The organism is Paenibacillus sp. PvR133, assembly GCF_017833155.1.
Taxonomy (GTDB): domain Bacteria; phylum Bacillota; class Bacilli; order Paenibacillales; family Paenibacillaceae; genus Paenibacillus; species Paenibacillus polymyxa_B.
On record NZ_JAFIBS010000001.1, the window covers coordinates 2,874,558 to 3,335,930 of the forward strand.

Genomic DNA, 461,373 nt, shown 5'->3' on the forward strand with positions numbered 1-461,373 from the left:
GTGACGATCTACGCCAATGATGTTGACTGCTCCTGCAGATAGCAAAATTTTCGTACAGGCCACACCCGCAGCCCCGATACCACAGACGACAATTTTGACGTCAGACAGGGCTTTGCCGACAACCTTGAGCGCATTGATCAGCCCTGCGTATAAAACGACAGCTGTGCCGTGCTGATCGTCATGAAAAACAGGTATGTCCAGCTCTTTACGTAACCGCTGTTCAATCTCAAAGCATCGTGGCGACGAAATATCCTCCAGATTAATCCCGCCAAAAGCTGGGGCCATTTGTTTAATGGCCTTAATGATCTCTTCGGTGTCCTGCGTATCCAGACAGATTGGAAAGGCATCGACGGAGCCGAGCTGCTTGAACAGCATGGCTTTGCCTTCCATAACCGGCATGGCTGCATAGGGACCGATGTTCCCTAGCCCGAGAACAGCGCTTCCGTCAGAGACGACAGCGACCGTGTTGCGCTTGATCGTCAAGCGGAAAGCTTTGTCCGGTTCCTCGTGAATCGCCATGCATACGCGTGCCACATCGGGGGTATATACCCGGGATAAGTCATCGCGGTTTTGAATTGGGACTTTGGGCTGCATTTCAATTTTGCCCCCGAGGTGTAATAGGAAGGTACGATCAGAGATGGATAATACCTTAACACCTTGTGCTTTTTTAATCCGAGCAATCATTCGGTCGATTTCTGCTGGATCGGCAATGGTAACTGTAATATCCCTCACAGTGACCTTCTCAGAGGTGCTAATGACGTCAATGGCAATCACATCTCCGCCATGTTCGTTTACCAGCGTAATCAATTGACCAAATTGGATGTGTCCGGTGGAAATTTCCAATCGCAAAATGATGTTTTTACCGCCAATACCGCCTTGCATACAAATTCCTCCTTTGTCTTCCATAACAAAATCATACTTAGGATCAATTGATTGCGCTTACAATAGGAAACGGATGTAAATCTATGCTGATATTTTAAATTAGTGGTTTCTTCCCCTATCATAGTGAACAATCTCTCGCTTGTACAGATCAAGTTGAGTAATATCTATTATTTTGTATTTAAAAAAGGACGAAAGCCAGGCTGTATTCCAGTCCAAGCGATCATCCTTTTTTTTATAAAATGATCTATTTTATTTTCACGCATTCGATCTGTTACGTCATATTTTTACCGTAGTAAATTTCGTCCATTTCGATTTTGAGACGTGTTGATATATTTTGTTGCTCTTTTTCACTCAGACTTTCCTTGGTGTAGCCGAACAGGTAATTGTCCAGATCGAATTGTTTTAGCTTACATTTGGTATGGAAAATATTTTCCTGATACACATTCACGTCGATCATGTCATACTGACTGCGCACTTCGTCTGGAATATAGTTTTGAATGGAGGCGATATCATGGTCGATGAAAAGCTTATGTCCATTCGTATCACGTGTGAAGCCGCGTACCCGGTAATCAATCGTCATAATGTCGGTGTCGAAAGAATGAGTCAAATAGTGGAGTGCCTTGAGCGGGGAGATTTCCCCACAGGTAGAGACATCAATATCAGCTCGAAACGTACTGATCCCCTCGTCTGGATGATATTCCGGGTAGGTGTGCACCGTAATATGGCTTTTATCCAGCTGTATCACGACAGATTCAGGCAGGGGGCCTGGTGACTCGTCATAAGATTCAGTCGGTACCTCCACAATGGGTCCTTCTGATATAAGTACTGTTACGCTGGCTCCTTGAGGTACATAATCCTGCTGGGCTACGTTGAGTACGTGGGCGCCGATAATGTCAGATACATTTTTTAAAATAGCTGTCAGCCGATCTGAGTTGTATTGTTCATCAATATATTCAATATACGCCTCGCGTTCTTCTTTGGTTTTGGTGTAACAAATATCGTACATGTTGAAGCTCAATGATTTGGTCAAATTGTTAAATCCGTGCAGGGTAATCCGCTGTTCCGGTGTTATGGTCATAGGCTATTTCCCCTTATAGTCGCAGTATTCATACATAATATTCCCAACACTCCTTTTCATATACCGATTCATAAAATCAGTTCTGTAGCTGTTAGATTAAAGCCTTGAACAACTATGTCTTACCCGTTTGGCATAATTAAAAACAGGCAGGGCAGAGTCTTTGTTTTTACATGTATGGAAATTTTAACGTATATATACTTTATTTCTTACTCAGCGATTTTTAAGTAACAGGACTTATAATGTAGACTATGCATAGGGCAAAGGAACTGAATGGACAGAGGACTCGTAGTAAAACATAAGAACCGGGTTAGTAATTCATTAATTTAATGTGTGTCACCTTCACAATGCTGAAAGCTTAACCGAATATGATTATAGACCCGAAAAAATAGTGATTTTGTATATTGCGTAAATCGAGAAAAGCAACTTCAGCTAATAATGTGCGTATAATGAAATAAACGTAAGAAGCTGAGAATTATGAAGTTAAAATGAATTTTGATAGCAAAATTTAATTTACAAACCGATCCCATGTTACTGTCAGGATTTTGCAAAATTCGATTCCAGTCGCTCCGAAGTGCAAGATATAGACGGACTAAACCATTTCGATCTATATCTTGTTCATTGGAAAGTTCATTGGAAGTCGCTTATGAGATTTTTGCAAAATCCTCTACTGTAAGAAAAACGGTGAAAGGAGTATCAAGATGCTGGCTTTGTCCGATCCGGCCTGGACTCTGCTCCAAGGCCCCTACGGTTCTTCTCAATACGTCCCAGAAATGTTGAAGCAGCTCCAAGCCGGATATGACGGCGAAATGGCTGACACCTTGTATTGGGAGGAACTGTATCACCAAAATACGTTGTATACTTGTACATTTGCGGCTGTACCTTACCTTGTAGACATTGCGTTAAAAAGTTCTGATATAGGGATTCGTGCAGATATATATAACATTTGCGGAATATTCGAAGCGAAGAATAACAATCCTCTACATACCAAAGTTCCATTGGAATTTACAAGGGATCAGGTGAAAGTGGATTCTAGTCTGGCTGAATATATTTATGCGCAATATCGGAGTGCCATTGTCCGACTTGCAGAATTGACTGAAGAAATGGTGCTCTATGCGAAGGAACACGAAGGAGATATCGGTAAACGCTATGTTCTGGCTGCGGGTGCTGCTTTTCAGGGTTATCGCTGCGTAGCTTATATGCTACAAAGCTTCGATACAGGTGACGAATATACGCTGGATTGTCCGCATTGCGGTACCCCGCTCTATATTTGGCCTGATGAACAGAATGACACCCTGGTTGTCTATGATAAAGATCCTGTAAATTCAGACAATCTGGTTCCCCATCCGATCAGCCCCCGTTCATTGGACCGTAGAGGTGCTAATATGCAGTGGTTACACGAATATGCCCAAAAAATTGAAGAGAACAAGCTGCTTGCCCAATTACCCTATTTAAACGGTTGGGTAGATTGTCCAGTGTGTAATACGCCCATATATATATGGGATGAGTTGATGAAAATGGCTGATGGTGTTCGGAGGTATACCGCTTAATCAATCAAAAAAGGGTGCTGTCTTCTACAGCCCCCTCATTTCCTCTTATATTTTTCCATCTAATCTCCGTATGCTTTGCCAATTCTACTCCCGAAACGGATTCAAAAAGGTTTTAGGAATGTCGGATTCAAAACGCAGCAATACTCCGGTGACGGGATGAATAAATGACAATACCCTCGCATGTAGGCCAAGACGCCCAATCGACTTGGATTTGGAACCGTATTTTTTATCTCCAACAATTGGATGGCCGATATCCTCCATATGTACGCGGATTTGATTTTTGCGTCCGGTTTCCAAACGTACTTCCAGCAAAGAAAAATGCCGATTGGCTTGAAGCAGCTTGTAATGAGTGACTGCGTGCTGTCCGTCATTCGGATAAGGACTGGAATACATTTTTAGCGTCTTGCTTTCTTTCAGCCATGAAGTGATTGTACCCTCAGCTTTTTTAACTTGTCCTTCGACAAGAGCAATGTATGTTCGTTCATACACAACTTCCTTCCACGCTTTTTGCATTTCCTGCTGTATGGCTTCGCTTTTCGCAAACATCATCACTCCTGATGTATCACGATCCAAACGATGCAGTACAAAAATACGATTGTACGGATGTTCGCGCCTCACATGGGCCGTAAGCTGGCGATATGCTGTTACTTCCTGCTCCTGCGCTGAAGCCACGGACAGCAACCCGGCATCCTTATGGATAACGATAATGGCTTCATCCTCATGCAAAATACGTAGCCCAGTCAGTGGTACGACGGGAGTTATTTTTTCCTTGGAAAGAGCGACAGTCTGACCTTGCTCCAGTGGAAAATTATGCACGGTACGCGGAATGCCGTTGACGGACACCTGCCCACGAGCCAGTGCTGATTTAATGGAGTTACGACCCATGCCAGTCACATGTTCTACTAAAAAGCTCAATAGCTCGGCAGGCTCCTGGACGATGTATGTTTTGGCAGGGGCTTTATCTAAAGCATTCGTTCTCCGTTGAGCTTCCGGTTTATGGGAGCCAGATCTTCCGGCAGGTTTATGACTGCGTTTGGAATGGCTTGCGTTTGACGTAGATTTTGTATGATTTTTCCGTTGGGGTTTCCGATTGTTCATGGATTCTTTCTCCTTCTTGGAACCGTGTCTCTTCATAGTTATGGACAAATTTGCGGCACCGTGTTCACTATATCATGAGAAAACAGCGAACGCCATAAGGGACTAAACCAGATTGGCAGTCTTCTAGCGGTTGAACATTACCCTGAACCCCGGTAAACTAAAGGTAACGAAAGAAAAGCCGATATGCGTCAAGGACGCTAGAAATATGAGGAGTTTTGAAACTATGAGTGTACAAGCACCAACATTGGAACGGGCGCAGGACTTGCTGCAAAAATTTTATGGCTATCCCGATTTCCGGGAGGGACAAAAGAAAATTGTGGCCAGTATGCTGGAGGGCAACGATACGTTGGGCATCATGCCGACAGGGGGCGGAAAATCGATATGCTACCAGATCCCCGCGTTGTTGCATGAGGGGCTGACCATTGTCGTGTCACCGCTCATCTCGCTGATGAAAGACCAGGTGGATGCGCTGACCACAATGGGGATTGCTGCTGCCTACATCAATAGTACGTTGAGTGGTCGAGAAGTGAATGACCGCATACGAGCTGCACGAAATGGTGACTTGAAGTTGCTGTATGTCGCACCGGAACGACTGGAACTGGACTGGTTTCGCGATGAAATGGCTCAGTTGCCAATTTCCTGCGTTGCGGTAGATGAGGCACACTGCGTATCCCAGTGGGGCCATGATTTCCGTACCAGCTATCTGGCTGTGGCTCCATTCGTGGACGGGCTGTATGAACGCCCAATCGTGGCTGCGTTTACGGCAACGGCGACACCGCAGGTCATGGATGACATCGTGCGCCTGCTTCGTCTGCGCTCACCGGAGACGTTCGTTACAGGCCTTGGACGGCCCAATTTGGCGTTCAGTGTGCTGCGCGGGGAAGACAAACGCAGCTTTTTACTGAATTATGCCCGTGAGCATGAGGGGGAATCGGGCATTATTTATGCGGCGACACGTAAGGACGTGGACGATTTGTACCAACGGCTGCGTGACGCAGGCATGGCAGCCGGGCGCTATCATGCCGGGATGACAGATCAGGAACGTGCAGATAGCCAGGAAGGGTTTTTGTACGACGATATCCGTGTCATTGTAGCAACCAATGCCTTCGGCATGGGGATAGATAAATCGAACGTACGCTATGTCATTCACTACAACATGCCTAAAAATATGGAGGCTTACGTGCAAGAGGCGGGACGCGCAGGACGTGATGGCGACCCGAGTCAATGTATTTTGCTGTTCGGACCGCAAGATATTGTGACGCAGAAGTTTCTGATTGAGCAAAATCCACAGGATGAAGACCGCAAGCGCAACGACTACCGCAAGCTCCAGCAGATGGTTGATTATTGCTACACGACTCGTTGCCTACGTACGGCACAGCTTGAGTATTTCGGAGAAGCGAAAGAGCATGAAGCTTGCGGTATATGTAGTTCATGTACAGATGAGCGGGAACTGGTTGATATGACCATAGATGCGCAAAAGATTTTTTCGTGCATTCATCGCATGCGGGAACGTTATGGGGTCTCGATGGTCGCCTCGGTCTTGAAAGGCTCGCGTAACAAAAAAGTACTGCAGTATGGTTTTGACAGCCTGCCAACCTATGGCGTGATGGGCAACCGGACGGAAAAAGAAATTGCCGAAATTATCAATGTTCTTGTTTCGGAAGGCTATCTGATGTTGTCCGAGGGACAGTATCCGGTCGTACGCTTGCAGCAGCTTGCGGCTGAAGTGCTGAAAGGCCAGCGAGAAGTCATGCAGCGTGTGGTGCGACATGCCACGGCTTTTGCAGGTGGAGCAGGTTCACGCGGACGACAGGGACGCGATGCATACCCGGCTGCAGTCAACGAAACCGTGTTCGAGCAATTGCGCCTGATTCGTCGCGATCTGGCCGCTCAGGAGCATGTACCGTCTTATATCATTTTCAATGATGCGACGCTGCGTGAGATGAGCGTAGCGAGCCCGCAATCCGAGGCAGACATGTTGCGGATCAAGGGTGTCGGCGAAGTGAAGTTCCGCAAGTACGGCAAGCCATTTCTTGATTTTTTTCAAAATCAGGGGAATATCGGGGGAACGGTAAGCGAGGACGAAATTTATGCAGACGATGTGTACGAGGATTTTGAATAGCTATACTAAGGCAAGGATAGAACAGTTCATGCAAACTATAAAAGGTTGTGACCTATGAAAGTCATTTTATCAACGTTAAATGCAAAATATATTCATACCTCGCTGGCAATTCGATGCCTCAAAGCCTACAGTGAAAAGGACTTTGATATCGAGCTGGCGGAGTACACAATTAAGGACCCGGTGATGAACATCGTATCCGATTTGTTTCAACGGGGGGCAGATGTCATCGGCTTTTCCTGTTATATTTGGAACATTGAAGAGACGATTAAAGTCATTGATGTGTTGAAAAAAATTATGCCCGAGGTCAAAATTGTTCTGGGTGGTCCGGAGGTATCCTACGATACGGATCACTGGATGAAGCGTTTGGCGAATGTGGATTTTATCGTGGTTGGTGAAGGAGAGGAAACATTCCATCAACTGCTGCAGGAGCTGGAAGGGGATCGCAAGTTCCATTTTGTATATGGACTGGCTTACCGTAAGGGAGAAGAGGTTATTCAGATGCCCGGCCGCCCGAAAGCGGACTTGAACGAGCTGCCGTCGCCCTATCGTTTTGCAGAGGATATACCGGAACTCGGGAAACGGGTTGTTTATTTTGAGACGAGCCGGGGTTGTCCGTTCAGCTGCCAGTTTTGTCTGTCCAGCATTGAGGTTGGGGTACGTTATTACGATATCGAGCGCACAAAGTCAGATATTTTGTATCTGATCGACAATGGGGCCAACCTAATCAAGTTTGTGGATCGGACGTTTAATATTAAACGCGATTATGCACTGGAAATGTTCAAATTTTTGATTGAAAATCACCGTGGCTGTGTCTTTCAGTTTGAGATTACGGCAGATATTATGCGTCCTGAGGTGTTGGATTATTTGGCGGAAAACGCGCCACCGGGCGTATTTCGATTTGAAATCGGCGTCCAATCAACGAATGATCCCACCAATGAGTTGGTTAAGCGTCGCCAGAACTTTACCAAACTTTCCCGTACTGTTACCAAGGTCAAACAAAGCGGTAAAATCGACCAGCATTTGGATTTGATCGCCGGATTGCCCTTGGAGGACTACAACACATTCCGTAAAACGTTTAATGACGTTTTTGCGCTCGGCCCGGAAGAGCTTCAACTTGGCTTCCTCAAAATGCTGCGTGGCACCGGACTGCGTATCGACGCAGACAAGTATAACTATACGTATATGGATGTTGCGCCGTATGAAATGCTGAGCAATGACGTCCTTTCCTTTGCCGATATCGTCCGGCTCAAGCGCTTGGAAGATGTATTGGAGAAATACTGGAACTCTCATCGTATGGATCATACAGTCAACTATCTGATTGAGCGTGAATTCTCGTCCGCTTTTGATTTCTTTCAGGAATTCGGAGACTACTGGGAAGGACAGGGCTGGCAAAAAATCGGACATCAGCTCGAAGACTTGTTCACGCGTCTCCAGTCCTTTCTGGAATCGCGTGGAACAAAGCGAATGGATATGGTGCTTGGACTGATGAAGCTTGATTATTTCCTGAACCATAAATACAAGCCGCGTAAAATCTGGTGGGAGCATACCTTGGAGAAGGACGATTGGTCCAGCTACATGAAAATGATTCTCCAGCACCCGGACGCGCTGTTGTCACCTGCGGTTGCAGATTTAGTGGCAGATGCGAGCAAGGAGAGTACAGGTGAGGCGAATGTAGGCAATCAACAGCCTCAGCCATACCGCGAGATTATTCCAGCCTTTGCTTCATTGAAGCTGAGTGAAAAGGAACTGCAAAAGCACGCGGTGCTGGATGTACTGCCATTTAGTCTGGATCATATCCTGAGTGGGGGAAGCCCATTGACAGCCGAAGGCCGCACGCTTCTGCTTGTAGTCTATCAGCAAAATGGACAGCAAAAACCGCTCTACTACACCATGCCGATCGGCAAAAATATCGCCGCCATTTAAATATAGACGCCAGAGGGCATCGACTTTGATAAACCAAGAGTCGGTGTCTTCTTTTGTTTTATAAAAAACAGGTGGTCACTCCAAATTTTACATTCGTGTAATCTTTTGCTTTACGATGCTTTACAAAGCAGATATATGATTACTTTATCATATATGAATATTAAATTTATTGGAGTGTGACCTTGTGAAAAAGCGTTCGATGAAAAAGAGTATCCTTGCTTTCGGTGCCATTACCGTTTTGAGTGCGCCATTGTTATCTGCTAATATCCCTAACGCTTTTGCAGCCTCATCTAGTACCAAGTCTACTACCGCACAGGTATCCAAAGGACTGAAAACCTCGTCAGCGAAAGTCGATGCTCCTAAGAATGTCATTCTCTTTATCGGCGATGGTATGGGAGAAGCAAGTCGCAACGCGATTCGCTTGGCGACGGTAGGGAAATCGGGATTACTTGAAATGGACAACATGCCTGTAACTGGCTTGGTTAGCACAAGTTCAGGGGATAATCTTGTTACGGATTCCGCCGCCGCTGCGACTGCAATTGCAACAGGTGTGAAAACGTATAACGGCGCGATCGGAATGGATTTGAATAAAAAACCAGTGACAACGATTATGGAGCTGGCTAAAAAGGCAGGCATGTCTACAGGTGTTGTGACGACAAGCCAAGTGACAGACGCAACCGGGGCCGCCTTTGGTGCGCATGTCGAAAAACGCTCCGCTCAAAGCGAGATTGCCAAGCAGTATCTGGAGAAAAGCAAGGTGGATGTTATTCTGGGCGGTGGCGAGGATTTCTGGTACCCTGCAGGAACAGTAGGCAAACATCCAGATGCTCCGGCAGAAGATCCTGAGGAAGCTAGTAAGGGAACTCAAGGAAATTTGGTGGAACAAGCGAAGAAGCTGGGTTATAGCTATGTGACAGATCAGACAGAAATGAAAGCAGCTAAAGGTTCTAAGTTGTTAGGGCTGTTCGCCAATGAAGAGATGTTTCAAGCTCACAACAAGCTGGGTAACTCTTACAACCCAACGGTTTCTTTACCGGATATGACGGCTAAAGCGATTGATGTTCTTTCCAAAAACCAAAAAGGTTTTTTCCTGATGGTAGAGGAAGAAGGAACGGATGAGATGGCGCATGACAATGAAGGTGAGTTAACGATTAAGGCTGGGCAACAACTTGATAAGGCCGTTAAAGTAGCTAAAGAGTATGCCAAAGCGCATCCAGATACATTAGTGTTGGTGACGGCAGATCATGAAACGGGCGGTTTGGCGATTGAAGGCGAAGATGCGGAGGATGAATCCGGTGAAGGCGTCTCCAAAGAGGATGGTCCTTTTACTGTAAAAGGCTCTAATGAAAAGTTTTATATCGACTGGACCACAGGAGGACATACATCTGTTGATGTGGCGTTAACCGCGATGGGCCCCGGATCTTCTCAGTTTAGCGGGAATTACCCGAATACTGCCATTCATGACAAGCTGGTTAAGCTGCTTCAATTAAAGAAGTAACGTAGGGTGAAAGCTGCCTCTTAAAAAGATTTTCCATATTGGCAATATGGTTTTTCCTGTGATAAACTAAAGCTAATAAGTATATACTAAAAAAGAGTAAGGATGCTACCAACATCCTCACTCTTTTACAACAGCCGCTTATAAGGGCGGTGGCTGTAGGGTTGGATTAGTAAAATAGACCGCTAACCTTTTCCGGAGGGCGGTCTATTTCTTTTTGTTGAAGGAAATAATCAAGATCACCAATGTTGCAAATTGAATCATCAACATTAATGTATCTTTAACCTCCACAGGCATCACCTCCTTTGCAGGAGACTAGCCGACCGCCCATCTAAGCCATTCTGTTGTTAGTTTATAGTATATCATATGGATAGTATTGCTAAAAAGGACAAAACCAAAGGTAACTTTTAAATTCGCTTATATTATGGACATGCAGAATATACTCAACCTTTACTCCTCCGTTGTTTTCTTCCCCCACACAAATTTCATTATAAAAAATATAATTGTCAGCATGATGAGAAGCAATGCCATCTGCAGGCCATAACGATGGATCAGTTCTCCTGCTGCTTGTACATGATCGCCAAAGATACGTCCGAGCAGAAAGAAGATTAGCGTCCAGATCAAGCCCGTTGAATAAGAGAAGAGGGCATAGCGCTTGAAGCTCATTTTATTGATTCCGACAATATATGGAATAATGTGACGGACGATCGGCAGCAAATAACTGATGCAAATAGTGAAGTTTCCATACTTATGTACTAATTTTTCCGAAAACGTAATGTACCTGTCCATTTTTTTCTTCCGGCGCAAACGTTCTAGAATCGGGGTACCCACGGTTCTCCCCAATACATAACCTAAGGACAAGCCTGATATAACCCCAAGATATACAATTAAAAAAGCGGGTAACGGGTGAAGTATGCCCATGCCTGTTACAGCCCCGCCAGTCATCACAATGACTTCGTCCGGGATGGGCAGACCTACAATTCCGAGCCATAGAGAAAAGAATAATGCTGCATAGCCGTATTGTTCGATGATGGAAATTAAATATTCCACGTCCATACGCATACTCCTTTCTTATGCTTTCTTTCGGCATACATACACGAATGCGGGTGGAACGTTCATAGGCACAAACTTGATTTCTTCAATATCAAACCATTCACCTAACTGCTGCTTCATCTGTTTAGAGTATTGAAAGGCGACAAACATTCCTCCATCCCTGAGTGATAGATGAATTTGTTCTACAATTTGATTTCGCATCTCTTGTGGAAAATTGAAAAATGGCAGCCCGCTAATTATGCAATCAAGCTGTTCTATTTGGGCATTTTTCATAGCAAGCTGAAGCTCACGCGAGTCGGAATAGCACAGATAATTCGGGAATCTTCTTTTTAAATTCTGCTGCATGGCCTGGTCCTTTTCAAAGAGTAAAACCTTTGGTTGAAATTTAGCAGCACAGGGGATGTATTGAGTAATTGCCCCCGTGCCAGCACCAAGCTCGGCAACAGCATCAACTTCACTCCATGGAATGGATTCTATCATATTTTTAGCTAAAAATCTGGAACTTGGTGTTACACTACCCACATATGCAGGCGAGTACAAAAATTTGAATAGGAACATAAGTCTCTCGTGAACCAAATGGCTAATACGGATCATACATCATTCTCCTACTTTCAATTTTTAGAATACGTTTATTTATTCTTTGCTAAGAGTAACAAATTATCCCTTTACTTACTCCTGTCTCGAGTAGGGTTAATCCCCCCGTCCTGCGGAGGGGATTTTCCTTGACTATGGTCTAGGAAATAAAAAAAAGGATTACGGTATTAGTGAGTCTGTATTTATTCAGTTATCATTCAGCATACCCTCAGGTTGCATTCAGATTTGCTGCCGATGAAAGGTAGGTGGGCAGCTAAAAACATTATGTACATTGAGAGGGGATCTACTTTGTCACTATCCATTAACAGGCATCTCATCACGACTTCCTATGATCAATCGAATACGGTGAAGTCAAATGAGAATGGACTAAATACCACGGGTCATACCACACACAAGAAATCTAACGATTCACTCGAATTGAGCAAGGAATTTATGGAATACACGGGAGGAATGCAGGCTCCGCTTCCTACGGAAAACTACAGTAATGATTACAAGTACGACGACCAGGATACCATTGCACTAACTACAGACCAGCAGAAAACGCTGTTGTCTGATCTGCAAAGTTATCTGATGTCTTCAAGTGCTTCCTCTGATACAGATGAACTCACCAATAGCATGAAGAATCCGTTGGCTTCGGTTAGCGACTTATTAGCCGGTGTGGATCTTTCGACGGCAACAGATGAGGAAGTATCGGAGCTATTCGATAAGATAGCAGAAACGATCCAAAATAATCGTCCTGCACCGCCGCCTGAAGGAGACCCGTCCCATCCTCAAATGGATAGCAGTGGTCTGCCTCCTATGATGCAGGCAATGGGTGGAATTATGCCTCCATTCGCATGGAATATCCAAGAGACTTCCAATCAAGAGGATAACAGCACTACATCTGAGAAAGAGCTTACAGTAGATGAAAAAAGATCCTTGCTGAGTGATTTGCAAAGCGTTCTGAGTTCCAGTCTTATATCCGGGTCAACAGCTTCGGACAAAGATCAGGAAACAGATCTGCTTTCTACATTAAAAGACGCGTGGGGAAATACAGACGAATCAAATGCCACAGATGAAGAAATATCGGCTTTATTCGATAAAATCGCTAAGACTTTTGAACAATCTATATCATCGTCGTATTAGTCATTAGAGTGCAATACCATAGCTTAGAACCGGTTAGCCCACACGTGTAAACTCATACTTTTATAAAGGGGAAATCTCGTATGAACATTTCATCCACTTCCAGCAGTTCTATATCTGTTGCAAGCACTTCGTCTTCATCCAGTACCAACGAAACAGCTAGTCTGGAAAAGCAAAAAGCTCAACTTGAAGCGGAGTACAACAAGGTACAGCAAAGTAAAGATAATAAAGATACAAAAGAAACAACAATGAAGCAGCTTCAGCAGCAAATTAAACAGATTGAAGCTCAAATTGCACAGCAAAGTTCGCAATCCAGCAGCACGTCAACTCCAAAAATGGAAAAGCCCGCTCCAAGTAACACGGAAACAACTCGTATCAACAGCGCTAACAGCAGTGATATTACGGGAGTGGGGAAATCACTGGATATTTCAATTTAATCATCCCATCTTTTTTCCTGTAGGACAGACGATGGATACAAACGATAGCAGGCTCTCCGTTTCATAGGGGCCTGCTTTTTTCGTTTACTAAATATTTTGCATGAATCCAGGGAGCGACTTTAATCAGCGATATTTAGATTAGAATAATTCTGTCCATCTAAATTGAATCATGTGACTAAACATAGAAAAGTATATACAATATATAACAGTAGGAAGATGAAAGTATTTTAACCCTATTATTTTCTATATTTAAATCAGTAAGTGCTAGTAATCATTTCAAATTGGAGGATTTATGCCATGACGCTGGAACCTCAGATGAATCGAAGTAGTAGAGATGAAGCGCGTTTAGTCAGAAACAAGTTGATTGAGTTTAATGCGAAACACGTCCCAGCAGATATTCGAACCCGATACGAAGAGATTAATCTTACGCTCAAAGATGAAGATGGTCAGGTGATCGGCGGTCTCCTAAGTGTACTATGTTGGAACTGGGTGGAGGTTGATATTTTGTGGGTAGATCAGCGCTACAGAGGAAAGGGCTACGGTTCACAACTGCTTGGTGAAATCGAACAAATTGCTAAAGATAAAGGGTGTAATTTTATACAACTTAATACCTTTACTTTTCAAGCGCCCGAATTCTATGCAAAGCATGGCTATGAAGTAGTTGGTGTCATTGACGATGCTCCAAGAGGCTTTAAACACTATTATTATAAGAAAAGTATCTACTGAGGACTCTATATATGCGCGTACAGATCAAGGAAATAAATAAAGATCATCATATCATCATTCGTAGTATTGGCAAGGAAAAAGTATACGGCTACTGGACATATTTTTGGCATGAACTGACTTCTGGATATGCGTATGTTGTTCCGTATGAACAAAGCTTGAATAAGATGATTCCCGGCTGTGTCATTTCGGTCGAGACTTCTCAATCCAGTATAGAAGGGTTCAGAAGGCTGAAGTCTACTGAAGAGACAGGGATTTTTCGACCTCAACCCAAGCTAGGCGACTACTGGATTCAAGGAACGATACATCAAGTGATGCAGGGCGAAGCAGGCGGGATAGAATGTCTGGAGATTGTAATAGGAGACACTACGTTTATTTTGGATTCTGAAGAAATGAATGGTGATGTCAACGTTAAATCGGGCGACGGTGTCGCCTTTGAAATCATAGGCCTACAGTTGTTTGACGAGGGACTGTGATCGCTCCAAGTTACCCCGCTAATCTAGTCTATGGTTAGAGTTATTGCGCTCTACAAAATAACGAGTTAAAGTATGGTGAATTCCATATTTAACCACAGTATGTCGGTGTGAAAGTTAAAAGCTAGATTATAGTGAATCGTGAATAAAGAAAGGTATGATCGGATTGACAACAGAAGTGACACACAAAATATATACCATGTGTATGATTCAAGACGGAAGTAAGGTATTGCTTATGAATAGACCAAATCGAAAGGGGTTTCCGGGTTATATTGCGCCAGGAGGAAAAGTAGAGTTTCCAGAAAGCATTGTGAATGGAGCCATTCGTGAAGTAAAGGAAGAAACAGGCTTAACCGTTACGGAAATTGTATTTAAAGGAATCGACGAATATTGTGATCCAAGTCAAGGGCTGAGATATATGGTCTTTAACTATTTGGCTACAGCCACTGAAGGTGACCTATTAAAAAATCCCCCTGAGGGAGAACTGCTGTGGGTGGATATGAAGGAGGCGCTAAATCTGCCGATGCAGGATTGGTTTAAGCGGAGATTTCCATTGTTTTTCGAGCCGGGAACGTTTGAGGTTAGTTTCGTTTGGCTAGCAGATACGGATGAAACCCTGGAAGCAACGATTAAGAGCTATGGTGTATAGAGATGACGACGACATCTGGAGAACGGCGAAGAAGAGTAGGCAAAAGGTTTTCTTACTGCTTACGCACAAGGGATGGAAGCCAAAGAAGGATTTACTGAGCGTTTCCGGGTGCATATGCTGCATCAGCAGATTCTAAACTGGGGATGTGCCAAAGCGATGAAGCGAGTCACTTGGGATAATAAGCTCTCTTTTGCAGATTGGGCGCAAAAATTTATGGATATTGAAATATAAGCAATAGCAGATGAATTGAACGTTTAAAGAGGAGGCCGTGAGTGGATGCAGACCGTCAGATTGGTAAAACCGGATCAGAGCTGGAAGGACGCTTATCTTTCATTTTATGAGGAATGGAAAAAGAGTCAGGAGCATATGGTACCTTGGGTGATCTCTGTAGAGCCGTACGATTTTGAAGGTATGCTGACGGTTTTAAGTAATCAGGAAAATGGAATCAACCTGTCTGAAGGCTGGGTCAAAAGCTCAACATACTGGCTTGTGAATGCGAATGAACAGGTCGTGGGAGCAGTGAATATCAGGCATGATCTTAACGAACACCTAATGAATGCCGGAGGTCATATCGGTTACGGTATCCGTCCTTCTGCACGAGGGAACAGGTACGCTGTTACAATGCTGGCCTTGGCGTTAGAAAAAGCAAAAGAGCTGGGGATTTCCCGAGCCCTGGTCGTATGCGACTCTGATAATATTGCCTCCAAAAAAACAATCATACAAAATGGCGGAACGCCGGACAAGGATTACATAGAGGAAGACGGAAACCGTGTAAACCGGTTTTGGATCGAACTGTGAGTGAGAAAGAAGGGAACGCGAGAAGCTCATGAAATTATGGCCTGAATATGCGCAAAACATCATTGTTGGTGTTATCTTTGAAGGGGAATGGAATTGGTATGTGACGGAAAGAGAGTATTGGTTTTTGAATACCGAGATGGAGGAACGGTTTGGTATCCCTATTTTGGATGAAACCACAGTGGGAGCATTTTTGGATCACATCTGTGAATATAAGGTGGCTACTGGGGAACTAACTTCAATGCTCCAGTTGCTTGATGGTGCTATTCAGCATCAGGATGAAGTGTTGGAGTTCTGTCCTGCTCTGTATGTTAACTTTGATGAAAAAGTTCTCTATTCGCTATTTCCTGAGCCAGCCTCGTTTGAACACTATGTCCCAGCGGGGTGGAAAGGGGAATATCAAAACTTTTTGAACGAGGTACCTTCACCTGAACAGTATTGGATGATCGAGGGAAGTAATTTTTTTGAAACATTCACTTGATAGGACGAAGGAGGAAATAAATATATGGATTCTTCCATGCATGAGTTTAAAATCATATCCAAGCACAGAATGTACGATCAATATTTGGTAAAGTTGCGGACATGCATTGTGCTTTTGGATGAACAGGTGCTATGGCGCGTAGGTGAGACGGAAACGAATAGCATTGGTGGGATCATCAACCATATCATGGTGCATGTGCGCAGAAACGCAGCCAAGCTCATAGATCCGACGATTACATACAAGCAAGGAATGGAGGATAGCTTTATACCTTCCATGCAAAACAAGGAACAACTGATGGATGAGGTAGAAGAAGCTTTTTCATCCTTCTGTGCAGCATTGGACCATACGGGGGCGATAAATATGTATGACATATACCATGTGGTGGAGCATACGGCTTATCATCTGGGGCAGATCATAGACCGAGTTCAGAGATTGGCAGATCACCGTTTTCAATTTGTACAGACAGGACTTAATGAAAAAGCATTGCATGCGATAGTGCAGCAATCCTTGCATAATCTACGAGAATAATGGAATCAGTAGCTATATAAACCTATAAAATGTAGTTCTAAGGTCACGAAAGCCTCTCTAATGGTCATGTTTTTATTTCTTAATTGATATTGATAATTATTATCACTTATAATAGAAGCAGACATATTACGTTATGATAGGGAGAGTTGCAGAGTGACAGTGTCCTTGGAATTATATGATGTAACGATCATCGGCGGTGGTCCTGCCGGTATGTATACCGCATTTTACAGTGGAATGAGAGATATGAAAACCAAGCTGATCGAAGCCAAGCATGAGCTGGGCGGACGAATGCGCATATACCCAGAGAAGATGATTTGGGATGTCGGGGGGGTTACCCCGGTTTTATGTGAAAAGCTGATTGATCAGCTGGAGCAGCAGGCGCGGACGTTCGAGCCTACCATTGTGCTGGGACAGCAGATCACTGGTTTGGATCGGCAAGAGGATGGCACGTTCCTGCTAACTTCTGCCACAGGGGAACAGCATTGGACACGCACGATCGTTCTGGCAGTAGGCTATGGTATTCTCAAAATGGCTAAGCTGGAGATTGAGGGGGCGGACCGCTATGAGGTTACGAACCTGCATTATACTGTACAAGAGCTGGAGCCATTCCGGGGCAAGCACGTCCTGATTTCCGGTGGAGGCGACTCGGCGGTGGATTGGGCAAATGAGCTAGAGTCTATTGCGGCGAGTGTGACCGTCGTACATCGTCGGGATCACTTTGGCGGACATGAGAAAAATGTAGCTCGTATGAAATCATCCTCGGTCCATGTCCTCACACCATACGCGGTGAGTCAGCTACATAGCAACAATGGAGAGACGATTGAACAGGTGACGATCAGTCATGTAGATACGGGCGAAATACAGGTGTTGAATGTCGATGCTGTCATCGTAAATCATGGACTTAAATCCGACTTCGGCCCGCTTCGGGATTGGGGACTGGATATGGGTGAGTGGCATGCCCGAGTGAGCGAAAAGCTGGAAACGAATCTGCCAGGGATTTTCGCAGCAGGCGATTTTGTCGAGTACGGAAGCAAGCTGTATCTAATTGCCGGTACGTTCACAGATGCCGCCCTTGCACTGAACAGCGCCAAGCTGTACATTGATCCAGCAGCTGACAAAGCGGCATATGTATCTTCTCATAACAGCCGATTCAAGGAAAAAAACCGCGAGCTTGGTGTCGTGGAGTAAGAATACGGAATAAGTTATATAGGATTAGAAATAGGGCAGGGAAAATGTAAAAGAACTTCCGCGACTACAATTCATGTGGTTTTGGAGGTTCTTTTTTTGTCAGGTTACTGACTTCTCGTTCTAAAGGTTGGATAGCATACACCATATAGAATAAAATGAAGAAAGCCTGTCCTTTTCGGTTTTATATAGTAGATTTTGAGTAGAGAAGATAAGGAGCGTGAAAAATGAGCTTACAAGAGGTACTTGAACGGCTAGCAATTCATCTGCCAGACGACATGGTGGAAGCTTTGCATGTACATAGCAAGGAACGAGAGGGACGGAACGTTCAGCTTCAACTCATGAATGAGCAAGAGCTTGCCGAGGGCATCAAGTGGATGGGGCAGATCGAGATATTTAAACATATCGTCCCTCTATGGACGGATGACCATTCTAATTATGTTGGCATATATGTGGAGGGGCCGTTAGCATATAAGTTGTGTTATATAAGTCACGAGGAAACGGATTTGTCACCGGCGTACAGAAATGTGGTTTCTCTGATTGCAGAGTTGGAGCAAAATCCAGCACTGGAGTGGGAACAGCTCCGTAAGGATTATCCGTCCGGCGAGGACATTAGCACAGAACAATTAGCGGAAGATATTCGCTGCATGAATGAACTAAGAGCCTTGCTAGAAAAGGATTCACCTGTGGATGATGATGTGAGATGTCAGCTTCTTTACAGCCTAATGGCGATCACGCCTATCTGCGAACTAGACTCATTGCTTCCCTATCTGGACGATGAGGATATGTATGTACAGGAACGAGCATGTGTCCTTTTGGGACATCATGGATATCAGCCAGCGACCGAATTATTAAAAGAAGTGGTGAAGCACGGAAGCCCGAATGGGAAACTGGCAGCCCGTAAGGCGCTCTCAATGATTCGCAGTAAGCAGATGGCCAAGCATTAAAAAATTAAACGAACCTACCATAGAAAGTATGGACGGGATTGAAAGGTGACATATGGAGAGACGAACGGAGCAACAGGAAGCGATTTTGGCAGATATTATTCAAAAGGCGGAGCCCTTTGTACAGCAGCAGTTGGAGCATGATCATAGTGGTCACGATTGGTTTCATATAGACCGGGTGAGAAAGCTGTCCCTTAAAATTGCTGCCAAAGAGGGCGCAGATTCGTTTATTTGTGAACTGGCAGCACTGCTGCATGATGTAGCGGATGAAAAATTAAATGATTCCAAGCAAGCGGGCCTGGATAAAGTAGAGCAGTGGCTGCTTCTGCATGTAAGTGATCCAGATGTGATCACGCACGTGATGACTATTATAGCTACGATGTCCTACAATGGTGGACAAAACCCGCCTATGGAAACGCTGGAAGGTCAAGTTGTGCAGGATGCGGATCGGTTGGATGCTCTTGGAGCAATTGGGATTGCAAGAACCTTTATGTATGCTGGCTCAAAAGGCAGTATGATGCATCACCCGGATAAAGACTTTTCACAGCATGAGTATCGTGCCGCAGGTAAAAGTGCCATATACCATTTTTACGAAAAGCTGCTCAAGCTCAAGGATTTAATGAATACCGCTTATGCTCAAGAGCTGGCGGAGGTCCGGCATCAATGGATGGAGATGTACTTGGAGCAATTTTATAGAGAATGGAATGTGGATGATAAATAAAGTGTTTCAATAAGGCTGTTTCCTCTAACCGAGCATATCGGAGGGGAAATGGCCTTTATTTTTTCATAAATGTCATATTGATATTATCGAAAATGTGTGTTATTTTATTGTTAATAACAAAATGATAATAACAAAATATTATAAACTATAAAGAAAGTGAGGAAGTGGCTATGTTTGGATTTAATTTTGTTAAATTTCAGCCCAGTGAATATGTGATGAAGGTGAAAAACGGGAAGGTGGTTCGGGAGGGTGTTGGATTATCTTTTTATTACTACGCCCCGACCACCTCGGTTGTTGTCGTGCCCGTCTCTTCCATTGATGCGCCGTTCATGTTTGAGGACATGACGAATGATTTTCAGGCGGTGACGGTGCAGGGGCAACTAACTTATCGAATTGTGGATTATCGGAGAACGACGCAGATTTTAAACTATACGTATGACTTGAAGGAACGACGCTACATTTCGGATGATCCGAGCAAGCTGGCCCAACGGGTGATTAACATCGCCAAGGTGCTTACCAAAAAGTATTTGGAGCGTGTCCCGCTCAAAGAAGCTGTTCAGTCCAGTGAACGTCTGGCCCAAAATATGACGAAGGATATTGCACAGCATACGGAAATGGAAAAGCTCGGCATTGAGGTTATGGGACTGTCGATTTTGGCGATTCTACCCAATAAGGAGACGATGAGAGCGCTGGAGGCTCAAGCGAGAGAAGAGATTCTTCGCAACGCGGATCATGCTTTGTATGAGCGTCGTAATGCATCTATTGAGCAAGAGCGGCGTGTGAAGGAAAACGAGCTGAACACTGAGATTGCAGTAGAGACGAAAAAGAAACAAATCCGCGAAACTCAACTCGATGCCGAGCGTTCTGTGAAGCAAAAGCAAAGCGAGATGAAAGAGGAGCAGCTACGATTTGACACAGCCTTGGAGGAGAAAAAACGCGAGCTGATTGAGCTGACTGTAACAAATAAAAAGGCGGAAGCCGATGCCAAGGCCTATGAGCTGACAGCAGTCATGAAATCGTTGCAGGATGTTGAGCCGAACGTACTTCAAGCTATGGCCAACATGGATATGAGCCCGGATAAGCTAATTGCGATTGCATTCCAGGAGCTTGCAGAAAATGCAGGCAAAATCGGTCAGCTGAATATTACGCCGGATCTGCTGCAAGGTCTCATGTCAGATACGGGAGCTAGCGGATCAGCAGGATCGAGAGGGTCTGGAGGAAGAACACGATGAGCAGCCGAATGACAGAGCAGAAGATCATTTTGGTGAAGCGTAAAACGCGACTGGAGGAACTGATTGTCCGATACAATACGGTGCAGCAGGCTCGCTTCTTTATGGAACGGTTGGGTGCGGATTTCAGTGATTATGTGCTGGAGGACGAAAATTACCGCAGGGCGGTGGCAACGGCAACGTCGGAGTTAACAGCCTTGGGTCGTGTTCAGATTGTGGAGCGGGAGCATGTGCCGAACTTTATTTTTGGTGAGCAGGATACAGTGGTGGTGTTGGGTCAGGATGGGCTGGTAGCCAACACGTTAAAATATTTGACCGAGCAGCCACTTATCGGTGTGAATCCAGATCCATTGCGCTGGGACGGGGTATTGCTGCCGTTTACTGTATCCGACCTGCGCTGGGTGGTGCCGGATGTGTTCGTGCACAGACGGCCAATTAAGGAGGTTACGCTGGCTAAAGCCCAATTAAATGATGGCCAATCCTTGTATGCTGTAAATGATTTGTTCATTGGGCGCAAAACTCATGTCTCCGCGAGATATGAGCTAAGGCTGGAGGATCAGGTAGAGCAACAATCATCCAGCGGCATTATCGTTTCAACCGGTTTGGGAGCGACAGGCTGGCTGACCAGTGTGCTGGCTGGAGCGGCCGGAATTGTCGGCAGTGCTACACGGCATCCAATCTCGCTGACTCCAGGCCAGCTGATGCCCGGTGTAGCCTTCACTCAGGAAGGGACATCAGACGGAATGAGTCATGATCATCGTACAACTTGGAGTTCGCCATCGCTTTATTTTACGGTGAGAGAACCATTCCCCAGTCGAACGACTGCTGCGGATCTCGTGTTTGGTCAGGTAGCAGCCGAAAAGCCGTTACGGATTGCATCGCAGATGCCGGAAAATGGAGTTATTTTCAGCGATGGAGTGGAAAGCGACTTTCTGGAGTTTAATGCTGGCATTGAGGCGGTCATTGGACCGGCGGAGAAAAAAGGGCATCTGGTCGTGTAGAGGTTTGTACAGGACGGCAATGGGTAATTATGAGTAAAGTACAACCATCAGATGAAATTAAAAAAGGAGGAATCAACATGAGCGACTACACTCAAGACGAAGCGAAAATCCGCAACAAGAAGGACGAGGACGGAGATTCCTTGATGGAGAAAACGAAGCTGGAAAATGGCGTGGATATCGAGCCTGAGGCTGATGAATGGATTGCGAAGCCCTCACCAGTGTCATACGATGATACGAACTCCTCTTCGAAGAAATAAGGCTCTTGCGTCCAAATAGAGCAGTGATGCAAAGACAGATGATCCCTAATCGGGTCATCTGTCTTCTTTACATAGGTTAATTGAATCTAGAATATACCTTCCATACTAGCTCACGGCGGCTGCTTACATCTGTTTTCAAGAAAATCGCTTTCAGATGATCCTGCACCGTGTAGGCAGTAATATGAAGTGCGTTGGCCAGCTCCTTGGTCGAAAAGCCCTGAACAATGAGTTGGACAATTTGTCTCTCTCGTTCGGACCATGAGTACACCTCGGCCATAAGCGGTAGCATGTCAGTTGCTTTAGCAGCCACAAACCATACGGCTAGCTGCTTCTGGCCCGTATGCTCCTGTCCGCCTTGCAGAAGGGTGGCTCTGATGGTTACCCATGGGGTGCCTGCGTCTGCGGAAGGGATACATAGTCGGGCTGGTGCAGTGGCAGTGGATAGCGCTCGTAGGCATACCGCCCGGACAGGAGCCGGAAGGCTGTCTTCATGGATTCCCTCCTGCTGCCGAAGCAGCTGTAGCCACTGCTCTGCTACTGTATTGGACGAGATCGGTTCTAGCTTATCGGAAAGCATTAGAACCCCTGGCTCAAGTTCATTTTCCGTAATCATGGCAGGGGCTGGAGATAAACCAACACTGGCCTGACGCAGATGGTAGGCTATGGACGGCGCTAATGCTTCAAGCAGTTGTTGCTCTTCCTCGCTGAATACAGGCTTTCCATGATGACGGAACAACGTAAGAAATCCCCAACAGCTCCCTTTGTACATAAATGGAACACGTAGCTCGTCCCCGAATCCGGCGGGTTGCAAAACATCTCTATATCGTGTGCTCCGATCCGGTTGGCCTTGTGTAGACCCATGTAGCGTCGCTACAGACTGTCCTTCTCGCACTAACTGATCATATTTCATCATATCGTCGTGCAGATATTCGTATTCCAGCAGTTTGTTATGAATGTCCTCCACACCCGACTCTGTAAATGCCCCCGTGGAAAGCAGCGTACGCGGATCTACTGAGGTGCAGCACGCCGCATCGAAAGCAATCTGAGTACGCAAGCGGTCGATTAGGGTGTGCTTGTACGTTAGGGATGAGGGTGCTTTTCCCCCCAGATCAATGATTTGCTGTCGGGCGTCCTTAAGTTGTGCAAATTGCGTGTAGTGTGCGTTCATCATTTACTCCTATCGTGAAAGCTGGAGATTCTCAAGCGCGATTATTAAATCCCACATTTATGGGATGGTGGATATTCGTATTGTATTTATAATTGAGAATGATTCTTAATAAAATCTACAATAAACGAATGGTCTGAGAAGATCAAGGCTAAATGTTTGGAGGAAAGCACATATGAGACATACCCCTATTGGAAATACGGACTCAAACCAACCTATGAGCTGGAATCATCCGAATGTGCATAAGTACGCGGATACGATTGCTTTAAAAATACCTGGATATGCTCATTTGTATGAGATGACAGACTGTCTGATAACCGCACAGCTTGAGGCACAAGCTCATACTAGAAATATAGATCCAAATATGCTAATTGTCGGTGCTGGAGGCGGTCAGGAATTGATAACGCTCGGAGGGCGCCATGGAGCATGGTCCTTTACGGCAGTTGATCCCTCTGAGCACATGCTGGATTTGGCACGTAAGCGTGTGACACATGCGGGCATCAGTTCAAAAGTATCGTTTGTTGCAGGTACGTTGGAAGAGTTATCTGGAGAACAGCCTGAAGAACAGCACGAAAAGCACGGCGAAGAGTCATGCAGAGAACCGGTCTATGACGCTGCAACCTGCCTGCTGGTGCTTCATTTTCTTCAGAGCTTGGAAAGTAAACAGGCATTGCTACACCAGATATCCGCTCGACTCAAGCCGGGTGCGCCTCTTTGTCTAGCTTCTATTAATGGGAATCCGCAGGAGCCTTCTTTTTCCATCCAAATGCAGGCGTGGAAAGGTCATATGCTGAGTCAGGGCATTTCACTGGAGGATTGGGAACGATTCGCTGCTTCCATCGGTCGTGAGTCAAACCCGGTGTCCAATGCGGCAATACAGGAACTGTTGATAGAGGCAGGCTTTACCCACATCACCCGGTATTATGGCGCTTTTTTAGTAAATGCATGGTTTGCGGTTAAAGAGGGAGAGACGACTTATGACAAAGGATAACATCATCATCATTGGCGGGTATGGCCATGTTGGAAAAATTATATGCACGGAGTTAAGTGAAATGTTTCCCGGCAAGGTATTTGCCGCAGGTCGTAGCCAGGAGCGTGCCACTGAATTTAGTAGACAATCGAATGGTAAGATAAAGCCCCTGCAGCTTAATATTCATGAGCCGGTGGACCCGTCGATATTAGAGCAAGCCAAATTGGTGATCATGTGTCTGGATCAGGACAATACGGCCTTGGTACGTGCTTGTCTTCAACATGGGGTGCATTACATGGATATTACCGCGAATGCGCACTTTTTGAGTCAGGTGGAGCAGTGTCATCAGGAGGCCCGAGCTTATCAGGCCACAGCCCTGTTAAGTGTAGGATTAGCTCCGGGACTGACCAATCTGTTGGCATTGCAAGCGACACAGCTCATGGATCAGACGGATGAGTTGAATATATCTTTGATGCTGGGCTTGGGAGATCGACACGGTCAGGCTGCCATTGAGTGGACAGTAGATCAGATTCATGCCGATTTGGAGGTTATAGAACAGGGACGCCCTGTGACTCGAAAAAGCTTTACCGACGGCATAGTGGCAGACTTTGGTGCAGGAGTGGGTCGTCATCGGGCGTATCGATTTCCTTTTTCGGATCAGCAGACACTTCCTCGTACGCTCAAAGTTCCTACGGTCAGCACACGCCTTTGCTTCGATTCGCGCTTGACCACCCGGCTTCTGGCAGGGCTTCGAACGATAGGAGTGTCAGGTCTACTCCGACAGAAAACCGTGCGTGATGCAGTGGTTCGCAGCTTTGGCAAGGTACATATAGGAGGGGATGCTGTAGCGGTCAAGGTAGATGCTCGAGGAACTCTCAATGGCAAGGAGACGAAGGTCGAATGTCGGCTGAGGGGGCACCATCAATCTGATTTAACCGCTAAGGCAACCGTCTTTGCAGCGCTCGCCCTGTACCGTTCAGAACTTCCATATGGTGTATTTCACATGGAGCAGGTTTTTTCGTGGAATCGCATACAGGCTTGGATGGGGCAGCAAGTAGCCGTAGATATTCAGGTGAACGGACAGCAAGTATAGAAGTCATATATATTATAATAAAGGACTTTCATATAATCCAAGCTTATTCAGCAATGTATTGCGGATAGGTCTTGGATTTCTTTTCCTATTGAATTACACTAGAAAGAAGTACATATTTTTGGAAAAGACCTAAGGGGATGATATGAAATGTGGAACCCCTATGAAAATAGCAGACAGCATACGCACGATTTTACAATAAAGTATCGATTTTACACGCCGGAAGAAGGAGGCAGGAAACAGCTGCCTATTCAGGGGTACCGCTGCGATTTTGCCTATGAGAGCGATGATATCACGACGACGGGAATTTACGCCATACATCCTGAGTTTGAAGATGGAGATGGTCAATTGATCATGGATACCGAGCGTCCGGTTCACCGGGAAGGACAGGCGAGAATGTGGGTTTTGTTTGGAGAAATGAGGGAAAAGGTACACCGACACCGGATACAGGTAGGAACGAGGGGATATTTTATGGAAGGCCCGCGCCGTGTTGGTGAAGTTGAAGTTACAAGCCTGGTAGGCCTCTTGGCCAATCCGGTCAACTAGCTAGCTGCTGAGGAGTCGATAAGAGATGGATATCGCTTATATCATAGATTTATTACGTAAACACGATGTGACCTTAGCTCCAGGCTTATCCATGCAGGAGGTTACCGACGTCGAAGGCAGGTATGATATTCACTTCCCGCCCGATTTGAGGGAGCTTCTGATGAGTGTTCTTCCCATCGGTAAAGGCTTTATCCCTTGGAGAGATACGTCACCACAGCGGATGGGGGTAATTCGGCAAAGGTTGAATTGGCCGCTGGAAGGTATGATTTTTGATGTAGAGCAGCATATATTCTGGCCTCCCGAATGGGGCGAAAAACCGACAGATTCGGCGGAAGCCGTTGATATATGTAAACGTGAGTTTTTACGTGTGCCCAAGCTAATCCCGATCAACGGACATCGATATATCCCAGAGCAGCCATCTGAAGAAGGAAATCCGGTATTTTCAGTGTATCAAACGGATATTATCGTGTATGGGGAATGTTTGCAGGAGTATTTCAAGCTGGAATTTGGGGAGAAGCCTTATGAACAAATTGATTTTAATGCCGTAAAAAAAGTGCGTTTTTGGAGCAACTTGTGTGAGTGAGTGTCAGGAAGATGAATAAGTCGAAACGAAGGAAGGGGAGCATGATGTGAAGGTGGAGCAGGATTTGGAAGAAATCAAAGAAAGGTTGACCCAGATCGAGATCAAACTGGAACAAAAGTCGACCTCCAAGAGAATCTTAAAGTACATGATCATCGTTTTCTTGTCTGTTTTTTTTCTTTTATTTCTAATAGGAATTATTCAATTTGTTTCAGCCTAATCGGTGCAAGAAGATGAAGGAAGGGAGCTATTTATGTCCATAGAAGCGATTATTTTTGATCTGGATAATACTCTTATTCATCGTAAACAGGCGTTTGCGGCATATACAGAGCGCTTTATTGAACGATTTATTGTGGCAGAAGAACCGGCGAGCCGCGCGGCTGTTGTTGAACAGATACGTTTGGCGGATCAGGACGGGTACCGGGATAAGAGGGAACTGTATACCGAGCTGCATGCAGACTTGGAACTGAAAAATCCCGATACGTCAGTACAAGAGATGCTGGGCTTTTGGTATGGTGAATTTCATAAGTTTACGGTGTTGATGGACGGGGCCAAGGAAGTGTTGTCCGAACTGCGGTCGCGTGGCTTGAAGCTTGGTATTATTACCAACGGCTCACTCCGCACGCAGCAAGCGAAAATCGACCGAGTTATGCTGAGGGATTATGTGGATTCTATTATCGTATCGGGGGGCGTCAACATCCAGAAGCCTAATCCTCGAATTTTCGAGTTGGCTCTGAATGAGCTGGACATTGTCGATCCCGGCCATGCCTGTTATGTAGGCGATCACCCGACAAATGATATTCGTGGTGCACAAAGTGCAGGATTGCATACCATCTGGCTGGAAGGCTTTATGACGTGGCAGGAAACAGGCATTGTACCGGACTATCAGATTGGGAGTTTGCGTGAAATCACAGGTTGGCTGGATCGTCGCAGTTATTCAACGAATAAGGAGGAGGGTGCATCATGAGTATGGAGCAGCAACCGAATCCCATTCTCTTATCGTTCCCTGACCAATTCCAGACGGAGCGATTGACCATACGCGCTCCGCAATGGGGGGATGGGGCGGCAGTCAATGAGGCGATACGAGAGAGTGCGAATGAACTGCGGCCTTGGCTTCCGTTTGCAAGAAATCTTCCTACGGCAGAGGAATCTGAAATCCGTTCGCGCCAAGCCAGACTTAAATTTTTGGATCGGTCTGATATGATGTTGTATATATTTGATACGGTTTCGGGAGAATTTGTAGCCAGCAGCGGTCTGCATCGTATTGATTGGGATGCACGAAGATTTGAAATTGGGTATTGGCTCAGAACATCATGGACCGGAAAAGGCATTATAACAGAGGCCGTGCACGGTATTACGGATTTTGCCATACAGCATTTGCATGCCAATCGGGTGGAGATTCGTTGTGATTCCAGAAACACGCGCAGCGCCAAGGTAGCGGAACGTGCAGGTTTTACACTGGAGGGGATTTTAAGAAACGTCGAGTATGATGAAGAGGGAAGCATGGTACACCAAATGGTTTTTGCCAAGGTGCGTGGTATTGAATTTTAGTATCCTCACACGAACAGTTTGGAAGTTGCTGATACGTTTGTACGATATTACGGAGGCTTATTATGATTAATTATATTATGAAAAATACAGACAAGTTGGTGTGCATACAATATGACATCAGCAAAAGGTTCAGCAATCTTGCAAGCGCTATCCAAGAGAGGATGCTTTACGAATTTCCAGCAGCTCGGCGGAGATGTCCCAGCATTAGGACAGGTGATTTAGCATGAGGAGCGTTCGTAAGAGCGTCATCAGGAAGGCCAATCGGGAAATAAAGGCGAAATTCAGCTGGAAGGCTCGCGCTGCGTACCTAATTGCTGTGCTGGTCACGATCTTGTTGGGTTTGGGAAGCCGGGTTTACTCCTCCCGGTTGCCTGAATTCGTTGCTGATCACTTTGGGGATGCCTTGTGGGCGTGCATGATTTATTTGGGGCTGAGAATGTTGTGGGTGAATCGTCAATTGTCTGTAGCCCTGTGGGGCAGCTTGCTGTTTTGCTTCGCCATTGAGTTCAGCCAGATGTACCAGGCTCCCTGGATTAACCACATTCGGGCAACGACGCTGGGCGGCTTGGTGCTTGGGAAAGGGTTCCTGACCGCGGATCTGATCAGGTACACGGTTGGCATTGTGGTATCCTGGGCGCTGGATCAAGGTTGTCAAAAGCTGGCGGGGAGCAATACACGTAGAGACAATGACAAACCACTCAAATAACCTGAAAAGCGAGGGTTGCGCTTGAAACAAAAGGGAAAGCGTCACAGGTTGTTCGGTAAGATGATTGGATTATGCGCAGGGTTCAGCTTGTTGTTTGCAACCATACTTATCCCAGGGCAGGCACTGGCCGAAAGACAGCTTGCGGCGCCTCTTCGATTTGACTTTGGCCCTGGGAACGTAGCTGACGGCTACACCCAAGTCACTGCCAAGGATGTTTACACGCCTGAGCGAGGCTATGGATTTACCGATCTTTCCAAAGTGAATGAAGAGGATCGTGGTGGAAGTGATGCTATACGCTCAGATTTTGTTCGTGTTCAAGGATCATCATTTGTTGTCAATTTACCACCTGCGGATTACACGCTTTCTCTAATTGCCGGAGATACTGCCGGAAACACAGACATTACGGTTAAAGCCGAGTCCATCGTCAAGGTAGAACCTACTACCAAAACAGCAGGACAATTTGTCGAGGCTGGATTTGAACTTGCACTCATCGATGGTCAGCTCGAATTGTATTTCTCAGGTAATGAAGCGAAGATTAACGCTTTGGTTATTACTCCAAAGGATGCTCGAACGGCTGGAGAACACCCTTCGGTATACCTTGCGGGAGATTCTACGGTTCAAACCTATAAATCCGCGATGAAGCCTCAGGCGGGCTGGGGGCAAAAGATTGCTCCGTTCTTCACAGATGAGCCTATATTTGTGAACCGTTCTATTGGTGGACGAAGCACGAAAACCTTTCTGGTACAAGGGCGGTTAGATGATATTTTACGCAATATCCGTCCAGGAGATTATCTGCTCATACAGTTTGGACATAATGATGCCGCGATCAACAACCAAGAGCGTTATGTTTCACCCGCGGATTACAAAGTTTACTTAAAAACCTACATCCAAGGAGCCATCCAACGCGGTGCAACGCCTGTGCTAATTACTCCTGTTGGCCGACGGGATTATGATGCGGCAAGTGCCTCGTTTCGGATTAGTTTCCCGGAATATGTGCAGGCCATGAAGGAAACAGCATCGGAGACAGATGTTGCACTGGTCGATCTTAGCCGCTTGAGTGTAGCGTACTATGATACACTTGGTCTGGAAGGAACACTCCCGTTATTTTTACACTTGGAGCCAGGGGTGTATCCTGCATTTCCTGATGGAGTGAAGGATGATACACATTTTCAGGAATACGGTGCGGAGCAAATAGCTCGGCTGGTAGCTCAGGGAATACGTGAGTTGAATATTCCTTTATCCTCTTATGTACAGGCGGAGGATTCGCAATAAAACACGATTTCCATAGCCATGGTATACTTAGAAAATAAGCTGGCCCTACCCAAAGATAACATTGTTTAGGCTTGGGTAGGGCTTTAATGTTCTGGATCTTAAGGAGGAAGCGAGAATGACAGTCGCTCAACTTCATAATCTTATTAACGGTCAACTCCTGTACAATCAGCATCGGAGTTTATTTTATATGCGCGAGGGTTCTGTTCTGTTAGGACCTTCAACAGAAATGACGTACTGGCTGACGCAGAGAAGCTCGGAACTGATCCTCATGCTTCAAAGCTTGAAGCGCCAGCATATGTATAACGCTTTTGTGAAGGATGTAGCGGCTAAAATACTGTCCCAGTTTGTAAATACCAATCAGTATCTACATTTTCACACAGATCATGCGAGGGAGCTTACGGAGCTGTATGATCGACTTTTCACCCGGATTGAAAAACTGTTTCAGAAGAAATTTATAGATAGAGCAACCCTGGACTTGCTGCTTCAGCAGCATTACGGGCATTTGAGAGATTTTTTAACTCGTACCAACGGACGTGAAATGTTTGCTAAGTATGCAGAGTGTGAGTATACCTTTTGGATACCTTGTGAGGAGTATACGCCGGAGTTGCAAGCCAATCTACTGGGATTGGACATTGCTCGTTTGCAAGAGCCTGTTCTAGACGTTGGTTGCGGATCTGAGGCACGGTTAGTTACTTATTTACGTGCCTGTGGAATTGAGGCTTACGGAACAGATCGGTTGGCTGAAACAGAAGGTTGTGTCACTCAAGGAGATTGGTTAGAGATCACCTTTGGAGAACGTACATGGGGAACGATCGTTTCACATATGGCATTCTCCAATCATTTTATACATCATCATCTGAAGGCAGATGGTAATATTCATGAGTACGCTCGCAAATATATGGAATTGCTTAGAGCCATTCGGCCAGGAGGGAGTTTTATTTACAGTCCGTGCCTTCCGTTTATGGAAGAGCTTTTGGATGCCCGAATGGGTTATCAAGTAGAGTATATCCAGTCATCTGAAGGTTACAGGGCCACGAAAATAACGCGTATACATTCATAAGCGTGAGTAGTAGTCTATTCATTTGTCAGATTCATTCTTGGAATGGTAGTATAAGGATAGATATTACTCTATTTGGGATTCTGTTAATGATAGAGATTCTCATGACGCTAATTTGACACCATTAGAGGATAATCATTAGCAGCATGGCTGCACTGAATAATAATGATTAGCTTACGGATAACGGAATTTTCAGGAAAGATTAAATCATATTTTCCTAAAAGCCGATATATGGGAATGAGGCGAGAACATACTGTCATTATACCCGCCCGAAAATGGAAGTATATAATTTGGGTTAGGAGAGTAGAAGAAGTGTCAGATCTGTATACGAAAAAAGAAGTAGAAGATTATGTAACGAACGTGGTTTTCGAACGACCTTTAGGTGTAAGCATTTCAGCCATTTTATTGATCTTTAATGGAGCACTTCTGTTGGTGACCCAGCTATTGACGCTTAATGCATTAAATGAGGCTTCTACGTTAGTAGGCATTTGTAGGGGCATGTTTCAAGGGTTTATCGCGTTACTCGGTTTGGCAGGGACGACTGCCGGTGTCGGCATGTTATTTGGTAAGAAGTGGGCTTGGTGGCTGGCAGTATTTTATTTTACATATGAGACCATGCGTTATACGTGTGCAATTCTGTTTATTCCGGATGTCCCTCCAACGTTGGGCGGTGTACAGCTAAACCCTGCTCTATACTACGTAAAATATGGTATGCGTATTATTTGGAATTTGTTGTTTACGTTGTTCATGTGTCGTAGTAAAGTGACTGTTTTTTTTCAAACAAGTGAAAGCAACAAGTGGAGAGCATGTATTGTATTATTCTTCATAAATGGAGTGATGGTTGGGATTGGCTGGTGGCTGATAAGATAGGTTCTTCGATGTGAAGGAGATGGATAATGTCAATGGAAACGTTTCCGATTTTAGAAACCGATAGGCTTCGTTTAAGACAGCTTACAGTAGGGGATGCGGAGGATGTGTTCGGCTATTTCTCCAAGGATGAGGTCACACAATATTATGACTTGGAAAGCTTTACAGAAGTAGAGCAAGCCGAAAAATTTATTCGTTCGATGCTAACCAGATATGAGAAGCAAGAGGGCTTTCGTTGGGGGATTACGTTAAAAGAAGCTCCTGAGCGGATCGTGGGTACAATTGGATTTCATAACTGGCAGAAGAAGCACTCCCGTATTGAAATCGGCTATGAGCTGGCACCAGAATATTGGCGGCAAGGTCTGATGACGGAGGCGATGAAGGTGGTCGTGGATTATGGCTTTCATTTGCCGCATGTTCACCGTATAGAAGCCTTCATTGATCCAGATAACGAAGGCTCCAAACGGCTGCTACTCAAAAGTGGCTTTACTAAAGAGGGTCACCTGAGAAACTATTTTTATGAAAAAGGTCAATTTGTCGACGCTGTTATTTTTGGATACCTTCGGGAAGAGCATCCCGTGGATCGGTAAGTTTACAAATACCCTTTGTCCCCGTAAGGCTGGAGTCGATCAAGCCAGGTCTGCTCCAGCTTTGCTAGTGCATCTTTGACATCAAAGAACGCTGAGTCCTTTTTCTTCAAAACGTCCAGCACTTCAAATTCAAACGAATCTTCGCCGTACTCATTCCATTCCTGTTGTAGTTGTTTATTCTTAAATCCACCCATGTTCAACTCAAAACGCCGTCCATTCAGCGACTTTAAATTCAGCGTGGAAGAGACGAAAATTTTCCCATTACGTGTATTTCGAATGCAATAGATTCCTGCCTCTGTCTTCATCTCCATGTACTGCTGCACCAATTCTTTTCTTCGATTCATTGTCGAATCCTCCTATTTGAGCATTTTGCATAAATCCCAAGAGCATTTTCAAATCAGCAATGTATAGATCGAAACGATTTAGTTCGTCTATATATTGTACCTACGAGCGTTGGGAATCGAATTATGCAAATTGCTGATTTCATAAACGTTGAGATTCAAGATTCCTTCAACCAATATTCACTGCCATCCGGCTTACGATCCAATAGATTGTATTCAATCATATATCTTCGCACCGTGACATAATCGTCATATACTTCCTGTAAAATCGCATTGATATCTTTCTCATGATATATTTGTCCCTTTACAAAACGGTCCGCAATTTCACGCAGCACAATCAGCTTGTGCTTTTCTTGCATTTTAAAGGTTTTCAGGCGTCCGTCTGTCCCATTCGGAAAATACTTCGTGAGTACCTTTTGCCGCTCGTTTTCCGTAATGTTGTAGCGTTCGTCCACCATCCGTGCTCCTATGGGTACTTCTACAATGGCGGGAGCGTGGCGGTCCTTCTCCTTTAGCAGCTCCATTAATGTGAGAAATACCTTGGCCTGCCGTTCTTTTTCTTTGAGACCAAAGCGATGATTACGTATGGTGGATGCGCTACCGATTCCAGTTTCCTTTTGAATATCCGCATCGCCCATGCCTTGATAAAATAACTGAAGCAACCGATTCTGATGATCCGTCAGTCCAGTCAGCTTTTTGTCCAGACCGATCAAATAGTCAAAGACCGAACCGTACGTCCGCTCAATATGAAGGCGCATGTACCTCTCGGCGTCATAAAATACCCCTTGATCCTGATATATGATGCCTTGCTCAAATCGCTGTCCGTCCAGCAGGCAAATGACCTGCTCTTCTTGGCGAATATATCCTCGCTTCAGTTCTTCGATACCAGCATTCCAGAATAGTTCGGAATGATCCATTTTAGCAAACACCTCAATTAAATGATGGTTATTATATAGACAATATAACATTTTGTTTACCTTAAATCAATGAGTGGGAGGATTCTAAAAGTATACTGGATATTCAAATTCATATAATGTTTAAAAAAGGATGTTATTGTTTTAAACATAATTTATGGCAATTTAAAAATATTTATATATTTTTCTTTATTTCGACAATCTTAGCTATATACAAATTTAATACGACATTGTTATCATATGTAAATCAAAATACATTTTTCTGAAAGAGGGCGAAATATGATTGAATTATAAATTATTTTTAATTTTAGTATTCTTCTAACTAGGCATTACCACTATATGAAGGAGGATGATTTTAAAAATGAAATTTTTTTTAAACGAAATGAGGCAGCGAGGGAAAGGGAAGAATGCTAAACAATTCTTTTTAATCATGCTTTGCTTATTTGTTTTTTTATCTCCGTGGAGCGTAGCTGTGTTTCCTCAAGCAGTAGTGTCAGCAGCATTTACGGGTGGAATACCAGATCTGTATCCACCACCAGACAGAGGAGGATCAATTGGGCCTCCTGAAGAAAAGCCAACGCCTTCAGAACCATCGTCTACACATGAAACTGTAACGTTATCGGATGGTTCGATTGTACATGTACAGGCGAATTCTTATTACATAAGCCTGACTCGCAACAATGTCGTCATCTATTTTAAGGATCTTGGGGCTGCATTATCAGCTAAACTTTACAGTGCTTCTGCATCTTCCAATAACGCCATAACAGTCTATTACTTTTACATTAATGAGAATAATGGAGCCAAATCCTCGGGAAGTTTTACATACTCAGGAATTGTCTTAACCACTCCAGCCAGTCCACACATAAGTTCCAATATTACAGGGATGACGAATCAAAATGTTCTTATCCAATTGGATGGAGTGCCTGCCAATTCTAAAAGCGAGTATAAAATCGGTGTGAATGGTACGTGGACTCCATATAGTAATCCATTTCAGGTGTCTGAAAACACTACTATTTTTGCTCGTTGTACAGATAAATACGGAAGCCTCAGCACTGTGAATTCATTGGTGATTAGCAACATTGATAAAACACCTCCTGCCCCACCGTCATTCAGTAATAGCCCTGCGAATGAAGTAGCAAATAATATCAAAGTGACAATCAACTATCCTACTGATGCAGCGACAAGGGAATATCGTGTCAATCAAAGCGAATGGAAGGTGTATAACTCTCCCATTGATGTAAATGAGTATGGGACACGCATACAGGCACGGGCAACAGATAGTGCCGGAAATATTTCGCAAGTCACGGAATCGGTCCTGAATTTGATTAATAGAGCGCCAGTACTGGTTAAGAGCATTCCAACTACCACGATTGAAATGGATGACGGAGTCTTAATTAAAGATGTATCCGAATATTTTACAGACCCTGACCATCAGCAGCTTCAATATTCGTGTACGAATTCCAACTCAGCCGTAGTCACCCATCAATTGGTCAAGGACTCAAAGGGAAGTACCTCAATACTGAATTTGCAACCCCAAAGCTCGGGAGAATCCACAATAACGGTAATAGCTACAGACCCGTTAGGTAAGTCTATAACGCAGAATTTTGTTGTAAAAGTTTTGGATACCAAATATATAGAACAATTGGCCAAAGCTACAGCAACGGTAGTGCAAGCCGAGACAACCCAATTACAAAATGATGTAAATGCAGCTGTAGAGTTAATAAACAAACTTCGTGATCCGGACAAGGGCAAGCTTGTTGAAAGGGTAGTAGCAATACAGAAAATCATTGATGCGAAAGCTGCCTATGCTGAACAGCTAACGACAGCTACGCAGGCAGTTGAAAAAGCAGAAGCTTCAAAATTACAAACTGAGATTAATATGGCCCGAGCTCTAGTAATAAATCTCAATGATGCAGACAAACAACAGCTTAACGACCGATTAGATCATATACCAGCTATTGATGATTTGCCTAAGGATATAACAAGTCCTTCCAAACCTAAGAAATTAGCAGGCTCCAGACCTACGCCGAATAGCATTGTTTTAACATGGGAAGCATCTACCGATGATGTTGGAGTCGTTAGCTATGATGTGTATCGTGATAGTCAAATGATAGGTAATACCGGAGAATTAACCTTTCAAGTGAACCAGTTAGAGCCTCAGAAAATTTACAGGTTTGCAGTGAAAGCCAGGGATGCGGCTGGAAACTATTCGGAGTTTAGCAATAGTGTCAAAAGCGGCTTATCCAGAAAATATAAATATATTTATGATGCTAATGGAAGGCTTGAGCATATTGAACAGGATGGTCAGGTTGTTTTCCAATATCAATATGACTCTAATGGTAACCTTATACAGATCATAAAGTGAGCAGTTCCCAATAAATGATATGTAATACAATTTAAAGTCGGGAATGGAGAGAAGAACTTGCGATTTAGAACAGTAAGACGTCATATAGCGATAATCATGATTATTACATTTATTTTTGGCACAATTAGCGGCCTTGTTCCTCCAAATGTATTCGGTGCAGGGAAGGACAATTCGCAATATTCGGCGGATCAAATGGCTGCCCGATTTGGAGTCACATCATCTTTTCTTTCGGAACAATTAAAGAAAGGTTATTCATTAAATCAAATTTATACAGCGTTATATATGGCTGAACAGGATCATATAAGCTACGATCAGGCAGTAGCTTCGTTATTTCCTTCAGAGGAAAACCAATCACAGACTGTAACAAGTGACGTATATAATAAGCTATCGGATTCTCCACTAGATAACCTGATTTCTCATAGTGTTACAGATGATGTTTATCCAACTGATGATCCTGTTCCTACGAACAAAGTCACTGAAGATGTATATAAGACGGATTTCCTGAAACTAAATCTCATGGCGAATGTGCCACAGCTTCCACCTATTAGAGAGGAAGCGCCCGTTTACAATAAATCTTCCTTTAATGAAGCACCTTATTCTGTTGGCGACGATAAAGAATCAATATCCACTTTATCAGGTAGCTTATCGTTGCAAAACACAGATTTAACTCTGCCTGGACGAAACGGACTGGGCTTTTCTTTGACTCGTCAATATGATACAAATCGTGCTCAATTTTTTGACGAAGGCGCTGAAATTGTTGACAACAGTGCTGCTGTGCAAAATTATTATGTCTACTTTAAGGCGATGATGAAACCTGTTACCAAGTCGTACAAGGTAGCCTATCAGCAAAAAAGATGGGTGCAAGAGGACACAGACGGTGATGGGAATGTTGATGTGAATACCTATAATCTTCAGCCGGAAACCAAAGTTATAGGCACATACACAACCTATGAAGCTGCTAGTCAAGCAGCGGGACAAAAAATAACCTATACTACAGCTCCGGAGTCCAGAGTAGAAAAGGACTCTCAAACGGGAAAATGGGAGAAGGCTTTTCCTGATTCAATAAAGTACAGCAAAGATGGATTTACAGGAACCTTAAACAAAGATGGACAAGCCAGAGTCATCAAGGGATCATATACAGCTCCAAGTTTTAAAAATGTATTCGGGGAACAGTGTAGTGTTATGAATACGTTCTTTTATGATAGCGCTGGAAATATAACACGGAATTATCCAAGTGGTTCGTCATGTGGAGACTCTAAATTACATTACGACAGGGATTCATATGAAGGGGATTTGTCCTTAACAGGTATGATTGTTCCTCAAAGATGCCCTAGCTTTTCTCCTGGTAGAATCATGTGTAGCGAGTACGGAACAGCGTATTATTCAGGAACAGTGTTCAATAAGGGAACTGCTGATACCCGAGAATGGAGGCAAGATTATAGCGGAACTGTTACCAAGCCCGGTTATACTAGCGATATTGGTTATAGCGAGTGGACAAGTAATGGAAAAGGCGGAAGGACAAGAACAGCCTTTACCATGGAAGGATCGCCGCAAATTGAAACGATTGTCTCAGAGGGTCTCGAAACGGCTGTTCGCCGACAGACAGCACTATTTACAACTATTGCTGAGGCTGAACATTACAGGGATTTAATTAACAGCAATCCTCAGACTGAAATTCCGAGTGACGATGGGAATAAATATTATATTGCAGCAGATGCGGATGCTACCGTTTTTGCCGAGATTGTAGCCTATCAACCTTCATTTATCTTTCAAAACCGTACCTATCCTGCCTTAGAAGATCAATTGAATCCTCTTGGCAAGGGGTGGTCCTGGAATTTACCTTATGTAGAAACCAAAGAGGGCAAGCAGTACATACACTTGGGGGATGGTGGCAGCTATGAAATTGAGGGTGACCAGCTCAAAGGTTACGACTGGAAAGGACTCACCTTTACTCCTGATACTTCAGTAACAGTTAATGGAGAAAATTCATCCTATGTATTAACTTCTGTGGATGGAACGAAAAAACAATATTTCTCCAAAGATGGGCAGTTGCTGCAAATTGAAGATGCATATCATAACACGATAAAGTTCAATTATGAACTCAATGCTACTTATAAACGCAAATTGCTTAGTAAGGTAGAAGACGCGATCGGCAACTCGATTGATATTCAATATACGGCTACAGACGTTACTTTGTCTAAAGGAAACCGCACAGTTGTCTATCATAAACATGCAGAACAAGGTGTTGAATTGCTGGATTCAGTGACAGATGCCGAAGGCAGAAAAACGACATATTCCTATACATTAGCACCAGCCAAGTTTAATTTGAGCGCGTCACATCCAGAAAGACAAATCTCTAATCCGTACGCTTTGTTAACCAAAGTATTTCATCCTACTGGAGCCTCTACTTTGTATACTTATGAAGACCAGCCAGTAAAACGCTATATTGGCTCCAATTCGGTAAACGAGGCATATAGAGCAGTCTCACGTGTAGATCAAATCACATATCAAAATAATCAAACAGAAAACTATAATCAGGAAACGATTCATTATAATTCTGATATGGCTGAGAGCTATGTGAAAGATACTTCGTTCTCTACTGTAACAGACAATGGATCAGTTCGTTCGACCTTCAATTATACTAAAAAGTTTATTAGTGCAGACACGCCACCACAGTATTACCTAGATCAATCTGTGGTTAAAGCAGGAGATTCTGAAAAGAGCACAGCTTATCAATACGGCAAGCAGGTGACAGGCAAAGCCTATACTGTGCCTGTTCCAACCCGTACCTCATCCAGCAATAATCAAAATGGAGATGTTTTGACAACTGCTGCTGAATATGATGATTACGGTAATATGACAAGCTCAGTGGATGAAAAAGGTTCACAAACTGCGTATACGTATGACGACAAGCATAGGATTAAAACCATTACGGAACCGATTGATTCTAACAGCACTGGAGTTACAGAGTACACTCGAAACCCGCAGGGGAAAGTAACACAGGCCATCGTCTCCAAGGATCATTCCGGGGGAGAATTACTACAAAAAGTAAATTATTCAGGTATTGATGCTTACGGAAATACAACCGTTCAGACGATTGCGAACGATAACAAGTCCGTGACTACAACCACGGAATACAGCAGTGGCTACGACCATGCTTTTCCTACGAAACAAAGTGTAGAGGTTACAAATATTGATGGAGAAAAATCTACGGTAACCATTCAGTCAGAGTATGATAAGCCAACTGGTTTAATCACTTCCTCGCTGGATGGGAAAGGTCAGAAAACTGAGTATCAATATGATGCTCTTGATCGCGTAAAGGCTGTAACTTATCCAGACGGTAAAAGCATCCGAGCAGCCTACGATGATCTTGAGAACACCGTAACGGTTACGAATGAGCTCGGTATACGAACAAAAACACGTTACAATGCTTTGGGTTGGAATATCGAGTCAGGGCTGTATGAAGGTAACGATTACGTGATCAAATCCAAATCAGCTTATGACGTTAACGGCAGATTAGTATCCAGTGAAGATGCACTTGGGCACCTGACACGTTATGGCTATGACGCTTGGAGCCGTACAACGTCAACAGCCTACGCGGACGGATCACAAGCAGTAGTCGAGTATAATGATGCTCTTCGTCAAGTAACTCAACGAGACGGCGAGCTTAATGAACAAATTCAAATCTACGATAAATGGAACCGTCTGGTGCAAAATAAAGAAAAATCAGCAATGGACGGTAACGAGAAAATAACTTCCAAGATAGAGTATGATGCTGTCAACGACCAGATTTTAAAACAAGCCGATGCTAATGGTAATGAAATTCAATTTTCATATAATGCCTTGGGTGACCAAACATCTGTGACGGAGCCCAACGGCGAAACGACGAAGTACACTTACGATATGCTGGGCAATCTCACTCAGATCACGTATCCGGATGGGCATGCCAAGGTGAAGGCGTATGATGAATTGGGTAGAGTGATTCAAACTAAAGATGAGAAAAACCAGGTTGAAAAGCGTTATTTTGATACCAACGGGAACTTATCCAAGAAAACAGACCGCAACGGGAACGTCACTTCATTTGAATATGACAGCCGCAATCGCTTGAAGTCGCGTGTAGGAAAAGATGAGACGGTCAGCTACGTATACGATGCTGCAGGCAAACGACTAAGTATGACAGATCAGACGGGTACAACATCCTATGCGTATGATCCGTATACGGAGCAATTAGATACCTTGTCTTACCCAGATGGTTTAAAGCTCTCCAATCAGTATGATGCTAATGGGAATCGAACCGAAATGACAGGACCATTTGGCGAGCAAGTAAACTACACGTATGATCAATTGAACAGATTGAAAACTGTAGGCAATATAAAAGATAAGCCTGTTTCGGAATATTCCTATACCAAAAATGGATTGCTGGACACAACCGTATCTGCAAATGATTATCGCCAGCAAAACAAATATAACGGGATTGAGTTAGTTGAATTAAAGTACACACGATCTGATGCGGAAACGAATAGCTTTCAATATAGCTACGATCCAGGTAAAAATATCACGAAACGCACTCAAAATGGTGTAGAGGATGCCTTTACGTACGATAAGCTGAATCGGATTGCTACCTCCACCGAAAATCAGGATGCTTATTCTTATGATGCCAGAGGGAATCGTCTTACGATGGAAACGGAGAGAACTCCGCATACGAAGCCGAGGGAGAACAGCTTTGACGATCAGAACCGATTGACTCAAGTCAAGGTCAATGGAAAGCTCGTAGAGTACCAATACAACGGGGATGGATTACTGACAGACCGTATACAGGAAGGCGTTCATATCCGTTACTACTATGATGGAAACAGTGCTCAAATTATAGCAGAAGCTACGATTGAAAATGGAAAACCTGTTTTAAAAGCCAATTATATTCGAGGTCTGAAATTAGAGGCTATAGCCTATGCGGATCAAACCAAAGCCTATCCCGTCTATAATGGTCACGGAGATATTATTGAAATCAGGGATTCCTCCGGAGCGTTGCTGAATCAATATCAATATGATATTTGGGGTAATGAAGAGGTCAAGGAAGAAAAAGTCCACAATCCATTCCGTTACTCTGGCGAACTGTGGGATGATACAACAGAACTGCAATACCTACGTGCCAGATGGTATGATCCTGATAGTGGAAGGTTTATTAATGAAGATACGTACGATGGGGAAATTAATGATACATTGAGTTTGAATTTGTATACGTATGTCCAAAACAATCCGTTGAAATATATTGATCCTAGCGGGCATTATATTTCAACAGGACCTTTGGAACAGTTTAAATATGAATTAGAACTAGCTATGAAGGACGTACATTCTAAAAAACAGGCCGATTATTGGCTGTGGAGAGAAGAAATAGGTAGTATTTTTGCTCCTGTGTATAATGACAATAACAATGAATTTAAATTTTTATTTGGATTAGCGACCCAAACAAGCCCTTATGAAAATAGTAAAAAAAAGGCGGATTGGGCTAAGAGTTACCTACTAGAGGCTTATAGTGCTTATATTACAGGATATGTTTATGAGTCCTCTGGTCTTGTTGGTACTGTGGGTTCCATGTTTGGACCTAGTAATAGTAGGAGCACAGGACAAGCTAAAGCCAAAATTTTCAGTGCAGATGGAAATGCTGAGTTAAGGGCGACCAGACGGCCTGTATTTGATAAGTGGATGGAGAATGGTGTTGAAGTCGGTGGCCAAGGATTCAAAATGAATCAACATGCTTACAATAGGCTATTTAAGTCAGGTCGCAAAGATATTATGCCAGATGATATCACAACAGCACTTAGTAAAAAGCCAACTCCGGGTGAGCCAGGAAGCGTGATATATACTAATCCATCAACTGGTACTAAGGTCTATGTCAATCCAACAAGTAAAGAGATTGTTGGAGTTCAACCTGGCAGTTTCAAATAAAGAGCGGAAGGAGAACTTTAGTAGTGTTATTAAAAGAGATTGATACAAACCACGGTACCTCTAGGGTGTCATGCACATACACTCCGTCTATTGAAACCTACAATATTGTCACAGATAATATGACGGATGATTGTAAACCTACCCAGCTTGGCAATGGATGTTGCATTTGGCTAAATGAGAAAGGGCAACTCGGAGAGATTGAATGTATTTGTCCAAAGAGTTTCAAAAATGGAATTTCAACATATTTTCATCTTGACGAATGGATTGATGGGACACCTTCCTTCGAGATATCTTCAATTGATGGTGATGTAGTCATTGAACAACTTGAGGATGGATATATTATCTGGTTATCGAGAAAAAGTAACGTAGAACTAGAAGTATCGCAAAGTGGAATAAGCTACTTGCTATCAGGAAATAAACTATCAGGTATAGTAGCTAAAAAAAGTGAAATAATTGAATGAACCATAATGGATTGTGATGCCTAGTAGGAATGAAGTTTTGCCTAAATCCATATAAGGAAATAGTAAGAGATTTTAAAGGGATTAGAGGAAGATAATAATAATTATGGTTTTCTATATTAACCACATGTAAAACTCTTGCATGTGGTTTCTTTTTATGGTCGTGGGTTCGAATCCCGCTACTCCGATTTTATCAAAATGTCCTGTTGATGCAGCTAATGCGTCTGCCGGGCGTTTTTTTTTGAATATTACATACCCTATCGGTCTATGTATCTACTGGGTTGTGACGAGCTAGTCGTATGCAACCAACGTATGTACTTGTCGAGCATCTGAGGGGAGATATGATGAAGCCACTTCTGCACTGGATTCGGAGGCAGAAGTGGCAATTCAACAATCGCTGGCGGAATGGTCTGCTGTATGACTTTTTTAATTTGCCTATAAAGATTCCTGAAGGGTCTTGGAAGAAGTGCTGTAATCAGCATAACGGGGAAGCACAATAGTGTAGTATATTCCTACAATAACGGTACAGACCCCAACTAATAAAAACAAGACTTCAATTGAAATAAATGAAGGAAAGCTTACAGCAATGAAACCTAATGTAAGAGATTGGGACAGCATCATTAACGGATTAATCAAACCTTGCACACGTCCCATCATTTGAGGATCTACAATACGAGGAAGCCATCCTCCTATGCCAATGTTAATGAACGGAAGTATCAGTGCAATGACAAAATTGATAATCAGAAAAGCGTAGATGTGGTCAACAAATCCTAGTATGCACATACCTATTCCGGCTACCAGAACTCCCGCTGCAATCATTTGGTGTAGCTTTAGCTTGGCGGAGATGAGAGAAGCGATTAGGGTACCAAGCAACACACCAGCTCCAAAAATAATACCTGTCCAAACCATATACTGCTCATAGTTGCCTGGAGTTAGCTTATATTTAAGAATAAACATCGGTAAAACGCTAAAACCACCATTTAAAATACCGAACATAAAAAAGCCTGAAACCAACCAAAGCAATAGTCTGTTGCGTAATATGTAAAGAAACCCTTGTTTAAAATCGATCATGACAAGTTTGAATTTTAATTGTTTGAATTGATGTGCCCCGTTCGGAAGGCGTACTTCCTTTGGAATTTTGCAGGAACGAATAAGCAGTGCAGACACAATAAAAGAAATAGCATCAATTAGGATGGCTCCAGTAATTCCAAAGTGCCAGTAGACGACGGCCCCTAGAGTTCCTCCAAATAACATGAAAAGACTCCCCATCATTTGATTGAGGCCTGCGGCAATGGTGTAATCATCTTCGCTTAATATCCCCTGTATAATGGCACTTTCGGCTGGGAAGAAAAATTTGGAGGCAGCACTACGAATGAAGAGGAGGGCAAATATCAAAGGAATCGAATCGACCCAAATAAAAATAAGCAAACATAAGGATAAAAAAGCGCTGATCCAGTCACAATTAACAGCAATTTTTTGTCTGTCCATCCGATCTGCCAGCACTCCAACCACGAGAAATACTACCAGCATCGGGAGCGAATACATTAACTCGGCAAGCGTTGCATAGTATGGCTGATTTGTAAACCGTTTCAACAAATAAAACATGAATGCAGTAACCCCGATAATTCCTCCCATTTGTGAGGCGAAGGTTGCCAGGAAAAACCTGACATAATTCTTGTTTCTGAGTACTTGTTTTAATCCAGTCACAGTTCCATCCCTTTCGCTTTCAAAGCGGTTTTTAGATGCCTAATTAAAATAATAGTGAAAAGTAGGAATATTGTACAGAAAAGTGACTTTAATGTCACTTTAAGTTTGAATTTGCATCGTATCGGACCCTCTACCTTTTAAATTCTGCTGTTAACGTAATCATATTGGGGTGGACTGGGAAGTTGTTTTCAAAATGGTTTGGCGTAGTATGAGAGCAACATAAACTTAAATAACCAGCCGTCGGTTGATATCTGACGGCTGGTTATTTAAGTTGCCAGGTGTTTGAGTCTGACTCACAAATGGGTGTCAGTCTTCAATCTTAATGAAGCTAAATCCTCGCCATTTGTAGTGATTACTTTTTTATACCAATCAAAGCTTTTCTTCTTTTTGTGGAATGGCCTCTTTTAATTGTCCGATATGTTGTCTGAAATAATCCATACGGTAATTGTCTATAATGGGAGGGAGAATTACAGAATAGCCCGATTCATCTCATTTACGCATGGATATGTTGAGAAAAAGGAAATGCTCATAGCTAGAAAACTTTATACAATGGAAGAGGAATAAGAATTGTGAAATTCGACTTTTGATGAAGGATTTCATATAATGTGAGCATATTGTGAACAGCTTAAATTGAAGACTTAATAAAAAAATGAAAATGATTTCCGTCCAGCTATGAATTTCAAAATTTGACGGAGGGAACGAGATGACAATGGAAGAGAGCAGCAGACAGGTACCTTGGCAGGCGTATTACGGACCTAATCTAGGTTATGTGCAGGACCAGTATGAAAAGTATGTAGCGGACCCCGGAACAGTTGATCCGGCTTACCGCGAGCTGTTTGATCAATGGGGTGAGCCGCCACAATCCGAATACTCGGCTGCTTCCATGATAGACAACAAATTGCAAGGCCCCCCCACAAGTGCTTTGGGGCACCTTGACTCGAACACATTGCAGAAAGCGGTTACAGCGGGGAAAATGGTGTGGAATATCCGTGAATACGGACATTTAGCCGCCCAAATCGATCCGCTGGAACTGGATGCAGAGCAGGATACACGCCTGCTTAATCCAGCATCTTACGGTTTAACTGAACAAGACTTAAAGGCTTTTCCAGCCTCTTTAATATGGGATAACGCTCCTGCGGGAACACTTAACGGATGGGAAGCCATTCAACGGTTACGTGTAGCATACACGGGTCCGATTGCCTATGAATTTAGTCATATTCATAACGAGGAGGAACGCCGCTGGCTGAACAGCTATGCAGAATCCGGTTGGTCCTCCAAGCCACTCACAACACAGGAACGCAAGTCGTTGCTGGGCAGATTGATAGAAGTAGAACAGTTCGAAGAGTTTTTGCATAGAACATTCGTCGGACAGAAACGTTTTTCCATTGAGGGTAATGATGTGCTTGTCCCTGTACTCGACGAGATTATTCGTCTAACCACAAATGCAGGAGCAAGTCATGTTCTGATGGGTATGGCGCATCGCGGCCGTTTGAATGTACTGGCTCATGTGCTGGGCAAACCTTACAGTAAAATTTTCTCTGAATTTCATCATTCGCCGAATAAAGATTTGATCCCGTCGGAAGGTTCCACAGGAATTAACTACGGCTGGACTGGCGATGTGAAATATCATCTGGGTGCTGATCGTTTTGTAAAAGATGGGGGAGCGGTGCAGGCCCGTCTGACATTGGCGAATAACCCAAGTCACCTGGAATATGTGAATCCAGTGGTACAAGGATTTTCACGAGCTGCACAGGAAGACCGCAGTGAGGCTGGTTATCCGAAGCTGGATGTGAGCAAGGCAGCTACAATTATTATGCACGGTGATGCGGCTTTCCCAGGTGAAGGTATCGTGGCAGAATCACTTAATTTCACCAATTTGCGTGGCTTCCGTAATGGCGGCACGGTCCATATTATTGTGAATAATCGTCTGGGTTTTACGACGGAAAGTGTCGATTCCCGTTCGACCCGTTATGCCAGTGATCTGGCTAAAGGCTATGAAATTCCAATTGTGCATGTGAACGCGGATAATCCCGAAGCTTGTATTGCAGCAGCACGTATGGCTGGCGAATACCGCAATCGTTTCAAGAAGGATTTTCTGATTGATCTGATTGGTTACCGTCGTTATGGTCACAATGAATCCGATGACCCGGAAACAACACAACCGCTGGTATATCGTAAGGTGAAGAATCATCCGACGGTGAGCAAATTGTATACTCAAAAGCTGATGAAGCAGGGGGTTGTGGATGAAGCGTTTAGTGCCGGCCTCATTGAAAAGGTCCAAACCAGACTGAAGGAAGCGCATGAGCATGTGAAGAATCAACCGGAACAAGAGCCGGAAATGACTCCTGTGAAGGCGAAAAAGAATCAGAGTTCTATGGTACGTACTGCAGTGGAATTGAAAAAGCTGCGCCAAATCAATGAAAACTTGCTCAAATGGCCACAGGCTTTTCATGTATATCCGAAGCTGGATCGAATTTTACAGCGTAGAAAAACCGCTCTGAACGAGGGAGAAAAGGTAGATTGGAGCTTGGCGGAGACGCTGGCTTTGGCCACCATTCTCGCAGACGGCAAGCCTATTCGTATGACAGGTCAGGATGCGGAGCGAGCTACATTTGCTCACCGTAACCTCGTGCTGCATGAGCCTGAAACAGGCCGTACACATTGCCCGTTGCATACTTTGCCGGAAGCACGTGCTTCGTTCAGTATTCATAACAGTCCATTGTCTGAGGCATCTGTCCTCGGCTTTGAATACGGCTATAACGTGTATTCTCCTGAAACGTTAGTGATTTGGGAAGCGCAATTCGGCGATTTTGCCAACTGTGCACAGGTTATTTTTGACCAATTCATTTCTGCGGGCCGTGCTAAATGGAGACAGAAATCGAGTCTGGTGATGCTGTTACCGCATGGTAGCGAAGGACAAGGACCAGAGCACACGAGCGCACGTCTGGAGCGTTTTCTCCAGTTGTCCGCACAAAATAACTGGACTGTCGCTAATTTGAGCAGTGCCTCTCAGTATTTCCATCTGCTGCGCCGTCAGGCTGCATTAAGCGAAAGTGAGGAAGCCCGCCCGCTTGTGATGATGTCGCCGAAGAGCCTGATTCGTAATAATCGTGTCGCTTCGCCTGCTTCCGAATTCAGTGAAGGAGCATTCCGTCCTGTGTTGGAACAGCCTGGTCTGGGTGCACGTCCGGATCGTGTAGAGCGCATTGTACTGTGCAGTGGCAAGATTGCCATTGATCTCGAAGAAGCATTGGAAAAGGATAAGAATGAGGCAGAAGAGCGTCTGCATATTATTCGTGTGGAGCAGCTATACCCTTTCCCGGAAGAGGAAATTCGGAATATTTTCGGCCGCTTCCCGCATGTTAAGGAGTTCGTATGGGCTCAGGAAGAACCTAAAAATATGGGGGCTTGGAGTTACATTGAACCTCGTCTGCGGAATGTAGTGCCACAGGGAGCGGAAATTCGTTACGCAGGCAGACCAGATCGTTCAAGCCCGGCCAGCGGTTATCAGCAAGTACACAGCCTAGAACAACAGCGAATTATTCAATCGGCGTTGAAGCAGGATTCCAAAAACAATATTACACTTGGGAGGTAGCGGCTGTGAGCGATATTATAGTGCCAGCAATGGGAGAATCCATCACGGAAGGAACAATCTCCAAATGGCTTGTGAAGGAAGGGGATTCCGTAGGACAGGGAGATGTTCTACTGGAGCTGGAAACCGATAAGGTCAATCTGGAAATTAGTGCGGAAGAAGCAGGTGTGGTCCAGAAAATCCTTCGTCAGGAGGGAGATACTGTGGTCATCGGTGAAGCTGTTGGCTTGATCGGAATCGGCAGTGGTGGTGCGGAATCAACCGGTGCTGGAGAAGTTGCAGCGACTCAAGCGCCTGAAGCACCGTCCGTAGCGACTTCACCGTCTTCCGTAGGAGGCGGCGTTAAAGCAGAAGAAAAGTCTGCACCGCCTATTTCATCGAATGGCGACGGGAATGGTCAGACGGCATCACCATCCGCCCGGAAGTTGGCGCGTGAGCGCGGGATTGATCTTGAACAGGTACAGGGAAAGGACCCGCTCGGACGTGTTTTCCAGGAGGACGTAAAAACGCATAACAGCGCTGAAGTGTCACGTGCAGCATCTGTACCTACGTCTCCCGCTACTAGCAAGCCTGCGCCTCCGTCTCCAGCTCAAACGGAGTACAGCAAGCCTGTGGAACGCCAGCGGATGTCTCGACGCAGAGCGACGATCGCTAAGCGTCTTGTTGAAGCACAGCAAACAGCTGCCATGCTCACCACTTTTAATGAAGTGGATATGACTGCCATTCTCGATGTGCGTAAACGCCGTAAAGATAAGTTTAAGGAAAAACATGATGTAGGCTTGGGTTTTATGTCCTTCTTTACAAAGGCAGTGGTTGGTGCACTCAAGCGCTTCCCTACCGTGAATGCAGAGATTAATGGCGATGATATCGTACTGAAAAAATACTATGATATCGGGATCGCTGTATCTGCCAAGGAAGGTTTGGTCGTGCCAGTTGTAAGGGATGCTGATCGTCTCGGCTTTGCTGAGATCGAGAAGAGCATTGCAGATTTGGCTGGCAAAGCTCGCTCCAATTCGCTTTCTCTGGCCGACTTGCAAGGAGGAACGTTTACTATAACCAATGGAGGTATTTTCGGCTCCCTGCTGTCTACGCCAATTCTCAATACGCCGCAAGTGGGTATTTTGGGAATGCATAAAATCCAACTTCGCCCGATTGCCATCGACGAGGAACGCATGGAAAATCGTCCGATGATGTATATCGCGTTGTCCTACGATCACCGGATTATTGATGGTAGTGAGGCGGTTCGTTTCCTGGTAACGGTTAAAGAATTGCTGGAAGATCCAGAATCATTGTTACTGGAAGGATAAAATAAATCGGGCAAGTGTATCTCCTCTTTACGTGTATGACAAAAGCAGACTCTTGCGAGTCTGCTTTTTTTCCTGCATAGTTATAACATAAGGCGACTGACATTACAGGCAGTAAATGTAGAGAAGGGCGGGAACTGTTTTGGACAAAGACTTGCGCTACCCGATAGGATCATTCGTTGTTCCAGATACCATTACAGAAGAACAGCTTATCGCATGGATTCACGACATTGCTGAATTGCCTGCACAGCTACGTCGGGCGGTCGAAGGACTGAATGAGCAGCAGCTAAATACGCCTTATCGCGAAGGGGGCTGGACGATTCGGCAGGTAGTTCATCATGTGGCAGACAGCCATATGAACAGCTATATCCGTTTTAAGCTGGCACTGACGGAGGATACGCCGACGATCAAGCCATATGATGAAGGGCGTTGGGCCGAAATACCAGACGCCAGGGAGCTTCCGCTGGAACCTTCGTTGCAACTGCTGGAAGGATTGCATGAACGGTGGGTGACCGTGTTGCGATCGTTGGGAGAGGATCAGCTGCACCGATCGTTTATTCATCCTGAATCGGGCCAGACGATCCGCCTGGAGCGAAACATCGGCATCTATGCCTGGCATGGCAAGCATCATACAGCTCATATTACTTCCTTGAGAGAACGAAATGCATGGTGATTTTTAAAACTATACCCGAATGAAATATAAAGGAATAAAAAGAAACCTTCAATTCCACTTTAATCGTGGTTTTAAAGGTTTCTTTTCTTATTTCCTCACAAGGCTGATGACTTGGTGTCAGAAGAAAATAAAGTATTAGACTGAAAAATAAAGTGTTAGACTCGGAAAATAAAGTTGTAGACTGAGAAAATAAAGAATTAGACTGGCGGGTGCTTCATTACGCTAACGGGCAGGTTAGTTTAAATACATATTCAACTTAGCAATCAATATAAAATTACAATACTGGATTGTAGAACGCTGATTGCAAAGTTATTACACGTTCAAGTATTAACTCTTTTGGGAGATTGGATTGGCGTTGCAGGGAAACCAATAACTATTCATGATATGACGGCTTCCGCCTAAGGTATGGCAACTTCGAATGCTCGTCACTCGGGTCAGAGGAGAAAGAACATAGCCCTATAGAAACCCGCGCTAGGCGCGTTTTTTTCATTTTAAAGGGTCAAGTTCATGTCCTTGGTCAGGTACAAGAATTTGACCCTATTGCCGATAATGGACATGAACAAGTCCTTATAGCCGTTGACTACACAGAGAATCTATTCCGCTACTCTGGAGAGTGGGACGGGGTAACAGGTCTTCAGTATATGCGCAGCCGCTGGTATGATCAAACAAAAGGATACCTTTCTCCAAATAGCTTTACGGAATACTCAGAAACTGCCCGGGTAAAATGGTACGGATAAGTTGATGTATTAGAAATATTTATATCGGAATTTTTGGATATTAAAGCTAACTTATTCCCTGTGTTTTTACCAAGGCACAACTCCATTTTCATCAAAAAAGCTACCAGTTGGACCATCATTATTGATTGTGGCAAGCTTAACTACACTGGAAGCTGCTTGTTCGACTGTGCGATAGCCACTATTACCATTTAAATCGGTAGCTGTAAATCCAGGGCAAACCGAGTTGATTTTAATAGGAGTATCTCTTAATTCTTTAGCAAAGAAAACAGTTAAAGCATTTACAGCCGTTTTGGAACTATTGTAGGCGAGCGAATTCACATTATAAAATTCCGACGTTGGGTCTGAATTCAAAGTTAAGGAACCTAATCCGCTGGAAAGATTTACGATTCTTCCGGCAGAAGATTTTTTGAGCAATGGAAGTATTGCTTTAGTGACAGAAAATACGCCGAAAACGTTTGTCTCATAGGTATTCTTGAGAACGGACAGTTCCAGTTCACTTGGAGGTGTGTTGCCTTCAAAAAACACGCCTGCATTATTAATCAAGATATCAAGGTATCCATATTCTTGTTCAATCCATTCTACTGCGGAGAGAACGGAGCTGGGGTTTGTGACATCAAGAACCACCGTTTTAGCTTTAATGTTCTCCGTTTCTAAAAACGTTACGGCCTCATGTCCTTTTTCTTCGCTTCTTGCTCCTATTAAAATCTCATACCCCATGTTTCCCAATTGTCTTGCTGTCTCAAAACCAATACCTTTGTTGCCACCTGTAATTAATACGATCTTGGATTTATTCATAAAATTGCCTCCCTAATCTATTTTCTAAAACCTGTACCTACGAAAATGTATTTAATTCTTATATTTGTCACTGCTATTTAGATTCTCTCATTGTAATCGAGACATATCTCCTTTCATTTCTGATATAGTTAATATAGTGGAAATGATTGATACTTGTAAGTACGCACATTTTTGTAACTTAATGAATGGAGTGGCAATATGGGATATGGATTAAAAGAATATGGCGATTGCAGTGAAGAGGTTATAAGGGCCTGCCCTGTTGAAATGGTTTTACATATGATAGGAGGAAAATGGAAGGGAATCATTATCGACATTTTATCCGAAAAATCGGTCAGATTTAATGAACTTAAACGATTAATACCAGGGATTTCACAACGGATGCTGACTTTACAACTCAGGGAACTCGAGGCGGATGGAATTGTGAAGAGGATAGTAGATGACACTGTGCCACCCAAAGTAGAATACTTCCTCACTGAACAAGGAAATAAATTGTCGAGTATCATCGATTCTATAAGAGTATGGGGAAAAGAGTTTCTATCCTAAGTCTGCGATCGGGAAGTCTTAGTGGATAGCCGTATACTTACTCTCTGCCGATAGATATGACGAACCAAAGAAGAATCTCTTTGAAGCTGGTGCTTTATATTTGTTTCAGTGAATGCGGATGAAATTAATATGTAAGATGCGAACTGAGTTCCAGTGCGCAAATCACCAAGAGATATGCGGCTGAAAATATCGTCGGAAAACAAATCGTAGGCGTCGTCAATTTTCCACCGCGCCGCATAGCGGGATTCAATTCGGAAGTTTTGGTTCTGGGCGGACTGCCTGAACAGGGAGATGTCGTGCTGTTAAAGCCGGATTTCGATCTACCCAACGGAACGCAAATCAGATAATAAAGGCAAAACCCACCGTGCAAGGCGACAACCTTACGGTGGGTTTTAATTTCTTAAATAACCCTGTATGATTTGTTATTACCACCCTTTCTTGTTCTCAATTATAAGTAATTGGAATTGTTCGTTCTTATATGGACTCTTTAGAAATTTTCATATTTGAGGTCATTAAGCTAACGGGGAACGTTAGTTCAATGAAATAGCGACAGTCTAGGACTTTATTTTCTCGTCCTTGGCTGTCGCTGTTCCAATTTTTAAGGTCAGTCTAAAACTTATTTTATGAAGTCTGGGGGGGAACAATTCGAAAAGTCGAATGGAATACGGACACCCAGTCTAGTACTATATTTTCTTTTGACACTTGGACGAGGTTGATTGTTCAGGTGCCTCGGAGGCTCCAGACAATGCGGAAACAGAGGTCACCCCTGTGTTAACATGACGGTCGAGCCAGTCCACGATGTCACTCATCACCTCGTCGCGGTTTGTTTCATGCAGCATCTCATGGCGACCGCCAGGATAGAGGCGATACTCCATGTCCTGAAGCTCTAGGCTTCGATACATTTCCACTAGTGACAATACACCTTTACCGAACAAACCCACTGGATCACGATCCCCGGCAAAAATATAAACTGGCAGTTTGGGATTGATGTGTTTCAGCGAGGAAGGCCAGTGGATTTCTTGCAATAGCCTGAAAAAATCCAGAAAAAAGCCTGTCGTGCAAATAGCTCCACATAATGGGTCATGTACGAACTGATCTACTTCCTCAGGATCACGGGACAGCCAGTCAAACGCCGTACGCACTGGACGAAAGGCGCGGTTAAAGCCGCCAAAGACCATGGCGTTGAGCAGCATGCTGCGATGATCCATTCCTTGCAGCTTGGCTTGCAGTAGAGCAACTTGCTCTCCGAGCTTTAGGAGACCACGTCGTCCGTTGGTTCCCGATAAAATAAACCCGTGATACGTTTGCCGATCATCATACATAATTTTCTGGGTTAAAAAGGACCCCATGCTGTGACCCAGCAAAAAACGAGACTGATCAGGGAATTCCTTAGCCGCAATTTCGCCTAGCTCCAGCATGCCGTTTGCCATTCGATTAAACGCATTAGCTCCCGGCATACCCAGCTTATCAGGATCACCAGCCGTGCGCCCGTGACCGATATGATCGTTGGCATACACACCATAACCGCAACCAGTAAGCTTTTCGGCCAGTCGAATGTAGCGATAGGATGTCTCGCACATACCATGCGAAATTTGAACAATCCCCTTAAGGGGCAAATTCTGATCAGGCAGCCAGCGGTAGGCAAAAAGCTCTGTTCCGTCATTTTCAGCGATGGTGAAGGTGTATTCCCGCATAATTAGACATCACATCCTTTAAGCTTTAAGGAAGATAAGATCTAAGTACGGTCATTCCGTCATTCAGCGTGTAACCGCTCAGGTTAGCAGGCAACAGGAAGCAATCTCCAGCTTTACAGGAAAGAGACTCGGTATTATTGTTCCATGTTATGGTCCCACTGCCTTCACAAATCACGAGAATGGTGAAGCTGTCTTCCGTTGTAGAAAGTGCCCAACTTCCATCTACGATACCCTTTTCCACAACAAAATACTCACAGGCAGCCAGCTGGAGCCATTTTCCAGGCTGTAAGCCGTCCGTTTTCATCGTTGTTGCACCTGCACCCTCGTAGGAGGTTACATTGAGGGAATCCTCGATATGCAACTCACGAGGCTTGCCGTCTAGTCCGGGGCGATTGTAGTCATATAAGCGATAGGTAGTATCCGAATTTTGCTGGATTTCAGCAACGACAACGCCTGCACACAGTGCATGTACGGTTCCGGCGGGAATGAAGAACGTATCGCCTGCTTCGACTGGAACCTGGCGCAAACTGCCGAGGATGTCCCCACTTTCAAGAGCTGTGCGCAGACTCTCGCGAGTTACACCTTCGGTCAGACCATAAATAATCTTGGCATCTGGCTTGGCATCAAGCACGTACCACATTTCAGTTTTCCCTAATTCTCCGGCTGGAAGTCCTGCGTAATCATCTGTCGGATGCACCTGAACGGATAAGTCATCATTACAATCCAGTAGTTTGATCAAAAGTGGAAATCGTCCGCCTTTTTCCGATACACCCTTGGCCCCGAGCCAATCCTGCCCGTAGGTCTCGCGGATTTCATCCAGTCCTTTGCCTGCCAGCTCACCATTGATGACCGTTGTTGTTCCGTTTGGATGATCGGCAATCATCCATCCTTCACCGATATGTCCTTCTGGTGGGGTTAGACCAAATTGCTCTAAGGCCCGTCCTCCCCAAACTCTCTCTTTGAACTCAGGTTGAAATTGCAGCGGGTATGGCTTTAGCATAATTTCTCTCCTCCATAATGAGTAATGAGTGCGACCTAACAGAATAGGGAAATCAATAACGTGCCGCTGGGGCAATAAACTGGGATGAATAGCGCCCAAACGAGCTTGAAAAATGATATATGTAAGGCGGCTAAAAAAGCCGCTCATAACCTGAGTTTAAAATCCGACATTATTTCTTCTCAACCGCCACTACGTAAGGCGAAGCGGCTCGTTGTAATTGACGATAAATAATGCTTTGACCGCTGGAGACCGGGAGAGCTGAAGCCCATTGAAGGACGGCTTCTGCTTCTTCGCTGCCTCCAGCATGCCCTGGATAGAGTACGGCAGTCAGAATGCCGCGTGGTCGCAGCAATTGTAAGGCAGCATCAAGTGCGACGAGCGTGCTGTCTGTATGCGTGATGACAGTCGGATCGGCGCCTTCGGATGGCAAGTAGCCGAGGTTAAACATGACCGCAGCGACTTTGCCATGCAGCATGTCTGGAACGGCCTCCCGCATTTGCTCGTGACCTTGTAGCAGTAGCGATACTTCTGCTAATGAAGGCGAAGCGTTTTCTTCCAGTCGACGACGGGCGCAATGCAGTGCTTCTTGCTGGATGTCGAAGCCATAGACACGGCCCCGTTTGCCAGCAGCTTTTGCCAGAAACAACGTATCTGCTCCTGTGCCGACGGTGGCATCTATAGCAGTATCACCTGGCTGCACCCGCGCAGCCACCAATTGATGAGCGTAGCTCAGGACGGATAGGAACCCCATTTAAGGTTGCCTCCAGTATTTTCCCTGCCACGTTTCACGTGACTTCAGTTCATGATCGATGGCATTAAGCACTTCCCATTTTTTAAGCGACCACATGGGTCCCACTAGCAAATCGCGTGGGGCATCTCCGGTTAACCGATGAACGATCATTTCGGGAGGTAAAATCTCCAGCGTATCAACTATCAGCTTAACGTATTCGTCCTTTTCCAGAAAGCGTAGCAATCCCGCTTCATACTGCTTGACCATGGGCGTTTTGCGCATGAGATGCAGCAGGTGGATTTTGATGCCCTGCACATCCATAGCCGCTACTGCACGTCCCGTATCGAGCATCATTTCATGCGTCTCTTGGGGCAGACCATAAATAATGTGGGCGCACACGCGGATATTCCGCTTGCGCAGCTTTTCCACCGCATCCAGATAGCATTGAGTATCATGAGCACGGTTAATCAGCTCTGAGGTCGATTCATGGACAGTTTGCAGACCCATTTCAACCCACAGGTACGTGCGTTCGTTTAGCTCGGCAAGGTAATCCACTACATCGTCAGGCAGGCAATCAGGACGTGTAGCGATGGACAGACCGACAACGCCGGGCTGCTCCAGAATAACCTCAAAGTATTCTCGCAGTTCCTCAACGGGAGCATACGTATTAGTGTAGGCTTGGAAATAGCCAATATATTTGGCGTTTGGCCATTTTAGATGCTGCCGATCCCGAATCGTATTGAACTGGGTGACCAGATCATCACGACGACGCCCAGCAAAATCACCCGATCCGCGTGCGCTACAAAAGGTGCAACCCCCTTTAGCGATGGAACCATCGCGATTCGGACAGGTAAAACCCGCATCCAGCATGACTTTGAACACTTTATTTTGAAATTGCTCACGCATTTCGTAATTCCAAGTATGGAACCGTTTATCTCCCCACAGGAGAGGAGCAGGCAATAAATCTGTTTTCATGGGTGTACTCCTTTTTTTACGATCACCCTATTGTAACAAAAATCAGTCTTCATTGGGAATCATTTGACCGAACAAGTCAATAAAATGTGCGGATTTTATGGCGTTGCGGATTGAAAAAGGTTACACAATGTGTTATATTGTAAGCGGTACCAGACATACAATAAAAGGACTGTTTTCGATCCTGAAGATAAAAGTTATCCGTTGCTAATGATTATTCTTCAGGGAGGCAGCTATGCTGTTTCTATCGCCTGTTTTAGGGTAAGTGCACGTCGGTTCCATCACAAATAACCCGTGAGGTGATCTTTTATGAATGCGCAGGATAAGACGCGTATGGATAAAGTTACTGTTGAGTTAACCTTTGATGAGGCGTTGGCATTGACTGGTGTCCGTTTTGGGCAGGATCGTCAGATTGGAACGACCGCACGTCAAAAAATCAGAGCGGCTTGCCAAAAGACAATTGATTTTTCACCTGCTGATGGGGTAGACTATGAACAATTAAATTAGTTGGACCCCAATCCAAATATATTGAAAAAGGAATTTCATTTCCGTATCTTCAAGCGGGGGTGAAATTCCTTTTTCCTTGATAACAGAGTATATGGAGGAGTAACATGCGTTTACGCGGAAGAAAAGGAATACGGGAAAGTCTGGAAGAACAGCAGGATCTAGTCATCTTGGAGCCGGCACAGTATAAGGGGAAATGGCAGCAGGTTTTTGGTAATGATCGTCCCATTCATGTGGAATTCGGTATGGGTAAAGGGCAATTTATAAGCCAAATGAGCTTCCGGAATCCGGAGGTTAACTATATTGGCTTTGATATGTATGATGAGCTGGTTCGCCGTTCAACAGAAAAGTCTCGTCTGGCCTGGAGTAATTCAGAGGTTGATACGCCGCCTAATATCAAATTGGCACTGGCAAACATTGAACAGATCGAGAATGTTTTTGAACCAGGAGAAATTGAACGCATTTATCTGAATTTTAGTGATCCCTGGCCTAAAGCCAAGCATGCACGTCGTCGTTTGACGCATCCGCGTTTTTTGGACAAGTACCGTCAGCTTTTGAACAGCAAAGGACAAATTCATTTTAAGACCGATTCGGAGACACTGTTTGAGTTTTCTCTGAATTCGTTTGCCGATAGCGGCTTGCAGATGACGAATATTTCGTTAAACCTTCATCGTGAGGGGATCAACGAAGAGCATGTCATGACGGAATATGAACAAAAGTTCATGGGCAAAGGTATGAATATTCATCGAGTCGAGGTGCTGATCGGCAAAGATGCTTTGGAAGAGTACGGAAAAACACGTCTCGAAAAGTATGGGAAATAAAAACAGATCAAACGGATAAAATAAGACAGGGTGCTTCCTTTTAGGAAAGCACCCTGTTCGGTTCCAGTATATCCAGAATACTCTGTGCGCTCTGAAGAGGATAATATCGCGCTACATTATGGACGTGCTCCTGTCGCTTGCGGACGATTTCTGGAAAATCGTGTAGCAGTCGGTTCATCCATTTAACGACAACATCCAGCGAAGTAATCGGTTCTCCGAAGCCTTGAGCCGTAAAGTATTGACAATTTTCCTCCTCCTGTCCAGGGAGAGGTTTGTGAAACAGCATCGGAATCCCTTTGGCCAATCCCTCGGTGCATGTCATTCCGCCGGGTTTGGTGATGAGCAGATTCGATACCTCCATTAATTTGTCGATTTCCCGTGTAAATCCGAAGATATGAATATTTGGATGATTAAACCTAGGATCCAATTGCATTTTACGACGAATTTTATCATTATGCCCCAAACAAAAAATAAATTGAATGTTTTCTCTCCACTGAGTAAGCGAACGATGTATGACTTCGTCATTCATAAGGCCCCAGCCGCCACCCATAACGAGTACGGTCGGGATGGGTTTAAGTCCAAATTGTTCTCTAATTTCATCGTGCCCAGGATGTTCCCAAAAATTTGGATGAACGGGAATGCCGGTCACCTGGATTTTCGAGACGGGTACTCCGCGCGCGCGCAGCTTACGCATGACTTCAGGCGTAGATACAAAGTACCGGTCAACCTCGGGACTAATCCATGTTCCATGTGCATCGTAGTCTGTAATGACAGTACAAAGCGGAACATGTAAGCCTAAGCGCTTCAAACGTGAAATTACCGCGCTTGGGATGGGGTGAGTACATACCACCAAATCGGGACGAAGCTGCCGGAGAATGTTTCGGGTCTGCGTGTAGAACAGACGGTGCAAAGCGAGCGTTGTAAGACGGTTTAATGACTTTTTGTACTGATGACGGTAAACCAATCCGACTAGGCGAGGCTGCGATACAACAGTCTTCTTGTATGCTGTAATAATAAGCGGGGCCATTCTTGGATTCAAAAAACTCCCCAGCTCCAGCACTCTTGTCTGCACATTCGGAGAAAGCTTCCGCAAACTGCTTGAGAGCGCGTAGGCAGCTTGAGTATGTCCGGCACCGAAACCTTCCGATAATAATAACACTCGTTTTTTAGCCACTCTCATTTCACCTGTTCCTGCTGGGATGTTCTCAATCATACCATATCGGCTTTAAGGCCAGAATGCAACCGTTCCTATTGCTGCAGACGTTCCGATGACCGCTCCTGCGAGTACATCCGTTGGGTAGTGGAGACCCAGATAAATCCGAGAAAAACCTACAATTGTTGCTACAGGCAACAGCAGCAGTGTTAGCATCGGTGACTGTAGCATAAAAGGCACGGTAGCTGAAAAAATAGCTGTCGTGTGCCCTGAGGGAAAAGAATGGTCCGACAAGGGGTTGCGGAATGTATTTGTACCTGGTAGCGCCAAATACGGGCGAATCCGCGGATACAGCCTTTTAACGATAGCTACGGGGATGTGACTGACCCCGAGAGCGATGGCTCCCTTCATACCGGAATCTTTCCACGGATTCGGAGCGAGCCACCAAATAAGGAGTGTGGAGGCTATAGTAAAGGTAGCCCCACCTAAATGTGTGAGATAATAAAGCCAGAAGTTCAAAAAACGGTTGTGTAAGCGTCCGTTGATCCATTTGAACAACTGCTGCTCCAGATTTACAAGTTTTACGACTAGACGTTGCATTTGGTTTCCTCCGGTTGCCGGTTCAGGTCAGTCGGCAAATATTTTGAGTCATTTTGACATAATCAGACCATAAGTAATTATTCTCTTGCTCTCATCATATTTTTAAACGCTGTTCATTTCAAGAATCACTAAATATTCATAAATTACTTGGTTCAATTCTACACAGAAATGTTAATGGAATATAAGCCGAATTGTATAACTTTCTTTGCGTTCATCCGTCTAATAAGATAGAGTGTTTAGAAGTGGTTGCTAATTGGCCCACAAAAAGGAGGGACCAAAGAAATAAAAAGTTAGCAAATGGATGAAAATAAGACCTAAGCGTCATGAATGAGAAGCCCAGCGCCGCATTCCCGGTTCAAACGGGGGTTTGTTGTGTTTTTTTGCTGCTGAGACCGGTTTAAGGGCTTTGACAAAAGATTGAAAACCAACGAAAATCGTAATGGCATTCCTGTGTCAGCCAAAAGGGGGCTGCGCACAGCCAATGAAGAAAGCAAGGGTCGGGTCAAAAACTACAGAAAAGGCGCGCAAAGCGCCGCAACTTGCGCTACACAGATAGAAAACAAACAAACGCAAGATTTTAAGGGGTATAAAAAGGGGGTAACAAGAGATCATGTTAGACGCTATTTTCGTGACGCTCCAGATCATACTGGCGGTGATCGCAGTCTATCAGTTTGCATTCTCCTTGTTCGGATTGGTTCGCAAGAAAAGGAAAGAGCACGCAGCTCCAGAAAAATCATTTGCCATTTTAGTCGCTGCCCACAATGAAGAACAGGTTGTCGGAGCATTGATGGAAAATTTGAAGCAACTTGATTATCCGAAGGAACTTTACGATGTGTTCGTAATCTGTGATAACTGTACAGATAAGACTGCGGACATCGTTCGCGCTCACGGCATGAATGCTTGTGAACGTACGAATCCGAATCTGCGTGGTAAAGGCTACGCTATTGAGTGGATGCTTAAGGAATTATGGGCTATGCCGCGCCAATATGATGCTATTGTCATGTTTGATGCTGACAATTTGGCGCATACCAATTTCTTGAGTGAAATGAACAATGATCTGTGTACAGGTGCCCGTGTTATTCAGGGGTACATTGATACTAAGAATCCTGAGGATTCTTGGATTACAGCGGCATACGGGGTATCTTATTGGTACATCAACCGTTTGTGGCAGCTGTCACGTCACAATCTGAACATGGCTAATTTCCTCGGTGGTACAGGCATGTGCTTTGAAACAAATCTGCTTAAGGAAATGGGCTGGGGTGCGACAAGTCTGGTAGAGGATTTGGAATTCACCATGCGCTGCACACAACGCAACGTATATCCAAGATTTAATTACGATGCCAAGGTATATGATGAAAAGCCGTTGACGTTCAAAGCTTCGTCCAGACAGCGTCTGCGCTGGATGCAAGGTCACTTTACGGTAGCTCGTCGTTATTTCTTCCCGTTGCTGTGGCAAAGTATCAAGCAGAGAAGCCTGATTAAATTCGATATGGCTCTTTATGGTCTGAACGTGTATATCGTACTGCTCACCTTCTTGATGACAGTAGCGATGTGGATAGATATTGTGTTATTTGGTGGACCTAATATCGAAAATATTTATGTGCAATTCCCGGCTTGGACCGGTGTTATAGCTGTGGGTCTGAATATTGCTACCTTTGTGATCGCGATGATTTTGGAAAAGGTCACGTTCAAAAAAGTATATCTTTACCTGCTGCTATTCCCGGTATATTTGGTTTCGTGGTATCCGATTACGTTCTATGCGTTCTTTACACAGAACAATAAGCAATGGAGCCATACCCAGCATACGCGTGTCGTTCGCTTGGAAGAGGTTCAGAGTAAGCAAGGTTAATTGGACGGTGAAATAGGACTGAAGATCGGTGTCATTCATTTTTCATTAAAGGGTTGACACCTCGATTGCACCGTGATAAGATATTCGAGTATGTTAATTGAAAAGTATGGATTAACAAGTAGAAGGTCCGACTTCTCACCTGCCCGGTATTGCCGGCTGGTCATGATCCAATGATTTGTGAATTGAACTTTCATGATGAATTGAGTATCAGACAGGGATGTCGGCTGTGTAGTCGTCATCCCTTTTTTGTGCTTAAACACAATACAACAATAACAGGTTCTGGAGGTGGAGGGTTATTAGTAAGGAACATATGATCAATGATGAGATTCGGGTGAGAGAAGTACGTCTAGTTGGTGCGAATGGGGAACAAATCGGGATTACACCGACGCGTGAAGCTTTGCAAATGGCGATTGACGCAAACTTGGATCTCGTGAACGTGGCGCCTCAAGCGAAGCCGCCCGTGTGTCGGATTATGGATTACGGAAAATTCCGCTATGAGCAACAGAAGAAAGAAAAGGAAGCCCGTAAAAACCAGAAGATCGTTGACATCAAAGAGGTATGGTTCCGTTCCAACATCGAGGAACATGACTACCAAACCAAGTTTCGCAATGTGGTGAAGTTCCTGAATGAAGGGGACAAGGTGAAATGCTCCGTTCGTTTCCGCGGTCGTGAAATTACTCATGCTAATGTGGGTCAAAAAATTCTCGAACGTGTGAAATTGGAAGTTGCTGATCTTTGTACCGTGGAGCGCCAACCCAAGCTCGAAGGACGCAGCATGATTATGATATTGGCTCCAAAGAGTCAATGACAAATTAAGGAGGAAGTTCAATGCCTAAAATGAAAACACATAGCAGCCTTAAAGGCCGCTTCAAAATTACCGGTACTGGTAAAGTAATGCGTTACAAAGCTTACAAAAACCATTTGCTTTCCCACAAATCCAAACGTGCAAAACGCGTTCTGGGTACTAACCCTGAGATGGCACCTGGGGACGTTAAACGTCTGAAACAAGGTCTTGCTAACCTGAAATAGCACTAGCACTGCAATGAATGAAGTATAAACATTATTTGGGAGGTCTATTGATATGGCAAGAGTAAAGGGCGGATTCGTCGTTCGTCGTCGTCATAAAAAAGTATTGAAGCTTGCTAAAGGTTATTTTGGTTCCAAACACCGCATTTTTAAAACAGCTAACGAGCAGGTAATGAAATCGCTTGTTTACGCATACCGTGACCGTCGTCAGACGAAACGTAACTTCCGCAGACTGTGGATCGTGCGTATCAACGCAGCAGCTCGTTTGAACGGTTTGTCTTACAGCAAATTGATGCACGGCCTGAAATTGGCTGGTGTGGACATTAACCGCAAAATCTTGGCTGATCTTGCAGTCAATGATATTAATGCATTCAACTCTTTGGCAACTGTTGCTAAAGGCAAAATCAACGCTTAATTATTAATAATGAAGCGTGGAAACCGCGAAAGTGGTAAAAAGGTATCCCAAGCAGTACGCTGTGTAGGGATGCCTTTTTTTGTACATACTCAATGTTACGGTAAACACTTCGTTTTCTCCAAAATACGAATAAATATGACGTGAGATGGAAGAATGTATGTTTTTTTTAACTTTGCAGCGCTTACATTGATGGAACTTTAAAAAAAATTGACCCAAGGTTATTAATTGTCTAGATTTTAGCCGATCATAATTGTATAATCTCTAAAGTAAGTCTTCTGTACGATCTGTCTCGTCAGTAAATGGCATGCATGAGCATGTACATGTTCAAAGAAAAGAGACAGTCCAGGGATCTAACACTAAGGGGGAACAGTATCAGCATGAAGAAAATGTTCAGTATGTCTTTGGTTATGCTGCTGGCGATCTCGGTCATTCTCGCAGGCTGCGGTAACAAAAATCAAGGTGCGTCCAACGCAAATGGTGGAGACACAGGTGGTTCTGCCAAAACATCGAATGTCCAAATTGGCATGGTTACAGATGTGGGTGGAGTAAACGACAAATCGTTTAACCAATCTGCTTGGGAGGCACTACAAGCCACTGAGAAAGAATCAGGCGCTAAAGTTAAATACCTGCAAAGTAAATCCGATCAAGATTATATTCCTAACCTGAACCAATTTGTTAAGGGTGATTTTAACTTGACTTGGGGAATCGGTTTTAATCTGGCGAATGCGATTGGACAAGTAGCGAAAGACAACCCAAGCAAAAACTTGGCGATCATTGACAGTGTCGTGGATGCGCCTAACGTGAAATCGGTTGTTTTTGCTGAAAATGAAGGTTCCTTCTTGGTGGGGGTTGTAGCTGGTAAACTTACCAAAACAAACAAAATTGGTTTTGTGGGTGGACAAGACAGCCCGTTGATCAAACGTTTTGAAAAAGGATTCGAAGCAGGAATTAAAGCTGTAAATCCAAATGCAAAATTGGAAGTTAACTACACAGGTGCATTTGATAAGCCGGACCTGGGTAAAGCAGCAGCTGCGACGATCTATAACAGCGGTGCGGATATTATTTTCCATGCAGCTGGCGGATCTGGTACAGGTGTATTTAACGAAGCACTCGCACGTAAGCAACAAGGGCAGCAAGTATGGGTTATTGGCGTAGATAAAGACCAATCGCTTGAGTTTGGTGACGACGTAACATTGACTTCGATGGTAAAACGTGTAGATGAAGCTGTAAAACGCGTATCTAAAGAAGTGATTGACGGTAAATTTAAGGGCGGTGTCGAGACACTGGCTCTGAAGGATAATGGTATTGGTTTGGCAGACACATCAACGAAAAACGTACCTAAAGACGTGCTTGATCTTGTAGAACAATACAAGCAAAAAATTATTAAGGGCGAAATTACAGTTCCTTCGAAATAAGTTTGGCTTGAAGAACATATAGGTGGCGACAAGGCTGGTTCATAAGACTAGCCTTGTTCTTACGTCTGGAGTTATATGGATTATAACGGGCAAAATCAGCTCATTGGAGCACATACTATAAAGTGTATAAGGGTGATCTCATGGATGCAGCGACCCCCGTCGTTGAGTTAAAGCAAATTACAAAACGATTCCCCGGCATCGTTGCCAACGACTCCATCAGCATCAAGCTGCATAAGGGAGAAATTCATGCCCTTTTGGGTGAGAATGGCGCGGGTAAATCTACGCTTATGAATATTCTTTTCGGACTGTATCAGCCGGATGAAGGGACAATTGAAATCGGAGGTAAACCCGTACAGATTGATAGTCCAAATAAGGCGATTGATCTGGGGATTGGCATGGTGCATCAGCATTTTAAACTCGTACAGCCGTTTACCGTGACCGAAAATATTGTCCTGGGCTCGGAGCCACGTAAGGGTCTGAAAATCAATTATAAAAAGGCTGCCGCAGAAGTACAGCGGTTGTCTGAGCAGTACGGCCTTCAGGTAAATCCGAATGCCAAAATTGAGGATATATCTGTTGGTATGCAGCAACGTGTAGAAATTATTAAAACGCTCTATCGCGGTGCAGATATTCTGATTTTCGATGAGCCTACAGCTGTACTGACACCACAAGAGATCACTGAGTTGCTGGACATTATGAAGCGCTTGGTCGCTGAAGGCAAATCAATTATTCTTATTACTCATAAACTTAAAGAAATCATGCAAATTGCAGATACGGTTACGATCATTCGCAGAGGTCAGGTTATTGATACAGTCAAGACGTCTGAAACAACCCCAAATGAGCTGGCTGAGAAAATGGTGGGCCGTCGTGTGTCCTTTAAAGTGGACAAGCAGCTTGCGCAACCAGGACAGACGGTACTGGAAATGAACAATGTAATTTCTAAAAACAAGGATGGCATTAATGTTCTAAATGAGTTGAACCTTCAGGTCAAGGCGGGCGAGATTTTGGGGATTGCCGGAGTAGATGGCAATGGACAGAGTGAGCTGATCGAAGCTTTGACAGGCTTACGCAAGGTGGATGGTGGGAGCATTCGTTTGCTCGGACAAGAGGTGGCCAATCAGCCACCACGCAAAATTTCAGAGGCAGGCGTTTCACATATACCGGAGGACCGTCATAAGCATGGGTTGGTGCTCGATTTTTCTATGAGTGAAAATATGGTGCTGGAGACGTATTACCAGGCGCCTTACAGTAAAAATGGCTTCTTGAACAAAGATGCTATAGAGAAACAGGCCAAAAGTCTTATCGAAAAGTTTGATGTAAGAACACCGGATATTCACACGAAGGCAAGAGCACTATCTGGTGGGAACCAGCAGAAGGCTATCATTGCGCGTGAAATTGATAAAAATCCAGACCTTCTCATTGCAGCACAGCCTACACGCGGTCTGGATGTCGGAGCTATTGAATTTGTCCAGAAACAACTGATTGCCCAACGGGACCAAGGTAAAGCTGTGTTGCTCATATCTTTTGAACTGGACGAGATTATGAATGTATCCGACCGAATTGCTGTCATCTATGAGGGCAAGATTGTCGGGGAAGTGCTGCCAGAAGAAACGAATGACCAGGAACTGGGACTGATGATGGCAGGAAGTGCAGTGAAGAAAGGAGTAGAGAATGGCTAATCTATTGAAAATATTCACAAAAGACTCCTTTGTACTAGCGCTGGTCTCTATTATTTTGGGTCTCCTTCTGGGTGCTATTGTGATGCTGATTGGCGGGTATGACCCTATTGTGGCCTATTCTGCTTTGTTTAGCCGTGTATACGGAGATTCCTACAACTTTGGAGAGGCTATCCGTGAGATGACTCCGCTGATTTTAACGGGGTTGGCATTTGCTTTTGCGGCCCGCGCCGGTTTGTTTAATATCGGCGGCGAAGGTCAGTTTCTGGTAGGTATGACAGCTGCTTCGATTGTGGGCATTAAACTTCATGGGTTGCCAGCTATCATTCATGCACCGTTAGCTGTAATTGCAGGTGCAGTTTTCGGAGGTCTGTGGGCTGCGATTGCTGGCTATTTGAAGGCCAAACGAGGCGTTAATGAAGTTATTACATGTATTATGATGAACTGGATCGGTCTGTATTTGGCTAATTTGGTGATCAATCAGTTCGCACTTATGGATGGTGAAAATCGTTCTGTGAATATCCAGCCTTCTGCTTCAATTTCCATCGAATGGCTGTCCCAGATGATGGGGAATGCTCGGGTACATTGGGGCACAGTTATTGCTGTGCTGGCAGCAGTCTTTTTCTACATTTTCATGTGGAAAACAAAGCAGGGCTATGAGCTTCGGGCTGTCGGATTTAATCAGGATGCATCCCGTTATGCAGGTATGAATGTAAATCGTAATATCATAAAAGCGATGTTTATTAGTGGGGTTTTTGCCGGATTGGCAGGCGCCTTTGAAGTGCTGGGAGTATTCCATTATCAATCTGTCATGGCAGGATCACCGGGAACGGGTTTTGATGGTATCGCTGTAGCTCTGATTGGGATGAATAACCCATTCGGTGTGCTGCTCGGTTCTGTTTTGTTCGGAACGCTTACGTATGGTTCTGCGGGGATGAGCTTTAGCGCAGATGTACCGCCCGAGATTATCCGGGTTGTCATTGGCTCGATTATTTTCTTCATTGCGGCCCAAGGTATTGTACGTTGGGTTGTGAAGCCGCTCTACTCCAAGCGTAAGAAAGAGAAGGTGTTGTAAAATGAGTTGGTTAACACTTGGTGAATTAATCCATACAACGCTCGTTTTTGCGACGGCGATTATTTTTGCGTCTCTCGGCGGAGTTTTTTCAGAAAAATCCGGTGTAACGAACCTCGGGTTGGAAGGACTTATGGTATTTGGAGCGTTTGCAGCGGGTGTTGGCGGATTTTATGCCGAGCAAGCTGGACTAGGAGGCACCTCTGCGGCTTGGGTAGGTGTGCTGTCAGCTGCCGTGTTCGGTATTTTGGTTTCGCTAATTCATGCTGTAGCCTCTATTACGTTTAAAGCCGATCAGGTTATAAGCGGTATAGTTATTAACTTTCTGGCAGCAGGTAGTACACTGTACATGGTTAAGCTTTTATTTGAGGGAGATGGTGACACCGGTCGGATTCAGGGTTTTAACGAAATATCCATCCCTTACCTTGTGGATATCCCGATTGCAGGAAAAGCCTTTTTCCAAGCTTACCCAACGACATATTTAGCCATTCTATTAGTTATTATTGGCTATTTTACTTTGTATAAAACACCGTTTGGCTTGCGTTTGCGTTCCGTTGGGGAGCATCCAGGAGCGGCCGATACAGTGGGTATTAAAGTAAATCGTCTTCGTTATATTGGCGTTATGATCAGTGGGGCGTTGGCTGGGATTGGTGGAGCTACAATTACTCTGACTACAACCAACATGTTCTCGCACAATACAGTTTCGGGGCAGGGATATATTGCTATTGCCGCTATGATTTTCGGTAAATGGAATCCGCTTGGCGCTTTTGGCGCAGCAGTGTTTTTTGGTTTTTCACAAGCCATTCGCAACTATGTGCAGCTGTTCGCATGGTCGCAAAGTATTCCCCAGGAAATTATTTTTATGTTGCCGTATCTCCTGACGATTATTGTACTGGTAGCGGCTGTCGGACGTTCACGCGCTCCGGCCGCTTTAGGTCAACTTTATGATCCAAGCAAGCGTTAAAACTTATAGACAGCTAATGCGCATGTTTTGAAAAATGTACATTGGTGTGAGGATTTTGCAAAAATCCCATAAGCGACTTCCAGTGAACAAGATATAGATCGAAATGGTTTAGTTCGTCTATATCTTGCACTTCGGAGCGACTGGAATCGAATTTCGCAAAATCCTGGTGTATAAAAAATCTGGTATCTGCATGTGCAGGTACCAGATTTTTTTATATTGTGCAGGCATTTAAACATACGCTACTGGCATGAATGGAATAGACTGTGCTATGCAGATTGGACGGGACGCTCGGCCCCTGTCAGCTCCGGTCTATTTTTGGTGGTGATGAGCTATCAAGGAGCCGTTCAATCTGTCCATCCGTTGAGAAAGAAGGAGGAAATACGATGAAACAGGCAGTAACCAGAAAGCAGGTGGAGAAGCTTGTCGGCAAAGTCATCTTTGCTACTCGTAAGGATGGTTCCCAGGTCAGCGGCAAGCTGATTCGCATTTCGGGTAACCGACTGGTTCTTCAACCAAACCGCAAGAAAAAGGTAAACACGAAGGCGATTATTCCTCTGGTGCTGTTTGACTTGCTTGCCATCGGCACAGCTCCATACATTGGTGCCTATGGTGGGGGATATGGAGGCTACGGTCCAGGTTATGGAGGACCAGGATATGGTCCGCAGCCAGGCCCGTATACAGACGGGGGATACCCCGGAGTAGGATATCCGTATTACCCTAATTTATTTTAGTCATACAAAATTTTGAGCCCGAAAAAGATACTTTTTACAGTGACTTTTCGAGTTCATGGCATCGGCTCAGAGCTACGTATCGCAGTATTTGATATTGATGACGCAGATAAAAATGGATCCCCCTGATATTGTCTTCGTCCACCATAACTTTAGCCCGCTTGCAGCGACGTAGTCGTCCGTAGTGTTCGGCATGCTCCAGCAGTTTTTTTCCGTATCGCATACCTTGATGAGCCGAAGAGATTGCGATCAAATCAATGTATAATAGTTCGCCATGCAGCATAACATGAATGAAGCCAACAACCTGTGCATTATCCGGTCTGCAAGCTACAAAAGTGATGCCCCGGTTTAAGCGCCGGGGTAATTCTTTGCGTATTTGTTCCATTTCTTGGGCACTTAAATGCGATAGGGGGACAAGCTCTTGCTCGATTAGGCGAAAGATGATGGTGTCATCTTGAGAGCTGCGTTTTCGAATCATAAACGGGCCTCCTTTTCTACCCTTTTAACAAGATAAGACGTGGCTTTGGAGGAGTACACTGTCTCACCGTGTGGTCTTTTTTATAATATGCGGGTACCTCTTACAAGCGTGCGACTCTGAGGTGCTTCAGAAAAGAAACATAAATTTTTATGAAATATGGGTATTGACTATCCCAGATGAGAGACATATAATGTGTCTAAACATTTGAAAGAATGACATGAACTCAACGGCAATGAAGAGGACGAAGTGATTAGGGCTCTTTTGTTCAGAGAGTGAGGCATTAGCTGCAAGCTTCACCAAAATCCCTTTTTAACGAGCTCACCTTGGAGCTGTTTTCCTGAAAAGTATTTGGGCCCGATGATATTAACGGTGCGCTGAATCACCTATTAGGGAAAATCGTACGGTCTACGTTACAGACGCCAGATATGGAGATCCTTTGCGATTTCTGTACCTGCCAAGGTTCGATATTGCGAAATATCGGGCAAACACGGGTGGTACCACGGAAGCTACAGCCTTTCGTCCCTCAGTAACAGCAAGTCTGTTCTAGGGATGAAAGGTTTTTTTGTTTTTACAAATGTCAGATGTATGTAAATTTTGTAAAGGAGGATGACCAATGAGTGCACAAATTCCTGAAGTTAGGTCAACCAATGAATTACGTGAAAAGTGGATGAAGCCTGAAGTGATTACAGGTTCGGAAATTTTACTCCGTAGCCTGTTGCTGGAGGGAGTAGATTGTGTCTTCGGATATCCAGGTGGTGCAGTGCTTTATATCTATGATGCCATGTATGGCTTTAAGGATTTCAAGCATGTCCTCACTCGTCACGAGCAAGGAGCTATTCATGCGGCAGATGGTTATGCACGGGCGAGCGGTAAAGTGGGCGTATGTATCGCGACTTCCGGACCTGGAGCGACAAACCTGGTAACTGGTATTGCGACGGCTTTTATGGATTCGGTGCCGTTGGTGGTCATCACGGGTAACGTTATATCTTCCCTGATCGGTACGGATGCTTTCCAGGAAGCCGATATCACGGGAATTACAATGCCGATTACGAAGCACAGCTATCTGGTAAGAGATGTAGAGGATCTGCCGCGAATCATCCATGAGGCATTTCATATTGCCAACACAGGGCGGAAGGGACCGGTGCTGATTGATATTCCGAAGGATATTTCCGCAGCCCAGACGTTGTTCGTTCCACAAACGGGACCAGTGACCATGCGGGGTTATAACCCGAAAGTGCTGCCCAACAAAATTCAACTAGACAAGCTAACTCAAGCTATTTCCGAAGCAGAACGTCCATTCATTCTGGCAGGTGGAGGAGTTGTATACTCCGGTGGACATGAAGCACTTTACGAGTTTGTTCGTAAAACGGAAATTCCTATTACGACAACATTGCTCGGATTGGGTGGTTTCCCAAGTGGACATGAACTGTGGACGGGGATGCCGGGGATGCATGGAACATACACCTCCAATCAGGCGATTCAACAGTCAGATCTGTTGATCTGTATCGGAGCCCGCTTCGATGATCGGGTAACAGGCAAGTTGGATGGGTTTGCTCCTCAAGCTAAAATCGTCCACATTGATATCGACCCTGCTGAAATTGGAAAAAATGTTGCAGCGGATATTCCTATCGTGGGTGATGTGAAGGCAGTGCTGGAATTGCTGAATCAGGATGTGAAACGCGCGGATCGAGCTGATGCATGGAGAGCACAAATTCAGCATTGGAAGAATGAGAAACCTTATTCTTATAAGGATTCTGAAACGGTGCTTAAACCACAATGGGTTGTTGAGTTGTTGGATGAAACGACCAAGGGCGGCGCAATCGTAACGACGGACGTGGGACAGCATCAAATGTGGGCAGCGCAGTATTACAAATTCAATCAGCCACGCTCATGGGTCACCTCTGGTGGACTCGGTACGATGGGATTTGGTTTCCCTTCTGCAATCGGTGCTCAGATGGCCAATCCCGACAGATTAGTAATATCGATTAACGGGGACGGCGGTATGCAGATGTGTTCGCAGGAATTAGCCATCTGTGCAATCAATAACATTCCGGTTAAAATCGTTATTATCAACAACCAGGTGCTTGGAATGGTTCGCCAATGGCAGGAATTGATCTATGACAATCGGTATAGTCACATTGACCTGGCTGGAAGTCCGGATTTTGTGAAACTTGCCGAAGCATACGGTGTCAAAGGGCTGCGTGCTACGAATAAGGAAGAGGCACGTCGGGCTTGGCAGGAGGCGCTTGATACACCCGGACCGGTCGTTGTCGAGTTTGTAGTCAGCAAGGAAGAGAATGTATATCCGATGGTGACGCAAGGTTCGACAATTGATCAAATGCTGATGGGGGACGAGTAAAATGACAACAAAAAATACCATTGCTGTACTGGTAAATGATCAACCCGGCGTTTTGCAACGTGTGTCCGGCCTGTTCGGTCGCCGAGGCTTTAACATTGAGAGCATAACTGTGGGACAATCGGAAGAAGTTGGATTATCCCGTATGGTCATTGTGACTGTAGGGGATGAGAACAACCTGGAGCAGATTGAAAAGCAGCTTTACAAGCTGGTTGATGTGATCAAGGTCATTGATCTCAGTTCCAAGCCGATGGTAGCTCGGGAATTGGCGATGATAAAGGTAAAGGCAGAACCGCCTCAGCGGCCAGAGATCATGGGCGTGGTAGAAACATTCAGAGCAGCTGTAATTGATGTTGGAACGACGAGCTTGATCGTACAGGTCATTGGCGATACAGAAAAAATTGATGCCATGATCGAGTTGTTGAAGCCTTACGGTATTCGGGAGTTGACTCGAACCGGGGTTACAGCTATGATACGTGGCAATGCTTAATATGGAGCTTTAACGAATTACCGCTTATAGCGCATTACATCAATAAAGAACCGCCCGCATAAGAGCGGGGGCTCGAAGAGATTTTTAGATACTAATCACGAGGGAAGTCTCTTGGAGTACCCGCTCATTATGAAGGGTCCAATTAAAAGGAGGAAATTAACCATGGCAGTTACAACGTACTACGAAAAAGATGCAGAACTCAGCGTATTGAAAGGAAAGACAGTGGCCGTTATCGGTTACGGTAGCCAAGGACATGCTCAGGCACAAAACTTGCGTGACAGTGGTGTGAATGTTGTTATTGGTTTGCGTGAAGGCAAATCAGCTGATGTCGCAAGAAACGACGGTTTCGAAGTTCTGAACGTAGCTGATGCAACAAGCCGTGCAGATGTGGTTCAAATTTTGTTACCTGATGAAACTCAAGCTTCTGTGTACAAAAATGAAATTGAACCTAACCTGAAAAAAGGCGCAGCTCTTTTGTTCTCCCATGGTTTCAACGTTCATTTTGGACAAATCGTAGCTCCTAAAGATAGCGATGTATTGCTGGTTGCTCCAAAATCCCCAGGACATATGGTACGTCGTACCTATGTAGAAGGGTTTGGGGTACCGGGGTTGATCGCAATTGAGCAGGATGCAACGGGTCAAGCCAAAGAAATCGGTCTTGCTTACGCAAAAGGCATTGGCTGTACACGTGCGGGCGTAATTGAAACCTCCTTCCGTGAAGAAACGGAGACGGATCTGTTCGGTGAGCAGGCGGTATTGTGTGGCGGCGTGAGCGCACTTGTAAAAGCGGGCTTTGAAACATTGACTGAAGCAGGTTATGCTCCTGAGATGGCATACTTTGAATGCTTGCATGAGCTTAAGCTGATCGTTGACCTGATGTATGAAGGTGGATTGGCAACGATGCGTGATTCCATCAGTAATACAGCGGAATATGGCGATTATGTAACTGGACCACGCGTGGTAACGGAAGATACGAAGAAAGCCATGAAGGATGTATTGACTGACATTCAACAAGGTAAATTTGCTCGTGACTTCATCCTTGAAAATCAATCTGGACGTGCATTCCTGACGGCTACTCGTCGTAATGAAGCTAACCATCCGATTGAAGTGGTGGGCGGACAATTGCGTGAAATGATGCATTGGATCAAAAAGTAATAATCTTTTGTACTATGAACTCGACAACATGAATTATTTATAAATATTAATTACAATGCGGCCCTGCTTATTGCGTGAGCCGCATTGTAATTTAAGGGTCCTATCCTGAGGAGGTGCGTTAGGTTGCGCAAAATATATATATTTGACACAACGTTGAGAGACGGAGAACAGTCACCTGGCGTGAACTTGAATACTCGTGAGAAAGTGGAGATCGCTCATCAGTTGGAGAAGCTGGGAATCGATCGTATGGAGGCTGGATTCCCGGCTGCTTCTCCGGGTGATCTGGCGGCTGTTAATGCAGTAGCAAAAGCTGTGAAAAATTCGACGGTTATTGGCCTTTCACGTGCAAGGGAACAGGATATTGATGCGGTTCGCGAGGCACTCAAGGGAGCTCAGGACCCGTGTATCCATATCTTTTTGGCAACTTCTCCTATTCACCGTCAGCACAAGCTGCGGATGGAGAAGGCACAGGTATTGGAAACCGCTCGTGCTGCCATACGCTATGGGTTGAAATATTTGCCTAAAGTGGAGTTTTCTTTGGAGGATGCAGGTCGTACAGAGCTTGATTTTGTGGTTGAAATGGTCACTATGGCTGTACAAGAAGGGGCTTCTGTCGTCAATATTCCAGATACGGTAGGTTACTTGACACCCTACGAGTATGGAAATATATTCAAACACATTAAGGAAAATGTGGTCGATGTGGAGAAGATTCAATTGAGTGCACATTGCCACAATGACCTGGGAATGGCTACCGCTAATACACTTGCTGCCATTCTGAACGGTGCGGATCAGATTGAGGGAACCATTAACGGTATCGGTGAACGCGCTGGGAACACGGCTATTGAGGAAATCGCTATGGCACTGGAGACGAGACAGGAATTTTTTCAGGCCAAAACGTCTCTGCAATTGTCTGAAATTGCGCGCACGAGCCGTTTGGTTAGCCGTTTGACGGGGATGGTAGTGCCGGGCAACAAGGCGATTGTTGGAGCCAATGCTTTTGCGCACGAATCAGGTATTCATCAAGACGGTATGCTGAAAGAGAAAACGACCTATGAAATCATGACACCAGAAAGTATCGGTCTGAAAGAAAGCAAACTGGTACTCGGTAAGCACTCAGGTCGTCATGCTTTCCGTGAGCGTTTGATCGAGTTGGGCTACGAATTGAACGAAGAAGATCTGAATCGCGCTTTTGGGCAGTTCAAGGATTTGGCTGATAAGAAGAAGGAAGTTTCGGACGATGATATTTTGGCATTGCTGGAAGAAAAATTGGCCGATGCACCTGAAGTTTTCAAGCTGGAAACCATCTTTGTTACCTATGGGAACAAGGCTACGCCTTCCGCACAAGTGCGTCTGGTTAACGATGAAGGTCAGGTTATCGAGACAGAAGCTGAAGGAAATGGTTCAGTCGATGCGATCTATAATGCGATTGACCAAGCCAGCAGCGAGAGCGTTGTACTTTCAGATTACTCCATCAAGTCTGTTACCCATGGTAAGGACGCTCTGGGTGAAGTCCATGTAGTACTGACGCAAAACGGACTGTCTGTACAGGGACGCGGGGTAAGCACCGATATTCTGGAAGCAAGTGCTCGGGCTTACGTGGATGCGCTGAATGGTTTGATCGACAAGCGTAAAAACTACAGTAATCGCGTAGATTATAAATCTTAATTTTATGTAGACTTAAGAGTTGGATATATACAGGATCGGGTGTTTCCGGTCCTGTTTTCTTTTTCTCTGATGAAAAAACAAGCTTATAGGCTGTGCCTATTGAATTGATAGATTCTATATCTTGGTCAAAGCCCTGCCATGTATGTTACAAAGAAGGTATGAAAAATACAGTTGTATAGCTGTATAACAAGAGGAGTGTACGTGATGGCAGACGTTAAAAAGATTGCGGTAATAGCGGGAGATGGAATTGGACCGGAAGTGGTCGCAGAGGCAGAAAAAATTTTGAAACGTACGGAAGAAGTGTTCGGCCTTTCATTTGAAACGGAGCATGCGCTGTTCGGCGGGATTGCGATTGATAAGAAGGGCACACCATTGCCAGAAGAAACACTGGCAGTATGTCAATCTGCAGATGCTGTTCTGCTGGGAGCGGTAGGAGGACCACAATGGGACAACAATCCAAAGGAACTTCGTCCTGAAACTGGACTGCTGGGCATTCGTAAAGAGCTCGGTCTGTTTTCGAATCTTCGTCCTGCTGTCGTCTTCGACTGCCTCAAGGACGCATCTACATTGAAACCGGAAGTGTTGGAAGGAACGGACCTGATCGTGGTGCGCGAACTGACGGGCGGCATTTATTTCGGCGAGAAGTTCAGACGAGAAAGTCCTCAAGGTGAGGAAGCAGTTGATACTTGTGCATATAATGTAACGGAAGTAGAGCGTATTGTGCGCCAATCTTTCGAAATTGCACAAAAACGTCGCAAAAAACTTGCATCGGTGGATAAGGCTAATGTACTGGAAACCTCCCGTTTATGGCGTGAAGTAGTTAACCGGGTTGCTGTAGACTACCCGGATGTCGAGCTGGAGCATGTATTGGTCGATAACTGTGCCATGCAATTGCTGCGTCGTCCATCTAGCTTTGACGTCATCGTGACGGAAAATATGTTTGGTGACATTCTCAGTGATGAAGCGGCTATGCTGACCGGATCCATCGGCATGCTCTCCTCCGCATCACTTGGACAAGGCAGCTTCGGCCTATACGAGCCGGTACATGGCTCGGCGCCTGACATTGCAGGTCAAGGACTGGCGAATCCCATTGCAACGATTTTGTCCGTTGCTTTGATGTTCCGTCTCACCTTCGGGTACGAGAAGGCAGCTGATGCCATTGAGAAAGCGGTAGCTGAGGTACTGGATGCAGGGCACCGTACGGCAGATATTGCGGTGGATAAATCTCAAGCGATCTCGACAACTCAAATGGGCGATCTGATCGCAGCAGCTATTCGCTAAAAGCTTTGTTAATGTACCCGTTCTGAAAAAAAGCTTCCTATTATATAGTAAGGTTATACAGTACAGCCTTTTCGGCAGATGTTTGGCACAGTAGCTCCTGAGCAATCAGGAGCTACTTGTATATTCAAAAAGTTCAAAATGTGAATAAGTTGTGAATTTTTAAGCTAGTTTAAAATAATTACAAAAAAGTAATGGTTACAATATTGACTTTGATTTCAGCGAATGATAACATTTATCAAGTAAGTTGTTCATTACAATACAGATGATTGAGGAAAGCACATTCGGTGTTTTTCTTACATATTTTAAAGGAGGATTTCATATTATGGCAGAAAGATTGGTAGGAAGACCCGCCCCTGATTTTGCATTGGAAACAGTAACTGGAGACGGTCAAGAATTTGGTTCGGTGAAGCTTTCCGATTACCGTGGCAAGTGGCTCGTATTTTTCTTCTATCCACTGGATTTCACTTTTGTGTGCCCTACGGAAATTACAGCATTGAGCGATGCTGCTGACCAATTCAAAGAGCTGGATACTGAAATTCTGGGTATCAGTGTAGACTCCGTGCACAGCCACAAAGCATGGATTAACACAGCTAAAGAAAACAACGGTCTGGGCAAACTGAACTTCCCATTGGCTTCTGACATCACGAAAAAAACAGCAAGCGATTATGGCGTTCTGATCGAAGAAGAAGGCGTTGCATTGCGCGGCTTGTTCATCATTGATCCAGAAGGCGAATTGAAATATCAAGTGGTTAACCACAACGACGTAGGCCGCAGTGTGGAAGAAACTTTGCGTGTACTGCAAGCTTTGCAATCCGGTGGCTTGTGCCCAATGAACTGGAAACCAGGCGATCAAAATCTGTAATATAAGCTTCACAAGTTGAAATTAAACAAGCAAGCCCCCAACTAGCGGTTACTCTGCCGTTATTGGGGGCTTGCTTGCCTGCTCTGTGCAGTGGGAGATGTGAGGATAGCCTGTTTGAATGAGACAATACAGAGTGAAGTAACAAATAATTATGGAAATGTTGTTGTGTTCTGGAGGAATTTTGCCTGATGAAAGCGAATAAGGTAGTGTAGAAGATAAACAAGGCAGAACAGGTTTTGTTCAGAGGAGGCTGAGCCCGGATGAGTTATTGCTGTGGAGCAAGCATGGTAGGAACCAAGGGAACGCTGAAGCATTACCGCACCCAAGTTCATAATGTTCCTTTGCTGTTTTGCCCGGTATGTCGTCGCATTGAAGTTCATTATAAAGTCGAAAATGAGTATGAAATTCTGGCTGAATATGCACATGGAGATGGGGCAACCGAGATTGATTTTCAGGATTATGTCATGGAAGACGATGATACGATATTTGAAAATTGTGTGAATCGTGAAAGTGAAGATGCGTTTGAAATTGTGAAGCGTCAAATTGACATATCCCTGGATTTATTGATGGTAGCCAAACAGATGAATGATGAAAAATGGCAGGGAGAGCTTAAGAGAAGACTGGCCGTTATGAGCCAAAGACGATCCCGGCTTCAACATAATAAGAGCGGCAGTTGACATCCTACACACCAAAGAAGCTCTCAATTCTGGAGAGCTTCTTTGGTGTGTAGGGCGCTTGTTCCTAACGTAATCTTTCATTTTGGTAATGTTGCGCAGATATTATGACGAAAGAAAACAGGATAAAAATGTGGATTCGACACTTTTTCCGATTGACTGCGATCCTTAATCTTGTCTATCATAAAATAAGACTCGAATTGGAAAGAGATGGTCGGATTTCTGTGAAACTGTTTTCTACACCATTGAAGGGTAGTCGATAGATGCCTTTCTCTTCTTCAAGATTATTACGCGTCCGATACGGCCAGTTTGTCATTCCGAAACAAGGGGGAAGCCTGGCATGATCAGTGAATTCCAAGAAGCCTTGCTTGATACCGTGGGAGCTTGTCCTTCCACACAGATCGCCAATAACAAGTATGAAAATGTGCTGGAGAACCTGGATAGTGGTATCATGCTGTTTGACAGTGACGGGGTACTGACCTTTATTAACGTGCAAATGGCGAAATTGCTGGAGCTACCACGGAGTTCGCTAGCAGGTCGCAATTTGATGCAAATTTTGCATCATCCTGAGTTAAGTCGGTTTAAGAAGAAGAAAATCATGCGGATTTATAAAGAAACTATCTTTCATAGAAAGCGCTATCATGAGTTGATTGATGAGTATGGTCGGCATTGGTTGATAACAGTGACCTACGGTGATCAGATGGATGGCGATTTTTTGTTTAGCGTCAAGGATGTGTCGGATTATAAGCAGATTGAGCAGACGGCGTATCAAAACGATAAGTTGGCGATGCTGGGACGCATCTCTGCCTCTATCGCCCATGAAATCCGTAACCCGCTTACCGCAATCCGGGGCTTTATTCAATTGCTTCGACCGCATTTGGTGGAGTTGGGCAGGGATGAGTATGCTCGGATTATATTAACAGAAATTGATCGTGCGAACGACATTATTTATGAGTTCTTAAATTCGTCCAAGCCTTCGGCTCCGCAAAAAACGGCTGTATCTGTGATGGGGCTGCTGAAAGAGGTAGTGATGCTGACAGAAAGCGAAGCATTGATGAAGGGTTGCCAGATTGCATTGGACGAAAATGATGAGCTCATGAAGGTTTCCATTGACGTCAAGCAGATTAAGCAGGTTATCCTCAATATGATTAAAAATGCGATGGATGCCATCGAAAGCATCGGTGGGGAACGAGAGGGCTGCATCGATATCCATACAGTGCTTGAGGGCAATTATGTTCACATTTGTATTGAAGATAACGGATTAGGTATGGATCATAATACATTGGCGCGTTTATTTGATCCTTTTTTTACAACAAAAGAAAGTGGAACCGGATTGGGACTGGCTGTGAGCTATCGCATTATCAAAAATCACGGAGGCTTCATACATGTAGACAGTAAACATGGAAGTGGCACACAATTTAAAATCACGCTTCCTGTAGTTTAATATGGGGAGGTTTTCGCAGAGGGGTCCTGTACATACTATTTCTTTTATGTTGTGCAGCGTTGGGGTATAGGTATCACCTTTTTGGAAAAGGTTGTCTGAAGCGCATAATCTGACAAGATGATGCGCTTTTTTGGTGCTGTAAGCTCGGTTATTTGCGTAAATGCGAAAATGAATTCACGAATTTAAGACAAAAAAATGATTCACCTTTCACAGATTAAATGCTATTATATACCAGAATACAACATTATTTTTGATACTATAGACTTAAACAACGGCTTCCAAAGCTGTCAAACGTCTTAGATGATCGGAATCTCCGATATGCAGGGGGCTGAAGAGGCTGAATGAGTATACGGCTGGAAGTAAAAAAAACGATAGGTATCGGCATTGCTTCGATAGTTTTGTTTGTCTTGGTTCAGTTATTTCACGTAACTTTGAATAAGATATACTCCCATAATGTTTTTTTCTTGTTATATCCGATTGTAGGATTTGCCTGTGCTGCGATTTGTTTTTGTATTTTTTATCAATCCTGGTCCGTTTTACTGGAACAGTTATCTTTGCAGAGGCTTCTTATTGCCCCGACGTTTTTGGTGGCTGGTCTGCTTTACCTTGTTCATATTGTTTCGTTTAGTTTCGTAAGCCTGACGGACTTTGCTTTGTCTCCGGGCATTTCGTTATGGCTGCTGTTTGTAAATCGTGCCTTTACCGCTGTCTTGCTCTTATGTGTTTGTTTCCTCCCGTTTAGCAAGACGAAGTCTGAATACAAAACAGTGGCTTTGTGGGCGGGGATAGGCTGCACTTTGCTGATTCTAGGAGTTATTAAGACATTTGGTGCAGGCTTACCAGATCTACGTATACGATACGAAATAGGCAAACTGGGCTGGACGTTAAATCTGGCTGTGATGTTACTGCTTGTGCTCACTTTTATTTTCGGGGTGAGAAAATATCGGAAAGCCCGCCCGGCAGAGTTGGGCATGTTGCTTATTATTCGTGGGATTGGGCTGTGTGTTGTGAGTCAGTTGTTCTATTTATTTGCTGAGCAAATGAGCGATATTAATCACCTTCTGGGACTTTTGACCAACGCGATAGCATTTTATAATATGTTGAGCGGGCTGGTTCGGTTGATGGTTCTGGTTCCTTATCGTGAAAAGCAGGCAGCAGAATCTGAGTTTAATCACATTGCTTATAATGATGATATAACAGGACTCCCCAATCGTCGTCGCCTTTCCCAACGCTTAGATAAAATATTGCGCAAATCATTAAAATCGGATGAGACAATAGCGCTTTTAGTGCTAAATATTGATCGTTTCAAGGCGATTAATGATTCGCTTGGACATATGGCAGGGAATTATTTGCTGTATGCAGTAGGCGAACGCTTGGGGCATTTTAGCCATGAAGGGGAAGCTGTCTTTAGCATGGGCGGAGATGAATTTGCCTTTCTTCTAACGGGATACGAAGATACAGATGCTATGAGAAATCGTATTGATGATATGGTGAAGCTGTTCGATCAGCCTTTCGATATTGATGGAGAGTCTTATCATGTGACGGTGAGCGTTGGTATAGCTTTATACCCGTTGGATGCGAATCAGAGTGAACAGCTTATTCAGCAGGCGGATACGGCTGTCCATAGTGCCAAAGAGCAGGGAGTGAATTTTCAGCGGTATGCCAGCGCGATGCAGATGCGAGCGCATGAAAGACTCCAGCTGGAAAATGATCTGCGGCGAGCACTTGAAAATGAGGAATTTTCATTGGTGTATCAACCACGTGTCCACCTGCAAAGTGGTGAGCTCACGAGTTTGGAGGCGCTGGTGCGCTGGAATCATCCTCATCGTGGGATGGTGATGCCGGGCGATTTTATTCCGGTGGCTGAAGAAAGTGGTTTAATTGTGCCCTTGGGAGAATGGGTGTTACGGGAGGCTTGTCTGCAAAATAAGCAGTGGCAGGAGCTCGGGTACCCACCAATCCCGATTTCGGTCAATTTATCCATGCGCCAATTTCAGCAAAAAAAGCTGGTGGATGTAATTCGGGGCATTTTGACCTATACGGAACTTGAAGCACGCTATCTAGAGCTGGAGATTACCGAAAGTATGACCTTTGATAAGGATCGGGCCTTTGAACAGTTGAAAAAAATAAAGGCTATTGGTGTCGCAATCAGTATTGATGATTTTGGAACTGGCTATAGCTCATTGCATTATTTGAAGAATCTCCCGATAGATCGTCTAAAAATTGACCGTTCCTTTGTAAATGAGGTACTGGTCGACAGCAAAAATGCGGCAATTGTATCTACTATTGCCTCCATGGCTCACCATTTGAAGCTGAAGGTTACGGCTGAAGGGGTGGAAAATGAGGAGCAACTTCATTTTTTGCAGGCACAGGATTGTCATGAGGGTCAGGGATATTACTTTAGTCGCCCCATTCCGGCAGAAGTCTTTGAAAAATTGTTTTTACGTAAACCTATGAATTGGCTGGCTCAGGATAGTATGTAGTATGCTTGCATTTTGCTGAAAGGTAAGTTATACTAAATAACATCCTGATTCAGCTGGTTGACGATAGGTTAAGCGTGTCATACATAAGAATCGCGATGTTATAAAATGCGGGTGTAGTTCAATGGTAGAACTTCAGCCTTCCAAGCTGATAGCGTGGGTTCGATTCCCATCACCCGCTTACTGTTTTAAGAAGTTCGGAACCCTTGTGACGCAAGGGTTTTTGTTTTATTTGGAGCTAGATAAATACATTATAGCCGGGATGCCAACGGGGTATCACGGCTTTTTTGCGTTCTTACGAACTATTTTTACATTGCTGCACAAAATAAAATATAAAATATTTATCTTATATGCTATAAATAAACAGATAAAAAGAACTATTTACCAATTACTAAAAAATAAGTATAGTCGCATTGTTGGGATTTAACTAAAAAAAGGATGGTGTAGCTGCAATGAGGAAATTTTCTTTTCTGTTTTTAGCATTAACTTTGATGCTGTTTACTTTTCCAGCTAGTTCTACGTTCGCCGCTGCTGATTTTCCAAATACGTCGACGAATGGAATGACTGGTTTTGCCGGACAGGCTAAAAGTGAAAATGGAGCTACGAAGTCTGCCACAACGGGGGGAAAAGGTGGTCAGGTCATCTATATCAATAATCTAAACGATTTGAAAAACCAGTTAGGGGATTCAACCCCTAAAATTCTGGTAATCGAAAAAAATATTTCTGCCTCCTCTAAAACCGTGGTCAACATTGGTTCCAACAAATCACTCATTGGTTCTTACGCGCAAAACAAGCTGGTTAACATTCATTTGAAAACAACAAATAATTCGGGAAATGTGATCTTTCAAAATTTAACTTTTGAGCACAGTGCCAACATTAACGGTAACGATGACATCCAACTTTATCTCACGGCAGGTACAAATTATTGGATTGATCATGTTACATTTGCAGGTCACAATTATAATGCGAATGGCTCGGATTTGGACAAACTTTTGTACATAGGTCAATCGGCTGATTATGTAACCATTAGTAACTCCAAATTTGCCAATCACAAATATGGTCTCATTTTGGGATACCCTGATGATGGCAATAAAAATTATGATGGCATGCCCCATATCACGATCGCCAATAATTACTTTGAAAACTTGCTTGTACGTGGCCCAGGACTTATGAGATATGGATATTTCCATGTTAAAAATAATTATATTAATAATTTCCAGCTTGCTTACACCATTGCTACGAATGCAAGAATCTATTCTGAGTACAACTACTTTGGAAAAGGTAGTGAAAAGGGCGGTATTCTTGATGATAAAGCCAATGGCGAGTTTAAAGATGTGGGGAGTTTACCCGCCATCAACAACCAAAAATCGCGTGTAACCAACTGGAACCCAAGCAAAAACTATAGCTATCAGGTACAGACTCCTGAATATACTAAAGAGTTTGTAACGAAATATGCAGGTTCGTCCAATACAACTTTGGTATTCGGAAAATAACGCGGGTTATTTGCAAATGTGTTGTGATCTGCTATACTGACTGCAAGTAAGTATCCCATGAAAAGGAAGGTAACCATACGTCCGATGAAGTAAGCACACTGATTTTCCCACTTAACTGCACAGTTACTGGCAGGCGGCTGTAAGCTGCAACGGGAGAAGTGTGTCTGAAAATGAATGTAGGGACGTATGCGTTTATTCCGGAACGGGATTTGGTTTATTCGTTTGCGGTGTTATTTTTCATAAGCGTATGTTCTGAAACGATTCATAACAGTCATTCTATATTCCTTGTATGCAAGCCGCAGCCTTCTGCGGCTTTTTTTATTGCTTCCGGGATCAAAAAACCGGACTGGGAAAGGATGATCGTGGTATGAGAACAATTTTGCGTATTCGCAATGTAGTAAAGGATTGGAACGGGACATCTTTATTTGAGAATGTGTCGCTGGATGTGATGGAAGGAGAACGGCTTGCACTGTTTGGAAGAAATGGAGCAGGTAAAACGACGCTATTGCGAATATTGCTGGGAGATGAGGCACCAACCTCTGGTCAAGTAGAGCATGATTTGCCACTGGAAGAGCGGGGCTGGCTGAAGCAGCAGGATACGGTGGCTTGGTCTCGAACCGCACTGGAGGCCGCACAGCAGGCCAGCCCTCGGCATTGGCGTCTCAAGCAAGCGTTGGGACAGCTGGAAGCTGACCTAGCCGATGCTGGGAAGGATATGGAGCATCATCTGGAGCGTTACGGCGAGCTAATGGATGAATACGAACGCCTGCAAGGCTTTGCCTGGGAGTCTGAGGTGGAAAAGGCGCTCACTCGAATGGGAATGCCTGTCCAGACGTGGTCCATTGCTTATGGTGACCTGAGTGGCGGCCAGAAGACGAGAGTGCGATTGGCCGGACTCATGGTCAGGCAGCCGAAGCTGCTGGTGTTGGATGAGCCGACCAACCATTTGGATGCCGAAAGCTTGCTTTGGCTGGAGCAGTGGCTGTCTACGTATCCGGGAACGCTGCTGTTTGTATCGCATGACAGAGCCTTTTTGGATCGGGTGGCTACGAGTATAGTTGAGCTCACATCGACAGGTATTGGGCGCTATAAAGGCGGCTATAAGGAATATAAAGCGCAAAAGGAGCGGGAACTGCGAGAGCAGGAAGCCAGCTATCGAAAGCAGGAGCTGGCGAAACAGGCGTTGGAGGAAACGATTCGAAATTACAGGGAATGGTTTCATCAGGCGCATCGTGGCGCATCCAAGGTTGAGATGGCCGTTACGCAGAGCTTTTATAAGGCCAAGGCTAAAAAAAATATTTCCCGTTATCATGCGAAGGAGAAGGAACTGGAGCGACTGGAAGCCAATAGAGTAGAGCAACCGCGTGAGGCTGCGTCTTTGCACATGAAATTAAGTGACAGCGGGTTTCAGGCAAAATATTTGCTGCGTGCTGAGCAGGTTGACTTTAGCTACGACGACCGTATCATTGTGAAAAATCTAAATCTGATCGTTGCACGTGGAGACCGTCTGTCTGTTCGGGGGCCCAATGGAATTGGTAAAACCACGCTGCTTCGGTTATTAACAGGTCAACTGGAGCCGCAGACGGGAAAAATCACAGCCAACCCACAGTTGAACATCGGATATTTTTCACAGGAGTTGGAGCAGCTTCCGGAGGATCAAACGTTGCTGGACAGTCTGCTTGCGCTCCCGACGATGACCCAAACAGAAGCGAGAACGGTATTAGGCTGCTTTCTTTTTGCGAAAGAGGACGTGTTTAAAAAGATCGGGACACTTAGTATGGGAGAAAAATGCAGGGTAGCTTTTCTGCGTCTGTACTTTAGTGGAGCCAATCTGCTGGTGCTGGATGAACCGACGAATTATTTTGACATTGAAACCCGTGAAATTGTAGAGGATTCTTTGCGTAACTATGATGGAGCACTGGTGCTCGTCTCACATGATCGGGAGCTGGTGAGGTACACGGCAACTCGGTTACTCGATATGAAGCCGGGGGGCGGATATGAAATCTATGAGGGGACAGCCGACGAAAAGCAAGAAGATGAGCGGAGCCGTCAACGGGAGCCAGAAGACCAGGAGCGGCGTGAGGAACGTCTTCGATTACAATTGCGTCTTACAGAGTTGATGGGAATGACGGGCACGAATGACGAAAATGAGAAGTTGTTGAGCGAAATCAGGCGCATTCGTGCAAATCTGGAGCGGTTGGATGATCTCGATATCTAAAGAAATGAAACGTATGCCCTGCTTGCCAAAGCGCGGTAGTTTGCATATAATAATGAACAATAGTTCGAATTTTTGAAAATGTCTTGATGGAGAAGAGTAGACAGTGTCCGATTGAACAGGGAGGAAGCGCCGTAGGATTGAGAGCGTTTCTGCAAATACTGGGCTGTTGAAGTTCGCTCCGGAGCAGTTCCTTGAACCTCAGGCGCCATGTGAATGGCGAATGTGCAAGTAGGGGATACCGGTTCACGACCGTTACAACGTGCAGAGCGAGACAATGATGCATAGCATGAACAATCACCTGTAACTAGTTGCCGTAAGGCAGAACGCCGGGTGAGCTGAGCTTATTGTCTAACGAGGGTGGTACCACGGTCTTTTCGTCCCTTACCGGGAGAAAAGACCTTTTTTTGTTGTCTGAAAAGCTGGATATGAAGAAAGGGGACTGAACAGGCGATGAGCGAAACCATCCAAATGAAGGAACATTTGCTGGCCTTGAAGGAAGAAGCACTGGAAGTATTGGAGAAGGTGGCAACACCCAAGGAGCTGGCTGATTTACGGGTCAAATATTCGGGGAAAAAGGGCGCACTGACTGAAATCTTGCGCGGTATGGGCAAGCTGAGCGCGGAAGAGCGTCCGGTTGTTGGACAGGTAGCCAATGAGGTGCGCGAGGCGATTGAAGAAGTCGTTAACCGTAAGCAGGACGAGTTCACGAAAGCAGAAACGAATGAGCGTCTGCAAGCGGAAAAGATCGACGTTACGCTGCCTGGACGCGCGTTGCCGCAAGGTGGACTGCACCCGCTCAACAAAGTGATTGAGCAAATCGAGGATATTTTTACAGGTATGGGCTATCGAGTGGCTGAAGGCCCACAGGCAGAGACGGATTATTATAACTTCGAAGCATTGAACCTGCCTAAAAATCACCCAGCACGGGATATGCAGGATTCATTTTACCTGACCGAGGATCTGTTGATGCGTACTCATACGTCACCGGTTCAGATTCGCGCGATGGAAGCGATGAAGGGCGAAACGCCTATTAAGGTTATCTGTCCGGGTACGGTTTTCCGACGTGATGATGACGATGCAACGCATTCTTTTCAATTCCACCAAATTGAAGGGCTTGTCATTGGAAAAGACATTCGTATGAGTGATTTGAAAGGAACCTTACTTCAATTTGCACGCGAAATGTTCGGAGAATCGACCGAAATCCGTTTGCGCCCAAGCTTCTTTCCGTTCACAGAGCCGAGCGCTGAAGTAGACGTGACTTTTGTGAAGAAAAATGGCGAACGTGTATGGATTGAAATTTTAGGCTGTGGCATGGTCCATCCGAAAGTGTTGGAGATGGGCGGTTTTGATCCCGAGGTGTACAGCGGCTTTGCATTCGGTATGGGTGTAGAGCGGATTGCTATATTGAAATACGGTATCGACGATATTCGTCATTTTTATAACAGTGACCTGTCGTTCCTGAAACAGTTTGCGCGTCAATAAACAACTATATCAAGGGAAGTGAACCCATATGAAAGTATCATTCGAGTGGCTGTCCGAGTATGTATCGCTGGATCAGGTAAGCGCGGAGGATCTAGCAGAGAAAATCACCCGTTCGGGTATAGAAATTGATGAGGTCGAGCAGCGCAATCAAGGGATTACTGGCGTCGTTGTCGGCTATGTTAAAAGCAAGGAAAAGCATCCAGATGCTGATAAGCTGAATGTATGTATTGTCGATGCAGGTCAAGAGGAAGATCTGCAAATCGTGTGTGGTGCCAAAAACGTGGATGCAGGTCAAAAGGTTCCTGTTGCAGTTGTAGGGGCAAAGTTGCCGGGAGATTTCCACATTAAAAAAGCCAAGCTACGCGGTGTTGTATCCATGGGCATGATCTGCTCGGCCAAAGAACTGGGCATGAATGACAAGCTGCTTCCAAAGGAATTGCAAGAAGGTATTTTGGTGCTGCCTGAGGATGCTGAAATTGGTATGCCAATTACGAAGCTGCTGGCGCTGGATGATCAGGTACTGGATTTTGATCTGACACCCAACCGTTCGGATTGCCTGAGCATGCACGGAGCAGCATATGAAGTGAGTGCGATTCTAGGACGTGACATTTCGCTGGCTGATCCGGCTAAGGATCTGGTGGAAATTAGCGATGCAGCAGCAGATCATCTGTCTGTGAAGGTAGATACTCCTGAACTGTGTACGCACTATGCGGCCCGTTATATCACAGGTGTAAAAGTGGGGGCTTCTCCGTTATGGATTCAAAACCGTCTGATGGCGGCAGGTGTTCGTCCGATCAACAACATCGTAGATATTACGAACTACGTCATGCTGGAATACGGTCAGCCGTTGCATGCTTTTGATGCGGATAAGCTAGAAAATGGAAATATTGAAGTTCGACTCGCTCGTGCCGGCGAAACATTGATTACACTTGACGATCAGGAGCGTAAGCTGGAGCCGCATATGCTGCTGATTACAGACGGTGTGAAACCAATTGCATTGGCAGGCGTGATGGGTGGAGCCAACTCCGAGGTTACGGATGCGACGGTCAGCATTGCGCTGGAATCTGCGAAGTTTGACGGCGGTACAGTTCGCAAAACATCCCGTCAACTTGGACTGCGTTCGGAAGCAAGTCTGCGTTTTGAAAAAGAGGTTGATCCAGGAGCTGTTGTGCCTGCTGTGAATCGTGCAGCTGCGCTGATTCAGCGTTATGCGGGAGGCACTGTACACCAGGGCATCGTAGAATCTGCGTCTGCAAAAGCTGAAAACCGCATTATCAAGCTGTCGCTAGATAAAATAAACCGATATTTGGGAACCGAACTGTCTTTGCTTGAGGTGAAAACGATTTTCGGTAGACTTCATTTCGGATGTGGCGACGCAGAGCAAGGGGTACTGGAAGTCGAAGTACCTACACGCCGTGGAGATATTACCATTGACGTGGACTTAATCGAAGAGGTAGCTCGTCTGTATGGTTACGACAATATCCCGACCACGCCGATTGAAGGGCCGACAACTCCAGGAGCTTTGACAGCATCGCAATCATTGCGCCGCTCCCTGCGCAGATTGCTGGCTCATGGTGGTTGGCAGGAGACGATCAGTTACTCTTTTGTACATCCGCAAAGTACGGGGTTATTTAATGCCCTGACAGAAGGTAGCCATCCGGTACGTTTGGCTATGCCTATGAGTGAAGACCGTAGTGTTTTGCGTACGAGTATCATTCCACAAATGCTGGATACAGCGGTCTACAACATGAATCGCAAGCAAGACAATCTGGCGATTTTTGAGATGGGAACGGTATTTTATACAGAGGAACAAACATTAACCCGTCAGCCGCAGGAAATTCAAGTGCTTAGTCTACTGCTGACTGGGGTACGCCGTGAAAAACAATGGAATATTGGTGCTGAAAAGGTTGATTTCTTTGATATTAAAGGCGCGCTTGAAACGGTGTTTGACTATTTCGGGTTGAGTGCCAGCATTCGTTATGTGGCTGACCAACCGCAAAGCTACCATCCGGGCCGTTCCGCTTCGGTATGGCTGGATGTGAATGGGAACTCTCAACGGATCGGTACCATTGGGCAGATTCATCCGGAGCTTCAACAATCTTATGGGCTGAATGATACGTATGTAGCGGAAATTGCGTTGCAACAGGTCGTTGAACACGCAAACTCTCATATTCAGTTCAGAGAGCTGGCTCGCTTCCCATCCGTGGAACGTGACATTGCCCTCGTGGTAAATAAAGACGTTGAGGCAGGTGAACTGCTTCGTGTTATTCACGCTGCAGGCGGAGAGCTATTGCAGGATGCGCGAGTGTTTGATGTATTTACAGGCAGTAAGCTTGGTGAAGATAAGAAGAGTGTAGCTATCTCTCTGACCTATCGTCATTGGGAACATACGTTGACGGATGAAGAGATCAATGCGGCGCATACTCCTGTCGTTACGTCTCTGGAACAAACTTTTGGAGCGGAATTGAGAAAGTAGCAGGAAATGCGGGAAGCTGTATCGAATCTTAGTGACAGAGGTTCGATACGGCTTTTTGGCCTATCATCATAGGAGCTCTCTTACTCTGATATTTACCCGCTGCGGGGAAGCCGGACTAATAAGGTTGAACGCTTCACGGAAGGCGGGTTACCATAGTACCGGACACACCTTAGAATCAACATACAGTAGTATTGAAGGAGGGCATAATTGTGACTACACCAGATCGTACTCGCGTCACTGTAGAGATCTACGGTACTTCTTATAAACTCGTCGGCAGCAATACCGATTATATGAAGCAGGTTGCCAATTACGTGGATGAGCGTATGCACAGCATTTCTCAAGCTCATTCGCGTCTGGATATGCCCCGAATTGCCGTGCTGGCTGCGGTTCATATGGCAGAGGAAGCTGTACAAATCCAGGAAATTCAGAGTCATATGAACCGCTTAGCAGCGGAACGAGCAGAGCTCCGGGGGGATCTGGCGCAACTCCAGACGGCTCTAGGGGAACAGCAGCAAAAAAATACAGATATGCATCAATCTCTTATTCAACTAAAGGAAGAAAAGGAAGCAACGCAGAAGAAGCTGATGGAAACCGAATCTGTATCAGCCAAGGAGATTGCCCAATTGAAGGCAAAGCTGGAACAGCAGGAGAAAAAAGCGGCTGAACTTGAAAATGGACAAAAACAAGCTAAACGTGAATTAGAGGAGTCTCGTCAAGAAGCTTCTCGCAAGCTGAAAGAGCAGCAGGAGGCGGCCAATGCCCGTATCCGGCAGATAGAAGAGCAGATGAAGAAGGAAGTGGCTGAAGCGGCTAAACAGGCTGAAGCCAAGCTGTCAGCTGCAGAGAAGACTCATCAGGAGCAAAAGCGTACAGAACTGGACAAGCTGCGATCTGCTTTGCAGCAAGAGCATAGTAAGAAGGTAAGCGAATGGCAGACCAAGTGCTCCGGGCTGAATGAGCAGCTGGAGCAGGAACGTAAACAGGCTGAATTGGCGTTGAATGAAGAAAAGCTACAGCATCAGGAAGCGCAGAAACGAGCTGATGAAGCTGCACTGGAGCAGGAGATTCGGGTTGAGGAGCTTCAGGAACAATTAGAACAAGTACAGGCAGGCAGTACAGAGCTTTCTTCTCGTCTGGGAGAGGCTCAAGAGCAAGCAAGAGTACTGAAGCAACAACAGTCCGAGCTGGAGTCTGTACTGGAAACACAACGACAGGTTGCGATAGAGCGAGAGCAGGCAGATACGCTTGCGCGTGAAGAACTGCAAAGCCGATATGATCAATTAGAAGCTGAAGCCAAGGCTGCGCAGCAGCAGACGGCTAAGCTGGAGGAAGAACAGCGGCGGATGCAGAAGCTGCTGGAGCAAGCTCACGTATCTTCTCGCAAGCTGCAAAGTGAGCTGGCTACGCTAGCTGAAAGCGAGAAGTCATGGAAGAAACTTGCAGAAGAACGCCAGTTGGCTGTTGATGAGCTGGAGCTCTCCCTGCTGGAAGCACGTGAACAGAAGGAATCGATACAGGAGCAATTACAGCACGCAGCGGCTGAGCTCGAAGCTATTAATGATAAATTTGCTTCACAACAGCAACGGCTAGTTCAACTCGAAGCGAGAATCAAGGAGCTTTCACCTGAGCTGATTCGTGTTCAGGATGAGCTTGAGAAAGCCAAAGTCCGAGAGCAAGAGGGAGCGAAGGCGTATCAATCGCTTCAGGAGCAATATGGAAGCATGAAGAGCCGAGCTGGACAGCTGGAGCAAAATATCAAGCAGCTTCAACAGGAAGATCACGAACGGCGGAGTAAGCTGGAACGTGCTGAGGAAGAATCTCTGGAGTGGCAACTTAAATACGATCAGTTGAAGGCAGAAGCGGAACGTCTGGAAGCTGAAGATGCTGCCCGTAAGGAAGAATTTGCATCTTGGGAACGTGAAATAGCGGTAACAGTTGAACAAAAGGAACAGCTTCAGGAGGAGACTCGTTTGGCGGTTGAAGCTGCCAAAACGGCGAAAGCTGAACAGCAGTCCATAGAGCAGGAACGAATGGCCTTGCAGTCTGAATTGGACGAAGTGGGTCAAAAATATGAAATGGCGGCGCATCAGCTTCGTTTGTTACAAGTACAACAGGACGTAGATCGGGAAAATACGGAGAAGATTTCTACAGAATTACGTCAATTACAGGAAGAATACACTAAGCTTCAAACGGAGTACAATGAATGGATTGAACTTATCGAACAGGATCAGTAGATACGGATTATAAATGTATGGCAATCCCCGGCTGCTCATCGCCGGGGATTGTTTGCTTATTGTATCCACTCAGAAGTGTTGATGACAAAAAGCTGTCCTTTGGCAGACGAAATCTGCTTCGGGACAGCTTTGCCGGGAGGGTCTACTGAAATTATTTCCCGTCTTTGCGACCGGCTTCAAACGGTGTCGATACCGGAATGAACAGGTCGATAATCCCGATAACCAATGCAGCGAGCAATGCGCCCAGAACGGAAACACTGACATTGGTCACCACATACTGAGCGATCCAGATAACCAGAGCGCTCACTAGAAAACCTACGATACCGCGTCCAAATGGAGAAACGCGTCGGCCGAACACTGCCTCGATGATGTAACCAACCAAGGCAATGACAATGGCAAGAATCAGCGCGCTCCAAAAGCCGCCTACACTAAATCCGGGAACGATCCAGCTTACGACCATCAGCACCAGAGCGGCAACGATGAAACGTACAATGTGCCCGAGAATGCTCACGGAATAACCTCCTTTGTTTTTTGAATTTACAGGGTTAGACAAAGGTTAGTGTGTGGCATGAAGAGCTTTCTTATGTGTAAAACAGAGTTGGCAAATAGCGTAAGTTTGCTGCTTTCGGTATAATATAGATATAAGTGAAAGGAGTAGTGAAGTTGGACTCTAAAATTTTCAAAACCCTTGAATATCAAAAAATTCTAAATAAACTAAGTCACTATGCCCAAACGGCAACGGGACAACAGACAGCCCTTCGACTACAGCCCAGCGATGATTTGGAGCATATCAAGAAAATGCTGAAAGGCACGGATGAGGCTTATGCTGCTGATCGCCTCAAAGGAGTGCCTTCATTTAACGGAGTAGTAGGTATCACTCCGGCGGTGAAGCGTGCCCGTATTGGTGGAACGTTAAGCCCGCAGGAGTTGCTCGGCATTCGGACAACAGTTCAGGCCGCACGCCGTATACAGGTATACGTGACAAGTTTGCATGAGGAAAATCCTGTCGAAACATTGCTGTATTGGAGTGAGCAGCTTTCGGAGCAGAGAGGTTTGGAAAACTCCATTAAAGGCTGTATTGACGAGAATGCAGAGGTGCTGGATTCTGCCAGCACAGAGCTTTCTCAAATCCGTCGGGAGCTGCGCTCGGGAGAAGTGCGTATTCGTGAAAAGCTGGATTCCATGATTCGTTCCTCAACTGTCTCCAAAATGCTTCAAGATCAGTTGATTACGATTCGCGGAGATCGGTTTGTGATCCCGGTTAAGGCCGAATACCGTTCTTATTTTGGCGGAATTGTTCATGATCAATCCGGGTCTGGTGCAACATTGTTTATCGAGCCTGAATCCATCGTAGCCATGAACAATAAGCTGAGGGAAACAAGGCTGAGAGAAGAGCGTGAAATTGAAGTCATTTTACAAAAGCTGACCGCACTCGTCGCAGAACAAGCAGATATGTTGCTGTATGATGTGGACATTTTGGGCAATCTTGATTTTATTTTTGCAAAAGCGCGTCTCGCCCGTGAAATGAAGGCAACCTTACCTTTAATGAATGACCGCGGATATTTAAAGCTGAAAAAGGGCAGACATCCTCTAATTCCGTTGGAGCAGGTTGTTCCCATTGATGTGGAGTTAGGCAATTCATACACCTCTATTATCGTTACCGGACCGAACACAGGGGGGAAAACCGTTACCCTGAAAACCATTGGCCTACTTAGCTTGATGGCGATGTCTGGACTGTTTGTACCTGTTGAGGATGAAAGCCAGCTGTGTGTATTTGATGCAATCTATGCCGATATTGGTGACGAGCAGAGCATTGAGCAAAACTTGAGTACATTTTCCAGTCACATGACCAATATCATTAGCATCCTGAAAAATATGACGCCAAAAAGTCTTGTATTGCTTGACGAAGTGGGGGCAGGAACGGACCCCGCAGAAGGTTCGGCTCTGGCTGTATCTATTTTGGAGCATATACATGCCATGGGTTGCCGCATGGTTGCGACGACTCACTATAGTGAATTGAAGGCGTATGCCTATGAGCGCAAAGGAATTATTAATGCAAGCATGGAGTTTGATGTCGCTACATTAAGCCCGACTTACCGCCTTCTGGTCGGTGTACCCGGACGAAGTAATGCATTTGCCATTGCCGAGCGATTGGGATTGCCAGGGCGTATTTTAGACTATGCCCGTGGTGAGGTAACGGAAGAAGACCAGCGCGTTGAGCACATGATCGCGTCACTGGAGCAGAACCGTTTGGCAGCTGAGCAAGAACGGGAAAAAGCGGAGCAGCTACGTAAGGAAATGGAAGCATTGCGTAGCCGTCATCAGATGGAGCTGGATAAGCTGGAGTCCCAACGGGACCGTATGCTGGAAAAAGCTGAGGACGAAGCAAGGGTTCTCGTGGATAAGGCTCGTAGTGAAGCAGAGAAAATCATTACTGATTTGCGTAAATTGGCTCAGGAAGAAGGGGCCTCGGTTAAGGAGCATAAGCTGATTGCAGCTCGCAGAGAACTGGATGAGGCTGAACCGAAACAACGCAAAAAAAGTACCGTCAAACGCCCGGCTGCTACGCGTACTCGTTCTATCATGGCTGGCGATGAAGTATCCGTCCACAGTCTGAATAAAAAAGGACACGTGGTTGAACTGTCCGGTACCAAGGAAGCTGTGATTCAACTGGGAATCATGAAGATGAAGGTCAGTCTGGATGATCTGGAACTACTGCAACCTGCACAAACAACGACTCCAAGAGTTCAAAAACCAGTGACTGGCGTTAAGCGGACACGTGATGATAACGTACGAAGTGAACTTGATCTTCGGGGGGCGAACGTGGAGGAAGCCTTGATGGAAGTGGACCGCTTCATGGATGAAGCGTTTCTGGCCAATCTGGGTCAGGTACACATTATTCATGGTAAAGGTACGGGTGTCCTGAGAACCGGTATTCAGGAGTACCTCCGCAAGCATAAGCATGTGAAAAGCTACCGTATCGGTAATTACAATGAAGGCGGCACAGGCGTAACAGTTGCTGAATTGGAATAGCTAGGGGTTGCCGGCTTTGCCCGGGAACGCTTGGTAGAACGGGAGGGACGAAGTGAAGATGGCGATTGATGAATTGCTGTCACATCCGTTGGGGATGATGCTGGGTTATTTCTCGGTGGCGGTGCTGGAGCTAATTGTATTTTTGTCGTGTTTTGAGCTGGTAACCCGCTATAAATGCTGGGAAGAGATCAAGCGCGGTAATGTTTCGGTAGCCATGGCTACGGGAGGGAAAATGTTCGGTATTTGCAACGTACTCCGCTTTGCAATGGAAGCCAAATCCAGTGTGTATGATACGATGATTTGGTCGTTCGTTGGCTTTTTACTGCTTCTTGCGGCGTACTTTCTTTTTGAGTTTCTGACACCGGTATTTTCTATCGATCAACAGATTAAAGAGGATAATCGTGCTGTCGGCTTGTTCTCCATGATTATTTCCATATCTTTATCTTATGTGATCGGTGCCAGTGTAACTTGACATATCTTGTATACTAGAGCTTGGTATACGCTTGGAACGGAAGGATGATAAAGCTTGGAAATGACTATTTGTCCATGGTGTAACATGGAAATTATTTGGGATGAAGAATTAGGACCTGAGGAAGAATGTCCTTATTGCCATAATGATCTAAAAGGGTACTCTGACATCACCGATGATGAAGATGAGTCTGTTTCTCCACCTGTTCATAGACATGCCGGTGAGCATGGACATGAAGAGAAGAAACATGATCATGTGGCTTCTGTAACCCCGGCGCCCCACTCTCATGGAAAAGAAGACCTGAAGGGTTATCGGACATTGAGTATTCAGCTCGGTGATGATGAGGAGCAGGATATTTTATATGAGGCAGAGGATGAAATCGTAGTTGAAAAACCGGTTGATGCACCGTTGTTGCAGGATAATGAGCTTCATAAGTTGCCTGTGCTGCATACTTTGCAAAAATTTGAAGAAAGCGGTGCGGATCTGATGGCTTATGAACAAGGCGCTGAACAAATACTCGACAGACAAGATGAGGTTCTTGAATGTTCTCAATGTGGGGAGTACATGCTGCATGCAGGTTCGCAAACCGTAACCAGAGAAGGTTTTGAACCGTCGATGTCTCCAGCGCTCGGCAAGCCCGTTCTGGATTTGCCGTTCGTCTTGAATGTTTATGTATGCCCTAGCTGCTTCCATGTCCAGCAGACGCTGTCAGAGAATGACCGACTGCGGATGCTGGAGAAGCTCAGCGGTATTTCCAACAATTAAATAGCAATCCCCCGGATAGGCCCAAGCTCAATACGGGCATCTTAAATCGAAGAAATCTTTGAACAAGCTGGCTTGAAATAAGCTGATTGGTGATTTTTCGGTTAGGGGGAACTGCATTGAAATCAAACCTGAACGGACAATCCATTCTGCTATTAAGCTTGAATGGATTGTTTGTGTTTGCAGCAGCATTGTCAGGCACATTTCTTAATGTGTATTTGTGGAAAAGCAGGCAGGATTACGCGATGATCGGCTGGTTTAATGTTAGTCAACAAATTGCACTGGGAATTATGGTCTGGGTGGCTGGAAAGTGGGTCAAGGAACATAACAAAATGAATGCCCTACGCGTGGGGACCGCATTATCAGGCCTATTTTATCTGATCGTGTTATATACGGGACCGCAGGCTGTGAACTACATATGGCCGCTCGGGATGCTGCTGGGTGCAGCATTAGGTTTATTCTGGCTGGCGTTTAATGTGATTTTTTTCGAAGTCACGGATCAGGCAAGCCGTGATCATTTTAACGGATGGGTGGGTCTGCTGGGCTCGTTTTCTGGTATAGTGGGTCCTTGGCTGTCCGGTTGGATTATTGCCCGTATGGAGGATGACGCAGGTTATCGCGTGATATTCAGTATTTCCTTGGCCTTTTATGTCGTAGGAGTGGTGCTTAGTTTCTTTCTTCGCAAACGTAAGCCGACAGGAAATTACAATTGGAAAGAGCCCAAGCAACGATTGTCACAAAAAAGGAGTATGTGGCGTCCGTTGTCGTTATCGCTTATTGCCCAGGGCATCCGTGAAGGGGTGTTTGCCTTCCTGATTACGCTGCTCGTATATGTAGCTACTCAACAGGAATGGAAGCTGGCACAGTTTTCACTTATCACCTCGGCGGTATCATTTTTCAGCTTTTGGGCTGTCGGAAAATGGCTCAAGCCACACTATCGTTCGGCGGGTATGCTGTTGGGTGCCGTGTTGTTGGTGATCGCGCTATTACCGTTATTGTGGCGTATGGAGTATAGCACACTACTGATTATGGGGATCGGCACCGCTTTATTTATGCCTTTATATTTAATTCCCATGATTTCTGCGAGCTTTGATTTAATGGGTACGAGTAAAGGAGATGCCAATCAGAGAGTGGAACTGGTTGTGTTGCGCGAACTATGCTTAATGGTAGGCCGATTGACCGGAACACTCATTTTCTTGGGTGTCCTAAGTATCAGCAAGGCTCCTACGGCGATGATCTGGTTGTTGATTGGCCTTGCATTGATGCCAGTGCTCGGATGGTTTTTTATGCGAAGTGTGCTGAAAATGGAACAAAAGACGAAGCAGAGCAAATCTCATTCCCATGCACAACGCTGGCACAAGCAAACCGAATAGTTTGAAAATACATTAAAAAAGACCTCCAGACCCAATTAGTAGGGGAAAGAGGTTCTTTTTGTATTCATATGTTAAACCATCGGTTCCGTTGTTTCAGGCGAGGGCTTGGTAGTACGGATTAGAGAATAAAGCTCCATTTCAGGTCGGTGTGTGCCCGTCAGTTCATCAGCCAATAGCTGTGCGGCCATCATACTCGTAACCGTCCCATTTCCCCCGTAACCCTCCAAAAAATAGCAGTTTGGAAAACGTGGATGTGGACCAATATACGGCAAGCCGTCGTGAGAGGAGCCGAATACAGCCGCCCAAGCATAGTCGATCTGAAATGGAACACCCGGAAAATGCTCCTGTAGCGTTTGCAGCAGCTTTTGCTGTTGGTGTAGCAGCCTGATTTCACGTTGATGGGCGTCCAGTACAGGTTCATCCAAACCACCAATAATGATGCGTCCTTCCGGTGTTGAGCGTATGTACAGATAAGGACGAGCAGTTTCCCAAATCAGACACTGCTCATACCACAAGGGAACATCTCCGATTGGATTGGTGGCGATAGCATAAGAGCTTTCTAGAACGGCTCCGCGATCTGTTTTAATCTCCTGTGTTTCATAACCCGTTGCAAAAATGATTTTTTTCGCTCGGATAATTCCACCGCTGGTATGACAAACAACTTCATTTTCGTTGAATTCAAAATGCTTGGCTTCCGTATACTCATATAAGCGTACACCGAGACGGCTGGCGGATTGCAACAGTCCTTGGGCAAACAAAAATGGATTAACCTCGGCATCTTCGTGCGTGTACAAGGCTGCTGATTTTCGAAAAGGAAATCGGGCTGCAATCTGTTGCTCATCCCAGTATTCGACGGGAAATCCAAACCGGGTTAGCTGTTTGTACTCTTCCTGAAGCATCTGCACATCCTCCGATGTACTTGCATAGTACAGGCTACTGCGGCGTATAAAGAATGGATCAATTTCCAGCGTGGTAGACAGTTTTTCCAACTGATCCAGAGCATCTTTGCACATACGGTAAAACAGTACACCGTTCGTTTCACCAAACGTATTGATGAAGGAGGTTAAGGTCTTATCATTGCTATATTGCAGCAGTCCGGTATTGGCCGAAGAACTTCCATGTACCAGCTTGCGTTTATCAATAACCACGGTGTCTACCTGTCGTTCTCCCAATAGCCGGGAGCAGATGGACCCACCCATCCCGCCTCCGATGATCAGTACATCACAATTTAAATCCTCTGCCAAAGGCGGAAAATCCGATGTTTGCTCCAAGGTACTCGGCCAATACGTATTCCCGCTAATCAATTCCATATAAACAGCACTCCTTATAGGCAATATGTAGTATCTCTTATGTGTACATAGTATTTCGCCAAACGGACAAGATAACCAGCGTGCAACAAAACATTTAAGGAGGCACAGAGACTATGCAATCTACCAACATGCAACCCTTGACAGGCAAAGAGCTGGAGTACATCGTGGACTCCATTTCCAATGAAGAACTGCTGCTCAAGCAATGTACGGCGACAGCAGCATCCATTCAGCATCCAGCCATTCAGCAAGCTTGTCTGCAATTCGCGAGAACTCATGAGAACCACCTGAACCTGCTTTCCAATGCACTTCAACAGCACCAGCAGCTTGCTCCTATGCAACCGCAACAGTAATTATGGATTAACCAATAAAGGAGGTAATATCACGATGTTTTCACAGAACAATACGTCATTTATGCCCGAAGAAGATTTGCTCTATACCATTCTTGCCGATATGAAACGCACGGTGGGAGAGTATACAACAGCGACAACGGAATCCAATTGTCCGTCTGTGCGTCAGATGTTCACCGACCTTACGAACGATACGCTGCGCCTACAAGGCGATTTGTATCGTCTGATGAGTCAGAACAATATGTACTCCACTTCGTCAAAAGCACTGCGCATCGATTTGGACAAACAGATTCAAGAAGCTCGCAAGACCCAACACGAATGCCAACAGTTCATTCAGCAAAAGTCGTCATCAGCGGGGGGATATGGTCAACCTATGCATCAGCAAGGGCAGCCTACTCACCAAAATAACCCTTACTATATGTAAACGGGATATTCCGTTTTTGAAGCAATTTCCCATAACAGCCGTCCGTCTGCCGGGTTTACCGGGGCGGACGGTTTTTCTTTGCAGGTTTAAAGTGCGTATTGTATGATGTATAGTAATCTCTTTCGATGGAGGCCTTATGTAGAATGACAGAGCTAAATGGTTTGAAATTAAAAGTGCTGGAATTGTTAAAAGAAGATGCAAGAAGAACACCGACTTTGTTGGCTACTTTACTGGGGGTTGATGAGCAGGATATACGCACCTCAATTAAAGAGCTCGAAGACCAACATGTAATCGTTAAGTACGCCGCCGTAGTCAATTGGGATAAAGTCGACGACGAAAAGGTTACTGCTTTGATTGAAGTACAGATTACACCCGAGCGTGGAAGAGGATTTGAAGGTATTGCAGAACGGATTTATTTGTATCCGCAAGTTAAATCGGTTTATCTCATGTCTGGAGCATACGACTTGCTGGTAGAAGTTGAAGGCCGCAACCTCCGTGAGGTCGCTAATTTTGTGTCGGAGAAACTGTCTCCTATTGACTCGGTCTTGTCCACCAAGACTAATTTTACGCTTAAAAAATACAAGCAGGACGGAATTATCTTTGAGGATCATCAGGAAGATAATCGTCTGGTGATTTCGCCGTAAAGGAAGATCATGATGAATCTCAAAACAGAAGCATTTACCGACAGTAACAAAGCCATGAGTTCCTATTTGTCCCCGTTGGTGCGCGAAATTCCATCTTCGGGCATTCGTAAGTTTTTTGACTTGGTGGGTGGCAACAAGGATATTATTACCCTTGGTGTAGGCGAACCGGATTTTACAACCCCTTGGCATATGCGGGAAGCCTGTGTCTATTCATTAGAGCGAGGTTTTACCAGCTATACGTCTAATGCGGGAACGCCAGAACTGCGTGAAGCGATTAGTGATTATCTGAATGAGCAATTTGAAGTTAATTATGATCCTAAAAATGAGATTATCGTGACCGTTGGGGGAAGCGAGGCGATTGATCTTGCTTTGCGTGCGTTAATTGTACCTGGCGACGAAATTCTCGTGCCCGAGCCGTGCTACATTTCATATTCTCCAATCACTTCAATTGGAGGCGGGATTCCGGTAGGTATTGAAACATTTGCTAAGGATGAATTTAAGCTGACGGCTGAGGCGTTGGAGGCAAAAATTACACCTAAATCCAAGGTGCTGATTTTATGCTATCCGAGTAATCCAACTGGGGCTACGATGACTTATGAAGATTGGCTTCCGATTGCCGAAGTCGTGGAAAAGCATGATTTGATCGTCATTTCTGATGAAATTTATGCTGAATTGAATTATGGAGAGAAGCATGTTAGTTTTGCCGCTATGCCTGGTATGATGGATCGTACGATTCTCGTCAGTGGTTTCTCCAAAGCCTTCGCCATGACAGGCTGGCGTATTGGATATACATGCGGACATCCAGATCTGATTGCGGCTATGCTCAAAATCCATCAGTACACCGTAATGTGTGCGCCTTCTATGGGGCAAGTTGCGGCACTGGAAGGCTTGCGGAATGGTTTGGGTGAGAAAGATCGTATGGTAGAAGCCTATAATCAGCGTCGCCGTCTGATGGTTGAAGGGTTCCGGGAAATCGGCCTGGAGTGCCATGAGCCAAGAGGGGCTTTTTATGTTTTCCCTAGTATTCAAAGCACGGGACTTAGCTCAGATGAATTTGCACAGCGTCTATTGGCAGAGGCTAAAGTTGCGGCTGTACCGGGTAATGTGTTCGGTTTGGGAGGCGAAGGCTATCTTCGTTGCTCATACGCGACTTCTGTTGCTCAGCTGACGGAGGCACTGGATCGGATTGGTCATTTTGTAGAAAAAGTAAGAAAAGAAGGTTAAAATTATTTTTTTATGGGTAATTCATAAAAAATAGTCTTTTATTTCTAAATTTCTATGCTATAATTTGAATTCGAAAGCAGGAAGTTCAATTTTTCAATTGTAGGAGGAATGCTCATGTCATATGTTGGATATAATTCGTCTAGTTCAATAGGATACGACATTTCCCTAGAAGATGAAATTTTGTTCCTGCGCAATGAGATGATGCGGACGTTTCAGGAAGAGCAGTCCTTCACCTCTGATCTTGTCATCGAGATTAGTTGCAAGCTCGATTTGAAAATCAATGAATACATGAAAATGTATGGTACGGAATGCAAGGTTTAACCGTGTGAAGTCAGCCAAAGGTAAGAAGGAGGCCGTAGGGCCTTCTTTTTTTGCGTTCACAACTTATGATATATTAATGGCATGGAAGAGGGGGCATACATATGAGAGCAGGGCTAAAAAGGCTATCGCCATGGATCATCGGAATGTTGGCACTTGTATTATTGGCTGGATGTGGGGGACGGGACAAGGACAGCTTCTCCATTTTTATTATGGATAAAGGGGATGCTTCAGTCATCCGTGAAGAGCTGGCACAAAAGCTTAAGGATAAGCTGGGCGAACAGGCTCCGACTATTGAGATTTCAGTCAGTCCGCTGTATAACCAGCAGAAGCTGGTTGTAGAATATGCGGCCGGGGAGCATGATCTGTTTCTTTTGCCGGAAGAGGACATGAAGCTGTATGGACAGAATGGTTCGAATCTGCCGTTAGATGATGCTTTTGACAAGAAGACGTACGCTCGGGGCGTGTTCGAGGGCGGCGTATTTAAGAAGAAGGGGCAGGAGGAAGAAGAAACAGATGTAAGCAAGGAAACTCATTTGTTCGGAATTCCGGTGGAGCAGATGAAGATGTTTAAGGAGCTAAAATATAACTCAAAAACATTATTTGCTACCGTGCCGCCTCGTACAAGCAATAAGGAAGAAGCCATCAAGGTGCTGAAAGCACTTACGGAATGATAAGGGGGATGGAGTAATATGGGGATCTATACCAGAACAGGTGATGAAGGACAAACTTCTGTGATTGGAGGTCGAGTGTCCAAAGATGATGACCGTGTGGAGGCATACGGTACAATTGACGAGCTGAACAGCTTTGTAGGACAAGCGATCAGCTTTGCCGAAGGGGAAAAGTTTGCGGATATTCGGACTCAATTGGAGGAAATACAGCAGGAGCTGTTTGATTGTGGTTCGGATTTGGCGTTTGTTAAAATCAGTGAAAGCAAATATAAGGTGAAAGACGAGCTGGCAGAGCGACTGGAAGGCTGGATTGATGCATGTCAGGAGGAAAATCCGAAGGTGGAGCGTTTTATTATACCGGGTGGTAGCACATTATCCTCAACGCTTCATGTTTGCCGTACGGTTTGCCGACGCGCGGAACGCCGTGCTGTTACACTAGGTAAACATACGGACATCAATCCGGCGGTACGTCGGTATTTGAACCGTCTTTCCGATTATTTCTTTGCCGTTGCTCGCACAGCGAATGTCCGTCAGGGTGTGCCCGATGTCGAATATGTGCGCAGCAAAAAAGTGTTCCGCAAATAAGGAGGCAACCGGGAATTTGTGATGAGCTTGTACTATGAACCTATCGTATATACGATCCCTCCTGAGGAGGAGGGCATGCTGTTGAAGACTATTTTACAAAAACGTATGAACATTTCTCGAAAGTTAATATCCAAACTCAAGCTGACCGAGCAAGGTATTATGCTGAACGGGACACGTGTGTACATCAGCGTAAAGGTGAAGTCCGGGGATCGAGTAGAAATTCGCATGGAGCGCGAGCGTTCTGATGATATTTTACCTGAACCCATTCCTTTTGAGATATTGTTTGAGGATGAACATTTGTTAGTGGTGAACAAGGCGGCGGGTATGATTGTCCATCCAACTCACGGTCATTACACTGGAACACTGGCTAATGGGGTTGTGCATTATTGGCAGACCAAGGGAGAACTGTTCCGGTTTCGTCCTGTTCATCGTCTTGATCAAGAGACGACGGGTGTGCTGGTAGTAGCCAAAAATCCGTATGTACACCAGCATATTTCTGAGCAGATGATTGCGGGAACGGTGGATAAGCGCTATACGGCTCTGGTGCATGGGCGCCCTGAGCTGCAGGAAGGTAAGGTTGACGGACCGATTGACCGCAACCCGGATAATCCGCATTTACGTATGGTGACCCCGGATGGTTATCCTGCCCTTACGCTGTATAAGCTGGAGGAAGTGTGGAACGGGGGAAGTCGCATCGGACTAAAGTTGGAATCTGGGCGTACGCACCAAATTCGAGTGCATATGACTTATATCGGTTGTCCGTTGATCGGAGATAAAATGTACCGGATTACACCCGATGATGCTGCGCAACGTGAACGATATGATCAGCTTGATGCCAGGATGCCTCGACAAGCCTTGCATGCCTCAGAGCTGTCCTTGGAGCATCCTGTAACCGGGGAGCGGCTGACGTTCTATGCTCCTCTACCTGAAGATATGGCTGAAATGCAGGAGCTATTAAGAGCGCAATATTTTTCAGAATAAAATATAAATAAGCTATCGAAACCAAATGGAGGTTAATCTAGCGATGAGCCAACTGAAAGTATATCAGTATTCTAAATGCAGTACCTGTCGTAATGCAGTGAAATGGCTGCAAAACAAGGGACATGAGACGGAACTTATTCCTATTTTTGAACAGCCGCCCGGCCCAGAGGAATTGGAAGATTTAATTCGAAAAAGCGGGCTGGAGCTGAAAAAGTTTTTTAATACAAGCGGTGAGGTGTACAAAGAGCTAAAGCTGAAAGATAAGCTTGGAGACATGAGTCGTGAAGAGCAAATTTCGCTTTTATCCTCGAATGGTAGATTAATCAAACGCCCGATTGTAACCGACGGGAACAAAGTAACGATAGGATTCAAAGAGGAAACATTTGAGGGCACATGGGAAGCTCAATAACGCCCAATTTACACTCACGATATGTTATACTGTGGGGGTTAAATATTATGATGAATGGGAGCAATACAATCTGTGACACAACGCAATGAACAATCCGTAATGCTGGTTGACGGCATGGCCCTGCTATTTCGCGCTTATTATGCAACCGCCGCAAACGGTTATATCCGTCGTACAAAAGCTGGGGTGCCAACGAACGCCATCTATGGTTTTATTCGATATTTTTGGGATGCAGTCCAAACGTTTAATCCTACACATGTCATTTGCTGCTGGGATATGGGCGGAACGACATTCCGTGGGGAACATTTTGCTGCGTATAAAGGAAACCGAGCCGACGCACCAGATGATTTGATTCCCCAATTTACATTGATTCGTGAAGTGACGGACAGCCTCGGCATTCCCAACATTGGAGCGGAAGGCTTTGAAGCCGATGATTGTATCGGTACGCTTGCACGCCATTATTCGCAAAATGAGGACATGGATGTAATGATTCTCTCAGGAGATCATGATTTACTTCAATTAGTGGATGAGCGGACACGGGTCATTATTATGAAAAAAGGGCACGGCAATTATATGGTATACACTCCGGAGACCCTGCTGACTGAAAAAGGGCTTAAGCCACGCCAAGTGGTGGACCTTAAAGGCCTGATGGGGGATGCAAGCGATAATTATCCAGGAGTACGAGGTATAGGTGAGAAAACGGCACTCAAGCTGGTGCAGGAATACGACTCTATTGAGGGCATTCTGGAGAATCTGGATCAATTAACACCCTCGGTCCGTAAAAAAATTGAGAGTGATTTGGATATGCTGCATCTTTCACGCAAACTTGCTGAAATTCACTGTGGTGTACCTGTAGCATGTGCTTTGGATAGCTGTCTGCTGACGCTGGATCACGTGCAAATTGTAGACAAGTTTGAGCAGCTTGAAATGAAAAGCTTGTGTACATTGATGGGTGTCGCAACCGGATCTTAATAAAGCTGTTAGGCTTGATACGGACAATTTAAGTAAAGTAAGTAATATAGGGATGCTGACGCTTGGTGCGTTAGTGTCCTTATTTATATACCCATATGTCGACGGAGTTATATAGTCATGTGAAGGATTATATACAATTGCGATAAGGGGATTGACCTCAGGTACATTTCAGGTGAATATAGTGGAGAGAGAACCGGATTATCGAAAGGGGACAACAGCAACTATGACAGTATTGGGAGCAATTGAGGCAGGCGGTACCAAATTTGTATGTGGAATTGGCAACGAACGTGGAGAGGTACTGGAACGGGCGAGCTTTCCAACAACCACCCCAGCAGAAACAATGGAGAATGTCATCGCATTTTTTGAAGGCAAGGGCATTGAAGCATTGGGCGTAGGCTCGTTCGGGCCGATTGATCCTATCGAAGGTAGTGATACATATGGCTATATTACAACAACGCCAAAGCCACATTGGGGAAATTACAATCTGATTGGCAAACTGAAAGAGCATTTTGATGTGCCTATGGGGTTTGACACGGATGTGAATGGAGCAGCACTTGGTGAGTCTATTTGGGGTGCCGCCAAAGGATTGGACAACTGTCTGTATATTACGATAGGTACAGGCATCGGGGCGGGTGCTTTGGTTGGTGGAAAGCTGATACATGGATTATCCCACCCGGAAATGGGGCATATTCTGGTACGTCGTCACCCAGAAGATACTTACGAGGGGACATGTCCTTATCACGGAGATTGTTTGGAGGGACTGGCAGCAGGTCCTGCGCTCGAAAAAAGATGGAAGGTTAAAGGACATGAGCTTTCTGTCGATCACTCGGCCTGGGAAATGGAAGCGTACTATCTGGCACAGGCTTTAATGAGCTATGTATTAATCCTGTCACCGCAAAAAATTATTATGGGCGGGGGAGTGATGAAGCAGGACCAACTGTTCCCGCTCATTCGTACCAAGCTTCAAGAACTTTTGAACGGATACGTACAGCATTCGAGTCTGGCAACAGATATTGAGCAATATATCGTATCTCCGGGATTGGGTGACAATGCTGGATTGTGCGGTGCTCTGGCATTGGCAAAGGAAAAGCTGAATCATTAGAATTTATGGTTGACGGCACTCCAAGGTACGGTTATTATATAGGCAACAGTATAGTACGGCTCAAAAAGGGAAGCACCTTTCTTGCGAATACGCAGGATGGGTGCTTTTTTTTGCGTTTTTGTGTTGTGCGGGACTGTCTTTCAACGATATGAGGGAGGAAGAAATCATGGATATTGTATTTTTAAATCGCTTGTCCAAACGAAATGAACAGGGCTATGAGGACTTTGCTCAGGTATGGATTGGGCAGCATGAAGGGGGATGGAGTGCAGGCTGGAGCACACAGCATGTCCCGGATGAAAGTATAGACGACCTTTGGTATGAGGGCAGCTTGTGGCAGGAATTACTACATGTATACCGTCATGAGCTGGCGCTCAAAATGGCTGAGGGCTATAGGCCCTTAATCCATGGCGTATTTCATGAGCAAGAAGGATCATCAGGACGAGGACAAACGCTGCAAAAGCTGTATTGCTACAGTGATTTGTTTCCACGTGATGAAGTGTATGAGCAGTTGACGATGTGGAGACGGCAAAAGGCAGCAACGGAACGAAAAGCACCTTATTTTATCGCTACGAATCGGCTGCTTCGACTCATTAGCGTCTATCTTCCCCATACCGAAGAAGAACTGTTGGAGCTGCCTGGTATGGGTCAGGGTAAAGTGTCGCAATATGGGACGGAGCTATTGGCTATTACGACACAAAATGACCGGACCACACCATTTCCGTTGAACTGGGTAACAGAGACGCTGGAAGAAGAAGTTTTTTTGTCATGGCTATACAAGCAAAAAGAGAACCAGTACAGGCAGGAGCTGAACAAATTCAGCCTAACTAGAACGATTATCGAAGGCATTTCGGACGGTCTTTCACTGGAGCATATCGGAATGAAGACAGGTTTGCATCGTAGAGAGATGATTGAAGCTGTGGAGCATTTGGACAGGGATGGCATTGATATGGAGAAGCTGATCCGCAAGGAATTGGTGAATGTATCTGAGGAAGAGCAGGCAGCCATCTGGTCTGCTTATGAAGAGTTGGGGGATGCGCTGCTCAAGCCCGTCATGCTGAAAGTGTATGGGGAAGAAAAGGCAACCGAAACAGGACTGGATCAAATTTACGAGCGTCTGCGTCTGATCCGTATACGGTTTCGTCATCAGCAGGTACCCGACCGACATGTTGGATAATATAGAACTGATTGAATAAAGCTAAAGTATTAAAGTGCATTCAGGGTTCAACATACTAAAAAGCAGCAGCGAGTTCCACACAGGACACGGCTGCTGCTTTTTATGACCAAGCTGAAAATCGAAAAAAGTATCCAACTCGGTACTTTTCCCCCTGTTCTTTTTAAACCCAGTCTTTCTTGCGGAAAATACAGAACATACTGACACCTAATGCCACCATAATACCAATGACGACAAAATAGCCATAACGTGTATGAAGCTCAGGCATATTATCGAAGTTCATCCCATATATTCCGGTAATGACTGTCAATGGCATAAATACGGTCGTAATTGCCGTAAACACACGCATAATTTCATTGGCACGGTTGGCGATACTGGATTGATAAGCTTCTCGAAGGTTACCCATCAAGTCGCGGTAAGTTTCAAAAGTCTCCGAAATTTTCACAGCATTTTCATAAATGTCGCTGAAATATTTTTGCAATTGATCGTCGATGAGCCGCAAATCCCGTTTGTTCAGGGTATTGATGACTTCTTTTTGTGGACCCAGCACTTTTTTCAGCCACAGAATCTCACTTCGTAAGCCGATGATTTCGTTCAAATGCGACTTTTTCGTATGCATTAGAATATCTTCTTCCAGCTTCTCAATGCGGACCTCAATCCGGTCACCAACCAGAAAATAGTTGTCAACAATCAAGTCGACCAACAGATACATAAAACGGTCAGGCTGGCTGACTTCTTGCTCCCACAGCATAGGCTTGAGGGTACGAAGCTCATTTATTTTCTGCTTGGTCACCGTAATGATAAAATGGCGGCCGAGAAAAATGTTCAAAGCTCGCAAAAATATTTCTTCATCATCAAAACGAATGCTATTTACAACGATAAAATAATGGCTTTCATAAATTTCAATCTTCGGACGCTGTTCTTCTTCACTCAAACAGTCTTCTACTGCAAGATCATGCATGGAAAATAAAGGCTGGAGCACTGTCAAATCATCGACATCGGCATCAATCCAATAAAAACCTTCTGCCGGTGCAGTAAGCGCCATTTCAATTTCTTCGACAGGGGTAAAAACCCCGTTGTTGACCAAACGGATTTTCATATATGTCACTCCTTATGCTCCGTCGTAACGGAAATACGTTTACCTTAAGCATAAGGAATGGACTCAGTTAGCCAGTTAGCCGGTGCGGGTAAGCGTGCACTCCCATCAAAAGCCGGAGGCTTTTGGAGCATGCAGAGCCTGGCGTCCCGTCTTTCGGCAAGCTGAAGTCATTCCTATGCTGTTGTTCAGGGATCGCCGCCTATTCGGACTCGGGTCGCCTTCCATTCCGGATTCACCTCTCAAATGTTCTTTTTTAGATTGCCACAGTATCGCAGGAAACACTCAAATCTGCACTACTGCTCCATATTTTTGCCTAATAGCACTTGTATAGTATAACGCTCGGCCTACGGCCTTTCAAGCGCAAAATCATGGGCTAAATCAACAGTAGTGGCAAGAGCTTCAACGATAGGAGGGATATGATTTAACCTATGGAAAAGGTAGACAAAATGTGAATGCAGGGTACAAATTTAAAAGTCCCATCTTGACGAAGCCCAGCCGATGCATTAAAGTGAACAACAAGAACTTTGTGAACCTAAAATGAATATAGCGAAATCTTATCAAGAGCAGGTGGAGGGACTAGCCCGATGATACCCGGCAACCGGCGATTTTAATCGCACGGTGCTAATTCTTGCAGGACGCGCGCTTTGTACAAAGAGCGTTGCCCTGACAGATGAGAGAGGCGCATATGGATACAAATATGACCTTTCTCTAACCTGAGAAAGGTCTTTTTATTATATGCCCGGCATCTCAACAAGACGATTTTCGCAAAACTTACCGAACAAGGAGTGAGTTTACATGCCGATTAAAATCCCAGACACGCTACCTGCCAAGGAAGTGCTGGAGGGCGAAAATATTTTCGTAATGGATGAAAGCTTGGCTTATCATCAGGATATTCGTCCATTGCGTATCGCCATTTTGAATTTAATGCCTACAAAGGAGACGACGGAAACCCAACTGTTGCGCTTGGTAGGCAATACGCCGCTGCAAGTGGACGTCACGCTGGTGCACATGAAATCTCATGTATCCAAAAATACATCGCAAGAATATTTGAACATGTTCTATAAAACGTTTGACGAGATCAAGAACAGTCGTTTTGACGGCATGGTTATTACAGGAGCCCCGGTTGAACAGCTTGAGTTTGAGGATGTGAACTACTGGGAGGAGATCCAGCAAATCTTTGAATGGACGAAAACGAATGTAACTTCGACCATGCATATCTGTTGGGCCTCACAGGCAGGCTTATACCATCATTTCGATGTCCCTAAATACGGGCTCGACTACAAATGCTTTGGCGTATTTCCACACACCGTGATTAAACCTAAAGTAAAATTGCTACGCGGCTTTGATGAATTGTTTTATGCTCCTCACTCCCGACATACGGAGGTTCGGCGGGAAGATATTGATCATATTGCCGAATTAGAAGTTTTATCCGAATCCGAGGAAGCTGGAGTGTACCTCGTAGCCACGCTTGACGGTAAACAAATTTTTGTAACTGGGCACTCTGAATATGACCCGCTTTCCCTGAAATGGGAATACGACCGCGATGTGGCCAAAGGAATGGATATTGAAGTCCCCAAAAATTATTTTCCTAATGATGATCCCAAGCGCACACCACCCTCAATCTGGCGGGCACACGCCAATTTATTATTCTCGAATTGGCTGAACTATTATGTATACCAAGAAACACCTTACGATATCGGGCCCCAGATTTAAAAAGGGGCTTGTAGTTTACCCTTGTACAGTACCACCTTGCAGTAGCGCAGCAGTATAGTCTTTGACATCCATTTTTGCAGGATTTGTTATAGCACCCACTATGGAAGTTAACAGGAGGATTCATATGAGTGAGAAACAGTGGAAAATCGAAAGCAGATTGGCACAAATCGGTTCAGTAGAGGAGCCAGTAACCGGGGCTGTTAATTACCCGATTTACCAATCTACGGCGTTCCGCCATCCCCGTCTAGGTCAAAGCACAGGATTTGATTACATTCGGACGATCAATCCTACGCGAAAGGTACTGGAAGAGGCTTCTGCTGCACTTGAATCGGGTGATGCAGGTTTTGCATGTAGCTCAGGTATGGCGGCGCTGCAAACGGTATTTGCATTGTTTGGACAGGGAGATCACCTCATTGTATCGCTGGATCTGTATGGCGGGACATATCGCTTGCTGGAGCGTATTTTATCTAAATTTGGTGTAACAGCAAGTTATGTGGATACGAACGATGTTGAAGCACTCGAACAGTCATGTCGACCGAATACCAAAGCTGTATTCATAGAAACACCTACAAATCCGTTAATGATGATCACTGATATTCGAGCGGTTGCCGAGTGGGCATCACAACATCAGTTGCTTACCATTGTAGATAATACGCTGCTAACCCCATATTTCCAGCGGCCATTGGAGCTGGGCGCTGATATTGTGGTACATAGCGCAACCAAATATTTGGGCGGACACAATGATGTGCTGGCAGGGCTGATCGTAACCAAAGGCAAAGAGCTATCGGCTGAAATTTCCTTCCTGCACAATTCCATAGGGGCCGTGCTTTCCCCGAGCGACTGCTATCAGTTGATGAAGGGGATGAAGACGTTAGCGCTGCGTATGGACCGACATCAGCATAATGCAACAGTGCTATCTAACTATTTACTGACGCATCCGGCGGTGGCGGAAGTATTTTATCCAGCTCTCGAAGGCCACCCAGGTCGTGAGATTCAAAATAAACAATCCAGCGGAAATACGGGTATCTTCTCCTTTAAAGTAAAGGATGCTCGTTATGTGGAGCCTTTGCTTCGTCACATTAAGCTCATTGCGTTTGCGGAAAGTCTCGGCGGTGTGGAATCATTAATGACCTATCCCGCTGTGCAGACACATGCGGACATACCAGCAGAAATTCGGGATGCAGTCGGGGTAGATGACAGGCTGTTGCGTTTCTCCGTCGGCATTGAGCATACAGACGACCTAATTGAAGATTTGCGTTCGGCGCTGGAAGCGGCACGTCAAGAAGTAGAAGGAGGGGAGCAGCAATGATAGAGGATGCGAGAAGGATCGGCCAGGATCTGGACAAAGAGCGGAAGTTCGCTACCAAGCTGCTGCATTTCGGCTCTGAAATTGACAGTGTTACGGGGGCTTCGAGCGTCCCGATCTATCAAGCTTCTACCTTTCACCATCATGATATTTTTAATCCTCCCCAGCATGACTATAGCCGTTCAGGTAATCCGACACGACAAGCTTTGGAGGATTATATCGCCTTATTAGAAGGCGGAGCCAGCGGTTTTGCCTTTGCATCAGGTATGGCGGCCATCTCTACTACATTTATGCTCTTGTCTGCTGGAGATCATGTCATTGTTTCCGAGGACGTATATGGAGGAACATATCGACTGCTGACCTCCATTTTGAAACGGATGAATATCGAAACGACCTTCGTTGACATGACGGACCTCAACCTTGTGAAAGAGGCGTTGCAGGAGAATACAAGGGCTGTATATATGGAAACCCCGTCCAATCCGACTCTCAAAATTACCGATGTAGCAGGAATAACCTCTTGGGCACAGGATAACGGACTTTTGACGCTATTGGATAATACTTTTATGACACCTTATTATCAACGTCCGATTGAGCAGGGAGTCGATATTGTATTGCACAGTGCGACCAAGTTTCTGGGCGGACACAGCGATGTGCTGGCAGGACTTGCAGTAGCACGTACCGAATCGCTGGGGAGACAAATCAAGCAGCTCCAAAATGGACTGGGTACCGTGCTGGCTCCGCAGGAGTCATGGTTGCTCATGCGCGGTATGAAGACACTGGAGGCTCGTATGGCTCACAGCGAAAAGAGTGCAGCGAAGCTCGCTAACTGGCTGAACGAGCGCAACGACATTGAGGCGGTATACTACCCGGGTCTGGAGAATCATCCAGGACGTGAAGTTCATGAGCGTCAATGCAGCGGTTATGGTGCAGTGATATCGTTTGATGTGGGTTCTGGTGAGCGTGCAAAAGAAGTCCTCAGTCGCGTACGTATTCCAATTGTAGCCGTGAGTCTGGGAGCTGTGGAAAGCATCTTGTCGTATCCGGCGATGATGTCACATGCGGCTATGCCTCATAGTGTACGATTGGAGCGCGGGATTACGGACGGACTACTTCGTTTCTCCGTAGGTCTGGAGGATATTGACGACTTGATCAGTGATCTGGATGAGGCGCTGCGCTAGAGCGTTAGCACATCAGTAGTATCTTTGTCGTTTTCAGGCAGGGAGCAAATATGTACAGTACTAAACAGCAAGTTTCCATTCATTCAGGAGGCTTGCTGTTTTCTATAAGAATGACATGAAGGACAGTGTGAAAAAATGCACTTTTCAGTTCTGTTTTCTTATTTCTTGTCTATATGCAATGTTGAGATAAGCTTGGCAGTTGCCTGTTTTCCTAGGTGAAAAGCAGAAAGAAGCGGGAATAAGTATGGTTCCTTACCTAAAGATATGTTAGTATTATCATTAGGTTTTACTATGCTAAATAGCACAGACAACATACAAGGCCAGTCATGAACATACATTACGGCAGGGTTCGAACGCAGGTTTGTGAAAGCATTCTCGTTCATAAGTCCTGTCTTTCATTTCGTCGCCCTGTGACAGCGAAGGAGGATACACCATGAGTGTAATCGACCATATTTTAGATAAAGCCCTACGCGGCGAACGCCTGAATTTAGAGGATACCGTTGCTTTGTTCGAATCAGATGAGGTAGAAAAAATAGGTCATGCGGCGAATAAAGTTATGAATCGCATGCACCCCGATCCCATTAAAACCTTCGTCATCGGACGAAATATTAACTATACGAACGTATGTGACGTATATTGTCGCTTCTGCGCTTTTTACCGTAGACCGGGTTCTGATGAAGGTTATGTTTTGCCGGACGAGGTGATCTTTCAGAAGATCAAGGAAACGCAGGATGTAGGTGGCACCGAAATTCTAATGCAAGGCGGTGTGAATCCGAATCTGCCGTTCAGTTATTATACGGATTTGCTGAAAGCTATCAAGGAGCGTTTTCCCGATATTACGATGCACTCCTTCTCGCCAGCTGAAATTCACAAAATGAAGGAAAAATCCGGTCTATCCATGGAAGACACGATTCGAGCCATTCATGAAGCTGGATTGGATTCGCTTCCGGGTGGAGGCGGAGAAATTTTGGATGACCGCACACGCCGGAAAATTAGCCGTCTCAAAGGCTCTTGGCGTGATTGGATGGATGTGATGCAAACGGCTCACAAGGTTGGGATGAACACGACTGCTACGATGGTTATCGGCTTTGGCGAGTTGATGGAGGAGCGTGCGCTGCATTTGTTGCGTGTTCGTGATGCTCAGGACGAATGCATTGAAAACAAATATAATTCTGAAGGATTTTTAGCCTTTATTCCTTGGACCTTCCAGCCAGACAACACCAATCTGAAGAAGGAACGCCAGACGCCGGAGGAATATTTGAAGACCGTTGCGATCAGTCGTCTTGTATTGGATAACATCAAGCATATTCAGTCTTCATGGGTAACCATGGGACCTGAAATCGGTAAAAAATCGTTGTACTACGGTTGCGATGATTTTGGCAGCACCATGATTGAGGAAAACGTAGTTTCTGCTGCAGGCGCAACGTATAAGGTTAACATCGAATCCATTTTACAGTTGATCCGCGAGACGGGTCACGTTCCGGCACAGCGCAATACCCGTTATGATATTATTCGTACTTTTGACAGTGCCAGCAGTATTGAACATGATTTTATCATGCAAAATTAATATCCGTTAATATATTGTTAATTACAAAACGCTTATCCATCACTAATCTATGTACAAGGATTAGTGTAGATAAGCGTTTTTTGATGTGTTACTTTGCTAAGCTTTCCATCGTTTCATATACATGATCTCAGCCTGCGGGTCTGCCATTTGGATGACTGCCTTAAAGCGCTGCAAATCCAACAGATGAACGCTGTAAACGATTACCATTTGTTCTTTTTTATCCTCAGATTCGTTTTTAATCTTGCCCTCTATCTGGGCAGAGTCTACAACAGGCGTGCTGTGTATACGCAGCCTGCGATATATGGCATCCTCGACGGTTTGCTGTTTCTTGCTGACAACACAAACCATACGCGTCAGACCGGTAAACATCAGCCGGGTCGTTTCATAGGCGGCGAGGCAGGATAAGGCTGAATAGAGAGCTGGCTCCCAGCCTAGCACAAAGCCAGCCGTAATGAGCAGCAGACCATTACACAGCATAACAATCTGTATTAACGGAATCTTGCGATGTGTTAGCAATAATGTGGATGGACGGCCATCGTCTGACTCGTTAAGTCCTAGTGAATCGAGCAGACCACCGTAACGAGCTGCCAGCCCTGCGCCAAGCCCTATACAGATTCCGCCGCCCAAAGCACATACGACCGGATGGCCGCTCACTGCCGGAAAAGGCGAAAGAATGATGGCTGAGCCCGAAAAGGCGAACAAGCCGGGTAGTGCACGAAGCAGCATGGGTTTGTGAGTAGACAGAGAATACAGCAGCATAAGTGGCAAGTTCAAAACGAATAGCAGTAACCCAAAATGCTCCTGTGAATAAAGCGACATGAGTCTGGAGATCCCCGTGACGCCTCCAGCGATCATATCATGCGGATGCAAAAACAATTCCAGACCGACGGATGCCGTAATTCCGCCAATCACCGTATAAAAGACAGGGAACCTGCTCGCATCTCCTGAAGCGGGCTTCACAAGCCGCCTCATAGAGTTTCGGCATGTTTTACAGCGTGCGGCATAGCCTTCCCTCCTATGGATTGTCGTATCCAGCTTTTACAGTTACGCCGAGTTACTTTCTTCCTTTCGTAGGCGGGGGTCCTTGAACTTAAATATTTTGTTTAACATATTAAAAATAGGTTTTGACTGCTTTGTCAGAAGTGGTCCAAGAATCGCCAGTATGAGCACATAGATGGCTGCAAAGGGTTGAACAATATCAAGCAAACCGCCTTCTTTACCCAAGTTGGCCATGATAATCGAAAATTCACCCCGTGCCACAATGGTCAGGCCGATATTTGCTGACGCTTTGGGAGATAAGGAGGCTGTACGCCCAGCCAGCATTCCTGCCCAAATGTTACCAAACAACGTGAGGATGACTGCTACCAGTGCAAGCCATATCGCGTTTCCTCCCAGGGACAGTGGATCAATGGATAGTCCAAAGCTGAAGAAAAACAGGGCGCCAAAGAAATCGCGGAAAGGAACAATTAAATGCTCGATCCGTTTGGCGTGTTCCGTTTCGGCTAGTACCAGACCGACCAACAGGGCGCCGATAGCTTCCGCCACATGAATCGTTTCCGAAAAACCAGCCACCAGAAACAGAGAGCCGAAAACAACAAGTCCGAATACCTCATTGGAGCGAATACGGAGAATCCGATTTAACAGAGGGACGGCCTTACGGCCGATAATAATGACTGCAAGCATAAAGCCTAGCGCGATTAGCGCTGATAGCAGCACACCCCCGAGCGAGGATGAATCGCTAAGAACCAATCCGGAGAGGATGGAGATGTATACGGCGAGGAAAACATCCTCGAACATAATAATGCCCAAAATCATTTCAGTTTCAGCATTGGCGGTCCGCTTGAGATCTACCAGCACCTTCGCAGCAATAGCACTGGATGATATTGTTGTAATTCCGGCGATAACCAGTGTCTCTGCTACAGGAAAGCCGCTCAGGAAGCCAAGAGCCAGCCCCAGTGTAAAATTGATGCCAATATAAATGGTACCGCCCACAGCAATGGAACGACCTGATTTAATTAACCGACCTACTGAGAACTCGAGACCCAAGTAGAAGAGAAGAAACAGCACTCCGATTCTTCCCATAAAATCAATAAATGGGGCGCTTTCGATAAAGCGAAAATCAAAATGCCATAGCTCCATCGCATGCGGTCCAACTGCCATTCCGATCAGGATATAAAAAGGGATGACCGAGAAGCGCAGTTTGGAGGAAATAAGTCCGGCTGCAGCGATGAGAGCAATAGCCAATCCAACCTCAAATACCAGATGATCCATCCAATCACCCGCTTCCGTTCATAAGGATTTGTTTAAATCGTTTTTGCTGATCGCGTTCCCCAACAACGACTACAGTGGCATCATCGTTAATCATCACTTCAGGACCAGGATTTACATATTTATTTCCTTTTTTCTCCACAATTGCAATAACAGTGGCTCCCGAATTTTGCCTTACATCCAGCTCACCGATGGATTTGCCGACACTTGCATAATCAGATTCCACTCTATACCATTCGATAATAAAATCGTCAAACGTCATTTCTACACTTTCAAGCTGTTTGGGCTTATAGGTCATACCACCGATGATGGAGGCTACCAATCGCGCTTCCTGATCATTCAGGGTTGTCATAGAAATACTTTGTTCCAGATCCTCGTAATCAAAGTGATACAACTCGCGCCTGCCATCATCATGAATAATAATGACAATTCGGTCGCCACTCTCTGCATCTATTCGATACTTAATCCCGATTCCTGGCAAAATAGACTCTCGAATATCCATTTGTAAAGCCTCCTGTATGATACGTTATTTAAATGAATGGTATGGGAAATAAATCACATACTTTGGGAGTGACATGGAAACTTTCTTTTTGTATTAAATTTTATAAATTAACATAAAAAACCGGATAAATAGACTTTACGTATTACACTTATAGGGATAGTTAACAAATAGACATGCAAATGTGGTGATGTGCATGCAAAGGAAGGTTAAGCCACATAACTAGAGGTGAATTTGATGGGGAACAAGTACAATTGCTTCTTTAGTTTGCAAATGACAGGAATAAAAGGCAGACGTAGTTTAGGGATGCTCAATAGCAGCACAAGCGCTATCAAAATGACAAAGGGAAGTGATTTGGCCGCAGCGATCACCAGATGAAGTAAAGGGGAGGATTTGCGTATAGCTGGTTTGGAATGGTGCTCCAGACCGTGAGAATCAGTTTCTAACGAGGAAACATCAGCATGAGGCACAACAGAAGATCCTGCAGTAAACTGAAGGGATTGAGTAGTGTCTTCCGCATGAAACGTCACAGGAAGGGACAAAATCTGAACGAGGCTCAATATGACGATCATGAATGTACGCAGCATGTTCAGCATCGTTGACATCTTATCTCCTCCCTCTTGTGAAAAATTCATATTAATATAACCTTAACATACCCCACCCTAAATATTCAAACGTCTTTCGGTTTTTTTCCTATATCACAGTAATGTTTATAACACGCCAACCGGCTTTTTGAAACCAGATTATCCTCTTTTGAATATGTCTTTCTGTTTCCAGTCGTTCACTTCGTATAACCCTTCAGAGGCCGCCATATACTGAAAGCAGTGATCGAAAGGAGTGAGCCAATGGAACTGTTTACAGTGTGGACCAATACAGACGGAGATCAGGAAACCGACCGGTTTTACGAAGTGGTCAAAAGTAGAACAAAGGGACTACATATGTCACGGCGCGGATTTCGATTCACTTTCAGACAGCTGGATAACAAAGTGGCATGGACCTGCAAGGGCACAGAAAGCAATTCGGCGTTTGAAAGCTTTCTCCCCTGTGTATACAGCATCATGTCTTCGGCAATAGCGGATTATATTATCGAAGTCAAGGAGTGGGGGCTGCTCAATCTCATTCTCACCAAAGCCTGTTCGTTGCTGGAGAAAGAGGATGCAGAGCAAATTCGCAGTATGATTCGTTCACTGTTAAACGATGATGGCCCCAGAGGTCGTTTGAAGCGTCATGGTAAGCTGACTACTCTCCTGGAGAAGGATTTCAAGGAGCTTCGTGTGATAAATTTGGAAGGGCTGATTCAATTTAGGCTCCATGCGTATAAAAAAGAGCTTGAAGAAATCGTCGACTATGCTATGGAAGAATTCTGGGCAGATCGGCAATACGAAGAATTTATGGGGCTGCTTAAATATTTTGTTTTTTTTCAGGAAAGCAAAGTTCCGCTCGTACACGTACTTCACCAAGGCGGACATAATTTTACGATTCTGGATAGTGCCATGGTGCCCATACCGACTCCTGATGCAGATGACATCATTGTCGAGATGCCAGGCATTGAATTGGAAATGGAGGTCGAGGATCGAATCGTGAGCACCCTTATTTCGATTTCTCCTGCTTCCATTATATTGCACACAGACGATGAACACACCCCCATAGTGCGGACACTCCTGCATATTTTTGAAGATAAAGTGAAACTGAGCAGACTTTATCCAGGTCAGGATGTTCAAAAATAATAATCTGTTCGTATAAACTAATGGATTTCTGGAAAGCCTTTGCCTCAAGGGGAGGTTTTTTATGAGATCCATGTTGGTATGGAAACGGATTTTGGGAACCGTGTTAATTGCAACCTGTCTGGTATTGCCCGGCAATGAAGTTTACGGTCACAAAGAACCGGTCCAGCATAAAAAATGGCAGTCCACACCTGTTTTAGCTCCACGCGAAGAGCAGGTTATTACGACCATGACGGTCACGGCAACAGGATATACAGCAGGCTATGAATCGACTGGCAAACGGCCAAGTCATCCCGGTTACGGTATTACGTATTCCGGTGTAAAAGTGCGTCGTGACAAGAACACACTGTCTACGATTGCGGCTGATCCCAAAACGTTTCCTTTGGGAAGCATATTGTACATTCCAGGTTACGGATACGGGATTGTAGCAGATACAGGTTCTGCGATTAAGGGCAATAAAATTGACTTGTATTTTAAAACAACCCGGCAGGTGTATTCTGAATGGGGCAAGAAAGATGTGGATGTTCAAATTATAAAAAAAGGGAACGGAAAATGTACAGAAAAGATGGTCAAATCGCTCCAAAAGGCGATAGAAACGCATAAAACTATTCCGACCGCGACACTGGATGCTTCCATATAATCCTTGAATATTGTTTTTTCCAACATCACATACTATGTTGCGGGATGAGCTTATCCCGCAAAACATACTGGGAGGTTGAGAATTATGCCAAATCAAGGCGGAAGTTCTTTCACGAACAAAGGCTTCAAGGCAAGCGCAGGAAATCAGTTCAAAGCGGAATTTGCACAAGACAATACGGTAGGTGTCGTTTCACAAAAGGTAAAGCAGTCTGAACAAAATAAAATTCAAGACAACTTTCAGACACCAAATGAGAAGTATGATGAAGAATTTGCAACAGAACAAGGCGGTACAGGCGCTGTAGCTCAAAAAGTTCAAAACTCCAGTCGCAACAAAGTTCAAAACAATGCTCAAACACCGAACGAAAAGTTCGACGAAAACTTTAACACGAAATAAAAAAGCATATACAATTGATAATGCTCCGGATTATATCCGGGGCATTTCGTTTTAAGTGAAAGTGAATAGGTACAATAGGTCTAAGGTTTTATCTCCTTTTTAATTGTTTTTAAGGTGGAATTAAGGTTTAAAGTGCAAAATAAAGTCAGTTAAACAACACCACCTTGAAGCATAGGGTTTGGGAGGAGATATACAATGGACGAATTTAAAAATAATAACTCCGGACGCCGGAACGACAACGATCAGGTTGATACCGATAACGCAACTCGGCAAAACGATTCGAACGGTTCCTCATATTATTATTCTTACGGCCCTTTTTCTTCAGTTCAATCGGACGGACAACGTAAGGAAGGGCAGTCGGTGGAAAAGGATGTTGAGATTACGCCACCACAGGCAGTGAGACCTCTTCCTCCCTCATACCATCGCGCTATGCCTGAGCAACAGGATGGTTCGGGTCGGAATGGTGGCAACTGGCAATTCAAACCGAATAAGCCCAAGTCGCAGGTGAAAACAATTTTCTTATCTTTTTTGGCTGGGATGCTGGTCATTACGGTATTGATGTACACAGCTGACCGAACAAATATGTTCACACCCGAGACGGCGTTAACTTCGGCGGCAGCTGAAAGTGGAGAAACGACTAATTCAGGAACAACTGGCTCGACTCCAAGCGCAGTTCCGGCTGTGATGCCTTCAGGTACCGCTGATGTTCAATCTGTTGTGGCCAAGGCTGGTCCGGCAGTCGTCAAAATCGAAACGCTTGCCAAACAAACCAGTGGTAGCAGCGGCAGACAAAGCAGCCCTTATTACAATGACCCACTGTATCAATACTTTTTCGGTAATCAGTATGGTGACAGTGGCAGCAGCGGTAACAGTAATGAAAATGAAGGTAGCAACAGCGGACAGTTGACTCCGCTTGGTATTGGTTCCGGTTTTATTTTTGATAAATCGGGTTACATCCTAACCAACAACCATGTTGTTGAAGGCGCGAGTGTGGTTCAGGTTACAGTAGAGGGGACTAATAAGCCTTACGAAGCCAAAGTCTTGGGCAAAAATGCTGATCTTGATTTGGCGGTACTTAAAATTGAAGGCAAAAACAACTTTCCGACAGTAACTTTGGGTGACTCCGATAACGCTAAAGTCGGCGAGTGGATGGTGGCAATCGGCAACCCTGAAGGCTTTGAGCATTCGGTAACAGCCGGGGTGCTAAGTGCGAAAGAACGTACGATCACCATTAATAGTGAATCGACTGGAAAACCGACGCAATACAAGCATCTCATTCAGACGGATGCGTCCATTAACCCTGGTAACTCTGGCGGACCGCTGTTAAATCTGCAAGGGCAGGTTATCGGTATGAACGTAGCTGTTAGTGCAGACGCACAGGGAATCGGGTTTGCGATTCCGTCCAATACAATTTTGGAAGTCGTCGATAAGCTGAAAAATAACCAGCCTATCCCCAAAGAGCCTGTACCTTTCATTGGTGCAAGTCTGTTAAATTTGAGTCCTGAAGTAGCCAAAGAACTGGGTACATCCCTGACCGAAGGCTCGGTTGTACGGGATATTATATACAAATCACCAGCTTATCAGGCCGATCTGCGTCCTTACGATGTGATTATCGGAGCCAATGGCACGCCTTATAGCACATCACAAGAGCTGATCCAGTTCATTCAAAAACAAAAAGTGGGTACAGCACTGACGCTTAACATCGAACGAGCTGGGCAGAAAAAAGATGTTCAGCTGAAAATAGGCAACAAAAATGACTTTAGCTCGACGCTTCAGCAATAAGCTGATAACTCTACAAAAATGAACATGTGCACGCAAGAAACGGAAGGAAGATCCCTTCCGTTTCTTGCTGTATGGAGCAGCCAGATGCTACACGCGTCTACTCCTGCTACAATAGAGGGAAAAGAAGAGATAAAGGAGTTCGATCGTGTATGCGTTCTACTATTCTGATTATTGATGACGATGAAAAAATTGTTTCCATGCTACGCAGAGGGCTGGCATTTGAAGGCTATGAAGTGCTGACAGCCGCCAATGGAGCAGAGGGATTAAATAAAATGCTGACAGCTGAGCCTGATGTGGTCGTGCTGGATGTAATGATGCCGCAGGTCGATGGTTTTGAGGTATGCCGTCGCATGCGGGAGGGTGGAAGCACGGTACCTGTTCTGATGCTTACAGCCAAGGATGAGGTTGAGAATCGGGTTAAGGGCTTGGATCTAGGGGCCGATGATTATCTCGTCAAGCCGTTTGCTTTAGAGGAGTTGCTGGCACGAGTGCGAGCGCTTTTGCGGCGTAAAACCGAACAACAGGACAATAACGGAAATCGGCTTACCTTCGAGGATTTACAACTGGATAACGAATCCCGTGAAGTGGTTCGTGGCGGCAAACGCTTGGAACTGACAGCCAAAGAATTTGAACTGCTCCATTTGTTCATGCAAAACCCCAAGCGTGTTCTGTCGCGTGATCTGATTATGGACAAAATTTGGGGCTATGACTATAGCGGAGAATCGAATGTGCTGGAAGTATATATTGCCATGCTACGACAAAAAACGGAGCAGGATGGCGGTAAACGACTCATTCGTACAATTCGGGGAGCTGGCTATATTTTAAGAGGTGATGTGTAATATGTCTATTCGGTGGCGGCTGACAGCTTGGTATTCGAGCATCTTGGCTATTGTACTTGTCATTTTTGGTCTGGCTATTTACGGACTAGTATATTACTACACATATAATGAAGTGAAAAGTCAGCTTATGACTCAGGCGCCACAGATTAACAAGCAATTACGCCTTATTATTAAAGGGGGATTGTTTGAAGTCCCTAACCTGGATTTAGGATTGGAGCAGGGGCGTGGAATAGATGACTCACAGCTATATGTACAAATTTACAATTATACGTCCGGGGTTACCAAAACCACCCAAAATATGAAAGACCTCAATATCACCTTCCCTGTTCCATCTACAGCGGCAGGAGCAGTTCAAAATGAGGGGATTCGACGTGTGAACGTAAATGGGGATTCCTTTATGATTTATCAACAGCCCATTAAGTCCGAGGAGTTGGGGTTGGTGGTCGGGTTGCTACAGGTAGGACAATTCACGGGCTCTCAGGATCGACTCATGAACAGGTTACAAAATGTGCTTGTATACGGTTCGTTGTTTGCATTACTCGCTGCTGCGACCTCAGGTCTCTTTCTGGCTCGCAAGTCTATGAAGCCGCTGGTCAAGGTCATTGAGGGGGCAAATCAGATTCAATCCAGTAATGATTTGAGTGTACGGATTGAATATGACGGACCACCAGATGAAATTGGACAATTAATCGGGACGGTTAACAACATGCTGGGGCGTACAGAGGTGTTTTACAAGGAGCTGGAAGATGCGTACGGTGCACAGCGTCGTTTTGTGGCTGATGCTTCCCATGAGCTTCGTACGCCGCTAACGACGATCCGTGGCAACGTTGATTTTTTGCTCAAAATGTGGACTACCGAACCAGGAGAGCGACCGAATATGGATGAAGAGATGATTCGCGAGCTTTCTATGGAGGCATTAAATGACATGGCGGATGAAGGCAAACGGATGAGCCGTTTGGTGAGTGATATGTTGTCACTCGCGAGAGCGGACACAGGGAAAACGTTCGATAAGACTCCCGTTGCGTTGGAACCGCTTGTAAGTGAGGTTGCCCGTCGTGCTCAGTTTTTAGAGCGAACGGCCGAATGGAATGTGGGAGATTTTTCGTTGCTGAATGGTATTTATATGGATGGCAGCAAGGATTATTTGCAGCAAATGCTATTCATTTTCATTGATAATGCATTCAAATATACACCTGAAGGCACAGTCCGATTTGATGCCATTATTTATCAAGGACAGGTGGGGCTACGGATCAGTGATACGGGCATTGGAATGGATAAGAGTGAGGTTCCCTTTATTTTTGACCGCTTTTACCGGGCAGATGAGTCACGCGGGGTGACGGAGGGAATTGGGTTGGGGCTATCTATTGCCAAGTGGATTATTGATGAACATCACGGGTCTGTGGAAGTGGTTACGCGCCAAGGAGAAGGAACGACATTTGTCATCTGGCTTCCGGTCAGCTTTTCCGCGCCTTTGGAATAGGCTATAATAGGAAGGCAACTACATCATAGAATTGGCCGGTAGAGGCGTGGAAGCCCACAGCTGCCCAGTTTTGGAGCTGTATACTGTGTCGAAGAAAGCGGGGGCTCATTTTGGAAGTACTCAGAATTTCGCCCCGGGGTTACTGCTACGGCGTAGTCGATGCCATGGTATTGGCACGTCAGGCAGCCAGAAATCTGGACTTACCCCGGCCTATTTATATATTAGGCATGATTGTGCATAACAGTCATGTCACCAATTCCTTTGAAGACGAAGGGATTATTACACTGGACGGCCCGAACCGTATGGAGATTTTAAGCCAGGTAGAGAGCGGCACTGTTATCTTCACTGCTCATGGCGTATCACCAGAGGTTCGCAAGCTGGCACGAGACAAGGGGCTGACTACGGTAGATGCGACTTGCCCTGACGTCACAAAAACGCATGATCTGATTCGAGAGAAGTCTGCCGAAGGCTATCAAATTGTTTATATTGGCAAAAAGAATCATCCAGAGCCGGAGGGAGCTATCGGTATTGCTCCTGACCATGTTCATCTGATTGAAAAGGAAGAAGAAATCGACAGTCTTACGTTACCAGCTGGCAAAATCCTTATTACGAATCAGACGACCATGAGTCAATGGGACATCAAGCACATTATGAAGAAGCTGCTGGAGAAGTTCCCAGGTGCTGAGATACACAATGAAATCTGTTTGGCGACGCAGGTACGTCAGGAAGCGGTAGCTGAGCAGGCTGGACAGGCGGATCTGGTGATCGTTGTCGGTGATCCGCGCAGTAACAATTCAAACCGATTGGCTCAGGTTTCGGAGGAAATTGCTGGTACAACAGCTTATCGTATTTCTGATGTGACCGAGCTGAAGAGGGAGTGGCTTGAGGGCGTAGCCAAAGTGGCTGTGACTTCTGGGGCTTCCACGCCGACACTGATTACCAAAGAGGTTATTACGTATTTGGAGCAGTATGATGCGGCTAACCCGGATACGTGGGAGATTCAGCGAACCATAGATATGAAAAAACTGCTGCCTCCTGTACGGGAGAAGTCAAAAACGACGAAATAGTTTGTGATTGATTACAGCCGTTATTCGGATACAACCATCCGGATAGCGGCTTTTTAAATTGTTTTAATTTATAGATATTATTCGGTTAGCTTCACTAAGTTAGAATATTGAATAATTCGGGATAATTAAGCCTTGACGAGTATAGCTAAAACAGGTATAGTTGCTTTAACGAATAAAAGCTTAAAAGCGAACAAGCGTCTAAGTGTCATAATATCAATCTATAATGGGTTAATAAAATATGTATCATAGAGAGGAAGAAAAAAATGATCGTTATCGCTGGTGTTCAAACACCTGAAGAACATATTCAAGCTATTGTTGAAGTTATTGAGAAAGAAGGATTGCAGGCTCATGTATCAAGGGGATCGGATCGCACGATCATCGGACTGATCGGTAGTGTAGAGCCCAAGCTGGCTGAACATTTGCGTCAAATGAAAGGCGTAGAAAATGTGGTTAAAATATCGAAGTCCTACAAATTGGCCAGCCGTGATTTTCATCCGGAAAATACGGTTATCTCCATTAAAGGTGTAAATATCGGCGGGGGCGAGCTTGTCATTATGGGTGGACCATGTGCCGTTGAATCTGCTGCACAGATAGATGAAATTGCTGGATTGGTCAAAGCAGCAGGTGCGCAAGTTCTCCGTGGAGGTGCTTTTAAGCCGCGTACAGGGCCTTATAGCTTCCAGGGAACTGGTGTAGAAGGTTTGATCATGATGGCTGAAGCAGGCCAAAAGCACGACCTCCTGACCATCACAGAGGTCATGACACCTGAATACGTAGACATTTGTGCGGAATATGCCGATATCCTGCAAGTAGGTACACGGAATATGCAAAACTTCGATCTACTGCGTAAGTTGGGTACTTGCGGCAAGCCAGTGTTACTCAAACGCGGCTTTAGCTCGACTTATGACGAGTTCTTGAATGCTGCCGAGTACATCTTGGCAGGTGGCAATCCGAATGTTATGCTGTGTGAGCGCGGTATCCGCACATTTGAAACCTACACCAGAAATACACTCGATTTGTCTGCGATCCCTGTGTTGCAACAGTTGAGCCATTTACCGGTTATTTCTGATCCTAGTCATGGCACGGGTAGACGTGAATTGGTTGTTCCTATGACGAAGGCTTCGGTCGCTGCCGGAGCGGACGGACTAATTATTGAAATGCATACAGATCCCGATAACTCGATGACGGGGGATGGTGTACAATCCCTGTTCCCAGATCAATTTTCAGATTTGCTTAAAGATTTGGAAATATTGGCTCCTGCTGTGGGGAAAACATTTCACACGCCTAGTACCATTGCTTAAAACCAATGTTTAACATTAATGCATAAAAGTTTTGCTGCAACGCAGTAATGAGATTTAAATTACCTAAAAGCCCGATGTTTCGGGCTTTTTGTGCTATTCAAATGTTATCAAGGGCGTAAGCATATCTAACATTAGTTTAAAAAATACCTTACATAGCTATTGACCCGTGTCATGTTTGAGATTTATAATGACGACAGAAAAAAACATTCGATCATGAACATTTCAGGGTTGTATAAGACTTAATGTTCGGAAAAATTGGGAGGAAGAAGACATGTCCGTTGAAAACGTATTGAAAACAATTCAGGAAAATAATATTGAGTGGGTAGATTTTCGTTTTGTAGATTTGTCTGGTCGTGCTCACCATATTTCATTGCCAGCTTCCGAAGTAGATGCAGAAACATTTGTTAACGGTGTTGCTTTCGACGGTTCTTCCATTCCCGGCTATCGTGGCATCGAGGAGTCCGACATGGTTATGCTGCCCGATCCAGAAGCGGTTTTTATCGACCCTTTCACTCAGCATCCTACACTGAATATTCTGTGTGACATTGCTACGCCAGATGGCGAAAAATACGACCGCGATCCTCGCGGCATTGCAAAAAAAGCTGAGGCATTTCTGCAATCCGCAGGAGTGGGCACAGCAGCATTTTTTGCACCTGAGTCCGAGTTTTTCATCTTTGATGATGTTCGCTACGAAAGCGGCATGAATAGCTCCTCCTTCTTCGTAGATTCCGAGGAAGCAGCTTGGAACACGAACCGTAAGGAAGAAGGCGGCAACCTGGGCTTTAAAGTGGGAGTAAAGGGCGGATATGTACCTGTAGCGCCAGTAGATACCCAACAAGATATCCGTAGTGAAATGTGCCGTTTGCTTGAAGAAGCAGGTCTGAGAATTGAGCGCCATCACCATGAGGTAGCTACGGCAGGCCAAGCGGAAATCAACTTCCGTTTTGACACACTCAAGAAAACAGCAGATAACCTGCTTGTCTATAAATACATTGTACACAACACAGCTCGTCAATATGGTAAAGTGGCAACATTCATGCCGAAACCAATTTTCGGGGACAACGGAAGTGGTATGCACGTTCACCAATCCATTTTCGATGGTGACACTCCTTTGTTCTACGAAAAAGGTGCTTATGCTAATCTGAGCGAAATGGCTCTTCATTATATTGGCGGTATTCTGTACCATGCACCTGCATTGATCGCTTTGACAAATCCAAGCACAAACTCGTTCAAACGTCTCGTTCCTGGCTACGAAGCACCAGTTAACCTGGTATTCTCCAAAGGTAACCGTTCTGCGGCTGTACGCATTCCAGTAGCGGCTGTTACTCCAAAAGGCTGTCGGATCGAGTTCCGTACACCAGACTCCACTGCTAACCCTTACCTTGCCTTCTCAGCGATGCTGATGGCGGGTCTGGATGGTATCAAGCGCAAATTGAACCCAATTGAATTGGGTTATGGTCCACTTGACACCAACATCTACGAGCTGTCTGACGCTGAAAAAGGTAAAATCCGTAGCGTACCTGGTTCATTGGATGAGGCTTTGGATGCTCTGGAAGCTGACTACGAATTCTTAACTGAAGGCGGCGTATTTACGAAGGACTTTATTGATAACTATGTAGAGTTCAAACGTTCTGAAGCTAAATCGGTGAACATCCGTGTTCATCCACACGAATATAGCCTGTATTTTGACTGCTAATAACTTGATTGCTTAGCTGCTTTGAATAACAACCACTAGCTTACGGGTAACAGTTGTTATTCAAGATAGGTCTCCGGTCTTATGCCGGGGACCTTTTAATATTAAAGTGAAAATTACAAAATAAAGATGTTAAATACGTTAACATTCACAACTTTGTCACATCATAAATGAAATTGAAAACATTTTTATACAAGTCTTGAACGCATTTATGAATACTGCTATCATAGCGATAATATCCACACCAGAGTAGAGAAGGGATGGGAATTTGTTGAGTAAGAGAGCCTACAATTTTAATGCAGGACCAGCGGCATTGCCGCTTAAAGTACTGGAACGTGTACAAGCTGAATTCGTAGATTTCCAGGGAACAGGGATGTCGATCATGGAAATGTCTCACCGTGGAGCTGTGTATGAATCTGTTCATAATGAGGCGCAGGAACGTCTGTTATCTCTGCTGGGCAATCCACAAGGCTACAAGGTGTTATTCCTACAAGGGGGCGCAAGTACGCAGTTTGCAATGCTGCCTTTAAATTTCTTGCGCGAAGGACAGACTGCGAGCTATGTAATGACAGGTAGCTGGTCGGACAAGGCATATAAAGAAGCCAAGCTACTGGGCAAGGCTCATATTGCCGCATCCTCCGCTGATGAGAAGTACATGCGTCTTCCGAATGTGGATTCCTTGGACTTACCTGAGAATACTGCTTATGTGCATATGACGTCCAACGAAACGATTGAAGGTACACAATTTAAGCAATTCCCGGATACGGGGTCCGTACCATTGATTGTGGACATGTCCAGCGATATTTTTTGCAAGCCTTTTGATGTTACTCAATTTGGATTGATTTATGCTGGCGCACAAAAAAATCTGGGACCTTCTGGTGTGACGGTCGTGATTGCCCGTGAAGAGTTGCTGACTTCCTCACCGGACAATATTCCTACGATGTTGCGTTATAGCACATATGAAAAAAATAACTCTCTCTACAATACTCCCCCATCCTTTGCCATATACATGGTGAATGAAGTGCTGAAATGGATTCAGGAAGAAGGCGGTTTGGAAGGCATTGAGCGTGTGAACCAGCAGAAAGCTGCTTTGCTATACGACCGTATTGACAGTAGCGAAGGCTTCTATCGTGGTTGTGTGGACAGCGCTGATCGCTCTATCATGAATGTAACCTTCCGCCTCGCGAATGAGGATCTGGAAAAACAATTTATTAAGGAATCCGAACAGGCCGGATTTATCGGACTGAAGGGACATCGCAGTGTAGGAGGGCTTCGCGCCTCGATCTACAATGCTGTTCCACTGGAGAACTGTCAAGCATTAGCCGAGTTTATGGACGGATTCAAGCAACGTAACAGTTAATTACGCGGACATATATTTCGATACACGATATTTAAAATCGAAAAAGTAAATGTAGAGCCTTCCCTGAATGTGTATAGGGGAAGGCTTTTAGTGGTGTGGGTTGAAATTTTTGTCGTTTGATGTTCATATCTGTCTGATTTTGTTAAAATAAAAGAATGTGTATGTTTTTAATGTATACACTTTGGTTAAACTGTAGGTTATTTGTCTGATGAATTTAATGATGAAGGGAACGAAACGTGATGCCATTACATATTGTGCTTGTCGAGCCGGAAATCCCGGCTAACACAGGTAACATTGCCAGAACGTGTGCTGCAACCGGAACTCACCTGCATCTGGTGAAGCCACTGGGCTTCCGTACCGACGATGCCACGTTAAAACGGGCTGGACTTGATTATTGGTATGCTGTCCACATTGAATATCACGAGTCTTTTGCTGAAGTGCAGGAGAAATATCAGGAAGGCCGCTTTTTTTATGCGACGACCAAAGCGAATCAGCGATATAGTGATGTTGCATTTCAGGATGGAGACTTCTTGGTATTTGGTAAAGAAACGAAAGGTTTGCCTCCAGAGCTGCTAGCTGCTAATCCAGATACATGTATCAAGATGCCTATGTCTGATAAAGTAAGATCTCTAAACTTGTCGAATTCCGCTGCGATTATTGTATATGAAGCGCTGAGACAAATGGATTTTCCGGATTTATCATAAAGAGCATCGAGTGAACAAGTATAAATGCGAATAAAGAACCAGGACCTTAGTTGCTAATAAGAGTTTCACCTTTGTTGTTCAAAGGTACATGACAGTGGAGCTTAAATAAAGGTTGTATGGTCGAAAATTTGCGAAATTTCTCAGCGAGGGCTAATGATAATTGGCTTTCCGGTCGATAAAAATATTATAGACATTCTGTACCATACTTTGATATGGTTCATGATTTTATGAAAAAATGTAATAAAATTTCCTGTGATCAGCAGGATTCGACAAAAAGACAGCGAATACTACATAAAGAATAGTGTCTTTGTACCTAGTTTTTCGCATGGTAAGAAATTTGTAAGTTATTACTCAATAGGAGAGGTGTACGATCACGATGAAACCTGCCGGTGTGGTACGTAAAGTTGATCAGCTGGGGAGAATAGTTTTGCCTAAGTCACTGCGTAAAAGGTACCAAATGAATGAGGGAGATCCTGTCGAAATTTTGGTTCAGGGTGACCACATTATTTTGGAGCGTTACCGTCCAAAATGTGTATTCTGCGGGTCAGTAGAACAAGTGAACGATTTCAAAGACCGTTATATTTGTGCTCAATGCCTGACAGAAATGACACAGTATTCCTCCTAAATGAGGCAAAAGCATCACGACATTCGTTCGTGATGCTTTTTTTCGGATAGAGCCGTACGTCGGCTAGCATATTTAATTTAGTAGTAGACTATTAGGTAGCTATTTATAGAACAAAAAATGAGTAGGGACTGGACGCAAATTACCATCGGACGGTTTGTTTACGACTCGACCGTTAAGTATAAGCGACGAGGAACCGCCTCCGTCCAAATTATAGGCATCTTGAACACCTAGATTGTACATTTTCCCTTGCAGTTCTTCGAGCGTCGCGCCCGAACCCCCGCTTTCATTGTAGCCGTCTACGACAATAATGAGCAACTGATCATCTTTATAGTTGCCAATGACCGTACGCGGGGCCCGCTTGGGGGAGACTTTCCATTTGTCAGGAATAGGCATTTTTTGTCCCCTTTGCAGCAGGACGGGAACGAAGGTAGCCCCAAAGGCAGGCTTTAAGCTGTCAAGAGCACCTTGACTGTAAAATTTGCCACCGATAAGCTTGCCATCGTTACTCAGTCCGACGAAGGATAAATCCTTAAAACTGGACTGAAAGCCAGTAAGGTAGTGGCCGTTCAAGACAGTAGTGCTTAATGGATAGCGTTTGCCGTCTCCATCCGCAAAGCCGCCTGCATTGATGCCTGCAATAGCTCCGTGTCTCAAGACTGCACGCATGGTGGTTTCAGAGCCACCCAATTTGTCACTTCCCAAAGACATTTTCATAGCAGTAGGATCTTTAAGTTTGACCTTCATAGCGTAGCCATGATAAATTCCCGGGTTTACCTTAAACAATTCAATGGTAATCCGGTTGCTATCTACCCGCTCATAGGGAACCCCCAGTTTGGCGGTGATACGTCGATCATAGATGACCGCGGGCCGCTTGGACTGCGTAGAGGCAGTCACGACAAGCTGATTCATCGTTTGGGTCGTTTGCTTGTATAGCTCAGAAGTCCGGCGAATCGTAGACAAGGTGTATGTTGCCGTTTGCTTGGCTTCATCAAGCTGCTTGCCTACTGATTGCGTTTGTAGAGTGACTTCAGCTTTTTGCAGACTCGAAGAAGTAGACCCAGGAAAGCTCAATGAGGGATGCACTAACAAAATACACCCCAACAAACCGATAAAAGGAGCAAGGGCCAACATAAAGAACCGGTTCACTTGTTTTGCGTCTACATTCATTTTAGCAAGTCCATTTTTTTCTGAAGTGTATTGAGTTGTTGCTTGACTTCGTTTAATTGGGTATACAGTTTATTGCTGTTATCGGTCTTATTGTTTGCATTATCCTTCGTAAAGGTCAGTAGTTCATTGAAGGACTGGACTTTTCCCTGCAATCCGCTAACTTCCTTGGAAAGAGCAGTCAGTTGCTTTTCATAGTCAGATTTGAGTGCTTGAATCTGTTGGTCTGTATGGGTTTGCATCTCGTTTAGCATTTGCTGCTTCAAGTGATTGCTATACAGATAGGTTGCGAGAGCACCTAGTATAATAAGAATGAACCAAAATAGCAGAAAAGCCTTTACGGGTAACCCCTTTCTTGAATTGCTCCGCCGAGCTTCGGTAGGAGGACGTTCAGGTGAAGCTTGCATACGATTTTCAACTCCCGTGTAAAGTCAAATTTCCAGTCTTTATTTGCAGTTCCAATTCTATCATGGGCCTATTTATTTCGCAAAAGCGAAATAGTCGTATAAAAATATTGGAAAAAGAGATTGCATCGGAAGGAAGTCCTAGGATACAATTTCCTTAAACGTTTTTCGCTTCCTATACGTTCACATTCGCGCAATTTCTACATATGCAATCCCTAATTTTAAAATTATTTTCGCTACTAACTATGTATTTTTTTGTAAAATCAGGAGGTTTAGATATGAGAAAAGTATGGCAGGTGGTCATCATAGATATCCATCCTACAAGTATGCTGGGAACAAAGCTTATTTTGGAAGACCAGCAGGATTTGCTTGTCAGAGGGATGTCTTCCTCCGGAACGGAAGGCTTGGAGCTGGCTTGTTCCATTCGACCGGAAATCATTTTAATGGACTACAGGTTGCCTGAGGGAACGGCGGAACCATTTTTGACACAAATGCGGGCCTTGTCTCCGGACAGCCATATTGTTATTATGACGGATGAGGATAATATTACGTTGTTTCAGCAGCTAATTTCGCTTGGAGCAAATGGAATGTTATCCAAGCAGGCATCACCGAGCCAGTTAATCCATCTGATCAACGGTTTACGCGAAGGATTTGCTTCTTTACCAATGGACTGGATTCGGTGTGGAAACTGGCCCTTTATGCCGTTAATGGCATCCGAGCCTTTTGACGAATTGACACAAACCGAAGTGTTTATTATGGAACGTATTGTACAAGGTATTACATATGACAAAATTGCTATCGAGATCGAAGTTAGCCGGCGCTCCATTGATAATTATCTACGTAAAATTTATGCGAAATTAGGCGTGTCCAGCCGGGCGCAGGCGATTGAACGTTATGCCTTATATGCGCGTCAGATGAAGCAGCTATATGCCTGACGCGTCAGCCCGGAGATCATGACCTATTTTTCAGGAGAAGGAGGATGTTCATGCAATATTCCTTTGCTTCACGAACGGCTGCGATGTTGGCTTCTCCAGTGCGTCATATCCGGGAAAATGCGAGAAGACACTCCTTTATATCTCTGGCTGAAGAACTACCTGCACAAGAGCTGTTTCCGGTGAAGTTGCTGGAAGAAGCGGCCCATGATGTGTTTGGCTCCGGCCCTGACGCCCTCCAGTATGGTGAACCGGAGGGCTATTTCCCTTTGCGGGCATGGCTTGCGGGAGAGTGGGAACAGCGTAAAGGAGTAAGAGTACCACCAGGTCAAATCCTTCTCACGACAGGCAGTCAGCAGGCCATTGACCTGATCATAAGACTGATGGTGGATGAGCGTGATCCGGTATTGGTCGAAAACCCTACATCTCCTGGATGTTTACAAGTACTATCTATGCAGGGTGCGCAGATCGTTCCTGTAGAATCAGATGGGGAAGGTGTCATTCCTGATAAGCTTGAAGCTTTAATGATCCGTTATCGACCCAAGCTTTTTTTTGCCACGCCAACGTTTACAAACCCAACGGGCTCCTTGTGGAGCGCGGCAAGGCGGCAGGAAATTTTGGACCTGTGCAGGCATCATGAGGTGCTAGTAGTTGAGGATGATTCTTATGGTGAATTGCATTTGAAGCAAAAAAATGAGTCCCATGACAAGAGTCCGCATGGTCAGAGTCGAAAATTTGCAGAGACTTACCCCTCACTATTTGCGCTGGATCATGCGGGCCAGGGAGGTCAAGTACTCTATATTGGTTCGTTCAATAAAACAGTTGCTCCTGCGCTGAGAACGGGTTGGGCTGCTGGTCCTGCACCGTTAATTGAAGGGATGTACGCCTTGAAGCAGCTGGCTGATATGCAATCCAGTACGATGAACCAACGGCTGCTGTTCCAATTGTTGACCAGCTCGCGTTTTCAATGGCACGAGCACTTGGCGATGTTGAACAAGGAATATTCGACTCGACTTCAATTAATCTTGGAGCTGCTCAAGCGCCCGTTTTGGAAAGACGTGACGTATCATATTCCGTCCGGTGGCATGTATGTATGGGTGCAGTTGCCCGATGGGCTGGACAGCGCATTGCTGCTAAAGGCGGCGTTACCCAAAGGCGTAGCCTTTATGCCAGGTGCGCTATGTGCGGTTGGCAGTGAAGGCGCGTCCCATATCCGACTCAATTTTAGCCATCCGGGCCGTGAGCAATTGCTTATGGGCATGAATCTGATCGGTGAGACGATCAGTGAATTTACTGCGCGGAGCTAGCAAAAACCATCGCCCCATGTCAGTCATCCTCCGCTTCCGCAGCAACGGTGGAGTAAGTGATTGGCGCTTCCGCAATCTGGCGCTGTCCACTGTCCTCGTCAAGCTCTGCGTCCATTCCAGTGGCCGTTTTAATGCCATGCTCTTGCAGTACTGCCGCATACTCGTTCAGGGCAGCTTCGCCAAACGGAGTCAGTCGATAGCGGCCGCGGGATACGCGCTCAAACCAGCCGTAGTAGTTGTGCTGAAGTACGGCAGCAGCTGTGCTGACGGCTGCTATGCGGGCTAGCTGCGCCGGAGCGGCTTCCCCCAAGCTCTGCAAGGCTACGGCTACGCGCAGCGCTTTTTCCCGATAGGCAGTGACCAGCTTGCGTCGGGTGCTGCCGCCGATATTGTGGTCACCGCTGCGTGCGTGAAATTCCCGCAGCAGCTTTTCCTTGCGCGAGCCGGGGCGTACCTTTGCTGCATTGTGGACATTGTCGCTAGGCGCCGCAGGCTTACACAGTACCTCAACGAGTGGCGGCTTAGTTTTAAAATGGGTGACAGTGAGCAAGCCAAGTCCTAACTGGCGGCACAGTCCGACCAGCTCGTTCCAGCGCTGATTCACGGCTCCTTTTTTTGCACGATTTCGTTCTACAGCTACATATACATTGCTGCTTAGTTTCAAACGCTGCATGCCTTGCAGCACAAGCGCCAGGTTAAACGTCTTTTTGATCTCCACAATCAGTGGTGTCTGTTGTCCTGGCTTGATACCCACCAAATCGCAGTTGCGTACCTCTCCTTTGACTTCATATCCCAAGTTCTCAAAAAAGGCTTTCACCGGAGCGTACAGCTCCGTCTCATGCCGAACCGCCATGACTTCTCCCGCTCCTTTATCCCATTATTCCGAGCTTATATTGTACCATAATGCGTCAGGTCCGCGTCGTTGTTGTATATTTTAGCACAGTGTATCCCTTGGTTTTTTCGAAAAAGCAGAGAGACCTGTCATAAAAAATAGGTCAATTCTTAAATCAATCTGCATAGGTATGTATTACACTTTTTTTAAGGGGATTGCATCATATCCTGAAAGGCGTGACGAGTGTAGCCATAATCATCAGGAGTGGAGGATAGTCATTACGCAGTCATGGGAGGAACCGAGCATGAATATTTTTGAACGCGTTGCGGAGTACCGGGCGGAAAACAACCGTCTGGCCTGGAGCGGCACTTTTAGAGAGTATATTGAGATACTCAAGAAAGACCCGACGCCGGCGATGACAGCTCATGCACGGGTTTACAAGATGATTGAATCTTTTGGTGTAGAAGAGGTTGGGGGACATAAGCGATACAAATTTTTTGAGCAGGAGATCTTTGGACTGGATCGAGCGCTGGAAAAGTTGGTGGAGGAATATTTCCATTCATCAGCCAGGCGGCTCGATGTGCGCAAGCGTATCCTTCTTTTGATGGGACCCGTCAGTGGGGGGAAATCGACACTGGTCACGTTGCTAAAACGTGGTCTGGAGAAATTTTCGAGAACGGATCAGGGAGCTGTATACGCGATTGAAGGCTGCCCCATGCACGAGGACCCGCTTCATCTGATTCCCCATGAGCTGCGTCCCGATTTTGAAAAGGAGCTGGGTGTACGGATTGAAGGTAATCTCTGCCCATCCTGCCAGATGAGATTGCGCACGGAATTTGATGGCGATATTGAAAAGGTCCGCGTGGAGCGGGTATTTATATCGGAAGAAAACCGGATTGGTATTGGTACGTTCAGCCCTTCTGATCCGAAGTCACAGGATATTGCTGATTTGACGGGCAGCATCGACTTTTCCACGATTACGGAGTATGGTTCGGAATCTGACCCGCGTGCGTATCGGTTTGACGGAGAATTGAACAAAGCGAATCGTGGACTGATGGAGTTTCAGGAAATGCTGAAATGCGATGAGAAGTTTTTGTGGAATTTGCTTTCTCTGACCCAAGAGGGAAACTTCAAGGCTGGGCGGTTTGCGCTCATCAGTGCAGATGAACTGATCGTGGCTCACACCAATGAATCCGAGTATAAAAGCTTTATTGCAAACAAAAAGAACGAGGCGTTGCAATCACGGATGATTGTAATGCCGATTCCTTATAACCTGAAAGTATCTGAGGAAGAAAAGATTTACGCCAAGCTCATTGAACAAAGTGATATGAAACATATCCACATTGCGCCTCATGCGCTGCGAACGGCTGCCATTTTCTCCGTGCTTACCCGCTTGAAGGAGACGAAGAAACAGGGGATGGATCTGGTCAAAAAGATGCGCATGTATGACGGTGAAGAGGTCGAAGGATACAAGGAAGCCGATCTGAAAGAAATGCAAAGTGAGTTTCTGGAGGAAGGTATGTCCGGGGTAGACCCGCGGTACGTCATTAATCGTATTTCTAGTGCATTGATTAAGCAAAATGTGGAATCCATCAATGCCCTGGACATTTTACGAGCAATTAAGGATGGTCTGGATCAACATGCCTCCATCACAAAGGAAGAACGAGAGCGCTATCTGAATTTCATTTCCGTGGCTCGTAAGGAATATGACGAATTGGCTAAAAAAGAAGTGCAGAAGGCCTTTGTGTACTCTTTCGAGGAATCAGCCAAGACGTTGTTTGACAACTATTTGGATAACATCGAAGCTTTTTGCAATTGGGCGAAAATTCGCGATCCGCTCACAGATGAGGAACTCGACCCGGATGAGCGGCTCATGCGCTCTATTGAGGAGCAAATCGGGGTATCGGAAAATGCGAAAAAAGCATTCCGTGAAGAAATATTAATCCGTATTTCCGCGTATTCTCGCAAGGGACGGAAGTTTGAGTATCATCATCATGATCGGCTGCGAGAAGCCATTGAGAAGAAGTTGTTCGCCGATTTGAAGGATATTGTGAAGATTACAACTTCGACCAAAACGCCTGACGCTAATCAGCTCAAACGGATGAATGAAGTGATTAAGCGACTGATTGAGGAGCATGGCTACACAGGAGCCAGCGCTAACGATCTGTTGAGGTATGTAGGTAGCCTCCTGAATCGGTAAGACGAAATAATAAACAAGTACAGTATGGTGAAACCATGGGTTGATCTGGATGGTGCCACACGGTTGTGAGGTATCCGATCAACGTGTTTCGTAGAGGGAATTCGGCAAGCACAGGGGATTACAGGTGCTGTCGGATTCTTTTTTTGTATTATCAGGCAGTTGTGATTATGTATTTTCTGAAATTGCTATGAAAAAAATCATAATCAATCTCCTACTTTTTTAACATTTTCTAAAAAGTTGCCGATAAATATGGTAATGTAAAATATATGTAAACTATTATTTGGAGGAACTTATGATTCATGTCGCGGAGAGTAGATTAAAACAGATACAATATATTGGTATTACTGATGATGATTTGGCTTTATTACATCATTATCAGGGACTATTCCAATCTATTGTGAATGAGGTGGTCGATCGGTTTTATGAGCATGTAGAAAAGGTTCCGCATCTCATGTCGATTATTTCCAAATGGTCGAATATTGAACGATTAAAACAAACACAACGTGAATACTGGCTTTCTCTCGCAGATGGAAAAATAGATGATCCGTTTATCGAACACCGTCTTTTTGTGGGGCAGGTACATTCCCGAATCGGATTGTCTTCCGATTATTATTTGGGCACGTACATTGCTTATCTTGATATTGCAGTGGACATTTTAAAGCGTTCGGGGATAGAGGACTGGTTTTTTATTGTGCATGCTCTTTCCAAAATGTTCAACCTGGATTCCCAGCTTGTACTGGAAGCTTATCAGGAAAAGGAAAAGGAACAAATCAACGAGCTGGCCGACGAACAAACGCAGGTGCTGACCGTTGTGTCCCGAATTGCGCAAAATTTGACCGGGATGATTGCTGAGCTTAGGGAAAATACGGATAATATCGCGGAGAGTGCCTGCAACACTGCTTCTTCGCAGGAACATACAGAGGAATTGGTACAGCATTTGAGTGACGAGATTAAGCATATTGAGCAGATGAGCAGTACGATCCGGGAACTGTCCGATCAGACTCATCTGCTGGGACTGAATGCGGCGATTGAGGCTGCCCATGCGCAGGAAGCAGGGCGCGGGTTTCAAATCGTGGCACAGGAGGTGCGAAAGCTTGCATCCAATTCGAAGCAAGCACAGGAGCAAATTCAGCGCAAGGTGCTGGATATTGCCCGTATGCTTGACAGTGTACAATCCGAAACAGCTGTCACAACAGCCAGTGCTCGGCAACAGGCAACAAGCTCAGAGGAATTGGCTTCGTTCACAAAGCTGATCGAAAACATGGTGAAGGAATTGGAAATGCTACAGCACTCTTCGGAAATGCTAAAGGTGTAAGATGTGACTTGAAGGCTATCCTTACGTTGGAGGCTTCACTACTGTAACGATTCAGTCATAGACTTTTTCCATTCTATATGAGCCGCAAGTACTCTTTTCCATAACTCGTCCCGTTCCTGGCGACTGTAGTTAACGAGCGGCTCGCCAAATACATCTGCTAACACTTCCAGCCACTGCGACTTCTTATCCAGTTCTACTTTTTCCAAACCGTTTAGCCCGCGTCTTTTCCAAATACATCCTCTGAGTTCATTCGCCTCTAATGCTTGCCTTTGCCGAATCAGAAACAGGTTAAACCATGGAGATTCCGCTGAGCGGCTATAGAAATGATGTTTCGGCATAAATTCTTCCAAATCCTGAACAACCGCAGGGGCAAAATCAACGCCAACAAATGAAGCAAGTGAGTCATGCTCTAAGCGCCAACCTTTTGTAACAACTCCGGATTCCATAACTTTATAATGAAGAGGGGCTTGTTCATAAGTCCCCATACGGAGTGGAAGAGGCTCATATGGCATATCGCCTAGCCCGACATCAACAATCCATACTTCATCTTCATGATGCTCATTTAGCAAGTTCACTGTTAGTCCAAGATGAAATGAATTAATGCGTGGTTCAGCTCCCAGAGGTTGTACCCCGGCACGATGCAGAGAGACTTTGTACCCTAGTGAATATAGTAGTGCACTAAAGGCACCATTCAGATGAAAACAATAACCACTTCTCCCATGTAGAATGAGTTGAATGGATTCTCGAAAACCAATGGCTGCCGGCTTCCTTGCGAAAATGTCCAATGTTTGCCATGAAAGATGTTTTACATGAGCCTTATGCAGTTCAACTAAATAGGAAAGGGTAGGAGGCTGAATTTCGGGAATTCCAATTCTGTTTAAATAAGCTTTTATTTCTTCTTTTGTCATGGTGTACATGTACAATCACCTCTATTGTTAGTTTCCCAAATTCTCTTCTCGAAACCATTAAGCATTGAGTCTTAGCATCATTGTAGAAGGGGAAAGTGCTGTTTACAATGCTATATATTTTTGGTTGTACCGGTACAGTCAGTAATTCGATTGGCTTTAGCGGCATGCGCTTTTCCTGTAGTTGGTTGTCAGAACACAAAAAAACAGACCGCTTCATCGGGTCTGTTTTTTTGTTTAGTTCCAAGCTGACAGATTATAAGAGTGATCTAAGTTCACGTCGGTATTTGTTCAAATGCGCGAACGACGGAATGACTCGCTTGGCAGAACGGAAGCCGCCTATTCTGATATTGCGGACCACATGATAGGGAGAGATCAATAGTGCGTGAAGCAGATGCAAATCATGGGTGCTCAATGGACGATATCGTTGATAGTAATCTATCGCGCGCAGCATCTTTGTCCCATTCCAAAGACAATTCCGATGAAGAAGATGGGAGAGATCTTTCATCCTTACATGTAGGGAGCAATTTTCAAAGTCGATCATATGGATTTTGAGCTGTTTGTCTTTAATCAGATTGGGATAATTATAGTCGCCGTGTATAAATGCGGCGGCTTTTTGCTCCTGAACAATGGCTTCTCTAACTTTGGGCTGCTGTAGGCGATGGGACACTTCTTCACAAAGAGCTACGAGATGTGCTGTGCCTCTGTATGGGATGAGGCGTTTTTTGTATCCAGCTATTTCATCGCTCAAGCCTTCATAACGGATTCTGGATGGCGGAGCTTCAGTGATAGGAAAGCTAACGGCACTGGAATGGAATTTGGCTAAAGTAGCAATTCCCTTTTTGAAGTCTATTCTTTTTGTGAATTCTGGTCTGAGTCCATGAACCCAATTGGTTAATGTATACGAAACACCTTCATAGGTCATGTAAGCCGTTTGTTGTACTGTTGGATAGACCTTTTGGCTGCGTGTAAACCCGCGCTCATCCAAGTAGGACAAGACACGTGTAATAAAACGGATCTCTTCTTCCGGAAATTTGTAGGGTTTTAAGCAATAAGTCGTATTAGCGGTCTCAATCTTGTGAATGTCCTTCATTTGACGGGTACGATGAATTTTGATTCCGTACATCTGCTCAACGTTCGATAAAATCGACATTTTGATCCTCACTTTCTTTTATACATGAGCCCACTCCTGCAAAATATGGATGATTTGTAATCGAAGAGGCCACGACTGATCCCAATTGTCCAGGATTTCGCGATCTCTTGAACGATTCGGGTGTCGGGAAGCATGCCAGGCTTCTCGTGGTAGTTTAAATAAAGCTGTAACAATCTTCCGTTCAGTACGGCTTAGTGGTTTACGCTTTTGGTATCCCTTCAGCAAGGATTGCACAAATTCAGGATTGAATTGAGTCGTATTCATAAGGGCCTTTGCCAAATCAGCATAGACTGAGCCGATCTTAACCCGATCCCAATCAATGATTTTGAGATGACCGTCATCCGAAATAATGACATTTGGGGTAGTGATATCACTGTGTATCAAGGAGGGATGCCGATGTTCCATCCGAAGCAGCCTTATGATGGATGCATCCTGCAAATCCTTCCATGCTCGCCTGGATAAACGTTTGCAGTCTTCGCCGTGAGCATTGTACCAGTTGCGGTACGTTTTATCATGGCGACAGTTTTTTATCATTTTTCTTTGAAAAAGACGATCCTGGTTTTTCCATATCCGTAATTGTTGAATGGTCGGAGGGGACTTTTCTTTATCCATCCGATGCAAGCCGGTGGAGGTGGCGTGAAGTGTGGCAAGTGCCCGCCCCAGTTTTTCGAAATCTTCAGCGGTCTCCAGTCCCCGTCCTTTGATCCACTGACTTACATAAAATGGCGTTCCTTGATATAGAGTCCATAACTTACCGGAATGAGTGGGGAGCCATGCGGGCATGTAGGTATACTTTCTCTTTTTCAAAAGCCTTATATGACTCGCAGCTCGTTCCATCTGTTGAATCGTATTTGAACGGATCATCTTTGTACGACTAAAGGGCTTTAATGCATAAGTTCCCTTTTTCGTTTTCACCTGGATCACTGCATTTTTTCGGTATAATGATGAGACTAAGCTTGATTTTAACGGGATCAGGCCGAAACGACGGGTGATTTTGCGAATCTGTGCTTTAGTATAGGATTTCGCCATAAGAACCTCACTTGACTTTGGATTGAAGAAAAAGGTAATCCTCTGTTAGTTATCAGTCTATTCATGAAGAAATAATAGGTGCAGTTTATGAAGCCATCTTCGTTCTTTTCCTATGTCACATTGGTCAAAAAAACGGAGCAGCGAAAGTTCGCTGCTCCGTTTTAATTAGCTCTGTATTTAGTTACCCTGATTATGACCTAGGTGATTAATATTCGTTGTCATCATCATCTTCGTCTGTATCCACGATTGCGCCAGATGATGCATGGATTTCAAGCTCAACGGTTCCTTCGTTGGTGAGTACCTTTACCTCGTAGATGAACTGTCCATCTTCCTTATCCAATTTAGAAGACAAAAGGGTACTCCCGGGTACGTGCTTAAGCGCAATTTGTCCAGCCTGTTTTTCAGTCAGGGTGATGTGATTTGGCTTGTTAAGGGAGGACTCGTCATTCGAGTCATGATCAAGCTCAGAATGGGAACGGATGGTTTTCCCAGTATAAGCATCAACATCTATATCCCAATCTTTATCCCCTTGCTGGAGATCCACCTCATAGTAGACTTTTCCGTTCTTGCGCTCCAGTTCGACATCTTCAACTTGTGCATTATTCCCCACAGCCTTCTTGGCAATGTTGGCAGCGGCGGTCGCTCCAATAAGGCCCGTAGGTTTAGCGGCCCATACGGCATTCGCTGAGACACCCGTAACTGTAACTCCAAGCAGAACCGTGGCTGCCATAATTCCTAATGTATAGTTTTTTTTCATTACATAATTCCTCCTTGTGCTATAAGCATGAATACAGCTTATCTCTTGAACATGAGAGGAACATAATAGAATCATGAGAAAACTATGAGAAAACATGAGCTGAGATGATCATCAAGTCGTCATAATTCGTTGTGCTCCTGTTTTTCTTTTTCCCACGTTATAGAGTCGATAGAGCCCGATACTGCATTGACCTGTACTACTGCTTCACGCCCATCTTTTACCTCAACCTCAACCAGATAGTAGAGGCCTTTGTCGTTGCGATGAAGCTCAATATCATCGGATGTTCCGTTAACTGCTTTGGCAGCAAGCTTGGCTGCTTCTTTCTCTGTAATAACGAGAGAAACCGGGTCAGGTTTATTAGCTGGATTCGATGTGTCTCTGGTTGGTGAGTTACCAGGATTGTGGTCTTGGGGCTCCTGCTTCGCATCTGTATAAACCTGTATCCGCTTAATGGAGTCGATGACACCGTCATAGGCATTGGCTTTTATATCGTACTTCCCTTTGGCGCGTTCCAGCCTGATCAGATAAAAATCACCCAAGCGTTGGGATTCGAGCACCTCGCCGGGATACTGATGCAAAACGGATTGGATGACGGCCTTTTCTTCCAATGGAGAAGCTGCTAACGACCGTGCCCAAGGCCACTGTAAAAGACAAATTGTAATCAACACAGCCGCCAGCGTACCTCCAATCACCCACACATAGATGGCTTTCATCGTTATTCCCTCCTTTGGCTTATTATTTTGGAATGGTAGGGAGGATGATCGTTGCAGTTGTTCCGCTCCCCTCTACACTTTCTAGCCCAATTTGAGCATGTATAGCTTGTGCAATTCCTGTAGCCAATGATAAGCCTAGCCCAGCCCCACCTTCCTCGCGGCTTCTGGCTTCATCCACACGATAGAAGCGGTCGAATACTTTAGATAACTTTTCTTCCGGGATTCCAATTCCTTGATCTGTGATTCTTATGCAGGGTTGAGCTGTACCGCCCACCGTATCAATCATCAGGTGTATCGGCTCGTCACTGTATTTGCGTGCATTATCCAAAAAGATAAATAGCAGCTGCTTCAGCTTATTTTCATCGGTATAGCCAATGCAGTCTGCCTGTACATCCAGTTGAATTTGTCGGGCGAACGCATTTTCAAATGTAGCTTTTAATTCTGTCGCTATTCTGGTCAGGCGTACAGGCTCCAGCGCGACATTCCATTGTTCTTCGTTTCTGGCCAACAGAAGAAGCTGCTCTGCCATGTCCTTCATTCGAATCGCCTCGGAATGGATCGCTTCAACGGATTCGGCGAAAATGTTGGGATGCTGCAACCCCCGCCGTTTGAGCAGACTGGCATAACTTTCAATAATGGTGAGCGGTGTCTTCAATTCATGGGACGCATTAGATACAAATTGTTCTTGCCTGACGAAATTCCGCTCCAGCAGTTCAATCATGTCATTAAATGTTTCTCCCATTTCGACCAGTTCGTCGCGTGATGATGAATTGAGCGGAAGACGTTTAAATTTCCCGCTGCGCTGAATTTCTTTCATCGTGCTAATCATAGATGTAATTGGACATGTGATCAGTCTGCCGAGCAGCCTTCCCGACACCACGACAGGAATGAGCGCAATTCCAGTGACAGCCACAAGTACGATTCTGAGTACCTGTAGCGTCTGCATCGTCGGTTGCAGACTTTCGGTCACCTGGAGATTGACAACCTTGCCATTGGTCCAAATCATGGGGAGCGATACAAGAATGTAACGATTGCTTTCATAGGTAATCATGCGAACCTGCCGTGTTTCATCAAAAACGCCCTTCATCAAGCTAAGAGATTGCTCGGAAGAAGAGGTGATAGGGGGAAGAAAGTCGCCTTCTGGTTTCATCAGCCGAAGCATGCCATCCAGCGGTACATAGGCTCGGAGAAGATCCTCAGCGGCTACGGATACCGGAGCACGTTGAATCCCACGAACTATGTTCTCTGCTGCGGCCTCTACCTGGTCTTTTCGATTGTCTATCGAAAATTGGCTGAATAGGAAATAGATCGAAAAATTAATGGCTACAAGTAAGACCGCGAATAATAACGAGGTGTACGTATGGATTTTGTTTTGTAGCTTCATAAAGATTCCTTCAGTACATAACCAATTCCGCGTACAGTATGGATAAGCTCAGGGAGCTGGCGCGTAGGGTCGATTTTATTGCGCACGTAGCGAATATACACATCGACCACATTGGTATCGCCCATATAATCTATGCCCCATACATTTTCCAGTAATTGTTCACGGCTAAGTACCTGCCGCTGGTGTCTGAGTAAATGAACGAGCAAGTCAAACTCTCGCGGTGTAAGCTCAATGTTGTGCTCTCCTCGAAGAACTTCACGAGTACCTTCATGGAGACGTAAATCCCCGGCACTAAGCCATTTATCTACCCCTTGTGGAGCCGTGTCTTTCGTTGCACCCACTCTGAGTGCGGCCCGTACACGTGCAAGCAACTCTTCGATCACAAATGGTTTGGTAACATAATCATTGGCTCCCAAATCGAGTCCCTCGACCTTATCTGCAATGGAACTTTTAGCCGTCAGCAAAATGACAGGAACGTTCGCATCATGCTTACGAATCCTACGAAGTAGCTCGATGCCATTGAGACCGGGAATCATAATATCCAGCAACACTAGATCCCAATTGCCTTTGCAATACGTCTCCAGCCCATCAATTCCGTTTTTTTCTTTACATACTTGATAGCCTTCAAATTGAAGTTCGATCTCTAGAAGCCGGGCAATCTTTTCTTCGTCTTCTACGATCAAAATAGATTGTTTCATGATCATGCCCTCCTGTAGGCGAATAGCCGATACGGAAGTATTTTAGCATATACGGACAGGTAAGGCACTTCAAAGCGCAGGGCAGTGAGGGAAGAGATGTTTATGCTGCGTTATATTTCTTGACATTAAAAAGGAATAAAATGTAATGGTAACGCTATGATTTTGTTTTTTTATCCTTTATGCACAACAAACAAGCCTTTGTTTTGGTCAGGACGAACATTGTCTATGTGAGGAAAGTTGCAGTAACATAAATTAAAACTATTCACCAGAACCGAAATAAGGGCAGACCGCGAGCTTGCCCTTTGTCGCCAGGAGCGTAAAATAAAATGAAGCGAAAGCAGGGATTCAAAATGCATAAGCTTGGGATGATTACGATTGGGCAAGCCCCCCGGTCAGATGTGGCCCCTATCGTAGAAAGGGCATTGGAAGGACGGGCAGAGCTGGTACAGGCCGGTGCGCTAGATGGGCTCTCATTGGACTATATACAACAGCATCTATCACCGTCACCGGGAGAATATGTATTAACCTCGCGCTTGACGACCGGGGAGTCGGTGGTCATTTCACGCGAAAAAATCCAGCCACTGCTCCAAGACAAAATCACACGTTTGGAGGAGCAAGGCATACGTACTATTTTGCTACTCTGTACCGGTGTGTTTCCTGGATTGCATACCCGAAGCGCTTTTCTAATTGAGCCAGATCATGTGCTTCCTCCTGTACTAAAGGCCATGTCCAGCGGAAGAAGGTTGGGTCTCATTGGACCGCTCGAAGAACAGAAGAACAACCTCAAGCTTAAATTCAGCCCTTATGGATTGAATCCAGAGTTTGCGGCAGCCTCGCCTTACAGTGGCAGTGAGGAAGAATTTCGCCGAGCAGCAGGACAGTTCAAGAATCAAGCCGATCTGATCGTACTGGATTGCATGGGCTATACGGAAACGCATAGAGAGCTAGCGGCGCATTACTCAGGGGTTCCCGTTGTATTGTCCAATGCCTTGATTGGCAAACTGGTATCGGAAATGGTGTAAGGAGCTAAAAATTGGAGGTAAGAACTATGAGTCAACAACGTATTGAAATCAGTAAAAATGTATTGCAAAAATGTTTGGGACTTACCGCTGGAGAGACGCTTCTGGTCGTAACCGACGATGATAAAAAAGAATTGGGCGAGTCCATATATGAAGCTGGCAAGGCACTGGGGGCAGAAGCAGCTATTTTGACGATGAAGGTTCGCTCTAAATCGGGCGAGGAGCCTCCGGCCCCTGTTGCCGAAGCCATGCTTCGCTCCAACGTTGTTGTATGTGTCACCCGGTATTCGCTGACACATACAAGTGCCCGTAAGCAAGCCGCAGCTGCTGGAGCACGCCTGGCGACCATGCCAGGCATGACAGACGATATGTTCATGAATGGAGCAATTGCTGCTGATTATCCGAAGGTCAAGGCGCTGACCGAAGAGGTGACCGCATTGCTGACTGCTGCCAAGCAGGTACGGATTGAAAAGGAAGGATATAGTCTGAACTTTACCATAGAAGGGCGCAACGGCGTTCCCAGCACAGGTATGTATTTGAATCCTGGCGAATCGGGGAACCTGCCTTCAGGTGAAGCGTATATTGCTCCGCTGGAAGGAGTGGCACAGGGTCAGATTGTGGTGGACGGTTCTGTAGCAGGAATCGGTGCCTTAAAAGAGCCACTGCTGCTGACGGTGCAAAATGGTAGATTAATCACCGCAGAAGGGGAAGCCGGACAGTCCCTGTTGGATATGCTCGGCGAAGGCGATGGTAGAATGCTGGCCGAATTTGGCATTGGAACGAATGATAAAGCCCGCATTACAGGTGTTGTGTTAGAGGACGAGAAAGTATATGGCACGATTCATGTCGCTTTTGGCAGCAATAATACCTTCGGGGGAACTATCGCTGCGGGTGTACATATTGACGGAGTCGTACAAAAACCGGATGTATATCTGGATGATCGTCTGATTATGAAGGCTGGTCAGTTGCTAGAGCGATAAAGGGAGGAAGTTATCATGCTTGGAATGATCAGAGTGCTTACCATGCAGGACAAAGCAGCTATCGACCTTCACGGCCGGGTCATTGAGCAGCGCTACGGGCTGCCTGTCACCAGTGTGTGTATCCCCGATCAGCCGAAAGGAATCTACGATGATATCACAGACCGGGAAGCGGTGCCTAAAATTGTGCTCGCGGCGCAACAACTCGTTGAACAAGGCTGTACGTCTATCGGTATTAGCTGCGCGGCTGATCCGGCGCTAGAGGAAACTCGTCAGGCTGTATCTGTACCTGTATACGGGGCGGGGTCCTGTGCGGCACTCTTGGCTCTGACATCGGCCAGCCGTGTAGGCGTGTTGACCATTTTGGAGGAGGCTCCGCCGCTGATTCGCCGCATTTTGGGCGATTCCTATATCGGTACAGAGCGTCCCATAGGTGTGCAGACGACACTGGACTTGAACACTCCACAAGGTAAAGAGGCAGCTATGGCAGCAGCGTTACGGCTTCAGGAGAAGGGGGCTGAGGTAATTGTACTTGCCTGTACAGGTTTTGTAACGATGAACTTTGCGCCAGAGCTGGAGCGTACACTAGGGATTCGGACTATTGACCCGATTGTGGCGTTGGGTGCAGCTGTTTCGGTACGCTAGCAGACACTTCGTGTGGGGTACAAGCAGGATAGTTCTTAAACTTCATTATAAATAGTTGAATATTAAAATAAACCGCCTTTTCCAGAAAAGGGCGGTTTATTTATGTTCCATTGAACTCCTAAAGATAGGACTGGACTGGTGTGGATAGACTTGACCAAGCGGTAAAAGGTTTTGTTTTGTACACTTTTTTGGTACACTATCCTGAAAATTAGATGAACTAAGGATTTTGCAAAATAAATAGCAGGGTGGTCTGTCTTTATGAAAATACCGGGTGTAACAGTTCAAGAGCTCATGGCAATACCCGTGTTGAAGGAGGCGAAGGTATTAAGCGGAGAACAAGGGCTAAACCGGGTTGTCCGGTTTATTGACATTATGGAAGTCCCTGACCTGAAAGGCTGGGTTCGGGAAGGTGTATTGTTGATGACAACGGCTTATTCGATCCGTCATGAGCCTGAGGTATTGTGTCAAATTATTCAATTACTGCATCAGGGCGGGGCGGCGGCACTTGTGATCAAGCCTACCCGCTTTCTCACGGAAATTCCCCGCAGTGCGCTTGAAGAAAGCAATGCCTGCGGCCTTCCTGTGATTGAGATTCCAGCCGATATTCCCTATACGGATATTACGCAGCGTGTCATGGATATGGTGTTGAACCGACAGGCAGAGCTGCTGCGACGTTCGGAAGAAATCTATCGAACGTTAACGACGATGGTGCTGGAGAACAGTGGCATACAGGCTGTAAGCGATAATATAGCAGAGCTTTTTAAAGCTCCGGTTGCTTTGGTTGATAATGGTGGTCAAGCCATTGTCACTTCACCACAAGATTGGGATTGGGCGAAGGTACAAGATGCTCGTCATTTTCCCATTAGTGTGGATAAACGTACAGTCGCCAAGTTGGTCATTGCCCGCAATGAATTGGATGATATGGAGCAGGTTGGTATTGAGCAGGCACGGCTGGTGATGGCGTTAGAATTAATGCGTGAAAAGGCAGTAGAAGATACGGAAAGCCGACTACGGGGGAATTTTATAGATGAGCTCATGACACCTCCGTTGCCGGTGCGGCATGAGGTTGAGCGGAGAGGTCGTCAATTGGGATTCAACCCGGAATATAACTGGGAGGTGGCTGTACTGGAAAGTGCTACGGCTCCGCCAGAAGAGATTCTTTCTGGGTTATTGAGTATGGAATCGACCCGACGGCGTGTGGTGTCTCATATTGAGTTCCGTTCAAATCGTGCGATATTATTTCTGCCGACTCTTCAGCCGAATGATCATCAGAACGCACCTGGCTCTGATCAGGAGACGTCCTGGAGTGATACGCTGAAAAACTGGTCAACTGAAAAAGCCTGGGGTACCGCCGATTATTATTTAGGCATCGGAAGTGCCAAAAAGTTATGGGAGCTGCTGCAAAGCTACAATGAAGCACGTCGTGCCATTACTGTAGCCCAGCGGCTGTATCCTGATAAACGTGTATGCAAATACAGCGATATAGAGATGCACTATATGCTTGGAGAAGCGATGGACAAAGAGGAATTTTCAAATTTGTTTGAACGCAAGCTGGGGAGACTTCAGCAATATGATCGCTCACATGGCAGTGACTTACTCAAAACGTTATTTTATTATTTGGAAAACAGGGGCAGTCTGGTAGATACAGCCAATTATCTTTTTATACATCGTAACTCAGTAAAATACAGATTGGAACGGATACGCGACATGACGGATTTTGATCTTAACGATCCACGTGAGCAGTTTATATGTCATACATGTCTGATTCATTATTATTTGCGGGAACATAGGTAGCTGGAGCGTTTTTTTAATGCAGGGAGGGCAGGACATGGATAAAAAAATACTGATAGCGGACGATGAGGCGAGCATTCGGAATGCGCTGGCTTATGCGTTAAAGCGAGAGGGTTTTTTGGTGGAAACTGCTGTTGATGGGGAGGACGCCTTGGAAAAAGTGCGTTTGTTCCACCCGGATGTGCTCATACTGGATGTGATGATGCCCAAACTGGGTGGATATGAGGTGTGCCGCCGTTTGGAAAGTCGGAAGGGCATCGGTATTTTACTGCTGACGGCCAAAAACGATATCGTTGATAAGGTACTCGGGCTGGAGCTGGGTGCGGACGATTTTATGAGCAAACCGTTTGACCTAAGGGAGCTGCTCGCTCGTATTAAAGCATTGGTACGGAGACTGGAGCGAGAAGGAGCGCCTGCCCCGGAAGGAACAGAAATGGTACTCGGCCCATTACGGGTACGTCCGTCCAGCCGAACGGCTGAACTTGGAGCCATAGCGCTGGATCTGACCCCCAAGGAGTTTGATGTGCTGGCGCTGTTGGTGTCTCATGCCGGGAGGGTGTATACACGGGACGAGCTGCTAGAGCAGGTATGGAGCTTCGATTATGTGGGCGGAACGCGTACGGTGGATATTCATATCCAGCGCTTGCGCAAGAAGCTTGAGCCGCATCAGGCGATATTGCAGACCGTGTATGGTATCGGCTATAAGGCAGAGAAAATGACGTGAACGAACATCATTCACTCCATCAGCAAGGAAGCTTGCGGTCCACCGACCAACAGAAACGCAAACGCAAACCTACAGGCTTAAGCCTGCGTTGGAAATTTCCCCTGGTACTGGCGGCTTTGCTGCTGTTTACTGTCGGTGTGCTGAGCTGGCTCGTGCTTACTGGCATTCGCGCTAACCAGACAGACCAAATGGAACGCAGTTTAAAGCGCCAGGCCGAAATTGTAGAAATGCGTGTAAAACAGTCTTACCTGTTGGGAGTGCGCCAATCACCGGAAGGCTTCATGAAGAAGCAGGCGCCCCAACTCGCAGTGGAACTGGGCGTATCCAGCAATATGCGCGTTATTCTATATGATGGTCAGGGGCATGAGGTTGGCAATTCTCTACCGCTGGCTTTTAGAACAAATGTCAGCCAGGCCCTTTCCTATGCGCTCCAAGGCAAAATTGCGTATATTACGGAAGGTAGCGCAGTCACCTATTTGGCTCCGCTTCAAGGTCCGGACGGCTTACTGGGAGTGGTACAGCTTCATAGCTCAACAGAAGCGCAGCAGCAGTTCTACCAGGCCATTGCCCAGTTGTTTCTATGGACAGGGGGTGCGGTGCTGGTATTGAGCTTTATTTTGGGCTTAGGCTATGTCAGCCGCCAGACGAGAGATATCGGACGACTGACTCGCGCTTCCGAGCAGATATCGACAGGGCACTATCCAGAAGCCAGACTGCTGCGGCGGCAGGACGAGCTGGGAAGGCTGGATGAAGGAATGCTCCAGATGAGTCATGTGATCCGGGAGAGCATTACCGCGCTGGAAAACGAAAAGCTTCGGCTGGAAGAAGCGGTTCAGCGTTTGAGAGAGCTGGAGCAGCAGCAAAAATCTTTTATTGGAAATATCAGTCATGAACTAAAGACTCCATTAACCTCTATTCAGGCTTATGCTGATTTACTGGATATGTATGGGGATGATCCTGAACTGGTGCGTGAAGCGAGAGAAAGTATCAGTAAGGAAACAAAACGGTTATACGAGCTTGTCGAGGACTCGCTGCGGCTATCTGTGCTGGATAAATATGATTTTGAATTGCATACGGAGGCTGTGAAACTGCATTCGTTACTGGAAGATGCAGGGAGCCGTATTCGAGGAAAAGCGGCAGCGCGTAGACTGAATTTTTCGATAGATACCGTTCCTGCCCAGGTGTGGGGAGACCCTAAGCATCTGATGCATATTGTACTGAATTTGCTGGATAATGCAGTGAAGTACAATCGGGACGGTGGATGGATTACGTTATCGAATCGAGTGGAACAGGACACCGTGATTGTGTGTATACGCAATTCCGGCCCATGGATTCCTAGGGAGCAATGGGACATGATTTTTGAGCCGTTTGCTACCTTAAGTCGTGATCGATCTCGTCAGGACAGCGGTACGGGACTCGGTCTTCCTCTGGCGCGCAGACTAGCGGAGCGCATGGGGGGAGAGTTGCAGCTTACAGCTTCAGATCATAGTGGGTTGGAAAATGACAACGGGCATACAAATGTAAGTGGGAATGAATTTTCGCTTAGACTCCCTCTCTTGGTTCACGATGGCTCCCTGTAAACGGCCAACTGTTAGCACAGGGCTAAAATGGTGTCTTGTTTACAATTTGGAAACAATCCGATGTATTCATGAGATGTTCGGGCATTAAACTGGGGGTATCGTTAACAAGGAGGCCGTTGTACATGATAAAGAAAAACATAGGCAGCTATGGGCAAAAGAACGGCTCCTCTCATCGCGAAGATTCCCGTACAAGAGTTTTCAGACAGAAAGCCACGGGGGTGCTCATGACCGGCTTAATCGCCGGGGGATTGTTCAGCGGTTGCGGCATAAAGAGCGCAGGAGAGACAAATCCAGCATCCGGTATGAAACCGGGGCAACAGCTTACTGTGATTGACACGGATGCAGCCCAGCAGCAAGTAACGGACGAGCTGGTGGTATCGTCTATCGACAGGCTGGGGGATGTCTACGCGAGGTCTTGGCTGAGCGACGAAGAGCTGATTGTGGAGCGTAAAACCCAGCTGTGGATTCATAATGTAGAGACAGACAAGGAGCGGATTTTAACACCAGGTCGTAAGGCTCCACAGTTACTTGCTGTGGTATCACCGGATCAGCGCCATGTCTTTTTTACTGAAGGTAGCACCAGCAGCAAATATGATATTCAGGGCTACATTTTGGAACTAAGCAGTGGTAAGGTTACATCGATCGGCAAGCTGGATATGACTAACGAAGTGAGCTGGAGCGATGAGAATGATCTCATTACAGGCACACCGGATGGTAAAATCCAGCTGATTGGTCTGGACGGAAAAGCTAAAGAATTGAGTTTTCAAGATCCAAATCGCTCTGAATTGATGTCTCATGTCGAAAAAGTGGGTAACGCCATATTTTATACAGGCAGTGATAAACAAGGGTATCCGGTGCTGAATCGGTTCACCCTCAATCATCCTCAGGCTGTGACCATTGCAGAGGGGGCCATGTCCTTTGCCGTGTCGCCTGATGGTAAGTCAATTGCCATTGAAAAACGGAAATGGAATACATCCGAACCAGCCCGTATGATCATTTTGGATGAACAGGGCAAAGAGAAAGGAATCGTCGGTCAAGGCACTTTAATGAGTCGTGGAAGCTGGTCCAGCGACGGGTCCAAGCTTGCTTATTCCATTTATGATGAGGATCAGCAAGGCATGAGAGGGCTGTATGTATTTGACCAGTCCACGGGTAAAACCACTCCGGTTACGACCGATATCCAATCCTATGACAGCCCAACGGTATGGAGCCCATCCGCCCGGTTTTTATCCATGTACCAGAACATCTCGGAAGGTGGAAAACAGCTCAATCAAAGCTACATCGTCGAATTTAAGAGGAAGTAGTTTCTGGACCCAGTCGTACACGAGGCTCATCGTTGACAAGGAAATCATACCAGCGGTTGCGAAACCGAACCTGAGGTCCATCAGCGGGGACGTGTGCCTCCATTCGCAGCGCTTCTGGGATTGGACGCGGATGCTGGCTTTCCACCACGGCCCGATCCTCTTCCAGCACCTTGCCACTGTATCTGGAAAAAATGTGGCTCATACCCGGTACAAATCTGGCAAAATTACGTCCAGCCAGTCCGTAGATGGCAGTTAACTCTTGCTCAATCGGAGTGAAGGTGACGAAATTAATAAACTTGCTGCGTCCTTCTTTTGCGGGAGTCAAAATCCATTGCTGTGGAAAGGTATATTGCAATAGACCTTTCCCGTTTTTCACTCGAATATGATTGTCATCCGCTTCAAACTCGATATGAATGTCGGTGGAGGATTTTTTACCGATCGTTTTGTTATGGACAATTGGCAAATGAGCGACATCCAGCACGCTCTCCACAACTCTCGTCAGATGTGCCTTCCACACGGAATCGTAGGGAGACAAAATGAGAGAGGGGTCCTCCATCTCGGGAAAAATCTCCAAGGGAGGTGGGGACGTGGATGTCCCCATCTCTGAGTTTATCTCAGACTTTGAGCCAACGGCCTGAGGATATACCCACAGCAGGCCGGCTTTTTCAATCGCGGGATAGGCATAGGTATGAGCAAACTCAGGAATAGCCCGTCCCGGGTGTGCCGGAATATCCACACACTGCCCACTCTCATCGAAAGACCATGCATGATATGGGCATGTGATGTGCCCGCTTTGACAATAGCCGAGCGATAAATCAGCTCCTCGGTGCGGGCAATAAGCATGGATGGCATGTACCTGACGATGATCATCACGGTACAGGACAATATCTTTGCCAAGCAGTCGCTTTTTAAGCGGTTTATTTTTTAGCTCCTTGGACCAGCCAACGGCGTACCAGGCAATCGGGAATACCTGCTGATCACTTTCACGAACTTCACGAAAGCTGGGATGGGTGTTCATCTATATCAACGCTCCTTGTTCTGCTTCTCAATTATGACCCATGGGTCATTTATCATATTAGTATAATACACCCCTGATCCAAAACGAAACAGGTGTCCTGAAATTGGCAAGAAACGAAGGTCGCTTAAGGTTGTATGAAATAGTAAAAAAAGGCGCATATCCTTTTTAGGAATGCCCCTTTTTTAAATTAGGCTGGCTATTTGATTTTGTATGACTATACAAACTTACGATGATGTTTCTTACCGTCATATGAGAATAAGGCGAGCTTTCCCTCAATCAATGTTTCCAAATGAACGGTGCGCCCCCACAGCTGATATACATACGGAAGTGTGCGCTCCATATATTTTAAATCCAGCTCAATGCCTTCGTACTGGTGCTTGAGCTTCAACTCGCCCGTATGCAGGTAATCTCCATCCTCGACGACGATATAAGGGGAGCCTCCATTCACACGTGAAAACACGAGCTGATCCCGTATGTTTTCCCAGGATTTATCGGTAATTTTCCAATCGGGTCCCCGTTTCTCAAACACGTACAGATCCAAATCCTCTGTCAGTTTCTTGGTCATGTAATTGCGTATAAAAGAGGTGTCTGAGTCGAACTCTCGTACCTCGAACATTTTAGCGCGTCCTTCGCCCGGTTTGCGTCCTTGTCGCTCTTGCTCCTCACGGGTTGGGTTATCCCATCGTTTTTCAATATCCTCAAATATTTTCAGTCCCAAATAGTACGGGTTCAGGCTTTGCTTGGAAGGCTGTACGACAGAAGCGTTCAGCATCGCAAATTCAACGGTTTCCTCCCCGGTTAAATCCAGTTCCCTTACAATCCGCTGGTGCCAATAGGAGGCCCAGCCTTCATTCATGATTTTGGTCTCCATTTGGGGCCAGAAATACAGCATTTCGTCCCGTAGCATCGTCATAATATCCCGCTGCCAGTCCTCCAGTACCTCCGAGAATTCCTGAATAAACCAGACGATATCTTTTTCAGGTTCCGGTGGAAACTGGCGTATCTTGATGCCCTCGGTCTCGGCTGGATTATGCTGCTTCACTGTGTCCAGTGACCACAGATCATCGTAAGGTCCAGGGGGACGCTGGCGTTTTCCGGGTTCTTTCTGCTCCCGAATTTTGAGCTCCATGTAACGCTGTTTATCCAGATGCCTTGGTTTGATGATCTGTGGGTCTACATGCTCTTGTATCGCCAGTACAGAGTCAATGAATGATTCCACAGCCTCTGACCCGTATTCCATTTCATAGCTGTTGATTCGATCTGCTGTGGCCGACATACTCTCTACCATATTGCGATTAGAAGCTGAGAAGCGAGCGTTGTGTTTGAAAAAATCACAGTGTGCCAGTACATGGGCGACAATCAGTTTATTTTGCACCAAAGAATTTCCTTCCAGCAGGAAGGCATAGCAGGGATTGGAGTTAATGACCAGCTCATAGATTTTGCTCAATCCAAAATCGTACTGCATTTTCATCTTGTGAAATGTTTTTCCAAAACTCCAGTGGCTGAAGCGCGTGGGCATACCATAGGCTCCGAACGTGTATACAATATCCGCCGGACAAATCTCATACCGCATCGGGTAGTAATCGAGCCCGAATCCATCGGCAATCTCCATAATTTCTGATATCGCATATTCTAGCTCCTTCTGGTCGGTACTCATCCCACCGATCCCCCTTCCCGTTTGCGAAAAAAGGTACGTAAGGCTTGGTATACCTCACCTTTTTCCTTGATGACATAGTACATAAACTGATCCTTTTTAATATTCTTGTAGGCTGACATCAGCGTGCTGCTGCGATTATATTGATTCACTTCTCCATAGCCGAACATATTGCTCCGCTTTATAAGTTCCTCGATTAGCTTCACACACCGCTCATTGTCCGAGGTCAGGTTATCGCCATCCGAGAAATGGAAGGGATAAATATTGTAGCTGGAAGGAGGATATCGTTTGTCGATAATCTCCAGTGCTTTCAAATAAGCCGAAGAGCAGATCGTGCCGCCACTTTCTCCGCGGGTAAAAAATTCTTCCTCTGTAACCTCTTTAGCCTCGGTATGATGCGCGAGAAAGACAATTTCCACCTTTTCGTACTGACGGCGCAAAAAGCGGGTCATCCAGAAAAAGAAGCTGCGAGCGCAATATTTTTCAAAAGAGCCCATCGAACCTGAGGTGTCCATCATAGCTATAATCACCGCGTTGGATTGGGGAATGGTCTTCTCTTCCCATGTTTTGTAGCGAAGATCGTCCGGACTAATATGATGAATGCCCGGTTTCCCCTCACGGGCGTTGCGGCGCAGATTTTCGAGAATGGTTCGTTTCTTGTCAATGTTCGCTTGCATGCCTTTTTTACGTATATCATTAAATACGATAGATTCAACCTCAATTTGATCCTTGTCTTTTTGCTGTAAATTCGGCAATTCCATTTCCTCAAACAGCATATCTTCCAGTTCTTCTATGCTGACTTCCGTTTCCATAATATCGTGTCCCGGCTGATCGCCGGCTTTCTCACCTTTACCAGGCTTCTGGGAGGCAGGATCACGTCCGATGACATCCCCCACCTGACTATCTCCATCCCCTTGGCCTACATGCTTTTGCTTTTGATAGTTATAAATGAAGCGATATTCATCCAGACTGCGAATCGGCACTTTAATAATCTGTTGACCGTCCGACATAATAATATTTTCTTCCGTTATCAGATCGGGTAGATTTTGCTTAATGACATCTTTGACCTTCTGCTGATGACGTTGCTGGTCCTGGTACCCTTTGCGATGCAGCGACCAATCTTCGCGGGATACGACGAATGAATATGGCTGGCGTGGTTCCGGCATTATTAGGCACCCCCCAAGTGGATACACGGCACAGTTTGGCCTTGTTGGTTATTAAGTATATTCACGGGGATGAACGATATGTGATGGAACTCGATTTAAATTCTGCCCGTTTGCTTTTATAATGAAAGTAAAAAATGTAAAAAAAGAATGGAGAACCTTGGGTTATGGAAGAAATTGCAGTACTTATAGTAGACGATGAGCAGGGGTTGCGGGATATGCTGACAACGGTGTTAAAAAAAGAAGGATTCCTTCAAGTCAAGCATGCTGCAACGGGTCGGGAAGCGCTGCAAGTCGTGATGGAATCTCATGTGGATGTGATTGTACTTGATGTTATGCTGCCTGATAACGATGGGTTTGAGGTGTGTCGTCAAATGCGTCTATATACGGATGCCCCTATTCTTTTTTTGACGGCAAGAGATACAGACCTAGACAAATTAATGGGGTTTGGTATCGGAGGGGACGATTATATTACCAAACCGTTTAACCCGCTGGAAGTCGTTGCGCGTATAAAAGCTCGAATGAAATATCGGAAAGTTTCGACAGTGGCCATGAAACCGACCTTACGCACTTTAGATTTTGGATATTTTCGTCTGGAACTGGAATCCGGTGTATTGTATGTGGAGGACAAGCAGGTCGATTGTCCGGCACGTGAATGGCTACTGCTGGTATTTCTGTGCAAGCATCCTAACCGTATTTTCAGTGTACGGCAGCTTTATGAGGCGATATGGAGCGAGGCCTTCTTGGGTGATGAGAAGACCGTAGTGATTCATATCTCCCGTTTGCGGAAAAAAATAGAACCTGATCCCAAGCACCCGCAATTTTTAATCAATGTAAGAGGGCTTGGTTATAAAATGATGTCAGTCAAGATGGGGGAGCAAGAATGAACTCTCTGGTTAAGATGTCCTTTCGCTTTATGAAAGTAACGTTATGCTTTGTACTGGCCTATGTCCTATGTTTTGTTATTTGCACGATCTTATATATTTTTATAAAAAGTATATTTGGAGCATCTCAAAATATAAATATTGATCTATTCTGGACAGGACTTGGTATCGTGCAGAGTGTTGTGTTCATAGCTGCCTACGGATGGTATATAGGCAAACCTTTGGTGTATGTAATTAAATGGATTGGAAATATTGCGACAGGGGAATTTCAAGCGCCGCTAAGTGAACTGGAACTGCCGGAGGGCAAAAAAAATCAGAAAAATAGTTATAAACCTCCGTATCAATTGTATAAAGAAGTTTTTGAACAAATGAACATCTTATCGGCTCAATTGCGCAGCAATGAGGAAGAGAGAGTGGAATTAGAGAAACGAAAACAGCAGTGGGTAGCAGGTGTAAGCCATGATCTCAAAACACCATTATCTTATATTGAAGGATATGCGGCTATGCTAACTGCTCAAGAGTATGACTGGTCTGATGAAGAAAGAAGAAGCTTTAGTATGGGTATCAGTGAGAAAGTGACGGAAATGAAGCAGTTGATTCAGGATTTGAATGCTTCTATGCAGCTTAAGGAAGGTCCATTGCCAATCCAATTGGAGAAGGAGGACATTGTGGAGTTTCTCCGTAGTACAGTCATAGATATCGCTAACCATCCTTCAGCCGAGCAATACGAATTTTCTTTTACGTCAATGGACGCGGCATGTATTATGCCCTTCGATAGTAAATTATTAGGCAGAGCGCTGCAGAATTTTTTGATTAATGCTATCATTCATAATCCTCCAGGTACACACGTTTCCATGGAAGTAAGCAAAGCGAACGATAAGCTTCATATTTCTATCGAAGACGACGGAATAGGAATGAATTCCAATGAGTACATGCAGGTATCTCATTCCCAAGGGCATGGAATACCTATTGCCAAAAGCTTTATTGAGGCGCATAACGGAACGCTTCATATCCTTTCAGGCAGTAAAGCGGGTACTAGGATGGAGATTTCACTGCCGCTAAACATCTAACTTTTTAACATTTGATCTCACATTTTGCAGTTTGCTCGGTTTTTTTGCCTGTTGTTTAGGGACTGTTTACCTGATGTTTACTTTACTTCAGTAAACTGTATGTAACTTAAGCTTCAGCATTAGAAGTCGAGAGGAGATCAGGAAATGTCTGAATATGTAATACATACACAGCAGCTAACTAGGCGTTTTGGAAAACGGGAATTTGTAAAACGAATAAATCTCCAGGTACCCGGACAGCAGATTTATGGATTTTTAGGACCTAATGGAGCGGGTAAAACAACCACGATTCGTATGCTACTTGGGCTGATTAAATCCACATCCGGGGAAATTGAGATTTTTGGGAAAAAGCTGAAGGATCAGCGTATGGAAATATTGAAGGATATTGGTTCCTTGGTTGAATCACCTGCCTATTATGCCCATTTATCCGCATATCGAAATTTAGAAATCGTTACAACCATGCGTGGACTGCCGACCCGAAGAATTCATGAAGTGCTGGATTTAGTGAGATTAACCAAGGATGCGTATCGTCCGGTAAAGGGATATTCCTTGGGGATGCGACAAAGACTGGGGATTGCTATGGCGCTTATTGCCAACCCCAAATTATTGATACTTGATGAACCGACGAATGGTTTGGACCCGTCTGGTATTCAGGAAATTCGGGAGTTAATTATGAGCCTCCCTGGCGCTTACGGAATGACGGTACTAGTTTCGAGCCATTTATTAAGCGAAATTGAGCAGATTGCAACCTATGTAGGAATTATTAATCAGGGTGAAATGATCTTCCAGGGAACGATGAAGGAACTCACCGCCAAAAGCAAGCCTCAATTATTCATTGAAACCCCAGATCCTGTTCTGGCTGCCGGTGCACTGATTCAGCATGGGTGGACGGCCGGGGCAGAATCGATTGAACAAAATGAGATCGTGACTCCTATTGTAGATCGGCAACAATCTTCGGAGATGATCAAGGTGCTTGTGGAACACAATCATCCCATTTATCGGGTCACAGAGAAGAAAAAAACATTGGAGGAGATATTCCTGGAACTGACAGGTAAGGAGCGAAGCTTATGATACTCCGGGCTATAAAGGCAGAGGGGCTTAAGCTGAAGAAAATATGCTGGTGGATTCCTCTTATACAGGGGTGTGTACTTACAGGCATGACTGCTGTGGAATGGTATCTTTACTTTCGGCAAGGACCGGGAGGTGTCTACGCTGGTTTTGCCGTTATGTTTATGTTCCTTTCGTTTGTGATGCTGCTTGGCGGTACACTTTTGGCGAGCATTATGGCCGGTACAGAGCATGATACTCAAACATGGAAGCAGCTTATGGCCATGCCTGTTCCCAGAAGTTATATCTATTTATCCAAAATCGTATGGATTGTGATTCTGCAGTTGGGTACCGCCTTGATCACTGTAGCAGGTATGAGCCTCATCTGGGTGTTATATACAAACGAACCCATTCCTTGGCGGATCATGTTGTTACAGCCGATTAATGCAAGCTTGGCTACCCTACCAGTACTTGCAATTCAACTTTGGCTGTCTACGCTTTTCACTAATCAGGCATTCCCATTAGCGTTTGGTATATTCGGTTCAATTGCAAGCTTGTTTTTGGCACGCACAAGTATTCTGTGGATTAAAATATTGCCTTGGTCGTACCCTGCATTATCAAGTCCTCTGATGAAGGAACACATGATTTGGGTGATCGTTGCTTTAAGTGCAGGAGTCATCTTTACGGGACTTGGTACACTACAGTTTACCAAGCATGAATTCAAATAGAGAGGAAAAGATACATGGGCTCTATTTTACGCGTGGAGACAATAAAGCTTCAATGGATCATGGTTTGGATTCTCATTATATTGGATGCGATCATAAATTCTTTAATGGGAGTCCTGGAACTGAATGATTTGAAGCAGTTTTTTTCACCCAGTTGGTTAACTTTATATACTTATTCAGCGCAATTTCACTCTATGTTTTTTTATCCGCTCTATTGTGGAATTATTGCTTCTCTTTTGTGTGCGTACGAGCACCGGGATGGAGGATGGAAGATTTTATTGAGCAGCCCGTATCCTCGTCAGCAAATTTATTATGCAAAATATATATTGCTCATTCTCATACTGGGTCTGGATCAGCTTATATTTATAGTAGGCTATTTTGTAAGTGGAAATATAGCAGGTGCTCCAGGAGAGATCCCTTGGTCTGTCGTTCTTTCTACCGGTTTGGGAGGGTGGCTCGGGATTTTTCCCCTGGCAGCACTACAGCTTATGCTCTCGATAAAAATTCGGAATTTTGGAGCTTCTCTGGGAATGTCCATTTGTTGTGTGGTTCCTAATATTGTTATAACAGGCTTTCACTCTTCCATAGGTGCGTGGTTTCCTTTTACGATTCCTTATTATATTATGATGCCGCAAACAGCGACTTATGCACCCAGAGTTGAGCCTTACAGTCTCGGACTGATTGTCATTTTTACGTTTTTAGCCTATCTGTATGGTGGAAGAAAGATGTTTGTGAATAGGGACTGGTTGTAGTTAGGATAGCATGAGGATGTAATCCCAACCGATCTCTTTGTTCTCAGAAACACTTAATAAAGCAGCTGCAATCCCAGCAACGCCTTCAAGCATGCCCGCTTTTGTCAGCCAAGTTAAAGAGCCATCTGCCCTTGGCTCGGGGTCCAGATATCCTAGTGGGCTATCCATTTGAAAGCGATCAAGCAGACAATTTGTTAACTGTTGAATAAGCGGGAGAAAAGCAGGCTCTTTACTATGACACCACATTCGCCAAGAGATGGTAAGTAATCCGGCAAGACCGTGACAGAGTGCAGAAGAGTCCATTTCCCGCTTAGCTATCTCATAGGAGATTGCACCGACACAAGCTTTCACAGCCAATTTTTGCAGATTATCGTTATGGAGAGCCTTTCCGGCAAGAAATAGGGTACAGGCAATGCCGGGGGTACCGTAACACCATGCTTCTCTTGCTCGTTGTATATCAAACTGCAAAGAGCCTGTTTCAGCTTCAAATGGAACGACATGAGGCCAGTAGTAGCCGTAGGTATCTTCATATTTATACTTAAGCAACCATTCCGTAATGGTTTCGATCGCTTGATATTGGCCTTTTACTTCAATTCCAGCACTGTAAGCTACAGATAATAAAGCCAACGGTCCAGGAATACCGTGTGCCATTCCACAATTAAAATTGCCCAGAGGATAGTTACGTTTATCCCGGTCTAAAAATTGAAACTTTTGCGGAGAGTACCACCCTGGGACATAACGATTGTGAATATGTATGGGATGTGTAAGATCGGTAAGAAATTGAAGAATAGGCTCAACAAGAGGAGTACAGATAGGATTGTTTGTGTTCATCAAAATATATCTTCCAATCCCGGATGCTCCTGAAATCGTATCAAAGGCTTGCATGGGCATACCTTCGCACAGACTTAATTGTTCTGTATTTAACTGAAGCCATTGTTCTGTCTGAGGAATCATCCATTGATGGATTTGCTGTAAAAAATTGCTGTAGTTTTCTCCATGATTAGAAGCCTCTCTTACGGAAGAAGCGATGCCTGCCCAGCCACTGTAAAGAGAGAGATCGTTAAGACCATTTTTAGCAAGCGAGGATTGGATCTGAGCCATGTTCAAATGTATGGCTTTATTCCAATCATACGAAGGGTCTGTAGCACGCCATTGCGATAGTAAATGAATGTTACCAGGATAACCATGCGAAAGTGAAGTTTCTCCCCATGGGTGGTACTTTGTTTCTGGCGAAACATTGTGTTCCGCATGGACTGCTGCATAGACGGATTCGGGCTCGCATAGACGTAAAGCAATTTTTTTACTAATATCTCTTGCACGAACTTGGTCGGATTGTTGTATAACAAAACTATCAATTTTCATATGAAAGCCTCCATTATTTTTTTCTTCATTATATTGTCACTAAAATCTAGTGTGTTGTCCTTAAAAATACTAAAAAATAATGAAGGTTTATCTTAAATGTACTCGTTGAAATTAAGACAAATGTAAGAATTATATAAAGTCTAGTTAAGATTATATAACTTATAATAAAATTGTAAAAAATAAAAGGAGGTAACAAGATGAAAAATCAATTTGATCTGGACTTGCAAGTAGCTAAAAATGAGGTTGCTCCAAAAGGAGTTCAACCAGCCAGTGGTCTTATCTGTACTCCTTCATGTGCAACAGGTACTTTGAATTGTCAAGTTAGTCTTACCTTCTGCAAAACGTGTTAATAACGAAAATACATGGAAAAAAGGCACGGTTTCTATAACCGTGTCTTTTCCAGTTACGAAAATGAGGGAAGGATTTATGGTTGAAGATTTGAAGGGGAGATCAGTTGAAATCAGTAAGTATATAGCACAAAAGCTAATAGACCTATCATATACAGAAAAGATAGTTAATCATACAAACAACCTTTCACCTTCACGTGGAAATCCCCCTTGGAATCCTGGCTCGCTTGCCGATGGAATTCCGGGTGTGTTTGCGCTGTTGTCCGAATGGGGTTACCTGGAGCCAGATCAAAATTGGGCAGAGCATGTGCATAGTCAGTTACGGTACTTAGATACTAACTCTCTATTATTATTGCCTCGTATTTCTCTTTATTATGGAACAACAGGAGTAGCTTATGGCATATTATTAGCTTCCAATAACAGAGCTAATTATAACAAACTAATCTCTCAGCTTAATAAGTATATTGAAGTAAAGTGGGGGGATTTACCTGTAATTGGCACAATTACAGAGTTCAGTAGGCAAATGGATATCATCAATGGGCTGCTCGGAGTGGGCAGATACACTCTGGAGGTTGCTGAAGACAAGACGATGTGTGATCTGTCTCGTCAATTATTAGACACCATTACGCACTTTATACCTGAATATATACATTTGTCGTCAAGGGAAGATTCGGCTTCAATCCATCTAGGTTTGGCGCATGGTATCACCGGAATACTTGCACTGCTTGTCACTGCCCTACAAAAAAAGATCAAAGTTGAAGGACTACATGAGGCTATAAAACATATAGCTGATTTTTTGCTTATTCAAATTCAGGAGGATCAATATGGCTGGTATTGGCCTGTAAACTCTCAAGCGTCTTCAATGAACAAGAGAGAGAAAAAAGTAGGGATGAGAGAAATTGAAGGCTGGTGTCATGGAACCTTTGGAATAGCTTGGACATTATTCAGAGCAGGAATTGAGTGCAGTAATGAAGAATGGAAAAAGATAGCGGAAAAAGCTATGGAATCCATATTTTGCTTAGATGATGAGCTACTAAACGCGCTATCCCCTACTTTCTGTCACGGGTTGGCCGGTTTGCTTCATATGGCTCATAGATTCTATAGCTTAACCGGTAATATAGCAGCCTTACACTTTGCCGATAAGATAGCTTTAAAGTTAGTAAATTTATACGATGAAGAGCTCCCATTTGGATACCGGGATTTGGAGGGGACAACTCATGTTCATAATGTAGGAATACTGCAAGGAGCAACAGGGATTGCGTTAAGTTTGCTGGACTATGGAATTGGGAAAGAACATCCTAAATATTCAGGGAGATGGAGTGAATTGTTTCTAATTTCTTAAGGGCGCTCTACCTTATTGCTTATCTGAAGCATTGGTTTTGGAGGGATTAGATGAAACAAAAATTTATGGTTATATCATCTTTTAGGAAGATTAAGCATTTTTTTGAGACTTTAAGCACTCCAGAAAACATTCGAATCATGTTTTATGATTCGCTTTACCAGGCTCTACCGGAGATTGATGAACAGTGTATCGGTGTAGCTTTGAATCAGGATCATATAACGCTAGAGGACTTGTCTTACTGGCACAGCATTAAAGAAAAATTTACAGTTCCATTTATCTTTCTTTCCTATCATAGTGATGACCAACGGCAATTGGATCTCCTCAAACAACTGTTTTCAATGGCTTCATCTGCATATGAAATGGAAAGAGAACAGCAGGCTATTAGTTTATCACCTAATGTCATTTTTGATCCTGCTGGAAAGGTTATTTGGAAGCAAGGGCATGAGCATATGCTGACTATGATGGAATTCCGATTATTAATGTATCTTCTAACTGCAAAAGAGTGTGCTTCTACGATTGATCACATTATAGACAGAGTCTGGGGAGTGGATGCTTTTACTACGTCTAATACGGTGTATGTGCACATCCGAAAATTGAGAGAGAAAATAGAAGATGATCCAAGTCATCCAAAAATTCTGGTAACATGTCATGGAATCGGTTACAAGTTGAATATATTTCCTAAAAACTTGGAGGTGGTCAGTTGTGAAGAGACAACTGCATTACACTGATGCGCATAAACTACATAATGAAGTGAGAGATCGGGATGAAAGATGGTTTAGTGCATGTGATTTTTTTCTAATCAGAGCTCCATTACTATCGCTAGACCGATATTTTCAGGTGTTTTCGGATCAAGATGTGGACAGCCAGCTTACGTTGGAGGAAATAACTCGTCGATTAAAGTTGATATCCCAAGAAGCTGTTGTTCAAGAAGCCATAGCATTAGCCTCTCCGTCCCTAATGCAGTTTTTACATTACTTGAATGATGGTCATGCTTTGGATGATAAAGGAGAGCTACAGAAGTATGAGAAGACGCTGAACAGCTTTTATCGTTATTTTATTCGGATGACTACCCGAACGACTCCATTTGGGTTATTTTCAGGAGTGGGGCAGGGGATTTGCGGGAAGACCACCGATCTGGATATTGGTAGCTATCCTAAGCATCTGAAGAGAGCCAGACCCGACATGGAATGGATATATAAACTGATTCAAAAAATAGAAGCTGATCCGGCCATATTTAATCAACTAAAGGTTTTCCTAAACAAAACGGTTATGATCAAAGGAAATCGAGCCAAACTACCATTCCGACCTAAGCATGGAGCAGCAGAAGCTGATGATTCAGCAGAAATTTTTAATTCCATTCGGTTTACTGACGTTGTTCGAATGACGTTTGAAGCTGCTGAACATCCAATTCGAGTGATGGAACTCAAAGAAATACTATTAAAGGCATTCCCTGACGCTACTTTGGAAATCATAGCTGATTATTTGCAGCAACTAGTAGAGCAAGAGTTTATTTTGAGCGAGCTTAGACCTCCGTTAATGGATCATTCACCCTTCCATTACATATTCGAAAAAATTAAAAAACTGGACATTTCTGATCCTTGGATTCACATTTTACACGAAATTGATGCTTTATTACTTCAATATAATCAATGCACGATTGGAGAAGGAGAGAAGGTCTACCGGAAATTATGTGACAAAATGCTGGATATCATTTCTGTAAAAACACCTGTACAAGTTGATGTTAAATTGGATAAAGAAGTAACGCTGCCGAAACATGTGCTTGATGAGGTTTCATTAGGGGCTGAAGTCATGTGCAAATTGTATGCATCCCCCAAAACGGATGAATTGGCTGAATATTTGAATCGTTTCTTGGAAAAGTACGGTGTGTATCAGGAGGTTCCTATTCATGAACTTTTTGATGAGGATTGGGGTCTGGGTATACCGGAAATGTATCGTTCAAATGAAAAAAAATCAATGGGCATGGAGGCATTTAAACGCAACGCTGTTCTCTTTCAATGGGTTTCGAATGCCATTTCTAATCATGAAATAGAACTCGTCCTTACAGATGAACAGTTGGAGCAACTGATGATTTCTGATAACTACGGCACTTCCCCAGAATCAATGGAGATCTATTACAGTATATTTGCTGATTCTCCTGAAAAAGTTGATTCTGGAGACTATTCGCTTTTACTTGGAGCCAGTGCTGGCTCGAATAGAGCGGGTAAAACCTTTGGACGTTTTCTGGATATGTTTAGTGAGGAGTTTGTACAAAAATTATCTGAAATATATGATCATCACCGATGCTTTCATCCCGATGCCTTATTGTCAGAGATGGTTTTTATGCCGGAACAGGGGAAAATATCAAATATCTCATTAAGCAAAAATTTAATGGAATATGAGATTGTATCGGGAACCACGTCTTCTAAAGATGAGGACCATACGCTCTGTATTGATGATTTAATGGTGGGTGCTACTCATGATCGTTTTTATGTCAAGTCCAGACGTTTGGGTAAGGAAATAATTCCCTTGCAAACACACATGCTGAATTACAAGCTTTCACCACATATATTCAGATTTCTAACGGATATTACTAATAAAGAGATTGGTACGTGGTCTTATTTTGACTGGGGGCCATTAGAGCAGTCCCCTTTTTTGCCAAGACTAGTATATAAAAAGATCGTTATTAGTGCTGCGCAGTGGAAACTGAGCAAAGCTTCATTGAATATTTCAGAATCATGCGAGTCCAAAGAAGGAGAAGAACTTTTCCAGGTGTGGAGACAACAATGGAATGTACCGCGCTATGTTTACCTAACGATGGGGGATAATCGCCTTTTATTAGACCTATGCAACCTCTTCCATATCAAAGAATTGCTACATGAGGTGAGCAAGACACGTGAAGGACAGGAACTTCTTCTTACCGAGTGTTTGGGTAATCCCTTCCATACCCCATTACAGGGGCCGGCAGGAAGATATATGGGAGAATTTGTGTTTCCACTAAAGAAGAAGAAAATAAAGGTGAAACCGAGTATCCCTAGTTTACAAAACCATGTTGATTCGCAAAAGTTCATTGCTCATACTCCTTCCAGCATTCATAGAGGAATACTTCCAGGAGGCGAGTGGCTATACCTTAAATTGTACGGAGTCAAGGAAAGAGAGACTGACCTGGTAGGCTTAAGCCTAGGGCATCTCTTAAAACAGCCGGGGTTTAAGGATTGGAGTCAAAAATTTTACTTTTTGCGATACGTTGATCCTGAACATCATATCCGTTTACGTTTTCAGGGAGAGCCCGATAAGCTATGGACAGCTGGTTTGGCGCAGTTAAATCAGTGGGCAGCCGAGTTACGTGAAGAGGGGCTAATAACGAATATGGTCATAGATACATACCATCCTGAATTGGAGAGGTATGGAGGACAGACACTTATGGAGCTGGCAGAACAGGTTTTTGACGTGGATAGTCAATGGGTCATCGCCTATATGAAGGGAATTCGCTCTAATGCTTTCGATCTGGACATAGAGATAGCGGCAGTGATTAACATTATTCATTATCTGAGTGGTTTTAACTTAACGATTCAGGAGCAAGTGAAATGGCTGGAAGAGAGAATTGATTGCAAGCCTCATATGAAGGCGTTCAGGGATGTCAAAAAAACATTGATTAGCGCTGTAGAAGCGAATTATGAATGGATTGGACAAGCAGATACGGCCACACAGGTTGCTTTCTTAGCACTTGTAGAAAAAAGACAGACTATGATTCAGCAGTATGCTCAAGCGATAAACCTGGCTAAAAATAATCACGAGCTTACCAATCATCCTGATGATATTTTGGGCAGTATCATTCATATGCATTTGAATCGTCTGCTTGGTGTAAATAGGGAGCGAGAAATAAAATGTATGGCTTTAGCTAAGCATACAGTAGCTAACCTGTTGCATAGGAAAGGGGTAAGCTATGTCACAGTCTAATGGACAAACCAATGACCTGATCTCTTTGTCCTATAAAAATATATTTCGTACCTTTCTATTTTGGCCTCGTATATTCAGACTGCTTTGGGACACACATCCTTCCTTTTTGATTGCTATACTCATTACGAATTTATTGAAGGGTGCAATTCCTGCTGTGATCCTTTTAACCACGAGAGAATTAATCAACAGTGTCGTGGCCGGAGCGTCAGGGGGCAGCTTTCAACCTGTTTTTATAGCTTTTGGCGTCTTGATCGGTGTCAATTTGCTGTACGATCTGATCAATATTGGCGAAAGCTTTTTTCGTAAAATGTTTCAAAGCCGGCTATCGAACCAGGTAAATATCAGAATTATTGAAAAAGCACAAAAGATGTCTTTGCAGTCGTTTGAGGATGCAGATGTGCAAAATATGCTCCAACGTGCTCAGGGAGAGGCAGATTTTAGGCCGTTTGAAATATTTACTCAAATCCTTGCCATTATTAGTAGTGTTGTAACCTTATTTTCGACGGGTGCTATTCTCATCGCATGGAGATGGTGGGCATTCTTATTCATTTTTCTCATTCCATGCTTATCATTCTATTCTTTTTTACGTATCGGGCAAAGAGAATTTAATGTTCACTTTCAAAGAGCAGGAAGACAACGTGAATCCTGGTATTTGTCGTTTTTAGTGACAAGAGATAATAGTTTTAAAGAAGTGAAAATATTTCAACTGGGAGACTATTTGCGAAAAAGATATAAAACGATACTCGAAGGGTTTTATCGCGAGGATAAAGTGCTAGCGGTTCGTAGATCCTATACCTCTCTTGTATTTCAGATTGTAAATCAGGGTGCGTGTGCATTTATTATTTTCATGGCCATACAAGCCACTTATGTTGGTCAAATTTTAGTGGGGAACTTGGTGAGCTTAATTCAGGGTATCACGTTAACCCAGTCAACATCGCAGAGCATTGTACAAGGGATTTTAAGCTTGTGTCAAAATAATTTGTATATCAAGCAGCTATTTGACTTTTTGGATATGCCGGAAGAGGCAAAAATACAAAAAACGGTTCAGCAATTGCCTTTGTCCACTATTCACAGTATTGAATTTCGGAATGTATCATTTAGATATCCGAACACGGAGGAGAATGCCATTTCTAATGTTAGCTTCAAGCTTCATCAAGGAGAGAAGCTGGCCATTGTAGGGAGAAATGGATCGGGTAAATCAACGATTGTGAAGTTACTGACTCATTTGTATTCCGATTTTGAAGGAGAAATCTTAATTAATGGACACTCAATACATGAATTGGATAAAGACAGTTTTAGAGAAAAGATAGGCGTTGTTTTTCAGGATTTTGTCCATTATGAGATGGCTGTTAGAGATAATATTGGCTTTGGTAATGTGGCTTCCAGAGAAAATGATGAGGCCATTTGGACAGCTATAGATAAGGCGGGGATTACAGATTTGATAGTCGGCCTGCCTGATAAAATGAATACCTTGCTTGGAAAATGGTTTGAAGATGGACAGCAGCTATCTGGAGGACAGTGGCAGCGTATTGCAATAGCCAGGGCCTTTATGAGAAATGCCGATATATATGTCTTGGATGAACCGAGCTCTTTTTTGGATCCACACGCGGAGAAAGAGGTTTTTCAAAAGTTTGATCAGCTTATTCATGAGAAAATTGGAGTGTTTATTTCACACAGATTGTCCTCCGCACGTATGGCGGATACCATTATTTTAATGGAGGAGGGCAAAATTGTGGAAGCAGGTAGCCATGAACACTTAATGGATATAGACGGAGTGTATGCAGAAATGTTTAGGCTGCAAGCCTCCTCGTATCTTTCACAACGAGAACGTGGTTTTGAGGAAGGAGATCTGTCGCCCTCGTTAGTAAGGACGACAGGTGGAGCCTAAGAAAGGACAGATGCCCTCCTATTGTAGGAGGGTAATTTTTTTCTTCACCACAAAAGTCGAATTACAGCCATACTCACAATACCGACAACGACGGTAGCTAGCAGGTTTTTGCTCCACAAGGCGGTCACTAGCGTAGGAAGAACAGCCATAAGCACTTGCCCATTAAGAGTGACTGAGGTTTCGGTTTGAACGAGCAGATTTTCCATCACGAGGGCCGTGAATATGCAGATGGGAATATAGGAAAGCCATTGTAGCACTGGCTTGGGTAGCGCCAGCCTTTGCAGCACGACAAAGGGAATGATCCTTGGAATCGCCGTGACAATCATGGCACCGATAATGATATACAGGACATTGGGATTAATGTTCATTTGTCGGTTAACACTCCAATCGTTGCGGTGATCATGGTCGCTATAATGACGGCGATATGTGATGGCACCCACCAGGCCAAAAGGTACATCAGAACAGCCATACATAGCACAAGCAGCAGACGATGCTTGAGTTTGGAGGTCTGGACACTTTGGAGCTGGGAAATGAGCAGGGCAAGAAACATCGCTGGCAAGGCAAAGTCCAGACCAAAAGCCTCCGGCCGGGAAATCCAGTTCCCGAGAACCCCTCCCGCTACACAGGATGCAATCCAGGCGAGATAAGCTGTAATATTAAGCCCGTTCATCCAGCGGTCACTGACCTGCCCGCCTTTAGCCAATTTATCCGACGCTACTCCAAAGGATTCGTCCGTCAAAAGAACACCGATGCCTATGTTTTTCCACAATGAATATTTAGAAAAGTAAGGAGCCAGCGACGCACTTAACAGCAGATGACGAGCATTCACAATGAAAGTCGTTAAAATAATGACGGATGGAGGACTGGCTGCAGCCAGCATCGAGCACATGATAAACTGGGAGGCTCCTGCGTATACAAGCGCCGACATGAAGGCAATTTCCATGGTGCTAACCCCTGATGAAGCGCCCACAATGCCTGCCGCGAACCCAATACATACATAACCGAGCAATGTAGGAATACAATCTTTAACCCCTTGTAAAAAGCTGAGTGAATCGTGCTTCGTTCCGCTCAACTCCGAAGCTATGGACATTTTAACCTTACCCCCAGTGTATAAATTTTATAATAGTATATAACGTAAGTTGTAAAGTATCAATATATTATACGTTTGTATGTTATGTTGAATAGTTCCTACAGGAGAATTGCTCTTAAAAAGCTGTTTTACTGTTGACAACCCAATGAAGGCTATGTATTTACCAAAAAGGTTCGGTCGTGTTCCGGTTCCAGACGATTTGGCAGCAGCCAGTCATCCAAAAGCGGTGTTCAAATGTACTCCCGATGAGCTCTTCGAAATGGCAAACGGGCAAGAACTGATGATGAATCAAAGCAGCTCGGATGTGTTCATACAAGGGCTGTTTTGACTGAATGGGGAACTCGTAAAAAAAGGGCGTCCCAGTCAGTTCATGACTTATGGGACAACCCTAAGGTGGTGATTTATATAAGCTCCTGCCGCTTTTTCAGATATCCGTAGAGAATAATTCCCGAGATCGCGCAGATGGCTGCGCATAGACCGATAACTCCATATCCCGCCTGAAGTCCGCGCAGTATGCCAAGCTCAGTGGTTGCGCCGTAGACTATCTTGACCCCTTCGATTACCCAGCCGATCACATAGTTGCCAATGACACTACCTATGCCCATCAGCGTGACGACGAACGTAATAGCTGTATCACTGTCCTTCGGATATCTCCTTGCTATGAACGCCATCACGGTCGGATAGATCATTGCAATACCTGCACCCGATACGGCAAAGAGAAACGCCAGTCTCTCTCCACCCGCGATTGCTGCGAACGTACATATCGCTGAGAAGGCGGAGAATAGAATCGTCGAAAGCACGAACCCCATCCGGTCTGTGAGTGGACCAAGCAACAGGCGCCCCAACGAGAAGGTAAGAAAGAACGCTGAGAGCATGCTGGACGCCTTCACCGTGTTCCATGAATACGCTTTCTCTAAAAAGTTGACCAGCCAGCCCCCAACTGCGAGCTCAGAGACTACTCCAAACGACAGGATCATTACCATCATCCAGAGTGCTGGATCGCGGGTTAGCGTCTTGAGTGAGGTTCGATCCTCATGCTGCAAATCGTCTCCCGGGAAGGTGCTGAGCAGTGCGGCCACAATCGGCAGCAAGCAGAGCGACAACATAGCCAGATACATCCCCCGCCAGTCCAGCATATGTCCAAATACCGTCAGTGACATGACTCCCGTCGCCAGCAAAGGGGCGACTGTTGAGCTGAGCCCATAGAAAAAGTGGGACAAATTCATCATCGTGCCGGTATTTTTCACAAAAATCCTCGCCCCCAAAATTGCGAGCGCAATCTCCAGCATGCCGTTCCCGATATACATCAAGAAGTAGGACGAGGCGAAGAACGGATACGTGTGCGACAGATAGATGAACACTCCCGAGATGATCATGGAAGCAAAGGAAATGATGCTGACCGCCTTGATTCCCCACTTACGGACAAGGACAGCGGTGAACGAGCAGGCAATCAAATAACCAAGTGCGTTTAGAGACAACAATGTTCCGAGCTGCTGTTCATCCAGATTGAAGTCGAATTGGATGCGTGGAATGGCAGGGCCTTTAATATTTTCCGAGATGCCAAATACAATAAAGCCAATAAAAATTGTCGCCAGCTGCATCGTATACATGTGGCGGGACTTGCGGGTTTGCAGATTCAAATTTAGTCCCTCCTAGATAGCCAAACTTGATTTTCTCACCTGTTGGGTGTTCAGGGACGGAAAAGTCATAGGATAGCAGCCCTCCTTCAGGATATTACAATAGTTTTGAAAAAAGTTTTAATAAGTGAAAAGTTTAAGGACATTTATATTCAATGTCAAATGTTTTTATTGCATGTTGAAGTAAGCGAGGAACCTGACCATATTACAATTACAGTAAATTGTAGCATGTCTACTTCCCGTTTAAGCTTTGTATTACCTTGATCGGCTACAATTAATTTACTGTGGATAATAAGTCATGCATCCAAAATTGCAAAAGATAAATGATATTTTACGATACAGTCTATATATAGCGAACACACAGTCTTTTGTGTATTCTTCTTATATAGACTTTTGGATACAAGGAGGCAACGTCCGTGGATTCAATGCAGCATATTATTGGCTCTAATTTGGCTCAAATCAGGAAGACTAGAGGATTAAGTTTGGATAAGGTGGCTGAACTGACAGGGGTCAGCAAGGGGATGCTGGCTCAGATTGAGAAGGGGAAATCCAATCCTACGGTAACAACCCTTTGGAAAATTGCGAACGGTCTGCACGTATCCTTCTCCACCTTTCTTAAAGAAGAACCGCCGCAAATCACGAAGATTCGGAGGGAAGACCTGCATCCGGTTATTGATGAGGACGGTAACTATTTTGTTTACCCTGTATTCCCGTATCACGCTGAAAAGAAGTTTGAGGTGTTCACGGTAAGTCTGAAGCCAGGCTTTACACACCAGGCAGAGAAGCATTTGGGAGAGGAAACGATTCTCATGATCCGTGGGGAAATGTACTTTGAAATGCAGGGGCAACAGCTCAAGCTGAGTGCAGGGGATGCCGTGCAATTTCAAGTATCTGACATACATACCTACCGGAATGATTCGGATGAGGATGCCGATTTTTATGTATTGATTTATTATGCGGATTAGTGGGATGATTAGCATAGTCTAAAACAGGCTTCCACATCATGATTTTGCAAAATCCTGAGATATAAAAAGAGAGCAACGAGGAAAAGAGAGGAAAGAATCCATGGAAAGCAAGTACATCCGAGAAACCTACTGCTTCAAGACGTCCCGAGTATTTCCCAACGATATCAACAATCATAACACGCTCTTCGGCGGCCGATTAATGTCGTATATCGACGATATCGCATCTATTGCAGCTGCTAAGCTGTGTCGTACGAACACAGTTACAGCCTCTACGGATTCGGTGGATTTTTTGCTACCTATCCATCCGAGTGATTCTGTCACTCTAGAAGCGTTCGTAACCTGGACAGGCCGTAGCTCGATGGAGGTGTTCGTAAAGGTAATTCGTGAAGGACTGATGACTGGTGACCGAAAAATCGCAGCCACCGCCTTTCTGACCTTTGTGGCATTGGACGAGAACAACCGTAAGGTGACTGTCCCGCAGGTGATTCCAGAAACAGAAGAGCAGTTACAATTGCACCAGACGGCTCCATCACGCGCAGCCATACGGCGTCAGCGGAGGGAAGAAAGCAAACAGTTGGCTAGTTTTTTGACAACAGATTATCCGTGGGAATTGTAACGTACTAGAGATTATCAATTTCATCGTTTTACGTAAAAAGGAGCCGTCTTTTCCGTTAGCAGTCACCATGTCTGCTCGGAATACGGCTCCTTTTGAAAATAACTTGAGCTATTCTACTTTAACTACACGGAAATGCTGATTCGTCCCACCATTATCGCCCCATTGAATGGCTTTGGCTCCATCGGCGGTGGCGCCTTCAGAAATATCGATCAGCTTGCCGGTTGCCCGATTTTTCAGCTTGTAATAACCACCGGTTACGGATACTAATTGCCAATGCTGACTGGACCAGCCTCCGTCACTCCACTGCTCAATAACTGTACCGTCTGTTGTGGTACCGCTTTCAACACCAATTAGCTTTCCGCTGTTGCGGTTCACAATTTTATAATATCCGCTGCCTGCATCCTTGAGCTGCCATTGCTGGTTTGCAGCTCCGGAATTTGCACGCTGCTCCAGGTCTGCGCCGTCCGTCGTTGCATTGCCAATAATGCTTAGTGGCTTATTGCTCTTGCGATTCACTAGCTGATAATAGGCATCCGGATCAATGGCAATTGGCGTTGTTATCCCCTCGACCACACCACTGGCGGTGTCAATATTAATGCTGTCGAACCAATCCATGGCTAATGAAGTCGCTGTTGGAAAACGCAGTGGCAGCCATACATATTGAGAATCCTGCACAGGACCGCTCCACGCACCCGCCCAACGGTCGCCCAAATACAGGTATGAAGTTGTCTGGGCACCTTCAACAGGAATCACGTAAGCCGACTGTGAACCATATGTCGTACCGTCCCCGAAGTTTATCGTATTACTCCAGGTTCCTTCAATGCTGGATGCGGTAGCATACTTGGCTTGATTGGGATTCCAACCGGTTGCCCCGGATGTAATCAGGAAGTAGACGTCTCCTTTTTTGAACATCGCCGGAGCTTCACGATATTGTCCTGGCCAAAGTGTAGTCACCAGCGATTCAACTTGCAGAAAATCCGGTGTCAGACGATAGATGTTCAGATCCGCGTTTACCCGGGTAGCCGAAATGAGGTAAGCTGTACCGTTATCGTTGTATACGGTCATATCGCGCGAATCGTGATCCAGAGGACGGAAGCTGCCCTGATACGTGTAATCGCCGTCCACGGTATCGGAAGAAGCGACAGCCACTCGGGCCTCGTTGTAATTAACCCCATTCTCCTTATGCATCCATAATACGTATTTACGTGTTTTTTCATTGTAAATCACTTTCGGACGTTCAATATTCGAAACATTCAGCTCTACAGCGGAGCTGCTGGTCAGTACGTTTTTACGAAACTCCCAGTTTTTTAAATCAGAGGAACGGTAGGCGGATACCGCCTTGAATGTGCCGTTGGGATTACGATTTTCACCAAACCAATAATAGTAACCATCTACTTTAATCATACCACCCCCATGGGCATGGACCACGTTTCCATCTGTATCTTTAAACTGAATGCCATTCACAACATTCGCTGAAGCGGCTGAAGCGACCTTAGGTGAAAACATCTGAAAAATGCTCAGCGTCAGCAAAATAGAGAGCATAATACACAGCAAGCGGGCAAAATCATATTTCATTGTTTCGTCCTCCTCTGTATGCGTTATTTTAAAGCGCTTTCATTAATGGGCTCTATGAAGTAGTTTTAATAGAGATGCTTATCCCAATTGTATCCATATTGAATTGAAAGTGCTAGAGTAGTATATTGACCATGTACACGGCACACGCCATCCATATCTAACAGACTTCAATCGAACGGTGAGTGTTACAAACTGGCTGATATTCATTAGATATACAGGAGGCAACCATGAAAATATACGCGATTGATACGAGCAAGCCGGAAGCTGAGGAGCATTACGAATTACTAGTAAATCGGGTTTCGCTGGAAAAGCAGCACAAGTTAGATCGTTTTTTACATCGGGAAGATGCTTTGAGAGGCTTATATGCCGATGTGCTGCTAAGATGGTTGGCCTGCCGGCAATTGAAGGTATCTAATGCCAGTCTTCAATTTACATACAATGCATTCGGTAAGCCTTCCTTGATAAATGCACCCGCATTCCATTTTAATGTTTCTCACTCGGGAAAATGGGTGGTATGCGCCATTGATGATTACCCGCTTGGAATCGACATTGAACAGCTCCGTCCTATTGATTTTGAGGTAGGCAGAGTGTGCTTTTCAGACACAGAGTATGATGCGTTAATGCGTCAGGACGCAGACAACCGATTGTCCTATTTTTACGATCTATGGACGCTTAAAGAAAGCTTTGTGAAGGCCGAGGGGCAGGGACTAACTCTACCGTTGAAGTCTTTTTCATTCGAGCTGAAGGCACAACCGTTCATAGGCTTCACGACAGAGGGCTTTACCACCGAGTATTGTCATTTCAAGCAGTATGAGTTGGATCAGGATTATAAAATGGCTGTCTGTGCAGCTCATAACCAATTTGCCCAGCAGGTGCAGCAGATAGATATAAATACACTACGCTTGGAAGTGGCAACACAGGCGTAATATGAAGTGGATATGCGTATAGTTGAAAAAAGGAGATGAGTGGCGTTGACATTCGTTTTGTTCAAGCACGGCCGGTTGCATGGGGACTGGGCTTCCAAAGGAGACTCCATCGTTGTACAGCAGGGTCGGATACAAGCCATCGGATATGCTCGGGAGCTTGAATTGCAGTTGACCGGTAAGGAATATGAAACTGTGGATTGGGAAGACGCCTATGTACTGCCAGGCTTAACCGATTCACATATGCATTTGTCTATGCATGGTATGAAGCTGGCTATGCTGGATTTAACATCAGCTACCTCCAAGGAAGAGATGCTGGCTATGCTGCGCAAACGGGTCGCTGTAACACCGCCGGGAGAGTGGATTTTAGGACTTAACTGGAATGAAAATGCGTTTATTCCTGTTGAAATTCCAGGTATAGCCGAGCTGGATGCCATTACAGATCAGCATCCGGTATATCTCACTCGTACGTGCTTTCATACGTTCTTGGCCAATTCAGAGGCATTTCGGCGTGCGGGTATTAGCGAGGACACCCCTGACCCGGCTTCGGGAGCCTATGGACGAGACGCAGATGGACGGTTGAACGGATTGATTTATGAGGAAGCATCCTTTGCCTTTACTAGCGTGCAGCCAGAGCCAAATTATTCGGTTAAGAAGGATACGATTCGGCGGGCTTGCCTGGATGCGCTACGGCTTGGTCTGACTGCTGCGCACACGGAAGATTTACGTTTTTTGGGCAGCGTGGAGACGATGCAGCGAATTTACAGGGAGCTGAGGGAAGAAGGTCTTGCTTTTCGCACACACCAGCTCATCTATCATCCATTTATGGAAGAAGCGAAAGTGCAAGGGCTGCGTGCAGGTACCGGAAATGAGTGGTTTAAAATCGGTGCGATTAAAATGTTTGCCGATGGCGCTATTGGTGGAAGAACGGCATTATTGTCAGAACCTTATAGTGATGCTCCACATACCCGCGGAATGGCGATTCAACCGCAGCCAGAGTTGAATCAGATGGTGGCAGCTGCCAGGGCCGCAGGCTTTCCAGTGGCTGTACATGCTATAGGGGATGGGGCAGCGCACATGATTTTGACAGCGATGGAGGCCCATGTGCTCAGGGAGGAAAGCGGTTTGCCAGATCGCCTGATCCATGGACAGGTGCTTAGGAGGGATTTGGTCAAGAGAATGGCGAAGCTGCCGCTGATTGCGGACATCCAGCCCCGTTTTGTCGCAAGTGACTTCCCTTGGGTACTGGATCGGGTTGGGAAAGAACGGACTGAATATTTATATGCCTGGAAAAAACTGCTGGAAGCAGGCATTCCATGTGCTGGAGGTAGTGACGCGCCGATTGAGCCGTTAAACCCTTTTCTTGGTATTCATGCGGCAGTGACTCGCGCCAAGCCGGAAGAAATGCATGAGGGCTATCTTCCCGCTGAAAAGCTGGATGTACATGAAGCCATTCGTCTGTTTACCACGGGAAGCGCAGTAGCAGCCGGGGAAGCTGATGAGAGAGGGGCGATAGCTGAAGGGAAAGCGGCTGACTTTACAGTCATTGACCGTGATGTATCGGAAAGCCCGCAAGCTTTACTTGATGTTAAGGTACGAATGACAGTTGTAAACGGGAAAGTAGCATATCGGTCATAGGCTGGTGATAAGTTGTATGCCAAAAGCCTTCAACTTCACTTTTCACGTGAGGTTGAAGGCTTTGTATTTTATAAACCACGCTGTATAAATCGGTCTGCGTTTTTTACACTGGACCACAGATCAGAGCTTGCTCCGCCCGGATACCAGTAGGCGAAGCCAGCAAGCCCAGCATCCTGTCCCAAGCGATACTTACGAGTGAAGGATCGTCCTTCCTCGAGCCACAGCTTATGAAGCTGCGTGTCTTTGTAAGACACGGTATACTGCTGAATATCATCATTCCAGATTGGTTTGGAGCCGTAACGAGATACTAGCTGGTTTTGCTGATCTAATGAAATATCAGAGGAAGCGATTGATTGCCCGCTAGCGTTAAGCGTCCAGTTCCGTGTAAATAATGGTAACGCCAAGATCGCTTTCTCCGGATAGGTGGTTTGTACAAAACGCCGCACGCTTTCACGGAGCCATGGCAGTGAGGACACAGAGCCGGGGATCGAGCTACCTCCCCAATGCTCGTCATATCCCATCAGGATCAGATAGTCTGCCGCAGCGCCAAGCTGTTTATAATCAAACGCGGCAGTCCAGTCCGTTCCGTAATCAGGGGATACACAAAACGCCAGTACCGTATTCTGACTCTTCAACTTAGCTTTTAATTGTTGGACGAACAATGTTAAATTGGCGCGATCCTGACCATCTACATTTTCAAAATCAATGACAAGTCCGTTCAAACTGTACACAGATACGGCATTAGCAAGCTGAGTTATGGTTGTATTTCGTAGAGCCTCACTGGACAGAATTTGATGCGTCAGTGCCAGGTTGGAACGGTTGCCTACCATCGCCCAGATATTTTTATGATGCTGTTTGGACCAGGCAAGCAGCGACGAATTGGTATAATCGCTAATAATACCTGTTTCATTTAGAAAAAACCAACGTGGTGACAGGGTGTTGATGTTGGATTGGAGCACCGTATTTTCAAACTGCTGAACGGTTTGATCATATTGCCAGCCTAGTCGGATGGAAGAAGCGGTGGAAGCAGTTTGGTTAGCATGCTTTGTTGAATACGTTAGCAGACGCTCCAGCAATGCCGCTGTTTCTTCGCGGGTTAGAGAGGATGCTGGATGAAAATAGTTACTTTCACCTTTCATAAAGCCGTAACGATTTACGGTGGTTACCGCATCAAGAGCCCAATCTGCAATTTCCCCAGTGTCTGTGAAGGAGGAAGTAGCATTTCCTGATCCGCCCGAAGAGCGGATGAGACGTGCGATCATCAAGGCCGCTTCTTGACGGGTTATAGGACTATTAGGTTGAAATGTCGCAGACGTTCCCCCCTGAACGATATTGAGTTGAGAAGCTGCTTCAATCCATCCATAGTACCACGTCTTTTTGGCAACATCTCGGTAGGAAGAAACGGCCGCTTGTACAGGCTCCAGACCGAGTGTACGGTCCAGTGCGGTAACCCATTCGGCTCTGGTAACAGCCTTTTTAGGAGAGAAGTAACCAGGTTGTGTACCGTTCAAAATTCCTTTAGCGTGCAGGGAAATAATAGACTGATAGGCATAGCTGTGTGCAATATCTTGGAACGTAGCACCGGATGCTGCTGCTGGAGCAGCTAAATATGAAGTGAATGTTGTGAATATTGTGATGGCTGCAGTTGCTGAAAGGGTGAGCCTGGTTAACCAACGTGATCGTTTGGAACTCATACCAAATAACCTTCTTTTTTATGATAGATTGTAGATTCATATATCGTTACTCGACGAATAATACTATCAAAAAGAGGAAAGTTATTCATTGCTAAATTGCTGGAAAAACACCAAAAAACCCGCTACCTATGCGGCAACGGGTTTGATATTGGATAAACTATGCTTTTTTGGCATACATAATACCGATAGTCTGTGGACCACAATGACTGGAAATGACACAGCCTGCTGTCGTTAGCAGTACCTCTTGTGCGTTCGTTTCTTCTTTCAAACGAGCTTGCAGCATCAGCGCATCTTCCTCTGCCAAAGCGTGCACGACAATAATGATATCGTTATCCATCTGATCTCGTTGATTCAGAGCGTTTTGCAGCATCTGATCCAGTGCTTTTTCACGTTTGCCGCGGACTTTGTAGGCAGGCGTCATTTTTCCGTCAATCACTTTGATCACCGGACGAATTTTGAGCAGACTGCCAATCAGGTTTTGCATGCCTGAGCATCTTCCGCCTTTATACAGGTATTCAAGTGTATCAATGACAAATTCCGTGTCTATTAACGGCCTGGTTTTTGTCAACATGTCTACAATCTGCTCTATCGTATTGCCGTTGGTTGCCGCACGAGCAGCTTTCATCACAAGCAGGCCAAAGCCGCACGACAAATTCAAGGAATCAAAAACCGTAATGCGACCTTCCGGAAATTCGGAGGCAGCGAGTAGCGCATTCTGGTACGTCGATGATAGCTCGGAAGACAGACTGATATATAAAATGTCGTCCCCTTGTTCTATGTAGGGCGCAAAGGCTTGAATAAAATCCGACGGAGAAGGTGCGGCGGTACGCGGTAAATGTCCCTCGCGGCTTACATGTTGAAATAATTGTTCTGGGTGAATGTTCACACCATCCTGCAATGCTTCATCACCAAATACTGTATACAATGGCACAATACTAATCTCGTACTGTTGACGCCAGTGAGCAGGAATATCACTGGTACTGTCGGCAAAAATTTTAATTTTGTTCATACATTGAATCCTCTCTGTGTGATGCAGAAAAATTATAAAGATTGCACGGAGGAAGGATAGATATCCGCTGTGCTATTCGGAACGGAAAGACCGATGGCAAGAAGTGCAATAAAGCCCACAATAATAAGTGCATTAATGATTAAGCCTGTAATAGCAAAGGTTTTCTTACGGTTTTTTAACGCAATTCCAATGATACCGACCACAAGTCCGCTACAATTCAGCAACAGGCTGCCTAAAAAAATAAAAGGAAGCAGTACCGTTCCGGTTTGCTGCAGAGCGACTTCCGGGTTCATCGCTTGGTATTGGCCGAAATGAGCCAGCAGATTAATAACCATAATAGCCAGAATAATATATCCGATCAGGCTGACAAGCGACATAATAAAAGAAGCAATTCCGGGACCGGAATGTTTGAGCTTGACCGGAGGCTGGAACACAGGAGTTTCTGAAAAAACAGGGTGCTCCTCAGGCGCAGCAGGCTTTTGCAAATTAGGATCTTGGTAACTCATTTTTTCAACTCCTTGAACATAGTCCGAACAGGTACTAATTTTCCACAAAATAAACAAAAAAGCAAGCCACCCTACACATTACCCTTCAAAAGACAGGGTCTAATCATCCAATTCTGTATGCGGTCTGTTCACACACGCTGGCTGGTAAACTTCATACGGTTTCGATAAAATAAGAAGAACATTCGGCTAAAAGGATGAGATGAAAAGGAGTACACAAACATGCAACGAAAATGGATATTTGTGGGATCTATAATGATGATGTTGGCGGTAGCCATTGGAGCGTTCGGGGCACATATTGTGAAAGCCCGGATCGACGCGGATGCTTTGGCCGTGTATGAAACAGGTGTGAAATATCATATGATTCACGCTGTCGGTTTGCTGATCATTGCGTTGGCTGCTGGACAGTGGGGTTCTTCCAACCGTTTGAGATGGGCAGCGCGTCTGTTATTAACGGGTATCATTTTGTTTTCCGGCAGCTTGTATGTGCTAAGTTTGACCGGAATCCGTGTGCTGGGGGCTATCACCCCCTTAGGAGGCGTGTGTTTTATTGCAGGATGGATATTGCTGGCATGGGCTGCCATGGGTCTGAAGAAAGAGGATTAGAGTTCTTTTCGGATAATGCAAAAAAAAGAGAATGGGCAAGAAAGACGTCATGTTTTTCCTGCCCGTTCTCTTTTTTTTTTGCTTCATTTTTTATGAAGTATTTACATTTACGATGTGATTTCATCGATCTCATTCATTTTAAAGGAGTACACTTGCTTCTCATCTACATGATACACACTCAGCAGGCTATTATCATGATCCAGATTGAGGATGCGGCAAGGGATGCTACGCTGTCCGCCATAGCGGTTCACGATTAACCGTACAAGCGTATTATCTTGTATATAGCGTTTGATCCATTCATACGTACTAAGTTCTTGTTGTGTTGCAGGCTTTGGCTGTACGTGGGATTGTTTGATCTCTTGAACGACTGGCGGCTTGTTCGTAACTGCGGCTGACTTCTTTTTGGAGAACTTTTCCGCGAGCGTAGCGGCTGCATCAGATGGGCTATTCACGGCTGACTGTTTTTTTAGGTACAGTGCAGCTTCAATTAAATTGCCAAGTTCGATACCAGATTGAATCCGGCTATCCGCAATGTGTTCGTTTTGGCTCAAGAGATTAAGCAGGAACTGAAGGGCCTCTACATTCGAACGGCCTTTAACTAATACATCTACATTAAATAAATAACTGGTTTCGTCTTGATTTGATTCCTTTTTCATACATCCTCCAGCCCAAGCCATGGGTAATTAGTCTTTTATAGTACCTATCAATATATCATTAAAATGTAATCTATCATAGTGCCTAAGGCCCTGTTGTTGGATATTAACAAAAATAAAATCTATATAAAGCTTTATGTGTAAAATTTTAATGGAGTACACTGGAATTGTACATTTTTTGCATGTGTATACGAATGAGGAAAGTATGTGAGCACCAGATATAGATAAGCAAAGCCAGAGTTACATATACAGAGAATAAAGGAGGTAGGGGGTGAAATCAAGTAGTTTAAATTTTAAATATATTACAGTGGGAAAATATAACGAAGCAGTATCATCCATCCAGAAGAAAAGTAAAATCCCCCTTAACGAAAGGGGGATGGGGCATATCAAAAACATGATATATTGTAGTAATCGCAATTAAAGTAAATTTTATTTTCGATTAAACTCATACATTTCACCTACAAGCACTTCGTTGATGGCATGCCTGAAATCTTCCTTTGTTGGGGATTCGGCCGCTTCCTTTAATATAGAAAAAAAGTTTTTAGGATCATACAGACGAAGTGGGGAAAAGAAGGGTCCATGTGTCAATGGCCAATCGCCCTCAACAGTAGAGGCGATTTTAAGAAGAATGTCTGAACTACAGACGTTCACCTCAGCTTTCCAGGGCCCTGCCGACCATTCATGGCTAAATTCTACGGGGCCGTTTGGTTCACTTAGTACACAAAACATTTCAATGTCCGAGAAAGGGCCGTCAGTACCTTTGGCAACAGATCCATAGATCCCTATAGCCAGAATTTTGTCTCTGTATACTTCATGTAACCTCGCAGCTATTTCGTGGCAAGTCTGAAGTCTCTCACTTCGAGAAATGTTGACAGGTCCATTCATGTCCATTAGTGATCTCCCTCTATTTCCTACGGTCTAAGTGACTTGTCCAATTTACGGATTTGCCATTCAGCGAGGGTTTAATTTCACTTGTGAGCCCTTGCCGCCCGTCTGGATTCCAGTATCCTTCACTCCGGCTTCCTTCAGATCGACTAGTAGCCGCTCTAGTACCGCTTTGGCGACAGGTGCTTCTTTTGCACCAGACGCTTTAACGACCAACTGCACCGGTTTGCCGGAACGCAGATGTTTGTCTGCCTGACGCAGCTTCGTGTCGTAATCATGCTCCTCAATATGAGCAGTGAAGCGAAGCTCCTTGACCTTTTCTTTGCCGCTGTTTTTTGCGGTTCGGCCGACATTCGTTTTGCTTGCTGCGGCTTCTTTTTGCGCAATCGCTTTTCCTTTGCCCTTTGCGACCAAGCTACAGGGTGGTGGACTGCTCATCAGTGAGGTGCAGACCAGGTCCACCCCTTTGGATCGGGCCATAGCCAAGGCTTCTGACTTCGAGATAACGCCGAGCTTCTCCCCTGCGAGTCCAGTGAGTACCACTTCGTCAGCTTTAATTTGCTCGTTGATTAATACTGCCACGTAAATGTAGCCTCCCTTAAACAATGATAAAGCTATCATATACGGAACCCGTTTGCGATTCAATTTTAGATTTATCCGTATTGACAAAAGTCACTAAGCCCTATACTCTTTTACTGATAATGATTATCATTTTCCAATGCAATATACATATAGGGGTGATTGAGAGAAATGAAAAAGATGTTGAATAGCCTATTGTTATTTGTAGTATTTACTATTGTATTGGCGGGCTGCGGTGCAGCTGGGGATAGCTCGAAGACGGAAGGTACTGCTGGGTCTGAGCAGACATCTACTACGGCTGGTCCGGTTACGGTTAAGGACGACCACGGGGAAGTCAAGCTGGACAAGCCAGCGGAACGTGTCGTTGTACTCGAATGGACGTTTACCGAGGACCTCATTGCACTTGGCGTACAGCCTGTCGGCAATGCGGACAATGAAAACTACAAGCTGTGGGTAACACCGGAGGCGAAACTGGCTGATACCGTAACTGATATCGGCACACGGGGCGAACCGAATCTAGAAGCGATTGCGGCGCTCAAGCCAGATCTTATTATCTCTAACGCCGATAACAATGCAGCGATCTATGCACAGCTTAAGGGGATTGCACCGACGATAGAATTCGATCCTTACAAGGGGAACGGCTATGATTACGACCGTATGGTCGAAATTTTCAAGCAAGTCGCTGTGGCTACCGGAAAAACGGAACAGGCTGATAAGGTCCTAAGCGAACTTGACCAGCACTATGTAGATGCAAAGGCTACATTGGAGAAGGCAGGCAAAGCAGACTTTCACTATGCGCTGACACAAGCCTTTACAGCTCAAAATGCTGCCAGTCTGCGAATGTTCAAAGAAAATTCGGTTGTAGTGGGAACGCTTGCGAAAATCGGCATGGTGAACGACTGGAAGTCGGACAAGACTGAGAAATATGGGTTTAGCACCGTTGGCATTGAAGCTCTTCCAGCTGTGCAGGACAGCAATTTTATCTATATTACGCAAAAGACGGACGATGTATTTGGAGCCGCGATGAAGAACAACTCGGTATGGAACGGACTGAACTTTGTCAAAGAAAAACGGACCTACCCACTGGACGGTACAACATGGACGTTCGGCGGCCCAATCTCATCCAAAGTGCTGGTTGATCAAGTAGTCGGAGCTCTAACGAAATGACCCGAACAGGCACAACGGGTTTATCGAAGACTTGGCGTGTAGGAAGCATCTTTGGGGGCGGATTGATCGTCCTCATCGTGCTTTTTTTTGTAAGCTTGTGTTATGGAGAGGCTTCAATCCCGCTGCATACAGTAATTGAGGCGTTGACCCAGCGTCAGAATACGCTCGATCATAACATGGTGTGGGATCTCCGAATGCCGCGTACGGTCATCGGAATCCTGGCTGGTGGTGCGCTGGCCATCGCCGGTGCTCTGCTCCAGGCCATCACCAAAAATCCGCTGGCGGCTTCTGATACACTAGGAATTAACGCCGGTGCCTACTTTGTGGTCGTCCTTGGCGCGGTGATGTTTCCCGGATTGCTGCATCAGGCGCCGTTTCTATTTGCCGCTGTCGGCGGCCTGCTTGCAGCGGTGCTGGCTTACTTCATGGGCGGGGGACGAGCTGGAAGTCCAATTCGGTTGGCACTTGCCGGCTTGATTGTATCCATGGTTCTCGGTTCGTTTACCGGAGCTTTGCATATCTTTTATTCATTTGAAACGCAGGGACTGTTTCTCTGGGGTTCTGGCTCGCTTGTGCAAAACGACTGGAGCGGGACGACTTACGCCTGGCCCTGGGTCGTAGGACTCTCGATCATTGCCGTTCTGCTGTCAAGGCAGTTTGATGTTCTGGATCTGGATGAGTCCACATCCACGTCGCTCGGACAAAAGGTTAGCTTGACCCGGGCGGTGGGAATTGTATTGGCTGTCCTGCTATCGACCATTACAGTCAGCGTCATTGGACCCATTGGTTTTGTGGGTCTGGTAGCTCCGCATTTGGTTCGCTTAAGCGGTCTAAAAATGCATCGTTGGGTGCTGCCCGGTTCCTTCCTCTGGGGGGCATTGCTGTTGACGGGCGCTGACGTGCTGGCGAAAATGGTCCACCAATCAAGCATGGATCTGCCGACCGGAGCAATGATGGCCTTGATTGGGGCTCCTTGGTTAATTTGGCTGATTCTGTGGAAAATGAAGCTGCCTTCTGGTATTAGCGGGCAGTCTTCCATGAACATAGGTGTGCGCTCTCGGAAATTACCGTATGGCAGGCTGGTCACGTTGTTTGGATGCGGTGCCGTGCTGTTGACCGTATTCAGCCTGATGTTTGGAGGAATGCGAATTCCGGTCGGCGATTTGCTGTCCGGCCTGTTCGGCGGTGAGAACGCAAATTCGGCCTTGCTGCAGTTTAGAATTCCGCGCACGCTGGTGGCAGCCGGGGCTGGTATCGCGCTTGCGGTCAGCGGTGTCTTGATCCAATTAGCTGTTCGTAATCCCTTAGCGGATGCCTCGATCATCGGTGTTTCTTCAGGGGCTGGTTTCGGCGCGCTTGCAGTGATTATCGTTTGGCCTGGGCTGCCTGTTTATATGCTGCCCATCGCGGCGATTGCCGGAGCGATGGTGTCAGCGGCGGTGATCTTCTTTTTATCATGGAACAAGCACCTAAACCCGTCTGTGGTCATCCTACTTGGGATTGCCGTATCAGCGATCGGAGCAGCTGGCATTCAGATACTGATTATCCAAGGCTCGCTTTGGGGCAGCACAGGCTATATTTGGCTGACGGGTAGTACCTACGCTCGAAACTGGGGGCAGGTGGCGACGATTCTGGCTTTTCTGCTCGTATTGTTGCCAATAGCCTGGTGGCTAGCTCGCCGCTTCGATCTTTTGGTGTTTGACGATAGCAGCGCCATGGGACTGGGACTTCCGGTGCGCCGAACCCGGCTGCTGGCCATGGCAGTGGGTGTGCTGCTGGCGGGCGGAGCGGTGGCCTGTGTGGGTACAGTTGGCTTCATCGGGCTGATTGCCCCGCATATCGTGCGTACGTTGATTGGGCACCATGTACGCCGCTCCATTGTTCTGTCGAGCATCTTGGGAGCGGTGATGCTGGTGCTGGCTGATACGATTGGCCGGACAGTGCTTGCGCCGACCGAAATTCCTTCCGGATTGCTGATCGCACTGATCGGTGCACCGTATTTCCTGTACTTGATGTATCGCTCCAATAAGAGTAAGTCAGTGTAGTTGAATATGTACACAAACAGGCTGTTTCCCAGCGGATTTTCTGTGGGGAAGCAGCCTTTATTATTAATTCTCCTACGTAGTCATTGGGCTTTATATTTACAAATCTAATAAAATAGATATAATATTTTATATGGAACCGTCATTGATTTATAAAGCATTGTCAAACGAAACTCGTCGTCTAATTATGCTGTGGTTAAAAAAACCAGAAGAGTTTTTTGATGAACAGGCTTATCTAAAACAAGGGCTTAATTTTCAAATTGGTGTATGTGTGGGAGATATTCAGGCTAAAGCGGGACTTGCGCAGTCTGTGATTTCAAGTTATTTATTAACGATGCAAAAATCCGGTTTGTTAGAGTCTGAGCGTATTGGGAAGTGGACGTACTATCGTCGGAATGAAAAAACAATCCGGGAATTTGCCGAGTACGTTCAAAAGGAACTATAAACTGAAAGGAGGTTTTTTTTCACATAACATATCTACAAATCTGTATATATAATTAAATTGGAGGCTTATACTTAAAATGAAAAAGGTTAACCCGTTACTTATTATCATTCTTGCTTTAGGCGTATTCGGCATTATTACAACGGAAATGGGGATTATAGGCGTTCTCCCTCAAGTAACCCAAAAATTCCATGTATCATCTGCCCAGGCTGGTTGGCTCGTCAGTATTTTTTCTTTAGTTGTTGCCATTTCAGGTCCGTTCTTGACCTTACTCGTTTCCGGCATGAATCGTAAAGTCATTCTATTAACCGCTGTATTCAGTTTTGTCATTTCCAATATTGTCTATGCCTATACCACTCATTTTGAGGTCATGCTCATTTTTCGTGTTCTTCCTGCTATTTTTCATCCTGTCTTTTTTTCGGTCGCTCTCGTGACTGCATCTCATCTTGTCCCCCGTGAAAAGAGTAGTAAAGCAGTCACCAAGGTTTTCGCTGGAATTACAGTAGGATTTGCTTTTGGCGTGCCTTTGACTTCTTATCTTGCCGAAAAGATATCGTTAGAAGCTGCTTTCTTATTTGGTGCTGTCGTAAGCATGATTGCATTTGTAGGAATACTCGTATGGCTTCCTTCCCTGCCAGTTCAGGAAAAGATGTCTTATGGCAAACAGCTTGGTATATTACGTAAACCTCAATTATGGTTCAACATTGTGACTGTTATTTTTATCTTTGCAGCTATGTTTTCGGTGTATAGCTACTTTGCCGAATATCTTGGAGAAGTAACTCTTATGAACGGGTCATGGATCAGTATGATGTTGATGGTCTTTGGAATCGTCATGATTTTTGGAAACTTTTCATTTGGAGGATTATTACATAAAAATCTGATTAAGACCGTCATCATGTTCCCATTGCTATATATGGTCATTTACGTATTCACTTATGCTCTGGGGGCTTCTTTCCTACCAATGATTGTGGTTGTGCTCATTTGGGGGACCGTGCATTCCGGGGGGCTAATTATTAGTCAAACATGGTTAACCACTGAAGCGAAAGAAGCTCCAGAGTTTGGAAACAGCCTGTTTGTCTCATTTTCTAATCTAGGTATTACGATGGGAGCTGCTATAGGCGGCTGGTTTATCTCTCACTTGGGAATACACCAGCTCATCTGGAGCGGACTGATGTTTGCACTGCTAGCGTTTTTATCTATGATTATAAAAATAAAAATATTCAATTCGAATGCAGCGGAAGCCAACGTGCGTTAAAATATGGAGAGACATTAGAAGAGTACTCTACAAGATGACCATAAAATGATGCATGGGGTGATGTTGATTGCATATCGTATGGACTTCGATCTTAATGACATTCGTAATCGTTAGCGGGATCTTGGCGTTGCTCATCTGGGGAGTGATATCCTTAATCAAGCGCTTTCGCTAAACGCAATGAGGAGTAGACATCTCTAAGTATTAGAAATTACATTATCTAATTGGGAGGAATAGATGAATATTCGAATGTATCACGATCTGGAGGCTCAATTGGAAGAGGAAATTTGGGCTCTTGGTGAGGAAGCAGCTCATATACTCCCATTAGATAGCAACTTAGCTGAGGAAAAAGCACAGAGGGCCTGGGATCTAATACCCGAACCTAAGCATACATGGGGCATTACAGGTGTAACCCTACATCAGTATGTTCAAATACTCAACTATAACAGCCATATGCAGCGATCAGTAGAGCTTTTAAATGAGGAAATTTTAGATTTAGAAGGTTCAGGGTACCGAATCATACATGCAGAGCCTTACATTCAAATGGCGGAAACGCTTCTTCTTCAGAGCAAGCCTGGATTAGCTCATAAATATCTCCAGAAGGCATACTCGATTGGGAGTGCAAGAGCATTTCGGGATCAGCCCAAGCTTTATCTCGAAATGGCGAAAAGTAAAGCTCTGGATGAACAGGATATACTACTTCAATTTGCAGCGTTAGATGTGAATGCCAAACTTCTAAGCGATTTAAAGGATAATCAATAACCAATGAAATGGCCTCATACAGTCTGAGATAAAATGCTGATCTGGATACGACGGAAAATGGGTTTCAATATTATTTATGGGGAGGACCAATGCATTGAAATTAAAAGAAGTGCTCTTAGGCACCCACAGTTTCGAAGCGATAAAAGCTTTTTACGGCTCTCTCTTGGATTTGCAGGTTGTGGAGGAGAACCCTTCGCGGTTGTCTTTTCAAGTAGGGGAATCGGTTCTTGCTTTTCAGGAATCTTCTCACATGGAAAATGAATTTTATCATATTGCGGTTACGATTCCAACGAATAAATTCATAGAAGCAAAACAGTGGATAATCGACCGTGGGATTTCATTGATTTCAAGACCCCAAGAAGATGAGTTTTTTTTCGAAAACTGGAATGCAACAGCGCTTTACTTCTATGATCCGGATCATAACCTTGTCGAGTTCATCGCTCACCATACACTCAACAACGCAGTCACTGAAGCTTTCGGGCCCCACTCTCTACTTCGTATAAGCGAGATCGGTCTTCCTGTCGATGATGTCTCCGAAGTATCTAGGATAATCGCCGAAACGTTCCAACTTCATTCATGGGGAGGGGCTGGACAGAAATTCGCGCCGCTAGGGGATGTAGAAGGATCATTTATAGTCATAGACAAGCAACGGCCTTGGTTTCCTGATGATAGGCTTCCGGTCGTATTTAACACCAGAGTCTTGTTCGAAGCTCCATGCTCTGCCAGTCTTTCGCTTCACAATGGTTTGTATGAATTGAGATCAAACTGATTTAGGGCTTCCCCGGATTTCTGGAATAAAGCTTGCACAAGGGGGAAATCCGGGGGGCCATAATACATTCAGGAGAGAATATATGAATATTAGACTACTTGATTCAAATGAAAAATATCCAATAGAGCTCTTGTTACTAGCTGATCCTTCGCACCAACTTGTTGAGGAATATTTAAAAAGAGGGCAGTGTTTTGTAGCAGAGATTGACCATCATATTGTTGGAGTCTATGTTCTTTTACCTACAAGACCTGAAACAGTTGAGTTAGTGAATATAGCAGTATCAGAAGGTATGCATGGTAAAGGAATAGGCAGACAATTAGTAACACATGCAATTGAAACAGCCAGGGCACAAGGTTATAAAATGATGGAAATGGGTACAGGAAACTCTAGCATTGGACAGTTAGCTCTCTACCAAAAATGTGGGTTCAGAATTGTTGGTGTAGATCTAGATTTCTTTGTCAGACACAACTATCTAGAAGAAATTTATGAGAATGGCATACAGTGTAGAGATATGATTCGTATGTCTCAGGATTTATAGAGCTTAATTTCTTTGCAAACCCTTCAAAGGTATCTTAAGTAAGGTTCTGAAAGGTATATGATATTGTGCCAAAAGATGGTACAATAAATTGCGGAAAGGCTATACAATCATTGGATTGCAATAGTCCTCTTTTTAATGAGTTGATATCCTAACAAGTTCCTGATAAGGGGTGGTTACTTTTGTACAACACAACCACGATACTCACAGAGATAACAAAACATATGAAAGATAATAATTTAATACTAAGTGATTTAGCTAGAGAGGCAGAAATGAATCCGGGCACCATGAGCAGTATTATCAATGGGAACCGCACACTTTCAGTGGATCAGCTAGACCGAATTACAAAAGCAATGGGGCATCCCGTTGGCTATTACTACGAACGGTATGTGTCTGAGTATTTAACAGAGGCTAATCCGAATTGGCGTCGAATGAGTCCTTTTATACATAATTGTGCGAAATTAAACAAACTGGACTGCATTCATGATGTGGTCAATCTATTGATGGATAAGTTGGGCTATTCAGAATCCTTATTTGAGCTTGCTGAAGAGCTGTTTAAAGAAGAATGTTATGAAGCGGCAACTATTCTGTACGAGAATGTAGCTATGAGTGAGAAAAAACAGTATTCGGAACGTTTAGCAATTTGCCAATATCGACTGTTCCAAACGAGGCAAGGAGATAATCAAGAAAAAAATTATGATGCGGTTGTTCAATTTGAGGCTTACGTGGAACGTTTGGATGAAGCGGACCAGTTAGATGCGTTAAGAGATTTAGTAAATACTTGTCGTTCATTGCGAAAGTGGGATAAGGCAAATAACTTTGCTACGGCTTTGGGCAATAAAGCTGAAATACAATATAAAATTGACCAGCAGCATACAAAGAGTGAGCAAACAAAGAAGCCTTTTTATCCTCCATTTGTTTATTGGGCATTTTCGCATTTAATTCGTGCTGAAATTAGTGATGCTAATAAAGATTATGAGACAGCGCTTCAGCATATTCAAAAGTATGCCGATTTAAGCTGGGTAGAAGAAAAAGATGATACAACTTTAAAATGGAAAAATCAATTTAAAGAATGGGCCGACGCCAATACTTATGTGAATAGGCTTATGTCTGGCGATGTAAGCGTACTCTCTGATTATGTTGCTTATTTTTCTTCGAAGGAAGATGAAATACTTCCCGCAATAGATAACATAATCGAGGCGGCTAATCGATACAATATAAATGTAGATCATATACTTGCATTGTTTGAAGTAGAAATTCAATCTTTTTTGAATGAACAAAATCGAGTAGGCGTATATACTCAACAAATTATTTTAGAACGTTTTACTCATTTCTCCAATGAATTAGCAAAATACTATTTGAATAAAGGGATATATCCAGAAGGGTTTCGTTTTTTGTTGAGTTGTTTGGAAAAATCTACAGCTATTAATAATAAATCATATATAATCAAATGTGTAAGACTCTATGAGTCCTATCAAGAGTATGCATCACCTGAAACAAAGACAGCGTATAGAAATTTGATTAAAGAGGTGGAGGAAGATGAAGCATAAAATTGTTCTAACCATATTGGTGACTAGCTTTCTATTAATGACGATAGTGGTTGCTCCTTTCCAATATCAAGAGTTTGGGTCTAGATACGAACCAACAGGGCACCACGGGGGAATCTAAGAATAAAAAGTCTCCAGTATAAGGCACAGTAGAACCTAAAAAATTACTATTATTAAGTGGTTAGACGGAATGATCCGTCTAGCCTTTTTATTGCGTTTTGCTGTATATAAGCAATATGAGGAAATCTTCTTTTGAGAAATATATGTAAAAAGTGCAAAAATGTTATGTGTGCTGTTGTAAACAACTGAAGGGTATATGACTTTGTTCCAAAAGACAATGATGGGCTAAAGTAATTCTTACTAACTGTTTCTCATTACATGGTTTAATTATGTATCATATGCCGAGTCTACGTTGAAAGGGTGGTTTATCTATGGAGATCACACCTACGATTAGAGCAGAAGTTCAAACCTATCTGATAAGAAAAAGCTTAACCATGACCGAGTTTGGTCACATTATTGATTTGAATGTAGGAACAGTTAGTGGCATTGTGACGGGCAACCGACCTATTTCTGTTCACCAGCTAGATCGTATCACTATGGGTATGAATTTGCCACCGGATTATTTTTATGAACGTTATATTGATGAATGTATTGAAGAAGAACCGCTCAACTGGCGAAGAATCAGCCCTTTTTTGTACCGATGCGTGGTGTTAGGACGACTTGATTGCTTGCGAAGAGTTGTAGGTATGTTGCTAGATAATCCTGTTTATCTTCCTTCACTTTTTGAAGTAGCCGAGGATTCTTTTAAAAAGGGTAATACTGAAGCAGCGGCGTTCCTTTATGAAAACGTGTCAGAAGGGGAAAAGTATCAGTATTCAGAACGATTGGCGGTTTGCCAGTATCGATTGTTTACGATTCGTATTGGAGACGATCAAGAGAAAAACTATGATGCAGCCATTCAATTTGAGCCTTACGTTGATCGATTAGATGAGGTAGATCAGTTAGATGCCTTAAAAGACTTGGCGAATACATACCGCTCGTTACGAAAATGGGATAAAGTAGAACTATTCGCTAAAGCAATGGGAGACAAGGCAAAAATTCAATACAAACTGCAACAACAGCGGCATCATGTACACAAAGACAATTCGAAGAAACCTAATTTTCCTTTGTTTGCGTATTGGGCATTCTCGCATTTACTTCGTTCACAAGCATGTGATGAGAGGAAAGACTATGAAAAGGGACTTCAACACATTAAAAAATACGCTGATTTAAGTTGGGTTACTGATACAGATGAAGAAGCTTTGAAATGGAGAAAAAAGTACGAAGACTGGGCAGTAGTAAACACGTATGTTAATAAGCTTCTTTCTGGCGATAAGAGCGTTCTTTCTGATTATGTAGTTTATATTTCTTCAAGAAAAGATGAGATTCTTCCCGCACTTGATATTATGATTGAGGCAGCTAACCGATACCATTTTGATGTAGATGATATTTTAAATCAATTCGAAGAAGAAATCATCTCCTTTCTGGAGCAGAAAAAAGTTGAAGGATTGTATACTCAACGATTCACAACGGAGCGATACACTCATTTCGCAAGGGAATTGGCGATCTATCTTTTGCGCAAGGGGAAGTTTTCAGACGGTTTTACATTTTTGCTCAGCTGTTTGGAAAGGTCCGCTGAAGTTAATAACAAAATACAAGCAATTAGATGTATGAGGTTGTTTACACATTTTAAAGAACATGCATCTGCTCACACGAGGGCAGTCTACGGAAATCTAATTAAAGTGGTTAATGAAGATGAAGAGTAAGTTGATTCCACCCTCCTAGTATCCAGTTTTATGTCAGTAGCATTAGTAATTATGATCCAACTGGACAATATGGAGGAATGTTGGAATAAAATAGTCTCAATTTTAAGATCACAATAGACCTAGAAAATTAACTATGATCAAGAGGTTAGATGGAATTATACGTCTAGCCTTTTTCATATCGTTTGTTTTGCTCTACATAAATAAGCTTCTAGAAGTGACTTAGCTTGGACTTTTATCTGTCAAATGCTTATTCGATCATTGGAAGATTATATAATGTGGTTAGTAGTATTTAAATAACAAGACATATTGCCTATTCCCTTCATTTCCCTTATGATAATTGCACTACTACCAAAGAAGGAGATACATATGAAGAAAGCTATTCTACTACTATTAATGTTTGCTATCTTAATTCCATCACAAGTATTGGCAGCAACATCTACAAAAGCAATGTCAACAAGTGAAATCGAAAAAATATACTTTGAGAATTACAAAGATCGTGTGAAGGAAATTAAAATTGCACAAAAAAAACTTAATGCTGTTCTGGGGGCAGAAGTTCGTGAGCTAACTCAGAGATTAAGTCAAGCATCAGCGCGCTATAAAAACGAAGTGAAAAATAAATCAAGTAAAGCGGTAATAGCTCAAGCCAAGGCTGATTGTGATAAATTAAAGAAGCAGCTCGGCGTGGCTAAGGTGGAACTAAATAAAACAGTTAAAAATTACAAAAAAGAAAGCGAACAAGCATTAAAGGATATTGCAAGTCAGAAAGCAGAGCTTATAAAATTCATTAAGAATCACACAGCAGGAAAAGATAAACTTACGGAGTCTCAATTTAGCAAACAAGTTAATGGAGATATTATGTCGATTGACGGCTCATTTACTGGCATTTTAAAAATGTTGACGGAAGCTGAATAATGGTGAGTAAAGGCAGCAGGTATCACCTGTTGTCTTTTTAATTTAGGCTTAGAATGGAAAGGTATTGTTAGTCGACTTTGGATTGCTGTGAAATGGGGACAAAGAGGATATATGGATATGGATGAAATGAATTTGTTCGTTTTTATATAATGAAGTACGATTAGCGAGGAGAAAAATTTATGAATCGTAAGTTTTTTATCATGGCTTTGATAAGGGGTATTTTCGGGTATTTCCCTTGTGGGCTGGGAGTTGCAGTATTATTGGAGGCTTATAGCAGATATAGTCTAAGAGGTTTTTTAATTGGAGCTACATTTTTCCTTATCGGGGGATTGGTGCTTTATTTCACAAGAAGCTATGAATCATCAGATTGGTTACTATAGATAAAACAAATATTTCATTACAAGGAGTATATGATGTTATCACCAAAACAAGAAGAGAGCCTTAGTAAATTTATGAGTAAAATTCTTAGGCATACACCAGAACAGTTTGGAATTAAGTTGGATCATGAAGGTTATTGTCACGTGCATGACTTAATTTCAGCAATTAAGTCAGAGAATAGATGGTCGGATATAGGAGAAGCAGGGATTGATCAAGTCGTAACTAATTGTCCAAAGAAGCGATACCACATGGTAAATGGATACATACGAGCGAACTACGGGCACAGTGCAGGAAGATTAGATTACGAAGAATCCATTCCGCCAACTGCTCTTTATCACGGAACAAATAGCAAAGTAGTTGATAAAATTATTACCGAGGGAATTAAACCAATGGGGAGAAAGTATGTTCATCTATCTGAGACACTTGAATTTGCAACATTGGCAGGTAAGAGACGTGGTGAATTAGTCATTCTTGAAATCGATACAGTAAAATCGATGGCTAACAATGTTAAGTTCTATATCGCTAACAATGGTGTTTGGCTTGCCGATTTTGTGCCCCCACAATATTTTAGAAAAATTTAACACTGATATTTTCGTTTATATTAAAAAGAGGCTTTATACAATACTTTTGACATAGTAAATCCGTTCATATCAGTCCATTTGTCACATAATATAAAAGGAAATTTCAGGATAACAGGTGGATATCCCTAAACATCTCCTTCTGATAAGATTATTTCCATCTAAATTAAAATGGACGTGATCAATTGGGGAGAATATTGGTTCCACCTGACAAGCTAATGGAAGTGGCTGACCAGTTCTTGCATGGTAAACACGAAATGGAACGTATGTTGAATTTACTGAATGGAAGAATTGATTTTGTCCAACAAGGTTGGTCTGGTGCTACCCGAGAGAGGTTTTTCCAAGATTTTCAGGTCTCTAGACAATCCATGGGCGTGACGCTTGAACGAATTTCTACGGTTGCACAAGAACTCATTTTTATTTCAAAAAACTTCACACAGGTAGATGGAGAAAAAGTCGTACTGGATGTGCCAGGGAATGGTGTGCCTGTTAAAACGGCATCAAGCGGTGAAGGTTGGTTACATAAAATCTTTGAACAGATCGGTAAAGCTGAGATCACAAAAGCCGAAGCTCAGATGGAAGCTAGTAAGCTTCAAGGGGAAATTTTGTGGGATACTGCTCAGGGAGCGAAAGGTGCTATTCAGGAAGATTTAACCTTGGGGATGCTGCCTGACAAAGACCGTGACTATGATCATCCTATGGCTGCTAAAGTAGGTGAAATTCTCGGTCACGTAGCTACGACATTGCAGGGGGCTGGTGAGGTAGTAGCTGGAATAGGTGGAGAAGGATTATCAGTTGCTGTTTCATCCACGGGAGTTGGTAGTATTATCGGAATACCTGGATTGATTGGCTCAGCAGCTTTAGCGGCACATGGAGGTACAACCGCAGTTAAAAGTGCAAGCGGAATAGGGAAGAGCTCAGCGGAATTGTGGCAGATGATGAAGGGAGAAGGTGTACCTTCTTATGGGAAAAAATCTGTTCCAGCAGGTCCTTATCGTGAAGTTGACAGTTACCCTGTAAAAGTAAAACACGGAGATCAGGAGAAGCATATTGTTGGGACGCCCAACTACAAACAAGACTTAGCCAATGGTAAGAACAAGAGTATTTTCTATGGTGATAACAAAACCGCACAAGAATTACTTGATAGTTATTCTGGAAAAGGTGCTATGTTTAAAGCAGGGCGAGAAAGGATTGATTTCGGAAAACCTATCGGGAAATATTATAATAGAGATACTGGTATGTTCGAAGAAACAACAAAAGGAATTATTCATTACAGTAAAGATGGCGCACATATTGTACCAGCAGCGCCTTAAACCAAGGAGGAATATATGGGATATGATTCTTTGATTAAAGCCATTCTTTCAGTACCGAAAGAAGAATTAACTATTCAGTGGGGAAGTGGATTAAAGATTATTGGTACTAGGGACACCATTTATGAAACAAACAATGGTTTAGATGAAGATGATAATGAATTCATTGAATATGATGCTGCGGTTATTGAAGTTAAAAAGATAGTATCTAAGCCGATTAACGACGAAGGAAGTATATATAATTGGTTACAAAAAGGAAAGAGCCCCTTTATTGAAATTTCTCTCCATAACGATCCTCCCAGCATGATAACATCTACTGATGGATCTATTATTTGGAAATATGAATAACTCTGGAAATCCTCAATTGTGTATTTTTCACTCAATCGAGGCTAGATGGGATTATCCATCTAGCCTTTTTGGTTTGTATGGGTACCACATAAATTGTAAGCACGACAAAGCATATAGTCCCCTATGGTCTAACATTCGTTATAAAGTAGTAGGATGCCATTACACCTAAGAAAATTAAAACAATTGCGCTACATGCGATGTAGACTACACGGATCATGGAAATTCAAAGCAGCATCCAGAGTGGCCTCATGAACATGTTTTTGAATGGAAAGAAGATGGGACATTTAAAAGAGTTAACAAGAAGTAGGAGGGACTGTTTTGGAATACAATGAATTGGTGGAACGTTTTGAAATGGGGGAAGAGTTTCAGTTCTCCTATAAAAATGATAGCTATTGGATTAGCCAGAATGAAGAAGAGTACTTTCTTACTCGTGAAAGAGACAGTTTTTCGCAGTCGTTTGAAACAGCAAGAGAGTTGTTTATTCTTGGGAAGATTGATGATAAGACTATTTTAGAGTTGTGGGATAACATAGACATTTGAAAAAGTACTATTTGAGCCTACTCCTTAATAATAAAAACGAGAGTGGGCCTTTTACATAGTTAGTCAAACTGAATAAAGGAGGATGACATTTACAAACACCTTGCTTCAAACGAAGGTGCGTCAAATTCAAATTACCATGCTCCAATATCAAACATTACAAGTTGTTGAGCTAGGATAAGGGAATCAAGCAGATGAACAAAATGCCCATCTAAAAGATATTACCGATATTGTTAAGGAACTCGGTATCACGAAACAACAGCTACATAACTATAAAAAAACTCCTAAAGTTGATTCCTGAGTTACAGGGTATGTTTGAAGATCAGGAGTTGAAAGCGATGACTATAAGCTTTTGGTCATAGGTATAAAGTTATCTTATTTCACATAACAATTAGGAATTAAGTTCGTTTTCCATAAATCGGAATAATGTTACTATGTCATAACGAACTCAAACAGAGGTATATTATGACAACAATTAAAGTGACACCTGAGCAGCTTATGACTGCCTCCAAGCAGTTTGAGTTAGCACAGCAAACGGCAACTCAAATGAATAGTAATTTAGTACAACAAATTTCATCTATGGGGCAATTGTGGGAAGGACTGACTAAAGAGAACTTTTACTATTCCTTCCAAACCTCTCAGAAGAATATGAATGACTTTGTTACCTTGACGGATTCTATTGCTAGGGAATTACGTCACCATGCAGATAAATTCAGATTAGCAGATCTGATGGAAGCAGGTAACATTGACGCAAGTTGTTTACCACCTCCACCGAATTCATGTGCTGTTCCTGCTCCAGATACACGGAATGCGTTCCAAAAATCAGTAGATAGCTTAACTGAACTAGGTCAGGATTTTGTAGACGCTAACTCAGTACGCTATGAGAAAAAGTTTAATTCAGTCTGGAGCTTTCTAGATTATATGTCATATGGTATTCCAAAAGGAATGTACCAAGGGTACATGGAACGGGCAGCTAAACAAAACGATTCATGGAATGACATGCTCAATTTCGGTACATTTGGAGTAACAGGTATGATTCAAGGGGCATTTAATCCAAACAATGCCTGGTCAAAGGAACACTGGGCTAATATGATCGGTACAGCTGGATTAATTGGAGGAGTTAGTTCAGTAATCAAACCTAAAATTGGGATTGGTAGTACAATAAAGTTAAACGGTGAAGTTAGACCATTTCCCAAAGGCCATGATCTAGATTTGAAATTGTGGGAAGAGATGCCTGTAAGCGGTCAGAGAAGGTTAACACCAGATGGATTAAAAATTATGAATGTTAGTGAAATAAAAGCTTTTAAAAAAGAAATGAATGCTATTGATGTAAAAGTTATAATTGATAAAAAGGGCGCTATACTTCCAGAAGAAGCTGTGGGTGGCTTTAATCCTAGTACAGGACAGATTGTTATACGACCAGATGCTTCCTATCTAAGTGCAATTCACGAATCTTACCATGCAAAACACTTTGGAGAACTTGGAAAAGAAACATATATGAATTTATCCACTATAGCTAAAGAAGAGTATGTTTATAATGAAATCATCAAAAATAAAGACAAATTTAATTCCTCAGAAATATACGAAGCACAGAGATACATTTATAAAGTGAGAAACGGACAGTGGCCTCTGTCTAATTGGAAAGGGTATGAAGAATAATGGATGAAAAAGTGGATACTAAATTAACAGCTACTCAAGCTAGAAAAATTGCTCAGGATTATCAAGAAAAATATAAGTTATATGGTGTAATACATGATGACACTGAGCAGTCCGTCAAATTTTACCCGGAATTCTACAGGGTTGAGGGTGCTGCATGGTTAGTTTTAGCTGATATCACACCAAAGAGTTATGAAGGTGATGATGAGATTACTTTTGTTGTCTCGGATAGAGATGGGGTTGTGGATCATGTACTTGATCATAATGGACTACCACAGCGTTATCATGTACCTAGCAATAGAGATTATACAGATGAAGAGTTTGAAGCTATTTTTAATGATGAAGAAGAGTAAGTTGCTTTACAATACCAGCGTCATATAGTCAGTGTTAAGCTTGCTCCTTTAATAATAAAAATGGGAGTGAGCTTTTTTATAGTTATCCAATCTGAATGAAGGAAACTGTGATTTTTAATATACCTTGCTTCAAAATAAGGTGGGTCAAATTCAATTCACCATGTTCCAATATCAATCATGATCAAACTGGAATAGTGACAAAGGAAATAATTGCAAAAAAGGAGATGCACAATGAAGCGAAGGTAAAGTGGTTTGCTCTAAATGCTAGTCGAAGAATTACAAGGACAATACATATAACCGTGATCTTGTTCCAAAAGTAGAAGTGATTGAATGAAGTACGAAGTGCTAGGTAATTCCTAGATTTAAGATGAGTAAATAATTTGAGATCGGCAATTTGATATTGTTTATTTGTCTTAGAAAGTCTTATTGTTGGACAGAGAAAAGGGAGTGTAATGGAAACGCGGCTTCTGGAAATTGGAGTAGTCTGTCTTGTGCTAGTGATTTTGTTTTGATCTTTGATAACTGTATTAATGATATACACAATAGGTGGAACTTTCTTTGTTTCGGGAGAAAGCATTATCTTTGTATACGCTCAACTGCGTAATTATCACATAGTTTGCTCAATTACGACAATACTTAGGGTCAGTTTAGGTGAACGGAATTAATATTGAGAATTGTGGAACTTGATGTTATTTCGTCTATCTATCAGGATTTAAAGTTGTTTGTTGTATGCTTTTTTGGGAATAGATAAAATCAGCGGGAGTATTTTTATAGATGAAAAGCGTCAATAATTTGTAAAAATTGTATATTTACCTTTGGTTAAAGGTATTTATGCAATGAACAGAAAGGAGAAATTTTGACATAAACAACAAGGCAAAGGATTACTTTTCAGATGTACTAACTGAACATATCCACAAATGGCAACGTGGAGATATTATTACAATAGAAGCTGGCTGGATTGTTTGGAGGAGTCAGCTCAGATAGTTAGAATGGAGATGTTCTTTTGGAGATTATGAAGTTAGACGATATTATTAAAACACCCAATAAAGGAATCATTTTAATTGGAACAAATATTGGATTAGATAAGCAGGATCATACGAATCTGAAAAGTTTGATAGGTTCAAAAATACAAGTAGATAAGGTAGATGGGACAAAATGTGAACTGGACGTATTGGATATTAGCCTTTCTTTTTCCATTGCTAACCTTCCACTCATTGGTATTAGTGTAAAGGATTCAGAAAATATTAAAGATATAAAAAAGGGAACACAAGTAGTGCAATTACTATAGATCTATAATGTATTGCGATTTTCATAAAATAAATTAAGCATCTGAAAAAGTGGAGTATGCGAATCGCATACTCCTATCTTTACTTATAGTGTTGTAAATATAAACAAAGAACATACGCCTACAAAAAAAATTAACAGCAAAAGCGAAAAGGAAATTGTACTGAATTTTGCCAAAGTTAAGAGGCCCCTCCAGCTGTAGTTATTCACCAGGATATTTTGAATGTATCCACGGGCGTCCACACTTACCCGGAAATGCTGCATAAAATATCCCGGGTGAACAAAGAGGAGGTGCATGTAATAACCATGATACACATGGAATCCGTACAAGTGGGTGAGCATACATTTATCGGAGTTGAGGTCAAACTGCCTAAAACAACGCTGTTGACGATCTCTAACTCCCGTGGTTACATCATGTGTGGTGCCCTGGATGTTGGACTGCTCAATGAGCGGCTGGCGGATCGGAAAATTCTTGCCGCACGAGCTGTGGGGGTAAAAACGCTGAAGGAATTGTTGGAAGCACCAATGGAGTCGGTGACGACAGAAGCCGAGTTGCTTGGAATTAAGCCGGGCATGCCAGGCTACGAAGCACTGTTGAAACTGGTGTAATGAAGCCTATGTGCATATGCTGCCTAAAAGTAGAGGAACAAGAACAGAAAAAAACCGGACTTTTTGGCTCCGGTTTTTTTCTATGAAAAGTTTTATTCTATCGAGTTGAATCATATGAATTATATACGAACGGTATGACCTGTAAGAACAATTAATCGGCAAACAAATGGGTCAGGTTCTCGCTAAAGGGTGCTTGTATAATCCCTTTTTCGGTAATGATGGCGGTAATGTACTCATGAGGTGTAACGTCGAAAGCTGGGTTGTAGACTTTGATGCCCTGCGGGGCGGTCCTTTTACCAAAGCTTTCGGTAACTTCCTCAGCAGAACGCTCCTCGATCGGAATATCTGCGCCTGTTGCGGTCTGCAAATCAATGGTAGATAGTGGCGAAGCGACATAAAAAGGAATGCCATGCGCCTTCGCTAGCACAGCTAGGCTATAGGTGCCGATTTTGTTGGCCACATCTCCATTAGCAGCGACTCTATCTGTGCCGACAATAACGGCCTGTACCCATCCTTTGGACATCACCATGCCCGCCATATTGTCACAGAGCAGGGTGACATCAATGCCTGCCTGCTGAAGCTCGAAAGCGGTCAGGCGCGCCCCCTGCAGCACAGGGCGGGTTTCGTCGGCAAATACTTTGAGGTGAATGCCGTTCTCCTGCGCAAGGTACATCGGCGCGAGCGCTGTTCCGTATTTCGCTGTCGCCAATCCGCCTGCATTGCAGTGAGTAAGTACGCCCATCCCGTCCTCGAACAGAGGTAAAGCATGGATGCCGATCTGGCGACATACTTCCTCATCCTCTGCCTGAATGGCTGTGGCTTCACGCTCCAGCCCGGCATTCCAGTCTTTGACCTGACCTCCGCTAGCTTCAATGATGAGTTCCCCAGCCCGCTTCTTCATGCGGTCCAAGGCCCAGAACAGGTTCACTGCAGTCGGGCGTGAAGTAGCCAAATGTCCGCACACGGCGTGTACATGCTGCAGCCACCCAGCGGCGTCGGTGCCGTCGTAGGCGGTAGCTCCTAGCACAACGCCGTAGGCCGCAGCCATCCCGATAGCGGGCGCACCACGTACCTTCATGGCATGTATGCCATCCCATACTTCCTCGGCCGTGAATAAATCCAGCATGACAATCGTTTCGGGCAGTAGACGCTGATCCAACATAGACAAACGGTTGCCTTTCCACACCAGCGAAGATAGAGCCTGACTGGGCACTGTAGCTTTCCCAGAGGTTACGGGCGACGATTCTTTCTTTTCACTCATATTCATTAAGCTCCTTTAGTTTGGGCAGCTGTTGCTGTCCGAACAATGTCTCCCAGTTCCCGAATCGAATGAAGCTCGCGATTGCGAAGAACCAAGGATTTACCGATAGATAACGCCAGACGTTCCGCAGCTTCCTTGATAGCAGGATCGGCAATGGTGTCGATATCTGCCACATGCGACAGGCTGATGATACGGCGAATCACTTTGCACCCTGCAAAACCAATCGTATCTTGCAGTACTTTCTGGAGATACAAGTCCTGATATCCCGCTGTACGTGCCATATGATCGGTGACATGCTCATCCCACAGTTTGCGGAACCTACGCTCAAACTGCTCCCATACCTGAATGGCGGTCTCCAGAACCCAGTCACGCCTTTCCTTTAGAGCCTTCTCGCCAGAGGTCCATCCGGGTTGTGCTGCGTAGTTCAACAGCAGATTGGCGATCACCGCTCCGATATCAAAGCCCATGGGTCCGTAGTAGGCAAATTCAGGATCAATGACTTTAGTCGATTCGGTCGTTACAAAAATGCTACCAGTATGAAGATCACCGTGCAGAAGCGCTTCGGTTCGTGTCAAAAACTTTTCTCGCAGCAAAGCCACTTCCAGGTGAAGCACTTGATCTGTACGTAGTGCCTCTGCTTCGTCTTCGATGTACGCACCATAGTTGTTATTATCTGAGAACCGATACGGTTCATCCAGAATCAGATCCTCAGTTATTTTGCAGAGATCCGGGTTGATAAAGCGTTTAACCAGGTCTTTTTTATCCTGCTGATTCATGCCCAAATCTGAGGTGAAGAAGAGCGTGCGTGCCAGAAACTCCCCAATATGATTAGCGAAATATGGATAGGTGTTTCCTTCTATTAGTCCCTTGCGCATGATGGTGTGTGAGCTAAGATCCTCCATCACGGTCAACGCAAGCTCATCGTCATACGCCAGTACCGCAGGAACCAATTCGGGGCAAATGTAGTGTTCCTGCTGAAGTGCCTCGCGTTCAATACGGGCACGATCCAGTGAAAGCGGCCAGGATTCACCCACAATTTTTACATAGGGAAGTGCCTGCTTGGCAATGATACTCTTGTTAGATTCAGAATCCGTAATATGAAAAACCAGATTTAAGTTACCATCACCGATTTCTCGGCATTCCAGATGGGCTTCCTGACTAAAAAATCCGGGGATGTTCTTCACGAATTCGATTGCTTCTTCAGTCGTTAAAGGATGATATTGGGACAACGAAGTCACCTCCATAAAATGTGCGCATGTAAATAGTTTAAAAAATATCACAATATTAAACCAAGTATTTTGATAGGATAGAGAAAGTATAACGAAAATCATTGAAGTTTTGTACATTTTTTTTATGGGGATTGAAAGTGGAAGAAAGGAGAACTCTTTTTTTGTTTCGTCTCCGTATAGAGAGGGTAAATATGAGACAGACGTCCGGCAGGTGATATTAGGATGCCCGCTGGCGTCTTACCGTCAGTAATGACGGTGATGGATATGTAAACGTTCCTGAAAGTCAATTTGATGAAAAAGGAAGGGATTTATGATGGCTAAAACAACAAGTAACTCGAAAAATACGCAAACCAAATCGGTGGAGGAACTTTTAAACCGTCAAGTCGCTAACCTCAATGTGTTATATGTAAAAATTCATAACTATCACTGGTATGTGAAAGGCTCTAGTTTCTACACACTCCATGTTAAATTTGAAGAGTTATACAATGAAGTGACATTGAAAATGGATGAGATCGCCGAGCGTTTGCTCGCGTTGAAAGGTTCTCCTTCCGCAACGTTGAAGGAATACCTGGAGCTGTCGTCGATTCAGGAAGCAACCGGCAACGAAGATGCTCCTAAGATGGTACAAACCTTGATCGAGGATTTTGCAACTGTATGCGAGGAGTTTCAGGAAGGTATCGAACTGGCGGAAAGCAATTCCGACCAGCCAACTGCAGATTTGCTGATTGGTTATAAAGCGGATCTGGAGAAACATATGTGGATGCTTCGCTCTTATTTGGGCTAATTGGCCGAATTTCGCTCCATTACCCAATGCCTAGTTCGGTGAAATTAATTCCACTCCATAGTATGGGGTTACGCTCTGAAATAAACTCTCTACATGTAAAACGCTACTGACGTCATGCTGTCAGTAGCGTTTTTATGGCTGGAAAAAGATCATGCATCCCATGTTTTTTGTACAAATTTATAATTATATGAACAACCACAGGATGAATTTTGCTATTTGTGTGCCTGGTAGGGTGAATATTTTATGAAGAAAGTTGGATAACGTGTGTCTGTTGGTTGCACCCTTAAAGATATTTATTATAAAATAACTTGAGAATCATTGAGAATCAGTTTAGAATGATTATAAATAAATTTTTAAATATTACTTGAAATCAGGGGGCTCCCCTGTTTAAATATACTTTCTGATTTCGACACCACACTACATTTTTTGGAGGGTATTGCGAATATGGCTACAAACTTTAAGATTGAAGGTCTCAAGGCGACCATTGAAGGCAAGGAAATTTTGAAAGGTATTAACCTCGAAATGAAGGGCGGAGAAATCCATGCCATCATGGGTCCTAACGGTACGGGTAAAAGTACACTCGCGTCTGCTTTGATGGGTCATCCTAAATATGAAGTCACAGATGGCAAAGTAACTTTGGATGGAGAAGACGTGCTGGATATGGAAGTGGATGAGCGTGCACGTGCAGGATTGTTCTTGGCGATGCAGTATCCGAGTGAAATTGCAGGGGTAACGAACTCCGACTTTTTGCGTAGTGCGATCAACGCACGCCGTGAAGAAGGACAAGAAATCTCCCTGATTAAGTTTATCCGTCAAATGGAAAGCAAAATGAAAGAGCTCGAAATGAATCCTGAGTTTGCTCACCGTTACCTGAACGAAGGCTTCTCTGGTGGTGAGAAAAAACGGAATGAAATTTTGCAAATGATGATGATTGATCCGAAAATTGTCATTCTTGATGAAATCGACTCCGGTCTGGATATCGATGCTTTGAGAATCGTGGCTAGCGGTGTCAACGCTATGCGTTCCGAAGAGCGTGGTTTCCTTATCATTACTCACTATCAACGTCTGTTAAACTACGTTAAACCAGATTATGTACATGTAATGATGCAAGGACGTATCGTTAAATCCGGTGGTCCTGAGCTTGCTGAGCGTCTGGAAGCGGACGGTTACGACTGGATCAAGGAAGAGCTGGGTATCGTTGATGAAACTGTAGGACAAGAGGCGTAAGCCGGAAGCGAGGAGGAAAACTAATGACTACACAAACAATCCTTCCGGTAGATTCCGAGCAACTGCGTGTTCTGTCCGAACGTAACGGCGAACCATCTTGGTTGGCCGAAGACAGACAAAAAGCACTTGAGCTTGCAGGCAAACTGGAGCTTCCGGTATTTGAAAAAACAAAAATCGAACGATGGAAATTAAACGATTACGGTCAACATAAACAGAACGAGGTCATTGCATCGGTAGGGCAGGTCCCGGCAGCCATTGCTGATCTGGTCAAAGAGCAACAGGAGGGTGGTCTGATTATTCAGCGCAACTCCGGCGCGGTATATGTGAAGCTGAGCGAGGAATTGGCGGCGCAAGGCGTCATTTTCATGGATTTACAAACAGCGGTTAAAGAGCATGCTGATTTGGTTAAAGCTCATCTGAACACAGTTATTAAGGCTGAAGAAAATTCATTATCTGCATTGCACGCAGCACTCTGGAACGGTGGAGTATTTGCTTATGTGCCTAAAAATGTAGAACTGAACGTTCCGCTTCAAGCTGTATTTCTGACGGACGATGCGACTGCAACGTTTGCACCGCATGTGCTGCTCATTGTTGAAAGCCACAGTTCCGTGACTTACGTAGACAACTATGTATCTGCGGATTTGGCGGCACCTGTTCTTCATAACGGTGCGGTAGAAGTTGTTGCAAATGCAGGAGCTAAAGTACGTTATGCGACAGTCCATCAGTTTGGAGAGCAAGTAACGGATATTTCGATTCGTCGTGCTACGTTGGGAAATGACGCAGCTATCGAATGGATTGTGGGCGAAATGAACAACGGTAATACAGCAAGCAATACCATGTCCGTGCTCAAAGGCAATGGCTCCAATTCGGATGCCAAGATCATTGCTGTTGGTTCCGGCTCACAAAAGCTGAACTATACGACACAAGCACAGCATTTTGGTAAAAATTCCGCCAGTCAGATGATTACGCGCGCAGTAATGCGTGAAGAAGCGTCTTCCATCATTAACGGAATTACAAAAATTGAAAAAGGTGCTACCAAAGCAGACGGTCAGCAAACAGAACGCGTTCTGATGCTCAGCCCGAAAGCGCGTGGTGACGCTAACCCGATCCTGCTGATTGATGAAGATGATGTAACGGCAGGTCACGCAGCATCGGTTGGTCAGGTAAACCGTGAACAAGTGTATTACTTGATGTCCCGCGGGATTAGCCGTGCAGAAGCTGAACGTCTGATTATTTATGGCTTCTTGGCACCTGTCGTATCTGAAATTCCGCTCGAAGGACTTCAACATCAGCTGCAAAGCCTTGTTGAAAGGAAGTTAGGCCAATGAATACTGCATTGATCCGTGAACAGTTCCCGATTTTACATCAGGAGATTAACGGTCATCCGCTGGTTTATTTGGATAATGCGGCCACTTCGCAAAAACCGCTGGCGGTCATCGAGGCGATCAAGCACTACTACGAATATGATAATTCAAATGTTCACCGTGGTGTGCATACCTTGGGTAGTCGCGCAACGGATGCTTATGAAGGTGCGCGGGAGAAGGTAGCCCGCTTTCTGAATGCAAAGCGCAGTCAGGAAATTATTTTTACAAGAGGAACAACAACGGCGTTGAATCTGGTCGCTTCTTCCTATGGCAGGGCTAATTGCCAGGCAGGTGATGAAATTGTCATCACCCAAATGGAGCATCACAGTAATCTGATTCCGTGGCAACAGGTAGCTAAAGCCACAGGCGCGACTTTGAAATATATTCCACTTCAAGAGGATGGTAGCGTTGATCTTGCTGATGTGGAGAATACCGTTACAGAAAATACGAAAATTGTAGCGATTGCGCATGTCTCCAATGTGCTGGGTGTTGTGAACCCTGTCAAAGAGATTGCAGCTATTGCGCATCGCAAAGGCGCAGTCATCGTTATAGACGGTGCACAAAGCACACCACATATGAAAGTAGACGTGCAAGACATCGATGCTGACTTTTATGCCTTTTCGGGTCACAAAATGTGTGCTCCTACTGGGATCGGAGCACTGTACGGCAAGAAGGCGCTGCTGGAAAACATGGAGCCCATTGAGTTCGGCGGTGAAATGATCGACGATGTGGGATTGTACGAATCCACATGGAAGGAGCTGCCTTGGAAATTTGAAGGTGGAACCCCGATTATAGCCGGAGCCGTTGGTTTGGGAGCTGCCATTGATTTTCTGGAAAGCATCGGACTGGACGCCATTGCACAGCATGAAAGCCGTCTGGTCGACTATGCTCTCAAACGTCTCCGTGAAGTGGAGGGATTGACGATTTACGGACCTGCAGACCGTCATGTTGGGCTCGTAACATTCAACTTGGATGATGTGCATCCGCATGATGTAGCTACCGTATTGGATAGCAAAGGGGTGGCTGTACGTGCAGGCCATCATTGCTGCCAGCCATTGATGCGCTGGTTGAAAGCCAGTGCGACTGCACGTGCCAGCTTTTACCTCTATAACACGGAAGAGGAAGTCGACGCTTTGGTCAGCGCCTTAATCCAAACAAAGGAGTATTTTGGCGATGCAACTTGATGACTTGTACCGACGCGTGATTATGGATCATTATAAAAATCCGCGCAATCGCGGACGTTTTGAGGACGATGCCGTTACGGTGGATTTGAATAATCCTACGTGTGGTGACCGGATTTCTCTTCAACTCAAAACGAAAGACGGCGTAGTCGAAGATGCTCGTTTTACTGGTGAAGGCTGCTCGATTAGTATGTCCTCAGCTTCGATGATGACAGAAGCGGTTAAAGGAAAAACGATTGACCAGGCACTGGATATGGCGAGCCGCTTCTCTTCTTTAATGAAGGGAGAAGCCGTTGAATTCGATGATTATGAAGAATTGGAAGCTTTGTCAGGCGTGAATAAGTTCCCGGCCCGCATCAAATGTGCGACACTGGCTTGGAACGCGCTGCGCAAAGGGATTGATGAAGATAAATAATTTAAATAGAACAGAGGAGGTTTGAGAAACATGGCCAAGAAAGCACCGGAAATGGAAGAGTATAAATATGGCTTTCGTGACGAGCACAAGTCCATTTTCCAAACAGGTAAGGGTCTCACTCCGGAAATTGTAAAGGAAATCTCCAAAATTAAGGATGAGCCAGAATGGATGCTGGAGTTCCGTCTGAAAGCACTGAAACAGTTTGAAAAAATGCCAATGCCAAACTGGGGCGGAGATATGGATGAACTGGATTTCAACGATATCCAGTACTATGTAAGACCTTCCGAAAAACAAGGGAAGACATGGGAAGAAGTTCCGACGGAAATTAAAGAAACCTTTGATAAACTGGGTATTCCTGAGGCGGAGCAAAAGTTTTTGGCTGGTGTATCCGCACAGTATGAATCCGAGGTTGTCTACCACAGTATGCAAAAGGAACTGGAAGATCAGGGCGTTATTTTCATGGATACCGATACGGCGTTGCGTGAGCATCCTGAGATTCTGAAAGAGTATTTTGCAACAGTTGTACCTCCTGCGGACAATAAGTTTGCTGCACTGAACAGTGCGGTATGGTCAGGTGGTAGCTTCATCTATGTACCAAAAGGCGTGAAATGTGAAGTTCCATTGCAGGCTTACTTCCGTATCAACTCGGAAAACATGGGTCAATTTGAGCGTACGCTTATTATTGCGGACGAAGACAGCTTTGTGCATTATGTAGAAGGTTGCACGGCTCCAATTTACAGCACGAACTCGCTGCATAGTGCTGTGGTCGAAATTATTTGTAAGAAGAACGCACGCGTTCGTTATACAACGATCCAGAACTGGGCACCAAACATCTATAACCTGGTAACCAAACGTGCGGTTGCAGAAGAAAACGCAACGATGGAATGGGTCGATGGTAACATCGGTTCCAAGTTGACGATGAAGTATCCAGCCGTTGTATTGAAAGGCCGTGGAGCGAAAGGGATGGTCCTGTCCATCGCTGTTGCAGGCAAAGGCCAGCATCAGGATGCAGGTGCGAAAATGATCCACTTGGCACCAGACACCACCTCCACAATTGTATCCAAGTCGATCAGTAAGCACGGCGGTAAAGTAACGTATCGCGGATTAGCTTCATTCGGTCGTCAGGCTCAAGGTGCAAAATCGAATATCAAGTGTGATACGCTGATTTTGGATAATCAATCAACTTCAGATACTATTCCTTATAATGAAATCATGAATGACGACATCACGCTTGAGCACGAAGCAACGGTTTCCAAGGTATCGGAAGATCAGCTGTTCTATCTGATGAGCCGTGGTTTGACTGAAGCAGAGGCAACGCAAATGATCGTTATGGGCTTTATTGAGCCGTTCACCAAAGAGCTGCCGATGGAATATGCGGTAGAAATGAACCGTTTGATCAAGTTCGAAATGGAAGGTAGTATTGGTTAAAACGCAGTAACCCTTGGTGTGACAAGGTTTTTGAGGTATTCTAAAGCTGTTAAATTGGAGTCGTGTCGATTTTGTGCCGACTCGGATTTCCTGCTAGTACAGAAGGCGAACTTTTTAAGTTCGCCTTCTTCTATTTTTTCCGTAATGTCTAAAAAGATGTCGGCAGTTTTCTGAAACCGCTTTTATAAGGGGAGATAGAATTAAAAAAAATTATTGTTAGGACTGCGGATAATTGCCTAGCACTTAATTATGTTTGCTTAATAGGATATTGTAAAGCCACAAAACATAAGGAGGCAGGCAACGGATGCAGAAGAATAAAGCTGGAGTGAAGAAGAAAACCCTCTCTTCTAAACAGACACAGAGGCATGTACATGAATTTGAAGGTAGTACCAAACTGGCTGAAGAAGGCGCAGACCGACATAACCACCGCTTTGCAGGTGTTACTGGGCAAGCGATTCGAGTTGGAAGAAGTCATGTCCATGAAATTGATCTTTCAAAAACTGATTTCGTGAACCATTTTCATAATCTGAGAAGGATTAGAACAGGACCCGCTATTCCAGTCGGAAATGGCAAGCACGTACATTTTGTTACGGGCCAAACCACATTAAATGATGGTCATGTACACCAGTTCAATTTCGCAACATTGATTCAGGCACCTCTTATTTAATAAACAAATGTAGCAAATAATATAGTAGTAGAAACGCGTTTTTATTGTGTTTGATCGTTGTGAATTGTGACTAGGTTAATGTCCCTAACATAAAAAGAGGCTGTCCTTCGTAGAAGAACCTACGAATCAAGGACAGTCTCTTTTATTCGCGTAGCCTGGGCTTCGGCAAGACATTTCGTTCCACCGAAGTAACGCCGGGAGGCAGTAGCGGATCAGGATTCCAAATAAATTTCATCAATGGATACATGGCGTTCCCTAGATAAATCTACATATTCATCATCGTTAATTCTCACTAAGGGTCTGAAGTAATCAGCAGGATTGTTCAGAATAATCGTTCCTGTCTGCCCTGTAGTCAGCAGAACCTGCTTATTAATGAAATTAGGAAGCATATGTCTGATGAACACTTGGGTAGCTTCTGGGTTTAGATGTCCAAAACTCATGCTGTGCAGCTCGCGTAATACGGCGAGTAGCTCCTGCTTTGTCTGGTACACACGATTGGAAATCATCGCGCTATACACGTCTGCAATAGCTGTTATGCTGGCAAAAGGATGAATTTCTTCCTTGAACAGTCCATGGGGATATCCACTTCCATCTTCACGCTCGTGATGCTGCAAGGCGACAATTGCAGAAATCTCATCGCTGGTTGAATTGCGAATAATATCATAGCCATAGAGAGAATGTTTCTTCATTTCATGAAATTCTTCAGGTGTCAGTTTATCCGGTTTGTTCAAAATTTCATTCGGTATCATGGATTTGCCTATATCGTGTAAATATCCGGCTTTACCAGCGGCATAAGCTTCTTCTTCTGTATATCCAAGCCATGTGGCAATGTAATATGACAGTACACCTACTTGGAGAGAATGATTATAGGTATAGTGATCTCCCCGCTCCATAATTAACAGCAGAGATACGACATCTTTTTGACGAGCCAGCTCTGAAACGAGAGGGCCGAACAGTTCATCAACTCGATATTCATCAAATTTTCCAGTTGAGGAAGCTTCGAGAAACATGCTTTCAAAGCCACTGATCGTCTGCTCCATGAGGGGAACGGCGCGTTTGAGGGATTCAGGGGAAGCTGGAACATCGGGGGCAAAGTCAACCGGAATGCTCGCAGAACCGGCATCAATGTCGATATAATCGACACCATGCATAATGAGTTTGGAAATGTCGTCATGCTGAAGCTCGGTGCCCTGAATCATGACAGGTACACCGTGCCCGTTGTATGTATCGGATTTGAGGCGATCTCCCGGCTTGGCATCGGTAACGTGAACTCTCATGTGCTAACCTCCTTATTGTCGTAAATTTGTCGAAAATATGAAACAACCCTAATATATCAAGAATTATATGGGATGACAACGACTAAATTACTATTATTCCAAGCTGTAAAATAGGTCCCAGGAACCCGTTTCCTATCAGATACCTACAGTAGATAACGTCAATGCTTTTCACTATGTTTATGATGTGAGATTGTTCAGAGAGTACAGCGAAGCTTAAGGACTATGTCCACTCATATGTACCATATTGCTAAATAACATGGTATGCTTAAACATTAGAAGCTCCAAAGTCGATATATATAAAGTATAGAGGAGGGCGGTTATGGAGATGACGACTCGGCAAACGTTGACCATTTTGCATACCAATGATATCCATAGTCATTTTGGCAGTATGCCTTCGATAGCCGCGATGATCGATGAACGAAGAGCCGCATCACGGGATGCGCTGCTTGTGCTCGACATAGGAGACCACATGGACCGGATGGCCCCCGAAACGGAAGGAACGCTCGGTGGGGCAAATGTGGATGTGATTAATCTAACAGGATACGATGCAATTACGATCGGTAACAATGAGGGACTGACTTTTACCCCGGATATGATTGAACAGGCATATGCGGGGATTCATTGTCCGGTCGTATGCGGCAATATGACAGAGCGTGCTACGGGGATGAACCCTTCGTGGATGAAGGAATCCCTTATCGTAGACAAAGCAGGAATCAAGGTCGGTTTACTCGGTGTGACGGCTCCTTTTGTAGAGTTTTATCAATTGCTGGGCTGGGATGTGCTCAATCCGTTTGAGGTGCTGGGGAAGCAGATCGCGGCACTGAGAAAGCAGGTTGATGTTTTGGTTGTGATGTCGCACCTGGGTCTACCTTCCGATCAAAAATTAGCGTCGCAGTTTCCTGAAATTGACGTTATCCTTGGAGGTCACACCCATCATGTGCTGGAAGAACCGCTTTGGATCGGAAAAACAGCTTTATGTGGGGCGGGTAAGTTCGGAACGCTACTGGGTGAAGTGACACTAAGTCGTAACAATAGCCTCGAACCGTTTCGAGTCACGTCAGGCGGCGTAGTTCCTGTAGATCAGACACTACTGGACGAAAAAGTGGCATCGGCCATTGTGGTGCATCGCAGACAAGCAGAGCGCGCCATGGAGAGCACCATTGCGGTGACGGATCGGAAACTGGAGATTGCATATGATCAGGAATCCCCTTTTGGGAATATGCTGGCACAAGCGGTGTCCCATTTTACAGGAACAGAAATTGCCCTCGTCAATGCGGGACAACTGCTCGGCCCATTACCTCAAGGGGATATCAGCAAAGGAATACTACATTCCTTATGCCCTTCGCCGATTAATGCCTGTGTTATGAAGTTGCGGGGAAGAGATATTCGGTTGGCGCTGGAGCAGTCCTTGCTGCCTGAATTTACAGACAAGCCCATGACGGGCTTTGGCTTCAGAGGCAAAGTGCTTGGCACGATGTGTGTGGAAGGCTTGGCCATTCAGTATGACTCGGGCCGTGCTCCTTATGAAAAAGTGACGGACATTCGTGTAGCGGGTCAACTATTGGAAGAGCATGAGGAATACGCAGTGGGCACGTTGGATATGTTCACTTTCAAAGCAGGTTATGAAGTGCTTGCGAACGGAACAGATCTCCGATTTATGCTTCCAGAATTTTTACGGGATTTGATTGAAATGGAGTTGAAGCGTCCGGGCGCGATGGAAGAATGTTTTGCAGCTAGGTGGCTTCAGGTATCAAAACAATCGGGAGAGGATTAAGCTGCGACTGGTACCTGTTACATTATTGAGAGCCGGCATGAAGCTGGGCAAAAAAATATACAATGAAAACGGAATGGTGCTGCTCTCGGAAGGTGTTGAGCTTACTTCGCGATTGATTGAACGTCTAGGCCAAGTCGGTATTGGATATGTATACATTGAGGATGCTGTGACAGAAGATATCGTCATTCCTGAGATGATCCATGAACAGACAAGGGCCGCGGCGCTACAGGAAATCAAAAAGCAGTTTCAAGGGTTGTCATCCTACTCCGTAGATCATAAGCACAAATATTTTGGCAAGTCATTTTATAAGGTGATGGAATCCATTCTGGACGATATTGGAGGCCGTCAGGACACCATCATTATGTTGATGGATATCGGGGCCGCGGATCAGGATTTGTATCATCATTCTTTGAACGTATGTTTATATTCACTAGTACTTGGAATATCCAACGGCTACGATAATAACCAGCTCATGGAGCTGGGGATAGGTTCACTACTGCACGATATCGGTAAAATGAAAATTTCACCTCAAGTACTCTATAAGCCGGGTAAATTGACGGATGAGGAATATGAGCATATGAAAACACACACGGTGATCGGCTACAAGCTGCTCAAAGACGAACCTGGAATTCCCTTGTTGTCGGCTCATTGTGCATTACAGCATCATGAGCGTATCGACGGCAGCGGATACCCACACGGTTGGAAAAAGGACCAGATCCACGAATATGCGAAATGGATCGGTCTGGCGGACTCGTACGACGCAATGACAGCAAGTCGGATATATAAACAGGCTTTATTGCCTTATGAAGCGATGGAAGTGCTGTACGCCGGGGCAGGAACGTTATATGAGCAGCGAATGCTGGAAGCCTTTCGTGACTGTGTAGCTATTTACCCCCTGGGACTCTCTGTGGTGCTCAACACGGGGGAAGAGGGGGTCGTGGTGCGTATACATCCCAAAATCCCGCAAAGACCCATCATTCGCATCGTAAGGGACCGGGATGGGCAAGAAGTGAAGGCACCTTATGATGTCGATTTGTCCGTATCCCTCTCGGTTATGATTACAAACACATTGGGCGCTACTGCCGCCCCTTTCGGAGGAGTACACGTAGATTAGCAGATGATGTGGAAGAAAGCATGCAGACACTTTACACATCATGATATGATAATTATACGTCTTTTGAGGTTAATAACAGAAATAAGGTGAAAACATAATGACAGTTCTACAAAATAACACGCTACCCCAAATATCGCCAACCTATGATCCGTGGGACCCGATTGTCTCACTGCGTACACATGGTCGTCATTTGCTAACGAGTGTGGAAATGACCGTAACGCATCTATGTAATATGCGCTGTGAGCATTGCGCTGTTGGCGACATGTTAGTTATGAAGGAGGCCCCTTTCCTACCGTTAGACCTAATGCTGAAGCGTCTGGATGAAGTCGAGCATCTGGAGACCATCAGTATTACAGGCGGGGAACCTGCTTTACTCGATAAAACAGTGGATGAAGTGATCGTTCCACTGCTGAAATATGCCAAGGAGCGCGGTATTCGCTCGCAAATCAACTCCAATCTGACGTTAGATATTCGCAGATATGAGAAGATGCTTCCTTATCTGGATGTGATGCATATTTCGTTTAACTATTTGAATGCGGACGATTTTTATGAAGTGGGTTTTGCAAATACCGGCCGGCCGACTCCACGTGCGGGCGCTGTTCGCCTGTATGAAAAAATGATGGAAAATGCCCGCAGATTGAGTGAAATGGGAATGTTCATTTCAGCTGAATCCATGATTAATTATCGGACACACACGAAGCTGGAGGGCATTCATCAGTTAATCAACGAAATGGGATGCCGACGGCATGAAGTTCATCCAATGTATGCGTCGAATTTTGCCTCTGCTTTGCCTGTGCTTTCACTCGACGATATGCGAAACTCTATCCATAAGCTGCTGGATGTACGTAATCAGGACATGTGGATGTTGTTTGGGACATTACCGTTCTTTGCTTGTTCGGATCGGGAAGAAGACCGTAAACTGCTTCGCCGCTTGCGTCAGGAACCGAATATTACGGTGCGTAATGATCCAGACGGAAGAAACCGTGTGAATGTGAATATGTTCACGGGTAGCGTGTATGTGACGGATTTTGCAGACATTCCGGCTTTCGGAAACATTCAGGAAGACAGTCTGGACGATATTTTTGGTGAATGGCTGAATGAGCATCCGCTGAATCAGACTGTGAACTGTCATTGTGATGCCGCTGCCTGTTGTGGACCGAACCTGCTCGTGGCGGATATGTACTACAAAGGAATAGACTTTAAATCAAGAAAAGCATTACAATTATGAGTATTTTTGCATGATTTTAATTAGCAACTTCCAATCAATAAAATTTGGATTGAATTGCTTGCAAACCAAAAGATGCAAAATGCAAACTATAGAAATGGGGAGTTCGTATTGGATGGTCATACCGAGTTTCATTGGGGATTGCTAGCTGTGAATCTCCTCTTGGTACTGCTGCTTGTCTTTCTAAATGGTGTATTTGTGGCCGCAGAATTTTCGTTGGTCAAAATGCGCCAATCCCGATTGACGCAGCTCCAAAGCGAGGGTCATCGCCTGGCAGGCTATGCGCTGAAGGTGAACCAAAAGTTGGATGCTTATCTGTCCGCCACCCAATTGGGCATTACGCTGGCTTCATTGGGCCTAGGTTGGATTGGAGAGCCAGCAATATCCGGCTACCTGATAGAGCCACTCATGCACAAACTCGGTGTAACTGACGGTACACTGATTACAACGGTATCCGTTATCGTCGGATTTTGCGTAATTACCTTTTTGCATATCGTATTGGGGGAACTGGCGCCAAAGTCCTTAGCGATTCAGAAGACCGAAGGTGTGGCGTTGTTTTTATCGGCGCCTTTGCTGCTTTTTTATAAGGTCTTTCTGCCTGTGATCTGGGTACTGAATGCTGCGGCAAATTTACTGTTGCGTGCATTCGGCATTCAGCCGGCGAGTGAAGCCGAAGCGGCTCATTCGGAGGAAGAGATTCGTATATTGATGAATCAGAGCGCCAAAAGCGGTGTGATTGATAAGGACGAAATTAAGCTGATGGATAATATTTTTGATTTTTCTGACTTGCTTGCCCGCGAAATCATGCTGCCGCGTACAGATATGGATTGTTTGTACACGAATTTGTCGTTTAAGGAAAATCTCAAGATTATCAGCGAGACCAAGCATTCCCGTTACCCGGTAGCGGTTGAGGATAAAGACCAGATTATCGGTTTTGTCCATATTACGGATCTTCTGCTAGCTGAGCAGGGAGAGCAACTGGATCTGGCTTCGGTGGTACGTCCGATTTTGAATGTGCCGGAGTCCATGGAAGTGAGTCACGTGCTACGCCTTATGCAGAAAAAACATTCCCAAATGACTCTCGTGGTAGATGAGTACGGAGGAACGGCCGGGCTGCTGACAGCGGAGGAAATTTTGGAGGAAATCGTCGGGGATCTCTATGATGAATTTGAGGATGAACGCCCGAGCGTGGAAATGAAGGAGAACTTCATCTCTGTGGACGGTCGTATGCTCATTGAGGATGTCAATGATTTGACTGGAGTGAATATTGAAGACGACGAGGTGGATTCCATCGGGGGATGGCTGTTCAAGGAATTGGAAGGCATTCCGGTGAAAGGGAAGAAAATTGAGTTTTATAACCTTACCTTTGAGGTGGAGGAAGCAACAAGGCTTCGCATAATGAGAGTGAAGATTCACCGCAAGCCTGAGCCTGTGATTGAAGATGAGCTTTCTACCGATTGATTCCTGATCCACAGAGATAGGTAAGATCAGTTGAGGTATGTAAGTTATTATAGAGTGCTGAAGAAAGAGCCTTTAGATCCACGTACCGTGGTTTTAAAGGCTCTTTTTTGATTAGAAACAGTTCTATAGTTATTTTCTTTGAACAATTATTTTTATCTGTGATTTTTTGTTCGAGACTTGGGCGATGCGGCATATGTTGAATAGTAAAGCAGATGGATCAATCAAAGGAGGTCCCGGCCCGTGAAATTTCCACAGCAAGGTGAGTATGCCCCGTTTGTCGGCCCGTTCGATCCGTGTCCACCCGTCCTGTGCAAGACTTATGTGCTTCCGCCAAACTTATTTGTACAATTTCAGCCCCCTGGTCTACCGCAATTCAGTCCAGATGAGGCGCTGACGAAGGGGACACTATGGCCTCTACTTTACAGCCCTTATGAGCCTATGAGAAACCAGGGGGGAGGCGAATAGAATGGAGAATCAAAAACAGGGTCAGTCCCCAAACCCATTCCAACAGCAAATTCAGCATGAGAGTGGGTATCAACAGCCGAATCCATATCAAAGCCCTTATTCAAATCCGTATTCATACCAGAACCAGTATCAGAGCCAAGCTCAGGACTATAGTCAAGCCGGAAACCCAGCCCAAGGCTGCACGCCCCAAACCAAGCCGGGTGATGCCCAGTTTTATGCGCTGTTGGAGAAGCTTCAGGCGGTAGATTTTGTATTGGTGGAACTGAATTTGTATCTCAATACACACCCGGATGATTTACAGGCTATCGAACAGTTCAATAAGCTGACGCAGGAAAGAACGGCGATTGCTAACGAGTACCAGATCTTATATGGGCCTTTACAAAATTTTGGCCGTGCCTATTCCAAGTATCCTTGGGAATGGAACCAAACTCCTTGGCCGTGGCAGGTCTAGGTAGGTACAACCTTTTATAAAGGAGGAACATGAATGTGGGTATATGAGAAAAAACTGCAATATCCCGTACGTGTCAGCAAATGTGATCCTCATATGGCCAAACTGCTTATGGAGCAGTATGGTGGAGCGGATGGCGAGCTGGCGGCGGCTTTGCGGTATCTGAATCAGCGGTATACGATTCCGGATAAGGTTATCGGCGTACTTAATGATATAGGTACAGAAGAATTTGCGCACCTCGAAATGATTGCGACTATGATTTACAAGCTGACCAAGGATGCGAGTGTAGAGCAAATGAAGGCAGCCGGGCTGGGGGAATATTATGCGGCGCATGATCATGCGCTGTATTACCAGAGCGCAGGCGGAGTTCCTTTTACAGCGACCTATTTTCAAGCCAAGGGTGATCCAATTGCGGATTTGTATGAGGATATTGCGGCAGAAGAAAAGGCGAGAGCTACATATCAGTGGCTGATTGATTTAACCGATGATGTGGATTTGCAGGATAGTCTGAAGTTTCTGCGTGAACGCGAAATAATCCATTCGCTCCGTTTCCATGAGTCTGTGGAAATTTTGAAGGGGGAAAGAGACCGGAAGAAAGTGTTCTGAGAAAATGATACACAAGGTCTCTTGGTGAGCTTAAGCTTGCAGGAGACTTTTTTCTTTTGAAGTCATCTAAGCTATGAAATGGTCGTTCCCAAGGAGTAGCAATGGGCATTTGTATATATGAGGGGGCAAAAATAAAAGCCCCCAAAAATTGAAGGCTGTCAGCCCGGGTATCGTGCCGAGCACATATCGGCATGATGACTAAAAGGCCGGCTACATTAAACGACCTTCCCTGGCGCGTCTTTCTCATCCCTATTGCTTCAGTTGTGCAAAATATTGCTCGTTATATAACACGCTTGGATGGGTAGGATGGTGCAACTGAGCGATGCGATGATGCGATTTTGCCTTTTCGATGTCACCGATTCGGTCGTAACACAGGCATAATTGCAAGTGTGGAAACCAGGTATAGTACGAGGAATTGGTTAAGGCCATCACATCTTGTGGAGGCTCTATCAGCGTCGCCTGACGAAACCAGTAAATGGCTTGAGTATACTGCTCATCTTCAATGAACAAATTGCCAAAGGCACAGCAGAACTGTGCGCGTGGTACATCAAGGTTAAGTGTGCGAAGCAGAGCCATACGCTGTTCCTGTTTTTGACCCTGGTGAGCGTAGCAATCCGCTAGCTTAAAGCAAGCAGCAATCCGATCTTCAATCCATCCGAGATCTAGCCCCAGATAGTGTTTGTACTGCTGGATGGCTTCTAGTATGCGTCCGTTATCATAAAGTTCATTAGCGAAGTAGTAGTGATCTCGTTCAGAAAATGCGGTGCCTTGCTCCCGATGCTTGAGATAGATATGCAAATTACGATCAGTGTAAGCACGTGTCTTTTTATGAGTCACCGCCATATTACTGTGAAAGGTACTGCCTGTCACATTCAGGAATTCGTGAACAAATCCGATCCATCTGAAGTTACGATCACGTCGCACCATTCGGTTTCTTTTGAGCTTATGCAGCGGCTGCCCCTGTTCATCTACAGATAGCACATAATCCATCGTAATGCTGTCATACGAGACGGTGGCTTGTTTTTTCCAGTCGAGAAATGCCAGTCGGTCTTGCTCTTCTAGGATGTCGTCGGCATCCAGCCATAATTGATATTCCTGTGTTGCCTGATCAAACGCATAATTGCGGGCTGCGGAAAAATCATCACACCATTCAAAAGGGTATATCCGAGCGTTGAACGATGCAGCTACCTCTTGGGTACTGTCGGTAGAGCCAGTATCAACGATAATGATTTCATCTACCAGGTCATGGACTGATTTCAGACAGGTATGAAGTGCTTCTTCTTCATTTTTGACAATCATACATAAGCTGACAGTTACCATGCTCTTTGTCCCTCCCAAAAAAACTTGATATAATCTCCATTTTATGTAGGATAGCTTGCTCATTATGTAGTAATTCCGATGGAGCATTTAGAGGATGTGTAATGATCATAAATTCAAACTTGCTCTAATAAATTAGAAAATCAAAGTCTGATATGAAGGGGGAGGAGATTGTGCGAAATTCAATATTATCAAGTGCGACCGGGAAATAAATTTGATGGCTAAATGTAGTTGGAAAACAGGTGAAAAACAGAAAAAAGGCAGTTAACTGGATGTTAAGGTTGTATTTTTGTATTGATGTCGTTTTCATTGATATTTCCAGGTGTAAGTCCATTCCTACCACGCTCACTCCCATATCGCTTGGTCGCAATTATGGTATGCCTTAGGACATGGAGGGAGAACGGTTTATGAGGCTTCTACCTGATGGAGGCGTTGAATCATGCGTATACTAATCGGTAGCCCGGTGCACCAGAAACCGGAAACATTGTCTTTATTTCTTCAAGCTTTGGAGCGACTGGAGGCACCTGACGTGCTGCCCGATTATTTATTTGTCGATGATAATGACAATCCGACTTCAAGCCAATGGCTTGCCGATTTTTCTAATCGACTGCCAGGCAGGGTGTTGCCCTTGTTGACAGGCTCACAGCAAGTGGAGAACCGAAGTGATGAGCACACTCATTATTGGCCGCCTGCCCTCGTCTGGAAAGTGGCTGATTTTAAAAATCGTCTTATTGATTATGCACTTCAGCATAATTATGACGCGCTGTTTTTGGTCGATTCAGACCTGATTCTCCATTCCCGTACCTTATGTAAACTGGTAGAGGCGGAGAAGGATATTGTATCTGAGATTTTCTGGACACGCTGGCAGCCGGAGGGGCCTCTATTGCCTCAGGTGTGGGTTAGTGATGAATATAATTTGTTCCATCGTGAAGAAGGCGAAGTGTTGTCGGCAGAGGAGCGAGCGCAACGCGAGTTGCATTTCATACACCAATTGCACGTTCCTGGTTTGTACGAGGTGGGTGGTCTAGGCGCTTGCACCCTAATCCGCAGACGTGCACTGGAAGCAGGGATTCACTTTGGTAAAATCAAAAACGTTTCCTATTGGGGAGAAGATCGACATTTCTGTATTCGGGCAGCTGCATTTGGATTTCCACTTTTTGTGGATACACACTATCCGGCGATGCATCTGTACCGGGAAGCGGATAGAATAAAGGCAGAGCAGCTACTATTCACCCTAAAGTATTTTACAACGAGTGCTGTTCATACGGACCATTCAGAACATTTAGCATATCTGGATCACTCCGATACTTCTACTAACTCTCCTGCCTTCAATCGTTCTGCATCATCAAGTCCCTCTAAGTTCCCTGAACCTCCTGTTATACCGTATGATCTCCGTGAGTCAGCTGTCTTTGCCAAGTACACTGCAGATTCTTTTGCTGTACCACAAACATTCTCTGGTCCACGACAAAGTGAACTTCATACGCCGCCTGTCTCCAAACCCAAATTGACGCTGACCATGACGGTATACAATGAGGCAGATCGCAAGCTCATTGACGTGCTGCGGAGTCATCGGGAATATATTGATGAAGCGGTCATTATTGATGATGGCAGTCAGGATGATAGCGGAGAGTTGTGCCGCGAGATCCTGAAGGGAATCCCATTGCGTTTAATACGCAATGAAACAGCTTCTTTTACCAATGAATTAGAGCTGCGAAAACAGCAGTGGAGAGAGACGTTGGCATCCTCTCCCGAGTGGATATTAAACATGGACGCTGACGAAATGTTCGAATCCCGTTTTGCTCAAGGGGTACATTCGTTGTTAGCGGGAACGAAAGCGGATACGATTTGTTTCAGGTTGTTTGATATGTGGACTTCCACGCATTATCGCGATGATGATTATTGGCAGGCTCATCAGTATTACCGTCCTTTTTTAATTCGATATAAGGAAGGGTTTTCTTATAAATGGAAGGAGCAGTCCTTGCACTGTGGGAGATTTCCCGAAAATGTGCTTGACCTACCCAGTGAAATCAGCAACTACCGTATCCAGCATTGGGGATGGTGTACACCTGCTATTCGCATGGCCAAATTTCAGCGATACCAGTTGCTTGATCCAAGTGCTCGTTATGGCTGGAAAGAGCAATATGAATCTATTTTGGACCCGAACCCCCGACTCACGCTTTGGGTAGATCAGGACAACATAAATGCAGAAAAAGAAACTGCACCAGAGTATGAAGCTGCCGATGATGTGAACGCCATGGATGTTGCTGAGATTGCGAGTGTCCAGGTTATTAATAATTCCGACCTACAAATAAAAAGTGAAACAAAGGACTTACTTTATAGTAAATGCAAACTGTGTGGCTCATCCGACACGGCAGTATTTCATAGCTATGAACGCTTTACCTTGATGGGATGCGGCTCCTGCGGATTGGTTTTTCGTAATGATGTGGATCATATACAGCCAGAGGATATGATTGCAAAAATTTATAATGCCGAATGGGTTGCTATGCGGGATAGTGCAGCAACTTCAACTTATGGAGATCATGCCCTTTTTGGACTCATGCTGCTGGATATGTTCAGTACCAGTAAAGGAAAATTGCTTGAGATTGGATCAGGTACCGGAGAATTTATTCATGCTGCCCTTCAAGCCGGCTGGGATGCAGTGGGCATTGAACCTGCCATAGACTCGCGTGCTTACGCCAAATACAAATATGACGTGGATTTATTGCCGGGTTACTGGGGCGATGAAGCCGAAGAAGATACTCAAACCGAAGAAGCACATGAAATACAGGAATTGAATGAAGAACAAGAAGCAGAAGAAGATACTGACTTATCACTGGATCACAAATACGAGGCCGTAGCATGCTGGCATGTGCTGGAGCATATTGCGGACCCTGTTACATTTTTGACAGATTTAGGCGAACAGCTTCAACCTGACGGGACGTTGTATATTACGGTGCCCAACAAAAACTCGTTCACCAATGAGGCTTATGGTGTTTATTCGCCTTTATTTACGGAGGAAGATCATTTGTATCATTATTCTGAGCACACGCTTGCGCTCTTACTAGCAAAGTCTGGCTTCCGCCCAGTGGCTATGTTCACCCGCCAACTTCCCTCTGGTTTGGATGCCCTGCTGCAAGCCCATCCTTTGTACGGTGAGCTTGCCTTTACGGAGCAAATGGGATTGTTAGCCAAACTTCAAGGCGAGAAACGGGGTCATGAACTGTGCTGTGTCGCAAGAGTAATTTAATCATCCCTAAAAGGAGGCAGCATCCATGAACATGTCTGACCCGTATCTGTCTCGCTTTTTTGTATATTCTGATCCCAGCTCCTCCAGCATGATTTACAGACTCCCCCAAAGCTGGTGGAGTCGCCCCTATGAGTATGAGTGGTGTCTTCAATTTATGTCTGGGCAAGATACAGTGCTGGACGCAGCATGTGGAATCCCACATCCATTCAAATTTGAGTTGGCCCGCCGTTGCGCTCAGGTCTATGCCTGCGATCTGGATATTCGGATCGTTTCCGTGGATGCCATTTTGGCCGAGGTGCGGCGGGATATCGGAGAGGAGGCTGCCGAGCGCATTCAGGAGATTTTGCCGGTTCGGCTCCACTCCGCACATGCCAATCTGACGGCTCTGCCCTATGAGGATGCCAGTTTTGACAAAATTGTATGTATTTCGGTGCTGGAGCATTTAACACCTGATGAATCTTTGGCAGCCTTACGTGAATTTCACCGGACCTTACGCGATGACGGAATGCTTCTGCTGACGTTTGATTACCCTACAGTGGACCTGTCAGCGATGGAGCAATGGATAGAGCAGGCGGGATTTTCGTATTGGAATGGTGTGGATCTCAAGCTTCCACGGGGTGCTTTACACACGGATATGTGGGGTGGTTTGCATTGTTTCAGGACTGTTTTAAAAAAATATAAGAGTTAGCGGTATGCGCAATGAGGTTTACACGGACCTCTCTTATTGCTTATCATGAGAGGGGTTAGAGTTGTAAACCTACATAGGAAAGGAATGACTGATAACTACATGAACAATGCACCTGTGTTGAAGAAACCTGAGGCTATGGTATTTGATATGGACGGTACACTTTTTCAGACGGAGACGCTATTGCTTCCTGCGTACCACAAGCTGTTTGATACGCTGCGCGCCGAAGGGCTTTATGAAGGAGAGACTCCTCCCGAGGAGCTTATTTTGAATAGTTTGGGCATGCTGCTGGATGAAATCTGGAGAAGAGTGATGCCGGAAGCCAGCGAAGCGGCCCATAGAAGAGCGGACGAGCTGCTGCTTCAGCTGGAACTGGAAGGATTGAAGAACGGAAGTCATGCCCTGTATCCACATGTAAAAGAAACACTCCAGACCCTTCATGAGCAAGGTGTTCGATTGTTCGTAGCCAGTAACGGGCTGGAGGACTATGTAAAGGGGATCGCTGCTGCGTATGAAATGGTTCCCATTTTTGAAGGACTGTACAGTGCTGGGGAGTACAGCACGCTTTCCAAAGTGAATTTGCTGGAAATTCTGTTGAGCAAGCACGATATTTCGAACGTATGGATGGTAGGAGATCGTTCCTCAGATGTGGAAGCAGGCAAAAAGAACGGACAGACGGTGATCGGTTGCGCTTATGCTGGATTTGGTGTGAACGATGAGTTGAAGGGGTCCGATGCGATTATTACAGACTTTACGCAACTGCTTACACTTTATAAAAACGCCGAGTAACTGTGAAACACAGGTAATTGGTTATAAATAGGCTCGACGCACCATATAATTAAAACATGCTGGTACTGTCGGGCAGACGAAAAAAGAAAGGAAGGCAGCCACTTTACGTGGAGCCTTCCTTTGTCTTATTCTCTGTCTTATTCTCTGTCTTATTCTCTGTCTTATTTTCTGCTTTATCTTCTGTTTTATCTTCTGCTTTGTAGTCCGTCTGAGGCTTAGGATTAATTTGTGTGTGGTAGACCCACAAAGCATATTCCATGGGCTTGGCGATGGAACGGCGATAGGTTTCTTTTTCACCAATACGTGAAAAGACCTCACGGGCTGGCTTCGGGTTGACTTCCAGCACGTATATATGACCGTCCTTATTAATTGCCAAATCGAGCGCAAGCTCGCACAATGCCCCGTAGCTTTCTTCCAGATATGCAGCGATGTCCAGTCCGAGTTTTTCCCCTTGCTTGATGATTTTCTCTCTATGGCTTTCATCACGAATCCATTGCGTCAGCAATTGGCTCATCGGTACCGCCTTGCCTCCACCATGCAGGTTGGAAGTGACACTCCGATGTGCCCCGATTCGCCCGGCACATCCGGTTAGCTCCCATACTCCTTGGCTATTTTTCTGTACCAGCATACGGTAATCATGGACTCTGCCATTCGGCAACTGCACAGGAATGCCTTCCTGAACAATGTAGTTATCCATGTTCCAGCTGCTCAGACGCGGCTCCAGACGGTCTAGACGTACCCGCTGCTGGGGAATAATATGGCGTTTGCGATTGCGGCCCTCAATCAGATACAGGCCTCCTTGCTTGTTAACAGGTTCAATACGTAAAATGCCGCGGCCTCCCGTACCGTTAATCGGCTTGAGGTACACTAGTGAATTCTGTTTAAGCATCCGTTTTACACTATGAAATCCACTGAACAGCTCTGTTGCAGGCAAATGGGCGCGAAAGGCAGACCTCCTCGCAAGCTGCTGATGAATGACCCACTTGTTACTCAGCGGTCGGTTTAAATATACAAGGTCTGTGTATTGCAATCGGAACTGCTTCAACTGACGATATCGCTCACTGCGCTGTACCCGGCAACGGTCGAAAATCATATCTGGAAACTCTCGCCATTTTCGGGTCCATTTTCCGCTGTGTGGATCATAGATTTGGGCAAGGAGCAGCCTGCGATCCTTGTGGACATCTGCAGGAGTGAATACATATATATCCAGTCCCAGCCTTTTCCCTTCTGCAATCATGCGCTCATATATGTCGCGCTCCTCCAATTGCTTCTTGTTGTTCAAATACAAGGTCATGATGCCTAGGACAGGTTTTGGCACAGCATTCCACCTTCCTCTGCCGTCTGCTTATCTTGGGATAACTCCCCGTGAAATATCAGCGTGGGTTTCCCGGTCGGTCCAGTCGTCATTTCGTGCGCAACAAGTCCAGCGCGGAAACAGGTTTTGAGACTGGACATATTGTCGGCGGCTACGCTGCACGTCAGACGGCGCAGCTGTTTGAGCTGGGCGGACAGCAGTCTAGCGCCCAGTCTGCGGCCCCGGTAAAGCGGACGAACAATTACGATGCAAGCATCCTTCCCGTAATTCAGAGCGAGGGAAAATCCCGCAATCCGCAGCCCCTTCTCCGTGCGCACATATGCGCACAGGAGGGAGGAGCCAGGGGTGTTCAATAGCTCGGGCGTTAAAACTGCCAACTGCCGCAGAGCATTACGAGTAATGCGCATGCCCCCTGAACTGCGGGCCAAAAACAGCAACTGTCGTCGTCTCAGTAGCCAGCTCCGGGCAGGCAAATGTTGAACATCGCTAATTTGCGGCATGATTCCACTTCCTTGATCATGATTTCAATCGTCCGGCCAAAAAGGAGCTGTACTGGAATATGCGTCTAAGCGACTTTTGGCGGATTTCCGGCTCGTCAAATTTCATCGGTTTGGCATTGGCCTCAAAAAACCAGAGTGTTCCGAGCGTATCCACGCCCAAATCCATGGACATTTCGCCGTGAGAAAGACCGGATGCGCGTTCAATTTGACGTGCAATCTGTATGGCCGTACTTTTAACTTTGTTCAGTAGATCCGTGCTGTCCTCAGGCCCAAACAGCGAGGACAGTAGCTTGAACGGGTCCTCTACACTCCCGCCACGCGGGACATGTGTGGTGATGCTCCCTTTACCCGCCAGTCTGGCACCGACCCCGGTTATACTCCAGGAGCCACGGATATTTTTTTGTACCAGGATACGCAGGTCGAAGGGTTTTTTCTGATAGGTTGCCAGATCGATACCCTGTTGAATGATATAAGGCGAGTTGCCTGCTTCCCGGCGGATACGTCCCCACAGCCGGGATAGCGATACAGATTTGTAGGTTACACTTTTTTTGTCATGCTGAATGGTCAGTCTGTAAGCCATGAGATGGTCTGGGTGGAATTTAAGAATCATAATCCCTTTTCCGGCCTTACCGTTTTCCGGCTTGAGATACAGGTATGGATACGCAGACAGCATTTTTCCTAATGAAGACAGGTTGCTTAACCGTTTGGTTGCCGGAACAAGCTGACGAGTGGTTTCCGAGGTACGCAACCACTTGAACAGTTCCCATTTGTTAAAAAAGCCTGGATTGTACAGTTCAATGCCTGAGGCATGTGAAATTTCATCCAACTTTGTGCGCACAGAGGTTTTAAGTTCATAATTACGGTTTGGGATGCGATTATAAATGACCTGTGGAGGTGGGAAATTCTGTTCCTCCCACGTCTGTAAGCTCTTGTTGAAGACATAGCCCTTAACCGTCTCATCTGCCAGTTTCAGGTCCCTGACGGTAACAATGTACACCTGATATCCCATCCGTGTTCCCGTTTCAAGAATATCCCTGAAATTGCGCTGATTGCCCTTGAAAAATTGCCCTTCGTCGTGCACTGTCAATACAGCAACGACTGGCTTATGCTCCGCCCGGGTATTCATAGTTCCTCTTTTCTGCGGAATTTACTGAGGTAAAGACAGTGGTCCAAAATATGCTCCACGGATGCTTTACCCTCCGCACGCAACGATGGATGCTGAAAAATGGATCGGCCTGGCTTGGAGTTGGCTTCAAACATCCATACCTTTTCATCCTGATCAATGCCCAGATCAAAGCCGATTTCACCCAGTAGATGCTGGTGGTGGTGTTCAATGGCTTCAGCGAGCGTAACTGCTACGTTCTTGGCACGTTGAAGCACTTCACCCGCCCGGTCTCCGAATACCCGGTTCAACGCCTGTTCAGGTGTCATAAGGGAGCCACCATTTTTGATATGGGTTGTGACACTGCCACGTCCGGATTTTTTAGCTCCAATGCCGACAACGACCCACTGGTTATTTCCATTTTTATGCATGTGAAACCGGAAATCAATCGGGCAATTGTCAATCTCGATCAGCTGGATGCCCTGTTGAATGACATAACCCTTTAGCATCTGTCCCTGATTGGAGTGAAGCATCCTGAGCATGGAGTTAAAAGAGGTGAATTTTAGCAATACATTGCTATTTTTCTTACGGTACCTCACATAATATCCTTGCTTGGGAACATGGGACAGACGGTAGATTCCTTTACCGAGACTGCCTCCACTTGGCTTGTAATAAGCAAATTGATGTCGCTCCAGCATACTTCGGATACGTTCAGAGCTGGGATTCGTGTATGATTCAGGGACATAGCGGTTAACATCTGGGTTATTCTCCAGCAGATTATAGATATCGGACTTATTGAAAAAGCTCCAGTTAAAGAAGGGAATTCGTTTGCGGGAAAAGCGTTCGCGTAGTTGATTGATCGCCGGGGAAAAATCAGAGCGACGGCTCGGCAAACGATTATAGATCACGTCTGGCAAAGGTACAAGTTTACGTGTGAATTCCCCGCTGGATGACAGAAAATAGCCGTTAATCGTATCATTTTGCCAGTTGATATCCCGAGGGGTGAAGGCAAAAATATACGATTTTTTGCTACCTTCCTTCAGCAGTTGCTTAATAAAGCCTGTGCGTGATCCGAAAGGGCGAGTGGTGGAGGTGGTACCGTCAGACAGCACGCCAATCAACGGCCCTAGCTGTATATCACCATCCAGATTTCGCAAATAGATGGACCCGCTTTTGGGAACACGGATTGCGTTACGTAAGCCGGAGGTCAAGTATAGATGGCGTCCCGCCTTCTGAATTGGTTTTACTGTAGCGGGGATCTGATCCTTACCGAGCCGCAGACGAACGGACTTGGCTCCGGATAATTTAAGGCTTTTCAACAAGGCAGTGGATATATACGCCACCTTGTCGGGCTGCTGTGAGAAATGCACATTGCAATGCGTTAAACTCATCTGTTTATCCTCCTATACCGTATGTTCAAGGGAGGCGTCCGCGCCCTTTGGCCCTGTCGCTTTGGAATGGGTCATTAAATATCGAGCATATTCGAGCGGGCGGTTGACCGACTGGAAAGCGCACTCTGGCTGACGGGTCTGAAAAAAGGAGGCCCGCCCAGGTCGGGAATTAACCTCCAATAGCCAGATGTTCCCGATCCGGTCAATACCGTAATCAATTCCCAACTCGCCAAGGCGGCCATAACGTTCCTCCAGCGCCCTGGTAATGGTCAAGGACAGCGTCATCATCTGCCTGATGATGAGACGCGTGGTGTCCGCGCCAAATTGTTCACGAAGGTAAGGCTCAGCAGGATGGGCTTCGCCTCCACCGTGCAGATTAGAAGTCAGGGTTCCTTTTCTGCCTTCTCTTACGGCAAAGCCCGTCAGGCACCAATAGCCGTTGCCATCCTTTTGCATGAGTGCGCGAACATCAAAGGGATGATTGCTTTGGCTTGTTAATTTCAAATAAGGCTGCACGATATAAGCGCGTTTGTGTGCAATTCCGTGGATCCATGACAATCCTGCATCCAATTCGGAAAACGAGCGCCGGAACGGGCGGTTACGGGAGTCTCTACCCTGTACAAGTAGTCCCTGCCCTCCTTCTGCCAGCCGGAGATACAGTGTGCTCTTGCCATGTGTTCCGGTCTGTGGCTTCATAAACAGCTCCGAATGGCGTCGTAGCCATTCCACAAGCTGAGTCGTGTCCCGGTAAGGCGCCGTAGGCGGCACAAAGGGACGCACTTTATCTACCGCATGCAAAGCGCGATACACCTGCCATTTGCCAGGTAAGTTACGCGACCAGTAGATGAGCTTGCGCGATTTTTGCTCCGCCATGTCTTCCAGTGTGCGCCTGACATTCTGGCTCTCGTGGACATGGAGACAGCGGTTATACACAATGTCCGGCAACGGAAAGCGGCCGGATGTCCATACTCCGTTACGATAAACATAACCTCGTATGGAGTGATCTTCAGGTGAGACTCCTTCGGCGGTAAACGCCATTACGCTAAGACCAGAGCGCCTGCCCAACAGACTTAGCCTGCGGCAAAAATCGGCTTCGGTAATAGGGGGAGTGACGGCCTGATTCCGGCTAACAAGCACGCCCAGCGTACCTGGCACAACAAGAGACACCGACAACAGCTCCTTTGGCAGCCAGACTCTGGAAGAGATGAATTCATTTGAAGCCGGCTGAATAACAGCAGTATTCAATCATTTTTTTAACGGACGGGCGAGTTTTCTGATCATTTAACGGCGTGTTGTCATTCTTTGATGGCTTAGAATTGACCTCCAGCAACCAGATGCGCCCTGTGCTATCTATTGCCAGATCAATACCAAATTCCGCGAAATGGGCGGGAATTTCTTTTTCCACTCCGCTTGCGATATCCAGTGCTGCTGTTTTCAGAGAGGTATGCCCATTCGATTTAACGGTTGCGGGCAGCGTGGTTTTGGCAAGTGCTTCCTTGACTGTGCTCAGCGTGCCGCCTCTTGCCAGATTGGACACAAAGTGGCTTCCTCCAGCGATCCGGGCGACAATGGATGTTACGGTCCAGGTTCCGGACGAATTTTTCTGTACAAGCGCACGAAAGTCGACCGGACGCTTACCGTGATCAATCAAGGTAAGTCCCTGTTGGAGTTGAAAGCGTGTTGTTTTCATTTTTCCCGCTAAGCTTTTGTACAGCTTATCTACGTTGGCATACGTTTGCTTGCGGGGCGTGCCCGCTGTTGTGGATAACACCGAAAAGGTACCATCGGTTTGCTTGTTAATGCGCATTATGCCTTTACCCAAGCTTCCGCGCACTGGCTTGAGAAAAACAGCGGGATACTGGTTGCACATTTTTTTGAAAACAGCAAAGGTTTGCAGCAAGTGGGACTCGGGTAAATACTTGCGCAGGGAAGAATTTGATTTAAGCGCATCAAATACTTCATTCTTATCCAGAAACTTTTCGTTAAAAATGGTCGTGCCGTACTGCGATTTTACTTCTTTCATGAAATGCTGTACGCTAGTTCTGTTCTCGAGTTTACGGGAGGTAAGACGGTTATTGACGACATCGCCGGCGGGCATGACCGTCTTTTTCCAGCCTCCGTCATACACCCATCCCTGAACTCGCCCGGGCTGACTTCCGATATGCTCCGGGGTGAAAAAATACACATATGCTCCTTGTCTGCGGCATTCCCCGACTAGTTCACGGCAGAACAGGGTGATCGACCCGAAAGGCTTGTCGGGCTGTTCGGGATAGTCCCGACTGACCAGCACGCTAATAAGTGGGCCCACTCGAAGTGTCCGGCGACCTCGGCTGTAGGTTACTCGCAGATCACAATTGGCATGAAGCCCCATTTTTCGGGCTAGCACGCTTCCCACACGTAGGCCGCTGTAGCGGGGCACCGATATGACGGTAACCTCTTGGCGGAACGAACCGAAGGCGAGCTGAACGGGGTGGCCAGCGGATATTTTCCATTTGCGAAGCAGGGACTCGCCGACCATGAGTACGTCATCCTGCAAGATGCCCGATCCGATGATTTGAATCGTTGTTTTTTTGATGGACATCGTGGATCTCCTTCCGGGCAGCAACTTGATGTCTTGAAAGTAACGGGAAACGTGAATGGGCTGTAATAGCACTGATTCATCATATGAGGACATATATCCCTTGGTGATTGACGGACAATGTGAAATGTTGACACTAAACTTGTATTGGAGGAATAAACAATCATGAACATCTATGACAAAGCCCATGATTTAGCGAAAGCATTGAAGGAAAGCAAAGAGGTAGAGGAAATTACGTCAGCGATGAAGCTGATCGAAACCGATCCAGAAGCTAAGAAAATGCTCGACGATTTCCGTGAACGCCAAATGGAAGTACAGCAACGGATGATGAGCGGCGATATGCCAGCACAGGAAGAGATGGAAAAGATGGAGAAGCTGTTTGAGGTACTTAGCTTGAACCTCAACATCCGACGCTTGTTCGACGCTGAACGCCGCTTGAGCGTGATTATTGAGGATGTTAACAAAATTATTGCAGACAGTCTTCAAGATTTGTACGGTTCATCTCTGTAAGTTTGTCTCATATTCCTTCCTGTCCTCTCATAGACTAGATACATAGAGTCACAGGGAGAGGAAGGGATACGATTGGGTTCTTTTAAAAAATGGAAACACGGTTTGTACACACTGATTGCGCTGGCTATGGTCTTGGTTGCGTTACCACGCATCTCGCTTGCAGGCGGTTTGAACTGGGTCAACGGCTTTGGAATAGTATGGGTACTTTTTGCGCTGCTAGTCATCGGGGCGAACATGCATTTTTTGCTGGGTGTGGATGAGGAAAAGCGCAAAACGCTGGAGCGTGTGCGGCGGGCCAAAATGCAGCAGTGGCAGATGAAATGGGATAAAAAAGCTGACAAAGGTAGCATGCAGTGAGTTTTTTTAGCTTGTCCTGGGCTTGCCCCCAGATACAAATCAATCATAGTAAGAAGCGGTCCTTGTAATAGAGGGGATCGCTTTTTTGCTATTTCCGAAGCAGAAAACTCAAAATGAACAAAGGTCTAAAATAAAGGGATTTTGTGCTATAATAGATACAGAATGATACAGATTGAACGTTGGGGGTGTAACAGAGTTGGACGGGCTAGATGAAACAGTTACGAAGCATGAGCAGCTATTGCGACATATCGAGCAGTTGAAAATAGGCTCCAAAATTTCTGTGCGCAGGTTGGCTAAAGAAATGAGCGTCAGCGAAGGAACGGCCTATCGGGCCGTGAAGGAAGCCGAGAATCTGGGAATTGTCATTACCAAGGAAAGGATCGGAACAGTACGAGTAGAGAAGCGTCCGCGCGGCTTGTCCGAGCAGCTGACCTTTGCAGATGTCGTGAATATTGTAGAGGGACATGTGCTGGGCGGAAGTGAGGGGCTGGAGAAGCCCTTGCACAAGTATGTTATTGGGGCGATGCGAGAGGAAGCTATGGCCCGTTATATTGACGCAGGCAGTTTGCTGATCGTAGGTAACCGTGAGGATGCGCATTCACTTGCATTGGAGCAGGGGGCAGGTGTGCTGATTACAGGGGGATTCGGTACGAGCCGAGAGGTTAAGCAGCTCGCAGACAAGATCAGTCTGCCGATTATTTCCTCACGCCATGATACTTTTACAGTGGCATCTATGATTAATAGAGCCATATTTGACCGCTTGATCAAAAAGAAAATTATGCTGATTGAAGACATTGCGGCAGGCAAACCGAAAACGTTGACCTTGAAAATCAACAGCACGCTTACCGAGTTTGAAGAACTTTCGGTGACGACTGGACATCATCATTTTGCAATAGTGGATGAATGGAATCGTTTAATTGGTATCGTCAGCCGCAAAGATGTGGAGGGGCTTCAACCTGAGCATACGATGGATAAATGTCTGATCCGCAATCCGATAACGGTCACTTACCAGACCTCGCTGGCTTCAGCCGCGCAAATGATGGCGTGGGAAGGTGTGGATTACTTGCCGGTCGTGGACCGCAACCGCAAGCTGCTCGGGTCCGTTACACGGCGTGAGGTGCTGGAGGCACTGCGTAACGCCCAAAAGCAGCCACAACTTGGCGAGACGTTCGACCAGTTGATCTGGAACGGGTTTGCTGAAGAGCGTAATGAGGATGGATCGTTATTTTTCCGCGGTTTTATCATTCCGCAAATGGCGACCAATTTAGGTACGATCTCGGAAGGCGTACTGGTCAACGTGATGACACAAGCGGGCTACCGGGCAGCTAGAGACATGACCGGCAAGGATTATGTGCTGGACAATTTAACGACTTATTTTATTAGACCCGTACAGATAGAGGATGCTGTCGTTCTTCGTCCGTTGTTGCTTGAGATGAGTCGCCGTACCTGCAAGCTAGAAATTGCAATTTCACGGGAAAATCATTTGGTATGCAAAGCAGTGATGACGCTTCAATCCATTGAACATGGTTAGTCTACCAATGGATTGGAGCAAGGTGTGAAGGCGAATAGATCGACTTAGTGGCTTTCAGGCAATCTTTCTTTTGCTTCCAGCCAAATTTGCAGCACACCTTCCATTACAAGCATCGTTTTGACCTGGATCGTATACTCCTTGTCACGAACGGTGTATTTTTTTTGGTGCAGCAACATACGTACCAGCTTGCTGTCAGAGTCAATCTCAAACATATCTCTGCCACGCAGCACCTCCAGATCACGACTGACACGGCGCAGAAGTTCCTTTAGGTTAATAGAATCAATTTTTTCGGCCGAAGCTTCCTCCGGAATCAGCTTGATCTCTTTGACAACGGTTTGGCGCTTGCTGTATTTGCGCAATGTTTTGTTGTCCTCCTCGGCTTGCTGGAGCTGGAATTGAAGATCCTGGTTGTTCGTCCATAGCTGATTGAAGCTGGCATGCCAGATGGCATTGTAGATCATTCCTCCCGTAATCATACCGAGTACAAAGACGGAGGATAATTGCATAAAAGGGCGCAGGCGCTCAAAAGGGGGGACTCTCATAGTCGTTTCACCTCACGGTCGTCCGTTGCCGCATACCCACTTGACCAGCTCTGCACCCATATGAGCGCCTAAAAAGGCGAAAATCAAATACAATATCTGCTTAATGGCAGGTGACAAATTACCATCTAACATATTGCTTTCAATGACCCGGATCGGGTCCATCGTCCCCCCCACAGCAGCGGCAAGCGCCCATATTTTAATTCTTCCAGCAACCTCCAGCATCGTCTGGGTAGGCGGCTGAAGCGATACCACAGCTCCCATTCCGCCGAGCATGGCTCCCCCGAGCACGATGCCGAAGGCAATGAAGAAGTCGAGAATCGCTTTGGATATAAAAGTGCTCATGCTCTTTTCCTCCTTAGGAATACGAATCAGGACCGCGCTTGTCCGCCGAGGTCTGTACTTTTATTCTATGGGCGCTACTAACGCGGATATGATAAAATAGTTTGAAGAAAATCAAGCGGTGAAAGGAAGAGAAGCGCATGAGTTCATTTGTGCATTTGCATGTTCATAGCGAGTACAGCCTGCTGGACGGCGCGGCTCGTACCGCGGAGTTGGTCAAACAGGCATCAGCTTACGGAATGAAGGCGCTGGCCCTTACAGATCACGGGGTCATGTACGGTGCCATTCCTTTTTATAGAGCGTGTGTAGAAAACGGCATTAAGCCGATTATCGGGTGTGAGGCCTATATGACGGCAGGATCGCGCAAGGAGCGTGGCAGCCGGAAGGATCAGCCCATATATCATTTAATTTTGCTCGCCAAAAATAAAACAGGCTATCAAAATCTGATGAAGCTGTGCTCCATCGGCCATTTGGAGGGCTTTCACTACAAGCCGCGCATCGACATGGAGGCTTTGGCTGCCCATCATGAAGGTATCATATGCCTGAGCGCTTGTTTGGGCGGTGAAGTGCCGCAGCATTTACTGCATGGTCGGGAAGCCGAAGCACGACGAGCAGCGGAGCGATATCGTAACATTTTTGGCGATGATTTTTATCTGGAACTCCAGGATCATGGTCTCTCGGAGCAAAAACGCGTAAATCCTCTCTTGATCGCACTGGCGAAGGAACTGGATATTCCACTGGTGGCGACGAATGACGTGCATTACTTGACCGAGCCAGATGCAGACGTGCAGGACGTTCTGATCTGTATCGGGACAGGGAAGACAGTTGACGATGAGGAGCGCTTGCGTATACCAACACGTCAGTTGTATCTGAAAAGTCAGGAGGATATGGCTCGTTTATTCCCGCATGTGGCAGAAGCCATCGCCAACACGGTGCGTATTGCTGAAAAATGCGAACTGGAGCTGGAATTCGGTCAATCCATTTTGCCTGAATATCGTCCGCTGCCGGAAGGAATGACCTCTTCGTCCTATTTACGCAATTTGTGCGTGCAAGGGCTGGAGCATCGCTATGGAAGCGATCCCGGATGGGAGCAGCCGGAAGAACGGGAAAGGCTGAACCAACGGCTAAACTATGAGTTAAATACCATTGACAGTATGGGTTTCAGCGATTATTTCCTGATTGTATGGGATTTTATTGCCTTCGCTCATAAGCATAAGATAGCAACGGGACCGGGGCGGGGTTCCTCAGCAGGCAGTTTGGTTGCCTATGTGCTTAACATCACGAATGTCGATCCGATGAAATACAACCTGCTCTTTGAACGGTTTCTGAATCCCGAACGAATTAGTATGCCGGATATAGATATTGATTTTAGTGATGAACGGCGTGACGAGGTTATCGACTATGTAGTACAAAAGTACGGAAATGAGCATGTAGCGCAAATTATTACCTTTGGAACGCTGGCGGCAAGAGCCGCTGTCCGTGACGTCGGTCGTGTATTGAACGTGCCATATGGCGAGGTGGACAAGGCAGCCAAGCTGATTCCGGCGCAGCTAGGCATTAATATCCGTCATGCGTTGGAAATTACCCCGGAGCTGAAAACGCTATATGAAACGAAGCCCAAGACACGTGAACTGCTGGATATGGCGATCAAGGTTGAAGGAATGCCTCGTCATGCTTCGACACATGCAGCAGGTGTTGTCATTTCGCGGACTCCATTGACCGATGCGGTTCCGCTTCAAGAGGGGAGTGAAGGGGTACCTTTGACGCAGTACTCGATGGAAAATCTAGAGCGCATTGGTTTGCTTAAAATGGATTTCCTTGGGCTGCGTACACTCTCCATTATTGAACGGTGCATACACTGGATTGCGGAAGACCATGGAGAAACGCCTGATTTTAGCCGTATTCCCGATAATGATCCACATACCTATGACTTGCTAGGCAAAGGAGATACAGGAGGCGTATTCCAGCTGGAGTCGGCTGGTGTACGCCGGGTACTCAAGGATTTGAAGCCGAGTGTATTCGAGGATATCATTTCTGTCCTGGCTTTGTATCGTCCGGGCCCGATGGGATTTATTCCTAACTTTATACAGGCCAAACATGGTCAGATTGAGATTTCTTATCCGCATCCTGACCTGGAACCGATCTTAAAGGACACGTACGGTATTATTGTGTATCAGGAGCAAATCATGCAGATTGCTTCGCGCATGGCGGGTTTTTCCCTGGGAGAAGCCGATCTGTTGCGCCGGGCTGTGTCCAAGAAAAAGCGCGAAGTGCTGGATCTGGAGCGCGGGCATTTTGTCGAAGGCAGTATCAAGCAGGGATACACGGAGGAGGAGGCCGGAAGGGTTTACGATATGATTGTCCGTTTTGCTGACTACGGCTTCCCGCGTGCCCATGCAGCTGCTTATGGTGTGCTAGCATTTCAGACGGCTTATTTAAAGGCCCATTATCCGGTACAATTTATGGCTTCAATGCTGACAGCGGTGATGGGAAGTCATCGAAAAGTGGCTGAATATGTTGTCGAATGCCGTCGTATGGATATCGCAGTGTTGCCACCTGATGTGAATGAGAGCGGGGTGCTGTTTACTCCGTTACAGCAGGGAGGCATCCGCTTCGGCTTGGCTGCGATTAAAAATGTCGGCACACAGGCGATGGAGAGCATTCTCGCTGTTCGCAAGGAACGGCCTTTCGACAGCCTGCTCGATTTTTGTCGACGTGTCGATTTGCGGGTATGTAATAAGAGAGTAATTGAATCGCTTATTCAGGCAGGGGCTTTTGATTCGTTGACGGGTCATCGGGCACAGTTGCTTGCCATGCTGGATGAAACGGTGGATGCAGCCGTCAAATGGCGCAAGGAACGGGATGACTTGCAAATTGATATGTTTGGTTTTGTGGAAATGCCCAATTGGGATATCGAATATCCAAATGTACCCCAATTTAGTACCAGCCAGCAATTAGAGCTGGAACGTGAACTGCTGGGACTGTATTTATCGGGGCATCCGTTGGATGATTTTGAGTCGCTGTTGGAAAGCAGCGAGGCGGATCGTTTGATGGAGCTGGGCGATGTCCCCGATGAAACGGTTGTTGTGACTGCAGGCATGGTAGTGTCACTCAAAACGATTACGACCAAGCAGGGTAAGGCTATGGCCTTTATTGAGCTGGAGGATCAGATTGAGCGCTGTGAGGTTGTGCTGTTTCCTGAGGTATGGAAGCGAAGCCAGCAGTGGATTGAAAAGGGAGCTTTGCTTACGCTTCGAGCCAAGATGCAGCAGCAGGACGAGCACTTCAAGCTCCTTGCGGATGAGACCGCCCCGCTGGCGGAAGACTCGCTGGCACGGCTCCTCCAGCGCCGACGTGCCAGTACGCGCTCGTCCGCCCCTGGAACATCCGTGCCAGCTGCTGGCCCTGCTGCTGGCGGCCCGGGTGGGAGAGCGTCGCGTATGTCGTCTCCGCCTTCGACAGCCACTGCATCTGCTTCGCCTCAACCGAAGGCGGCCCGTCCTGTGACGGCTACTTCACCGCGCGGAGCCGAAGCGGCTCGCGGTGAGCAGGTGCCGGGCCCGCGCAGCGTGGAGTCGACCACTCGTCAGCGGGTGTTTGTCAAAATCACCCGCCATGCCGAGGAGGACGCCAGCTTGCTGGTCAGTCTCAAGGCACTGCTACAGGAGCATCCCGGTGCTATGCCTACCGTACTTTTTTATGAGAGCAACCAGCGTCTGCTGGCGTTGAGCGATGCTTACAACATTAAGCCTTCTCCTCAGCTTTTTGATCAAATGGAGTCGATGTTGGGTGAAGGCGCGGTGAGAGTCAAATGATAGGCACACAGCAAACCGCCCTTATTGTAACAGTTTAATGAACATTTTCCTTCCCTCCCGCATACACTTGGAAAACTGGCGGAACAGGAGATTCAACACGTACCCTGCACCATAAGGTCCCGTACGGTGAAAGAATAGAACTGCACGGTGAAAGCGGGAGGGAAATTATGTCCTATGAATATGCAGAAACTTTGTTAAATCGCAGAGGCATTCGGATCGAGTCCATTGCGGACATTGTTTTTCAGCTTCAGCTAAAATATTATCCTCATTTGACGATGGAAGAATGTATAGACAGTGTCAAAGCGGTTTTGCAAAAGCGCGAGGTTCAATATACGTTGCTCACAGGTATTGCGCTTGATGAACTGGCCGAAAAAAAACTTCTCCCCCAGCCATTGCAAGCCATTATGGAGGCTGACGAACCGCTGTACGGAGTGGACGAGACATTGGCTCTTGGAATTACGAGTGTGTACGGTATGATCGGCTTAACCAGTTTTGGTTATCTGGATAAGGAAAAGACGGGGATTATTGAACAGCTGAACCAAAAAGGCAGTGGTATTCATGTGTTTTTAGACGATCTTGTCGCCGGACTGGCTGCCGCTGCTTCTTCGCGCATTGCACATCGGAGCCTCCATGCTAAGCATTATCCTGCATCATTGGACGCTTAATTGACCTGTGTGGACAGAGTTGATGATTTTCTAGGCCCTCCGACGGAACTTGAATGATCAGGAGGGCTTTTGTTGCGGGAAAAAAGTAAGGTATGTTATCATGAGTCTATTATATGGGCTCAAAACTTGAGGCTTAGGGGGTAGAAACAAGGCATGTGGACGGTGATTTATATTGCACCGACGGCCAGACTGGCTGACATGATTAAGCTCAAACTGTCTGAAGAAGGTTTTATGGTGCAGGCCCGGGCCATCAGCGCATCCAAGCAACAGTTTGAGATACTTGTGCCTTCGGGTGAAGTCGAAGAAATACAGGAAGTGCTTAATTCGATTTTGCGCCCTTGAGTCCGGAACGGCGGAAGTGATACAGCAGCATGAGTGGAACAAAGGATGCACGATCGGCGGTAATGTTTTAGTAACAGGCGTTGACGTGTGTATGAACATAATGCTTAGAGGTGCCGCATAGACGGCAGAGGACCTTGTATCGGTTACGGCTGACAAATAAACGGCTGGAGAGGTGTAGTTGTGTTTAAAGATTTATTCCAAAAGAAGCGTAAATACGCGACCATCCCTTCGGAACGGGCGCTGAGCGGCGATCAAGCGGACATGCCGGATCGTCCCAAACGGGAAATTCCCGAAGGTCTTATGACCAAATGTGGCAAGTGCGGAAGTATTCAATACAGCAAAGAACTAGAGAAAAATTTGAAAGTGTGTCCGGTGTGCGGATACCATATGCGTTTGAATGCAATGGATCGCATTCGCATGGTGCTCGACGAAGACACGTTTACGGAATATGATGCAGATATGATTTCGGTTGACCCGCTGGACTTTCCGGGATATGCGAGCAAGCTGGAGCAACAGACCCTGAAATCTGGCTTGCGAGAGGCTGTCGTTACAGGCGACGGCCTTATTTATGGACATCCTGTTGTCGTTGCTGTGATGAGCTTTGACTTTTTTACTGGCAGTATGGGTTCGGTCGTAGGAGAGAAAATTACACGCGCCATTGAGCAAGCAATAGACAAGCGTCTGCCGCTAATTATTTTCTCAACTTCTGGCGGGGCACGTATGCAGGAAAGTATTTTAAGCTTGATGCAGATGGCCAAAACAAGTGCTGCTCTTGCTCGTCTGGATGAGCAGGGCTTGCTCTATATTTCTGTTATCACCGACCCGACTACAGGCGGAGTATCCGCCAGCTTTGCTACGCTTGGAGATATTAATATTGCGGAGCCAGGAGCTGTATTCGGCTTTGCAGGGCGTATTGTAATTGAACAGACAATCAGACAGAAGTTGCCGGATGATTTTCAAACATCCGAATTTAATTTGCAGCACGGACAATTGGATATGGTTGTACACCGCAAGGAACTGCGTGATACCCTCGGGCAACTGCTTGATCTGCACAGTGTGAAAGGGGTGGAATAGATGGCTGGTGAATTGCCTTATGAAAAGCCCCTGGTCGAGATGCGACAGAAGATCGAAGAACTCAAGCAATTCGGACAGGATAAGCAAATTGATTTTACAGATGAAATCAACCGTCTCGAGGACCGTTATCTCGAGATGGAAGAAGAAATATATTCGAACATTACAGCACCACAAAAAATGCATTTGGCCCGTCATCATCAAAGACCAACGTCTCTTGATCTGATTGAGCAGGTGTTTACGGACTTTATTGAATTACACGGCGACCGCTTGTTTGGAGACGATCTGGCGGTTGTGGGTGGAATTGCCAAGCTAAATGGTATTCCGGTGACCGTCATTGGTCAACAGCGTGGTAAGGATACGAAAGATAACATTGCACGTTTCTTTGGTAGTGCTCATCCGGAAGGATTTCGTAAAGGCTTGCGTCTGATGCAGCAGGCTGATAAATTCAAACGCCCTATTATTACATTCATTGATACGAAGGGCGCTTATCCGGGTAATACAGCAGAGGAGAGAGGTCAATCGGAAGCGATTGCCCGCAACTTGCGGGAGATGGCAAAGCTTTCGGTGCCTGTTATTTGTGTGGTCATCGGCGAGGGTGGAAGCGGCGGTGCGCTTGCGTTTGCAGTTGGTAACCGTGTGCTGATGCTGGAACATGCCATTTATTCGGCCATTTCTCCAAACGGTGCTGCCTCGATTCTATGGAAAGATGCTTCCAAGGCCGATCAGGCAGCTGAAGCCATGAAGATCACGGCTAATGACCTCCTGCGCATGGAAATTATCGAGGATATTGTGCCGGAGCCGAAAGGGGGCGCGCATCGTAACTATGAAGTGACCGCTGCCGCAATCAAGGAGCTATTGGAACGTCATTTGGCAGACCTTACGAATATGAGCTGCGATGAATTGAGGGAAGATCGGTATCAAAAATTCCGGAAAATAGGTCAATACACCTTCTTGAAGTCTTCGGAATCTGAGCCTATGTTGTAATACGCTGTAAACGGGTAACAATAAATATGACGAACTTCCTATACAAATAGGAAAAAGTGTAGTAGATTTAATTGTTGGAAAAAGATATAAAGAGTAGCACCTTTGAAAACGGAGGAAAAACCCAAATGCGCAAAACTAAGATTGTATGTACCATCGGTCCTTCCAGTGAGTCATTGGAAAATGTGAAGAAACTGATTTTGGCTGGTATGAACGTAGCCCGCCTGAATTTCTCTCACGGTGATTTCGAGGAGCATGGCAACCGGATTAAAAACATCCGTCAAGCTTGTAAGGAGCTTAACAAGAACGTTGCTATTTTGCTCGATACGAAGGGGCCGGAAATCCGGACAGGAAAGCTCGAAGTTGAACCTATTGAGCTTGTTCAGGACGAGTTCATTACGCTGACAACGGAAGAAATTCTCGGTACGCAAGATCGTATTTCTATTACGTACAAAGATCTTCCCTCGGACGTGGAGCCCGGCTCCACCATTCTGATCGACGATGGTCTGATCGGACTCACCGTTATTGAAGTATCAGGCACTGAAATCAAATGCCGCATTGTTAATGGCGGAACGATCAAGAGCAAGAAGGGCGTTAACGTTCCAGGCGTCGCTATTTCTTTGCCTGGTATTACGGAAAAAGATGCTAATGATATCATTTTCGGTATTGAGCAGGACATTGATTTCATCGCGGCTTCCTTTGTTCGTAAAGCAAGTGATGTGCTGGAAATCCGCGAATTGCTGGCGAAACACAACGCAAGTCATATTCAAATCATCTCCAAAATAGAAAATCAGCAAGGTGTTGACAACCTGGATGAAATTTTGGAAGCTTCGGATGGCCTGATGGTTGCTCGTGGTGACCTTGGTGTGGAAATTCCTGCTGAAGAAGTGCCTCTGGCGCAAAAATTGATGATTAACAAATGTAATGTAGCTGGCAAGCCTGTTATTACGGCAACACAAATGCTGGATTCCATGCAACGTAACCCGCGTCCGACTCGTGCGGAAGCAAGTGACGTGGCGAATGCTATTTTTGACGGAACAGACGCAATTATGCTGTCCGGCGAAACAGCTGCGGGTAAATATCCGGTAGAATCCGTATTGACGATGTCACGTATTGCAGAAAAAGCTGAGTCTTCTTTGAACTACCGTGATTTGTTCAAAAAACAAAGAACAGCTCAAGAAATTAGTATTACAGAAGCAATCAGCCAATCCGTTTCTATTTCTGCACTTGACCTGCATGCTAAAGCGATTTTGACGTCCACACAAAGCGGAACAACGGCGCGTATGATTTCTAAATACCGTCCTGAAGCTCCGATTGTTGCTGTTACAACACAGGAAAGAACAGTTCGCCGTTTGGCTCTGATCTGGGGTGTACATGCAGTACAAGGCAGACCAGTCGTTGACACAACAGATAGTCTGTTTGACAATGCGCTGGAAGGCGGTCGCAAATCTGGCCTCGTTAAAGAGGGCGATTTGGTTGTGATTACTGCGGGCGTACCTCTTGGTGATTCCGGTTCTACGAACCTGATCAAAATTAGCTGCGTTCCAGCACAAGCGTAATTAAAGTCTCGAAATAATACCGAGGCTGTATGTATTCGTTACAACAAGCAAAAGAGCATTCAAGTCAATAAGACTTGGATGCTCTTTTTTATGTTCTCTAGCTTTTCATTTCCAGTCCTTCTCGTCGTATGAAATCAAGGAATGCCTGTTGCGTCAAGTTCATGTGTGTATCTTGTTGGTACACGATGTTTATTTGATAATGACTCCTTTTGTTATCAGCCTCGGGATAAGGAAGCCATTCCACCGAGGGAACAGCATTTTCATTATTATCGACTCCACTTGCAGGAAAGAAGGCAAGCGCTTCTCCGCCGCTTACGACTTGCTTTACCGCTTCCCAAGAGTTGATTTCCAGATGAGGCTTAACTAGCGAGGAATACTGATCTACAACTGATGAACCGCTATATTTCACCCATGTGTGCTTGTCCAGCATATCGGGTCCATCGAACTCCTCTGATATGGATGCAGGTGCAAGTGCAGATGCAGAACGGATAACTCCTACTTGATCTGAAGCCACTGGCTCTGCCACCGTATACTCTGAAAGAGAATCTCTATCGTCGAGAAAAGCAAAATCAATTTCTCCCTGTTTCAGTAGCTGCTTAATGGCATCCGGGGATTGAATCTCCAACTGAATACGACAATCTGGATATCGTTGAGCAAACTTAGCCATCAAAGTGGGGAGGAGATACGTACCTGATATCGACTCTGCACTCAGATGTAATTGACCCTGTGACTCTTCTGTCAGTTCATCTACAGCTTGTCTAGCTTCTTGCTCCAGAGAGATGATCTGCTTTGCGTAAGGTAATAATTTTTTTCCAGCTTCCGTTAGCATAATCCTGCCTTGTTGAAGAGAGAATAGGGAAACACCCATTTCCTTTTCCAAGCTTTTCATATGAAAGCTGACGGTAGGTTGTTTGACTTGCAAAGCTTCGGCCACATCCGTCGCCTTATGGAATTTGTCGATCAGCATCAAGATACGCAATTTTAGAATATTCATGGAATCCAGCAGCTCTCCTTATATGTCATTCATATGTGAATTTCAAACTATAGATTAATTATATACCGAAAAATAATTTATCTATCAATATTTTATATTTGTTTTACAAAACCACGTCGTTCGTCTAACATTCCAGGCCTACAATGTAAAAGTGTTGATGGTCATAAATAAAAAACCGTCACTTAACTAAGGGGAGGACAATAAAAAATGTTGAAAAAATGGCCGTTCATTCTGATGACTCTCACCATGGTATTTGCACTTGCTGCTTGCGGATCAGGTAACAATGCTGCACCACAAGGAGAAGCTGCTACAGGAACAGACAATAAAGCAGCTGCTGAACTGACAGGAAATATTCTGGCTGTTGGCTCCACTGCACTTCAACCATTGGTAGAGCAAGCGGGACAAAAATTTATGGCTGTCGATAAATATAAAGGCATTGCAGTTCAAGTACAGGGCGGCGGTAGCGGTACTGGCTTGACTCAAGTTTCCGGCGGACAAGCGGACATCGGTAACTCCGACGTGTTTGCAAAAGAAAAACTGGAGAGCGGCGCAGATGAACTGGTCGATCACCAAGTAGCTGTTGTAGCCATGTCAGCGGTAGCGAATCCTAAAGTAGGCGTTACAGACCTGAAAAAAGATCAATTGGTACAAATCTTTACAGGTAAAATCACGAACTGGAAAGAAGTTGGCGGTGCAGATCAAAAAATCGTTATCGTAAACCGTCCAAGCAGCTCCGGTACTCGTGCAACATTTGAAAAATACGCATTGGGACAAAAAACGGAAGATCTGCCGGGCTCCATTCAAGAAGATTCCTCCGGTACTGTGAAAAAGCTGATTGCTGAAACACCGGGTGCGATTGGTTATCTGGCTCTGTCCTACATCGACAACACAGTAACTACTTTGAAATATGATGGCGTTGAAGCTAACGTTGAAAATGTAGAACAAGGTAAATATCCAGTATGGGCTTACGAGCATATGTACACTAAAGGTGAGCCAAAAGAGCATGTAAAAGCATTCCTTGACTACATTCTGTCAGATGAAATCCAAAAAACGGATGTCGTAGACTTGGGATACATTCCAGTAGCAGGTATGCAAGTGAAACGTGATGCTGATGGTAATATCACGAAATAAGGAGAGTCACACCTCCTGTTCGATGAACGCAGCTAACGCGAGTATATTCACGAAGAAGAGGCGGACTTGCGTCCTGCCTCTATTCTTCGGTTAAAGGAGTTACAGTATGGAACCAATTGAAGGGAAGGCATACATGGAACAGAATAAACGATCCCGAGTTATGAAAGAAAGACATTACTGGGAAGAATGGACCGGCCGCATATATACGTCGGTTTGTGTCGTTTTTTTAGTTGCAGTCATTGTCTCCATCGTATATTTTGTTGCCTCCAAAGGTGTAGCTACATTTGCGGTGAATGGAGTCAGTCTGCGAGAGTTTTTCTTTGGAACCAAATGGAGCCCGGATGGCGAGCCTAAGTCCTTCGGCGCGCTTCCGTTTATTACGGGTTCTTTTGCAGTAACCATACTGGCGGCTTTAATTGCCAGTCCGCTCAGCTTATGTGCAGCTTTATTTATGACGGAAATCGTGCCGAAATCGGGTAAACGTATCCTTCAACCCGCGATTGAATTATTATCCGGTATTCCGTCGGTTGTATATGGCTTTGTCGGCTTGACCGTCATCGTCCCGCTGCTGCGGAACGTGTTTGGAGGACAAGGCATCGGCATTCTGGCAGGCTGCCTAGTGTTGTCAGTCATGATTTTGCCGACGATTACGAGTATTATGGCGGATGCGTTGTCTTCCTTACCGGGGGGGCTGCGTGAATCCTCTTATGCTTTGGGTGCTACCCGCTGGCAGACAATTGCCCGTGTTATTATTCCGACGCTGCTGCCTGCTCTTTTAACAGGAATTATTCTCGGTATGGCTCGTGCCTTCGGGGAAGCGTTGGCTGTACAGATGGTAATCGGGAATGCTCCGCACATACCGCATTCCTTGCTGGAATCCGCTTCGACCTTGACCAGCGTCATTACACTTAGCATGGGGAATACAGCGATGGGCTCCGTTCATAACAATGCTCTCTGGAGCATGGCGCTTGTTCTTCTGCTCATGACATTCATTTTCGTGCTGCTGGTAAGGCTGCTTGAAAGGAGAAACCGGGTTTGATGAAAGCTAAAACGACCGACAAGATCGCTACATTTGTAATCTGTTTCTTCGCCTTGTTCATTGTTGCGCTTTTGGTGGGATTACTGGGCTTCATTTTGGCCCGCGGAGTCAGTCATATTTCTTTTGACTTTTTAACCAGTGCTCCCCAAACATTACGTGCAGGCGGTGGCATTGGCCCACAACTATTTAATTCCGTATTTTTGTTAATCTTAACTTTGATTATCACCATTCCGATTGGCTGGGGCGCAGGTATTTACATGGCGCAATATGCAAAGCCGGGGAAAATTACGGACTTTATACGACTTGTCGTCGAAGTATTGTCCTCCTTCCCGTCTATTGTCATCGGATTGTTTGGACTACTACTTATCGTAAATACGTTTGATTTTGGCTTTTCCCTCTTATCAGGAGCCTTGGCTTTGGCCGTATTCAACCTGCCGCTGATGGTTCGCACAACTGAGCAGGCTTTCCGAGCTGTGCCGAAGGAGCAAAAGGAAGCTGGACTCGCGCTTGGATTATCCAAATGGAAAATCATCACCTCCATTTTGTTGCCAGCTGCGCTGCCAAGCTTGATTACGGGTACGATTTTGGCCGCAGGCCGTATTTTCGGGGAAGCCGCCGCATTGCTGTTTACAGCAGGGATGAGTACGCCGCCGCTTGATTTTACCGATTGGAATCCATTGCATGCCAGATCGCCTATTAACCCGATGCGACCTGCTGAAACATTGGCTGTTCATATTTGGAAGGTCAACAGTGAGGGGATTGCTCCTGACTCCAAAGATATTGCTGCAGGCGCTTCTGCCGTACTGGTGCTGCTTGTGCTTGCATTCAACTTGAGTGCAAGATGGTTCGGAAGAGTTGTATACCGCCGTCTGACAGCTGCCAAACGTATGGATTAGAAAGGGGATGGAGAACAATGGAACATGTGATTACGCGAACGGCAAAAACCGCCGCACCAGCAACATCCGTTCAGTCTACGCGTTCGGAACAGCTTGCGGGGCAACCGCCGCATCCGTTCAGTACTGAGGATTTGAGTATTTATTATGGCAGCTTTGAGGCTGTGAAAAAAGTGAATCTGGCCTTTCCCGAGCAGACTGTGACTGCCCTGATCGGGCCTTCCGGCTGCGGTAAATCGACCTTTTTGCGCTCCCTTAATCGGATGAATGATGAGATTGCATCTTCCTCTACAACGGGTCACATCTGGATGGATGGACAGGATTTGACAGCACCGGAAACGGACGTGATCAAGCTGCGTCAGCAAATTGGCATGGTGTGGCAGCGTCCCAACCCTTTTTACAAATCTATTTACAATAATATCGCCTTCGGTCCCAAATACCGTGGGGTGCGCAAGAAGAAACAGCTTGATGAAATCGTCGAAAGCAGCCTGCGTAAAGCAGCATTATGGGATGAGGTCAAGGATCGCCTTCACGACTCCGCTCTGGCGCTGTCTGGCGGGCAACAGCAGCGGCTTTGCATTGCACGTGCACTATCCGTTCAACCGAAAATTCTATTGCTTGACGAGCCAGCCTCCGCGCTGGACCCTGTGTCTACAGGCAAGGTAGAAGAGCTCATTACCGAATTAAAAAAAGAACTGCGCATCGTTATTGTGACGCACAATATGCAGCAGGCTGCACGAATTTCCGATTATACTGCTTATTTTTATATCGGAAGTCTGGTTGAACATGGGAAAACGAACGATATTTTCACGAATCCTGAAAATGAGCTGACTCAGGAGTACATCATGGGTCGATTTGGTTAAGCGATGTTGCTCATCGACCTACTATATATTAGCTGCACGTAAAATCCTCTTACTAATCCAGCATTAGTAAGAGGATTTTTATTGTTTTCAACATTTTGTAACTTTTTTAATCTATTAGTAAATTAAAATATATTGATCGTTTGGATATATTTTCATATAATACAACTAACTATTTATCATGCATAAATAGTGGTTTAGTTCCCTTCGCTATCAAAAAGAATCTTCAGCAAGAATATATAGGGTTAAACTGAACGCAATTACCCAACTCAAAATAAGGGAGAGGTTCAAATGAAGAAGAAGATATGTCCAACCGTAAAGATGTTAGCGCTTTCAAGTTTGGCGATTACAGTAACGTCAGGACTCCTAAGTCCCTCATGGGCTGCGGCACAGGAGATGGTGCCGGCTACATATGATTCAGGACGTGAATCGGCGACTGCTTCTTATGAGCTTACCACAGATTCAGCTGTGGGACGTGACGTTTATGGTGACGATGTAAATTCAGGTGTTTTGGATCGTGAGCAATTATTTGGGCTGTCGGCTGTGGCGAAGCCAACCGCTGTTGTGAATACAGACAGCCTCCTGAACAAAATGCGCGACTTTAGCAAGTTCTCTACGGGGAATACATCCAAGGATACTACACTTGCCTTAAATATTGTATCCTGGCAATTACCACATGGCGGATTCTTCAAAGCTATGGAAAAGAATTATAAATCCAAATGGGATGGCAAAACTGCACGCTCCACATGGAAGAGCAAGGATGGTGTTGAGCTCGGAACGTTTGATAACGAAGCCACGACAACCGAGATTCGCTTTTTGGCAGATGTATACAAAAAAACCAAAAATAAAGACATTAAAAACAGTGTACAAAAAGCAGTCGATTTCGTACTAACCTCTCAATATTCCTCCGGTGGCTGGCCTCAGGTATACCCTAAACGTGGTAATTATTCCGATGCTGTAACTTATAATGATGATGCGATGGTTAGAGTTATGGTTTTGGCTGACGATATTGTGAACAAGAAGCAGCCGTTTGATAGCGATATTTTGGACGATGCATCTCGCTCCAGACTTCAGCAAGCACTAAACAAAGGTATCCAGTACACAATTAAGTCTCAAATTGTAAATAATGGTACACCGACAATCTGGGGTGCACAGCACGATCCGGCTACTTATGCATCTGTTGAAGCCCGGGCATTTGAGTTACCTTCCAAAACAACTACGGAATCAGTAGGCATTACTGCTTTTCTCATGTCCCAGCCGCAAACCGCTGAAGTGAAAAAAGCGGCTCAGAGCGCTTTGAAATGGTTTGATGCCAACCGAATCGACGGTATCAAATACAATCGTCAAGGTCCGGAGTTTTTCCAAAAGGATGCATCGAGCGTAATGTGGTATCGTTTCTATAATGTGGAAGACAATAAGTATTTCTTTTCAGACCGGGATGGCAAAAAGTATACCGACATCATGAAAATTAGTGAGGAAAGACGACTTGGTTACGCCTGGGCGGGAAGCCAGGCTAAGAGTTTGCTTAAGCTGGCTTCGGATAGCGGATATTATAAACTGTCCAAGCCGTTGCCACAATAATAAAGGCATTATTATATATGATTTGCGAGGGTGGACCGGTCGGTCTGCCCTCTTTTTGTTCCTGGGCTGTAAATATGGTTTAATGGAGAGAGGGCAAAATAGAGATAAAGATGCACAAAGATAGGAGAGCTTGTATGACTCAAGAGGAGAAACAAACGGAATTACGCTGGTATGGCGCATCGCTACGTGTCCGTTATCAGGAAAGCGACCAGATGGGGGTCGTATATCATGCAAATTATTTGAACTGGTTTGAGATCGGGCGTACCGAAATGATCCGGCAGGCGGGCTTTAACTATCGGAGCATGGAGGAACGAGGAGTCTTGCTGCCAGTTATTGAAATCAATGCGAAATATGCGAGTCCTGCTCGATATGATGATTTAATTACCATTTATACGGCAATTACGGACTTCTCTAGACTACGTCTAAACTATACCTATGAGGTTCGACGGGTAACGGACGATGAGCATCAAAGGTATCTGGGAAAGGTATGGACCCAGGCAGACATGCTACCGGGAGAACTGCTTGTCACAGGGATGACACGTCATGTATGGTTGAACACCGAATGGAAGCCTGTTCGACTAGATCAGGCGCTACCTGAGCTGTACACTGCATTAAGGTTTGCTTTTACAGGCGGGGAGGGGCAGAAGTCATGATGATGCGTAAACGTCTATGGCTGTTGCTGCTGCTCATTCCTTTGGCGGAGCTGTACGGGTTTATATGGGTAAGTCATTGGATTGGAGCGGGCAAAACGATTTTACTCATCATTCTGACGACCCTAATCGGGGCTGCCATGATGCAATTTGAAGGTCGTAAGGTGATTGCCGATGCGAAAAACGAAATGAACCGGGGACAAATGCCCGGCCGTAAAATGCTGGATGGATTATGTGTCTTTTTCGGTGGGAGCTTGCTGCTTATCCCCGGATTTTTAACAGATATTATTGGTTTTACGTTGGTATTCCCTTTAACACGAGCGTTGTACCGCCGCTTTTTATTGAAGTGGCTGGAGAAAAAAATGAAAAACGGCAGTATTACGTTTCGGCGGTTTTGACGTGAGCTGCCGTTTTTCCTATCCATGATCTAGCGGACTCTTCCAGCGAGAATATAGTTGCGCAAGTCCTGAATGACATTCGCACGATTCAGTGCATCAACGACAATTAGTGATACAGGTCCGATAATTAATCCTAAAACGCCAAATAGCTTGAGCCCGATGAACATACCGATGAGGGTGGGAAGCGGGTTCAAGCCCACGCTGCTGGCCAGCACCTTAGGCTCCACGATCTGTCGTCCAATCAACAGGATGATATAAAGGATCGACAATCCTACCCCTAGTGCCAAATTACCAGACATATACGCATACAGTATCCACGGAATCATCACAATGCCAACCCCCAAATAAGGTAGCAAGTCCACTAGCCCGATCATCAAACCGATGGTAAAGGCGGATTCCACACGCAATATGAACAGCCCAACAATGACTGTTAATGCCGTAATGGAGATGATAATAAACTGTGCACGCAAATAGCCGTACAGTGCTTTACGCAGATCGTGCCATATATCCGACAATGGTTTGCGAATCGTATCAGGAACCGTATTTGAGAGCATCCGACTATGTCGGTCCCAGTCCTTACTAATAAAAAAGGCTGCTAATACAATAACCATTAGAACTGCTCCCATATTAGGCAGAGAGGTTAGCAAGTTCAAAACTCCATTAAAAAATTGAGCGACTAGCGTAGTGACAGCCGAACTCACGGTTTGAGTTGTCTTATCAATATTACTGTTAATGGTATGTTGGTAATCCGGATTATCCCGGATAAAATGGTTAATTTCAATAATTACATTTTGAATCAAATCGCTTTGTGTCCAATCGATAAACAGACTTTTAAAACGCTCAATATGTCCGTCGAAAGTCATGGCCAACTTTATAACTTCTCGGACCATGCGGGTGATTGCCGCAGAAAGGATAATTGCAATTCCACCTAAATATACAAATAATGAGACCGTGACAGCCGTCCAACGTGGCATACGGGCTTTGTTACGCAGAAAACTAACCAGTGGATTCATGGCATAAGCCACAAGCCAGGCGAATAGGAAAGGATAGATGAGAGGGAAAAGCGCATATATGCCCAGTAACAGAGCTACAATCACGATTGCCACCCATATAGCACGAAATATGCGATTCAGGATTAATCGGCTCAAGCTCTCACGGCTCCTTTCTTTTGCGATGTTTTTCATAAAATAAATGCTCTACTATACATATGCGGGAAAGGGGGGAGACAAGACCTGTGTAAAAAAGTGCAAATAAATCAATATTTTTTGTAAGGGGTTTCAAAAATTTATTTATGGAAGCGATAAAACATTTGAATGTGTTGGAATAGCCCTCAATGTTCACATAAACGACAAAATCCAGTATAGTGAAAGAAGGTTTAAATATTGACATATGGCGTTAATATTACTCAGCTATTTAAAAGACATATCTTACTTTTGAAAATGTTTACATTGCAAGTCCGTTCACAATGTTTTTACAAAGGAGAGATGTAACGATGACAGCGACTAAAGGTCTGGAAGGGATCGTAGCGACCACTTCCTCCATAAGCTCTATCGTAGATGGCGTTCTCACGTACCGGGGTTATAACATTGATGATTTGGCTGTTAACGCCGATTTTGAAGAGGTAGCTTATTTGTTGTGGTTTGGAAAATTACCTGATAAAGAGCAATTGCAGGAGCTTCGCAACCAGTTAAGCGAATACGCTGCTATTCCAGATGAAATTGTTACTCAATTAAAGTTATACCCGAAAAATTTGAGCACGATGGCTGCCTTGAGGTCAGCCGTATCGTCTCTCGCTTTGTATGACCCAGAGGCGGATGATATGTCGAGAGAGTCTAATGTGACTAAAACCGTCAAGCTTCAGGCGCAATTGCCCACCATTGTGGCAGCGATAGCACGTATACGAGAGGGCTTGGAGCCGATTGCGCCTAAAAAAGGTATTTCCATCGCTGAAAACTTTTTGTATCAGCTGACTGGCAAGGATCCAGAGGAGACGGCTATTAAAGCGTTCAATCAGGCTCTCGTGCTGCACGCCGATCATGAATTAAATGCTTCTACCTTTGCTGCGCGTGTAACGGTAGCCACATTGTCGGATATTTATTCTGGAATCACGTCTGCAATTGGAGCTTTAAAAGGACCACTGCATGGTGGGGCCAATGAGGCTGTGGCCAAAACGCTGGAGGAGATTGGTGGTTTGGATCAGGTGGACTCCTATATTCAGGCGAAACTGGATAACCGCGAAAAAATTATGGGCTTTGGACACCGAGTCTATAAAAACGGTGATCCGCGTGCCAAGCACTTGCACAAAATGTCCCGCGAGCTGGGGGAAATGAACGGTGACACAACGTTGTTTGATATGTCAGTTCGAATTGAAGGAATTGTAACAGGGCAAAAAGGCTTGAAGCCCAATGTGGATTTTTATTCTGCCTCTGTGTATACCCAACTGGGTATCAAGAGAGACCTGTTTACACCTATTTTTGCTGTGAGTCGTGTATCTGGATGGACCGCACACATTTTAGAGCAGTATGAAAATAACCGCCTGATTCGTCCTCGCGCCGAATATACAGGTCCAATGGATCAAAAATATGTATCACCAGAGTTGCGCTAACCCTTTGTCGAAGGAAGATTGAGGTTGTATACCCTGAATTTAAAAAATAAGGTACAATAGAGGGGACGACGAGAGATGTACGTTTTTGTCTGTGATAAAGATCATGTCTTTCGTCCTGTACCCATTCATATCTGAGGAGGAAAAGGAACTTATGGCGAAATTTGAAAAGTTTGAGCTCCCAACTGAAGGCGAAAAAATTACGATTGATAACGGTCAACTACAGGTTCCGAACCATCCGGTAATTCCGTTTATCGAAGGTGACGGCACGGGTCGCGACATCTGGAAAGCTTCCAAACGCGTACTGGACGCAGCTGTAGAAAAAGCATATAACGGCAGCAAAAAGATTGCCTGGTATGAAGTATTCGCTGGTGAGAAAGCTTTCAATACATACGGCGAATGGCTCCCTAACGATACTTTGGAAGCCATCCGTGAGTATATTGTAGCCATCAAAGGACCACTTACGACACCTATTGGCGGTGGTATCCGTTCGTTGAATGTGGCATTGCGTCAAGAACTGGATTTATACGTATGTCTGCGTCCTGTTCGTTATTTTAACGGTGTTCCTTCTCCAGTGAAACGTCCTGAATTGGTAGACATGGTTATTTTCCGTGAGAACACAGAAGATATTTACGCGGGGATCGAGTATGCTGAAGGGTCCGAAGACGTGAAAAAGGTTATTCAGTTCCTCCAACAAGAGCTGGGTGTGAACAAAATCCGTTTCCCTGAAACCTCTGGTATTGGCATTAAGCCAGTTTCTTCCGAGGGTTCAAAGCGTCTGGTGCGGGCTGCCATTCAGTATGCTGTTGACCACGGACGCAAGAGTGTAACGCTCGTACACAAAGGTAACATTATGAAATTTACCGAGGGTGCCTTCAAAAACTGGGGTTATGAAGTGGCTGAGGAAGAATTTGCAGATAAAGTATTTACTTGGGCCCAATATGATGTAATCAAGGAAAAAGACGGTGAGGATGCGGCGAATGCAGCTCAAAAAGCAGCTGAAGATGCAGGCAAAATCATTATCAAGGATGCGATTGCTGATATTGCACTTCAGCAAGTACTGACTCGTCCTTCTGAATTTGATGTGATTGCTACGCTCAACCTGAACGGGGACTATCTGTCCGATGCTCTTGCTGCCCAAGTTGGTGGAATTGGTATTGCGCCAGGTGCGAACATTAACTATGTAACAGGGCATGCTATCTTTGAAGCTACACATGGTACAGCTCCAAAATACGCCGACAAAGACGTAGTGAACCCTGGTTCCGTAATTCTGTCGGGCGTAATGTTGCTTGAACACTTGGGTTGGCAAGAAGCGGCTGACCTGATTTACAAAGGGTTGGAGACGTCCATTAATAAGAAGATTGTAACTTATGACTTTGCTCGTCTGATGGATGGTGCTACACAAGTGAAATGCTCCGAGTTCGCAGATACCATTATTAGTAACCTGTAAGGAAGGGGAATACCACTTGTCCATTCAACGTAAAAAAATATCCATTGTTGGCGCCGGTTTTACCGGTGCCACTACCGCATTGCTGCTGGCTCAAAAGGAGCTAGGTGATATCGTACTCATCGATATTCCGCAACTAGAGAATCCGACCAAAGGCAAGGCGCTTGATATTTTGGAGGCCGGTCCGGTACAGGGATTTGACAGCCAGATCACGGGCACTTCCAATTACGAGGATGCAGCTAACTCGGATATCGTCATTATTACAGCCGGGATTGCACGCAAGCCGGGTATGAGCCGTGATGATTTGGTAAATACGAACGCAGGAATTGTAAAATCCGTTTGTGAGAACGTGAAGAAGTATGCGCCGGATTCTATCGTCATTATTCTGAGTAATCCGGTAGATGCTATGACCTATACTGCCTATCAAACGCTTGGGTTCCCGAAAAATCGGGTTATTGGCCAATCAGGTGTGCTGGATACAGCGCGATATTGTACCTTTATTGCACAAGAACTGAACGTTTCTGTCGAAGACGTGCGCGGCTTCGTTATGGGTGGTCACGGTGATGATATGGTGCCCCTGGTACGCTATTCCAGCGTTGGAGGTATACCTATCGAAACCCTGATTTCGCAGGAACGTATCGAAGCGATCGTACAACGGACACGCGGCGGTGGCGGAGAGATCGTTAATCTGTTGGGTAATGGTAGCGCATATTATGCTCCGGCAGCTTCGCTTGCACAAATGACAGAAGCGATTGTAAAAGATAAAAAACGGATTATTCCGGTCATTGCCTACCTGGAGGGAGAGTACGGCTATCAGGATTTATTCCTTGGCGTACCGACACTTCTTGGCGGCAATGGCATCGAAAAAGTGTTCGAGTTGGAATTGACAGCCGAAGAAAAAGCAGCGCTCGATCAATCCGCCGAATCGGTCCGCAGTGTGATTAAAATAGTTACCGTATAGATTCAATTTTCTACTAAGACGGTATACTTTTACTTGAAGAGGTGTCCCCAAGCCATAGTCATGGCCGCTGGACACCTCTTTTACTTTTAAGTAATCTATTCGTTTTCTTCTGTATTCCTTTGCTTTGACCCACTTCCCCGGTATAATAGAGTTCATATGTATTGATAGTTACATGAGGATTTTGAAAAATCCTGACATAGAAAAGCATGTCCCAAAACACTGAAAAGATGGTAGTCATTCGTTGGAATATGATCGTTCTATGGAAAAAAAGTTTGTAAGAAAACAAAGAAATGGAGGTTGTAAAGAATGTTTTTTATTCACATTATTGGATCACTGGCAATGGGTTTTTATTTATTGCTCCCCTTCGTTGTGGGCAAAATCGACAAATTGGCTCCTAGCGTGCAGGAGGGAACGATATCGGCTGTTCAGCTATTGAACCGTTTGGCTCAATTTGCACTGATCCTTGTGCTTGTTAGCGGTATTTATATGATTTTTCCCTGGGGTTCTTATTCGGTAGCATGGATCGTTGTCGTTTTGTTGTTGTTTCTCGCCATTTCTGGTATCGCGGGAGCCATGGGTAAGCCGTTACGGCTGTCGCTGGAAGCGATTCGTAGCCAACAGCCTATTACGCAATACGCTGGCAAAATGCGAATGTTCAGTACGCTGCTTGCCGTCTTCCTGATTTTAATTACGTTTTTAATGGTATACAGCCATATTATTTAATTATGCATTTGGTGAGAGCCTGTAATCGAATGATGACAAATGCTAAATTGAAAAAACGGTCTGTGCTGAATAAGCATAGGTCGTTTTTTTGTGCGCTCAAATAACTACATTTTTCGTTTAACGAATAACTTTGTGTGGTAAATCAGGAGTAGAGTGGATGCAAATGTTGCATCCTAAAAAATATCTGATTTTGAAGGGAGAATGTACAATGCCTAAAAGTAACCAACCTCAGCAAACCTTGCCCCCACAGCATCAGGACCAGCAACCGGGGATTGAGTCCAAAATGTCGCCTGCACCCCAGTTTGAAAAACCAACTTACAAAGCTGCTGGCAAGCTAACAGGTAAAGTTGCACTTATTACTGGTGGAGACAGTGGAATTGGACGGGCTGTAGCTGTCACGTATGCCAAAGAAGGTGCGGACGTAGCTATCATTTACTTGAATGAACACAAGGACGCGGAAGAAACAAAACGTCAGGTAGAGCAGGAGGGACGCAAATGTGTGTTGATTCCTGGCGATATCGGAGATGACCAATTTGCCAAAAAAGCGGTTCAACAGACGGTTCACGAGCTGGGCAAGCTCGACATCGTTGTGAACAATGCGGCAGAGCAGCATCCACAGCAAAAGCTGGAGGATATTACCAAAGAACAGTTGGAGCGTACTTTCCGTACGAATATTTTTGGTATGTTCTTCCTGACGCAAGCAGCATTGCCGCATTTGAAGAAAGGAAGCACTATCGTCAACACAACATCGATTACCGCGTACGCTGGGAATAAGACACTCATTGATTATTCATCGACCAAAGGGGCAATCACATCCTTTACTCGTTCCCTTTCACTCAATTTGGCGGATCAAGGTATTCGGGTGAACGCTGTAGCACCAGGGCCAATCTGGACGCCGTTAATCCCGTCTACATTTGATGCCAAGACGGTCAGCGAGTTTGGAGGAGCACAGCCAATGAAGCGTCCGGGTCAGCCGGAAGAATTGGCGCCAGCCTATGTGTACCTTGCTTCAGACGATTCTTCATATGTAAGCGGGCAGGTTATTCATATCAACGGCGGTGAAGTTATAAACGGATAAGAGGATAAAGGAAAGGCTGGGGGCGTGTTATGCCCTGGCCTTTTTTCTTTTCACGGTGGAACATAATGAAGGTAGCCTGTAGAATGAGACTTAACTTACTTAAAGGATGGGCATATTTTATGAAATCGTTTCGTTTCAGGCTTACCCTGATCATGCTGATTTTGATTGGCATATCTGTCCTTGCTGCTGGAATCACGATGGGACAAATTTTTAAAAATTCGAATATGAAGGTGCTAGAGGAGAACATGGGACGGGAGATCGACCTGCTTCGCGCTACATTCCCTTTTGTAAATGCAGATGCCCTGTCCAGCACGGATTATGTCTCTTATTATTCTCAAAAGGCGAAGGAAATTGCTCGTCTGACGGAATCACGGGTGACCTTCATTCGCAAGGACGGGACGGTGGTTGGCGATTCGTTAAGTGATCCGCGTAAGATGGAAAACCACGCATCACGTGATGAAATACGGCAAGCTACGGTGGAAGGAATCGGTCGGACAATACGCTACAGCGAAACTCTGCAACGAAACATGCTATACGTCGCTGAACCTGTTGTATCGGACAAGGGCTTTGATGGGTATATCCGTTTGTCTATGAGCCTGAAAGCGGTGGAGGAGGGAGTACGGCGCGGCTGGACGGCCATCGGGATTGGTCTTGTGTTGCTGTTTATTGCTGCTGGATTGGTGAGCTATCGTATTGCTCGCAGCCTCACCTCGCCCATTGAACATATTACAGGGGTAGCCAACCGCATATCAGGGCTGGATTATGACGCAAGAGTCGGTGTACAGCGCCGGGATGAGGTAGGGCAACTGGGTGAAGCCATTAATCGTATGGCTGACAGTCTCCAAGACCAAATGAAAACGATACGCGACAATGAGGATTTACTCCAGAGCGTCATGAGTAATATGACAGGCGGAATTCTAATGATTGATGCAAGTGAGTGTATTGCGCTTGTAAACCGTGAGTCTGAGCGAATGCTTGGTGTCGTGGGTAAACGGGTGACGGACAAGCCGTATCATGAGCTGAAGAAGCACTATGAGCTCACAAAGCTAATTGAGGGCAGCATACAAAGCAGAGAGAGGTTGCATGGTGAGGTTCATTTGTACAATCCCGAGGAGAGACTCGTGTTGCTGGACGGTGTCCCGATGTATGAGGATGAAGGCGGATACCGCGGGATGCTGTTCCTTTTACAGGATATTACGGCCATTCGACGGTTGGAAAATATGCGGAGTGAATTTGTGGCTAACGTTTCTCATGAGCTAAAAACACCGATTGCCGCGGTCAAGGGCTTTGCCGAGACGTTACTCGGTGGCGGGGTTAAAGATGAAGAAACGGCCCGCTCATTTTTGCAAATTATATATGATGAAAGCGAACGATTGAATCGGCTGATCGGTGACATTCTGGAGCTATCCAAAATTGAATCCAAGCGTTCTCCGCTGGATTGCTCGCCGGTGCACGTTTCGTCGTTCATAGATTCATTGCTGGAAAAACTGAACAATGTTGCGGCCAAAAAAAGAATTATGCTACAAATGGATATCCCGGATGAGTTGTTTATGGAGGCAGATGAAGATAAGCTTCAGCAGATTTTCTTGAACCTTTTGTCTAATGGCATCAACTACACACTTGATGGTGGCAAGGTAAAGATTAAGGTTCTAACGATACAGCGGGAGAATGACACGGAAAAGGTCGTATTTACAGTCAGTGATACAGGTATTGGAATTCCGAAGAAGGACCTGCCACGTATCTTTGAGCGCTTTTACCGGGTGGACAAAGGACGCTCGCGCAACTCTGGCGGAACGGGGCTGGGATTGTCGATCGTCAAACACTTGGTCGATTTGCATCATGGCACCCTTTCGGTGGAAAGTGAGCTTGGATTGGGTACCACATTTACAGTTGAATTACCGCTATTGCAACAGGAAGAATGAACTAGAACATTTTTTACATTCTGTTAACAATGCCGTGATAAAATAAACGGGTGTCGCATGAGTATGAAAAAGGTTACAGGATTTTGACCAATGCGCCTTTAACAGGTAAACAGGAGATGAAGTTATTTATGGGACAACGCTTGCTGGTTATTGAGGATGAACCAACGCTTGCCAGATTGCTATCCTACAATTTGATACAAGAAGGCTTCGAAGTGGACACGGAGGATCATGGCAGTGCCGGGTTTGAGAAAGCCTCCAGAGAGTCCTACGATTTGATCCTGCTGGATTTGATGTTGCCGGGAATGAACGGACTGGACATTCTGAGCAGACTTCGCCATCAGGGGCTGACGACGCCTATCATTATTTTAACGGCCAAAAACGGTGAAGCAGAGGTTGTTCAAGGGCTGAAGTCGGGTGCGGATGATTACATCACGAAGCCTTTTGGTGTTTCTGAGCTGTTGGCCCGCGTGACAGCTGTGCTGCGAAGAACCTCCGGCGGGGATGAAGGAGTGTTGTCTGATCAGAAAGATAGCTCCAAAATTCAATTGGGCGAGCTGGAGATTTACCCCGAAAAATATGAAGTCATTCTTGGAGGTCAGTCCATCAGCCTCAGACCAAAGGAATTTGAGGTGCTTCTTTATTTGTCTCGAAAGCCGGGTGTGGTATTGACCCGGGATGATCTGATGAATGCTGTTTGGGGTTTTGACTACATTGGCGGTCAACGGACCGTGGATGTGCACGTCAGTTCCTTACGTAAAAAGCTGGAGCTAGATCCCGACTCGGTTCATATTGATTCGATCCGTGGAGTGGGGTACAAGCTGGTTGTAAATAAAAAAAGAAGCGCTTCTCATTTATTATAAATGAGGAGCGTTTTTCTTTATCCATGGCAGTGTCCGGCGACTTTTGTGTCCATTTCGTGATTTTACATTTCATTAACAAAACTAGTCGCTAGAATCAACAAATGACCGATATGATGTTCCCGTCACTCCAAGTAGTTAAAAAAAGGGGACTTCAGAACGATGATAACGGAACCAAAGACCCAGCCGAGTTCCACTACCGTGATTGAACGTGAAGCATACAAGCCGATTACTACCTATGTGCCATGCCGGGAGGTTCCGATCATTGGTACGGACATGTCTTGTAAAGAACTGTTAGCACTTATGAAAACACAGGAAGATATACCTTGTGTTATTGTTGTGGATAAAAATGATCTTCCACTGGGCATTATTATGAGAGATGCGTATAATCGCCATTTTACGGGCAGATTTGCTGCGGCGTTGTTCTATGACAAGCCTGCGGCCATATTTGCCGACCCCGATACATTAATTGTGGATTTAAAAAGCCGGGCATCGGACATTGTGGAATTGGCGATGTTGCGTGAAGAACAGCGTTTTTACGATTGTGTGTTGATTAAGGAAGGCACACGATTACTCGGCGTACTCACGATTCGTGATATCCTGTCCGTCGTGCAGCGAATGCAAAGAGAAGCGGACGAAGAGCGGGGCGATGTGATTCGGCATAGCTATGACGGAGTCCAGCGTATTCAGCTGACTGTGCTGGATGCAGCTAAAGAGGCCGATGACAGTGTGCGGCTAACCCGCTCAATGAGTGAATTATCCCGCCGTGGCAAAGTAGAATTGGAGGATGTTTTGCTCTCCTATCGTGCGGTCACGGAGCAAATGAAGCGCCAGCATGAGCAGATGACGGCGTTGACCCAATCGCTGAATGACATTGCGGGCATGGCCTCATCCATTCGTGCACTGGCAGATCAAAGCGGACTGCTGGCGATCAATGCGTCCATTGAGGCGGCGCATGCTGGCGAACACGGACGAGGCTTCCAGATTGTGTCTCAGGAGGTGCGGAATATGTCACTCCAGACGAAAGCTTTTTCCACGCAGATTACAGGCTTACTCACCCATATCGAGCAGATGCTGCGTGACACTGCTGAACTGACGGATACGAGTATGCAGCAGATTCATACAGGCTCTCAATATATTTCTGCTGGAACACAAACTTTTGCCAAACTATTGCAGGCTGTCGATGAAATTGAAGCCAAAAACAGCGAAATGTCCCATTCCGCAGAGGAAGCGGCTTTGAATGCAGCCGAAATTGCACAGGAGCTTGAGCTCATGCTAAGTTCTTGATCATTTTACATACCGTTAACAAATCCACCACACTAAATTTACACACAGCTTATATAATCTTCATATTGTGCAAATCAGGTGCAATGCTTGAGGATCATAACTGCAACACGAAGGAGATCATAAATCCATGAATGATTCCGTAATCCGGATTGATAAGCTAAATTTATATTATGAGAAATTTCACGCGCTGAAACATATAAACCTCGATATTCCTGAAAAAACGGTAACTGCCTTTATAGGCCCGTCCGGCTGCGGCAAATCGACCCTGCTGCGTACGCTGAACCGGATGAATGACATGATACCGGGAACGCGTATTGAAGGCACCGTGAGTATCGCAGGTCAGGATATATACGGCGATACTATGGAAGTAGAAACTCTGCGTAAGCAGGTAGGAATGGTTTTTCAACAGCCTAACCCATTTCCCAAATCGATTTATGATAACGTAGCCTACGGTCCACGTCTGCATGGAGTTCGGCAAAAGGACAAGTTGGACGAATTGGTCGAGCAAAGCCTGCGGCAGGCGGCACTCTGGGAAGAGGTCAAGGACTTTCTGAAGCGTTCAGCTCTGAGCTTGTCCGGTGGACAACAGCAGCGGTTGTGCATTGCCCGGGCGCTTGCCGTACAGCCAGATATTTTACTGATGGACGAGGCGACATCTGCGCTAGATCCGATCTCCACGATGAAAATTGAAGAACTGGTTCAGGAATTGCGAGACACATATACCATCGTCATGGTGACGCATAACATGCATCAGGCAGCGCGTGTGTCCGGTCGAACTGCGTTCTTTTTAAATGGTGTTGTGGTGGAAGCGGCGGATACAGAGACGATGTTTTCCACGCCGCAAGATTCACGTACAGAAGATTATATTTCAGGGCGATTTGGCTAAAGCCTACCAGATGAATATGCCAGAAGGGGTGACTTCGAAATGATACGTAGAAAAGGTTTTGATGAAGGGTTAGATGAGCTGAGAGCCGTACTGCGCGAAATGGGTGCACACGTTTCGAAGGCGCTCGATCAGGCCATTGAATGTTTGCAGACCAAAAATATAGAATTGGCTCAGCAGGTGGTCAAAAATGATGCATCCCTCAATACGCTGGAAGAGAATATTCTCGATATGGGTTCCAAGCTCATTATTACCCAGCAACCGGTAGCGAAGGATTTGCGCCGGATCATTGTTGCATTTAAAATTTCCAGTGATCTGGAACGAATGGGCGATTTGGCACTTGATATTGCCAAGGTGACACTTCGTTTGGAAGGGCAGCAGATCATTAAGCCTCTGGTGGATATTCCGCACATGGCTTCCATTGTTAAAGAAATGATAGATGATGCGATCAAATCCTATTTGGATGAAAATACAGATCTGGCCTACAAAATGGCCAAAGAGGATGATCGTGTGGATTCCATGTATAGCCACATGATCAGCGATCTGTACGCCTTTATGGTAGAAAAGCCGGCAGAGGCTTCACAAGCCATGCTGCAACTGCTTGTAGGACGATACATTGAACGAATTGGTGACCATGCTACGAATATCGGTGAAAGTACTGTATATCTCGTGACAGGGGAGAGACCAGATTTGAACCAGTAGAGCTTTCAGGTATATAGCGGTTGTTTCTGACCCAGACTTGTCTTTGAGCAAAAGGCAAATTTGGTTAGGAAGCAGCCGTTTTTTTCTGAAAAAGGAGTCTTGTATGTTAAGATAGGAAGAGGAATGCGTAAAACGTAAGAACGTTACGAATGCATTGATGAACTTGCGAGGTGCTAAATGGATAAACTCATGCTTATAGATGGTAACAGTATCATTTACCGGGCGTTTTTTGCTATGCCACCGTTAACGAATTCGAGCGGGCAGCAGACGAACGCGGTGTACGGATTTACGACGATGTTATTGCGGCTCTTGGAGGAGCACAAACCAACACATATTCTGGTTGCCTTCGATGCCGGTAAAATAACGTTTCGCCATAAAGGATACGAGGATTACAAAGGTGGACGGGAGAAAACACCACCAGAGCTGTCCCAGCAATTTCCGTTGCTGAAAGAGCTATTGACCGCTTTTGGCATTGCTCAGTTTGAACTGGATGGCTATGAGGCGGACGATATTATAGGCACCCTGTCCAAGACAGCGGACGAAGCCGGTTTTAATGTGCTGGTCGTGACTGGGGACAAGGATATGCTCCAATTGGCCTCAGACCATGTCACAGTCGGCTTGACCCGCAAAGGGGTTACTGAGGTGGAGACGTATGGACCTGAGCAAATTCAGGAACGATATGGCCTGAAGCCGCTGCAAATTATTGATCTTAAGGGTCTGATGGGCGATACGTCGGACAATATTCCTGGTATTCCCGGCGTGGGAGAAAAAACAGCGCTCAAGCTGCTGCATCAATACGGTTCAGTCGAAGAAGTGCTGGCGCACACGAATGAGCTGAAGGGCAAAATGAAAGAACGTGTAGAGACACATGCTGACGATGCGCGAATGAGCAAAGATTTGGCGACCATTTATCGGGATGTAACGTTGGACAAGCAGCTGGAAGATGTGGCCTTCGGCGGGCTGCAAGCAGAAACGGCCGGGCCAGCTCTGGCGAAGCTGGAGTTCAAGTCCTTGCTGGAGCGTTTATCCTTTTCAGGTGAGGTTGGAAGTACTGGGGTAGACGTAGAGGAAGCCGCGGCTGACGTAACAGTGCTGGATGAGCAGCGGATTAGCGAATTGGTAGAAGTGTTAGATCGTGTGGATGTGCTGCATGTTGAGACGCATGGTGATAATCCGCATCATGCTGACATTGTAGGTCTGATATTTGCCGCAACGGGACAGCAATTTTTTATGACACTGGATGTACTGCAAAGCGATGCAGCTACACCTATTCGCGCATGGCTTGCTGACCCTGAACGCAAAAAACGCGGTCATGATCTGCATCGAACGGATTTGGCTTTACACTGGCATGGAATTGAGTTTGCAGGTGCCGAGTTTGATGTGCAACTGGCAGGGTACTTGCTGGACCCAACCGATGCAAACCAGACATTGAGCGGATTGGCAGCCAAATATGGCTTGTCTTCGATCCGTCCAGACGAAGAAGTGTTCGGCAAAGGAGCTAAATATAAAGTCCCTGACGTGGATGTACTGTCCGATCATGTGGCGCGTAAGGCAGCGGTGATTGAAGCTTTGGTGCCTGTGCAGCAGGCGGAGCTGGAAAAAACGGAAATGCACAAGCTGTTTCATGAGCTGGAGATGCCGTTGTCCCGCATTTTGGCGGATATGGAGAAGCAGGGCATCTTGGTGAACGTAGAAGAACTACGCGCTTTGGGGAAAGAATTTGAAGCCCAGATTGCAACGTTGGTGGGTGAAATCTACAGCATTGCCGGAGTAGAGTTCAATCTGAATTCACCTAAACAGCTGGGTGAGATTTTGTTTGATAAACTGGGTTTGCCTGTCATTAAAAAGACGAAAACGGGGTACTCGACCGATGCGGAGGTATTGGAAAAGCTGGCCCCCTATCATGATATTGTGCAAAATATTTTGCAGTACCGCACTATTGCCAAACTCCAATCGACGTATGTCGAAGGATTGCTGAAAGAAATCTCGGAGAAAACAGGTAAGGTGCATACGTATTTCCGGCAGACGGTTGCAGCAACTGGACGCTTGAGCAGTCAATTTCCGAATTTGCAAAACATTCCGATTCGTCTTGAAGAGGGTCGTAAAATCCGCAAAGTATTTGTTCCGTCCGAACCGGGCTGGTCTATTTTAGCGGCAGACTACTCACAGATCGAGCTGCGGGTGCTGGCTGATATTTCGGATGATGAACGTTTGAAGGAAGCCTTTGTCCACGATATGGACATCCATACCAAGACCGCATCCGATGTGTTTGGTGTAGCAGCGGAAGATGTGGACTCCAACATGCGGCGTTCTGCGAAGGCAGTCAACTTTGGGATTGTCTATGGAATCAGTGATTATGGTCTGTCACAAAATTTGAATATTACGCGGAAGGAAGCGGCTCGCTTTATCGACCAGTATTTTGATGTGTTCCAAGGCGTTCGCCGTTACATGGATGATATTGTGAAGGATGCGAAGCGGGACGGCTACGTAAAAACGCTGTTGGAACGCAGACGCTATTTGCCGGAGATTAACGCCAGCAATTTCAACCTGCGTTCATTCGCTGAGCGTACAGCGATGAATACGCCGATTCAAGGTACCGCTGCCGATATTATCAAGTTGGCAATGGTACAGATGGATAAGGCGCTACGTGAACGTAATCTTCGCAGCAGAATGCTGCTCCAAGTACATGATGAGCTTGTGTTCGAGGTTCCGCCTGAGGAAATGGAAACGATGAAAGAGCTTGTCCCGGCTACCATGGAAGCTGCATTAAAGCTGGCTGTGCCGCTCAAAGCCGAAGTAAGCTATGGCAGCAATTGGTATGAGGCCAAGTAAGATATTTCAATGAGTAGATAGTCCCAATTTGACGCTGCTTCCGTTATAATATAGGGTGAGGTGAAGACATCATGCCGGAATTACCGGAAGTAGAAACAATTAAACGAACGCTAAACGAGCTTATCGTTGATAAACATATAGATCATGTCACCGTGAATTTACCGCGGATCATTCAACGGCCCGATGATATCCATGCTTTTGCGATGGAATTGGCCGATCACCGGATTACAGGGGTGGAGAGACGCGGAAAGTTTCTGCGGATTTTGCTGGACGGGCTGGTGTTGGTCTCCCATCTTCGAATGGAAGGGCGATATGGATTGTATTCGCAACATGATCCTGTGGAAAAGCATACCCATGTCATCTTTCATTTTAAAGATGGTACGGAGCTGCGTTATCAGGATGTGCGCCAGTTTGGCACGATGCACTTATTTCCGGCAGGACAGGATTTGCTGGAAAAGCCGCTGAACAAGCTTGGTTTGGAACCGATGGACGAGGCCTTTACACCCGAAATGCTGCGTGCCGCTGTTGGAACTCGTTCGACTTCGATCAAGGCAGCGCTGTTAAACCAGGCATATGTGGTGGGCATCGGGAATATTTATGTAGATGAATCGTTGTTTAAGGCGGGGATTCATCCAGCACAGCCAGCCAAAAGCCTAACGGATAGCCAATTTCATGTCTTGCATGAAGCTATTGTCTCCACGCTGGGTGCGTCGATTCAGGTTGGAGGCTCGTCCATTAAATCGTTCGTTAATGGACAGGGCAAAACGGGCGACTTCCAGCATCAATTGCAAATCTATGGACGTAACGCGAAGCCTTGCATTAACTGTGGCACATTGATCGAAAAATCTGTCGTAGCCGGACGTGGCACACATCATTGTCCGGTCTGCCAGCCTCTGCGCTAAACAGGCACAGTCACCCCAAGCCCATCCCTCTCATATATTGTTCCAAGTACCAATACTGCGGAGGGTTTCGGTTGTTATAAGGCCCTGCCTTCGCAATGGGAGGGAATTGGAGTGGCTAATCATTGGGGAGCCCTGCTGTTACTGGCATTTGCGCTAAGTTTGGACAGTTTCGGAGTCGGTGTTACATATGGTCTGCGCAAAATGAAAATTCCACTGTTGTCGATTGCTATCATCTCCGTATGTTCAGGTTTGGTGATTGGCATATCCATGCAATTGGGCGCATTACTATCTCGTGTCCTGTCTCCTGTATATACGACCGTTTTCGGCGCTGTCATCCTGATCTGTATCGGCTGTTACTCTTTGTTTCAAGCTCTGCACCGCAAAGAGGATTCGCTAGAGGATTCAGCGGAGGCCTCTCGGGGGCTGCTTCTTACAGAACAGACTGATCCAGTGAGCAGATCTGTTCTTGGAGAGAAGAAGAGTATAGAGGATGCTGATACAGAGTCTTTCCTTAGCTCAAGAAAAGATCTGTCGGCAGAAGCTTCTGTAGAGCAGCAGGAGCGAACGCTATTTTCTCTGGAGTTCCGCAAATGGGGACTTGTTATTCGGATTCTTCGAAGCCCGTCTGCTGCGGATATGGACCGTTCTGGCAGTATATCTGCTACCGAAGCGGTTTGGCTGGGTATTGCATTATCGGTCGATGCGTTCGGAGCGGGATTAGGGGCAGCTATGCTTGGTTTTCAGCCACTGTCTACTGCGCTGGCTATTACGTTATTCAGTGGAACATTTTTGATTGCAGGGATGAAGGCAGGCTTCTTTCTATCAGCATTTCGATTTATGAAGGCGCTGGGTGTATTGCCGGCATTATTACTGATTATGATGGGCATATTGAAGCTGTTATGAGGTGAAAGAGCATGAATATCGGATTAACCGGAGGTATTGCTACCGGAAAAAGCACCGTGTCGGCTCTTTTGGTCGCCAAAGGTGCGCTGCTGATCGACGCAGATGCCATTGCCCGGGAAGTGATGCTTCCGGGGCATCCGGTGCTGGCGGCGGTCATACAGCATTTTGGACAAGCTATAGTGAACAGTGACGGAACCCTGCACCGCAAAAAACTGGGTGAGATTGTATTCGGAGACCCTGCCCAGCGGCAGGCACTTAACGATATTACACATCCTGCTATTCGTGAGGAAATGCGACTGCGTATGGAAGCATATGAACGGGAACAGCCGGACAAGCTTGTTTTGGCAGATATCCCGTTAATGTACGAGTCCGGGCTGGAGAGCTTGTACGAGGAAATTATGGTTGTGTACGTACCACGTGATATTCAGCTCCAGCGTCTGATGCTCAGAGACGGTCTGACGGAGGAACAAGCTGGACTTCGGCTGTCCGCACAAATGGATATTGAACAAAAGAAAAACTTGGCCGATATCGTTATCGATAATAGCGGAACACAGTCTGAGACGAAACGACAAATTGATCAATTTTGGCAGCGGAAGGGACTTGCATGAATATTTTGCGAAAGAAAAGAGTCCTGCTCACTTTGTTTGTCGGGTTTGTCCTGATTCTGTTCCTCAATTCAAATTGGATGTCCTGGTTCTATCCGATTCAATATAAGGATGAGATTCGGCAGTATTCACAAACGTATGAAGTGGACCCATTTTTGGTGGCGTCTATTATCCGCGTAGAAACCAATTTTAAAACCAGTAAGCAATCGCATAAGGGTGCACTGGGGTTGATGCAGATTATGCCGAATACAGCAAATTGGATTATGGACAGCGCCCAGATTCAAAAGGTTCCGCTAGACAGTGTCAAGCACGAGCCTGGTACCAATATAGAGCTGGGAACCTGGTATTTGCATAACCTATCCATGAAGTTTCAGGATAATCCTGTAGCAATCGTAGCTGCTTACAATGCAGGGCCGGGTAAAGTTCAAGAGTGGCTCGATAAGGGAGTGTGGGATGGAAAAGAAGAGTCCATTAAGCAAATCCCTTTTGGTGAGACACGACATTATGTACAGCGGGTCATTTATTACTACAGGCAATACACGAAAATTTATAATGATTTTTAAAAGACAAGTTAATGACATGATGAGCCTTTTCGCTTTAAAATGAAAAAAAGCGCAGGACAGGCTGTTTTTAGCAGCCCGTCCATACACTTTTTCTTGTTATTTCTGCATTATTACCGCGATTATTGGTATTGACCTGCCAATTGTTGTTCGGCGATCGTTACGAGGCGTTTTGTGATGTAGCCCCCGATCGAACCGTTCTCATAGGAAGTCATGTTACCTTGGTATCCATCTTGAGGAATGCTGATACCCAGCTCTTGAGCGATCTCATATTTCATTTGCTCCAGAGCGCCGGAGGATCTGCTGACTACCAGATTGTTGGAGTTGCCATTGTTTCCTTGTGCCATTGTTGTTCACCTCCTCGCGATGTGGTAAACATATTATGATCCGTTTTGACAAAATTATTACTAAAAATCTTCGGGAATTTATTGGAAAAAGAAAGTGGTGAGATTATGAAATGTCCGTATTGTGCCTACAATGGCACGAAAGTGTTGGATTCGCGACCTGCGAATGATAACAAGTCCATCCGTCGCCGCCGTGAATGTGAGCAGTGTGCCAGGCGTTTTACCACCTTTGAAATGGTGGAGGAAACCCCACTCATGGTCATCAAAAAAGACGGCAGCCGTGAAGAGTTTAGTCGTGATAAAATGCTGCGCGGTCTCATTCGAGCCTGTGAGAAGCGCCCAGTATCCGTCGAGCAATTGGATATGATCGTATCCCAGGTGGAGAACGCTATCCGCAACACAGCAGCCACAGAAGTCGATAGTCAGCAGATCGGGGAGCTGGTCATGGAACAGCTTTACCCAGTGGATGAAGTCGCCTACGTACGTTTTGCGTCCGTCTATCGTCAGTTTAAAGACATCAATATGTTTATGAAGGAACTGAAAACATTGTTATCTAAAGATACAGCCAGCGACTGATCGCTGACTGTATCTTTCTTGGGTCAAGGTGGGAAGATGATTATATTTTTTTTATAAAAGTATTGACACAGGAATAAAAATTTTATATGATATAGAAGTCGCTTGAAACGTTGATTAACTTACTTATGATGGGGCCTTAGCTCAGCTGGGAGAGCGCATCGCTGGCAGCGATGAGGTCAGGGGTTCGATCCCCCTAGGCTCCACCAAACTTTTATTATGGACTCTTAGCTCAGTTGGTAGAGCAGTTGACTCTTAATCAATTGGTCCAGGGTTCGAGTCCCTGAGAGTCCATCCTTTTAGAAAAAACGGCAGAGATGCCGTTTTTTTGTTGTTTATAGATCTATTCCCAGTCTAACCGAGAACAGTTATGGGGTTTTCATTAGCATTTTTTCATTAGCATATCAAAAGAAGTATGGCAAAAAAGAACATCATTGTTTAACGCTGACTGACATAATCGGAAAGGGATTTGAGATACTCACCATTCACCAATTTTCTTGGGGCGAATACGGCTGTTAAGAAAGTTAGAGATTTTGAACGCGCGATTTTTTCATCCATCATGGAATGGTCGGCTTCAGGTAAATGAATCACGGACAGCAGTTCTGAAGGTATTTTCTGGCGATAGACTCGCTCGGTACCCTTTACATCAACATTAATATCTTTGCCAGCCAGAACCAAGAGTACAGGAGAATGGAAGTGACTTAATTCTTCGGTGGAATCAGACAGAAAATTTTTGCCTATAAAGCTCCATCTTTCTTTGGAAATCATATCGTCAGGATCGGCTATGCCTAGATATTCTTCATAAGAAGCATGTTTTTTCAGTAACTGTAGAACTTCTTGATCGTAGTTCAATGTCTTTTGAATTTCTTGCGGAGTAGCTCCTTCTTGTTCCATTTCTTTTCTGGTATTAAATTGTCCTTGGGAAATCCAGTTCACGGCAGGCGATACAAGGATGCTGAATGCAATATCATGCTCCTCTTTAACGATCTTCGGAATGACCCATCCTGCTTGACTGGCTCCCCATAGGCCGATTTTTTGCTTATCAATCATCGGTAAGCTTCTTGCCCAGTCTATTGCATATCGGATCTCCTGTGCGCGGTCCTCCATGCTTTGGTCGAGCCAATTGCCAGGAGCGCTGTTAATACCGGGCTTATTCAGTGACAGGGAGGCATAACCCTTGGAAGCGAACTTTTCCCACAGTGGTTTGTATCCATCATCATATGTGTCATTAATAGGACCATCCCCATGGACAAAAACAACCAATCCAACCTTTCCCGAGTAGTTCTTAGGCAAAGCTAATGTACCTGTTAACAGCCCTTTAGGTGTCTTAATTTGTATTTTTTCTTCTGTCATCTTGTAGGAATTTTGATATAGAACAATTAGTATCAAGGCAACAGCCAGAGCTGCCGCAATACCAAAAGTAAGCTTGAATGTTTTTTTCAACGATGCTCTCTCCTCGAATGCAGGTTCTCTTTCCAACTCATCAGATACCATACAGGCTCCTTGAACCAAAAATGCCGTAACCCATTATACTTGGATTGTTCTACTTCAAACGCCAGTTTGTGATACAAACGGATAGCCCCTTGGTTCTTATGCGCTACATGAAGCGTCAATGCATGAAACCCAGATTCAACCGTAAATTGCTGTGCGAAAGCTAGAAGAAGGCGTCCTATTCCCTGGTTACGATGACTTGAACGAATCGCCAAATGATCAATGTAACACTCATTTGCAGCGGGGGGATACTCCAGCGCATGCATACCTGTCAAAAATTTAAATACATTGAAGCAACCAAACTGTTTTAGGAGCGGAGCTAAAGAAATGGGATTTGTTTCAGGAAGTGAAGAGGAGGGGGCCTTCCATTTGAGGGAAAGAACACCGACAACATCTTCGTTCTCTTTGGCTACAAATTGTTTCATAGATGAAGAATAAGGATTTTGAACCCAAACCTGCATTAACAACTTCTGTATATCTTGCTCCTCCAGTGTAACAAGAGATTGGAATTTTGCTTTAAACGATTCGACTAAAAGACTGCAAACAGCTTCATGGTCTTGTTTCTGGTATGCAACAATGTCAAAGGATTTTGCACTCATGTAACGCCCTCCAAGATTTATTCTACTTTAACCTGAATTTCGTATTGCAGCTTGTTGTTGTCGAACATCGAAAGATAAGATTTTTCTACTAGAACAATCTTGCTTTGGCAGTTATATTGGTGCTGAGCTACATATCGTTCCATTTGTTTAATTTCATAATCAATCTCTGGTTCTTCAATGACGGAAAGATGCTTATAAAGATAGTTGCCCTCTTCCAGAATATAGTCAGCCACATCCGCCGTTTCATAACATAGCTTCGCCTGTCCAGCATCAGACAAGTAATGCAGGTCATTTTCAAATAATCGAGGTGGGGCAGGGCGGTGTTCAAATAGGTTACCGGCAGTGAGCTCTTGACCATTCTCCAATGCAAACCATAGCTTTAAATGACGGGGACCTAATCGTTTGACCTGATACTCATCGTCCTGTTGGGCCCGATTATTATGTTCTTCTAACACTTTGTGAATAAACTGTTCATGCATCTTCAAGTTAGCTATTTCGGCCTGTACCTTCTGCAACGAATGCTCTAAAAGCTGGTTATAGTCATCGGCAGCATAGGAAGTCATACATTCTTGAATCTGATCGACAGGGACATTTAATTTGCGTAATAATAAAATATGCGAAAGCTGATAAATCTCATGAAGCCCGTACATTCGATATTGATTTTCTTCTGTATGTGATGGATACAGGACTCCCTTTTCTTCAAAATAACGCAGTTGATGTACAGATACATTCATGAGCTGAGCAAGCTGGCTGATCGTAATGTGTTCTTTCAATGGTAGGACTCCTTTACTGATAGTTGAATAACTCCACTATAAACCTTAGGTCAGACCTAGGGTCAATAGAAAATATCAAATCAAATCTTGGATAGGCGTATGTGTCGAGCATTTGATGCCCACACCAAGGGAGAGACTGGAGAGTTTACCTGTCGGTGATAACCCGTTATAATCATAAGATTAGTGAGCATAAACAAGATGCTCCGGATGAAGGTTAGAATGGGGAAATCATGTTGAAAACTTTTAAAAAGGTATACATTGAGATAACGAGCATTTGCAATCTCGCATGCAGTTTTTGTCCTCAAACACAGCGTGTCAAAAAATTTATTGATCCGGAAGTCTTTCGAAATGTGCTTGATCAGGTCAAACCACACACGGATTACATCTATTTGCATGTAAAAGGAGAGCCGTTGCTCCATCCGAAAATTGATCTTTTGCTGGAAAGTGCTCATGAGAAAGGCTTGAAGGTCAATATAACCACCAATGGTACCTTGCTGCCGAAGACCGGACATAAGCTGCTTGGGCAGCCAGCGCTGCGTCAGATGAACTTCTCTCTCCACAGTTTTGACGGGCATGAAGGCTCCGTGGATCGAGAAGGGTATTTGGGTAATATTTTCACGTTTGTAAGAGAAGCGGTGAAACACAATGTCATTATTTCGTTCCGTCTCTGGAACTTGACTGAAGATAATTTGACTAATGTGCAGCGTCAGCGCAACCGGGAAACACTTGAACGACTGGAGCAAGAGTTTGGACTGGACTATCGGATTGAGGAAAAGGTGATACCGGGCAGTGGGGTCAAAATCGCACCAAACGTTTATTTGAATCAAGACCATGAATTTGAATGGCCGAGCCTCAGTGCTCCGGAAGATGACGGAAAAGGCTTTTGCCATGCACTCCGTAGCCAAGCGGCGGTATTGGTGGATGGAACGGTGGTCCCTTGCTGTCTGGATGGAGAAGGCGTCATAAATTTAGGTAACGTGCATGAACAATCTTTTTCCGACATTGTGGAAGGGGAGCGTGCAAACCGTCTGTACTTCGGGTTCTCTAAGAGAGAAGCGGTAGAAGAGTTATGCCGAAAATGCGGGTACCGCAAACGATTTGGAACATAACCGAGATTTGGCAGGTGGAGACTTCGAATCTCTGACAAATCGTTACCTCCGTTTTGAGTTTAGATTCTTAGGAAAAATCCGCTAAACATCAAGGATTTCTTGGTGTTTAGCGGATTTTTTGCATACGTAAAACATACTTACATTCAACTATTAACCAGCGCTTTGGCATACTGTTTGCCTGCCGAGAGAAGGCTGTCACTCAGTTTAGGATCATTAACAGAACGTGCAAGCACAAGAGAACCAACCATACTACTGAACAATGCACTGCCCTTGGACTGATCCATTCCCCCCAAATTGGAGATAAACGTAATCATTCTTTCCAACTCCTGCGTGAATATCTGCCGGATTTCTTCGGAAGAACGGGCTATTTCTACGGAAAGGGCAGGAATAATACAGCCTATTTCTGTTCGATCACGGTGATGGGTGCTTAAATAGTAATCGATGACAACATTAATTTTAGGATCTTGCTTTTCTTGGTCAACGGCCTCCTGAAGCAGTGCGAGGGTATCACTGACGGCATAGCGACAGGCTTCGGCGACTAGCTGTTCTTTGTTATCAAAGTGTGAATAAAACCCGCCGTGAGTTAATCCTGCCCCTTTCATAATAAAGGGCACACTTACATCTTGAATACCGTTGGCACGGAAAGCTTGGGCAGCACTTTCAACGATCTTACTCCGCACTTTCATCTTATGGCCTTTTGGATAAGGCATTGTAATCACTCCACGGGTTTATAATGCTAACTTCAAAATATTATAATCATCATAATAAAACGTGTCAATTTGTCTTCCTATAACGACAACTTCAGAAAGGCTGATCAAGACTATTGACGCTTTTAAAATATGATGACTATAATATATTATAATCATCATATTTTAAATCATGCCATTTTAACAGGAGGTATTAGTTATGAGCAAGCATGAATCTGTAGAAACACTGGTCATTGGATCAGGGCCAGGAGGTTATGTGGCAGCATTGCGTTCTTCTCAGCTTGGAATGAAAACGGCGATTGTTGAACGCAGTCAGCTAGGTGGAGTGTGCACGAATGTGGGCTGCATTCCATCCAAAGCTTTGATTGCCGAAGCACATCGCTATGAGATACTCAGGCAGGTAAATCAGGCAGATGCAGCGATGTCATTCGTGAATGCTCAGGCTTTCAAACAGGGGATTGTGAATAAGCAGGCAGGCGGAGTTGGCTTTTTAATGAAAACGGCAGGTGTGAGCATTCTGGAAGGGGAGGCGAGTTTGGTTGATGGGCATACAGCCATCATCAATCAAAATGGAGCGGAACAAACGATATCCTTTAAGTATGCCATATTGGCAACCGGCTCCCGTCCAATCGAGCTGAAAGCATTTCCGTTTGGCGGACGTATTTTGTCCTCTACAGAGGCGCTTTCGCTTCCAGCGGTTCCGTCCAGCCTGATCGTGATAGGTGGTGGATATATTGGCGTTGAGCTTGGACAAATGTATGCCAAATTTGGAACAAAGGTAATGATTCTGGAGGGAGGGGAACGGGTGCTGCCGGGATTTGAGACGGACCTTGTGGCCCCTGTTGTTAAGCAATTGAAAACAGATGGTGCAAGTATCGTAACTGGGGCGATAGCCGAAAAAGTCGTGCAGAATACGGATACTATTACGCTGCATTATTCAAAAGATCAAGAGCAGCATCATGTCACCGCTGAGTTTGTATTAGTTACTGTAGGCAGAAAACCGAATACGGATGGCAGATTAGGATTGGAGCACATTGGCTTGCCACTGACGAGCAGGGGGTTGATCGAGACAGACGAGCAGTGTAGAACGGCTATTCCGCATATTTTTGCCATTGGAGATATTACGGAGGGTCCAGCCCTTGCCCATAAGGCTTCCTATGAAGCGAAGATTGCGGCAGAAGCGATTGCAGGTCAAGCTGCTAAAGTGGATTATAAAGCCATGCCGCTGGTTGTCTTTTCTGAACCAGAGCTGGCTAGTGTTGGCCTAAGTGAAACAGAAGCAAAGGAAAAAGCCTTACCGATTGTCATTGGCAGAGCTTCCTTTGCAATTAACGGCAGAGCATTGGCGCTAAGGGCAGCAGAGGGGTACATCAAAATCGTAGCAAAGCAGGGGTCGGGGATCGTATTGGGGGCGCAAATCGTCGGCGTCGAAGCTTCAACACTCATTTCCGAGCTTGCTCTGGCTATCGAGATGGGAGCAACCGTAGAAGACTTAGCTCTAACCATTCATCCCCATCCTACATTGGGAGAAGTAATCATGGAGGCTGCGGAGAATGCGGTCAGAAAAATGGACCGTCCAAAGTAGAGGCTCCGTATGAAATCACTTCATTGCCTGTGAGAATAATTATCAACTATAATATATTATAGTTTGAATATGAGTTTGAGCAGGTACGTGGATGGTTTGGATCGGGGGCTGAACAAAAGCAATGAAGTTGAATGATCACATTTTGCTGTGGAATCATGTTTTTATACAGGTGATGGATGTTCGTCATAAGAAGATCGAAGAAGGGGAGGAGCTACGAACCTATCGACTTCCTGCCAGTGCGTTCTTGTATACCGTTCGTGGAAACGCACGGGTACGGTTGGATAACAGTATTCACAGGGTAGAGCGTTTCCATGTACTGCATGGCGGAAAAGGAATGTGCCTGAGTATCCTGGCGGAAGAGGTGCTTGAATATTACATCATTTTGTACAAGGCAACGTTGGCCCTGCCTAGCCGCAAAGAGATTGCACAATTGCTGGAAAAGGAAAATCCTTTTCAGAACCAGTATGCTTTCGCACCTCATTACCCACTGCCCCTGTACGATAAAGTGAAGCTGTTGGAGCAAGAATGGCGTGAAGCTTCCGGACTTGGCAAACTGCATGTCAAAGCCTTATTTCAACAATTTGTATATGAGTTGTTGCAGCAGTTGTATCGGCAGGGCATTGAGCCTCTTAAGCCCGACCTGGTATCGCAGGCTGTAGCCTATATTCGTGAGCATTTTAGTCGGCCTATGGCACTTGAGTCCATTGCAGAGGAGCTAGAATGCAGTATTGGACATTTATCCAGGTTGTTCAAAAATAAAATGCATACCAGTCCGATTCATTACTTGGGCCAAGTAAGAGCAGATCGAGCGGCAGAACTGCTAATGCAGACGGACGCCACTTTGCAGGAGATCGCAGAGCGTGTGGGATATCCAGATGCCCATTCTTTAAGTCGCAGCTTCAAGAAATATAAGGGACTATCTCCCGTACGATTCAAAAAGGAACGGGAGCATCATGCTCAGAAGCAAGATCAGGATATGCCCCAAACGATGCTTAAATATGCCCTTCAGCGGACATCTTTCGCACGTTATACTGATATTGATTATCAATATCGGTATAACGCGGAAGGAGATTTGTTTATGCACGGAAGAGTCAAAATAACGGCCATGATGATTATGCTGTGTTTATCATTGATGCTGGGAGCTTGCTCGGCTCCGACGAATACAAATGGAAGCTCGCAAACGAAGGCTAATCATACAGCGACATCATCCAACAGCGATGGACAAGCGGCAGTGCAAGCACAGACAAGAACGGTTAAGACATTAAAAGGCGATGTGGAAGTACCTGCAAACCCGAAACGAGTGGCGTCGGATCAGTATATGGGTCATCTTTTGAAGCTGGGGATTATTCCAGTGGGGGTCAGAAGCTTTATGCTGAATGAGGCTTGGATTGATCAATCGGGATATCCCAAAGAGAAATTGGCCGGAATCAAGGATCTCGGTGAATTTCCTATGGATTTGGAGGAACTGACTGTTCTGCAACCGGATTTAATTATCGGTTCAATCGAAAAGAACATCGACAGCTACCAAAAGGTAGGAACGACTGTGTTCCTGCCGTATTGGGAAGGCGAATCTACAGCGGGACCACTGGATAAATTCCGCAGAATTAGCGAAATCTTTGGCAAGCAGAAAGAAGCCGAGCAGTGGATTACTGAATACGAGAAGAAAGCTGCAGAGGCCAGAACGAAAATTCAAGGTATCGTTAAAGACGGAGAGACGGTTTCAATTGTACAAGTCGCCAATAAATCGATATATGTTTTGGCAGCAAAAGGCGGCAATTACGGAAGTCCGACCATTTATCAGATGCTAAAGCTGCCACCTACTAAAAAGGCATTGAACATGAAAGAAGGATTTGAAAATATTTCGCTTGAAGTTTTACCCGAGTATATGGGAGATCACATCTTTGTATACGGTTCAGAAGATGAAGGGGCTAATCAGATTCTGCATAGTGAGCTATGGAAAGGCCTTCCGGCTGTAAAAAAAGGACAGGTTTATATGTACGGTTCATTCAGCGATAAAGGGGATGAGTTTGTGATGGAAGACCCTTATTCATTGGAGCTTCAATTGGATACCATAGTTAATCTCTTATTAGCCCACAAAAAATAAAGCTGAATACAGCTATAAAAATCGAAAATACTTACCGATGAAACACTTGATTCATAGACAAAAAAACTGCTAAAACGAGGGTAAACCTCTGTGTTTAGCAGTTTTTTTGTCGTAATTCAACAGAGGCACTCACCTCAGTCGCTTATTGTAGTCGTCACCACGCCATTAATGACTGCCGTTCGCTGCAACGTCCCCGTTTACAAAAAACAGTGACTATTCTCACAAAAAACGACATCTTCCGACACTGGAATGCCATATTATAGTAAGTGTTGATAGGCTATAATCGTAGCAGTGAAAACGGATTTTCACAAAAATTTATTAGAGTCAGGATTGGTGGTTCAAATAATGAAGCTGGCAACAAAATTAACTTGGATGATGCTCATCATATTGCTTCTCGTAGGCTCCTCCATTGGATACTTCGGATATCGTACCGCTTACCATCAAGTGGATGAAGCTGCTGGAATCGAGCTGGTGGGTTGCGCCAATATTACGACTGGCCTTATAGATCCTGCGGATATATCGGCTCTGGTCAGTGGAGATAACAGCAAACTTGCTGCCATTGAAGACCGGATCGGCTGGATTGTAGCACATAAGCCTATTTTTAAGGAGGCTTTTATTATCTCTTTGGATGGAAAAATTTTGGCCGCCGATGCCAACTTTAAGCAAAGAGGCTATCAAGCTGGCGATTCCTTCTATTTTACAGACGAAGACAAAGAAATGATAACTACCATGAAGCATTCAGCATATTCCAAGGTTTATACATATGAAGGAACCTCGCTCAAAACTGGATACGGCCCCATTTATCAGGACCATGATCCCACCAAGCCCATTGTTGCACTGATGGCCATCAATTTTGACGGCTCGTTAATTCAGGAACGGACGTTGGATATTATTGTTCAGCCCTTTATTATTGGCGGCTCCATTTTCATGGTGGCTATCCTTGTTGTTTACCTGTTGATTCGCCATATGGTAAGTCCGCTTACCAAGCTGTCAGCCTCTGTGAACACCATTACCAAGGGCGACCTTACCCATGAACCGCTTCTCTTCAAAAACAAGGATGAAATCGGGACGCTGGCCCGCGACTTCAACGATATGACAATGAACCTGCGCAACCTGATTACTCAGGTCAATGACACCTCTATGCTGGTCGCTTCTTCCTCTCAAGAGCTGTCTGCCAGCGCACAGGCAACGAACCGTGCTGGAGAGCATAGCGTGAATGTTACGATTGAGTTGGTAGATGGGGCGCATACCCAACTGCAAAACCTGGAAGGAAGCTATAAAGCTATTCAGGATATGTCCCGCTTCATCAGCGATATTGCTGGCAATGCGGACATCGCAATGAACAAGGCCGCGGATAATGTCCAGAAAGCACGCCTTGGCCGGGAATCAATGGATTCCACCACCTCCCAAATGGGAGTTGTCAGCGAAAGCATCGGCGATCTCTCAAGCATTATTCATACGCTTGGCAGCCACTCCAAGGAGATTGAGAACATTGTCGGCACCATTGCCAGCATCGCCGAGGAGACCAACTTGCTGTCTTTGAATGCAGCGATAGAAGCTGCGCGCGCCGGAGAAGAAGGTCAGGGCTTTGCCGTTGTCGCTGGCTCTGTCCGCAAATTGGCCGAACGTTCTGCCAATTCTGCCACACAAATCAGCGAACTGATCAGTCTGATTATCGCCCAAATGGACAAGGCAGGAGAAACTATGAAGCGTTCCACGAACGAAATGATGCAGGGCAAGGAGTTGATCATATCAGCCGGGCGCTCCTTCTCCGAGATTGAAGTCTCCATCTCCGACATGTCTTCCCAAAGCGAGCAAATATCAGCCACAGTTCGGGATCTGGCGCTGATCTCTGAAGGGCTCGTTGAAGCCATTCAGAATACCGTAATGGTCTCTAACCATACGGTTAAAGGGGCAGAGTCCCTGTCCGCCTCTTCGGAGCAACAGCTTGCTGCCATGCAAGAAGTGGAATCCTCCGCAGCGCTCCTCTCATCACTGGCCGAGAAGCTTCAGGTGCTTGTAGAGAACTTCAAGATTTAAATATTCGAGGTTCAAAGAGAAATAAACCGCTAAAGACGAGGATAAACCCTGTGTTTGGCGGTTTTTTATAGTAATTTTACGAAGGCATTCTCTCAGTCGCTTATGGTAGTCGTTACTGTGACATTGTTGACAGAGGTTGAGGAAGCACTAGAGTTGAAATTAACAACCTCAACGACTACTGTTGCACCAACAATCAGGCCTGTATTTATAATTAGATTTGTAGCAGAAAGCGTTGTTAAGCCGCCTCGCTGCAACGTCCCATTTACAAATACATTGTAGTATCCGCTACTGGTCGGAACAACAAGACTGTTTGCCGCGACTGAAGTACCACTATCATTTGTGAAATTTTGTGCCGGGATAGTGGTCACTCCACCTAATATATTACCAAGCACGACAATAGCTGTGTAACGATTAACCACTGGAGTGACATTGATACTTGTTGTAATAGCAATGTTTCCAGATACGATACTGTCTGCTTCCAGATAGATTCGTATAATAGACATAGGAATTCCTCCATTCCTAATATTCCAGATAAATATTATAGTTTATGTGAATATTCTAGATATGGATTGGATGGGGGAGGAGTCTTCCAATTATTTCTCTTTGTTCAAGCTTCTTTGGGCCCGGGTTACTATTCGCTTCGTTTCTTTGGTATCCGAAATCATCAGCCATGCATTACAAACTTGAAAAACCCATTCTGGGTTGGTTTTGCTGGCGTCATTCAACCAATTACCAACGGAGTCCTGGACATATTTGGCCGGATCGGACTGAACAGCCTCCAAGAGAGGAAGAGCCAGCTCGGGATGTTCTTTTAGTTCAGGGATGTGTTTGGCCCAAACGCCTTGCGGTCGGGTTAATTCAATGGCAAAACGACGTATGTTAGCATCCTCATCTCGCACCCAACTGTCTAACAGGGCAAGCCCTTCAAGCAGTTGCAAGGATATGGATTCTCTCACGGCCATCCAGGCTATTTCACGTACTCCGAAATGGGAATCGGCTGCAAAGGGGCGAATGCCAGCCAATTTTTCCTTTACACTTAAACGGGGATCAATCCCGATGATGTAGGCAGCCCAGCAGCGAATACTGTCTGAAAGATGGGAGGCCATCGCATCAAAGATGCGAATACGTTCTTCTATCGCTTGTTGCTCAAACACATGAAGCCACGCTCGCGCGATTGCGGGTATCATTTTCATGATCTTCTTTTCCTTCAGCTGATTCAATTCGGTCATGAAGACATCGGATGATCGCTGCAAGCCAAATTCATCAAGAGTATTTTGCAATAGTACAACATGATCGACAGCCAGCCATTCGGTGAGATTCACCGTCTCAAGCCGCCCCTGCTGTAGCAGCTGAAGCACATCATTAGGAATATCTGACCCTTTGCGGGCCCCTTTTCGGTGTAACATTTCATTCACTCCATATCGTAAATTGTCTGATAGGTATACGATACTTTTTTGGGTAGGAGTATAGATGTAATGTAGTTTACAACTTCATTAGCTTTTCGCGATGGATGTAAATCGTCTTAAAGCCGGTTTTAATGACCTTTTCTTTGACAAGCTCCTGAAGAGCAGTTGTTACAGCCTCACGGGTGGCCCCGACCAGATTCGCAATTTCCTGATGGGAGAGAGGAAAATTGATTTTGCAATACTCTTCACGGCTTTGGAGGGCGAACTGATCGGACAATTTCAGAAGAACATACAAAATTTTATCCTGTAAATTTCCCAAAGCTAAATGCTGGGCCAGACTGCTCATTCCTGAGATTCGGTCACTTAACACCTTGATCATGTTCATCATGAACCGGGGATGTTCTATTAAAAAATGCTCGAATCGGTCTTTGTCCATCCGGCAGATATCGCATTCTTCTATCGTTTCTATATACATATCCCTTGTCCCCAGTGAAATCATATCCATTTCACCAAATACATTTCCTTCGCTGAGGATATCCAAAGTAAATTGCTTTCCGTCAGCGTTTAGCTTATACAGACGTACTTTTCCCTTTTTCACAAAATAAAGTCCCTCGGAAAAGGTCTCTGGGGTTTGTATAAAGTTTTTTTTCGCTATAGTCGTAATGGAGGTCATTTGGTCCATTTCAATTAAATCTTCTAATGAGAGACTATGAAGCAAATTAAATTGGGACAGGTATTGAATGCTATTCATATGTTCTCCTTTTCGTTGCACAGGGTATACAGAATCATAATACAATTATAGCTTCTCTGAGGTATTTTGACCTCTATTACTCACTTGTTTGCGCTAGAGTGAATAATGAATTTTGGGGAATCTGTCGGATTTATGTAAAGGGGAGGTTGGTATAAAATAGATATGCATGTTTGATAGTAGATACATAAAGAGTGAGGTAATAACGATGATTAAATTAAAAGATGTAGGCAATTTCGAGGTTCTTCCTGAGATAGCGATGCATATCGTTCAAGGCAATATATCCGCTTTACGCCAAGCTCTCACCGAAGGCTGGGATATAGAACAAGGGATCGTACTCAGTAAATATACGACATTAAGTCCATTGGATATTACACTCATCACTGAGCAAATGGAAGTCTTGAAGCTACTGGTCGATGAGGGGGTTCAACTTAATGTGAAGGATAATCCCGCATTCCTGACGGCTGTTCGCTATGGTACCGAAGAGATTGTCCGTTATGTGGTCGCCCATGGCGCCAAGCTGGACGGGAAAAATCATGTCAAATCCGGTGCCTATGAGCAAGCCTACTACGGTAACAAAAGCAATATGCTGCTTATCCATGAGCTGGGCCTCGATATGAAGCAGCATGCTGGAGCAACACTCCGCAACGCAGTTAGTAAGCATGACCTGAAAACAGTAGCATTACTAGTGGAACATGGCGTAGATATTAATTTCAATGCCCCTAATATGGTATATCCTTATAAAGCCACGCCTTTGACAGTGGCGGCACGCAACAATGATTTTGCGATGGTGAAGTATTTGGTTCAGCAAGGCGCTGATGTGACGCTGGCAGAAAAAGATGGAGAACGGGCATATACAATTGCACTAAGTAATAAAAACGTAGAAATGGCTGAGTATTTAAAGTCTGTAGAGCCTCCAGCATTTCATAATCTGGAAAATAAACGACATGCTTTAAAAAGCTACAAGCTTCCGAAGGATCTTATAGCCTTTCTGACGGGGGATCAGCTCCGTGTGGACCTGTCAGAAAATGATCTTGATATTCAATTTGTTGATTTCTTCTCATTCATAGATACGGTTGAGATGAAGGTAGGTCGGCAAAAGCTGTTGCGTCTGTCTCTAAAAGTAGATAATTACTCGGATATTATATTGGTGTGGAATCCGAGGCAAAAGTGCCTGGGTTATTATGACGAGGAGCATCAGGAATATGCGGATGTGTGCAGCTTTGCCGAGTTTCTTGCACAGCCGGAAGATTATCTGGAGAAGATTATTGAGGGTGAATATTTATCATAACGAGGTGAGCCATGATGCGGTATGCACGCAGTCATGGCTCTTGTTATTTTAAAATACAGCGCTAGTGTACACAGATGCCTAATGCCCATCAGGAATGGTTACGTATGAGCTGAATGAGATTTAGGGTAGCGGTAGATAGGGGTTCGTTCTTGCGGGTACAGATGGCGATTGAATTGAGAAGCTGGATGTCTTCTACATATACCCGGCACAGCTCACCACGTTCTACATATTCACGCACGACCAGTGAGGACACAAAGTTGGCACCATATCCGGCAATAACTGCGGTAATCGCCTCATGCAGCCCTGTGAAGTTTAGGGTGACCTGGGGGGTGGGGGCATTATAGGTTCGACATAAGGAAAATAATCTCTCCCGTGTCGAGCTCCCCTTTTCACGCATAACAAAGGGTTCATGCATCATTTCCAATAAAGAAACCTGCTGATTTGCATACCGATGATCTGGAGCTACCACGAACCACAATTCATCACGAAATAATTCTTCAGTCTGAATCGTATCGGGATACTGCTCAGGCAGTCCTCCGTAGATAGCCAAATCCACTTCTATATTTAATAGCTGCTGCAAAGCATCGTTGGAATTTGTAGTGTTAATCGTCATTTCAACATGTTCATATTGTTGTTTGAATTTTGCAATCCAGGCCGGAATGAGAAAATGAGCCGGTAAATAAGTAGCCGCTAGCCGGATATGACCATGGGCTCCATCACGATAATCTTGTGAAAATTGTTCGATTTGCTGTTCGACAGCAAAGAGCCGTCTGGCGAGTACAGCAAGTTTCTCACCAGCATCCGTTAAGGCAATCCCTCTTCCTAGCGGCATGAGCAGTGTGAGAGATATTTCTTTTTCAAATTTTTTAATCTGGGCGGTAATCGCAGGTTGGCTAATATTTAAAAGTTCAGAGGCACGTGTCACACTCCCTGTAGAGGCGACCACGTGAAATAAGCGTAATGCATGCAGGTTCAAGACCATTCTCCCTTTCCGACAGATTCATATATGTAGATTATGAATAGAGCAAAAACATATATTATTTTTATAATAATAATTCATTTACAATCAAATTGTAAGTTAATCCAAAGGAGAGTGGAGCGAATGAATCAAACGAACACGTGGGATCAAGTAGACCAGTATATCTCGGAGTGTCTCATTCCGCATGATGCTGTCTTGGAACAAGTATTGGCCGCTAATCAAAAGGCGGGACTACCTCCGCATGATGTATCCCCTAATCAGGGAAAGCTATTAAATATCCTTGCTCAAATGCAGGGAGCGCGACGTGTGCTGGAGATCGGTACTTTGGGAGGCTACAGTACAATCTGGTTGGGAAGGGCGTTGCCGGAGGATGGAGAAATAGTTACGCTGGAAGCCAATCCGATCCATGCTAAAATTGCCCGGTCGAATATATCGTTGGCTCAGTTGGATGGAATAGTGGAACTTCGGGAGGGAGACGCTTTAGAGCAGTTAGCACAGATGAAAGAGGAGAGAGTTGACCCCTTTGATCTTATTTTTATCGATGCGGATAAACCCAATAATCCATTTTATCTGGATTGGGTACTTCGCTTCTCACATCCTGGCACCGTTATTATCGGTGATAATGTTATCCGTGAAGGAGAAGTGGTTCAAGCTTATAGCACAGACCCTCGTGTGCAGGGAGTAAGAAAGTTTTATGAGATGCTAGCTGAGGAATCAAGAATTACAGCTACAGCTGTCCAAACCGTGGGGAGCAAGGGGTATGACGGTTTCATCATTGGAATCGTTAAGGGCTGAACGCTAAGCATCTCGATTGGCTAAACACAAAGGGGAGCAATCTTCGTGTTTAGCCTTTTTCTGAGTAGTAGAGAAGGTGGGGACGAATTGTGCGCATAATGGTAAAATAGTACTGATGGAAGCTTTAGAACGTTTTTGAACGTTTACTGCTGAATTCCTATGTAAGAAGAATGAATTTACATAAAAGTAGATGGATTTTCTTTAAAATGTAAACGCAATCATGATGATTGGAGCGGGAATTCACCATTTTGTAAAAAAATGAAGCGGATATGAATTTTTTTGAATCTTTTTGAAGAAAAATGATTGTTTTTTGTCGGGTTTGTGGTACGATATGAACAGTTGGGGGAATGATGATGCTGACGGAAGAAAGATACAAGTTAATAATACAGCGCTTACAAGAATGTGGTGTTGTAAAGTTGCAAGAATTGGCTGATCTGTTGGGAGCTTCTGAGTCAACGATTCGGCGTGATTTGATAGATCTTGAGGGCCGTCAGTTGCTCAAGCGGATTCATGGCGGGGCAACCTTGCTGAATCAGAAAAGTCAGGAACCTGGCATGGAAGAAAAAACATTCAAAAACGTTCAAGAAAAAAATGCGGTGGCCCGTATAGCAGCCAAAGAAATTTTGGATGGCGAATGTATTTATCTGGATGCGGGAACAACAACGATGGCGATGATTCCTTACATTGAAGCTAAAGACGTGACGGTCGTGACGAATGGACTATCCCACGTAGAAGCACTGGTAAGCAAAAGAATCAGAAGCTATCTACTGGGAGGGATGATGAAAATTCATACCAAAGCCGTAATCGGAAGTATTGCCCTACAAAATTTGGACAATTTTCGATTCGACAAGTGCTTTCTGGGAACGAACGGGGTGGATATGGAAATGGGGTATACAACTCCTGATCCTGAAGAGGCGCTGATCAAGCGGCGTGCCCACCAGCTGTCTGGTAAAACGTATGTGTTAGCCGATTCCAGCAAAATTGGAGAAGTAACCTTCGCCAAACTGTTCGAGCTCAAGGAAGCTATACTTATTACTGAATCGATGCCAGAACGCTCACGCCGATCCATCGCTCAGAAAACTAAGATAATAGAGGGATAACAATGATATATACAGTAACGCTGAACCCTTCCATTGATTATATCGTGGAAGTTGATGATTTGAAGCTTGGTGATTTGAACCGGATGAAACGTGATTTAAAACTGCCAGGTGGTAAAGGAATTAATGTATCACGTGTACTGAACCAGTTGGGAGCAGATAGCACGGCGATTGGTTTTCTCGGAGGATTCACAGGCAGGTTTATCGACGATACATTGCGGGAAGAATCCATTAAAACTGATTTTGTAATTATCGAAGATGACACACGGATTAACATTAAGCTCAAGCATGGCGATGAAACGGAAATTAACGGTTTGGGACCTGCGATTCGTGAGCAAGAGGCCGATGCCTTGGTGCAAAAGCTGGCGGGACTCCAGAAAAATGACATTGTCGTCTTGTCCGGAAGTATCCCGCCGTCACTTGGAGGAGACTTCTATGATCGGCTGATTAGCGTATGCCAGCAAACTGGAGCTGAATTCGTCATCGACACCACAGGTGAGGCGCTGATGAAGGCACTGGTTCATAAACCGCTGCTCATCAAGCCGAATCACCATGAGCTGGCTGAGTTGTTTGGCGTAACGATTCATTCAAAGGAGGAGATCGTCACTTACGGTCGTAAGCTGCTGGAAGCAGGTGCAAAAAATGTACTGATTTCCATGGCAGGAGAAGGGGCTTTGTTCATTACGGCAGATGAAGTGTATCACGCAAATGTACCAGCAGGAACGGTGAAAAATTCTGTAGGCGCAGGTGATTCAATGATTGCTGGATTCGTGGGTACGCTGGCTCTTCATGGCGATCCGATCGAAGCATTCCGTGCAGGAGTGGCATCCGGAAGCGCAACTGCGTTCTCCGATGATCTGGCTACTAGAGAGAAGATTGAACAATTACGGCCGCAAGTCACGATTTCAAAACGGTAATCCAGCTGCATCATGAGCTTATTATGCGTGTCTCGACACGCTGATCGAACTTAGGAGAGTGTGAAAAATGAGAATAACAGACCTGATGATTAAAGAAACGATGATTATGGACCTGCAGGCGACGACAAAAGACGAGGCGATTGAGGAGCTCATCGCTCGTCTCGAAGCAAGTGGACGTATTAATGACCGTGCCTTGTTTAAAGAAATGATTTACAAACGTGAAGCAGAGTCCAGCACTGGAATCGGCGGCGGCATTGCGATGCCGCATGCCAAGACCAAAGCCGTGAATGAAGCGACTGTCGTTTTCGCCAAAAGCAGTAAAGGCGTAGAATTCGAATCGTTGGACGGTGAGCCGGCGAAAGTATTCTTTATGATTGCGGCTCCGGAGGGAGCAGCAAATACGCATCTTCGCACATTGGCTGCCCTTTCCCGGCTGTTGATTGATACCGATTTTATCGGGAGCCTTATGAAAACGCAAACACCGGATGAAGTATCTATGCTGTTTGATACCAAGCAGGCGGAAGAAGAAGCTGCCAAGAAAGCAAAAGAGGCTAAGAAAGAGGATGCCAAAGCACAGCAAACGCCAGACGTTATCGTTGGCAATCCGAATTCTGACGAATTTGTGGTTGCAGTGACCGCTTGTCCTACAGGCATTGCACACACGTTTATGGCAGAAGATGCTCTCATTAAGAAAGCGAAAGAAATGGGTGTAAATATCCGTGTAGAGACGAACGGCTCGGAAGGCGCACAAAACGTACTGACAGCGGATGAAATTCGCCGTGCCAAAGGTGTAATCGTTGCAGCTGACAAGAAGGTTGAAATGGCCAGATTTGACGGTAAACCTGTATTGCAAAGACCGGTAAGCGACGGTATCCGTAAATCTGAGGAACTGATCCGCAAAGCGCTGAATGGCGATGCCCCAATTTATCGTAGTGAAGGTAAAGGCAGTGCTGAAGAGTCGAAAGCGGAGAAGAGCAGCGTGGGCAGCAAAATCTACAAGGATTTAATGAACGGTATTTCTCATATGCTGCCATTCGTTGTAGGCGGGGGGATTTTGTTAGCAATTTCCTTCTTGATTGAACAAGTGGCAGGAGAAGACAATGTATTGTTCCAACTGTTGCAGACAATTGGCGGTGGAACAGGTGCGTTCCACTTCCTGATTCCGATACTGGCCGGATTTATCGCGATGAGCATTGGAGACCGCCCGGCACTGATGCCAGGTATGGTTGGGGGTCTGATGGCTGTAAACTCTAATGCAGGTTTCCTTGGCGGTCTGGCAGCTGGTTTCATGGCTGGTTATGTGGTGATCTTCCTGCGTAAAGCTTTTGCAGGTCTGCCGAAAGCGCTGGATGGTTTAAAACCAATCTTGTTATACCCTGTATTTGGACTCCTAATTTCAGGCGCGATTATGTTCTACCTGTTCGATCCGATTTTCGGTGGTATTAATACGTGGCTTGTCAATGTTCTGAACAATTTGGGAACAGGTAATGCGGTTATTTTGGGTCTGATTCTGGGCGGAATGATGTCGATCGACATGGGTGGACCTTTTAACAAAGCAGCTTACGCATTTTCGATCGGTGTCTTTACTTCCAGTGGTAACACGAACGGAGCTATGATGGCGGCTGTTATGGCGGGTGGTATGGTACCTCCGCTGGCGATCGCATTAGCTTCGACGTTCTTCAAAAATAAGTTTACTGAGCAAGAGCGCAAGTCTGGCTTGACGAACTATGTACTTGGATTGTCCTTCATTACGGAAGGGGCCATTCCATTCGCAGCTGCTGATCCTCTGCGTGTCCTGACCTCTTGTATTGTAGGTTCAGCGATTGCTGGTGGTCTGACGCAGTTCTGGCAAATCAATCTTCCAGCTCCACATGGCGGAATTTTTGTAGCAGCTCTTGCCAATCATGCTTTGTTGTTCTTGCTTGCAGTGGCGATTGGTTCCGTGATTTCCGCGCTCATTCTGGGATTGTGGAAAAAACCGCTCGAAGCGAAATAACGGGTATCACAGGAGTGAAAAAATAAAAAGAGGGTCACATTTCCTTAGGCCTTCAAAATAGTAAAGCCGCTAAACACCAGGTTTCTGAGTGTTTGGCGGCTTTTTCTTTATGCAAAGGTGTCGGCTTTGCCTATATAGCTTATTAGTAGTTATTGCATTGGAGCTATAGCCTACAAAGCTCCTTAACCAGCTGTATAAACAGCTTTCGGGCCGAAAACATATACTGCTGGTGATGGTTGTTTTGTAGGAGTCCAATAGGAATATTCGGGTCTGTTAACTGGAGGGGGACGGTGACCAGTTCCTCCTGCATAGGCATTGATGATAGAACCACTCCAACTGAAGGGATCGTTTTTACAAATGTGGGGATCGACGAAATTTGACTGACAGTATAAAAAAACGGCATCGACGGGAAGCGGGAAAGTTCTTTTTCCAGTCGTATATGGTACAAGCAATTCTTACCTCCGACGATAAGCGGGTACTCGTACAGATCTTCGAGATGAAGCTCACTTTTTAACGCAAAAGGGTGATTACGGGACACAATAAAGGCGATGTGTTCGTGATATATGGGTTCAAAGTGTAAGGAAGGAATCGAGTGAGGTTCCCCGGAGATTGCAAAATCCAGCTTACCGTCCACCAAAGCATTTGCGAGTGCATCCGTGTTTCCAACTGTAAAATGGCACGTAATTTTCGGTTTATGCTCTCGAAACTGCTGCAGAACCAAGGGCAGTACGGTAGCCGCCACCGTTTCAATCACACCGATATGAAGCGTGCCAATCTCCTCCTTTTTCAGAGACTTCGCCTGGTCCATTACAAAATTCCAATGCTGAATAAGCCCGTCTATCTCCTCGGCATATAGTTTGCCTGGGGACGTTAACTCCGCATCCCAACCCCTTTTAAAAAGCTGAAATCCCAGCTCTTTCTCTAGCCTCTGGATTTGGCTCGTGACTGTAGACTGAGCGTAGTTTAATTTGGCAGCAGCTTTTGAAAACGTTCCTTCTTCGATTATGGTACGAAATGTAGTTAATTCTTTCAGATCCACGCATGCTCATCTCCATCGGTGAAATTGAATATATTTATGATTATTTTCAATTATACAGATGAAAGTAAGGGGAGTACAATTATCTTATCCCAACGGATAGGAGAGATGAGCATGCCATTTGTACGAGTTGGATACATGGAGCAGCAATACACAGAGCAAGAGCTGCCTTGGATTAGCCGCTGTATCATGAACGCTTTGATCGAACATTTTCAGGTTCCGGAAAAAGATTACTTTCAGGTTTTTCATGCTCATAAGCAAAGCGAGTTTTATTATAGTCCCGATTATTTGAATGTATCCAGAACAGACAAGCTGCTGTACATCCAAATTACAATGGGATCGGGTAGAACTACGGAACAAAAAAATAGTTTCTACCAAAAGTTAGCGGAACTCTTATCTATTGAATGTAAGGTTAGACCGGAGGATGTATTTGTGACACTGGTAGAGACTGAATTAGAGGATTGGTCCTTTGGCAACGGACTTGCCCAGATGATTGTATGAAGCATAAATTGATCAGATCGAGTGTTCGGGAAACCATCGGTGATTTTGCTCCCGCTTTTGTAGGTTATACGGAGGATGTTCTTTTTGGAGATGTATGGAGAAGAAGTGAGCTATCTCTCAGAGAACGGAGTCTCATTACAGTTGCCGCTCTGGTAGCGTGTGAGCATGTAAATCAACTTCCTTATCATCTGAAACTGGCCAAGGAGAACGGAATTTCAGAGGAAGAACTGGTTGAGGTCATTACACAGCTTGCCTTTTATGTAGGATGGCCCCGGGCAGCCTCAGCTATTCAGGTTGCCAAAGAGGTGTTTTGCAAAGGGAAAGAGAGTTAAGCGTGAACCTAAAAACTGCTAAGCGCAAGGAATTCCGAGTGTTTAGCGGTTTTTAGGCATGTTTGTGTTGTTATTCTGTATTGAAAGCGGTATAGTAAGGGTAATTGAATGAGGGGTGAAGTGCCCTTCGGGATTGTTACTGGTAAGCAGGCGATACCCAAATAATGACTAATTGATTTAGTCGTTATTTGGTTTTTTTTTGTTATTACAAACTTTGTCATTACATCAATGAGGTGAGCAGATAAATGATCATCCGGCAAATATTTAACAACAATGTCATCCGGGCCGAAAATCAAGTGGGTCATGAATTTGTTGTCATCGGGAATGGTCTGGGCTTTAAAAAGAAAAATGGTCAGAGGGTTGATGAGGAAAAAATAGAAAAAACCTTTGTATTAAAGTCTGATAAAATTCCACAAAAATTAATTGATCTCATTGGAGAAACATCTGTAGAGTATTTAAAGGTGGCGGATGAAATTGTAGGCAGCGCGAAAAGGGAAATGGGAGATATTTTTAGTGATAATATCTATATTTCTCTGATTGATCATATTCAATTTGCTATCTCGCGATACAGAAAATCCGTGGGACTTAAAAATTCACTGTTATGGCAAATTAAAAAATTTTACAAAAAAGAATTTATGATTGGAATGAATGCATTGGATATCATCCATGCTCAATTTGGCATCCAAATGGATGAGCATGAAGCCAGCTTTATTGCTATGCATTTTGTAAATGCAAGACAAGACGGTCAGGGAATGAAACAAACGGTTGAGATTACCGAGGTTATTGATGACATTTTCAACATTGTAACCGATTACTATCAGATTACACTGGATGAAACTTCGTTCAATTATTCCCGGTTTATTACTCATTTGCAGTACTTTGCCCAACGATTGCTGAGCAATGAACAAGAACAACTAGCTTCGGGGGATAATTTCTTGTATGACCAAGTCAAAGATAAATACGAGAGGGCTTTTCAATGCACCCAATTAATCAATCAATATTTGGAATTAAAGCATGAAAGTGCTATGTCGATTGACGAAAAAGTGTATTTGACGATTCATATACAGCGTGTAACCTCCAGAAATGATATAGCTAGTTCTTAGAAAAAAAAGCTTGCAAACGATTTCTAAGTGATTTATAGTAGGCTCACAACTTAAATATAAGGATTGTTACTGGTTAAGCAGGCGATACCTAAATGAATGGCAGTGATCATTTTCTTTGATCATACAGGCCTTTCATTTAGGTATTTTTTTGTTTTCAGGCAATCTGCCCAAGAGGAGAATGAACATGGACCATAAGAAAATGGGCGAGGACATCGTACGTCTCGTTGGAGGAGAAGAAAATATCAATGGGCTTGTCCATTGTGCTACACGACTCCGATTTGACCTGAAGGATTCACGAAAAGCCGAAAGGGAAGCGCTTGAGAAGCACGAGGGGATCATTACAGTTGTTGAAAGCGGAGGACAATTTCAAGTTGTTATTGGCAGCCATGTTGCCTATGTATATGCGGAGATTATGAAAAACAGGGATTTTGGATCGAATTCCTCTACAGCCAGTGAATCCAGTGGTAAAAAAACATCGGTCATATCCACAATCTTTGAAGTCATTTCGGGCAGTTTCTCCCCTTTGATTCCGGCGATGGCGGGCTCGGGAATGATAAAAGCACTCCTGACGGTTTTGACCTTGCTGGGATGGATGTCTGCAACAAGTGATACTTATATGATCCTGTCTGCTGCAGGGAATGCTGTGTTTTACTTTTTGCCGATTTTGCTTGGGATCACGCTTGGTATAAAGTTGAAGGCGAATCCTTATGTAGCTGGTGTGATCGGTGCGGCTCTCATGGAACCCAACTTTACGGGGCTGATGGACAAAGGATCTGATGTATCGTTTTTAGGAATACCGGTGGTCATGATGAACTACTCCGCCAGTGTTTTCCCGATTTTCATATCCATTAGCATATATGCGTTGGTGGATAAGTTTTTGAAGAAGATCCTTCTTAAGGATTTACAACTATTTTTAGTTCCGATGCTGGCTTTAATGATTATGGTTCCGCTATCTGCGATGGCTTTCGGACCTTTCGGGACAGGGGTAGGAGATTGGATTTCTTCAGGTGTGACATGGTTAATCGGTGTAAGTGGAATTTTGTCAGGGATTGTTCTTGGCGGTTTTATGACCTTTATGGTCGTCTTCGGACTTCACTGGGGTTTTACACCCATTACGATTCAAAATATCGGTGTTGGTGGTGATCCGATTGAAGCGATGGCTGCAGCAGCTGTATTTGCTCAAATTGGTGTCGCATTTGGTATCTTCCTGAAGGCGAGAAAAGATAAAACACTTAGAACTCTTGCCGGTTCCACGAGTATTACAGGATTGCTGGCTGGTGTGACAGAGCCGATTGTGTATGGTCTGGTGCTTCGTTATAAACGTGTCATTCCGATTGTCATTATCGCAGGCGCTCTAGGCGGAGCTATCAATGGACATTTTGGAGTGAAAATGACGGCTTATGTTTTTCACAACATTTTTGCAATTCCAGTATATACGCCAACCTTAATTTATGTTATCGCCATTGCATGTTCATTTATAGCTGCAACGATGCTGATCCTTATTTTTGGATATGAAAGCAAGGTAAAGGGGGAGGCCCCAGAAACAGTTGAATCCGTGAAAACAGCAGAACCAGAGCCTGTTGTTACAGCAACCAAGGCCGTTGATATCAAGAAAGAAACAATCTACAGCCCGATCACAGGCAGGACCACACCACTGAGTCAAGTGAATGATTCTGCATTTTCTACAGGGGCCATGGGAAAAGGGTTAGCCATTGAACCGTCTGTCGGCGAGGTTGTAGCGCCAATAGATGGAGTCGTAACCTCGCTGTTCCCCACAGGACATGCCATAGGATTGACTTCCAGTGCAGGTACAGAGATATTAATTCATATCGGAATTAACACCGTTGCGCTGAAAGGGAAGCATTTTAATCCAGTGGTTAAAGAGGGCGACAGCGTGAAACAGGGCGATTTGTTAATCCAATTTGACAGGGAGCAGATTATTGAAGCAGGATACGAAATCGTGACGCCTGTCATCGTCACACTTACGCAACATAAAGTGGACGTATTTGAGACAAATCAGGAGCAGATTCAAAAAAATGAAGTATTGTTAACTTTGGTTGTGTGATACTGGCAAGCATCATCACATACACGAATTGCGAACATCAGAAGGATATAACTATAACTGGAGGGACTAGATCATGAAACATAATCAATTGAAGGCATTTCCTGAAAATTTTTTCTGGGGAGCTTCCACTTCCGCTTATCAAGTAGAGGGTGCATGGGACGAAGATGGAAAAGGACCTTCTGTCATTGACATGGCTAATCATGTCGAAGGGGTCACTGATTTTAAGGTAACCAGTGATCATTACCATATGTTCAAAGAAGACGTAGCTCTGATGGCTGAAATGGGCTTTAAAGCATATCGTTTCTCTATTGCTTGGACACGTATTTATCCCCAGGGCGCAGGTGAAGTTAATCAGAAGGGAATCGCGTTTTACAGCTCATTAATTGACGAACTAATCAAATACGGGATTGAACCGATTGTTACTATGTATCATTTTGATCTGCCTTATGCTCTTGAACAACAAGGCGGTTGGTCGAAGAGGGAGACGATTGATGCCTTCGAACAGTATGCCAAAACATTGTTTGAGAACTTTGGAGACAGGGTGAAATATTGGTTAACCATTAATGAGCAGAACATGCTGATTCTCCATCCCGGTTCTATTGGCACATTAGATACAAGTCTGGAAAATCCACAAAAGGTACTGTATCAACAAAATCATCATATGTTAGTCGCGCAAGCGAAAGCAATGGTATTGTGCCATGAAATGCTACCTGACGCGAAAATTGGACCAGCGCCGAATATCGGGGTTATCTATCCAGCCAGTTCCAAGCCAGAGGATACACTGGCGGCTGATAACTATGCAGCGATTCGCAACTGGCTCTATCTGGATATGGCTGTATTTGGCCGTTACAATCACATTGCGTGGAGCTATTTGGTCGAGAAAGGCTATGAGCCTGTCATTGAAGAAGGGGATATGGACATTTTAGCGAAGGGGAACCCGGACTTTATCGCATTTAACTATTATACCTCTCAAACCGTAGGAGAAAGTTTAGATGACGGAAATGATTTTTCACATACAGGAGATCAGCATGAAATTGTGGGTGAACCCGGAGCATATCGAGGTTCCGTCAACCCCAACCTGCAAACGACGGAGTTTGGCTGGGAGATTGATCCGGTCGGTTTTAGAACCACATTACGCCAAATTTATTCTCGCTACCATTTGCCTTTAATCGTGACAGAGAACGGCTTGGGCGCTTTTGACAAGCTTGAAGAAGGGGATGTAGTGAATGATCCTTACCGCATTGACTTTTTCAAGAAACATATCGAGCAGATTCAACTGGCTATTACAGACGGTGTAGAAGTATTCGGCTTCTGTCCGTGGTCTGCGATTGATCTTGTTAGTACCCATCAGGGCTCCAGCAAGCGTTACGGGTTTATCTATGTGGATCGTGAGGAGTTTGATCTCAAGGATCTGCGTCGTATTCGTAAACAAAGCTTCTATTGGTATCAAAAGTTGATCTCCACAAACGGTGAAATTCGTTAATTAAAGTATCATAACTAGAGCACCTCCCTGAATGGAAGATTTCCATTTAGGGAGGTGTTTATATTTTTTAAACCTTAGGGGGAGAGGCTGATTTCATTTAAGCAACAATTATCCCTTTTCCAGAAGTGTGATTATGTATTATATAATAGAAGAAACACAAACGGAAAGGACATCATGCATTGACCTTACAACAATTAAAATATGTCATTGAGGTTGCCAATCGTGGCTCCATGAATGAGGCGGCGAAGCGGTTGTTCATTTCCCAGCCCAGTCTGTCGAACGCGATTCGTGATCTGGAGGAAGAAATTCATATCACCATTTTTGAGCGTACCAATAAGGGGATTTCTTTGTCCAAGGAAGGCGTGGAATTCCTCGGTTATGCACGCCAGGTCGTTGAGCAGGCGGAGTTACTGGAAAGTCGCTATCTGGATGCCAAGCCTTCACCACAGCATTTTGCTGTGTCCGCGCAGCATTACGCTTTTGCTGTAAATGCATTCGTAAATCTGGTAAATCAATATGGTCAAGATGAGTATGAACTGGCTTTGCGGGAGACCAAAACCCATGAAATCATACAGGATGTCAAAAGCCTGCGCAGTGAGATCGGAATCCTGTATCTGAACGAATTTAATGCCAAGGTCATTAACAAGCTGTTAAAAGATGCGAATTTGCAATTCAATAGCCTGTTTACGGCCAAGCCGCATATTTTTATCAGTGCCAATAATCCGCTATCCCGACAGTCTATCGTGACCATTGATCAGCTTCATCCGTATCCGTATTTGTCCTTTGAGCAAGGGGAGTACAATTCCTTTCACTTTTCCGAGGAGATTCTCAGTACGTTGTCACATCCCAAAAGCATTCGTGTCCATGACCGGGCGACCCTTTTTAATTTGCTCATTGGCTTGAACGGCTATACGATTTCTACCGGGGTGATCAGTGCGGATCTGAACGGTAACGACATTATTTCCGTCCCTCTGGAATGTGATGAGTCTATTAATGTGGGATGGATTTGCCATAAAAACGCTGCGCTCTCCAAGCTGGCTACCGTCTATGTAGAAGCGCTGCATGAGGCGATAGGGGAATAAAAGGTTGGATATAGCCTTAGGCTATAACTAGCTATAGTTTATTGGAGTTACCTTATAACTGAAAATGTATGTTATCTTTCTTACAAGAACTTCACTACAGAAGCGAAAAAGGAGATAACCCTAATGAGCAGCATCCTTGACAATGCATCCCAACGTAAAGTGACCCCTTTTAGACATGATATGGTCGGCAGCTTTTTGCGCCCGCAAGCGATTAAAGACGCCAGAATTCAATTTCAAAATAATGAAATCTCTGCGGACGAGCTGAGAAAGATTGAAGATAACGAAATTATCAAGCTAGTGGAAAAGCAAAAATCGGTAGGACTTCAAGCCGTGACAGACGGTGAATTCAGACGCTCCTGGTGGCATCTTGATTTTATGTGGGGTCTGGACGGCGTGGAAAAGGTACAGCTTTCGAACGGCTACCAATTCCAGGGTGTGGAAACAAGAGCGGAAACCGCACGCTTGTCTGGTAAAATCGGACATTCCCGTCATCCTTTCATTGAAGATTTCAAATTCCTGAAGCAAGTAGCAGGTGAGGATGCCATCGCGCGCCAAACGATCCCGGCACCTGCGCAATTCCTGGCCGAGCTGTTGCGCGGAGAGAATAAAGAAACAACCGATACGTATTACAGCAATCTGGATGAGCTGGTGACGGATATCGCCAAAGCTTACAAATCCGTGATTCAAGCGTTGTACAATGAGGGCTGCCGCAGTTTGCAACTGGATGATTGCACATGGGGTATGCTCTGTGATAAAAACTATTGGGAAGCTAGACAGCATGCGGGTGAGAATGTGGAAGATACCAAAAAGCTGTTTGCCCGTGTGAATCAGGAAACGGTGAATGATCTCCCAGCCGATTTGGTCGTTACGACCCACGTATGCCGTGGTAACTACCATTCCACCTGGGCATCCTCTGGCGGCTATGAGCCTGTAGCCGAAACTCTGTTCGGCATCGACAACATCGACGGCTACTACCTCGAATTCGATACCGACCGTGCAGGTGATTTCACACCGCTTAAGCATCTGAAAGACCAAAAGCAGGTTGTACTGGGCCTCGTTTCCTCCAAAACGGGTGAACTGGAAGACAAGCAGACGGTCATTAACCGCATTAAGGAAGCGACTCAATTCGTCGACATCAACCACATCTGCCTCAGCCCACAATGCGGCTTTGCTTCGACAGAAGAGGGCAATATTCTGACAGAAGAGCAGCAGTGGAAAAAGCTTGCTTTCATTAAAGAGATTGCGGACGAGATTTGGAAGTAAGGGTTATAGGGTAATTAAAAGGTTCTATTAGTTAAAGATATTTTATTAAAAAACACGTCATATATTGACGTGTTTTTTAATATTTACAAGATTAGGTGGGAGTATTCTTTTGATTGAATTCCATAACATAAACAATATGGTCATATGGTTTCGCTAAACAGATGGCGGGAAAATCTAAAAAAGTATAATTTCTGAATATCCTAAAAAAGGCTAAGACTCTTTTATGTTTGTCCACTTCCTATTTACAACTCTTGCATACAATGGATTGTAGAATGGCATTAAGAGGGAGTGACAAAAAAATGAGTCTTTATTTTCGAAACAGCACTAATTCTACCATACAAGTAGCTATCTTCTATCATGCGAGTAGGTGTGGATTTGTCTTTGTGGGACAAACGGGTATATTGTCTACCTGGTACCGTTTGGCGCCCGGTCAAACGAGGGAAGTTGTTACTGGCAACGTAGGGGATAGAACAATTTATTATTACGCTGAGAGCGTATCAAGAAATCTTGTGTGGTCAGGTAGTTTCCCGATAAATGTTCCTAATTATAATTTCAGTGGATGTTGGATCTGGAATATTAATGGGAATTTATGTAATAATTGCAGGAGAGTTGGTTTTAAAACACTTAACATCCAACGCGGTTTCGTGAATTTTACAGTCAACCTTATTACAAATAGTGCTCAAAGAAAAACGAAGCTAAAAAATGTTCGTATGGTATTGCCCACAAAAAGGGTAAAAAGAAAATCTAAATTGAATGACCGCAAGAAACTACCTAGAAGCCAATAATTTCATAGTCGCGGGGAATCCTTTGTAATTTCGTATTCGATTCAGTTCGCGCTTTTATATAAGAAACTTGAAATTAAGTTAATAGTGGATATATATATGTTATTTTAATTTTCGATAGGGTATTGAACTTACGTAAAACAATAGTGCAATAGGAACTGCCTTATTAACTAAAGGTGGCTCCTTTATTTTTGCAAAAAAATCCTTTTAATTTGTAATTTCCCTTATCACATTCCTCGCCAAACGTACTTTCTCTGGACTCGACTTTTTGAGCATCGTAATAATTTCTATAATATCTTCATCAGATTCCTCAATTTTAGGGTCCTCGCTTACATATGAAAATAACTGAATTAAGTTTACTTCTAGAGCTTTTGCGATCTTAGCTACATTTATCAAAGAAACATTCTTTTCTCCACGTTCGATCTGTCCAATGTATGTAAAATGAAAGCCACCTTTTTCCCCAAGAGCTTCTTGTGAGAGGCCTTTTTCTTTGCGTAACACTCTTATTCTAGCCCCAACTAGCTTTAGTACTTCTTTGTCCTGCATGATCTACACCCCTTTATACTAAAAAGTGTAGACAAGATTTTCTTGGGTAAACATGAGATTAAGAATCGTATATTTAGTATAAATTATATCTATAAGTATTATTTTAGAGTATAATAAGACTAATATTGAAATTCTCTGGAGGAATAGATATGAAAGAAGCTCCTTCTACCTTTATTTCAAGTCCCACCCAACCATCCAAACCCTCACAACACCTACATAAATCAATAACCGATTTCCACAATCTATCTCAATACCACATGAAACTAGCCCAAATCCTGTACAAGCACAATCAACTCCAATGCTGCATAATCCTATGTGACTGGACGTTAACCTCCATGTTACAAGCTCTATATATGAAAGAAAACAACAGCCTTTTCCCTCCCGGATTCCTGTCTATGACTGACCTGCTGCACTTATTACATACCGAAACCAACCCGGGATTGGATGTTGTCGTATTTATAGGCACCACTCAATTTCTTTCATCTCAGCTAGAAAGCTCTCTCCTTCAAAAGATGAAGCACAAGGATGTGAGCAGGTTACTGCGAAGAACGGACGACATTCTCTGCCAGTTGTCATCCCGAGTGATTAGCGATCCATCCGAGACGTATCAGTCCATTTTCTGAATAGCCCTTCCTTGGCAAATAAACTTGCCGATTCGCCCTGTCGTTATCCGCTTTTCTTCATACGATAAGAGTAAGCTTTAACGCAAGGAGGGATTCAGACATGGGTGAAGTAGGTTACGGTGGAGCATGGACATCCACGGGAGCGATTTTGGTATTGTTCATTTTGTTGGTGATTATTACTAAGTCTTTTCTGATCTAACAGCAGGTTAGATCGCTTAAATCCACAAATCAGTCTTCTTTCACGACATCGTGAGGGAGGGCTTTTTTATGCAGAATGGGTGTTAGCCCAACATGTTGTCTGGCCCTGCAAGCATTGTTATACTTTACATACAGGGAGATTTTCCCTCAAGTATATGGCAATAAGGATAGCGTAAGACGTGGGAAAACAGAAATTGGCTGACCAAAATCAGGAGGATCACATGATGAATACGGCAAGCAGTCTATTTCAATTTACAACAGATACGGCGACTCTTTGCCTATTTGATACGCAAGCTCTTAAGCATCGTTTGGACGATGATCCGGATTGGTGGTCCATTGAAGAGGACGAGCTGGGCGAGTTGAACAAAGGAAATGTAGCTTTTTTGAATCTGGGAGCCGACGGGACCTATGAGGTTGTGATGACAGATCATATTGACAAGCCTGCTGTACGACTGTTTTTGAAGGTTCCCTCAGGCAACCTATTTATTGGAGCAGGGGAGGAAGCCACAAGTGGTGGACTGGAGCCTGAATGTGTATGGGGAGGGACGTTCCTTTCTGTGCAACCCGGACTTTATGAATGCTTGGCGAGCAAAGAAGACAACCGTATTTATCTTTCTTTAAAAAAAGGAAGCGAAGGCACCAATAGCTTTACGGGTCTGATTCGATTGTAGGTTGCAGGATCAACCCGTAACGGCCCATACAAGCCACCTGAACAGGTGGAAGCAGGAACAACCGGAACCGGGGAAAATGGATAAAGGGCTATCCCCACGGCATACACATCCGTGAAGACAGCCCTTTATCCGTCTATTGATACTTTACAATAATGGCATTGCTGATTTGGCGCCCGGGTGTGGTGAGATAGGAGCCGTTGTAATACAGCCCGCTGGAAGCACCGCCGTCCAGATTCATGGCCTGATAAGCGCCGGCCTGCTTCATCATTTGGGCGAGCTGCGGTATAGTCGCTCCGCTTGTGGTCAGGAGGATCAGCTTATGATCCCGACTCATTCCGAGTGCGCTGCGGGCGCCGCCGCCTGTTAATATTTTCGGATCCTTGAAGCCTTCGGCTTTGACATTTAGGGAAACCTGTCCGTTCGTGACCAGACGAGGCCCAGCTTGCAGGGCACCTTCGATGTTACCTTGGCTTAATCTTTGTTCAAAGGCAGAACCTGACACCAGTTCAGCTAAATGGTTCGCATCGTAGGTGAAGACCGTCCGTTGGTCACCGGAGCTTTTTTTCAACATCTGTCCGTGACTGACTAGGTAGCCGTAAGGCGTTTTGTAGGAGCTTTTGGTATAGGCGTCAAAGAATGTACCATTTATGGCTACAACCGCTTGATTACGTTTGGCGAGACTGCTTAAGTCTTCCGCTTTACCAATGGTATCGCCTGCCAGAGCCACATCCAGGCTTACCTTGGGATGGAGCATAGAGATGGTGACCACCTTAGCGGAAAAGGTACGAGATCCGACCTTGAAGCTTTTATGAGCCGTCGTAATGGGTGTAGTATTTCCGGGTAGCTTACCAGTAAGTACCGGAAGCGTGACGGACGTTGTACCCTGTTTAATGCGTACAGCTGAGGTTTCCTTTTGCCATGAGATTTGCAGGTTTAAATATTGGCTGATGAACTGCAAGGGGACATAGGTCGAACCATTATCGGTAAAAGGAGCATTTTGCAAACGGACCGTTTGATCGTTTACTTTGGCAGTAGATTTTCCGGCAAATAGGGTAATCCGAGTATTGCCTTGCGCAATTTCTATTTTTTTGTCCGCTGCCGTCATGTTGAGTGTGATCCCTTCATAGCTGTTCAGGAGACGAAGCGGGATGAAGGAGTGGTTACTCTGGTCCACATAGACCAGCATAGGTGCTGGGGCAGCAGCGTAGATCGGGGATACAAGTAATAGCAAGGACAGGATAACAAGTGCGGTGATTCTTTTCATGAATAGATCAATCTCCTTATGTAGTCTTGACACTTTACGAGGTGCTTGTAATTATATCGGGTTTTATAAGTTGTAAATGTATGTTATGCGAATTTTGAGTGTTTAGCTGATATAGGAAGCGGGAGGTTGGAGATGAGCAGGTATGAGACAAGACTTGAGGATTACCGTCGCAGAGAGCGCCCGTCTTATCGTGTATTTGAAGGATTACAGGAATTGGTGCGTAGCGTGGGGCAACTGCATAATAACTGGTTATATGTGAATGTGGATCAATGGGATCAGGACCCTGTTTACACACCGATTTATTATTGGGATGAGCATTGGCTAGAGGAATGTGCAGAGGAGGGTACAGCCGTAACCAACGAACAGGACGAGTATATTCCCAAGTGGGTGCCGGATCGTCAGGTTCAAACCTGGTTTGAGTTGGCGACCTTCGAAAGTATTGTAGAAGTCCTTAAGGCTGCTGGACAGCCAGTGACGCTTCAGATGGTGATTATGGCGGTAAAATACTATGACAAACGAGATGCCTATCTGGACTATGAAGAGGTGAAGGCAGTGACAGACCTGTGGTCTGTGCTGACAAAGGTGAGAAACCACCTTACATAATGAACAAAGCCTGTAGAACAAACAGGGCATACATACACTGGATGGGGGAAGCAAATGAGTTGGTTGAATCATGAAATGGCAGCAAAGTGGCGACAGGAAGGAAAAAGGTATGCCGCAGATGTGAATGAATTTATCAGAGTCGGCATGGAAAGTGAATGGCAGCAGGAGCAATCAGAGCCAAAGCAGGACGAACGCCCCAAGATGGCTAAAGATATTTTTCGTATGATTCAGGAGGCAAATCAGGCTGGTGAAATGGAGCAGTTACGTCGAGAAATTCCAGCCGCGTCTTGGCCGCTTACACCAGCGTTCGAGGAGGCTTTGCAAGCCGTTAGGCCGATAGCTTTTGTGAATGGAGGCAATGAAATCATTGTACATGCGGGCAATCCTCGGGAACGTGGGACGATCTATGTGACGGGAAAAGATGGAATCTTGCAAATCCCCGGACTGCATCGAGTAGGCTGTTCGCCGGACGGGACTTATTTTGCGTTGGTGGATGGACAGGGGATTCGTATTGTTCGTCAACCGGACCGAAATCTGCAAGGAGAAGAGACAGCACATTTTCAGTGGAAGGATATACAAGGACGCTTAAAAGCATCCATTCCTGATCTGGAGTGCTTGGGAGATGAGGAGCATCCTGAGGATATATTAGATGAAGTGATTCCGTTTGGCGATGGACAGCGACTTCTGCTGGTTTGTGGTTACGGCGTTTATTTGCTGGCTGGTGATCAGGTGGATTTGATCCATCCTAAGGCGTCTGAACGAAGAGAACTAGAGCTGGAAGATACGATTGTGGATATGGCTCATGGAGCTGTGTCGAGGGATGGACGCTGGATCGCTTACGGCAGCCAGATGAGTGAGCATATGCTTATGGATCTGTCCGATAAGACGGTGCATACATTGGAGCCAAGTTCTAGTTATCCGCATTATGCTCTATTTTCCAAAGATGATCTGGACGTCTGGTACAATGCCTGTCATTTCTACAACGGTGCCACCATTCAAGTGTCGATTGCTGAGGTGGAGCAGGGTCTTGCTCAGAATAAGGAAAAATGGCCGATGATGAATGAAGAAATGCGAGTATACGCCGCAACAGCGCTGACACAAGGATCTATTTTGGGTGATGCCTACGGTTATCTCCGTCTGATTGACAGGGAGGGTCGTGAACTTTGGCGCTATTTTGTCGGCAGTACGATATCCGGGCTGGCAGTTACACCTGATGAAGGTATGTTGGCGGTTGGAACGTATGGCGGTATGCTTCATTTGATTGATTTGCAGAGCGGCACGAAGGACGAATATAGCATTGGCACCGCGCGAATTCACGAGACAGCGCGTTGGGTGATCTGGCGGAACTATGAGCCATTGCGCTGGTAATACTAATATTCCGCAAATGGTGATAAAAGCAAGTTCTGATAAGCTGAACTTAAAAAGTGTAGTAACACATGATTACAATGCTATTTTCAGATAGATGGCATTTGGCATTAACCCATGATGCAAAATGTGAATAGAGAGGAAAGAGGTGTGAGGACATGGACAAGAAAGCGGATATTCGTACATCCATGAAGGAACTATTTGCTCAAATGGATGAAGCCTTTTTTATGGATGTGGAAGAAAATGTACCGATTGAAATGCGTGATGGGAATGTCGACGAGGAGGGATGGATCAAATGGAAGCCTCTCCCTTCGCAGATTACTGAACAGGAAGTTCGGGAGATGGAGGAAAAATACCATTTTGAGCTACCGCCCCTGCTGAGGAGTTTTATCATGTCCTACCATTATGTATCTTTACAATTCGATAATGAATCCATTCCGGGAGTATACTGGAGCGATTGTACGTTTGTTGAGTTTCCACGTCTGCCTGTAGGTCAGGGCTTAAAGGCATTTTATGATTTGCTCGATCAATGGTCACCTCTGCTATCAGCAGGCTACATTCCTTTTGCAATAGCAGAGGACGACCAGGGTCCCGTTTGTTTAAATGCAGGCAGCAGACATAAGGACGGCGATTATCCTATTGTTTGGTTCTTTCATGAAGACCTACAGCATTTGAATGAGGATGAGCTGCGGATCAGGAGTAATCTGCTTCCCCATGTACAGGGGCTGTTTCCATCTTCTGTCGAAATGTTTAACGTGATGTTTAAGCACATTAGACACTAGCGATTTCCTAAAATGTAATTTTACTGCTCAGCCAACCGAGATATTGACATAAAAAATGAGGAATGTTATAAAAAAGGTAGGCTAGCACTCGAATGATGGGAGTGCTAACAAAGTTGAATCGTTTGCATAGCTCATATCTGCTGGCCTTACATAGGTTCATATCTGAAAGGAGATATCCGAATGGAGAAAAAACAGTTTCAGGCTGAGTCCAAGCGTCTGCTAGAAATGATGATTAACTCGATTTACACGCAAAAGGAAATTTTCCTAAGAGAGCTGATCTCCAATGCAAGTGATGCGATTGACAAAATTTATTACAAAGCATTGACGGATGATCAACTGGTCTTTGACAAAGAAAATTATTATATCAAAGTAACTGCCGATAAGGATAACAGAACGCTAACCCTGCATGATACCGGGATTGGTATGACCAAGGAAGAACTAGAAAATAACCTGGGTGTTATTGCTAAGAGCGGCTCGCTGGCATTCAAAAATGAAAATGAATCCAAGGATGGTCATGACATCATCGGTCAATTCGGCGTCGGCTTCTATTCAGCTTTTATGGTAGCCGATGTGGTTACAGTGACTACCAAGGCTTTGGGAAGTGATACTGCTTATAAATGGGAATCCACAGGTGCAGACGGGTATACCATTGAAGCAGCTGAGAAGGACGAGGTTGGAACCGAGATTGTTCTGAAAATCAAGGCAAACACCGAAGATGAGTCCTACGACGAATATTTGGACGAGTATCGTTTAAAAGCACTGATTAAAAAATACTCCGACTTTATCCGCTATCCGATTAAAATGGATATTACAGGCAAGCGTCTGAAAGAGGGAAGCGACAACGAGTTCGAGGATTACGAAGAAGAACAGCGTATCAACAGCATGGTTCCTATCTGGAGAAAAAACAAAAGCGAGCTGACCGACGAGGATTATCAAAATTTCTATGCGGAAAAACGCTATGGCTACGACAAGCCGCTCCAGCATATCCACGTCAGCGCGGATGGCGCGGTAGTGTACCAAGCTATTCTGTTTATTCCTGAAAATATCCCGTTTGATTTCTACTCCAAGGAATATGAAAAAGGGCTGGAGTTGTATGCCAACGGTGTGCTGATTATGGAAAAATCTCCTGACCTGCTGCCGGATTATTTTAGCTTTGTCAAAGGTATGGTTGACTCCGAAAGCCTGTCACTCAACATTTCCAGAGAAATGCTGCAGCATGACCGTCAGCTGAAGCTGATTGCCAAAAATATCGAAAGCAAAATCAAAGGCCAATTGCTGACCTTGCTCAAAAATGACCGGGAGAAATATGATCAATTCTACAAATCATTTGGCAGACAATTGAAATTTGGTGTCTACAACGATTACGGAAGACATAAAGAAACTCTCCAGGATCTGCTCATGTTCTACTCTTCTACAGAGAAAAAGCAGGTTACTTTGGACGAATACGTATCACGTATGCCAGAGGATCAGAAGTATATTTATTATGCTTCCGGCGAGTCCAACGAGCGTATTGAAAAACTGCCGCAAACCGAAATGGTGGCCGATAAAGGCTACGAAATTCTGTACTTCACCGATGATATTGATGAGTTTTCTATTAAAATGCTCTTAAGCTACAAAGAGAAAGAATTCAAATCTGTATCGAGCGGCGATCTGGGCATTGAGCCTGACGAAAACGAGAAAGAAACAGAAGCAGAACAAAACGACAACAAAGAGCTGTTCGAGTACATGAAGGGCTTGCTGGAAGGCAAGGTATCCAGTGTTAAAGCCTCCAAGCGCTTGAAGACACATCCGGTATGTCTGTCCGCAGACGGCGAAGTGACGATTGAGATGGAGAAAATCTTGAACGCTATGCCTAATAACGCCGATGTCAAAGCGAATAAAGTGCTGGAAATCAACATAAACCATGCGGTGTTCAACTCTTTGAAAGAAGCTTTTGCCGAGGATAAGGAGAAAGTAAACCTCTATACGGCATTACTGTATAATCAGGCTTTGCTGATCGAAGGCTTGCCGCTGCAAGATCCGGTTGAATTCACGAATGATATTTGCAAAATCATGGTTTAAAAAGCTTTACTGTATAGAGCCGTTCCCATACTGGGGGCGGCTTTATTTATCATAAACGCTTCTTAAAGCTCCATAATAGGTCATATAGCGCTTACAGAAAAAGGATGGGCCACACAATGCCGATCATACTCAATACAAAGGAGGGCGATTACATGAGTCTGGATCGAGCCAGCGAGGAACTCCAAAATTTAAACCGAAGTGAGCTTATACAGTTGGTGGAAAAAATCATCAGAGATGAGGGAACAGAAGAGGAAATCGACAGCATGCTGACCATAGTGATGCAAAATACGCCCCATCCGGGGATCAGTAATTTGATCTACTGGGATGATCGTGATTTGAGTGCGGCAGAGATCGTAGATGAGGCATTACGTTATCAGCCCATAATTTTACCCCCACATGAATCTTCTTCATAGGATGCGGAGGGGTGGTCTTTTGTTTAGAAATAAGATAATATTAACTCTTTAGGGCTATGAGCATTATATTCAAAAAAACTTCCGTTAAATGCGTGCTGACTTCCCTGGTATGTATGGGGTAATGTTTGTTTTCTGCTCACTTTACGAAGTTTTTATGCCTAATTTTGGGATTTGTAAAGTTTTTGTGACATGCTCCTGTGAATTTTGATACAGCAAATTGTCGTTTTTCTTGATTATTTGGTGGGATGTCTTTATAATCATTTTGTTTGCAAGAATGATTAGCGATTAGCGTATGGAATAAGGAGGTTATTTATTTTGGGAAAAGCATTGATTATTGGCGCCGGTGGCGTGGCCAGCGTTGTGGTGCATAAATGTTGCCAAAACCCAGATGTATTTGAAGAAATTTGTATCGCAAGCAGAACTGTTGAGAAATGCGATGCGCTTAAAGAGAAGCTGGGTGGAGGTCGTACGAAGATACAAACGGCTCAGCTTGATGCTGACAACACCGACATGGTCATTGACTTGATTCGAAGCTTTCAACCGGATGTAGTTATCAATGTGGCTCTCCCTTATCAGGATTTAACGATAATGGATGCTTGCCTTGAGACAGGTGTTCATTACGTTGATACGGCGAACTATGAACCGCCGGATACGCCGAAGTTTGAATACAGCTGGCAATGGGCCTACAAAGAAAGATTCGAAAAAGCAGGAATTACAGCTCTGCTGGGCAGCGGTTTTGATCCAGGCGTAACTGGAGTATTTACGGCTTATGCTCAAAAGCACTACTTTGATGAAATTCATACGATTGATATTGTGGATGCGAATGCAGGGGACCACGGATATCCTTTTGCAACTAATTTTAATCCGGAAATCAATATTCGTGAAATTACGGCGAAGGGCCGTTACTTTGAAAACGGAGAATGGATTGAAACTGAGCCACTTTCTGAGAAAAAGGTATACGACCTTCCTGAAATTGGACCGAAAAATATATATCTTTTGTACCATGAAGAACTGGAATCTCTTGCAGTGAATATTAAAGGCGTGAAAAAAATCCGCTTCTGGATGACGTTCTCGGACAATTATCTGAATCATTTGAATGTACTTCAAAACGTAGGCATGACTTCGATCGAGCCTATTGATTACGAAGGACAACAAATCATTCCACTGCAATTCCTAAAAGCTATTTTGCCAGACCCGGCTTCTCTGGGACCAAGAACAAAAGGCAAAACGAACATTGGTTGCATCATCCAAGGTGTGAAAGATGGAAAACCAAAAACGTATTATGTTTACAATGTTTGTGATCATGAGGAATGTTATGCTGAAGTTGGCTCCCAAGCCATTTCTTACACAACTGGTGTTCCTGCTATGATCGGCGCAATGCTTATTATCAAAGGTATCTGGAAAAAACCAGGCGTTTACAACGTTGAGGAATTTGATCCAGATCCATTCATGGAAGCACTAAATAAACACGGATTGCCATGGCAAGAGAACTTTACGCCAACGTTGCTTGATTGAGGCCTGCGATGAATATTGATATTACAGGACTTCCATCACCTTGTTATCTTGTTGACGAAAGACTTCTTGTCAAAAATCTTGAGGTTTTAAATTCCGTTCAAGAGCGGACAGGCTGCAGTATTTTGCTTGCTCTTAAGGGATTTTCGATGTTTTCGACCTTTCCTCTGGTTGGCAAATATTTAAAAGGCGTAACCTCCAGTTCGTTGTTCGAGGCCAGACTCGGTCGCGAAAAAATGGACAAGGAAGTTCACGTATACGCACCTGCTTATGTAGACAGTGAATTTGATGAGCTATTGGAATATGTTGACCATATTGTTTTCAACTCCTTTGATCAACTGAAACGCTACAAAAGCAGAGTGCAAGGCGTAACTTCCAAAAAAATCGACATCGGCATTCGAGTTAATCCGGAATATTCGGAAATCGAAACGCCGTTGTATGATCCTTGCTACAACAACTCCAGAATGGGTGTGACCCTGGCTAACTTTAGACCTGAGGATCTGGATGGCGTGGATGGTATTCATTTTCATACGATGTGTGAGCAGAATTCAGATACGCTGGAGCGCACCATTAAAGTCGTGGATGAGAAATTCGGGCCATACATTAAGAACATGAAATGGCTCAATTTCGGCGGCGGTCACCATATTACCAGAGAAGACTATGATCTGGACACGCTGGTACGCTGTATTCAATATTTTCAGGATAAATATGGTGTGCAGGTTTATCTGGAGCCAGGCGAAGCTATTGCTTTGAATACTGGATATCTGGTGGCTACCGTATTGGATACGATGAAAAACGGAATGGATATTGCCATTCTGGATACTTCGGCTGAATGTCATATGCCTGACGTGCTGGCTATGCCATATCGCCCGAATATCATCGATGCAGGCCAGCCTGGCGAGTATGCACATACTTACAGACTTGGTGGGCTTACGTGCTTGGCTGGAGATGTGATTGGAGACTATTCCTTTAAAGAGCCATTGAAGCCGGGAGACAAGCTTGTATTCTGCGACATGGCCCATTACACGATGGTCAAAAACCACATGTTCAACGGAGTCAACCTGCCAGCCATCGCCAGCTACAACGACGAAGAAGGCATCAAGGTAATCCGTCAGTTCTCCTACGAGGACTTTAGCTCGCGTTTGTCGTAAGACTTACACAGGGGTAAAAGAACTGAGTGCACCAAATGGAATGACTGAACTACAAAAGCCTCGCCCCTTGAGAAAGGGGTGAGGCTTTTTGGCGTAGTTATGTTTTATTGATTTTTTAAACTACTAAGTAAGTTACATAATTTTAAATAGCTTCAGAAGAAACTTTATAAAAGAATGTATTTCCTGTGTAAGGTTGAAGTCCTGGCGCATCGACGACTAGGTAGTATTCCTTACCTTTTTCAAGTTCTACATCTAAAAAATAGTTACCGTCTCTTGAACGTTTAATTTTATGACCAGTACTATCGTAAACAGTCATTTCCAACCAGGAATCAGAATATCTGTCTCCCTGAATTGTAAAATGAACTTTTTGAGCTTCAAAAGCCTTAAATTTAAATACGTCAATGGCTTCCCAGACTCCGGGCACCCCCTCTTTACCAAGGGTTCCAATGACAGCATCACCAATAAAATAATAGTTAGCTTGCTCAAACCAATCATTTGGCTCCTGTTCATTATATTCAAGTGCAGAGGCAAGTGTTGATTCCTTTGCTACGGGTACAGAATTTGCTTCTTCGGCTAAAGCGACACTGGCAGTAGTACTCAGCATAAGTGTAAGACCTAATGAAGCTAACAACGTTTTTTTCATGAATAGAGTCCTCTCTTTTTTGGGATTTATATTCATTTATATGAATATATTAGTAATCAACATGAACTATTGTATATTATTTACCAGCAAATTGGAATAATAAAAAGGGATATTTATCAATAAAATAAATATAATAGAACATTTTGTTACGGAATTGCATTTCGCTTGTTTACAGGTTTTTTCTAGGGCTTCTGTTTAAAGGTTAGGTTTCTTGGAGGAAAATATATATGGTATACTCATTGGATTAAGAACAAACTTCGACATGAGTTGGATAATAAATTGTAACGATAGGCAGAGGTGAATTGTACATGTTCGACCCTACGGTTTTTGATAATTTAAAAGTGGCTATGGAAAATACGGTTTACGATCTGGATAATTTGGATTCACGTATTGACATTACACAGCGGATCGACAGATTGGAAATGTCCGTGATGTCACGTGAATTTGCTGTCCAATTCAGACTGAGAGAACACCCGAGTGTGACAGCAGAGATTCAACTAAAGGCGGATTTAAACAACTTGGCTGCGGAAATTTTGGAAATCAAAGATCAAATTCCGGGATGTGTCTTGTTGCTGAGTTTTTACATGGAAATTCGTGAAATTGAGTCACAATGCAGCCGGATTGAAAATATACTGGCCAAAATTTGGAAGCCCGATCTTCGACCAGTACAAACGCTTAGTCAGATTTACGGAGAGAAGACGTCTACATACCAAAACAGGATTGAACTCCGATTTTCCAGACAAATTAATGAAGATCAGATGGAAGACATTCCAGAGCTGTTGGAACACATATTGCTGACGCTTATGGAATTAAACAAGGTCTAAAGGGTTAGGGCCCTAATGTAAATGACATTAGTAGACCAACAAGTTAACGTTAGAGGAGTTGAAAGTATAAATGAATGAACTTGAATTCTCTCAAGTATATGCGATTATGGAGGCTTCATTTCCTGAAACGGAATGCAGAACATCCGAGTCACAGAGGGCTCTGCTTCATCATCCATGTTATCGTTTACTTACCAAAAAGGACGAACAAGGGCAAATAATTGCTTTTTTGGCGGGATGGGAGTTTACAGATTTTCGGTTTGTAGAGCATATTGCCGTAGATTCGGCTATACGAGGTGGCGGGTTAGGTAAAGAGCTTATGAGCAAGTTTATTTCACAGTCCGGTAAACCGGTAGTACTGGAGGTTGAGCCACCAGTGGATGAATGGACTCGGAGAAGAATTGGTTTTTATGAACGTTTGGGGTTTCATCTGAACCATTTTGACTATGTACAGCCCCCTTTAAGAGAAGGACAGGCTGATCTGCGGCTTCAAATTATGAGCTATCCAGGTGCGCTGGCTGAACAGGATTTTGCTCCGTTTAAAGAGATTTTATATACCGAGGTCTATGGGTTAAATAAGAAGACTATATAGCTAAAGATGCTTCATTATCGTTAATGTTTTGTCCATGCCATCACAAATTCTTTCTCGTCAGTTTCGGCATCAACAGATTCCGCTTGAATGGTAAATCCATTTTTGGTATAGAAGTTAAATGCTTTCGTGTTCGACTGGTATACTTTTAATTGAATCTCATCATGTTGCTTCTTGATCCAATCTAGTAGTAACTTGCCATAGCCTTTTCTTTGAGAATCAACACGTATAAACAGAGCCGCCAAGTATCCATCCAACATGGAAACAAAGCCGCCGATGCTATGATCATCTTGTATGATAACGTAGTTTTGAGCGAGGGGAAGGTACCTGTTTTCCATCTCGGTAACTTGTGATGCCCAATACTGCGGAGCAATAAAATGATGGGCTTCTATGGAAGCATCCAGCCAGATGGCTGTCAACTCGTTGAGCTCTTCCACATTTGCGGGTCTAATCGACATCGTATCTCCTCTTTCACAGTGCAGTATGTAATCTTATAGATGATGTTGAAATAAAAAAGACCGTCCGAGGACGGTCTTTCTACCCGTGGCGCTTAATTAAAGCTTTGATCCGTATCCCGCGCCTCCGTCAACTCTGTAAATTAGAGAATAACGGACCGGGTAAGGGATACGCTCAACATGTGATTATTGATGTTGACGCACCTCCTTTCCTGATGGACCCATTTTACCATATATGGATTGTGATATCCAGTGATTTTCTTATATTTGCGGAAATGATTCATAGAAAATACAAAATAAAAATGGCTTGATTTTATGTTCTATGGAAGATATAATCTTAATTACCGTGATTGAAAAACATCGGTGTGAGTACATAATATGCGGTCGTGGCGGAATTGGCAGACGCGCACGGTTCAGGTCCGTGTGGGCTAACCCCCGTGGAGGTTCGAGTCCTCTCGACCGCATCATAGCCTACATTTACAGGTTCTTGGATTGGCTGGATGCCACCAAGAGCCTGTTTTTATATGGTTAAGATGCGTGTACCATTATAACTATTTTATTTATACTGAAATATATATTTAATATAGTCCTTTGCACTCTGATTAATGTCTTCGTCGCTTGCTTGAAATGAGGCTCCGAAGACAGCGAAATAGGGTAATGTTATCGCGCCAACATGCACTGCGCTTGCTTTAAAAGGTGCTATAACTTCATCTACAGTAAAAGAAACGGAACCAGTAGGTGAGTAATTTTCTTTTTTATCGCCAATGGACATGGCTATCCATAGCTTCTTTCCTTTTAACTTATCACCTTGTGAACCATAAGCCCATCCATGAGTAAAAACATCATCCATCCATTTTTTTAATAAAGGCGGGTAACTATACCAATATAAAGGGAATTGAAATATGATATTACTATGTGCTTCAAGTAACTTTTGCTCTTTCAAAACATCAATGCTCCAGTTTGGGTACTCTTTATAAATTTCGTGAATTGTAATTTCATTGGTATATTGAAGTAATTCTCGTTTCCATCTGTTATTTACTCTAGAATCTTCGATATGGGGATGAGCTAAAATCACAAGAGTTTTCATCATAAATCACCTTTCTTACGTAACATATTTGCCTTTGTAGATGCTCTATTATTATTCTGTATGCTTCAAAAAAAGTAAATACACACAATAAAGTAAGATAGTTACTTGAAAGTGTGCATTGGACTTAGAGTGAAGATACGCAATTATAAAATTAATTAGATAAACTTTGTTATTTTTAGCGTTGAAGAGGTGGTACTATGAAACAATATAATTTAGGCATAGAAGCAACACTTGAGATCATCGGAGGTAAATGGAAATCATTAATCATTTGTTTATTAATGTCTGGTAGAAAAAGGACAAGTGAATTACAGCGTAGTATTCCGGGCATTTCTCAAAAGGTTCTTATACAGCAACTTCGCGAACTTGAAAAGGATGGTATCATAGGTAGACATGTGTATAATCAAATGCCTCCAAAAGTGGAGTATTATATAACGGAATATGGAATTACAGCAAATGAAATTATTGACTTAATGTGTTCTTGGGGAAGGGCTAATATCCAAATAAGACAACAGCAAGGAGAAGATGTGATGTTGTTAGAAAATGATTCAAAATGAATAGTGGAGTAAAAAAGCGTTGCAGACTATGATGTTTACGGTAGTTTTCTTCGGCTGTCTTCAAGTGTTATGTTATGTGTTGAGCCGCAAGCTGATTTGCTATATAGTTATGACTGGACAACCATTCCATCCATATTAAATGAATGCCAAAGTAGGGGGACCCTTGCAATGATTATTAAACCGAAAATTCGTGGTTTCATATGTACGACTGCACATCCTGCAGGATGTGCGGCTCATGTTAACCGTCAGATCAACTACATCAAAGATAGCACATCAATACAAGGAGCTAAAAAGGTACTTGTGATCGGAGCATCTACTGGATATGGGCTGGCTTCTCGTATTGCTGCGAGCTTCGGTCTGGGAGCGGACACCATAGGGGTATCCTATGAACGTCCCGCATCAGAGGGGCGCACGGCTTCAGCAGGCTGGTACAATACGGTAGCCTTTGAAAGAGCGGCCAGAGCAGCTGGCTACATAGCAGAAAGCATTAATGGAGATGCTTTTTCTCATGAAATTAAGCAGGAGACGTTGAAGCTGGTAAAGGAAAAGCTGGGCAAGGTAGACCTGATTGTGTATAGTGTCGCTTCACCGCGACGGACACATCCCGATACGGGTGAGACCTTTAATTCCGTTCTCAAGCCTATCGGACAGTCTTTTTCTAATAAAACAGTGAATACGAATACAGGTGTCGTATCACAAATTACGCTAGAACCGGCTACGCAGGAGGAAATTGAGAACACCATTACGGTAATGGGTGGCGAAGATTGGTCCTTGTGGCTGAAAGCGTTGGAAGAAGCTGATCTGCTGGCTGAAGGGGTAACCACACTGGCTTACTCGTATATTGGTCCCGAAATTACGGAGGCTATCTATCGTAAAGGAACCATTGGCCAAGCTAAAAATGATTTGGAAGCTACAGCACATACTTTAACAAAGCAACTGGAGCGTTATCATGGAAAAGCTTACGTTTCTGTGAATAAAGCTTTGGTTACACAATCCAGTTCGGCTATTCCAGTCGTACCTTTGTATATTTCTTTGCTGTTTAAGGTCATGAAGGAAAAGGGACTGCACGAGGGATGTATTGAGCAGGCACAACGTCTGTTCGAGACGCTATACAGTGGGTCCACTGTGGAAACGGATGAAGAAGGACGCATTCGGCTGGATAACTGGGAAATGAGAGACGATGTGCAGCAGGCTGTCAAAGCAGCTTGGTCCGAAATCACTACAGAAAACGTATCTGAATTGGGTGATCTCGAACAATACCGTCTGGATTTCCTCCAATTATTTGGATTCGGGTTTGATGAAATTGATTATGAATTAGACGTTAATCCATAGGTTGATACACTTTCATAAGTGATATTTGTAAAACAAAAACGGGTACTCTCAAGCGATGCAATTGCTTAAGAGTGCCCGTTTTTTATGTATATTGGCAAAGAACAAGTTGCACTCGTTTCACTAACAGCATTTATCGAGAATTAGACGTGGGAAGCGACTTACGGTGCAGCAAGCGAAAAACGGCAATGGTAATGATAATCCCCGCAACGCCAAAGACTGCAACAGAAGTCAGAGCTCGATAGGCTTGCCAGCCGAACAAAAATGCAATACCACTGCCAAACGTTGTACCTGCCAGTAAACCAAGTGCGCAGGCAATATCCGTTCCAAATTTCATAAACATGTTCCTTTCAAATGTATAAATTAAAAAGCAACTTGTACTTTTTCGCTGGACTTGGACATACACTTGTGCGTACAATTAAATAGTAATCGTTTTCAAACGGAATCTATTAATCATTATGGATCATTCTTGTGCAAATTATTCCTTTTTCAGGAGGCTGATGAAATGAATATGAATGAGCAGATCAAGCTGTGGAACGAAGAGGCGCAGGCTAGTAACGCTGATCATCCTCACCGAAAGGTTGAATTGTTTATTGAGGTACGGGATGGAGCACTGCAGTCTGTTGTTCCATATCTGAACCAACAGGATTATCGTCATGTAACTCTGGTAGAAGATGAACATACTTCGGCGGCGGCTGGAACAAAAGTGGCTGAGCTGATTCGTGAGGCAGGTTTGACAGTTGATGTCGTCCGCTTACCTCCGAATGCTGTAGGGGATGTGATTGCTGATGAGACCTACATTATGAAAGTGCTGCTGGGTGTGGCGGATAAGAGTCAGGCTGTACTTGCTGTAGGCTCCGGCACAATTCATGATCTGGTTCGCTTCGTATGTTATAAAATGAATCGTCCGTTCTTGTCAGTACCGACGGCTGCTTCGGTGGATGGTTTTACCTCCGCAGGCGCACCACTAATTGTGGACGGCAGCAAGCAGACATTCCAAGCAGTTCCGCCAGAGGCGATCTTTGCTGATTTGTCCGTGCTGGCAAATGCGCCACAGACGATGACTGCGGCCGGTTTTGGCGATATGCTCGGTAAGTTCACCTCACTAGCGGACTGGCATGTTTCCAGAGATTTGGGAAACGAGCCGTATTCACCTGTGGCTAATCGCATTACTGAGGAGGCTCTGCGTGACTGTGTAGAACATGTCGATGAGATTGCGGCAGGTAGCAAGGCTGGGGTCGAGGTATTGATGAATGCGCTGATTGCATCCGGTATTTCGATGCTGATGATAGATCATTCTCGTCCAGCGTCAGGGGGAGAGCACCATATTTCCCACCGAATTGAAATGGATTTTATCGCAGAGGGACGCAAGCAAGTTTTGCATGGTGCCAAAGTGGGCGTAGCATCCTCATTGCTGTCTGACCTGTACAGGGATTTAGCAGCCAGTCAGGATGTAGAGGCATTTAAGGTGTATCGGGGATTGCCTACGTCGGAGCAGATGCGCGCATGGCTGGCTCAGGTCGGAGGCCCATCTACCATTGCCGAGCTCGGGGTTACGGAGGAACAGCTCGCTCGTGCATTGCGCACGGCTCATACCTTGCGTGATCGCTATACTGGACTTAAGTATATGAATGAGAATGAACATCAATTGCTTCGTTCGTAATGTGCAACCTCTACACAAATTGTCCCTTAGATATTCAGCCACTCATGTGTGGCAAGGAAGGGATAAGCGAATGGGTTTACACCTCCGGCAGCAATACGACGATATCCTGTTCCTGTAACATTTGTATGTACAAATGAACGGTATGCTATAATCGTGGAATATGAACAGGTACACGATATTGCAAGTACGGAGGAAATTATGGCGCCCAAATATATACAAGTTAAACAGGAGATTTTGTCCTGGATTCATTCATCTAAACTGGAACCACAAAGCCAGCTTCCATCTGAGCATGAAATGTCTGAACAATTTGCCGTTAGTCGGCAAACGGTGCGTCAGGCGCTGGGTGAGCTGGTGCAGGAAGGCTGGCTGTTTCGGATGCAGGGCAAGGGAACCTTTGTCGCGACACGGGACAGCAAGCAGCCCGAAGATCCAAAGACGATTGGAGTCATTACAACCTATATATCGGATTATATTTTCCCATCCATTGTACAGGGAATTGAATCTAAATTGAGTCGTCAGGGCTATAAGATGCTGCTGTCAAGCACAGGTAATGACCCTGAGCAAGAAAGTCAGTGCCTGGAAATGCTATTGAGTCAACCGCTGAGCGGAATTATTATCGAACCGACCAAAAGTGGAGAGCGTAACCCCAATCTGAACTATTATTTAACCGTGGAAAATCGCCAAATCCCTTATTTGATGATCAATGCGCGTTATGAGGAAATGGATGCGCCATGTCTGCGAGTAGATGATGAAAAGGGTGGTTTTTTGGCGGCCGAGCATCTGATTAAGCTGGGACACCGACGCTTGGCCGGATTTTTCAAAACCGATGATATGCAGGGGATTCTTCGTATGAAGGGATTTGTGGCCGCTCACCGCAAATATGGTGTGACACTACACCCGAACGCAGTAACGACTTACCGGACAGAAGAAAAAAATGAGATTCCGCTACAACGTGCGTCGAGGCTATTGACGATGGAGGCGGGAGAGCGTCCTACTGGATGGGTGACCTACAATGATGAGCTGGCTGTTCGACTCCTGGATATTGTACGTTCGGTGGGCCTGAACATTCCCAATGATCTATCGTTGGTTGGGTTTGATGATTCATTTTTGGCGACAGCAACGGAAATCAAGCTAACGACAATTCGGCATCCAAAGGAAGAATTGGGGCTACGTGCTGCCGATACCATGCTGTCGATGATTGAAGAGAAGGGGTACCATGAAGAAGATCGTCAGTTAATTCTACCGCCTGAGCTCATCGTTCGTGAATCTACGGGGCCTGTTCAGGTCATGCCTGGAGAAAACAAAACTAGGCAGGGAGATCAGTCTTAACATGTAAGGACAAGTTAGTAAGTGTACAGCTTCAACGCTTAATATTTGATGGGCATGTTTTTCGCCATACCGAACAGTCTGTTTTCTGGATTGCAGAAATAGACTGTTTTTGCTATGTTTTTTCTGAAAATGAGTACATAAATCTATCGAGAAAATACATAAAAAAGACTAGCTAAGTTGTACGTACAAGCATATAATGAAAGCGGAACCAAGGATAAAGGGTCGTTAAGACCTTCCTGTAATTTTCCATTTGAAGTTAGTTTCAGTCACCTCCTCCATTGCAGATTTCAGAAATGATAGTAAAAGGTGTGTCTTATACATATTAGAACAATTGAAAAAGGAAGTATGGGAGGCCAATTTGGCTCTTCCAAGGCGTGGCCTATGAAGAACTGAAAGCGGAGCAACTGGTTGTACTGGTTCTACAAGGCGATATTGTCGAGGTTGACCTTCGGCCTTCGTCAGATACGCCTACACATCATCTGGCATTGTACCGTTCTTTCGTTCGGAATCCAGAATTCACCTTAGTGGATCTGGTGCTGCTGGGTAAGCATTTTCTGCGCAAGCATGGGCGAACGCTTATTATGGTCAAACGAAAAAGGAGGAGGCACACAAATGAGCAAGTATACAATTGGTGTCGATTATGGAACGGAGTCCGGCCGTGCGGTTATTGTTGACCTGTCTGACGGAGCTGAAATTGCTACACATGTAACACCTTACCGTCATGGAGTTATGGATGAAGTGCTGCCTGGTAGCGGACGCAAATTGGAAATGGATTGGGCGCTGGAACATCCGGCTGATTATATTGAAGTGCTGACTATTTCTATACCTGCCGTTATGAAGGAGACTGGCATTTCTCCAGACGATATCATCGGGATCGGAATTGATTTTACAGCATGCACGATGCTGCCGATCGACGCGCAAGGACAACCGTTGTGCTTTGACGAGAACCTAAAAGATAACCCGCATAGTTGGGTGAAACTGTGGAAGCATCATGCAGCACAGGATGAAGCGGACCGTTTAAATGCCATTGCCTCGCAGCGAGGAGAGGCCTTTCTGCCCCGCTATGGAGGGAAAATTTCTTCCGAATGGATGATCGCAAAAATTTGGCAAATTCTGAACGAGGCACCGGACATTTATAATCAAACAGACCGCTTTGTAGAAGCGACCGACTGGGTAATTTCCCAGCTCAGCGGGGAACTGAAACGTAATCAGTGTACAGCTGGCTACAAGTCTATTTACCATCATCGCGATGGTTATCCGGATCGTGAATTTTTCAGAGAGCTCGATCCGCGTCTAGATAATTTGACGGATACGAAGCTGCGCGGTGAGATTTATGAATTGGGTGCCCGTGCGGGTGGATTAACAGAGGAGATGGCTGCAAAACTCGGACTGAACCCGGGAACGGCAGTAGCGGTAGGCAATGTGGATGCTCATGCGGCTGTTCCGGCAGTAGGCGTCGTCACACCAGGCAAGCTGGTGATGGCGATGGGAACTTCCATTTGCCATATGCTCCTCGGTGAGGAAGAAAAAGAAGTAGAAGGTATGTGTGGCGTTGTAGAGAACGGAATTATTCCGGGCTATTACGGGTATGAGGCTGGACAATCGGCGGTAGGAGACATTTTCGCATGGTTTGTGGAACATGCTGTTCCGGGCGAAGTGAAGGAGCAGTCAGCTGCGGAAGGTGTGAACGTCCATGTATGGCTGGAGCGTAAAGCGGCTGAATATAAACCGGGCGAAACCGGATTGCTGGCACTCGACTGGTGGAACGGTAACCGTTCTTTGCTGGTTGACACCAACCTGACGGGGCTGATTGTCGGATATACGTTGCTGACGAAGCCAGAGGAAGTGTATCGTACATTGCTGGAAGCAACTGCGTTCGGAACACGTAAAATTATCGATGCATTCCATCATAACGGCGTGCCAGTAGACGTATTGTATACGTGCGGTGGATTGCCGCAGAAAAATCGTCTTTTGATGCAAATTTATGCTGACGTAACCGGACGGGAAATTAAGGTCGCTGCTTCTACCCAAACTCCTGCGTTGGGTGCAGCCATGTTCGCAGCAGTGGCTGCGGGAGCTGAAGCTGGAGGGTACGACGATATCGTCGTAGCAGCGCGTCATATGGCGCGTGTACGGGACGAGAGCTTCAAGCCGATCCCTGAGAACGCGGCCGTGTATGATAAGCTGTACGAGGAATACAGCCGTCTTCACGACTACTTTGGACGTGGAGGCAATCCGATGATGAAAAAGCTAAAGTCCATCAAGGAAGAAGCCAAACGTTCAACTGAAACGGCAAGCATTCATTCTTAAAAAGCTGACAAAATATAAGCAAGAAGTATTTAAAGGTCTGTTATCTAAAAAGCACAGTGCGCCGAGGAATCGGCAGACTGTGCTTTTTTGCATTTTTATATTCTGTGAATTACATGATGTGAAAGTCTCAGCGGATGAAAGATGGTAATGCGTTCCTTTCAAAGACTTTCATGAAAATTACAACCATTTCTCTTTTACGGACATTTTTACTTTTTCAGCATGGCATCAGCAAACAAAATGGATTTTGGAATACGGAAAAACTGTTCCGCCTGATCCTGGAAGGTTTGCGAAGGAACGGTACCCTGATGCAACCATTTCCGAAATGTACCGGGGTGAACACCAATCCAATGACTCACATCGGTCACCGAAATATCATGTACCATGCATAGACCCGCCAAGATCCGATTTTTAACCGGAGAACGAGTCACAGTCCGTTTCATAAAACGGGACGGCGCTGGTTGACAGATGAGTGGTGAACGCCGGACAACCTCTTCATTAAATAGAATATGGTGCGGATAACCAAGTGTATTACACGTCTTTTCCAGATTAGTGTTGCCGGGAATGCGACCTTCATATACCCACGCACTGACACTACGGGAGGAAATGGAAAGCTCCTCGGCAAGTTGGGACAGTTTAATGTCATTAGCCATCAAAACGGCAAGCAAAACGCGATTGCGCACTTGACAGCGTGTTGGTTTACGAAAACGTTTGACACGCACACCTTTTCCCAAATATTTGCGATTGATCAGAGACCACGCCTGAATGGAATGTTTATCTTGTTGTTTAGGCATATACCCTCCGATTTTTTTTAACCACATACTACTATACCCGAAGGGGGGTTTGCAAGTGACTCCTCTCCTGATTTTCTTTTAATCCCATGGGCTTAACCGGTTTATGGAAAATAAGGTCCATTTGGCCTATAAAAATGGAAGTTTAAGGTGTCTATATATTAAAATGTGACATTATTAATGGAAATGGAGGTAATATGTTCTTCTCTTACGATTGTAAGGATGTACAGTGAGAAAAGTGGGTCTTTGCAGCCCAACATGCATTTTTTTGACGAGAAAAAGGGAGGTTATACAGCTAGATGATTTGTAAAAAGGTAGTGGTATGGTTTCTGACGGCGATTTTAGCGATTAACACCTTGCTGTGTCTGCCTGTTGAAGCAGGAGCAGAAAAACAAAATGCAACGGGCGGAATACAACAAGGTCATGCAGGTTTGGTACAGGAGGAACAGGAGCTTTCTGATGGAACAGCTTCTTTCAATCCGCCAACTTCTGTAACAAACAGCGTTTATAATGCACTCATGATGAGCTTGGCGGCAACGGTGGAGTATACGTCAATCGTTATCGAACCTGGGGAAACCTATGAATTCGAGAATACAGATACGATCAGTAAGTCCATATATAGCAACGCTTCTCAATCAAAAGGCATTTTGTACGATAGTGTAAGTTACAAAGAGGACGGAGACATCAGCACTGTCCATATGGACTATGGCATTAGCCCCATTGGTGTTCCTGGGGGAGGCACAGCGTTTATTACGAATACAGGAACAGCAGCATTAACCGTAAAAGTAACGGACGTCTTCACCTACAGTACATCGGAGGACCCGGCACTAGAGCGAGTTACGGTCTCTAAAAATGAAAGCTATCGGATTGTGAATGAAGGATGGACTGCCCGTTCGATTCAGCATGATGGGTCAAATGCGGACAATCGCCGTTTTGATTACGCAAAATACAAGGCAGACGGAACTTTATCCGCATCTGATCTCAATAGCATTGCTCATCCCTCTTTGGGTGATGGCGAGGAACTGATTATTACAGGTTCCACTGCCAATGCGGTGACCTTCGGATTTCCATACGGCAAATACAGTATAGAAAGCACCGGCGAGCCGGCTTATGCGCGGGTTACCCTAAATCAGGGGGAAAGCTACCAATTTATCAATGTGGGAACCCGATTGGATACGGTGGAAAGTGACGGTACATCTAAAGATAAACTTGACTATGTTGTTTATCTGGCAAACGGAACAGAGGCTTCACGCGGCAGTGGCACTACGGCGAAGCCGCAGATTGCTGTGGACAGATACGCGGTAATTACCCAGGTCACTGCCAATCCGGTTACATACGGGGCTCCATATCGCAATTTTATTGCTCGTCCTGTGGGTGGTGATGTAATCAGCCGTGTGGAGCTTGAGGTGGGCAAGAGCTACATTTTCCACAATAATGGTACGCTAATGAATCCGATCTACAATAACTCCAAAAAGGTAGGAAGCTTGTTCGACTATGCTATTTACAAGCCGGATGGAACGGTAAATTCCTCTGGTTTTAACAGCCAGTCTGGTCCCATGATCCCGCCTTCGGGATATGCCATTGTGACTGTGATCGGTCCGAGTCCTATTATCTTTGATTATACAGATGATTTTTCCTGGGAAACTAGCAATGATCCTGCCTTTTTACGCGTAACACTGTCTAAAGGTGAAAGTTATGCTTTTACTAATATTAGTGATCATTTGAGGAATCTGCATAGCACAGCCAGTACCGTTAAAGGAAAATATGATGTGGTTCTGTACAAAGCAGATGGTACAGAGCAATCCAGGCGCAATACCGGAAACTCAACCTTTTTGGTTGGTGCAGGTAAAAAGGCCAGTGTGACGGTAACCAGTGACACGCCAATCACGTTTGGTGGTATCTATCGGAGCTTTAAGGCCAGCGAAGATGATAATGGTATCGGGCAAACGACGCTGGAGCCAGGGGATTCGTACATTTTCCGCAATCATGATAGCAAATCGAATTCATTGCGGCATAACAAAAGTAGTGGAAGTGCACGCTTTGATTCGGCAAGCTATCGAGGGCTTCGTTTACTGACATCAGATCATTTCAACAATACAGTGGACCCAGAGATTGTTGCAGGCGGTGAAGCCATTGTCACCAATGTATCCGATCGGCCAATCACCTTTAGTTACAGCAGTAAGGTAGAGGCTATGCTTAACGCACAGGCAGCCTTCCATCGAATTACATTGAAACGCGGTGAAAGCCGGAAATTTATCAATGTAAGCACTTTGGACAAGGCTCTGGATGTCATTTCAGTCAGCGGTATGAAGTGGAATTACATGAATTACAAGGCAGACGGTACGGTGTACAGTCAGGCCAGTGATACGACTCAATTGCCGTTGGTACAGGCTGGTGGATATGCCATTGTAACGACGGTTTCGGATGTGCCAGTGACTTATGGAGCTGTGTTAGGAATATTCGACGTTGAGGATGCTCAGGTGCCGACAGGCAATCAAGTCACTGTCAAGCAGGGAGAAAGCTATGTATTCCATAATACTGGTTCACAGGCTTCCTCATTAACGACAGATGCTTCAAACGAAAGCCGCCTCTACGACTATGCCATATATGAAGAAGGTAGCGGTGTAAATTCCAAGGTGGATAGAGCAGGTATGGATGCTTCTCTACCTGAAATCTCACTTGGAGCCGGAGATACGCTTGTTGTGACTGTCACTTCGCCGCAAGCCGTGACCTTTCATTTCAAGAATGAAATTAAAGCGGAGCCAAGCACAGAACCGGCGTTGTTAAAAACGTCTTTGTCTGGCAGCAACCAGGAGATATGGATCAATCGCGGAAGTCAGGAGGCCCCTATCGTGACGAATGCGAAGGCGGCTGGTGGAACGTATCAATATACCGTTACGGATCAGGCTGGAAAAGTGATTCGTGAACATAAAGAGGCGATAGATACTCAACAGCAAGTGCCAGCTAATGCAAATATTCATCTTGCCGTAGCTGCAGCTGCTCCTGCTGTTAACTTTGGAGCGCCTTATCGTGTGTTTGCCGTAAAAAATAACGATGACAGCAAGCTGGACGAGCTAATTGAGCTCATAGATAAAGAAGCTGACTTTACGGCAGGCCAACAAGGGAAATATCGGTTTACACCCAAAGAAGACGGGATTTACCGTTTTGCTGTGAAGGAGAAATCCAACTTTGCTGCGCAGCAACCCATTGTAAGCTTGTTTACGGACCCTGATTTTAGTAACCAGCTTGTCTCTTCAACAGAGCAAGCACAAATATATGGTTGGGATTACACGGTCTTAGAGTATGAGATGAAGGCAGGCCAAACGATTTATGTGAAGTTGACAGAAACCAATAGCGGCGCATTACAAACCGTAATTAAGGCAGCACATATGGCGCTTGGTAAGGATACTTCATATGAATATGGAAAAGGGAACCGAATGAATAAAGTTATTTTGTTCACCGGTGATCAAATTCAATTGGATTATGACTTAAACGGAAACGTCATTAGACGGACGAAAAAGGTATTTCCTTTTACAGATTAAAAGGATGTCTTTGCTTCGAAAAAACATAACAGATAGTTAGATGTACAGGCATTATTAAATAGGGGTGAGCGAGTGTTTAAACGTTATATTTGTAGTCTACTATGTATGGCAATGTTGCTGGGTCCATGGAGCACATGGGCATATGGAGAAGAAGGGCACGGAGAGGCGGCAGCTTCTCAGTCTTCTTCGTCTTCCACTCCACAGATTATTACCAGAGCATGGCTTGCACAGCAAACAGGTAAGGATCAGGCTTGGGTCAATGCACAGTTATCCAAAGGCTATACTTTATATGATATTTATAAAGCTTGGCAAAAAGATGGTGGAGAAAATTCATTACCGGAGCAAAGTCCAAGCTTGTGGGTACAGCAGAATGGACTGACATTGAGCACAAATGCAAAGGCGGAACCGTCTGATGAGTCGGCTGAGCTGAAGGAAGATGAAAAGCCCACTCAGGCCGCCCAGGATGAAGAAGCAACTCAACAACCGCTAGATAAGGAAGAGGGTAAAGCAACGGCTCCAGACACGACTGAGATGGATATACCATCCATACCCCGTGTAAATGATTCCGTATATGCGCCGATTCCAGGAGAAAACAGTCTGATCGGGCAGAGTTTACTTCAACAAAGTATGTTGCAGGTATCTGCTACAACAGATGTGTATGCTCCTTTTGATCAAGCGGCGCTCGCACAAAGCAGGTTAAGTGATGATGCTTCACGTTATGGGCTGAATTACGGTGACAACGGTGTATCCACCGCTTATGGGCAGCTTGTCGTGCAAAATACGGACTTGGTGCTGCCGGGTTCATTACCCTTCGCACTGACTCGTGTGTATAACAGTTCATTGGCAAATAACCAGATTGGTGTGCAGCAAAATGAAGGGTTGTATACAAACACCAGTGCCATCCGCGAGGAGGAAGCAGCTTCTGGTCTGGGAAGAGGCTGGAAGTGGGATCTTCCTCATATACAGAAACAGGATGGTAAGCGGTATTTGTATATGCCGGGAACAGGCTCCTATGAAATGAAAAATGATTTGCAGCTTGAAGGATATGCATACAAAGATCTGAAGATCAGCACAGATCAAAGCGCAAGCGTGCAGGGAGTAAGCAGTGCATACAAAATAGCAGTGCTGAATGGAAACGACTATTTTCTGGATCAGGACGGTTATTTGATTTTAATCCAGGATGCGTATAAGAATCGGGTGGAATTTGACTATACAAGTTCTGGTGGAGCAAAGCTCATTCGTTCGATTCGAAATAATGATGGCAGAGAGCTTGACTTCACTTACAATGCTGGACAGCTTGTTGTTAAAGAGCAGGGTACAGACCATCAGTACACTTATCGTCAAAGTGGCGAGGGAAGCAGCAAGGTGCTGTCAGAAGTGTTGGATTCTCTTTCCAGAAGCACAAGCTATGCGTATACATTCATGGACGCTCCTTTTAATGTGGTCGTAGATGGTGAAGGAAAGACTGGAGCCCTACAGCAAAATGCATCGGCGTTGCTTACACGAATTGTACGACCTACTTCATCGATCACAGACATTCGTTATGAAGCATTTAACAAGCAGATAGGTGTATACGGTACACAAGGCGTGTTCAAGGTGGTTTCACGCGCTGATATGTACAGTACAACCGCAGGCAATCGTTATTTAAATAAAATTGATTTCACCTATTCCGGAGAAGATCTAGCCAACTATGGGAAAAACGCTGAATGGACGGTGGTTGCCAAAGGAACACGTACAGCGGAAACCTTCCATTTCGGTAAAGTCTTTAGAGGAGATAACGCACCGGACAAGTTTGTTCTAAACAGCTATGATCAAGAGGGAGATTCTACCGGCTATCATATAGATTACACGTATAATGATGCCATGGACTGGAATTTGCCTGTGCAAATGCGAGAGTCCTATACGGAGGGAGGTTCTTCATCAGAACCTGTAACGACCTCCTATGACTACAATGAATATGGTCTTCCTTTGAAAATATCCCAAAGTACGGGATCGGAGACTGTTCATACGTATAAAACCTCTAATGAGCCTTTTTTCTGGGTTCAACCCGCTCAGACGGTCAACAAAATAAGTGAAGGAAAAACGTTAACGACGGTTCGCACCTACAAGTCAGAGGGCAATTTGTATGAGCTAAAAAGCTATGAAGGCACAGAGCAAGGAAAACTATTATCGCATAGATCTACTTTTTACAATACAAAAGGGAATGTAAGCAGCCAGAAAATTCAAATTGACGATAGAAGCGATGCTAGTGTGTCTATTGATTATGATTCTCCTTATGGTTCTCACCTCCCAACAAGGCAGCTTTTGCCTAAAGGTGTTGAGTATACGTATGATTACTATCCGACCGGAGAAATCAAGTCCCAAACAGATGCCAAGCGCAAAACGGAGTCTTATGTGTATGACGCATTGGGGCGTGTAACAAAGGTTACTTATCCGGACGGCACTCAAACTGTCGTGGTGTACAAGGATGATACGAATGATGTCACTGTTACCGGACCCGATGGTGTAAGCGTTGAAAGATTGTATAATCCGTTCGGACAGATGCTTCAGCAGCAGGTGGATGATGCAATCTATGGTTACGGTTATGATGATCATGGAGATATGGTAGAAAGCACGGATGCCGAACAAGCAACCACTCGCTACGCCTACGATGCTTTTGGACGACCTGTAAAGACGACCTATGCGGATGGAACAACAGATACCGTGGCGTATAATGCAGTGGATCGTACCGTTACTCAGACGGATGCCTCTGGCTACCGTATACGTGAAGTATCGGATGCTCTAGGTCGTGTGACCTCCACACAAGAGGCTGAAAATGGATCATTTCAGCCGCTGGAGTCGTTAGCTTACAATCATGCGGGTATGGTCACTAGCCGGACGGACGGTAACGGTCAACGTATGATCTATGATTACGATGCTCTGGGACAAATGACTTCGGTCACAGATCCATCCGGACAGCAGGTTAGCTATATGTATGATCTAGCCGGAAATTTGAAGACCGTTCAGTATCCTGATGGGCAAAAGAATGTGTATTCGTATGACGAGCTGGGCAGACGTACGTTACTTGAGAAATCAAGTGGAGGAACCACGCTAAATATTTACGATACAGATGGAAACATCACCCGTATGCTGACGGGGAAATCGGACGCAATCACCTTTCAATATAACGCTGACGGATTGGTTACCGAAGCGGCGGGACCTGATTTTAAAACCAATTATACCTACGATAACGCAGGACGAAGAACTAGTATGACAGATGGGCAGGGAACGACCTCCTATGCCTATGATTCAACAGATGGATCGTTGACCGGGCTGAAGTACCCGGACGGCACGCAAATAAACTATGAATACAACAAGCAGTCCCGTACAGGCTATGTACTGACAGATGCAGCTGGCACGTCTATGCATGTTCAATCCAAGCTGGATAGCTTGGGCCGAGTTACTCAAATGGACGTTAGCAGTGGAACTGGTACAGCAAATCTACAGAGCCTGGCAGGAGCGACGGCTGCTGCGGGTGGATCATTGGATAGCATGACGTTTGATTATGCTCCTAATGGTTTGCTGAAAGGTCAGTCTTCGAGCAGAGGGCTGAGTACGCGATTCAGCTATAACGGACTGGATTTGTCCGGGGTTACGGTGGAGCAGGGCGGTACAGCGCTACACCAATTTGGTTATGAACGGGATGGCAATAAAAACATCATCGGACGTACACAAAACGGAACAACAGACCAGTTTGGATATGATCCGTCAAATCGAATTGCCAGCGAAGCCGCTGGTGAAAAAAATAAGACCTATGGCTACGATCCGAATGGAAACCGAAGCGCTGAAAGCAGTGGCAAAGTGTTCGGCATGAAAAATGCTGAATATACGTATGATTCTGTCAGCCGTCTGACAAAGGTGACCGGTGAAGGCAAAGAGGTCGGGTACAGCTATAACGGAGACGGTCTACTGTACGAGCGTACAGAGGGGGGCAAAACGACTCGGTATTACTATGACGAAGAAGCGAAGCTGATTGCGGAAGCCGAGGTCCAAGGTGGAACAGCCAAGATCACTTACGCTTACGTGTATGACTTGTCCGGTCAACTGTGGGCCAGACAAGACAAGGTAAGCGGGCAGTTGCAATATTATCAGCTCAACGGTCACGGTGATGTAGTAGGCCTAAGTGATAGTTCGGGCAAGGAATTGAATAGCTACAGCTACGATATCTGGGGCGGCCCGGAGAAGGTCAAAGAGACCGTTCCGAACGTGCTGCGTTATGCTGGCGAGTATTGGGATGACACGACTGGGCTTCAGTACCTGCTGGCTCGCTGGTACGATCCGGGCACAGCCCGTTTTATGGGCGAGGATACGTATCAGGGCGAGATCAGCAATCCGCAGAGCCTGAACTGGTATGCGTATGCAAATAATAATCCATTGAAGTACACTGATCCAAGTGGGCATATTCCTACTGCGATGGAAGCCGCTGAAATGGCAGAAAATGTCTATGATATAACATTAAGTCTTAATGATTTTACTAGAACAAGACTTTCAGGTAATTGGAGATTGTATACTATTCTACAAGGTTCAGAAGGATTAAAAATAGGCGTGTATTCTAGATACAAAAAAGGCACATTAGAATTCGCACTAGTTAATAAAGGTACTGACACATGGGGAGATGCAGGTAATGATATCCAACAACCAATAGGTTACTCAGATGACATGAAAGATTCGATTTTAAAATCTTCGTATTTTGTGGCTAATCATAAGGATAGTGAAATTACTATGGTGGGTCATTCAAAAGGGGGAGCTGAAGCAATTGCAAATGCAGTTGCAAATAATAAAAATGCCATTACATTTAATCCTGCAGTACCTTCACTAGGTAAATATGGTTTAAGTGATAGGGACTATACTGCAAGAGCAACGAATTATGTAGTTAAGGACGAAATTTTGAACAAGACCTTGGGTGAAGTAGGCACTGGAACAACGGTTTACTTACCTACGCAGTATAAAATTAAGTGGTGGCACTCTAAAGCATATAAGGCTTGGCAAATGGTCAGAAACCATAAAATGGGCTCAGTAAAAAAAGCTTTGAAGGAGGCGGGGTATAAATGAAAGTGAAAAAAACATTGTTATTGCTAAGCATTCCTTTGTTGTTGGCATTTGCAATCATAGTGTTCATTGCGTTACCTTGGCTTCTAATATTCATAGGGATTCAATTAGAACCCAATCCTTCACACCCTGAAATCACATATGGGAAATTTCCATTTCGTTTGGAATATGAAATTAACGGGCAACGAAAGGTTATTCAAGATACGTTAATATGTGAATATGATGGCATTGATTCAAATGAAGGTCGTGGAAAATATCGTAAGTGGAAGGAAAGATTAGCTGGCGGAGATAGGTTACTACCTTTACTAGAAGTGAATAGCAGAATTGAAATATCCTATTATCCAGGGATTGCAGAGTACTATATGGGTGATTTGGATGGTACCGACGAGTATCAGCAAACCGTTGCTGACTCTATCTTTATTGAACAAGAAGGCATTATCATTAAAAAAGATGGAAGGGTTTTTGAAAATGATGGAAGGACTATTAACACTCAATTTTCCAATTCAAATGAATTACTTGATAAGTACCATATTAAACTGATAAGCTGGGACTCTACCCCACCAATCAAGGATAATTTTCCTGAAACCAAATAATAAGGAAGATGAAAAATTCCTTTTTTCGAGAAGGGGCTTTATTAAACCACAAACGAGACTAATTCTCGCTTGTTTAGCAATAACCAGTTTTCAACGCGTGTATATTATGTCATTATCAAAGCTGAAAGGACGACTATAAGAGTAACTTAAAACAAGATTATAAAGCACTTGAAATTCCTTATGGTGATTTCAGGTGCTTTTTTTTGCGTCCCAGTATAATTCTATAAATCTAGTAACATAACTATGACGTTTGAGGGATATAGCTTCTTCACAGGAGAAGGCATACAATCCATTTCTGTTACTCGGGAGCTATGGAACAGTACCACAGAACTTCAATACTTGCGAGCCGGATGGTTATGATTCCGCAAAGTGCAGGTTTATTAATGAGGCGATCCTTACCTTCATTTTCTTCAGGTAGTCTCTAGTTCTATCAAAATTTATTCACAACTTTGTAACTTTATCTGGCGGTGGGGTTGCGAGATTGTTTTCAAATTGTTTTACTATATTTACCTACTATAGTCTGGTAATCTATTAATATATATAGGGGGAACGAAAAGACGTCAGGTTCAGTCGGTTCATACGCGTTTATGTTCTATATGTTGAGTGAATGTCTATATTGCCATGTCTATATCGTCATGTCTGTATAACTTCATAGACAAGCTAGAGATAGCTCCCGCACATTATAAAATACAGCACAGGATGGTGTAATGAATGAAGCTTTTAAATGCAAAATGGATGGCTGTATGCTTGATGGCAATCTGTTGTTTGGGTTTGCTAGGTATACATACGAATACGGCGAGTGCACAAGCGAAGGCTCCTTTGCTGGGGGTCAATGATGTGTTGCTAGATTCGAATACCATTCAGCCCGTAATGAAAAATGATAAGTTGTATGTTCCTATCGTTACATTAGGGCAAAAGATGGGGATTTCTACTTCGGCCAACGGAAATACATTGGTACTGACTGGACATAATCGCAGCTTTACGCTGGATTTGAACAAGGGGGATGTGTTCGAGCGTGGAGATCGTACAATGGTGCCAATTCGCACTTTGACCGATGCGTTCGGCTTCACTATTACGCTTCCAACAAGTAATCTATATCGAATTCAGAACGCAAATGCTAGTTTGTCTGATACTCAGTTTTTAAATACATTCGCGACACAAATTAAACAGTACGCAGCTGTCAAGCCGGGCAAAGCCAGCAATTCAGGCAACAAGGGAACTGCCTCATCATCCAGCCGTACGATTTATTTGAGCTTCGATGATGGTCCTACGGCGCATACGTCGCAGCTGCTGGATATTTTAGATAAATATAATGCGAAGGCTACTTTCTTCATGCTGGGACCTGAAATTCGTCAACATAGCGCAGTGATGAAAAGAATGGTAGAGGCGGGTCATGGTTTGGGCCTGCATGGGATGACGCATCAGGTGAAGAAAATCTATGCATCCCCGGCAGCAGCACTCGCAGAGATGAATCAGGATAACGAGATTTTATTTCAGGCCACAGGGAAACGCACTTCTTTGATTCGTACACCTTATGGCAGCAAACCATATTTGAAGAAAGCATACCGCGATCAACTGACAGGTGCAGGCTATCATATTTGGGACTGGAATATCGATTCCAATGATTGGCGTTATACCAAAAATCCAGAGCATTTTGTACAGACTGTCCTAAGTGATATTAGAAGATTGAAAAGGCAAGGCAGAACACCAGTCGTTCTTATGCATGATAAGCCATCTACGATCAAGGTTCTTCCACAAATCATGGCCGCTTTGCAGAAAGAAGGATATTCGTTCGAGCCGTTGAATGATAACCTGACTCCGCTTAATTTTTGGAATGATCATCGTTAATTGAATAGCATGAAAGAAAAGACACCTTTTCAACCATTATATAGTGGTTGAAAAGGTGTCTTTTTGTTGTATTCGCTCGGAATTGTGAAGTTTGCAGCATGCTTTATATGAATCTATGAATTCATGTCTATGCACAGGTCATATGACTTTACGGGTTACCACGTCGCTGCATATATTACAGTAACCGCCCCGAGAGGAGGAGAGGTATGAATATTAATCCGAGTATGTTTAGTATGATTTGCGCTACCGCAGGAGCCCTTATTACGTTTGCCTTTGGCGGCTGGAATCAGCTAATGGTGCTATTCACGGTTGCAATGGCTGTTGATTATGTGACTGGAGTCGCCGCAGCAATTAAGACTGGGCAAGGTTTAAGCAGTAAAGCCGGCTTTTGGGGGCTGGCGAGAAAGGCTTTAATGCTAATGGTGATTTCTTTGGCGCATCACGTGGATCTCCTGATGGGTACCGAAATCATGAAAGGGGCAGCGACGTATTTTTATTTATCCAATGAATTAATCTCTATTACGGAAAACTGTTCACGAATGGGGCTGCCGCTTCCACCGAAGCTCAAGAATTTTTTTGCCCTATTAAAGGACAAGGAGTCTGATGGTAAAAATGGCGGAAAAGATCGCTAGAATTACAAAGTTTCTTTCCGTATGTGGGGCGTTATGATAAAATTTTCAAGAGAACATTTTAAGATAAGGAGCCTATACGCATGATTAAACATATTGTTTTGTTCAAATTGAAAGACCGCTCCCCCGAAAGCATTGAGCACACAGCATCCATCTTGCGCAGCATGAACGGCAAAATCAAAGAGCTGCTGTCACTCGAAGTAGGTACGGATGTGATTCGTTCGGAACGTTCTTATGATATTTCCCTTACCGCAGTTGTCGAAACACTGGAGGATTTGCAAACGTATCAGGTACACCCTGTGCACCAGGAAATTATTGTACACATGAATGAAGTGAAGGATGTATCTATCGCAGTTGATTATGAAATCTAAAGCGATTACTGGAGGTGTAGGACCTTGTATTATGTCAACCGGGAACAAATTGAGCTTCGACTAGGGGCTGTTCCCGACATTGTCGCCGGACTTCGCCAGACTTCTGCTGCCTGGAACGGCGATCTGTTGCAGGGGCTAGTGCAGGAGCGCTGCCTTCATCTGGCCATTGAGACGGTAACGGACGTAGGAAGCTATATCATCGACGGATTTATTATGCGTGACGCTAGTAGCTATGAGGATATTATCGGTATCATTCATGAGGAAGGTGTACTGGATGATACCGTATTTCATTCGCTAGTAGAGCTGGTAGGCTTACGTAAACCCCTAGTACAGGAGTACTTCCATTGGGACCGGACAAGCCTTCACCCGCTTACACCAAAGCTGCCTGGGTTGCTGGAGCTTTTTGCATCTAACGTGCATGATTATTTAAATAAGGAATTGGGTCCCCAGCCCGAGGGAGTGTAAAGGCAAAAGTGACGGATAAGTATATCGTACCCGAAATGCCCACTAGGCGCATGATCATGACATTATTGAAAACCCAGGGACCTGTGGGCGTCGGAAGCTTGGCAGCTCAATTGGGCATTACCGAAATGGGAGTGCGCAGGCATCTCAAATTGATGGAGCAGGATGGTCTGATCGTGGCTACGATCGTGAGACAGGCTATGGGACGCCCGACGTTTTTATACAGCCTGAGCGAGCAGGGAAGCGAGCAGTTTCCTCGTAATTATGATCATCTGTTACTGGAACTGTTAGAGGAGTTGGACGAAGAGCAGGGAATGGAAGCTGTTTACTCGCTGTTTGATGGTAGAAAACGTAAAATGATGAAGCGCTACGCCCCTTACATGGAGGGGAAGACTACACTGGCCTCACGTGTGGAAAAGCTTTCGGGCATCCAGAATGCTTCCGGATATATGGCAGAGTGGCGCGAGGAAAAGGACGGTAGCTACTCTATTGTGGAATACAACTGTCCTATCTCACAAATTGCAGGCCGTTACCGCAAGGCTTGTGAATGCGAGCAGCAAATGTTTGAGGAGCTGCTTGATGCCGAGGTTGTTCGTGAGGATTGTTTGGCGGATGGGGGCCGTTGTTGCCTGTATCGTATCCGCTCTAAAAAAAAGTAAAACTTTTCAGGCTTGTTTCCTGTATCATGACAAGCTCTCCATGCTTATAATGCACTAACAGATGGGCATTCGCCCGGGCACAAGGGAGAGATGATGATGAAGGAGAACTGCAAAAGTTTTATCCGAGGCGCGTTGGCAGGCAGCATTGTTGGTTCGGTTGCTGCTTTGTTATTTGCCCCTAAGTCTGGTCGTGAGCTGCGTCAGAATATTACAGATCAGGCGCGCAACGTAAGTGATAAGGGACAGGAGCTAGCGGGGAAAATTTCAGACACCTCAATTGAGTATACTGACAAAATTAAGGAGACAGCCTCAGCCGTCATTCATGAAATCGGGCAATGGCGTAAAAAGAGTGAAATTATTCCTGAGGTTAGTATTTCATCAGCGACTGGTCAAGAAGATACGGAAAAAGATGCTCTGTAACGGTTTGTAAAACGTAGGTGAAACACTGAATACAGTTTGAATTCGTGGCTTCTCCCGTTGGGATGGAGCCTTTTTATTGATCACTTCCTCGTTTTAGGGTAATCTTTTGGGGTACCTTTTACACGAATACGACATAAGGTATGTAGCAACGGATAGCTTTCCGAGATGAAACAACTCATATTTGAACAAAAAAGGAAGCGGTGTGTACGTGCAGCAAGCGATTGCAATATTGGATTCCGGTGTAGGAGGTTTGACGGTTGTAAAAGAAGTCATGCGTCAGCTTCCACGGGAAAAAATCATTTATTTTGGAGACACTGCGCGCACTCCGTATGGCCCCCGACCATCGGAAGAGGTTAAAAAATTTACAGAGCAAATGGTTGATTTTCTGATTCAATTTGATCCGAAAGTCATTATTATTGCTTGTAACACGGCTACTGCCGCGGCATTGGACTATATAAGCCAAAAGGTATCCATTCCGGTGATCGGAGTCATTCACCCTGGGGCTCGTGCTGCGATTAGTGCGACGGCTACCGGGCATGTCGGGGTGATTGGGACTGTCGGTACGATTCGAAGCGGAGCGTATACAGCTGCGCTCAAGCAATTGTCTCCTTATGTAGACGTGGTGAGCCATGCTTGTCCTGCGCTTGTTCCATTGGTGGAACAAGGGTTATTCCGCTCCAAGACGACTTCGCAGGTTGTGGAGGAGACATTGAGACCTATTCAAACGTATCCGATTGATTGTCTGATTCTTGGTTGTACGCATTATCCTTTTTTGAAGGAAACGATTCAAGAAGTCATGGGGCCTGCAGTAAAGCTCATTAGCTCGGCAGATGAAACGGCGCGTGAGACGAGTACTATTTTGTATAACAAAGGCAAGTTGGAAGCTGGGGACGAAACGCCGGTACATCAGCTTTTTTGTTCCGGCGATCCTGAATTGTTCCAGCGCATTGCCGCACAGTGGCTCGGGGAGCAAATTCGCCAAACGCCTGTCGTCTGGCAAGTCACCAATTTGGATTAACGAGACAGCTGACTTTTTTTGTCATTGGACAAAAGAAGTCGGTTGTTTTGCTTTTCGCTACATCAAGACACGCCGCGTCTGCATAACATGCAATAAGGCAGATGGAAGGGGCGTAGTAAGATGAGGGAATATATCGTTCAAAAAGGAGATACATTGCACCGGGTCGCCTCGGGTTTTAAACTATCGGCGGATACTTTGATCGTAGATAATCCGTGGGCCGCCACGCAACCCTATCTGATTAGTGGTCAAGTGTTATATATTCGTCCGTCTACGGATCGTAAATACGTTATTCAGCCTGGTGAGTATGCAAGACAGATTGCCAAGCAGTTTGGTGTGGAGCTTGATGAGTTACGGCTAGCCAATCCAGGACTTGCGGAGCATGATTTTACGGAAGGAAAAATAATTGTTATTCCTGAAGACCATCAGGATCAGATTGTACGATTACGTGGAGAGTATGGATATGAAGATTTAAAGGAAGACCTAGCGACCTTGGCCCGCAGATATCCGTTTATTGAAGTTGGCAGCATTGGCACCAGTGTCATGGGGAAGGATATTCCTTATGTACGTATTGGGCAGGGAACGCGTAAAATTCATGCCAATGCTTCTGTTCATGCTAATGAATGGCTGACGACGCCTTGTTTGCTGCGTTTTATAGAGCAATATGCACAAGGGATCGATGGGACTGAAGAACATATAGGGACCTCTCAATGGGTGTATGGAGGTTCTCCGCAGGATTTGCTGGAGCATACATCCCTATGGGTGGTTCCGATGGTCAACCCGGATGGGGTAGAGCTGGTGCAACAAGGTGTACTCCCAACTCATCCGTTGTATCATGACCTCAAAAAGTGGAATGAAGGACGTGCTGATTATCGCGGTTGGAAGGCCAATATTCGTGGTGTCGACCTCAACGATCAATTTCCGGCATATTGGGAAGAAGAGGTACGCAGACGCGGTAAAATAGGTCCGTCTCGACGAGACTATGCAGGACCTGCACCTTTGTCTGAACCAGAGTCCAAGGCGCTTGCTGATCTGACGGAGCGCGAACAGTTCGACATGGTGTTATCCATACACAGTCAGGGACAGGAGATCTATTGGAATTATCGGGATCTAGAGCCTAAGGAGAGCCGAGATTGGGCCTTACGGCTAGCTGCCGCAACAGGGTACCGGGCGGTAAAGCTGGGTGGGAGCGATGCAGGGTACAAGGATTGGTTTATACAGCGATTTGGTAAACCAGGGTTTACCGTTGAAGTCGGTCTAGGTGTAAATCCGCTGCCCATGCGTGATTACGATGATATTACAGCAGAAGTGGGCATGTTAATGGCAACAGTGCTGTCATGGTGAAAAATTCGGCCTACTGAAACGTATCGAATCATTTGCACGTATTAGGAGGAACACGTTTTTTATAAGTGTTCCTCTTTACATGTCCCTTCAATGGGGTATATATACTTAGGAGCATTGGAAATGGAGTGAACAACCTATGAAGTGGAAAAGATTACTATCTCTCCGTCAATGGTCACATGTATTTCGTCGTATGCCCCGATTTATTACTTCATCAAGGATTCCGCTGGGAGAAAAATTACTCTTTGCGGTGCCTGTGTTGCTCTATTGGGTATTACCTGATGTCATGCCATTTATGCCCATCGACGATATTGGTGTGACGCTATTGCTTATGAATTGGTTTGTCACCCGTGCCGAACGAAAATATCCAGATGTGCTTGAAAAACAGCATGTACGTGTTCGGTAGATAAGCTTATGAATTTCGTGATTGCGATTTTTCACGATTTTCTTTACAATAGGAATATTGCCTTTTACTATGCTGAATATCATTGTGATCTATCGGCTCATGATGATGTTTCAGACGCAGCTGTGCTGCCGTAGTACCTCTTTCCCTCTGGGATAGAGGCTAATTATTTGAGTTGTTGATTTTACCCGCTAGGTTGTGTGGTGTGGATATGTATCCAATGAACCACATTTCATTTAATGAATATGAAGGAGATGAAGTTTGATGAACTGCAAAATTACTCGTAACGCAGCTAAAGTATTGAAACTTGAACTGGATAAGGAAGAGAACCAAGGGAAGAGCCTGCGCGTTGTTATTACTCATGCTCATGGAGATCATGCTCATTACGGGCTGGATTTGGACACGCCTAAAGAAACAGATACTGTCGTATCTACAGATAAAGGCATTGACGTAATTTTGGAAAACGGCCAGCCGCTGCTGGATGGTGTGAAAATTGATTACTTGTACTTCCCCGAAGAAGGATTTGTCATTACTAACCCTTCCCAAGGTAATCACGGCGACCACTAAGCCGGAGCTCGGAGGGATGACAGATGGCCAATGATATTCGCGTATGTGATGAATGCAATCATATCCGCTTGAAAACGATCTTGCCCAAGTTGCAAAAGATGGCACCAGATGCCGAGATCAAAATCGGCTGCAAATCGTATTGCGGTCCTTGTGGGAAACGAGCGTTTGTATATGTGAACGGACGTTATGTGAGTGCGGCCACAGAGGATGAAGTATTGGAGAAGGCTGCGCGCTTTATCAAATAGCTCCAGTACGCAGCATTCGCAATTTTTGAATAGTTCTCCTTCTTCTGATCCATGCTAATGGATGTAGACCACTGCCCAGAAGGAGGAGTGACTCATGGCCCAATATGATTCTAATCTCGACAATCACAGCGTTGAGGCTCAAACACAAAACTCGGTGGACAGGCTCCACAATGCCGTCTCTCAGGCATTGTCACATCCGGCTGAGCAACTGATTGAACAGGCGGAGCAATCTCGCACTCATGCGGAACATGCCATACAGCAGGCGAAGGATAGCCTTGGTGACGATGCAGTGGAAGTTGCGGAGGACATGCTTGGTGAAGAGGTACAACGGCTTGAACAAGCTAAAAAAACGTTACGTTCCTAGCGCAGTCGAGTGACAATCCATATAAAAAAGCACGATCCACAGCACTTACAAGCTGATGGATCGTGCTTTTTTGTTATATACAGGGTGGGTATGCGATCGGCATCCTTAAAAGAGTCCGGGGAGGATGCTATGTTAGCAACCTCCCACAGAAAGTCTATTAGATAAAGAAGGAGTTACTTCTTTGTTTGTGGTTCCCATTCGCTAATAAGATCGTATGTGATAACCTGATCAGATATGTTCAACCGATTGAGAGCTTCGGTATAGCCCGGTCCGCAGGCGTTTACATCTGTAGGCTGGCCTGTATTCAGGTTGTAACAGGTCCCTTTGGAAAATGTACCGTCTTCAGATGGAATGTAGTACACTCGTCCATCGGTGAAAGCACCAGTACGCAGCACAACCATACGAGGCTTCCCGCTAAACAGATCGTTTCCCATAAAATGATATGGTTTTGTAGAAATCCCAAGTAGGTGCATTACGGAAGGCGTCAGATCCAACTGACCTGCCGGTTCCGTATACGTGCCCGCCTGACTTCCGTCGGGAAGATGCACAAGCAATGGCACCTGATTCATGATTTTCTGCATGTCCAGATCCGTAAGTGGCTTGCCTAAAAACTTCTCATACAGTGCTTTGTCTTTAATAGAATTGTCATGATCCCCATAAAACATCAGGATCGTATCATCCCACAGTCCGTCTTTCTTCATCTGATCTACCAATTCGCCCAGTGCTTCATCTACATAATGGACAGATTTCAGATAGTCTCCGAACATGGTACCTTCAAACTCGCCAACGTCCAAATCTACCGCGTCAGGTGACAGGTTGTACGGATGATGGCTGGAGATACCGACCATATAGGCGTAGAACGGCTGCTTAACTTCGGTGGTGAGATCATTGAGCGTTTGACGGAAAAAGGATTTATCTCCTAGGGACCAACCCAGTGGCTCATCTATTTTAAAATCTTTTTTACTGTAGAACTTGTCATAGTTCATTGCCTTATACATGGTGTAACGGTTCCAGAAGCTGCTGTCGTACACGTGAAACGCATTGGGACTATACCCAGTATCCTTCAAAATGGAAGGTAACGTATCGAATTTATGGTCCGCATAACGGATAAATACCGAGCCAGTAGGGAGCGGATGCAGCGAAGCATGTGTAGAGAAGTCCGCGTCCGAAGTACGACCCTGCGCAGTCTGGTGAAAATAATTGTTGAAATACATGCTTTCCTTCGTCAGTTTGTCAAAGTTAGGCGTAATCGCTTGACCGTTGATCTGTTTGCCGATAAAAAAGTTCATGAACGCTTCAGCTTGTATGACCATCACGTTTTTGCCCTTATACTTGCCAGATAGATCATTTTTAACCTGAAGCAACTTTTGGTGCTGATTAAACCATTCCTTATCCTTATCGGATTCTGCTTGAGCCAATGTAGGCTGGGGACCAAGGTGATCCTGACCATAGCGGTAGATGTCATATCCATGAAATCCGATCAAGCCGGTTACGTTGTACAAGGCCATCGACCACCAGTTGCCGACAAATATGCCAGTTGCCCATGTGGAGGTATAATATTTGATCGGCCCAAATGTCAATACATAGCCAATCAGGAAGGCCAATGCCCCTTTGGAGAAGCGAAGCAGGAACCTCCTTGTGAACGAGCTTCGGGATGCTTCTAAATAAGTATCATTCGTTGTAAGTCGACGTCGTAACGAAGCCACAAATATGACATACGGAATGAACAGAATCCAGTCTGCAAAAAAGAAAATATCCCACCAGTACATAAGGGATGCGATACTCCCGCCCAGAGAATCAACTTGTCCGGCTTGAAGTAAGACGGGAATCGTAATGAAATCCTGGAAATACCGATAATAAACCATGTCGGAATAAATGAGCGCGGTGAGCAAAATATCGAGCACCACAAGAGCAATCAAACGTCCGCGACGTGGTAGCCATAAGGTCCAGAAGCTCACAAGTAAAAGAGAACCAATAGCGATGACATAATCCAGCGGATTCATGTCAATATTTTGGGCATGCAAGTTATAGTGAATCAGTACGAGCTTGCCGATCATAAGTACAAAAAACAGACCTAATCCAAAATATCGAGACAGCAGCACTCTGCTGAACGTGTTACCAGTGCGACTTGCACTGGACGTGCGAATAACCAACACTTTACCCCCTCCGGCAGAAATGTTCGGCTAGTATAAACTACATATTAACGTAATGTTAAAACCGAAATGCCTTTAATTATTATAGCGCTCATCTCGCGCATTTCAATGATTAAGTAAAGAAAATACAGCACAAATTAGGCCAGAAGAACGAACAGAGGGTTCGTTTCCTGGCCTAAACTTCATCATATTTAAGGCTGCAACGGCGAAGTATCTTTGCGGCGCGGAGGCAGAGGGCCTAGATACTGATAGTATTGGCATTCAATACGGCCGTTAAACAACTTCCGGCGCTTGTCTGCTTTACGGCCCCAATAATGCTCAAATTGCTTGGTGGAGCTGATGGCAAAGAAGGACCAAGTCTTCATTTCGGCTGCCGTGCGTGCGAGTGAACGGATCAGTTTTTCCACCTCGGATTGCTCGCTCAGTCTCTCGCCATAAGGTGGGTTTGTAATCATCACACCATATTGTCCTTCGAGTCTGACTTTAGTTACAGGCATTACCTTAAGAGGGATGTCTTTAGCAAAGCCTGCTGCTTTTACAGCTGCCTCAGCAACTTGTATGGCATTTGGGTCGATATCGCTACCTGCAATCTCAAAAGGAATGTCATCGCGGGTCAAATCCATCGCTTCGTCGCGAGCCTGATCCCATAATTCTCTGCCAATGACAGGCCAGTCTTCCGAGTTAAAGGTACGTCTCAGGCCTGGCGCAATGTTCCAGGCTTGCATGGCAGCTTCGACCAATAAAGTACCGGAACCGCAGCATGGGTCATAGAATGGTCGGTCAGGGCTCCAGCGACTAAGCTGAATAAGAGCAGAAGCCATCGTTTCTTTGAGAGGCGCCTCTGTAACGAGCTTACGATAGCCGCGTTTGTGCAGTCCTGGACCGGTCGTATCAAGTGTCAGCAACGCACGATCATTCAATAGAATGACCTCAATGACGTAACGAGGGCCATCTTCAGCAAACCAATCTGTGTGGTAGGTTTCCTTGAGCTTCTCTACAATCGCCTTCTTGACGATTCCCTGACTGGCTGGTACGCTACTAAGCTGTGATTTGTGCGAACGTCCCTCTACGGGAAATTCACCATCTACAGGAATCCAATCCTGCCAAGGCAATGCTTTGGTACCCTCGAACAGCTCGTCGAAGGTAGTTGCAGCAAATTCACCCATTTTTATAAGCACGCGGTCTGATGTGCGAAGCCACAGGTTACACCGGCATATATCCATATAATCTCCGGTAAAAACGACGCGGCCATTTTCAACGGTCAGATCTTCGTACCCGAGTTCTCTGAGTTCCCGGGCCACGACGGCTTCAAGTCCCATTGGCGCAGTTGCAATTAGTTGCAGTTGAGTCATTAAACGTATTCACTCCGTCCCCATAATCATGTAAGCTTGGTTCAATCCCTATAGTATAGGTCATTGTACTCGAAGAGACAAATCATTAAGGTAAAAAATTTACGAAGGACATCACGTCCAACCTGCGCTATGATTAAGCAAGAAGGAGAGATGAACCGTGGAAATTACACCAAATATGACGCCTGAACAATATGTAGACCAGCTGGTACAAGAGGATGAAGCACTGCGCAGTATTAGGGAGGCTATCGTTAAAGAAGGTATGCCGGAAGTATCCGTTGCTCATCCTTACGGAAAACTGTTGACCTTTCTAATTGAAGTATCTGGCGCACAGCATGTACTGGAAATCGGCGCATTAGGCGGCTACAGTGGATTATGTCTGGCACGTGGGCTGGGAGAAAAGGGCCGCATTGTGTCACTGGAGCTGAAAGAAGCGTACGCAGCGCTGGCACATCGACATATGGAAAACAACGGATACGGTGACCGTGTCGAATATCGTATCGGACCCGCAGCGGACAGCTTGAAGGAACTTCAGGAAGAGGGAAGAACTTTCGATTTTTTCTTCATTGATGCAGATAAGGAAAATTACCCAGTGTATCTGGAATATGCGATTGCTCTGGCGAATCCGGGTGCCATTATTGCGGGAGACAACTGTTTCCTTCGCGGACGGACGCTGAATACGGATAAGAACGGCCCTGCCGTCCAGGCCGTGAGACGTTTTAACGAAACGATAGCAACAGATCCACGGCTGGTCAGCACGCTTTTGCCAGCGTACGATGGATTGGCGCTAGCTCGAGTTAAATAGCGTTCATTCCCCATGTATAGCCACATATAAAGAAAGAACCACCTTGTCCACGGCAGCGTGAACAAGGTGGTTCTTGTCTGTTAAGGCAGGCTTGTCTTACCCGAAGGTTATCTTACCTGAAATCAGGCGTAGCCTTACGATCAAAAAGCTTCATGCGTACCCAGAATATGTTGACGATTAACAGGACACCTGACATGATAAACAGTCCTTCGATGCCAATAAACCCGGATAGCACCCCGCCAATGACAGCACCCAGCATATTTCCGAGCGCTAGCGAGCTGGTATTGAAGCCGAAAGAACGGCTTTCCATTCCTTCCGGTGTATACGTGCGAATCAACGCATTTACGCTTGGTAGCAGACCGCCCATAAATACACCCATGAAAAAACGGATAATGACAAGTTGCCATACTTCATTGACAAAAGCCTGCGGAATGAGCATAACCGCCGTTCCGAGCAGTGCAATGGTCAAGATCTTGTGCGCCCCTATCTTGTCACTCAATCTTCCAAGGAGCGGTGCAGCAACCATATTGGATACGCCTGTAATAGCCGTAACGAACCCGGCAATCAGCGCAATTCCTTCTGCCGACCCATACAGTTTTTGCACATATAATGGCAGCAGAGATACCGTACTGATCATGGCAAACTGGAGCAGAAACGTTACGGTGAACAAAGCCGGAAGCTGGGGCGTATGGCTTAGCTCCTTTAATCCGGCAAGAACCGAAATTTGCGGTATGCGTGCGGCTTCCGTTTTGCTGAAATTTTCTTTAACCAGAAACATTGCGATGAGCGAGGCTATAAAAATTAGAGCGCCTGTAATATAAAAGATCGGTCTGAATCCGACCCAGTCAGCCAAAAATCCGCCTAGCAGAGGGCCGAGAATCGTGCCAGCCATCTGACCGGATTGCATAATCCCCATAGCGAATCCGGTTCGCTCTTTGGGAGTGGTACCCGACACTAGGGAAATCGATGCCGGATTGAAACCCGAAATCGTACCGTTCAGCAGGCGAAGCGCCAGCAGTTGCCACGGGTGGGTGACCAAACCCATACATCCGATGACCAAAGCCATACCAAAGCCTGAGCGAAGCAGCATGACTTTACGTCCATATCGGTCAGCCAGCTTGCCCCACAAAGGCTGGAACATAAATGAGGTCAAAAAGTTAGCGGCAAAAATAACTCCGGCCCATAGACCAATATCGTGCTCTCCCTTCACATGAAGGTCCTGAGCCAGATACAGGGCGAGGAACGGAGTAATCATCGTAATACCCGCATTGACCAGAAACTGACCGAACCAAAGCACAATGAGATTGATTTTCCACGTCTCCCACGTTTTCAATGTGCTTTCACTTCCTTTCTGCCCATTCTCATCCTGTTGTAAATCCTACTTATCAAAGCATAACTTCTCCGGAGCTTTAAAAAAGCCATTTCTCTAGTATAGCACACTTCATTGAAACTTTATCCAAATGTCATGGGTTTGTCATGGTTTGTTCGAGAGCTGCGGTTGTTACGACTCTTGAAAAAGGGCATAATAAAATATATTATTTATGATTCGAACTGGAGGCTGAAGTCATGACCTACAATGATACTTTTATCCGCGCTTGCCGCAAGCAAGCTGTGGATCATATTCCCGTATGGTACATGCGGCAGGCCGGAAGGTATGACCCTGAGTATCGCAAAATTAAAGAAAAATACACATTGCTTGAAATATGCCGCCAGCCCGAGTTGGCCGCAGAAGTGACCTTGATGCCCGTGCGCAAGCTTGGGGTGGACGCTGCAATTTTATATTCTGATATTATGAATCCGGTAGCCTCGCTAGGGGTTGATTTTGATATTGTCAAAAATATTGGCCCGGTTATTGATAATCCGATCCGGTCAGCTGCAGACGTAGACAAGTTGCGTCCGATTGATGTGGAACGCGATTTGGGTCATATTTTGGAAACGATTCGTATTTTGGACCGTGAACTAAACGTGCCATTGATTACGTTCGCTGGAGCGCCTTTTACCATTGCAAGCTATTTAATAGAAGGTAGACCCTCCAAAGGATATATTCGCACCAAAGCGATGATGTATGGAGAGCCTGAGTTGTGGCATCGCCTGATGGATAAGCTAGGGGACATGGTTATTACATACGTGCGAGCCCATATCGCTAATGGCGGTAAGGCTTTTCAATTGTTTGATAGCTGGGTAGGTGCGCTCTCGCCTTATGATTTTCAAACTTTTGTGCTGCCGACTATCACACGTATTTTCCATGAACTATCTGATCTGGATGTACCTAAAATTTATTTCCCGGGTGTAAGCTCTGGTGAATTGCTCCCACACTTGAATGGGTTAAAAGCCGATGTGATTGGACTGGACTGGCGGGTAAGTATACCTGAAGGACGTCGTCGCTTGGGCAACGGTTTTGGTGTACAGGGAAACCTGGATCCTTATGTGCTTACTGCGCCAATCGATGTTATCAAGCAGTATGCGAAAACCATTGTAGATGAAGGCATTTTGGAGCCGGGTTACATTTTCAATCTCGGCCATGGTTTATTTCCTGAGGCCTCGCTAGATAAGCTAAGAGAGCTTACTAATTATGTACATGAGTATTCCCGCTCGGTTTTGTCAAAAAATGAATACATTAGAAATGTTAAGAGGTGATCTGTTAATGAAAACAAAAGTGGGTGTACTGGTCATGTCCTACGGGACGCCGGAGAGTCTGGATCAGGTGGAAGCCTATTATACACATATTCGTCGCGGCAATGCTCCCTCGCCGGAGCAGTTAAAGGAATTAAAGGATCGTTATGAAGCTATTGTAGGCGGTGTGTTTCCGCTGCGGCAGAACACGGATCGGCAGGTTCAAAATTTGCAGGAAACCTTAAATCGGGAAAATCGCAACCCGGACATTGAATTTATCTGTTATCAGGGACTCAAACATGCCAAACCGTTTATTGAAGACGGTGTGGAAGCTATGGTGCAAGATGGCATTCGTACAGCGGTGGGTGTCGTGCTGGCTCCTCATTATTCCGTTATGAGTGTAGGCACTTATATTAAGCGCGCACAGGCTAAGGCACAGGAACTGGATCTAGCCATATCATTTGTGGAGAGCTATTATCTTCATCCAAAGCTGATTAAGACGCTGACTGAGCGTGTAAACGCCAAACTGGCGCTTTTTGAAGAAGCTGGAGCCAAGCGGGATGAGGTTCGTGTTCTGTTTAGTGCGCACAGCTTGCCTGAACGGATTTTGGCTATGGGTGATCCTTATGTTGAGCAATTAATGGCTACATCGCAGGCTGTTGCGGACAAGGCGGGAATTACCAACTGGCAGTTTACGTGGCAAAGCGCCGGTCGTACAGCAGAGCCATGGCTGGGGCCAGACATTTTGGATACCATGCACAGTCTTAAAGAGGAGCAAGTGGAGTATGTGCTGGCTGCGCCAGTTGGCTTTGTTTCTGATCACTTAGAGGTGTTATACGATCTGGATATTGAAGCACAGGCGTTGGCGAAGGAATTGGATATGCGTTTTCAGCGTATTGATTCACTCAACAGTGATCCACTGTATATGGAGACGCTTAGTGATGTCATCATAGACCAATGGAAAAAGGGATGAGGGCATAATGGAGCAAAAGTTACGTAATATTGTGATTGTAGGCGGAGGCTTGACCGGGCTTAGCACTGCTTTTTATACACGAAAAATGTACAAAGAAGCTGGCTATACACCTCGAATTACGTTGGTGGAGAAAGCTTCCGTGCTTGGCGGGAAAATTGAAACGCTGCATAAAGATGGTTTTGTAATTGAAAAGGGGCCAGATTCCTTTCTGGCCCGTAAAACGGCCATGATAGACCTGGCAAAAGAGCTGGAGTTGGATCATGAACTGGTGAGCACAAATCCTGAGGCTAAAAAGACATACATTTTGCATGAAGGACAGCTTCATCCGATGCCTCCTGGGCTGGTGCTGGGGATTCCAACAGAGCTGAAACCTTTTTTGCGCAGCGGCTTGATCTCTCTAGGCGGGAAAATGCGGGCTATGATGGATTTTGTCATTCCGCCTCGCCGTGTACCGGGAGATGAGGCGTTGGGTGATTTTATTGAACGCCGACTGGGCAAAGAAGTGCTGGAAAATGTAACCGAGCCACTGCTGGCGGGGATTTATGCTGCCAACATGAAGACGCTAAGTTTGCAGGCGACCTTCCCACAATTTGCTGAGGTAGAGCAGCAATACGGAAGCCTCATTCACGGGATGATGACAGGCCGAAAACCAGCTGAAACACATACAGGTACGAAAAAAAGCGCCTTTTTGACCTTCCGTCAAGGCTTGCAAAGTTTGGTGCATGCGTTGCTGAATGATTTGTATGACTGTGATTTACGCACCGGAATTGCTGTTACAGAATTCACAAAGATCACGGAAAGTGGAGACAGCCCATATCGCGTTATGCTGGACAATGGAGAGACGCTGGAGGCGGATGATATTTTTGTAACGACTCCCAACTTTGCTGCTGCGCCGCTATTGCGAGATCATGTCAATGTGGCTGCACTGGAAGCCGTTAATTACGTCTCCGTAGCAAACGTGGTCATGGCCTTCGATAAAAAAGATATTGAGAATGTCTTTGACGGTTCTGGTTTTCTGGTCCCTCGCAAAGAAGGACGCAGCGTGACCGCTTGCACATGGACGTCTGCCAAGTGGCTACATACTAGCCCGGATGATAAGGTGCTGTTGCGCTGTTATGTAGGGCGAGCAGGAGCTGAAGACACTGTAGAGTTACCTGATGATGAGCTGATTGCACTGGTACGTAAGGATTTGAAAGAGATGATGGGGGTTACAGCAACTCCGTTGTTCACGGAAATTACACGTCTTCGCAATTCCATGCCGCAATATCCGGTAGGGCATCCGCAGGCTATAGCTGATTTGCGGGAAGAGTTACAAACTGCCATGCCAGGAGTGTATGTGTTGGGTGCTGGCTATGATGCGATTGGTTTACCGGATTGCATCCGTCAAGCTAAGGAATGGGCCTCCCATGCCGTCCAAACGACACAGCAGGAAGCGGTCAAGGTACAGGTGTAAATGTTCAATGATGAACCCTTCGCGATCCAGGCGAGGGGTTCTATTTATATTGAAATTTGATATATAATGGAGAAGGTGTAAAATTCGCCAGCTAATAATGAAGTTATGCATATGCAATAGCATAGAAGGAGTGAAGAATGTACCCTCCCAGATCACAGAGAAATGAAGGACGCAAGAAAGCAAGAAAACCAAAAATAGGCAAGGCTTGGATTATTACGAATCTGGTCCTGCTGCTTATGATCGTAGGTCTTTTCGGTTATTATTACATATTTGAACACGACAACAGTGGCTCTCTTGCGGAAAATGCCGGGTATTCGCAAACGGTGAAGAAAATCCAAACGGAATCTGCTAGTGAAGAGCGGTCTACTCCCTCGGTCAGTGAAAATGTTACAGCCTTGTCAAATAAACAGCTGGACGAAGGCCCCCATGCAGATAAACAATTTGCTGACGATGAAACGAAGCAATCTGCTGCTTCAGACACAAGCCATCGTCCCGCGACAACGTCTGACACAAATGCTCCCGAAGGCAGCTCTTCAGGAGCAAAATTATCCTCGGGGAAAGACGGGCAGGGAGGGAACGATACGTCCAAGGATGTATACGACGGTAATCCATCCGCCGATAAGGGAGGAACGGAGGATCTAAAAAAATCCAAAACAGACGGTGCAGATTCTCCGACAGTCACGCTTCATTTTGTAGGGGATGTGCAATTTTCCGGTAAAGTTGAGCAGCGATTGGAACAGAATGGGTTTGATTTTCCGTATCAATATCTCGGAAACTTGTTTCATAAAGACGATCTGACGATTGCCAATCTGGAAACGCCCGTGACAACGAATGGTGTGGGTGCGTTAAATAAAACGTATGTGTATAAATCTTCGCCCAAGGCGTTAACTGCATTGGCTGCGGCAGGGATAGATGCTGTCAATTTGGCCAACAATCACATTTTGGATCAGGGCACGGGCGGATTACTGGATACACTGAAATATCTGGATGAAAAAGGTATTGCCCATGCTGGAGCCGGACGTAATGCACAAGAAGCGTATGCGCCGCATTATTTTGAACGTAAAGGGATCAAAATTGCGTTATTAGGGACTACACGTGTCATGCCTGAAGCCAACTGGAATGCAGGCGCCAAACTGCCCGGTGTAGCAGGAGCCTATGATTCGACCGCTATCGTAAAGTCCATCCGTGAGGCACGAATGCAGGCCGATCTGGTGATTGTCATTGCCCATTGGGGGAAGGAGCGCGCTACTGCACTTGAGCCCCATCAGACCGAGTTATCGCACGCTTTTATTGATGCTGGAGCTGATCTTGTCATTGGTGGTCATCCACATGTGCTTCAAGGGATGGAGCAATATAAAGGTAAATGGATCGCATACAGCACAGGCAATTTTATTTTTTCTAAATCAACGGTGCCAGCCACTTGGGATACAGCGATATTTCAGGCAACCTGTACCCGAAAAGGGGCTTGCGAAATGAAGCTGACCCCTTACCGAGCGGAGCTAGGTCAACCGATCCCATTGAAGGATACGGAGGCCAGCAAAATTTTGCAGAGAGTGGCGGCACTGTCACCGGGAAATGTCTCGATAGGGACGGATGGTACAGTAAGCGCTCAATAGAAGTTCGAAAAGAAATTTTTTATATGGGAATTGACGGAACGAACGTATGAGGGACTCCTTTGTGGGTGGAGGTCATAACAAGATGAATCATTTGTGCGTGGCTCACCGCGGTTTTTCGGGGATTGCTCCCGAGAACACGATGGCAGCCTTTAAGCTTGCGTTGGAGCAGCCATTTGTACACTGGATTGAACTGGATGTACAGCTGTCAAAGGACGGTGTTCCGGTGGTAATTCATGATTTTACGCTGGAGCGAACGACGAATGGTACAGGGAAAGTAAAGGATTCAGACTGGAAAGCATTGCAACAACTTGATGCTGGTAGCTGGAAAAGTGCAGAATACCGTGAAGAAATGATCCCTTCCCTCGCACAGGTACTGGATTTATGTCGTGGCCGCGCATCACTCAATATTGAGCTTAAAACAGCGGGAGATATGTATCCGGGACTGGAGAAAGCCGTACTCCGTGAAATTGTGATGAGAGGGATGGAGGGAGAGGTGGTATTAACCTCTTTTGAGCGTGCCGCATTACGCCGGGCTAAGGAGCTGTCTCCTGAGATCCGTACCGGATTGATTATCGACGCGCGTCCAGATGATTTGGCAAAGCAACTGGAGCAGCTACAATGCACTTTTTTATCCATGGGCTATCCGCGTTTGGATCGAAACCTGATGAAAGATCTCACTGGCCGCGGTATTACTGTCATGGCGTGGACGGTGGATGACCGCCGTATAATGCGGAAATTGTCCTCATTACATCCTGAATTGATGATTTGCACTAATTGGCCGGATCGCTGGGAACAGGTTTTTTTGCTTTCCAAGCACCGGATGTGGCACTATATACGTAAACTTATTCGTTAATCAATTGGACTACATACGCGGGAAGGGTGACGGATCGTAATGAACGTGGAAATTCGTAATGTTTACTGTGTTGGGCGCAATTATAAGCTGCATGCGGAGGAGCTGGGTAATGAGGTTCCCGCAGAACCGATGATTTTTTTGAAGCCGTCTCATGCGGTTGTGCCGCTGGATGGCGCCACGCTGGAGCTTCCTCAGGGGCAGGGAGATATTCATTTTGAGACTGAGCTGGTCGTGGCTGTAGGACGTAAATACGAACCAGGCATGTCTGCAGATACGTGTCTGAACGCATTTGCATTCGGCATTGATTTTACCCTGCGTGATGTACAAAGTGTTCTCAAGAAAAAAGGCCATCCATGGACCGCCGCCAAAGGCTTTAAATCGTCTGCTCCCGTGACACCATTCCTGCCTTTAGAAAAATTGGACATGCTGGAGCAGCAGGATTTTTCCTTGCTCAAAAATGGACAGGAAGTCCAGCGTGGACATGTTAAAGATATGATTTTTTCTATCCAGCACATCGTCGAATATATAGCGACTCATTATGGGCTGGGTGAAGGAGATATTATTTTTACAGGTACTCCAGCAGGAGTAGGGCCTACAGCAAGCGGGGATCGCTTTGAGCTTTTCTGGGGGAGTGATCGTCAGGGGAGCTTCACCATCGCATAAACTTGTGAACGGCATTCATGGATGAGGATTAAAAAAGGGAATGTTCTTGGTAGTTGGGAAATAAAGAGCGATTCCCTTAGAAAAGCATTGTGAAGGCCGTGTCCTGTGCCAAAGCATGGGACACGGCTTTTATATAAGTGTAGAGCATTGTACAATAATATACAGAACGAAAAAAGAAAAACGGAGATTCATTTCAAAAGCGGGGGTATATCATGGACTGGATCATCGGATTGCTTTGTGCTGCTGTGGTGGCGGGAGCTGCATTTTATAAAAAATCCTTAACCTTATCTGGCTTTGCCACGGCTGTACTGATGGGAACCGTATATTATGGGGCGGGTAACCTGTTCTGGTTCGGCACATTGCTCTTGTTCTTTATCACGTCGACCCTCCTGTCGAGGTTCAAAAAGGAGCGCAAGGCTGAGCTGGAAAAATCGTATGCCAAAACCGGAAACCGGGATGCAGGCCAAGTATGGGCCAATGGGGGATTAGGTATGCTGTTATGCCTGGGCTATGCGATATGGCCTCATGTTACGTGGCAGCTGGCTTTTGTCGGTGTCATGGCTACGGTAACATCCGATACGTGGGCAACGGAATTTGGCAGCCTGAGTCGTAGGCCACCCCGTTCGGTGCTTAACGGGAAGGTGCTGGCACCCGGAACCTCAGGTGGAGTATCTGTATTGGGAACGGCTGCGGCCTTGGCTGGGGGTGTACTGATCGGCATAGGTGCATGGGGCTTTGGACACGCCATAGGAACGCCGAGCTTGCCGTTATGGTTGTGGGCACTGGTTGGAGGTATATCCGGTAGCGCCGGGGCCTTTGCTGATTCCTATCTAGGTGCTACAGTGCAAATGATGCGTTCCTGCACGGTTTGCGGACGGGAAGTAGAAGTAGACTCACATTGTGGACAAACGACGGTCTATGTACGAGGCTGGCGTTGGATGAGCAATGATCGGGTGAATAGCATTAGTTCTATTTTCGGAGGATTGGTCGCTCTTGCAGGTATTTTTTTTATACTTTGAACACAGAGCTGGAGATCATTACAAGGAAAAAATTGTTATAAGAATTGACCGTGTTTCAATCCTTGTATAAGGAGGTGCTAAGATGGGCGATATTCAAGGAGATAAATATGAAGCTATTTTGGACGCCGCTTACACCGTCTTTGGCACCAAAGGCTTTTATGAAAGCAAAATTTCCGAGATTGCAGAACAAGCGGGAGTTGCCAAAGGCACAGTATACTTGTACTTTAAAAGCAAAGAGCAGCTATTTACAGCAGTCACACGTAGAGATTGCGAGCAATACCTAGCCGAAATGCAAGGCGCATTAATCAATCGTACTTTGGGAGAAGGACTGCTGCGGATGGCAAATTTGCATCTGCACTACTATTTCAAGCGCAAGCAGCATACTAAATTATTTTTTATGACCCCCAACAGTGACCCCGACCTAATGGAGTTTATGTGGGGATTTATCCAGGACTATACTGATTTGGTCAAAAATAAACTGGCGTCAGAGGGTGTACAGCAGTCTGAGTTTCATGCGAAGGCATTCATTGGTATGTTGGAACGCCTAAAAATGGATATTTTATTGAATAAAGATTTCCGCGAATGTGACGTAGATCAGACGGCTGAATTAGCGGCGAACTTATTTATGCATGGCTGTAAAGCCGGGGTACAAAAATCCTGACATCTTGTTGCTAAAAAACCGTACTGACTTCGTTCAGGTAACGGTTTTTTTAATCATTGGCTGTGTCTGTGTTAAAATAAACAGGATGCATCACAAAATAGGGGAAGAGTAGGGAATCCGTATGAATATTATGACCGTTGAACATATAACGAAAAGCTATGGCGAGAAAATGTTGTTTGAGGATGCTTCCTTTGGTATGGATGAACGTGACAAAATAGGGGTCGTCGGTGTAAATGGTACCGGCAAATCAACGTTTTTACGGGTAATTTCCGGCTTAGAGCCGCCAGATGATGGCAACATTGCAGTGAACAACGATGTGCGAATTCAGTATCTAGCACAAAATCCGGAGTTTGATCCCGAAATGAAGGTGCTCCAGCATATTTTTCATGGCAACCAGCCTGAGATGAAGGCGGTCCGTGAATATACGGAAATCATGGAGTTGTTGGAATTAAATCCGGGTAGCGAGGAGCTTCAAAACCGTCTATTGCGAGCAAGTCAGCAAATGGATACATTCCAGGCATGGCAGCTGGAGAGTGAGGCCAAAAATATACTTACCCGACTGGGGATCACCCAGTTTGAGTCTCGTATGGGCGTTCTATCCGGCGGGCAGCGTAAGCGGGTGGCTTTGGCGGCGGCTTTGATCCAACCCTGCGAGTTGCTCATTCTGGACGAGCCTACAAACCATATTGATAATGAGTCTGTTGAATGGTTGGAGCAGTATTTGCAAAAAAGACGTGGTGCGTTGTTAATGATCACGCATGATCGCTATTTTCTGGATAGAGTTGCAAATGTCATGCTGGAGCTGGATCATGGCCGCCTTTTCCGTTATGAGGCTAACTATACCCGTTTTCTGGAGCTGAAGGCAGAACGCGAGGAGCGGGAAGCGTCTACGGAACAAAAAAGGAAGAACCTGCTGCGTAATGAGCTGGCCTGGATTCGTCGTGGAGCAAAGGCCCGTTCCACCAAGCAGAAAGCGCGTATTGACCGATATGAGCAGCTTAGGGATCAGCAACCGGAAGCTCGTTCTGGAGCTGTAGATATGTCTGTCGCCTCCACACGTCTGGGTAAAAAGATATTGGAGATCGAGCATCTGTCCAAATCGGTAGATTCCCGTAAGCTGATACAGGATTTGAGCTACATTGCGGTTCCTGGTGATCGTGTTGGTATCCTAGGTCCTAACGGTAGTGGGAAATCCACCCTGCTCCAAATGATTGCACAGCGTGTAGAACCCGATTCCGGCAGCGTTGTGCTGGGGCCGACCGTGAAGATAGGCTATTTTACTCAGGAACATCAGGAAATGAACGAATCACTGCGTGTTATTGAGTATATTAAGGAAGAAGCCGAAGTGATTCGTACAGCAGACGGTTCGACGATTACAGCTGCACAAATGCTGGAGCGTTTCCTGTTTGCACCAAGCGCGCAATGGACGGTTATTTCCAGGCTGTCCGGGGGCGAAAAACGGCGCTTGTATCTGCTTCGTGTTCTGATGTCGGCACCGAATGTGCTATTGCTGGATGAACCAACAAATGATCTTGATATTCAGACCCTTTCCGTTTTGGAAGACTATCTGGATGAATTCCCGGGCGTGGTGTTTGTTGTTTCTCATGATCGCTATTTCCTGGATCGGACAGTAGACAAAATACTGGCGTTTGAAGGGGACGGACAGGTACGTGTACATGTAGGCGACTATAGCGAGTATGCAGAATGGATCAGTAAAAATGCTCAATCTTCTGTAAATACGTCTGTCTCGACGAGTACGGTTTCCTCGAATCGCTCTTCCGCGCCTAAGTCTGCGGGTCCTTCCGATTCAGCCAAGGAGACAAGTAAAACCAAGCTTAAATTCACCTTCAAGGAACAGCGGGAATATGAGCAAATTGATGAACTGATTGAACAAGCCGAACAGAAGTTGGCCGACATTCAGCGGCAGATGGAAGAGTCTTTCAGTGATTCAGCACGACTACAGGAGCTCATGGCTGAGCAAGTAAAGGCCGAACAGCATCTGGAGCACCAAATGGAACGCTGGACCTACCTGAATGAGCTAGCCGAGCAGATTGAACAAAGTAAATCTTAAAAACACAAAAGCAAGTCACCATTCAGAGTGGGGGCTTGCTTTTTTCATCGAATTATTAATACGTTTTTCATATTAAAAGCGAGTGAATTATATATTTCTAATATTAAATTACAGTGGGTATAATGGATTGCAGATGGAGGGGAGGAATTGAAAATGGAATATCGTAAACTTGGAAAAAGTGGTTTGATGGTAAGTGAGATTGCATTGGGGAACTGGATCACCCACGGTGCCCAAGTGGATGATACCATAGCGCAAGCCTGTGTAAAGGCTGCACTAGACTCAGGGATTACCACGTTTGATACCGCTGATGTGTATTCGGATACCCTTGCGGAAACGGTTTTGGGTCATTCTTTAAAGGGAATACGCCGTGAAAGTATTGAATTATGTACTAAGGTTTTTCATCCCACAGGTACCGGACAGAATGATAAAGGGCTGTCTCGTAAACATATCATGGAGGCCTGCCATGCTTCTCTTCGACGCCTACAAACGGATTATATTGATGTATATTATGCACACCGTTTTGATCCAACCGTATCGCTTGAAGAAACTTTTTTGGCCTTATCCGACTTGGTGCGGCAAGGGAAGGTTTTGTATGTAGGAGTAAGCGAGTGGACAGCAGAGCAGATAAAGCAAGGAGCAGCTCTGGCTAGGGAATTAAGGGTCCCTTTCGTGGCAAGTCAGCCCCAATATTCCATGCTATGGCGTGTCATTGAAGCTGAAGTGATTCCCGCTTGTGAGCAGGAAGGGATTGGGCAGGTGGTTTGGTCACCTCTGGCACAAGGTATCCTTTCTGGTAAATATACAGCAGACAAGCCGTTACCCGAGGGTTCACGAGCTTCTACGACAGCAGGGTCACCATTTTTTGAACGTTTGGCTGGACAATGGTTACGTAAAGAAGTCCTTTTGGCAGTAAAGAAAATTCAGCCGATTGCAGAAGAATGCGGACTGACGCTACCCCAGCTTGCAGTTGCATGGGTTTTACAAAACCCGCAAGTGTCCTCAGCTATTATCGGTGCTTCCAAGCCCGAGCAGGTTAAAGAGAACGTAAAAGCTGCGGGTGTCCGTCTAGATGGGCAGGTCATGAGACAATTGGATAGCATTTTAAATGGTATTGTTGAACGTGATCCGAGAAAAACAGGTTAAGATATACAATGAAGGAGATTTACATGTCTAACTCTTCGTTACAAGCTGTTTCTTCAACCACTTCCAGAAAATGAGTCAGAACAGTTTCATGTGCACCTGTTTTCCATGCAGCATAAAGTGGGATGGACGGAGACTCTTCTTGAAATGAACGAAATACGACATCACTGCGTTGAAAGACAGATACGGAAGAGGGGACAATGGAGATACCTATACCCGCCGCTACCAAGTTAACGATCGTATACATTTGAACGGCTTCCTGTACGATTTGAGGCTGAAATCCATGTTGTCCGCAAAAGTCGAGTATGAGATTATGAAAAGAAGCTCCCATATGAGGCGGAGACAGGATAAAAGATTCGTCCGCTAAAGAACGTAAAGACAAGGTTGAATGGTGGGCTAACGGATGTGTCTGAGGAAGAACGGCCATGAGTGATTCGTTGGTGTAAAGACGAGAAGTGATATGTATAGATGGATCTGCACTGCGCAGGAAGCCCACATGAACTTTGCCATCGTGTATGGCTTTTAGTTGTTGGACAGATGTCATTTCAAATAACGTAAGCTTCACATCTGGGAAGCGCTCTCGGAATTTCTTCAAGGCATTAACCATCAGACTGCCAGAGGCTGAATCTACAAAAGCGATGGATAATTGTCCGAATTTCCCCTGACTTGCAAGCTGTGTGATCTTAATAGATCTTTCCAATTGTGCAACCATATTTCTGGATTCTTCTAAAAATATCGCTCCTGCTGACGTAAGTCGAACTTGTCTTTTGGTTCGTTCCAAAAGCTTCACACCAAGCTCTTCTTCAAGGCTTTGAATTTGTTGGCTCAAGGGAGGTTGGGTGATATTCAGTTTTTTCGCAGCACGGTTAAAATGCAGTTCTTCCGCTACTGCGATAAAGTAACGTAGTTTTTTCAGATCCATAGCTGTGATTTCCTTTCACTAAGCCTTCACCGACCTATTCTCCAGTGGAACAGGTCGGTTTTTATCGTTCGAATTAAACTGTCACATAAGCTGCAAGCAGACGTGCAGTGTTCACCACGGCCTGCTTGTGCGTGCGCTCCATTGCATGGGAGGCGTGTACGCCAGGGCCGATCAAAGCAGCACGGATGTTATTACCTGCTCTTAGTGCAGCCGAAGCGTCCGAACCGTAGTGCGGATAAATATCTACCGCATACGGAATATTCAGCTCTTTGGCCAGCTCAATCAGACGGGTCGTCATATTATAGTCGTAAGGCCCGGAGGAATCTTTGGCACAGATAGAAACATCCGTTTCCTTGCAGCTCAGATCTTCACCCATACAGCCCATATCGACAGCTATCATCTCACTGATTCCTTCAGGTATGTAAGCCGCTCCGTGCCCCACTTCCTCATAGTTAGAAATGAGCAATTTAACGGTATGTCGAGGCTTCCAGTTTCCATGTACAGCAGATTCCAGTAGACCAAACAGTGCAGCTACACTAGCTTTATCATCCAGATGCCGTGACTTGATAAATCCACTCGGTGTTACGACTGGACGCGCATCGAACGAAATAAAATCGCCCACCGCAATACCGAGCTGAAGCACGTCTTCTTTTGACTCAACAAGCTCGTCAATCCGGACCTCCATGTGGCTCTCCTTGCGCTCGAAGCTTCGTGCATCATCATAGACGTGCACGGATGGCTGGCTGGACAGAATAGTGCCCGTATACGTTTGTCCGCTTCGGGTATGAATAAGGCAGTATTCGTTCTCAATGCTGTTCATCATGAAACCGCCGACGGATGTCAGACGTAGGGTGCCTTGTGCTGTAATCGAACGTACCATCGCGCCCAATGTATCCACATGTGCGCTCAGCGCCACCGTACGGTCCGTTTCCTGACCTTCCAGAGTCAAGATGGCACCGCCTTTTGCATTCCATTCGATGGGTACCCCGAGGCTCTCAGCTTCCTTATGAATCAGCTCCATCACATGGTGTGTGTACCCACTGGGACTGGGCGTGTTCAGTAGCTGATTTAAAAAGTTCATCATATAATCTTCATTTAATTGAATCGTCATTTGTTGCTCCTCCTCATTTGGACAACCGATCAGGTTTAGAGGACGGTTGCTCTATTTCTTGGTCGAAAGTAGACCCTGTGCTGGAAGACCCAGTCGTGTCATAGGTCACATCCGCGTTTGCTTCCACCGTGGATGTGTGCTCTTCTTGTAATGTATGAAGCTGAGTAGTCAGACGTTTAATCTCTCTCTGAAGCCTATATTGGCGGAAAATACCGAAAGAACCGACAATAAGTCCACCTAGAAGAGTGCAACCAAGAATAAGCAGAATCAAAGGAATGCTAACCATACTGAATAGAAGGTTCACTTGAACCGAATTCACATTAATAACAGCAAATACAGCTGTTAACAGAGCAATAACAAGAGCTGCGATCAAAGACCATTGTGTTTTCAAAATGCCACCTCCTCCCGTTACATTATAAAATCCCTTGCCCGCCATGGACAAGGGATTTATCCGTGCATCATTTCAATGCTGGATTTTAAGGGCGCACGGTTTTACTTTCCTTCAGTTAGCTTTTCCATTTCTGTAATGACTTCTTCGAATACGCTCATCGCTTCGCGGATCGGCTGCGGAGAGGACATGTCAACGCCAGCTTTTTTCAAAATATTAATTGAATAATCACTGCCACCGCTCTTTAAGAAGCCCAAGTAACGGTCAACGGCTGGTTGGCCTTCTTCCAGAATCTGTTTCGAGAAACTAGTTGCTGCCGAGAAGCCAGTAGCATATTTGTAGACATAAAAACTGTTATAAAAATGAGGGATCCGTGCCCATTCCATTTCAATGTCTTTGTCTACCTTCATGCCAGGCCCGTGATATTTCACATTCAGATCATAGTAAATTTCTGATAAAAGCTGCGGTGTAAGGGATTCCCCCTGTTCAGCGCGTTCATGTACAATTTTCTCAAATTCCGCAAACATGGTTTGACGGAAAACCGTTGTGCGGAATTGATCTGCATAGTAGGTGAGAAGGTACATTTTCTCTTTCGGATCGGTTGATTTGTTCAGCAAGTAGTCCATTAGCAACGCTTCATTGGTTGTGGATGCCACTTCAGCCAGGAAAATGGTGTACTGTGCATCTCTATACTTCAATGCGTTGTCTGAATAGTACGAATGCAACGCATGCCCCATTTCATGAGCAAGTGTGAACATGCTGTTCAGGTTGTCTTTATGATTCAGCAGCACATATGGGTGGGTACCATAAGCTCCCCAACTGTATGCACCAGTGCGTTTGTTTTCATTTTCGTATACATCAATCCAGCGCTCATCATAGCCTTTTTGCAACGAAGCCAGATAGTCCGCGCCAAGTGGCTTAAGGCCTTCCTTTGTTTGCTTTTTGGCGTCTTCATACGTAATGTCCATCTTGTATTCGTCCACAAGTGGAGCGAACAAATCATACATATGGAGCTCGTCCACACCTAACAACTTTTTACGCAGCTTGATGTAACGATGGAGCAGGGGCAAGCTTTCATGAATGGTATCAATGAGATTCGTATATACTTCCTTCGGAATATTGTCACCGTACAGTGACATTTCCAGTACAGAAGGGTATTTGCGAACACGAGAATAAAAAATATTTTTGTTTACATTGGCACTTAGTGTAGAAGCAATTGTATTTTTATTTTTGGCATATGTGTCATATACCGCTTTAAAAGCACGTTCGCGTACTTCGCGGTGCGGACTTTCGAGGAATTGAATGTAGCTGCCATGAGTCAGCTCAACCTCTTTGCCGTTCTCATCCTTAATTTTTGGAAACTTCAGATCAGCATTGTTGAGCATGCCAAAAATCGTTTGCGGGGCTTGAGCCAGATTGCCAACCTGAGCGAGCAGTGCTTCTTCTGTCTTGCCCAAAATATGTGCTTTTTCCCGCTTCATTTCTTGAAGTGTAAACCGATAATCTGCAAGCTTCGGATCTTCAATGAAGGCATCGAGCTGATGATCCGGCAGTGCCAAAATTTCAGGCGTCACAAAAGAAAGAGACTCGCTAACCTCAACGCCTAATTTTTTGGCTTTTTGCGAAAGACCCTGGTATGTAGGTTCAGCTGTATCCTCATCATGATGCAGATGTGCGTACACATATACACGCTCGGTTTTAAGCGACAATTCATCTTCCAATTTAAAGCAGCTGCCAATCGACTCTGCTGAATTGAGCTTGCCTTGGAAATGTTCAGCCTTTTTGGCTAGTTGTTTGACTTCTTCGTATTCTTGATCCCATGCTTTGCGGTTGGGAAACAAATCTTCCAGTTTCCATGTATTTTCCACTGGCGCATCAGCGCGTTTTACAATTTCACTCATGGAGAGCCTCCTCTGATCGAACGTAATGTGGGGTAGGGCTGCGGCAGTAAGGGACGGATGCCAAAACGAAGAAACCGCCACGCTTACCGTAAGCAGCAGGGCAAGAGGTTTTACAGGATGCATGTAACGGCAGATCCTCCTTATACCATGGCTTGTTATGCCATAGTATGACCTCTTACGCCCGAAAGTATAATTTTCCTTACTGTGGGTTGGAACCTATATTTAATAAGCTGTATACAATAAGATAAAAGGCAAGGCAAACCATGATTACAGCAGTGAGGGCCATCCACTTTTTGAGAGGAGTCGGTATCGTATCACGCTTCATGATCAGCACTCCGCCCAGCGTGAAGGCCAGAATAATGAAGATGAGATAGCTGTTGGACACCATGAATAGGCTAGACCTGTTTGAAAGCGTTCATGATCCGCTGCCACTCTTCCTCATTATCTTGAAAGGACTGCTTGGGAAACCGATTTTGAGCCCAATGCATCAGCGCCGGACGGCTTAAAAACGTGTGGGCTTCCTCGCCCCAATCATCGGATATTTCCCGTAGAACGATGTAACGGCCCTGCACCTCGACAGTCATCATGTTCCAATTGTCTTTTTTGTATATTTCGTGTTTTTTCATCATATGCATGTCTCCGATTTTATAGATGTTTTGGTTCATGATACCGCAGTTTCCGCCGCAAAAGCAAATCATTCCAGCCCGAAAAACCAGGGAAAACATCAATTGCATTGTGAAAAAGCATGAAGTATAATATGGATATTCGCCATAGATGGCGGTATTTTTAGGAGGTTGTTCACTTGAAAGGTACAGTTAAATGGTTTAACGCAGAAAAAGGTTATGGCTTCATTCAAATGGATGGTGGCGAGGACGTATTCGTACATTTCTCCGCAATCCAAGGCGACGGCTTTAAAACTTTGGAAGAAGGTCAAGCGGTTGAATTCGAAATTACTGAAGGTAACCGTGGACCCCAAGCAGCTAACGTAATCAAACTGTAAGTGTAACTGAATTGTAAGAATGGTTCCGTTTCTACGGATGTCTTATATATTACGGTTAAACTATGAATTGAGAGCGCAGTTCCTTAAATTTAAGGGACTGCGCTTTTTTGCGTAAATACGTTTATGATATGAGAAGATTGAGCAGGAATAGGGTATTATACGTAATAAAACTAAGCAGAAGACATCTTAAATTGAAGGAGTTGAGAAAATGAGTGCAGCAGAGGCTAGTCGTAAGCCTTCCCTGATTGAAGGTCCTATTGCCAAAACGCTGTTTATGTTCTCTTTGCCGATGCTGTTCGGAAACATTCTGCAATCCCTGAATGGAACGATCAACTCGATCTGGGTTGGAAAGTTTCTGGGAGAAGCCGCATTGACTGCCGCTTCCAATGGAAATATTATAATGTTTTTTCTTATCAGTTCGATTTTTGGCGTCACCATGGCTGCCACTATTATGATCGGACAAAATATCGGAGCAGGAGACGTAGCTGAAACCAAGCGTGTAGTAGGTACAAGTGCAGTCTTTTTTCTGGTGCTCGCTTTTGCTATAGGTATTATCGGATTTTTGAGTGCGCCTTGGATTCTTCATGTACTCAATACACCTGCCGAATCGGTGAATATGGCGATCACGTATACACGTATTATTTTCGCAGGCATGCCCTTTTTGTACGGCTATAACTACATAATGACTGTAATGAGAGGGGCTGGAGATTCCAAAACACCATTTTATTTTCTAATCGTTTCCGTCGTACTGGATGTACTACTCAACCCGCTGTTAATATTCGGATGGGGACCGATTCCTGCTATGGGCATTGGAGGTTCCGCTACTGCTACCCTGATCGCTCAAGGGATCAGCTTTGTGTTGATCCTCATTTACCTATATCGAGTAAAATATTTTTTGTGCATTGCTTCTTCAGAGCTTCATTTACTCAGATTTGATTGGAAGATTATTTGGACCCTAATCCGTAAGGGAGTGCCGATGGGGTTGCAAATGATTGCTGTCTCCACCAGCGCGATTGCTTTAATGAATCTGATTAATGGCTACGGAACAGTGGCAGCAGCAGCTTATACAGCAGCCAATAATTTGTCCAGCTATGTGCAGATGCCGGCAATGGCGTTAGGTGCAGCCGTATCTTCCTTTGCCGCTCAAAATATCGGAGCCGGACGTTGGGATCGAGTGCGCATGACAACCTGGATTGGGATTGTGTATAATTTTGTGTTGACTGGTGGAGCTGTGGTATTAATTTACGTGTTTAACCGTCAGGCCTTGCTCATGTTCCTTCCTTCTACGGGGGGTGCATTGGAATTGGGTATGCGGATTAATCTGATCACTTTGTGGTCTTTTGTTATATTCGGTGTTACCAATGTCATTACAGGTGTTGTTCGATCAACGGGTTCCGTAATGATACCGCTTTTAATTACCATTATTTCATTATGGGGCATTCGTATACCTTTGGCCTATGCATTTGTCGATGAGTATGGTCTAGATGCTGTATGGTGGAGTTTTCCTGTTGGTTTTGCTATCTCTGCCGTAGCAGTCATTTTCTATTATGCTTTCGGGAAATGGAAGCAGGCAAGCATGGGAGAGGGAATCCAAGGGGTGAAGCCAGCAGAGGACAAGGGATAAGTAGGCGGTAGGCCATTTATACTATTTGCGATTAAAGTCTTATAAGGATAGATTTTGTGTAACTCCTATTTTTGACTAATAAAACATTACAGGTATAAAGTCTTTTTGTGAGAATAGCTCATTTTTCTTGAATTTTAAAGAAAAAAGTGAGGTTGTTCATTTGTGCTAAAAGGACGAACATATTATAATGGATATGGTTTGGATAGGTATAATTACGTAGACAACAATGTGGAGGCACCGTCATTTGAGTTATGTTGAGCAAGGACGTTATCAAGTACCGAGAGGCCCCATAGGTCTAATGAGCCGAATGTACAAGCACATTCTCCCTGAAACGAAACTAGAATTGAGTAACTGGAAGAGCAAGGCCGAACAAATTCCGGACCCTGAGCTGCGAAGCCAGGCGCTTGCGAGCATAGCGGATAAGACGTTTCACTGCGTGGGTGGGGCGGTTTATGCCGCAGCCAATATGTCTGCCCGGCAGACGCTAATTCCGCTGATCGTAGCGTATCAGACCATTAGTGATTATCTGGACAACCTGTGTGATCGTAGTACGTCCATGGACCCGGATGATTTCAGGCTGTTGCATCAGGCTATGCTGGATGCGGTTAATCCGACGGCTAGGCCAGTGAATTATTATGAGTTGCGTCGTGAGCAGGAGGATGGCGGTTATTTGACCGGGCTGGTGACAACCTGTCAGTCTTGTGTAAGCAGGCTTCCGGGCTATGAGGCGGCAATGCCTTACGTTCAGGATTTGGCGCGATTATACACGGATTTGCAAGTATACAAGCATATTAAACCCGAGCTGCGGGAACAAGCGCTTTTGGACTGGTGGTCGCTTCATAAAGACCGTACACCAGAGTTGCGCTGGAATGAGTTTGCTGCGGCTACCGGTTCAACTCTGGGGGTCTTTATGCTGTTTCTTGCTGCCAGCGACCAGCATCTGACAGATGCAGGGGCTGCCTCAATACATGCATCGTATTTTCCACATGTGTGCAGTCTTCATATTTTGCTGGATTATCTAATCGATCAAGACGAAGACCGGAAGGGCGGAGATCTTAACTTTTGCAATTATTATGAAGATACCGACATGATGCTAGACCGGATCGCCTACGTTGTGAATCGGGCGCGGGCTGATATTGCAGATGTCCCTGCCAGCTCCTTTCACCGGATGATTATCGAGGGATTGCTGGCTTTATATTTATCCGACCCTAAAGTTAGCGAGCAGCAGGACGTTCGCGCTGTTTCGAGACGTTTAATGAAAAATAGTCCGCTCATGCGTTTGTTTTTCTTATTAAACAGTCGATGGATAAGAAGGCTTATATGATTATTTTGAGGAGGTCATAAATCATGACAGCAGTTAAGAAAATTGCAGTATTAACAAGTGGTGGAGATTCACAAGGGATGAACGCGGCAGTTCGCGCCGTCGTACGTAGCGGATTGTATTTTGGACTGGAAGTATTCGGGATTCAACGCGGTTATCAAGGCCTTTTGAACGATGATATTTTTCCAATGGATCTGAGAAGCGTTGGAGATATTATCCAACGTGGGGGTACTGTACTTCAATCTGCAAGATGCCTGGAATTTACGACTGAAGAAGGGCAGAAAAAAGGCGCTCAAATTTTGCGTAACCGTGGAATTGACGGCGTAGTCGTGATTGGTGGAGACGGTTCCTATCAAGGAGCTAACAAACTGACCAAGCAGGGCATTAAAACCATGTGTCTTCCGGGTACGATTGACAATGACATTTCCTTCACGGACTACACTATTGGTTTTGATACAGCGGTTAGTATCGTAGTGGATGCAATCAACAAGCTGCGTGATACGATGTCATCCCATGAACGTTCTTCCATCGTGGAAGTTATGGGACGTCATTGCGGTGATATTGCTCTGCATGCGGGTCTGGCTTCTGGCGCAGAAACGATTTTGGTGCCTGAGGTAGAATTTGATCTGAATGAAGTATCCGATCGGATGAAACAAAACTTTAAGCATGGCAAACGCCACAGTATCATTATTGTTGCTGAGGGTGTAGGCAAAGGCGAAACAGTAGCACAGGTTATCCAAGAAAACTGTCCGGATTATGAGCCTCGTGTTACAGTGCTTGGACACATCCAACGTGGAGGCACACCAACAGCGTTTGACCGCAACCTGGCGAGCCGTTTGGGTGACTTTGCTGTTCGCCAATTGATTGAGGGCATATCTGACAAGGCTTGCGGAACGATCGACGGTAAGTTGGTAGCTACAGATATTGACAAGGTTGTAAATACCAAAAAAGATTTCAATATGGAGCTTTATGAGCTGGCCTTGCGTTTGTCCCAATAATAAGAGCCTTTATGTAAAATAGATCGGCTCTGATATTGGAAAAGATCAAAATTATGCGGATGACCCGAGTCATCCGCTATTTTTTTAGCTTTGAATCCTATCAGGAGGTAGTCATACATGTACCTATTCAAAATCGAAGTGGACAGTTCGGAAGGAACGCTGACCGTCATTCTCGCTGCTGAAAATGAAGAACAGGCATTTGAGGAGATTGAACAACATGTGGAGAGACACTTTCTATTTCCTCCCAAGCTGAACGAAGTGGCGATTGTGGAGAAAAAACGAATAACTTTAGGCGCAGCATATGTAATCGAGACACGCAAAGGCTAAATAGCCTCTGCGTGTTGTTTTTTTTCGGAGAAACGACGTTGTACTTTCACCAGACGCCAGAGAAGTAAAATAGCGCCTACTGCCAACCCTGTAATCAAACCGATCCAATAGCCGTAGGGCCCCAATGAAGTCCAGCGTGCCAGTATATATCCTACAGGAAGCCCAATGACCCAATAGGAGAGGAATGTGAGCAAAAAGGCTGGATTGACGTCTTTATACCCGCGTAGCGCTCCTTGTGTAGGTGTAGCGACAGCATCAGATATCTGAAAGAAAATCGCATAGATTAGAAAATGCTGTGCCAATTGAATGACCTGCGGATCGGTGGAGTAAAGTCGAGCAACCTGTTCACCCCAGATAAGCAGTACAATAGCTGTAATCAGTGATAGACCTACTGCGCTGCTGATACCCATTACACTATAAGCTTTGGCATCCCGCGGGCGAGTAGCTCCTGTTTCATAGCCAACCAGAATCGTAAGTGCCATGCAAATGCTGAGTGGAATCATATACAGCGTAGATGCAAAGTTCATGGCGGCCTGATGTGCGGCTATGGTAGCTGTATTATAACTGCTCATGAAGAGGGTGACGGCTGAAAAGACGGCAGTCTCAAAAAATATAGCAAATCCAATCGGTACTCCAATCTTGATGAGCTCTTTCAAAGCACCAGCAGCAATCCCGTATATTTTGTTAAAGATTCGGTATTCGGCAAATATTTTTCCACGATGCGCAGTGATACCGGCAACCAGCATGATGATCCAGTAGGTGGTCGCCGTCGCTACCCCGGAACCCACACCCCCCAGACGCGGAAAACCCCAGTTTCCATAAATAAGTAGATAATTTAACAATACATTGATGGGTAACGACATGAGCGTGATTAACATCGTAAAGCGGGTTTGTCCCAATGCATCCATAAAGCTTCGGAGCACAGTGTAGGCAAATAGAGGAACAATCCCGAAGGCCATGGCACAAAGGTAGTATATGGCCACATTATGAACTCTCAGTTCCAAATTCATACCGTTCAAAATAGGTTTGACCAAAATAATGCCAGCAATCAAAACGACCATAGACAGGGCGAGAGAGAGCCAAAGTGCTTGAATGACATAGTAGGAGACTTTATCTTTGCGCTGTGCTCCTACCAATTGAGATACAATGGGCGTGATAGCCATAAGTATTCCATTAAGGCCTGTTTGTACAGGAACCCATAGGCTTACTCCAATGGCTACTCCAGCCAGATCGGCAGGGGAAAAGTGCCCTGACATATTCGTATCGAAAAAAGTCATGGCAGATAGTGCAAGCTGGGTAATCAGGATAGGGAGCAAAATGTAGAAAAGCTGCTTCCATTTCTGCCCCGTTGTTAGTGTCAATTGCATTTTTGTTTTCCTCATTTACTAGGGATTGATTATTTGTATATATCATAACATGTAAGTATTTATTGTAAGGGATACCGCTACATTTGAACAGTAATAAAAAAGACTGCACCCGTTCGCCAAACAACGGGACAGCCTTCGAAATAATTATATAATTTCTAAATCTTGTATAAGAGAACGAGATGTCCGGAGGGATAAATTATTTGTAAGTTACTCCACTTGTATAGCGGTTTGTGGCATTCCAGAGTAAATATTCATCCACTTTCATATCCTTAAGCGCGCGAATTTGATCCTCTACTTGAGTTTTCCCATACTTGGCATAATGTCCGCTCCCCAACCAACTTGCGGTAAAATCCTGGATCCAAGGACGAATAATTGGCTTTAGCTTGCCCGTCGGATCGAGCTTTTTGTGGGTATCGGCCATGGAGCCTTTAATCGTCTGGTAAGGATTCTTATCGGGATCTTTTACACCGAACCAGCCTGTGGTGTAGTGACTTGGATAAACCATGGGCGAAATGACATCCACATTTTCGGAGATTTTAGTGAAATCCTGTCCGATCCCCTCCGCAGCAGGAACGGATGCGGCATATCCGAAAATATCTACCGATACTCGCACACCTAATGGAGCAAGCTCTTTGCGGGCATATTGTACGAATTCAGCGACTGCATCCGAGCGGGATTGATCTGATTTGGTATATTTCAGCTTGTCTGCTCTTTTCTCAAAGCCTTCGGGGAAACGTACATAGTCAAATTGAATTTCCTTAAAACCAAGTTTGGCTGCTTCCTTAGCGATGGCGATATTATAATCCCATACTTCTTTATTATAGGGATTAACGAACCCGTCTCCTTTGCCGTTTTTCCAGACAGAGCCGTCAGGGTTACGGAAAGACATCTCGGGATTTTTGTTGGCCAGTACCGTATCTTTAAATACGACAATACGAGCAATCGGGTAAACATTATGCTTTTTCAATCGGTCCATCAAACCGGAAATATCCCGAATGAATTTTTGCGGCTTGCCCAATTTGAGCAGCTCGGGAGTGGTCGTTGGATAAGTGATGTAACCTGCATCGTCTTTAATATCAATAACCATGGAATTGAGCTCTGTCTTGTCAAGCAGTTCAAGCAACTGGGTCATACGCGAACCGCCTGCGCTATAAGCCGTGACATAGATGCCCTTGATAGCAGGAGTCGTCGGTTGTGGGTCAATTTTAACCGAAGGATTGGAGGCATCCACCTTCATATTATTGTGCTGAGCCTGAATCATGGCGCTGCTAATTGTTGTTGCCACCGTATCTTTTACATTTGGAGCGTTGGCTGACTGATCCCCGTTTCCGCCTATCCCCATCGCCAATAGCATAATTGCCCAAATCATATTCATTTCCTAACTCTCTCCCTTATGTATGTCGCTTACCTGATTATACGTAAAGTTATGTATCGAAAAACAACACGCTTGTAACCAATACTGGAATCATCAGGCACAGTCTTACATGATTAACCCAACCGGTGCTCATTGAATCCATAAAAATGCATAAATAATGCCGCTCTCTTCGCGGTCGTAGATGCAACCGGAAGAAGCGGCACTTGGTAAAGAAATTTATTGAAGATAATTATTGTCTTGATGCTCGCAAATACTGTACTGAATAATTTCTAGCGCATCCGTTGGCTTGAGTATGGCCATCCCGTCCCGAAGCACAATCATCGAGTTCAGCTCATCCTTTTTGAGAGAAGGGAGCATTTCCGGGTACCATCTTAAGACAATGTCGGACAGTTTTACCGTTTCCATTTCCACAAAAATCACCCTTTCCTGCTCGGAATCATTCCAAAAGAATCATTCAATACGATTCGGAAAAGCAAAGTGCCTGTGAAATAGCAGGTAAAGCTGGTCTTTATATACTATGGGAACAGCGCACATATAGTGTACCACAGAAACTGTATTTTGACACTTGGGTTTGTGCTTATCTTCGGCGAAATGAACCCATCACCCCAACTGTTTCCACAATATTGACAAAAGCAGAAGGGTCCACTTCTTTAATGATGCGTTTTAATTCAACTAGCTCGTAGCGTGTCGTGACAGTCATCAGCATGTCCTTTTCGGTATGTGAAAATGCGCCTTCAATTTTTATTTTGCTAACACCGCGTGGTGTGGTCAACATCCGCTCCAGTAGCTTGTCGGTGTGTTCTGTAATAATGTAGACGGTAATCTTCGTGTGACTGACATAGATTTGATCCAATACCTTGCCAGTCACAAAAATAGATAGCATCGACGCAAGTGCAATATTCCAATCATCGTTCAAATATCCTGCTGCAAGAATGACCAGTCCATTCATGCCAACAAGTACAGTTCCTACGGGGAAGTCACGATAACGAGTGACGATGGAACCGATAATGTCAAAACCGCCCGTGGACCCTCCTACCCGAAAGGAAATTCCTGCTCCAACGCCGATCATTACCCCACCAAAAACGGAGGCCAGCAGGGGGTCCGACACGACAGATTGCACCGGCACCCACGCCAAAATCCACGTTGTAACGACAACGGATAAAATGCTCAGGCTAATAAAACGCTTGCCTAAAATAAACCAGCCTGCAATAAGCATCGGGATATTAATAATAAAATACATCGCGCTGATATCAAATTTTGTGAAGTAGCCGATTAACATGGAAAGCCCGGCTACTCCTCCGCTCAGCAAGTGGTGTGGCACGAGAAACAGATTAAAACCGCATGCAATGGCAGCGGCTCCAAAAATGACAGTTAAGCAGTTTAACACTATTTTTAACAACTTAATTTCACCTCATTTAAATTATACGGGAAGCAACTTGCTGGTATTCATGAATTGTTCTGTGCTATAATGCGATGTGGATATTCTTGAGTAGGGACCTATGTCCAGAGAAACACTTAAAATTTAAACTGTTTTAAAAAGGATAAATTCGTTTAAGATGTATCGGATAGGTTCCCCAAATTCATTACAGAAAGATGCAGTTATAGGTCTAAATAAACTGTCACTGTATTGGGGAAAACTTATACAATAATATCGCTACTTAAGAATACAGACAACATTGTGGATTGTCCACCACATCCACCATTATGAAGGAGTTTGAATAAATTTGACGACATTTGCAGAATTTGATCTTGAACCGAAAGTAATTCAGGCGATTACAGAACTGGGTTTTGAAGAAGCAACACCAATTCAATCCCAATCCATCCCGATTGCACTGCAAGGCAGAGACATGATTGGCCAAGCCCAAACAGGTACTGGTAAAACTGCTGCGTTTGGTATTCCGCTGATCAACAAAATTTCTAGAAGCGACGAAAAAATCAGAGCCCTGATCATGGCACCAACACGTGAGCTTGCTATCCAGGTAGCTGAAGAAATCGAAAAACTCTCCCGTTTCAAAGGTCTTCGTACTTTGCCAATCTATGGTGGACAAGATATCGTACGCCAGATTCGTGCTTTGAAAAAGAAACCTCAAATTATTATTGGTACGCCAGGACGCTTGCTTGACCATATTAATCGCAAAACCATCAAGCTGGAAGATGTAAACACAGTTGTTTTGGATGAAGCAGATGAAATGTTGGATATGGGCTTCATGGAAGATATTCAATCCATTCTGAAGCAAGTTCCAGACGAGCGCCAAACGATGCTTTTCTCGGCTACAATGCCTCCTAATATTAAAAGATTGGCTGAGCAATTCCTCAAAAATCCTGAGCATGTTTCAGTTATTCCTAAACAAGTTAGTGCTCCACTGATTGATCAGGCCTATATCGAAGTTCCTGAGCGTCAAAAATTCGAAGCATTGAGCCGTTTGATCGACATGGAATCCCCAGAACTTGCTATCGTATTTGGTCGTACCAAGCGTCGGGTAGACGAGCTGGCTGAAGCTCTGCAAAAACGCGGATATTCTGCAGACGGTTTGCATGGTGACTTGTCTCAAAACCAACGTGATGCTGTAATGCGTAAATTCCGTGACGGAAGCATCGATGTGCTCGTAGCGACTGACGTAGCTGCCCGTGGTTTGGACGTTTCCGGCGTAACTCACGTTGTGAACTTTGACCTTCCGCAAGATCCAGAAAGCTATGTTCACCGTATTGGACGTACTGGACGTGCAGGTAAAGAAGGGGAAGCTTGGTCTTTCGTAACGCCTCGTGAAATTGACCATTTGCACTTTATCGAACGTGTAACTCGTCACCGCATTCCACGCAAGCCGCTTCCAACGTTGGCTGAAGCTCTGGAAGGCAAACAACGTATCATTGCTGAACGTCTCCTAGAGGCTGTAGAAAGCGGTGAGCTGAACGAGTACAAAGGTTTGGCTATTCAAATGCTGGAGCAATATGATTCTGTACAACTTCTCTCCGCAGCTCTGAAACTGATGACTGGTGAGAAAAGAGAAGCATCGATTGAGTTGACTCCAGAAGATCCGATCCGTGCAAAACGTCGTAAACCAGACGTGCGTTCTGGCGGTCGCAAGCCTTCCAACTATAGCGGTCGCAGCAATGGTGGTTACAATTCCAACCGTTCTGGCGGTACCGGCGGTAGTGGAAGTAAAGGTGGATATGGCGGTTACAACCGTGGCAAAGAAGGCGGTGGCTACAACCGTGATTCAGGAAGCCGCTACAGTGGAGATCGTAAACCACGCCCGAGCAGCAATGGAGAAACTCGTCGTCCTGCAAGACGTGAAGATTCCTCTTCCGAATAAGAAATGAAATAATGAAAAGTCGAAGCAGATGAAGCTTCGGCTTTTTTGTTATGATTGATCAGTATGAATGAACCTTTTAGCGATCTGCTTTAATGGGTCATGTATTGATTTCTCTGGCGTATTAGGGCTGAAATACGGTATGATATAGTCAAGAGCCGGAATTTATAGGCATAGCAACATGAGTCTTGGAACTGCCAAGGCTTGCGGAGGGAGAGACTGACATTGGAGTTTAAAGGAGCTATGGGTGGTATTTACCGCCTGACCGAGTGGATTACCCGACTGGCGGCTACAAATTTGTTATGGGTGTTATGTTCGTCGCCCTTTGTATTCTGCCTCATACTGAAACTACTTGTAATGAATCAGAATTTGGCTAATGAGTCTTTACAAATGAACTGGGCGATGGCTATTTTGGCACCGCTTACTTTATTTCCAGCCACATCGGCTATGTTCACAGTGGTTCGCAAATGGGTAATGGGTGATACCGATACGGGCGTGTTTCGTACCTTTTTTAAAGGGTATAAAGAGAATTATAAGCAGAGTCTGATCGGGGGTATCTTTTACACATTGCTGTTTGTCATCATGTATGTGGATTATACCGTATATATGACACAACTCAGCAACTTGCAAATCGTGGGCGTAATTATGCTTATTCTTATCATTATTTTGCTTGTGTCTATGTTTAACTTCTTTTCGATGGTGGCTCATTATCATATGTCTACCGGACAAATTATTAAAAATGCGGTTTTATTGACGCTGATTCGACCATTCCGTGTATTTTCCACCATGCTCGGCAGCGCCGTTGTTATATTTATTGGAGTCAAATATCCTGTGCTTTTCCTATTCTTCATCGGCAGCGTGGTTGCCTGGTTCGCTTTCTTTAATTTTTATGGAACATTCCTCAAAATGCAAGATCAAATGGAAAAGATGAAGCAGAAAGATGAAGATACGGCAACCATTGAAGACAAGAAAAGTGATAACCTCTAAAAATAAAACATATTTCTCCTAGCATTTACTTTCTGAGTGAGAAGCGCTATAATAAGGTCACATCCTGCGATGCACGTTACGGTCATTTGTTGTTTTGAACCAATGACAATGTCTAGGGAGATCTATACGGATGAACAGCTGAAAAGCCCTGTCAATTCCTGACAAGGGGACTTCAAAAGTTTATTCTGCGGTCACCCACCTGCTAAAGCAGGTTCAGAAGACGCTATGGTCGGACGGCATCGGCGGGTACTCCAAAGATAATGAATACACTCTGTTCATGCTTCGTGCAGAAACAGGGTGTTTTTTGTATGTAACAATGTTAAACTAAGACATGAGGTACTAAGGTCGCATACCACAGGTATGGTCGGTTAAATTTTTGTTGTTTAACGTTTTTATAAAGCGCTTGCAGCAAAAAAACCGATGTGCTGCATTATGGCAACGATTATCGTGAAGGAGGAAATGTCTTGTCGTTGAAGAGGACTCTGGTAGGGATTGTGCGCAGCCAAGAAGGTACAAGCGACCGGGTCAAGGACCCCCAAATGAAGACACGCTATTATAACTTATCGAGAGACAAGGCTTGGGAAGAAGTATCATCTATTTTGAAAAAAATTCCTGGCTACAAGGTACTCCATGAGGTAGCATCCGTAGGTGAGATTACGTTAGAGAAGCGAACGGCGTTCGGTAGAACTGTCGACATTACCGTTTCTATATTGTCCGTCTCGCCAGTTCGGAGTGCGGTGGATATTTATTCTGCTTCGCGCGGATCGCTAGGGGACTTGGGCGCGAATTACCGCATCATTTTGCAACTGTTCGCTGTGATTGACAAGAAGCTGTCCGCTCATAAGGTCGTGCAGTAATTGTAGATGTGTGAGCAGTGATGTGGCAGACAAACGTCAAAAAAAGCGAGGAAGGCAACCCTTCACTCGCTTTTTTAATATTCAGTCTTGATTTAGACGAGTTTTTTCACTGCTGCAATCGCTTGCTCATAGTCAGGGTGCTCGGACATTTCGCTCAAGTATTCTACGTAAGCGATTTTATCATTTTGATCAATCACAAAAATAGCTCTATGATCCAAATGGAATTCCTTGATGAACACACCATAAGCTTCGCCGAAGGAATGATCCTTATAGTCGGACAGTGTCAATACGCGGTCGATACCGGCAGCACCGCACCAACGAGCTTGAGCGAAAGGCAGATCGACGCTGACAGTCAGCACTACGACTTGATCCCCAAGGGAATCAGCTTCCTGGTTAAAACGTCGAGTCTGTGCGTCACACACGCCTGTATCCAAAGAAGGAACAACACTGATCAATTTGACTTTGCCTGCAAAGTCTTGGAGCGTAGCTGCTTCTAGCAGGTTTTTCTGTAATTTGAAATCAGGTGCCTGATCTCCAACCTTCAGTTCAGGACCTAAGAGTGTCAAAGGATTGCCTTTAAAAGTAGCAGCTCCTGTACGTTCTTGTGCCATATGTAATAGCCTCCTTGGTTTTTAGCATTGGTTATCGTTGCCGAAATCTATTATAATCTTTTATAAAAGACATTGTCCAATTTGAATAAGGTGGAGACACCCATGAAGGAAGGATTGCCTTGATTTTTTTACGTTATGAGAACTGGAAAAGTTATTTGCGGTTTTACCCAGTAACCTGTCTGATTTTGCTCATTAATATTGTGATGTTTATTGTACTCACCGTACAGGGTGGATCGGAAAATAGTTTGACGTTGATCCGATATGGAGCTTTGATTAATGAAGCGCCATTCACTGATCAACTGTGGCGATATGTATCAGCTATGTTTTTACATGCAGGGTTTGATCATCTTCTGTTCAATTCCTTCGCCATACTCGTCTTCGCTCCTCCGCTGGAGCGTTTGCTGGGGTCCTTCCGCTATGTGTTATTGTATCTGGTCACGGGCATTGTAGGGAACATACTGTCCATCGCGCATTACAATATGATGACGGAAACGACAGTCTCTGTAGGAGCTTCAGGAGCGATTTATGGCATCTATGGAGCATTCCTATACGTTGCCCTGTTCCAGCGGTCACTGATGGATGACGCCTCGCGTAAAACGCTGTACACGCTGCTTGGGTTTGGTATCCTGTTTTCTTTCGCTGTAGCGAACATTAACTGGACCGCTCACTTCGGGGGATTGCTCAGTGGGTTTTTCCTTTATGGATTAATGATCAGATTGACTGGCCAACGCAAACGTCACTAAAGACAGTTTTACGGTAAGTTAGCAGGGCAAGAAAGAGGATGATGTTCGATTGACGTCTTCTTCTGGATGTTGAAAAACAGATTGGAGCGAATATCGGAGTGGAATTACGACAGTTGCAATACTTCATGAAGGTAGCGCAAAAAGAACATGTCACTCAGGCAGCCGAGGAGCTACATGTGGCGCAATCTGCGGTAAGTCGGCAAATTCATCAGCTTGAAGAGGAGCTGGGAGTCAATCTTTTTATGCAAAAGGGTCGCAATTTGCAGCTTACGCCAGTGGGACAACTATTTTGCAAACGGGTTGAGACGATTATAAAAGATCTAGAGCGAGCTGTTTTAGAAGTTCATGAGTTTTTGGATCCTGAGGGGGGCGAAATCCGCATCGGTTTTCCGCACAGTTTGGGGATTCATCTTATTCCTACGGTGGTGGCTGAATTCCGAAAGCGGTATCCCAATGTTAAATTCAGATTTAAACAGGGGATGTACCCGAGTTTAATTCGTGATGTGTTAGCGGGTGAGGTGGATTTGGCTTTTGTATCTCCTTTTCCGGATCGTCATGATCATGTAGAGGGGGATGTGGTGCTGACCGAGGAGTTGTTTGCTGTTCTCCCGCCCAATCATCCTTTAGCTACGGCCAAACACATTACGCTGAGTCAGCTTAAAGGAGAAAAATTCATCCTGTTCAGAGATGGATATTCGTTACGTCCGATTGTCTGGCAGGCTTGTCTGGAGGCAGGGTTTACGCCGGATATCGCTTTTGAAGGTGAAGAGACAGATACGATTCGCGGATTAGTTGCGGCTGGTATGGGAGTCAGTCTTTTGCCTGAAATGGCGTTGTTTCAGACCAACCCGCTTCAACCTGCAAGAGTGTCGATTGTTGATCCAGAGGTCACGCGAACTATTGGCTTGATTCATCGCAGAGATGACAAACTACCCTTAGTTGCAAAGTCATTCCGAACTTTTTTGTTGCAATATTTTGGCCTTAAAGGTAGTGCTGCTACTCCGAATGGAAGTGCTAAAGCGGATTTAGGGCAGTGAGTATAGCTGATTGGTTTTAGATAAAGGAAAAAGGTTGTTCCTCTTGGTAGAGGAACAACCTTTTTTTTGTAATACAAGCAATTAATCCCGGCTGTTAAAGATACCGATTAAGCGGATTAGTTCCAGCAAGGAAACGAGAGCTGCAGCCACATAAGTTAATGCAGCAGCATTTAATACTTTGGCTATACCCCGTTCTTCATCACTACGGATAAACCCTTCGGAAACCATAATTTCTCGGGCGCGGTTGGAAGCATTGAATTCAACCGGTAATGTAATTAATTGAAAAGCGACAGTAGCCGAGAAAAAGATGATACCCAAGCCAATCAGGTTCGTGTAGCTGAATAAGAAACCGGCAATCAGCAGAAACGGTGCAATCCCGGAAGCGAAGTTTACGATCGGAAAGATCCGGTGACGGAGTGCCAGCATGGGATAATGCTCTTTATGCTGAATGGCATGACCAACCTCGTGACAAGCTACGGCAACTGCGGAAATGGATTTTTCATAATAAACGGGCTCGGACAGCCGTACGACTCTTTGCATTGGATCATAATGGTCAGATAACGCACCAGGTACTGGTTCAATAGGCACATCATGCAAACCATTGCGATCCAGCATGTGCCGAGCTGCATCATAACCGGTCAACCCATTTTCGTTTGGGACATCAGACCATTTATTAAAAGTACCTTTTACACGGAATTGCGCCCATAAGGATAATCCGAACGCAAGAATAATCAATATATACATACCCATCATAAAGCAACCCTCCATTATTGTTCATCACTAGCCCGGGCATCTACATCATAGAACTATGCTCCAGCAGATACTTCAGAGCTTCGATACAAGCGGCGCTTTGTGGTAGTAGACCAGTAAGCAACTTGCGCGCTTGAACGGGCTTGAGCTGCCCCAGAAGAGGCTGTAGTTCATTGACTTCACGTTCCAGACGCTGCATGTGCATCTCTAGACTCGTTAGTTTGTCCGTGACGTGCTCTTCCCCCGCGACCGAGTTCCATTTAATCAGTGTCTGTCTGATTTCCTCGAGGCTATATTTCTCTTGTTTCATTTGGTTAATACGTTCAAGCCTGTTTAAGGTTTCATCATTATAAAGCCGATAATTTTTCAATGATCGTTCTTCAGGTGTGATTAAACCAAGCTTTGTGTAATAATCAATAGTTCGTTCGCTGACACCAGCCGCCTTGGCTAGCTCACCAATTCGATACAGCTTCATATCCCCATCTGTCTTCACCTCGCGCTCTTCGTTCAACCTTCAATATTAGCATTTGCAAACGGAGTGTTTATAAAGAATATTTTACATGATTCCCAACCATACAGTCAAACGTCATGCTTTTTTTCGGACAGAAACAAGCTACTTTTATAGTTAGTAAATGTGACATAGATTGTTTGGGACCATATTTTTTTAACATAATAAAAAAAATCTTGTCAACTTTCATGTATTCTGATTATAATGACAATAAGAATTTCACGAAATGTAAAGAAACTTAACATTCGAGGGAGTGGGCTTCATGAGAAAAAAGTGGTTAGTTGTATTATTGGCCATGCTGACAGTATTAGCTTTTCCGGTAGGTGCGTTTGCTGCTGATGGTCCGACAAATATTCAACTTCAAGCTGGGTTAAACACGGCCTTTACGTTCTTGGCATTTATACTTGTATTTTTTATGCAAGCGGGATTTGCATTGCTGGAGGCAGGCTCGACACGAATGAAGAATGCGGGCCATGTCGCTGGTAAAACGATTCTCACCACGGGTGTTGCGGCTTTGTCCTTCTGGGCACTTGGATTTGGATTCGGCTTTGGTAATGATGGCGGCAACGGATTTATGGGACTGACGGGTTTCTTCATGAGTGGTACGGATGCTGCAGTATCGTTTGATGCTCTTTCAGGTCTGGATGTTCCGATTACAATTATGTTTTTGTTCCACTTTGCTTTCGCTGCGGTATCACTTTCTATCGCATGCGGGGGGATGGCAGAGCGTGCAAAATTAAGTGTATACATTATCTTCGGTATTTTATTCTCCATCGTAATCTATCCGGTTGTAGCTCACTGGGTGTGGGGCGGCGGATGGCTTGGTAAGTTGGGAATGCAGGATTATGCCGGTTCGACGGTAGTCCATTTGACAGGCGCTACGGCGGCACTCGTCGCTACACTGCTGCTCAAACCGCGTCTGGGCAAGTTCAATAAAGATGGCAAGCCGAACATTATCCCTGGTCATAATCAGGTGTACTCTATCTTGGGTGTTATTATTCTCTGGTTTGGTTGGTTTGGATTTAACCCAGGTAGTGCTGTATCGGCTATGAACGACGGATTCTTTGGATATGTGGCCTTGACTACCAATATTGCTGCTGCGGCAGGTGGAGTTTTCGCTTTGCTCGTATCCTGGATGGTATACGGAAAGGCAGATATTCCTGCTATGTTAAATGGTGTGCTGGCGGCTTTGGTTGCCATTACTGGTTCTTGTGCCTTTGTAGCACCTTGGGCGGCACTGGTCATTGGTGCAGTTGCAGGGATCGTTACTTTCTTCACAGCGCAATGGTTTGAGCGTGCAAGAGTAGATGACCCGGTATATGCTTTCTCCGTGCATGGTGTTGCAGGGATGTGGGGCGCAGTGTCCACAGGGTTGTTCGCTACTCCTGAGCTTGTAAAAATAACAGGTGTAGGTCAAGCGGGTCTGTTCTATGGTGGTGGATTTACCCAATTAGGAGTACAGCTGCTTGGACTGATTGGCACCTTGGCTTTCGTGTTCGTCATTTCCTTCATTATTCTGGGTGCGATGAAAGCAATTATGGGTATTCGCGTTACGGAAGAGGAAGAAACAATGGGACTGGATATCAGTGAACACGGTACGTACGGCTATCCTGAGCAAATGAAGTTGGTTGCTGAGGCTGAAAAGCGTTCTGGAATTGTGAACTAATATGTAAAATATAAAGAACCAGTATGGATGAGCGGAGGAGATGGAAGTATGGAACTGCAAAATATGGCCCCTTGGGTGAGTTCCGCCGAAGCGATAGATCATGCAGATACACCTGAATCGCTAAGGCAGGCCAGGGTCGACTCTCAAAAATGGCTGCTGGCTTCCCAAGCCTCCGCTCCGTTATCAGACTGGTTACGAACGGCGAATGAAATGCATGACCGCATCGCGGCCAGAGCTGTACAAATGTGCGAAAAAGGGATGGTTGAGGATGGCTTCGGCCCTCCTCCCGTCCCTTACGCATTTATAGCCTTCGGAAGCATGGGGCGCTCGGAATCGACGCTGTGGAGTGACCAGGATAACGGTATGATTATCAGTGACACAATATCTGCTGACAAAGAATTGTATTTTAGAGAGTTTGGTCGCAGAGTGTCTGCGATGTTAGAGTATTTGGGATATCCCAAATGTGAAGGGAAAGTAATGTGCTCGGAGCCGTTGTGGCGTCAAACATTGTCTGGATGGCAAAAACAGCTAACGAAATGGTCGGATGATTTTGCTTGGGAGCCGATCCGTTATCTGATTATCTCGTCTGATATGAGGCATATCGCTGGAGATGAGCGACTATCTGCAAACTGGAAACGAAGTTTTTATGAGTTGTTCCGAAAACATCCTGATTTACCCTCGGCGGTACTTAGGAACACAGTGAGGCATAAAGCGACACTTAATATTTTAGGTCAGATCGTTACCGAGCGCTTCGGTGAGCATGCGGGCGATTTTGATGTGAAATACGGATTGTACATTCCACTGGTGAACGCAGTCCGTTTTTTGGCGTTGCAACATGGTGTAGAGGAAACCTCCACCTTCAAAAGGCTCAGTCGTCTCGCATCACTGGAAGCGGCACCGTTGCCTTTACTCGATGCTTGCGAGCGAGCCTTTCGGATTGCGCTTCAGCTACGAATGGCTACGCCAGTGAAAGAGAATGATGGATTGCTGGTCAGCAATGGCTACCTGGCTGTAAAGCCGCTGAAACAAGGTAAAGGCTGGCATGAGTTGCGCGAGGCGCTTTCGACGGTACGACGGCTGCATCGTGCGTTGCAAAGGCAGTTGCGATTTATGGAAGGGAGAAGGTCATGAAGGAACCGGCGCAGGGAAGTGGCTTCTGGAGCGCTCTCCGCAGAGGAGGAGTACCGTCTGCGATCGCATCTGTAATGGGGGCTCCTACGGCTCAGCAGATGGCGTTTATTCGCTCCTTAACCCGGGAGCAACGGCGCTCTGAAGTATTGCGGACCCCGCTGGATCGTTTGGAGACGGTAGTTTTTGATCTGGAGACAACGGGATTTTCAGCACAGCATGGAGATGAGATTTTATCGTTCGGGGCGATTCGGGTTGTCGGGGACATGATTATGGAAAAAGAGCAGTTTTATACGCTTGTTAATCCACGGACTGTGATTCCTGAGCACATTACCGAGCTAACTGGGATTACCCGGGAAATGACGGATCAAGCTCCACCACTTATGAATGGACTGCACGACTTTATGTCCTTTGTAGGTGGGCGAGTACTTGTAGCACATGCTAGCGCTCATGATAAGGCCTTTTTGAATGCTGCGTTATGGAAAACATCTAAAGTCCAATTGACTCATCGTGTTCTGGATACGATGATGCTTGCCAAATGGCTCGAGCCACAGCAACATCAAACCTACAGTTTGGATGAATTGTTGGCCTACCAATCCATTCCGATTGAAGGGCGGCACCATGCGTTAGAGGATGCGAAAATGACGGCTAAGCTGTGGGTTGCGTATGTTCAGGAAATGCTGAAGCGTAACGTGACCAATTTGGCAGATGTCTACGCGCATTTAAGTCATGCCTGATTCAGTACGAGGCATAGCATTCATATACACATAAAAACAGCAAGTTCGCGATTTCGTGGGTTTGCTGTTTTTTTGCGTCCTGTTCAGATTTAGAAGGTTAGAGGTGGGAACAGTATGGGCATCCTATGGAGAAGGTAAGGGTCATTAGATGAAAGACAGGTGATAAGACGTGAAAAGATTTCTTTTCATCAGAGCGATGGTTATGCTGGTTGTGGTTGGGGCTTCATGGGGAGTTATTGCAAACACAACTTATGCAGCAAGCCTGTCCATAAAAAATGTACCATTAAAAGAGGAATATGGTAGAGAAAGAGTTGAAGCTGAGAAAGAGGTAGAGGCTGAAGCACATGCGGTAGAGGTAATGAAAAAGATAAAGCCTGGTCAACGGCTTCCTTCTTTGATTTTAAAGGGGTTAAATGGCAAGTCCTACGATGTAGGGGCCACGCGCAATAAAGCTTTGGTTATTAGCTTTTGGGCTTCGTGGTGCGACCCGTGCCGATTAGAAGCACCTATGCTGAATGAGTTGTATAGTAAGTACAAAGATGATGTGGATGTTTATGGTATCAATGTAACTCGCTATGATCGATTGGAGGATGTACAGAAGTTTTCCCGCTCTTTGGATCTCCAATTTCCCATTTTACTTGATGAGCAAGGAGCATTGTTTGAACGATTTGGAGGGGGGGCTTTTCCGACCCATGTACTGGTTGATCATCATGGACAGGTCCGCGAAATCATAATCGGAATGCTCAGTGAGCAGGAGTTGGAACGCAAAATAAAAACTCTTCAAAAAAAGAAGGTGTCTTTGGGAGCCGAGTAGACCGCCAAAGGCACCTTATAGCTCATGCGAGCACCTGATTAGTGATTAACTAATCCATGATGAGTAAGCTCTGCCTGATCGTTTTTGGGAGTTGGTGCTTCCAACAATGCGTAACGGAAACTGTCCAAGAGAGCTTCCCAGCTGGCTTCAATTACATTTTCAGATACACCTACGTTACTCCAGACGTCCTCGTAATTTTTAGACTCAATGAGCACACGTACCTTGGCGGCGGTGGCATCCTTTTCGTCAAGCACACGTACCTTGTAGTCAGCCAAATGCATGTCCCGCAAGGCAGGGAAATATTGAGAAAGAGCCTTGCGGAGTGCGTTATCGAGCGCGTTGACAGGACCGTTGCCTTCAGCTGCGGTATAGACACTCGTCCCTGCGACATTCAGCTTCAAGAATGCCTCGGATACGACCGGGCGGCCGGCTGTTTTCTCTACCAGCACTTTAAAGGACTCAAAAGAGAACATTTCCTTCACTTCACCGCCTGCTTCACGAATGAGCAGTTCCAGCGAAGCATCCGCGCCTTCAAACTGGTATCCCTGATGCTCCAGTTCCTTGATGCGGCTAATTACGCCACGTGCCTCATCACTGGATGGGTCAAGGGTGATGCCCAGCTCTTGCGCTTTGGATACCACGTTGCTTTGCCCGGCCAGTTCGGAGACCAAAACCCGCTGCTTGTTCCCCACGAGTTCAGGAGCGATGTGCTCATAAGTTCGCGAGTCGCGTAGAATGGCTGACACGTGAATGCCCCCCTTATGGGCAAAAGCTGCATTGCCAACATAAGGCTGGTTCACAGGCATATTGACGTTGGCGACTTCGCTCACAAAGCGGGCTGTATTGTGGAGTTGATTTAACTTTTCAATATCTAGACAGTCGTAGCCCAGCTTGAGCTGCAAATTAGGAATGACGGAGCACAGGTTAGCGTTACCACACCGTTCACCGTAGCCGTTGATGGTACCCTGAACCTGCCTTGCGCCTGCTTGTACAGCACTTAGAGAGTTCGCTACTGCCAATTCGCAGTCATTGTGTGTATGAATACCCAACTGTGACCTCGTAATCTGGCTTTGCAGCATAGTGACAATTTCCCGAATCTCATGCGGTAGGGTACCGCCGTTTGTATCGCACATCACGAGCCAATCCGCGCCTGCTTCTTCAGCTTTTTTCATAACGGCCATTGCATACTCGGGATTATTTTTATATCCGTCGAAAAAATGTTCGGCATCAAAAATAACCTCCATGCCCCCTTGCTTTAAAAAGGCGATGGAGTCGTAAATCATAGACAGATTTTCCTCCAGTGTCGTCTGTAAGGCGGTGTGTACATGAAAATCCCATGATTTACCTACAAGTGTAGCAGCCTGAGCGCCGGATTCCAGAATTCGTTGCAGATTGACATCCTGTGCTGCGATGCTATCTTTGCGGCGCGTGCTGCCAAAGGCGACAATCTTTGCCTGAAGGCCCAGCTCTTGTACCCGTTTGAAAAATTCGATATCCTTGCTGTTGCTTCCGGGAATCCCGCCTTCAATATAATGAACACCGAGATCATCGAGTTTTTTGGCGATTTTCAATTTGTCATCAGCAGACAAGCTAATTCCTTCTCCTTGAGTGCCGTCTCGCAGCGTTGTGTCAAAGATAGAAATAGCGGTGGACATGAGGGACTCCTCCTTTGCGGATTGCTCAGATTGGTGATGCTCTGCTTTTTTAAGCACATTAATTTAGTTGTTTAACGCTTAAAAACAGGAAAGCGTTAGTTTGTCGTGTTCGTATGTTAGTCGATTATATCAACTTATGACTTCAATTGTAATATATAATTATCATTTTTAGCCGCAAAACCATTATTTTTATGTAAAATAGAAATAGCATTTAAAAGTGTCTCAAGTATAAAATCAAAACACATATTCCCGCGATGACGGGTGAATTTACAGTTAAAAAGAAGGGTTGAGCATGAAAGATGTCAGTGCTTATTATCCGGCTGGTGGGCGAGTTATTCTGCATGTGGATATGAATGCATTTTATTGTTCCGTTCATGCAGCGGAGGAGCCGGAGAAATATAAGGGACTGCCTACCGCGGTGGCAGGCAGTAGTGAGCTGCGCAAAGGTGTAATTGTAACCTGCTCTTATGAAGCCCGACGATTGGGTATTTCAACAGGGATGGTCGTTCAGCAGGCTCGCCGGATCTGTCCACAGCTCATTGTAATACAGCCTGATTTTCACTTGTATCGTCGTTATTCCAAAGCATTTATGAGCATTGCATATTCGTATACGCCTATGCTTGAAGCGACTTCAATTGATGAGTGCTATCTGGATATTTCTGGCTCCAAACAGTTTGGAACACCTATGGAAATTGCTGAGGAAATCCAGCGCAGAGTAGAAGACGAACTGGGCCTGCCCTGTTCAATTGGAGTTGCTCCTAACAAGTTGCTGGCCAAAATGGCTTCTGATCTGAAAAAACCACGCGGGATATCTATTCTACGTTTGCGTGATGTACCCAATATTTTGTGGAACCTTCCTTGTGGTCAATTGTTTGGTGTGGGCCGCAAAACGGCAGATAAGCTTCTACAAATGAATATTCGTACCATTGGGCAGCTGGCTAAGGCCGATGAGCATATGCTGGTTGGCGTATTTGGTGTGACGGGTTCGTGGTTAAAATTGGCCGCTAACGGAATTAACCATTCACCTGTCAGCACTGAGCGGGAGCCAAACAAGTCCATTGGTCACACGACTACCCTGCCTATGGATGTGGTAAAGCTGGAAGAAGCCCAACGGGTACTTCTTAACATTAGTGATCAGGTGGCCCGGCGGCTTCGACGACACGGTATGCTGGCAGGAGGTATACAATTGACGATTCGGACGCCGGATATGAAGACCTTTACGCGTTCTCAAGTCAGGAGCACTCCTACGGAAAGTGCAGAGGACATATATAAGGAAGCTTGTGCGTTGTATCGTCGCCATTGGGGAGAAGATAAGCCTGTACGCTTACTGGGGATTACGTTACAGCAGCTCATTCCAAAGGAGGAAGCGGCCGTTCAAATGGATCTATTTGAATACCAGGATCAGCCTAAGAAAGAAAGCTTATTGAAGACGATGGATGCACTGCGCGATAAGTTTGGTGAAAATGCAATTTTGACCGCTGGGATGCTGGGAGATGATCCTTCGGTACTTCTGCGCAACTCCAAGCTGCGCGGAACTTCGCTGCAAAAAGACAATCTACCAACTCCGGAGTGAGCTTTTGGATAGATTATTGCAAGCATCAGAAGCTTACGTTATAAGCATTTTTTACACGAAGGATAAAGGAAAATAATTTGTAATAATATTGGGTTTGTATTAATATGTGAATAGAATGTAAAAGCTGGTTTGTTTGATTGTATAGGAGGAAGAGAAAAGTTATGGCTAAATACACTTGGGTAGAAAAAGATACATGCATTGCTTGCGGAGCCTGTGGCGCTACAGCACCTGACATTTATGATTATGATGATGAAGGTTTGGCTGAAGTGATCTTTGAAGGGGATGCAAACCAAGGCATCAAGGCAATCTCGGATGATTTGTTTGATGATATGCAGGATGCTTGTGACGGTTGCCCTACAGATTCCATTAAAGTAGCAGACGAGCCGTTCAATAAAGAAGGTTAAGCGTAGGCTTCTTTGATAGGCACAGCACCGACAGCTCCCTTCGCCGTATAACGGTGAAAGTAAGCTGTCGGTGCTGTTTTTTTTAGATTATAGAATGGTTCAGCGGAGCTGAGCCATTCTATAATCTAAAAAAATTTCTGCCAAACGCGGTCTGGCTTCCGTGAAAGTCCATCGATAGACGTTTTTTTTATGTGCTGTCCATCGAGTCTATTTTTACCGATATACATAATAGGAAGTATGCAAGATTACACGATCAGGAGGATCCGATGAACCATTCGCCTCATCTTAAATCGTATGTAAAAAAACACCCTGATAATAAAATGGCCTGGTATTTACTCGGCAAAGAGTATGAGAGCAGCGGTCAGGAGGGCAAAGCAAATTATTGCTTCAATCGCGCAGGAGAAGTGTTCGAAGCCTTCGAGCATAAACAGATTCCGGCAGACGTATGGATGGAATATCAGGATAAACTGGTTCAGATGTCCAAGGAGAAGGAGCGAAGGACGGCTCGAACACGCCACCTGTTAACTGCGTTAATGGTACTACTGCTCATATGGGTTCCTTCAGCCAATTCACCGAGACCCTCAAATGAAAATACATCTGTTCCATCCGGAACTGAGCAGGCAGCAATTGATAATATTGAAGTTACGAAAGTGGCCACTGCTGATCCGAAGGAGATGGCCCAGATCGGTGTGGTTGGTGGTGTGTTTACGGCTCAAGCTCGAAAAGGGAGTGGAGCTGGAACGGGGCTTACTGATATGTTGGCTAAGACTAGCCGATTGCCGTCCAAGACTACGGTGTTGGGCATGGAGCAAGGGGGCTCGTGGCTGCTCTGGAGAGAGGGCATGAAGCCATTACTTAGTGTACAGAACAAAGGAAACGGCGAATTAGCTGTTCAGTCTTACGACGCCGCTGCGTGTGCTTGCAAGCCGTCAGACAGTGAAAATCTTCGCAAAGCAGGTCTAAAATGGGCTGCTGGACAGGAGGAATTAGCTGTGTTGAATAGCTCCATGCGTGCTTTTCGCTCACAGCATCAACGTCTTCCCCAGAGTCTTGATGAACTGACTCGAGACTTTCCCGCTAACACGATGTACGGTACGACAGACGGGATGAAGAAGGCTTTTACACCTGTGCGTAATTTACTTGCTTCACCTGGACAGGGAACAGGGAAGGCAGTAGATTTAGACGCTGACTCGTCGGCCGAAAACAGTCCATTACTGGCATCGTCATTGCACGGACGACCTTTTCTGGGGCAACCGCTGCGAATTGTGGTGGACAAATCTAAGCACAGGCTCGCCCTGGTAAGTGGCAATGTACTTATTCGAAATTATCCTATCGGTTTGGGTGGAGAAAGAACACCAGAAGGGAAATTTGTGATTAGCGATAAAGTAGTAAATCCGAACGGTAAATCCAACGGTGAGTTTGGTAGTCGTGGAATGCAACTGTCTGCAACGAATTATGCCATTCATGGCACGAACGAGCCGGACAGCATTGGCAAAAATGAGTCGTTGGGTTGCGTCCGAATGGGTAAAGAGGATGTGGAGGAATTGTTTGCACTCGTACCTTCGGGTACGGAGGTGGTCATTGGTAACGGGGGATTGCCTGATCAAGTGCTGGTGCCTGGTTCTCGATTTACAAGTGAGCCGCAGCATGACCAGACGAATCCCCGCAAAACCTATCACTGGTTAAATTAACGTTTTGATGCTATTGCTACTTGGTGTTTAACGATTTCCTGCTTGTGCTAAAACAATGACCAGAATAATCACAATGATGAGGAGAACAAAGCTGACGGCGGTCCATACAATCGCTTTCTTGTTCACCTCATCCTTTTTCTTTTGCAGACTGGGCGGCTTGCGCTTGGTCTTCATATCAGCAATCCCTCTTTTCTAACGGGCTAAGGTCTTGTCTTACTATGTCCATTGTAAATGGTTTGATTATACATTTTCAATGACATCTCCATGACAACTGAATTGTTCTGATACTACACCTCGCAAATTACTTTCTTTTTGGTATGGAAAAAGCTAAACTATTTTGTAGAGATGTTTTTTTAGGATTGTGCAAGGGCATAGAACGGAGTGGATGAATCGTGTTGTATCGAAGGATTGCGAAACCTGTTTTTTTTAAAATGAGTCCAGAGACGGCCCATCATGTAGTCATTGACGGCTTAAAACATGCGGGTTCACTCCCTGGTGGAGCAGCGACACTGCGAGGGATGTACGGAGTCAAGGAAACGGAGGATCTTGCCGTTGATCTGTTTGGCATTCATTTTCCCAACCCGATTGGACTGGCTGCAGGACTGGATAAAAATGCAGAAGCGGTTACTGGTTTTTCTTCCATCGGGTTTGGATTTATGGAAGTGGGAACGGTGACACCTGTGGGACAGCCCGGCAATGATCGGCCCCGTTTGTTCCGACTGCCTCCCGATGAGGCGTTAGTCAATCGGATGGGCTTTAACAATCTGGGTGCTGAGAGCATGGCCAAACGTCTGGCTGCACTCAAACATCGACCTGTTCCGGTCGCAGTTAATATCGGTAAAAATAAACTCACGCCCAATGAGGATGCTCATAAGGACTATGAAAAGTGTATTTCTGCACTGTATCCATATGCGGACTTCTTTGTAGTGAATATTAGCTCGCCGAATACGCCGGATTTACGAAAGCTCCAGCATGGTCATGAACTGAAGTCGCTATTGGAAGCGGTTCGGGCAGAGATGGGAGTCCAGGCGAAAAAGTATGGCAATGCCAAGTCTGTACTGGTTAAAATTGCGCCGGATGTATCGGATGAGGAATTGGAATATATGACAGACGCGATTGCTGCCAGTGGAGTAGACGGCATTATTGCGACCAATACAACAATATCCAGAGCTGGTCTGACGCACCGAAATGCGAGTGAAACAGGAGGGCTGAGTGGTAAGCCGCTGCGTGACCGTTCCACAGAGGTCATCGGACGGGTGTATCGCCAGACGGAAGGTAAGCTGCCTATTATCGGATCAGGCGGCATCTTCACGAGTCGTGATGCCTATGACAAAATTAAAGCAGGCGCAAGCCTGATTGAAATTTATACAGCATTGATCTACGAAGGGCCGGAAGTAAATAGGGCTATACATGCTGGCCTGCGTGAGCTGCTTCGAAAGGACGGCTTTAGACACATTAACGAGGCTGTTGGTGCAGATCACAGATAAAAAAGTGTTGTCGGAAGAGACAGGAGGTACGGGGATGGACGGAAGAGACTGGGGAACATTTTTACTGCCATACGATCAGGCGGTGGAAGAGCTTAAGGTCAAGTTCAAAACAATGCGTGCGGAGCTGAAAAAGCGCGAGGAATACGCTCCTATCGAATTCGTAACCGGACGGGTTAAAAAAATATCAAGCATCCTCGATAAGGCGAAGAGATTACAAGTTCCTTCTGATCAGCTGGAGACGGGAATCGAGGATATTGCAGGCATTCGCATTATGTGTCAATTTGTAGAGGATATTCGGCGGGTGGCCGAATATATCAGAAGACGTAAGGATTTGACCGTACTGTATGAAAAGGACTATATCACCAATTATAAAGACAGCGGCTATCGCAGCTTTCATATGATTGTGGAGTATCCGGTTCAAACAGCAGTGGGGCTGAAAATCGTGCTGGCAGAGATTCAAATCCGCACGTTGGCTATGAATTTTTGGGCAACCATAGAGCATTCTCTTAGCTATAAGTATCGTGAAAGCTTGCCTGATAATATGCGCACACGGTTGAAAAAGGCAGCTGAGGCAGCCTTTGTATTGGATAATGAGATGTCTTCCATGCGTCTTGAAATATTGGAAGCGCAGAAAAAGTTCGAGGATGAAGCCAATATCGTATCCAAAGTGCTAACAGGTATGCATCGGCTGTATTTCTACCATAAGATCAGTGAAACGATTGATGCGCAGCGCAGATTTAATGAACTGTGGGAACGGCACGACATGGAAGGAATCAAGCTGCTTCACGATGAGGTTAAAGAGATGCTAGAAGCCTCTACCAAGGAAGAAGACAGGGATGAATATTAAATGGCAAACCTTTCCTACGAACCGCTGTACGTGACTTATTTGGTATACTTCAATCGGGATCGGGATTACTTTGAATGTCATGAGGTACTGGAAGAGCTGTGGCTTAAGCTGGACCGTGACCCTGTATATAAAGGTTTGCTGCAAGTTGCTGTAGGACTGTATCATTTTCGGAATGGTAACTATCGTGGTGGACATATGATGCTGGATAGTGCGGTCCACCGGCTGGAATATGCTCCTTCGCAGGCGCTGGGCATTAATATGGCGAAACTGGTGGACGAGGCGCGCGTTTGCGCCCGTCAGCTTGCTGAAGCTGTTATGACCTGCACGGAAGAGCTTCAGCACCAACCGCCGGTTTATCGGGATTTGACGATTGAAATCGTCGAGCCCGGGTTGCGCCGTGCCGTGGAGAAGGCATCGTCGTCCATTCCAGTCAACATCCCGCAGCACAGAGGTCCTCGGCGTGGGGAAAAGCATGAGCAGCGTCAGCAGGCGCTGGAAGCTTCAATTAGGCGAAGACAGGCCGCTGGCGGATCGGGCTTTGTCTCGGTGGAAACGAAGGATGCGCCTTGAGTTTGAAGCACATGCACATGGTAAGCAAGCAGCCCGATCCGTTTCATGGGGATCGGGCTGCTTTATCGTTTCAGGTGTGTGAACGTTTGACTAGGAGGTTACGTTCTTTTTATATTTCTCAAAGAAGGCTTTGAAATCGTCGAGTGTGTACCCATTGTCCGAAGGACTTTCCTTCAACCCGCCTACCATACGTTCCTTTTCCACGCCTTTTTCGTAATAAATGAGCGTAGGGGTATACTCAATCTTATACTTGTCCCAGCCATCCTCATACTCACGCAGGTTAAATTCGTGCATCGTGATGTTCTCCTGCTTGCTCAAAGGCAAGAGCTTGGGAGTAGTGGCGCGGCAATGCACACAGTCGGACGCGAAATGATAGACGAAAAAGTTTTCCTTTTTATCAATTTTGCTCTGTAGATCTTCCGGCTTAATAATTTGCTGATAGTTCGGGTCATTCAGCAACTCTTGAGTAGCAGGATTTAACGAGGCTGTGGAAACGCCATACAGCTTGTTCTTAGTGCCTGAATTTAAAGCGAGCAGCACTCCAAGCAAAATGACCAGCACAACAAAAAAGCCGATGACAGGTATAAGCTTTTTTTTGTTGGATTTTTGTGCGTTCAATGCAATCTCTCCTATCAAAATTCAAAATATGTAGCTATGAATCTCATTATTATACAACATTACAGCTTGTAGTGAAAGTTTGTAAATCACACCGAAATTGCAGGATAACAGGTTGAATATGGTACAATAAAATTTATTTTAAAAGGACAGGATGATTACGACTATGGGTGTACAGCTCCCCACAGCATTTGTAAAGCGCATGGAGCAATTGCTCGGCGACGAATTTGAAGCATTTATGACCGCCTATGACCACACGCCCCATGCCGGGATTCGCGTCAATACGTTAAAAATTCCGATGGAGGACTTTAAGGAACGTTCTCCGTTCGAACTGCGGCCGATTCCATGGTGTGCCACGGGTTTTTACATTCCGCACGGTACAAAGCCGGGATTACATCCTTACTACCATGCGGGGCTGTACTATGTACAGGAACCGAGTGCAATGTCTCCAGTTGAGCTACTCAATGTAGCTCAGGACGAAGCTGTATTGGACTTGTGCGCTGCACCGGGCGGGAAATCGACCCAAATAGCTGCCAAACTACAAGGAAGCGGCGTATTGGTGACAAATGATATTAGCGCGGACCGAACCAAAGCGTTGGCTAAAAATGTGGAATTGTACGGTGTGCGTAATGCCGTGGTACTGAATGAAAGCCCGGATCGAATCGCCGCTGCCTTTCCACATTTTTTTGACAAGATACTAATTGACGCACCTTGCTCGGGAGAAGGTATGTTCCGCAAGGATGAGGATATGGCAAAACAATGGGAGACGCATTCGGTGGATAAATGTGTAGTCATGCAACGGGACATTTTGCGTGTAGCGGCCTCAATGCTGAGCGCAGGAGGGAGAATTGTCTATTCGACCTGCACCTTTGCGCCAGAAGAAAATGAAGGAATGATCGCAGAATTTCTGGAGGCCCATCCCGATTTTGACGTAGTCCCAGTTCTATCGGAAGCAGGCTTTGCACCAGGTCATCCGGAATGGATGAGTGAAGAGGTCGCGGCAGCACACCCCGAACTGCGGGGAACAGCACGCCTTTGGCCGCATCTCGTAGAGGGAGAAGGCCATTTTATCGCTGTGTTGCAACATCAGGGTGGTCGTGTCACTGGGACAGAAGATCACACTGAATCAGAGGATTTGACTCCATTTGAGGACAAGAATGACAGGGCGTTGAACATAGATGCAGTGTATCCACGGAAGAAGCAGTTTTTGTCCGTCAAGGAAGCGTTGACGCCAAGCGGTCAAGGAAGACATGCGACTGGTGAGCCTAAACGAAGTGGTAAAGGAATGGATGGGAAGTCCGGTAAAGGAAAGTCCGCGCGCGGCTTGGGTGGCAATAAGTCCCGTTCTGGCAAAGAAAATGTAAAATCCGCTGCACGCTCCCCACAGGATGTGCTGGAGTCCTATCACCAATTTGTGAAGGAGCAGCTGGAGGTGTGCTTAACAGGCTATACGGTGGTTTACGGAGATCGCATTTATCAGTCGCCACTGGCATCACATCGTTTGGACGGCCTGAAGGTGGTGCGACCAGGCTGGTTTATGGGTACCGACAAGAATGGTCGCTTTGTGCCTTCACATCCGCTGGCGGTGGCATTACGCCCTTCAGAGGCGGTTAGAAGCATCAATCTCTCCAGTTCAGATGCTGAGGCCATCCGGTATTTAAAAGGTGAGACCTTGTCCATCCCCGTTGAGAGAATGGCACTGCGGAACGAAGTCCAGCCCAAAGGCTATACTCTCGTGTGCATTGATGGTTATTCGGCTGGGTGGGGCAAATGGCAGGACGGCATGCTCAAAAATGAATACCCTACAGGCTGGAGGTGGACATCGGTATGAGTGGAAAAGGAAGACAAACGCAACGTTTGGACAAAGTTTTAACCCATATGGGATATGGCTCCCGTAGTGATATCAAGAGACAGGTGAAGCAAGGGATGATCACGGTAAACGGGAGAACCACCAAGGATAGCGGCTTACAGGTTCATCCCTACCAGGATCAGATTGAAGTGAACGGGGAACTTGTTGTTTTTCGGGAGTATATTTACATCATGCTGCACAAGCCACCGGGCGTCATATCTGCAACTGAAGATACGAGGGAGCGGACGGTGTTGGATTTGCTGAGTGCGGAAGAACGACATTTTGAGCCCTTTCCAGTAGGACGCTTAGATAAAGATACAGAAGGACTATTGTTGTTGACCAACGACGGTAAGCTAGCGCACGAACTACTTTCTCCACGGCGGCATGTCCCTAAAACGTATGAGGCTACCGTGTCGGGTCATGTCACGGAGGAGGATATTCATCAATTTACAGCAGGAGTGGAACTGGATGATGGGTATGTTACCCTTCCCGCGCAGTTGACCATTCTTCGTCACGAACATCCGTACCAGGCAGATGGAGAAGTCATTTCCTATATTTCGCTTGTAATCCATGAGGGTAAGTTTCATCAAGTGAAGCGTATGTTCGAGGCGGTTGGTAAAAAGGTGACCTATTTGAAAAGAACGGCCATGGGGCCATTGAAGCTGGATGAACAGCTTCCACTGGGCAGCTATCGAGAGCTGACTAGTGAAGAACTGGCATGGATCGGCCGGGATATAGCATCTGCGACGTCAGAAGTATGATAGGCAGATTAAATATAAATGACGCACAGGTTCTTATGAGATTCCTGTGCGTCATTTTATGATATAGGCAACCAGACAGAGAATTATTCAAACTCAACGTTCAACACTGAATTGCAGGTTACGAATTATTGTGCGCGTGCTGCCCGACTCTTTTTCACTTCGGCTGCTTTATAAGCTGTAACCTTGTTTTTACCTGTCGTTTTGGATATGTACATTGCTTGATCGGCCTGCTTGACCAGTTCATCCGGGTTCATTTCTTTCTTCACTGTACTGTATCCGACACTGATCGTGACAATGCTTTCTTCCGCGACCCGCTCGCGGATACGTTCTGCGACATGTCCAACCTTGGCACGTCGATCCACAACCATTGCGACCAGTTCCTCGCCACCGTATCGTCCGGTCAGTCCGATTTCATCCAGTTCATCCTCCATAATCTGTGCGACCTGTTTGAGTACTTCATCCGCACGAGCATGGCCCTGCGTATCATTCAGCTTTTTGAAATTGTCAATATCGCAAAAAATGACCGACACGCGGATTCCTTGATCCATATATCGCCGTAGTCGTCCCGAAAAATATTTGCGGTTATACAGCCCTGTCAGACCATCGGTGATGGAAGAACGGTAAATCCTTTGGAGCAGCTCCACAATCCGTTCAAACAGGATGATGAACAACGTAGTATAGTACAGCAATGGTAAAAATGACATATACAGGACTGCGTTTGACCTGCCTGCTTCTTCAGGGATGTCATTTCGCAGCCACAAATAGCCGAGCCAGAGCAAATACATGAATAAGCCCGCTACATACTTCTTTGGCTGTCCGATTCGTGGGGTTATGAACACAAGGCTCAGTATAAGTACCAGTACTCGATAAAACAGAGTGAACCCAACTAGTTTCGCTGCGCTGATCCAAGCGGGCAACAAACCTGCAGTCCAAGCAATAACCGGCAATATCAATAACGCACCCAGCAGCAGCAGGGTCCATGTCTGCACACGTTTCAGCTTCCGGTAGAGTTGAAATACGGCGGCATTGATGAGCACGAAGGCAGATGCCTCCAGCGCATTTTTCCACACGATTCCTTGGAGTTGTATCTTGCCTCCGCCTGCTGAATAGAGATTCATGGCTTCATATGTCATAATAATAATAGCGGCAACCGAAAAAAGGATATAGGCTTTTTTTCGTTGTCTGCTATATATGATCACGCACATCAGTGCCATCATGAGTATAATATACAAACCGCAGGCTGCACTTACGGCCCCGGCCAGAGATGGGAAACCCAAGGTTCCCGATAAGGACAACAACGTCAACATCACCGACTCCATTTGCAAAAGTAGTCAATCTATTGAACGGATGATACCGTTCCGATACAATAGACAGGATTTATCCCATTTAAAATGTTATAATTTTCTTTTGTGACTAACATTTATTCTCAATATATCATCTTTCAGAAAATCCGGAAACCTATACATACAATCTGTGATCCGGGCAGTTTAATGCTTGAAAGGGGAAGCACGTCATGAAATTGCTACAGGCTCTCTTTTTCCCACCCGAGCAACCGGGAGGCGTTTCATCCATGATTCCATATCTGCAAGAGCGATTTACATCCCCCCGTTGGGAAATGGAGCTATTTTCAATCCCTAAACGGATTCGCAACAAGGGTAGGGACGAAGTAACTTTTGATACCTTTGACTGGACGAGATATGAACAATATCCAATCGTCCAAAAATATATTCAGACGTACCGTGACTATTTGTGGTGGACACGGCTTCGTATTCAGAAGCCCTATGACCTCATTCATGCCCATCATCCTATTGCCGGAATCGCCATGAAAACTGTTTTTCCTGACATTCCGCTCGTACAGACGATTCACTCTTCCTATGAGAAGGAGTTAATTCTAAACGGGAAAATAGAGGAGAACGGGCCTGAACACCAATTCTTGGTGTCACTGTATGGGGAAATGGAGCAGAAGGCGGATCGCTTGATAGCGGTATCTCATTCTTTTCAGCATTACTTAACTCCTTACGTTCAGAATCCGCAAGACATTGCAGTCATTCCGAACGGATATGATGAGAAGCGCTTCAAGCCCATTCCACACGAAAATGAAGTGACACAGCTCATAACCGTTTGCCGCCTTGTTCCGGCGAAAGGACTGGATATTTTATTGCGGGCCTGTGCTGAACTTAAAAAAAGAAATCTGGAATTTGTGCTTCATATTATTGGAGACGGTCCGGTTCGCCCTGAGCTGGAAGAGATGGCACGACAGCTCGATATATACCATGAGACGATTTTTTATGGATATACCCTTCATCCAGAAGAGTTTATGCCTTTCTTTGATGTATTTGTTTTGCCTTCTCGGGCGGAGGCCTTTGGTTCGGTATTTGCGGAAGCAGCGTTGAGTTGTCTGGCATTGGTAGGTACAGAAGTGGGAGGAATACCGGAGCAGATTGAGGATGGGGTAAATGGCCTGCTCGTGCCACCCGACAATCCGAGGGCACTGGCAGACGCTTTAGAGAAGGTCATTGCTGACCCTGCCTATCGTTATGAGCTGGCTAGATCTGCCTGCGATAAGGCTAAATCAAGCTATTCTTTAAGTCGGGCGGTTAACGAGTTGAAGAAAATGTATTTGAAATTTCCACATTAACCATGACGAGTATCACCTGGTTTGGAATCGGAATGCCGAAAGCTGGAGCGAGGACGTGAGGAACGGAAAGGTCTCCCGCGTCCTGCTATGATCAGTTTACTAACCCACATCAGACTGAGCATTCCGAAAATAGGATAAAGGACAGATAACAGTGAACTGAAGCCGAACTGACTGATTAAAAAACAGGTGAGCATAATGAATAGTGTGATGAGCTTGGGCGAAATTTGGACATGCTGACGAATTTGCAGACTGACTCCATAAATGTCAGCCACAAAGGTACTGAAGATTTCCATGAAAATGAGTAGAATGTATATGATTTCGACAAAGGCACCCAGACGGTAAGCAATGCTTCCCATAGGGATTTCAAATTGCTGAATGCCCGGCATATGTGCTGACATGGCAAAGTGCGCAGCCATCAGCATAAATCCGACACCAATTCCGCCCAAAACTCCGCCCCAGCGGATGGTTCTTCGGGAAAAGGTTTGGCTGCCAAGGGGTACAAGCACGGCTTGGGCCATAGTCAGGTTGAAGGACGTGTACAGCAGTGGAGAGAGCAAGGTTCGAAATGTACTGTGATCTGTCGTATTCGTAATAAAACTCTGAGGATTAGGCATGGAGAGCGTGCTGTGAACGAGCAGAAGAGACATGATGATCATCAAAGGGACAACCACGGTGTTCATATGCAAGATGGCTTTAATGCCTTTACTTAGCAGCAAATAAGTTCCAATCAGTGTAATAAGCAGTCCGGTTTGGTAATGCAGGTGAAGGTGCTCTACAAAAACAGAGCCAGCTCCTGCCAGCATGACGCTGTTTACGCCAATCAGCACGATGAGTGTGAACCAGCTAATCCATTTCCCGGCATTGGCGCCAAAAAGATGTTTGTTCAGGTCCTCGTAGGATTTGGCTGAAATATCATGAGCGATCAGCATCATTTTCGTACCCAACCATACAAATATGATTGTGGATAGCATAATAGTGAGTGTAGCCCAACGACCGTACTGCGTAAAAAATTGCAGAATTTCTTGTCCGGTAGCAAATCCGGCACCGACGATTGTACCGATGTATGTAAAAGCAATCTGGAAAACATGAATATTACGTTTCATCCCCAGTCCCTCCTTGCCTGCTTGAATAACGCTGCAGCGAGCATATAATACAAACTATGTTCAACTGAAATAGGACATGACTGGATGAGACTGAAAATAATTAAAGTGAATTAATGAGTAGCTTGACGGGAGCGTAATTTATGGGTCAAATCCTTGCATGGATACTGGAATACGGATATTTGGCAATGTTCGGCTTGCTTGCACTTGGAGTTGCGGGTATGCCGATACCCGACGAAGTGCTAATGATCGCCTTCGGCGGGCTCGTGTCTCAAGGGCACTACAACTTCATTGCTGCACTGGCAGTCACATTTTTCGGTAGTATGACGGGTATGATGCTTAGCTATACCCTGGGGCGTCTGCTGGGCAAACCACTTTTGCATCGATACGGAAAATGGGTGAGGCTTACGCCTTCTAGAATTGCCTCTTCTGAAAATTGGTTTGGGCGCTACGGTACCTGGGGAATCCTGTTCGGATATTTTGTCCCCGGCTTGAGACATGTATCCTCATATCTGGCAGGTACAACCCGTCTAGGCGTTTTTCGCTATATCAGTTATGCATCAGCAGGAGCTTTGCTGTGGTGCGGTACATTTTTGGGGATTGGACATGCGGTGGGCATGCATTGGGAGCAGGTGGCGAAGCTAATGGAGAAGGTGACGCATCGGATAGGGCTGGTCGTTATTCTTTTAATCGTTGTGGGAGGAATCACCGCATGGTTCTGGAACAAGCGTAAAAAAAATGTCACATGACCGCATGAAAAGCAGCTACAGCTTGAAAGCGGCGGGTGAAGTATGGTACTTTTACCGCATAGGAATGTCGTGGGAGGTCATGTAATGGAAGTATTAAAGAAACGAATTTTAAATGAAGGCGTGATTGCATCAGATCAGGTGCTGAAGCTGGATGGTTTGCTTAATCACCAGGTTGATCCAGAGCTGACAATGGCAATGGGACGAGAGTTCGCAGCACGTTTCCGGGAAGAGAAGATCACCAGAGTAGTGACCGTGGAGTCCTCAGGCATTGCCATCGGGTTTGCGACAGCATTGGAATTGGGTGTACCGTTGGTATTTGCTCGTCGTAAAAAGACCCTATTAGCTGATCCAGACGCGCTGTGTGAACGCGTACCTTCGTTTACAAAAGGTATTGTTACGGATATTATGCTGTCTCGTCAATTTATTCACGAAGATGACCGTGTTCTGTTCATTGATGATATTATTGCTAATGGTGATGCGGCGCGAGGTATGGTTAAAATCATTCAACGCTCTGGAGCGGAGTTGGTTGGATTTGGTGTCGCGGTGGAAAAAAGCTTTCAGGCCGGAGCGAGAACCATCCGTGAGCAGGGTATTCGTGTAGAGTCATTGGTCAAAATTTCGTCGTTAGCTGACGGCAAGATTGAGTTTGCTGAATAGTAACAATTCAAAACTCCTGATCCTTATTTCTAATAATAACCTTTGCATGAGCTTCAATTTCGCTTATAATATAGATAAGGTTTTGGAGAGGAGGCAGCAACATGGGGAAAGAACAATTGACCGAACAGTTTTTTCTGGAAAAACTGGCAGCGGCTAAAGTACACTTTGAGCGTGCCTTGGATTGTAAGCATACGGAATTCGACGATTTGTATCCCTATATGATTGAACATCCTCAGTTTTTTTGGTATAAACGCTATGTGGCCTGGTCTGAGTTGTTGACGTTGGTTAACCTATGCGAAGAATTGTCCTTCTCTTGGAAAGAAGAATTTACTGCTCACCAAGTGGAGTATGTAGATCAGCGAGTGTTGTCTGCACAAGTGCTGGACTTCTGGTACGAGAAGAACGATACAAAAGAACATGATCACAGTGTAAACCAGTCGGGATAATTTGTCGCTCTGTTGGCAATCCATATAAGTAGTAAGAGAGAAGAGACCTAAATGATTGTTTAGGTCTCTTTTTAAACTTTTTTCATGTATATAGAATCATGGTTGCTGTGTTAAAAAAGTGAATAAGGAGGGGACAAGGATGATTATGGACGAAGAATTGGATGCTTATCGACTCTCCGGTGAAAAGGTGCGTGTCGTACGCGATGGATTGGAGTCCAACGATGTTGTTGGCATTGTACTGGCATGGGATGATGAACAGGTGCTTATTCGCCGCCAGAATCGACGTGTGGTCAAGTTGGATCGCAGTTATACATACCAGCCGTTCGGCGAGCCGCGTCACAATCCGATAGATCTGGGTTAGGAAGGGGTTCCAAATGGGTGTTGGATAAAAATAACTGAGCGATTCATTAGGCATACAGAAACTCTAAATCGGACACAGTAATGAAGGGAAATCCAACAGAGAGGACGTGCTGTGTCAATGACGGTTATGGACGAAAAAGTACATGCATACAAGGATCAAATCAGCCATTTGGAAGATCAGTTGCCCGAGGTAGTTCATGCATATCATCGCTTTACCGGAGAGTGCTTTCAAGCCGGCAGCTTAGATGAGAAAACCAAGCAACTGATTGCGCTAGGCATTGGCTTATTTGCCAACAATGAAGTATGCACGTTTTATCACGTGGACGAGGCGCGGTCCAAAGGAGCCAGTGATCAGGAAATTATGGAGACCATTGCTGTGGCCGCAGCAGTAGGTGGAGGACATGCTCTAAGTCAAGGGGTTACGCGTGTACAGAAGGCGTTGCAATAAAGCAAATCATTAATAGATATGCTTATACTTCGTGATAGCGAATATAGATCGATATTGATATATGATGGTTATGGAAAGGAGCTTCCGAGCACAGTTGGTGTCTGCGGAAGCTTCTTTCTTTTGCGTGTTTGTTGTGCGGGGATTATGCTCTTCTGCTTGCGGCAAAAGCAGCAGGGCGAGACGTTTTACGCTTATAGGCCAAAGAGGATGTAACCAAACTTCGTTCAATGATGCGTAGGGGTTTGGAAGTTGAATTGTTTGGTAATTCGGGGCGATGTTTCTTTAGTAAAGGAAGGGCAGCTGTATGAGGAATGGAGGTCGAGAGCCCCAGATATGCTCGCATCCGCTCATACATTTCTTTACGGAATGCTGGCATAGCCATACTAAACTGCTCTTGATTGCCTTTACTTATATAGGTGGCGTGAACGCCGGAGTGGTTTTGTTGTATGTCCAGAACATGAATGTGATATTTATTAAATTCATGTTTTATTTCAGACAGCAGGATTCCGGTACGATCTACACCTGCGTTAACCATTTCGACATAAAGATCAGGGGTTTTCAGCATACCGCTTTCTTCAAGAATTAGGCTGTCCCGCTCAAATACTTTTTGAATAAAGGTAAGGAGCAGATAACTTTTCACAAGAGACCATTCATGCTGAGTAGTATCTAAAGAAGTCATGACCATTCACCGCCTTAGGAAAATGTGATGATAATTCATAACCGATTGAAGAAAAGGAACATTCATTCATGAGAACCTATGTTCTTATTTTAGTTTATTATTCCCTTTTTATCAAGAGGAAATTAACGAACATAAAAGGTTTGACATCTAGATATGACCATGGTATGATCTATCTTGTCGCTAAGAAAGATTGATCTTTCGAGGATAAACGACAACTTATATGCGGTCGTGGCGGAATTGGCAGACGCGCACGGTTCAGGTCCGTGTGGGCTAACCCCCGTGGAGGTTCGAGTCCTCTCGACCGCACCAATTTAACAATGAACGAGCTCTTGAGTTTCCTGTCGAGGAGATTCAAGGGCTTTTTGCATACTCGAAATTTGCAAGGTATTGCTCATTATGAAGTGTTCCTGGCGTGGTGGAGCTGGGCAGTCTGACGAAGGCGGCGGAGGCGCTGGGCTTCACGTAATCCGGCATCAGCCATACGATCAGCAGCCTGGAGCAAGAATTCGGCTTCCCGCTGCTCGTGCGCAGCCGTTCTGGTGTGAAGCTGACGGTGAACGGGAAACAGGTTCTTCAGCCCATCCGGGAGAATCTGAAATGGAATGAGCAGCTCAAGCAGCAGGTAAAGCGGGATCGGATGCTGGCGACTCACTCCACCGACCATCTGCTGATTAAAGCCACTTATATGCCACAGGCCCAGATCGCCTACGAGGACTTCATCATTCCGAAGCCCGGCTCGGACTATGATGTGCAGCGGGTACTGGAGAAGGCCGGGATTAAGCTGAACATCAAGTTCTCCGCCGGGGATGATTATGCGATCATAGCTATGGTAGAGAAAGGCCTGGGCATCAGCATCCTACCGGAGCTGGTCACCCGGTTTCAGCATGAGCATGTAGCCATGCTCGAGCTGGAGGAGCACAGCTTCCGTTCCCTTGGCATCGCGGTCAACTCGATGAAATATGCTTCCCCTGCAACGCGGCGGTTCCTGCAGCATGTACAGAGCTGGTCGTCCGACCAGGAAATGATTTGACTTGGTAAATAAGTGCAAAAAAGGCACGTTTTCAGTTTTGAAAATATGCCTTTTTTGCCAATGCGTATCATCTGCTTATTTTGCGCCCTTCTTTGTCCAGAAACAACAGCTCGTAGTATTTTTTGGGCCGCCCTTTACTGTTGTCCCGTTTTTCAAATACCGTTTGCACGTATTTACTTTCTTCAATTTTGTTAAGAATACGGTTTGCACCTCTGACGGTCATGGACAAGCACTCAGCAACATCCTCAGAGGATAATTTATTGGTTCTCATGATTTCTGCATAGGACATGATTTTTTGCAAATTGATGTTGTTTATTCCGATGGTTTTGGCTAACGCCATGATTTCCGGGTCCCCCTGTTCAGAGAACTGTATGACATTCATACTCCGCATTGGGCCGATAACCTTCTGATCCTCGTTTATAAAAAAGCTGCAGCTGCCCGTAAAGGCTTCCGCCTGTCTGTGAGCTTTGGTGGCGTTGACGTTAGCTTGAAAATATTCATGCCCCGAGCCCCACCCGATTTTCACCTTGTCGCTTATGTATCCTTCCAGATACTCCAGCAGGGTGCAGTTATGCGCGTTAGAGGTGATTTTCATGAAATTTCCGTAGGTGGTGTATAGTCTGACAAAGCCTTCTGAAATTTGGGCCGTGTCTGCCAGATTCACGCTGCGCAGAAACCTGCCGACAAGGACTTTCAGCTCATGAAGCTGCTCTTCAGATGGCGACTCCGCCGTTTTGGCCGATAAGCATGCAACAACTGCCCTCTGGCTCTTAAGCTTGAGGATGGTAATTTCGTTGATGATCTCGCTTATGGTCTCTTTAACGTTTTCCAAAGTGGGCCGGATTAAGATATATCTGACTCCGTGCTTTTTGAGTTCTGGAACAAAGTGGCCGAACGCCGTGATGGACAGGTCTATTTTCTTGTCTTCCCACAGAGTGATATGGTTGTCGAGCATTGTTTCCACCCGTTCGAGCAGATCTCCGCTGTCAATGGGCTTTCCCTCATGAGTAAGGTATTGCTGGAATTCACTGAAGGACTCGATTATATACGCATAATCCACATAGATCCTGGATATATCAAGCCCAGGTTCTGTAACCAGCAGCCGGAAAAGTTCCCTATAAAGTAGGTTTTCATCATCCTGCAAAATGTGAACAGGTACTTTTTCATCCAGGCATTCCTTATCGATTGACTCGTAAAGCATCCTGCCACTGATCACAAATCCATCCACCGAACCTAAGTTTTTGAGATAGATGTCTGTTGTTTCCCGGAAGTTGCTGATTGTAAGAAACCTGAACTGACATAAGGGCCGCATTTCTTCTTCAATGGTACGGAAATAGTCCATATGGGTCTCAGGCGTGATAATACCCAGCTTGATTTTCATGGTAGATTCCTTTCATAAACAGTTCAATCAAAAGAGTTATATCACAATAAATGTGATATATCAATGTTCCGGCAGTATCCAAAATAGTGTTCTTAAAATGTCTTATTTTCTCTTGACATCGAATACCATTAAAAGTACGATAAAAGTGTTCTTAAAAAGTCTTAAAATATAAAGGGGGGGATGTTCACTCTGTTCTTACGTTCATTCAATATGTGTTTTGGGAGATGTTCATTGTGATTGAAGAAGCTGGAGACTTTTTGGGTATGGCCCATCAGCTGCAGGAAAAATTGGTCATGTACAGGCATCATCTTCATGCGGTTCCGGAACTTGATTTAAGTTTGCCCAGGACAACGGCCTACGTAAAAGAGGTGTTAGAGTCGATGGGGCTTAAGCCCACTCCCGTAGGAGAGTCAGGTCTAACGGTTACGATCGGCGGACAACATACCGGGAAGGTGATTCTTATCCGGGCGGATATGGATGGGCTGCCCATTCAAGAGGAAACGGATCTTTCTTTTGCGTCGTTGAACGGAAACATGCATGCATGCGGCCACGACTTGCATACTTCCATGCTCTTGGGAGCTGCGGAGATCCTGAAGGCCAACGAAGAGCAGCTTCACGGGACGGTTAAGCTTATGTTTCAGCCGGGTGAAGAGACTCTGCACGGGGCAAAGATGATGATTGAGAATGGGATTCTCGAAAATCCTAAAGTGGATGCAGCCATGATGCTACACGTGTTGACTGGAATGCCGATTCCTGTCGGGCAATTTGTATTGCCTGAGGCCGGAGAAGCGATTTCAGCTTCTTCTGATTGGTTCGAAGTCATCATCCGCGGAAGGGGCGCACATGGAGCGATGCCTAGCGCCGCAGTAGACCCATTAAATGTAGCTGCTCATCTTCATCTGGCGCTGCAGGGAATCATAAGCCGTGAAATTTCGCCAATTGATAATGCAGTTCTTACAATTGGAGTGATGGAAGGCGGAAATACAAACAACGTGATTCCCTATACGGCCAGAATGAAAGGAAGCGTACGTTCATTTAACGCCACATTGCGGGATAAAATGGAAACCCGTATCCACGAAATTTCTGCAGGTATTGGAGAAACTTTTCAGGCAAAGGTGGAGGTGATCTATACCAGGGGATGTCCTGAGGTGCAAACGGACAACGGGCTTAACCGTCAAATGAGAACTACTATTGCAAACACCTTTGGCGCCAGTTCCTTTATCGGTATAACCCAATTGATACCCGGCGGTAAATTAATGGGATCGGAAGACTTCGCATTTGTATCACAAGCGGTGCCAAGTACCTCAGTGTTTCTTAACGCAGGCAATACCGAGGAAGGTTATGGTTACCCTGTGCACCATCCAAAGACGATGTTCTCGGATGAGGTGCTTTATAAAGGGGCTGCGGCTTACGCTGCTTTCGCCAGAGATTGGCTTGAAAGTAATAGATAATATCTAAACAAAACTAGGAGGAATTGAAATGACAGAGAGACGTATGATTGGACCAACAAAATTTGATGAGTATTCGGTGAAGTACAAAGACTTTCTTTTAATGACACGTCGTAACGGAATCATCGAAGTACGGCTGCATACCGACGGAGGACCGTACAAGCATTCTTGGGAAGCCCATACGGCATGGTCCCATGCATGGTCAGATATTGGCCGCGACCCTGAGAACGAAGTAATGATTATTTCTGGAACAGGGGATAAATGGGTTATAGGGGACCCTGATGTCTGGAATACAAAATTTATGGACTGGCCGAAGCAAAAGAAGCTCGAACAGTATCATGAATCGCTGAGACTGCTTGAGAACTTGATATTCTGCATTGACATCCCTACAATCGGAGCGATCAATGGCCCGGGAACGCACTGTGAACTTGCAACTCTCTGTGATATTACCATTTGTACAGAAGACGCGGACTTTTTTGATCCGCATTATCTGGGAGGCACACCTCCCGGAGATGGAATGTTACTCACGCTGCAGAACATGATCGGTTTCAAGAAAGCAGCATACTACGCATACACCGGCAAGAATATCAATGGTCAAACCGCATTGGACCTGGGCATAGTTAGTGAAGTCCTGCCCCGCGAAAAGCTTCTTCCCCGCGCATGGGAGCTTGCGGAGATGATTATGCAGGCACCGCGTTCAACGAGACATCTGGCCCATTCCATTATATCCCGTCCATGGAAACAAGCCCTGGTCAGTGATCAAGGGTTCCAGCTTGCCCACCAAATGTATGACATGGCCATTGATGAAGAAGGAGCTCTGGAGCGGCTGAAAAAAATGCAAGGACGTCTAATGGGCAAAGATGTTCAATAGAGATATGGCGGGACCTACACGATTCGAAGAATACTCGGAGAAGTACAAGGACTTGTTCTTCATGACCCGCCGTGACGGCATACTCGAAGTACGTATGCACACTCACGGGGGACCGCTTCAATTTGACTGGATGGCTCAAACTGCATATGGCAATGTTGGTCAGATGTTGGCCGTGACCCTGAGAATGAGGTGATGATTCTTACAGGGACAGGAGATTTGTGGCAAATAGGCAATCCTGAAGTCTGGACAACAAAATTCATGGATTGGCCGAATAGCCGGAAACTGGATTTCTATCATGAATCGCGCAGAATGATTGAAAATATGATCTATTGCATCGGCATTCCCACCATTGGGGCGATCAATGGCACAGGCTCACACTGGCAACTGGGAACCAAGAAAGCGGCATACTACGCATACACGGGGATGAACATTAATGCTCAAGCGGCATTAGACCTTGGTCTGGTTAGTGAGGTACTGCCTCGTGAAAAGCTTCTTCCACGTGCGTGGGAGCTGGCAGAGATGATCATGCAGGCCCCCCCGCTCTGTAAGACAGCTTACTCATCTGATTGTGTCGCGCTCATGGAAAAAAGCCCTTGCCAACGATCAGGGTCTCCGCTTACGCACCAAATGTATGACATGGCCATTGATGAAGAGGGTATACATGAGAGGCTGATGAACATCAAGGAACGTTTTCAGAGGAATGACTAATAGTCAGAAAGGGTGTAAGGGTGCTATGAAATCGTTGACAGAACTCTATAAGGTTGGCAGTGGGACCATCCAGCTCCCATACCATGGGGCCGGAGAAAGCCGCCAGAATCTTCAAATCAGAAAATGAGGATGCCGAACGATTCAAGGCACTGATTTATGGTTCCCTTGCCAAAACAGGCAAAGGACATATGACAGACAAAGCCATTATTAGAGCACTGTCACCCGTTCCAACGGAGATTGAATTTGTTCCACACGCAGATTTTACTCTGCCGCATCCCAATACCGTTGATTTTATCGCTTATAAAGACGGGCGGCAAACCACATCCATGCGTGCTTTAAGTATCGGCGGCGGGGACATCGTTATTGAGGGACGGGAGGAGATGCTGGCGCCCGATGTCTACCCAGAGAACAGCTTTGCAGAAATCAGTAAAATTTGTAAAGCGAATCATATCCGCCTAAGCGATTACGTCGAGCAGTGTGAAGGCAAACAGATATGGGATTTTCTCAATGGGATTTGGGAAGCGATGAAGCGTTCGGTCAACGAAGGGATTTCAGTCACCGGTATTCTGGAAGGCGGTCTCCAGGTCGAACGCAAGGCGCAACTTCTGTATAATCAGCGGCATATTGATGAGAGCCCGGAGACGCGGGAGAACAGGATCGTCAGCGCATATGCGTTCGCCGTCAGCGAACAAAATGCCGCCGCCGGTGCAATCGTAACGGCCCCGACCTGTGGAGCCAGCGGTGTCATGCCGGCCGCACTCCTTTATATGCAGCAAAAGAAACAGGTCCCGGACGAGAAGGTCCTCCGGGCTCTGGCCGTAGGCGGGCTCATTGGCAACCTGGTCAAGCAGAATGCCTCCATCAGCGGTGCTCAATGCGGCTGCCAGGGGGAGGTTGGCACTGCTTGCTCTATGGCCTCGGCTGCACTGGCAGACATGTCAGATATGGGGATCGATCAAATTGAGTATGCAGCGGAGGTTGCCTTGGAGCACCATTTGGGGTTGACCTGTGATCCTATTAACGGACTGGTTCAGATTCCTTGCATCGAGCGGAATGCCGTGGGTGCCATGCGGGCAATCAATGCGCTGAGCCTGGCAAATTTCTTGTCGAATACCCGTAAGATATCTTTTGATCTGGTTGTACAGACCATGTATGAAACAGGCTTGGACATGAGTAGCCGTTACCGTGAGACTGCAGAAGGCGGGCTCGCTAAGCTCTACAAAATTGACAGTTAAATGATACTGCCATGATGATGGGGCATTAATTCCATACTTGTGTAATGAGACGAAGAACGTCCCTTGTGCCGGTTGGCAGAAGGGACGTTCTTTTTTGGGAGGCTATATAAGGCGAGCTGCTGCGGTCTCAGTATGGTCGAGCCGGGCAGTCTGACCAAGGCAGAGCTGGTCGTCCGGCCAAGGCAGAGCTGGTCGTCCGGCCAAGATGTGATTTGTCTGAACGCAGCTGGGATTGCCCGGGATGAGGTCAAAGTTCCCTTGGGAATGAAGGTATTGGTCAGGGGCGGGGAGAGGCTCATCTTCCATGACGGCGTTCATGATGTTGAACATACTAACGTTCAACTTGTCGGGTTGCTCGATGCCGAAACATAAGGTCAGATTACCCTGCGGGTCGAAATCCACCAGCAGAACCTTTTTTTTCTTCATGGGATAAGGCGTAAGCCAAATTGTAGGCGGTGGTCGTTTTGCCAGTGCCGCCTTTTTGATTAGCGACGGTGATCGTCGTTGCGTGTCTCATATTAATCCTCCCCGAAGCGGCCTCTTCGTTAATTTGTCAATGGTAGGGAGTGGGCTGGTTTTCGTTGTTCTCTCCGAGTTCTCTCAAACGTCCAAAATCGACCGCATTTTACGGCATTGCCGGGAGCCCCTTGCGGCGCTTGGATTTGAACGAAAAAACCGTCAAAAACCCTGATTTCACAAGGGTTTTGACGGTTTCTCAATTCCGTTCCATTGACTTAGATTCCGCTTGGTTCCGAATCGGATACAAGATTCAGGTCCGTGTGGGCTAACCCCCGTGGAGGTTCGAGTCCTCTCGACCGCATCCATTAGAAAAGGTCTATAGAATTGCTCTCGTAGCAGTTTTAGAGACCTTTTTCTTATATTTCTGAGGAATTGCTCATAGTTTAAGCTGAACAAGTTTCTTGTCTTCACGCAAACTATGGATTTCCATAAAGGATTCTGACAAATTACTTGATTTCTTTTAGGTGGGATTTTGCAATCTCCTCAAGTTCATAAACAATTCTTTTATAAGGTTATCTTTTAAGATATGATAGAAAATAACGCACTTTATGATGAAGTTATTGAAAGGTTGGATGTAAGATGGAGAAAGCGACTTTTGCAGGTGGATGCTTCTGGTGTATGGTGACTCCATTTGAAGAGCAGCCGGGCATTCATGGCATTGTGTCAGGATACACTGGAGGAACAAGTCCCGATCCCACCTACGAGCAGGTTAAAACAGGAACTACAGGCCACTACGAGGTGGTGCAGATTACGTTTGAGCCTGAGCTGTTTCCTTATGAAAAGCTGCTCGAATTATATTGGCCACAAACAGACCCTACCGACGGGGAAGGTCAATTTCAGGACCGGGGCACACAGTATAAACCCGCAATTTTTTATCATACAGAGCAGCAACGTGAGCTTGCGCAACAGTCCAAGGAGCAGTTGGCACAAAGTGGACGCTTTGATAAGCCAATTGCAACGGAGATCCTTCCGGCTTCGATTTTTTATCCAGCAGAGGATTATCATCAGGATTACCACAAGAAAAACGTGAAGCACTATAAGGAAGATCGGGCCCAATCAGGCCGTGATGAATTTATTGATAAGAACTGGTAAGCGGCTTTAATATACGTTTCTACGCACGATAAGGCAGATCAGGGAGTATTCCATGGATCTGCCTTATACATATTTAGACGAGGTTACTCACACAATGAAGGGACAGAGAAGGAGGCTGACCCGCAATGAGTACACGACGGAAGCTACACATGAGAAACATAATAAAAAAGGCTTTAAAGGCATCTCGCGGCCGGAAAGAGCCAGCTTATGTACCTGTATTCCATTCAAGCTCTAAAATACGGAGAACCGTAGTACTCTGTATTTCGGTATGCATGTTATTCATGGTCTGTAGTACTGGTGTTGCAAAAGCATTAGACAAACAGGACGTGCCGCAAAAGATGGTTGCCGTCATTATCGACGATCTGGGAAATAATATGAAAGGGACTGAGCAAATTTTAAATTTACCCGTTAAGATTACCGTTGCTGTGATGCCTTTCCTGCCTACAACCAAGCAGGACGCTATGGAAGCGCATAAGCGTGGTCATGATGTCATCGTCCATCTTCCAATGGAACCAAAGCAGGGAAAGCCCGAATGGCTTGGACCCGGAGCAATTAAGGCAAATATGACGGATGAAGAAGTACGCGCTAAGGTGACAGCAGCCATAAAGGATGTTCCTTATGCGATAGGAATGAACAACCACATGGGTTCCAAGGTCACTTCGGATAAACGCATTATGTCTATTGTTCTTGATGTTTGTAAGGAGCATGGACTATTTTTTGTCGACAGCCGTACTAATTATTGGTCAGTGGTACCTGAACTTGCCGCTAAAAAGGGAATGCCACCGGTACGCAATGATGTTTTCCTGGATGATGTCCATACACTCGCTCATGTGAATCGGCAACTTACAAAAGTGGTTGAGTGGCTGGACGAGCACGATACATGCGTAACGATTGGGCACGTTGGCGTGTCTGGCATGTATACATCCTCGGCTCTTCATTCATCGGTTCCCAAGCTAAAGGAGCACGCCAAATTTGTGGGTATTAGCGATTTGGTGCGTGCTGTATGGGGATGGACTGGAGACCCAGCCACCAACACTACCATGCCGTCAGATGCGCAATAATGCCTTCGGCAACAGCTTCAGCAATGCTTTTTTGACCGCGATCCCCGGAAAGCATGGCTCTGTCCTGTTCGTTACTGATAAATCCGGTTTCCACAATTACAGCGGGATGCTGGATTTTATTCAGAAGATAAAAGGGTTTTCCGTACACTGTTTCTCTATTCATGCAAAATAAGCGGTTTAATGAATGCTGAATCCGTTCAGCCAACAGATAGCTGCTGCCTTCATCCTGATACAGCACAATGGGTCCACGTTTTTCGGTACGTTTGGTCCAATTGACATGCAGGCTTACAACCAAAGCGGTGGGCAGTTGTTCTGTTAGACTTTTACGTTGAGCCAGGTCTTTAAGGTGCCGGGATTTGGACTGCAACCAACGGTTATCGTCACTCAGTGCGTAGTCCTTGTCCCGATTCAGGACAGCAGGGTAACCCTGGGAGCGTAAGATCAAGTACAGCTTTTGAGCAATGGCGAGATTGATATCTTTTTCCAAAAGCCCTTTGTGACTTGTTCCACCATCCACACCGCCATGGCCTACATCAATCAGGACAACGGGCTTGGCAAAAGCGTGATAGGACGAATGTACGTTGGATGGACCCTCTGTATACTTGTTCGGTTCGCTACTTTTCTCGTTGGGCTGAGCAGCTATATAGGTAAATGGGGCAAATACAGCACTGCAAAGGATGCATAGACTCAACCCCAGCCCTTTCAGCCATATCTTGTTTAACTTTTTTTTTCGCACGTTCTATTCCTCCAGTGGACGAATTGATTGTTTACTGAAAAACCATGCATAACAGACATCAAACCTAAAGCAACGTAGCTGCCTTCAAACATAACAATTAACCTTGAGGTAACCGTTATGTTGAAGATAGTATGTTCCATTTAAGGGAAACCATGCATAGTTATTCCCACAGGGGTTAGACCTTTTGGAAAATGAGCAAGCTAGTTGTATCTTCACCTAACGTGTAAATCCGATATTTCCAAGCAATGTGAATGGACATGATAGGGGCAGAATAGAGGAGGTCATGGAGGATGGCGAAGAGTGACGAACTGGTGACGTATATTACGCAGCGAATTGTTCGCTATATGGAAACGCCGCGTGATGTTCGACGCAGTCAAAAACAAGCCAGAGAGCCGTGGGTGAGCAAATGGTTTGGCATGTTGCCTCTGGCTCTGAAAATGTGGATGAAATCCACACGCAGAGAACGAAGAGAGCGACATTAAACTCGCCAAAGAGACCACAAGAGGCATAGGGGATGCCATTTGAGGTCTCTTTTTGTGTTGTAGGGATCATTCCGAATCATTTTGCGTGTTTCTTAATAACTAAGAGTCCAAACGAAAAAATTCACCAGCTGACAATAACTGTTTTAAGGGTACAAATCGGGACAGTCCATGATGGTAGGTTAACGCATATAAATTGGGTTGGGACGGATGATCTGGGGATATCCAGGGCTGATACCCACTAATGGATAAGGGACCTCCAAAGGCAAAATTGATACCTGTGGCAGAAAATATAATACGCGGTGAAATACTCAGTGTATCCATAAATTGGGCTGTGTTACGGACAGAAAGTTTTTGCTTGGGTTGAAGCCAACCCAGATCGTCATAGGGATCAAAAGGAGCAGACGAGACCGTAACCACTTGCGCCTTTGTTTTCAAAAAGGGTACAGATGAAGAGAATGCGTTGTTCTGGAGCTTATGTTTCCAACTCTCATCTGCCACTTCTACAGGTAACGGATCACCAGTCACAGCATCAATACATATTTCGCTGCCTGTAGAGGAACGCACCAGCCAGTAGGCTAGTAGCGGTTCCTCATACATAGGTGTGATTTGCAGCTTGTCGATAGATGAAAGATCAGTATCTGTGAGCGACACCAGGGATTGACGAAGTACAGCCATACTATAAGGCCCGCCCGGACCATTCCCGTATTCGTTGAGTTGATATGCGCCATTGGAGTCTGAGCCGATAATCAGGTAGCCGATGTATTCTCCCGCACGGTTTACTTGAACAAGCCAACTATGGGTTCCAGGTCCGAGCGGATGATAGCTAAGCTCAGCATCTTTCCACGAGGCAAAAGAGGGCTGCGATGATAGGGATTGTACCGTGTTGTCCGCAGTCTGTTTTACGTCTGCGGGCACGCCTTGCTCCTCAGTAGGAAAACTTGCTGAAACGTCACCCGGGGAAGGGGGAATAGGACTCGTGGAATTCAATGGAGGAACCCACGAGCTTTCGTTGTAGAGAGACACCGAGTTTAAATTGTTGCCTTGTGCGGCTGAGGGAGCCGCATGAATGGAAGTGAACGGACAGACTGCGGACAGGCCGATCAGAACAGCTGCGATCATACCTATGCTATAGTGCCCGGAATGACTCTTATTCAATGTAATCCACCTTTCTGTCGGCTTGATTGCCCGACGGAGGCATTCTTTTTTATCCAGCATACAGCCTGTCCGATAAAAAGACTGCTGCACCTTGTCGGCATAAATGTCGTATCCAGGTTCGTTTTTTGCTGTCGATACATAGGAGACATGTTTAACCAAACTTGTGGTTACAGCAGCGGAAACTGATGTAGGCTGAAGCAAGATGTTACAAGCTGACGATACCTCTGCAACTTTCCTGCGAAGGAGCGAGAGATATCGGTTACCGCAGATGAAATATCCCGCAGTTAATGGCGGATACGAGTACCTTAGGCTCATATTGCCATACCATTTCTTTACGACGGGCTTGATACTGCTCTGAAATGGCCTCTTTTTTATCCTCTTCCTCTTTCTGCTCCTTGATTAGATCATCGTAGTAATGGTCAATAACCTCCAATTCCTCACGCAATCGTTCCCTCGCCTGCTCAGCCCAATCATAATCTTGCTGACGGAGCTGTTCGGTAAGATAGCTTTCAAGCGAGGTGGAAGCTTCAGGGACAGACAGCTTGGCAGGCTGTACATGCATATTGCCCGCCAGCAGCGGGCTGAGCTGCCGGGTTTCGAGCATGGCGCCAAAATCGGTTACAATGGTGCCGCTTTTGAGCGAAATACCTAGCCACTGAAGTTCCTCACGCTTCAAATCGCAGGCGAATTCAATCTTATAGCAAATGCTGAGCCAAGCTTCATAGACTACGGGAGAGCGGGCAGACAGCTGACGGGCATCAGGCTGCTCAAACAAATAAACATATTTCCCTCCATCCCGTGCGGCTTCAAAAATTTGATGCAGCCGACGGCTTCCATATCGAAGCTCCTCCTGCAAAATACGTCCAGGTCCTAATTGTGGTAACGTCGGTACATGACCGAAGTAACGCCCCATGACCTGATCCTGTGCTGCGTTGCCTGATGCTGGAGTTGGTGGCATATGATCCGCTAAACGTTCCTGTTCTGTGCGGTAGGCTTCCCCATCAAAAATGAAAGTGAAGGACATCGTCTGCGCTGGAACGCCAGTACGCTCTACGTATCCCCAATAGTAGGGGCGGTTTGTTAGGGCTTTATCCGCTTCTGGAGAAAGCTTGACGGTTACATGGTGGGTCGACCTCTCGATGACACTACATCCGGTAGCTTCCAGATAGGTGTGGACAAAGCGCTGGACTTGCTGTGCATTCATGGTCAAACTAGCGACCTCCTTTTACACTGCGTCGAGCTTTGCCCGGAGGAACCGTATTGCCTGCTAAGCCTAATAAATCCTCGGTGTTTGGCTGGTCTGTGCGCAGTTGTTCCATTTCCTGTTTGATGGAATCCAGCGAGTGACCCAGATTTTGCATTTTTTTGCGAATTTCATCATCGCTACTGGATTCAAGCATAATTTTATACAAACTTTTTTCAATGGATTCTTTCTTCTCAAACTTCTCCAGAATAACGTCCAATCCGCCAATGACCATCTCAAACATATTTATCTTTTCATGCAGCAGATGCAGGATATGCTCCTCAATCGTTCCAGTTGTGGACAAGTTAAAAATATTAACATCATGCGTCTGTCCAAGTCGATGTACCCGTCCGATCCGCTGCTCCACGCGCATGGGATTCCACGGTAAATCGAAGTTAATCATATGGTGACAAAATTGCAGGTTAATGCCTTCACCACCCGCTTCGGTGGCAATCATGACCTGAATGCGCCCACGGAACAGATCCATCATCCAATCCTTGCGTCCACGGTTCATGCCGCCTCGGTAAGGAACAGCAGATAGGCCACGGTCACGGAAATAGTTCAGCAAATACTCCTGTGTGGCTCGGTATTCTGTAAAAATGATCACTTTTTCGTTCATCTGACGGATAAGCTCAAGCGCTTTTTCTGCTTTGGAATTGGCCTTGATCGCTTTAATGTGTGCAACCAAATCCCAGACACGATCGCGTAGAGGAGAGTCTGGAGCCATCTTTTTAGACAAATTGACCAGAGTCACGAACACAGCGTCCCGGCTGCTGCACACTTCCCGTTGAAGGGTGACGAGAGACAGCATGCTACTTAAATTTCCGCCATTCGCCTGGTATTGCTCTTTGACAAAAGAGGTCACCCCATCGTACAGCGCTTGCTCTTCCGGCGAAAGTTCCAAGTGAATGTTGGAAACATTTCGTTTGGTGAATTGAACCGGGCCTTCTCCGCGACGATTGCGGATCATGACTTTAGACAGCTCATCCTTGAGCTGATCTTCATTTTTAGGCAGACGTTTATCTACAACAAAGTTGGCTGAAAAATCGCCATGTCTTCCCAATTGACCGGGCTTGAGCAGTGTAATCAGGTTAAACAGCTCAGACAGATCGTTTTGTACAGGTGTTGCTGTCAGGAGCAAACAATATTTTTTACGCAGCTTCATAATGAACTGGTAGTTGGATGTCTTTTTATTTTTCAGCTTATGAGCCTCGTCTATAATGAGCAGGTCATAATCGGTATCTAGCAGGATGTTACTATGGGGCTCCCGCTTGGCGGTATCCATAGAGGCCACGACGACCTCGGAAGACCAAGAATACGCTTTCTTCTGGGCGACAGCGGGAATACCGAATTTGCTGTTCAGCTCACGCACCCATTGTAGGACCAGGGATGCGGGTACAAGAATAAGCACTTTGGAAGCCAGCCCGCGAACCAGATATTCTTTTAGGATCATTCCAGCTTCGATCGTTTTGCCTAGGCCGACTTCATCGGCAAGAATGGCACGTCCGGACATTTGAAACAGTACCTTCCGAGCGGTATCCAGCTGATGGGGGAGTGGAGTGAGGTCTTGCAAATGCTGTAGACATTGAAGCTCATCGAAGCTCGGCACCAGCTTGGCTTTTTCAGCCTCAATGGCCAGCTGATACAGATTCCAATCTCCCCAAGGGCCACCTTTGCGTAGGCGTTGGTCCAGCTCATCCTGCCAGCTTCGATCAAATTGCACCGGAACAGGCAGTGGCGCTTGATTGTGTATATGCGGGGAACTTGTCGATTTGGCTTTCATGATGATTCCCTCCCTCCTGGTAGTAGCACAGTTGAAGCTCTTGGTTCTGTCACATATGTGGCATCTATTTAGCACAGATCGTAGATGTAGTATGGACGGAAAAAGATATCTTCATAACAGGAGGGATGAAATCCTTTAGCTGCCTTCCATTAACTTTTGGAGTTTACTTTCCGTAGAGGTTTGCGCATTGGGGGTGTAAATGCTACAACGGAGATCAACACTGCCTTGTACCTGAAGAGAAGTCAGGTCAAATAGCATTTTGCCAGCCTTGGCATGACGAAATTCAATGAGCACCTCCGGTGCGGAGCTTACTTCACTCTGATTCCAAAGCTCGTTAAACTCTGGGTAGGCCTGGCTCATATTTTGTATAAATTGTGCATACCAGGGGTCTGTCACGTATTGCCCGTAATAAGCGCGGAAAATAGCAAGGAACCCCTTTACAAAGTGTTCCCAGTTCACGGCTAGACTTTTAAACTCCTTTTTGGTGAATAGCAGTTCAATCATATTGCGTTGCTCATGTGGTAGCTCGGCAAAATCCATAAAAACATGAGCAGCAGCGGCGTTCCAGCCGACAATATGACAGCGCCGATCTGAAATAATAGCAGGGCAGTAGTGCAGCTCTTGTACGATCTTTTGCAGAGAGGGGGAAATGACGGCTTGCTCTGCAGGAGCAGGAAGGCTGTGAGACCCGGCCTCAATCGCCAAATCATACAAATATTTGCGCTCGTCTGTGTTCAACTGCAATGCGGCAGCAATAGCATCCAACACAGAGGCGGACACCTTAATATCTCGTCCTTGTTCCAGCCAGGTATACCAGGTCGTACTGACACCTGCCAGCTGAGCGACTTCTTCTCTGCGTAAGCCTGGTGTTCTGCGACGTGATCCTTGGGGGAGACCGACCATATGTGGGTGTAGGCGGGCTCTTTTCGTTTTTAGAAAAACAGATAGTGCTTCCAGACGTGCTTCCGTTTTCATAGGTATTTTCTCTCCATTCAATGGGTATATCCGAAGTGAGCAAATAAGGCATTTACTATAGTAGTGTTCATTATACCAGGATAAACAAACACTTGTAATAGGATAAGGCGAGGTTAAAATGAGGATTATAAGTAAGTCATCGAGCAGGAGGAATGAATAGCTTATGCAAAGAGTAGTGATAACAGGTATGGGTGTCGTTTCCCCACTGGGTAATGAAGTGGACACGTTGTGGAAGAATTTGCTGGAAGGCAATTCAGGTATACGTAAAATTGATACATTCGATGTGTCCGATTTGAAAGCACAAATTGCTGGACTGGTACAGGATTTTGATGCAGAAAAGCAATGGGGACGTAAAGATGCTAGACGAATGGATCGGTTTACTCAGTTTGCATTATATGCGGCAGAGCAAGCACTCAAGGATTCCGGTCTGGAACTGGATCACACCGATTTGGAGCGTGTCGGTGTTTATGTGGGATCGGGAGTCGGCGGTTTGGATACGTTGGTGGACAATGTAGATGTGCTGCTACATCGTGGGCCGGGTAGAGTTAGCCCAACGCTGGTACCTATGATGATCTCGAATATGGCTGCTGCTCAAATTAGTATCGCGTTTGGAGCGATGGGACCTACGCTTTCACCCGTGACGGCTTGCTCTATTGGGAATACAGCAATTGGAGAGGCGTTTCGGACGATTCGTATAGGAGATGCGGATGTCATTTTTGCCGGTGGGGCTGAAGCGGCGGTGACTAGATTGGCCTTGGCGAGTTTCGCTAATGCGACTGCCTTGTCCACACGTAACGAGGAGCCTTCTATAGCAAGTCGACCTTTTGATCAGAATCGGGACGGCTTTGTCATGAGCGAAGGTGCAGGTATTCTGGTACTGGAGTCACTGGAACACGCTATCCGACGTGGTGCGGAAATCTATGGTGAGGTCATCGGTTATGGAGCCAGTTCGGATGCTTATCACATGGTTGCACCGCATCCCGAAGGAACCGGAGCTTACTTGGCGATGAAAGCGGCCCTTCGTTCGGCTCACATCTCCCCTGAGGAAGTGGACGTGATTAGCGCCCACGCGACGAGTACGTCTGTCGGGGATGTCGCTGAGACCCTTGCAATCCACAAGCTTTTTGGTGATTATGCCTATCAGATTCCGGTTACTGCGAATAAGTCCATGCTGGGTCATATGCTGGGGGCTGCGGGCGGTGTCGAAGCGATTGCGCTTGTACAATCCCTGCGGGAAGGTATCATTCCGCCAACGATGCATCTGGATAATCCAGACCCTGCTTGCGATCTGGATTATGTGCCTCACGAAGCGCGCAAGGTTCCACTAAATATTGGGCTATCTAATTCTTTCGGCTTCGGTGGTCATAATGCGGTTATTGTGCTGAAGCGCTACGAGTCATAATTTGTAAGGAGTTATTGAAACCTCAGGCATTCTATCCGGCTGGATAGAGCACCTGAGGTTATTTTAATCGAAGAATAACAGATTCATTTTAGATAAAAGATAGAGTAAGATGAAGGAAAACATTTGGAGGGACGTGAAACCATGATTTTAATCAGGAACATACAATCAGCAGACGCTGAAGCGTATTGGAATTTGAGACTGGAAGCCCTGCAAATGAACCCTGAAGCTTTTGGAACCTCCTATGAGGAAGCTGCACGAGTTCCATTATCTGATGTGGTGAAGCAGATACAAAATAAACGAGATCATTACATACTTGGTGCATTTACAAAGGATCATCAGCTGGCTGGTATGACTGGGTTTAGAAGAGAACAAAAAATAAAAACGCAGCATAAAGGAACGATTTGGGGAGTTTATGTACCATCGACCTACCGAGGTCAGGGGATCGCTAAAAAACTTTTATTGGAAGTCATCAGCCAAGGTAGAAAATTGGAAGGTTTGAAGCAAATTAACCTGAGTGTGGTAACTACCAATCAAGCTGCTGTTAAGCTGTATAGGAAGTTGGGATTTGAAACCTATGGTATAGAAAAGAATGCTTTAGAATATCACGGACAGGAATATAATGAGGAACTCATGGCTTATTTTTACTAAGGGTGAAAGGTTTTGAAAAAATGAAAATTGACCGATTGCTTTCTATCGTCATTTTGCTACTAAAGAAAAATAGAGTACAAGCGAAGGAACTGGCTGATTTATATGAGGTTTCGATCCGGACGATCTATAGAGATATTGAAGCGATTAGTATGGCAGGTATTCCGGTGGTGACTTATCAGGGAGCCAATGGGGGAATCGGTCTGATGGAAGGATACCGTTTGGATCGCAGTATGCTGACGGATAACGATGTCAAGGACATTGTGATGGGGCTGCAGAGTTTGTCCTCGACGTTGGGCAGCCCAAATGTGTCGCGGTTACTTCATAAATTTGAAAGTATTATGCCGGAGTCCGGGAAAGAGCGATTTAGTGTCCGTACCACACAGTTTATCGTCGATCATTCGGGATGGGGAAATCAAGCTGCACAGGAAGGCAAATTGAAAAAGGTGAAAGAAGCAATGAGCCAAGCGCGTACTGTCGCTTTTACCTATCGAAATGCGGAAGGAGCCATAACGGAACGGAATGTTGAACCGCATACGCTCGTTCTGAAAGGACAACAATGGTTTGTATATGCGTATTGTCCCGATAGGGAGCAGTTTCGTCTATTCAAACTCTCCCGCATGAGTGACCCTGTGGTTACAGAGACAGTTTTTGCTCGCAGGGACCTTTCTTATGAAGTGCTGCCGTGGAATGAGGGACGGATGGAGGCATCCAGAGCCGTACAACCATTTACGCTACAATTTAACCGTAATTCAAGGCATTTGGCGGAGGACTGGTTTGGCGTAGAAGCATTGACCGAGCAGGAGGAAGGGATCTATACGGTTTCGGTCCCGTTTCCTGAGGATGCATGGGCGTACGGATTTATTTTAAGCCTGGGACCGGATGTGGTTGTCAAGGAACCAGCCCATTTGCGAGACAAGATTCATAAGATGGCGCTGAGTATTGCGTCTAATTATGAAGAAGTTCGGGAATCATCTTAGATTAAGTAAAACAAACCTGACCCATAGTTGTCAGGTTTGTTTCGTTATACTGGTGGCATACCTGATATCAGTTAGCGAAAGGGGATTTACGAGGATGGATAAAGCTTGTCAAAGTTGCGGGATGCCGTTGGAGCATGAGGACCAATATGGAACGGATGCACAACATCATAAAACGGATGAGTATTGCAAGTATTGTTACAAGGAAGGCGAATTTGTACAGCCTGAATTGACTATGGAGGGAATGATTCAGCAGTCTGTGCCTTTCCTGGTAGAGAAGGGGATGCAGGAAGAAGAAGCGACTTCGATGCTGCGTAATTACCTGCCGTTTTTGAAACGATGGCGGTCCTCAGAGGATACGGGGCTTACACTGGATGGACCCATTCGGGAAGAATATCGAGGTGAGATCCGTTTGATTGGGTTGAAAGCACGTACAAGTAATCAGAATGAACAAACATCTCACGGGATCATTCCAAGCATGTGGGAACGTTTTTGGAGTGAGGACGTGCCTGGTCGGATAAAGGAAAAAGCAGGACATGCTTCTGTCTATGGTTGCTATACTGACTATGAAAATGGAGCTTTGGGCGAGTATACATTTTTTATCGGGAAGGAAGTGGCTGTTGATTTCCAGACTCCTGATGACCTTGAAGAACTTGTCATTCCGGCTGCACGCTACGCCATTTTTCAGGCAACTCAGGAACCCTCTTCTGTCTTCCGTGTATGGCAGACGATCTGGGAGTGGGCTGCCACGGGACAAGGGGAGCGGACATACACAGGTGATTTTGAAGTGTACGGCAGTCCTGATGAACCTGTTTTGATTTATATTGCAACCAAGTGATGATTTTGTTGTGACAGAAGAGAACCGCCGGTCATTGTCGTGGACCCGGCGGTTTTTCTGATTCAATCAATAGCAGTCTCCCCATCAAGTTGAACATCGAGTTACAGCCCAAAAGATGAGAGCCAGAGCACTGACACCAGCTCCTAATAGACACACCCCGTTCCATCCGGCATAGATGTACATATGAGTGGAAGCAATGGCCCCGGTGGCGCTACCGATGGAATAAAATATCATGTAGCCTGCAGTAAGTCGGCTCCGTGCCTCAGGGCGAACATTGAAAATCAGGCTTTGGTTGGTGACATGTACAGCCTGTACGGCCAAATCCAAAAGTATTACGCCAAGAACTAAAGCGAACAGAGAATGCTCGGTGTAGCGGATAGGTAACCAGGATAGCAGCAATACAACTAGTGCGATACCCGTCGTCCGTTGTCCCAAGCCCTGATCGGCAAGACGCCCTGCTCGTGCTGCTGCTAATGCCCCGGCGACTCCAGCCAGGCCAAAGGCTCCGATGGCTGTATGTGAAAGAGATAGAGGCGGGGCACTGAGAGGTAACACAAGCGAAGTCCACAATATGCTGAACGCCGTAAAAATGAGCAGCGCAAGGACAGCACGAATACGCAGAATTCGTTCTTGCACGAACAGTACGATAACCGAGCGGAGCAGTTGCGGATAGGAAAGTGTCACACTTGTGGGTTCGTTCTTTGGCAACACCCGCAACAGAGCTACAGCCATAAACAGCGTAAGTATAGCAGAAACAAGGTAAACTGAACGCCAGCCTGCCAGATCAGTTAATACACCGGCCACGGTTCGTGCCAGCAGAATGCCGATAACGACTCCACTGGTCACCAGACCTACGATACGCCCACGTTCAGTCGGATTAGCCAAGGTAGAGGCGAAAGCCACGAGTGTTTGAGTGACTACAGCCAGCAGTCCAATCATTGCCATTCCCATAAGCAGTATTGTACGGGTAGGAGCAAAGCTAACCACGATTAGTGCCAGCACGGATAGCAGCATTTGCCCTGTAATCAGTCGTCGTCGATTCAAAAGATCGCCAAGCGGGACGAGCAGCAATAATCCCAACGCATAACAAATTTGCGTGATGGTAATGACCATGCCTACCGATGAGTGCGTAATGCCAAATTCGTTTGCCAGCGCATCCAGCAATGGCTGTGCATAGTAAATGTTAGCGACAGCCAGCCCGCAGGCTATGGCAAACAAGAGTGCCACAGATCGGGACAAGGAGGGAATGGGGGCTGTTTCGGCAGCATTTGCTACCTTTTGATGAGGGAGGAGTACCGCTTTTTCTTCTGACGTCTTCATTTTCACATACCACGTCGCTTTCTGTAATTTACATACCGTTGAGTATAATATACCGATTGGTATGTAATGAATTTAGGTCAATATAACTCGTGCATATATAAAATGTCAAGATTTTATCATGTACATATTTGACAGTTTCTTTTCCTGATCATACAATCTTAATATACTGAACGATATGAAAAGAAGGAGCTGCTTATGGTTCGACCACGGGAATTTGATGAAGATCAAGCGTTGAATGCAGCGATGCAAATTTTTTGGGAAAAAGGATTCGAGGCTACATCTTTAAGCGATTTAACCTCCAAAATGGGAATTCAGCGCCCTAGCATTTACGCTGCTTTTGGAGACAAGAAGCAATTATTCGAAGCCGCGCTGCGCAAATATACGCAATCCCACGCTGCTTATGTACGCTCTAGACTACAAAGCAATTCTTCTGTAAAAGAAGCGTTTTACAATTTTTTTGGAGGAATCGTGGCAGAAGAGTACGAGGATGGGCCTAATAGGGGATGCTTTTGTATCAATACGATGGTAGAATTAGCCCCTCATGATGAAAGATTTGAAATTTTAACCAGAGAACATCAGATGTATCTTTCTGCCGTCTTTCAGGAAACCCTTGAGCGTGGTATACGATCAGGAGAGCTGGAGGCTAGCATGGACGCACGAGCTCTGGCCCATACGATGGTCTCTTTGTTAATCGGGATTACCGTGATGATGAAATCACGTCCAGCGCGCTCTTTTGTAGATCAGGCGGTTGCGACTTTACTTATATTACTGGATGGGAAATAGAGATGAAGGGAAGAAGCAGGGATGCCACAGATAAAGGCCGTTCAAACCCCGATTGGAGCATTGTATGGACGAGATGCGATCTATTTGGACCATGTGCATATGAATTATTCGAAGAAGGAGCTAGTTTTGAAGGGAGAGATTAATGGGGGGCTGGCAGTGGAAGCAACAGATGGTTTTGTGCCCTACGAACTGATATTCACAGAAGTCTACTACTTCAACATGATTGAACTGGACGTTGCTTTGCACCTGTCTGATCGGGAATATACGCAGGGCAGCAGCTTTGATGAGCTTACAGATACGCCGTTATTGGCTACAATAGCAAGCGCACGGGGGAAAAATCTAAAGCACCTTATGCTAAAAACCTATGACGATATAGTAGAAATTGCCTGTGGAGACTATAAGATGACTATATAAACGAGTTGATTTTTAGAAGAGGAGGAGGATCAATGGATACCCAAATTGAACTATTAAACGTGACTGTATGCTGAATATGTTATTTATACCGTCGGCCCTGTGTGGAATGGTGGCAACCATCGGGAAGAGGAGCTATTGGCGAAATGCTACCATAATGCACTCCAATTAGCTTTAGAACTGAATGCACGAAGCATTGCCTTTCCGAATATCAGCTGAATGAGAGAATACATGCGTGGAAATTAGGGGGGATCATGAATGCATGAGGAGCAAAACCAGGAACATTGGCCGGTGTGGGCTACGGAGCCTGTAAAAATAGTGAATGCTGATCCTGCCTGGTCAGAGCAGGGCTTAAAGGTCATTCACCAGTTGCGGGAGTTATTACTGCCGTTTAAGGTGACGGAAATCGAACATATAGGAAGCACGGCAATTCCCAATCTTTCCGCTAAGCCCATTATTGATATTATGGCAAAATTAGAATCTTGGGATAAACTGGAACAGGTCGTATCTGCTTTACAACCAGCAGGCTGGAACTATGTTCCACCTGAATTGGACGGTCGGGAATGGAGAAGATTTTTGGTTAAAGTGGAACAGGATCAAAGAAAGGGACATCTGCATCTCATGCTGAAATCTGATGAGCATTGGGATCAGCAGCTATTGTTTCGGAATCGACTTCGTGAACAACCTGAGCTGATTCAGCAATATGATGTATTAAAAAGACGGCTGGCGATGGAAAATCAGCATGATCGTGAAGCATACACGGAGGCCAAGACTGATTTTGTGCAAAACGTTCTGAATACCGGACATCCTAAAGATTAGGACGACCGGACTCCTGGATACTTTCCGACCAAGCGCCGAAATCTCCGACATTTGTTATTGCCGTGTAGGGGAATGGCCGGAAGGCTTGCCAGCACACCAGAAAAAGCTTATTCAGAAGCTGCTAAAGTAACTTTCATCCAGTACTCATGTTCATTTCATGATAGGAAAAATCGTATTTATAGACGTTTCAAGAATACGCTGATGCGTTCCAAAGCCATTTCCAACTGTTCTCGTGATGATGCATACGAGCAGCGGATAAAGCCCTCGCCGCCTGGGCCAAATGCGGAACCGGGTACAGTAATGACTCCTTCTTCTTCCAGCAACCGCTTGGCAAACTGCTCTGAACTTAACCCTGTGTGCATAATGGAAGGAAAAGCATAGAAGGCACCGTTTGGTTCGTGACATGGCAGTCCTGTCTGACATAGGCCTTCAACGAACCATTTTCTACGCAGATTGTAAGATTCCATCATACGATCTTTTTCTTCCAGCCCGTTACGCAGGGATTCAATAGCGGCAATTTGCCCGATAATAGGAGCGCACATGGCGGTATATTGATGAATCTTCAGCATAGCTGAAATCAACTCCCTTGGGCCACACACGTAGCCGACCCTCCAACCAGTCATCGCAAATGCTTTGGAAAAGCCGCTGATGAGCAGGGTGCGCTCTTTCATGCCCGGCAGAGCAGCGAAGCTTACATGCTTCTGTCCATAGGTCAGTTCAGCATAAATTTCGTCTGATATGACGACAAGATTATGCTCCTCAACCAGGCGGGCAATCGGTAGCCAATCCTCATAGGTCATCACCCCACCCGTCGGATTATTCGGATAACAGAGAATAAGCACTTTGGAACGTGGAGTCAGCTTGGCTTGGAGTGCCTCAGCTGTCAGCTTGAACTGCTGATCCGCAGAGGTTTCAACCGTTACGGTATGTCCTCCGTTCAGAAACGTGATAGGCGAATACGAAATATAACATGGAGCTGGAATGAGTATTTCATCGTGTGCGGTGATCAGGGCGCGTAGTGCCAAATCCAGTGCTTCACTGCTGCCAATGGTAACCATGATTTCATCTGTCGGGTTATAGGATGTGCTGAAGCTGCTCTCCAGATACCCGGCAATCTCTTCGCGAAGCTCGGGAAGTCCAGCATTCGGTGTGTATGATGTTTTACCATTTTCCAGTGCTGTGATACAGGCCTTTCTGACATGTAGAGGGGTTACAAAGTCAGGTTCACCGACACCAAGCGATACAATATCTTTTCTGCCTGTACTATATTCGAAAAACTTACGGATGCCTGAAGGTGGCATTTCCCGTACAGCTGGAGTCAAAAAATCGGTTATTGATACTGCTGTCGATACATTTGTCATGATGATTTCCTCCTTTTTAAAAAACAAAAAAACCCGCCCCTGTAAAAGGGACGAGTTTATACCCGTGTTACCACCCTAGTTTCATTCCATAGGAAATGACACTCTGTTCACGTATCCATCAATACGTGTTCCGGTTAACGCTGGAAAGGCGGCAGAGCTTACTTCAGGTTCAGCCCGCTTCTCAGAGATGGCGTTCGGCTACCCTCGGAATGTTGGCTTTCACCTGCCCCAACTCTCTGCAAATCCGCTGTATAGCTTACTCGTTCTCGTCATTGAAATTTGTTACCGTATCAAGTTAGGTGTAATTATAAGCACAACATTTCAGGATGGCAAGTCTTTTTTTTATAAACTTTAAAGACACATCATCATCATTGACGACTGGAAAATAACGTATATAGTGGTATCAAGGGGATTGTGCCCCAGATTTCAATGTGTTATATGACTATATTGCCAGAGAGGAATGGTATCCATATGAACGTATTTGAACGCTTTAGCAGTGAAGTTTTGCCGGCGGATTGGAGCTGGATCAATGAGCCGGCTGAGTGGAGATTCGATGATTCCAAGTCTTTGCAAATTTCTGCCCCTTCACAGGCAGATTTCTTTAGGGATCCGTCTGGCGCAGCGACTAAATCGTCCGCACCCTTTTTGCATACAACGCTTCAAGGTGATTTTACAATATGGACGAGGGTCCGTGTTGATATGAAGCAGCCTTATGATTCAGGATGCTTGATGATGATGGCGAATGATACCCACTGGGCTAAGCTGTGTTTTGAATATTTTGAAAGCACTCCATCTATTCTTAGTGTGGTCACTCGGGATACATCCGATGATTGTATCTCTGGGGCGATGGACGTGTCCAATCCGTATTTACGAGTGGCACGAGCTGGAAATTGCTTTGCATTCCATTATTCATCAGACGGTCAGCATTGGAAGCTGGCGAGATATTTTGGTATGAATGTTCCTAACCAGCTAAAAGTTGGAGTTGTTGCTCAATCCCCGGTGGGGGAGGGCTGTGCTGTTACCTTTGATGCCTTGACGATAACAAACCATGTATCCGAGGACATACGAAACGTGGAGTAAATAGACAAAGGCTTTCTCTCTAAGTATGAAAGCGCTATAAAATAGGGCTTGAAAAGACGTATATACGTATACTCAGGCAGGAGGTAGATGGAAACTTGCTGTTAAGAAGGAAGGGCTACAAGCTGCTCAGTTTGTTGGGAGTGCTGCTTGTAGCTACGTTGGGCTGTTTCGGACTCATTATGTATTTACAGTCCACAAGCGGAACAAGGATGTATCAATTTCTGTACTGGGATATATTCCTGGCCTGGGTTCCGGTCTTTATCACTCTGGGAATGATGGCTTTATCCAGACTGCGAAGTACAAAAGTGAGAAGTATTCTTTTATTTTTCTCTTCAATTGTATGGTTGTTTTTTCTGCCGAATGCTCTTTATTTGGTGACTGAGTTACTTCATGCGTTTCGTTTTTACGATGTGAATCCTGATACACGTTTTTGGTTGAACACACAATTTTGGTTTATCTTATTTACGTCTTTTTCAGCAGCAGGGCTGGGCCTTTTTCTTATATCCCTTTGTGTATTGGTGATCCACCATATGCTGAGGAGGATTTGTTCAGGTGGACTCGCATGGGCTGTAGTTTTTGTGTTGTTGTGGCTGGCCAGCATAGGCGTATATATTGGCAGATTTGCTCGCTGGAATAGCTGGGATGTATTATTGCAGCCACTGGTGCTCCTTGCGGATATTTGGAGATGGGGAGTACATGCAGGACCAAGGCTTCATTTGCTGTCCTTTTGCTGGCTGGTGTTTGGGATAGCAGTCATTTTTTATTTATTGATCTATATCTCTTTAAGTGAGAATCAGGATGTTTAGGCCGAGGACATGTATTCAATGAATACAGGCTTCGGCCTTTTTTTTTACATGTAGAGTGTCAGGAGTTAGTGTTGTCCTCCCCGTGTACATCGTAAAGTACGCGTACAAGCAGATCCTGACTGAAATTCCCGAATCTTTTGCCAAAAATAGTGAGCCCACCTTTGTTTTCCGATTGATCGGTTACGGATAAACGGAGTGTAATGTCGCTTTTATAGTTAAGGTTAATATCGTCTATTGTGACTTCGGATATGCGGCACCCGTCAATGAAGCTGCCATGCTGATTGATGCGAATTAATTTGAGCATACCATATTGATTCAAATGCGGTGGCCACCAATCTGGATTCAGAACCCCCGGCACTTCTCCAAAATCTCCGGCGCTGGTCCAGTGCCCAATAGGGATACCGTTAATATGAAAACAAATGTCAGAGGGATATTCCTCACAATAGCAGGGTGCTTCTGAGCCCAGTTCTGCGGAGAATTGAATTTCCTTAAAGGATTGATTCGCTTTCAGATAGTTGGGGATGCGGTATTCCAAAAAACCTTCGGCCATCCAGATCATTTCCGACTCCAGCCGCCCGGGATCTGCAAAATAGCGTGGATCATCAAAATCACCGATTATGCTGTCTCGGGTCACCAATCCACAAGTGGGGGACGCTTGGTAGTTACTATAATGACCTACGCGAATCTCAACCTCATACACATTTTTTTGTTCTCTGCTGCGCAAATCTACCATCAGCTTATCCTTGTTCAAATAACACATTTTTCGGGTACCGTGCTTGCCGCTAACGGTATTGATCTCCACAAGGCCGCATTCTTCCAACTTTCGAATATGCATTGTAATGGTACCGTTGCTCAAATTAAGTTTGTTGGCAATGTCATTCATACTTTGGCCCTGATAAGCAAGTAGCTCGAGAATTTGAATGCGGATTTCTGACCCCAGTGCTTTAAAAATATCTAACCCTGACATTAAGTCCTTAATATAAATCATAGCTATAGACCATCCTTATCTATAAAAATTGTGATGTAAGCGCTTATATTTTTTACTTTGATTTATGTTAAAATAAAATCAAAAAGAAGTAAACTGCTTTTTTGTAAATTTTTTTTACTAAATAAAGAGGGGAGTGAATTAGACTCCAAATTAGAGATTATTTCATAAATGAATCGTATTTAAGTTTTATTTCTAGTTTTTTAGACAAAAATTAACTTAAATACGATTTAATTTTTGCTTTTCATATTACTCTAATCTATGTTTTATAATTATTTAAAAAGATTGAAAAATACATTGACGAACTGAGGAAGGGCATGCTATATTTTGTTTGTAAACGAATTCATTATTGATAAAGTAAAATGTTAATTATATGGTACATGAGAGGGATGATAATCACAGCGGCAATCAACAACGGGTTGTGTACCGCACAGTTAAAGATTAGGCCGAGTGGTATGAAGTTATTTTAACACCAAATGTATGCGGTTTCATTTAAATTTAGGAGGGGTCGCGTTGATAAAGAAAAAAGGTTTTGCAATAGCAATGGTTGTTCTGTTGTTAATGATGGCTGCATTGACTGGTTGTGGCGGGGGAAGTTCCAGTAGTGATGGAAGCAAGGAACTGACATTCATGTTCCGTGGTGGAACAGATGAGCAAAAGGCTTATAAGGAAGTAATTAAGAAATTTGAAGCGGAACATCCTGGCGTAAAGGTTAAAATGGTCGTGACAGCAGCGGACCAATATGCTACAAAGCTTAGAGCTGCGATCACAGGAAATAATCTTCCAGATGTTTTTTATTTTAACCCTGGAGATGTGAAAGCTTATGTAAACAGTGGGGTACTGAAGAACCTCACCCCTTACATTGAGAAGAATAAGGATATAAACCTAGATAACATTTGGAAATACGGTGTGGATTTATATCGCTATGACGGTAAAATGGCCGGTCAAGGAGATATTTACGGTATGCCGAAGGACTTGGGTCCATTCGCACTTGGCTACAACAAAACGATGTTCGAAAAAGCGGGCGTGCCTTTGCCTGATAAAGACAAACCGTATACATGGGATGAGTTCATCAAGGTCAACCAAGAGTTAACCAAAGATACGAATGGTGACGGCAAGCCAGATCAGTACGGTACAGGCTTTAACGTTCAGTGGGCATTACAAGCCTTTGTATGGAGCAATGGGGCGGATTGGCTGGATGAGAGCAAAACCAAAGTAACGGTTGATGATCCGAAATTTGCGGAAGCGCTTCAGTACTTTGCTGACATGCAAAACAAATATAAAATCACACCTGGTATTGAACAATCGCAAACATTGGACACATACCAACGTTGGATGAAGGGCGAAATGGCATTCTTCCCGGTAGGTCCTTGGGATATGAGTACATTTGAAAAACTGCCATTCGAATATGATTTGCTGCCGTTCCCAGCCGGATCGACTGGAAAATCGGCAACATGGATTGGTTCCCTGGGTATCGGTGTTTCCTCTAAAACAAAATATCCAGATGAAGCTGTAGAACTGGTTAATTACCTGACCACTTCCAAAGAAGGAATGAAGCAGCTGGTAGATGCCAAGGTACAAATTCCGAATCTGCTGGACATGGCTGATGAATGGTCCAAAGATACGAAAACCAAGCCTAACAATAAACAGGAATTTATTGATATCGTAAATGACTATGGACGCTCATTACCAGGCAACTATACGTATAATGCAGAATGGTATGATATTTTCTTCACAGATATTCAGCCTGTACTGGACGGCAAAATTACGGCGGCAGATTATCTGAAGCAAGAACAACCGAAAATGCAGAAACTGCTGGATAAAGCGGTGGAGCAAGAGAAAAAATCACAGAAATAATGCGTAAATAGAGGAAAAAAGGATGATGTTAGTGGCTAAATATCATGCTGCTAACATCATCTTCATTCCAAATTAGAAACAGAGGTGAGCCCTGTGATAACCAAATCTAATCTCTACCGCAAAGAGAAGATATATGGATACTTATTTATTCTTCCACCTATTCTCGGTCTGCTAATCTTTACGTTATTCCCGTTTGTCTATTCGTTATACGGCTCTTTTACAGACTGGGACGGATTGGGACAAATGAATTTTATTGGTTTCGACAATTTTAAAGATTTATTTAGCGATGAGCTCTTTTATAAATCGATGTACAATACTCTTTTCTTAATGCTGGGTATTCCAATCGGTCTTGTACTAGCTTTATTGCTGGCACTAGGTTTGAATCGCAAGATTCCAGGTACGACAACATTTCGTGTGATTTACTATATCCCGGTTATTTCTTCGTTGGCTGCCGTTTCTATTATGTGGAACTGGGCATACAACGGAGATTACGGTTTGGTGAACCAATTCCTCGAAATATTCGGTATTAAGGGTCCTAACTGGCTGATGGATAAGGATACGGTCAAACCGGCCTTGATTCTCATGACCGTCTGGAAAGGTCTCGGCTATACGATGCTGCTATATTTGGCAGCCCTGCAAAGCGTGTCTCGCTCTTATTATGAAGCAGCAGAGCTAGATGGAGCTAGCGGATTCCAGATGTTCCGCAATATTACATGGCCAATGGTGAAACCAGTAACCTTCTTTCTGGTCGTAACTAATATCATTGGTGGTTCGCAAATCTTTACTGAAATGAACATTATGACACCTACAGGGGGTCCGGAATACTCATCCGCCTCAATCGTCTTTTATATTTGGGATAAGGCATTTAAAAACCTGCAAATGGGATATGCCTCCGCGATGGCTATGATTCTCGGCATCTTCATTTTTATCGTAACTTTGATTCAATTCAAAATGAATGAAAAATCGTCCTTTGATGGGGATTGATTTTCGCGGAAAGGAGTGAGTCTGATTATGTCCCATAGTCAAAAAACGAAAGTTACCAATACCATTATCTTTATTGTACTAGCGATTGGAGCGATTGTGATGATCGCGCCGCTGCTTTGGATGCTGTCCACTTCGGTGAAAGAAAAGCAGGATGTCTTTGCTCTTCCGCCAGTATGGATACCAGAGGTGTTCCAGTTTGGCAAGTATAAGGAAATTTGGGAAGCAGGACCTTTGTTAAGCGGGATCAAGAACAGCGTGATTGTGGCTGTAAGTGTTACCGTTATAGGTACCTTTACATCCAGTGTGGCCGCTTTTGCATTTGCAAAGCTGAGATTCCCTCATAAAAACAAACTGTTTTTGGCACTCATCGCATCTATGATGATTCCATACCCAACGGTTATGATTCCACAGTTTATGATGTTTTCCAAACTGGGCTGGGTGGATACACTGCTGCCTCTGATTGTTCCAGGTTTGTTCGGAAATGTAGTTATGATCTTTTTCCTGCGGCAGTACTTGCTTAGTGTACCAGATGCCATTATCGAAGCTGCTAAAATTGACGGAAGTTCTTATTTCCGACTCTATTCGTCGATTACGTTCCCGCTCATTAAGCCAGCAGTTGCAGCACAGCTTATTTTATGGTTCATGGGGATTTGGAACGATTATTTGGCACCGATTATTTACTTGAACTCACCAGAAACGCAGACACTGCAGCTGGTTATCGCGAATTTTAATGCGACTTACGCCATTCAGACGGACTATCCGCTTATCATGGCAGCATCAATTATAGCCTTGTTACCTGTACTGATTATATTCTTGATCTTCCAGAAACAAATTATTGAATCGGTTGCCATTTCGGGTGTCAAAGGCTAATTGACACTTGGAGGGTATGGATGAATGATGTAAGGCAGTCACAATATGTAATGGGTAAAGGAAGGAGGAGAATAACAGTTATGGTTATGCTGCTCATGCTTGGTCTATCCGGCTGTGGGGATAACACTCCGGACCCTGTGTATCCGCAGGCTCCGCCTCCCGATCACTTGTATGATCAAAGTACGATTAACGATGAACAGCGCTGGACCATTAACAATGCACATGACCCGGCGATTATCAAAACAAATCAAGGCTATTATGTCTACTCAACGGATGTAAAGACAGGTGGAGAATTGAGACCTGGTGTTATGGTACGCAAATCGACTGATCTGATTCACTGGAACTGGGTTCAGTATGCACTCCCCGGCATTCCAAAGGAAGCGGAGGCGTGGTCATCAGCAACCAATCTGTGGGCACCGGACATCATCAAGATGGGTGATACCTATCGGATGTATTACTCCGCTTCTACCTTTGGCAGCACACGGTCTGCGATCGGATTGCAGACATCCAGCTCCCCGGAAGGCCCTTGGAAGGATGAGGGGCTGGTCGTTAAAACGAGAGAGCATGACAAGCTGAATGCGATTGATGCCAATCCGGTGCTGGATGCAGAGGGAAATCCATGGATGGTATACGGCTCTTTTTTCGGCGGTATTTACATTACGCCGCTTGATCCCCTGACTGGAAAGCTTAAAGAGTCCGGCTATGGCAAAAATATCGCTGCCAGAGATCGGGCAACTGAGGACGGTGCTGTAGAAGGGCCTTACATTGTGTACAATCCAATGTTCCGTAAATACTACTTGTTCGTCTCGTATGATTCTTTGTTCGAGGACTACAATGTTCGCGTTGCTCGCTCAGATTCTATCACAGGGCCTTATGTGGACATGAATGGACATGACATGGCAGATACCAGCTATTTGCCTCAATACGAGATTGGAAACAAGGTATTGGGCGGTTATCGGTTCAGCGAAGGAGAAGGCTGGGTTGCGCCAGGTCACAATTCTGTCCTGAAGGACGGTGCGGATTATTATATTGTACATCATGCGCGGGGAGAAACGGACAAGAGCTGGCCGTACCTGCATGTACGCAAAATATTATGGACGGCAGAGGGCTGGCCGGTCGTCTCTCCGGAGCGGTATGCGGGGGAAAAGGAGCAGGATATACCCAAAAGGCTATTATCCGGCAACTGGGAGCGCATCGTGATAAGGCAGGAAGTAGATGGTCAGGTGGAAGCTGAACCGCTCCGTCTTGAAGATGGAGGGCGGGCAACCAGTGGTTCTCTTGAAGGTCACTGGAGCTTTGATGGCAAGCGTACTCTAACAATGGATTGGAGCAATACATCCGAAGGAACAAAGGAAGAACTGTTATTGCTTCCTTCATGGGACTGGGAGCTCGGTCGCCATACTCTAATTTTCACAGGTATGAATGAAAAGGGAATTTCCATCTGGGGAAAACGTATCAGCGATTAATTGTATGAACTACATACTACACATAGAGGAGAGAAAAACCATGAATCAATCTGTACCCTTTAATAATCCGGTCATTGAGCAACGGGCAGACCCTTGGATTTACAAGCATAGTGACGGATACTATTATTTCACCGGATCTGTGCCAGAGTATGACCGCATTGAGGTTCGACGAGCAAGTACTATTCAAGGCTTGAGTACAGCAGAGCCTGTCGCAGTATGGCACAAATATGAAACGGGCCCGTTAAGTGCGAACATTTGGGCACCGGAAATTCATTATATTAACGACAAATGGTACATTTATTTTGCAGCAGCTCGTACAACGGAAACGAAGGAAGGCCTGTTCGACCACCGGATGTTCGTGCTGGAAAATGATTCAGCTAATCCTCTGGAAGGGGAATGGGTGGAAAAAGGACAGATCAAAACCCGTTGGGAGACGTTCGCTCTCGATGCGACAACCTTCCAGCATAATGGAGTTCTGTATTATGTGTGGGCTCAGAAGGACCCGGACATCGTCGGTAATTCCAATCTGTATATTTCTGAAATGAGCAATCCGTGGACGCTGCGCGGTGAGCAGATCATGATCTCTACTCCTGAATATGATTGGGAAATCATCGGTTTTAAGGTGAATGAAGGAGCAGCGGTTCTGAAACGGAACGGGCGGATCTTTATCAGTTATTCAGCTAGCGCCACAGACCACAATTATTGCATGGGCCTGTTGACAGCAGATGAGAATGCGGATTTACTTGATCCGAAATCATGGACGAAATCACCTGAGCCGGTATTCTGCACCAATGAGGAAACAGGACAATTCGGGCCAGGTCATAACAGTTTTACGGTTGCTGCTGACGGTAGCGATGTAATCGTATATCACGCCCGAAACTACAAGGAAATTACTGGAGACCCGCTGTATGATCCGAATCGTCATACACGTGTTCAGCCGTTCAACTGGAAGGAAGATGGAACACCTGATTTTGGTATTCCAATACCAGATGGCGTTTCTGTTGATAAATAAGCGAAATCTATTATAGATGGTTGACGTGTTACACAGTGGCACTGTAACTTTCTAGAAATCATAGGGAATTATGACTTGGCTGCGTATAACAAGAGTAATAAGATATCTTCTGAGCCTTCAGGCTGGAGGATATCTTTTTGCTTTTGGGACGGCAAGGAGGACTCTTTTCAAAAACTTCGATTTCTGCTATATTTAAATCGTAATATTTACGAATTGATCAAGGGGTGGAAATCTCGTGAACGAGCGGATTGATCCGTTTACCGTTAAAAAGGTTGAATACCTGCTGAATGGCTATATTGCGCTAAAGGTGCCAGGCTACGTGCGTTCTGACGTGCGGCTCATTTATCAAATAGAGGATAACTGTTTGATCTTGACGGAGGAAAGGCCTTCTAATGAAACTGAGTCGTGGGATCGCACGGACATTGTCCAATTTCGCTGGGAGGAAAATCATTGGCATGTATATGCCCGGCAAGAGGCTGAAAGCTGGCAGCGCGTAAAAGAGATTGCACCTAATCCGTGCTTTGAAGAACAGCTCGAACAGGTAGAAATAGATCCTGCAGGTATTTTTTGGACAGGTTAACGAAGTGCAGAATGATAAGTTCGGAAGATGGAGGTAGTGGGAGTCGTCCCGTTAAACTATATATGGGAGTAAACAGGCTGACCGTAACTCCTTATATGGAAGTTACGGTCATTTGTTTTGTCTGGGGTGGCACTGTCTAGTTTACGTTTCCATGTCTTGTCATGGGGCTTGTTACGGGTACTGTAAATCAGGGTATGTGAAACACAGAGCGTGATAACGAGTGGGGAGCGGTGTGTAGTGAATGAGCAGCATCGACCGGAACCTGAGATAAGACAAGTAGAGCGGGAGTGTGAAGCATTGTATCCAAAAGGCAGATCCCGAATTGCACTGACAGGCGCCAGTGGTTATATCGGGCATAATCTGCTGCAGAGGCTGACTGAGCATGCAGATGTCATTGCCTTATCCCGCAGTGGAGATCAGCGTAAAAATACAGAGCACGTGGAATGGCGCTCGTGTAATTTTTTTCCATGGAGGATGCAAATCAAGGATTACATGGAGCGGATTATACCGTATATCTCATTCATTCCATGCTGCCCTCGGCGAAGCTGACACAAGGAACATTTGAGGATATGGATGTGATTTTGGCAGAGCATTTTGCCCGGGCAGCGCGTAATAACGGGGTGAAGCAGATTGTATACTTGAGCGGTATCCTTCCCGAGCATACAAGTGAGGATGAACTATCCCGACATTTACGCAGCCGTCTGGAGGTTGAGCGTGTATTGAAGTCTTTTGGAGTACCTGTAACCACAATTCGTGCAGGCTTGATCGTCGGCCCACAGGGTTCATCGTTTCCAATTTTGGTCAAGCTCGTTTGCAGATTACCAGTCATGATTCTGCCTCGTTGGACCCGAACCAAGACCCACCCGATTGCATTGGAGGATATTTTGAATGCGCTGGATCGGAGCATCGGCAACCGTACTCTTGATGAACAAATTATAGACGTAGGCGGGCCGGAGGTTATGACATATAGAGAAATGATGCAAAGAACAGCGGAAATAATGGATAAAAAGCGTCGCTTTTTTAATGTGCCGTTGCTGACGATCAAACTGTCCCGCCTTTGGGTTACCCTAGTGACTGGAGCCCCCAAAGAGATGGCTTATCCGCTGATTGAAAGCTTGGCTCATCCGATGGTGGCGCAACGGAAACATAAGGTTCAAGGCATCAGCGATGGGAAGATTTCCTTTGACAAAGCAGCTCGAACCTCACTCGAGCAGGAAGAAGAATATCGGCATAAGAAGAATTCCCATAGCAAGTCCAAAAAGCCGTTAAAGTCAGTAATTCGATCATTAAAATCTGATGTACGCTCGGTGCAACGGATCAAACTCCCGCCTGGTAAGGATGCAACATGGGCCGGGGAACGCTATTTGGCCTGGCTTCCGGTCTTTGCAAAACCTTGGGTGCGTGTCGAGACAGGAGGCCCGGATACCTATCAGTTGTATCTCTTGGGTAGTCGAAAGCCGTTGTTAGAAATGATTTATGACCGTGCGCAGAGCACCTCTGAGTTTGCACTCTATCGAATCACAGGAGGTACTTTTGCCACTGTAAAGGAAGACCATCGCGGCAGGCTTGAGTTCCTGCAAATTCCCGGTACAAATATTTGTGTCGTAGCCATTCATGATTATGTGCCATCGCTGCCTTGGTTTATTTATAAATATACACAGGCCAAAGTACATTTGGGGGTTATGTATGCGTTTGGCAAGTATGTCAAGCGGTTGATTGATACAAATGTTTAATATTTTCCACGAGATGGAAGCTACAAATGTATGGTAAAGTGTAATATATACAAGGTTTTATCCAAATGTCCTATCCAAAGTCTCCTGTGCATACCGAATCCGAATCACACGAGGTGAGAAAAATGCTGCAATCGTTAAAAGCCATTGCTAATTACAGGAAAGAAAATGATCTGGCCTGGGATACACCGACTTGGTTAAAGCTGCTTGTTTCGGCTGAGGAGCGTATTGTAAATTTGGAACGCATTCGATCTATAGGTGAGTTAAAGGATGCGAATCCTGTACTGGATTACGTGGAGCGTACGTTGCTTATTTTGGACGGACTTCCATTGTCATTCTGGGTTAAAGAGCTACTGGAGGATGTATTGGTGTGGTCTGAGACAGCCAAAGGAGGTACAGTCCGCGAACGGCTACGCTGGCAGCATGAGGGCATTAATTTATTTGTACATAATATCGGCTCCTCCCAACTGTATGTCAGACAGGCCCAAGCGGAGTCCCCTGCGTACCCGCGCAATAGCATGACCCGAATTCTGATTGAGACGCATGGATTGATCGGGCAATATATACGGGGAGAAATTCCTTTTGCGGAAAATCGACTGCTGCTTGAAATTACTCGTAAGGGCTGGCTGAGCTCTGAGGAACTGGAGCTTGTTTTACGGGCCCTGAACGAGTGTATTATCGCCGGGGTAGAACCTGCATTATGGGACCAAGTACGCAGTGAAGTAGAGCAGCTGATCGGCTGGATTGCATGGGATAACGCACCTGTAGTCTGGAGTGTAAAGGAGCGACTGGAGAGATTACGGTCGGTTTCAATTCATGAAGGAGAGCCGTTCGAGCAGGCTTACACAGAACTAGAGCGGGAGTTGAATGTAGAGAAGGCGCTGGCTCCGTTGGAGAATCGGACACTTTGGTATGTAGAATCAGCTTTGCAGGATTTTTCACTTCAAGAACTGGTAAAGGTATTCTTACTCACATTAAGGGATGGGACGGGGCAGGAACAGCCTGCGACCGTTCGCCATATCAGTTTCGAATCGCTTATGAATACGATGTATTATGACTATCGTGGTGTCAAGAAAATTAACGTATATAAAAAACGAATGATAGAAAAATATTTAAGTGCACTGTCTTGGCAGGACATCTCAAAAGGGAAACGGGAGCATAATCCTCATTTGAGTGTGATCGTGGAGCACAAAGAGGAGCTGCCGAGTACTGTATTTTTTAATTTTGTATTTTCATCTGCGGCTGAGAAACTAATCGATTTTTGTATTGAAGCAGAAAAAACGCCTCTGTATGACAAAGCAGTCCTGCTGCTGTTCGATCTGTTCGGATTACGGCGTGATGCTTATGATCGCTTTCACAATGAGGAAACATATCTTACAGATATGAACCAGACCGTAGATTATAAAAGGGTCATTTTAGATTACGTGACGGGAACCCGCATACTGGATATTGGACCCGGCGGGGGCGTGCTACTGGATCTGATCGAACAGGAAAGACCAGATGCGAAGCCATTAGGTCTTGATATTTCTGTGAATGTCATTGAGGCACTTAAACGTAAAAAGCAATTGGAGCGCCATCGTTGGGATGTCATCAAAGGAGATGCGCTTCGGTTGGAGGAATATGTGGAAACGGGGAGCATGGACACGGTCATCTTCTCTTCGATTCTTCACGAGCTCTATTCCTACATCGAACGAGATGGAATTCGGTTCAATCCACAAACGGTGGAGGCTGCTTTGCAGAGTGCCTATCGTGTGCTTGCACCCGGCGGGCGTATCATCATTCGTGACGGTATTATGACCGAACCAGTAGAGCAGCGCAGACGAATTCGATTCTTGGAGCCGGACGGAATGGAATGGCTGATGCGGTATGCGCAAGATTTTGCGGGACGCCACATTGAAATAGAGCGTGTGGGTGAGCATGAGGCTGTTTTGCCAGTGAACGATGCGATGGAATTTCTATATACCTATACATGGGGGGCGGAAGCCTATGTGCATGAAGTGCAGGAGCAGTTTGGTTATTTTACCCCGTCACAGTATGAAGAGTGTATCCGTAACACACTTGGATCACAAGCGATTATCCGGGTGAGCCGCCATTATTTACAGGAGGGCTATGCCGAGGCGCTGTCCAGCCGTGTTGAGTTCATGGATGAGCAGGGCCAGCGGGTTCCTTTGCCAGACAGTACCTGTCTGATCGTGATTGAGAAGCCGAATAATAGGGCTGGAATTGCTGAATGATTTTTAATTTGAACAAGAGAATGCCTTCTGATTTGTGCCAAGCACGATTGGAAGGCATTTTTTAGAAAGCTAGTGGAGGTGTGTTCATGTATGTCCTCGCAGGTGGAAATATCCGGGTATGACCCGCAGTGGGCTGAAGAGTATATGCGAGAGCAAAGGAAAATTGTAGAGGCTCTCAAAGATGTATGTGTTGGCATAGAGCATATCGGTAGTACGTCCGTTCCTAATCTGGGAGCCAAGCCTATTATTGATATTATGGTTGGAGTAGAAGAGTTGGCAAGTCTTCAATCCGAACATCGAGAGCGTCTACAAGGGTTTCAATATGAATATGTACATAAGCCTGATTTTCCAGAGAGAGCTTTCTTTCGCCGTGGAGAATGGGGAGCTGGGACTCATCACTTGCATATTTACAAGTATAAAGGTGAGCATTGGGAAAACCATCTATTGTTCAGAGATTACTTAAAAGCGCATCCTGATAGCCTGCGAGCGTATGATACTTTAAAAAAAGATTTGGCGTGCCAATTCAAATATGACCGTGCAGCGTATACCGAAGCCAAAGGACCATTCATTCGGCAGGTGGTTGAGCGAGCGAAGCTTGAAAGATATAGGCAGGGACAGATGAATTCTTAGTACGCATGGACAAGGTGGAGGAATGATGAAGAATATGATGCTTGATGCACAGGTAACGCCGAATGGTTTAAAAGACAGAATGATGCTGCTGTCAGCGCTGGACATTATATTGTCTCCAGAAGATTGGTTACGCACGTATCGTATGCAGTCTGAATGGTCTGGTGATGTATGCCTGGGTGAGGTGAACAACGGCGCGGGAGATACGATTCATATGCTATGGACGCGTGGAGGTGTGCTGTTGAAGGGTTTTGACCACGAATCCCCTGTAAGTCCTCATGCGAGAGACGAATATGAGGTCTGGCCGGGCATGTACGACGGTGTGCCTGATGATATGATGGAGCTTTTGGAAGACGAAGCCCTGGAGAAGGAGGACGTTACCTTTTGTATGTGGAGGAAAGCGGAAGATAAGGAGTGGCGTATGGGCAATGCGAACATTCCCGAGGCGTATGACGATGGCTCATCCTTTTTGCTGGGGAAAATTATAGTTACACCGGAGGAATATCAGGATTGGGCTGAAAGTTACTATGAGTTGCCGATTTCTCTAGGAGTGGTAAGCCAGATTTTCAACGGCGTTCCGATCACTGCACAGATGATCTCTGCGCTTCATCCACAGCGTAACGTTACGGAAGCGATAAAGGAGCTAAAGCAGCTTGGCGTTCAAGTGCATGAAAGCTAAGAATACAGATTTGTTTTTCTTGACAAGTTTTGTATATAATACAGGAGAAATGGCTGGGTAATCACCTCGAGTTAAAGGAGCTGTGTTGAAGATGTCCAAACGTTTGATTCCTTACATCACGATGGATGGAAATGCAAAAGAAGCAATCGAATTTTATGAAGAGGCATTGGATGCTCAACTGCTTTTTATTCAAACCTTTGGGGAAATGCCGGAAAACCCCGATTTTCCCATTCCCGCAGAGGTCAAGGAACGTGTGGGACATGCTACCCTTAAAGTGGGTGAGACAGAGCTCATGTTTTCTGATACCTTTCCCGGATCACCGTTTAGCAGCGGGAATCAGGTGAGTATCTGTATTACAACCGATAGTGTGGAGCAAGCTCAAAAAATGTTTGATGCTCTACAGCAAGGAGGACAGGTGGGAATGCCTTTGCAGGAAACTCATTTTAGTCCCGCTTATGGGAATGTAACAGACAAGTTTGGTGTCACCTTTCAAATGTTCACAGAGGCTCAGTCTTAAGAAATGAAAAACGGCTCGATTCCGCTACTTTAGCGATCTGGCCGTTTTTTTTTACGTATAGTTCAATTCCTAGAATAAATAATGATTTTAATATTGTTGAAATAGAAACAAAAATATATTATATTATGTTGTTAATGCACCAACGGGTGGGAGGACAGGCCATGAACAAAGAAGAACAGGTCATAATGGGTTTCAGGGACTTATATAACAAGATGGTTTGGCTTAATAAGGATAAGATGGAAGACAGTCTTAAGGGTTATAAGTCTTCTGAAGTACATTGCATCGAATACATTGAAAGAAATGTAGATTCCAACGTAACAAAACTTGCGGAGTCCCTTTATATGACTAGCGGTGCCATAAGTAAAATAACTAAGAAGCTCATAAAAAGAGGCATTATCGAAAGCTACCAGAAGCCGGATAACAAGAAAGAAATCTATTTTAGGCTTACGGAGCAAGGGAAAGTAATCTATAAAATCCATGAGGAACTGCACAAAGAGTTTCAAGAGCGGGATAAAGCTGTATTTGAGCAGGTAACTGAGGAGCAATTTGACAGTATGATTAGCTTCCTGGAAAAGTATAGTAGGCATTTGGATGCAGAAATAAAGAAACAGGGTGTAGATATTAAGTCGGAATAAATTTGAATAATGAAAATCAAACCACAGGCAGCTGGGTTCTATTGAGAACGGGCTGCATTTTTTTTGCTACTGTTTTGTTGCCGAGGAAGCAAAACTGTGATACGATATTTTTGCTTCCGAGGAAATAAAAACATAGCTTTTGAGGGGAGAATTTAATGTTCAAATTTAGATCACACCATGAACAGAACACAGAACAAACCGTAGATAAACACGCTTTAATATTCGGTCTTATCTCTGTGTTTCTTTGCGGAATAGGCTTCAGTATCATAGCACCTGTCGTCCCATTCTTAGTACAGCCTTATATAAGCAATCCGGGACAACAAGCTATCGTTGTCACGCTGCTGACCTCTGTTTATGCCTTCTGCGTGTTTTTTGCGGCCCCCGTACTTGGAGCTCTGAGTGACAAATATGGCCGTCGTACATTGCTCTTAGTATGCCTTTTGGGTTCCGCAATCGGGTACTTGGTTTTTGGCATAGGAGGAGCTCTATGGGTACTATTTGCGGGACGCATAATAGAGGGGATAACAGGTGGGAGCATAAGCACGATCTTCGCATATTTTGCAGACATCATTCCTCCAGAACAGAGAACCAAATACTTTGGATGGGTGAGTGCGGTTGTAGGTGTAGGCACTGTCATTGGCCCAACTCTAGGCGGATTACTTGCCAAGTTTGGTTATTCTGTACCTATGTATTTTGGAGCAATCATAACTTTATTGAATGTTGTTTATGGATTCTTTTTTATGCCAGAGAGCCTTGCCAAGAATAATAGACTGAAAGAGATTACCTTTGTAAGACTGAATCCACTTACACAGCTTGCAAACATACTTTCCATGAAAAACTTAAAAAGGCTACTTGTCTCGGCGTTCTTACTTTGGATACCCAACGGATCTTTACAGGCCGTTTTTTCACAATTTACAATGGATACCTTCGGTTGGAAGCCTGCACTAATCGGACTTATGTTTTCAATTATGGGCTTCCAAGACATCATTTCACAAGGTTTCATCATGCCAAAGCTTTTGATAAAACTTAATGATAAACAGATAGCCATTCTTGGAATGGTTTCGGAGATTATAGGCTACAGTCTTATTGCGCTATCTACTTTGTTCTCATTCTATCCTCTTTTTATCGCTGGAATGTTTATATTTGGTTTTGGTGATTCGATCTTTGGGCCTTCATTCAATGGGATGCTCTCCAAGTCTGTCGATTCTAGTGAACAAGGAAGGATTCAAGGAGGTAGTCAATCTATTCAGGCTTTAGCAAGAATGATTGGGCCTATCATTGGAGGTCAAATCTATGTGTCACTTGGTCATGCCGCACCCGCTTTTATGGGTATGATCCTTATAGCAGCGGCAATACCAGTTTTATATAAGCGAACGCAAGTAAATGAGGATTTTGCAAAAATCCCATAAGCGACTTCCAATGAACAAGATATAGATCGAAATGGTTTAGTTCGTCTATATCTTGCACTTCGGAGCGACTGGAATCGAATTTTGCAAAATCCTGAAATATGTAAACTATCTACTTTGTTTACAGTCTGAGCCATCCGCATGCGGACGGCTCTTCATAGTATCACCTTGCTAAATTAATTTCACGTATTTGTACTTATACGCCAAAATTAAAATCATCATCTGTCAGCGGCTCTACATTCATCGCCCGCACATAGCCGTTTCCTTTTTTAGAAAAGAAATCATGCTGCTTAGTGTGGGTGCTGATACCGTTGAATACAATGGGATTAACTTCTTCTTCTTCAAACAGTGGATCAAAGCCCAAGTTCATCATGGCCTTGTTGGCGTTGTAGCGCAAAAAGACTTTCACATCGTCTACGAGTCCAATAGGAGTGTAAATTTGCTCGGTGTATTGTTCCTCGTTATTGTGCAAGTAGCGGAGCAAGCCTACCAGCGTCTGGTAAAGATCACGTTGTTCTTCCTCGGCCAATTCTGCATAAATCTCCTGTGCCAGTACACCTACGTACACACCGTGAATACTTTCATCCCGCAGGATCAAATCGATAATTTCTCCACTGCATGTCAGCTTGCCCTGGCCCGCCAGATAAAGAGGGTAGAAGAAGCCGCTATAAAATAAATAGCTTTCTAACAGCACCGAAGCTGCCATCGCAAGATACAGGTCTTTGGGTGTGTGGATATTCATATAATACTGACGAATGGTTTCTGCCTTGGTTTGGAGATGTGGATTTTCTTCCACCCAGCGGAACACACCGTCAATTTCTTCCGTGGAAGCTAGCGTTGTAAAGATGCTACTGTACGACTTGGCATGAATTTGTTCCATCATCGCCATAAAGCTTAGTACGGCTTTGCGTTGCAGTCCGTCCACATGCTCCATAATTTGCGGCATACCCACGCCGCCTTGAATGGTATCCAGTAGCGTCAATCCGCCCAGCACCTTCATGTAGGCTTCTTTTTCGATATCACTGAGGGTTACCCAGGACATTTTATCGTCAGACAACGGGATTTCATCATCCGTCCAAAATTGCATAATGTTCTGGTTCCAGAACATCAGTGTGAAATCATCGTCCGAGCGATTCCAGTTTACAGCTTGTATACCTGTCATTGTTAGCATTCTCCCTTCAGCTTGCGAGATTCCCTGGAAACACATATTGAAATAGTGCAGGCGAATCATCGTATGCTTGACATACGGAAGCTGTATCCGCGAGGGTCTTGTCCAGTCCCGTAAAGGTCTGAACCACACGCTGGATACAGCTTCTAATGCAAAGCATCCATATCTATTCAAAATCTAATTTTTATACTACAGCTTGTTACCATTTATATTTTAGATGGAGCAGGTGAGGCACTCTTCCACAGACAGCTTTTTGGTGCGTGTGTAGTATAACGATTTAAGTCCTTTGTGTGCGGCGTACAGATAGCAACGTGCTAACTGACGCGTAGTCACGTCACTGTTCACATGAAGCACGGTCGAAATTCCTTGGTCCACGTGCGGCTGGATTTCTGCAATCAGATCAAGCACTTTGAACTGATCCATTTGATAAGCGGATTTATAGAAGAACACGTTATCCTTTTGCAAATAAGGCATTGGATAGTAGGTCGTCGAATTGGCATAGGTACGGGTTTCAATCTGCTCAACAATCGGCATGACGCTGGATGTTGCATTTTGAATGTACGAAATGCTAGCAGTCGGCGCAATTGCCATACGATAGGCGTGGTACAGGCCATTTTTCATCACATCTGCTTTTAATTTGTCCCAGTCCGCTGAAGTCGGAACATAGATGCCTTTGAACAACTCTTGCACACGTGCAGTTGTCGGACGATAATCTGTGTTCAGGTATCGGTCAAAATATACGCCTGTCGCATAATCCGATTCCTCAAATCCATAAAAGCTTTGTCCAGATGCTTTCGCGATTTCCATACTCTTTTCGATGGAATGATAGTTCATCGTCATGAAGAAGGTACGGACAAAGTCTTTTGCTTCATTGCTTTCATACGCAATTTTGTTTTTGGCAAAGTAGCCGTGCAGATTCATAACACCCAGACCGACGGAGTGCATTTCACGGTTCGCTTTCGCAACACCTGGTGCATTAGCTACTTGGGTCATATCGCTGACTGAGGTGAGCGCGATCATACCCTCATGAACAGATTCGCGAATTTTACCATGTTCCATCACATTTACAATGTTCAGAGAAGCCAGATTACAGCTCACGTCCCGGCGGATAGTATCCTGTTGTCCGTAATCTGTAATTTCGGAAGTTTCCTGCAACTGGAAGATTTCCGTGCATAGGTTCGACATCTTGACTTGACCCACGTTTTTAAGAGCATGTGCCTGGTTCGCGTTACTTTTGTTCATGATATATGGATAACCAGACTCCAACTGAATCATGGCAATTTTCGTCAGCATGTCACGTGCGCTCATCGCTATTTTTTTCTTCACCCGATCGTCAGCAAGCAGCGTGTCGTACATTTCATCCAAATCCATGTCGTCCAGATGCGTTCCATAGGCTTTGAACACACTGTAAGGAGCAAATACATGCAGCGGTTCATTATCTTGAGCCAGCTTGTAAAAGCGGTTTGGCACCAGCAATCCAATAGAAAGTGTCTTGAGACGTACTCTTTCGTCAGCATTGATTTTTTTGCTATCCAGGAACTCAAGCACGTCCCATCCGAAAATGTTGTAATAGGCTGCGCCAGAACCTTTACGTTGTCCCATTTGATCTGCGTAGGAGAAGCCGTCTTCCATCAGCTTCAGCACAGGCATTATGCCTTTTGCTGCGCCTTCTACACCCTTAATCGCTTCACCGCGTGCCCGCAGCTTCGACAGATTAACGGCAACACCTCCGCCGATTTTGGACAACTGCATGCAGGTGTTCAGCACATAGTTGATTGAGTTCAGGGAGTCGTCCATTTCGAGCAGGAAGCAGGAAACCAATTCCCCACGGCGGCTTTTGCCTGCATTTAGGAAGGTTGGTGTCGCTGGCTGGAGACGTTGCTCCATCATCGAGCGGGACAACAGGCGTGCCGTATCGGCGTTACCGCGTCCTAAATGCAGCGCGACAGCAGCAACCCGGTCAGGGTAATGTTCCAGATAGACTTTACGGTCGTTACTCTTCATTGCATAGTCAGTATAAAACTTGGATGCTGCCATATAGGAAGGAAATTTAAAATTATAGCTATGAGTGATATGGAAAATATCATTAATTTCGTCAGCCGTGTAGCTGTTATAGAAATTTTCGTAATAATCATTCTCAATCATATACAGCACTTGAGCGGTTGTGTCAGCAAACTTCAAACTCCGTTCCTGAACTTCCTTCATAAATTCCGCTACAGCCTCTTGGTCCTTTTCCAATTGGAAAAAGCCGTCTGTATCGCGTTTCATCAACATGTTGTTCAATTCAATATGCCGCAACTCGGCTCACCTCCTGTTTAAAACGCTCTACATCTCCGAACGTTCCAGATAATTCAAATTTACTAATTACGGGGACATTATAGTGGTCGGCAATCAAATCCGCACTTTTGGCAAATTTCTCACCCCAGTTACGGTTGCCGCTTGCAGCTACACCAACAAGGTTTTGTGCATTTTTTTTCAAAAAGGAAGATACCCTCTCAGGTATCTGCCCAAACCCGGTTGTATATGTAATAAGTACGTAAGGTTCTTCTATAGTCATTTGCTCCTCGATCTGAACCGCTGGAAGCTTGAGCTTGTTTATAAATCTTTTTACATTGCCGGTCTTGGAATCATATGCAATCAGCATGGTATGCAACCTCCTTAAACAATTAACGAAAAAAGAAAACGGCATTGCCCGAGATCCATCATAGCTGGAAACCCTTGCTGGCTGTGCCATTTAAAATTTTTGACTCTATATTTACATGTATTTTCATACCTGTATCTTCAAGATATCGGGCATAAATACGTTTTTTACACTATATTTAGAGTACATTCTCTATTTTATATCTATATATAGTTTTGTCAATCGGTCTAGAGGGGATCAGCGGACCCAGATCGGGTATAAGTCCAAGCGGGGTACGGAAAAGAGCGAAAGAACTTTTTTTTCGTAAGTATGTTAAAAAAGTATTGGAGTTTTTGAGGGTGAAGATGTACGATTTGTCAATGGGCAATAGAATGGAAAATTTACATTTTACTGTAGAAAGGATGAAGCAGATGGGAAATGATTTTATGGAATTTCAATCGTTTAATATGATCTTTTTTATCGTATTTGGACTCATTGCTATTGTAATGATTATGGGAATTGTCAAAACGATAGGAGCGGGCCTGTCCAATCAAGCAGCCGAACGGATACAACGTTCATGTAAGGTTGTGGATAAACGGACGAGAGTGCGTGGGGGATCAGGCGATTTTTCAGCTTCGACATATTATTATATCACCTTTGAGTTTGACGGGGGTGAGCGTATGGAGCTGGAGGTGAAGGATACGGACTTTGGTATGATTGTGATCGGGGATCGTGGGGAGCTTCATTATAAAGGTACACGTTTTCTGGAGTTTGTAAGAGTAATGGAAGCATAAAGGTGTTGGCGGGGAGTTAGTATTGCCAAAACAAATACATAATTGGAGGGAAGATTACGATGCCGCATATCATTGGAAAACGAATTGTATTGAGAGAATACCGTCAAGAAGATGTACCAGCTATCCGAAAATGGGTCAATGACCCGGAAATCACACGTGGTTTAAGCGACGTGTTTATCTACCCGCATTCACAGGTGAATAGCGAATCCTTTGTGCAGATGATGATTGACGGCAACCCCGAGATCAAAGGTTTTGTCATTGCGCATAAAGACACACTGGACTATATCGGACAACTGGATTTATTTAAAATCAACTGGGTAAATCGGCACGCCACCCTTGGTGTTGTGATCGGGCGTGACGGTGACTTGGGCAAAGGCTACGGACGGGAAGCGATCCGGCTGTTACAAAAATTTGCATTTCATACACTGAATCTGCATCGGCTGGAGCTGGAGGTCTATGCGTTCAATGAACGTGCACACCGTTGCTATTTGGCATGCGGCTTCAAGGAGGAAGGGCGGCTACGGGAAAAGCTATTCAGGGAAGGGCAATACTATGACATTATTCAGATGGGGATTTTGCGAAGCGAATACGAGGCTGCAGAGCAAGCGACGGAATCCTAAGAGTGCAATCTCATAAGCTATTTTACTCCGTCAGCTTTCTTCAATTTTTTATGAGTGAAATCACGGGGACTACGCTCATCCTTTTTCTATTAGCTAAAGGACTTTCTTTGCAGAGTGCAAACTTCTTACTAGTTGTATTCTTTGTAAGTATTTTTTTGTTTGAGGTACCCACAGGGGCTATTGCAGATAAGTATGTAGAAGGGCTGAACAGCATTGTCTGTCAGCCCTATAATATTTCATTAAAAAGCAAACCCTATTTTTCGCCGTACCACAGTTTCAGGCGATTTTGGATTAGGCCAGTGTAGATTTCTTCAGCTTTTGGCACACCCGCCTGATCCAGCTCTTGGAGCATGCGGTCATACACAGCGTCGAACTGATCTGGCTTGGCGAGTACGGCCTCAGGAATCCGTTTGCGTACAATGTCCTGCGACTTCTGATAAATAACATTGTAATTCGTATTGGTCGGAACAGGCATGTTGTAGGCAGCACCCCACTCTTTTACCGGAAAATCCTTTTCGTTCGGGAACAGGTCTTTCCACGTATGGGCTTTGTATGCCTGAAGGGACTCTTTTTCGGCTTGACTATAATTTTCGGTAATCATCTCCGGATAATTGGTTGTGTAATAGTTGCCAGAAGGGTCCTTTACACTATCGCCGTAATGTGGCCCCCATATCCAATACAAACCGATACCTGACTCTCTGCTAAAAGAAGCATTATCGGTGTTTTTACGTTGTTGCACATCCGCCGGAATGACTCGTTTGCCGTTCTCTACGTTGTAATGCTGGCCTTCAATTCCCCAATTGCGTAAAATTTGTCCTTCGTCGGAGGCCAGAAAATCCAGAAACTTGATAGCTCGCACCGGATTTTCACATGAGGTTGTAATTCCGATCCCGGATGCGGTATCGAAGCCAATGGGCTGGAGGGAATGATCCTCGTATTTCTCATTTAAAGTGACTGGAAAATGGGCGTAAGTGAATTCATCTTTACCTGCTGCCTTGAGCGCATTTTCGGCATCTTGATAGTTCCATTCCTGATCAATGAGTCCGATGACACGGCCTGCGGCGATTTTGGACTTATACTGATCACTTTTTTGTACAAAAGTATCCTTATCCAACAGTCCTTCATTGTACATATGGTTCAACCAACGGAAATATTCACGTTCTTCTGGGCGCTTGTAGTGAAGAATGGCTTTGTGTGTTTTAGGATCAATATAATATTCGCCATCGTCGGGTCCACCTGTAGCAGTAACAGCCGGGTTAGTCACTGTAATTTGAATTTTCCAGTCTTCGGCATCAAGTGATAGGGGGATGGTTCGCTGGCCATTGGTGGTAGGGTATTTGGCGACATAATCTTTAAGTGCTTTTTCAAAATCTTGAACGGTGCGGATTTTAGGGTATCCGAGCTTCTTAAGTGCCTGATGCTGGATTTCGAAGCCGGCTTGTGCATCAAACGCGATGTGATCCACACCCAAATTGGTCGGGATCGTGTAGATGGCTGGATCTTCACTACTATATTTAATACGATTAAAATAGTCTCCATACACTTTCTTAATGTTAGGGCCGTATTTATCAATGAGATCTGTTAAGTCAATGAGTGCTCCGGCATCGACCAACTTGCCAATGTCTGATTTGGGGTACACGAGATCTGGATACTCTCCGCTCGCTGCCATTAAAGCAAACTTTTCCTCGCCTCGACCATTGACAGCATGTTCGGCATTTAGCGTAACGCCCGTTTTCTTGATAATTTCCTGCCCGACAGCATCCTTCATGTTGTTCCAGTTAGAGCTGGAATCACCGCCAAAGAAAGTAAATGTAATAGGGCTGGTGTCATTAGGATCTTCCTTTTCTGCCTTACTGCCTGTTCCGTTCGCACAGCCCGTTGTAACGAGCAGCAGCAAAGACAGGAGCAGGATGGAGCTCTGACGTATTGACCTGTTCATGAACATTTGCAAATCCCCCTTAATAAGTATGATTCACACAATGTAAGTGCTTTCAATAGTAAATTGTAGGAAATAAAAAACCTCACGTCAAGTTATTTATAATTGTTTGTTATGCTGTTTGTTTTTTTATTAAGCAAACATATTTTGGTGGAGGGTGTGGATTTGTACAAATCTATCATTTGATGATCTAAAACAAAGTATGCTACGATGGTACCAGTTTATAGGTACACCCGTGTATTAGAAAGATTAAGGTAGAAAAAGACTCCGAATAGGGTTGGGTGAGAAGATGCGTGGAAAAGTAACGTTGCAAGAAATTGCGGATGCGGCGGGTGTTTCAAAGTTCGCTGTTTCGCGTGCACTGTCAGGCAAACCCGGTGTAAGTGAAGAGACAAGGGCGGTTCTGGTCAAGCTTGCTGCCCAGATGGGCTATTTTCGCAGTCATCCCAAAATGACAGGGGTAGAGCCTCGGGACACAGATCCCAGAGAATGGTCAGGTACCGTGCTAGTGTTATTTCCGAATATTAGGCACCAGAACAAGGAATCCAGGTACTGGGGGCCTGTATTTGAAGGGATTTCCGAGCGTCTGAACCGAAAGGGAATGGATATGATCACGTTAACGGAGCCCTCGACTGAAGATATGTTTACTTTACTGAACCCGGAGGCGATTAAAGGGATTATCACAGTAGGGACGATTTCAACTTCGTTGTTGCTGAACATTTATCGGATGGGTATTCCGGTCGTTATGGTAGATCATTGGGATTCTGCATTTTTAAGTGATACGGTGTTTACAGATAATCGCACATGCATGAGTGAATTAATGAAGGACTTGCTGTGCAGGGGCTATACCCGCTTTCAGTTTGTGGGTCATATTGATGACGCTCACAGTTTCTACGAACGCTGGGAAGCTTGTCGTTCCACACTGGAAATGAGCGGAGTAGAATTGCGGCAGAATAAAGCCCTTCTTCACGGAGGAGCGCAGGCGCTTGCTGAGGAAATGGACAAGTTGTCTGAGGACGAACTGCCTGAGGTTTTTGTATGTGCTAATGATGTGACTGCTGCGCAAGTCGTGGATGTGCTGAAAGAAAAGGGGATTGACGTTCCGAGGCGTTGCGGAGTGACCGGGTTTGACGATACGAATGAACAAATGCCGATTTATGCCACGGTGAGAGTGGATAAGGAATTGCTGGGAATGCGTGCAGTGGACCAGTTGTTGTGGCGCATAACGAACCCGGACTCGCCTGTCGAGAAAAAATTGCTACATGCTGAGCTATTCGTACGGGAAGTTCATGCACCCCGGATCAGTCGGGAAAATGACGACCGTGAGCGTTCCATCAGCACAATCACATATAGTTAATGTCCAGGTACGTGTTATGACACCATACACCGTGGAGACGAAGGAGGTCGCTTTTAGCCTGTTTAGGGGCAGAGGGCGACTTTTATTTTGTATTTTGTCATTTGTTCCAAAAAACAATTGACTACTTTGTTAGCTTAATGTTATTTTTGTTATGTTACTGATGAATCCAGATGTTCCCAATCATGCTTATAGGGAGGCTTGTGACGATGGTTAATGTGATAGGGTTGGAGGGCTGGAGGTTTAGGGAAGCACAAAGTGATGAGTGGCTCAGCGCGAAAGTGCCGGGTTGTGTGCATACCGATCTTTTACGACATGGCAAAATTCCTGATCCGTTTATCGGTATGAACGAGATGGAGGTACAGTGGATTGATAAGCAGGATTGGGTATATGAAGCCCATTTTGAGATAAATGCAGATCAGCTTCAATGTCAATGTGTAGAGTTGGTGTTGGAAGGTCTGGACACATACGCGGATGTAAAAGTGAATGGTCAATCTGTCTTGTCAGCCAATAATATGTTTCGGGTATGGAGACAAGATGTGAAGGCATTTGTTCAGCAAGGGGAAAATCGGCTGGAAATCAGTTTTCGTTCTCCGATTGCTGAAGATGTACCCAAGCTGGAAAGCTTAGGTTATGGACTCCCTGCACCCAATGATCAGTCCGAGATAGGTGGTTTGTCCGACAAAAAGGTAAGCGTTTTCGCACGTAAGGCTCCCTACCACTATGGTTGGGATTGGGGACCGAGGCTGGTGACGAGCGGTATCTGGAGAGAGGTCCGGATCGAAGCGTGGTCCGGTCTGATCGTGAGAGACTTGTTTATTCGACAGGACGAGGTGAATTCGGTAGGGGCTAAACTCATGGCAGTGGTAGAGATCGAAAATGCAGATGAGATTAGAGATGCCAAGTTGCGTATTTCCGTTGACGGGAAGGTGTGGTCCAAGCCAGTTCGGCTGCTGAAGGGGAAGCAGACGGTGGATCTGGAGCTGGAGATGAAGAAGCCGAAGCTGTGGTGGTGCCGTGGGCTGGGGGAGCCGCATCTATATACGTTTGTGGCCGAATTGGTGGAACAAGAACAAGGAGCTGTAATCGCGGAAAAATCAGTAAAAACGGGACTGCGTTCCATCCGTCTTGTACGTGAACGGGATGCAGCAGGAGAGAGCTTTTATTTTGAGCTGAACGGAATTCCAGTGTTTGCAAAAGGGGCTAACCATATTCCGAATGACAGTTTTGTCACTGAAGTTACGATGGAACGATATCGGTATGAAATTGCCAGTGCAGCCGCCTCGAATATGAATATGTTGCGGGTGTGGGGTGGCGGTATTTATGAACAAGACGTATTTTATGAGCTTTGTGATGAATACGGTTTGCTCGTGTGGCAAGATTTTATGTTCGCCTGCAGCATGTACCCAGCGGATGAGGATTTTATGGACAATGTGGCACAGGAAGCCGAGGACAATATCAAGCGGCTGCGTCATCACCCCTGCATTGCCTTATGGTGCGGCAACAATGAGATCGATTCTGCATGGGCGCATTATGAAGAGAATGGAGGCTGGGGCTGGAAAAAGGACTACACACCTGAGCAACGGGAGCGCCTGTGGGATGATTATGAAACGCTCTTTCATCGGATTCTACCGGAGGCGGTACACACCTGGTCTGCGCAGACGGCATATTGGCCCTCCTCCCCACTGATTGACCTGACGAGAGATCGGAACCAGCATGCCCATCGGTCTTCAGCTGCAGGTGATATTCATTATTGGGGTGTATGGCACGCGTCTGAGCCGTTTGAGAATTACCATGTCCATGTGGGTCGTTTTATGAGTGAATATGGTTTTCAGTCCTTTCCTGAATACAAGTCCGTTCGTACTTATGCGGAAGAGAAGGATTTGGAGCTGGAATCTGCGGTGATGCTGGCACATCAGAAGAACGATGCGGGCAATCGTCTGATTAAAGAATATATGGGACGGTACATGCGAGAGCCAAAGGATTTTACAAGTTTTCTTCCCATGAGCCAAATTTTACAGGCAGAAGCAATGAAAGCAGCTATAGAGGCGCATCGTCGTCACAAGCCCTATTGCATGGGAACATTATACTGGCAAATGAATGACTGCTGGCCCGTTGCCTCCTGGTCGAGTATGGACTATTTTGGTCGTTGGAAGGCGTTCCAATATACGGCTAAGCGCAGCTTTGCCGATGTGCTGTTGAGTGCAACAGATACAGAACAGGGGAATAAGGCACTGCATCTGGTCAACGATACACTAGAGCCGATATCAGGTACGCTGCGGCTGACGCTTTTGCATATCCGTAGCAGCCAGGCTATTCATGAAGAGAATGTTAAGGTAAAGCAACCAGCAGGCGGTGCAGGAATTGTACATATACTGCCTATCGACAAATGGCTGAGTGGCCTGAAGCGGGCGGAGCATATGCTGGTCGCGCGTCTGACGCAGAATGGTGAACAGGTGGCCTCTGGTGAAATTTATTTTGCAGACACAAAAGAGATGGATTTACCGCAGGCAAAAATTGAAGTGACAGAGATTCAGGGAAGTGGAGGCAGCAGATTCATGCTGTGTTCGGATGTACTTGCTAGACACGTGTGGCTATCGGCAGAGCAGGAAGGTATTTTCAGCGACAACCATCTGGATCTGGCTCCTGGTATTCCAAAAACAGTGGAATTTTTGGCCTTGCGCAACGGTTCATCAGCATTTGTGACAGCTGCGCCGGGTACATTGACAGTACATTCATTGGTCAATTGGATACAAGGTTAGACAACAGTAAAAGCTTATCCGTCTTTAAGTAGATGATGGATAGGCTTTTTTATAATATAAATTTATTTTATGATATGTAGAGCGTTTTCATAATGTTAATATACATAACAAAAGAGGGTTTTCGACTTAAGTGATAACAGATCATTTGTAAGAAATCTATCTATTTAGCATCTAATTTTGGTAGAATAGGTTCAAAGTATAATCAAATCCGCATTAAAACTGACATCACGAGTATGCTTAGTGTTAAGCGAAGCCCTATAGAGAGGGTCATGAAAGCATTAGGCGGCAGGGGGAGGACATGATGCGAAAGAGCTGGTACAGGAGATTGCTTTTTTCCTATTTCCCGATTTTTATGTTAACGGTGTCGATCCTCATTTTTTTATCCTTCCTGATTGTAAACGAAATATCGCGCAATGAAACTGGAAAGGCGAATCGGATTACAACCGGATTTGTGCTGGACAGTGTGGAGAAGTCGCTGACAAAGGTAGAAATGGACGTATTAAGCGAGGCGGAGACGAACAAGAGCTACAGTTCTTTTCTGAATGGGCAGGCGCAAAGTGGCAGCACGATGCTGTATGGGCTGGTTGGAAGCCTACGCGCGCTTAAGGATAATCATGAACTGGTACATTCCGTTTATATTTATCGAACGAAGGATCACACGGTGTTAACGAGAAGTGGACTTCAGGATGCTTCGACATTCGGTGATTATCCGTATATTGAGCAGGCTCTTCGGTCGGAGGATCGGCAGTGGTCACCTGTGCGGGAATGGACGGAGCCGGGAACACATACGTCAGGACGTGTGATTTCGATGCATAAGCGCCTCCCGTTGCCTTTTGGAGGACAAGGGCTGCTGGTAATCAATATCGGTGTGTATCCGTTGCGGCAAATGATTGGTCAAATGACGAATCCGACAGTTTCCTATTTGGTGATTAATGATGCTAGCGGTCAAACCATTTATCCAGCTGCATCCGGTACAAAAGATGCTGTAAAAGCAGAGGACGGGCAGCAACTGACTCATCTGATGTCCCCCCGGCTGGGATGGAGTTTTGAAAGTGGTATTCGTGCCGGACAGTTGTTCGAGTGGGTGTCTGTTATCTCTTACGTCTGGATTGTAGTTGGATTGGCTGTTGTTATATTAGCGGTGATCTACATTATTTATGTGACCCGCAGAAATTACAGGCCAATTCAGCTGATGATGCAGCGTATTCAACAACTGCCCAGCCGTCCGGGTGAGGAAAACAACAAGGACGAGCTGTGGATGATTGATCATGCGTTGCAAAGTCTGATTCGGCAAACGATTGATTATGAACAGCAGGAGCATGCGAATATACTCATTCGGCGGCGGCAGCTGTTCCTTGATCTTATGGAAGGTACAGGCACCGAAACGGTAGAGCTTCGGCTGAATGATCTTTCTCCTTTTGCGGATGGCGGGAAGAGAGGTGTTACTCTGGTTTATGCTGTCATGGTGGTAGAGTTGCACGATCTGGATCTGCCACAGACAGCAGACGGTAGCAGACATTTAGAGGATCATGGGGGCGAAGATCAGCGTTTAAGCCTGTCGTTGCTTGGTGTGGTACAGGAACTAGCAGCTACCTATGGATGGCAGGGCTGGGCAGAATGGATGAGTCGTAAAAGAATTTCCATTTTATTGCGGAAAGAGGTAGATGATGGGGAAGGCTTACTGGGTGTGAAGCTGCAAGAAATGGCACAAACAGGCTGTGAGTGGCTGCATGGGCATCTGGGTGTACAGCTCACGATTGGGATAGGCGGCCAGATTCATGAGTTGGCGCATGTTCAGGATTCCTATCGGTCCGCCATTTCTGCTCTGCGGTACCGGTTAACGCTTGGAGTGCGTGATATTGTAACCAGTGAACAGGTTCCGCAGGCTGATGACATTCCATTATACTCCTATTTGCCGCTGATTTCGGAGACGATTCGTTCTTTTCGGCTGGCGAGCCACGATTGGCGTGTACAGCTGGAAGGACTATTTGGGGCAATGGAAACAGACAAGCTGAAGGATGGAGATATTTTAACGGTAATGCAGTGGCTGCAAGAGCTATTGGAACGAGAAATGCGTGAGATGAAGGATGTATCGGGGGCACTGGATCGTTATTTTAACGGGCCGGAAGCAGAACGATGGAAATCTGAGGTCGAGTCTGCTTCTTCATTGGCTGTGATGCATACGCTAATGCTGGAGCACATGACCACTGTGTATCGGACTTACGTTGCCGCCAGTGAAACCAAAAGCTACCGGGCTATGGTTAGCGAAATGAAGCAATATATTGAAGAGCACTATACGAATCCGGATTTATCGTTAAATCATTTGAGTGAACGTTTTGATGTGTCACCTAAATATGCTAGTCATCTATTTAAAACAGAATTTGATATGAAATTCGTCGATTTTTTGACCCGGCTCCGTATGAATCATGCCCAGCAAATGCTGTGTAACACGACCGAGACGGTTCAGCATATTGCGACTCAGGTTGGTTATGCCAATTCGATTACCTTTGGGCGGGTATTTAAGCGGGTAGTCGGCGTAACGCCGGGAGATTATCGCAAGCTGAGATTAAAACCGGAGGATTCATTAACAGGGGGAGCGCTATAGGCGCTCGCCTTTTTTGTTTTTTTCATTAAAAGGGGGAGTAAAGCGCGTCAGTTTATGGGGCGGAATTTAGTTTATTGCGGCACAGGTGTTCAAATGCGATACTTATGTCCATATCTTGAACCTACAGGGCGTCAACAGCCGATGTATTGGCAGGCATGATGGCGAACCGGAATGACGGAGGATGGCTATGGCGGACATGTATGTACAAAAGCAACACAGGGATGAGCCGAAGGCTTCCGGCTGGGCCGCAGGCATTGATGTTGGCGGGACGAAGACGCTGATCTGTATCGGCACAGCGGAACAGCAAGTAGTGGTGAGGCATAAATTTCCGACGGTTCATACGAACGATGCCCATTTTTTCTTTGAGAGTCTATTCGAGGAGCTGGAACATTGTCTAAAACAGGAAGGCTTGTCGCTGGCACAGTTAAAAGGCATAGGTATCGGTTTCCCCGGTGTGGTAGATAACGATAGCGGAACGATTACCCACGCCCCGGCAATTCCATGGAGTGTTCAAGATCGTATACATGGCGACAGTACGCATGGCGGTAATGCGCATGAAAGTATACGATCTATCGTTGCACACCGATACAGTGGTCGCTTGGTGCTGGATAATGATGTGAATATGGCTGCTTTGGGAGAACAATGGTTAGGGGCAGCTCGGGGATTACGGCATGTGATGATGATAACGGTGGGAACAGGTATCGGTTGTGGTCTTATTTTAAATGGAGAGATGTATAAGGGAGCCGCAGGCGGAGCAGGTGAGATGGCTTACTGGATTGCAGGCGAGGAACAGGCATGGCAAGCAGCAAAACAGAAAGGGACGGACGAGTTCGGTGTGTTCGAATCTTTGACATCGGGTACAGCGATAACGCGCAGTGTAAAATCAGCACTCGCCTCTGGCATACCAGGAACACACATGATCCAGCTGGCAGGAGGAAACAGGGACGAGGTAGGGGCGAGACATGTTTTGCAAGCGGCGTCCGAAGGTGATGTAGAAGCACGGATGATTTTAGAGCCTGCACTAGTGCATATGGCGATGGCTTTGACGAATGTGATCAGCCTGCTGAACCCGGAAATGATCGTTGTAGGTGGCGGTGTAGCAGAAGGTAACACGTATTATTTGGATGAAATTCGGCAAAGAGTAGCCTTATGGACGGATATTCCTTGTACTATTGTACCTGCTGGTCTGGGGAATGAAGCCGGGGCCATCGGAGCATTGGCTACGATTCTGGGCAGCTCGGTACGCTAAACAACAGGGAGGTTTCCAGATGGTAGGCTCACAAATGCTGAAGCTACGAAGCTTCTATTTGTTTATTGGCTTGGCAGGGGGCATGTTTAATCCATATTTGACACTACTGCTGGTTCAGAATGGATTGACGAGCAGCAGTGTCGGTGTTCTGATGGCGATTGGTACGCTGGTATCCATTTTGGTTCAGCCGATATGGGGAATTATTGTGGATCAATATCGTCAAATGCGGCTGGTGCTCATTTTGAGTGTAGCGGTTCCGGGAATTATGGCCGTATGTTATCAGTCGGAGCGTTTTGTTCTGATGGCGCTTGTGTATTCCACTATGGCAATATTTACGGCAACGCAGGCGCCGATTGCGGATTCCTATGCGATTGTGGCGGCCAAGAAGGCAGGAACGACCTATGGCAGTATACGATTTATGGCGAGTATAGGCAATGCGGTGGGCGGTTACGCCGGGGGGCTATTTGTATCGCTGTTATCTGTGACTATGATGTGGGTACCTTTTTTGGTGCTGAACAGTCTTGCGGCCCTGACGGCGCTGGCGTTGCCGAAAAATACGGAGGAAGATCTCGTGCTGCGCAAATCGTTTTCGGACGGCATTGGTCAATTGATACGCAACAGGACATTTTTAATATTTTTGGGGGGCAGTTTTTTAGTAAATCAGACGTTAACTGCATTCAACACCTATTTTGTATTGGCCTTTAAGATGTCGGGAGGACTTACGAGTTTGGTCGGGGTTGCTCTGCTGATTGCGTCCATTACGAATGTCCCCTCCATGCTGCTCGCTTCACGAGTGATTCGAAAGATTGGGTTAGAGAGAACTCTTTTGCTAGGGGCAGTCGCTTATATGATTCGATGGGGAATTCAATTAGCTTTTCCCGACCCTACTGTTATGATTGCTGTGCAGGTGCTGCACGGATTGTCATTTGGTTTTTTCTACATCGCAGCGGTCGAGTATGTTTCACATGTAACTGAAAAGGATATGCAAGCGACCGGACAAAGCGTGTTCAATATGGTATT

The 461,373-nt window shown here is 45.2% G+C and carries 431 protein-coding genes, 5 tRNA genes, 1 other RNA gene, 4 pseudogenes, 1 riboswitch and 1 other annotated feature (2 of these 443 running past the window's edge); of the genes and pseudogenes, 324 read left to right on the forward strand and 117 right to left on the reverse strand.

All coding sequences use genetic code 11. The features are described 5' to 3' along the window. Window positions 1-882, reverse strand: the 5' portion of a protein-coding gene (locus JOE49_RS12615) for an NAD-dependent malic enzyme (RefSeq protein ID WP_023987698.1). Its footprint begins 537 nt before the window's first position; 882 of the gene's 1,419 nt are visible here — the first part of the coding sequence; the start codon lies at window positions 880-882; its stop codon lies off the left edge, out of view. A gap of 271 nt (window positions 883-1,153) precedes the next feature. Further along, on the reverse strand, window positions 1,154-1,960 hold the full coding sequence (gene speD / locus JOE49_RS12620) for an adenosylmethionine decarboxylase (RefSeq protein ID WP_209941393.1): 807 nt from the start codon (window positions 1,958-1,960) through the stop codon (window positions 1,154-1,156). A 698-nt stretch (window positions 1,961-2,658) separates the two neighbouring features. Between speD and JOE49_RS12625 the strand changes: the two genes are divergently transcribed. Continuing rightward, window positions 2,659-3,507, forward strand: a complete 849-nt coding sequence (locus tag JOE49_RS12625; protein ID WP_023987699.1) for a hypothetical protein — start codon at window positions 2,659-2,661, stop codon at window positions 3,505-3,507. Window positions 3,508-3,591: 84 nt separating this feature from the next. Here JOE49_RS12625 and JOE49_RS12630 read toward each other — a convergent pair whose 3' ends face one another. Next, a complete protein-coding gene (locus JOE49_RS12630; RefSeq protein ID WP_023987700.1) occupies window positions 3,592-4,605 on the reverse strand; it encodes an RluA family pseudouridine synthase in 1,014 nt (337 codons plus the stop codon). Between the two features lie 223 nt (window positions 4,606-4,828). On the opposite strand from JOE49_RS12630, the gene recQ reads away from it, so the two are divergent. From recQ to JOE49_RS12645, 3 genes are all read left to right on the forward strand, one after another. Beyond that, window positions 4,829-6,727, forward strand: coding sequence for a DNA helicase RecQ (recQ, locus tag JOE49_RS12635; RefSeq protein ID WP_209941395.1), 1,899 nt, complete (start codon window positions 4,829-4,831; stop codon window positions 6,725-6,727). Window positions 6,728-6,781: 54 nt separating this feature from the next. Then, the gene (locus tag JOE49_RS12640) at window positions 6,782-8,650 is read left to right on the forward strand and encodes a B12-binding domain-containing radical SAM protein (RefSeq protein ID WP_028543002.1); all 1,869 of its coding nucleotides are present in this window, start codon (window positions 6,782-6,784) and stop codon (window positions 8,648-8,650) included. A 184-nt stretch (window positions 8,651-8,834) separates the two neighbouring features. After that, window positions 8,835-10,148 carry an alkaline phosphatase gene (locus JOE49_RS12645; RefSeq protein ID WP_023987703.1) on the forward strand — a complete coding sequence of 438 codons (1,314 nt, stop codon included), beginning with the start codon at window positions 8,835-8,837 and terminating at the stop codon, window positions 10,146-10,148. Between the two features lie 204 nt (window positions 10,149-10,352). Here the strand turns inward: JOE49_RS12645 and JOE49_RS26905 are convergent, their stop codons facing one another. The 3 genes from JOE49_RS26905 to JOE49_RS12655 form a co-directional block, all read right to left on the reverse strand. Then, window positions 10,353-10,442 carry a putative holin-like toxin gene (locus JOE49_RS26905; protein ID WP_007429455.1) on the reverse strand — a complete coding sequence of 30 codons (90 nt, stop codon included), beginning with the start codon at window positions 10,440-10,442 and terminating at the stop codon, window positions 10,353-10,355. Between the two features lie 153 nt (window positions 10,443-10,595). Continuing rightward, window positions 10,596-11,201, reverse strand: coding sequence for a DedA family protein (locus tag JOE49_RS12650; RefSeq protein WP_209941397.1), 606 nt, complete (start codon window positions 11,199-11,201; stop codon window positions 10,596-10,598). A 15-nt stretch (window positions 11,202-11,216) separates the two neighbouring features. Further along, entirely contained in the window at window positions 11,217-11,792 is a 576-nt protein-coding gene (locus JOE49_RS12655) for a class I SAM-dependent methyltransferase (RefSeq protein ID WP_209941399.1), read from the reverse strand. A gap of 288 nt (window positions 11,793-12,080) precedes the next feature. On the opposite strand from JOE49_RS12655, the gene JOE49_RS12660 reads away from it, so the two are divergent. From JOE49_RS12660 to JOE49_RS12730, 15 genes are all read left to right on the forward strand, one after another. Then, window positions 12,081-12,917, forward strand: a complete 837-nt coding sequence (locus JOE49_RS12660) for a hypothetical protein (protein WP_209941401.1) — start codon at window positions 12,081-12,083, stop codon at window positions 12,915-12,917. 80 nt (window positions 12,918-12,997) lie between these two features. After that, complete coding sequence (locus tag JOE49_RS12665; protein ID WP_069080700.1) at window positions 12,998-13,351, forward strand: FlxA-like family protein; 354 nt, start codon at window positions 12,998-13,000, stop codon at window positions 13,349-13,351. A 297-nt stretch (window positions 13,352-13,648) separates the two neighbouring features. Continuing rightward, entirely contained in the window at window positions 13,649-14,077 is a 429-nt protein-coding gene (locus JOE49_RS12670) for a GNAT family N-acetyltransferase (protein ID WP_075153943.1), read from the forward strand. An 11-nt stretch (window positions 14,078-14,088) separates the two neighbouring features. Continuing rightward, window positions 14,089-14,550 (forward strand): hypothetical protein, encoded by a 462-nt coding sequence (locus JOE49_RS12675; protein WP_075153944.1) that lies wholly within the window; start codon window positions 14,089-14,091, stop codon window positions 14,548-14,550. 154 nt (window positions 14,551-14,704) lie between these two features. Continuing rightward, the gene (locus tag JOE49_RS12680; RefSeq protein WP_023987712.1) at window positions 14,705-15,196 is read left to right on the forward strand and encodes an 8-oxo-dGTP diphosphatase; all 492 of its coding nucleotides are present in this window, start codon (window positions 14,705-14,707) and stop codon (window positions 15,194-15,196) included. A gap of 72 nt (window positions 15,197-15,268) precedes the next feature. Beyond that, entirely contained in the window at window positions 15,269-15,427 is a 159-nt protein-coding gene (locus tag JOE49_RS12685; protein WP_226887782.1) for a hypothetical protein, read from the forward strand. Between the two features lie 45 nt (window positions 15,428-15,472). Continuing rightward, window positions 15,473-15,994: a GNAT family N-acetyltransferase gene (locus tag JOE49_RS12690; protein WP_209941403.1), complete on the forward strand. Its 522-nt coding sequence runs from the start codon at window positions 15,473-15,475 to the stop codon at window positions 15,992-15,994. A 28-nt stretch (window positions 15,995-16,022) separates the two neighbouring features. Next, entirely contained in the window at window positions 16,023-16,472 is a 450-nt protein-coding gene (locus JOE49_RS12695; RefSeq protein WP_209941404.1) for a hypothetical protein, read from the forward strand. A 24-nt stretch (window positions 16,473-16,496) separates the two neighbouring features. After that, window positions 16,497-17,000, forward strand: a complete 504-nt coding sequence (locus JOE49_RS12700; RefSeq protein ID WP_209941406.1) for a DUF1572 family protein — start codon at window positions 16,497-16,499, stop codon at window positions 16,998-17,000. Window positions 17,001-17,153: 153 nt separating this feature from the next. Next, entirely contained in the window at window positions 17,154-18,188 is a 1,035-nt protein-coding gene (locus tag JOE49_RS12705) for an NAD(P)/FAD-dependent oxidoreductase (protein ID WP_209941408.1), read from the forward strand. A 224-nt stretch (window positions 18,189-18,412) separates the two neighbouring features. Then, the gene (locus JOE49_RS12710; protein WP_209941410.1) at window positions 18,413-19,132 is read left to right on the forward strand and encodes a HEAT repeat domain-containing protein; all 720 of its coding nucleotides are present in this window, start codon (window positions 18,413-18,415) and stop codon (window positions 19,130-19,132) included. A 52-nt stretch (window positions 19,133-19,184) separates the two neighbouring features. Then, the gene (locus JOE49_RS12715) at window positions 19,185-19,850 is read left to right on the forward strand and encodes an HD domain-containing protein (RefSeq protein ID WP_023987719.1); all 666 of its coding nucleotides are present in this window, start codon (window positions 19,185-19,187) and stop codon (window positions 19,848-19,850) included. A gap of 170 nt (window positions 19,851-20,020) precedes the next feature. Continuing rightward, the gene (locus JOE49_RS12720; RefSeq protein ID WP_013309343.1) at window positions 20,021-21,082 is read left to right on the forward strand and encodes an SPFH domain-containing protein; all 1,062 of its coding nucleotides are present in this window, start codon (window positions 20,021-20,023) and stop codon (window positions 21,080-21,082) included. Further along, entirely contained in the window at window positions 21,079-22,080 is a 1,002-nt protein-coding gene (locus JOE49_RS12725) for an NAD(+)/NADH kinase (protein WP_209941411.1), read from the forward strand. Before JOE49_RS12720 ends, JOE49_RS12725 begins: the two co-directional genes overlap by 4 nt. Window positions 22,081-22,157: 77 nt before the next feature. Further along, window positions 22,158-22,337, forward strand: coding sequence for a hypothetical protein (locus JOE49_RS12730; RefSeq protein WP_023987721.1), 180 nt, complete (start codon window positions 22,158-22,160; stop codon window positions 22,335-22,337). A 76-nt stretch (window positions 22,338-22,413) separates the two neighbouring features. On the opposite strand, the gene JOE49_RS12735 is transcribed toward JOE49_RS12730, so the two are convergent. Further along, on the reverse strand, window positions 22,414-23,505 hold the full coding sequence (locus JOE49_RS12735; protein ID WP_209943610.1) for a LuxR C-terminal-related transcriptional regulator: 1,092 nt from the start codon (window positions 23,503-23,505) through the stop codon (window positions 22,414-22,416). 172 nt (window positions 23,506-23,677) lie between these two features. Here JOE49_RS12735 and JOE49_RS12740 point away from each other — a divergent pair, with 172 nt between their 5' ends. The 11 genes from JOE49_RS12740 to JOE49_RS12790 all read left to right on the forward strand — a co-directional run bounded on the left by JOE49_RS12740 (window position 23,678) and on the right by JOE49_RS12790 (window position 32,731). Then, complete coding sequence (locus tag JOE49_RS12740) at window positions 23,678-24,493, forward strand: class I SAM-dependent methyltransferase (protein ID WP_209941412.1); 816 nt, start codon at window positions 23,678-23,680, stop codon at window positions 24,491-24,493. Further along, a complete protein-coding gene (locus tag JOE49_RS12745; RefSeq protein WP_209941426.1) occupies window positions 24,480-25,565 on the forward strand; it encodes a saccharopine dehydrogenase family protein in 1,086 nt (361 codons plus the stop codon). The genes JOE49_RS12740 and JOE49_RS12745 overlap by 14 nt, the downstream gene beginning before the upstream one ends. A 147-nt stretch (window positions 25,566-25,712) precedes the next feature. Further along, window positions 25,713-26,108 carry a hypothetical protein gene (locus JOE49_RS12750; RefSeq protein WP_209941428.1) on the forward strand — a complete coding sequence of 132 codons (396 nt, stop codon included), beginning with the start codon at window positions 25,713-25,715 and terminating at the stop codon, window positions 26,106-26,108. A gap of 25 nt (window positions 26,109-26,133) precedes the next feature. Next, window positions 26,134-26,691, forward strand: coding sequence for an SMI1/KNR4 family protein (locus JOE49_RS12755; RefSeq protein WP_160789228.1), 558 nt, complete (start codon window positions 26,134-26,136; stop codon window positions 26,689-26,691). Between the two features lie 250 nt (window positions 26,692-26,941). Next, window positions 26,942-27,655, forward strand: a complete 714-nt coding sequence (locus tag JOE49_RS12760) for an HAD family hydrolase (RefSeq protein ID WP_013309351.1) — start codon at window positions 26,942-26,944, stop codon at window positions 27,653-27,655. Next, window positions 27,652-28,239, forward strand: coding sequence for a GNAT family N-acetyltransferase (locus JOE49_RS12765; RefSeq protein ID WP_160789227.1), 588 nt, complete (start codon window positions 27,652-27,654; stop codon window positions 28,237-28,239). Before JOE49_RS12760 ends, JOE49_RS12765 begins: the two co-directional genes overlap by 4 nt. Before the next feature lie 223 nt (window positions 28,240-28,462). Beyond that, window positions 28,463-28,945 (forward strand): ribosomal maturation YjgA family protein, encoded by a 483-nt coding sequence (locus JOE49_RS12770; RefSeq protein ID WP_023987731.1) that lies wholly within the window; start codon window positions 28,463-28,465, stop codon window positions 28,943-28,945. Window positions 28,946-29,005: 60 nt separating this feature from the next. Further along, window positions 29,006-30,217: a rhamnogalacturonan acetylesterase gene (locus JOE49_RS12775; protein WP_160789234.1), complete on the forward strand. Its 1,212-nt coding sequence runs from the start codon at window positions 29,006-29,008 to the stop codon at window positions 30,215-30,217. A 115-nt stretch (window positions 30,218-30,332) separates the two neighbouring features. Next, window positions 30,333-31,277, forward strand: coding sequence for a class I SAM-dependent methyltransferase (locus tag JOE49_RS12780; protein ID WP_209941430.1), 945 nt, complete (start codon window positions 30,333-30,335; stop codon window positions 31,275-31,277). A 309-nt stretch (window positions 31,278-31,586) separates the two neighbouring features. Beyond that, the gene (locus JOE49_RS12785; RefSeq protein WP_023987734.1) at window positions 31,587-32,144 is read left to right on the forward strand and encodes a hypothetical protein; all 558 of its coding nucleotides are present in this window, start codon (window positions 31,587-31,589) and stop codon (window positions 32,142-32,144) included. Between the two features lie 26 nt (window positions 32,145-32,170). Further along, entirely contained in the window at window positions 32,171-32,731 is a 561-nt protein-coding gene (locus JOE49_RS12790) for a GNAT family N-acetyltransferase (RefSeq protein WP_028542977.1), read from the forward strand. Between the two features lie 2 nt (window positions 32,732-32,733). Here the strand turns inward: JOE49_RS12790 and JOE49_RS12795 are convergent, their stop codons facing one another. Both JOE49_RS12795 and JOE49_RS12800 read right to left on the reverse strand, forming a co-directional pair. Next, window positions 32,734-33,075, reverse strand: coding sequence for a GIY-YIG nuclease family protein (locus JOE49_RS12795; protein ID WP_053324945.1), 342 nt, complete (start codon window positions 33,073-33,075; stop codon window positions 32,734-32,736). 155 nt (window positions 33,076-33,230) lie between these two features. Then, window positions 33,231-33,989: a DUF2087 domain-containing protein gene (locus tag JOE49_RS12800; RefSeq protein WP_023987737.1), complete on the reverse strand. Its 759-nt coding sequence runs from the start codon at window positions 33,987-33,989 to the stop codon at window positions 33,231-33,233. A gap of 346 nt (window positions 33,990-34,335) precedes the next feature. On the opposite strand from JOE49_RS12800, the gene JOE49_RS12805 reads away from it, so the two are divergent. The 3 genes from JOE49_RS12805 (at window position 34,336) to JOE49_RS12815 (ending at window position 42,758) form a co-directional block, all read left to right on the forward strand. Beyond that, window positions 34,336-36,351 (forward strand): fibronectin type III domain-containing protein, encoded by a 2,016-nt coding sequence (locus tag JOE49_RS12805; protein WP_237448980.1) that lies wholly within the window; start codon window positions 34,336-34,338, stop codon window positions 36,349-36,351. Window positions 36,352-36,447: 96 nt separating this feature from the next. Continuing rightward, window positions 36,448-42,297 (forward strand): RHS repeat-associated core domain-containing protein, encoded by a 5,850-nt coding sequence (locus JOE49_RS12810; RefSeq protein ID WP_481856247.1) that lies wholly within the window; start codon window positions 36,448-36,450, stop codon window positions 42,295-42,297. A 23-nt stretch (window positions 42,298-42,320) separates the two neighbouring features. Next, window positions 42,321-42,758, forward strand: a complete 438-nt coding sequence (locus JOE49_RS12815) for a hypothetical protein (RefSeq protein WP_160789005.1) — start codon at window positions 42,321-42,323, stop codon at window positions 42,756-42,758. Between the two features lie 432 nt (window positions 42,759-43,190). Here JOE49_RS12815 and JOE49_RS12820 read toward each other — a convergent pair whose 3' ends face one another. Next, a complete protein-coding gene (locus tag JOE49_RS12820) occupies window positions 43,191-44,462 on the reverse strand; it encodes an MFS transporter (RefSeq protein ID WP_209941432.1) in 1,272 nt (423 codons plus the stop codon). Window positions 44,463-45,165: 703 nt separating this feature from the next. Here JOE49_RS12820 and JOE49_RS12825 point away from each other — a divergent pair. From JOE49_RS12825 to JOE49_RS12835, 3 genes are all read left to right on the forward strand, one after another. Beyond that, window positions 45,166-48,057, forward strand: a complete 2,892-nt coding sequence (locus JOE49_RS12825; RefSeq protein WP_209941433.1) for a 2-oxoglutarate dehydrogenase E1 component — start codon at window positions 45,166-45,168, stop codon at window positions 48,055-48,057. Between the two features lie 5 nt (window positions 48,058-48,062). Beyond that, window positions 48,063-49,361, forward strand: coding sequence for a 2-oxoglutarate dehydrogenase complex dihydrolipoyllysine-residue succinyltransferase (gene odhB / locus JOE49_RS12830; protein ID WP_209941435.1), 1,299 nt, complete (start codon window positions 48,063-48,065; stop codon window positions 49,359-49,361). Window positions 49,362-49,500: 139 nt separating this feature from the next. Next, window positions 49,501-50,031 carry a YfiT family bacillithiol transferase gene (locus JOE49_RS12835; RefSeq protein ID WP_025724260.1) on the forward strand — a complete coding sequence of 177 codons (531 nt, stop codon included), beginning with the start codon at window positions 49,501-49,503 and terminating at the stop codon, window positions 50,029-50,031. An 803-nt stretch (window positions 50,032-50,834) separates the two neighbouring features. Here JOE49_RS12835 and JOE49_RS12840 read toward each other — a convergent pair. Continuing rightward, window positions 50,835-51,563 (reverse strand): SDR family oxidoreductase, encoded by a 729-nt coding sequence (locus JOE49_RS12840; protein WP_013308701.1) that lies wholly within the window; start codon window positions 51,561-51,563, stop codon window positions 50,835-50,837. 198 nt (window positions 51,564-51,761) lie between these two features. On the opposite strand from JOE49_RS12840, the gene JOE49_RS12845 reads away from it, so the two are divergent. Further along, window positions 51,762-52,106 (forward strand): winged helix-turn-helix transcriptional regulator, encoded by a 345-nt coding sequence (locus JOE49_RS12845; protein WP_137060307.1) that lies wholly within the window; start codon window positions 51,762-51,764, stop codon window positions 52,104-52,106. Window positions 52,107-52,252: 146 nt separating this feature from the next. Continuing rightward, a pseudogene (locus tag JOE49_RS12850) lies at window positions 52,253-52,453 on the forward strand (tRNA-binding protein); the annotation flags it as partial. A gap of 336 nt (window positions 52,454-52,789) precedes the next feature. Here the strand turns inward: JOE49_RS12850 and JOE49_RS12855 are convergent. From JOE49_RS12855 to mnmL, 4 genes are all read right to left on the reverse strand, one after another. Then, window positions 52,790-53,800, reverse strand: a complete 1,011-nt coding sequence (locus JOE49_RS12855) for an alpha/beta fold hydrolase (RefSeq protein ID WP_209941437.1) — start codon at window positions 53,798-53,800, stop codon at window positions 52,790-52,792. 25 nt (window positions 53,801-53,825) lie between these two features. Beyond that, entirely contained in the window at window positions 53,826-54,800 is a 975-nt protein-coding gene (locus tag JOE49_RS12860; protein WP_023987749.1) for a type I phosphomannose isomerase catalytic subunit, read from the reverse strand. 169 nt (window positions 54,801-54,969) lie between these two features. Continuing rightward, a complete protein-coding gene (mnmM, locus tag JOE49_RS12865; RefSeq protein ID WP_209941439.1) occupies window positions 54,970-55,551 on the reverse strand; it encodes a tRNA 5-(aminomethyl)-2-thiouridylate-methyltransferase MnmM in 582 nt (193 codons plus the stop codon). After that, the gene (gene mnmL, locus JOE49_RS12870) at window positions 55,552-56,505 is read right to left on the reverse strand and encodes a tRNA modification radical SAM protein MnmL/YtqA (RefSeq protein ID WP_028542970.1); all 954 of its coding nucleotides are present in this window, start codon (window positions 56,503-56,505) and stop codon (window positions 55,552-55,554) included. Window positions 56,506-56,811: 306 nt separating this feature from the next. Here mnmL and JOE49_RS12875 point away from each other — a divergent pair, with 306 nt between their 5' ends. Then, window positions 56,812-57,009 (forward strand): hypothetical protein, encoded by a 198-nt coding sequence (locus JOE49_RS12875; RefSeq protein ID WP_013309373.1) that lies wholly within the window; start codon window positions 56,812-56,814, stop codon window positions 57,007-57,009. Window positions 57,010-57,113: 104 nt separating this feature from the next. Further along, on the forward strand, window positions 57,114-57,827 hold the full coding sequence (gene trmB / locus JOE49_RS12880; RefSeq protein ID WP_209941441.1) for a tRNA (guanosine(46)-N7)-methyltransferase TrmB: 714 nt from the start codon (window positions 57,114-57,116) through the stop codon (window positions 57,825-57,827). A 40-nt stretch (window positions 57,828-57,867) separates the two neighbouring features. Here trmB and JOE49_RS12885 read toward each other — a convergent pair whose 3' ends face one another. Continuing rightward, entirely contained in the window at window positions 57,868-59,001 is a 1,134-nt protein-coding gene (locus JOE49_RS12885; protein ID WP_023987753.1) for an MGDG synthase family glycosyltransferase, read from the reverse strand. Window positions 59,002-59,052: 51 nt separating this feature from the next. After that, on the reverse strand, window positions 59,053-59,580 hold the full coding sequence (locus JOE49_RS12890; RefSeq protein WP_013309376.1) for a phosphatase PAP2 family protein: 528 nt from the start codon (window positions 59,578-59,580) through the stop codon (window positions 59,053-59,055). Window positions 59,581-60,190: 610 nt separating this feature from the next. Here JOE49_RS12890 and JOE49_RS12895 point away from each other — a divergent pair. The 9 genes from JOE49_RS12895 (at window position 60,191) to JOE49_RS12935 (ending at window position 68,728) form a co-directional block, all read left to right on the forward strand. Further along, window positions 60,191-61,429 (forward strand): glycosyltransferase family 2 protein, encoded by a 1,239-nt coding sequence (locus JOE49_RS12895; RefSeq protein WP_160789010.1) that lies wholly within the window; start codon window positions 60,191-60,193, stop codon window positions 61,427-61,429. Window positions 61,430-61,739: 310 nt separating this feature from the next. Further along, window positions 61,740-62,237, forward strand: a complete 498-nt coding sequence (gene infC, locus JOE49_RS12900; RefSeq protein ID WP_013309378.1) for a translation initiation factor IF-3 — start codon at window positions 61,740-61,742, stop codon at window positions 62,235-62,237. A 20-nt stretch (window positions 62,238-62,257) separates the two neighbouring features. Then, a complete protein-coding gene (rpmI, locus tag JOE49_RS12905) occupies window positions 62,258-62,458 on the forward strand; it encodes a 50S ribosomal protein L35 (RefSeq protein WP_013309379.1) in 201 nt (66 codons plus the stop codon). A gap of 52 nt (window positions 62,459-62,510) precedes the next feature. Beyond that, the gene (rplT, locus tag JOE49_RS12910) at window positions 62,511-62,870 is read left to right on the forward strand and encodes a 50S ribosomal protein L20 (RefSeq protein ID WP_007429517.1); all 360 of its coding nucleotides are present in this window, start codon (window positions 62,511-62,513) and stop codon (window positions 62,868-62,870) included. Between the two features lie 377 nt (window positions 62,871-63,247). After that, window positions 63,248-64,285 carry a BMP family lipoprotein gene (locus JOE49_RS12915; RefSeq protein ID WP_023987755.1) on the forward strand — a complete coding sequence of 346 codons (1,038 nt, stop codon included), beginning with the start codon at window positions 63,248-63,250 and terminating at the stop codon, window positions 64,283-64,285. Between the two features lie 140 nt (window positions 64,286-64,425). Beyond that, window positions 64,426-65,964 (forward strand): ABC transporter ATP-binding protein, encoded by a 1,539-nt coding sequence (locus tag JOE49_RS12920; protein WP_023987756.1) that lies wholly within the window; start codon window positions 64,426-64,428, stop codon window positions 65,962-65,964. Continuing rightward, window positions 65,957-67,036, forward strand: coding sequence for an ABC transporter permease (locus JOE49_RS12925; RefSeq protein WP_071558985.1), 1,080 nt, complete (start codon window positions 65,957-65,959; stop codon window positions 67,034-67,036). The genes JOE49_RS12920 and JOE49_RS12925 overlap by 8 nt, the downstream gene beginning before the upstream one ends. 1 nt (window position 67,037) lies before the next feature. Further along, a complete protein-coding gene (locus JOE49_RS12930) occupies window positions 67,038-67,997 on the forward strand; it encodes an ABC transporter permease (protein WP_010349245.1) in 960 nt (319 codons plus the stop codon). A 383-nt stretch (window positions 67,998-68,380) separates the two neighbouring features. Beyond that, entirely contained in the window at window positions 68,381-68,728 is a 348-nt protein-coding gene (locus tag JOE49_RS12935) for a hypothetical protein (RefSeq protein WP_023987757.1), read from the forward strand. Window positions 68,729-68,762: 34 nt separating this feature from the next. On the opposite strand, the gene JOE49_RS12940 is transcribed toward JOE49_RS12935, so the two are convergent. Then, window positions 68,763-69,203 carry a GNAT family N-acetyltransferase gene (locus JOE49_RS12940; protein ID WP_068940002.1) on the reverse strand — a complete coding sequence of 147 codons (441 nt, stop codon included), beginning with the start codon at window positions 69,201-69,203 and terminating at the stop codon, window positions 68,763-68,765. Window positions 69,204-69,816: 613 nt separating this feature from the next. Here JOE49_RS12940 and ilvB point away from each other — a divergent pair. From ilvB to zapA, 15 genes are all read left to right on the forward strand, one after another. Beyond that, the gene (gene ilvB, locus JOE49_RS12945) at window positions 69,817-71,562 is read left to right on the forward strand and encodes a biosynthetic-type acetolactate synthase large subunit (RefSeq protein WP_023987759.1); all 1,746 of its coding nucleotides are present in this window, start codon (window positions 69,817-69,819) and stop codon (window positions 71,560-71,562) included. 1 nt (window position 71,563) lies between these two features. After that, the gene (gene ilvN, locus JOE49_RS12950) at window positions 71,564-72,049 is read left to right on the forward strand and encodes an acetolactate synthase small subunit (protein ID WP_023987760.1); all 486 of its coding nucleotides are present in this window, start codon (window positions 71,564-71,566) and stop codon (window positions 72,047-72,049) included. A gap of 162 nt (window positions 72,050-72,211) precedes the next feature. Next, a complete protein-coding gene (gene ilvC / locus JOE49_RS12955) occupies window positions 72,212-73,204 on the forward strand; it encodes a ketol-acid reductoisomerase (protein ID WP_013309387.1) in 993 nt (330 codons plus the stop codon). A 123-nt stretch (window positions 73,205-73,327) separates the two neighbouring features. Continuing rightward, entirely contained in the window at window positions 73,328-74,869 is a 1,542-nt protein-coding gene (locus JOE49_RS12960; RefSeq protein ID WP_025724101.1) for a 2-isopropylmalate synthase, read from the forward strand. Window positions 74,870-75,073: 204 nt separating this feature from the next. Next, a complete protein-coding gene (gene leuB / locus JOE49_RS12965) occupies window positions 75,074-76,150 on the forward strand; it encodes a 3-isopropylmalate dehydrogenase (RefSeq protein WP_028542967.1) in 1,077 nt (358 codons plus the stop codon). A gap of 322 nt (window positions 76,151-76,472) precedes the next feature. Beyond that, on the forward strand, window positions 76,473-77,012 hold the full coding sequence (locus JOE49_RS12970) for a peroxiredoxin (protein ID WP_023987763.1): 540 nt from the start codon (window positions 76,473-76,475) through the stop codon (window positions 77,010-77,012). 260 nt (window positions 77,013-77,272) lie between these two features. Continuing rightward, entirely contained in the window at window positions 77,273-77,689 is a 417-nt protein-coding gene (locus tag JOE49_RS12975; protein WP_013309391.1) for a hypothetical protein, read from the forward strand. Between the two features lie 337 nt (window positions 77,690-78,026). Next, the gene (locus tag JOE49_RS12980) at window positions 78,027-79,130 is read left to right on the forward strand and encodes an ATP-binding protein (RefSeq protein ID WP_023987764.1); all 1,104 of its coding nucleotides are present in this window, start codon (window positions 78,027-78,029) and stop codon (window positions 79,128-79,130) included. Window positions 79,131-79,471: 341 nt separating this feature from the next. Further along, window positions 79,472-81,613: a bifunctional diguanylate cyclase/phosphodiesterase gene (locus JOE49_RS12985; protein WP_209941443.1), complete on the forward strand. Its 2,142-nt coding sequence runs from the start codon at window positions 79,472-79,474 to the stop codon at window positions 81,611-81,613. A 107-nt stretch (window positions 81,614-81,720) separates the two neighbouring features. After that, window positions 81,721-81,791: transfer RNA gene (locus JOE49_RS12990), tRNA-Gly, on the forward strand. 310 nt (window positions 81,792-82,101) lie between these two features. Next, window positions 82,102-83,103 carry a polysaccharide lyase family 1 protein gene (locus tag JOE49_RS12995; RefSeq protein WP_372238121.1) on the forward strand — a complete coding sequence of 334 codons (1,002 nt, stop codon included), beginning with the start codon at window positions 82,102-82,104 and terminating at the stop codon, window positions 83,101-83,103. Between the two features lie 367 nt (window positions 83,104-83,470). Then, window positions 83,471-85,321, forward strand: a complete 1,851-nt coding sequence (gene abc-f / locus JOE49_RS13000) for a ribosomal protection-like ABC-F family protein (RefSeq protein WP_209941445.1) — start codon at window positions 83,471-83,473, stop codon at window positions 85,319-85,321. Window positions 85,322-85,771: 450 nt separating this feature from the next. Then, entirely contained in the window at window positions 85,772-86,803 is a 1,032-nt protein-coding gene (gene pheS / locus JOE49_RS13005) for a phenylalanine--tRNA ligase subunit alpha (RefSeq protein WP_269321413.1), read from the forward strand. A 28-nt stretch (window positions 86,804-86,831) separates the two neighbouring features. After that, window positions 86,832-89,279, forward strand: a complete 2,448-nt coding sequence (gene pheT / locus JOE49_RS13010; protein ID WP_104495088.1) for a phenylalanine--tRNA ligase subunit beta — start codon at window positions 86,832-86,834, stop codon at window positions 89,277-89,279. 209 nt (window positions 89,280-89,488) lie between these two features. Continuing rightward, on the forward strand, window positions 89,489-91,513 hold the full coding sequence (gene zapA / locus JOE49_RS13015; RefSeq protein ID WP_209941447.1) for a cell division protein ZapA: 2,025 nt from the start codon (window positions 89,489-89,491) through the stop codon (window positions 91,511-91,513). Window positions 91,514-91,664: 151 nt separating this feature from the next. Here the strand turns inward: zapA and JOE49_RS13020 are convergent, their stop codons facing one another. After that, complete coding sequence (locus JOE49_RS13020) at window positions 91,665-92,024, reverse strand: phage holin family protein (RefSeq protein WP_023987773.1); 360 nt, start codon at window positions 92,022-92,024, stop codon at window positions 91,665-91,667. A 152-nt stretch (window positions 92,025-92,176) separates the two neighbouring features. Here JOE49_RS13020 and JOE49_RS13025 point away from each other — a divergent pair, with 152 nt between their 5' ends. The 4 genes from JOE49_RS13025 to JOE49_RS13040 all read left to right on the forward strand — a co-directional run bounded on the left by JOE49_RS13025 (window position 92,177) and on the right by JOE49_RS13040 (window position 97,150). Further along, a complete protein-coding gene (locus JOE49_RS13025; protein WP_209941449.1) occupies window positions 92,177-94,546 on the forward strand; it encodes an endonuclease MutS2 in 2,370 nt (789 codons plus the stop codon). A gap of 58 nt (window positions 94,547-94,604) precedes the next feature. After that, the gene (locus JOE49_RS13030; protein ID WP_013309402.1) at window positions 94,605-95,018 is read left to right on the forward strand and encodes a DUF350 domain-containing protein; all 414 of its coding nucleotides are present in this window, start codon (window positions 94,605-94,607) and stop codon (window positions 95,016-95,018) included. Window positions 95,019-95,072: 54 nt separating this feature from the next. Beyond that, the gene (locus JOE49_RS13035; RefSeq protein ID WP_209941451.1) at window positions 95,073-95,780 is read left to right on the forward strand and encodes a hypothetical protein; all 708 of its coding nucleotides are present in this window, start codon (window positions 95,073-95,075) and stop codon (window positions 95,778-95,780) included. A 116-nt stretch (window positions 95,781-95,896) separates the two neighbouring features. Beyond that, complete coding sequence (locus JOE49_RS13040) at window positions 95,897-97,150, forward strand: MFS transporter (protein ID WP_209941453.1); 1,254 nt, start codon at window positions 95,897-95,899, stop codon at window positions 97,148-97,150. Between the two features lie 71 nt (window positions 97,151-97,221). Here the strand turns inward: JOE49_RS13040 and JOE49_RS13045 are convergent, their stop codons facing one another. Beyond that, entirely contained in the window at window positions 97,222-98,460 is a 1,239-nt protein-coding gene (locus JOE49_RS13045; RefSeq protein WP_209941455.1) for an NAD(P)/FAD-dependent oxidoreductase, read from the reverse strand. 113 nt (window positions 98,461-98,573) lie between these two features. On the opposite strand from JOE49_RS13045, the gene JOE49_RS13050 reads away from it, so the two are divergent. From JOE49_RS13050 to JOE49_RS13105, 12 genes are all read left to right on the forward strand, one after another. Continuing rightward, window positions 98,574-98,810 (forward strand): hypothetical protein, encoded by a 237-nt coding sequence (locus JOE49_RS13050; protein WP_013309406.1) that lies wholly within the window; start codon window positions 98,574-98,576, stop codon window positions 98,808-98,810. Window positions 98,811-98,844: 34 nt separating this feature from the next. Then, entirely contained in the window at window positions 98,845-99,231 is a 387-nt protein-coding gene (locus JOE49_RS13055; RefSeq protein WP_013309407.1) for a spore coat protein, read from the forward strand. Window positions 99,232-99,374: 143 nt separating this feature from the next. Beyond that, window positions 99,375-99,875: an Lrp/AsnC family transcriptional regulator gene (locus JOE49_RS13060; protein ID WP_209941458.1), complete on the forward strand. Its 501-nt coding sequence runs from the start codon at window positions 99,375-99,377 to the stop codon at window positions 99,873-99,875. 12 nt (window positions 99,876-99,887) lie between these two features. Then, window positions 99,888-101,099 (forward strand): aminotransferase class I/II-fold pyridoxal phosphate-dependent enzyme, encoded by a 1,212-nt coding sequence (locus JOE49_RS13065; protein ID WP_023987780.1) that lies wholly within the window; start codon window positions 99,888-99,890, stop codon window positions 101,097-101,099. A gap of 114 nt (window positions 101,100-101,213) precedes the next feature. After that, the gene (locus JOE49_RS13070) at window positions 101,214-101,420 is read left to right on the forward strand and encodes an aspartyl-phosphate phosphatase Spo0E family protein (protein WP_023987781.1); all 207 of its coding nucleotides are present in this window, start codon (window positions 101,214-101,216) and stop codon (window positions 101,418-101,420) included. A 101-nt stretch (window positions 101,421-101,521) separates the two neighbouring features. Beyond that, on the forward strand, window positions 101,522-102,091 hold the full coding sequence (locus JOE49_RS13075) for a type 2 periplasmic-binding domain-containing protein (protein ID WP_209941460.1): 570 nt from the start codon (window positions 101,522-101,524) through the stop codon (window positions 102,089-102,091). Between the two features lie 18 nt (window positions 102,092-102,109). Beyond that, window positions 102,110-102,673, forward strand: coding sequence for a cob(I)yrinic acid a,c-diamide adenosyltransferase (locus tag JOE49_RS13080; RefSeq protein ID WP_028542959.1), 564 nt, complete (start codon window positions 102,110-102,112; stop codon window positions 102,671-102,673). Between the two features lie 21 nt (window positions 102,674-102,694). Further along, a complete protein-coding gene (locus JOE49_RS13085) occupies window positions 102,695-103,654 on the forward strand; it encodes an RluA family pseudouridine synthase (protein ID WP_209943612.1) in 960 nt (319 codons plus the stop codon). Window positions 103,655-103,697: 43 nt separating this feature from the next. Further along, the gene (locus JOE49_RS13090; protein WP_023987785.1) at window positions 103,698-104,063 is read left to right on the forward strand and encodes an arsenate reductase family protein; all 366 of its coding nucleotides are present in this window, start codon (window positions 103,698-103,700) and stop codon (window positions 104,061-104,063) included. Window positions 104,064-104,135: 72 nt separating this feature from the next. Then, complete coding sequence (locus JOE49_RS13095; RefSeq protein WP_013309415.1) at window positions 104,136-105,032, forward strand: 5'-3' exonuclease; 897 nt, start codon at window positions 104,136-104,138, stop codon at window positions 105,030-105,032. A gap of 223 nt (window positions 105,033-105,255) precedes the next feature. Further along, window positions 105,256-106,134, forward strand: a complete 879-nt coding sequence (locus JOE49_RS13100) for an ROK family protein (RefSeq protein ID WP_023987786.1) — start codon at window positions 105,256-105,258, stop codon at window positions 106,132-106,134. 166 nt (window positions 106,135-106,300) lie between these two features. Beyond that, on the forward strand, window positions 106,301-107,308 hold the full coding sequence (locus tag JOE49_RS13105) for an HRDC domain-containing protein (RefSeq protein WP_023987787.1): 1,008 nt from the start codon (window positions 106,301-106,303) through the stop codon (window positions 107,306-107,308). A 160-nt stretch (window positions 107,309-107,468) separates the two neighbouring features. Here JOE49_RS13105 and corA read toward each other — a convergent pair whose 3' ends face one another. Beyond that, a complete protein-coding gene (gene corA / locus JOE49_RS13110) occupies window positions 107,469-108,404 on the reverse strand; it encodes a magnesium/cobalt transporter CorA (RefSeq protein WP_053325030.1) in 936 nt (311 codons plus the stop codon). Window positions 108,405-108,955: 551 nt separating this feature from the next. Next, window positions 108,956-109,081, forward strand: a riboswitch (SAM riboswitch). A gap of 118 nt (window positions 109,082-109,199) precedes the next feature. Between corA and metA the strand changes: the two genes are divergently transcribed. The 4 genes from metA to mqnC all read left to right on the forward strand — a co-directional run bounded on the left by metA (window position 109,200) and on the right by mqnC (window position 114,168). After that, complete coding sequence (gene metA, locus JOE49_RS13115; RefSeq protein WP_053325031.1) at window positions 109,200-110,117, forward strand: homoserine O-acetyltransferase MetA; 918 nt, start codon at window positions 109,200-109,202, stop codon at window positions 110,115-110,117. 124 nt (window positions 110,118-110,241) lie between these two features. After that, window positions 110,242-111,426 carry a PLP-dependent transferase gene (locus JOE49_RS13120; RefSeq protein WP_209941462.1) on the forward strand — a complete coding sequence of 395 codons (1,185 nt, stop codon included), beginning with the start codon at window positions 110,242-110,244 and terminating at the stop codon, window positions 111,424-111,426. Continuing rightward, entirely contained in the window at window positions 111,423-112,601 is a 1,179-nt protein-coding gene (locus JOE49_RS13125) for an aminotransferase class I/II-fold pyridoxal phosphate-dependent enzyme (RefSeq protein ID WP_209941464.1), read from the forward strand. The genes JOE49_RS13120 and JOE49_RS13125 overlap by 4 nt, the downstream gene beginning before the upstream one ends. Before the next feature lie 433 nt (window positions 112,602-113,034). Further along, a complete protein-coding gene (mqnC, locus tag JOE49_RS13130) occupies window positions 113,035-114,168 on the forward strand; it encodes a cyclic dehypoxanthinyl futalosine synthase (protein ID WP_023987792.1) in 1,134 nt (377 codons plus the stop codon). 96 nt (window positions 114,169-114,264) lie between these two features. On the opposite strand, the gene JOE49_RS13135 is transcribed toward mqnC, so the two are convergent. The 4 genes from JOE49_RS13135 to JOE49_RS13150 all read right to left on the reverse strand — a co-directional run bounded on the left by JOE49_RS13135 (window position 114,265) and on the right by JOE49_RS13150 (window position 117,540). Continuing rightward, window positions 114,265-115,128, reverse strand: a complete 864-nt coding sequence (locus JOE49_RS13135) for a YitT family protein (RefSeq protein ID WP_209941466.1) — start codon at window positions 115,126-115,128, stop codon at window positions 114,265-114,267. A gap of 84 nt (window positions 115,129-115,212) precedes the next feature. Further along, window positions 115,213-116,439 carry a cation:proton antiporter gene (locus JOE49_RS13140; RefSeq protein WP_025723303.1) on the reverse strand — a complete coding sequence of 409 codons (1,227 nt, stop codon included), beginning with the start codon at window positions 116,437-116,439 and terminating at the stop codon, window positions 115,213-115,215. A gap of 4 nt (window positions 116,440-116,443) precedes the next feature. Then, a complete protein-coding gene (locus JOE49_RS13145) occupies window positions 116,444-116,938 on the reverse strand; it encodes a cation:proton antiporter regulatory subunit (protein WP_209941468.1) in 495 nt (164 codons plus the stop codon). A gap of 206 nt (window positions 116,939-117,144) precedes the next feature. Next, window positions 117,145-117,540 carry a hypothetical protein gene (locus JOE49_RS13150; RefSeq protein ID WP_160789759.1) on the reverse strand — a complete coding sequence of 132 codons (396 nt, stop codon included), beginning with the start codon at window positions 117,538-117,540 and terminating at the stop codon, window positions 117,145-117,147. A gap of 240 nt (window positions 117,541-117,780) precedes the next feature. On the opposite strand from JOE49_RS13150, the gene JOE49_RS13155 reads away from it, so the two are divergent. The 12 genes from JOE49_RS13155 to JOE49_RS13210 all read left to right on the forward strand — a co-directional run bounded on the left by JOE49_RS13155 (window position 117,781) and on the right by JOE49_RS13210 (window position 130,543). Continuing rightward, entirely contained in the window at window positions 117,781-118,662 is an 882-nt protein-coding gene (locus JOE49_RS13155; RefSeq protein WP_075153970.1) for a putative sporulation protein YtxC, read from the forward strand. 61 nt (window positions 118,663-118,723) lie between these two features. Continuing rightward, on the forward strand, window positions 118,724-119,299 hold the full coding sequence (locus JOE49_RS13160) for a 3D domain-containing protein (RefSeq protein WP_013309429.1): 576 nt from the start codon (window positions 118,724-118,726) through the stop codon (window positions 119,297-119,299). Window positions 119,300-119,383: 84 nt separating this feature from the next. Next, the gene (locus JOE49_RS13165; protein ID WP_023987799.1) at window positions 119,384-119,692 is read left to right on the forward strand and encodes a hypothetical protein; all 309 of its coding nucleotides are present in this window, start codon (window positions 119,384-119,386) and stop codon (window positions 119,690-119,692) included. A 195-nt stretch (window positions 119,693-119,887) separates the two neighbouring features. Then, entirely contained in the window at window positions 119,888-121,474 is a 1,587-nt protein-coding gene (locus JOE49_RS13170) for a S1C family serine protease (RefSeq protein WP_076293744.1), read from the forward strand. 149 nt (window positions 121,475-121,623) lie between these two features. Further along, window positions 121,624-122,313, forward strand: coding sequence for a response regulator transcription factor (locus JOE49_RS13175; RefSeq protein WP_013309432.1), 690 nt, complete (start codon window positions 121,624-121,626; stop codon window positions 122,311-122,313). A 1-nt stretch (window position 122,314) separates the two neighbouring features. Further along, window positions 122,315-123,793, forward strand: coding sequence for a sensor histidine kinase (locus JOE49_RS13180; protein WP_013309433.1), 1,479 nt, complete (start codon window positions 122,315-122,317; stop codon window positions 123,791-123,793). A 110-nt stretch (window positions 123,794-123,903) separates the two neighbouring features. Continuing rightward, on the forward strand, window positions 123,904-124,860 hold the full coding sequence (locus tag JOE49_RS13185) for a 4-hydroxy-3-methylbut-2-enyl diphosphate reductase (RefSeq protein ID WP_013309434.1): 957 nt from the start codon (window positions 123,904-123,906) through the stop codon (window positions 124,858-124,860). 263 nt (window positions 124,861-125,123) lie between these two features. Then, window positions 125,124-126,161, forward strand: a complete 1,038-nt coding sequence (gene aroF, locus JOE49_RS13190) for a 3-deoxy-7-phosphoheptulonate synthase (RefSeq protein ID WP_023987802.1) — start codon at window positions 125,124-125,126, stop codon at window positions 126,159-126,161. Between the two features lie 271 nt (window positions 126,162-126,432). Next, window positions 126,433-127,857 carry a type I glutamate--ammonia ligase gene (glnA, locus tag JOE49_RS13195; protein WP_023987803.1) on the forward strand — a complete coding sequence of 475 codons (1,425 nt, stop codon included), beginning with the start codon at window positions 126,433-126,435 and terminating at the stop codon, window positions 127,855-127,857. Window positions 127,858-128,122: 265 nt separating this feature from the next. Continuing rightward, on the forward strand, window positions 128,123-129,214 hold the full coding sequence (gene serC / locus JOE49_RS13200; RefSeq protein ID WP_028542950.1) for a 3-phosphoserine/phosphohydroxythreonine transaminase: 1,092 nt from the start codon (window positions 128,123-128,125) through the stop codon (window positions 129,212-129,214). 239 nt (window positions 129,215-129,453) lie between these two features. After that, on the forward strand, window positions 129,454-129,918 hold the full coding sequence (gene trmL, locus JOE49_RS13205) for a tRNA (uridine(34)/cytosine(34)/5-carboxymethylaminomethyluridine(34)-2'-O)-methyltransferase TrmL (protein ID WP_160789807.1): 465 nt from the start codon (window positions 129,454-129,456) through the stop codon (window positions 129,916-129,918). Window positions 129,919-130,294: 376 nt separating this feature from the next. Then, window positions 130,295-130,543: an AbrB/MazE/SpoVT family DNA-binding domain-containing protein gene (locus JOE49_RS13210; RefSeq protein WP_013309439.1), complete on the forward strand. Its 249-nt coding sequence runs from the start codon at window positions 130,295-130,297 to the stop codon at window positions 130,541-130,543. Between the two features lie 99 nt (window positions 130,544-130,642). Here JOE49_RS13210 and JOE49_RS13215 read toward each other — a convergent pair whose 3' ends face one another. After that, complete coding sequence (locus JOE49_RS13215) at window positions 130,643-131,710, reverse strand: phosphodiester glycosidase family protein (RefSeq protein ID WP_209941471.1); 1,068 nt, start codon at window positions 131,708-131,710, stop codon at window positions 130,643-130,645. Next, a complete protein-coding gene (locus JOE49_RS13220; RefSeq protein ID WP_023987807.1) occupies window positions 131,707-132,114 on the reverse strand; it encodes a hypothetical protein in 408 nt (135 codons plus the stop codon). The genes JOE49_RS13215 and JOE49_RS13220 overlap by 4 nt, the downstream gene beginning before the upstream one ends. 275 nt (window positions 132,115-132,389) lie before the next feature. On the opposite strand from JOE49_RS13220, the gene JOE49_RS13225 reads away from it, so the two are divergent. Both JOE49_RS13225 and JOE49_RS13230 read left to right on the forward strand, forming a co-directional pair. Continuing rightward, on the forward strand, window positions 132,390-133,046 hold the full coding sequence (locus JOE49_RS13225) for a response regulator transcription factor (RefSeq protein ID WP_023987808.1): 657 nt from the start codon (window positions 132,390-132,392) through the stop codon (window positions 133,044-133,046). Between the two features lie 50 nt (window positions 133,047-133,096). After that, window positions 133,097-134,350, forward strand: a complete 1,254-nt coding sequence (locus JOE49_RS13230; protein ID WP_029516518.1) for an aminotransferase-like domain-containing protein — start codon at window positions 133,097-133,099, stop codon at window positions 134,348-134,350. A gap of 19 nt (window positions 134,351-134,369) precedes the next feature. Here JOE49_RS13230 and JOE49_RS13235 read toward each other — a convergent pair whose 3' ends face one another. Continuing rightward, a complete protein-coding gene (locus tag JOE49_RS13235; protein ID WP_075153972.1) occupies window positions 134,370-135,203 on the reverse strand; it encodes a DUF2161 domain-containing phosphodiesterase in 834 nt (277 codons plus the stop codon). 283 nt (window positions 135,204-135,486) lie between these two features. Between JOE49_RS13235 and JOE49_RS13240 the strand changes: the two genes are divergently transcribed. Both JOE49_RS13240 and JOE49_RS13245 read left to right on the forward strand, forming a co-directional pair. Further along, window positions 135,487-137,382 carry a PrkA family serine protein kinase gene (locus JOE49_RS13240; protein WP_023987811.1) on the forward strand — a complete coding sequence of 632 codons (1,896 nt, stop codon included), beginning with the start codon at window positions 135,487-135,489 and terminating at the stop codon, window positions 137,380-137,382. 292 nt (window positions 137,383-137,674) lie between these two features. After that, entirely contained in the window at window positions 137,675-138,697 is a 1,023-nt protein-coding gene (locus JOE49_RS13245; RefSeq protein ID WP_209941473.1) for a globin-coupled sensor protein, read from the forward strand. Window positions 138,698-138,735: 38 nt separating this feature from the next. Here JOE49_RS13245 and JOE49_RS13250 read toward each other — a convergent pair whose 3' ends face one another. The 7 genes from JOE49_RS13250 to JOE49_RS13280 all read right to left on the reverse strand — a co-directional run bounded on the left by JOE49_RS13250 (window position 138,736) and on the right by JOE49_RS13280 (window position 145,336). Continuing rightward, window positions 138,736-139,614, reverse strand: coding sequence for an arylamine N-acetyltransferase family protein (locus JOE49_RS13250; protein ID WP_209941475.1), 879 nt, complete (start codon window positions 139,612-139,614; stop codon window positions 138,736-138,738). 244 nt (window positions 139,615-139,858) lie between these two features. Further along, window positions 139,859-140,755, reverse strand: coding sequence for an aminoglycoside phosphotransferase family protein (locus JOE49_RS13255; RefSeq protein ID WP_209941477.1), 897 nt, complete (start codon window positions 140,753-140,755; stop codon window positions 139,859-139,861). Window positions 140,756-140,773: 18 nt separating this feature from the next. Then, window positions 140,774-141,784 (reverse strand): aminoglycoside phosphotransferase family protein, encoded by a 1,011-nt coding sequence (locus tag JOE49_RS13260; RefSeq protein WP_209941479.1) that lies wholly within the window; start codon window positions 141,782-141,784, stop codon window positions 140,774-140,776. A 205-nt stretch (window positions 141,785-141,989) separates the two neighbouring features. Next, window positions 141,990-142,541 (reverse strand): PepSY domain-containing protein, encoded by a 552-nt coding sequence (locus JOE49_RS13265; protein WP_023987815.1) that lies wholly within the window; start codon window positions 142,539-142,541, stop codon window positions 141,990-141,992. 119 nt (window positions 142,542-142,660) lie between these two features. Further along, window positions 142,661-143,254, reverse strand: a complete 594-nt coding sequence (locus JOE49_RS13270) for a PepSY domain-containing protein (protein ID WP_209941481.1) — start codon at window positions 143,252-143,254, stop codon at window positions 142,661-142,663. 22 nt (window positions 143,255-143,276) lie between these two features. After that, entirely contained in the window at window positions 143,277-144,638 is a 1,362-nt protein-coding gene (locus JOE49_RS13275; protein ID WP_209941482.1) for a sensor histidine kinase, read from the reverse strand. Beyond that, window positions 144,635-145,336, reverse strand: a complete 702-nt coding sequence (locus tag JOE49_RS13280) for a response regulator transcription factor (protein WP_245248377.1) — start codon at window positions 145,334-145,336, stop codon at window positions 144,635-144,637. Before JOE49_RS13280 ends, JOE49_RS13275 begins: the two co-directional genes overlap by 4 nt. A 326-nt stretch (window positions 145,337-145,662) precedes the next feature. On the opposite strand from JOE49_RS13280, the gene JOE49_RS13285 reads away from it, so the two are divergent. The 7 genes from JOE49_RS13285 (at window position 145,663) to JOE49_RS13315 (ending at window position 153,376) form a co-directional block, all read left to right on the forward strand. Beyond that, window positions 145,663-146,358, forward strand: coding sequence for an AroM family protein (locus JOE49_RS13285; RefSeq protein ID WP_034095005.1), 696 nt, complete (start codon window positions 145,663-145,665; stop codon window positions 146,356-146,358). A 26-nt stretch (window positions 146,359-146,384) separates the two neighbouring features. Further along, window positions 146,385-147,335 (forward strand): aminopeptidase, encoded by a 951-nt coding sequence (locus JOE49_RS13290; RefSeq protein WP_209941484.1) that lies wholly within the window; start codon window positions 146,385-146,387, stop codon window positions 147,333-147,335. 15 nt (window positions 147,336-147,350) lie between these two features. Continuing rightward, window positions 147,351-147,977, forward strand: coding sequence for an aspartate/glutamate racemase family protein (locus tag JOE49_RS13295; RefSeq protein ID WP_209941486.1), 627 nt, complete (start codon window positions 147,351-147,353; stop codon window positions 147,975-147,977). A 258-nt stretch (window positions 147,978-148,235) separates the two neighbouring features. Next, complete coding sequence (locus tag JOE49_RS13300; protein ID WP_209941488.1) at window positions 148,236-149,771, forward strand: PucR family transcriptional regulator; 1,536 nt, start codon at window positions 148,236-148,238, stop codon at window positions 149,769-149,771. A gap of 34 nt (window positions 149,772-149,805) precedes the next feature. Continuing rightward, the gene (locus JOE49_RS13305) at window positions 149,806-150,492 is read left to right on the forward strand and encodes a response regulator transcription factor (protein ID WP_025723943.1); all 687 of its coding nucleotides are present in this window, start codon (window positions 149,806-149,808) and stop codon (window positions 150,490-150,492) included. Then, window positions 150,489-152,072: a sensor histidine kinase gene (locus tag JOE49_RS13310; RefSeq protein ID WP_209941489.1), complete on the forward strand. Its 1,584-nt coding sequence runs from the start codon at window positions 150,489-150,491 to the stop codon at window positions 152,070-152,072. Before JOE49_RS13305 ends, JOE49_RS13310 begins: the two co-directional genes overlap by 4 nt. Before the next feature lie 122 nt (window positions 152,073-152,194). Next, window positions 152,195-153,376, forward strand: a complete 1,182-nt coding sequence (locus JOE49_RS13315; RefSeq protein WP_209941492.1) for a TolB-like translocation protein — start codon at window positions 152,195-152,197, stop codon at window positions 153,374-153,376. On the opposite strand, the gene JOE49_RS13320 is transcribed toward JOE49_RS13315, so the two are convergent. From JOE49_RS13320 to yhbH, 3 genes are all read right to left on the reverse strand, one after another. After that, the gene (locus JOE49_RS13320) at window positions 153,363-154,394 is read right to left on the reverse strand and encodes an aromatic ring-hydroxylating oxygenase subunit alpha (protein WP_209941493.1); all 1,032 of its coding nucleotides are present in this window, start codon (window positions 154,392-154,394) and stop codon (window positions 153,363-153,365) included. The genes JOE49_RS13315 and JOE49_RS13320 overlap by 14 nt on opposite strands. A 214-nt stretch (window positions 154,395-154,608) precedes the next feature. Then, complete coding sequence (locus JOE49_RS13325) at window positions 154,609-156,051, reverse strand: SpoVR family protein (RefSeq protein ID WP_160790070.1); 1,443 nt, start codon at window positions 156,049-156,051, stop codon at window positions 154,609-154,611. Next, on the reverse strand, window positions 156,048-157,214 hold the full coding sequence (gene yhbH, locus JOE49_RS13330) for a sporulation protein YhbH (protein WP_023987828.1): 1,167 nt from the start codon (window positions 157,212-157,214) through the stop codon (window positions 156,048-156,050). The genes JOE49_RS13325 and yhbH overlap by 4 nt, the downstream gene beginning before the upstream one ends. Window positions 157,215-157,378: 164 nt before the next feature. On the opposite strand from yhbH, the gene JOE49_RS13335 reads away from it, so the two are divergent. The 5 genes from JOE49_RS13335 to JOE49_RS13355 all read left to right on the forward strand — a co-directional run bounded on the left by JOE49_RS13335 (window position 157,379) and on the right by JOE49_RS13355 (window position 161,686). Then, window positions 157,379-158,098 carry a response regulator transcription factor gene (locus JOE49_RS13335; RefSeq protein ID WP_209941495.1) on the forward strand — a complete coding sequence of 240 codons (720 nt, stop codon included), beginning with the start codon at window positions 157,379-157,381 and terminating at the stop codon, window positions 158,096-158,098. Beyond that, complete coding sequence (locus tag JOE49_RS13340) at window positions 158,095-159,165, forward strand: sensor histidine kinase (RefSeq protein ID WP_069080729.1); 1,071 nt, start codon at window positions 158,095-158,097, stop codon at window positions 159,163-159,165. The genes JOE49_RS13335 and JOE49_RS13340 overlap by 4 nt, the downstream gene beginning before the upstream one ends. A gap of 144 nt (window positions 159,166-159,309) precedes the next feature. After that, window positions 159,310-160,233, forward strand: a complete 924-nt coding sequence (locus JOE49_RS13345) for an ABC transporter ATP-binding protein (RefSeq protein WP_160789486.1) — start codon at window positions 159,310-159,312, stop codon at window positions 160,231-160,233. Then, window positions 160,230-160,937: an ABC transporter permease gene (locus JOE49_RS13350; RefSeq protein ID WP_209941497.1), complete on the forward strand. Its 708-nt coding sequence runs from the start codon at window positions 160,230-160,232 to the stop codon at window positions 160,935-160,937. The genes JOE49_RS13345 and JOE49_RS13350 overlap by 4 nt, the downstream gene beginning before the upstream one ends. Window positions 160,938-160,951: 14 nt before the next feature. After that, window positions 160,952-161,686, forward strand: coding sequence for an ABC transporter permease (locus tag JOE49_RS13355; protein WP_013309463.1), 735 nt, complete (start codon window positions 160,952-160,954; stop codon window positions 161,684-161,686). Here JOE49_RS13355 and JOE49_RS13360 read toward each other — a convergent pair whose 3' ends face one another. Further along, a complete protein-coding gene (locus tag JOE49_RS13360) occupies window positions 161,687-163,048 on the reverse strand; it encodes a lanthionine synthetase C family protein (RefSeq protein ID WP_209941499.1) in 1,362 nt (453 codons plus the stop codon). Window positions 163,049-163,245: 197 nt separating this feature from the next. Here JOE49_RS13360 and JOE49_RS13365 point away from each other — a divergent pair, with 197 nt between their 5' ends. The 5 genes from JOE49_RS13365 (at window position 163,246) to JOE49_RS13385 (ending at window position 170,582) form a co-directional block, all read left to right on the forward strand. Continuing rightward, complete coding sequence (locus JOE49_RS13365; protein ID WP_103048208.1) at window positions 163,246-163,398, forward strand: FDLD family class I lanthipeptide; 153 nt, start codon at window positions 163,246-163,248, stop codon at window positions 163,396-163,398. A gap of 76 nt (window positions 163,399-163,474) precedes the next feature. Beyond that, a complete protein-coding gene (locus JOE49_RS13370; protein WP_209941500.1) occupies window positions 163,475-164,737 on the forward strand; it encodes a lanthionine synthetase C family protein in 1,263 nt (420 codons plus the stop codon). Window positions 164,738-164,787: 50 nt separating this feature from the next. After that, on the forward strand, window positions 164,788-165,465 hold the full coding sequence (locus JOE49_RS13375) for a winged helix-turn-helix domain-containing protein (RefSeq protein ID WP_023987836.1): 678 nt from the start codon (window positions 164,788-164,790) through the stop codon (window positions 165,463-165,465). Between the two features lie 127 nt (window positions 165,466-165,592). Further along, entirely contained in the window at window positions 165,593-168,694 is a 3,102-nt protein-coding gene (locus JOE49_RS13380) for a lantibiotic dehydratase (RefSeq protein WP_348635899.1), read from the forward strand. A gap of 154 nt (window positions 168,695-168,848) precedes the next feature. Further along, complete coding sequence (locus JOE49_RS13385) at window positions 168,849-170,582, forward strand: ABC transporter ATP-binding protein (RefSeq protein WP_348635854.1); 1,734 nt, start codon at window positions 168,849-168,851, stop codon at window positions 170,580-170,582. Between the two features lie 44 nt (window positions 170,583-170,626). Here JOE49_RS13385 and JOE49_RS13390 read toward each other — a convergent pair whose 3' ends face one another. Together JOE49_RS13390 and JOE49_RS13395 are read right to left on the reverse strand one after the other, a co-directional pair. Next, on the reverse strand, window positions 170,627-170,950 hold the full coding sequence (locus JOE49_RS13390; RefSeq protein WP_209941504.1) for an AzlD domain-containing protein: 324 nt from the start codon (window positions 170,948-170,950) through the stop codon (window positions 170,627-170,629). Then, window positions 170,947-171,672, reverse strand: coding sequence for an AzlC family ABC transporter permease (locus tag JOE49_RS13395; protein WP_023987840.1), 726 nt, complete (start codon window positions 171,670-171,672; stop codon window positions 170,947-170,949). Before JOE49_RS13395 ends, JOE49_RS13390 begins: the two co-directional genes overlap by 4 nt. A 154-nt stretch (window positions 171,673-171,826) precedes the next feature. On the opposite strand from JOE49_RS13395, the gene JOE49_RS13400 reads away from it, so the two are divergent. Continuing rightward, a complete protein-coding gene (locus JOE49_RS13400; RefSeq protein ID WP_155766935.1) occupies window positions 171,827-172,000 on the forward strand; it encodes a YbaK/EbsC family protein in 174 nt (57 codons plus the stop codon). Window positions 172,001-172,073: 73 nt separating this feature from the next. On the opposite strand, the gene JOE49_RS13405 is transcribed toward JOE49_RS13400, so the two are convergent. Next, on the reverse strand, window positions 172,074-173,312 hold the full coding sequence (locus tag JOE49_RS13405) for an MFS transporter (protein ID WP_075153979.1): 1,239 nt from the start codon (window positions 173,310-173,312) through the stop codon (window positions 172,074-172,076). Window positions 173,313-173,725: 413 nt separating this feature from the next. On the opposite strand from JOE49_RS13405, the gene JOE49_RS13410 reads away from it, so the two are divergent. Both JOE49_RS13410 and JOE49_RS13415 read left to right on the forward strand, forming a co-directional pair. Further along, the gene (locus tag JOE49_RS13410; RefSeq protein ID WP_209941506.1) at window positions 173,726-174,274 is read left to right on the forward strand and encodes a helix-turn-helix domain-containing protein; all 549 of its coding nucleotides are present in this window, start codon (window positions 173,726-173,728) and stop codon (window positions 174,272-174,274) included. 100 nt (window positions 174,275-174,374) lie between these two features. After that, on the forward strand, window positions 174,375-174,890 hold the full coding sequence (locus JOE49_RS13415; protein WP_013309488.1) for an acyl-CoA thioesterase: 516 nt from the start codon (window positions 174,375-174,377) through the stop codon (window positions 174,888-174,890). A 108-nt stretch (window positions 174,891-174,998) separates the two neighbouring features. On the opposite strand, the gene JOE49_RS13420 is transcribed toward JOE49_RS13415, so the two are convergent. Then, complete coding sequence (locus tag JOE49_RS13420) at window positions 174,999-176,465, reverse strand: RICIN domain-containing protein (RefSeq protein WP_075153981.1); 1,467 nt, start codon at window positions 176,463-176,465, stop codon at window positions 174,999-175,001. Window positions 176,466-176,692: 227 nt separating this feature from the next. On the opposite strand from JOE49_RS13420, the gene JOE49_RS13425 reads away from it, so the two are divergent. Both JOE49_RS13425 and JOE49_RS13430 read left to right on the forward strand, forming a co-directional pair. Further along, a complete protein-coding gene (locus JOE49_RS13425; protein WP_209941508.1) occupies window positions 176,693-177,391 on the forward strand; it encodes a 4'-phosphopantetheinyl transferase family protein in 699 nt (232 codons plus the stop codon). A gap of 45 nt (window positions 177,392-177,436) precedes the next feature. After that, window positions 177,437-179,026, forward strand: a complete 1,590-nt coding sequence (locus JOE49_RS13430) for an amidohydrolase (RefSeq protein WP_160790214.1) — start codon at window positions 177,437-177,439, stop codon at window positions 179,024-179,026. A gap of 68 nt (window positions 179,027-179,094) precedes the next feature. Here the strand turns inward: JOE49_RS13430 and JOE49_RS13435 are convergent, their stop codons facing one another. From JOE49_RS13435 to JOE49_RS13445, 3 genes are all read right to left on the reverse strand, one after another. Next, window positions 179,095-180,720, reverse strand: coding sequence for an S-layer homology domain-containing protein (locus JOE49_RS13435; RefSeq protein ID WP_209941510.1), 1,626 nt, complete (start codon window positions 180,718-180,720; stop codon window positions 179,095-179,097). A gap of 157 nt (window positions 180,721-180,877) precedes the next feature. Continuing rightward, on the reverse strand, window positions 180,878-181,729 hold the full coding sequence (locus JOE49_RS13440; RefSeq protein WP_209941512.1) for a DegV family protein: 852 nt from the start codon (window positions 181,727-181,729) through the stop codon (window positions 180,878-180,880). 32 nt (window positions 181,730-181,761) lie between these two features. Beyond that, the gene (locus JOE49_RS13445) at window positions 181,762-182,235 is read right to left on the reverse strand and encodes a hypothetical protein (RefSeq protein ID WP_209941514.1); all 474 of its coding nucleotides are present in this window, start codon (window positions 182,233-182,235) and stop codon (window positions 181,762-181,764) included. Between the two features lie 219 nt (window positions 182,236-182,454). Here JOE49_RS13445 and JOE49_RS13450 point away from each other — a divergent pair, with 219 nt between their 5' ends. Beyond that, on the forward strand, window positions 182,455-182,838 hold the full coding sequence (locus tag JOE49_RS13450) for a DUF423 domain-containing protein (RefSeq protein ID WP_071640103.1): 384 nt from the start codon (window positions 182,455-182,457) through the stop codon (window positions 182,836-182,838). Window positions 182,839-182,945: 107 nt separating this feature from the next. Here the strand turns inward: JOE49_RS13450 and JOE49_RS13455 are convergent, their stop codons facing one another. The 3 genes and pseudogenes from JOE49_RS13455 to infC (JOE49_RS13465) all read right to left on the reverse strand — a co-directional run bounded on the left by JOE49_RS13455 (window position 182,946) and on the right by infC (JOE49_RS13465) (window position 184,958). Next, window positions 182,946-183,494 (reverse strand): hypothetical protein, encoded by a 549-nt coding sequence (locus JOE49_RS13455; RefSeq protein ID WP_071640104.1) that lies wholly within the window; start codon window positions 183,492-183,494, stop codon window positions 182,946-182,948. 438 nt (window positions 183,495-183,932) lie between these two features. After that, window positions 183,933-184,382: pseudogene (locus JOE49_RS13460) on the reverse strand (kanamycin nucleotidyltransferase C-terminal domain-containing protein); the annotation flags it as partial. 60 nt (window positions 184,383-184,442) lie between these two features. After that, window positions 184,443-184,958 (reverse strand): translation initiation factor IF-3, encoded by a 516-nt coding sequence (infC, locus tag JOE49_RS13465; protein WP_160788865.1) that lies wholly within the window; start codon window positions 184,956-184,958, stop codon window positions 184,443-184,445. 168 nt (window positions 184,959-185,126) lie between these two features. Here infC (JOE49_RS13465) and JOE49_RS13470 point away from each other — a divergent pair, with 168 nt between their 5' ends. From JOE49_RS13470 to JOE49_RS13560, 19 genes are all read left to right on the forward strand, one after another. Beyond that, entirely contained in the window at window positions 185,127-186,122 is a 996-nt protein-coding gene (locus JOE49_RS13470) for an ABC transporter substrate-binding protein (RefSeq protein ID WP_023987856.1), read from the forward strand. Then, window positions 186,119-188,167 carry an iron ABC transporter permease gene (locus JOE49_RS13475; RefSeq protein ID WP_209941516.1) on the forward strand — a complete coding sequence of 683 codons (2,049 nt, stop codon included), beginning with the start codon at window positions 186,119-186,121 and terminating at the stop codon, window positions 188,165-188,167. The genes JOE49_RS13470 and JOE49_RS13475 overlap by 4 nt, the downstream gene beginning before the upstream one ends. Window positions 188,168-188,297: 130 nt before the next feature. Further along, entirely contained in the window at window positions 188,298-188,609 is a 312-nt protein-coding gene (locus JOE49_RS13480; protein WP_023987858.1) for an ArsR/SmtB family transcription factor, read from the forward strand. 76 nt (window positions 188,610-188,685) lie between these two features. Further along, entirely contained in the window at window positions 188,686-189,861 is a 1,176-nt protein-coding gene (locus JOE49_RS13485) for an MFS transporter (RefSeq protein WP_209941518.1), read from the forward strand. A gap of 234 nt (window positions 189,862-190,095) precedes the next feature. After that, on the forward strand, window positions 190,096-190,620 hold the full coding sequence (locus tag JOE49_RS13490) for a hypothetical protein (RefSeq protein ID WP_209941521.1): 525 nt from the start codon (window positions 190,096-190,098) through the stop codon (window positions 190,618-190,620). Window positions 190,621-190,714: 94 nt separating this feature from the next. Then, window positions 190,715-191,389, forward strand: a complete 675-nt coding sequence (locus tag JOE49_RS13495) for a VOC family protein (protein ID WP_160788870.1) — start codon at window positions 190,715-190,717, stop codon at window positions 191,387-191,389. An 82-nt stretch (window positions 191,390-191,471) separates the two neighbouring features. After that, window positions 191,472-191,927, forward strand: a complete 456-nt coding sequence (locus JOE49_RS13500; RefSeq protein WP_209941523.1) for a GNAT family N-acetyltransferase — start codon at window positions 191,472-191,474, stop codon at window positions 191,925-191,927. A 179-nt stretch (window positions 191,928-192,106) separates the two neighbouring features. Next, window positions 192,107-193,474, forward strand: coding sequence for a helix-turn-helix domain-containing protein (locus tag JOE49_RS13505; protein WP_209941525.1), 1,368 nt, complete (start codon window positions 192,107-192,109; stop codon window positions 193,472-193,474). Window positions 193,475-193,902: 428 nt separating this feature from the next. After that, window positions 193,903-195,276 (forward strand): helix-turn-helix domain-containing protein, encoded by a 1,374-nt coding sequence (locus JOE49_RS13510; protein WP_209941527.1) that lies wholly within the window; start codon window positions 193,903-193,905, stop codon window positions 195,274-195,276. Window positions 195,277-195,642: 366 nt separating this feature from the next. Next, entirely contained in the window at window positions 195,643-196,188 is a 546-nt protein-coding gene (locus JOE49_RS13515) for a hypothetical protein (protein ID WP_023987866.1), read from the forward strand. Between the two features lie 179 nt (window positions 196,189-196,367). Next, complete coding sequence (locus JOE49_RS13520) at window positions 196,368-196,568, forward strand: hypothetical protein (protein ID WP_023987867.1); 201 nt, start codon at window positions 196,368-196,370, stop codon at window positions 196,566-196,568. Window positions 196,569-196,601: 33 nt separating this feature from the next. After that, on the forward strand, window positions 196,602-197,147 hold the full coding sequence (locus JOE49_RS13525; protein ID WP_209943616.1) for an RNA 2'-phosphotransferase: 546 nt from the start codon (window positions 196,602-196,604) through the stop codon (window positions 197,145-197,147). A 182-nt stretch (window positions 197,148-197,329) separates the two neighbouring features. Then, a complete protein-coding gene (locus JOE49_RS13530; protein WP_209941529.1) occupies window positions 197,330-198,457 on the forward strand; it encodes a polymorphic toxin type 50 domain-containing protein in 1,128 nt (375 codons plus the stop codon). Window positions 198,458-198,472: 15 nt separating this feature from the next. Continuing rightward, window positions 198,473-198,802, forward strand: coding sequence for a hypothetical protein (locus JOE49_RS13535; RefSeq protein ID WP_013309519.1), 330 nt, complete (start codon window positions 198,473-198,475; stop codon window positions 198,800-198,802). Window positions 198,803-199,120: 318 nt separating this feature from the next. Continuing rightward, window positions 199,121-199,342 (forward strand): hypothetical protein, encoded by a 222-nt coding sequence (locus JOE49_RS13540; RefSeq protein ID WP_075153995.1) that lies wholly within the window; start codon window positions 199,121-199,123, stop codon window positions 199,340-199,342. A gap of 462 nt (window positions 199,343-199,804) precedes the next feature. Further along, window positions 199,805-200,998, forward strand: a complete 1,194-nt coding sequence (locus JOE49_RS13545; RefSeq protein WP_209941531.1) for a WXG100 family type VII secretion target — start codon at window positions 199,805-199,807, stop codon at window positions 200,996-200,998. Next, window positions 200,998-201,348 (forward strand): hypothetical protein, encoded by a 351-nt coding sequence (locus JOE49_RS13550; protein WP_049828507.1) that lies wholly within the window; start codon window positions 200,998-201,000, stop codon window positions 201,346-201,348. Before JOE49_RS13545 ends, JOE49_RS13550 begins: the two co-directional genes overlap by 1 nt. Window positions 201,349-202,360: 1,012 nt before the next feature. Continuing rightward, on the forward strand, window positions 202,361-202,636 hold the full coding sequence (locus JOE49_RS13555; RefSeq protein ID WP_231517285.1) for a hypothetical protein: 276 nt from the start codon (window positions 202,361-202,363) through the stop codon (window positions 202,634-202,636). 302 nt (window positions 202,637-202,938) lie between these two features. Then, window positions 202,939-203,241, forward strand: a complete 303-nt coding sequence (locus JOE49_RS13560; protein WP_053325087.1) for a YunC family protein — start codon at window positions 202,939-202,941, stop codon at window positions 203,239-203,241. 151 nt (window positions 203,242-203,392) lie between these two features. On the opposite strand, the gene mtnA is transcribed toward JOE49_RS13560, so the two are convergent. After that, entirely contained in the window at window positions 203,393-204,502 is a 1,110-nt protein-coding gene (mtnA, locus tag JOE49_RS13565) for an S-methyl-5-thioribose-1-phosphate isomerase (RefSeq protein ID WP_209941533.1), read from the reverse strand. A 5-nt stretch (window positions 204,503-204,507) separates the two neighbouring features. After that, window positions 204,508-205,731 carry an S-methyl-5-thioribose kinase gene (gene mtnK / locus JOE49_RS13570; protein WP_068940174.1) on the reverse strand — a complete coding sequence of 408 codons (1,224 nt, stop codon included), beginning with the start codon at window positions 205,729-205,731 and terminating at the stop codon, window positions 204,508-204,510. Between the two features lie 313 nt (window positions 205,732-206,044). On the opposite strand from mtnK, the gene JOE49_RS13575 reads away from it, so the two are divergent. The 7 genes from JOE49_RS13575 to JOE49_RS13605 all read left to right on the forward strand — a co-directional run bounded on the left by JOE49_RS13575 (window position 206,045) and on the right by JOE49_RS13605 (window position 212,797). Continuing rightward, complete coding sequence (locus JOE49_RS13575) at window positions 206,045-206,515, forward strand: Dps family protein (protein WP_013309551.1); 471 nt, start codon at window positions 206,045-206,047, stop codon at window positions 206,513-206,515. A 444-nt stretch (window positions 206,516-206,959) separates the two neighbouring features. After that, window positions 206,960-207,742: a Fe-S cluster assembly ATPase SufC gene (gene sufC, locus JOE49_RS13580; RefSeq protein ID WP_013309552.1), complete on the forward strand. Its 783-nt coding sequence runs from the start codon at window positions 206,960-206,962 to the stop codon at window positions 207,740-207,742. 23 nt (window positions 207,743-207,765) lie between these two features. Then, window positions 207,766-209,070, forward strand: a complete 1,305-nt coding sequence (gene sufD / locus JOE49_RS13585) for a Fe-S cluster assembly protein SufD (RefSeq protein ID WP_209941535.1) — start codon at window positions 207,766-207,768, stop codon at window positions 209,068-209,070. Then, window positions 209,067-210,290 carry a cysteine desulfurase gene (locus JOE49_RS13590; protein ID WP_209941536.1) on the forward strand — a complete coding sequence of 408 codons (1,224 nt, stop codon included), beginning with the start codon at window positions 209,067-209,069 and terminating at the stop codon, window positions 210,288-210,290. Before sufD ends, JOE49_RS13590 begins: the two co-directional genes overlap by 4 nt. Next, window positions 210,280-210,702 carry a Fe-S cluster assembly sulfur transfer protein SufU gene (sufU, locus tag JOE49_RS13595; protein ID WP_013309555.1) on the forward strand — a complete coding sequence of 141 codons (423 nt, stop codon included), beginning with the start codon at window positions 210,280-210,282 and terminating at the stop codon, window positions 210,700-210,702. Before JOE49_RS13590 ends, sufU begins: the two co-directional genes overlap by 11 nt. Window positions 210,703-210,732: 30 nt before the next feature. Continuing rightward, window positions 210,733-212,130, forward strand: coding sequence for a Fe-S cluster assembly protein SufB (sufB, locus tag JOE49_RS13600; RefSeq protein WP_013309556.1), 1,398 nt, complete (start codon window positions 210,733-210,735; stop codon window positions 212,128-212,130). 304 nt (window positions 212,131-212,434) lie between these two features. Then, window positions 212,435-212,797 (forward strand): YmaF family protein, encoded by a 363-nt coding sequence (locus tag JOE49_RS13605; RefSeq protein WP_023987886.1) that lies wholly within the window; start codon window positions 212,435-212,437, stop codon window positions 212,795-212,797. A 212-nt stretch (window positions 212,798-213,009) separates the two neighbouring features. Here the strand turns inward: JOE49_RS13605 and JOE49_RS13610 are convergent, their stop codons facing one another. Beyond that, window positions 213,010-214,074 carry an HD-GYP domain-containing protein gene (locus JOE49_RS13610; protein ID WP_025722544.1) on the reverse strand — a complete coding sequence of 355 codons (1,065 nt, stop codon included), beginning with the start codon at window positions 214,072-214,074 and terminating at the stop codon, window positions 213,010-213,012. Between the two features lie 319 nt (window positions 214,075-214,393). Between JOE49_RS13610 and JOE49_RS13615 the strand changes: the two genes are divergently transcribed. From JOE49_RS13615 to JOE49_RS13645, 7 genes are all read left to right on the forward strand, one after another. Beyond that, window positions 214,394-215,848, forward strand: a complete 1,455-nt coding sequence (locus JOE49_RS13615; protein ID WP_209941538.1) for a bifunctional metallophosphatase/5'-nucleotidase — start codon at window positions 214,394-214,396, stop codon at window positions 215,846-215,848. Next, complete coding sequence (locus JOE49_RS13620) at window positions 215,802-216,962, forward strand: HD-GYP domain-containing protein (protein WP_209941540.1); 1,161 nt, start codon at window positions 215,802-215,804, stop codon at window positions 216,960-216,962. The genes JOE49_RS13615 and JOE49_RS13620 overlap by 47 nt, the downstream gene beginning before the upstream one ends. Before the next feature lie 97 nt (window positions 216,963-217,059). After that, window positions 217,060-218,190 (forward strand): radical SAM/CxCxxxxC motif protein YfkAB, encoded by a 1,131-nt coding sequence (gene yfkAB, locus JOE49_RS13625; protein WP_023987890.1) that lies wholly within the window; start codon window positions 217,060-217,062, stop codon window positions 218,188-218,190. 108 nt (window positions 218,191-218,298) lie between these two features. Beyond that, window positions 218,299-219,648 carry a hemolysin family protein gene (locus JOE49_RS13630; RefSeq protein ID WP_023987891.1) on the forward strand — a complete coding sequence of 450 codons (1,350 nt, stop codon included), beginning with the start codon at window positions 218,299-218,301 and terminating at the stop codon, window positions 219,646-219,648. A 240-nt stretch (window positions 219,649-219,888) separates the two neighbouring features. Further along, window positions 219,889-220,113, forward strand: a complete 225-nt coding sequence (locus JOE49_RS13635; RefSeq protein ID WP_025722540.1) for a spore coat associated protein CotJA — start codon at window positions 219,889-219,891, stop codon at window positions 220,111-220,113. 1 nt (window position 220,114) lies between these two features. After that, a complete protein-coding gene (locus tag JOE49_RS26675; protein ID WP_280922034.1) occupies window positions 220,115-220,564 on the forward strand; it encodes a spore coat protein CotJB in 450 nt (149 codons plus the stop codon). A 33-nt stretch (window positions 220,565-220,597) separates the two neighbouring features. Beyond that, a complete protein-coding gene (locus tag JOE49_RS13645; protein ID WP_013309567.1) occupies window positions 220,598-221,167 on the forward strand; it encodes a manganese catalase family protein in 570 nt (189 codons plus the stop codon). Window positions 221,168-221,416: 249 nt separating this feature from the next. Here the strand turns inward: JOE49_RS13645 and JOE49_RS13650 are convergent, their stop codons facing one another. Next, complete coding sequence (locus tag JOE49_RS13650) at window positions 221,417-222,487, reverse strand: glycosyltransferase family 2 protein (protein WP_209941542.1); 1,071 nt, start codon at window positions 222,485-222,487, stop codon at window positions 221,417-221,419. A 436-nt stretch (window positions 222,488-222,923) separates the two neighbouring features. Between JOE49_RS13650 and JOE49_RS13655 the strand changes: the two genes are divergently transcribed. The 3 genes from JOE49_RS13655 (at window position 222,924) to JOE49_RS13665 (ending at window position 227,205) form a co-directional block, all read left to right on the forward strand. After that, complete coding sequence (locus tag JOE49_RS13655) at window positions 222,924-225,731, forward strand: bifunctional glycosyltransferase/class I SAM-dependent methyltransferase (RefSeq protein WP_209941544.1); 2,808 nt, start codon at window positions 222,924-222,926, stop codon at window positions 225,729-225,731. Window positions 225,732-225,756: 25 nt separating this feature from the next. Beyond that, on the forward strand, window positions 225,757-226,419 hold the full coding sequence (locus JOE49_RS13660; RefSeq protein ID WP_209941546.1) for a class I SAM-dependent methyltransferase: 663 nt from the start codon (window positions 225,757-225,759) through the stop codon (window positions 226,417-226,419). Between the two features lie 84 nt (window positions 226,420-226,503). After that, on the forward strand, window positions 226,504-227,205 hold the full coding sequence (locus JOE49_RS13665) for an HAD family hydrolase (RefSeq protein WP_013309571.1): 702 nt from the start codon (window positions 226,504-226,506) through the stop codon (window positions 227,203-227,205). A 103-nt stretch (window positions 227,206-227,308) separates the two neighbouring features. Here the strand turns inward: JOE49_RS13665 and JOE49_RS13670 are convergent, their stop codons facing one another. The 6 genes from JOE49_RS13670 to JOE49_RS13695 are packed head-to-tail and all read right to left on the reverse strand — an operon-like array spanning window position 227,309 to window position 234,094. Further along, window positions 227,309-228,523, reverse strand: coding sequence for a YheC/YheD family endospore coat-associated protein (locus JOE49_RS13670; RefSeq protein WP_209941548.1), 1,215 nt, complete (start codon window positions 228,521-228,523; stop codon window positions 227,309-227,311). After that, window positions 228,505-229,020 carry a GNAT family protein gene (locus JOE49_RS13675; RefSeq protein ID WP_023987899.1) on the reverse strand — a complete coding sequence of 172 codons (516 nt, stop codon included), beginning with the start codon at window positions 229,018-229,020 and terminating at the stop codon, window positions 228,505-228,507. The genes JOE49_RS13670 and JOE49_RS13675 overlap by 19 nt, the downstream gene beginning before the upstream one ends. A 16-nt stretch (window positions 229,021-229,036) precedes the next feature. Further along, window positions 229,037-230,146, reverse strand: coding sequence for a YheC/YheD family endospore coat-associated protein (locus JOE49_RS13680; RefSeq protein ID WP_053325093.1), 1,110 nt, complete (start codon window positions 230,144-230,146; stop codon window positions 229,037-229,039). After that, window positions 230,143-231,513: a YheC/YheD family endospore coat-associated protein gene (locus tag JOE49_RS13685; protein ID WP_013309575.1), complete on the reverse strand. Its 1,371-nt coding sequence runs from the start codon at window positions 231,511-231,513 to the stop codon at window positions 230,143-230,145. The genes JOE49_RS13680 and JOE49_RS13685 overlap by 4 nt, the downstream gene beginning before the upstream one ends. A 12-nt stretch (window positions 231,514-231,525) precedes the next feature. Further along, a complete protein-coding gene (locus JOE49_RS13690; protein ID WP_069080141.1) occupies window positions 231,526-232,680 on the reverse strand; it encodes a YheC/YheD family endospore coat-associated protein in 1,155 nt (384 codons plus the stop codon). A 43-nt stretch (window positions 232,681-232,723) separates the two neighbouring features. Continuing rightward, entirely contained in the window at window positions 232,724-234,094 is a 1,371-nt protein-coding gene (locus tag JOE49_RS13695) for a YheC/YheD family endospore coat-associated protein (protein ID WP_023987902.1), read from the reverse strand. A gap of 162 nt (window positions 234,095-234,256) precedes the next feature. Between JOE49_RS13695 and JOE49_RS13700 the strand changes: the two genes are divergently transcribed. The 3 genes from JOE49_RS13700 (at window position 234,257) to JOE49_RS13710 (ending at window position 236,489) form a co-directional block, all read left to right on the forward strand. Continuing rightward, the gene (locus JOE49_RS13700; RefSeq protein WP_013309578.1) at window positions 234,257-234,601 is read left to right on the forward strand and encodes a YlbF/YmcA family competence regulator; all 345 of its coding nucleotides are present in this window, start codon (window positions 234,257-234,259) and stop codon (window positions 234,599-234,601) included. A 72-nt stretch (window positions 234,602-234,673) separates the two neighbouring features. Further along, on the forward strand, window positions 234,674-234,958 hold the full coding sequence (locus JOE49_RS13705) for a hypothetical protein (protein WP_013309579.1): 285 nt from the start codon (window positions 234,674-234,676) through the stop codon (window positions 234,956-234,958). Window positions 234,959-235,154: 196 nt separating this feature from the next. Beyond that, complete coding sequence (locus tag JOE49_RS13710; protein WP_013309580.1) at window positions 235,155-236,489, forward strand: DRTGG domain-containing protein; 1,335 nt, start codon at window positions 235,155-235,157, stop codon at window positions 236,487-236,489. Window positions 236,490-236,533: 44 nt separating this feature from the next. Here JOE49_RS13710 and JOE49_RS13715 read toward each other — a convergent pair whose 3' ends face one another. Together JOE49_RS13715 and JOE49_RS13720 are read right to left on the reverse strand one after the other, a co-directional pair. Then, a complete protein-coding gene (locus tag JOE49_RS13715) occupies window positions 236,534-237,031 on the reverse strand; it encodes a sporulation membrane protein YtrI (protein ID WP_023987904.1) in 498 nt (165 codons plus the stop codon). A 12-nt stretch (window positions 237,032-237,043) separates the two neighbouring features. Continuing rightward, window positions 237,044-237,373 carry a YtrH family sporulation protein gene (locus JOE49_RS13720; RefSeq protein WP_013309582.1) on the reverse strand — a complete coding sequence of 110 codons (330 nt, stop codon included), beginning with the start codon at window positions 237,371-237,373 and terminating at the stop codon, window positions 237,044-237,046. Between the two features lie 137 nt (window positions 237,374-237,510). On the opposite strand from JOE49_RS13720, the gene JOE49_RS13725 reads away from it, so the two are divergent. The 6 genes from JOE49_RS13725 to pyk all read left to right on the forward strand — a co-directional run bounded on the left by JOE49_RS13725 (window position 237,511) and on the right by pyk (window position 245,806). Further along, a complete protein-coding gene (locus JOE49_RS13725; RefSeq protein WP_209941550.1) occupies window positions 237,511-241,185 on the forward strand; it encodes a DNA polymerase III subunit alpha in 3,675 nt (1,224 codons plus the stop codon). Window positions 241,186-241,352: 167 nt separating this feature from the next. Continuing rightward, a complete protein-coding gene (locus JOE49_RS13730) occupies window positions 241,353-241,850 on the forward strand; it encodes a phosphatidylglycerophosphatase A family protein (protein ID WP_023987905.1) in 498 nt (165 codons plus the stop codon). A gap of 153 nt (window positions 241,851-242,003) precedes the next feature. Beyond that, window positions 242,004-242,192: a hypothetical protein gene (locus JOE49_RS13735; protein ID WP_013309585.1), complete on the forward strand. Its 189-nt coding sequence runs from the start codon at window positions 242,004-242,006 to the stop codon at window positions 242,190-242,192. 180 nt (window positions 242,193-242,372) lie between these two features. Beyond that, window positions 242,373-243,266 (forward strand): acetyl-CoA carboxylase, carboxyltransferase subunit beta, encoded by an 894-nt coding sequence (gene accD / locus JOE49_RS13740; protein WP_013309586.1) that lies wholly within the window; start codon window positions 242,373-242,375, stop codon window positions 243,264-243,266. After that, window positions 243,267-244,250, forward strand: a complete 984-nt coding sequence (locus JOE49_RS13745; RefSeq protein WP_023987906.1) for an acetyl-CoA carboxylase carboxyltransferase subunit alpha — start codon at window positions 243,267-243,269, stop codon at window positions 244,248-244,250. A 125-nt stretch (window positions 244,251-244,375) separates the two neighbouring features. Next, window positions 244,376-245,806, forward strand: coding sequence for a pyruvate kinase (pyk, locus tag JOE49_RS13750; protein WP_023987907.1), 1,431 nt, complete (start codon window positions 244,376-244,378; stop codon window positions 245,804-245,806). A gap of 97 nt (window positions 245,807-245,903) precedes the next feature. On the opposite strand, the gene JOE49_RS13755 is transcribed toward pyk, so the two are convergent. Beyond that, window positions 245,904-246,800 (reverse strand): LysR family transcriptional regulator, encoded by an 897-nt coding sequence (locus JOE49_RS13755; protein ID WP_160789319.1) that lies wholly within the window; start codon window positions 246,798-246,800, stop codon window positions 245,904-245,906. Between the two features lie 207 nt (window positions 246,801-247,007). Here JOE49_RS13755 and JOE49_RS13760 point away from each other — a divergent pair, with 207 nt between their 5' ends. The 7 genes from JOE49_RS13760 (at window position 247,008) to JOE49_RS13790 (ending at window position 253,352) form a co-directional block, all read left to right on the forward strand. After that, window positions 247,008-247,931 carry a phosphate ABC transporter substrate-binding protein PstS family protein gene (locus tag JOE49_RS13760; protein WP_025722004.1) on the forward strand — a complete coding sequence of 308 codons (924 nt, stop codon included), beginning with the start codon at window positions 247,008-247,010 and terminating at the stop codon, window positions 247,929-247,931. Between the two features lie 106 nt (window positions 247,932-248,037). Then, window positions 248,038-248,970 carry a phosphate ABC transporter permease subunit PstC gene (gene pstC, locus JOE49_RS13765; protein ID WP_013370343.1) on the forward strand — a complete coding sequence of 311 codons (933 nt, stop codon included), beginning with the start codon at window positions 248,038-248,040 and terminating at the stop codon, window positions 248,968-248,970. Beyond that, window positions 248,970-249,866, forward strand: a complete 897-nt coding sequence (gene pstA, locus JOE49_RS13770; RefSeq protein ID WP_023987910.1) for a phosphate ABC transporter permease PstA — start codon at window positions 248,970-248,972, stop codon at window positions 249,864-249,866. Before pstC ends, pstA begins: the two co-directional genes overlap by 1 nt. A 17-nt stretch (window positions 249,867-249,883) precedes the next feature. Continuing rightward, the gene (gene pstB / locus JOE49_RS13775; protein ID WP_023987911.1) at window positions 249,884-250,726 is read left to right on the forward strand and encodes a phosphate ABC transporter ATP-binding protein PstB; all 843 of its coding nucleotides are present in this window, start codon (window positions 249,884-249,886) and stop codon (window positions 250,724-250,726) included. A gap of 288 nt (window positions 250,727-251,014) precedes the next feature. Further along, the gene (gene pelA, locus JOE49_RS13780; RefSeq protein WP_209941552.1) at window positions 251,015-252,304 is read left to right on the forward strand and encodes a pectate lyase; all 1,290 of its coding nucleotides are present in this window, start codon (window positions 251,015-251,017) and stop codon (window positions 252,302-252,304) included. Window positions 252,305-252,438: 134 nt separating this feature from the next. Then, window positions 252,439-252,957, forward strand: coding sequence for an acyl-CoA thioesterase (locus JOE49_RS13785; RefSeq protein ID WP_209941553.1), 519 nt, complete (start codon window positions 252,439-252,441; stop codon window positions 252,955-252,957). After that, window positions 252,954-253,352: an FxsA family protein gene (locus JOE49_RS13790; RefSeq protein WP_013309596.1), complete on the forward strand. Its 399-nt coding sequence runs from the start codon at window positions 252,954-252,956 to the stop codon at window positions 253,350-253,352. Before JOE49_RS13785 ends, JOE49_RS13790 begins: the two co-directional genes overlap by 4 nt. Window positions 253,353-253,381: 29 nt before the next feature. On the opposite strand, the gene ytvI is transcribed toward JOE49_RS13790, so the two are convergent. Next, on the reverse strand, window positions 253,382-254,500 hold the full coding sequence (gene ytvI / locus JOE49_RS13795; RefSeq protein WP_028542894.1) for a sporulation integral membrane protein YtvI: 1,119 nt from the start codon (window positions 254,498-254,500) through the stop codon (window positions 253,382-253,384). Window positions 254,501-254,844: 344 nt separating this feature from the next. Here ytvI and citZ point away from each other — a divergent pair, with 344 nt between their 5' ends. From citZ to JOE49_RS13870, 15 genes are all read left to right on the forward strand, one after another. Continuing rightward, a complete protein-coding gene (gene citZ / locus JOE49_RS13800; RefSeq protein WP_028542893.1) occupies window positions 254,845-255,957 on the forward strand; it encodes a citrate synthase in 1,113 nt (370 codons plus the stop codon). Between the two features lie 151 nt (window positions 255,958-256,108). Then, window positions 256,109-257,404, forward strand: a complete 1,296-nt coding sequence (icd, locus tag JOE49_RS13805) for an NADP-dependent isocitrate dehydrogenase (RefSeq protein ID WP_023987916.1) — start codon at window positions 256,109-256,111, stop codon at window positions 257,402-257,404. 16 nt (window positions 257,405-257,420) lie between these two features. Continuing rightward, window positions 257,421-258,362, forward strand: coding sequence for a malate dehydrogenase (mdh, locus tag JOE49_RS13810; RefSeq protein ID WP_028542892.1), 942 nt, complete (start codon window positions 257,421-257,423; stop codon window positions 258,360-258,362). Between the two features lie 306 nt (window positions 258,363-258,668). Then, window positions 258,669-259,085, forward strand: a complete 417-nt coding sequence (locus JOE49_RS13815; protein WP_023987918.1) for a hypothetical protein — start codon at window positions 258,669-258,671, stop codon at window positions 259,083-259,085. Window positions 259,086-259,293: 208 nt separating this feature from the next. Beyond that, entirely contained in the window at window positions 259,294-260,163 is an 870-nt protein-coding gene (locus JOE49_RS13820; protein WP_023987919.1) for an SDR family oxidoreductase, read from the forward strand. Window positions 260,164-260,282: 119 nt separating this feature from the next. Beyond that, window positions 260,283-262,085 carry a two-component system histidine kinase PnpS gene (gene pnpS / locus JOE49_RS13825; protein ID WP_209941555.1) on the forward strand — a complete coding sequence of 601 codons (1,803 nt, stop codon included), beginning with the start codon at window positions 260,283-260,285 and terminating at the stop codon, window positions 262,083-262,085. 128 nt (window positions 262,086-262,213) lie between these two features. Next, the gene (locus JOE49_RS13830) at window positions 262,214-262,945 is read left to right on the forward strand and encodes a response regulator transcription factor (RefSeq protein ID WP_013309604.1); all 732 of its coding nucleotides are present in this window, start codon (window positions 262,214-262,216) and stop codon (window positions 262,943-262,945) included. A gap of 159 nt (window positions 262,946-263,104) precedes the next feature. Further along, a complete protein-coding gene (locus tag JOE49_RS13835) occupies window positions 263,105-264,229 on the forward strand; it encodes a methyl-accepting chemotaxis protein (protein WP_209941557.1) in 1,125 nt (374 codons plus the stop codon). Between the two features lie 127 nt (window positions 264,230-264,356). Further along, window positions 264,357-265,115, forward strand: a complete 759-nt coding sequence (gene pstB / locus JOE49_RS13840) for a phosphate ABC transporter ATP-binding protein PstB (protein ID WP_023987922.1) — start codon at window positions 264,357-264,359, stop codon at window positions 265,113-265,115. A gap of 39 nt (window positions 265,116-265,154) precedes the next feature. Continuing rightward, on the forward strand, window positions 265,155-265,814 hold the full coding sequence (gene phoU, locus JOE49_RS13845; RefSeq protein WP_023987923.1) for a phosphate signaling complex protein PhoU: 660 nt from the start codon (window positions 265,155-265,157) through the stop codon (window positions 265,812-265,814). Between the two features lie 177 nt (window positions 265,815-265,991). Next, window positions 265,992-268,646 (forward strand): DNA polymerase I, encoded by a 2,655-nt coding sequence (gene polA, locus JOE49_RS13850; RefSeq protein ID WP_209941559.1) that lies wholly within the window; start codon window positions 265,992-265,994, stop codon window positions 268,644-268,646. 71 nt (window positions 268,647-268,717) lie between these two features. After that, window positions 268,718-269,548 (forward strand): DNA-formamidopyrimidine glycosylase, encoded by an 831-nt coding sequence (gene mutM, locus JOE49_RS13855; RefSeq protein WP_209941560.1) that lies wholly within the window; start codon window positions 268,718-268,720, stop codon window positions 269,546-269,548. A 111-nt stretch (window positions 269,549-269,659) separates the two neighbouring features. After that, complete coding sequence (locus tag JOE49_RS13860) at window positions 269,660-270,451, forward strand: MntP/YtaF family protein (RefSeq protein ID WP_023987926.1); 792 nt, start codon at window positions 269,660-269,662, stop codon at window positions 270,449-270,451. A gap of 11 nt (window positions 270,452-270,462) precedes the next feature. After that, window positions 270,463-271,059 carry a dephospho-CoA kinase gene (gene coaE / locus JOE49_RS13865; RefSeq protein WP_023987927.1) on the forward strand — a complete coding sequence of 199 codons (597 nt, stop codon included), beginning with the start codon at window positions 270,463-270,465 and terminating at the stop codon, window positions 271,057-271,059. Next, window positions 271,056-271,619, forward strand: coding sequence for a lytic transglycosylase domain-containing protein (locus JOE49_RS13870; RefSeq protein WP_023987928.1), 564 nt, complete (start codon window positions 271,056-271,058; stop codon window positions 271,617-271,619). The genes coaE and JOE49_RS13870 overlap by 4 nt, the downstream gene beginning before the upstream one ends. Window positions 271,620-271,738: 119 nt before the next feature. Here JOE49_RS13870 and JOE49_RS13875 read toward each other — a convergent pair whose 3' ends face one another. Further along, entirely contained in the window at window positions 271,739-271,963 is a 225-nt protein-coding gene (locus tag JOE49_RS13875) for an alpha/beta-type small acid-soluble spore protein (protein ID WP_013309613.1), read from the reverse strand. Between the two features lie 105 nt (window positions 271,964-272,068). On the opposite strand from JOE49_RS13875, the gene nrdR reads away from it, so the two are divergent. From nrdR to JOE49_RS13890, 3 genes are all read left to right on the forward strand, one after another. Then, the gene (nrdR, locus tag JOE49_RS13880) at window positions 272,069-272,536 is read left to right on the forward strand and encodes a transcriptional regulator NrdR (RefSeq protein ID WP_013309614.1); all 468 of its coding nucleotides are present in this window, start codon (window positions 272,069-272,071) and stop codon (window positions 272,534-272,536) included. 130 nt (window positions 272,537-272,666) lie between these two features. Next, window positions 272,667-272,742 (forward strand) — tRNA-Ala (locus JOE49_RS13885). A gap of 12 nt (window positions 272,743-272,754) precedes the next feature. Then, a tRNA-Lys gene (locus JOE49_RS13890) sits at window positions 272,755-272,827 on the forward strand. Between the two features lie 144 nt (window positions 272,828-272,971). On the opposite strand, the gene JOE49_RS13895 is transcribed toward JOE49_RS13890, so the two are convergent. From JOE49_RS13895 to JOE49_RS13905, 3 genes are read right to left on the reverse strand one after another with little or no spacing between them, the layout of a single operon-like run. After that, the gene (locus JOE49_RS13895) at window positions 272,972-273,976 is read right to left on the reverse strand and encodes an alpha/beta hydrolase family protein (RefSeq protein ID WP_209941562.1); all 1,005 of its coding nucleotides are present in this window, start codon (window positions 273,974-273,976) and stop codon (window positions 272,972-272,974) included. Continuing rightward, window positions 273,973-274,623, reverse strand: a complete 651-nt coding sequence (locus JOE49_RS13900; protein ID WP_209941564.1) for a GNAT family N-acetyltransferase — start codon at window positions 274,621-274,623, stop codon at window positions 273,973-273,975. The genes JOE49_RS13895 and JOE49_RS13900 overlap by 4 nt, the downstream gene beginning before the upstream one ends. A 17-nt stretch (window positions 274,624-274,640) precedes the next feature. Continuing rightward, window positions 274,641-275,396 carry a helix-turn-helix domain-containing protein gene (locus JOE49_RS13905; protein WP_209941566.1) on the reverse strand — a complete coding sequence of 252 codons (756 nt, stop codon included), beginning with the start codon at window positions 275,394-275,396 and terminating at the stop codon, window positions 274,641-274,643. 230 nt (window positions 275,397-275,626) lie between these two features. Between JOE49_RS13905 and JOE49_RS13910 the strand changes: the two genes are divergently transcribed. Beyond that, complete coding sequence (locus JOE49_RS13910) at window positions 275,627-276,505, forward strand: radical SAM/SPASM domain-containing protein (protein ID WP_025719701.1); 879 nt, start codon at window positions 275,627-275,629, stop codon at window positions 276,503-276,505. Window positions 276,506-276,648: 143 nt separating this feature from the next. Here the strand turns inward: JOE49_RS13910 and JOE49_RS13915 are convergent, their stop codons facing one another. Next, window positions 276,649-277,215 carry a TetR/AcrR family transcriptional regulator gene (locus JOE49_RS13915; RefSeq protein WP_023987933.1) on the reverse strand — a complete coding sequence of 189 codons (567 nt, stop codon included), beginning with the start codon at window positions 277,213-277,215 and terminating at the stop codon, window positions 276,649-276,651. A gap of 196 nt (window positions 277,216-277,411) precedes the next feature. On the opposite strand from JOE49_RS13915, the gene lpdA reads away from it, so the two are divergent. From lpdA to JOE49_RS13930, 3 genes are all read left to right on the forward strand, one after another. After that, a complete protein-coding gene (lpdA, locus tag JOE49_RS13920) occupies window positions 277,412-278,797 on the forward strand; it encodes a dihydrolipoyl dehydrogenase (protein ID WP_165175954.1) in 1,386 nt (461 codons plus the stop codon). A 121-nt stretch (window positions 278,798-278,918) separates the two neighbouring features. Further along, complete coding sequence (locus tag JOE49_RS13925; protein WP_209941568.1) at window positions 278,919-280,901, forward strand: AraC family transcriptional regulator; 1,983 nt, start codon at window positions 278,919-278,921, stop codon at window positions 280,899-280,901. A 345-nt stretch (window positions 280,902-281,246) separates the two neighbouring features. Then, on the forward strand, window positions 281,247-282,941 hold the full coding sequence (locus tag JOE49_RS13930) for a methyl-accepting chemotaxis protein (RefSeq protein WP_209941570.1): 1,695 nt from the start codon (window positions 281,247-281,249) through the stop codon (window positions 282,939-282,941). Window positions 282,942-283,033: 92 nt separating this feature from the next. Here JOE49_RS13930 and JOE49_RS13935 read toward each other — a convergent pair whose 3' ends face one another. The 3 genes from JOE49_RS13935 to JOE49_RS13945 form a co-directional block, all read right to left on the reverse strand. Further along, window positions 283,034-283,444, reverse strand: coding sequence for a DUF4183 domain-containing protein (locus tag JOE49_RS13935; RefSeq protein WP_023987937.1), 411 nt, complete (start codon window positions 283,442-283,444; stop codon window positions 283,034-283,036). 90 nt (window positions 283,445-283,534) lie between these two features. Beyond that, a complete protein-coding gene (locus JOE49_RS13940; protein ID WP_209941572.1) occupies window positions 283,535-284,347 on the reverse strand; it encodes a DNA alkylation repair protein in 813 nt (270 codons plus the stop codon). A 76-nt stretch (window positions 284,348-284,423) separates the two neighbouring features. After that, window positions 284,424-285,098 (reverse strand): Crp/Fnr family transcriptional regulator, encoded by a 675-nt coding sequence (locus JOE49_RS13945; protein WP_028542883.1) that lies wholly within the window; start codon window positions 285,096-285,098, stop codon window positions 284,424-284,426. 205 nt (window positions 285,099-285,303) lie between these two features. Between JOE49_RS13945 and JOE49_RS13950 the strand changes: the two genes are divergently transcribed. Then, window positions 285,304-286,386 carry an ankyrin repeat domain-containing protein gene (locus JOE49_RS13950; RefSeq protein WP_209941574.1) on the forward strand — a complete coding sequence of 361 codons (1,083 nt, stop codon included), beginning with the start codon at window positions 285,304-285,306 and terminating at the stop codon, window positions 286,384-286,386. A gap of 88 nt (window positions 286,387-286,474) precedes the next feature. Here JOE49_RS13950 and JOE49_RS13955 read toward each other — a convergent pair whose 3' ends face one another. After that, the gene (locus JOE49_RS13955) at window positions 286,475-287,362 is read right to left on the reverse strand and encodes a LysR family transcriptional regulator (protein ID WP_068940205.1); all 888 of its coding nucleotides are present in this window, start codon (window positions 287,360-287,362) and stop codon (window positions 286,475-286,477) included. Window positions 287,363-287,488: 126 nt separating this feature from the next. On the opposite strand from JOE49_RS13955, the gene JOE49_RS13960 reads away from it, so the two are divergent. From JOE49_RS13960 to JOE49_RS13975, 4 genes are all read left to right on the forward strand, one after another. Beyond that, the gene (locus tag JOE49_RS13960) at window positions 287,489-288,160 is read left to right on the forward strand and encodes an O-methyltransferase (RefSeq protein WP_209941575.1); all 672 of its coding nucleotides are present in this window, start codon (window positions 287,489-287,491) and stop codon (window positions 288,158-288,160) included. A 353-nt stretch (window positions 288,161-288,513) separates the two neighbouring features. Then, a complete protein-coding gene (locus JOE49_RS13965; RefSeq protein WP_023987941.1) occupies window positions 288,514-289,260 on the forward strand; it encodes a DeoR/GlpR family DNA-binding transcription regulator in 747 nt (248 codons plus the stop codon). 2 nt (window positions 289,261-289,262) lie between these two features. Then, the gene (pfkB, locus tag JOE49_RS13970; RefSeq protein WP_023987942.1) at window positions 289,263-290,174 is read left to right on the forward strand and encodes a 1-phosphofructokinase; all 912 of its coding nucleotides are present in this window, start codon (window positions 289,263-289,265) and stop codon (window positions 290,172-290,174) included. Window positions 290,175-290,241: 67 nt separating this feature from the next. Beyond that, window positions 290,242-292,170: a PTS fructose transporter subunit IIABC gene (locus JOE49_RS13975; RefSeq protein ID WP_023987943.1), complete on the forward strand. Its 1,929-nt coding sequence runs from the start codon at window positions 290,242-290,244 to the stop codon at window positions 292,168-292,170. A 163-nt stretch (window positions 292,171-292,333) separates the two neighbouring features. Here the strand turns inward: JOE49_RS13975 and JOE49_RS13980 are convergent, their stop codons facing one another. Further along, the gene (locus JOE49_RS13980; protein ID WP_209941577.1) at window positions 292,334-293,209 is read right to left on the reverse strand and encodes a LysR family transcriptional regulator; all 876 of its coding nucleotides are present in this window, start codon (window positions 293,207-293,209) and stop codon (window positions 292,334-292,336) included. 111 nt (window positions 293,210-293,320) lie between these two features. Here JOE49_RS13980 and JOE49_RS13985 point away from each other — a divergent pair, with 111 nt between their 5' ends. From JOE49_RS13985 to JOE49_RS26910, 8 genes are all read left to right on the forward strand, one after another. Next, on the forward strand, window positions 293,321-293,707 hold the full coding sequence (locus tag JOE49_RS13985) for a tautomerase family protein (RefSeq protein ID WP_209941579.1): 387 nt from the start codon (window positions 293,321-293,323) through the stop codon (window positions 293,705-293,707). Continuing rightward, a complete protein-coding gene (locus JOE49_RS13990) occupies window positions 293,704-294,039 on the forward strand; it encodes a carboxymuconolactone decarboxylase family protein (protein WP_209941581.1) in 336 nt (111 codons plus the stop codon). Before JOE49_RS13985 ends, JOE49_RS13990 begins: the two co-directional genes overlap by 4 nt. Before the next feature lie 245 nt (window positions 294,040-294,284). Beyond that, a complete protein-coding gene (gene licT, locus JOE49_RS13995) occupies window positions 294,285-295,142 on the forward strand; it encodes a BglG family transcription antiterminator LicT (protein ID WP_209941582.1) in 858 nt (285 codons plus the stop codon). Between the two features lie 184 nt (window positions 295,143-295,326). Then, on the forward strand, window positions 295,327-297,207 hold the full coding sequence (locus JOE49_RS14000; RefSeq protein WP_209941584.1) for a beta-glucoside-specific PTS transporter subunit IIABC: 1,881 nt from the start codon (window positions 295,327-295,329) through the stop codon (window positions 297,205-297,207). A 73-nt stretch (window positions 297,208-297,280) separates the two neighbouring features. Next, a complete protein-coding gene (locus JOE49_RS14005; RefSeq protein ID WP_104495870.1) occupies window positions 297,281-298,690 on the forward strand; it encodes a glycoside hydrolase family 1 protein in 1,410 nt (469 codons plus the stop codon). 179 nt (window positions 298,691-298,869) lie between these two features. Next, window positions 298,870-299,772, forward strand: a complete 903-nt coding sequence (locus tag JOE49_RS14010; RefSeq protein WP_209941586.1) for a LysR family transcriptional regulator — start codon at window positions 298,870-298,872, stop codon at window positions 299,770-299,772. Between the two features lie 123 nt (window positions 299,773-299,895). Next, window positions 299,896-301,035 carry a 5-methyltetrahydropteroyltriglutamate--homocysteine S-methyltransferase gene (locus JOE49_RS14015; protein WP_023987955.1) on the forward strand — a complete coding sequence of 380 codons (1,140 nt, stop codon included), beginning with the start codon at window positions 299,896-299,898 and terminating at the stop codon, window positions 301,033-301,035. Window positions 301,036-301,334: 299 nt separating this feature from the next. Then, window positions 301,335-301,820 (forward strand): DUF1036 domain-containing protein, encoded by a 486-nt coding sequence (locus tag JOE49_RS26910; protein ID WP_209941588.1) that lies wholly within the window; start codon window positions 301,335-301,337, stop codon window positions 301,818-301,820. A gap of 204 nt (window positions 301,821-302,024) precedes the next feature. Here JOE49_RS26910 and JOE49_RS14025 read toward each other — a convergent pair whose 3' ends face one another. Continuing rightward, the gene (locus tag JOE49_RS14025) at window positions 302,025-302,363 is read right to left on the reverse strand and encodes a helix-turn-helix domain-containing protein (RefSeq protein WP_209941590.1); all 339 of its coding nucleotides are present in this window, start codon (window positions 302,361-302,363) and stop codon (window positions 302,025-302,027) included. A gap of 723 nt (window positions 302,364-303,086) precedes the next feature. Here JOE49_RS14025 and JOE49_RS14030 point away from each other — a divergent pair. Then, on the forward strand, window positions 303,087-303,185 hold the full coding sequence (locus JOE49_RS14030; protein WP_014599622.1) for a hypothetical protein: 99 nt from the start codon (window positions 303,087-303,089) through the stop codon (window positions 303,183-303,185). A gap of 178 nt (window positions 303,186-303,363) precedes the next feature. Next, window positions 303,364-303,855, forward strand: coding sequence for a DUF6386 family protein (locus JOE49_RS14035; protein WP_348635855.1), 492 nt, complete (start codon window positions 303,364-303,366; stop codon window positions 303,853-303,855). Between the two features lie 133 nt (window positions 303,856-303,988). Here JOE49_RS14035 and JOE49_RS14040 read toward each other — a convergent pair whose 3' ends face one another. Further along, window positions 303,989-305,119, reverse strand: coding sequence for a phosphodiester glycosidase family protein (locus tag JOE49_RS14040; RefSeq protein ID WP_209941592.1), 1,131 nt, complete (start codon window positions 305,117-305,119; stop codon window positions 303,989-303,991). Between the two features lie 132 nt (window positions 305,120-305,251). Between JOE49_RS14040 and JOE49_RS14045 the strand changes: the two genes are divergently transcribed. The 7 genes from JOE49_RS14045 (at window position 305,252) to nspC (ending at window position 313,006) form a co-directional block, all read left to right on the forward strand. Beyond that, the gene (locus JOE49_RS14045) at window positions 305,252-305,722 is read left to right on the forward strand and encodes a DUF7716 domain-containing protein (protein WP_053325130.1); all 471 of its coding nucleotides are present in this window, start codon (window positions 305,252-305,254) and stop codon (window positions 305,720-305,722) included. Between the two features lie 54 nt (window positions 305,723-305,776). Further along, window positions 305,777-307,090, forward strand: a complete 1,314-nt coding sequence (locus JOE49_RS14050) for a PQQ-binding-like beta-propeller repeat protein (protein ID WP_209941594.1) — start codon at window positions 305,777-305,779, stop codon at window positions 307,088-307,090. A gap of 155 nt (window positions 307,091-307,245) precedes the next feature. Continuing rightward, window positions 307,246-307,869 carry an SMI1/KNR4 family protein gene (locus JOE49_RS14055; protein WP_053325132.1) on the forward strand — a complete coding sequence of 208 codons (624 nt, stop codon included), beginning with the start codon at window positions 307,246-307,248 and terminating at the stop codon, window positions 307,867-307,869. 180 nt (window positions 307,870-308,049) lie between these two features. Next, on the forward strand, window positions 308,050-309,930 hold the full coding sequence (gene htpG, locus JOE49_RS14060) for a molecular chaperone HtpG (RefSeq protein ID WP_209941596.1): 1,881 nt from the start codon (window positions 308,050-308,052) through the stop codon (window positions 309,928-309,930). 152 nt (window positions 309,931-310,082) lie between these two features. Next, the gene (locus JOE49_RS14065) at window positions 310,083-310,343 is read left to right on the forward strand and encodes a bacteriocin immunity protein (protein WP_023987968.1); all 261 of its coding nucleotides are present in this window, start codon (window positions 310,083-310,085) and stop codon (window positions 310,341-310,343) included. A gap of 315 nt (window positions 310,344-310,658) precedes the next feature. Beyond that, window positions 310,659-311,858 (forward strand): saccharopine dehydrogenase family protein, encoded by a 1,200-nt coding sequence (locus JOE49_RS14070; protein ID WP_013309649.1) that lies wholly within the window; start codon window positions 310,659-310,661, stop codon window positions 311,856-311,858. 8 nt (window positions 311,859-311,866) lie between these two features. Next, window positions 311,867-313,006, forward strand: coding sequence for a carboxynorspermidine decarboxylase (nspC, locus tag JOE49_RS14075; protein ID WP_069079886.1), 1,140 nt, complete (start codon window positions 311,867-311,869; stop codon window positions 313,004-313,006). Between the two features lie 142 nt (window positions 313,007-313,148). Here nspC and JOE49_RS14080 read toward each other — a convergent pair whose 3' ends face one another. Beyond that, window positions 313,149-313,649, reverse strand: a complete 501-nt coding sequence (locus JOE49_RS14080) for a hypothetical protein (protein WP_069079885.1) — start codon at window positions 313,647-313,649, stop codon at window positions 313,149-313,151. Between the two features lie 308 nt (window positions 313,650-313,957). On the opposite strand from JOE49_RS14080, the gene JOE49_RS14085 reads away from it, so the two are divergent. Together JOE49_RS14085 and JOE49_RS14090 are read left to right on the forward strand one after the other, a co-directional pair. Continuing rightward, window positions 313,958-314,473 (forward strand): hypothetical protein, encoded by a 516-nt coding sequence (locus tag JOE49_RS14085; protein ID WP_160789613.1) that lies wholly within the window; start codon window positions 313,958-313,960, stop codon window positions 314,471-314,473. A gap of 70 nt (window positions 314,474-314,543) precedes the next feature. Continuing rightward, complete coding sequence (locus JOE49_RS14090) at window positions 314,544-315,062, forward strand: GNAT family N-acetyltransferase (protein WP_160789612.1); 519 nt, start codon at window positions 314,544-314,546, stop codon at window positions 315,060-315,062. A 20-nt stretch (window positions 315,063-315,082) separates the two neighbouring features. On the opposite strand, the gene JOE49_RS14095 is transcribed toward JOE49_RS14090, so the two are convergent. Beyond that, window positions 315,083-315,517, reverse strand: a complete 435-nt coding sequence (locus JOE49_RS14095; RefSeq protein WP_053325137.1) for an N-acetyltransferase — start codon at window positions 315,515-315,517, stop codon at window positions 315,083-315,085. Between the two features lie 377 nt (window positions 315,518-315,894). Between JOE49_RS14095 and JOE49_RS14100 the strand changes: the two genes are divergently transcribed. Further along, window positions 315,895-315,978: transfer RNA gene (locus tag JOE49_RS14100), tRNA-Leu, on the forward strand. A gap of 92 nt (window positions 315,979-316,070) precedes the next feature. Here JOE49_RS14100 and JOE49_RS14105 read toward each other — a convergent pair. Then, window positions 316,071-316,601, reverse strand: coding sequence for an NAD(P)H-dependent oxidoreductase (locus tag JOE49_RS14105; protein WP_209943620.1), 531 nt, complete (start codon window positions 316,599-316,601; stop codon window positions 316,071-316,073). Window positions 316,602-316,798: 197 nt separating this feature from the next. On the opposite strand from JOE49_RS14105, the gene JOE49_RS14110 reads away from it, so the two are divergent. Beyond that, entirely contained in the window at window positions 316,799-317,155 is a 357-nt protein-coding gene (locus JOE49_RS14110; protein WP_023987974.1) for a winged helix-turn-helix transcriptional regulator, read from the forward strand. A gap of 168 nt (window positions 317,156-317,323) precedes the next feature. After that, on the forward strand, window positions 317,324-318,487 hold the full coding sequence (gene fabV / locus JOE49_RS14115) for an enoyl-ACP reductase FabV (RefSeq protein ID WP_160789611.1): 1,164 nt from the start codon (window positions 317,324-317,326) through the stop codon (window positions 318,485-318,487). Window positions 318,488-318,617: 130 nt separating this feature from the next. On the opposite strand, the gene JOE49_RS14120 is transcribed toward fabV, so the two are convergent. Then, window positions 318,618-318,821 carry a hypothetical protein gene (locus tag JOE49_RS14120; protein WP_160789610.1) on the reverse strand — a complete coding sequence of 68 codons (204 nt, stop codon included), beginning with the start codon at window positions 318,819-318,821 and terminating at the stop codon, window positions 318,618-318,620. 168 nt (window positions 318,822-318,989) lie between these two features. Here JOE49_RS14120 and JOE49_RS14125 point away from each other — a divergent pair, with 168 nt between their 5' ends. The 4 genes and pseudogenes from JOE49_RS14125 to JOE49_RS14140 all read left to right on the forward strand — a co-directional run bounded on the left by JOE49_RS14125 (window position 318,990) and on the right by JOE49_RS14140 (window position 323,786). Beyond that, window positions 318,990-320,147 carry a sn-glycerol-1-phosphate dehydrogenase gene (locus JOE49_RS14125; RefSeq protein WP_160789609.1) on the forward strand — a complete coding sequence of 386 codons (1,158 nt, stop codon included), beginning with the start codon at window positions 318,990-318,992 and terminating at the stop codon, window positions 320,145-320,147. A gap of 198 nt (window positions 320,148-320,345) precedes the next feature. After that, window positions 320,346-321,476, forward strand: a complete 1,131-nt coding sequence (locus tag JOE49_RS14130) for a GntR family transcriptional regulator (protein WP_160789608.1) — start codon at window positions 320,346-320,348, stop codon at window positions 321,474-321,476. Between the two features lie 319 nt (window positions 321,477-321,795). Next, a pseudogene (locus JOE49_RS26345) lies at window positions 321,796-321,976 on the forward strand (class II aldolase/adducin family protein); the annotation flags it as partial. 112 nt (window positions 321,977-322,088) lie between these two features. After that, entirely contained in the window at window positions 322,089-323,786 is a 1,698-nt protein-coding gene (locus JOE49_RS14140; RefSeq protein WP_209941598.1) for a ribulokinase, read from the forward strand. A gap of 206 nt (window positions 323,787-323,992) precedes the next feature. On the opposite strand, the gene JOE49_RS14145 is transcribed toward JOE49_RS14140, so the two are convergent. Next, on the reverse strand, window positions 323,993-324,577 hold the full coding sequence (locus JOE49_RS14145; protein WP_007429779.1) for a helix-turn-helix domain-containing protein: 585 nt from the start codon (window positions 324,575-324,577) through the stop codon (window positions 323,993-323,995). Window positions 324,578-324,873: 296 nt separating this feature from the next. Between JOE49_RS14145 and JOE49_RS14150 the strand changes: the two genes are divergently transcribed. The 15 genes from JOE49_RS14150 (at window position 324,874) to JOE49_RS14220 (ending at window position 342,121) form a co-directional block, all read left to right on the forward strand. Further along, complete coding sequence (locus JOE49_RS14150) at window positions 324,874-328,116, forward strand: hypothetical protein (protein WP_209941600.1); 3,243 nt, start codon at window positions 324,874-324,876, stop codon at window positions 328,114-328,116. 72 nt (window positions 328,117-328,188) lie between these two features. Continuing rightward, window positions 328,189-333,207 carry an RHS repeat-associated core domain-containing protein gene (locus tag JOE49_RS14155; RefSeq protein WP_348635856.1) on the forward strand — a complete coding sequence of 1,673 codons (5,019 nt, stop codon included), beginning with the start codon at window positions 328,189-328,191 and terminating at the stop codon, window positions 333,205-333,207. Further along, entirely contained in the window at window positions 333,204-333,797 is a 594-nt protein-coding gene (locus JOE49_RS14160; protein ID WP_023987983.1) for a hypothetical protein, read from the forward strand. The genes JOE49_RS14155 and JOE49_RS14160 overlap by 4 nt, the downstream gene beginning before the upstream one ends. A 711-nt stretch (window positions 333,798-334,508) precedes the next feature. Next, entirely contained in the window at window positions 334,509-335,645 is a 1,137-nt protein-coding gene (locus JOE49_RS14165; protein ID WP_209941607.1) for a polysaccharide deacetylase family protein, read from the forward strand. Between the two features lie 206 nt (window positions 335,646-335,851). Next, on the forward strand, window positions 335,852-336,277 hold the full coding sequence (locus JOE49_RS14170) for a phage holin family protein (protein ID WP_013309678.1): 426 nt from the start codon (window positions 335,852-335,854) through the stop codon (window positions 336,275-336,277). A gap of 80 nt (window positions 336,278-336,357) precedes the next feature. Next, entirely contained in the window at window positions 336,358-336,645 is a 288-nt protein-coding gene (locus tag JOE49_RS14175) for a Dabb family protein (RefSeq protein ID WP_013309679.1), read from the forward strand. Window positions 336,646-336,669: 24 nt separating this feature from the next. Then, window positions 336,670-337,110 carry a DUF86 domain-containing protein gene (locus JOE49_RS14180; RefSeq protein ID WP_023987986.1) on the forward strand — a complete coding sequence of 147 codons (441 nt, stop codon included), beginning with the start codon at window positions 336,670-336,672 and terminating at the stop codon, window positions 337,108-337,110. A gap of 8 nt (window positions 337,111-337,118) precedes the next feature. Next, the gene (locus JOE49_RS14185) at window positions 337,119-337,766 is read left to right on the forward strand and encodes a helix-turn-helix transcriptional regulator (RefSeq protein ID WP_075154020.1); all 648 of its coding nucleotides are present in this window, start codon (window positions 337,119-337,121) and stop codon (window positions 337,764-337,766) included. A gap of 96 nt (window positions 337,767-337,862) precedes the next feature. Further along, window positions 337,863-338,186, forward strand: coding sequence for a YtxH domain-containing protein (locus JOE49_RS14190; RefSeq protein WP_075154021.1), 324 nt, complete (start codon window positions 337,863-337,865; stop codon window positions 338,184-338,186). Between the two features lie 208 nt (window positions 338,187-338,394). Further along, complete coding sequence (gene racE / locus JOE49_RS14195) at window positions 338,395-339,204, forward strand: glutamate racemase (RefSeq protein WP_023987989.1); 810 nt, start codon at window positions 338,395-338,397, stop codon at window positions 339,202-339,204. Window positions 339,205-339,324: 120 nt separating this feature from the next. After that, complete coding sequence (locus JOE49_RS14200; RefSeq protein WP_209941609.1) at window positions 339,325-340,545, forward strand: M14 family metallopeptidase; 1,221 nt, start codon at window positions 339,325-339,327, stop codon at window positions 340,543-340,545. Between the two features lie 136 nt (window positions 340,546-340,681). Next, entirely contained in the window at window positions 340,682-340,948 is a 267-nt protein-coding gene (locus JOE49_RS14205; RefSeq protein WP_023987991.1) for a hypothetical protein, read from the forward strand. Window positions 340,949-341,209: 261 nt separating this feature from the next. Beyond that, window positions 341,210-341,512: an iron-sulfur cluster assembly accessory protein gene (locus tag JOE49_RS14210; RefSeq protein WP_013309686.1), complete on the forward strand. Its 303-nt coding sequence runs from the start codon at window positions 341,210-341,212 to the stop codon at window positions 341,510-341,512. A gap of 23 nt (window positions 341,513-341,535) precedes the next feature. Next, entirely contained in the window at window positions 341,536-341,757 is a 222-nt protein-coding gene (locus tag JOE49_RS14215; protein WP_007429791.1) for a YuzB family protein, read from the forward strand. Window positions 341,758-341,851: 94 nt separating this feature from the next. Further along, entirely contained in the window at window positions 341,852-342,121 is a 270-nt protein-coding gene (locus JOE49_RS14220; RefSeq protein ID WP_061828621.1) for a hypothetical protein, read from the forward strand. Window positions 342,122-342,294: 173 nt separating this feature from the next. Here JOE49_RS14220 and JOE49_RS14225 read toward each other — a convergent pair whose 3' ends face one another. Both JOE49_RS14225 and JOE49_RS14230 read right to left on the reverse strand, forming a co-directional pair. Further along, a complete protein-coding gene (locus tag JOE49_RS14225) occupies window positions 342,295-344,277 on the reverse strand; it encodes an LTA synthase family protein (RefSeq protein WP_209941611.1) in 1,983 nt (660 codons plus the stop codon). A gap of 188 nt (window positions 344,278-344,465) precedes the next feature. Beyond that, complete coding sequence (locus JOE49_RS14230) at window positions 344,466-345,626, reverse strand: THUMP domain-containing class I SAM-dependent RNA methyltransferase (protein WP_023987994.1); 1,161 nt, start codon at window positions 345,624-345,626, stop codon at window positions 344,466-344,468. Between the two features lie 157 nt (window positions 345,627-345,783). Here JOE49_RS14230 and JOE49_RS14235 point away from each other — a divergent pair, with 157 nt between their 5' ends. Next, window positions 345,784-346,428 carry an O-methyltransferase gene (locus JOE49_RS14235; protein WP_023987995.1) on the forward strand — a complete coding sequence of 215 codons (645 nt, stop codon included), beginning with the start codon at window positions 345,784-345,786 and terminating at the stop codon, window positions 346,426-346,428. Between the two features lie 112 nt (window positions 346,429-346,540). Here JOE49_RS14235 and JOE49_RS14240 read toward each other — a convergent pair whose 3' ends face one another. Beyond that, window positions 346,541-347,761: an MFS transporter gene (locus JOE49_RS14240; RefSeq protein WP_013309691.1), complete on the reverse strand. Its 1,221-nt coding sequence runs from the start codon at window positions 347,759-347,761 to the stop codon at window positions 346,541-346,543. A 233-nt stretch (window positions 347,762-347,994) separates the two neighbouring features. On the opposite strand from JOE49_RS14240, the gene hemE reads away from it, so the two are divergent. The 10 genes from hemE (at window position 347,995) to JOE49_RS14290 (ending at window position 359,493) form a co-directional block, all read left to right on the forward strand. Beyond that, window positions 347,995-349,065 (forward strand): uroporphyrinogen decarboxylase, encoded by a 1,071-nt coding sequence (hemE, locus tag JOE49_RS14245; protein ID WP_023987997.1) that lies wholly within the window; start codon window positions 347,995-347,997, stop codon window positions 349,063-349,065. Window positions 349,066-349,072: 7 nt separating this feature from the next. Continuing rightward, window positions 349,073-350,014: a ferrochelatase gene (gene hemH / locus JOE49_RS14250; RefSeq protein WP_068940250.1), complete on the forward strand. Its 942-nt coding sequence runs from the start codon at window positions 349,073-349,075 to the stop codon at window positions 350,012-350,014. Window positions 350,015-350,021: 7 nt separating this feature from the next. After that, the gene (gene hemY / locus JOE49_RS14255; protein ID WP_209941613.1) at window positions 350,022-351,467 is read left to right on the forward strand and encodes a protoporphyrinogen oxidase; all 1,446 of its coding nucleotides are present in this window, start codon (window positions 350,022-350,024) and stop codon (window positions 351,465-351,467) included. 137 nt (window positions 351,468-351,604) lie between these two features. Further along, window positions 351,605-353,083, forward strand: a complete 1,479-nt coding sequence (locus JOE49_RS14260) for a CapA family protein (protein WP_209941615.1) — start codon at window positions 351,605-351,607, stop codon at window positions 353,081-353,083. Between the two features lie 82 nt (window positions 353,084-353,165). Beyond that, on the forward strand, window positions 353,166-353,936 hold the full coding sequence (locus tag JOE49_RS14265) for a glycerophosphodiester phosphodiesterase (protein ID WP_209941617.1): 771 nt from the start codon (window positions 353,166-353,168) through the stop codon (window positions 353,934-353,936). 39 nt (window positions 353,937-353,975) lie between these two features. Next, window positions 353,976-354,599, forward strand: a complete 624-nt coding sequence (locus tag JOE49_RS14270; protein ID WP_028542835.1) for a fumarylacetoacetate hydrolase family protein — start codon at window positions 353,976-353,978, stop codon at window positions 354,597-354,599. Between the two features lie 212 nt (window positions 354,600-354,811). Then, window positions 354,812-355,618 (forward strand): DUF92 domain-containing protein, encoded by an 807-nt coding sequence (locus JOE49_RS14275; protein WP_028542834.1) that lies wholly within the window; start codon window positions 354,812-354,814, stop codon window positions 355,616-355,618. An 82-nt stretch (window positions 355,619-355,700) separates the two neighbouring features. Then, on the forward strand, window positions 355,701-356,279 hold the full coding sequence (locus tag JOE49_RS14280; RefSeq protein WP_028542833.1) for a TetR/AcrR family transcriptional regulator: 579 nt from the start codon (window positions 355,701-355,703) through the stop codon (window positions 356,277-356,279). A 121-nt stretch (window positions 356,280-356,400) separates the two neighbouring features. After that, window positions 356,401-358,350 carry an ABC-F family ATP-binding cassette domain-containing protein gene (locus JOE49_RS14285; RefSeq protein ID WP_209941619.1) on the forward strand — a complete coding sequence of 650 codons (1,950 nt, stop codon included), beginning with the start codon at window positions 356,401-356,403 and terminating at the stop codon, window positions 358,348-358,350. A gap of 153 nt (window positions 358,351-358,503) precedes the next feature. Continuing rightward, window positions 358,504-359,493: an aldo/keto reductase family protein gene (locus JOE49_RS14290; protein ID WP_209941621.1), complete on the forward strand. Its 990-nt coding sequence runs from the start codon at window positions 358,504-358,506 to the stop codon at window positions 359,491-359,493. A 19-nt stretch (window positions 359,494-359,512) separates the two neighbouring features. On the opposite strand, the gene JOE49_RS14295 is transcribed toward JOE49_RS14290, so the two are convergent. The 6 genes from JOE49_RS14295 to JOE49_RS14315 all read right to left on the reverse strand — a co-directional run bounded on the left by JOE49_RS14295 (window position 359,513) and on the right by JOE49_RS14315 (window position 364,441). Next, entirely contained in the window at window positions 359,513-360,412 is a 900-nt protein-coding gene (locus JOE49_RS14295) for a LysR substrate-binding domain-containing protein (RefSeq protein WP_209941623.1), read from the reverse strand. Window positions 360,413-360,485: 73 nt separating this feature from the next. Further along, the gene (locus JOE49_RS14300; protein ID WP_069079866.1) at window positions 360,486-361,523 is read right to left on the reverse strand and encodes a M42 family metallopeptidase; all 1,038 of its coding nucleotides are present in this window, start codon (window positions 361,521-361,523) and stop codon (window positions 360,486-360,488) included. 13 nt (window positions 361,524-361,536) lie between these two features. Continuing rightward, window positions 361,537-361,959 (reverse strand): LapA family protein, encoded by a 423-nt coding sequence (locus JOE49_RS14305; protein WP_069079865.1) that lies wholly within the window; start codon window positions 361,957-361,959, stop codon window positions 361,537-361,539. Between the two features lie 56 nt (window positions 361,960-362,015). Then, complete coding sequence (pepF, locus tag JOE49_RS14310) at window positions 362,016-363,812, reverse strand: oligoendopeptidase F (protein WP_209941625.1); 1,797 nt, start codon at window positions 363,810-363,812, stop codon at window positions 362,016-362,018. A gap of 199 nt (window positions 363,813-364,011) precedes the next feature. Further along, complete coding sequence (locus JOE49_RS26350) at window positions 364,012-364,200, reverse strand: hypothetical protein (protein ID WP_025715827.1); 189 nt, start codon at window positions 364,198-364,200, stop codon at window positions 364,012-364,014. A gap of 7 nt (window positions 364,201-364,207) precedes the next feature. Further along, on the reverse strand, window positions 364,208-364,441 hold the full coding sequence (locus tag JOE49_RS14315) for a hypothetical protein (protein WP_013309704.1): 234 nt from the start codon (window positions 364,439-364,441) through the stop codon (window positions 364,208-364,210). Between the two features lie 173 nt (window positions 364,442-364,614). Here JOE49_RS14315 and JOE49_RS14320 point away from each other — a divergent pair, with 173 nt between their 5' ends. The 5 genes from JOE49_RS14320 to JOE49_RS14340 all read left to right on the forward strand — a co-directional run bounded on the left by JOE49_RS14320 (window position 364,615) and on the right by JOE49_RS14340 (window position 369,082). After that, window positions 364,615-364,812: a cold shock domain-containing protein gene (locus tag JOE49_RS14320; RefSeq protein WP_013309706.1), complete on the forward strand. Its 198-nt coding sequence runs from the start codon at window positions 364,615-364,617 to the stop codon at window positions 364,810-364,812. Between the two features lie 208 nt (window positions 364,813-365,020). Continuing rightward, the gene (locus tag JOE49_RS14325) at window positions 365,021-366,436 is read left to right on the forward strand and encodes an MATE family efflux transporter (protein ID WP_209941628.1); all 1,416 of its coding nucleotides are present in this window, start codon (window positions 365,021-365,023) and stop codon (window positions 366,434-366,436) included. 244 nt (window positions 366,437-366,680) lie between these two features. Beyond that, window positions 366,681-367,760 carry a tetraprenyl-beta-curcumene synthase family protein gene (locus tag JOE49_RS14330; RefSeq protein WP_013309708.1) on the forward strand — a complete coding sequence of 360 codons (1,080 nt, stop codon included), beginning with the start codon at window positions 366,681-366,683 and terminating at the stop codon, window positions 367,758-367,760. A gap of 23 nt (window positions 367,761-367,783) precedes the next feature. Next, window positions 367,784-368,755, forward strand: a complete 972-nt coding sequence (gene pfkA, locus JOE49_RS14335; protein WP_023988013.1) for a 6-phosphofructokinase — start codon at window positions 367,784-367,786, stop codon at window positions 368,753-368,755. A gap of 117 nt (window positions 368,756-368,872) precedes the next feature. After that, a complete protein-coding gene (locus tag JOE49_RS14340) occupies window positions 368,873-369,082 on the forward strand; it encodes a DUF3906 family protein (RefSeq protein WP_209941630.1) in 210 nt (69 codons plus the stop codon). Here the strand turns inward: JOE49_RS14340 and JOE49_RS14345 are convergent. From JOE49_RS14345 to JOE49_RS14360, 4 genes are all read right to left on the reverse strand, one after another. Further along, window positions 369,079-370,449, reverse strand: a complete 1,371-nt coding sequence (locus tag JOE49_RS14345; protein ID WP_023988015.1) for an MATE family efflux transporter — start codon at window positions 370,447-370,449, stop codon at window positions 369,079-369,081. The two genes, JOE49_RS14340 and JOE49_RS14345, sit on opposite strands and share 4 nt — an antisense overlap. Window positions 370,450-370,645: 196 nt before the next feature. After that, window positions 370,646-371,824, reverse strand: coding sequence for a putative glycoside hydrolase (locus JOE49_RS14350; RefSeq protein ID WP_209941631.1), 1,179 nt, complete (start codon window positions 371,822-371,824; stop codon window positions 370,646-370,648). Window positions 371,825-372,040: 216 nt separating this feature from the next. Beyond that, window positions 372,041-372,229, reverse strand: coding sequence for a hypothetical protein (locus tag JOE49_RS14355; protein WP_080683009.1), 189 nt, complete (start codon window positions 372,227-372,229; stop codon window positions 372,041-372,043). 172 nt (window positions 372,230-372,401) lie between these two features. Then, a complete protein-coding gene (locus JOE49_RS14360) occupies window positions 372,402-373,223 on the reverse strand; it encodes a YitT family protein (protein ID WP_023988017.1) in 822 nt (273 codons plus the stop codon). A 325-nt stretch (window positions 373,224-373,548) separates the two neighbouring features. On the opposite strand from JOE49_RS14360, the gene cshA reads away from it, so the two are divergent. The 4 genes from cshA to JOE49_RS14380 all read left to right on the forward strand — a co-directional run bounded on the left by cshA (window position 373,549) and on the right by JOE49_RS14380 (window position 376,979). Next, window positions 373,549-375,138 (forward strand): degradosome RNA helicase CshA, encoded by a 1,590-nt coding sequence (cshA, locus tag JOE49_RS14365; RefSeq protein ID WP_023988018.1) that lies wholly within the window; start codon window positions 373,549-373,551, stop codon window positions 375,136-375,138. Between the two features lie 222 nt (window positions 375,139-375,360). Further along, window positions 375,361-376,122 (forward strand): YesL family protein, encoded by a 762-nt coding sequence (locus JOE49_RS14370; RefSeq protein WP_023988019.1) that lies wholly within the window; start codon window positions 375,361-375,363, stop codon window positions 376,120-376,122. A 58-nt stretch (window positions 376,123-376,180) separates the two neighbouring features. Continuing rightward, window positions 376,181-376,375: non-coding RNA, 6S RNA (gene ssrS / locus JOE49_RS14375), on the forward strand. Between the two features lie 211 nt (window positions 376,376-376,586). Further along, window positions 376,587-376,979, forward strand: a complete 393-nt coding sequence (locus JOE49_RS14380; protein WP_013309718.1) for a DUF1499 domain-containing protein — start codon at window positions 376,587-376,589, stop codon at window positions 376,977-376,979. 92 nt (window positions 376,980-377,071) lie between these two features. Here JOE49_RS14380 and tpx read toward each other — a convergent pair whose 3' ends face one another. After that, a complete protein-coding gene (tpx, locus tag JOE49_RS14385) occupies window positions 377,072-377,590 on the reverse strand; it encodes a thiol peroxidase (RefSeq protein ID WP_053325164.1) in 519 nt (172 codons plus the stop codon). 119 nt (window positions 377,591-377,709) lie between these two features. Here tpx and JOE49_RS14390 point away from each other — a divergent pair, with 119 nt between their 5' ends. Beyond that, window positions 377,710-378,333 carry a rhomboid family intramembrane serine protease gene (locus JOE49_RS14390; RefSeq protein WP_023988021.1) on the forward strand — a complete coding sequence of 208 codons (624 nt, stop codon included), beginning with the start codon at window positions 377,710-377,712 and terminating at the stop codon, window positions 378,331-378,333. Between the two features lie 98 nt (window positions 378,334-378,431). Beyond that, a complete protein-coding gene (gene gltC / locus JOE49_RS14395) occupies window positions 378,432-379,370 on the forward strand; it encodes a glutamate biosynthesis transcriptional regulator GltC (RefSeq protein ID WP_023988022.1) in 939 nt (312 codons plus the stop codon). An 81-nt stretch (window positions 379,371-379,451) separates the two neighbouring features. Here gltC and JOE49_RS14400 read toward each other — a convergent pair whose 3' ends face one another. Together JOE49_RS14400 and JOE49_RS14405 are read right to left on the reverse strand one after the other, a co-directional pair. Then, the gene (locus tag JOE49_RS14400; RefSeq protein ID WP_023988023.1) at window positions 379,452-380,123 is read right to left on the reverse strand and encodes a zinc metallopeptidase; all 672 of its coding nucleotides are present in this window, start codon (window positions 380,121-380,123) and stop codon (window positions 379,452-379,454) included. Window positions 380,124-380,163: 40 nt separating this feature from the next. Continuing rightward, complete coding sequence (locus JOE49_RS14405; protein WP_023988024.1) at window positions 380,164-380,595, reverse strand: MerR family transcriptional regulator; 432 nt, start codon at window positions 380,593-380,595, stop codon at window positions 380,164-380,166. A gap of 295 nt (window positions 380,596-380,890) precedes the next feature. On the opposite strand from JOE49_RS14405, the gene JOE49_RS14410 reads away from it, so the two are divergent. The 4 genes from JOE49_RS14410 to JOE49_RS14425 all read left to right on the forward strand — a co-directional run bounded on the left by JOE49_RS14410 (window position 380,891) and on the right by JOE49_RS14425 (window position 384,973). Beyond that, entirely contained in the window at window positions 380,891-382,294 is a 1,404-nt protein-coding gene (locus JOE49_RS14410) for an ammonium transporter (RefSeq protein WP_013309724.1), read from the forward strand. 48 nt (window positions 382,295-382,342) lie between these two features. Next, on the forward strand, window positions 382,343-383,425 hold the full coding sequence (locus JOE49_RS14415; protein ID WP_023988026.1) for a DUF294 nucleotidyltransferase-like domain-containing protein: 1,083 nt from the start codon (window positions 382,343-382,345) through the stop codon (window positions 383,423-383,425). Next, window positions 383,422-384,159, forward strand: coding sequence for an exonuclease domain-containing protein (locus JOE49_RS14420; protein WP_023988027.1), 738 nt, complete (start codon window positions 383,422-383,424; stop codon window positions 384,157-384,159). Before JOE49_RS14415 ends, JOE49_RS14420 begins: the two co-directional genes overlap by 4 nt. Before the next feature lie 169 nt (window positions 384,160-384,328). Beyond that, a complete protein-coding gene (locus JOE49_RS14425) occupies window positions 384,329-384,973 on the forward strand; it encodes a TlpA family protein disulfide reductase (protein WP_209941633.1) in 645 nt (214 codons plus the stop codon). 38 nt (window positions 384,974-385,011) lie between these two features. On the opposite strand, the gene cimA is transcribed toward JOE49_RS14425, so the two are convergent. After that, complete coding sequence (cimA, locus tag JOE49_RS14430; protein WP_028542818.1) at window positions 385,012-386,628, reverse strand: citramalate synthase; 1,617 nt, start codon at window positions 386,626-386,628, stop codon at window positions 385,012-385,014. 292 nt (window positions 386,629-386,920) lie between these two features. Here cimA and JOE49_RS14435 point away from each other — a divergent pair, with 292 nt between their 5' ends. From JOE49_RS14435 to JOE49_RS14445, 3 genes are all read left to right on the forward strand, one after another. Further along, window positions 386,921-388,201 (forward strand): DNA polymerase IV, encoded by a 1,281-nt coding sequence (locus JOE49_RS14435; protein ID WP_023988030.1) that lies wholly within the window; start codon window positions 386,921-386,923, stop codon window positions 388,199-388,201. 161 nt (window positions 388,202-388,362) lie between these two features. Beyond that, on the forward strand, window positions 388,363-388,605 hold the full coding sequence (locus JOE49_RS14440) for a ferredoxin (RefSeq protein WP_023988031.1): 243 nt from the start codon (window positions 388,363-388,365) through the stop codon (window positions 388,603-388,605). A 266-nt stretch (window positions 388,606-388,871) separates the two neighbouring features. Beyond that, the gene (locus JOE49_RS14445) at window positions 388,872-390,296 is read left to right on the forward strand and encodes a L,D-transpeptidase (RefSeq protein WP_209941635.1); all 1,425 of its coding nucleotides are present in this window, start codon (window positions 388,872-388,874) and stop codon (window positions 390,294-390,296) included. A 27-nt stretch (window positions 390,297-390,323) separates the two neighbouring features. Here JOE49_RS14445 and JOE49_RS14450 read toward each other — a convergent pair whose 3' ends face one another. Next, on the reverse strand, window positions 390,324-390,470 hold the full coding sequence (locus JOE49_RS14450; protein WP_023988033.1) for a hypothetical protein: 147 nt from the start codon (window positions 390,468-390,470) through the stop codon (window positions 390,324-390,326). A 218-nt stretch (window positions 390,471-390,688) separates the two neighbouring features. Here JOE49_RS14450 and JOE49_RS14455 point away from each other — a divergent pair, with 218 nt between their 5' ends. The 3 genes from JOE49_RS14455 to JOE49_RS14465 are packed head-to-tail and all read left to right on the forward strand — an operon-like array spanning window position 390,689 to window position 393,200. Further along, window positions 390,689-391,783, forward strand: a complete 1,095-nt coding sequence (locus tag JOE49_RS14455) for a quinone-dependent dihydroorotate dehydrogenase (protein WP_023988034.1) — start codon at window positions 390,689-390,691, stop codon at window positions 391,781-391,783. A gap of 34 nt (window positions 391,784-391,817) precedes the next feature. Continuing rightward, window positions 391,818-392,630, forward strand: a complete 813-nt coding sequence (gene yjbM / locus JOE49_RS14460; RefSeq protein ID WP_023988035.1) for a GTP diphosphokinase — start codon at window positions 391,818-391,820, stop codon at window positions 392,628-392,630. After that, complete coding sequence (locus JOE49_RS14465; RefSeq protein WP_209941637.1) at window positions 392,631-393,200, forward strand: DUF309 domain-containing protein; 570 nt, start codon at window positions 392,631-392,633, stop codon at window positions 393,198-393,200. Between the two features lie 90 nt (window positions 393,201-393,290). Here JOE49_RS14465 and JOE49_RS14470 read toward each other — a convergent pair whose 3' ends face one another. Continuing rightward, window positions 393,291-393,818: a thioredoxin family protein gene (locus JOE49_RS14470; protein ID WP_013309735.1), complete on the reverse strand. Its 528-nt coding sequence runs from the start codon at window positions 393,816-393,818 to the stop codon at window positions 393,291-393,293. 163 nt (window positions 393,819-393,981) lie between these two features. On the opposite strand from JOE49_RS14470, the gene JOE49_RS14475 reads away from it, so the two are divergent. Both JOE49_RS14475 and JOE49_RS14480 read left to right on the forward strand, forming a co-directional pair. After that, window positions 393,982-395,646 carry an RsmB/NOP family class I SAM-dependent RNA methyltransferase gene (locus tag JOE49_RS14475; protein WP_028542814.1) on the forward strand — a complete coding sequence of 555 codons (1,665 nt, stop codon included), beginning with the start codon at window positions 393,982-393,984 and terminating at the stop codon, window positions 395,644-395,646. After that, window positions 395,643-396,425, forward strand: a complete 783-nt coding sequence (locus JOE49_RS14480; protein ID WP_023988038.1) for a pseudouridine synthase — start codon at window positions 395,643-395,645, stop codon at window positions 396,423-396,425. The genes JOE49_RS14475 and JOE49_RS14480 overlap by 4 nt, the downstream gene beginning before the upstream one ends. Before the next feature lie 125 nt (window positions 396,426-396,550). Here the strand turns inward: JOE49_RS14480 and JOE49_RS14485 are convergent, their stop codons facing one another. After that, entirely contained in the window at window positions 396,551-397,732 is a 1,182-nt protein-coding gene (locus JOE49_RS14485) for a GGDEF domain-containing protein (protein ID WP_068940274.1), read from the reverse strand. 206 nt (window positions 397,733-397,938) lie between these two features. Between JOE49_RS14485 and JOE49_RS14490 the strand changes: the two genes are divergently transcribed. Continuing rightward, window positions 397,939-399,063 carry a glycosyltransferase family 4 protein gene (locus tag JOE49_RS14490; protein WP_023988040.1) on the forward strand — a complete coding sequence of 375 codons (1,125 nt, stop codon included), beginning with the start codon at window positions 397,939-397,941 and terminating at the stop codon, window positions 399,061-399,063. On the opposite strand, the gene JOE49_RS14495 is transcribed toward JOE49_RS14490, so the two are convergent. Next, on the reverse strand, window positions 399,060-400,166 hold the full coding sequence (locus JOE49_RS14495; protein ID WP_023988041.1) for a YkvI family membrane protein: 1,107 nt from the start codon (window positions 400,164-400,166) through the stop codon (window positions 399,060-399,062). The genes JOE49_RS14490 and JOE49_RS14495 overlap by 4 nt on opposite strands. A 140-nt stretch (window positions 400,167-400,306) precedes the next feature. Here JOE49_RS14495 and JOE49_RS14500 point away from each other — a divergent pair, with 140 nt between their 5' ends. The 5 genes from JOE49_RS14500 to JOE49_RS14520 all read left to right on the forward strand — a co-directional run bounded on the left by JOE49_RS14500 (window position 400,307) and on the right by JOE49_RS14520 (window position 402,823). Next, window positions 400,307-400,912: a DedA family protein gene (locus JOE49_RS14500; protein WP_023988042.1), complete on the forward strand. Its 606-nt coding sequence runs from the start codon at window positions 400,307-400,309 to the stop codon at window positions 400,910-400,912. Window positions 400,913-400,996: 84 nt separating this feature from the next. After that, a complete protein-coding gene (locus JOE49_RS14505) occupies window positions 400,997-401,569 on the forward strand; it encodes a xanthine phosphoribosyltransferase (RefSeq protein ID WP_013309742.1) in 573 nt (190 codons plus the stop codon). 101 nt (window positions 401,570-401,670) lie between these two features. After that, a complete protein-coding gene (locus JOE49_RS14510) occupies window positions 401,671-402,015 on the forward strand; it encodes a hypothetical protein (RefSeq protein ID WP_007429850.1) in 345 nt (114 codons plus the stop codon). A gap of 139 nt (window positions 402,016-402,154) precedes the next feature. Next, window positions 402,155-402,376, forward strand: coding sequence for a hypothetical protein (locus tag JOE49_RS14515; RefSeq protein WP_023988044.1), 222 nt, complete (start codon window positions 402,155-402,157; stop codon window positions 402,374-402,376). A 117-nt stretch (window positions 402,377-402,493) separates the two neighbouring features. Beyond that, window positions 402,494-402,823: a carboxymuconolactone decarboxylase family protein gene (locus tag JOE49_RS14520; protein WP_013309744.1), complete on the forward strand. Its 330-nt coding sequence runs from the start codon at window positions 402,494-402,496 to the stop codon at window positions 402,821-402,823. Window positions 402,824-402,965: 142 nt separating this feature from the next. Here the strand turns inward: JOE49_RS14520 and JOE49_RS14525 are convergent, their stop codons facing one another. Beyond that, entirely contained in the window at window positions 402,966-403,502 is a 537-nt protein-coding gene (locus tag JOE49_RS14525) for a YhjD family protein (RefSeq protein WP_075154037.1), read from the reverse strand. A 222-nt stretch (window positions 403,503-403,724) separates the two neighbouring features. On the opposite strand from JOE49_RS14525, the gene JOE49_RS14530 reads away from it, so the two are divergent. Together JOE49_RS14530 and JOE49_RS26360 are read left to right on the forward strand one after the other, a co-directional pair. Then, window positions 403,725-403,811: transfer RNA gene (locus JOE49_RS14530), tRNA-Leu, on the forward strand. A gap of 244 nt (window positions 403,812-404,055) precedes the next feature. Next, the gene (locus tag JOE49_RS26360; protein ID WP_348635857.1) at window positions 404,056-404,532 is read left to right on the forward strand and encodes a LysR family transcriptional regulator substrate-binding protein; all 477 of its coding nucleotides are present in this window, start codon (window positions 404,056-404,058) and stop codon (window positions 404,530-404,532) included. Between the two features lie 67 nt (window positions 404,533-404,599). Here the strand turns inward: JOE49_RS26360 and JOE49_RS14540 are convergent, their stop codons facing one another. Next, window positions 404,600-405,913, reverse strand: coding sequence for a transcriptional regulator (locus JOE49_RS14540; RefSeq protein ID WP_160790480.1), 1,314 nt, complete (start codon window positions 405,911-405,913; stop codon window positions 404,600-404,602). Between the two features lie 224 nt (window positions 405,914-406,137). Between JOE49_RS14540 and JOE49_RS14545 the strand changes: the two genes are divergently transcribed. From JOE49_RS14545 to JOE49_RS14565, 5 genes are all read left to right on the forward strand, one after another. Continuing rightward, window positions 406,138-407,364 (forward strand): M20 metallopeptidase family protein, encoded by a 1,227-nt coding sequence (locus JOE49_RS14545; RefSeq protein ID WP_160790484.1) that lies wholly within the window; start codon window positions 406,138-406,140, stop codon window positions 407,362-407,364. Window positions 407,365-407,392: 28 nt separating this feature from the next. Beyond that, window positions 407,393-408,232, forward strand: coding sequence for an enoyl-CoA hydratase/isomerase family protein (locus JOE49_RS14550; protein WP_209941640.1), 840 nt, complete (start codon window positions 407,393-407,395; stop codon window positions 408,230-408,232). Beyond that, window positions 408,222-408,425, forward strand: a complete 204-nt coding sequence (locus tag JOE49_RS14555; RefSeq protein ID WP_209941642.1) for a hypothetical protein — start codon at window positions 408,222-408,224, stop codon at window positions 408,423-408,425. Before JOE49_RS14550 ends, JOE49_RS14555 begins: the two co-directional genes overlap by 11 nt. A 65-nt stretch (window positions 408,426-408,490) precedes the next feature. Next, a complete protein-coding gene (locus JOE49_RS14560; protein ID WP_209941644.1) occupies window positions 408,491-408,940 on the forward strand; it encodes an enoyl-CoA hydratase/isomerase family protein in 450 nt (149 codons plus the stop codon). 59 nt (window positions 408,941-408,999) lie between these two features. Then, window positions 409,000-410,175, forward strand: coding sequence for an L-serine ammonia-lyase, iron-sulfur-dependent, subunit alpha (locus tag JOE49_RS14565; RefSeq protein WP_348635858.1), 1,176 nt, complete (start codon window positions 409,000-409,002; stop codon window positions 410,173-410,175). 102 nt (window positions 410,176-410,277) lie between these two features. On the opposite strand, the gene JOE49_RS14570 is transcribed toward JOE49_RS14565, so the two are convergent. Continuing rightward, window positions 410,278-410,601: a ParA family protein gene (locus tag JOE49_RS14570; protein WP_245248380.1), complete on the reverse strand. Its 324-nt coding sequence runs from the start codon at window positions 410,599-410,601 to the stop codon at window positions 410,278-410,280. Further along, a complete protein-coding gene (locus tag JOE49_RS26365; RefSeq protein WP_237449086.1) occupies window positions 410,555-410,692 on the reverse strand; it encodes a ParA family protein in 138 nt (45 codons plus the stop codon). Before JOE49_RS26365 ends, JOE49_RS14570 begins: the two co-directional genes overlap by 47 nt. Window positions 410,693-411,273: 581 nt before the next feature. Between JOE49_RS26365 and msrA the strand changes: the two genes are divergently transcribed. Further along, the gene (gene msrA, locus JOE49_RS14575) at window positions 411,274-411,786 is read left to right on the forward strand and encodes a peptide-methionine (S)-S-oxide reductase MsrA (RefSeq protein ID WP_209941646.1); all 513 of its coding nucleotides are present in this window, start codon (window positions 411,274-411,276) and stop codon (window positions 411,784-411,786) included. Between the two features lie 125 nt (window positions 411,787-411,911). Beyond that, window positions 411,912-412,847, forward strand: coding sequence for a divergent polysaccharide deacetylase family protein (locus JOE49_RS14580; RefSeq protein ID WP_053325173.1), 936 nt, complete (start codon window positions 411,912-411,914; stop codon window positions 412,845-412,847). Here the strand turns inward: JOE49_RS14580 and JOE49_RS14585 are convergent. Further along, entirely contained in the window at window positions 412,822-413,583 is a 762-nt protein-coding gene (locus JOE49_RS14585; RefSeq protein WP_028542805.1) for an N-acetylmuramoyl-L-alanine amidase, read from the reverse strand. The genes JOE49_RS14580 and JOE49_RS14585 overlap by 26 nt on opposite strands. A gap of 290 nt (window positions 413,584-413,873) precedes the next feature. On the opposite strand from JOE49_RS14585, the gene JOE49_RS14590 reads away from it, so the two are divergent. After that, entirely contained in the window at window positions 413,874-414,065 is a 192-nt protein-coding gene (locus JOE49_RS14590) for a YqzE family protein (RefSeq protein WP_023988052.1), read from the forward strand. A gap of 99 nt (window positions 414,066-414,164) precedes the next feature. On the opposite strand, the gene JOE49_RS14595 is transcribed toward JOE49_RS14590, so the two are convergent. The 4 genes from JOE49_RS14595 to JOE49_RS14610 form a co-directional block, all read right to left on the reverse strand. Next, window positions 414,165-415,421 carry a hypothetical protein gene (locus JOE49_RS14595; protein WP_245248381.1) on the reverse strand — a complete coding sequence of 419 codons (1,257 nt, stop codon included), beginning with the start codon at window positions 415,419-415,421 and terminating at the stop codon, window positions 414,165-414,167. Between the two features lie 58 nt (window positions 415,422-415,479). Then, window positions 415,480-416,430, reverse strand: coding sequence for a YqhG family protein (locus tag JOE49_RS14600; protein ID WP_209941648.1), 951 nt, complete (start codon window positions 416,428-416,430; stop codon window positions 415,480-415,482). A gap of 1 nt (window position 416,431) precedes the next feature. Beyond that, window positions 416,432-418,246, reverse strand: coding sequence for a DEAD/DEAH box helicase (locus JOE49_RS14605; protein ID WP_053325175.1), 1,815 nt, complete (start codon window positions 418,244-418,246; stop codon window positions 416,432-416,434). 135 nt (window positions 418,247-418,381) lie between these two features. Then, complete coding sequence (locus JOE49_RS14610) at window positions 418,382-419,221, reverse strand: helix-turn-helix transcriptional regulator (RefSeq protein WP_023988057.1); 840 nt, start codon at window positions 419,219-419,221, stop codon at window positions 418,382-418,384. Window positions 419,222-419,384: 163 nt separating this feature from the next. Here JOE49_RS14610 and fabF point away from each other — a divergent pair, with 163 nt between their 5' ends. The 4 genes from fabF (at window position 419,385) to JOE49_RS14630 (ending at window position 423,083) form a co-directional block, all read left to right on the forward strand. Beyond that, complete coding sequence (gene fabF / locus JOE49_RS14615) at window positions 419,385-420,623, forward strand: beta-ketoacyl-ACP synthase II (RefSeq protein ID WP_209941649.1); 1,239 nt, start codon at window positions 419,385-419,387, stop codon at window positions 420,621-420,623. 141 nt (window positions 420,624-420,764) lie between these two features. Beyond that, on the forward strand, window positions 420,765-421,271 hold the full coding sequence (locus JOE49_RS14620; protein WP_023988059.1) for a GNAT family N-acetyltransferase: 507 nt from the start codon (window positions 420,765-420,767) through the stop codon (window positions 421,269-421,271). A gap of 20 nt (window positions 421,272-421,291) precedes the next feature. Continuing rightward, window positions 421,292-422,248, forward strand: coding sequence for a helix-turn-helix transcriptional regulator (locus JOE49_RS14625; RefSeq protein ID WP_053326550.1), 957 nt, complete (start codon window positions 421,292-421,294; stop codon window positions 422,246-422,248). A gap of 94 nt (window positions 422,249-422,342) precedes the next feature. After that, the gene (locus JOE49_RS14630; RefSeq protein ID WP_209941651.1) at window positions 422,343-423,083 is read left to right on the forward strand and encodes a zinc ribbon domain-containing protein; all 741 of its coding nucleotides are present in this window, start codon (window positions 422,343-422,345) and stop codon (window positions 423,081-423,083) included. Window positions 423,084-423,167: 84 nt separating this feature from the next. Here JOE49_RS14630 and JOE49_RS14635 read toward each other — a convergent pair whose 3' ends face one another. After that, a complete protein-coding gene (locus tag JOE49_RS14635) occupies window positions 423,168-424,403 on the reverse strand; it encodes an MFS transporter (protein WP_209941653.1) in 1,236 nt (411 codons plus the stop codon). A gap of 195 nt (window positions 424,404-424,598) precedes the next feature. On the opposite strand from JOE49_RS14635, the gene JOE49_RS14640 reads away from it, so the two are divergent. From JOE49_RS14640 to JOE49_RS14655, 4 genes and pseudogenes are all read left to right on the forward strand, one after another. Next, window positions 424,599-425,186 (forward strand): TetR/AcrR family transcriptional regulator, encoded by a 588-nt coding sequence (locus JOE49_RS14640; RefSeq protein WP_023988063.1) that lies wholly within the window; start codon window positions 424,599-424,601, stop codon window positions 425,184-425,186. 21 nt (window positions 425,187-425,207) lie between these two features. Then, window positions 425,208-425,600 (forward strand): hypothetical protein, encoded by a 393-nt coding sequence (locus JOE49_RS14645; protein WP_209941655.1) that lies wholly within the window; start codon window positions 425,208-425,210, stop codon window positions 425,598-425,600. Window positions 425,601-425,663: 63 nt separating this feature from the next. Then, window positions 425,664-425,813, forward strand: a pseudogene (locus tag JOE49_RS14650) (macro domain-containing protein); the annotation flags it as partial. Between the two features lie 42 nt (window positions 425,814-425,855). After that, window positions 425,856-426,416 carry a GrpB family protein gene (locus JOE49_RS14655; RefSeq protein WP_209941657.1) on the forward strand — a complete coding sequence of 187 codons (561 nt, stop codon included), beginning with the start codon at window positions 425,856-425,858 and terminating at the stop codon, window positions 426,414-426,416. 176 nt (window positions 426,417-426,592) lie between these two features. Here JOE49_RS14655 and JOE49_RS14660 read toward each other — a convergent pair whose 3' ends face one another. After that, complete coding sequence (locus JOE49_RS14660; RefSeq protein WP_209941659.1) at window positions 426,593-427,777, reverse strand: aminotransferase class I/II-fold pyridoxal phosphate-dependent enzyme; 1,185 nt, start codon at window positions 427,775-427,777, stop codon at window positions 426,593-426,595. 43 nt (window positions 427,778-427,820) lie between these two features. Next, window positions 427,821-428,059 (reverse strand) — a binding site (T-box leader). A gap of 189 nt (window positions 428,060-428,248) precedes the next feature. Between JOE49_RS14660 and JOE49_RS14665 the strand changes: the two genes are divergently transcribed. Next, window positions 428,249-428,857 carry a DUF1349 domain-containing protein gene (locus tag JOE49_RS14665; RefSeq protein ID WP_069080857.1) on the forward strand — a complete coding sequence of 203 codons (609 nt, stop codon included), beginning with the start codon at window positions 428,249-428,251 and terminating at the stop codon, window positions 428,855-428,857. 95 nt (window positions 428,858-428,952) lie between these two features. Then, window positions 428,953-429,663 carry a DUF1361 domain-containing protein gene (locus tag JOE49_RS14670; RefSeq protein ID WP_209941661.1) on the forward strand — a complete coding sequence of 237 codons (711 nt, stop codon included), beginning with the start codon at window positions 428,953-428,955 and terminating at the stop codon, window positions 429,661-429,663. A gap of 58 nt (window positions 429,664-429,721) precedes the next feature. Here JOE49_RS14670 and JOE49_RS14675 read toward each other — a convergent pair whose 3' ends face one another. Next, window positions 429,722-430,651, reverse strand: a complete 930-nt coding sequence (locus JOE49_RS14675) for an ArsR/SmtB family transcription factor (RefSeq protein ID WP_023988069.1) — start codon at window positions 430,649-430,651, stop codon at window positions 429,722-429,724. A 510-nt stretch (window positions 430,652-431,161) separates the two neighbouring features. On the opposite strand from JOE49_RS14675, the gene JOE49_RS14680 reads away from it, so the two are divergent. The 14 genes from JOE49_RS14680 (at window position 431,162) to JOE49_RS14740 (ending at window position 445,248) form a co-directional block, all read left to right on the forward strand. Next, window positions 431,162-432,505 carry an ABC transporter substrate-binding protein gene (locus tag JOE49_RS14680; RefSeq protein WP_023988070.1) on the forward strand — a complete coding sequence of 448 codons (1,344 nt, stop codon included), beginning with the start codon at window positions 431,162-431,164 and terminating at the stop codon, window positions 432,503-432,505. A 93-nt stretch (window positions 432,506-432,598) separates the two neighbouring features. After that, the gene (locus JOE49_RS14685) at window positions 432,599-433,489 is read left to right on the forward strand and encodes a carbohydrate ABC transporter permease (RefSeq protein WP_023988071.1); all 891 of its coding nucleotides are present in this window, start codon (window positions 432,599-432,601) and stop codon (window positions 433,487-433,489) included. Window positions 433,490-433,516: 27 nt separating this feature from the next. Further along, window positions 433,517-434,359 carry a carbohydrate ABC transporter permease gene (locus tag JOE49_RS14690; RefSeq protein WP_023988072.1) on the forward strand — a complete coding sequence of 281 codons (843 nt, stop codon included), beginning with the start codon at window positions 433,517-433,519 and terminating at the stop codon, window positions 434,357-434,359. Window positions 434,360-434,439: 80 nt separating this feature from the next. Beyond that, on the forward strand, window positions 434,440-435,825 hold the full coding sequence (locus JOE49_RS14695) for an arabinan endo-1,5-alpha-L-arabinosidase (protein ID WP_209943626.1): 1,386 nt from the start codon (window positions 434,440-434,442) through the stop codon (window positions 435,823-435,825). 40 nt (window positions 435,826-435,865) lie between these two features. After that, window positions 435,866-436,837, forward strand: coding sequence for a glycoside hydrolase family 43 protein (locus JOE49_RS14700; RefSeq protein WP_209941663.1), 972 nt, complete (start codon window positions 435,866-435,868; stop codon window positions 436,835-436,837). Window positions 436,838-437,072: 235 nt separating this feature from the next. Next, on the forward strand, window positions 437,073-437,417 hold the full coding sequence (locus JOE49_RS14705; RefSeq protein WP_233903857.1) for a DUF3024 domain-containing protein: 345 nt from the start codon (window positions 437,073-437,075) through the stop codon (window positions 437,415-437,417). Window positions 437,418-437,654: 237 nt separating this feature from the next. Next, window positions 437,655-437,966 carry an NAD-dependent epimerase/dehydratase family protein gene (locus tag JOE49_RS26800; protein ID WP_348635859.1) on the forward strand — a complete coding sequence of 104 codons (312 nt, stop codon included), beginning with the start codon at window positions 437,655-437,657 and terminating at the stop codon, window positions 437,964-437,966. After that, on the forward strand, window positions 437,885-439,150 hold the full coding sequence (locus JOE49_RS14710; RefSeq protein WP_348635860.1) for a Rossmann-fold NAD(P)-binding domain-containing protein: 1,266 nt from the start codon (window positions 437,885-437,887) through the stop codon (window positions 439,148-439,150). The genes JOE49_RS26800 and JOE49_RS14710 overlap by 82 nt, the downstream gene beginning before the upstream one ends. Window positions 439,151-439,272: 122 nt before the next feature. Further along, window positions 439,273-441,381 carry a class I SAM-dependent methyltransferase gene (locus tag JOE49_RS14715; protein ID WP_209943628.1) on the forward strand — a complete coding sequence of 703 codons (2,109 nt, stop codon included), beginning with the start codon at window positions 439,273-439,275 and terminating at the stop codon, window positions 441,379-441,381. 90 nt (window positions 441,382-441,471) lie between these two features. Then, on the forward strand, window positions 441,472-442,011 hold the full coding sequence (locus JOE49_RS14720; RefSeq protein ID WP_209941665.1) for a GrpB family protein: 540 nt from the start codon (window positions 441,472-441,474) through the stop codon (window positions 442,009-442,011). A gap of 22 nt (window positions 442,012-442,033) precedes the next feature. Next, a complete protein-coding gene (locus JOE49_RS14725; protein WP_245248382.1) occupies window positions 442,034-442,687 on the forward strand; it encodes a hypothetical protein in 654 nt (217 codons plus the stop codon). Between the two features lie 91 nt (window positions 442,688-442,778). After that, window positions 442,779-443,204 carry a VOC family protein gene (locus tag JOE49_RS14730; protein ID WP_023988080.1) on the forward strand — a complete coding sequence of 142 codons (426 nt, stop codon included), beginning with the start codon at window positions 442,779-442,781 and terminating at the stop codon, window positions 443,202-443,204. Window positions 443,205-443,365: 161 nt separating this feature from the next. After that, complete coding sequence (locus tag JOE49_RS14735) at window positions 443,366-443,839, forward strand: MarR family transcriptional regulator (RefSeq protein WP_023988081.1); 474 nt, start codon at window positions 443,366-443,368, stop codon at window positions 443,837-443,839. 155 nt (window positions 443,840-443,994) lie between these two features. Further along, the gene (locus JOE49_RS14740) at window positions 443,995-445,248 is read left to right on the forward strand and encodes an MFS transporter (protein WP_209941667.1); all 1,254 of its coding nucleotides are present in this window, start codon (window positions 443,995-443,997) and stop codon (window positions 445,246-445,248) included. Window positions 445,249-445,441: 193 nt separating this feature from the next. Here the strand turns inward: JOE49_RS14740 and nrdF are convergent, their stop codons facing one another. From nrdF to nrdI, 3 genes are all read right to left on the reverse strand, one after another. Continuing rightward, window positions 445,442-446,407, reverse strand: a complete 966-nt coding sequence (gene nrdF / locus JOE49_RS14745) for a class 1b ribonucleoside-diphosphate reductase subunit beta (protein WP_025723500.1) — start codon at window positions 446,405-446,407, stop codon at window positions 445,442-445,444. Between the two features lie 219 nt (window positions 446,408-446,626). After that, window positions 446,627-448,711 (reverse strand): class 1b ribonucleoside-diphosphate reductase subunit alpha, encoded by a 2,085-nt coding sequence (gene nrdE, locus JOE49_RS14750; RefSeq protein ID WP_209941668.1) that lies wholly within the window; start codon window positions 448,709-448,711, stop codon window positions 446,627-446,629. Continuing rightward, complete coding sequence (gene nrdI / locus JOE49_RS14755) at window positions 448,698-449,057, reverse strand: class Ib ribonucleoside-diphosphate reductase assembly flavoprotein NrdI (RefSeq protein WP_016819181.1); 360 nt, start codon at window positions 449,055-449,057, stop codon at window positions 448,698-448,700. The genes nrdE and nrdI overlap by 14 nt, the downstream gene beginning before the upstream one ends. Window positions 449,058-449,464: 407 nt before the next feature. Here nrdI and JOE49_RS14760 point away from each other — a divergent pair, with 407 nt between their 5' ends. Together JOE49_RS14760 and JOE49_RS14765 are read left to right on the forward strand one after the other, a co-directional pair. Next, entirely contained in the window at window positions 449,465-449,827 is a 363-nt protein-coding gene (locus JOE49_RS14760; protein ID WP_023988085.1) for a DUF2500 domain-containing protein, read from the forward strand. A gap of 59 nt (window positions 449,828-449,886) precedes the next feature. Then, window positions 449,887-450,447 (forward strand): GNAT family N-acetyltransferase, encoded by a 561-nt coding sequence (locus JOE49_RS14765; protein WP_160789685.1) that lies wholly within the window; start codon window positions 449,887-449,889, stop codon window positions 450,445-450,447. Window positions 450,448-450,700: 253 nt separating this feature from the next. Here JOE49_RS14765 and JOE49_RS14770 read toward each other — a convergent pair whose 3' ends face one another. Then, window positions 450,701-452,392 (reverse strand): ABC transporter substrate-binding protein, encoded by a 1,692-nt coding sequence (locus JOE49_RS14770; RefSeq protein WP_209941670.1) that lies wholly within the window; start codon window positions 452,390-452,392, stop codon window positions 450,701-450,703. 280 nt (window positions 452,393-452,672) lie between these two features. Here JOE49_RS14770 and JOE49_RS14775 point away from each other — a divergent pair, with 280 nt between their 5' ends. The 5 genes from JOE49_RS14775 to JOE49_RS14795 form a co-directional block, all read left to right on the forward strand. After that, a complete protein-coding gene (locus tag JOE49_RS14775; protein WP_209941672.1) occupies window positions 452,673-453,740 on the forward strand; it encodes a LacI family DNA-binding transcriptional regulator in 1,068 nt (355 codons plus the stop codon). A gap of 206 nt (window positions 453,741-453,946) precedes the next feature. Further along, window positions 453,947-456,499, forward strand: a complete 2,553-nt coding sequence (locus tag JOE49_RS14780) for a beta-mannosidase (protein WP_209941674.1) — start codon at window positions 453,947-453,949, stop codon at window positions 456,497-456,499. 298 nt (window positions 456,500-456,797) lie between these two features. Then, window positions 456,798-459,104: a helix-turn-helix domain-containing protein gene (locus JOE49_RS14785; protein WP_209941675.1), complete on the forward strand. Its 2,307-nt coding sequence runs from the start codon at window positions 456,798-456,800 to the stop codon at window positions 459,102-459,104. Window positions 459,105-459,291: 187 nt separating this feature from the next. After that, window positions 459,292-460,353 carry an ROK family protein gene (locus JOE49_RS14790; RefSeq protein WP_023988091.1) on the forward strand — a complete coding sequence of 354 codons (1,062 nt, stop codon included), beginning with the start codon at window positions 459,292-459,294 and terminating at the stop codon, window positions 460,351-460,353. Between the two features lie 19 nt (window positions 460,354-460,372). Next, a protein-coding gene (locus JOE49_RS14795; protein ID WP_023988092.1) for an MFS transporter crosses the window boundary here: on the forward strand, window positions 460,373-461,373 show its 5' portion. The gene runs 205 nt beyond the window's last position; 1,001 of the gene's 1,206 nt are visible here — the first part of the coding sequence; it begins with the start codon at window positions 460,373-460,375; its stop codon lies off the right edge, out of view.

Excerpts from the sequence above, each read along its gene's own strand:
- speD (WP_209941393.1), bottom strand. The coding sequence starts at position 1,960 with ATGACCATAACACCGGAACAGCGGATTACCCTGCACGGATTTAACAAT.
- JOE49_RS12625 (WP_023987699.1), top strand. The coding sequence starts at position 2,659 with ATGCTGGCTTTGTCCGATCCGGCCTGGACTCTGCTCCAAGGCCCCTAC.
- JOE49_RS12630 (WP_023987700.1), bottom strand. The coding sequence starts at position 4,605 with ATGAACAATCGGAAACCCCAACGGAAAAATCATACAAAATCTACGTCA.
- recQ (WP_209941395.1), top strand. The coding sequence starts at position 4,829 with ATGAGTGTACAAGCACCAACATTGGAACGGGCGCAGGACTTGCTGCAA.
- JOE49_RS12640 (WP_028543002.1), top strand. The coding sequence starts at position 6,782 with ATGAAAGTCATTTTATCAACGTTAAATGCAAAATATATTCATACCTCG.
- JOE49_RS26905 (WP_007429455.1), bottom strand. The coding sequence starts at position 10,442 with ATGCCTGTGGAGGTTAAAGATACATTAATGTTGATGATTCAATTTGCA.
- JOE49_RS12650 (WP_209941397.1), bottom strand. The coding sequence starts at position 11,201 with ATGGACGTGGAATATTTAATTTCCATCATCGAACAATACGGCTATGCA.
- JOE49_RS12655 (WP_209941399.1), bottom strand. The coding sequence starts at position 11,792 with ATGATCCGTATTAGCCATTTGGTTCACGAGAGACTTATGTTCCTATTC.
- JOE49_RS12665 (WP_069080700.1), top strand. The coding sequence starts at position 12,998 with ATGAACATTTCATCCACTTCCAGCAGTTCTATATCTGTTGCAAGCACT.
- JOE49_RS12670 (WP_075153943.1), top strand. The coding sequence starts at position 13,649 with ATGACGCTGGAACCTCAGATGAATCGAAGTAGTAGAGATGAAGCGCGT.
- JOE49_RS12675 (WP_075153944.1), top strand. The coding sequence starts at position 14,089 with ATGCGCGTACAGATCAAGGAAATAAATAAAGATCATCATATCATCATT.
- JOE49_RS12680 (WP_023987712.1), top strand. The coding sequence starts at position 14,705 with ATGATCGGATTGACAACAGAAGTGACACACAAAATATATACCATGTGT.
- JOE49_RS12685 (WP_226887782.1), top strand. The coding sequence starts at position 15,269 with ATGGAAGCCAAAGAAGGATTTACTGAGCGTTTCCGGGTGCATATGCTG.
- JOE49_RS12690 (WP_209941403.1), top strand. The coding sequence starts at position 15,473 with ATGCAGACCGTCAGATTGGTAAAACCGGATCAGAGCTGGAAGGACGCT.
- JOE49_RS12695 (WP_209941404.1), top strand. The coding sequence starts at position 16,023 with ATGAAATTATGGCCTGAATATGCGCAAAACATCATTGTTGGTGTTATC.
- JOE49_RS12700 (WP_209941406.1), top strand. The coding sequence starts at position 16,497 with ATGGATTCTTCCATGCATGAGTTTAAAATCATATCCAAGCACAGAATG.
- JOE49_RS12710 (WP_209941410.1), top strand. The coding sequence starts at position 18,413 with ATGAGCTTACAAGAGGTACTTGAACGGCTAGCAATTCATCTGCCAGAC.
- JOE49_RS12715 (WP_023987719.1), top strand. The coding sequence starts at position 19,185 with ATGGAGAGACGAACGGAGCAACAGGAAGCGATTTTGGCAGATATTATT.
- JOE49_RS12720 (WP_013309343.1), top strand. The coding sequence starts at position 20,021 with ATGTTTGGATTTAATTTTGTTAAATTTCAGCCCAGTGAATATGTGATG.
- JOE49_RS12725 (WP_209941411.1), top strand. The coding sequence starts at position 21,079 with ATGAGCAGCCGAATGACAGAGCAGAAGATCATTTTGGTGAAGCGTAAA.
- JOE49_RS12730 (WP_023987721.1), top strand. The coding sequence starts at position 22,158 with ATGAGCGACTACACTCAAGACGAAGCGAAAATCCGCAACAAGAAGGAC.
- JOE49_RS12735 (WP_209943610.1), bottom strand. The coding sequence starts at position 23,505 with ATGAACGCACACTACACGCAATTTGCACAACTTAAGGACGCCCGACAG.
- JOE49_RS12740 (WP_209941412.1), top strand. The coding sequence starts at position 23,678 with ATGAGACATACCCCTATTGGAAATACGGACTCAAACCAACCTATGAGC.
- JOE49_RS12745 (WP_209941426.1), top strand. The coding sequence starts at position 24,480 with ATGACAAAGGATAACATCATCATCATTGGCGGGTATGGCCATGTTGGA.
- JOE49_RS12750 (WP_209941428.1), top strand. The coding sequence starts at position 25,713 with ATGTGGAACCCCTATGAAAATAGCAGACAGCATACGCACGATTTTACA.
- JOE49_RS12755 (WP_160789228.1), top strand. The coding sequence starts at position 26,134 with ATGGATATCGCTTATATCATAGATTTATTACGTAAACACGATGTGACC.
- JOE49_RS12760 (WP_013309351.1), top strand. The coding sequence starts at position 26,942 with ATGTCCATAGAAGCGATTATTTTTGATCTGGATAATACTCTTATTCAT.
- JOE49_RS12765 (WP_160789227.1), top strand. The coding sequence starts at position 27,652 with ATGAGTATGGAGCAGCAACCGAATCCCATTCTCTTATCGTTCCCTGAC.
- JOE49_RS12770 (WP_023987731.1), top strand. The coding sequence starts at position 28,463 with ATGAGGAGCGTTCGTAAGAGCGTCATCAGGAAGGCCAATCGGGAAATA.
- JOE49_RS12775 (WP_160789234.1), top strand. The coding sequence starts at position 29,006 with ATGATTGGATTATGCGCAGGGTTCAGCTTGTTGTTTGCAACCATACTT.
- JOE49_RS12780 (WP_209941430.1), top strand. The coding sequence starts at position 30,333 with ATGACAGTCGCTCAACTTCATAATCTTATTAACGGTCAACTCCTGTAC.
- JOE49_RS12790 (WP_028542977.1), top strand. The coding sequence starts at position 32,171 with ATGTCAATGGAAACGTTTCCGATTTTAGAAACCGATAGGCTTCGTTTA.
- JOE49_RS12795 (WP_053324945.1), bottom strand. The coding sequence starts at position 33,075 with ATGAATCGAAGAAAAGAATTGGTGCAGCAGTACATGGAGATGAAGACA.
- JOE49_RS12800 (WP_023987737.1), bottom strand. The coding sequence starts at position 33,989 with ATGGATCATTCCGAACTATTCTGGAATGCTGGTATCGAAGAACTGAAG.
- JOE49_RS12805 (WP_237448980.1), top strand. The coding sequence starts at position 34,336 with ATGATTTTAAAAATGAAATTTTTTTTAAACGAAATGAGGCAGCGAGGG.
- JOE49_RS12810 (WP_481856247.1), top strand. The coding sequence starts at position 36,448 with ATGATTATTACATTTATTTTTGGCACAATTAGCGGCCTTGTTCCTCCA.
- JOE49_RS12825 (WP_209941433.1), top strand. The coding sequence starts at position 45,166 with ATGACAATGGAAGAGAGCAGCAGACAGGTACCTTGGCAGGCGTATTAC.
- JOE49_RS12840 (WP_013308701.1), bottom strand. The coding sequence starts at position 51,563 with ATGAATAAATCCAAGATCGTATTAATTACAGGTGGCAACAAAGGTATT.
- JOE49_RS12845 (WP_137060307.1), top strand. The coding sequence starts at position 51,762 with ATGGGATATGGATTAAAAGAATATGGCGATTGCAGTGAAGAGGTTATA.
- JOE49_RS12855 (WP_209941437.1), bottom strand. The coding sequence starts at position 53,800 with ATGCGGGAATACACCTTCACCATCGCTGAAAATGACGGAACAGAGCTT.
- JOE49_RS12860 (WP_023987749.1), bottom strand. The coding sequence starts at position 54,800 with ATGCTAAAGCCATACCCGCTGCAATTTCAACCTGAGTTCAAAGAGAGA.
- mnmM (WP_209941439.1), bottom strand. The coding sequence starts at position 55,551 with ATGGGGTTCCTATCCGTCCTGAGCTACGCTCATCAATTGGTGGCTGCG.
- mnmL (WP_028542970.1), bottom strand. The coding sequence starts at position 56,505 with ATGAAAACAGATTTATTGCCTGCTCCTCTCCTGTGGGGAGATAAACGG.
- JOE49_RS12875 (WP_013309373.1), top strand. The coding sequence starts at position 56,812 with ATGAATGCGCAGGATAAGACGCGTATGGATAAAGTTACTGTTGAGTTA.
- trmB (WP_209941441.1), top strand. The coding sequence starts at position 57,114 with ATGCGTTTACGCGGAAGAAAAGGAATACGGGAAAGTCTGGAAGAACAG.
- JOE49_RS12890 (WP_013309376.1), bottom strand. The coding sequence starts at position 59,580 with ATGCAACGTCTAGTCGTAAAACTTGTAAATCTGGAGCAGCAGTTGTTC.
- JOE49_RS12895 (WP_160789010.1), top strand. The coding sequence starts at position 60,191 with ATGTTAGACGCTATTTTCGTGACGCTCCAGATCATACTGGCGGTGATC.
- infC (WP_013309378.1), top strand. The coding sequence starts at position 61,740 with ATGATCAATGATGAGATTCGGGTGAGAGAAGTACGTCTAGTTGGTGCG.
- rpmI (WP_013309379.1), top strand. The coding sequence starts at position 62,258 with ATGCCTAAAATGAAAACACATAGCAGCCTTAAAGGCCGCTTCAAAATT.
- rplT (WP_007429517.1), top strand. The coding sequence starts at position 62,511 with ATGGCAAGAGTAAAGGGCGGATTCGTCGTTCGTCGTCGTCATAAAAAA.
- JOE49_RS12915 (WP_023987755.1), top strand. The coding sequence starts at position 63,248 with ATGAAGAAAATGTTCAGTATGTCTTTGGTTATGCTGCTGGCGATCTCG.
- JOE49_RS12920 (WP_023987756.1), top strand. The coding sequence starts at position 64,426 with ATGGATGCAGCGACCCCCGTCGTTGAGTTAAAGCAAATTACAAAACGA.
- JOE49_RS12925 (WP_071558985.1), top strand. The coding sequence starts at position 65,957 with ATGGCTAATCTATTGAAAATATTCACAAAAGACTCCTTTGTACTAGCG.
- JOE49_RS12930 (WP_010349245.1), top strand. The coding sequence starts at position 67,038 with ATGAGTTGGTTAACACTTGGTGAATTAATCCATACAACGCTCGTTTTT.
- JOE49_RS12935 (WP_023987757.1), top strand. The coding sequence starts at position 68,381 with ATGAAACAGGCAGTAACCAGAAAGCAGGTGGAGAAGCTTGTCGGCAAA.
- JOE49_RS12940 (WP_068940002.1), bottom strand. The coding sequence starts at position 69,203 with ATGATTCGAAAACGCAGCTCTCAAGATGACACCATCATCTTTCGCCTA.
- ilvB (WP_023987759.1), top strand. The coding sequence starts at position 69,817 with ATGAGTGCACAAATTCCTGAAGTTAGGTCAACCAATGAATTACGTGAA.
- ilvN (WP_023987760.1), top strand. The coding sequence starts at position 71,564 with ATGACAACAAAAAATACCATTGCTGTACTGGTAAATGATCAACCCGGC.
- ilvC (WP_013309387.1), top strand. The coding sequence starts at position 72,212 with ATGGCAGTTACAACGTACTACGAAAAAGATGCAGAACTCAGCGTATTG.
- leuB (WP_028542967.1), top strand. The coding sequence starts at position 75,074 with ATGGCAGACGTTAAAAAGATTGCGGTAATAGCGGGAGATGGAATTGGA.
- JOE49_RS12970 (WP_023987763.1), top strand. The coding sequence starts at position 76,473 with ATGGCAGAAAGATTGGTAGGAAGACCCGCCCCTGATTTTGCATTGGAA.
- JOE49_RS12975 (WP_013309391.1), top strand. The coding sequence starts at position 77,273 with ATGAGTTATTGCTGTGGAGCAAGCATGGTAGGAACCAAGGGAACGCTG.
- JOE49_RS12980 (WP_023987764.1), top strand. The coding sequence starts at position 78,027 with ATGATCAGTGAATTCCAAGAAGCCTTGCTTGATACCGTGGGAGCTTGT.
- JOE49_RS12985 (WP_209941443.1), top strand. The coding sequence starts at position 79,472 with ATGAGTATACGGCTGGAAGTAAAAAAAACGATAGGTATCGGCATTGCT.
- JOE49_RS12995 (WP_372238121.1), top strand. The coding sequence starts at position 82,102 with ATGCTGTTTACTTTTCCAGCTAGTTCTACGTTCGCCGCTGCTGATTTT.
- abc-f (WP_209941445.1), top strand. The coding sequence starts at position 83,471 with ATGAGAACAATTTTGCGTATTCGCAATGTAGTAAAGGATTGGAACGGG.
- pheS (WP_269321413.1), top strand. The coding sequence starts at position 85,772 with ATGAGCGAAACCATCCAAATGAAGGAACATTTGCTGGCCTTGAAGGAA.
- pheT (WP_104495088.1), top strand. The coding sequence starts at position 86,832 with ATGAAAGTATCATTCGAGTGGCTGTCCGAGTATGTATCGCTGGATCAG.
- JOE49_RS13030 (WP_013309402.1), top strand. The coding sequence starts at position 94,605 with ATGGCGATTGATGAATTGCTGTCACATCCGTTGGGGATGATGCTGGGT.
- JOE49_RS13045 (WP_209941455.1), bottom strand. The coding sequence starts at position 98,460 with ATGGAATTGATTAGCGGGAATACGTATTGGCCGAGTACCTTGGAGCAA.
- JOE49_RS13050 (WP_013309406.1), top strand. The coding sequence starts at position 98,574 with ATGCAATCTACCAACATGCAACCCTTGACAGGCAAAGAGCTGGAGTAC.
- JOE49_RS13055 (WP_013309407.1), top strand. The coding sequence starts at position 98,845 with ATGTTTTCACAGAACAATACGTCATTTATGCCCGAAGAAGATTTGCTC.
- JOE49_RS13060 (WP_209941458.1), top strand. The coding sequence starts at position 99,375 with ATGACAGAGCTAAATGGTTTGAAATTAAAAGTGCTGGAATTGTTAAAA.
- JOE49_RS13065 (WP_023987780.1), top strand. The coding sequence starts at position 99,888 with ATGAATCTCAAAACAGAAGCATTTACCGACAGTAACAAAGCCATGAGT.
- JOE49_RS13070 (WP_023987781.1), top strand. The coding sequence starts at position 101,214 with ATGTCATATGTTGGATATAATTCGTCTAGTTCAATAGGATACGACATT.
- JOE49_RS13075 (WP_209941460.1), top strand. The coding sequence starts at position 101,522 with ATGAGAGCAGGGCTAAAAAGGCTATCGCCATGGATCATCGGAATGTTG.
- JOE49_RS13080 (WP_028542959.1), top strand. The coding sequence starts at position 102,110 with ATGGGGATCTATACCAGAACAGGTGATGAAGGACAAACTTCTGTGATT.
- JOE49_RS13085 (WP_209943612.1), top strand. The coding sequence starts at position 102,695 with ATGAGCTTGTACTATGAACCTATCGTATATACGATCCCTCCTGAGGAG.
- JOE49_RS13090 (WP_023987785.1), top strand. The coding sequence starts at position 103,698 with ATGAGCCAACTGAAAGTATATCAGTATTCTAAATGCAGTACCTGTCGT.
- JOE49_RS13100 (WP_023987786.1), top strand. The coding sequence starts at position 105,256 with ATGACAGTATTGGGAGCAATTGAGGCAGGCGGTACCAAATTTGTATGT.
- JOE49_RS13105 (WP_023987787.1), top strand. The coding sequence starts at position 106,301 with ATGGATATTGTATTTTTAAATCGCTTGTCCAAACGAAATGAACAGGGC.
- corA (WP_053325030.1), bottom strand. The coding sequence starts at position 108,404 with ATGAAAATCCGTTTGGTCAACAACGGGGTTTTTACCCCTGTCGAAGAA.
- metA (WP_053325031.1), top strand. The coding sequence starts at position 109,200 with ATGCCGATTAAAATCCCAGACACGCTACCTGCCAAGGAAGTGCTGGAG.
- JOE49_RS13120 (WP_209941462.1), top strand. The coding sequence starts at position 110,242 with ATGAGTGAGAAACAGTGGAAAATCGAAAGCAGATTGGCACAAATCGGT.
- JOE49_RS13125 (WP_209941464.1), top strand. The coding sequence starts at position 111,423 with ATGATAGAGGATGCGAGAAGGATCGGCCAGGATCTGGACAAAGAGCGG.
- mqnC (WP_023987792.1), top strand. The coding sequence starts at position 113,035 with ATGAGTGTAATCGACCATATTTTAGATAAAGCCCTACGCGGCGAACGC.
- JOE49_RS13140 (WP_025723303.1), bottom strand. The coding sequence starts at position 116,439 with ATGGATCATCTGGTATTTGAGGTTGGATTGGCTATTGCTCTCATCGCT.
- JOE49_RS13145 (WP_209941468.1), bottom strand. The coding sequence starts at position 116,938 with ATGGATATTCGAGAGTCTATTTTGCCAGGAATCGGGATTAAGTATCGA.
- JOE49_RS13150 (WP_160789759.1), bottom strand. The coding sequence starts at position 117,540 with ATGTCAACGATGCTGAACATGCTGCGTACATTCATGATCGTCATATTG.
- JOE49_RS13155 (WP_075153970.1), top strand. The coding sequence starts at position 117,781 with ATGGAACTGTTTACAGTGTGGACCAATACAGACGGAGATCAGGAAACC.
- JOE49_RS13160 (WP_013309429.1), top strand. The coding sequence starts at position 118,724 with ATGAGATCCATGTTGGTATGGAAACGGATTTTGGGAACCGTGTTAATT.
- JOE49_RS13165 (WP_023987799.1), top strand. The coding sequence starts at position 119,384 with ATGCCAAATCAAGGCGGAAGTTCTTTCACGAACAAAGGCTTCAAGGCA.
- JOE49_RS13170 (WP_076293744.1), top strand. The coding sequence starts at position 119,888 with ATGGACGAATTTAAAAATAATAACTCCGGACGCCGGAACGACAACGAT.
- JOE49_RS13175 (WP_013309432.1), top strand. The coding sequence starts at position 121,624 with ATGCGTTCTACTATTCTGATTATTGATGACGATGAAAAAATTGTTTCC.
- JOE49_RS13180 (WP_013309433.1), top strand. The coding sequence starts at position 122,315 with ATGTCTATTCGGTGGCGGCTGACAGCTTGGTATTCGAGCATCTTGGCT.
- aroF (WP_023987802.1), top strand. The coding sequence starts at position 125,124 with ATGATCGTTATCGCTGGTGTTCAAACACCTGAAGAACATATTCAAGCT.
- glnA (WP_023987803.1), top strand. The coding sequence starts at position 126,433 with ATGTCCGTTGAAAACGTATTGAAAACAATTCAGGAAAATAATATTGAG.
- trmL (WP_160789807.1), top strand. The coding sequence starts at position 129,454 with ATGCCATTACATATTGTGCTTGTCGAGCCGGAAATCCCGGCTAACACA.
- JOE49_RS13210 (WP_013309439.1), top strand. The coding sequence starts at position 130,295 with ATGAAACCTGCCGGTGTGGTACGTAAAGTTGATCAGCTGGGGAGAATA.
- JOE49_RS13215 (WP_209941471.1), bottom strand. The coding sequence starts at position 131,710 with ATGAATGTAGACGCAAAACAAGTGAACCGGTTCTTTATGTTGGCCCTT.
- JOE49_RS13220 (WP_023987807.1), bottom strand. The coding sequence starts at position 132,114 with ATGCAAGCTTCACCTGAACGTCCTCCTACCGAAGCTCGGCGGAGCAAT.
- JOE49_RS13225 (WP_023987808.1), top strand. The coding sequence starts at position 132,390 with ATGAGAAAAGTATGGCAGGTGGTCATCATAGATATCCATCCTACAAGT.
- JOE49_RS13230 (WP_029516518.1), top strand. The coding sequence starts at position 133,097 with ATGCAATATTCCTTTGCTTCACGAACGGCTGCGATGTTGGCTTCTCCA.
- JOE49_RS13235 (WP_075153972.1), bottom strand. The coding sequence starts at position 135,203 with ATGGCGGTTCGGCATGAGACGGAGCTGTACGCTCCGGTGAAAGCCTTT.
- JOE49_RS13240 (WP_023987811.1), top strand. The coding sequence starts at position 135,487 with ATGAATATTTTTGAACGCGTTGCGGAGTACCGGGCGGAAAACAACCGT.
- JOE49_RS13245 (WP_209941473.1), top strand. The coding sequence starts at position 137,675 with ATGATTCATGTCGCGGAGAGTAGATTAAAACAGATACAATATATTGGT.
- JOE49_RS13250 (WP_209941475.1), bottom strand. The coding sequence starts at position 139,614 with ATGTACACCATGACAAAAGAAGAAATAAAAGCTTATTTAAACAGAATT.
- JOE49_RS13255 (WP_209941477.1), bottom strand. The coding sequence starts at position 140,755 with ATGTCGATTTTATCGAACGTTGAGCAGATGTACGGAATCAAAATTCAT.
- JOE49_RS13260 (WP_209941479.1), bottom strand. The coding sequence starts at position 141,784 with ATGGCGAAATCCTATACTAAAGCACAGATTCGCAAAATCACCCGTCGT.
- JOE49_RS13265 (WP_023987815.1), bottom strand. The coding sequence starts at position 142,541 with ATGAAAAAAAACTATACATTAGGAATTATGGCAGCCACGGTTCTGCTT.
- JOE49_RS13270 (WP_209941481.1), bottom strand. The coding sequence starts at position 143,254 with ATGAAAGCCATCTATGTGTGGGTGATTGGAGGTACGCTGGCGGCTGTG.
- JOE49_RS13275 (WP_209941482.1), bottom strand. The coding sequence starts at position 144,638 with ATGAAGCTACAAAACAAAATCCATACGTACACCTCGTTATTATTCGCG.
- JOE49_RS13280 (WP_245248377.1), bottom strand. The coding sequence starts at position 145,336 with ATGAAACAATCTATTTTGATCGTAGAAGACGAAGAAAAGATTGCCCGG.
- JOE49_RS13285 (WP_034095005.1), top strand. The coding sequence starts at position 145,663 with ATGAAGCGAAAGCAGGGATTCAAAATGCATAAGCTTGGGATGATTACG.
- JOE49_RS13290 (WP_209941484.1), top strand. The coding sequence starts at position 146,385 with ATGAGTCAACAACGTATTGAAATCAGTAAAAATGTATTGCAAAAATGT.
- JOE49_RS13295 (WP_209941486.1), top strand. The coding sequence starts at position 147,351 with ATGCTTGGAATGATCAGAGTGCTTACCATGCAGGACAAAGCAGCTATC.
- JOE49_RS13300 (WP_209941488.1), top strand. The coding sequence starts at position 148,236 with ATGAAAATACCGGGTGTAACAGTTCAAGAGCTCATGGCAATACCCGTG.
- JOE49_RS13305 (WP_025723943.1), top strand. The coding sequence starts at position 149,806 with ATGGATAAAAAAATACTGATAGCGGACGATGAGGCGAGCATTCGGAAT.
- JOE49_RS13315 (WP_209941492.1), top strand. The coding sequence starts at position 152,195 with ATGATAAAGAAAAACATAGGCAGCTATGGGCAAAAGAACGGCTCCTCT.
- JOE49_RS13320 (WP_209941493.1), bottom strand. The coding sequence starts at position 154,394 with ATGAACACCCATCCCAGCTTTCGTGAAGTTCGTGAAAGTGATCAGCAG.
- JOE49_RS13325 (WP_160790070.1), bottom strand. The coding sequence starts at position 156,051 with ATGAGTACCGACCAGAAGGAGCTAGAATATGCGATATCAGAAATTATG.
- yhbH (WP_023987828.1), bottom strand. The coding sequence starts at position 157,214 with ATGCCGGAACCACGCCAGCCATATTCATTCGTCGTATCCCGCGAAGAT.
- JOE49_RS13335 (WP_209941495.1), top strand. The coding sequence starts at position 157,379 with ATGGAAGAAATTGCAGTACTTATAGTAGACGATGAGCAGGGGTTGCGG.
- JOE49_RS13340 (WP_069080729.1), top strand. The coding sequence starts at position 158,095 with ATGAACTCTCTGGTTAAGATGTCCTTTCGCTTTATGAAAGTAACGTTA.
- JOE49_RS13345 (WP_160789486.1), top strand. The coding sequence starts at position 159,310 with ATGTCTGAATATGTAATACATACACAGCAGCTAACTAGGCGTTTTGGA.
- JOE49_RS13350 (WP_209941497.1), top strand. The coding sequence starts at position 160,230 with ATGATACTCCGGGCTATAAAGGCAGAGGGGCTTAAGCTGAAGAAAATA.
- JOE49_RS13355 (WP_013309463.1), top strand. The coding sequence starts at position 160,952 with ATGGGCTCTATTTTACGCGTGGAGACAATAAAGCTTCAATGGATCATG.
- JOE49_RS13360 (WP_209941499.1), bottom strand. The coding sequence starts at position 163,048 with ATGAAAATTGATAGTTTTGTTATACAACAATCCGACCAAGTTCGTGCA.
- JOE49_RS13365 (WP_103048208.1), top strand. The coding sequence starts at position 163,246 with ATGAAAAATCAATTTGATCTGGACTTGCAAGTAGCTAAAAATGAGGTT.
- JOE49_RS13370 (WP_209941500.1), top strand. The coding sequence starts at position 163,475 with ATGGTTGAAGATTTGAAGGGGAGATCAGTTGAAATCAGTAAGTATATA.
- JOE49_RS13375 (WP_023987836.1), top strand. The coding sequence starts at position 164,788 with ATGAAACAAAAATTTATGGTTATATCATCTTTTAGGAAGATTAAGCAT.
- JOE49_RS13390 (WP_209941504.1), bottom strand. The coding sequence starts at position 170,950 with ATGAACATTAATCCCAATGTCCTGTATATCATTATCGGTGCCATGATT.
- JOE49_RS13395 (WP_023987840.1), bottom strand. The coding sequence starts at position 171,672 with ATGTCCATAGCTTCGGAGTTGAGCGGAACGAAGCACGATTCACTCAGC.
- JOE49_RS13400 (WP_155766935.1), top strand. The coding sequence starts at position 171,827 with ATGTATTTACCAAAAAGGTTCGGTCGTGTTCCGGTTCCAGACGATTTG.
- JOE49_RS13415 (WP_013309488.1), top strand. The coding sequence starts at position 174,375 with ATGGAAAGCAAGTACATCCGAGAAACCTACTGCTTCAAGACGTCCCGA.
- JOE49_RS13420 (WP_075153981.1), bottom strand. The coding sequence starts at position 176,465 with ATGAAATATGATTTTGCCCGCTTGCTGTGTATTATGCTCTCTATTTTG.
- JOE49_RS13425 (WP_209941508.1), top strand. The coding sequence starts at position 176,693 with ATGAAAATATACGCGATTGATACGAGCAAGCCGGAAGCTGAGGAGCAT.
- JOE49_RS13435 (WP_209941510.1), bottom strand. The coding sequence starts at position 180,720 with ATGAGTTCCAAACGATCACGTTGGTTAACCAGGCTCACCCTTTCAGCA.
- JOE49_RS13440 (WP_209941512.1), bottom strand. The coding sequence starts at position 181,729 with ATGAACAAAATTAAAATTTTTGCCGACAGTACCAGTGATATTCCTGCT.
- JOE49_RS13445 (WP_209941514.1), bottom strand. The coding sequence starts at position 182,235 with ATGAGTTACCAAGATCCTAATTTGCAAAAGCCTGCTGCGCCTGAGGAG.
- JOE49_RS13450 (WP_071640103.1), top strand. The coding sequence starts at position 182,455 with ATGCAACGAAAATGGATATTTGTGGGATCTATAATGATGATGTTGGCG.
- JOE49_RS13455 (WP_071640104.1), bottom strand. The coding sequence starts at position 183,494 with ATGAAAAAGGAATCAAATCAAGACGAAACCAGTTATTTATTTAATGTA.
- JOE49_RS13470 (WP_023987856.1), top strand. The coding sequence starts at position 185,127 with ATGAAAAAGATGTTGAATAGCCTATTGTTATTTGTAGTATTTACTATT.
- JOE49_RS13475 (WP_209941516.1), top strand. The coding sequence starts at position 186,119 with ATGACCCGAACAGGCACAACGGGTTTATCGAAGACTTGGCGTGTAGGA.
- JOE49_RS13480 (WP_023987858.1), top strand. The coding sequence starts at position 188,298 with ATGGAACCGTCATTGATTTATAAAGCATTGTCAAACGAAACTCGTCGT.
- JOE49_RS13485 (WP_209941518.1), top strand. The coding sequence starts at position 188,686 with ATGAAAAAGGTTAACCCGTTACTTATTATCATTCTTGCTTTAGGCGTA.
- JOE49_RS13490 (WP_209941521.1), top strand. The coding sequence starts at position 190,096 with ATGAATATTCGAATGTATCACGATCTGGAGGCTCAATTGGAAGAGGAA.
- JOE49_RS13500 (WP_209941523.1), top strand. The coding sequence starts at position 191,472 with ATGAATATTAGACTACTTGATTCAAATGAAAAATATCCAATAGAGCTC.
- JOE49_RS13510 (WP_209941527.1), top strand. The coding sequence starts at position 193,903 with ATGGAGATCACACCTACGATTAGAGCAGAAGTTCAAACCTATCTGATA.
- JOE49_RS13515 (WP_023987866.1), top strand. The coding sequence starts at position 195,643 with ATGAAGAAAGCTATTCTACTACTATTAATGTTTGCTATCTTAATTCCA.
- JOE49_RS13520 (WP_023987867.1), top strand. The coding sequence starts at position 196,368 with ATGAATCGTAAGTTTTTTATCATGGCTTTGATAAGGGGTATTTTCGGG.
- JOE49_RS13525 (WP_209943616.1), top strand. The coding sequence starts at position 196,602 with ATGTTATCACCAAAACAAGAAGAGAGCCTTAGTAAATTTATGAGTAAA.
- JOE49_RS13535 (WP_013309519.1), top strand. The coding sequence starts at position 198,473 with ATGGGATATGATTCTTTGATTAAAGCCATTCTTTCAGTACCGAAAGAA.
- JOE49_RS13545 (WP_209941531.1), top strand. The coding sequence starts at position 199,805 with ATGACAACAATTAAAGTGACACCTGAGCAGCTTATGACTGCCTCCAAG.
- JOE49_RS13550 (WP_049828507.1), top strand. The coding sequence starts at position 200,998 with ATGGATGAAAAAGTGGATACTAAATTAACAGCTACTCAAGCTAGAAAA.
- JOE49_RS13555 (WP_231517285.1), top strand. The coding sequence starts at position 202,361 with ATGAAGTTAGACGATATTATTAAAACACCCAATAAAGGAATCATTTTA.
- JOE49_RS13560 (WP_053325087.1), top strand. The coding sequence starts at position 202,939 with ATGATACACATGGAATCCGTACAAGTGGGTGAGCATACATTTATCGGA.
- mtnA (WP_209941533.1), bottom strand. The coding sequence starts at position 204,502 with ATGAGTGAAAAGAAAGAATCGTCGCCCGTAACCTCTGGGAAAGCTACA.
- JOE49_RS13575 (WP_013309551.1), top strand. The coding sequence starts at position 206,045 with ATGGCTAAAACAACAAGTAACTCGAAAAATACGCAAACCAAATCGGTG.
- sufC (WP_013309552.1), top strand. The coding sequence starts at position 206,960 with ATGGCTACAAACTTTAAGATTGAAGGTCTCAAGGCGACCATTGAAGGC.
- sufD (WP_209941535.1), top strand. The coding sequence starts at position 207,766 with ATGACTACACAAACAATCCTTCCGGTAGATTCCGAGCAACTGCGTGTT.
- JOE49_RS13590 (WP_209941536.1), top strand. The coding sequence starts at position 209,067 with ATGAATACTGCATTGATCCGTGAACAGTTCCCGATTTTACATCAGGAG.
- sufU (WP_013309555.1), top strand. The coding sequence starts at position 210,280 with ATGCAACTTGATGACTTGTACCGACGCGTGATTATGGATCATTATAAA.
- sufB (WP_013309556.1), top strand. The coding sequence starts at position 210,733 with ATGGCCAAGAAAGCACCGGAAATGGAAGAGTATAAATATGGCTTTCGT.
- JOE49_RS13605 (WP_023987886.1), top strand. The coding sequence starts at position 212,435 with ATGCAGAAGAATAAAGCTGGAGTGAAGAAGAAAACCCTCTCTTCTAAA.
- JOE49_RS13610 (WP_025722544.1), bottom strand. The coding sequence starts at position 214,074 with ATGAGAGTTCACGTTACCGATGCCAAGCCGGGAGATCGCCTCAAATCC.
- JOE49_RS13615 (WP_209941538.1), top strand. The coding sequence starts at position 214,394 with ATGGAGATGACGACTCGGCAAACGTTGACCATTTTGCATACCAATGAT.
- yfkAB (WP_023987890.1), top strand. The coding sequence starts at position 217,060 with ATGACAGTTCTACAAAATAACACGCTACCCCAAATATCGCCAACCTAT.
- JOE49_RS26675 (WP_280922034.1), top strand. The coding sequence starts at position 220,115 with ATGGAGAATCAAAAACAGGGTCAGTCCCCAAACCCATTCCAACAGCAA.
- JOE49_RS13645 (WP_013309567.1), top strand. The coding sequence starts at position 220,598 with ATGTGGGTATATGAGAAAAAACTGCAATATCCCGTACGTGTCAGCAAA.
- JOE49_RS13650 (WP_209941542.1), bottom strand. The coding sequence starts at position 222,487 with ATGGTAACTGTCAGCTTATGTATGATTGTCAAAAATGAAGAAGAAGCA.
- JOE49_RS13655 (WP_209941544.1), top strand. The coding sequence starts at position 222,924 with ATGCGTATACTAATCGGTAGCCCGGTGCACCAGAAACCGGAAACATTG.
- JOE49_RS13660 (WP_209941546.1), top strand. The coding sequence starts at position 225,757 with ATGAACATGTCTGACCCGTATCTGTCTCGCTTTTTTGTATATTCTGAT.
- JOE49_RS13665 (WP_013309571.1), top strand. The coding sequence starts at position 226,504 with ATGACTGATAACTACATGAACAATGCACCTGTGTTGAAGAAACCTGAG.
- JOE49_RS13675 (WP_023987899.1), bottom strand. The coding sequence starts at position 229,020 with ATGCCGCAAATTAGCGATGTTCAACATTTGCCTGCCCGGAGCTGGCTA.
- JOE49_RS13680 (WP_053325093.1), bottom strand. The coding sequence starts at position 230,146 with ATGAATACCCGGGCGGAGCATAAGCCAGTCGTTGCTGTATTGACAGTG.
- JOE49_RS13685 (WP_013309575.1), bottom strand. The coding sequence starts at position 231,513 with ATGAGTTTAACGCATTGCAATGTGCATTTCTCACAGCAGCCCGACAAG.
- JOE49_RS13695 (WP_023987902.1), bottom strand. The coding sequence starts at position 234,094 with ATGTCCATCAAAAAAACAACGATTCAAATCATCGGATCGGGCATCTTG.
- JOE49_RS13700 (WP_013309578.1), top strand. The coding sequence starts at position 234,257 with ATGAACATCTATGACAAAGCCCATGATTTAGCGAAAGCATTGAAGGAA.
- JOE49_RS13715 (WP_023987904.1), bottom strand. The coding sequence starts at position 237,031 with ATGAGAGTCCCCCCTTTTGAGCGCCTGCGCCCTTTTATGCAATTATCC.
- JOE49_RS13720 (WP_013309582.1), bottom strand. The coding sequence starts at position 237,373 with ATGAGCACTTTTATATCCAAAGCGATTCTCGACTTCTTCATTGCCTTC.
- JOE49_RS13725 (WP_209941550.1), top strand. The coding sequence starts at position 237,511 with ATGAGTTCATTTGTGCATTTGCATGTTCATAGCGAGTACAGCCTGCTG.
- JOE49_RS13730 (WP_023987905.1), top strand. The coding sequence starts at position 241,353 with ATGTCCTATGAATATGCAGAAACTTTGTTAAATCGCAGAGGCATTCGG.
- JOE49_RS13735 (WP_013309585.1), top strand. The coding sequence starts at position 242,004 with ATGTGGACGGTGATTTATATTGCACCGACGGCCAGACTGGCTGACATG.
- JOE49_RS13745 (WP_023987906.1), top strand. The coding sequence starts at position 243,267 with ATGGCTGGTGAATTGCCTTATGAAAAGCCCCTGGTCGAGATGCGACAG.
- pyk (WP_023987907.1), top strand. The coding sequence starts at position 244,376 with ATGCGCAAAACTAAGATTGTATGTACCATCGGTCCTTCCAGTGAGTCA.
- JOE49_RS13755 (WP_160789319.1), bottom strand. The coding sequence starts at position 246,800 with ATGAATATTCTAAAATTGCGTATCTTGATGCTGATCGACAAATTCCAT.
- JOE49_RS13760 (WP_025722004.1), top strand. The coding sequence starts at position 247,008 with ATGTTGAAAAAATGGCCGTTCATTCTGATGACTCTCACCATGGTATTT.
- pstC (WP_013370343.1), top strand. The coding sequence starts at position 248,038 with ATGGAACCAATTGAAGGGAAGGCATACATGGAACAGAATAAACGATCC.
- pstA (WP_023987910.1), top strand. The coding sequence starts at position 248,970 with ATGAAAGCTAAAACGACCGACAAGATCGCTACATTTGTAATCTGTTTC.
- pstB (WP_023987911.1), top strand. The coding sequence starts at position 249,884 with ATGGAACATGTGATTACGCGAACGGCAAAAACCGCCGCACCAGCAACA.
- pelA (WP_209941552.1), top strand. The coding sequence starts at position 251,015 with ATGAAGAAGAAGATATGTCCAACCGTAAAGATGTTAGCGCTTTCAAGT.
- JOE49_RS13785 (WP_209941553.1), top strand. The coding sequence starts at position 252,439 with ATGACTCAAGAGGAGAAACAAACGGAATTACGCTGGTATGGCGCATCG.
- JOE49_RS13790 (WP_013309596.1), top strand. The coding sequence starts at position 252,954 with ATGATGATGCGTAAACGTCTATGGCTGTTGCTGCTGCTCATTCCTTTG.
- citZ (WP_028542893.1), top strand. The coding sequence starts at position 254,845 with ATGACAGCGACTAAAGGTCTGGAAGGGATCGTAGCGACCACTTCCTCC.
- icd (WP_023987916.1), top strand. The coding sequence starts at position 256,109 with ATGGCGAAATTTGAAAAGTTTGAGCTCCCAACTGAAGGCGAAAAAATT.
- JOE49_RS13815 (WP_023987918.1), top strand. The coding sequence starts at position 258,669 with ATGTTTTTTATTCACATTATTGGATCACTGGCAATGGGTTTTTATTTA.
- JOE49_RS13820 (WP_023987919.1), top strand. The coding sequence starts at position 259,294 with ATGCCTAAAAGTAACCAACCTCAGCAAACCTTGCCCCCACAGCATCAG.
- pnpS (WP_209941555.1), top strand. The coding sequence starts at position 260,283 with ATGAAATCGTTTCGTTTCAGGCTTACCCTGATCATGCTGATTTTGATT.
- JOE49_RS13830 (WP_013309604.1), top strand. The coding sequence starts at position 262,214 with ATGGGACAACGCTTGCTGGTTATTGAGGATGAACCAACGCTTGCCAGA.
- JOE49_RS13835 (WP_209941557.1), top strand. The coding sequence starts at position 263,105 with ATGATAACGGAACCAAAGACCCAGCCGAGTTCCACTACCGTGATTGAA.
- pstB (WP_023987922.1), top strand. The coding sequence starts at position 264,357 with ATGAATGATTCCGTAATCCGGATTGATAAGCTAAATTTATATTATGAG.
- phoU (WP_023987923.1), top strand. The coding sequence starts at position 265,155 with ATGATACGTAGAAAAGGTTTTGATGAAGGGTTAGATGAGCTGAGAGCC.
- polA (WP_209941559.1), top strand. The coding sequence starts at position 265,992 with ATGGATAAACTCATGCTTATAGATGGTAACAGTATCATTTACCGGGCG.
- mutM (WP_209941560.1), top strand. The coding sequence starts at position 268,718 with ATGCCGGAATTACCGGAAGTAGAAACAATTAAACGAACGCTAAACGAG.
- coaE (WP_023987927.1), top strand. The coding sequence starts at position 270,463 with ATGAATATCGGATTAACCGGAGGTATTGCTACCGGAAAAAGCACCGTG.
- JOE49_RS13870 (WP_023987928.1), top strand. The coding sequence starts at position 271,056 with ATGAATATTTTGCGAAAGAAAAGAGTCCTGCTCACTTTGTTTGTCGGG.
- JOE49_RS13875 (WP_013309613.1), bottom strand. The coding sequence starts at position 271,963 with ATGGCACAAGGAAACAATGGCAACTCCAACAATCTGGTAGTCAGCAGA.
- nrdR (WP_013309614.1), top strand. The coding sequence starts at position 272,069 with ATGAAATGTCCGTATTGTGCCTACAATGGCACGAAAGTGTTGGATTCG.
- JOE49_RS13900 (WP_209941564.1), bottom strand. The coding sequence starts at position 274,623 with ATGAGTGCAAAATCCTTTGACATTGTTGCATACCAGAAACAAGACCAT.
- JOE49_RS13910 (WP_025719701.1), top strand. The coding sequence starts at position 275,627 with ATGTTGAAAACTTTTAAAAAGGTATACATTGAGATAACGAGCATTTGC.
- JOE49_RS13915 (WP_023987933.1), bottom strand. The coding sequence starts at position 277,215 with ATGCCTTATCCAAAAGGCCATAAGATGAAAGTGCGGAGTAAGATCGTT.
- lpdA (WP_165175954.1), top strand. The coding sequence starts at position 277,412 with ATGAGCAAGCATGAATCTGTAGAAACACTGGTCATTGGATCAGGGCCA.
- JOE49_RS13925 (WP_209941568.1), top strand. The coding sequence starts at position 278,919 with ATGAAGTTGAATGATCACATTTTGCTGTGGAATCATGTTTTTATACAG.
- JOE49_RS13930 (WP_209941570.1), top strand. The coding sequence starts at position 281,247 with ATGAAGCTGGCAACAAAATTAACTTGGATGATGCTCATCATATTGCTT.
- JOE49_RS13935 (WP_023987937.1), bottom strand. The coding sequence starts at position 283,444 with ATGTCTATTATACGAATCTATCTGGAAGCAGACAGTATCGTATCTGGA.
- JOE49_RS13940 (WP_209941572.1), bottom strand. The coding sequence starts at position 284,347 with ATGTTACACCGAAAAGGGGCCCGCAAAGGGTCAGATATTCCTAATGAT.
- JOE49_RS13945 (WP_028542883.1), bottom strand. The coding sequence starts at position 285,098 with ATGAATAGCATTCAATACCTGTCCCAATTTAATTTGCTTCATAGTCTC.
- JOE49_RS13950 (WP_209941574.1), top strand. The coding sequence starts at position 285,304 with ATGATTAAATTAAAAGATGTAGGCAATTTCGAGGTTCTTCCTGAGATA.
- JOE49_RS13960 (WP_209941575.1), top strand. The coding sequence starts at position 287,489 with ATGAATCAAACGAACACGTGGGATCAAGTAGACCAGTATATCTCGGAG.
- JOE49_RS13965 (WP_023987941.1), top strand. The coding sequence starts at position 288,514 with ATGCTGACGGAAGAAAGATACAAGTTAATAATACAGCGCTTACAAGAA.
- pfkB (WP_023987942.1), top strand. The coding sequence starts at position 289,263 with ATGATATATACAGTAACGCTGAACCCTTCCATTGATTATATCGTGGAA.
- JOE49_RS13975 (WP_023987943.1), top strand. The coding sequence starts at position 290,242 with ATGAGAATAACAGACCTGATGATTAAAGAAACGATGATTATGGACCTG.
- JOE49_RS13985 (WP_209941579.1), top strand. The coding sequence starts at position 293,321 with ATGCCATTTGTACGAGTTGGATACATGGAGCAGCAATACACAGAGCAA.
- JOE49_RS13990 (WP_209941581.1), top strand. The coding sequence starts at position 293,704 with ATGAAGCATAAATTGATCAGATCGAGTGTTCGGGAAACCATCGGTGAT.
- licT (WP_209941582.1), top strand. The coding sequence starts at position 294,285 with ATGATCATCCGGCAAATATTTAACAACAATGTCATCCGGGCCGAAAAT.
- JOE49_RS14000 (WP_209941584.1), top strand. The coding sequence starts at position 295,327 with ATGGACCATAAGAAAATGGGCGAGGACATCGTACGTCTCGTTGGAGGA.
- JOE49_RS14005 (WP_104495870.1), top strand. The coding sequence starts at position 297,281 with ATGAAACATAATCAATTGAAGGCATTTCCTGAAAATTTTTTCTGGGGA.
- JOE49_RS14015 (WP_023987955.1), top strand. The coding sequence starts at position 299,896 with ATGAGCAGCATCCTTGACAATGCATCCCAACGTAAAGTGACCCCTTTT.
- JOE49_RS26910 (WP_209941588.1), top strand. The coding sequence starts at position 301,335 with ATGAGTCTTTATTTTCGAAACAGCACTAATTCTACCATACAAGTAGCT.
- JOE49_RS14025 (WP_209941590.1), bottom strand. The coding sequence starts at position 302,363 with ATGCAGGACAAAGAAGTACTAAAGCTAGTTGGGGCTAGAATAAGAGTG.
- JOE49_RS14030 (WP_014599622.1), top strand. The coding sequence starts at position 303,087 with ATGGGTGAAGTAGGTTACGGTGGAGCATGGACATCCACGGGAGCGATT.
- JOE49_RS14040 (WP_209941592.1), bottom strand. The coding sequence starts at position 305,119 with ATGAAAAGAATCACCGCACTTGTTATCCTGTCCTTGCTATTACTTGTA.
- JOE49_RS14045 (WP_053325130.1), top strand. The coding sequence starts at position 305,252 with ATGAGCAGGTATGAGACAAGACTTGAGGATTACCGTCGCAGAGAGCGC.
- JOE49_RS14050 (WP_209941594.1), top strand. The coding sequence starts at position 305,777 with ATGAGTTGGTTGAATCATGAAATGGCAGCAAAGTGGCGACAGGAAGGA.
- JOE49_RS14055 (WP_053325132.1), top strand. The coding sequence starts at position 307,246 with ATGGACAAGAAAGCGGATATTCGTACATCCATGAAGGAACTATTTGCT.
- htpG (WP_209941596.1), top strand. The coding sequence starts at position 308,050 with ATGGAGAAAAAACAGTTTCAGGCTGAGTCCAAGCGTCTGCTAGAAATG.
- JOE49_RS14065 (WP_023987968.1), top strand. The coding sequence starts at position 310,083 with ATGAGTCTGGATCGAGCCAGCGAGGAACTCCAAAATTTAAACCGAAGT.
- nspC (WP_069079886.1), top strand. The coding sequence starts at position 311,867 with ATGAATATTGATATTACAGGACTTCCATCACCTTGTTATCTTGTTGAC.
- JOE49_RS14080 (WP_069079885.1), bottom strand. The coding sequence starts at position 313,649 with ATGAAAAAAACGTTGTTAGCTTCATTAGGTCTTACACTTATGCTGAGT.
- JOE49_RS14085 (WP_160789613.1), top strand. The coding sequence starts at position 313,958 with ATGTTCGACCCTACGGTTTTTGATAATTTAAAAGTGGCTATGGAAAAT.
- JOE49_RS14090 (WP_160789612.1), top strand. The coding sequence starts at position 314,544 with ATGAATGAACTTGAATTCTCTCAAGTATATGCGATTATGGAGGCTTCA.
- JOE49_RS14095 (WP_053325137.1), bottom strand. The coding sequence starts at position 315,517 with ATGTCGATTAGACCCGCAAATGTGGAAGAGCTCAACGAGTTGACAGCC.
- JOE49_RS14105 (WP_209943620.1), bottom strand. The coding sequence starts at position 316,601 with ATGAAAACTCTTGTGATTTTAGCTCATCCCCATATCGAAGATTCTAGA.
- JOE49_RS14110 (WP_023987974.1), top strand. The coding sequence starts at position 316,799 with ATGAAACAATATAATTTAGGCATAGAAGCAACACTTGAGATCATCGGA.
- fabV (WP_160789611.1), top strand. The coding sequence starts at position 317,324 with ATGATTATTAAACCGAAAATTCGTGGTTTCATATGTACGACTGCACAT.
- JOE49_RS14120 (WP_160789610.1), bottom strand. The coding sequence starts at position 318,821 with ATGAAATTTGGAACGGATATTGCCTGCGCACTTGGTTTACTGGCAGGT.
- JOE49_RS14125 (WP_160789609.1), top strand. The coding sequence starts at position 318,990 with ATGAATATGAATGAGCAGATCAAGCTGTGGAACGAAGAGGCGCAGGCT.
- JOE49_RS14130 (WP_160789608.1), top strand. The coding sequence starts at position 320,346 with ATGGCGCCCAAATATATACAAGTTAAACAGGAGATTTTGTCCTGGATT.
- JOE49_RS14140 (WP_209941598.1), top strand. The coding sequence starts at position 322,089 with ATGAGCAAGTATACAATTGGTGTCGATTATGGAACGGAGTCCGGCCGT.
- JOE49_RS14145 (WP_007429779.1), bottom strand. The coding sequence starts at position 324,577 with ATGCCTAAACAACAAGATAAACATTCCATTCAGGCGTGGTCTCTGATC.
- JOE49_RS14150 (WP_209941600.1), top strand. The coding sequence starts at position 324,874 with ATGATTTGTAAAAAGGTAGTGGTATGGTTTCTGACGGCGATTTTAGCG.
- JOE49_RS14160 (WP_023987983.1), top strand. The coding sequence starts at position 333,204 with ATGAAAGTGAAAAAAACATTGTTATTGCTAAGCATTCCTTTGTTGTTG.
- JOE49_RS14165 (WP_209941607.1), top strand. The coding sequence starts at position 334,509 with ATGAAGCTTTTAAATGCAAAATGGATGGCTGTATGCTTGATGGCAATC.
- JOE49_RS14170 (WP_013309678.1), top strand. The coding sequence starts at position 335,852 with ATGAATATTAATCCGAGTATGTTTAGTATGATTTGCGCTACCGCAGGA.
- JOE49_RS14175 (WP_013309679.1), top strand. The coding sequence starts at position 336,358 with ATGATTAAACATATTGTTTTGTTCAAATTGAAAGACCGCTCCCCCGAA.
- JOE49_RS14190 (WP_075154021.1), top strand. The coding sequence starts at position 337,863 with ATGAAGGAGAACTGCAAAAGTTTTATCCGAGGCGCGTTGGCAGGCAGC.
- JOE49_RS14200 (WP_209941609.1), top strand. The coding sequence starts at position 339,325 with ATGAGGGAATATATCGTTCAAAAAGGAGATACATTGCACCGGGTCGCC.
- JOE49_RS14205 (WP_023987991.1), top strand. The coding sequence starts at position 340,682 with ATGAAGTGGAAAAGATTACTATCTCTCCGTCAATGGTCACATGTATTT.
- JOE49_RS14210 (WP_013309686.1), top strand. The coding sequence starts at position 341,210 with ATGAACTGCAAAATTACTCGTAACGCAGCTAAAGTATTGAAACTTGAA.
- JOE49_RS14215 (WP_007429791.1), top strand. The coding sequence starts at position 341,536 with ATGGCCAATGATATTCGCGTATGTGATGAATGCAATCATATCCGCTTG.
- JOE49_RS14220 (WP_061828621.1), top strand. The coding sequence starts at position 341,852 with ATGGCCCAATATGATTCTAATCTCGACAATCACAGCGTTGAGGCTCAA.
- JOE49_RS14230 (WP_023987994.1), bottom strand. The coding sequence starts at position 345,626 with ATGACTCAACTGCAACTAATTGCAACTGCGCCAATGGGACTTGAAGCC.
- hemE (WP_023987997.1), top strand. The coding sequence starts at position 347,995 with ATGACCTACAATGATACTTTTATCCGCGCTTGCCGCAAGCAAGCTGTG.
- hemH (WP_068940250.1), top strand. The coding sequence starts at position 349,073 with ATGAAAACAAAAGTGGGTGTACTGGTCATGTCCTACGGGACGCCGGAG.
- hemY (WP_209941613.1), top strand. The coding sequence starts at position 350,022 with ATGGAGCAAAAGTTACGTAATATTGTGATTGTAGGCGGAGGCTTGACC.
- JOE49_RS14260 (WP_209941615.1), top strand. The coding sequence starts at position 351,605 with ATGTACCCTCCCAGATCACAGAGAAATGAAGGACGCAAGAAAGCAAGA.
- JOE49_RS14265 (WP_209941617.1), top strand. The coding sequence starts at position 353,166 with ATGAATCATTTGTGCGTGGCTCACCGCGGTTTTTCGGGGATTGCTCCC.
- JOE49_RS14270 (WP_028542835.1), top strand. The coding sequence starts at position 353,976 with ATGAACGTGGAAATTCGTAATGTTTACTGTGTTGGGCGCAATTATAAG.
- JOE49_RS14275 (WP_028542834.1), top strand. The coding sequence starts at position 354,812 with ATGGACTGGATCATCGGATTGCTTTGTGCTGCTGTGGTGGCGGGAGCT.
- JOE49_RS14280 (WP_028542833.1), top strand. The coding sequence starts at position 355,701 with ATGGGCGATATTCAAGGAGATAAATATGAAGCTATTTTGGACGCCGCT.
- JOE49_RS14285 (WP_209941619.1), top strand. The coding sequence starts at position 356,401 with ATGAATATTATGACCGTTGAACATATAACGAAAAGCTATGGCGAGAAA.
- JOE49_RS14290 (WP_209941621.1), top strand. The coding sequence starts at position 358,504 with ATGGAATATCGTAAACTTGGAAAAAGTGGTTTGATGGTAAGTGAGATT.
- JOE49_RS14295 (WP_209941623.1), bottom strand. The coding sequence starts at position 360,412 with ATGGATCTGAAAAAACTACGTTACTTTATCGCAGTAGCGGAAGAACTG.
- JOE49_RS14300 (WP_069079866.1), bottom strand. The coding sequence starts at position 361,523 with ATGACGATTCAATTAAATGAAGATTATATGATGAACTTTTTAAATCAG.
- JOE49_RS14305 (WP_069079865.1), bottom strand. The coding sequence starts at position 361,959 with ATGGCGGGCAAGGGATTTTATAATGTAACGGGAGGAGGTGGCATTTTG.
- pepF (WP_209941625.1), bottom strand. The coding sequence starts at position 363,812 with ATGAGTGAAATTGTAAAACGCGCTGATGCGCCAGTGGAAAATACATGG.
- JOE49_RS26350 (WP_025715827.1), bottom strand. The coding sequence starts at position 364,200 with ATGGTGTCCAACAGCTATCTCATCTTCATTATTCTGGCCTTCACGCTG.
- JOE49_RS14315 (WP_013309704.1), bottom strand. The coding sequence starts at position 364,441 with ATGATGAAAAAACACGAAATATACAAAAAAGACAATTGGAACATGATG.
- JOE49_RS14325 (WP_209941628.1), top strand. The coding sequence starts at position 365,021 with ATGAGTGCAGCAGAGGCTAGTCGTAAGCCTTCCCTGATTGAAGGTCCT.
- pfkA (WP_023988013.1), top strand. The coding sequence starts at position 367,784 with ATGACAGCAGTTAAGAAAATTGCAGTATTAACAAGTGGTGGAGATTCA.
- JOE49_RS14340 (WP_209941630.1), top strand. The coding sequence starts at position 368,873 with ATGTACCTATTCAAAATCGAAGTGGACAGTTCGGAAGGAACGCTGACC.
- JOE49_RS14345 (WP_023988015.1), bottom strand. The coding sequence starts at position 370,449 with ATGCAATTGACACTAACAACGGGGCAGAAATGGAAGCAGCTTTTCTAC.
- JOE49_RS14350 (WP_209941631.1), bottom strand. The coding sequence starts at position 371,824 with ATGAATATGATTTGGGCAATTATGCTATTGGCGATGGGGATAGGCGGA.
- JOE49_RS14355 (WP_080683009.1), bottom strand. The coding sequence starts at position 372,229 with ATGGAAACGGTAAAACTGTCCGACATTGTCTTAAGATGGTACCCGGAA.
- tpx (WP_053325164.1), bottom strand. The coding sequence starts at position 377,590 with ATGGCACAAGAACGTACAGGAGCTGCTACTTTTAAAGGCAATCCTTTG.
- JOE49_RS14400 (WP_023988023.1), bottom strand. The coding sequence starts at position 380,123 with ATGATGGGTATGTATATATTGATTATTCTTGCGTTCGGATTATCCTTA.
- JOE49_RS14405 (WP_023988024.1), bottom strand. The coding sequence starts at position 380,595 with ATGAAGCTGTATCGAATTGGTGAGCTAGCCAAGGCGGCTGGTGTCAGC.
- JOE49_RS14410 (WP_013309724.1), top strand. The coding sequence starts at position 380,891 with ATGAGAAAAAAGTGGTTAGTTGTATTATTGGCCATGCTGACAGTATTA.
- JOE49_RS14415 (WP_023988026.1), top strand. The coding sequence starts at position 382,343 with ATGGAACTGCAAAATATGGCCCCTTGGGTGAGTTCCGCCGAAGCGATA.
- JOE49_RS14420 (WP_023988027.1), top strand. The coding sequence starts at position 383,422 with ATGAAGGAACCGGCGCAGGGAAGTGGCTTCTGGAGCGCTCTCCGCAGA.
- cimA (WP_028542818.1), bottom strand. The coding sequence starts at position 386,628 with ATGTCCACCGCTATTTCTATCTTTGACACAACGCTGCGAGACGGCACT.
- JOE49_RS14435 (WP_023988030.1), top strand. The coding sequence starts at position 386,921 with ATGAAAGATGTCAGTGCTTATTATCCGGCTGGTGGGCGAGTTATTCTG.
- JOE49_RS14440 (WP_023988031.1), top strand. The coding sequence starts at position 388,363 with ATGGCTAAATACACTTGGGTAGAAAAAGATACATGCATTGCTTGCGGA.
- JOE49_RS14445 (WP_209941635.1), top strand. The coding sequence starts at position 388,872 with ATGAACCATTCGCCTCATCTTAAATCGTATGTAAAAAAACACCCTGAT.
- JOE49_RS14450 (WP_023988033.1), bottom strand. The coding sequence starts at position 390,470 with ATGAAGACCAAGCGCAAGCCGCCCAGTCTGCAAAAGAAAAAGGATGAG.
- yjbM (WP_023988035.1), top strand. The coding sequence starts at position 391,818 with ATGGACGGAAGAGACTGGGGAACATTTTTACTGCCATACGATCAGGCG.
- JOE49_RS14465 (WP_209941637.1), top strand. The coding sequence starts at position 392,631 with ATGGCAAACCTTTCCTACGAACCGCTGTACGTGACTTATTTGGTATAC.
- JOE49_RS14475 (WP_028542814.1), top strand. The coding sequence starts at position 393,982 with ATGGGTGTACAGCTCCCCACAGCATTTGTAAAGCGCATGGAGCAATTG.
- JOE49_RS14480 (WP_023988038.1), top strand. The coding sequence starts at position 395,643 with ATGAGTGGAAAAGGAAGACAAACGCAACGTTTGGACAAAGTTTTAACC.
- JOE49_RS14485 (WP_068940274.1), bottom strand. The coding sequence starts at position 397,732 with ATGTTGACGTTGTTGTCCTTATCGGGAACCTTGGGTTTCCCATCTCTG.
- JOE49_RS14490 (WP_023988040.1), top strand. The coding sequence starts at position 397,939 with ATGAAATTGCTACAGGCTCTCTTTTTCCCACCCGAGCAACCGGGAGGC.
- JOE49_RS14495 (WP_023988041.1), bottom strand. The coding sequence starts at position 400,166 with ATGAAACGTAATATTCATGTTTTCCAGATTGCTTTTACATACATCGGT.
- JOE49_RS14500 (WP_023988042.1), top strand. The coding sequence starts at position 400,307 with ATGGGTCAAATCCTTGCATGGATACTGGAATACGGATATTTGGCAATG.
- JOE49_RS14505 (WP_013309742.1), top strand. The coding sequence starts at position 400,997 with ATGGAAGTATTAAAGAAACGAATTTTAAATGAAGGCGTGATTGCATCA.
- JOE49_RS14510 (WP_007429850.1), top strand. The coding sequence starts at position 401,671 with ATGGGGAAAGAACAATTGACCGAACAGTTTTTTCTGGAAAAACTGGCA.
- JOE49_RS14515 (WP_023988044.1), top strand. The coding sequence starts at position 402,155 with ATGATTATGGACGAAGAATTGGATGCTTATCGACTCTCCGGTGAAAAG.
- JOE49_RS14520 (WP_013309744.1), top strand. The coding sequence starts at position 402,494 with ATGACGGTTATGGACGAAAAAGTACATGCATACAAGGATCAAATCAGC.
- JOE49_RS14525 (WP_075154037.1), bottom strand. The coding sequence starts at position 403,502 with ATGACTTCTTTAGATACTACTCAGCATGAATGGTCTCTTGTGAAAAGT.
- JOE49_RS14540 (WP_160790480.1), bottom strand. The coding sequence starts at position 405,913 with ATGAAAATCAAGCTGGGTATTATCACGCCTGAGACCCATATGGACTAT.
- JOE49_RS14545 (WP_160790484.1), top strand. The coding sequence starts at position 406,138 with ATGTTCATTGTGATTGAAGAAGCTGGAGACTTTTTGGGTATGGCCCAT.
- JOE49_RS14550 (WP_209941640.1), top strand. The coding sequence starts at position 407,393 with ATGACAGAGAGACGTATGATTGGACCAACAAAATTTGATGAGTATTCG.
- JOE49_RS14555 (WP_209941642.1), top strand. The coding sequence starts at position 408,222 with ATGTTCAATAGAGATATGGCGGGACCTACACGATTCGAAGAATACTCG.
- JOE49_RS14560 (WP_209941644.1), top strand. The coding sequence starts at position 408,491 with ATGGATTGGCCGAATAGCCGGAAACTGGATTTCTATCATGAATCGCGC.
- JOE49_RS14570 (WP_245248380.1), bottom strand. The coding sequence starts at position 410,601 with ATGAAGAAAAAAAAGGTTCTGCTGGTGGATTTCGACCCGCAGGGTAAT.
- JOE49_RS26365 (WP_237449086.1), bottom strand. The coding sequence starts at position 410,692 with ATGAGACACGCAACGACGATCACCGTCGCTAATCAAAAAGGCGGCACT.
- msrA (WP_209941646.1), top strand. The coding sequence starts at position 411,274 with ATGGAGAAAGCGACTTTTGCAGGTGGATGCTTCTGGTGTATGGTGACT.
- JOE49_RS14580 (WP_053325173.1), top strand. The coding sequence starts at position 411,912 with ATGAGTACACGACGGAAGCTACACATGAGAAACATAATAAAAAAGGCT.
- JOE49_RS14590 (WP_023988052.1), top strand. The coding sequence starts at position 413,874 with ATGGCGAAGAGTGACGAACTGGTGACGTATATTACGCAGCGAATTGTT.
- JOE49_RS14605 (WP_053325175.1), bottom strand. The coding sequence starts at position 418,246 with ATGAAAGCCAAATCGACAAGTTCCCCGCATATACACAATCAAGCGCCA.
- JOE49_RS14610 (WP_023988057.1), bottom strand. The coding sequence starts at position 419,221 with ATGAAAACGGAAGCACGTCTGGAAGCACTATCTGTTTTTCTAAAAACG.
- fabF (WP_209941649.1), top strand. The coding sequence starts at position 419,385 with ATGCAAAGAGTAGTGATAACAGGTATGGGTGTCGTTTCCCCACTGGGT.
- JOE49_RS14620 (WP_023988059.1), top strand. The coding sequence starts at position 420,765 with ATGATTTTAATCAGGAACATACAATCAGCAGACGCTGAAGCGTATTGG.
- JOE49_RS14625 (WP_053326550.1), top strand. The coding sequence starts at position 421,292 with ATGAAAATTGACCGATTGCTTTCTATCGTCATTTTGCTACTAAAGAAA.
- JOE49_RS14630 (WP_209941651.1), top strand. The coding sequence starts at position 422,343 with ATGGATAAAGCTTGTCAAAGTTGCGGGATGCCGTTGGAGCATGAGGAC.
- JOE49_RS14635 (WP_209941653.1), bottom strand. The coding sequence starts at position 424,403 with ATGAAGACGTCAGAAGAAAAAGCGGTACTCCTCCCTCATCAAAAGGTA.
- JOE49_RS14640 (WP_023988063.1), top strand. The coding sequence starts at position 424,599 with ATGGTTCGACCACGGGAATTTGATGAAGATCAAGCGTTGAATGCAGCG.
- JOE49_RS14645 (WP_209941655.1), top strand. The coding sequence starts at position 425,208 with ATGCCACAGATAAAGGCCGTTCAAACCCCGATTGGAGCATTGTATGGA.
- JOE49_RS14655 (WP_209941657.1), top strand. The coding sequence starts at position 425,856 with ATGCATGAGGAGCAAAACCAGGAACATTGGCCGGTGTGGGCTACGGAG.
- JOE49_RS14660 (WP_209941659.1), bottom strand. The coding sequence starts at position 427,777 with ATGACAAATGTATCGACAGCAGTATCAATAACCGATTTTTTGACTCCA.
- JOE49_RS14665 (WP_069080857.1), top strand. The coding sequence starts at position 428,249 with ATGAACGTATTTGAACGCTTTAGCAGTGAAGTTTTGCCGGCGGATTGG.
- JOE49_RS14675 (WP_023988069.1), bottom strand. The coding sequence starts at position 430,651 with ATGATTTATATTAAGGACTTAATGTCAGGGTTAGATATTTTTAAAGCA.
- JOE49_RS14690 (WP_023988072.1), top strand. The coding sequence starts at position 433,517 with ATGTCCCATAGTCAAAAAACGAAAGTTACCAATACCATTATCTTTATT.
- JOE49_RS14695 (WP_209943626.1), top strand. The coding sequence starts at position 434,440 with ATGGTTATGCTGCTCATGCTTGGTCTATCCGGCTGTGGGGATAACACT.
- JOE49_RS14700 (WP_209941663.1), top strand. The coding sequence starts at position 435,866 with ATGAATCAATCTGTACCCTTTAATAATCCGGTCATTGAGCAACGGGCA.
- JOE49_RS14710 (WP_348635860.1), top strand. The coding sequence starts at position 437,885 with ATGGAGGATGCAAATCAAGGATTACATGGAGCGGATTATACCGTATAT.
- JOE49_RS14715 (WP_209943628.1), top strand. The coding sequence starts at position 439,273 with ATGCTGCAATCGTTAAAAGCCATTGCTAATTACAGGAAAGAAAATGAT.
- JOE49_RS14720 (WP_209941665.1), top strand. The coding sequence starts at position 441,472 with ATGTCCTCGCAGGTGGAAATATCCGGGTATGACCCGCAGTGGGCTGAA.
- JOE49_RS14725 (WP_245248382.1), top strand. The coding sequence starts at position 442,034 with ATGATGAAGAATATGATGCTTGATGCACAGGTAACGCCGAATGGTTTA.
- JOE49_RS14730 (WP_023988080.1), top strand. The coding sequence starts at position 442,779 with ATGTCCAAACGTTTGATTCCTTACATCACGATGGATGGAAATGCAAAA.
- JOE49_RS14735 (WP_023988081.1), top strand. The coding sequence starts at position 443,366 with ATGAACAAAGAAGAACAGGTCATAATGGGTTTCAGGGACTTATATAAC.
- JOE49_RS14740 (WP_209941667.1), top strand. The coding sequence starts at position 443,995 with ATGTTCAAATTTAGATCACACCATGAACAGAACACAGAACAAACCGTA.
- nrdF (WP_025723500.1), bottom strand. The coding sequence starts at position 446,407 with ATGACAGGTATACAAGCTGTAAACTGGAATCGCTCGGACGATGATTTC.
- nrdI (WP_016819181.1), bottom strand. The coding sequence starts at position 449,057 with ATGCTGATTGCATATGATTCCAAGACCGGCAATGTAAAAAGATTTATA.
- JOE49_RS14760 (WP_023988085.1), top strand. The coding sequence starts at position 449,465 with ATGGGAAATGATTTTATGGAATTTCAATCGTTTAATATGATCTTTTTT.
- JOE49_RS14765 (WP_160789685.1), top strand. The coding sequence starts at position 449,887 with ATGCCGCATATCATTGGAAAACGAATTGTATTGAGAGAATACCGTCAA.
- JOE49_RS14770 (WP_209941670.1), bottom strand. The coding sequence starts at position 452,392 with ATGTTCATGAACAGGTCAATACGTCAGAGCTCCATCCTGCTCCTGTCT.
- JOE49_RS14775 (WP_209941672.1), top strand. The coding sequence starts at position 452,673 with ATGCGTGGAAAAGTAACGTTGCAAGAAATTGCGGATGCGGCGGGTGTT.
- JOE49_RS14780 (WP_209941674.1), top strand. The coding sequence starts at position 453,947 with ATGGTTAATGTGATAGGGTTGGAGGGCTGGAGGTTTAGGGAAGCACAA.
- JOE49_RS14785 (WP_209941675.1), top strand. The coding sequence starts at position 456,798 with ATGATGCGAAAGAGCTGGTACAGGAGATTGCTTTTTTCCTATTTCCCG.
- JOE49_RS14790 (WP_023988091.1), top strand. The coding sequence starts at position 459,292 with ATGGCGGACATGTATGTACAAAAGCAACACAGGGATGAGCCGAAGGCT.